Origin of the sequence: Pontixanthobacter aestiaquae, assembly GCF_009827455.1 — a bacterium.
Lineage (GTDB): Bacteria > Pseudomonadota > Alphaproteobacteria > Sphingomonadales > Sphingomonadaceae > Pontixanthobacter > Pontixanthobacter aestiaquae.
This window is the reverse complement of sequence record NZ_WTYZ01000001.1, coordinates 1,639,194-2,096,864: the sequence shown is the minus strand read 5'-3', so window position 1 is coordinate 2,096,864 and position 457,671 is coordinate 1,639,194. Positions and strand designations below refer to the sequence as shown.

General features: G+C 56.7%; 437 protein-coding genes, 11 tRNA genes and 2 pseudogenes (1 of these 450 cut by a window edge). 219 read left to right on the top strand and 231 right to left on the bottom strand.

All coding sequences use genetic code 11. The features are described from left to right. Positions 1-1,798, bottom strand: the 5' portion of a protein-coding gene (locus tag GRI35_RS10035) for an Rne/Rng family ribonuclease (protein ID WP_160614037.1). It extends 938 nt beyond the left edge of the window; only the first 1,798 of its 2,736 coding nucleotides appear in the window; its start codon is at positions 1,796-1,798; its stop codon lies beyond the left edge, outside the window. 441 nt (positions 1,799-2,239) lie between these two features. Here GRI35_RS10035 and GRI35_RS10030 point away from each other — a divergent pair, with 441 nt between their 5' ends. The 7 genes from GRI35_RS10030 to GRI35_RS10000 all read left to right on the top strand — a co-directional run bounded on the left by GRI35_RS10030 (position 2,240) and on the right by GRI35_RS10000 (position 10,417). Further along, a complete protein-coding gene (locus GRI35_RS10030; protein ID WP_160614036.1) occupies positions 2,240-3,109 on the top strand; it encodes an N-acetylmuramoyl-L-alanine amidase family protein in 870 nt (289 codons plus the stop codon). Between the two features lie 97 nt (positions 3,110-3,206). Further along, complete coding sequence (locus GRI35_RS10025) at positions 3,207-5,723, top strand: penicillin-binding protein 1A (RefSeq protein WP_160614035.1); 2,517 nt, start codon at positions 3,207-3,209, stop codon at positions 5,721-5,723. 113 nt (positions 5,724-5,836) lie between these two features. After that, positions 5,837-6,964: a peptide chain release factor 2 gene (prfB, locus tag GRI35_RS10020; RefSeq protein ID WP_160614034.1), complete on the top strand. Its 1,128-nt coding sequence runs from the start codon at positions 5,837-5,839 to the stop codon at positions 6,962-6,964. Continuing rightward, positions 6,964-7,716 carry a class I SAM-dependent methyltransferase gene (locus tag GRI35_RS10015; protein WP_160614033.1) on the top strand — a complete coding sequence of 251 codons (753 nt, stop codon included), beginning with the start codon at positions 6,964-6,966 and terminating at the stop codon, positions 7,714-7,716. The genes prfB and GRI35_RS10015 overlap by 1 nt, the downstream gene beginning before the upstream one ends. A 110-nt stretch (positions 7,717-7,826) precedes the next feature. Further along, complete coding sequence (gene fabA, locus GRI35_RS10010; protein ID WP_160614032.1) at positions 7,827-8,336, top strand: bifunctional 3-hydroxydecanoyl-ACP dehydratase/trans-2-decenoyl-ACP isomerase; 510 nt, start codon at positions 7,827-7,829, stop codon at positions 8,334-8,336. A gap of 24 nt (positions 8,337-8,360) precedes the next feature. Next, entirely contained in the window at positions 8,361-9,590 is a 1,230-nt protein-coding gene (fabB, locus tag GRI35_RS10005) for a beta-ketoacyl-ACP synthase I (protein WP_160614031.1), read from the top strand. Between the two features lie 38 nt (positions 9,591-9,628). Beyond that, positions 9,629-10,417, top strand: coding sequence for an enoyl-ACP reductase FabI (locus tag GRI35_RS10000; RefSeq protein ID WP_160614030.1), 789 nt, complete (start codon positions 9,629-9,631; stop codon positions 10,415-10,417). Between the two features lie 90 nt (positions 10,418-10,507). Here the strand turns inward: GRI35_RS10000 and GRI35_RS09995 are convergent, their stop codons facing one another. Then, positions 10,508-11,527, bottom strand: coding sequence for a 2-hydroxyacid dehydrogenase (locus GRI35_RS09995; RefSeq protein ID WP_160614029.1), 1,020 nt, complete (start codon positions 11,525-11,527; stop codon positions 10,508-10,510). A 146-nt stretch (positions 11,528-11,673) separates the two neighbouring features. Between GRI35_RS09995 and GRI35_RS09990 the strand changes: the two genes are divergently transcribed. After that, positions 11,674-12,099 carry an SH3 domain-containing protein gene (locus GRI35_RS09990; RefSeq protein WP_235900182.1) on the top strand — a complete coding sequence of 142 codons (426 nt, stop codon included), beginning with the start codon at positions 11,674-11,676 and terminating at the stop codon, positions 12,097-12,099. 74 nt (positions 12,100-12,173) lie between these two features. Here GRI35_RS09990 and GRI35_RS09985 read toward each other — a convergent pair whose 3' ends face one another. Beyond that, positions 12,174-12,575, bottom strand: a complete 402-nt coding sequence (locus tag GRI35_RS09985; protein ID WP_160614027.1) for a hypothetical protein — start codon at positions 12,573-12,575, stop codon at positions 12,174-12,176. 81 nt (positions 12,576-12,656) lie between these two features. Continuing rightward, complete coding sequence (locus GRI35_RS09980; protein ID WP_160614026.1) at positions 12,657-13,853, bottom strand: thiolase family protein; 1,197 nt, start codon at positions 13,851-13,853, stop codon at positions 12,657-12,659. Positions 13,854-14,060: 207 nt separating this feature from the next. Between GRI35_RS09980 and GRI35_RS09975 the strand changes: the two genes are divergently transcribed. The 26 genes from GRI35_RS09975 (at position 14,061) to GRI35_RS09855 (ending at position 36,871) form a co-directional block, all read left to right on the top strand. Then, positions 14,061-15,491 carry a coniferyl aldehyde dehydrogenase gene (locus tag GRI35_RS09975; RefSeq protein ID WP_160614025.1) on the top strand — a complete coding sequence of 477 codons (1,431 nt, stop codon included), beginning with the start codon at positions 14,061-14,063 and terminating at the stop codon, positions 15,489-15,491. Beyond that, positions 15,488-16,762 carry an SMP-30/gluconolactonase/LRE family protein gene (locus GRI35_RS09970; protein WP_160614024.1) on the top strand — a complete coding sequence of 425 codons (1,275 nt, stop codon included), beginning with the start codon at positions 15,488-15,490 and terminating at the stop codon, positions 16,760-16,762. The genes GRI35_RS09975 and GRI35_RS09970 overlap by 4 nt, the downstream gene beginning before the upstream one ends. A gap of 116 nt (positions 16,763-16,878) precedes the next feature. Next, positions 16,879-17,253 carry an NADH-quinone oxidoreductase subunit A gene (gene ndhC, locus GRI35_RS09965; protein ID WP_160614847.1) on the top strand — a complete coding sequence of 125 codons (375 nt, stop codon included), beginning with the start codon at positions 16,879-16,881 and terminating at the stop codon, positions 17,251-17,253. Further along, positions 17,250-17,822: a NuoB/complex I 20 kDa subunit family protein gene (locus tag GRI35_RS09960; protein WP_235900181.1), complete on the top strand. Its 573-nt coding sequence runs from the start codon at positions 17,250-17,252 to the stop codon at positions 17,820-17,822. The genes ndhC and GRI35_RS09960 overlap by 4 nt, the downstream gene beginning before the upstream one ends. A gap of 15 nt (positions 17,823-17,837) precedes the next feature. After that, positions 17,838-18,674, top strand: coding sequence for an NADH-quinone oxidoreductase subunit C (locus GRI35_RS09955; RefSeq protein WP_160614023.1), 837 nt, complete (start codon positions 17,838-17,840; stop codon positions 18,672-18,674). After that, positions 18,671-19,882 carry an NADH-quinone oxidoreductase subunit D gene (locus tag GRI35_RS09950; protein ID WP_160614022.1) on the top strand — a complete coding sequence of 404 codons (1,212 nt, stop codon included), beginning with the start codon at positions 18,671-18,673 and terminating at the stop codon, positions 19,880-19,882. The genes GRI35_RS09955 and GRI35_RS09950 overlap by 4 nt, the downstream gene beginning before the upstream one ends. After that, a complete protein-coding gene (locus GRI35_RS09945) occupies positions 19,879-20,187 on the top strand; it encodes a hypothetical protein (RefSeq protein WP_160614021.1) in 309 nt (102 codons plus the stop codon). Before GRI35_RS09950 ends, GRI35_RS09945 begins: the two co-directional genes overlap by 4 nt. Beyond that, the gene (gene nuoE, locus GRI35_RS09940) at positions 20,180-20,848 is read left to right on the top strand and encodes an NADH-quinone oxidoreductase subunit NuoE (protein ID WP_160614020.1); all 669 of its coding nucleotides are present in this window, start codon (positions 20,180-20,182) and stop codon (positions 20,846-20,848) included. The genes GRI35_RS09945 and nuoE overlap by 8 nt, the downstream gene beginning before the upstream one ends. Further along, positions 20,848-21,033: a hypothetical protein gene (locus GRI35_RS09935; RefSeq protein WP_160614019.1), complete on the top strand. Its 186-nt coding sequence runs from the start codon at positions 20,848-20,850 to the stop codon at positions 21,031-21,033. The genes nuoE and GRI35_RS09935 overlap by 1 nt, the downstream gene beginning before the upstream one ends. After that, complete coding sequence (locus tag GRI35_RS13730) at positions 21,033-21,176, top strand: hypothetical protein (protein WP_202390541.1); 144 nt, start codon at positions 21,033-21,035, stop codon at positions 21,174-21,176. The genes GRI35_RS09935 and GRI35_RS13730 overlap by 1 nt, the downstream gene beginning before the upstream one ends. After that, entirely contained in the window at positions 21,173-22,468 is a 1,296-nt protein-coding gene (nuoF, locus tag GRI35_RS09930; RefSeq protein WP_160614018.1) for an NADH-quinone oxidoreductase subunit NuoF, read from the top strand. The genes GRI35_RS13730 and nuoF overlap by 4 nt, the downstream gene beginning before the upstream one ends. After that, positions 22,465-23,250 (top strand): hypothetical protein, encoded by a 786-nt coding sequence (locus GRI35_RS09925; RefSeq protein ID WP_160614017.1) that lies wholly within the window; start codon positions 22,465-22,467, stop codon positions 23,248-23,250. The genes nuoF and GRI35_RS09925 overlap by 4 nt, the downstream gene beginning before the upstream one ends. After that, positions 23,250-25,259: an NADH-quinone oxidoreductase subunit NuoG gene (gene nuoG / locus GRI35_RS09920; RefSeq protein WP_160614016.1), complete on the top strand. Its 2,010-nt coding sequence runs from the start codon at positions 23,250-23,252 to the stop codon at positions 25,257-25,259. Before GRI35_RS09925 ends, nuoG begins: the two co-directional genes overlap by 1 nt. Further along, on the top strand, positions 25,256-25,525 hold the full coding sequence (locus GRI35_RS09915; protein ID WP_160614015.1) for a hypothetical protein: 270 nt from the start codon (positions 25,256-25,258) through the stop codon (positions 25,523-25,525). Before nuoG ends, GRI35_RS09915 begins: the two co-directional genes overlap by 4 nt. Further along, positions 25,522-26,571: an NADH-quinone oxidoreductase subunit NuoH gene (nuoH, locus tag GRI35_RS09910; protein ID WP_160614014.1), complete on the top strand. Its 1,050-nt coding sequence runs from the start codon at positions 25,522-25,524 to the stop codon at positions 26,569-26,571. The genes GRI35_RS09915 and nuoH overlap by 4 nt, the downstream gene beginning before the upstream one ends. Then, positions 26,568-26,960 (top strand): hypothetical protein, encoded by a 393-nt coding sequence (locus GRI35_RS09905; protein WP_160614013.1) that lies wholly within the window; start codon positions 26,568-26,570, stop codon positions 26,958-26,960. Before nuoH ends, GRI35_RS09905 begins: the two co-directional genes overlap by 4 nt. Next, the gene (nuoI, locus tag GRI35_RS09900; protein ID WP_160614012.1) at positions 26,957-27,445 is read left to right on the top strand and encodes an NADH-quinone oxidoreductase subunit NuoI; all 489 of its coding nucleotides are present in this window, start codon (positions 26,957-26,959) and stop codon (positions 27,443-27,445) included. Before GRI35_RS09905 ends, nuoI begins: the two co-directional genes overlap by 4 nt. Before the next feature lie 15 nt (positions 27,446-27,460). After that, complete coding sequence (locus tag GRI35_RS09895; protein ID WP_160614011.1) at positions 27,461-28,084, top strand: NADH-quinone oxidoreductase subunit J; 624 nt, start codon at positions 27,461-27,463, stop codon at positions 28,082-28,084. Beyond that, a complete protein-coding gene (gene nuoK / locus GRI35_RS09890) occupies positions 28,081-28,401 on the top strand; it encodes an NADH-quinone oxidoreductase subunit NuoK (protein ID WP_160614010.1) in 321 nt (106 codons plus the stop codon). The genes GRI35_RS09895 and nuoK overlap by 4 nt, the downstream gene beginning before the upstream one ends. Positions 28,402-28,407: 6 nt before the next feature. Next, the gene (nuoL, locus tag GRI35_RS09885) at positions 28,408-30,405 is read left to right on the top strand and encodes an NADH-quinone oxidoreductase subunit L (RefSeq protein ID WP_160614009.1); all 1,998 of its coding nucleotides are present in this window, start codon (positions 28,408-28,410) and stop codon (positions 30,403-30,405) included. After that, the gene (locus GRI35_RS09880; RefSeq protein ID WP_160614845.1) at positions 30,405-31,955 is read left to right on the top strand and encodes an NADH-quinone oxidoreductase subunit M; all 1,551 of its coding nucleotides are present in this window, start codon (positions 30,405-30,407) and stop codon (positions 31,953-31,955) included. The genes nuoL and GRI35_RS09880 overlap by 1 nt, the downstream gene beginning before the upstream one ends. Beyond that, a complete protein-coding gene (nuoN, locus tag GRI35_RS09875; RefSeq protein ID WP_160614008.1) occupies positions 31,955-33,418 on the top strand; it encodes an NADH-quinone oxidoreductase subunit NuoN in 1,464 nt (487 codons plus the stop codon). Before GRI35_RS09880 ends, nuoN begins: the two co-directional genes overlap by 1 nt. After that, complete coding sequence (locus GRI35_RS09870) at positions 33,415-34,125, top strand: biotin--[acetyl-CoA-carboxylase] ligase (protein ID WP_160614007.1); 711 nt, start codon at positions 33,415-33,417, stop codon at positions 34,123-34,125. The genes nuoN and GRI35_RS09870 overlap by 4 nt, the downstream gene beginning before the upstream one ends. 39 nt (positions 34,126-34,164) lie before the next feature. Then, positions 34,165-34,941 carry a type III pantothenate kinase gene (locus GRI35_RS09865; protein ID WP_160614006.1) on the top strand — a complete coding sequence of 259 codons (777 nt, stop codon included), beginning with the start codon at positions 34,165-34,167 and terminating at the stop codon, positions 34,939-34,941. Next, positions 34,938-36,584 carry a ribonuclease J gene (locus GRI35_RS09860; RefSeq protein WP_290258466.1) on the top strand — a complete coding sequence of 549 codons (1,647 nt, stop codon included), beginning with the start codon at positions 34,938-34,940 and terminating at the stop codon, positions 36,582-36,584. Before GRI35_RS09865 ends, GRI35_RS09860 begins: the two co-directional genes overlap by 4 nt. Positions 36,585-36,589: 5 nt before the next feature. Continuing rightward, a complete protein-coding gene (locus GRI35_RS09855; RefSeq protein WP_160614005.1) occupies positions 36,590-36,871 on the top strand; it encodes a DUF1467 family protein in 282 nt (93 codons plus the stop codon). A gap of 2 nt (positions 36,872-36,873) precedes the next feature. Here the strand turns inward: GRI35_RS09855 and GRI35_RS09850 are convergent, their stop codons facing one another. Then, on the bottom strand, positions 36,874-39,492 hold the full coding sequence (locus GRI35_RS09850; protein WP_160614004.1) for a coiled-coil domain-containing protein: 2,619 nt from the start codon (positions 39,490-39,492) through the stop codon (positions 36,874-36,876). A gap of 71 nt (positions 39,493-39,563) precedes the next feature. Here GRI35_RS09850 and GRI35_RS09845 point away from each other — a divergent pair, with 71 nt between their 5' ends. Further along, positions 39,564-39,863: an Hpt domain-containing protein gene (locus GRI35_RS09845; protein WP_160614843.1), complete on the top strand. Its 300-nt coding sequence runs from the start codon at positions 39,564-39,566 to the stop codon at positions 39,861-39,863. A gap of 114 nt (positions 39,864-39,977) precedes the next feature. On the opposite strand, the gene GRI35_RS09840 is transcribed toward GRI35_RS09845, so the two are convergent. Then, positions 39,978-40,118: a hypothetical protein gene (locus tag GRI35_RS09840; RefSeq protein ID WP_235900180.1), complete on the bottom strand. Its 141-nt coding sequence runs from the start codon at positions 40,116-40,118 to the stop codon at positions 39,978-39,980. 87 nt (positions 40,119-40,205) lie between these two features. Between GRI35_RS09840 and GRI35_RS09835 the strand changes: the two genes are divergently transcribed. The 3 genes from GRI35_RS09835 to GRI35_RS09825 are packed head-to-tail and all read left to right on the top strand — an operon-like array spanning position 40,206 to position 43,541. After that, on the top strand, positions 40,206-41,168 hold the full coding sequence (locus GRI35_RS09835) for a hypothetical protein (protein ID WP_160614002.1): 963 nt from the start codon (positions 40,206-40,208) through the stop codon (positions 41,166-41,168). A gap of 38 nt (positions 41,169-41,206) precedes the next feature. Continuing rightward, entirely contained in the window at positions 41,207-42,154 is a 948-nt protein-coding gene (locus GRI35_RS09830) for a hypothetical protein (RefSeq protein ID WP_160614001.1), read from the top strand. 28 nt (positions 42,155-42,182) lie between these two features. After that, a complete protein-coding gene (locus tag GRI35_RS09825) occupies positions 42,183-43,541 on the top strand; it encodes a sensor histidine kinase (protein ID WP_328598433.1) in 1,359 nt (452 codons plus the stop codon). Positions 43,542-43,544: 3 nt separating this feature from the next. On the opposite strand, the gene GRI35_RS09820 is transcribed toward GRI35_RS09825, so the two are convergent. Both GRI35_RS09820 and gltX read right to left on the bottom strand, forming a co-directional pair. Continuing rightward, positions 43,545-44,837 (bottom strand): citrate synthase, encoded by a 1,293-nt coding sequence (locus GRI35_RS09820; protein WP_160613999.1) that lies wholly within the window; start codon positions 44,835-44,837, stop codon positions 43,545-43,547. A gap of 30 nt (positions 44,838-44,867) precedes the next feature. Continuing rightward, positions 44,868-46,307, bottom strand: coding sequence for a glutamate--tRNA ligase (gene gltX / locus GRI35_RS09815; RefSeq protein ID WP_160613998.1), 1,440 nt, complete (start codon positions 46,305-46,307; stop codon positions 44,868-44,870). A 29-nt stretch (positions 46,308-46,336) separates the two neighbouring features. On the opposite strand from gltX, the gene GRI35_RS09810 reads away from it, so the two are divergent. After that, a complete protein-coding gene (locus tag GRI35_RS09810) occupies positions 46,337-48,538 on the top strand; it encodes a ComEC/Rec2 family competence protein (protein WP_160613997.1) in 2,202 nt (733 codons plus the stop codon). A gap of 19 nt (positions 48,539-48,557) precedes the next feature. On the opposite strand, the gene lexA is transcribed toward GRI35_RS09810, so the two are convergent. From lexA to GRI35_RS09755, 11 genes are all read right to left on the bottom strand, one after another. Next, positions 48,558-49,244, bottom strand: coding sequence for a transcriptional repressor LexA (gene lexA / locus GRI35_RS09805; protein ID WP_160613996.1), 687 nt, complete (start codon positions 49,242-49,244; stop codon positions 48,558-48,560). A gap of 86 nt (positions 49,245-49,330) precedes the next feature. Beyond that, complete coding sequence (locus tag GRI35_RS09800) at positions 49,331-50,521, bottom strand: molybdopterin molybdotransferase MoeA (RefSeq protein ID WP_160613995.1); 1,191 nt, start codon at positions 50,519-50,521, stop codon at positions 49,331-49,333. Continuing rightward, a complete protein-coding gene (moaC, locus tag GRI35_RS09795; RefSeq protein WP_160613994.1) occupies positions 50,518-50,991 on the bottom strand; it encodes a cyclic pyranopterin monophosphate synthase MoaC in 474 nt (157 codons plus the stop codon). Before moaC ends, GRI35_RS09800 begins: the two co-directional genes overlap by 4 nt. Beyond that, positions 50,988-51,776, bottom strand: a complete 789-nt coding sequence (trpC, locus tag GRI35_RS09790) for an indole-3-glycerol phosphate synthase TrpC (RefSeq protein ID WP_160613993.1) — start codon at positions 51,774-51,776, stop codon at positions 50,988-50,990. Before trpC ends, moaC begins: the two co-directional genes overlap by 4 nt. Positions 51,777-51,906: 130 nt before the next feature. Beyond that, entirely contained in the window at positions 51,907-52,899 is a 993-nt protein-coding gene (trpD, locus tag GRI35_RS09785) for an anthranilate phosphoribosyltransferase (protein ID WP_160613992.1), read from the bottom strand. After that, positions 52,896-53,495 (bottom strand): anthranilate synthase component II, encoded by a 600-nt coding sequence (locus GRI35_RS09780; protein ID WP_160613991.1) that lies wholly within the window; start codon positions 53,493-53,495, stop codon positions 52,896-52,898. Before GRI35_RS09780 ends, trpD begins: the two co-directional genes overlap by 4 nt. Next, positions 53,492-54,685 (bottom strand): hypothetical protein, encoded by a 1,194-nt coding sequence (locus GRI35_RS09775; protein WP_160613990.1) that lies wholly within the window; start codon positions 54,683-54,685, stop codon positions 53,492-53,494. The genes GRI35_RS09780 and GRI35_RS09775 overlap by 4 nt, the downstream gene beginning before the upstream one ends. Positions 54,686-54,739: 54 nt before the next feature. Continuing rightward, a complete protein-coding gene (gene pip / locus GRI35_RS09770; protein WP_160613989.1) occupies positions 54,740-55,702 on the bottom strand; it encodes a prolyl aminopeptidase in 963 nt (320 codons plus the stop codon). A gap of 1 nt (position 55,703) precedes the next feature. Next, a complete protein-coding gene (locus tag GRI35_RS09765; RefSeq protein ID WP_160613988.1) occupies positions 55,704-56,516 on the bottom strand; it encodes a phosphodiester glycosidase family protein in 813 nt (270 codons plus the stop codon). Beyond that, positions 56,513-58,036: an anthranilate synthase component I gene (gene trpE / locus GRI35_RS09760; RefSeq protein ID WP_160613987.1), complete on the bottom strand. Its 1,524-nt coding sequence runs from the start codon at positions 58,034-58,036 to the stop codon at positions 56,513-56,515. Before trpE ends, GRI35_RS09765 begins: the two co-directional genes overlap by 4 nt. 34 nt (positions 58,037-58,070) lie before the next feature. Further along, the gene (locus tag GRI35_RS09755) at positions 58,071-60,005 is read right to left on the bottom strand and encodes a peptidylprolyl isomerase (RefSeq protein ID WP_160613986.1); all 1,935 of its coding nucleotides are present in this window, start codon (positions 60,003-60,005) and stop codon (positions 58,071-58,073) included. 209 nt (positions 60,006-60,214) lie between these two features. Between GRI35_RS09755 and tpiA the strand changes: the two genes are divergently transcribed. From tpiA to GRI35_RS09740, 3 genes are all read left to right on the top strand, one after another. Next, positions 60,215-60,979 (top strand): triose-phosphate isomerase, encoded by a 765-nt coding sequence (gene tpiA / locus GRI35_RS09750; RefSeq protein ID WP_160613985.1) that lies wholly within the window; start codon positions 60,215-60,217, stop codon positions 60,977-60,979. Between the two features lie 71 nt (positions 60,980-61,050). After that, positions 61,051-61,428 (top strand): preprotein translocase subunit SecG, encoded by a 378-nt coding sequence (gene secG, locus GRI35_RS09745; RefSeq protein ID WP_160613984.1) that lies wholly within the window; start codon positions 61,051-61,053, stop codon positions 61,426-61,428. Between the two features lie 106 nt (positions 61,429-61,534). Next, positions 61,535-63,169 carry a CTP synthase gene (locus GRI35_RS09740; RefSeq protein ID WP_160613983.1) on the top strand — a complete coding sequence of 545 codons (1,635 nt, stop codon included), beginning with the start codon at positions 61,535-61,537 and terminating at the stop codon, positions 63,167-63,169. A gap of 427 nt (positions 63,170-63,596) precedes the next feature. Here the strand turns inward: GRI35_RS09740 and GRI35_RS09735 are convergent, their stop codons facing one another. Then, on the bottom strand, positions 63,597-64,067 hold the full coding sequence (locus GRI35_RS09735) for an Hsp20 family protein (protein WP_160613982.1): 471 nt from the start codon (positions 64,065-64,067) through the stop codon (positions 63,597-63,599). A 171-nt stretch (positions 64,068-64,238) separates the two neighbouring features. Between GRI35_RS09735 and grxC the strand changes: the two genes are divergently transcribed. The 4 genes from grxC to GRI35_RS09715 all read left to right on the top strand — a co-directional run bounded on the left by grxC (position 64,239) and on the right by GRI35_RS09715 (position 65,935). Then, positions 64,239-64,502, top strand: a complete 264-nt coding sequence (grxC, locus tag GRI35_RS09730) for a glutaredoxin 3 (RefSeq protein WP_160613981.1) — start codon at positions 64,239-64,241, stop codon at positions 64,500-64,502. Between the two features lie 9 nt (positions 64,503-64,511). Then, positions 64,512-65,336 carry a carbon-nitrogen hydrolase family protein gene (locus GRI35_RS09725; protein ID WP_160613980.1) on the top strand — a complete coding sequence of 275 codons (825 nt, stop codon included), beginning with the start codon at positions 64,512-64,514 and terminating at the stop codon, positions 65,334-65,336. Then, positions 65,333-65,818, top strand: a complete 486-nt coding sequence (locus GRI35_RS09720) for a DUF1178 family protein (protein WP_160613979.1) — start codon at positions 65,333-65,335, stop codon at positions 65,816-65,818. Before GRI35_RS09725 ends, GRI35_RS09720 begins: the two co-directional genes overlap by 4 nt. A 40-nt stretch (positions 65,819-65,858) precedes the next feature. Then, a tRNA-Arg gene (locus GRI35_RS09715) sits at positions 65,859-65,935 on the top strand. Positions 65,936-66,069: 134 nt separating this feature from the next. Here GRI35_RS09715 and GRI35_RS09710 read toward each other — a convergent pair. The 4 genes from GRI35_RS09710 to hppD all read right to left on the bottom strand — a co-directional run bounded on the left by GRI35_RS09710 (position 66,070) and on the right by hppD (position 70,041). Then, positions 66,070-67,269 carry an MFS transporter gene (locus tag GRI35_RS09710; protein ID WP_160613978.1) on the bottom strand — a complete coding sequence of 400 codons (1,200 nt, stop codon included), beginning with the start codon at positions 67,267-67,269 and terminating at the stop codon, positions 66,070-66,072. 49 nt (positions 67,270-67,318) lie between these two features. Next, a complete protein-coding gene (locus GRI35_RS09705; RefSeq protein WP_160613977.1) occupies positions 67,319-68,230 on the bottom strand; it encodes a mechanosensitive ion channel family protein in 912 nt (303 codons plus the stop codon). Between the two features lie 108 nt (positions 68,231-68,338). Further along, the gene (locus GRI35_RS09700; protein ID WP_160613976.1) at positions 68,339-68,902 is read right to left on the bottom strand and encodes a VOC family protein; all 564 of its coding nucleotides are present in this window, start codon (positions 68,900-68,902) and stop codon (positions 68,339-68,341) included. A gap of 2 nt (positions 68,903-68,904) precedes the next feature. Continuing rightward, entirely contained in the window at positions 68,905-70,041 is a 1,137-nt protein-coding gene (gene hppD, locus GRI35_RS09695; protein WP_160613975.1) for a 4-hydroxyphenylpyruvate dioxygenase, read from the bottom strand. Positions 70,042-70,213: 172 nt separating this feature from the next. On the opposite strand from hppD, the gene GRI35_RS09690 reads away from it, so the two are divergent. The 3 genes from GRI35_RS09690 (at position 70,214) to GRI35_RS09680 (ending at position 73,201) form a co-directional block, all read left to right on the top strand. Further along, positions 70,214-70,537, top strand: coding sequence for an FtsB family cell division protein (locus GRI35_RS09690; protein ID WP_160613974.1), 324 nt, complete (start codon positions 70,214-70,216; stop codon positions 70,535-70,537). A gap of 150 nt (positions 70,538-70,687) precedes the next feature. After that, on the top strand, positions 70,688-71,812 hold the full coding sequence (pdhA, locus tag GRI35_RS09685) for a pyruvate dehydrogenase (acetyl-transferring) E1 component subunit alpha (protein ID WP_160613973.1): 1,125 nt from the start codon (positions 70,688-70,690) through the stop codon (positions 71,810-71,812). Between the two features lie 3 nt (positions 71,813-71,815). Next, the gene (locus tag GRI35_RS09680; RefSeq protein ID WP_160613972.1) at positions 71,816-73,201 is read left to right on the top strand and encodes a pyruvate dehydrogenase complex E1 component subunit beta; all 1,386 of its coding nucleotides are present in this window, start codon (positions 71,816-71,818) and stop codon (positions 73,199-73,201) included. 12 nt (positions 73,202-73,213) lie between these two features. Here the strand turns inward: GRI35_RS09680 and GRI35_RS09675 are convergent, their stop codons facing one another. The 3 genes from GRI35_RS09675 to GRI35_RS09665 all read right to left on the bottom strand — a co-directional run bounded on the left by GRI35_RS09675 (position 73,214) and on the right by GRI35_RS09665 (position 76,712). Further along, complete coding sequence (locus GRI35_RS09675; protein ID WP_160613971.1) at positions 73,214-74,062, bottom strand: hypothetical protein; 849 nt, start codon at positions 74,060-74,062, stop codon at positions 73,214-73,216. 158 nt (positions 74,063-74,220) lie between these two features. Beyond that, positions 74,221-74,808 carry a TadE/TadG family type IV pilus assembly protein gene (locus GRI35_RS09670; protein ID WP_160613970.1) on the bottom strand — a complete coding sequence of 196 codons (588 nt, stop codon included), beginning with the start codon at positions 74,806-74,808 and terminating at the stop codon, positions 74,221-74,223. After that, a complete protein-coding gene (locus GRI35_RS09665; protein ID WP_160613969.1) occupies positions 74,805-76,712 on the bottom strand; it encodes a TadE/TadG family type IV pilus assembly protein in 1,908 nt (635 codons plus the stop codon). The genes GRI35_RS09670 and GRI35_RS09665 overlap by 4 nt, the downstream gene beginning before the upstream one ends. A 195-nt stretch (positions 76,713-76,907) precedes the next feature. Here GRI35_RS09665 and GRI35_RS09660 point away from each other — a divergent pair, with 195 nt between their 5' ends. From GRI35_RS09660 to GRI35_RS09640, 5 genes are read left to right on the top strand one after another with little or no spacing between them, the layout of a single operon-like run. Then, positions 76,908-78,839 carry a pilus assembly protein gene (locus GRI35_RS09660; RefSeq protein ID WP_235900179.1) on the top strand — a complete coding sequence of 644 codons (1,932 nt, stop codon included), beginning with the start codon at positions 76,908-76,910 and terminating at the stop codon, positions 78,837-78,839. Between the two features lie 32 nt (positions 78,840-78,871). Next, entirely contained in the window at positions 78,872-79,459 is a 588-nt protein-coding gene (locus GRI35_RS09655; protein WP_235900178.1) for a TadE/TadG family type IV pilus assembly protein, read from the top strand. A gap of 8 nt (positions 79,460-79,467) precedes the next feature. Then, entirely contained in the window at positions 79,468-80,136 is a 669-nt protein-coding gene (locus GRI35_RS09650; RefSeq protein WP_160613967.1) for a TadE/TadG family type IV pilus assembly protein, read from the top strand. Between the two features lie 39 nt (positions 80,137-80,175). Beyond that, positions 80,176-80,829, top strand: a complete 654-nt coding sequence (locus GRI35_RS09645) for a hypothetical protein (RefSeq protein ID WP_160613966.1) — start codon at positions 80,176-80,178, stop codon at positions 80,827-80,829. 29 nt (positions 80,830-80,858) lie between these two features. Then, positions 80,859-81,323, top strand: coding sequence for an EF-hand domain-containing protein (locus GRI35_RS09640; protein ID WP_160613965.1), 465 nt, complete (start codon positions 80,859-80,861; stop codon positions 81,321-81,323). 1 nt (position 81,324) lies between these two features. Here the strand turns inward: GRI35_RS09640 and trmFO are convergent, their stop codons facing one another. Further along, entirely contained in the window at positions 81,325-82,692 is a 1,368-nt protein-coding gene (trmFO, locus tag GRI35_RS09635) for a methylenetetrahydrofolate--tRNA-(uracil(54)-C(5))-methyltransferase (FADH(2)-oxidizing) TrmFO (RefSeq protein WP_160613964.1), read from the bottom strand. A gap of 188 nt (positions 82,693-82,880) precedes the next feature. Here trmFO and GRI35_RS09630 point away from each other — a divergent pair, with 188 nt between their 5' ends. Next, positions 82,881-83,456 carry a lysoplasmalogenase family protein gene (locus GRI35_RS09630; protein ID WP_235900301.1) on the top strand — a complete coding sequence of 192 codons (576 nt, stop codon included), beginning with the start codon at positions 82,881-82,883 and terminating at the stop codon, positions 83,454-83,456. Here GRI35_RS09630 and GRI35_RS09625 read toward each other — a convergent pair. Together GRI35_RS09625 and gyrA are read right to left on the bottom strand one after the other, a co-directional pair. Continuing rightward, positions 83,453-84,286 carry a TauD/TfdA dioxygenase family protein gene (locus GRI35_RS09625; protein ID WP_290258508.1) on the bottom strand — a complete coding sequence of 278 codons (834 nt, stop codon included), beginning with the start codon at positions 84,284-84,286 and terminating at the stop codon, positions 83,453-83,455. The two genes, GRI35_RS09630 and GRI35_RS09625, sit on opposite strands and share 4 nt — an antisense overlap. Continuing rightward, on the bottom strand, positions 84,286-87,120 hold the full coding sequence (gyrA, locus tag GRI35_RS09620) for a DNA gyrase subunit A (protein WP_160613962.1): 2,835 nt from the start codon (positions 87,118-87,120) through the stop codon (positions 84,286-84,288). The genes GRI35_RS09625 and gyrA overlap by 1 nt, the downstream gene beginning before the upstream one ends. A gap of 301 nt (positions 87,121-87,421) precedes the next feature. Here gyrA and GRI35_RS09615 point away from each other — a divergent pair, with 301 nt between their 5' ends. Continuing rightward, the gene (locus tag GRI35_RS09615; RefSeq protein WP_160613961.1) at positions 87,422-88,729 is read left to right on the top strand and encodes a hypothetical protein; all 1,308 of its coding nucleotides are present in this window, start codon (positions 87,422-87,424) and stop codon (positions 88,727-88,729) included. A 66-nt stretch (positions 88,730-88,795) separates the two neighbouring features. Here the strand turns inward: GRI35_RS09615 and GRI35_RS09610 are convergent, their stop codons facing one another. Genes GRI35_RS09610 through GRI35_RS09595 form a run of 4 tightly spaced genes read right to left on the bottom strand, consistent with a single transcriptional unit; the run spans position 88,796 to position 91,499 of the window. Further along, the gene (locus GRI35_RS09610; RefSeq protein WP_160613960.1) at positions 88,796-89,524 is read right to left on the bottom strand and encodes an NYN domain-containing protein; all 729 of its coding nucleotides are present in this window, start codon (positions 89,522-89,524) and stop codon (positions 88,796-88,798) included. A 45-nt stretch (positions 89,525-89,569) separates the two neighbouring features. Next, positions 89,570-90,211 (bottom strand): carbonic anhydrase, encoded by a 642-nt coding sequence (locus GRI35_RS09605; RefSeq protein WP_160613959.1) that lies wholly within the window; start codon positions 90,209-90,211, stop codon positions 89,570-89,572. Continuing rightward, the gene (locus GRI35_RS09600; protein WP_160613958.1) at positions 90,211-90,519 is read right to left on the bottom strand and encodes a DUF190 domain-containing protein; all 309 of its coding nucleotides are present in this window, start codon (positions 90,517-90,519) and stop codon (positions 90,211-90,213) included. The genes GRI35_RS09605 and GRI35_RS09600 overlap by 1 nt, the downstream gene beginning before the upstream one ends. Beyond that, the gene (locus GRI35_RS09595; protein ID WP_160613957.1) at positions 90,516-91,499 is read right to left on the bottom strand and encodes a sodium-dependent bicarbonate transport family permease; all 984 of its coding nucleotides are present in this window, start codon (positions 91,497-91,499) and stop codon (positions 90,516-90,518) included. Before GRI35_RS09595 ends, GRI35_RS09600 begins: the two co-directional genes overlap by 4 nt. A gap of 142 nt (positions 91,500-91,641) precedes the next feature. On the opposite strand from GRI35_RS09595, the gene lipA reads away from it, so the two are divergent. Together lipA and GRI35_RS09585 are read left to right on the top strand one after the other, a co-directional pair. Then, entirely contained in the window at positions 91,642-92,595 is a 954-nt protein-coding gene (gene lipA, locus GRI35_RS09590; RefSeq protein WP_160613956.1) for a lipoyl synthase, read from the top strand. Beyond that, positions 92,595-93,056 carry a type II toxin-antitoxin system RatA family toxin gene (locus tag GRI35_RS09585; protein ID WP_160613955.1) on the top strand — a complete coding sequence of 154 codons (462 nt, stop codon included), beginning with the start codon at positions 92,595-92,597 and terminating at the stop codon, positions 93,054-93,056. Before lipA ends, GRI35_RS09585 begins: the two co-directional genes overlap by 1 nt. Here the strand turns inward: GRI35_RS09585 and GRI35_RS09580 are convergent. Then, positions 93,017-93,520, bottom strand: a complete 504-nt coding sequence (locus GRI35_RS09580) for a CinA family protein (RefSeq protein WP_160613954.1) — start codon at positions 93,518-93,520, stop codon at positions 93,017-93,019. The genes GRI35_RS09585 and GRI35_RS09580 overlap by 40 nt on opposite strands. Before the next feature lies 1 nt (position 93,521). Continuing rightward, on the bottom strand, positions 93,522-94,673 hold the full coding sequence (locus GRI35_RS09575; RefSeq protein WP_160613953.1) for a bifunctional 2-C-methyl-D-erythritol 4-phosphate cytidylyltransferase/2-C-methyl-D-erythritol 2,4-cyclodiphosphate synthase: 1,152 nt from the start codon (positions 94,671-94,673) through the stop codon (positions 93,522-93,524). A 75-nt stretch (positions 94,674-94,748) separates the two neighbouring features. Here GRI35_RS09575 and dusB point away from each other — a divergent pair, with 75 nt between their 5' ends. The 7 genes from dusB (at position 94,749) to hflX (ending at position 104,031) form a co-directional block, all read left to right on the top strand. Continuing rightward, positions 94,749-95,765, top strand: a complete 1,017-nt coding sequence (gene dusB / locus GRI35_RS09570) for a tRNA dihydrouridine synthase DusB (protein ID WP_160613952.1) — start codon at positions 94,749-94,751, stop codon at positions 95,763-95,765. A 2-nt stretch (positions 95,766-95,767) separates the two neighbouring features. Then, positions 95,768-96,859, top strand: a complete 1,092-nt coding sequence (locus tag GRI35_RS09565) for a two-component system sensor histidine kinase NtrB (RefSeq protein WP_160613951.1) — start codon at positions 95,768-95,770, stop codon at positions 96,857-96,859. Beyond that, on the top strand, positions 96,856-98,262 hold the full coding sequence (locus GRI35_RS09560; RefSeq protein WP_160613950.1) for a sigma-54-dependent transcriptional regulator: 1,407 nt from the start codon (positions 96,856-96,858) through the stop codon (positions 98,260-98,262). Before GRI35_RS09565 ends, GRI35_RS09560 begins: the two co-directional genes overlap by 4 nt. Before the next feature lie 92 nt (positions 98,263-98,354). Beyond that, complete coding sequence (locus GRI35_RS09555) at positions 98,355-100,583, top strand: sensor histidine kinase (protein ID WP_160613949.1); 2,229 nt, start codon at positions 98,355-98,357, stop codon at positions 100,581-100,583. Between the two features lie 40 nt (positions 100,584-100,623). Next, positions 100,624-102,006: a nitrogen assimilation response regulator NtrX gene (ntrX, locus tag GRI35_RS09550; RefSeq protein ID WP_160613948.1), complete on the top strand. Its 1,383-nt coding sequence runs from the start codon at positions 100,624-100,626 to the stop codon at positions 102,004-102,006. 151 nt (positions 102,007-102,157) lie between these two features. Further along, positions 102,158-102,712: an RNA chaperone Hfq gene (hfq, locus tag GRI35_RS09545; RefSeq protein ID WP_160613947.1), complete on the top strand. Its 555-nt coding sequence runs from the start codon at positions 102,158-102,160 to the stop codon at positions 102,710-102,712. Between the two features lie 17 nt (positions 102,713-102,729). Beyond that, positions 102,730-104,031, top strand: a complete 1,302-nt coding sequence (gene hflX, locus GRI35_RS09540) for a GTPase HflX (protein WP_160613946.1) — start codon at positions 102,730-102,732, stop codon at positions 104,029-104,031. Between the two features lie 10 nt (positions 104,032-104,041). Here hflX and mazG read toward each other — a convergent pair whose 3' ends face one another. The 10 genes from mazG to GRI35_RS09495 all read right to left on the bottom strand — a co-directional run bounded on the left by mazG (position 104,042) and on the right by GRI35_RS09495 (position 113,101). Next, on the bottom strand, positions 104,042-104,791 hold the full coding sequence (gene mazG, locus GRI35_RS09535) for a nucleoside triphosphate pyrophosphohydrolase (RefSeq protein WP_160613945.1): 750 nt from the start codon (positions 104,789-104,791) through the stop codon (positions 104,042-104,044). Positions 104,792-104,867: 76 nt separating this feature from the next. After that, positions 104,868-105,038, bottom strand: coding sequence for a hypothetical protein (locus tag GRI35_RS13725; protein ID WP_202390539.1), 171 nt, complete (start codon positions 105,036-105,038; stop codon positions 104,868-104,870). Then, the gene (locus GRI35_RS09530; protein ID WP_160613944.1) at positions 105,035-105,802 is read right to left on the bottom strand and encodes an MBL fold metallo-hydrolase; all 768 of its coding nucleotides are present in this window, start codon (positions 105,800-105,802) and stop codon (positions 105,035-105,037) included. Before GRI35_RS09530 ends, GRI35_RS13725 begins: the two co-directional genes overlap by 4 nt. Further along, complete coding sequence (locus GRI35_RS09525; RefSeq protein ID WP_160613943.1) at positions 105,799-106,575, bottom strand: TatD family hydrolase; 777 nt, start codon at positions 106,573-106,575, stop codon at positions 105,799-105,801. Before GRI35_RS09525 ends, GRI35_RS09530 begins: the two co-directional genes overlap by 4 nt. Next, positions 106,569-108,137 carry a methionine--tRNA ligase gene (gene metG, locus GRI35_RS09520; protein WP_160613942.1) on the bottom strand — a complete coding sequence of 523 codons (1,569 nt, stop codon included), beginning with the start codon at positions 108,135-108,137 and terminating at the stop codon, positions 106,569-106,571. The genes GRI35_RS09525 and metG overlap by 7 nt, the downstream gene beginning before the upstream one ends. Beyond that, entirely contained in the window at positions 108,130-109,092 is a 963-nt protein-coding gene (locus GRI35_RS09515; RefSeq protein ID WP_160613941.1) for a DNA polymerase III subunit delta', read from the bottom strand. The genes metG and GRI35_RS09515 overlap by 8 nt, the downstream gene beginning before the upstream one ends. Continuing rightward, the gene (gene tmk, locus GRI35_RS09510; RefSeq protein WP_160614840.1) at positions 109,089-109,727 is read right to left on the bottom strand and encodes a dTMP kinase; all 639 of its coding nucleotides are present in this window, start codon (positions 109,725-109,727) and stop codon (positions 109,089-109,091) included. Before tmk ends, GRI35_RS09515 begins: the two co-directional genes overlap by 4 nt. Then, positions 109,724-110,875 (bottom strand): D-alanyl-D-alanine carboxypeptidase family protein, encoded by a 1,152-nt coding sequence (locus GRI35_RS09505; protein ID WP_290258527.1) that lies wholly within the window; start codon positions 110,873-110,875, stop codon positions 109,724-109,726. Before GRI35_RS09505 ends, tmk begins: the two co-directional genes overlap by 4 nt. 32 nt (positions 110,876-110,907) lie before the next feature. Beyond that, the gene (locus tag GRI35_RS09500) at positions 110,908-112,098 is read right to left on the bottom strand and encodes an SPOR domain-containing protein (protein ID WP_160613940.1); all 1,191 of its coding nucleotides are present in this window, start codon (positions 112,096-112,098) and stop codon (positions 110,908-110,910) included. Next, positions 112,082-113,101, bottom strand: coding sequence for a lytic murein transglycosylase (locus tag GRI35_RS09495; RefSeq protein ID WP_160613939.1), 1,020 nt, complete (start codon positions 113,099-113,101; stop codon positions 112,082-112,084). The genes GRI35_RS09500 and GRI35_RS09495 overlap by 17 nt, the downstream gene beginning before the upstream one ends. 151 nt (positions 113,102-113,252) lie before the next feature. Between GRI35_RS09495 and GRI35_RS09490 the strand changes: the two genes are divergently transcribed. Further along, positions 113,253-113,342, top strand: a tRNA-Ser gene (locus GRI35_RS09490). Between the two features lie 5 nt (positions 113,343-113,347). Here the strand turns inward: GRI35_RS09490 and GRI35_RS09485 are convergent. From GRI35_RS09485 to GRI35_RS09460, 6 genes are read right to left on the bottom strand one after another with little or no spacing between them, the layout of a single operon-like run. Next, positions 113,348-114,091, bottom strand: a complete 744-nt coding sequence (locus tag GRI35_RS09485) for a sulfotransferase-like domain-containing protein (RefSeq protein WP_160613938.1) — start codon at positions 114,089-114,091, stop codon at positions 113,348-113,350. Further along, entirely contained in the window at positions 114,088-115,005 is a 918-nt protein-coding gene (locus GRI35_RS09480) for an aminotransferase class IV (RefSeq protein WP_160613937.1), read from the bottom strand. Before GRI35_RS09480 ends, GRI35_RS09485 begins: the two co-directional genes overlap by 4 nt. A 1-nt stretch (position 115,006) precedes the next feature. Then, positions 115,007-116,863 carry a cation:proton antiporter domain-containing protein gene (locus GRI35_RS09475; protein WP_160613936.1) on the bottom strand — a complete coding sequence of 619 codons (1,857 nt, stop codon included), beginning with the start codon at positions 116,861-116,863 and terminating at the stop codon, positions 115,007-115,009. A gap of 23 nt (positions 116,864-116,886) precedes the next feature. Further along, positions 116,887-118,296, bottom strand: a complete 1,410-nt coding sequence (lpdA, locus tag GRI35_RS09470; RefSeq protein WP_160613935.1) for a dihydrolipoyl dehydrogenase — start codon at positions 118,294-118,296, stop codon at positions 116,887-116,889. Between the two features lie 35 nt (positions 118,297-118,331). Continuing rightward, a complete protein-coding gene (locus tag GRI35_RS09465) occupies positions 118,332-118,742 on the bottom strand; it encodes a hypothetical protein (RefSeq protein WP_160613934.1) in 411 nt (136 codons plus the stop codon). Positions 118,743-118,746: 4 nt separating this feature from the next. Next, entirely contained in the window at positions 118,747-120,039 is a 1,293-nt protein-coding gene (locus GRI35_RS09460; RefSeq protein WP_160613933.1) for a pyruvate dehydrogenase complex dihydrolipoamide acetyltransferase, read from the bottom strand. Positions 120,040-120,185: 146 nt separating this feature from the next. Between GRI35_RS09460 and GRI35_RS09455 the strand changes: the two genes are divergently transcribed. Beyond that, on the top strand, positions 120,186-120,641 hold the full coding sequence (locus tag GRI35_RS09455; protein WP_290259003.1) for a universal stress protein: 456 nt from the start codon (positions 120,186-120,188) through the stop codon (positions 120,639-120,641). Here GRI35_RS09455 and rnr read toward each other — a convergent pair. The 9 genes from rnr to radA form a co-directional block, all read right to left on the bottom strand. Then, positions 120,638-122,944, bottom strand: a complete 2,307-nt coding sequence (rnr, locus tag GRI35_RS09450; protein WP_160613931.1) for a ribonuclease R — start codon at positions 122,942-122,944, stop codon at positions 120,638-120,640. The two genes, GRI35_RS09455 and rnr, sit on opposite strands and share 4 nt — an antisense overlap. Positions 122,945-123,008: 64 nt before the next feature. Next, positions 123,009-123,599, bottom strand: a complete 591-nt coding sequence (locus tag GRI35_RS09445; RefSeq protein ID WP_160613930.1) for a DUF805 domain-containing protein — start codon at positions 123,597-123,599, stop codon at positions 123,009-123,011. 18 nt (positions 123,600-123,617) lie between these two features. Then, positions 123,618-125,165, bottom strand: coding sequence for a proline--tRNA ligase (gene proS, locus GRI35_RS09440; RefSeq protein ID WP_160613929.1), 1,548 nt, complete (start codon positions 125,163-125,165; stop codon positions 123,618-123,620). 45 nt (positions 125,166-125,210) lie between these two features. Next, positions 125,211-125,765, bottom strand: coding sequence for a polyhydroxyalkanoate synthesis repressor PhaR (phaR, locus tag GRI35_RS09435; RefSeq protein WP_160613928.1), 555 nt, complete (start codon positions 125,763-125,765; stop codon positions 125,211-125,213). A gap of 98 nt (positions 125,766-125,863) precedes the next feature. After that, entirely contained in the window at positions 125,864-126,901 is a 1,038-nt protein-coding gene (gene alr / locus GRI35_RS09430; RefSeq protein ID WP_160613927.1) for an alanine racemase, read from the bottom strand. Next, a complete protein-coding gene (locus tag GRI35_RS09425) occupies positions 126,894-128,528 on the bottom strand; it encodes an MFS transporter (RefSeq protein ID WP_160613926.1) in 1,635 nt (544 codons plus the stop codon). Before GRI35_RS09425 ends, alr begins: the two co-directional genes overlap by 8 nt. Before the next feature lie 39 nt (positions 128,529-128,567). Next, on the bottom strand, positions 128,568-129,023 hold the full coding sequence (locus GRI35_RS09420; RefSeq protein WP_160613925.1) for an iron-sulfur cluster assembly scaffold protein: 456 nt from the start codon (positions 129,021-129,023) through the stop codon (positions 128,568-128,570). Further along, a complete protein-coding gene (locus GRI35_RS09415; RefSeq protein WP_160613924.1) occupies positions 129,020-129,544 on the bottom strand; it encodes a CvpA family protein in 525 nt (174 codons plus the stop codon). The genes GRI35_RS09420 and GRI35_RS09415 overlap by 4 nt, the downstream gene beginning before the upstream one ends. A gap of 14 nt (positions 129,545-129,558) precedes the next feature. Continuing rightward, positions 129,559-130,923: a DNA repair protein RadA gene (gene radA / locus GRI35_RS09410; RefSeq protein ID WP_160613923.1), complete on the bottom strand. Its 1,365-nt coding sequence runs from the start codon at positions 130,921-130,923 to the stop codon at positions 129,559-129,561. A gap of 179 nt (positions 130,924-131,102) precedes the next feature. Here radA and GRI35_RS09405 point away from each other — a divergent pair, with 179 nt between their 5' ends. The 3 genes from GRI35_RS09405 to GRI35_RS09395 all read left to right on the top strand — a co-directional run bounded on the left by GRI35_RS09405 (position 131,103) and on the right by GRI35_RS09395 (position 135,429). Further along, the gene (locus GRI35_RS09405) at positions 131,103-131,645 is read left to right on the top strand and encodes a DUF1287 domain-containing protein (RefSeq protein WP_202390537.1); all 543 of its coding nucleotides are present in this window, start codon (positions 131,103-131,105) and stop codon (positions 131,643-131,645) included. A gap of 63 nt (positions 131,646-131,708) precedes the next feature. Beyond that, positions 131,709-134,027 (top strand): patatin-like protein, encoded by a 2,319-nt coding sequence (locus tag GRI35_RS09400; RefSeq protein ID WP_160613921.1) that lies wholly within the window; start codon positions 131,709-131,711, stop codon positions 134,025-134,027. A 91-nt stretch (positions 134,028-134,118) separates the two neighbouring features. Further along, positions 134,119-135,429, top strand: coding sequence for a tetratricopeptide repeat protein (locus tag GRI35_RS09395; protein ID WP_160613920.1), 1,311 nt, complete (start codon positions 134,119-134,121; stop codon positions 135,427-135,429). 17 nt (positions 135,430-135,446) lie between these two features. Here the strand turns inward: GRI35_RS09395 and dnaJ are convergent, their stop codons facing one another. Further along, the gene (dnaJ, locus tag GRI35_RS09390) at positions 135,447-136,583 is read right to left on the bottom strand and encodes a molecular chaperone DnaJ (RefSeq protein WP_160613919.1); all 1,137 of its coding nucleotides are present in this window, start codon (positions 136,581-136,583) and stop codon (positions 135,447-135,449) included. Positions 136,584-136,707: 124 nt separating this feature from the next. Then, positions 136,708-138,648: a molecular chaperone DnaK gene (gene dnaK, locus GRI35_RS09385; RefSeq protein ID WP_160613918.1), complete on the bottom strand. Its 1,941-nt coding sequence runs from the start codon at positions 138,646-138,648 to the stop codon at positions 136,708-136,710. Between the two features lie 178 nt (positions 138,649-138,826). Here dnaK and GRI35_RS09380 point away from each other — a divergent pair, with 178 nt between their 5' ends. Both GRI35_RS09380 and GRI35_RS09375 read left to right on the top strand, forming a co-directional pair. Then, the gene (locus GRI35_RS09380; RefSeq protein ID WP_160613917.1) at positions 138,827-139,309 is read left to right on the top strand and encodes a copper chaperone PCu(A)C; all 483 of its coding nucleotides are present in this window, start codon (positions 138,827-138,829) and stop codon (positions 139,307-139,309) included. A gap of 101 nt (positions 139,310-139,410) precedes the next feature. After that, entirely contained in the window at positions 139,411-139,830 is a 420-nt protein-coding gene (locus tag GRI35_RS09375; RefSeq protein WP_290258542.1) for a vgr related protein, read from the top strand. Here the strand turns inward: GRI35_RS09375 and GRI35_RS09370 are convergent. Genes GRI35_RS09370 through GRI35_RS09360 form a run of 3 tightly spaced genes read right to left on the bottom strand, consistent with a single transcriptional unit; the run spans position 139,827 to position 142,039 of the window. Further along, complete coding sequence (locus GRI35_RS09370) at positions 139,827-140,432, bottom strand: nucleotide exchange factor GrpE (protein ID WP_160613915.1); 606 nt, start codon at positions 140,430-140,432, stop codon at positions 139,827-139,829. The two genes, GRI35_RS09375 and GRI35_RS09370, sit on opposite strands and share 4 nt — an antisense overlap. A 9-nt stretch (positions 140,433-140,441) precedes the next feature. After that, the gene (gene hrcA, locus GRI35_RS09365) at positions 140,442-141,482 is read right to left on the bottom strand and encodes a heat-inducible transcriptional repressor HrcA (protein ID WP_160613914.1); all 1,041 of its coding nucleotides are present in this window, start codon (positions 141,480-141,482) and stop codon (positions 140,442-140,444) included. After that, positions 141,479-142,039: a DUF6882 domain-containing protein gene (locus GRI35_RS09360; protein ID WP_202390536.1), complete on the bottom strand. Its 561-nt coding sequence runs from the start codon at positions 142,037-142,039 to the stop codon at positions 141,479-141,481. Before GRI35_RS09360 ends, hrcA begins: the two co-directional genes overlap by 4 nt. A gap of 70 nt (positions 142,040-142,109) precedes the next feature. On the opposite strand from GRI35_RS09360, the gene rph reads away from it, so the two are divergent. From rph to GRI35_RS09340, 4 genes are read left to right on the top strand one after another with little or no spacing between them, the layout of a single operon-like run. After that, positions 142,110-142,823, top strand: coding sequence for a ribonuclease PH (rph, locus tag GRI35_RS09355; RefSeq protein ID WP_160613913.1), 714 nt, complete (start codon positions 142,110-142,112; stop codon positions 142,821-142,823). A gap of 10 nt (positions 142,824-142,833) precedes the next feature. Continuing rightward, positions 142,834-143,460, top strand: coding sequence for an RdgB/HAM1 family non-canonical purine NTP pyrophosphatase (gene rdgB / locus GRI35_RS09350; protein WP_160613912.1), 627 nt, complete (start codon positions 142,834-142,836; stop codon positions 143,458-143,460). A gap of 28 nt (positions 143,461-143,488) precedes the next feature. After that, positions 143,489-144,640, top strand: a complete 1,152-nt coding sequence (hemW, locus tag GRI35_RS09345; RefSeq protein WP_160613911.1) for a radical SAM family heme chaperone HemW — start codon at positions 143,489-143,491, stop codon at positions 144,638-144,640. Then, a complete protein-coding gene (locus GRI35_RS09340; RefSeq protein ID WP_160613910.1) occupies positions 144,637-145,545 on the top strand; it encodes a tyrosine recombinase XerC in 909 nt (302 codons plus the stop codon). Before hemW ends, GRI35_RS09340 begins: the two co-directional genes overlap by 4 nt. Here the strand turns inward: GRI35_RS09340 and gshB are convergent. Genes gshB through rsmI form a run of 3 tightly spaced genes read right to left on the bottom strand, consistent with a single transcriptional unit; the run spans position 145,542 to position 147,791 of the window. Further along, the gene (gene gshB, locus GRI35_RS09335; protein ID WP_160614837.1) at positions 145,542-146,498 is read right to left on the bottom strand and encodes a glutathione synthase; all 957 of its coding nucleotides are present in this window, start codon (positions 146,496-146,498) and stop codon (positions 145,542-145,544) included. The two genes, GRI35_RS09340 and gshB, sit on opposite strands and share 4 nt — an antisense overlap. Positions 146,499-146,523: 25 nt before the next feature. After that, positions 146,524-146,874, bottom strand: a complete 351-nt coding sequence (locus tag GRI35_RS09330; protein ID WP_160613909.1) for a YraN family protein — start codon at positions 146,872-146,874, stop codon at positions 146,524-146,526. Next, positions 146,871-147,791, bottom strand: a complete 921-nt coding sequence (gene rsmI / locus GRI35_RS09325) for a 16S rRNA (cytidine(1402)-2'-O)-methyltransferase (RefSeq protein ID WP_160613908.1) — start codon at positions 147,789-147,791, stop codon at positions 146,871-146,873. The genes GRI35_RS09330 and rsmI overlap by 4 nt, the downstream gene beginning before the upstream one ends. Between rsmI and GRI35_RS09320 the strand changes: the two genes are divergently transcribed. The 3 genes from GRI35_RS09320 (at position 147,781) to GRI35_RS09310 (ending at position 151,389) form a co-directional block, all read left to right on the top strand. Next, entirely contained in the window at positions 147,781-148,959 is a 1,179-nt protein-coding gene (locus GRI35_RS09320) for a penicillin-binding protein activator (protein WP_160613907.1), read from the top strand. The two genes, rsmI and GRI35_RS09320, sit on opposite strands and share 11 nt — an antisense overlap. Before the next feature lie 74 nt (positions 148,960-149,033). Continuing rightward, positions 149,034-151,025, top strand: coding sequence for a DNA topoisomerase IV subunit B (parE, locus tag GRI35_RS09315; RefSeq protein ID WP_160613906.1), 1,992 nt, complete (start codon positions 149,034-149,036; stop codon positions 151,023-151,025). Beyond that, positions 151,018-151,389, top strand: coding sequence for a hypothetical protein (locus GRI35_RS09310; protein WP_160613905.1), 372 nt, complete (start codon positions 151,018-151,020; stop codon positions 151,387-151,389). Before parE ends, GRI35_RS09310 begins: the two co-directional genes overlap by 8 nt. On the opposite strand, the gene GRI35_RS09305 is transcribed toward GRI35_RS09310, so the two are convergent. Continuing rightward, positions 151,386-152,600 (bottom strand): bifunctional alpha/beta hydrolase/OsmC family protein, encoded by a 1,215-nt coding sequence (locus GRI35_RS09305; RefSeq protein ID WP_160613904.1) that lies wholly within the window; start codon positions 152,598-152,600, stop codon positions 151,386-151,388. The genes GRI35_RS09310 and GRI35_RS09305 overlap by 4 nt on opposite strands. 102 nt (positions 152,601-152,702) lie before the next feature. On the opposite strand from GRI35_RS09305, the gene GRI35_RS09300 reads away from it, so the two are divergent. The 5 genes from GRI35_RS09300 to GRI35_RS09280 all read left to right on the top strand — a co-directional run bounded on the left by GRI35_RS09300 (position 152,703) and on the right by GRI35_RS09280 (position 156,488). After that, positions 152,703-153,230, top strand: coding sequence for an RNA polymerase sigma factor (locus GRI35_RS09300; RefSeq protein WP_160613903.1), 528 nt, complete (start codon positions 152,703-152,705; stop codon positions 153,228-153,230). Continuing rightward, the gene (locus GRI35_RS09295) at positions 153,223-153,804 is read left to right on the top strand and encodes a hypothetical protein (protein WP_160613902.1); all 582 of its coding nucleotides are present in this window, start codon (positions 153,223-153,225) and stop codon (positions 153,802-153,804) included. Before GRI35_RS09300 ends, GRI35_RS09295 begins: the two co-directional genes overlap by 8 nt. 46 nt (positions 153,805-153,850) lie before the next feature. Then, complete coding sequence (locus tag GRI35_RS09290) at positions 153,851-155,152, top strand: serine hydrolase (protein ID WP_160613901.1); 1,302 nt, start codon at positions 153,851-153,853, stop codon at positions 155,150-155,152. An 88-nt stretch (positions 155,153-155,240) separates the two neighbouring features. After that, complete coding sequence (locus GRI35_RS09285; protein WP_160613900.1) at positions 155,241-156,113, top strand: AAA family ATPase; 873 nt, start codon at positions 155,241-155,243, stop codon at positions 156,111-156,113. A 6-nt stretch (positions 156,114-156,119) separates the two neighbouring features. Next, the gene (locus tag GRI35_RS09280) at positions 156,120-156,488 is read left to right on the top strand and encodes a hypothetical protein (RefSeq protein WP_160613899.1); all 369 of its coding nucleotides are present in this window, start codon (positions 156,120-156,122) and stop codon (positions 156,486-156,488) included. Here GRI35_RS09280 and GRI35_RS09275 read toward each other — a convergent pair. Beyond that, complete coding sequence (locus GRI35_RS09275; RefSeq protein ID WP_160613898.1) at positions 156,485-157,891, bottom strand: methyl-accepting chemotaxis protein; 1,407 nt, start codon at positions 157,889-157,891, stop codon at positions 156,485-156,487. The two genes, GRI35_RS09280 and GRI35_RS09275, sit on opposite strands and share 4 nt — an antisense overlap. 137 nt (positions 157,892-158,028) lie before the next feature. Between GRI35_RS09275 and GRI35_RS09270 the strand changes: the two genes are divergently transcribed. Then, the gene (locus GRI35_RS09270) at positions 158,029-159,213 is read left to right on the top strand and encodes a vWA domain-containing protein (protein ID WP_160613897.1); all 1,185 of its coding nucleotides are present in this window, start codon (positions 158,029-158,031) and stop codon (positions 159,211-159,213) included. Positions 159,214-159,249: 36 nt separating this feature from the next. Here GRI35_RS09270 and GRI35_RS09265 read toward each other — a convergent pair whose 3' ends face one another. Further along, positions 159,250-160,089 carry a LytTR family DNA-binding domain-containing protein gene (locus GRI35_RS09265; RefSeq protein ID WP_160613896.1) on the bottom strand — a complete coding sequence of 280 codons (840 nt, stop codon included), beginning with the start codon at positions 160,087-160,089 and terminating at the stop codon, positions 159,250-159,252. Positions 160,090-160,318: 229 nt separating this feature from the next. Here GRI35_RS09265 and GRI35_RS09260 point away from each other — a divergent pair, with 229 nt between their 5' ends. After that, on the top strand, positions 160,319-161,695 hold the full coding sequence (locus GRI35_RS09260) for an acyl-CoA thioesterase/BAAT N-terminal domain-containing protein (RefSeq protein ID WP_160613895.1): 1,377 nt from the start codon (positions 160,319-160,321) through the stop codon (positions 161,693-161,695). 249 nt (positions 161,696-161,944) lie between these two features. On the opposite strand, the gene GRI35_RS09255 is transcribed toward GRI35_RS09260, so the two are convergent. Continuing rightward, a complete protein-coding gene (locus GRI35_RS09255) occupies positions 161,945-163,147 on the bottom strand; it encodes an exo-beta-N-acetylmuramidase NamZ family protein (protein ID WP_160613894.1) in 1,203 nt (400 codons plus the stop codon). Positions 163,148-163,242: 95 nt separating this feature from the next. On the opposite strand from GRI35_RS09255, the gene GRI35_RS09250 reads away from it, so the two are divergent. Continuing rightward, positions 163,243-163,725 carry a TspO/MBR family protein gene (locus GRI35_RS09250; protein ID WP_160613893.1) on the top strand — a complete coding sequence of 161 codons (483 nt, stop codon included), beginning with the start codon at positions 163,243-163,245 and terminating at the stop codon, positions 163,723-163,725. Here the strand turns inward: GRI35_RS09250 and GRI35_RS09245 are convergent. After that, positions 163,722-164,234, bottom strand: coding sequence for a DOMON domain-containing protein (locus GRI35_RS09245; RefSeq protein ID WP_160613892.1), 513 nt, complete (start codon positions 164,232-164,234; stop codon positions 163,722-163,724). The two genes, GRI35_RS09250 and GRI35_RS09245, sit on opposite strands and share 4 nt — an antisense overlap. A gap of 94 nt (positions 164,235-164,328) precedes the next feature. On the opposite strand from GRI35_RS09245, the gene tyrS reads away from it, so the two are divergent. The 6 genes from tyrS to GRI35_RS09215 all read left to right on the top strand — a co-directional run bounded on the left by tyrS (position 164,329) and on the right by GRI35_RS09215 (position 169,620). Further along, positions 164,329-165,558, top strand: coding sequence for a tyrosine--tRNA ligase (tyrS, locus tag GRI35_RS09240; protein ID WP_160613891.1), 1,230 nt, complete (start codon positions 164,329-164,331; stop codon positions 165,556-165,558). A 112-nt stretch (positions 165,559-165,670) separates the two neighbouring features. Then, positions 165,671-166,009, top strand: a complete 339-nt coding sequence (locus GRI35_RS09235; protein ID WP_160613890.1) for a PilZ domain-containing protein — start codon at positions 165,671-165,673, stop codon at positions 166,007-166,009. 80 nt (positions 166,010-166,089) lie between these two features. Continuing rightward, positions 166,090-167,397, top strand: a complete 1,308-nt coding sequence (locus GRI35_RS09230) for an MFS transporter (protein WP_160613889.1) — start codon at positions 166,090-166,092, stop codon at positions 167,395-167,397. After that, the gene (cysK, locus tag GRI35_RS09225) at positions 167,394-168,314 is read left to right on the top strand and encodes a cysteine synthase A (protein ID WP_160613888.1); all 921 of its coding nucleotides are present in this window, start codon (positions 167,394-167,396) and stop codon (positions 168,312-168,314) included. Before GRI35_RS09230 ends, cysK begins: the two co-directional genes overlap by 4 nt. A 69-nt stretch (positions 168,315-168,383) precedes the next feature. Beyond that, a complete protein-coding gene (locus GRI35_RS09220; protein ID WP_160613887.1) occupies positions 168,384-169,067 on the top strand; it encodes a hypothetical protein in 684 nt (227 codons plus the stop codon). 139 nt (positions 169,068-169,206) lie between these two features. Next, entirely contained in the window at positions 169,207-169,620 is a 414-nt protein-coding gene (locus tag GRI35_RS09215; protein WP_160613886.1) for a hypothetical protein, read from the top strand. Between the two features lie 327 nt (positions 169,621-169,947). Here GRI35_RS09215 and GRI35_RS09210 read toward each other — a convergent pair whose 3' ends face one another. From GRI35_RS09210 to GRI35_RS09195, 4 genes are all read right to left on the bottom strand, one after another. Beyond that, positions 169,948-171,753 (bottom strand): acyl-CoA dehydrogenase C-terminal domain-containing protein, encoded by a 1,806-nt coding sequence (locus tag GRI35_RS09210; RefSeq protein ID WP_160613885.1) that lies wholly within the window; start codon positions 171,751-171,753, stop codon positions 169,948-169,950. Positions 171,754-171,773: 20 nt separating this feature from the next. Next, positions 171,774-172,241 carry a MerR family transcriptional regulator gene (locus GRI35_RS09205; protein ID WP_160613884.1) on the bottom strand — a complete coding sequence of 156 codons (468 nt, stop codon included), beginning with the start codon at positions 172,239-172,241 and terminating at the stop codon, positions 171,774-171,776. A gap of 31 nt (positions 172,242-172,272) precedes the next feature. Continuing rightward, positions 172,273-172,656 carry a phosphoribosyl-AMP cyclohydrolase gene (gene hisI, locus GRI35_RS09200; RefSeq protein ID WP_160613883.1) on the bottom strand — a complete coding sequence of 128 codons (384 nt, stop codon included), beginning with the start codon at positions 172,654-172,656 and terminating at the stop codon, positions 172,273-172,275. A gap of 308 nt (positions 172,657-172,964) precedes the next feature. Then, positions 172,965-173,777: a ComF family protein gene (locus GRI35_RS09195; protein WP_160613882.1), complete on the bottom strand. Its 813-nt coding sequence runs from the start codon at positions 173,775-173,777 to the stop codon at positions 172,965-172,967. A gap of 53 nt (positions 173,778-173,830) precedes the next feature. On the opposite strand from GRI35_RS09195, the gene GRI35_RS09190 reads away from it, so the two are divergent. Then, on the top strand, positions 173,831-174,583 hold the full coding sequence (locus GRI35_RS09190) for a class I SAM-dependent methyltransferase (protein ID WP_160613881.1): 753 nt from the start codon (positions 173,831-173,833) through the stop codon (positions 174,581-174,583). Between the two features lies 1 nt (position 174,584). On the opposite strand, the gene ppdK is transcribed toward GRI35_RS09190, so the two are convergent. The 3 genes from ppdK to GRI35_RS09175 all read right to left on the bottom strand — a co-directional run bounded on the left by ppdK (position 174,585) and on the right by GRI35_RS09175 (position 180,566). Then, positions 174,585-177,248 (bottom strand): pyruvate, phosphate dikinase, encoded by a 2,664-nt coding sequence (gene ppdK, locus GRI35_RS09185; protein ID WP_160613880.1) that lies wholly within the window; start codon positions 177,246-177,248, stop codon positions 174,585-174,587. Positions 177,249-177,363: 115 nt separating this feature from the next. After that, positions 177,364-179,634 carry a glycine--tRNA ligase subunit beta gene (glyS, locus tag GRI35_RS09180; RefSeq protein WP_160613879.1) on the bottom strand — a complete coding sequence of 757 codons (2,271 nt, stop codon included), beginning with the start codon at positions 179,632-179,634 and terminating at the stop codon, positions 177,364-177,366. Next, positions 179,631-180,566 carry a glycine--tRNA ligase subunit alpha gene (locus GRI35_RS09175; protein ID WP_160614836.1) on the bottom strand — a complete coding sequence of 312 codons (936 nt, stop codon included), beginning with the start codon at positions 180,564-180,566 and terminating at the stop codon, positions 179,631-179,633. The genes glyS and GRI35_RS09175 overlap by 4 nt, the downstream gene beginning before the upstream one ends. Before the next feature lie 63 nt (positions 180,567-180,629). On the opposite strand from GRI35_RS09175, the gene GRI35_RS09170 reads away from it, so the two are divergent. The 13 genes from GRI35_RS09170 to GRI35_RS09115 all read left to right on the top strand — a co-directional run bounded on the left by GRI35_RS09170 (position 180,630) and on the right by GRI35_RS09115 (position 190,863). Beyond that, positions 180,630-181,826 carry a TraB/GumN family protein gene (locus GRI35_RS09170; protein WP_160613878.1) on the top strand — a complete coding sequence of 399 codons (1,197 nt, stop codon included), beginning with the start codon at positions 180,630-180,632 and terminating at the stop codon, positions 181,824-181,826. Positions 181,827-181,992: 166 nt separating this feature from the next. Beyond that, on the top strand, positions 181,993-182,115 hold the full coding sequence (locus tag GRI35_RS13945) for a hypothetical protein (protein ID WP_268894024.1): 123 nt from the start codon (positions 181,993-181,995) through the stop codon (positions 182,113-182,115). Positions 182,116-182,155: 40 nt separating this feature from the next. Further along, positions 182,156-182,350 carry a helix-turn-helix transcriptional regulator gene (locus tag GRI35_RS09165; protein ID WP_160613877.1) on the top strand — a complete coding sequence of 65 codons (195 nt, stop codon included), beginning with the start codon at positions 182,156-182,158 and terminating at the stop codon, positions 182,348-182,350. Beyond that, positions 182,337-182,975 (top strand): hypothetical protein, encoded by a 639-nt coding sequence (locus GRI35_RS09160; protein ID WP_160613876.1) that lies wholly within the window; start codon positions 182,337-182,339, stop codon positions 182,973-182,975. The genes GRI35_RS09165 and GRI35_RS09160 overlap by 14 nt, the downstream gene beginning before the upstream one ends. 165 nt (positions 182,976-183,140) lie before the next feature. Further along, the gene (locus GRI35_RS09155; RefSeq protein ID WP_290258569.1) at positions 183,141-183,977 is read left to right on the top strand and encodes a TraB/GumN family protein; all 837 of its coding nucleotides are present in this window, start codon (positions 183,141-183,143) and stop codon (positions 183,975-183,977) included. After that, positions 183,974-184,873 carry a TraB/GumN family protein gene (locus tag GRI35_RS09150; protein ID WP_160613874.1) on the top strand — a complete coding sequence of 300 codons (900 nt, stop codon included), beginning with the start codon at positions 183,974-183,976 and terminating at the stop codon, positions 184,871-184,873. The genes GRI35_RS09155 and GRI35_RS09150 overlap by 4 nt, the downstream gene beginning before the upstream one ends. 120 nt (positions 184,874-184,993) lie before the next feature. Beyond that, positions 184,994-185,668 carry a 50S ribosomal protein L25/general stress protein Ctc gene (locus GRI35_RS09145; RefSeq protein ID WP_160613873.1) on the top strand — a complete coding sequence of 225 codons (675 nt, stop codon included), beginning with the start codon at positions 184,994-184,996 and terminating at the stop codon, positions 185,666-185,668. Between the two features lie 339 nt (positions 185,669-186,007). Next, entirely contained in the window at positions 186,008-186,577 is a 570-nt protein-coding gene (pth, locus tag GRI35_RS09140) for an aminoacyl-tRNA hydrolase (RefSeq protein WP_160613872.1), read from the top strand. Between the two features lie 34 nt (positions 186,578-186,611). After that, on the top strand, positions 186,612-187,607 hold the full coding sequence (locus GRI35_RS09135) for an SDR family oxidoreductase (protein ID WP_160613871.1): 996 nt from the start codon (positions 186,612-186,614) through the stop codon (positions 187,605-187,607). A gap of 60 nt (positions 187,608-187,667) precedes the next feature. Then, the gene (gene ychF, locus GRI35_RS09130) at positions 187,668-188,768 is read left to right on the top strand and encodes a redox-regulated ATPase YchF (RefSeq protein ID WP_160613870.1); all 1,101 of its coding nucleotides are present in this window, start codon (positions 187,668-187,670) and stop codon (positions 188,766-188,768) included. Positions 188,769-188,840: 72 nt separating this feature from the next. Next, positions 188,841-189,638, top strand: a complete 798-nt coding sequence (locus GRI35_RS09125) for a DUF1206 domain-containing protein (protein WP_160613869.1) — start codon at positions 188,841-188,843, stop codon at positions 189,636-189,638. After that, complete coding sequence (locus GRI35_RS09120; protein WP_160613868.1) at positions 189,635-190,384, top strand: MauE/DoxX family redox-associated membrane protein; 750 nt, start codon at positions 189,635-189,637, stop codon at positions 190,382-190,384. Before GRI35_RS09125 ends, GRI35_RS09120 begins: the two co-directional genes overlap by 4 nt. A gap of 17 nt (positions 190,385-190,401) precedes the next feature. Further along, positions 190,402-190,863: a MaoC family dehydratase gene (locus GRI35_RS09115; protein WP_160613867.1), complete on the top strand. Its 462-nt coding sequence runs from the start codon at positions 190,402-190,404 to the stop codon at positions 190,861-190,863. A gap of 33 nt (positions 190,864-190,896) precedes the next feature. On the opposite strand, the gene GRI35_RS09110 is transcribed toward GRI35_RS09115, so the two are convergent. Both GRI35_RS09110 and mutL read right to left on the bottom strand, forming a co-directional pair. Beyond that, a complete protein-coding gene (locus GRI35_RS09110; protein WP_160613866.1) occupies positions 190,897-191,814 on the bottom strand; it encodes an MBL fold metallo-hydrolase in 918 nt (305 codons plus the stop codon). Positions 191,815-191,830: 16 nt separating this feature from the next. Beyond that, the gene (gene mutL / locus GRI35_RS09105) at positions 191,831-193,645 is read right to left on the bottom strand and encodes a DNA mismatch repair endonuclease MutL (protein WP_160613865.1); all 1,815 of its coding nucleotides are present in this window, start codon (positions 193,643-193,645) and stop codon (positions 191,831-191,833) included. A gap of 189 nt (positions 193,646-193,834) precedes the next feature. Here mutL and GRI35_RS09100 point away from each other — a divergent pair, with 189 nt between their 5' ends. The 8 genes from GRI35_RS09100 (at position 193,835) to GRI35_RS09065 (ending at position 201,690) form a co-directional block, all read left to right on the top strand. Next, a complete protein-coding gene (locus GRI35_RS09100) occupies positions 193,835-194,878 on the top strand; it encodes a rod shape-determining protein (RefSeq protein ID WP_160613864.1) in 1,044 nt (347 codons plus the stop codon). 20 nt (positions 194,879-194,898) lie between these two features. Next, entirely contained in the window at positions 194,899-195,798 is a 900-nt protein-coding gene (gene mreC, locus GRI35_RS09095) for a rod shape-determining protein MreC (RefSeq protein WP_160613863.1), read from the top strand. Continuing rightward, the gene (gene mreD, locus GRI35_RS09090; protein ID WP_160614835.1) at positions 195,798-196,352 is read left to right on the top strand and encodes a rod shape-determining protein MreD; all 555 of its coding nucleotides are present in this window, start codon (positions 195,798-195,800) and stop codon (positions 196,350-196,352) included. Before mreC ends, mreD begins: the two co-directional genes overlap by 1 nt. Beyond that, complete coding sequence (gene mrdA, locus GRI35_RS09085; protein ID WP_160613862.1) at positions 196,352-198,430, top strand: penicillin-binding protein 2; 2,079 nt, start codon at positions 196,352-196,354, stop codon at positions 198,428-198,430. Before mreD ends, mrdA begins: the two co-directional genes overlap by 1 nt. A gap of 41 nt (positions 198,431-198,471) precedes the next feature. Continuing rightward, positions 198,472-199,542, top strand: coding sequence for a rod shape-determining protein RodA (rodA, locus tag GRI35_RS09080; protein ID WP_160614834.1), 1,071 nt, complete (start codon positions 198,472-198,474; stop codon positions 199,540-199,542). Positions 199,543-199,713: 171 nt separating this feature from the next. Continuing rightward, positions 199,714-199,789 (top strand) — tRNA-Lys (locus tag GRI35_RS09075). A gap of 66 nt (positions 199,790-199,855) precedes the next feature. Continuing rightward, a complete protein-coding gene (ribH, locus tag GRI35_RS09070; protein WP_160613861.1) occupies positions 199,856-200,275 on the top strand; it encodes a 6,7-dimethyl-8-ribityllumazine synthase in 420 nt (139 codons plus the stop codon). Between the two features lie 137 nt (positions 200,276-200,412). Further along, a complete protein-coding gene (locus GRI35_RS09065) occupies positions 200,413-201,690 on the top strand; it encodes a Y-family DNA polymerase (RefSeq protein ID WP_160613860.1) in 1,278 nt (425 codons plus the stop codon). Between the two features lie 13 nt (positions 201,691-201,703). On the opposite strand, the gene eno is transcribed toward GRI35_RS09065, so the two are convergent. After that, positions 201,704-202,978, bottom strand: coding sequence for a phosphopyruvate hydratase (eno, locus tag GRI35_RS09060; protein WP_160613859.1), 1,275 nt, complete (start codon positions 202,976-202,978; stop codon positions 201,704-201,706). A 187-nt stretch (positions 202,979-203,165) separates the two neighbouring features. Between eno and GRI35_RS09055 the strand changes: the two genes are divergently transcribed. The 6 genes from GRI35_RS09055 (at position 203,166) to GRI35_RS09030 (ending at position 205,829) form a co-directional block, all read left to right on the top strand. Next, positions 203,166-203,708, top strand: a complete 543-nt coding sequence (locus GRI35_RS09055) for a hypothetical protein (protein WP_202390535.1) — start codon at positions 203,166-203,168, stop codon at positions 203,706-203,708. Positions 203,709-203,735: 27 nt separating this feature from the next. After that, complete coding sequence (locus GRI35_RS09050; protein ID WP_160613858.1) at positions 203,736-204,152, top strand: phage holin family protein; 417 nt, start codon at positions 203,736-203,738, stop codon at positions 204,150-204,152. After that, on the top strand, positions 204,149-204,481 hold the full coding sequence (locus GRI35_RS09045) for a hypothetical protein (protein ID WP_160613857.1): 333 nt from the start codon (positions 204,149-204,151) through the stop codon (positions 204,479-204,481). The genes GRI35_RS09050 and GRI35_RS09045 overlap by 4 nt, the downstream gene beginning before the upstream one ends. A gap of 12 nt (positions 204,482-204,493) precedes the next feature. After that, positions 204,494-204,997 (top strand): hypothetical protein, encoded by a 504-nt coding sequence (locus GRI35_RS09040; RefSeq protein WP_160613856.1) that lies wholly within the window; start codon positions 204,494-204,496, stop codon positions 204,995-204,997. Positions 204,998-205,099: 102 nt separating this feature from the next. Further along, positions 205,100-205,333: a DUF4170 domain-containing protein gene (locus GRI35_RS09035; protein ID WP_160613855.1), complete on the top strand. Its 234-nt coding sequence runs from the start codon at positions 205,100-205,102 to the stop codon at positions 205,331-205,333. Between the two features lie 7 nt (positions 205,334-205,340). Next, a complete protein-coding gene (locus GRI35_RS09030; protein ID WP_160613854.1) occupies positions 205,341-205,829 on the top strand; it encodes a GNAT family N-acetyltransferase in 489 nt (162 codons plus the stop codon). A gap of 86 nt (positions 205,830-205,915) precedes the next feature. Here the strand turns inward: GRI35_RS09030 and greA are convergent, their stop codons facing one another. Both greA and carB read right to left on the bottom strand, forming a co-directional pair. Further along, a complete protein-coding gene (gene greA, locus GRI35_RS09025) occupies positions 205,916-206,383 on the bottom strand; it encodes a transcription elongation factor GreA (protein ID WP_160613853.1) in 468 nt (155 codons plus the stop codon). A 111-nt stretch (positions 206,384-206,494) separates the two neighbouring features. Continuing rightward, positions 206,495-209,818 carry a carbamoyl-phosphate synthase large subunit gene (gene carB, locus GRI35_RS09020; protein WP_160613852.1) on the bottom strand — a complete coding sequence of 1,108 codons (3,324 nt, stop codon included), beginning with the start codon at positions 209,816-209,818 and terminating at the stop codon, positions 206,495-206,497. Between the two features lie 66 nt (positions 209,819-209,884). Here carB and GRI35_RS09015 point away from each other — a divergent pair, with 66 nt between their 5' ends. After that, a complete protein-coding gene (locus GRI35_RS09015; protein ID WP_160613851.1) occupies positions 209,885-210,238 on the top strand; it encodes an endonuclease domain-containing protein in 354 nt (117 codons plus the stop codon). A gap of 151 nt (positions 210,239-210,389) precedes the next feature. Here GRI35_RS09015 and GRI35_RS09010 read toward each other — a convergent pair whose 3' ends face one another. Continuing rightward, on the bottom strand, positions 210,390-210,986 hold the full coding sequence (locus GRI35_RS09010) for a hypothetical protein (protein ID WP_160613850.1): 597 nt from the start codon (positions 210,984-210,986) through the stop codon (positions 210,390-210,392). After that, complete coding sequence (carA, locus tag GRI35_RS09005; RefSeq protein WP_160613849.1) at positions 210,983-212,164, bottom strand: glutamine-hydrolyzing carbamoyl-phosphate synthase small subunit; 1,182 nt, start codon at positions 212,162-212,164, stop codon at positions 210,983-210,985. Before carA ends, GRI35_RS09010 begins: the two co-directional genes overlap by 4 nt. Before the next feature lie 165 nt (positions 212,165-212,329). Between carA and GRI35_RS09000 the strand changes: the two genes are divergently transcribed. From GRI35_RS09000 to GRI35_RS14000, 5 genes are read left to right on the top strand one after another with little or no spacing between them, the layout of a single operon-like run. Beyond that, positions 212,330-212,782, top strand: coding sequence for a GatB/YqeY domain-containing protein (locus tag GRI35_RS09000; RefSeq protein WP_160614833.1), 453 nt, complete (start codon positions 212,330-212,332; stop codon positions 212,780-212,782). Further along, on the top strand, positions 212,779-213,528 hold the full coding sequence (locus GRI35_RS08995) for a hypothetical protein (RefSeq protein WP_160613848.1): 750 nt from the start codon (positions 212,779-212,781) through the stop codon (positions 213,526-213,528). Before GRI35_RS09000 ends, GRI35_RS08995 begins: the two co-directional genes overlap by 4 nt. Before the next feature lie 52 nt (positions 213,529-213,580). After that, positions 213,581-215,476 carry a DNA primase gene (dnaG, locus tag GRI35_RS08990; RefSeq protein WP_160613847.1) on the top strand — a complete coding sequence of 632 codons (1,896 nt, stop codon included), beginning with the start codon at positions 213,581-213,583 and terminating at the stop codon, positions 215,474-215,476. Between the two features lie 9 nt (positions 215,477-215,485). Further along, the gene (gene rpoD / locus GRI35_RS08985; RefSeq protein WP_160613846.1) at positions 215,486-217,492 is read left to right on the top strand and encodes an RNA polymerase sigma factor RpoD; all 2,007 of its coding nucleotides are present in this window, start codon (positions 215,486-215,488) and stop codon (positions 217,490-217,492) included. Then, positions 217,489-218,100, top strand: a complete 612-nt coding sequence (locus GRI35_RS14000) for a DUF2059 domain-containing protein (RefSeq protein ID WP_160613845.1) — start codon at positions 217,489-217,491, stop codon at positions 218,098-218,100. The genes rpoD and GRI35_RS14000 overlap by 4 nt, the downstream gene beginning before the upstream one ends. 12 nt (positions 218,101-218,112) lie before the next feature. Here GRI35_RS14000 and GRI35_RS08975 read toward each other — a convergent pair whose 3' ends face one another. Next, positions 218,113-219,789, bottom strand: a complete 1,677-nt coding sequence (locus GRI35_RS08975) for a M28 family peptidase (RefSeq protein WP_160613844.1) — start codon at positions 219,787-219,789, stop codon at positions 218,113-218,115. Between the two features lie 168 nt (positions 219,790-219,957). On the opposite strand from GRI35_RS08975, the gene rpiB reads away from it, so the two are divergent. From rpiB to GRI35_RS08940, 7 genes are all read left to right on the top strand, one after another. Further along, positions 219,958-220,392 carry a ribose 5-phosphate isomerase B gene (gene rpiB, locus GRI35_RS08970; RefSeq protein WP_160613843.1) on the top strand — a complete coding sequence of 145 codons (435 nt, stop codon included), beginning with the start codon at positions 219,958-219,960 and terminating at the stop codon, positions 220,390-220,392. 25 nt (positions 220,393-220,417) lie between these two features. Continuing rightward, positions 220,418-221,731, top strand: coding sequence for a serine hydroxymethyltransferase (gene glyA, locus GRI35_RS08965; protein ID WP_160613842.1), 1,314 nt, complete (start codon positions 220,418-220,420; stop codon positions 221,729-221,731). Positions 221,732-221,743: 12 nt separating this feature from the next. Next, the gene (locus tag GRI35_RS08960; protein WP_160613841.1) at positions 221,744-221,953 is read left to right on the top strand and encodes a hypothetical protein; all 210 of its coding nucleotides are present in this window, start codon (positions 221,744-221,746) and stop codon (positions 221,951-221,953) included. Continuing rightward, the gene (nrdR, locus tag GRI35_RS08955) at positions 221,954-222,445 is read left to right on the top strand and encodes a transcriptional regulator NrdR (RefSeq protein WP_160613840.1); all 492 of its coding nucleotides are present in this window, start codon (positions 221,954-221,956) and stop codon (positions 222,443-222,445) included. Continuing rightward, the gene (locus GRI35_RS08950) at positions 222,438-223,154 is read left to right on the top strand and encodes an RNA methyltransferase (protein ID WP_160613839.1); all 717 of its coding nucleotides are present in this window, start codon (positions 222,438-222,440) and stop codon (positions 223,152-223,154) included. Before nrdR ends, GRI35_RS08950 begins: the two co-directional genes overlap by 8 nt. A gap of 132 nt (positions 223,155-223,286) precedes the next feature. Then, positions 223,287-223,628 carry a hypothetical protein gene (locus GRI35_RS08945; protein ID WP_160613838.1) on the top strand — a complete coding sequence of 114 codons (342 nt, stop codon included), beginning with the start codon at positions 223,287-223,289 and terminating at the stop codon, positions 223,626-223,628. A 337-nt stretch (positions 223,629-223,965) separates the two neighbouring features. Continuing rightward, positions 223,966-224,166: a hypothetical protein gene (locus GRI35_RS08940; protein WP_160613837.1), complete on the top strand. Its 201-nt coding sequence runs from the start codon at positions 223,966-223,968 to the stop codon at positions 224,164-224,166. A 26-nt stretch (positions 224,167-224,192) separates the two neighbouring features. Here GRI35_RS08940 and GRI35_RS08935 read toward each other — a convergent pair whose 3' ends face one another. After that, positions 224,193-224,504: a chorismate mutase gene (locus GRI35_RS08935; protein WP_160613836.1), complete on the bottom strand. Its 312-nt coding sequence runs from the start codon at positions 224,502-224,504 to the stop codon at positions 224,193-224,195. A gap of 248 nt (positions 224,505-224,752) precedes the next feature. On the opposite strand from GRI35_RS08935, the gene rpsD reads away from it, so the two are divergent. The 3 genes and pseudogenes from rpsD to GRI35_RS13835 form a co-directional block, all read left to right on the top strand. Beyond that, positions 224,753-225,367 (top strand): 30S ribosomal protein S4, encoded by a 615-nt coding sequence (gene rpsD / locus GRI35_RS08930; protein ID WP_160613835.1) that lies wholly within the window; start codon positions 224,753-224,755, stop codon positions 225,365-225,367. A gap of 93 nt (positions 225,368-225,460) precedes the next feature. Beyond that, entirely contained in the window at positions 225,461-226,093 is a 633-nt protein-coding gene (locus GRI35_RS08925; RefSeq protein WP_160613834.1) for an NAD(P)H-dependent oxidoreductase, read from the top strand. 111 nt (positions 226,094-226,204) lie between these two features. After that, a pseudogene (locus tag GRI35_RS13835) lies at positions 226,205-226,377 on the top strand (30S ribosomal protein S4); the annotation flags it as partial. Positions 226,378-226,438: 61 nt separating this feature from the next. Here GRI35_RS13835 and GRI35_RS08920 read toward each other — a convergent pair. From GRI35_RS08920 to GRI35_RS08880, 9 genes are all read right to left on the bottom strand, one after another. Then, on the bottom strand, positions 226,439-228,460 hold the full coding sequence (locus GRI35_RS08920; protein ID WP_235900174.1) for a S9 family peptidase: 2,022 nt from the start codon (positions 228,458-228,460) through the stop codon (positions 226,439-226,441). 41 nt (positions 228,461-228,501) lie between these two features. After that, positions 228,502-229,641, bottom strand: a complete 1,140-nt coding sequence (gene tgt, locus GRI35_RS08915; RefSeq protein ID WP_160613833.1) for a tRNA guanosine(34) transglycosylase Tgt — start codon at positions 229,639-229,641, stop codon at positions 228,502-228,504. Positions 229,642-229,659: 18 nt separating this feature from the next. Beyond that, on the bottom strand, positions 229,660-230,430 hold the full coding sequence (locus GRI35_RS08910) for an ABC transporter permease (RefSeq protein ID WP_160613832.1): 771 nt from the start codon (positions 230,428-230,430) through the stop codon (positions 229,660-229,662). Next, a complete protein-coding gene (locus tag GRI35_RS08905; protein ID WP_160613831.1) occupies positions 230,427-231,371 on the bottom strand; it encodes an ABC transporter ATP-binding protein in 945 nt (314 codons plus the stop codon). Before GRI35_RS08905 ends, GRI35_RS08910 begins: the two co-directional genes overlap by 4 nt. A 69-nt stretch (positions 231,372-231,440) precedes the next feature. Then, a complete protein-coding gene (gene queA / locus GRI35_RS08900; RefSeq protein WP_160613830.1) occupies positions 231,441-232,475 on the bottom strand; it encodes a tRNA preQ1(34) S-adenosylmethionine ribosyltransferase-isomerase QueA in 1,035 nt (344 codons plus the stop codon). A gap of 54 nt (positions 232,476-232,529) precedes the next feature. Further along, positions 232,530-233,267, bottom strand: coding sequence for a peptidylprolyl isomerase (locus GRI35_RS08895; RefSeq protein ID WP_160613829.1), 738 nt, complete (start codon positions 233,265-233,267; stop codon positions 232,530-232,532). Between the two features lie 93 nt (positions 233,268-233,360). Then, the gene (gene coaD, locus GRI35_RS08890) at positions 233,361-233,873 is read right to left on the bottom strand and encodes a pantetheine-phosphate adenylyltransferase (RefSeq protein ID WP_160613828.1); all 513 of its coding nucleotides are present in this window, start codon (positions 233,871-233,873) and stop codon (positions 233,361-233,363) included. Further along, positions 233,870-234,778: a polyprenyl synthetase family protein gene (locus GRI35_RS08885; protein WP_160613827.1), complete on the bottom strand. Its 909-nt coding sequence runs from the start codon at positions 234,776-234,778 to the stop codon at positions 233,870-233,872. The genes coaD and GRI35_RS08885 overlap by 4 nt, the downstream gene beginning before the upstream one ends. Before the next feature lies 1 nt (position 234,779). Next, positions 234,780-235,031 carry an exodeoxyribonuclease VII small subunit gene (locus GRI35_RS08880; protein ID WP_160613826.1) on the bottom strand — a complete coding sequence of 84 codons (252 nt, stop codon included), beginning with the start codon at positions 235,029-235,031 and terminating at the stop codon, positions 234,780-234,782. Between the two features lie 62 nt (positions 235,032-235,093). Between GRI35_RS08880 and GRI35_RS08875 the strand changes: the two genes are divergently transcribed. From GRI35_RS08875 to GRI35_RS08855, 5 genes are all read left to right on the top strand, one after another. After that, positions 235,094-235,495, top strand: coding sequence for a DUF2177 family protein (locus GRI35_RS08875; protein ID WP_160613825.1), 402 nt, complete (start codon positions 235,094-235,096; stop codon positions 235,493-235,495). Between the two features lie 29 nt (positions 235,496-235,524). Beyond that, positions 235,525-236,205 carry a hypothetical protein gene (locus tag GRI35_RS08870; protein WP_160613824.1) on the top strand — a complete coding sequence of 227 codons (681 nt, stop codon included), beginning with the start codon at positions 235,525-235,527 and terminating at the stop codon, positions 236,203-236,205. Positions 236,206-236,215: 10 nt separating this feature from the next. Beyond that, positions 236,216-238,546, top strand: a complete 2,331-nt coding sequence (gene purL / locus GRI35_RS08865) for a phosphoribosylformylglycinamidine synthase subunit PurL (RefSeq protein WP_160613823.1) — start codon at positions 236,216-236,218, stop codon at positions 238,544-238,546. A gap of 19 nt (positions 238,547-238,565) precedes the next feature. After that, on the top strand, positions 238,566-238,892 hold the full coding sequence (locus tag GRI35_RS08860; protein ID WP_160613822.1) for a DUF6122 family protein: 327 nt from the start codon (positions 238,566-238,568) through the stop codon (positions 238,890-238,892). 163 nt (positions 238,893-239,055) lie between these two features. Then, a complete protein-coding gene (locus GRI35_RS08855) occupies positions 239,056-239,589 on the top strand; it encodes a hypothetical protein (RefSeq protein ID WP_160613821.1) in 534 nt (177 codons plus the stop codon). On the opposite strand, the gene GRI35_RS08850 is transcribed toward GRI35_RS08855, so the two are convergent. Beyond that, positions 239,586-240,392 (bottom strand): Coq4 family protein, encoded by an 807-nt coding sequence (locus tag GRI35_RS08850; protein ID WP_160613820.1) that lies wholly within the window; start codon positions 240,390-240,392, stop codon positions 239,586-239,588. The genes GRI35_RS08855 and GRI35_RS08850 overlap by 4 nt on opposite strands. Before the next feature lie 115 nt (positions 240,393-240,507). Between GRI35_RS08850 and GRI35_RS08845 the strand changes: the two genes are divergently transcribed. Beyond that, entirely contained in the window at positions 240,508-241,194 is a 687-nt protein-coding gene (locus GRI35_RS08845) for a nitroreductase family protein (protein ID WP_160613819.1), read from the top strand. Here GRI35_RS08845 and serB read toward each other — a convergent pair whose 3' ends face one another. After that, complete coding sequence (serB, locus tag GRI35_RS08840) at positions 241,195-242,082, bottom strand: phosphoserine phosphatase SerB (protein WP_160613818.1); 888 nt, start codon at positions 242,080-242,082, stop codon at positions 241,195-241,197. Here serB and miaA point away from each other — a divergent pair. From miaA to leuA, 6 genes are all read left to right on the top strand, one after another. Then, positions 242,075-243,034 (top strand): tRNA (adenosine(37)-N6)-dimethylallyltransferase MiaA, encoded by a 960-nt coding sequence (gene miaA, locus GRI35_RS08835; protein ID WP_160613817.1) that lies wholly within the window; start codon positions 242,075-242,077, stop codon positions 243,032-243,034. The genes serB and miaA overlap by 8 nt on opposite strands. Positions 243,035-243,141: 107 nt before the next feature. Then, positions 243,142-244,905: a biosynthetic-type acetolactate synthase large subunit gene (gene ilvB / locus GRI35_RS08830; RefSeq protein WP_160613816.1), complete on the top strand. Its 1,764-nt coding sequence runs from the start codon at positions 243,142-243,144 to the stop codon at positions 244,903-244,905. Positions 244,906-244,916: 11 nt separating this feature from the next. Next, positions 244,917-245,432, top strand: a complete 516-nt coding sequence (ilvN, locus tag GRI35_RS08825) for an acetolactate synthase small subunit (RefSeq protein ID WP_160613815.1) — start codon at positions 244,917-244,919, stop codon at positions 245,430-245,432. 143 nt (positions 245,433-245,575) lie between these two features. After that, positions 245,576-246,610: a ketol-acid reductoisomerase gene (gene ilvC, locus GRI35_RS08820; protein ID WP_160613814.1), complete on the top strand. Its 1,035-nt coding sequence runs from the start codon at positions 245,576-245,578 to the stop codon at positions 246,608-246,610. 48 nt (positions 246,611-246,658) lie between these two features. Next, positions 246,659-247,228 (top strand): DUF4329 domain-containing protein, encoded by a 570-nt coding sequence (locus GRI35_RS08815; protein WP_160613813.1) that lies wholly within the window; start codon positions 246,659-246,661, stop codon positions 247,226-247,228. Between the two features lie 248 nt (positions 247,229-247,476). Next, a complete protein-coding gene (gene leuA / locus GRI35_RS08810) occupies positions 247,477-249,147 on the top strand; it encodes a 2-isopropylmalate synthase (protein WP_160613812.1) in 1,671 nt (556 codons plus the stop codon). Positions 249,148-249,155: 8 nt separating this feature from the next. On the opposite strand, the gene GRI35_RS08805 is transcribed toward leuA, so the two are convergent. After that, positions 249,156-249,818 carry a potassium channel family protein gene (locus GRI35_RS08805; protein ID WP_160613811.1) on the bottom strand — a complete coding sequence of 221 codons (663 nt, stop codon included), beginning with the start codon at positions 249,816-249,818 and terminating at the stop codon, positions 249,156-249,158. Further along, complete coding sequence (locus GRI35_RS08800) at positions 249,808-251,196, bottom strand: TrkH family potassium uptake protein (protein ID WP_290258596.1); 1,389 nt, start codon at positions 251,194-251,196, stop codon at positions 249,808-249,810. Before GRI35_RS08800 ends, GRI35_RS08805 begins: the two co-directional genes overlap by 11 nt. Before the next feature lie 171 nt (positions 251,197-251,367). On the opposite strand from GRI35_RS08800, the gene GRI35_RS08795 reads away from it, so the two are divergent. Both GRI35_RS08795 and GRI35_RS08790 read left to right on the top strand, forming a co-directional pair. Continuing rightward, complete coding sequence (locus tag GRI35_RS08795) at positions 251,368-252,432, top strand: amidohydrolase family protein (RefSeq protein WP_160613810.1); 1,065 nt, start codon at positions 251,368-251,370, stop codon at positions 252,430-252,432. Between the two features lie 148 nt (positions 252,433-252,580). Continuing rightward, positions 252,581-253,549 (top strand): NAD(P)H-dependent flavin oxidoreductase, encoded by a 969-nt coding sequence (locus tag GRI35_RS08790; protein ID WP_160613809.1) that lies wholly within the window; start codon positions 252,581-252,583, stop codon positions 253,547-253,549. 6 nt (positions 253,550-253,555) lie between these two features. On the opposite strand, the gene GRI35_RS08785 is transcribed toward GRI35_RS08790, so the two are convergent. Further along, a complete protein-coding gene (locus tag GRI35_RS08785; protein WP_160613808.1) occupies positions 253,556-254,242 on the bottom strand; it encodes a hypothetical protein in 687 nt (228 codons plus the stop codon). A 148-nt stretch (positions 254,243-254,390) separates the two neighbouring features. Beyond that, positions 254,391-254,882, bottom strand: a complete 492-nt coding sequence (locus GRI35_RS08780; RefSeq protein ID WP_235900173.1) for a flavodoxin family protein — start codon at positions 254,880-254,882, stop codon at positions 254,391-254,393. 77 nt (positions 254,883-254,959) lie between these two features. Here GRI35_RS08780 and recJ point away from each other — a divergent pair, with 77 nt between their 5' ends. The 9 genes from recJ to phoB all read left to right on the top strand — a co-directional run bounded on the left by recJ (position 254,960) and on the right by phoB (position 263,356). Continuing rightward, positions 254,960-256,747, top strand: a complete 1,788-nt coding sequence (gene recJ, locus GRI35_RS08775) for a single-stranded-DNA-specific exonuclease RecJ (RefSeq protein ID WP_160613807.1) — start codon at positions 254,960-254,962, stop codon at positions 256,745-256,747. 104 nt (positions 256,748-256,851) lie between these two features. Beyond that, positions 256,852-256,926, top strand: a tRNA-Glu gene (locus tag GRI35_RS08770). 54 nt (positions 256,927-256,980) lie between these two features. Then, positions 256,981-257,055 (top strand) — tRNA-Glu (locus tag GRI35_RS08765). A gap of 73 nt (positions 257,056-257,128) precedes the next feature. Then, a complete protein-coding gene (locus tag GRI35_RS08760) occupies positions 257,129-258,307 on the top strand; it encodes an ATP-binding protein (RefSeq protein ID WP_160613806.1) in 1,179 nt (392 codons plus the stop codon). Between the two features lie 157 nt (positions 258,308-258,464). Beyond that, on the top strand, positions 258,465-259,850 hold the full coding sequence (gene pstC, locus GRI35_RS08755) for a phosphate ABC transporter permease subunit PstC (protein WP_160613805.1): 1,386 nt from the start codon (positions 258,465-258,467) through the stop codon (positions 259,848-259,850). After that, on the top strand, positions 259,843-261,114 hold the full coding sequence (gene pstA, locus GRI35_RS08750) for a phosphate ABC transporter permease PstA (RefSeq protein WP_160613804.1): 1,272 nt from the start codon (positions 259,843-259,845) through the stop codon (positions 261,112-261,114). Before pstC ends, pstA begins: the two co-directional genes overlap by 8 nt. After that, complete coding sequence (pstB, locus tag GRI35_RS08745) at positions 261,108-261,899, top strand: phosphate ABC transporter ATP-binding protein PstB (RefSeq protein ID WP_160613803.1); 792 nt, start codon at positions 261,108-261,110, stop codon at positions 261,897-261,899. Before pstA ends, pstB begins: the two co-directional genes overlap by 7 nt. Then, complete coding sequence (phoU, locus tag GRI35_RS08740; protein WP_160613802.1) at positions 261,899-262,567, top strand: phosphate signaling complex protein PhoU; 669 nt, start codon at positions 261,899-261,901, stop codon at positions 262,565-262,567. Before pstB ends, phoU begins: the two co-directional genes overlap by 1 nt. Before the next feature lie 102 nt (positions 262,568-262,669). Beyond that, positions 262,670-263,356 (top strand): phosphate regulon transcriptional regulator PhoB, encoded by a 687-nt coding sequence (phoB, locus tag GRI35_RS08735; protein WP_160613801.1) that lies wholly within the window; start codon positions 262,670-262,672, stop codon positions 263,354-263,356. A gap of 3 nt (positions 263,357-263,359) precedes the next feature. On the opposite strand, the gene GRI35_RS08730 is transcribed toward phoB, so the two are convergent. Further along, on the bottom strand, positions 263,360-264,094 hold the full coding sequence (locus GRI35_RS08730) for an extensin-like domain-containing protein (RefSeq protein ID WP_160613800.1): 735 nt from the start codon (positions 264,092-264,094) through the stop codon (positions 263,360-263,362). 127 nt (positions 264,095-264,221) lie between these two features. On the opposite strand from GRI35_RS08730, the gene GRI35_RS08725 reads away from it, so the two are divergent. Next, complete coding sequence (locus tag GRI35_RS08725) at positions 264,222-264,704, top strand: pyridoxamine 5'-phosphate oxidase family protein (protein WP_160613799.1); 483 nt, start codon at positions 264,222-264,224, stop codon at positions 264,702-264,704. A gap of 75 nt (positions 264,705-264,779) precedes the next feature. Here GRI35_RS08725 and GRI35_RS08720 read toward each other — a convergent pair whose 3' ends face one another. Continuing rightward, entirely contained in the window at positions 264,780-266,198 is a 1,419-nt protein-coding gene (locus GRI35_RS08720; protein WP_160613798.1) for a sodium-dependent transporter, read from the bottom strand. A 119-nt stretch (positions 266,199-266,317) separates the two neighbouring features. On the opposite strand from GRI35_RS08720, the gene panB reads away from it, so the two are divergent. Both panB and GRI35_RS08710 read left to right on the top strand, forming a co-directional pair. Next, on the top strand, positions 266,318-267,190 hold the full coding sequence (gene panB, locus GRI35_RS08715; RefSeq protein ID WP_160613797.1) for a 3-methyl-2-oxobutanoate hydroxymethyltransferase: 873 nt from the start codon (positions 266,318-266,320) through the stop codon (positions 267,188-267,190). A 64-nt stretch (positions 267,191-267,254) separates the two neighbouring features. After that, positions 267,255-268,328 carry a DUF475 domain-containing protein gene (locus GRI35_RS08710; protein ID WP_202390534.1) on the top strand — a complete coding sequence of 358 codons (1,074 nt, stop codon included), beginning with the start codon at positions 267,255-267,257 and terminating at the stop codon, positions 268,326-268,328. On the opposite strand, the gene GRI35_RS08705 is transcribed toward GRI35_RS08710, so the two are convergent. From GRI35_RS08705 to GRI35_RS08675, 7 genes are all read right to left on the bottom strand, one after another. After that, on the bottom strand, positions 268,300-269,262 hold the full coding sequence (locus tag GRI35_RS08705) for a bile acid:sodium symporter family protein (protein WP_160613796.1): 963 nt from the start codon (positions 269,260-269,262) through the stop codon (positions 268,300-268,302). The two genes, GRI35_RS08710 and GRI35_RS08705, sit on opposite strands and share 29 nt — an antisense overlap. 49 nt (positions 269,263-269,311) lie before the next feature. Beyond that, the gene (locus GRI35_RS08700) at positions 269,312-271,090 is read right to left on the bottom strand and encodes a tetratricopeptide repeat protein (RefSeq protein ID WP_160613795.1); all 1,779 of its coding nucleotides are present in this window, start codon (positions 271,088-271,090) and stop codon (positions 269,312-269,314) included. After that, positions 271,074-272,444, bottom strand: a complete 1,371-nt coding sequence (gene prsR / locus GRI35_RS08695; protein WP_160613794.1) for a PEP-CTERM-box response regulator transcription factor — start codon at positions 272,442-272,444, stop codon at positions 271,074-271,076. Before prsR ends, GRI35_RS08700 begins: the two co-directional genes overlap by 17 nt. Then, positions 272,444-274,564 carry an XrtA/PEP-CTERM system histidine kinase PrsK gene (gene prsK, locus GRI35_RS08690; RefSeq protein WP_160613793.1) on the bottom strand — a complete coding sequence of 707 codons (2,121 nt, stop codon included), beginning with the start codon at positions 274,562-274,564 and terminating at the stop codon, positions 272,444-272,446. Before prsK ends, prsR begins: the two co-directional genes overlap by 1 nt. Next, positions 274,564-275,949 (bottom strand): TIGR03013 family XrtA/PEP-CTERM system glycosyltransferase, encoded by a 1,386-nt coding sequence (locus GRI35_RS08685; protein ID WP_160613792.1) that lies wholly within the window; start codon positions 275,947-275,949, stop codon positions 274,564-274,566. The genes prsK and GRI35_RS08685 overlap by 1 nt, the downstream gene beginning before the upstream one ends. A 121-nt stretch (positions 275,950-276,070) precedes the next feature. Continuing rightward, the gene (locus tag GRI35_RS08680) at positions 276,071-276,355 is read right to left on the bottom strand and encodes a hypothetical protein (RefSeq protein WP_160613791.1); all 285 of its coding nucleotides are present in this window, start codon (positions 276,353-276,355) and stop codon (positions 276,071-276,073) included. Positions 276,356-276,421: 66 nt separating this feature from the next. Further along, positions 276,422-277,804, bottom strand: coding sequence for a helix-turn-helix domain-containing protein (locus GRI35_RS08675; protein WP_160613790.1), 1,383 nt, complete (start codon positions 277,802-277,804; stop codon positions 276,422-276,424). A gap of 146 nt (positions 277,805-277,950) precedes the next feature. Here GRI35_RS08675 and GRI35_RS08670 point away from each other — a divergent pair, with 146 nt between their 5' ends. The 3 genes from GRI35_RS08670 (at position 277,951) to GRI35_RS08665 (ending at position 280,425) form a co-directional block, all read left to right on the top strand. Then, the gene (locus GRI35_RS08670) at positions 277,951-279,549 is read left to right on the top strand and encodes an isocitrate lyase (RefSeq protein WP_160613789.1); all 1,599 of its coding nucleotides are present in this window, start codon (positions 277,951-277,953) and stop codon (positions 279,547-279,549) included. Positions 279,550-279,579: 30 nt separating this feature from the next. After that, complete coding sequence (locus tag GRI35_RS13720; RefSeq protein WP_202390533.1) at positions 279,580-279,753, top strand: hypothetical protein; 174 nt, start codon at positions 279,580-279,582, stop codon at positions 279,751-279,753. Positions 279,754-279,903: 150 nt separating this feature from the next. Continuing rightward, on the top strand, positions 279,904-280,425 hold the full coding sequence (locus GRI35_RS08665) for a hypothetical protein (protein WP_160613788.1): 522 nt from the start codon (positions 279,904-279,906) through the stop codon (positions 280,423-280,425). A gap of 6 nt (positions 280,426-280,431) precedes the next feature. On the opposite strand, the gene GRI35_RS08660 is transcribed toward GRI35_RS08665, so the two are convergent. The 6 genes from GRI35_RS08660 to efp form a co-directional block, all read right to left on the bottom strand. Beyond that, positions 280,432-281,760 (bottom strand): amidohydrolase, encoded by a 1,329-nt coding sequence (locus tag GRI35_RS08660; protein ID WP_160613787.1) that lies wholly within the window; start codon positions 281,758-281,760, stop codon positions 280,432-280,434. A gap of 41 nt (positions 281,761-281,801) precedes the next feature. Further along, positions 281,802-283,601: an SLC13 family permease gene (locus GRI35_RS08655; RefSeq protein WP_328598432.1), complete on the bottom strand. Its 1,800-nt coding sequence runs from the start codon at positions 283,599-283,601 to the stop codon at positions 281,802-281,804. A gap of 132 nt (positions 283,602-283,733) precedes the next feature. Next, a tRNA-Leu gene (locus tag GRI35_RS08650) sits at positions 283,734-283,818 on the bottom strand. An 89-nt stretch (positions 283,819-283,907) separates the two neighbouring features. Continuing rightward, positions 283,908-284,729, bottom strand: coding sequence for an inositol monophosphatase family protein (locus GRI35_RS08645; RefSeq protein ID WP_160613785.1), 822 nt, complete (start codon positions 284,727-284,729; stop codon positions 283,908-283,910). 24 nt (positions 284,730-284,753) lie between these two features. Beyond that, the gene (locus tag GRI35_RS08640; protein ID WP_160613784.1) at positions 284,754-285,104 is read right to left on the bottom strand and encodes a hypothetical protein; all 351 of its coding nucleotides are present in this window, start codon (positions 285,102-285,104) and stop codon (positions 284,754-284,756) included. 26 nt (positions 285,105-285,130) lie between these two features. After that, the gene (efp, locus tag GRI35_RS08635) at positions 285,131-285,694 is read right to left on the bottom strand and encodes an elongation factor P (protein WP_160613783.1); all 564 of its coding nucleotides are present in this window, start codon (positions 285,692-285,694) and stop codon (positions 285,131-285,133) included. A 130-nt stretch (positions 285,695-285,824) separates the two neighbouring features. Between efp and GRI35_RS08630 the strand changes: the two genes are divergently transcribed. Continuing rightward, positions 285,825-286,205: an elongation factor P gene (locus GRI35_RS08630; RefSeq protein WP_235900172.1), complete on the top strand. Its 381-nt coding sequence runs from the start codon at positions 285,825-285,827 to the stop codon at positions 286,203-286,205. Here the strand turns inward: GRI35_RS08630 and thiE are convergent, their stop codons facing one another. Continuing rightward, on the bottom strand, positions 286,206-286,838 hold the full coding sequence (gene thiE, locus GRI35_RS08625; RefSeq protein ID WP_160613782.1) for a thiamine phosphate synthase: 633 nt from the start codon (positions 286,836-286,838) through the stop codon (positions 286,206-286,208). A gap of 43 nt (positions 286,839-286,881) precedes the next feature. Beyond that, entirely contained in the window at positions 286,882-287,775 is an 894-nt protein-coding gene (locus GRI35_RS08620) for a fructose bisphosphate aldolase (protein ID WP_160613781.1), read from the bottom strand. Positions 287,776-287,918: 143 nt separating this feature from the next. Between GRI35_RS08620 and GRI35_RS08615 the strand changes: the two genes are divergently transcribed. Next, positions 287,919-288,674: a flavodoxin family protein gene (locus tag GRI35_RS08615; RefSeq protein ID WP_160613780.1), complete on the top strand. Its 756-nt coding sequence runs from the start codon at positions 287,919-287,921 to the stop codon at positions 288,672-288,674. Positions 288,675-288,676: 2 nt separating this feature from the next. On the opposite strand, the gene GRI35_RS08610 is transcribed toward GRI35_RS08615, so the two are convergent. From GRI35_RS08610 to tkt, 3 genes are read right to left on the bottom strand one after another with little or no spacing between them, the layout of a single operon-like run. Continuing rightward, positions 288,677-289,876 (bottom strand): phosphoglycerate kinase, encoded by a 1,200-nt coding sequence (locus GRI35_RS08610; protein ID WP_160613779.1) that lies wholly within the window; start codon positions 289,874-289,876, stop codon positions 288,677-288,679. A 10-nt stretch (positions 289,877-289,886) separates the two neighbouring features. Continuing rightward, the gene (gap, locus tag GRI35_RS08605; RefSeq protein WP_160613778.1) at positions 289,887-290,894 is read right to left on the bottom strand and encodes a type I glyceraldehyde-3-phosphate dehydrogenase; all 1,008 of its coding nucleotides are present in this window, start codon (positions 290,892-290,894) and stop codon (positions 289,887-289,889) included. Between the two features lie 15 nt (positions 290,895-290,909). Continuing rightward, entirely contained in the window at positions 290,910-292,907 is a 1,998-nt protein-coding gene (gene tkt / locus GRI35_RS08600; protein ID WP_160613777.1) for a transketolase, read from the bottom strand. Positions 292,908-293,176: 269 nt separating this feature from the next. Between tkt and GRI35_RS08595 the strand changes: the two genes are divergently transcribed. From GRI35_RS08595 to GRI35_RS08580, 4 genes are all read left to right on the top strand, one after another. After that, positions 293,177-293,371 (top strand): hypothetical protein, encoded by a 195-nt coding sequence (locus GRI35_RS08595; RefSeq protein ID WP_160613776.1) that lies wholly within the window; start codon positions 293,177-293,179, stop codon positions 293,369-293,371. After that, positions 293,368-293,958 carry a cell division protein ZapA gene (locus GRI35_RS08590; RefSeq protein ID WP_160613775.1) on the top strand — a complete coding sequence of 197 codons (591 nt, stop codon included), beginning with the start codon at positions 293,368-293,370 and terminating at the stop codon, positions 293,956-293,958. The genes GRI35_RS08595 and GRI35_RS08590 overlap by 4 nt, the downstream gene beginning before the upstream one ends. A gap of 209 nt (positions 293,959-294,167) precedes the next feature. Beyond that, on the top strand, positions 294,168-294,752 hold the full coding sequence (locus tag GRI35_RS08585; RefSeq protein ID WP_160613774.1) for a 5-formyltetrahydrofolate cyclo-ligase: 585 nt from the start codon (positions 294,168-294,170) through the stop codon (positions 294,750-294,752). Beyond that, the gene (locus GRI35_RS08580; RefSeq protein WP_160613773.1) at positions 294,752-294,979 is read left to right on the top strand and encodes a DUF2842 domain-containing protein; all 228 of its coding nucleotides are present in this window, start codon (positions 294,752-294,754) and stop codon (positions 294,977-294,979) included. The genes GRI35_RS08585 and GRI35_RS08580 overlap by 1 nt, the downstream gene beginning before the upstream one ends. A gap of 75 nt (positions 294,980-295,054) precedes the next feature. On the opposite strand, the gene GRI35_RS08575 is transcribed toward GRI35_RS08580, so the two are convergent. Next, positions 295,055-295,131 (bottom strand) — tRNA-Asp (locus GRI35_RS08575). Between the two features lie 207 nt (positions 295,132-295,338). On the opposite strand from GRI35_RS08575, the gene GRI35_RS08570 reads away from it, so the two are divergent. Beyond that, on the top strand, positions 295,339-295,797 hold the full coding sequence (locus GRI35_RS08570) for a hypothetical protein (protein ID WP_160613772.1): 459 nt from the start codon (positions 295,339-295,341) through the stop codon (positions 295,795-295,797). A gap of 2 nt (positions 295,798-295,799) precedes the next feature. Here GRI35_RS08570 and GRI35_RS08565 read toward each other — a convergent pair whose 3' ends face one another. From GRI35_RS08565 to thyA, 4 genes are all read right to left on the bottom strand, one after another. Beyond that, on the bottom strand, positions 295,800-297,074 hold the full coding sequence (locus tag GRI35_RS08565) for a dihydrolipoamide acetyltransferase family protein (RefSeq protein ID WP_160613771.1): 1,275 nt from the start codon (positions 297,072-297,074) through the stop codon (positions 295,800-295,802). 4 nt (positions 297,075-297,078) lie between these two features. Then, positions 297,079-298,077 carry an alpha-ketoacid dehydrogenase subunit beta gene (locus GRI35_RS08560; RefSeq protein ID WP_160614827.1) on the bottom strand — a complete coding sequence of 333 codons (999 nt, stop codon included), beginning with the start codon at positions 298,075-298,077 and terminating at the stop codon, positions 297,079-297,081. 59 nt (positions 298,078-298,136) lie between these two features. Further along, positions 298,137-299,441, bottom strand: a complete 1,305-nt coding sequence (locus GRI35_RS08555; RefSeq protein ID WP_160613770.1) for a 3-methyl-2-oxobutanoate dehydrogenase (2-methylpropanoyl-transferring) subunit alpha — start codon at positions 299,439-299,441, stop codon at positions 298,137-298,139. A gap of 105 nt (positions 299,442-299,546) precedes the next feature. After that, a complete protein-coding gene (gene thyA, locus GRI35_RS08550; RefSeq protein ID WP_160613769.1) occupies positions 299,547-300,500 on the bottom strand; it encodes a thymidylate synthase in 954 nt (317 codons plus the stop codon). 113 nt (positions 300,501-300,613) lie between these two features. Here thyA and GRI35_RS08545 point away from each other — a divergent pair, with 113 nt between their 5' ends. Further along, a complete protein-coding gene (locus GRI35_RS08545; protein ID WP_160613768.1) occupies positions 300,614-301,561 on the top strand; it encodes an alpha/beta hydrolase in 948 nt (315 codons plus the stop codon). Between the two features lie 39 nt (positions 301,562-301,600). Here GRI35_RS08545 and GRI35_RS08540 read toward each other — a convergent pair whose 3' ends face one another. After that, positions 301,601-302,050 (bottom strand): DUF3429 family protein, encoded by a 450-nt coding sequence (locus GRI35_RS08540; protein ID WP_160613767.1) that lies wholly within the window; start codon positions 302,048-302,050, stop codon positions 301,601-301,603. A 50-nt stretch (positions 302,051-302,100) separates the two neighbouring features. Between GRI35_RS08540 and GRI35_RS08535 the strand changes: the two genes are divergently transcribed. The 3 genes from GRI35_RS08535 to GRI35_RS08525 all read left to right on the top strand — a co-directional run bounded on the left by GRI35_RS08535 (position 302,101) and on the right by GRI35_RS08525 (position 305,559). Continuing rightward, a complete protein-coding gene (locus tag GRI35_RS08535) occupies positions 302,101-303,447 on the top strand; it encodes an ABC1 kinase family protein (RefSeq protein ID WP_160613766.1) in 1,347 nt (448 codons plus the stop codon). A 9-nt stretch (positions 303,448-303,456) separates the two neighbouring features. Then, positions 303,457-303,927, top strand: a complete 471-nt coding sequence (locus GRI35_RS08530; protein WP_160613765.1) for a low molecular weight protein-tyrosine-phosphatase — start codon at positions 303,457-303,459, stop codon at positions 303,925-303,927. A 78-nt stretch (positions 303,928-304,005) separates the two neighbouring features. Next, the gene (locus GRI35_RS08525) at positions 304,006-305,559 is read left to right on the top strand and encodes a carbohydrate porin (protein WP_160613764.1); all 1,554 of its coding nucleotides are present in this window, start codon (positions 304,006-304,008) and stop codon (positions 305,557-305,559) included. Between the two features lie 5 nt (positions 305,560-305,564). On the opposite strand, the gene recG is transcribed toward GRI35_RS08525, so the two are convergent. Beyond that, the gene (gene recG, locus GRI35_RS08520; RefSeq protein ID WP_160613763.1) at positions 305,565-307,622 is read right to left on the bottom strand and encodes an ATP-dependent DNA helicase RecG; all 2,058 of its coding nucleotides are present in this window, start codon (positions 307,620-307,622) and stop codon (positions 305,565-305,567) included. 54 nt (positions 307,623-307,676) lie between these two features. Between recG and GRI35_RS08515 the strand changes: the two genes are divergently transcribed. Together GRI35_RS08515 and mfd are read left to right on the top strand one after the other, a co-directional pair. Further along, the gene (locus tag GRI35_RS08515) at positions 307,677-307,955 is read left to right on the top strand and encodes an FAD assembly factor SdhE (RefSeq protein WP_160613762.1); all 279 of its coding nucleotides are present in this window, start codon (positions 307,677-307,679) and stop codon (positions 307,953-307,955) included. A gap of 21 nt (positions 307,956-307,976) precedes the next feature. Then, complete coding sequence (gene mfd / locus GRI35_RS08510; RefSeq protein ID WP_160613761.1) at positions 307,977-311,459, top strand: transcription-repair coupling factor; 3,483 nt, start codon at positions 307,977-307,979, stop codon at positions 311,457-311,459. Here the strand turns inward: mfd and GRI35_RS08505 are convergent. Then, positions 311,456-312,775 carry a putative bifunctional diguanylate cyclase/phosphodiesterase gene (locus tag GRI35_RS08505; protein WP_160613760.1) on the bottom strand — a complete coding sequence of 440 codons (1,320 nt, stop codon included), beginning with the start codon at positions 312,773-312,775 and terminating at the stop codon, positions 311,456-311,458. The genes mfd and GRI35_RS08505 overlap by 4 nt on opposite strands. 116 nt (positions 312,776-312,891) lie before the next feature. On the opposite strand from GRI35_RS08505, the gene GRI35_RS08500 reads away from it, so the two are divergent. Together GRI35_RS08500 and GRI35_RS08495 are read left to right on the top strand one after the other, a co-directional pair. After that, complete coding sequence (locus GRI35_RS08500) at positions 312,892-313,680, top strand: NAD kinase (RefSeq protein WP_160613759.1); 789 nt, start codon at positions 312,892-312,894, stop codon at positions 313,678-313,680. 91 nt (positions 313,681-313,771) lie between these two features. Next, positions 313,772-313,846: transfer RNA gene (locus GRI35_RS08495), tRNA-Asn, on the top strand. 25 nt (positions 313,847-313,871) lie between these two features. Here the strand turns inward: GRI35_RS08495 and GRI35_RS08490 are convergent. The 4 genes from GRI35_RS08490 to GRI35_RS08475 form a co-directional block, all read right to left on the bottom strand. Continuing rightward, the gene (locus GRI35_RS08490) at positions 313,872-314,198 is read right to left on the bottom strand and encodes a PilZ domain-containing protein (protein ID WP_160613758.1); all 327 of its coding nucleotides are present in this window, start codon (positions 314,196-314,198) and stop codon (positions 313,872-313,874) included. Positions 314,199-314,258: 60 nt separating this feature from the next. After that, positions 314,259-317,006, bottom strand: a complete 2,748-nt coding sequence (gene secA, locus GRI35_RS08485; protein WP_160613757.1) for a preprotein translocase subunit SecA — start codon at positions 317,004-317,006, stop codon at positions 314,259-314,261. A 103-nt stretch (positions 317,007-317,109) separates the two neighbouring features. After that, entirely contained in the window at positions 317,110-317,376 is a 267-nt protein-coding gene (locus tag GRI35_RS08480; RefSeq protein WP_160613756.1) for a hypothetical protein, read from the bottom strand. 63 nt (positions 317,377-317,439) lie between these two features. Further along, a complete protein-coding gene (locus tag GRI35_RS08475; protein ID WP_235900171.1) occupies positions 317,440-318,612 on the bottom strand; it encodes a TonB family protein in 1,173 nt (390 codons plus the stop codon). A 90-nt stretch (positions 318,613-318,702) separates the two neighbouring features. Here GRI35_RS08475 and argJ point away from each other — a divergent pair, with 90 nt between their 5' ends. Both argJ and GRI35_RS08465 read left to right on the top strand, forming a co-directional pair. Beyond that, positions 318,703-319,929 (top strand): bifunctional glutamate N-acetyltransferase/amino-acid acetyltransferase ArgJ, encoded by a 1,227-nt coding sequence (argJ, locus tag GRI35_RS08470; RefSeq protein WP_160613754.1) that lies wholly within the window; start codon positions 318,703-318,705, stop codon positions 319,927-319,929. Then, entirely contained in the window at positions 319,926-320,726 is an 801-nt protein-coding gene (locus GRI35_RS08465; protein WP_160613753.1) for an inositol monophosphatase family protein, read from the top strand. Before argJ ends, GRI35_RS08465 begins: the two co-directional genes overlap by 4 nt. A 9-nt stretch (positions 320,727-320,735) precedes the next feature. On the opposite strand, the gene trxA is transcribed toward GRI35_RS08465, so the two are convergent. The 8 genes from trxA to ahcY form a co-directional block, all read right to left on the bottom strand. Beyond that, positions 320,736-321,056, bottom strand: a complete 321-nt coding sequence (gene trxA, locus GRI35_RS08460; protein ID WP_160613752.1) for a thioredoxin — start codon at positions 321,054-321,056, stop codon at positions 320,736-320,738. 56 nt (positions 321,057-321,112) lie between these two features. After that, positions 321,113-324,601 (bottom strand): double-strand break repair helicase AddA, encoded by a 3,489-nt coding sequence (addA, locus tag GRI35_RS08455; protein WP_160613751.1) that lies wholly within the window; start codon positions 324,599-324,601, stop codon positions 321,113-321,115. Beyond that, positions 324,598-327,558, bottom strand: coding sequence for a PD-(D/E)XK nuclease family protein (locus GRI35_RS08450; protein ID WP_160613750.1), 2,961 nt, complete (start codon positions 327,556-327,558; stop codon positions 324,598-324,600). Before GRI35_RS08450 ends, addA begins: the two co-directional genes overlap by 4 nt. Then, positions 327,551-328,282: a nucleotidyltransferase family protein gene (locus GRI35_RS08445; RefSeq protein WP_160613749.1), complete on the bottom strand. Its 732-nt coding sequence runs from the start codon at positions 328,280-328,282 to the stop codon at positions 327,551-327,553. The genes GRI35_RS08450 and GRI35_RS08445 overlap by 8 nt, the downstream gene beginning before the upstream one ends. Next, positions 328,282-329,280, bottom strand: coding sequence for an aminoglycoside phosphotransferase family protein (locus tag GRI35_RS08440; RefSeq protein ID WP_160613748.1), 999 nt, complete (start codon positions 329,278-329,280; stop codon positions 328,282-328,284). Before GRI35_RS08440 ends, GRI35_RS08445 begins: the two co-directional genes overlap by 1 nt. Next, positions 329,277-329,720 (bottom strand): tRNA (adenosine(37)-N6)-threonylcarbamoyltransferase complex ATPase subunit type 1 TsaE, encoded by a 444-nt coding sequence (gene tsaE / locus GRI35_RS08435; protein WP_160613747.1) that lies wholly within the window; start codon positions 329,718-329,720, stop codon positions 329,277-329,279. The genes GRI35_RS08440 and tsaE overlap by 4 nt, the downstream gene beginning before the upstream one ends. Next, the gene (locus GRI35_RS08430) at positions 329,717-332,053 is read right to left on the bottom strand and encodes a sensor histidine kinase (protein ID WP_160613746.1); all 2,337 of its coding nucleotides are present in this window, start codon (positions 332,051-332,053) and stop codon (positions 329,717-329,719) included. Before GRI35_RS08430 ends, tsaE begins: the two co-directional genes overlap by 4 nt. A gap of 149 nt (positions 332,054-332,202) precedes the next feature. Further along, positions 332,203-333,615, bottom strand: a complete 1,413-nt coding sequence (ahcY, locus tag GRI35_RS08425) for an adenosylhomocysteinase (RefSeq protein ID WP_407985045.1) — start codon at positions 333,613-333,615, stop codon at positions 332,203-332,205. Positions 333,616-333,801: 186 nt separating this feature from the next. Between ahcY and GRI35_RS08420 the strand changes: the two genes are divergently transcribed. Next, positions 333,802-334,281: a peroxiredoxin gene (locus tag GRI35_RS08420; protein WP_160613745.1), complete on the top strand. Its 480-nt coding sequence runs from the start codon at positions 333,802-333,804 to the stop codon at positions 334,279-334,281. 141 nt (positions 334,282-334,422) lie between these two features. After that, on the top strand, positions 334,423-335,385 hold the full coding sequence (locus GRI35_RS08415; protein ID WP_160613744.1) for a phosphatase PAP2 family protein: 963 nt from the start codon (positions 334,423-334,425) through the stop codon (positions 335,383-335,385). A 4-nt stretch (positions 335,386-335,389) separates the two neighbouring features. Here the strand turns inward: GRI35_RS08415 and folE are convergent, their stop codons facing one another. From folE to GRI35_RS08395, 4 genes are all read right to left on the bottom strand, one after another. Next, positions 335,390-335,998: a GTP cyclohydrolase I FolE gene (gene folE / locus GRI35_RS08410; RefSeq protein WP_160613743.1), complete on the bottom strand. Its 609-nt coding sequence runs from the start codon at positions 335,996-335,998 to the stop codon at positions 335,390-335,392. 112 nt (positions 335,999-336,110) lie between these two features. Further along, positions 336,111-336,602 (bottom strand): hemerythrin domain-containing protein, encoded by a 492-nt coding sequence (locus GRI35_RS08405; RefSeq protein ID WP_160613742.1) that lies wholly within the window; start codon positions 336,600-336,602, stop codon positions 336,111-336,113. A gap of 274 nt (positions 336,603-336,876) precedes the next feature. After that, positions 336,877-336,953: transfer RNA gene (locus GRI35_RS08400), tRNA-Arg, on the bottom strand. A gap of 46 nt (positions 336,954-336,999) precedes the next feature. Continuing rightward, positions 337,000-337,434: a (deoxy)nucleoside triphosphate pyrophosphohydrolase gene (locus tag GRI35_RS08395; protein ID WP_290258637.1), complete on the bottom strand. Its 435-nt coding sequence runs from the start codon at positions 337,432-337,434 to the stop codon at positions 337,000-337,002. Between the two features lie 64 nt (positions 337,435-337,498). Between GRI35_RS08395 and GRI35_RS13940 the strand changes: the two genes are divergently transcribed. Both GRI35_RS13940 and GRI35_RS08385 read left to right on the top strand, forming a co-directional pair. Then, positions 337,499-337,699, top strand: coding sequence for a Flp family type IVb pilin (locus GRI35_RS13940; RefSeq protein WP_328598431.1), 201 nt, complete (start codon positions 337,499-337,501; stop codon positions 337,697-337,699). A gap of 113 nt (positions 337,700-337,812) precedes the next feature. Beyond that, positions 337,813-337,977, top strand: a complete 165-nt coding sequence (locus tag GRI35_RS08385; RefSeq protein ID WP_160613741.1) for a Flp family type IVb pilin — start codon at positions 337,813-337,815, stop codon at positions 337,975-337,977. Positions 337,978-338,125: 148 nt separating this feature from the next. Here GRI35_RS08385 and GRI35_RS08380 read toward each other — a convergent pair whose 3' ends face one another. The 4 genes from GRI35_RS08380 to GRI35_RS08365 all read right to left on the bottom strand — a co-directional run bounded on the left by GRI35_RS08380 (position 338,126) and on the right by GRI35_RS08365 (position 343,485). Beyond that, complete coding sequence (locus GRI35_RS08380) at positions 338,126-339,595, bottom strand: M48 family metalloprotease (protein ID WP_160613740.1); 1,470 nt, start codon at positions 339,593-339,595, stop codon at positions 338,126-338,128. Positions 339,596-339,697: 102 nt separating this feature from the next. Next, a complete protein-coding gene (locus tag GRI35_RS08375) occupies positions 339,698-340,645 on the bottom strand; it encodes an acetyl-CoA carboxylase carboxyltransferase subunit alpha (protein ID WP_160613739.1) in 948 nt (315 codons plus the stop codon). A gap of 62 nt (positions 340,646-340,707) precedes the next feature. Then, a complete protein-coding gene (locus GRI35_RS08370) occupies positions 340,708-341,580 on the bottom strand; it encodes a tyrosine recombinase (RefSeq protein WP_160613738.1) in 873 nt (290 codons plus the stop codon). A 30-nt stretch (positions 341,581-341,610) separates the two neighbouring features. Continuing rightward, positions 341,611-343,485 carry a hypothetical protein gene (locus tag GRI35_RS08365; RefSeq protein ID WP_202390530.1) on the bottom strand — a complete coding sequence of 625 codons (1,875 nt, stop codon included), beginning with the start codon at positions 343,483-343,485 and terminating at the stop codon, positions 341,611-341,613. A 231-nt stretch (positions 343,486-343,716) separates the two neighbouring features. Here GRI35_RS08365 and GRI35_RS08360 point away from each other — a divergent pair, with 231 nt between their 5' ends. From GRI35_RS08360 to GRI35_RS08350, 3 genes are read left to right on the top strand one after another with little or no spacing between them, the layout of a single operon-like run. Continuing rightward, positions 343,717-344,301 (top strand): shikimate kinase, encoded by a 585-nt coding sequence (locus GRI35_RS08360; RefSeq protein WP_160613737.1) that lies wholly within the window; start codon positions 343,717-343,719, stop codon positions 344,299-344,301. Next, the gene (aroB, locus tag GRI35_RS08355; RefSeq protein WP_160613736.1) at positions 344,292-345,401 is read left to right on the top strand and encodes a 3-dehydroquinate synthase; all 1,110 of its coding nucleotides are present in this window, start codon (positions 344,292-344,294) and stop codon (positions 345,399-345,401) included. The genes GRI35_RS08360 and aroB overlap by 10 nt, the downstream gene beginning before the upstream one ends. A 32-nt stretch (positions 345,402-345,433) precedes the next feature. Beyond that, the gene (locus GRI35_RS08350) at positions 345,434-346,204 is read left to right on the top strand and encodes a cyclase family protein (protein WP_160613735.1); all 771 of its coding nucleotides are present in this window, start codon (positions 345,434-345,436) and stop codon (positions 346,202-346,204) included. Here GRI35_RS08350 and GRI35_RS08345 read toward each other — a convergent pair. The 16 genes from GRI35_RS08345 to pgi form a co-directional block, all read right to left on the bottom strand. Continuing rightward, entirely contained in the window at positions 346,201-346,572 is a 372-nt protein-coding gene (locus GRI35_RS08345) for a tRNA-binding protein (RefSeq protein WP_160613734.1), read from the bottom strand. The genes GRI35_RS08350 and GRI35_RS08345 overlap by 4 nt on opposite strands. Then, positions 346,573-346,938 carry a hypothetical protein gene (locus tag GRI35_RS08340; protein ID WP_235900170.1) on the bottom strand — a complete coding sequence of 122 codons (366 nt, stop codon included), beginning with the start codon at positions 346,936-346,938 and terminating at the stop codon, positions 346,573-346,575. A gap of 75 nt (positions 346,939-347,013) precedes the next feature. Then, the gene (locus GRI35_RS08335) at positions 347,014-349,035 is read right to left on the bottom strand and encodes an acetyl-CoA carboxylase biotin carboxylase subunit (protein ID WP_160613733.1); all 2,022 of its coding nucleotides are present in this window, start codon (positions 349,033-349,035) and stop codon (positions 347,014-347,016) included. 8 nt (positions 349,036-349,043) lie between these two features. Then, entirely contained in the window at positions 349,044-349,451 is a 408-nt protein-coding gene (locus GRI35_RS08330; protein WP_160613732.1) for a lysozyme inhibitor LprI family protein, read from the bottom strand. A 2-nt stretch (positions 349,452-349,453) separates the two neighbouring features. Continuing rightward, the gene (locus tag GRI35_RS08325; protein WP_160613731.1) at positions 349,454-350,185 is read right to left on the bottom strand and encodes a heme-dependent oxidative N-demethylase family protein; all 732 of its coding nucleotides are present in this window, start codon (positions 350,183-350,185) and stop codon (positions 349,454-349,456) included. A 66-nt stretch (positions 350,186-350,251) separates the two neighbouring features. Beyond that, a complete protein-coding gene (locus tag GRI35_RS08320) occupies positions 350,252-351,529 on the bottom strand; it encodes an O-acetylhomoserine aminocarboxypropyltransferase (RefSeq protein ID WP_160613730.1) in 1,278 nt (425 codons plus the stop codon). Between the two features lie 136 nt (positions 351,530-351,665). Then, on the bottom strand, positions 351,666-352,709 hold the full coding sequence (gene bioB, locus GRI35_RS08315) for a biotin synthase BioB (RefSeq protein WP_160613729.1): 1,044 nt from the start codon (positions 352,707-352,709) through the stop codon (positions 351,666-351,668). A 283-nt stretch (positions 352,710-352,992) separates the two neighbouring features. Continuing rightward, the gene (scpA, locus tag GRI35_RS08310) at positions 352,993-355,140 is read right to left on the bottom strand and encodes a methylmalonyl-CoA mutase (protein ID WP_160613728.1); all 2,148 of its coding nucleotides are present in this window, start codon (positions 355,138-355,140) and stop codon (positions 352,993-352,995) included. Positions 355,141-355,261: 121 nt separating this feature from the next. Further along, positions 355,262-356,047, bottom strand: coding sequence for an enoyl-CoA hydratase-related protein (locus GRI35_RS08305; RefSeq protein WP_290258677.1), 786 nt, complete (start codon positions 356,045-356,047; stop codon positions 355,262-355,264). Positions 356,048-356,148: 101 nt separating this feature from the next. Further along, positions 356,149-356,598: a methylmalonyl-CoA epimerase gene (mce, locus tag GRI35_RS08300; protein WP_160613727.1), complete on the bottom strand. Its 450-nt coding sequence runs from the start codon at positions 356,596-356,598 to the stop codon at positions 356,149-356,151. Next, positions 356,599-357,234, bottom strand: coding sequence for a hypothetical protein (locus GRI35_RS08295; protein WP_160613726.1), 636 nt, complete (start codon positions 357,232-357,234; stop codon positions 356,599-356,601). Positions 357,235-357,243: 9 nt separating this feature from the next. After that, complete coding sequence (locus GRI35_RS08290; protein ID WP_160613725.1) at positions 357,244-358,776, bottom strand: acyl-CoA carboxylase subunit beta; 1,533 nt, start codon at positions 358,774-358,776, stop codon at positions 357,244-357,246. Positions 358,777-358,855: 79 nt separating this feature from the next. Next, a complete protein-coding gene (locus GRI35_RS08285; RefSeq protein WP_160613724.1) occupies positions 358,856-359,578 on the bottom strand; it encodes an SDR family oxidoreductase in 723 nt (240 codons plus the stop codon). Between the two features lie 11 nt (positions 359,579-359,589). Further along, complete coding sequence (gorA, locus tag GRI35_RS08280; RefSeq protein WP_160613723.1) at positions 359,590-360,936, bottom strand: glutathione-disulfide reductase; 1,347 nt, start codon at positions 360,934-360,936, stop codon at positions 359,590-359,592. 131 nt (positions 360,937-361,067) lie between these two features. Next, entirely contained in the window at positions 361,068-361,799 is a 732-nt protein-coding gene (locus tag GRI35_RS08275) for a CDP-alcohol phosphatidyltransferase family protein (RefSeq protein ID WP_235900169.1), read from the bottom strand. A gap of 290 nt (positions 361,800-362,089) precedes the next feature. Then, the gene (gene pgi, locus GRI35_RS08270; RefSeq protein WP_160613722.1) at positions 362,090-363,640 is read right to left on the bottom strand and encodes a glucose-6-phosphate isomerase; all 1,551 of its coding nucleotides are present in this window, start codon (positions 363,638-363,640) and stop codon (positions 362,090-362,092) included. Between the two features lie 124 nt (positions 363,641-363,764). Here pgi and lepB point away from each other — a divergent pair, with 124 nt between their 5' ends. From lepB to era, 3 genes are read left to right on the top strand one after another with little or no spacing between them, the layout of a single operon-like run. Beyond that, complete coding sequence (gene lepB / locus GRI35_RS08265; protein ID WP_160613721.1) at positions 363,765-364,640, top strand: signal peptidase I; 876 nt, start codon at positions 363,765-363,767, stop codon at positions 364,638-364,640. Continuing rightward, the gene (gene rnc, locus GRI35_RS08260) at positions 364,637-365,323 is read left to right on the top strand and encodes a ribonuclease III (protein WP_290258682.1); all 687 of its coding nucleotides are present in this window, start codon (positions 364,637-364,639) and stop codon (positions 365,321-365,323) included. Before lepB ends, rnc begins: the two co-directional genes overlap by 4 nt. Continuing rightward, positions 365,320-366,231, top strand: a complete 912-nt coding sequence (gene era / locus GRI35_RS08255) for a GTPase Era (protein WP_160613720.1) — start codon at positions 365,320-365,322, stop codon at positions 366,229-366,231. Before rnc ends, era begins: the two co-directional genes overlap by 4 nt. Positions 366,232-366,243: 12 nt before the next feature. On the opposite strand, the gene GRI35_RS08250 is transcribed toward era, so the two are convergent. The 6 genes from GRI35_RS08250 to plsY form a co-directional block, all read right to left on the bottom strand. Beyond that, a complete protein-coding gene (locus GRI35_RS08250) occupies positions 366,244-367,164 on the bottom strand; it encodes an HNH endonuclease (protein ID WP_160613719.1) in 921 nt (306 codons plus the stop codon). 1 nt (position 367,165) lies between these two features. After that, on the bottom strand, positions 367,166-367,348 hold the full coding sequence (locus tag GRI35_RS08245) for a hypothetical protein (RefSeq protein WP_160614818.1): 183 nt from the start codon (positions 367,346-367,348) through the stop codon (positions 367,166-367,168). Between the two features lie 104 nt (positions 367,349-367,452). Continuing rightward, positions 367,453-370,044, bottom strand: a complete 2,592-nt coding sequence (topA, locus tag GRI35_RS08240) for a type I DNA topoisomerase (protein ID WP_160613718.1) — start codon at positions 370,042-370,044, stop codon at positions 367,453-367,455. A gap of 85 nt (positions 370,045-370,129) precedes the next feature. Continuing rightward, positions 370,130-370,792, bottom strand: a complete 663-nt coding sequence (locus GRI35_RS08235; RefSeq protein ID WP_160613717.1) for a hypothetical protein — start codon at positions 370,790-370,792, stop codon at positions 370,130-370,132. Further along, positions 370,789-371,901 (bottom strand): DNA-processing protein DprA, encoded by a 1,113-nt coding sequence (gene dprA / locus GRI35_RS08230; RefSeq protein ID WP_160613716.1) that lies wholly within the window; start codon positions 371,899-371,901, stop codon positions 370,789-370,791. The genes GRI35_RS08235 and dprA overlap by 4 nt, the downstream gene beginning before the upstream one ends. A 10-nt stretch (positions 371,902-371,911) precedes the next feature. Then, positions 371,912-372,493, bottom strand: coding sequence for a glycerol-3-phosphate 1-O-acyltransferase PlsY (plsY, locus tag GRI35_RS08225; protein WP_160613715.1), 582 nt, complete (start codon positions 372,491-372,493; stop codon positions 371,912-371,914). A gap of 138 nt (positions 372,494-372,631) precedes the next feature. Between plsY and murI the strand changes: the two genes are divergently transcribed. The 5 genes from murI to GRI35_RS08200 all read left to right on the top strand — a co-directional run bounded on the left by murI (position 372,632) and on the right by GRI35_RS08200 (position 380,074). Continuing rightward, positions 372,632-373,426, top strand: a complete 795-nt coding sequence (gene murI, locus GRI35_RS08220; RefSeq protein ID WP_160613714.1) for a glutamate racemase — start codon at positions 372,632-372,634, stop codon at positions 373,424-373,426. A gap of 103 nt (positions 373,427-373,529) precedes the next feature. Next, positions 373,530-374,750 (top strand): 5-aminolevulinate synthase, encoded by a 1,221-nt coding sequence (gene hemA / locus GRI35_RS08215; protein ID WP_160614817.1) that lies wholly within the window; start codon positions 373,530-373,532, stop codon positions 374,748-374,750. A 107-nt stretch (positions 374,751-374,857) separates the two neighbouring features. Then, on the top strand, positions 374,858-377,038 hold the full coding sequence (locus GRI35_RS08210; RefSeq protein WP_235900167.1) for an EAL domain-containing protein: 2,181 nt from the start codon (positions 374,858-374,860) through the stop codon (positions 377,036-377,038). A gap of 126 nt (positions 377,039-377,164) precedes the next feature. Further along, positions 377,165-377,842: a nitroreductase gene (locus GRI35_RS08205; RefSeq protein WP_160613712.1), complete on the top strand. Its 678-nt coding sequence runs from the start codon at positions 377,165-377,167 to the stop codon at positions 377,840-377,842. Positions 377,843-377,845: 3 nt separating this feature from the next. After that, the gene (locus GRI35_RS08200) at positions 377,846-380,074 is read left to right on the top strand and encodes an outer membrane protein assembly factor BamB family protein (RefSeq protein ID WP_160613711.1); all 2,229 of its coding nucleotides are present in this window, start codon (positions 377,846-377,848) and stop codon (positions 380,072-380,074) included. Positions 380,075-380,229: 155 nt separating this feature from the next. Here GRI35_RS08200 and GRI35_RS08195 read toward each other — a convergent pair whose 3' ends face one another. Continuing rightward, positions 380,230-381,330: a helix-turn-helix domain-containing protein gene (locus GRI35_RS08195; RefSeq protein WP_160613710.1), complete on the bottom strand. Its 1,101-nt coding sequence runs from the start codon at positions 381,328-381,330 to the stop codon at positions 380,230-380,232. Between the two features lie 103 nt (positions 381,331-381,433). On the opposite strand from GRI35_RS08195, the pseudogene GRI35_RS08190 reads away from it, so the two are divergent. Next, a pseudogene (locus tag GRI35_RS08190) lies at positions 381,434-381,637 on the top strand (TauD/TfdA dioxygenase family protein); the annotation flags it as partial. Between the two features lie 34 nt (positions 381,638-381,671). On the opposite strand, the gene GRI35_RS08185 reads toward GRI35_RS08190, so the two are convergent. The 3 genes from GRI35_RS08185 to GRI35_RS08175 form a co-directional block, all read right to left on the bottom strand. Continuing rightward, positions 381,672-382,973: a hypothetical protein gene (locus GRI35_RS08185; protein WP_160613709.1), complete on the bottom strand. Its 1,302-nt coding sequence runs from the start codon at positions 382,971-382,973 to the stop codon at positions 381,672-381,674. A gap of 85 nt (positions 382,974-383,058) precedes the next feature. After that, positions 383,059-384,264 carry a type III PLP-dependent enzyme gene (locus GRI35_RS08180; protein WP_160613708.1) on the bottom strand — a complete coding sequence of 402 codons (1,206 nt, stop codon included), beginning with the start codon at positions 384,262-384,264 and terminating at the stop codon, positions 383,059-383,061. Positions 384,265-384,388: 124 nt separating this feature from the next. Next, positions 384,389-384,943: a LemA family protein gene (locus tag GRI35_RS08175; RefSeq protein WP_160613707.1), complete on the bottom strand. Its 555-nt coding sequence runs from the start codon at positions 384,941-384,943 to the stop codon at positions 384,389-384,391. 67 nt (positions 384,944-385,010) lie between these two features. Between GRI35_RS08175 and GRI35_RS08170 the strand changes: the two genes are divergently transcribed. After that, entirely contained in the window at positions 385,011-385,952 is a 942-nt protein-coding gene (locus GRI35_RS08170) for a DUF3137 domain-containing protein (RefSeq protein WP_160613706.1), read from the top strand. An 18-nt stretch (positions 385,953-385,970) separates the two neighbouring features. Here GRI35_RS08170 and GRI35_RS08165 read toward each other — a convergent pair whose 3' ends face one another. The 5 genes from GRI35_RS08165 to GRI35_RS08145 form a co-directional block, all read right to left on the bottom strand. Beyond that, complete coding sequence (locus GRI35_RS08165) at positions 385,971-387,149, bottom strand: carboxynorspermidine decarboxylase (RefSeq protein WP_160613705.1); 1,179 nt, start codon at positions 387,147-387,149, stop codon at positions 385,971-385,973. A 63-nt stretch (positions 387,150-387,212) separates the two neighbouring features. Next, positions 387,213-388,148, bottom strand: a complete 936-nt coding sequence (locus GRI35_RS08160) for a cupin domain-containing protein (protein ID WP_160613704.1) — start codon at positions 388,146-388,148, stop codon at positions 387,213-387,215. Between the two features lie 77 nt (positions 388,149-388,225). Next, positions 388,226-388,846 carry a TetR/AcrR family transcriptional regulator gene (locus GRI35_RS08155; RefSeq protein ID WP_160613703.1) on the bottom strand — a complete coding sequence of 207 codons (621 nt, stop codon included), beginning with the start codon at positions 388,844-388,846 and terminating at the stop codon, positions 388,226-388,228. A 31-nt stretch (positions 388,847-388,877) separates the two neighbouring features. Further along, a complete protein-coding gene (locus GRI35_RS08150; RefSeq protein WP_160613702.1) occupies positions 388,878-390,104 on the bottom strand; it encodes a saccharopine dehydrogenase family protein in 1,227 nt (408 codons plus the stop codon). Positions 390,105-390,138: 34 nt separating this feature from the next. Next, positions 390,139-390,297: a hypothetical protein gene (locus GRI35_RS08145; protein ID WP_160613701.1), complete on the bottom strand. Its 159-nt coding sequence runs from the start codon at positions 390,295-390,297 to the stop codon at positions 390,139-390,141. Positions 390,298-390,323: 26 nt separating this feature from the next. On the opposite strand from GRI35_RS08145, the gene GRI35_RS08140 reads away from it, so the two are divergent. The 3 genes from GRI35_RS08140 (at position 390,324) to GRI35_RS08130 (ending at position 392,252) form a co-directional block, all read left to right on the top strand. Continuing rightward, complete coding sequence (locus tag GRI35_RS08140) at positions 390,324-391,295, top strand: threonine ammonia-lyase (RefSeq protein WP_160613700.1); 972 nt, start codon at positions 390,324-390,326, stop codon at positions 391,293-391,295. Between the two features lie 64 nt (positions 391,296-391,359). Next, the gene (locus GRI35_RS08135; RefSeq protein ID WP_160613699.1) at positions 391,360-391,806 is read left to right on the top strand and encodes an MAPEG family protein; all 447 of its coding nucleotides are present in this window, start codon (positions 391,360-391,362) and stop codon (positions 391,804-391,806) included. Between the two features lie 2 nt (positions 391,807-391,808). After that, positions 391,809-392,252, top strand: coding sequence for an MAPEG family protein (locus GRI35_RS08130; protein WP_160613698.1), 444 nt, complete (start codon positions 391,809-391,811; stop codon positions 392,250-392,252). Between the two features lie 78 nt (positions 392,253-392,330). Here the strand turns inward: GRI35_RS08130 and trxB are convergent, their stop codons facing one another. Both trxB and GRI35_RS08120 read right to left on the bottom strand, forming a co-directional pair. After that, on the bottom strand, positions 392,331-393,296 hold the full coding sequence (gene trxB / locus GRI35_RS08125; protein ID WP_160613697.1) for a thioredoxin-disulfide reductase: 966 nt from the start codon (positions 393,294-393,296) through the stop codon (positions 392,331-392,333). A gap of 109 nt (positions 393,297-393,405) precedes the next feature. After that, a complete protein-coding gene (locus tag GRI35_RS08120) occupies positions 393,406-394,182 on the bottom strand; it encodes a tyrosine-protein phosphatase (RefSeq protein WP_160613696.1) in 777 nt (258 codons plus the stop codon). A 40-nt stretch (positions 394,183-394,222) separates the two neighbouring features. On the opposite strand from GRI35_RS08120, the gene GRI35_RS08115 reads away from it, so the two are divergent. Beyond that, positions 394,223-394,789: a response regulator gene (locus GRI35_RS08115; protein ID WP_290258697.1), complete on the top strand. Its 567-nt coding sequence runs from the start codon at positions 394,223-394,225 to the stop codon at positions 394,787-394,789. Position 394,790: 1 nt separating this feature from the next. Here the strand turns inward: GRI35_RS08115 and GRI35_RS08110 are convergent, their stop codons facing one another. The 13 genes from GRI35_RS08110 to GRI35_RS08050 form a co-directional block, all read right to left on the bottom strand. Next, the gene (locus GRI35_RS08110) at positions 394,791-396,179 is read right to left on the bottom strand and encodes an alpha,alpha-trehalose-phosphate synthase (UDP-forming) (protein ID WP_160613695.1); all 1,389 of its coding nucleotides are present in this window, start codon (positions 396,177-396,179) and stop codon (positions 394,791-394,793) included. Then, complete coding sequence (locus GRI35_RS08105) at positions 396,176-397,984, bottom strand: glycoside hydrolase family 15 protein (protein WP_160613694.1); 1,809 nt, start codon at positions 397,982-397,984, stop codon at positions 396,176-396,178. Before GRI35_RS08105 ends, GRI35_RS08110 begins: the two co-directional genes overlap by 4 nt. Next, a complete protein-coding gene (gene otsB, locus GRI35_RS08100) occupies positions 397,969-398,676 on the bottom strand; it encodes a trehalose-phosphatase (RefSeq protein WP_160613693.1) in 708 nt (235 codons plus the stop codon). Before otsB ends, GRI35_RS08105 begins: the two co-directional genes overlap by 16 nt. A gap of 115 nt (positions 398,677-398,791) precedes the next feature. Beyond that, on the bottom strand, positions 398,792-400,744 hold the full coding sequence (locus tag GRI35_RS08095; RefSeq protein WP_235900166.1) for a proprotein convertase P-domain-containing protein: 1,953 nt from the start codon (positions 400,742-400,744) through the stop codon (positions 398,792-398,794). Between the two features lie 77 nt (positions 400,745-400,821). Next, complete coding sequence (locus GRI35_RS08090; protein WP_290258700.1) at positions 400,822-405,924, bottom strand: hypothetical protein; 5,103 nt, start codon at positions 405,922-405,924, stop codon at positions 400,822-400,824. 63 nt (positions 405,925-405,987) lie between these two features. Then, a complete protein-coding gene (locus GRI35_RS08085) occupies positions 405,988-407,082 on the bottom strand; it encodes a hypothetical protein (RefSeq protein WP_160613692.1) in 1,095 nt (364 codons plus the stop codon). Positions 407,083-407,153: 71 nt separating this feature from the next. Next, positions 407,154-407,633 carry a hypothetical protein gene (locus GRI35_RS08080; RefSeq protein ID WP_160613691.1) on the bottom strand — a complete coding sequence of 160 codons (480 nt, stop codon included), beginning with the start codon at positions 407,631-407,633 and terminating at the stop codon, positions 407,154-407,156. An 11-nt stretch (positions 407,634-407,644) separates the two neighbouring features. Next, positions 407,645-408,625, bottom strand: coding sequence for a DUF11 domain-containing protein (locus tag GRI35_RS08075; protein WP_160613690.1), 981 nt, complete (start codon positions 408,623-408,625; stop codon positions 407,645-407,647). Positions 408,626-408,874: 249 nt separating this feature from the next. Further along, positions 408,875-408,951, bottom strand: a tRNA-Met gene (locus GRI35_RS08070). A gap of 127 nt (positions 408,952-409,078) precedes the next feature. Beyond that, positions 409,079-409,546: a 2'-5' RNA ligase family protein gene (locus GRI35_RS08065; RefSeq protein ID WP_328598452.1), complete on the bottom strand. Its 468-nt coding sequence runs from the start codon at positions 409,544-409,546 to the stop codon at positions 409,079-409,081. Between the two features lie 51 nt (positions 409,547-409,597). Then, positions 409,598-410,569: an endolytic transglycosylase MltG gene (gene mltG / locus GRI35_RS08060; RefSeq protein ID WP_160613689.1), complete on the bottom strand. Its 972-nt coding sequence runs from the start codon at positions 410,567-410,569 to the stop codon at positions 409,598-409,600. Positions 410,570-410,571: 2 nt separating this feature from the next. After that, complete coding sequence (gene fabF, locus GRI35_RS08055; RefSeq protein WP_160613688.1) at positions 410,572-411,831, bottom strand: beta-ketoacyl-ACP synthase II; 1,260 nt, start codon at positions 411,829-411,831, stop codon at positions 410,572-410,574. A gap of 145 nt (positions 411,832-411,976) precedes the next feature. Beyond that, entirely contained in the window at positions 411,977-412,213 is a 237-nt protein-coding gene (locus GRI35_RS08050) for an acyl carrier protein (protein WP_160613687.1), read from the bottom strand. Positions 412,214-412,621: 408 nt separating this feature from the next. Between GRI35_RS08050 and GRI35_RS08045 the strand changes: the two genes are divergently transcribed. Continuing rightward, positions 412,622-413,056, top strand: coding sequence for a ferritin-like domain-containing protein (locus tag GRI35_RS08045; RefSeq protein WP_160613686.1), 435 nt, complete (start codon positions 412,622-412,624; stop codon positions 413,054-413,056). A gap of 62 nt (positions 413,057-413,118) precedes the next feature. Here the strand turns inward: GRI35_RS08045 and aspS are convergent, their stop codons facing one another. Beyond that, a complete protein-coding gene (aspS, locus tag GRI35_RS08040; RefSeq protein ID WP_160613685.1) occupies positions 413,119-414,906 on the bottom strand; it encodes an aspartate--tRNA ligase in 1,788 nt (595 codons plus the stop codon). A gap of 178 nt (positions 414,907-415,084) precedes the next feature. On the opposite strand from aspS, the gene rnd reads away from it, so the two are divergent. The 3 genes from rnd (at position 415,085) to GRI35_RS08025 (ending at position 417,671) form a co-directional block, all read left to right on the top strand. Next, positions 415,085-416,317, top strand: coding sequence for a ribonuclease D (rnd, locus tag GRI35_RS08035; protein ID WP_160613684.1), 1,233 nt, complete (start codon positions 415,085-415,087; stop codon positions 416,315-416,317). Continuing rightward, positions 416,317-417,213, top strand: a complete 897-nt coding sequence (locus tag GRI35_RS08030) for a hydrogen peroxide-inducible genes activator (RefSeq protein ID WP_160613683.1) — start codon at positions 416,317-416,319, stop codon at positions 417,211-417,213. Before rnd ends, GRI35_RS08030 begins: the two co-directional genes overlap by 1 nt. Before the next feature lie 95 nt (positions 417,214-417,308). Then, on the top strand, positions 417,309-417,671 hold the full coding sequence (locus GRI35_RS08025; RefSeq protein WP_160613682.1) for a PilZ domain-containing protein: 363 nt from the start codon (positions 417,309-417,311) through the stop codon (positions 417,669-417,671). 25 nt (positions 417,672-417,696) lie between these two features. Here the strand turns inward: GRI35_RS08025 and pgsA are convergent, their stop codons facing one another. Beyond that, a complete protein-coding gene (pgsA, locus tag GRI35_RS08020) occupies positions 417,697-418,305 on the bottom strand; it encodes a CDP-diacylglycerol--glycerol-3-phosphate 3-phosphatidyltransferase (RefSeq protein ID WP_160613681.1) in 609 nt (202 codons plus the stop codon). 142 nt (positions 418,306-418,447) lie between these two features. Between pgsA and GRI35_RS08015 the strand changes: the two genes are divergently transcribed. Further along, a complete protein-coding gene (locus GRI35_RS08015; RefSeq protein ID WP_160613680.1) occupies positions 418,448-419,779 on the top strand; it encodes an MFS transporter in 1,332 nt (443 codons plus the stop codon). On the opposite strand, the gene GRI35_RS08010 is transcribed toward GRI35_RS08015, so the two are convergent. From GRI35_RS08010 to GRI35_RS13935, 3 genes are all read right to left on the bottom strand, one after another. Continuing rightward, complete coding sequence (locus tag GRI35_RS08010; protein WP_160613679.1) at positions 419,772-419,963, bottom strand: hypothetical protein; 192 nt, start codon at positions 419,961-419,963, stop codon at positions 419,772-419,774. The genes GRI35_RS08015 and GRI35_RS08010 overlap by 8 nt on opposite strands. Before the next feature lie 133 nt (positions 419,964-420,096). After that, positions 420,097-420,507, bottom strand: coding sequence for an EVE domain-containing protein (locus tag GRI35_RS08005; RefSeq protein WP_160613678.1), 411 nt, complete (start codon positions 420,505-420,507; stop codon positions 420,097-420,099). Then, positions 420,489-420,617 (bottom strand): hypothetical protein, encoded by a 129-nt coding sequence (locus GRI35_RS13935; RefSeq protein WP_268894023.1) that lies wholly within the window; start codon positions 420,615-420,617, stop codon positions 420,489-420,491. The genes GRI35_RS08005 and GRI35_RS13935 overlap by 19 nt, the downstream gene beginning before the upstream one ends. Positions 420,618-420,675: 58 nt before the next feature. Here GRI35_RS13935 and GRI35_RS08000 point away from each other — a divergent pair, with 58 nt between their 5' ends. The 5 genes from GRI35_RS08000 to GRI35_RS07980 all read left to right on the top strand — a co-directional run bounded on the left by GRI35_RS08000 (position 420,676) and on the right by GRI35_RS07980 (position 426,136). Next, positions 420,676-422,346: a putative bifunctional diguanylate cyclase/phosphodiesterase gene (locus GRI35_RS08000; protein ID WP_160613677.1), complete on the top strand. Its 1,671-nt coding sequence runs from the start codon at positions 420,676-420,678 to the stop codon at positions 422,344-422,346. A gap of 67 nt (positions 422,347-422,413) precedes the next feature. Continuing rightward, on the top strand, positions 422,414-423,220 hold the full coding sequence (gene dapF, locus GRI35_RS07995; RefSeq protein WP_160613676.1) for a diaminopimelate epimerase: 807 nt from the start codon (positions 422,414-422,416) through the stop codon (positions 423,218-423,220). Further along, positions 423,202-424,419 (top strand): MiaB/RimO family radical SAM methylthiotransferase, encoded by a 1,218-nt coding sequence (locus GRI35_RS07990; protein ID WP_235900165.1) that lies wholly within the window; start codon positions 423,202-423,204, stop codon positions 424,417-424,419. Before dapF ends, GRI35_RS07990 begins: the two co-directional genes overlap by 19 nt. Beyond that, positions 424,416-425,339: a signal recognition particle-docking protein FtsY gene (ftsY, locus tag GRI35_RS07985; RefSeq protein ID WP_160613674.1), complete on the top strand. Its 924-nt coding sequence runs from the start codon at positions 424,416-424,418 to the stop codon at positions 425,337-425,339. Before GRI35_RS07990 ends, ftsY begins: the two co-directional genes overlap by 4 nt. Before the next feature lie 125 nt (positions 425,340-425,464). Continuing rightward, a complete protein-coding gene (locus tag GRI35_RS07980; RefSeq protein ID WP_160613673.1) occupies positions 425,465-426,136 on the top strand; it encodes an inner membrane-spanning protein YciB in 672 nt (223 codons plus the stop codon). Between the two features lie 92 nt (positions 426,137-426,228). On the opposite strand, the gene GRI35_RS07975 is transcribed toward GRI35_RS07980, so the two are convergent. From GRI35_RS07975 to GRI35_RS07935, 10 genes are all read right to left on the bottom strand, one after another. Further along, the gene (locus GRI35_RS07975; protein ID WP_160613672.1) at positions 426,229-428,154 is read right to left on the bottom strand and encodes a potassium transporter Kup; all 1,926 of its coding nucleotides are present in this window, start codon (positions 428,152-428,154) and stop codon (positions 426,229-426,231) included. A gap of 102 nt (positions 428,155-428,256) precedes the next feature. Continuing rightward, positions 428,257-428,910 (bottom strand): tetratricopeptide repeat protein, encoded by a 654-nt coding sequence (locus GRI35_RS07970; RefSeq protein ID WP_160613671.1) that lies wholly within the window; start codon positions 428,908-428,910, stop codon positions 428,257-428,259. Then, entirely contained in the window at positions 428,907-429,320 is a 414-nt protein-coding gene (locus GRI35_RS07965) for a cytochrome c-type biogenesis protein (RefSeq protein ID WP_160613670.1), read from the bottom strand. The genes GRI35_RS07970 and GRI35_RS07965 overlap by 4 nt, the downstream gene beginning before the upstream one ends. Next, complete coding sequence (locus tag GRI35_RS07960; RefSeq protein ID WP_160613669.1) at positions 429,317-429,847, bottom strand: DsbE family thiol:disulfide interchange protein; 531 nt, start codon at positions 429,845-429,847, stop codon at positions 429,317-429,319. Before GRI35_RS07960 ends, GRI35_RS07965 begins: the two co-directional genes overlap by 4 nt. Further along, entirely contained in the window at positions 429,844-431,793 is a 1,950-nt protein-coding gene (locus GRI35_RS07955) for a heme lyase CcmF/NrfE family subunit (protein WP_160613668.1), read from the bottom strand. Before GRI35_RS07955 ends, GRI35_RS07960 begins: the two co-directional genes overlap by 4 nt. Next, the gene (gene ccmE, locus GRI35_RS07950) at positions 431,790-432,260 is read right to left on the bottom strand and encodes a cytochrome c maturation protein CcmE (protein WP_290258712.1); all 471 of its coding nucleotides are present in this window, start codon (positions 432,258-432,260) and stop codon (positions 431,790-431,792) included. Before ccmE ends, GRI35_RS07955 begins: the two co-directional genes overlap by 4 nt. Then, positions 432,257-432,397, bottom strand: a complete 141-nt coding sequence (locus GRI35_RS13830) for a hypothetical protein (protein WP_235900164.1) — start codon at positions 432,395-432,397, stop codon at positions 432,257-432,259. The genes ccmE and GRI35_RS13830 overlap by 4 nt, the downstream gene beginning before the upstream one ends. Further along, positions 432,397-433,119, bottom strand: a complete 723-nt coding sequence (ccmC, locus tag GRI35_RS07945; protein ID WP_160614811.1) for a heme ABC transporter permease CcmC — start codon at positions 433,117-433,119, stop codon at positions 432,397-432,399. Before ccmC ends, GRI35_RS13830 begins: the two co-directional genes overlap by 1 nt. A gap of 83 nt (positions 433,120-433,202) precedes the next feature. Next, a complete protein-coding gene (locus GRI35_RS07940; RefSeq protein ID WP_160613666.1) occupies positions 433,203-434,270 on the bottom strand; it encodes a Leu/Phe/Val dehydrogenase in 1,068 nt (355 codons plus the stop codon). A gap of 67 nt (positions 434,271-434,337) precedes the next feature. After that, a tRNA-His gene (locus tag GRI35_RS07935) sits at positions 434,338-434,414 on the bottom strand. A gap of 205 nt (positions 434,415-434,619) precedes the next feature. Here GRI35_RS07935 and GRI35_RS07930 point away from each other — a divergent pair. Both GRI35_RS07930 and GRI35_RS07925 read left to right on the top strand, forming a co-directional pair. Continuing rightward, positions 434,620-435,252 carry a prolyl hydroxylase family protein gene (locus GRI35_RS07930; RefSeq protein WP_160613665.1) on the top strand — a complete coding sequence of 211 codons (633 nt, stop codon included), beginning with the start codon at positions 434,620-434,622 and terminating at the stop codon, positions 435,250-435,252. Between the two features lie 52 nt (positions 435,253-435,304). Continuing rightward, positions 435,305-435,739, top strand: a complete 435-nt coding sequence (locus tag GRI35_RS07925) for a hypothetical protein (protein WP_160613664.1) — start codon at positions 435,305-435,307, stop codon at positions 435,737-435,739. Positions 435,740-435,903: 164 nt separating this feature from the next. Here GRI35_RS07925 and rpmE read toward each other — a convergent pair whose 3' ends face one another. The 10 genes from rpmE to pyrH form a co-directional block, all read right to left on the bottom strand. After that, positions 435,904-436,131, bottom strand: a complete 228-nt coding sequence (gene rpmE, locus GRI35_RS07920) for a 50S ribosomal protein L31 (RefSeq protein ID WP_160613663.1) — start codon at positions 436,129-436,131, stop codon at positions 435,904-435,906. 460 nt (positions 436,132-436,591) lie between these two features. Beyond that, positions 436,592-437,074: a 3-hydroxyacyl-ACP dehydratase FabZ gene (gene fabZ / locus GRI35_RS07915; protein ID WP_160613662.1), complete on the bottom strand. Its 483-nt coding sequence runs from the start codon at positions 437,072-437,074 to the stop codon at positions 436,592-436,594. A 30-nt stretch (positions 437,075-437,104) separates the two neighbouring features. Then, complete coding sequence (locus GRI35_RS07910) at positions 437,105-437,800, bottom strand: OmpH family outer membrane protein (RefSeq protein ID WP_160613661.1); 696 nt, start codon at positions 437,798-437,800, stop codon at positions 437,105-437,107. Continuing rightward, positions 437,800-440,445, bottom strand: a complete 2,646-nt coding sequence (bamA, locus tag GRI35_RS07905) for an outer membrane protein assembly factor BamA (protein ID WP_235900163.1) — start codon at positions 440,443-440,445, stop codon at positions 437,800-437,802. Before bamA ends, GRI35_RS07910 begins: the two co-directional genes overlap by 1 nt. 188 nt (positions 440,446-440,633) lie before the next feature. Next, positions 440,634-441,764 carry an RIP metalloprotease RseP gene (gene rseP, locus GRI35_RS07900; protein ID WP_328598430.1) on the bottom strand — a complete coding sequence of 377 codons (1,131 nt, stop codon included), beginning with the start codon at positions 441,762-441,764 and terminating at the stop codon, positions 440,634-440,636. Position 441,765: 1 nt separating this feature from the next. After that, positions 441,766-442,932 (bottom strand): 1-deoxy-D-xylulose-5-phosphate reductoisomerase, encoded by a 1,167-nt coding sequence (gene dxr, locus GRI35_RS07895; protein ID WP_160613659.1) that lies wholly within the window; start codon positions 442,930-442,932, stop codon positions 441,766-441,768. Then, positions 442,929-443,600, bottom strand: a complete 672-nt coding sequence (locus tag GRI35_RS07890; protein ID WP_160613658.1) for a phosphatidate cytidylyltransferase — start codon at positions 443,598-443,600, stop codon at positions 442,929-442,931. The genes dxr and GRI35_RS07890 overlap by 4 nt, the downstream gene beginning before the upstream one ends. Before the next feature lie 144 nt (positions 443,601-443,744). Next, the gene (gene uppS, locus GRI35_RS07885; protein ID WP_160613657.1) at positions 443,745-444,428 is read right to left on the bottom strand and encodes a polyprenyl diphosphate synthase; all 684 of its coding nucleotides are present in this window, start codon (positions 444,426-444,428) and stop codon (positions 443,745-443,747) included. Between the two features lie 149 nt (positions 444,429-444,577). Continuing rightward, positions 444,578-445,135 carry a ribosome recycling factor gene (gene frr, locus GRI35_RS07880; RefSeq protein ID WP_160613656.1) on the bottom strand — a complete coding sequence of 186 codons (558 nt, stop codon included), beginning with the start codon at positions 445,133-445,135 and terminating at the stop codon, positions 444,578-444,580. A 1-nt stretch (position 445,136) separates the two neighbouring features. Then, positions 445,137-445,871 carry a UMP kinase gene (gene pyrH / locus GRI35_RS07875; RefSeq protein WP_160613655.1) on the bottom strand — a complete coding sequence of 245 codons (735 nt, stop codon included), beginning with the start codon at positions 445,869-445,871 and terminating at the stop codon, positions 445,137-445,139. A 92-nt stretch (positions 445,872-445,963) separates the two neighbouring features. Here pyrH and GRI35_RS07870 point away from each other — a divergent pair, with 92 nt between their 5' ends. Continuing rightward, positions 445,964-446,818: a metallophosphoesterase gene (locus tag GRI35_RS07870; RefSeq protein WP_328598429.1), complete on the top strand. Its 855-nt coding sequence runs from the start codon at positions 445,964-445,966 to the stop codon at positions 446,816-446,818. A gap of 159 nt (positions 446,819-446,977) precedes the next feature. On the opposite strand, the gene GRI35_RS07865 is transcribed toward GRI35_RS07870, so the two are convergent. Beyond that, the gene (locus GRI35_RS07865) at positions 446,978-447,505 is read right to left on the bottom strand and encodes a MarR family winged helix-turn-helix transcriptional regulator (RefSeq protein ID WP_160613653.1); all 528 of its coding nucleotides are present in this window, start codon (positions 447,503-447,505) and stop codon (positions 446,978-446,980) included. Between the two features lie 227 nt (positions 447,506-447,732). Here GRI35_RS07865 and GRI35_RS07860 point away from each other — a divergent pair, with 227 nt between their 5' ends. Further along, positions 447,733-449,043 carry a serine hydrolase domain-containing protein gene (locus GRI35_RS07860; protein WP_160613652.1) on the top strand — a complete coding sequence of 437 codons (1,311 nt, stop codon included), beginning with the start codon at positions 447,733-447,735 and terminating at the stop codon, positions 449,041-449,043. Positions 449,044-449,563: 520 nt separating this feature from the next. On the opposite strand, the gene tsf is transcribed toward GRI35_RS07860, so the two are convergent. Together tsf and rpsB are read right to left on the bottom strand one after the other, a co-directional pair. Then, positions 449,564-450,502 carry a translation elongation factor Ts gene (gene tsf / locus GRI35_RS07855; protein ID WP_160613651.1) on the bottom strand — a complete coding sequence of 313 codons (939 nt, stop codon included), beginning with the start codon at positions 450,500-450,502 and terminating at the stop codon, positions 449,564-449,566. A gap of 125 nt (positions 450,503-450,627) precedes the next feature. Then, a complete protein-coding gene (gene rpsB / locus GRI35_RS07850; protein ID WP_160613650.1) occupies positions 450,628-451,371 on the bottom strand; it encodes a 30S ribosomal protein S2 in 744 nt (247 codons plus the stop codon). A 231-nt stretch (positions 451,372-451,602) separates the two neighbouring features. Here rpsB and GRI35_RS07845 point away from each other — a divergent pair, with 231 nt between their 5' ends. Next, entirely contained in the window at positions 451,603-451,965 is a 363-nt protein-coding gene (locus GRI35_RS07845; RefSeq protein ID WP_160613649.1) for a hypothetical protein, read from the top strand. Here GRI35_RS07845 and pssA read toward each other — a convergent pair. The 4 genes from pssA to GRI35_RS07825 form a co-directional block, all read right to left on the bottom strand. Then, positions 451,931-452,746, bottom strand: a complete 816-nt coding sequence (gene pssA / locus GRI35_RS07840) for a CDP-diacylglycerol--serine O-phosphatidyltransferase (protein WP_160613648.1) — start codon at positions 452,744-452,746, stop codon at positions 451,931-451,933. The genes GRI35_RS07845 and pssA overlap by 35 nt on opposite strands. Beyond that, entirely contained in the window at positions 452,743-453,495 is a 753-nt protein-coding gene (locus tag GRI35_RS07835) for a phosphatidylserine decarboxylase (RefSeq protein ID WP_160613647.1), read from the bottom strand. Before GRI35_RS07835 ends, pssA begins: the two co-directional genes overlap by 4 nt. 51 nt (positions 453,496-453,546) lie before the next feature. After that, a complete protein-coding gene (locus GRI35_RS07830; protein ID WP_160613646.1) occupies positions 453,547-454,677 on the bottom strand; it encodes a beta-ketoacyl-ACP synthase III in 1,131 nt (376 codons plus the stop codon). 119 nt (positions 454,678-454,796) lie between these two features. Further along, complete coding sequence (locus GRI35_RS07825) at positions 454,797-457,433, bottom strand: TonB-dependent receptor (RefSeq protein ID WP_235900162.1); 2,637 nt, start codon at positions 457,431-457,433, stop codon at positions 454,797-454,799. Positions 457,434-457,671 lie beyond the last annotated feature (238 nt).

Here is a 457,671-nt window from a genome sequence, read left to right as displayed (position 1 = left end):
GCTTGGTGTTGAGCAAATAGACTGCCGCTTCGGTGCTCGCACCAAGCTGGATGGTCGTGCCTTTGCCTTTGGCTGCCTCATCTTCGATCAGACGCAATGCCGATAAGCCAGCGGATGACGCCGTGCGGACGAGGCCCGTACCATCGCAATGCGGACATTCGCGGGTGGATGCTTCGAGCACGCCTGTGCGCAAACGCTGGCGGCTCATTTCCATCAGTCCGAAGCCGGAAATCCGACCGACCTGAATGCGCGCGCGGTCGTTCTTGAGCGAATCCTTCATCGCGCGTTCGACTTTGCGGACGTTGGAATTGTATTCCATGTCGATGAAGTCGATCACGACCAGACCGGCCATATCGCGCAAGCGCAGCTGACGGGCGATTTCGCGCGCAGCCTCTACGTTGGTCGCAGTGGCGGTCTGCTCGATGCCGTGCTCCTTGGTGGAACGGCCCGAGTTGATGTCGATCGACACCAGAGCTTCGGTCGGGTTGATGACCAGATAGCCGCCCGATTTGAGCTGCACGACGGGGTCGTACATCGCGCGCAGCTGATCCTCGGCACCGTAGCGCTGGAACAGCGGAACCGGATCGGAATATGCCTTCACCCGCCGCGCATGGCTGGGCATCAGCATTTTCATAAAGGCTTTGGCGGATTTATATCCGTCCTCACCCTCGACGATCACTTCCTCGATCTCACGATTATAGATGTCTCGGATAGCGCGTTTTATCAGATCGCTATCCGAATGGATCAGGGCAGGGGCGCTCGACCCCAATGTGTTGTTGCGGATCTCATCCCACAGGCGGGCGAGATAATCGAAATCGCGTTTGATCTCGGTTTTGGTGCGGCTGAGACCAGCAGTACGGACGATCAGACCCATGGTCTTGGGCAGTTGAAGGTCGCCGACAATTTGCTTCAGACGTTTGCGGTCCTGCGCGCTCGAAATCTTACGGCTGATGCCGCCGCCGTGGCTGCTGTTCGGCATAAGCACGGTGTAGCGACCAGCAAGGCTGAGATAGGTGGTGAGGGCAGCGCCCTTATTGCCGCGCTCTTCTTTGACGACCTGAACGAGCAGAACCTGACGGCGCTGGATAACGTCCTGGATTTTGTAGCGGCGGCGCAATGCCATCCGCTTGGCGCGGACTTCGTCGACTTCTTTCGCGCGGCTGCGGCCTTTGCCGCCACCTTGACGGCGGCCACCCTTTTTACCGGTGCGGCCGCGGCGTCCGCGACCACGGCGACCTTTCGGCTTATTGCCGTCATCATCGTCATCATCGGAAGAATCTTCGTCTTCCTCCGAATCGTCATCGTCGCTGTCGTCATCGTCGTCGCCATCTACATGACCTTCTTCGATGGTAGCGACTTTGTCTTTTTCGGACGTGTCGATTTCCTCCATGCCGTCTTCGGCAAGGTCTTCGGCTAGCGCTTCAGAGGATTCGTCGTCGGCGTCATATTCCTCACCGGGAACGTTGCCATCTTCTTCCTCTTCATTGCGTAGGCGCGCTTCTTCTTCAGCGGCCTCAGCCTCTTCAGCGAGCAGCGCCTCGCGATCCTCTTTCGGGATCTGGTAATAGTCCGGGTGGATTTCGTTGAAAGCAAGGAAGCCGTGGCGGTTGCCGCCAAAGTCGACAAATGCCGCCTGCAACGAGGGTTCTACCCGCGTAACTTTTGCTAGATAGATATTGCCTTTGATCTGCTTGTGTTCGGCAGATTCAAAGTCGAATTCCTCAATCCGGTTGCCTTTTAGTACCGCCACCCGGGTTTCTTCCGAGTGGCGCGCATCGATTAGCATGCGCGTTGCCATTGAATTGTCTCCATGCGCCACCGGGCGGGCTCAGGCCCACCAATGAGTGACGCAAATATGTGTGGAAACCGCCGACCTTTCTGGTCGCAGCGGTGTGATAAAACCGGCGGACGCGTTTCTGCGCGTCATGCCGGGGTGATGTGTCTGCCGAGAAGAGAGTGCGCATCGTGTGCGCTGCCCGGTCCGCCCACAGGCCGCCGCAGCGCTGTGGCTGCTGCGAGTGGGTCGGGGAGAGGCTTCTCATGTCTGCATCAACCTGTGAATGACTTGGGCAGGTGCCCGAGTGCGTATTGGCGAGTTTCTTACTACTAAGCCACTGGATTAGCATCCGGCGGGCTGAATAAGGCGAACCCGTTCCAACGTGTCGATTGCTAGCACCGTGGGTTTCTTACCGCAACCATATTGCGCAATGTATGCGCAAGACAGTAACACAGGCGCGCAATGTCGCTGCGTATGCAACTTTGGCTGATTTTTCTGGCACCGGTCCTGCTTGTTGGCGGGCTCTATGCGCTCGGGCTGTCTATCCCGGTGCCGCATCTGGGGCGCGATTACGTGATACGGCTTGCCTTGCCAGAAGCGGGGCAGCCGGTTGATTTGCCCGAAATTCTAGGGCCGGAAGACAGGTCGCGCCCGCTTGTCGTGATTGATGCCGGTCATGGCGGCCACGATCCGGGCGCAAGCGGGGGCGGATTTCGTGAAAAAGATTTGGTGCTCGGGCTTGCGAAAGCATTGCGGGACCAGCTGGTTGAAGAGGGCGGCATTCGCGTGGCGCTAACGCGGGACGACGATACGTTTCTGGTGTTGGAAGAGCGTCCGGAAATTGCGCGCAGGCTTGATGCCGATCTGTTCATTTCCATTCACGCCGATTCGTCCGGAGAGATCAGCACCGTCAGCGGCGCGAGCATATATACGCTGTCGAACGAGGCATCGAGCGAGGCAGCTGCCCGTTTTGCCGAGCGTGAAAACGAAGCGAGTGCGTTGAACGGTGCGGTCATTGCCGGGCAAAGCGAGGATGTAAGCAATATCTTGGTCGAATTGTCCCAGCGGCGAGTGCAGCAACACTCTGCAGAGTTCGCCAGCCTTATAACACGCGAAGGGAACGGTGTTTTGAAGTTTCATCCGCAGCGCCGTCGCTCGGCAGCGCTGGGCGTCTTGCGCGCACCGGATGTCCCTGCCGTTCTTTATGAATCCGGTTTTATAACCAATCCAAGCGATGCAGCGCGTCTTGCGTCCGAGGAAGGACGCCAGCAATTCGCTGAAGTTATGGCCCGAGCAATTCGCATCTATTTCGCGCGGCAAAGCGGTGAATGAACCGGTGACGAAGTGGCCGATGTATCACCATCACCAGCATGCGGACAAAACGCTCTGGCGCAATTCAGAATCGCCATGCTAGAGGTCCACTCGAATTATGGCTGAGACATCAACATTCGAGAATTTGAGCTATCGCATTCGCCGCGACGCCAGCGGCGTATGGGCATGGTGCAAGAATAGCTGGCGTGAAAAGCGCTGGTTCCGCTGGGGCGCAATCGCGCTGGGAATATTCCTCGCCTTGTGGTTGGTCCTATGGATTATTCTGGCGCGCAATTTGCCCGACGCGGAAACGCTGCTGGATTACGAGCCCCCATTGCCGACAGTCGTGCGCGGTATTGAAGGCGATATCGTCCATTCCTACGCCCGTGAGCGACGCGTGCAGCTGCAATACGCCGATTTCCCGCAAACGCTGATCGAGGCGTATCTTGCCGCGGAAGACAAAACCTTCTTTAGCCATGGCGGTATCGATGCCGGCGGTTTGGCTGGCGCGGTAATCGATTATGTCAGCAAGCTCGGATCGGACGAGCGTGCAGTCGGCGGTTCGACCATCACGCAGCAGGTGGCAAAGAACATCCTTTTGACAAACGAATATTCGGTCACGCGTAAGCTGAAGGAAATGATGCTGGCGCGTCGGATTGAAGGCGTTCTCACCAAGCAGCAAATTCTTGAGCTCTATCTCAACGAGATTCCGCTGGGCCGCCGGAGCTTTGGTGTACAGGCGGCATCGCGCGCCTATTTCGACAAGGATGTCGGTGATCTGGAATTGCATGAAATGGCGTTCCTTGCCATTCTTCCGAAAGCGCCGGAAGTATACGGCCGCGCGAAGAATGCTGACAGCGCGCTGGCACGTCGCAACTTTGTGCTCGGGCAAATGGCAGAGAACGAATTTATCACCGCTGCGCAGGCTGATGCAGCCAAAGCGATGCCACTCGGTCTCGTTACGGAGCGTTCGCGCACTCGCTCGGTCGATGCGGGCTACTTCCTTGAGGAAGTTCGCCGCGAGCTGATCGGCCAGTTCTGTGAAGCGGCTGAGGATTGCAAGAACAGCGTCTATGGTGGCGGATTGTGGGTGCGCACTTCGCTTGATCCGGAAATGCAGGACGCTGCACGTAACGCTTTGCGCCGCGGGATGGTCCGCTATCATGGCAATCGCGGTTGGGGCGGTCCGATTGCGACAATCGATATGGGTGCAGGCAATTGGAGCGGGCAACTCGCCAGCTCTTTCCTTGGGATCAATTACGAAGGCTGGCGGATCGGTGTTGTAACCGAGCGCGAGGGAAGCTCCGCGAAGATAGGCTTCTCCGATGGTGAAGAAGCGCCGCTCACAAACTTGCCGAATGCGTTGAAAGCTGGCGATGTCATTGCGGTAGAGAAGTCGGGCAATGGTTTCCGTGTTCGTACGCTTCCCGGCGTGTCTGGCGGCTTTGTGGCGCAGGACCCGCAGACGGGCCGTGTTCTCGCGATGCAGGGCGGATTCGATAGCAGGCTTGGGTCCTTCAATCGCGCCACGCAGGCCAATCGCCAGCCGGGCTCCACCATCAAGCCATTTGTTTATGCAACGGGCCTGGACAACGGGATGACACCGGCCAGCGAGATCCCGGACCAGACCTACTGCTATTATCAGGGCTCTCAGTTGGGCGAGAAGTGTTTCCGCAATTCTGGCGGCGGCGGTGGCGGTATGCACACCATGCGCTGGGGACTCGAACAATCGCGCAACCTGATGACCGTCCATATCGCGATGGAATCGGGAATGCCCAAAGTCGTTGATATGATCGAGAATGTCGGCATCGGCAGCTATGACCCCTATCCGGCATTCGCGCTCGGTGCTGGCGAAACCACGGTCATGAAAATGGTCAATGCTTATTCGGCCCTGGCGAACCATGGTCGCCTTAACAAGCCAACGGTCATTGACTATGTGCAGGATCGCCGCGGCAAGGTGATTTACCGCGCGGATAAGCGCGCCTGTAATGGCTGCAATATGCCAGAGTGGGATGGCAAACCCATGCCGCGTATTGCGCCGAGCGGAGAGCAGGCACTCGATGCACGAACCGCTTTTCAGACGGTTCATATGCTCGAGGGTGTGGTAAAGCGCGGGACCGGCACAGTACTCCGCAATCTCGATATTCCAATGTTCGGAAAGACCGGCACGACGACCGGGCCTAAGGATGTATGGTTTGTTGGCGGTACGCCTGATGTGATCGCTGGGGCTTACATCGGCTATGACACGCCTCGCAATTTGGGTGGTTATGCCCAGGGCGGAACGGTGGCCGCGCCGATTATACGCCAGTTCTTTAGCGAAACCAAAGAACGCATGAGCGGTGATCCGTTTGTTGCTCCGGCAGGTGTTCGCATGGTGCGTGTGGATCGAATTTCCGGCAAGCGCGTTTTCGATGCCTGGCCAGGCAGCGATCCAAAGGCGAGCGTGATTTGGGAGGCTTTCAAGCCCGATACCGAGCCGCCACGGATAACGCGCCGTGACGAGATCGAAAGCAAGCGCAAAGAGATCATCGCGCTCATCAAGCAAGGCTCTGCGGCGCAAGGTGAACAGGCGGCGGCTGCTCCTCGCGAAGACGCACCCGAAGACTTTGTCGAGGATCAAGGCGGTATATATTAGCGGGCCCGGTCCGCTAGATGTGTCACCGAATACTGCGTCGCCGAACTTTACAAACCGCATCTGTCCGCTAAGCGGGCCGCGAATGCTGGCCTTACCCTAGGGAGAACAATGCCATGCGTGCCGAAGGGCAGGCCAATATCGAACGGATCGAAGCCGCGCTGCAACTGGTGCGGATGTCGCTGGACTGGGAGCGCGCATTGCGCCGTCTGGACGAGCTGAATGCGCGTGTGGAAGATCCGACTCTTTGGGATAATCCGAAAGAGGCCGAGAAGATCATGCGCGAGCGGCGTGTGCTTGAAAGCGGTGTCGGTACGGTGCGCGAAATTTCCTCCGAAATGGCCGACGCGATCGAATTCATTGAGATGGGCGAGGCCGAAGGCGATGACGACATCGTCGAGGATGGCCACGCCAGCCTGCAAAAACTCGCCGACCGCGCCGACGCTGACAAGGTTCAGGCACTGCTCGCTGGTGAAGCTGACGGCTACGACACTTATATTGAAATCCACGCAGGTGCTGGCGGAACGGAGAGCCAGGACTGGGCAGAAATGCTCCAGCGGATGTATTCCCGTTGGGCCGAGAAGCGCGGCTACAAGGTCGAGATGGTCGATTATCACGCAGGCGATCAAGCAGGTATCAAGTCCGCGACGATGCTGGTCAAAGGCGAGAATGCTTACGGTTATGCCAAGACCGAGAGCGGTGTGCATCGCCTCGTCCGGATCAGTCCGTATGATAGCGCTGCCAAGCGCCATACCAGCTTTAGTTCGGTCTGGGTCTACCCCGTGATCGACGATGATTTTGAAGTCGATATCAATGAAGGCGATCTGAAAATCGACACCTACCGCGCATCGGGTGCAGGCGGCCAGCACGTCAACACAACCGATTCTGCGGTGCGGATTACCCACCAGCCCACCGGCATTGTTGTTGCCAGCCAAAATGATCGCAGCCAGCACAAAAACCGCGCTACGGCGATGAACATGCTCAAGGCGCGGCTCTATGAAAAAGAGATGGCGGAACGCGAGGCAGCAGCCGGTTCGGAATATGAGTCGAAGACCGAAATCGGGTGGGGTCACCAGATCCGGTCTTACGTTCTGCAGCCTTACCAGATGGTCAAAGATTTGCGGACGGGCACAACATCAAGCTCGCCGGGCAACGTTCTCGACGGAGATATTGACGAATTTATTTCGGCAGCGCTGGCGCAACGTGTTACCGGTGAAAAGGTAGACGTGGAGGATGTGGAATAATGCGCAGTGCGGTTTTGGCATTGTCGATTGTCATAGCTGCGGCCGGCTGCAAGCCGGTTGCGGACCAGACGGATCGCCCCGAAACTGCGCTTGAATTCCCGCTGCCCGACCGCCCGGTATCCGATTTGGGTTCTAACGAGTTTTCGACAGAGACCGCGCGTGATGCTGCGGGCGAAGCGGAAACAGTCATGGACCTTGCCGAGATAGAGCTTGGCACAACCGTTGCCGATATTGGTGCGGGTGAGGGATATTATACCGTTCGCTTGGCCAAGCGTGTCGGCGCAGAAGGTCGCGTCCTTGCTCAGGATATTGACGAGGATGCACTTGAGCGCCTCGGCAACCGGGTCGAGAAAGAACGTCTCGACAATGTCTCCATCAAACTTGGTGCACCAGACGATCCGCGGCTTCCCGAGCGGAGCTTTGACCGGATTTTCCTCGTTCACATGTATCATGAGGTGCAGGAGCCCTATGCATTTCTGTATCGGTTATGGCCTGCACTGAAAGAAGGCGGTCAGGTGATCGTCGTCGATGTCGACAGGCCCACCGATCAGCACGGGATCGACCCGTTGCTGCTATCATGCGAGTTCGAGCGTGTCGGGTTCGAACTGGTCACGTTTAAAGACCGTCCGGAACTGGCGGGGTACTATGCACAGTTCAAGGCAGCAGCTACGAGGCCTGAGCCGCAAGACATCAAACCGTGCCGCGGACCAGAGCTTGGCGCTGCGGGCGGGACAGGCAAAGCGGCGAACTAGGCTGCAAGAACGAAATCAACCCAAAACGGCCGTGCGTTCTTTCCCTCCCCAATGCACGGTGCTAATCGCGATCATGCGTAATGCGACACAATGAAGGAGTAATGCCGGGAATGACCGATTTTCCAACCAGCTTTGACCGCGAAGACCTGTTAAAATGCGCGCGCGGCGAGTTGTTCGGCCCCGGCAATGCGCAATTGCCCGAACCGCCGATGCTCATGATGGACCGGATCACGGATATTTCGGGCGATGGCGGCGAACATGGCAAAGGCCATGTCGTGGCCGAATTTGATATCAATCCCGACCTCTGGTTCTTCGACTGCCATTTTCCCGGTAACCCCATCATGCCTGGCTGTCTCGGATTGGACGGTCTGTGGCAACTCACTGGCTTCAATCTCGGTTGGCGCGGATGGCAAGGGCGGGGCTACGCGCTGGGGGTTGGCGAGGTCAAGCTGACCGGAATGGTACGGCCAGAGCGCAAGATGCTGAAATATTTCGTGGACTTTACCAAAGCAGTTCAAACACGGCGTTTGACCATGGGCGTGGCTGATGGCCGGGTCGAGGCGGACGGCGAAGTTATTTATCAAGTCAAAGATATGAAAGTCGCCCTGTCCGATGCTTGATCGGTCGGAAGCGTGAGGGAAATTATGCGTCGCGTTGTCATTACTGGACTGGGGATCGTATCCTCGATTGGAAATAACCAAGCGGAGGTGCTTGCTTCGCTTAAAGCGGGCAAGTCGGGCATTACCTTTAACGAGGATATGGCCGAACACGGGTTCCGTTCGCAGATCGCGGGCGCAATCGACCTCGACGTTAAGGAACACGTCGATAAACGGACATTGCGATTTATGGGCCCCGGGGCGGCCTATGCGCATATCGCAATGGGTCAGGCGATTGTCGATGCCGGGCTGGAAGAAAAGGACGTTGTCAATCCGATGACCGGAGTGATTGCAGGGTCCGGCGGCCCTTCAACCTCGGCGATGCTGGCGGCGCATCAGACTGTATTGAAGTCGGGCGCTACCAAACGCATCGGCCCGTTCGCTGTACCCAAGACCATGTCCTCTACCGTGAGCGCCAACCTTGCCACGGCCTATCAGATCAAGGGCATGAACTTTTCGATTACGTCGGCGTGTTCGACTTCGCTTCATTGCATCGGGATGGCCGCACAGCAGATCGCGCTGGGCAATCAGGATGTGATGTTCGGCGGTGGCGGCGAAGAACTGGACTGGACACTGTCTTGCCTGTTCGACGCTATGGGCGCGATGTCGAGCAAATATAACGATACGCCCGAACGCGCCTCGCGCGCTTTCGATGCCGACCGCGACGGTTTTGTCATCGGCGGCGGCGGAGCCATTCTGGTGCTTGAAAGCCTTGAACACGCGCAGGCCCGCGGTGCCAAGATATACGCCGAAGTCACTGGGTTTTGCGCAACATCAGATGGTGCTGACATGGTGGCTCCATCCGGCGAAGGCGGTGAGCGGTCAATGCGCGGAGCGCTGCGGACACTCGGTGACGACCGCAAAATTAGTTATATCAACGCGCATGGCACTTCGACGCCGGTCGGTGATGTCGGAGAGATCGAGGCCGTGCGCCGCGTCTTTGGCGACGGCACCACACCGCCGGTTAGCTCGACCAAGTCCATGACCGGGCACAGCCAAGGCGCCACCGGTGCGCAGGAAGCGGTCTATTGTTTGCTGGCGCTGGAGAACGACTTCATCATTCCATCTATCAATGTCGAAACGCTTGATCCGGCGCTGAAGCCGGCAGAAATCGCCACTGAATTGGTTGAGAATGCAGGGCTCGATACAGTGATGACCAACAGTTTCGGTTTTGGTGGTACCAACGGAACTATCCTGCTGTCTAAATTTCACGGATAGATCATGGCGTGAGCGCCACTAAGCAGAGGTGAACCACAATGGGTGTGCTTTCGGGAAAAAATGGCCTGATCATGGGCGTTGCCAATGACCGATCAATTGCCTGGGGAATTGCCAAGGCTTGTGCCGAGGCCGGCGCAGAACTTGCGTTCACATATCAGGGGGATGCCTTTGGCAAACGCCTTGAGCCGCTGGCCCAAAGCGTCGGCTCGGATTTTATGGTCGACGTGGACGTCACAGACGATGCCTCGCTAGACGCTGCGTTCAGCGCTGTCCAAGACCGCTGGGGCCGGTTGGATTTTCTGGTCCACGCCATCGCCTTTTCGGACAAGTCCGAACTGACAGGGCGCATCCTCGATACATCACGCGCGAATTTCAAAAACTCGATGGATATCTCTGCCTACAGCTTCATCGAAGTCGCGCGCCGCGCGCATCCGATGATGGTGGAGCACGGCGGCACGCTGCTGACGCTGAGCTATATGGGCTCGAACCGGGTGACGCCGAATTACAATGTTATGGGCGTCGCAAAGGCGGCGTTGGAAGCGGCCGTGCGCTACTTGGCGAACGATCTCGGCCCGGAGGGTATTCGCGTCAACGCGGTCAGCCCCGGCCCGATGAAAACTCTCGCCGGCTCGGCGATTGGTGGTGCGCGCAGGACTTGGAAGCATACCGAGACCAACGCCCCGCTCCGCGCCAATGCGACGCTTGAGGCTGTGGGCGGCACAGCAGTCTATCTCTGCAGCGACGCCGGAGCATGCACTACAGGTGAAATTATTCGTGTCGATGGCGGTTTTCATGTCTTAGGTATGCCGCAGCAAGAAAACCTCTAATCGTCCCTGTATGGATGCTTGAGCGGAAACGAGCGAACAAGCGCCTGCCAAAACTCTTGCCGAACGATCCGAGAGCAGATTCAGCCTTGGCTAACTCACCAACGCATCCAGCACTTGATCCGGCGGTCTGTGTCCGTCCGCCCACATGCGGATGTTTGCGATAACTTTCAAACCTGATGCCTCGCGTCCCTCGGCGGTGGCGCTGCCGATATGGGGTAAGGTCATAACATTGGGATGCGCTAGCAGCCGTTTATCGACTTTTGGCTCTTCTGGGTAAACGTCCAGCCCGGCACCTGCCAGTTTACCGCTTTCGAGCGCGGAAATCAGCGCTTCCTGATCGACCAGATCGCCGCGTGCGGTGTTGATGAGGCAGGAGCCCTCTTTCATCAGATCGAAGCGGCCGGAATCGTAGAAGCCGATGGTCCGTTCTGTCGCGGGGCAGTGGAGTGTTACGATATCCGACGCAGCAATCAGCTCGTCTTCATGCTCGAAGAATTCGGCGCCGAGCATTGTCTCGACCGCAAGCGGGAGCCTATGCCGATTATGATAAGCAATCTTGAGGCCGAATGCGCGGGCGCGGTGGGCAACTGCCTGACCAATCCGGCCCATACCAATGATACCCAGCGTTTTTCCGCCGAGCTGACGCCCTAGCATTCCCGATGGGGCCCAGCCGGTCCATTTGCCTCTGCGCACCAGTGCAACCCCCTCACGCACCCGGCGCGGCACGCCGATAATCAGCGCCATGGTCAGATCAGCAGTATCGTCGGTGAATACGCTTGGGGTGTTGGTCACGATAATGCCGCGATCGCGCGCGGCTTTCAGGTCGATATGGTCTGTTCCTGCACCGAAACTGGCTATCAATCCCAGACGGTCGCCAGCCTTGGCAATCAAATCTGCGTCGATCCGGTCCGTCACCGTCGGCACAATAACGTCGGTATCGTGCATAGCCTCAACAAGCTGATCGCGGGAGAAGGGTGCATCGCCGGAATTCAGCGACGTATCGTATAGCTCCACCATCCGCGCTTCGACCGATGGCATCAATTGGCGCGTGACGATCACTTTAGGAGTGCCGTCGACCCGCCGCGTCGCTGTGTCATTACTATTGGGCATGCCGATCTCGCTAGGACGGGGCAGGGCAGAGCGTCAAGCGGGAAGCAGCACGAGTTCAAGATGATCGCTTGAAGCGGAGCGCCGGAACGCGTTAAGGTGCCTGCATGAAGTTTCGAATTCTCCCCGCGATTATTTTGGCTGCTTTAATGTCTGTTCCTGCGCAGGCTCAGAAGCGCGAGGCGCCGTATTGGGCGACAATCAAAACATCGGAATTGAACATGCGAGTCGGGCCAAGCCGCGAGTTCAAGATTGCATGGGTTTATAAGCGCGAGGGTTTGCCGATAAAGGTCATTCGCGTGGCCGAAGGATGGCGTTTGGTTCGGGACTCCGAGGGGACCGAGGGTTGGGTGAGCGGAAACCTGCTCAGCGCCAATCGCGGTGCTGTGGTGATCGGAGACGGCGTAGCAGCGATGCGCGATGCACCTGCCGAGACCGGAAAGCTGAAATGGAACGCGGCCGTTGGTGTTGTCGGCTCTCTGGGCGATTGTTCGGCGGGCTGGTGTGAATTCAATGTCGCCGGCCGTGAAGGGTGGATCAAGCAAAGCCGGATATGGGGCGCGGGCGAACCCTAAAGTCTTCCCCTAATGTCTCAGACAAAAAAGGGCGGCCAAAAGCCGCCCTTTTCCTAGACAATCGGAGCGCCGGCTTATTCGGCAGCAGCGTCCGCTTCCATTTTGCGAACTGTGACTGATACGCCATCGTCATTGGTGGCGACCCAGCTGCCGTCTTCGGCGGGTTCACCATCGGTCCAGCACTCAGGTGCGGAGCCTTCTTCCGAGGAGTTGAAGCAGGTTTGGCCATTGGCCGCCTGAGACACTTCACCGGTGGTTACCGTGCCGTCCGCGGCAGTATTGGTGTATTTGCCATCCTCGGTAATGACGGTGGTCGCTTTGCTACCGTCAGCCATGGTTGATTCGTATGTTCCGGCCATGCTGTCTTCAGCAGTCGGTGCTTCTGCGGTAACCTCGGCATCGGGCTCGGCAGGCGCTTCGCCTTTTGAGCAAGCGGCCAAGGCGACACAGCTAGCGAGTACGATCAGTTTCTTCATTATATTCCCTCCATGAAACGAAGCGTGCGAAATACCACCAAACAGTCGGGTATTCGAATCAAATCCGTAAGTGACTGGTTCCTAGACCATTTCGACAGCGATCGCTGTTGCCTCGCCGCCGCCGATGCACAGGCTGGCCACGCCACGCTTCTTGCCATGCTGTTTCAGCGCATTCAGCAGTGTTACGATGATCCGCGTGCCGCTGGCGCCGATAGGGTGACCAAGAGCAGTTCCACCGCCATTGATGTTGATCTTCTCATGCGGAATGCCGATGTCGCGCATCGCGAACATCGCAACGCAGGCGAAGGCTTCATTGACTTCCCAGATATCAACGTCATCGGTCGACCAACCGGCTTTTTCGAGGACCGAGTTGATCGCGCCGATCGGGGCGATAGTGAACTCGGAAGGTTCCTGGGCATGAGCAGCGGTGGCAATAATGGTCGCAATGGCTTTCTGGCCTTGTTCTTCAGCAAGGCTTTTGCGGGTCAGGACCACAGCGGCAGCACCGTCAGAGATCGAGCTGGAGGTTGCCGCCGTAATGGTGCCATCTTTGGCGAAAGCAGGGCGTAGCGTCGGGATTTTGTCTGGACGACCGCGACCGGGCGCTTCGTCTGTATCGACAACAATATCGCCGCGGCGCGTGCTGATCGTAACCGGAACAACTTCGTCGGCAAATGCACCGCTTTCAATCGCAGCATTCGCGCGGCGGAGGGATTCGATTGAGTATTCGTCCATTTCCTCACGGGTCAGCTGGTATTCGTTCGCGGTGTCCTGCGCGAAGGTGCCCATTGCGCGGCCTTCCTCGTATGCGTCTTCGAGCCCGTCGAGGAACATGTGATCATAAGCTGTGTCATGCCCGATCCGCGCGCCCGAGCGGTGCTTTTTCAGCAAATACGGGGCATTGGTCATGCTTTCCATGCCGCCCGCGATCGCGGTGTCGATAGAGCCGGCGGCCAGTGCTTCGGCACCCATAATTACTGTTTGCATGCCCGATCCACAGACCTTGTTGACCGTCGTGGCTTGAACCGACTTCGGCAAGCCAGCTTTCAGAGCAGCCTGGCGGGCAGGAGCCTGGCCCAAGCCGGCGGGCAGGACGCAGCCCATATAGATGCGGTCAATCGCATCGCCGGATACCCCGGAACGCTCAACCGCAGCTTTAACAGCGGTCGCGCCCAATTCTGTTGCCGATGCATCGGATAATGCGCCCTGCATGCTGCCCATTGGTGTGCGGGCATAGGACAGGATGACAATCGGATCGGAGGCAGAGAACTGGGTCATGGGATGCTTTCTATTTAGAGGTGTCGTTGTGGTGTGACCTAATGTTGCAGCGCATCAAAATCAATCGACATAGCTGTGGGCCAAAAACATGCGCCTATTCCGGGCCAGTCATTCGGGCCAGTCATTCGGGCCAGTCATTCGGGCTTGTCATTCGGGCTGCACTCGTCAACAGTCAGTGGCAAATAGATACCAATGGAGAGAGACATAATGGCCGCCGACAAAAAAGCTGAAATGGAAGCAATCCTGAAACTGCAGCGCGATGCGTTCACCGCCGCGCGTCCTGAAGATATCAGCGTGCGCAAGGACCGCATCAAGCGCGCAATGTCTTTGGTAAAAGATCACGGCGAAGAGCTGTGCAAAGCGATGAGCGCCGATTTCGGCAATCGCAGCGTCGACATGGGGATGATGACGGATATCGTCAGCTCGATAAATTTCGGAAAATATTGCCTCAAGCATATCGATAGCTGGGCTAAGCCAGACAAGCGCAAAGTGACATTCCCGCTCGGCCTGCTGGGTGCGAAAGCAGAGGTTCGTTATGAACCGAAGGGCGTTGTCGGTATTCTCAGCCCATGGAATTTCCCGGTCCAGCTGACCTTCAATCCGCTGATGCAAATTCTGGCGGCGGGCAATCGCGCGATGATCAAGCCATCGGAGTTTACCGAAGCGACATCAGCACTGATGGAAAAGTTGGTTGGCGAGTATTTCGCGGAAGACGAAGTTGCCGTTGTCACAGGCAGCCCCGAAGTGGCGCAAGCCTTCTCTTCGCTACAGTTCGACCACCTGCTCTTTACCGGATCCACCGCGACAGGTCGCCGCGTGATGGAAGCCGCAGGCAAAAACCTGGTGCCGGTGACGCTCGAGTTGGGCGGAAAATCGCCGGTCATCATGGGCCGGAGCGCTGATCTAGAGAAAGCCGGTGCGCGCGTGGCTATGGGCAAAATGATGAATGCAGGGCAAATCTGCCTTGCGCCGGACTACATGATTGTTCCTGAAGACAAGGAAGAGGCTGCCATCGCTGGCGTGCAGCTTGGTGTCCACGAGCAATATCCGACACTGCTCGACAATGAGGATTACGCATCTATTGTCACTGACCGTCATTTTGATCGCCTTCAGGGCATGGTGGTCGATGCGAAGGCGAAGGGCGCAGAGGTGATCGAAGTCAATCCAGCGGAGGAAGACTTCTCGAACTCGAACGGCCGTAAGATGCCGTTGACGATCCTGCGCAACGTGACCGACGATATGGAAGCGATGCAGGAAGAGATTTTCGGTCCTGTGCTCCCAGTCAAAACCTACAAGCATGTGAGCGAGGCGATCGACTATGTGAACCGGAATGATCGTCCGCTTGGACTGTACTATTTTGGTGAAGACAGTGGGGAGCGCGAGCAGGTCCTCAAGCAAACAGTTTCTGGTGGCGTTACCGTCAATGACGTGATCTTTCACATCTCTATGGACGATTTGCCATTCGGCGGCGTCGGGCCATCGGGGATCGGTTCGTATCACGGGCCCGAAGGCTTCAAAGAATTCAGCCATGCGCGGTCGGTGTATCAGCAACCCAAGATTGATGTGGCTAAACTCGCTGGCTTCAAGCCGCCCTATGGCAAAGCGACCAAGAAGGCCATTGCGACGCAGCTAAAGTGATCCGCGCACTCGCCGCACTGGTGGGTGTATCGGCGTTGGCGGCGTGTACCTACATTCCGCCAACACAGCCGATAACGCTTGCGGATTTCCAAGCTTCGGCACCGCAGCCGTGGCGGGCGGTCAATGCCGAGACGGGCAAAATCAATGACATTGCCGGACTTCAGGAATTGGCGAAGGCTTTTCCCGACAGCTCGTCAGTTCATTTGCGCCTTCTCCAAGCGCATTTCGCTTCGGAGAATGTGCCCGCGATTATCCGTGAAGCCGTGTGGCTCGCGGATCGCGGCTATCTGTTCAGGCCAGGTGCCCAAGACGAATTGTTGAAGGTTGCGGGCGATACGGCGGTCGCTGCGAAGCTGAAGGATTTGTTTGACCGCAACGGTTCTGCAATCGAGCGTAGCACTATCGCGGCGGTGGTTTCCGAGGATGCCAGGCTCGTGGAAAGCGTCGCTTATGATCCGGTCGGCAAGGCATTCTACGCGAGCAGCATTGTATCGCGCGATGTGTTTCGCGGTGAGGGTGCGAATTGGTCTCCGCTCCGTATTGTGAAGGGCGGTAGCTTTGCAGGCCTCGCCATCGACTTAGACCGGCGAATCCTCTGGGCAGCATCCGGTTCCTACGACCCGACACCGCAGCCGAGCGCAGCATTTCCCGGCATTATCGGTTTCGATCTGGACAAGAGCGAGGTTGTGCAGCGTTTGCCGGGCGCTGGCGGCATCACACCTTCCGATCTGCATCTATCTGCATCGGGCAGCCTGTTTGCGAGCGATCCGATTTCAGGAGCAATCTATACTGTAGCCACGCCGCCAAGTGATCTGGCGGTTTTGATCCCGCCTGGTACAATCCGCTCACCGCAAGGCCTCGCGACCAGTGAAGATGGCAGCAAGCTTTATGTCAGCGACTATCGCTACGGCATTGCCATCATCGATCTCACGTCGAAGAGTGTGAAACGATTGCGCGCAAGCAACCCGATGATCTTAGACGGCATCGACGGTCTTTGGCGTCATGGCAATCGCTTGATAGGTATTCAAAATGGCATGAGCCCGATGCGGATCGTTGCCATAGACCTTTCTGCTGACGGGCTGTCGGCGACAAATCTGACAGTTCTCGAACAGGCCCATCCGACATGGACCGAGCCGCTGGGTGGGAGTATTCAGGGCGATGCGCTCTACTATGTCGCGAACGGTCAATGGGACCGTTTTGGCAAAGGCGGGACGCTCAATCCGGACAAACCGCCAATCCCCACACTTGTGCGCCGCCTGCCGCTCAATTGACACATTGTGTAAAACGCACGGGTTTTCGCCAATTTTGCACCTTCTGCCCCCTTGCGAAGCGCGGGGCAGGGGACTAGGGCGCGGACTATCTTTTGAAGCTGATTGAGTGTGGCGCTTTGTTCGACCCCTTGGAATATCTACCGATCCTGATTTTCCTGTTCATCGCATTGGGAATCTCGGTACTTTTCGTGTTCTTGCCGATGGGCGTGTCGCGCCTTACCGGCGTGCACCAACCGAATACCGAGAAGAACAGCGAGTATGAGTGCGGCTTCCCCGCATTCGAAGATCCGCGCAGCCCGTTCGATGTGCGGTTCTATCTCGTCGCGATTTCGTTCATCTTGTTCGATCTGGAAGCAGCGTTCCTGTTTCCCTGGGCGGTTAGCCTGGAATATACAGGCTGGGCCGGCTGGACGGCGATGATGGTATTTCTCGGTATTCTGGCGATCGGATTGGCCTATGAATGGAAGATGGGGGCTCTGAACTGGGAATGAGCAATCAGCAGATACCTTTAGCCGAGCAAAGCTCGTTGCTTCCAACCGCACAGGGTGGCGACGTGCGCCAGCCCGACGCGGATTATTTCAACGCTCTACAAACAGAAGTGAACGACAAGGGTTTCCTCGTCACCAGCACCGAAGACCTGTTTGAATGGGCGCGCACCGGCTCGCTGTGGTGGATGACTTTCGGCCTGGCTTGCTGTGCGGTCGAAATGATCCACGTGAATATGCCGCGCTACGATATGGAGCGGTTTGGCGTGACCCCGCGCGCCTCCCCGCGCCAGTCGGATGTGATGATCGTTGCCGGAACGTTGTGCAACAAAATGGCACCGGCGCTGCGTAAAGTTTACGACCAAATGTCGAACCCGAAATATGTGATTTCGATGGGCAGCTGCGCCAATGGCGGCGGCTACTATCACTACAGCTACAGCGTAGTGCGCGGATGCGACCGGATTGTGCCGGTTGATATTTACATTCCAGGCTGCCCTCCGACTGCCGAAGCTCTGCTGTATGGTGTGATGCAGCTCCAGCGTAAAATCCGCCGCAGCGGCACGATCGAACGATGATGGGCTCGCGCTAAGATGGCTGTTCTGCACTCCGCTCCGAAATATGCCAGCAATGATGGCATCCTCGACACGCTTTCCAAGGCGATGGGCGCACATTTGATCGATGCGGCTGAGGCGCATGGCGAATTGCTGTTCACAATCAAGCGTGACAGCATTGAGGATGTCCTGCGCCTGCTGCGTGACGAGCATCAGTATCAGCAATTGATGGAAATCGCCGGTGTTGACTTTCCTGACCGCGCGGAGCGTTTCGAAGTCGTCTATATGCTGCTGTCGGTGACCAAGAACCACCGCGTGATGGTCAAACTATCGACTGACGAGAACACTGCTGTGCCTACTGTCACGACGCTGTGGCCCAATGCCGGTTGGCTCGAGCGTGAAGTGTTCGACATGTACGGCGTACTATTTGATGGCAACACCGACCTACGCCGCATTCTCACTGATTACGGTTTTGAAGGGCATCCCTTCCGCAAAGACTTCCCGCTCACCGGCTATACCGAACTGCGCTATTCTGAAGAGGAAAAGCGGGTGGTGTACGAGCCGGTAAAGCTTGCACAGGATTTGCGGCAGTTCGACTTTATGAGCCCTTGGGAAGGCGCAGAATATGTGCTGCCTGGTGACGAAAAAGCGGAAGAACCGCCGGTAGATAAGCCGAAAGTGACGGAAGGCCCGAAAGACACCGGCGCGGGTAAGAAGGCTGAAAAGAAAGCTGCCAAGAAATCCCCTGCCAAGCCATCCAAAGCAAAGGCTGCAAAGCCTCCGAAACCGACAGAGGATCGTCCGGCGAAGAAACCGCGTAAAGGCAAAACGACCGATACCAAGGCAGCGACAAAGCCTAAAGGAGATGCGAAATGAGCATGCAGCTCGAAGAATCGCTGACCACTGACGGCGAAGTCATTTCCAACTACACAATCAACTTCGGTCCGCAGCACCCTGCGGCGCACGGCGTTTTGCGGATGGTGATGGAGCTTGATGGCGAGATCATCGAGCGCGTCGATCCGCATGTGGGCTTGCTTCACCGCGGCACCGAAAAGCTGATCGAGCATAAGACTTATTTGCAGGCGCTGCCGTATTTTGACCGGCTCGATTACTGTTCGCCTCTCGCGCAGGAGCACAGCTATGTGCTTGCGATCGAGAAGCTGCTCAATATCGAAGTGCCCGAGCGTGCGCAGTATCTGCGCGTGCTGTTTGCCGAGCTAACCCGCATTTGCAACCACATGCTCAATATCGGTGCGCATGTGATGGATGTCGGCGCGATGACGCCCAACCTGTGGGTGTTCGAACTGCGCGAAGACTGCCTCAACTTCTTCGAACGGGCGTCGGGTGCGCGGATGCACAGCGCCTATTTCCGTCCCGGCGGTGTCCATCAGGATGTGCCGCTCAAGCTGCTGACCGATATCGGTGACTGGGTCGATGGCCGCCTGCCCGAATTGTTCGGCGATGCGATGAGCCTCGTGATCGACAACCGCATCTTCAAACAGCGCAATGTCGATATCGCGCTGGTGAGCAAGGAAGATGCGCTGGCCTGGGGCTTCTCCGGCCCATTGATCCGTGCGGCAGGCATCCCGTGGGATCTGCGCAAATCGCAGCCTTACGAAGTGTATGACCGGATGGACTTTGACATTCCTGTGGGTACCAATTCGGATTGCTATGACCGCTTTATGGTCCGTGTGAAGGAAGTGTACGAGAGCGCAAAGATCATCAAGCAATGCCTCGCAGAAATGCCCGAAGGCGCGATTGCCAGCGATGACCGTAAAGTTTCCCCGCCAAAACGCGGCGAGATGAAGCAGAGCATGGAAGCGCTGATCCACCACTTCAAACTTTACACAGAAGGCTTCCATGTCCCGGCAGGCGAAGTCTATGTCGCGACCGAAAGCCCCAAGGGCGAATTCGGGGTCTATCTGGTAAGCGACGGCAGCAACAAACCCTACCGCTGCAAAATCCGCCCGACGGCTTTCAGTCACCTGCAAGCGATGGAATTTATGTCCAAGGGCCACATGTTGCCCGACGCAACTGCGATCCTTGGTGCAATCGATGTCGTATTCGGGGAGTGTGACCGGTGAGTTTGCTGGCCAGATACCGCGCAGAGCTTACCGAAGAACGCGCAGGGAGGAGTGCTGCCTTTGCTCGTGCACTACGATTTGGCGACAAGGTCTTTTATGTCTTCTGTGGCTTGGCAATCGGCGCAATCTTTCTTGGCTTTTGGGAAGCGGAGAGGATACCGGCCTCTTCGATTGATGGCAGCGGCCTTAAGGCATGGGCCATCTTCTTTGGTTTTCTCGGCGCTGGCGCTTTGGTTTTCTGTGGCGCCTTCATCAAGGTATTCGTGAACATGATATTTAGTGATCGGGGGAGTAAACATGGCTGATCGTCACATCGCACCCGATACGCCGGAACTCCGCGAGCGCTGGGGCTCTTTTGCTTGGACGAAAGAGAACAAGGCGAAGGCCGATTGGCATATTGCCAAATACCCCGAAGGCCGCGACAAATCGGCGGTAATGCCGCTTCTCGATCTGGCGCAGCGGCAGGTGGGCGCAGAAACCGATACGCAGGGCTGGTTGCCCCTGCCGGTGATTGAATATGTCGCCGCCTATATCGATGTGCCGGTGATCCGCGTGCTCGAAGTCGCGACCTTCTACATGATGTATAACCTTGTTCCGGTGGGTAAATTCCACGTGCAAGTTTGCGGTACAACGCCGTGTATGTTGCGCGGTAGCGATGACATTATCGCCGCCTGCAAGAAGCGCGGGATGGAGAAGGGCAAAGTCTCCGAAGACGGGCTTTGGACGCTGACCGAAGTCGAATGTATGGGCAATTGCGCGACCGCGCCGATGGTTCAGATCAACGATGGCAATTACGAAGATTTGACTGTCGACCGCCTTGATGCGGTGCTGGATGCGCTAGCTGCTGGCGAGCAGCCGAAAGAAGGCACGCAGGAGCCGGGTCGTCATACGTCAGAGCCATCTGGCGGACCGACTACACTCAAAGAAATGGTCGACGCCAATCATGATTACCGGAAAGATTGGTGATGGGCGTCCGCACTATTCTTTACGCCATTTGCGGCCTCGCGAGCTTCCTGATCGGCGCGTATAATGCGTCGGCCGGAGAGCGGACGCTGGGCATTGCGCTGATGGGTATTGGCTTGTTGTTCCAGGTGCTTGCGCTGCGCGGTATCAGGGCCGCCCGTCACCACAACGCACCGGGAGAAATGTGATGGAAATCGGCACGATTATCGTCGCCCTGATCCTGATCGCGATTGCGTGGAAGGTTTTGATGGGCCTCATTAAATTCGGCGTCATCGCACTGATCGTGGTGGGTGCCATTTACTTCGTTTCGCAGGGAGGGCTACCAGTATGAGCCTCCAAGACAAAGACCGCATCTTTACCAATCTCTACGGTTTTCAGGATTGGGGCTTAAAAGCTGCGCAAAAGCGTGGCGATTGGGACAATACGAAAGCGCTGATCGCGCGCGGAAATGACGCAATCATCGACGAGATGAAAGCATCGGGCCTGCGCGGGCGGGGCGGGGCTGGTTTCCCGACCGGTCTGAAATGGTCGTTCATGCCCAAGGAAAGCAAGGATGGTCGTCCGAGCTTTCTTGTTATCAATGCCGACGAGTCCGAGCCGGGTTCGTGCAAAGACCGCGAGATTATCCGCCACGATCCGCACAAGCTGATCGAAGGCGCGCTGATCGCCGGTTTCGCAATGCGCGCGCGGGCAGCTTATATCTACATCCGCGGCGAATATATCCGCGAAGCCGAAGTGCTGCAGAAAGCCATTGACGAAGCAAATGCGGCAGGTCTGATCGGCAAGAACGCCAGCGGTTCGGGCTATGATTTTGACGTGTTCATGCACCGCGGTGCAGGCGCGTATATTTGCGGCGAAGAAACCGCGATGATTGAGAGCCTTGAAGGAAAAAAGGGTCAGCCGCGCCTCAAGCCGCCATTCCCGGCGGGGGCAGGCCTGTATGGTTGCCCGACAACGGTCAACAATGTCGAAAGCATCGCGGTTGTTCCGACGATCTTGCGCCGCGGCGCGAGCTGGTTTGCTGGCTTCGGCAATGAAGGCAATCACGGCACCAAGCTGTTCCAGATCAGCGGCCATGTCGAAAAGCCATGCGTCGTCGAAGAGGAAATGAGCATTCCTTTCCGCGAGCTGATCGAAAAGCATTGCGGCGGTATCACGGGCGGGTGGGACAATCTGCTTGCGGTAATTCCGGGCGGTTCCTCGGTTCCTTTGGTACCCGCAAAGGATATTATCGATGCGCCGATGGATTTTGATGGGTTGAAAGCTGTCGGATCGGGTCTTGGTACGGCGGCGGTAATCGTGATGGACAAGTCTACCGATATCGTCCGCGCGATCAGCCGGATCAGCTATTTCTACAAGCATGAAAGCTGCGGCCAATGTACGCCATGCCGCGAAGGCACAGGCTGGATGTGGCGCATGATGGAGCGCCTGCGCACCGGCGATGCGGCAATCGAAGAGATCGATATGCTGCACCAAGTTACCAAACAGGTTGAAGGCCACACAATCTGCGCGCTCGGCGATGCAGCGGCTTGGCCGATCCAAGGTCTTATCCGCCATTTCCGGCCGGAACTCGAGCGCCGTATCGAAGAACACAATGCGCAATTCGCGGAGGCGGCGGAGTGAAGTCAGCGTCGACCTTGATTGCGGGAGTAGCTGTGGTGCTGGCAGCCCCATTGGCTGCGCAGAGCGCCCCACCGTCTGTTCCAAAGCGCTTCGAGATTGTTCAGCTGCCAAAGGTGCAAGAACGCGAAAATCCTCGCGCCATCCCGAGCGATACAATGCGGATCATGCAGAAAAAATTCGCGCGCTGCGTCTATCGGCGTCATCGTGAAGAGGCTGACAGTTTTCTTCAAAATAGCGATTATGTGCAGGCTGATCTGCTAGCATTGGGGCTGACGAAAGGCGAGCTATATCGCTCATTCTCAGCCCAGCATTGTATGCGGCTAGCCAGAACTAGAGGGCTAAGAAGCTTCTCTGTGGATATGCCGGTAAAGGTTATGCGCCGAATTCTTGTGGAGGAAGCTTATTTGGCAAACGCCAAAAAGCCATTGCAACTGGACCAAAGTGGCCCGGAATTTCTCGACCGTGACTTCGTGGGGGGACAGCCAACTACTCAAGCGAAGGCTATGACTATGTTTGGCGACTGCATTGTTTTTGCAGATATTTCAAAATCAGATGCGCTGTTGCGGACATCTCCAGAATCAACCGAGGAGTCGGTCGCGATACAAAACCTGCTTCCAGCAATGTCGGCTTGCATAGCCGAAGGCGCAGATGTTGAATTGACTGCTGAGCGGATACGAGCGGTTGTTGCGGAGGGACTGTACGCGAGACAGGCCTATCACGTGCAGTACTTAAGCCAGCAAGACGCTTCGCAAGACGGAAACCTAGAAGTGGATACGGAATAATGCCTAAGGTAACCGTAGACGGACAGGAACTCGAAGTCCCGGCAGGCGCGACTGTCCTTCAGGCGTGTGAGCTTGCTGGTAAAGAAATCCCGCGTTTCTGCTATCATGAACGGCTGAGCATTGCGGGCAATTGCCGCATGTGTCTGGTCGAAGTGAAGCCTGGGCCGCCTAAGCCCCAGGCCAGCTGCGCGCTACCTGCCGCAGACGGTCAGGAAATTCGAACCGACAGCGAGATGGTCAAAACCGCGCGCGAAGGTGTGATGGAGTTTTTGCTCATCAATCACCCGCTCGATTGCCCGATTTGCGATCAGGGTGGCGAGTGCGATCTGCAAGACCAGTCGATGGCCTATGGCCGCGGCGCGACGCGTTATGACGCAAACAAGCGCGCGGTGACCGAGAAATATATGGGTCCGCTGATCAAGACGGTAATGACGCGCTGCATTCACTGTACCCGCTGTGTGCGTTTCTCGGAAGAGATCGCGGGTGTAGACGAGATCGGCGCGCTGTATCGCGGCGAAGATATGCAGATCACAACCTATCTTGAGCAGGCTGCTGCGCACGAGCTCAGCGCCAATGTGATTGATCTTTGTCCGGTTGGCGCCTTGACGTCACGCCCCTACGCCTTTGAGGCGCGTCCGTGGGAGCTCAAGAAAACACTCAGCATCGACGTGTCGGACGCGGTTGGTGCGAATATTCGGCTCGACAGCCGTGGCCGCGAAGTTATGCGCGCGTTGCCGCGCATCAATGATGACGTGAACGAGGAATGGCTGAGCGACAAAGGCCGCTATCAGGTCGATGGCCTGACCAAGCGCCGTCTCGACAAAGTGTTCATGCGCAAGCGAGGCAAGTTGACCGAGTCGAGTTGGGATGAGGCCTTCAAAGCTATCGCCAAAGCCAAACCAGGAAAGAATATCGCCGCTATTGCCGGAGATATGGTCGATTGCGAAACGATGTTCGCGGCCAAGGCGCTCCTGGGCGCGATGGGCAGTACACTGCTTGAAGGCCGCCAGACTGGTGTGGATTATGATGTGTCGAACTTGGCTGCGGTCAATTTCAACACGACTTTCGCTGGTATCGAAACAGCCGATGCGATCCTGATTGTGGGCAGCCACGTTCGCTGGGAAGCGGCGCTGGTCAACGTCCGCATTCGAAAGGCTGTGAAGAACGGCGCGCAAGTGTTTGTGGTCGGCCCTGAATGGGAAACCACCTATCCAGCAACCTTCCTTGGTGAAGATCTCTCGGTTCTGAACCGTATTCCGAAAGCGCTTGGCGATGCGATGAAGAAGGCCGAACGGCCTGCGGTCATCATGGGCGGCGCGGCGTTGGCACAAGGTGCGCTGGGTGCTGGCCTCAAACTCATCGACAAGTTCAAGCTGGTTAAAGATGGCTGGAACGGTTTCAACGTGATGCACTTCTCTGCTGCGCGGATGGGCGGGTTAATGCTCGGCTATGCGCAGAAAAACGGCATGGCGGATATTGTCAAAGCGAAGCCAAGGGTTGTGTTCTCGCTGGGCGCCGACGAGATGGATTTCGAACCATTCGCCGATGCGCTGAAAGTCTATATCGGCCACCACGGTGACAAAGGCGCGCATGCGGCGGAGATCATCCTGCCGGCTGCGTCTTATGCCGAGAAAGACGGCACTTACGTCAACACCGAAGGCCGCGTACAATTCGCCGAGAAGGCAGTGTTTGCCCCGGGCGATGCACGTGAGGATTGGACCATCCTGCGCGCGCTTGCGGATGCTTTGGGTGTCAGTGTTGGTTTTGACAGCTTTGCCGAATTGCAAGTCGCGATGATCAAGGCTGTTCCGGCGTTGGGAGAAGAGGGTCTGGCCGATTTCGGCGATCTTCCGAAAGCTGACAGCAAAGCCAAGGCAGAAGGCACCATTTCCGCCTATCCGATCAAGGATTTCTACCTGACCAACCCCATCGCTCGTGCCAGCGCGACGATGCAACAATGCTCGGCAGAACTGCTTCAGGGTGAAGAACTGGCGGAGGCGGCGGAATGATCCAGCTTCCCGCCTTGCTACGACGGTTGCCGTACATTTTTTATGGGATCGCAGTGCTTCTGTTCATTTGGAATGTTGCCAATCAATGGATGAATATCACGTCGATGATGGGTTACAGCGATCCTACCTTGGGGAACGTCGTTGCGTATCAAAAGTCAATTGCGCTCTACAGTGCCTTCTCTGATGCGGCATATATGGTGTCAAACGGAGCGATCATCCAAGTTTTGATCGCGATATTCGACAAGCTGCAAGGAGCGGCGGAATGACCGAATATTTCCAATCCCTCGGCATGAGCTACGAATTTGCGTGGTTCGCTGCGACCATCGCAGGCATTCTGTTGATTGCCCTGCCGCTGATGTTGGCGGTGGCGATGATTATTTATGTCGACCGCAAGGTCCTCGGCGCGATTATGATGCGGCGCGGGCCCAACGTGGTCGGTCCATTTGGTTTGCTGCAAAGCTTCGCTGATGGTCTGAAGGTATTCCTACAGGAAACGATCATTCCTTCGGCAGCGAATAAGGTCTTGTTCCTGCTCGCACCGATTATCACCTTTACCGTGGCGCTCGCCGCATGGGCGGTGATTCCGTTCAATTCGGGCGCGGTGCTCGCGGATATCAATGTCGGCCTGCTCTATGTTCTCGCAGTGAGCTCGCTTGGCGTTTATGGCGTGGTGATTTCGGGCTGGGCGTCGAACTCCAAATATCCGTTTTTCTCCGCAATGCGGGCAGCGGCGCAGATGATCTCTTATGAGGTCTCGATCGGGTTCATTCTGGTGTGTGTTGTTCTGTGGGCAAACTCCTTCAATCTGAACGATATTATCATTGCGCAGAAGGGGCACGGCTTGGGCTTTGTTAATGCCTTCGCGTTTAACCCGCTGCTGTTCCCGCTGTTCGTGATGTTCCTGATTTCCGCGATGGCAGAGACAGCACGCGCGCCATTCGATTTGACCGAGGCTGAATCTGAACTCGTCGCCGGTTATCAAACCGAATATAGCTCAATGTCCTTCGCGCTGTTTTGGCTCGGTGAATATGCCAACATCCTGCTGATGTGCGCACTCTGCGCGATCCTGTTCTTCGGCGGATGGTTGCCTCCGGTCGAGTGGGAGCCGCTATACGCCGTACCGGGTTGGATCTGGCTGTTCGGGAAGATGTTCGTGTTCTTCTTCATCTTTAGCTGGACCTGGGGAACCGTGCCCCGGTACCGCTATGACCAATTGATGCGCCTTGGCTGGAAAGTGTTTCTGCCGCTGAGCCTGCTGTTCGTGGTTTTGATCTCAGGCTATCTCATGCTGACGAGGTACGCGCCGCTATGAGCATCTTTCTAGCTACAGCCGCAACCGCTGCAATGGCCGGCACGACATTCGATTGTCGTGCTGATACAGCCTATCTGACCATATTCGCACCTTCGGAGGAAGTTACTGCGGCGCATCGCGGCAACGTACTGACGCTCTACAAAGTTACCGGTGATGGCGAAGTGCTGGCAGCGGATCGCAAGATCGCTCAGGTCTTCGATGGGCTTCCGACGAGTCTGTACATCAAACTGACTGCAACCGATTTCGATGTCGAGCTCGACATCAGTGATGTCGATCTGGAGGCAGGCACCAGCGCCATCGCGATAAAGGGCACCATGCCCGACGGCGAAACAATGGAAGTCAAGGGCACATGCACCGTGGCCACAGCCAGCGAGAGCGAGGCATCATGAGCACTCTCACACACCTCATCAAATCGTTTACCCTGTGGGAAATCGTCAAGGCGCATATGCTGACCTTGAAGTACTTTTTCAAACCCAAGGTGACGATCAATTATCCGTTCGAAAAGAACCCGCTTAGCCCGCGTTTCCGCGGCGAGCATGCGCTGCGCCGCTATCCCAATGGGGAAGAGCGCTGCATCGCCTGTAAACTGTGCGAAGCGGTATGTCCGGCGCAAGCGATTACCATCGAGTCAGAACCGCGCGAGGACGGCAGCCGCCGCACCACGCGTTACGACATCGATATGACGAAATGCATCTATTGCGGTTTCTGTCAGGAAGCCTGCCCGGTTGATGCTATCGTCGAGGGACCGAACTTCGAATACGCAACCGAAACACGCGAAGAATTGCTGTACGACAAAGCAAAATTGTTGGCTAACGGGGACAAGTGGGAGCGGGCACTGGCCGCTAACCTTGAAGCCGATGCGCCGTACAGATAGGGGGCGCGCGCAACAATGATCCAGACACTCGCCTTTTACCTGTTCGCGCTTCTTGTGATCGCCAGTGGTGTGTTCACCATTACTTCGCGTAACCCGGTGCATTCCGTGCTGTGGCTCATCGTGGCATTCTTCAATGCGGCGGGCCTTATGGTCCTGGTCGGGGCGGAGTTTATCGCGATGCTGCTGGTCATCGTTTATGTCGGGGCGGTCGCGGTGTTATTCCTGTTTGTGGTGATGATGTTGAACATCGATTTCGCCGAAATGCGGGCCGGTTTCATCAAGAATTTCCCGCTGGGGATCGCGATTGCCCTGGTGCTGCTTGCCGAGCTGGTCTTGGGGATTGGTGCCTATCAGGCCGGCGCACTCGAACTCGGCGTCGCGGATGGTTCTGCCGCGCCGATGGTGGATGAAAGCAATATCACCTCGCTCGGTACGTTGCTCTACAGCAAATATATCTTCCTTTTCGAAGCAGCCGGTATCATCCTGCTGGTGGCGATGATTGGCGCGATTGTCCTCACGCTTGAAAAAAGCGCGGCAGATGTGCGTGGTCAGCAGGATATCGGCAAACAGAACCGCCGCCGGCCGGAAGACGCAACCGAAATGATGAACCCCGAAGTGGGCAAGGGGGTCGAGCTATGACCGATCTAGGCGGTATCGCTATCGAACACTTTATCGTCGTCAGCGCGATCCTGTTCGTGCTCGGCGTGCTCGGTATCTTCCTCAACCGGAAGAATGTGATTATCATTTTGATGGCTATCGAGCTGATCCTGCTCGCGGTGAACATTCAATTGGTGGCGTTCAGCGCCTTCCTGAATGATCTGACCGGGCAAGTGTTCGCTATGTTCGTGCTGACCGTTGCGGCGGCAGAGGCGGCTATCGGGCTTGCCATTCTCGTCATCTACTTCCGCGGCCGCGGCACTATCGCGGTCGACGATGTCAACCGGATGAAGGGATAAGCACCGGTGCTCCACACTTCGATCCTGCTTATCGTATTCCTGCCTTTGCTCGCAGCCATTGTTGGCGGGCTGGGTAACCGTGCGCTTGGCAACACTGTCGTCAAAGCGATAACGACCGGCTCGCTGTTCGTGTCGTGCGTGCTTAGCTGGCCGATCTTTCTCGGCTTCATTAGCGGAACCACCACGGCTGAAGTTGTTCCGGTTCTGCAATGGGTCCAATCAGGTAATCTGAGCTTTGATTGGGCGCTGCGGGTCGATACGCTCACAGCGGTCATGCTGGTGGTCATCACCACCGTGTCCGCGCTCGTGCACCTGTATAGCTGGGGCTATATGGACGAGGATCCGGATCAACCGCGCTTCTTCGCTTATCTCAGCCTGTTCACCTTCGCTATGTTGATGCTGGTGACCGCCGACAACCTCGTCCAGATGTTCTTTGGTTGGGAAGGGGTGGGCCTGGCGTCTTATCTGCTAATCGGATTCTGGTTCAAGAAGCCGACCGCCAACGCGGCGGCAATCAAAGCCTTCGTGGTCAACCGCGTGGGTGACCTTGGCTTTATGCTGGGTATCTTCGGCACATTCATTGTTTTTGGTACGACCAGCATTCCGGAAATTCTCGAAGCTGCACCTTCGATGAGCGGCGCGACTATCGGTTTCATGGGCTACCGCATGCACACGATGGATATTCTGTGCATCCTGCTGTTCATCGGTGCGATGGGTAAGTCGGCGCAGCTTGGTCTGCACACTTGGCTTCCAGACGCGATGGAAGGGCCGACACCCGTCTCTGCCCTGATCCACGCCGCTACGATGGTCACAGCGGGCGTATTCATGGTCTGCCGCCTCTCGCCAATGTTTGAAGCTGCTCCGATCGCTCTCGCGATGGTGACATTCGTCGGGGCCGCGACGTGTATTTTCGCGGCGACAATCGGAACGACGCAGTGGGACATCAAGCGGGTCATTGCGTACTCAACCTGCTCGCAGCTGGGATACATGTTCTTCGCTGCTGGCGTTGGAGCATACGGCGTCGCGATGTTCCACCTGTTCACGCACGCATTCTTCAAAGCGCTGTTGTTCCTAGGCGCCGGTTCAGTGATCCATGCGATGCATCACGAGCAAGACATGCGCTACTATGGCGGTCTGCGTAAAAAGATCCCGCTCACCTTCTGGGCGATGATGTTCGGAACATTGGCGATCACCGGTGTTGGCGTTTACCACCTTGGGGCTGGCTTTGCTGGATTCTGGTCGAAAGATGCCATTCTCGAGGTCGCCTTTGCGCGCGGCACTGGCCTTGGCACATTTGCCTTCTGGATGGGTGTGTTCGCGGCGCTTCTGACCAGCTTTTATAGCTGGCGTCTGATGTTCCTGACCTTCTGGGGCAAACCGCGCTGGATCGAGAGCGAGCATATCCAGCACAGCGTCCACAAGACACCTGAAGAAGCTGGCGAGGACACAACCGGCGGCTATCAACCGCATGAGAGCCCTGTGTCGATGCTGGTTCCGCTAGGCGTACTCTCGCTCGGCGCAATCTTCGCCGGACAAGTATTTGCGCCAAGCTTCCTCGATGATGCTGCGTTCTGGGGAAGCTCGATCTTCTACAACGCGAATTTGATCGATGCGATGCATGCTGTTCCGTACTGGGTGAAATATTCGGCCTTCGTGGTCATGCTGCTCGGCCTGTTCGGCGCCTGGCTGGCCTATATCAAGGACACCTCGATCCCAGGCAAGTTCGTGGACCAGTTCCGCTACGTGCACCGCTTCGTGTTCAACAAATGGTATTTCGACGAGCTCTATAACTTCCTGTTCGTCCGTCCCGCATTCTGGCTGGGCCGGAAATTCTGGATCATTGGTGATCAGGGTATCATCGACCGCTTTGGTCCGAATGGCGCGGCGTGGATCGTCCAAAAGGGCACCGTCGCGGCCAAGAAGATCCAGTCGGGCTATCTTAATTCTTATGCGCTGGTGATGATCCTCGGGGTTGTTGCTGCGATCACATGGGTGCTGATGTAATGGGCGGTTTCCCCATCCTTTCCGTGATGCTGGCCGTTCTGGCCGTGGCTGCGGTCGCGTGTCTGTTCGTTAAAGCGGAAACAGCGCGCGTCATCGCGCTGGCCGCGACGCTGATCGATTTGGCACTCGGCATTATGCTGTGGGTCAATTACGACATCGGCGGCGCGCAATGGCAGTTTACCGAGCGGGCAGAGCTGTTTGCCGGCTTTAGCTATGCGTTGGGTATCGACGGTATCGCGCTAATGCTGATCGTTCTGTCGGTATTCCTGATGCCGATCTGCATCCTCGCAAGTTGGGAATCGATCCAGAAGCGTGTGGGCGAATATATGGCCGCGTTCCTGTTTATGGAATTGCTGATGATCGGCGTGTTCGCCGCGCAGGATATGTTCCTGTTCTACATCTTCTTTGAGGCCGGACTGATCCCGATGTATCTGATCATCGGCATCTGGGGCGGCGATAACCGGATTTACGCCAGCTATAAATTCTTCCTCTACACGCTGCTCGGCTCGGTTCTGATGCTGGTCGCGATGCTGTGGATGGTGAATGAAGCGGGCACGACATACATCCCGACGCTGATGAATTACGACTTCGCGCCAGAGGCGCAGACGTGGCTATGGCTCGCATTTTTCGCCAGCTTCGCCGTGAAAATGCCCATGTGGCCGGTCCACACTTGGCTTCCCGATGCACACGTTCAGGCACCAACGGCCGGCTCGGTCATTCTGGCGGGCGTCCTGCTGAAGATGGGGGGCTATGGCTTCATCCGCTTCAGCCTTCCAATGTTCCCCGAGGCGTCCGCGCAATTTGTGTGGTTGATCTTCGGTCTGTCGATGGTGGCTGTGATTGTCACCAGCCTGATCGCGCTGGTCCAGCACGATATGAAGAAGCTGATCGCCTATAGCTCGGTCGCGCACATGGCCATCGTGACGGCTGGCCTGTTTGCGTTCAATGTGCAGGGTCTGGAAGGCGCAATGGTGATGATGCTGAGTCACGGCCTGGTATCGGGCGCATTGTTCCTGTGCGTGGGGATTATCTACGACCAGCTGCATACGCGCGAGATCGACCGGTATGGCGGCCTTGCGATCAACATGCCGAAATATGCGTTGTTCTTCTTGCTGTTCACGATGGCCAGTATCGGTCTGCCCGGCACCAGCGGCTTCGTTGCCGAGTTCCTCAGTCTCGCCGGTGTTTACAAAGTTTCGAGTCTGACGACCTTCGTGCTCACAACCGGCATTATCCTCGGCGCAGGTTACATGCTGTATCTCTATCGCCGTGTTGCTTTCGGTGAGCAGAAAAACGCTGACGCCGCTGCAATGAAAGACTTGTCTCTGCGTGAATGGATTATGCTGGGCCCGATTGCTGCGGCGGTGCTGTGGATGGGCGTCTATCCCGAAAGCTTCCTCGCGCCAATGCGTGCAGACATTGCTGCGCTTGATGCGCGCCTCGCTCGCGCCGCTCCTGAAGGGGATGCGAAATTGGTGATCGGTGAACCCAAAGAAGAGGCTGCCAACGCAATGCCTGAAATCGACAAGAAAGCAGAGGGAGCACACTGATGGACTTCCTGCTTTCATTCCAGTTGTCTGCGCCGGAAATCATTCTTTCGGTCGCGGGTTTAGCTCTGCTGATGGTGGCGGCCTTTGCCGGCAACAAATCAGCCAAAACGGTCACTTATCTCGCAATTGCTGCGCTCGTCGCGGCAAGCGCGGTCGTGATCGAGCTATTCACCAATGAAGCCCTGTCGCTAGGCGCCGATGCGTGGAGCGGTCTTTACCGGATGGACGCGTTCAGCAACTTCACCAAGCTGCTGATTTATCTCGCGACAATCGGCTGCTTGATCGTAACGCCCAAATTCTTCGATGCTAAGGGTGAATACCGCCCGGAATATCCGGTGCTGATGATCTTTGGCGCGGTGGGCATGGGGATCATGGTTTCCGCCGTCGATCTGATGACACTTTATATTGGCCTCGAAATGAGCAGCCTCTCATCTTACGTGTTGGCCAGTTATAGCCGTAGCGATGAACGCTCTGCGGAAGCAGGCCTGAAATATTTCGTCCTCGGCGCATTGGCGAGCGGTATTCTGCTTTATGGCATGAGTCTGGTGTATGGCTTCACCGGTTCCACAAGCTATCTCGGCATTCGCGCTGCTTTGGCGGACGGGATGGGAACGGGAGCGCTGTTTGGCGTGGTATTTGTCTTGGCTGGTCTGGCGTTCAAGATTGCCGCAGTACCTTTCCATATGTGGACGCCCGACGTTTACGAAGGCGCGCCGACTCCGGTTACCGCATTTTTCGCAACCGCACCCAAGGTAGCAGCTGTCGCCATCTTAATGCGAATCGCTCTCGATCCGTTCGGCGCGCAGTCTACTGCATGGCAGCAGATCATTATTTTCGCTGCCTTGGCCTCCATAGTCGTGGGTGCACTGGGCGCGATCGGACAAGAGAATATCAAACGCTTGCTGGCCTACAGCTCGATCAACAATGTTGGGTTTATTCTTATTGGTTTGGCAGTCGCAACTGAGGCCGGGGCAAGCGCGATGCTGGTCTACCTTGCTATCTACGTCTTTATGGCCCTGGGCAGCTTTGTCGCGCTGCTGATGCTACGCGACCGCGATGGCAACCAGCTTGAGACTTTTGCCGATATCTCTGGACTGTCGAGCACGCGGCCAATGCTGGCATTGTGCATCCTGCTGTTGATGTTCAGTTTGGCAGGCATACCGCCGCTGCTTGGTTTCTGGGGCAAGTTTGTGATTTTCCAGGCAGCGGTTGAAGCTGATTTGATCCTGCTCGCAACACTCGGGATCGCGGCCAGCGTTATTGGTGCGTTTTACTACATCAAGTTCATCAAAGTGATGTATTTCGATGAACCTGCTGATGTCGTTGTTGAGAGCAACAGCCCTGCGCGTTGGGCCGTGTTAAGCCTCGCTACTCTGGTGATTTCGCCGCTTGGTTATTTGCTGACAATATGGCTTGGCCAGCTTGCGGATCGCGCTGCGTCGGCGATGTTCTTCGTCATTTGATCGAGTACATCCTAGAAACCGGATCGACCAACGATGATCTCGCTGCCCGTTTGAGCAGCGGCGAGCGCGTTTCCGAGGGAGACTGGCTGGTTGCCGACCGCCAGACGTCCGGTAGAGGCAGACAAGGGCGTGAGTGGTTTGATGGCTCTGGCAACTTTATGGGCTCGACCGTCGTCAATGTCTCTCAGTCCGATCCGCCTGCTTCGACTCTGGCATTGCTGACGGGGCTGGCTACTTATGAGGCGTGTTTGGCGCTGGTTCCTGATCCCCAAGCACTTTCCCTCAAATGGCCAAACGACTTGCTGATAGGCCGCGCAAAACTGGCAGGCATACTACTCGAAGGGCAAGGGTCGGCGGTAATCGCCGGTATCGGCGTAAATCTCGCCGCCGCACCCGATTTGCCAGATCGAGAGACAGTATCTTTAACTAAGTTTGGTCCTGCACCCGCCCGCGACAGCTTTACGGAAAAACTCGCCGCCCAGTTTGATACCGAGCTTGAGCGTTGGCGGACCTATGGCTTGGAGCCGCTGCTACGGCGTTGGATCAATGCGGCACATCCGCTTGGCACACCTCTGACTTTCCACGAAACCGGCGCAACGATCCAATCAGGTAAATTTGCCGGTCTTGCTGATGACGGTTCTCTGCTACTGCGCTTGGCGGATGGTTCGACCCGTGCCATCCACGCTGGCGACGTGATGCTGGCCTAGAAATATTGGCCTAAAGATATTGGCCTGAAGGAACGAATTATGCTGCTCGCAGCCGATGTCGGAAATACTAATGTTGTCTTCGCTCTGTTTGATCGAGACGAAATCAAGGCGCGCTGGCGGATCGCCACCGACCCGCGGCGTACGGGCGACGAATATGCGGTTTGGCTTATCCAATTGATGAAGATTGAGGGTTTCAAGAAGGAAGATGTCACACAGATCATCTTCGCTTCGGTTGTACCGCGTGCTGACCACAATCTGACTGTACTTTCAAAGAAGTATTTCGGTTTGACACCGTTGATTGCAGGCAAGGGCAATGCAGCATGGGGCTTTGAAATTGATGTCGACCACCCGGAATCACTCGGAGCCGACCGCGCGCTGAACTGCGTTGCGGCGCATGAAAAGTATGAGGGGGACCTGATCGTCGTGGATTTCGGTACTGCGACCAAATTTGAAGCGCTTGATTTCAATGGCACGTACAAAGGCGGAATCATCGCTCCGGGTATCAACCTGTCGCTTGACGCGCTGGTGGGCAAAACTGCCAAACTACCGCGAATCGCGATCAAGGCACCCGATACCAAGAGCGTGATTGGTCGGAACACAGAGGATCAAATGCTAATTGGCGTGTTCTGGGGCTATGTTGCGATGATGGAAGGCTTGATCCAGAAGATGCGCGATGAAATCGGACGGCCTGCCAAAGTCGTGGCCACAGGCGGCCTTGCGATCCTGTTCGATGACAACACGGAGATTTTCGATGTGGTTGATGCCGACCTGACTATTCAAGGGCTGGCAATTCTCGCCAATCGGGCAGTTTCGTGAAGAAAGATTACACCCCTGAAAGCGAGCTGCTTTTTCTTGCGCTCGGCGGCTCCGGCGAGATCGGAATGAACGTCAACCTTTATGGCTGCGATGGCCAGTGGTTGATGGTCGACTTGGGCATGACATTTTCCGGCAATGAATATCCTGGGGTCGATCTGGTTTTTGCCGATCTGGAATTTATCGAAGACCGGCTTGATGATCTGGCAGGCATTGTCCTGACACATGCACATGAGGATCATATCGGCGCTATCCCCTATTTCGCCGCCGATTTGGGCGTACCCTTATATGCCACACCGTTCACTGCCGAACTGATACGCCGTAAGCTACAAGAGGCGGGCATTTCCAATCAAGTCGAGCTTAACGTCGTTGAGGGTACTGATAGCTTCACTGTAGGCCCATTTGATATTGGCTATGTTCCGCTCGCGCATTCGATCGCCGAGGGCAACGCACTTGTGATCGATACGCCCTATGGCCGGATATTCCATACCGGTGATTGGAAGCTCGACGAAGATCCCATCATCGGTGAGCCCACAACAGTCGAGGAACTGACCCAGATTGGTGACGAGGGTGTCCTCGCGATGGTCTGCGATTCCACCAATGTGTTCAATCCAAAGCCCAGCGGGTCCGAAGGTGCAGTTTACCAAGGCCTTATGGAAGAAGTCGGCAAGCATGCGGGCAAACGTGTCCTGGTCACCACGTTTGCCTCCAATGTCGCGCGTCTGCAAACGTTGGGCGAAGTCGCGAAAGCGCATGGACGACAAATATGTGTTGCTGGCCGGTCACTGGACCGCATCCTCGAAGTCTCGCAATCGCATGGCTATTTGCTTGATTTCCCAGATCCGGTGGATTTCGACACCGCGATGAGCCTCCCACGTGGCGATGTGATGATTGTCGCGACCGGAGGGCAGGGCGAACCGCGCGCTGCGCTTTCCCGCATTGCCGAATCCAACCACCGACTTGAGCTAGTCAGCGGCGATGTTGTGCTGTTTTCCAGTCGCCAGATCCCCGGCAACGAGATTTCGATTGGAAAAATCCAGAACAAGCTTGCGGATCGCGGGATAGTAATGGTCACTGACCGGCAGAGCGAGATTCACGTATCGGGCCACCCTGGGCGGCCCGAGCTAGAGGAAATGTACTCTTGGTTGAGGCCAGACGTGCTCATTCCTGTGCACGGCGAAATCCGGCACATGCAGGAGCAAGTAAGAGTTGGAAAAGCTGCGGGAATACCGGAGAATATTTTCCAGAAGAATGGCGACATCGTACGCCTTGCTCCGGGCAAGCCAAGCCGGGTAGCGCAAGTGCATACAGGTAGGCTCGTGCTCGATGGTGATATCATCGTTCCCGCTGATGGCGAGTCCATCACGATGCGGAGGCGGATCGCCTTTAATGGCGCGATTGTTGTTGCGCTGGATACGAAAGGCAGGGCGAGCATCGAATGCTTTGGATTGCCTCTCGATGAAGATTATGACGACTTTGTGAGTGAGACGAGAGCCGATATAGAGAAAGCGCTCAAGCGCCTCAAAGGCAGTGATCGCAAGGATGGCAATATCATTGCGGAGGCTACCCGCTTGGCGACGCGCCGCGCAGCGCAGCGCTGGAGCGGTAAAAAGCCGCAGGTCAGAGTTATTCTGGTGGCAGAGTAAGAAAAATGAAGATCACATCAATCGTCGCAATCTATGCGCTGGTATGGGTTATGACCGCCTTCGTCATGCTGCCTTTCGGCGTCAAAACACATGACGAAGCTGGTATCCCCAAAGTGCCAGGTCAGGCGGATAGTGCGCCAGCAAATTTCCAACCAGGGCGCCATGCACTGCGCGCGACAATCATCGCCGCTTTTCTGACGGCGCTCTATATCGCGAATTATACCTACGGGTGGGTTGGGGCCGACACGATCAACATGTTCGAAGACTTGCTGGCTGAGCCTTCATAAATTTACTCGCGCAAGCGTTCGATCGCCTGCGCCAATGCGACATAGAGTTTACCCATATCCGAACTGAGCAGCGTCACGCTCAACGCATTGCCGTCTCGTGTAGAAAGCATGCTGCGCAGCATGCTCTCGAAATCATGGATATAACGGCTGACATTCTCGCGGAATTCCGGATCGTCGTCGTATACTTCGGCGATATCGCGCGCCTCTCTGTTATCGAGCAGACTTACCGCGCGGCGAGTGAAGATACCGCGATCTCCGCGCAGATATGATGCCCAAGCCGTGTCAGTGACATCGCTCGACATCGCTTTGGAAATGTCGATTGCGTTCGAGTTCAGGCTCTCGGTGATGAGTGCCATACGCCGTGCGAAATCATTACCCACTTGTTCCTCCGCCTGTTCACGCGCTCTTGAAACGCGCGTTTCGAGATTGGAGGCAAGTTCGTTGACCTTGGATAGCTGATCGCGCAGCTGGATCGCGGCATCACGGCTGACACCGCTCGCTCTGGCCGCGGACTCCTCGAGCCTGCTGATCGACTCTTGCGAAGCGCTATGCAGTGTCCTGTCGAGTATTTCGCCCGCATCCTTGGCAAGCTTGCTAGCAACAAACTCCACGCTTTCTTTCAGACCTGCCTCAATAGTCGATGGTGCGTTTCGAGCGGCTTCCTCAAGCGCCGAGATCGCCTCGCGCAATTGATCCTGTGCTTTGGACGACAGCAATTCGCTTTCGCCGTTCAATTTGGACAGGTCATTGGTCAATAAAGTGATCGCTTCATGCGTTGCAGCGTTCGAGCCTGCAATCCGGTCGCGCAACGCGTCAACCTGTTCAATCGACGCATGACTGGTTGATTGCGCGGACAGGACATATTCAGAGAGTTCCTGGCTCTTATCACCTGCTTGGCCGATAATGCCTTTCAGTCCCTCGGCCTGATCGCGAATCTCGCTAAGACGGTTCTCGGCTGTTGTCAGCGCTTCGGGCAGTTCGACGCCGCTATGCTGCGCACTTGCCTGGATAAGCTCCAGCAGGCGGACGCTTGCTTCGGTTAGGTCCTTCACTGCAGCGTCAGTGGCGTCAATGGCTTCCCGGCTATTGTCGAATGTCGAGACTAACTGCTCCGTACTACGCACAATACTTTCTTCTGTACGCTCGCCAAGGTCAGAGATCGCAACCAGTGACTTACGCAACGTGTCGATCCGAGCAGCAATTGCTTCGCTGCGTCCCGCCAGCAATTCGGATTGGCTTTCCTGTGCCTCACGGCGCGCCGCAATTTCACTGTCGAGCGTTTCCAAGCGCGCGGTCAAAGACTGGATTGCAGCTTCTTCATTTTCGCCAAGCGTCGCCAGTCGCGCTTCGACTTGCTCGACCAGCTTGCCATCGCGCTGCATGATATGGGCGTCGACGGCTTCGGCTTCGACTCGCAGTGCCTCAAGTTTGGCATTTGCAGAGGCAAGGGCTGCCTCATCAATATTCTGGATTTCAACGATAGCTTCGTTGAGTTGCTGTTTCAGTGTGACAATCCGACCCTGCCAACTTTCAAGGGCATTGGTTTCGCTCTCCTGCACCGAATTGCTGACAGTATTTGCCTCTTCGCGCATCGCGGTTAGGCGCGCGCGGAGAGAGCGGAGAGCCTCCTCTTCCTCAAGGTCCAAACCTTCGCGTGATTTGGCGAACTCGTCGGCCAAGGCTTGTGCGCGGCGACGCATCGCTGCCAAGGCTTCTACTTCTCGTCCGTCTAGTTCGGTGCGGAATTCGTCGCTTTTCTCGCGCAGGGCGGCGAAGCGGGTTTCTGCGAGATCTTCCATCTCCTCCGTCTGATTTTCGAATGTGGTAAGAGCGGCCTCGATTTTGGTCTGGATGGAGTCGACTTGGGTTTCGCTCGCCTTGCCGAAGTCATTCAGCCGCTGGAACCCGGCGACGAGTTCAGCAATTTGATCATTGGCAGTGCGACCAGCCGTACCGATCTGATTGGATACGTCTTTGGCGGAATTGGCGACAACCGGCAGATCGTCCCGCAGTTTGCTCATATTATCCAGTGCAGTGGCGCTTACACTTGCGATGGCGTCCACTTGGTGGCCATTGTCTACAATAAGAGTTTGCAAGTGGCCGGCATGTTCCGACAAGCGCTCGCTTGCGACGCGCCCCAGCGACTCGAGTTCGAGTGATTGAGAACCGAGAAACTCTCTCGCCAAACTCAATTCGCGGTTTACCGTTGTCAGCCGCTGTTCGAGCAGCGCCGATTCTTCGGACAGCATATGTGCCGTGGCACCAAACTTGGACGCTTCACGAGTGCTGTTCCGCATAGCCAGCAGCCAAAGTGAAACAATCAACAGGGTAGGGATAGCCCAGCTGGTGATCCACCCCGTCCATTGTTGCGGCGTACCGCCGGCGAGTATCTCTGCCTGATGGGCCCAACCAAAGAACCCCGTCCAACCTGCGAGGGTCAGCACTGCAAGTGTTGGCGCAATCCACTGGAAACTCAGTTGCTTAGGTCCCTCATCATCCCAATCGTCGTCATATTCGTCGGTCAGGGAAAGTGTGTCGTCGGCACCCTCGGATGCGGTTTCAATCTGCGCTTCTTGCGCGTCTTCTGGGCCTATCGCCCGGATGTTTGGTCCCCCGGTCATGAGAGGAATCTACCATGTTTTCGACCGGGCGAAACCACATTTTAACTTTCAACAACCTATTTGATGAGGTGATGTTGTATGAAAACGGCACTCTTGATGCGACTTTCGCTGCGGCGGCAGGCGAAGATCCTGCGCTAATGGCGGAACTACGTCATGCATTTGCAGAGAGTGTAGAGCGTCAAATTGACCTGCTGAAGCGCGCACGGTGCGACGGAAATTGGGAAATGGCAGCGCTCCGTTTGAAAGGCTTAGCCGCCAGCTTTCATGCTGATGAACTTATCAAACTATCCGTGGCTGCTTTGGAATCTGCTCCCGGTGAACCAACCGTCGTTCGTAAGATCGAGGCATTTTATCAGGACTTTGTTGCGTAGCATTATACATCGCCGGGTGAAGGGCCTGATATCGGCGCTTGGCACCTCTCCAGTCACGGCTTAGACAGTTGCTCCGTTTGAAGGAGCATGCTGGTGCGGGTCGCACTCTTATCATCAGTCGAAAGTTTGTCCGGATCGGAGGGAAAGCTGCGCGCTTTTGCCCGTATCGGTGGGCAACCCGCTTTGCGGCGGCAAGTCGATTTCGCGATTGCGGTCGGTTGCGAGCAAATTGCGTGTCTGTCCGACGGTCTTCATCGAGAACTTGTCGAGCTGCAACAGGCGGTTGAAAAATCCGGAGCTCAGTTCCAAGTCATTCGCGACGCGCGGCCACTGTCCGGCTTAGTGAAGGCTGCCGACGAGTTGCTCGTCATTGCCGACGGGCTCGCATTTGATGAGGATTTAGCTGCCGAACATCTGGATGGTGGGAAAACCGTTCTCACCTTAACTGCTGAGAAAGCCATACCTGAGGGTTTCGAACGAATTGATCGTGAATTTGCGTGGGCTGGCATCATGCTGGCAAATGGCTCGCTTGTCGAAAGGTTGGCGGAAATGCCTTCCGATGTCGATCCGCAATCCAGTTTACTTCGTCTCGCGCTCCAGTCAGGCACCAAAACTGGTGCCGTTCCGGATAGCGCCGTGTCCGATCATCGCTGGACTGTCTTACGAAATCGCAATGTATTACAAGCGTTTGAAGTCAACTGGCTGAACGGCGCTTTCAGTCCTGCAAGACCGATAGCACCTGTTAGCGCTCTTGCGGATTATGCAGGTTTGGCAGTGCTGAAAAGGCACTCCCATCCTATCAAAGCTGCCCGGGCGGCAGGCGGTTTAGGATATGCGTTGGCCGCAATTGCGCTTCTGTCTGGCTATTTCGGTTATGCTGCAGTCGGCTTTGTGCTTGCAGCCATTGCGGCGTTTGCGTTTCGCTTTGGTAGCGCGATTTTCAGCATTTTGAATGGGCGTGTCGCCCGGACAGGTGCTCGTCGGGTGTTGAAGGTGTTGCCTGGGCTGTTGCTTGAAGCCGCACTCATTGCGTTGGCCTGGTATTCAGTCGAGGCCAGTGAGCGGGTGCCAGCCCTGTTTGCAATCGTGATTCTTCTGGCGTTGCTGCGACTTGCGGCGGAATGGCAGCGCACACATGGCTTTCCAGAAATGCGCGATATGTTTGAAGATCGCGGCGTTATTGGCATAATATTGGCCATTGGTGTGCTGGTGGGGCAGTTAGTGCCTGTTATTCAGGTGTTTGCCGCACTTGTGATGTTGGTGCTCTTGTTTCAAACTTACTCGTCGAGGATAACGCGGGCTTAACCATGCTGCGGTAAAGGCGGGGGATGGACGAGACGGCGATGAACCAGACAGCTCAAATACCGGTGGAGACGATCCTGCGTGAAGAGCTCGCGCATGGCGATACTGCGCTTGGTACTGTTGCGCCGATCTTGGGTCATTTGGTCGTTAGTCCAGACAACACTTTGTTCAGTGACGAGATTGTAGCGCAGGTGCGGGGAATGGCCTCCAGCGTGGCCGGTCAGATGCTCAGCGCACAGGGTCGCGAAGCCGGTGTCAATGATTTGCCTGCGTTTGTTGAAGAGCATTGCGAAGAGCTAATCGGTCATCTGCTTACCAATGCCGGCTTCCTGTCCCATTGCCATGCTCTGTCGATTGAGCGTCAGCTGGCACAGCGTCTCCATGATCGCAGTGCAATTGACGTGGTTCTCTCGCCATTACTGCAGGCACTGATCGCGTCCGATGATCCGGATGTATCTAGCAACGCGATGGCCGTGCTGACAGCGCAGGCGCGGTTTATCCAGCAGCAAGGTCGGATGGAGTTGCCACTTAAGGAATTGCCCGGCGATCTTTTCCACGCTGCAGTTCTGACATGGCGCACTCATGCGGGTGAGGGCCTTGATGAGATTACTGCCGCTGCCGAGATGCGTCTGCGCGCCGAATACGATGAGGGGGCTGGGCGACTTGGTTTGATGTCACGCTTGGTTGCCGGTTTGGGCAACGGTGTGTTGGCCGCATTGTCGATCTCGCATGCTGGCGTTGCCATCTTCCTAACCGCTTTGGGAGCCTGTTCGCAGCAGGAGCGTGACCTTGTTGTGCAGTCGACCAATGACCGGCAGCTTGGGCGGCTCGCATTGGGATTACGCGCTGGCGGGCTAAAGCCGAAAGAGATTGAAGAGCAGTTTGTGGTCATTCATCCGAATGTCGCGTTGCCGGAAGGCTTCGACTTACTCCGCCGTGATCGTGCAGCAGAGATATTGGCCACCTCTAGCGGTTTGGCGGCGAGTTGATACGATGGCATCCCTTTCTGGATCTTTTTTGGCACGCGCACGCACTGACGCAGCAAACGTACTTGTCGAGTCACAAGAGCCATTGGCGACGCTACAGCAGCGTTGCGGTGGGGTCATTCCCGGGGAAATTGCCATTCCGGAACTACGCGACCTGATCCTAAAGGTTCAGGAATCAGGATTGCGACTGGCGCGGACAATAAGCGCTTTTGACGGTGAGGAAATGATTACCGCATGGGTCGAAGCAACGCCGACTGGCCGCGAGGAAGGCGGCTGCTTTATAGGTGTGGCAAGCTGGCAGACAGCACCAATACCTGACTCTTCCGAAGCGGCAGAGATCGCACGCAAGCGTGATGTTGATCAATCGGTCGCTGAATTGACTGCGCGGCTAGACGCCAAGCAAGGCGTATTGACAGTTGAGAGCGAGGCGCGCGATCTTGCCGATTTGACGGCGCGGATGCGACAGGCACGCGGCCATCCGTGGACCGAATTTGTCACCTTTCCGGGGAATAGCCACGAACAACCGCTGCACTGGCGTCTGCTTGATGGTGCGGAGTGTCATGTCGAAGGGTCCGAACGTGTTTGGACTGCAAGCCTGATCCCGTTAGGCCAGCCGGAACCGGGTAGTAGTGGGTTCGATCTCTATCTTGTGCCGAACCGCCCCTTGGTTGATCGGCGCAAAGCAAGTACGGCACCGAAGCCGGAGACGATGCACTCCATCGGGCGAGATCTGTCGCCTGTGCTGCGCCAGCCAATTGCGCGGATTATCGCCAACGCAGAAACGATCCGTTCTAAGATGGCCGGTCCGCTTGCCGAGGCATATAGTAACTACGCTTCCGATATTGCCGATGCAGGGCAGCATTTGATGGCTCTCATCGAAGATCTCTCCGATCTGGAAGTTGTCGAGGCCGCGAGTTTTACAACAGCGCCCGATCAGATCGACGCTGCGGATGTCGCGCGGCGTGCCGTAGGGATATTGAACGTCCGTGCTCAAGAAAATCAGATCGAGTTGATTGCGCCTAGTGTGGATGAAACAGTGCCTGCGACTGCCGAATTCCGCCGCGTGCTACAAATCCTGCTCAACTTGTTGACCAATGCAATCCGTTACTCGCCCAACGGTTCTAGCGTCGAGATTGCCGTAAACCAGTCAGCCGCAGGAGCGCGAATAACGGTTACCGACCAGGGCAACGGTCTTACTGAGGACCAGCAAGAAGTGGTGTTCGAGAAATTCGAACGGCTTGGCCGTACCGGTGACGGCGGGTCCGGGCTTGGCCTCTATATTTCGCGCCGGATTGCCCGTGCAATGGGGGGGGACCTAACAGTAAAAAGCGCGCCCGATCAGGGAGCGCGCTTTATACTCGATCTACCACCTGCCGAAGCAAGCGAATAGATATTATCGTTTGTCGACAGGCACGTAATCGCGCTGCGTCGGGCCAGTGTAGAGCTGACGCGGACGCCCGATAACCTGACCAGGATCGGAAATCATTTCATTCCACTGCGCGACCCAGCCAACCGTGCGGGCGAGGGCGAAAAGTGCGGTGAACATCGTAGTTGGGAAGCCGATAGATGACAGGATGATGCCGGAATAGAAGTCCACATTCGGGAACAGCTTCTTCTCTTTGAAGTAGTCATCGTTCAGCGCCAGCTCTTCCAAGCGCAACGCCGTCTCGAAAACCGGATCATTCACGTTCAGCGCATCGAACACTTCGCGCAAGGTCTTCTGCATCACGGTCGCGCGCGGATCGTAGTTTTTGTACACGCGGTGACCGAAGCCCATCAGACGGAACGGATCGTTTTTGTCCTTGGCGCGCTCGATATAGTGCGGAATGCGGTCCGGAGAGCCGATTTCCTGCAACATGTTGAGAGCCGCTTCATTGGCGCCGCCATGCGCTGGTCCCCAAAGGCAAGCGATGCCGGCAGCGGTACAGGCAAACGGGTTCGCGCCCGAAGAGCCCGCAAGACGTACGGTTGATGTCGAGGCATTTTGCTCGTGATCGGCATGGAGGATGAAAATCCGGTCCATCGCCTTCTCGATCGCAGGGTGCACTTCGTAAGGCTCAGCCGGCACGCCAAAGGTCATGCGCAGGAAATTACCGGTGTAGCTCAGCGAGTTGTCTGGCTGCATCATAGGCTGGCCGATAGAGTACTTGTACGCCATTGCCGCAATTGTGGGCATCTTGGCAATCAAGCGATGACTGGATATAGTCCGGTGCTCTGGGTCCGAAATATCGGTGCTGTCGTGGTAAAACGCAGATAGGGCGCCTACGACACCGCACATAATCGCCATCGGATGGGCGTCACGGCGGAAGCCCTGATAGAATTGGCGCAGCTGGTCATGCAGCATCGTGTGGCGGGTGATTGTGTTGTCAAAATCGGCGAGTTCATCGCCGCTAGGCAGTTCGCCATTCAGCAGCAGATAGGCGACTTCCATAAAGCTGGAATGCTCGGCCAATTGCCCGATAGGATAGCCGCGGTGCAGCAGCACGCCCTCATTGCCATCGATATAGGTTAGAGCGCTTTCGCAGCTCGCTGTCGATTTATAGCCAGGGTCGAATGTGAAAGCGCCCGTTTGACCATATAGCTTACGGATATCAATTACATCGGGGCCAACGCTACCTTGCAGTACGGGATAATCGTGATCGTTTCCGTTCAGCGTCAGCTTTGCCTGTTCATCCGCCAAGTTCATTCTCCTTTGCCAGGTTTAATCGTGCGCCCGTCAGTCCTGACTTGGCGAAACTGCCTGCGCGTCAATTCGCGCAAGAGCCTCGTCTCGTCCCAAAAGGACCAGCACATCGAAAATCCCGGGTGACGTTGTCGTTCCGGTTAGCGCGGCTCGCATTGGCTGCGCCAGTTTGCCGAAGCCCAGTTCGAGCTCCTCTGCAAGTGCCTTCGTAGTGGCTTCGAGAGCCTCAATTGTCCAGCTATTTTCTGCCTTCAATCGGTTGGAGATTGCCGAAAGTAGCGCTTTCCCGTCATCAGTCAGTAATTTTGCTGCTTTGTCAGTCATTGTGAGTGGTATTTTCGCAAATAGGAAGCCTGCGCCATCAACCAGTTCATCAATGTTCTTAGCACGTGTTTTCATGACCGGCATAGCCTGCTCGAGCAATGCAATGTCAGCGTCGTCGCCCAACTTGCCTGCCACCATCTTGGCCAAGCGGGCATCATCAGCTTCGCGAATATAGTGACCGTTCAGGTTCTCGAGTTTCTTAATGTCGAAGCGGGAAGGGCTTTTCCCGACGCCATCAAGACTGAACAGCTCAATGGCTTCATCCCGCGTGATTTCCTCTCTATCGCCGTGACCCCAGCCGAGCCGAAGCAAATAATTGAACAACGCTTCGGGCAATATGCCCATGTCATCGCGATAGGCTTCGACCCCCAACGCGCCGTGCCGTTTGGACAACTTCGTGCCGTCGCTACCATGGATTAGCGGGATGTGCGCGTAAGTCGGGTCGCTCCAGCCGCCTTCAATCGCATCCATTGCTCGGTAAATCGGCAGTTGGCGAAAGGCGTTGTTTAGATGGTCATCGCCGCGAATGATGTGTGTGCAACCCATATCATGATCGTCGACTACAGCAGCTAGCATGTAAGTCGGCGTGCCATCGGCGCGAAGGATGATGTAGTCGTCAATTTCCTCGTTGCGGACGGTCACGGGGCCTTGGACAAGGTCCTCAATCGCAGTTTCGCCATCGGTTGGTGTCTTTAGCCGGACTGCGAAAGATGCGCCCTCGGATGCCTCTGATGGGTCCCGGTCACGCCACCGCCCATCATAACGCATGGGTTGTTTGTTCGCGCGTTGCTCCGCGCGCATTGCTTCTAGTTCCTCCGGTGTAGCATAGCAGCGATAGGCGTGCCCATTATCGAGCAGGATTTGGGCTACCTCGGCATGGCGGTTGGCTTGTCGTGATTGGAACGTGGGATCCTCGTCATAGTCCAAACCAAGCCAGTCCAAACCGTCAAGAATTGCATCAATCGCTTCTTGGGTTGAACGCTTTCGATCTGTATCTTCAATACGCAACAACGCCTTTCCGCCATGATGGCGAGAGAAAAGCCAATTAAAAAGTGCCGTCCGTGCGCCGCCAATATGGAGAAACCCGGTCGGCGACGGGGCAAAGCGTGTGACAACTTTTTGATCGGTTGCGGCTCTATTGCTTGCCATAAGTATTCGTTTCCTATCCAATAGTCCTCATGGCCAATAGTGACGCAATTGTGCCCCTTTCTGATGGGCAGGATAATACGTCAAATAGCGCCTCGGACGAGGATTATGCTGCGGTGCAGCGCACTTGGCGTGTCACACCGCAATTGTCCAGTATTGCCGACGGAATCAATCGCTTCCTAGGCGCATCTGGTTTCGACAAAGGGCCGTGGCTTGCTGTGTCATTTGCAGGAGGCATTACGGCTTGGTTTGCGCTGGATAGTCCTTGGCAATGGGCCGCTATGATCGGCGCATGCTCGCTGGCGGTGTTGGCGAGCTTTGCGATGTTTGGGCGCAATGGTGGACGGATCGAGTTTGGCAGGGCCATCATTGCGGTGAGCGTTATGGTCGCAATGGGGGTAACAGTTATCTGGACCCGGTCGGAAATTGTTGGCGCAGAGGCGATTGAACATCCTCAGGTAAGAGTTCTGCAAGCACGTATCTTGGCGCGGGAAGAACAGCCAGCCAGAGACCGAATCCGGCTGATCCTTGCTTATCGCGATGCGGAGGTTGGTGTCGCTCGAAAGGTTCGCGTTAATGTACCCGACGATAAGGACGTAACTGGATTGTCCGAGGGCGCGATTGTCCGCTTGCGTGCACGCCTGATGCCGCCAGCGTCACCGATGTTGCCGGGAGCATACAATTTTGCGCGCTCCGCCTGGTTTCAAGGATTTGCGGCCACTGGATCGGTTTTGGGCGAGGTTGAGATCGTCGAGCCCGCGGTAACGGAAGAGGCGCTGGCGTCGACGCAGCGCGCGTTAGCGGGTCACGTTCGCAGTCAGCTTGGCGGGTCAGCGGGTTCCATTGCTGCCGCATTGGCCAGTGGTGATCGCGGCGGCATCAGCGACGCCGATGAAGAAGCAATGCGGGATGCTGGTCTGACACATTTGCTATCCATCAGCGGTTTGCACGTCAGTGCGGTGATCGCGGCGGCTTATCTGCTCGCGATAAAGCTACTCGCATTGTGGCAATGGCTGGCACTGAGAGTTCGACTACCCTTGGTTGCTGCTGGCGTCGCGGCACTGGCAGGCGTCGGATATACTCTTCTAACTGGCGCAGAAGTGCCGACGGTTCGCAGCTGCGTCGGAGCGATATTGGTTCTGATAGCTTTGGCTTTGGGCCGTGAGGCGTTATCGCTGCGAATGGTGGCCGTGGCGGCGATGTTCGTATTGTTCCTGTGGCCAGAGTCGCTTGTAGGGCCAAGTTTTCAAATGAGCTTCGCTGCCGTGCTCGCAATCGTAGCTCTCCACAATGCGGAGCCAGTGCGGCGATTCTTGGCGCCTCGAGAGGAAAGCTGGGCGTCGCGGCTAGGACGGCGGACATTGATGTTGCTCATCACTGGTTTTGTTATCGAAATCGCCTTGATGCCGATTGTGCTGTTCCATTTTCATAGGGCAGGCGTTTACGGTGCTTTCGCGAATGTGATTGGTATTCCGCTCACCACCTTTGCTTCGATGCCGCTTATCGCTCTGTCGCTGCTTGCCGACCTTGTCGGGCTTGGCGCGCCGCTTTGGTGGCTGACAGGAAAGTCTCTCGATCTGTTGATTGGCATCGCGCATTTCACCGCTGATCAGCCCGGGGCCGTGAAGTTAATGCCCGAAATGGGCGGAGCGATCTTTGCGTTGTTTGTGGTGGGCGGACTGTGGATCGGATTATGGCGCGGACGGATCCGACTGCTCGGTTTTGTTCCGGCAGCAGTCGCAACAATATTGTTTCTCATTAAACCAGCACCCGATATCTTGATTTCGGGTGACGGGCGGCATGTTGGTATTGCGGTCGAGAGCAAGGAACTTCTTGTTCTTCGGGAAAGCCGGAGCGACTACGCGCGCGACAATCTACTGGAACTAGCCGGAATGGACGGCACGCCTATTCCGTTGGAGCAATGGCCTGATGCGTCATGTAGTGCGGATTTTTGCACCATTCCGCTCCGGCGCGATGGTCGGGATTGGCAGGTACTGATGGCACGAAGTAGCAACCGCGTAGAAATGCGTGCCTTGGCCGCAGCGTGTGACCGTGCGGATATCGTAGTTGCCGACCGCTATTTACCGCGGTCCTGCCAACCGAGATGGCTCAAAGCCGATCGCAACTTGCTGGACAAAACCGGGGGTCTAACAATCAATCTATCCGATGAAAGCTTTAACGCCGTTGCTGACTCTCAAGGAGAGCATGGATGGTGGCGCGCGGAGCATCGCTAAACGCCCCGCGCATCGAAATTTAGTTGTATCGCCGCAGAAGACCAGCAAGTTTACCCTGAACTTCCACCTGATCAGGCTGATAGACCTGTGCAGAATAACTCGCATTTGCAGGATCGAGGCGAACCATCGAACCATCGCGGTGCAGATATTTTAGCGTGGCTTCTTCATTGTCGACCAGCGCAACAACAATCTCGCCATCGCGGGCAGTCGTCGTTCGCTTGATCAACGCAAAGTCGCCATCGAAGATTCCGGCTTCGATCATCGAATCGCCTGATACTTCTAGCGCATAGTGATCGCCGGGGCCGAGAAGGGCAGCCGGAACGGGCAGACTGCTTTGCCCTTCAAGCGCTTCAATAGGTGCACCTGCAGCGATGCGACCGTGCAAAGGAAGCTCAATCACATCGTTTGCCGGCTCGAGCTGAGCCACCGGTGGTGTCGTTGTCCGAGCTACCACATCATTGGCTGGCTTCGCAGTCGTGCCTGGTAGCACATCCTCTGGATTTTTGAGAACTTCCAGCGCACGCGCGCGGTTGGGCAAGCGGCGGATAAAACCACGCTCTTCCAGCGCAGAAATCAGGCGGTGTACACCTGACTTACTTTTTAAATCGAGTGCGGCTTTCATTTCCTCGAACGACGGGGAAATGCCGGTCTCTTCCAGACGCTGCTGGATGAAGCGGATAAGTTCGTGCTGCTTTGCCGTCAGCATTGCAAAATGCTCCTTAGATCGCATCAGTCGCATCGCTACCGAATGGTGAACGAATGAGGAACAAGTAGGCAACTTATGTCAAAAGGTCAAGCCACGCCGCTCGTCGGTAGAATATAGACTGGTACATGCGCTCCGGATTTGGTCACACCGCAGTGCTCAGGGCGTTCGATCAGGACATCTGCCTGTGCCAAAGCACCGAGTGCACCGCTACCCTGCTGGGCTATAGGCGTTACTTGCCCTTCGCCAAACGTAGCGCGCATAAAGGTTCGGCGAGGGCCGCCGGCGGGTAAATCCTCATAGCAGGGCAAGCTTATCGGGTTTGGAATGCACTCCTTGGCGCCCAGTAACCTGCGAAGCGCCGGGAGCATAAACAGGAACCCGGTCACGTAGCTCGAAACGGGATTACCTGGCAGTCCAAGAATTATCTGCTTCCCGCGTGTCGCCACCATCAGAGGTTTTCCAGGCTTCATTGCGACTCGCCAGAAGTCTATTTTTGCGCCCAGTCTGTGCAATGCCGGGCGAACCAGGTCATGATCACCGACAGAAGCACCACCGCTGATGATTAACAAATTAGTTCCGGAATAAGTTTCTATAGTGGCAGCCAATGCATCCAGATTATCGGGAATTGGCGGCGAAGTCTGCACTACCACTTTTTCGGTTAAAGTCATTGCACTTAACATTGCACCGTTGGTGGCGGGAATTTGATCAATGTTGCACATATGGGGCATGGTTGAAAGTTCATCGCCGCATTCGAGTATCGCCACCTCGGGTGCGGTGTGAACGGTGAGCGAGCTATGCCCCGCCATCCGCGTCAGGGCCAGCCGCGCGGCGGTGATCCGGGTGCCGGTTTCAAGCAAATGCGCACCCGTTTCGAAGTCAGATCCTGCGCGTCTGATATGACGGCCGGATATTGGCTCTTCGGTCGCGGTCAATTGGTTGCCTGAGGCCAGTTTCGCGTCTTCAACCAGCACAATCGCCTCGGCACCCTTTGGCACATGCGCACCGGTCGATATGCGCGTTGCCTCTCCTGCGGAAACTGAGCCGCCGAACGGCACACCGCAGCGGCTTTCGCCGATCACGCGCCAAGAACCTTCGCCAGAGACAGCAAACCCGTCCATCGCTGAGAGATCAGCTGCGGGCTGTGTGCGTTTGGCGATCAGCGGCGCGGCCAGATACCGGCCAAGAGCATCTTCGCAGCTAACGGTTTCGGTCGCAGTTGGTTGAACCAGATCCAGCAGCCGCGCCTGCGCTTCGTGCAAGGGAATGGGCGGCTTCATGCCGCTGCGTGCCAATCGCCGGATTTGCCTCCGGTTTTGGTGAGCAATCTCACGCCTTCAATCACCATGCCTTTGTCGAGCGCTTTGGCCATGTCATAGATTGTCAGGAGCGCGACGGAAGTGGCCGTAAGCGCTTCCATTTCTATGCCGGTTTTGCCGACCAAAGAGGCGGTGGCAGTCGCGCGAACTGCCCCGTCCTCTATCGCAAAATCAACCGTCACCGAGTCCAGCCCAAGCGGGTGGCACAGCGGGATCAGTTCGGCGGTCTTTTTGGCCGCCATGATCCCGGCGATCCGCGCGGCGGCGAGCACATCGCCTTTGGGCACATTTCCGTCACGAATAGCGGCCAGCGCATTATCGTTCATAGTGATCCGTCCGGTCGCCGTAGCCGTGCGGGCGGTTCCCGCTTTAGCCCCCACATCGACCATGCGCGCATTACCATCGCTATCAAGGTGAGTGAGTTTGCTCATCCCTGCAGCAACTTTCGCGTTGCTGCCGCAACATCCGCTTGCCGCATCAGGCTCTCACCGACAAGAAATGCGCGGACACCCGACTTTTCGAGCCGCTCGCAGTCTTCGTGCGTGCTGATGCCGCTTTCGCCCACCAGCAGAGTCCCCTCTGGAGCCAGCTTAGACAGCCGTTCGGTCACACCCAGATCGGTCACAAACCGCTTCAGATCGCGATTGTTTACCCCGATTAGGCGCGACTTTAATTTGGCTGCGCGCTCCATCTCTGCCTCATTGTGGACTTCGACCAGCACATCCATACCGTAATGGATGGAGGCGGCTTCGATCTCTTCCATCGCGCTGTCTTCCAGCGCGGCGACGATAATCAGGATCGCATCGGCACCGATTGCACGCGCCTCGGCAACTTGCCATGGGTCGACCATAAAATCCTTGCGCAACGCGGGCAGATCACACGCTGCACGGGCTTCAACCAGATAGTCCTCATGCCCTTGGAAGTATGGTGCATCGGTCAGCACCGAAAGGCATGCTGCGCCGCCTTCTTCGTAGGCTTTCGCATGGTCAGCGGGGCGAAAGTCCTCGCGGATTAGACCTTTGGACGGGGAAGCCTTTTTGATTTCAGCGATGAGGCCGTAGCCTAAAGTTGTTTTAGCTTCCAAAGCCGCACGAAAGCCGCGTGGTGTGCTTTGTTTGCGAGCTCTGGACTCTAGCTCAGCGACTGTTGTCGCAGCTTTGCGCACGGCGACTTCCGTACGCTTGGTTGCGCAGATTTCGTCCAATTTGTTCATCAACGATCCCCGTATTGTCCTTTGGACAGCTGCGCTTCCCCGCGAAAGCGAGAATCCAGAATCGCAAAGGACAACCCGAGCAGCCCTGGGTCCCCGCTTTCGCGGGGATGACAATCGGAAGGTGATGCGTTTCTCATTTCGTCATCGCAATCCACCGCTTTAGCAGATCACGCGCTCCACCCGAATCGAGCGCCTCGCGTGCTTGGTCCGCTCCGTCGTTCCAGTCCTTCGCTGTACCTGCAACGAGTAGCGACGCTGCAGAATTGAAGATCACCGCGTCGCGATAGGGTCCGGGATTACCGTCCAGCAGAGCTTTGAGCGCCGCCGCGTTATGTTTTGCGTCATCGCCGCGAATGGCTTCCACCGGCGCATTGGGAACGCCAATCATCGACGCCTCGACGCGCTTCATCTCAAACGCATTGCCGCGCACATCGGCGACCTCGTTACCGCCGGCCAGGCTCAATTCGTCCAAGCCTTCATCGCCGGAAACAATCATCGTCCGTTCGGTACCCAGAGCAGCCTTGGCCGCAGCATAGATCGGCACATAGGCAGGGCGCGCGATACCAATGAGTTGGCTCTTAACGCCAGCCGGATTGGATAGCGGGCCCATCAGATTGAAAATCGTTCGCCGGCCAAGTTTCAACCGGATCGGTTGAATGCGGCCCATCGCGGGGTGATGGTTCTTCGCGAACAGGAAGCAAATGCCAAGTTCGGCCAGAGTCTTCTCGGCAGTTTCACCCGCGACATCCATATCCAACCCAAGCGCTTCGAGCGTATCGGCTGCACCGGACTTGGAGGAGGCGGCACGATTACCATGCTTGGCCACCGGAACGCCGGTTGCGGCAACAACCAGCGAAACGGCGGTCGACACGTTCAATGTGTGATGACCGTCGCCGCCGGTTCCGCATACATCGATGGCATTTTCGGGGGCTTTGATCGGAATGAGCCGTGCCCGCAAAGCGCGCGCTGCACCAGCGATTTCGTCCGCGGTCTCGCTGCGTTCGGTCATTGCGAGCAGGAAGCGCGCGATTTCCTCTTCGCTTGCTTCCCCATCGAGTATCCAGCCGAAGACCTCCTCGGCCTCCTGCGCATTCATATGCGGGACTTCGAGCGGGAGCGTCTTCATGAAATATCTTTCGGTTCGATCCCGCAAATGCGCAGGAAATTCGCAAGCAACGCGTGGCCATGCTCGGTCGCGATGCTTTCCGGATGAAATTGTACGCCGTGAATTGGCAGCGTCTGATGACGGAAGCCCATCACGCAATCGCCTTCAATGCCCGGCGTATCGCTGCTCGCATTTACCGCCAGAGCGTTAGGAATATTCTCGACAATCAGCGAGTGATAGCGGGTTGCGGTGTAAGGCGAGGGCAGGCCGGCAAACACACCCGTTCCGTCATGCGTAACCGGCGACGTTTTACCATGCATCAACCCGCCACGAACGACCGTGCCGCCAAAATGCTGTCCAATCGACTGATGCCCCAAACATACGCCGAGCAACGGCTTTTCGGCATCCGCACAGGCGGCAACCAGATCCAGACTAACGCCCGCTTCATTGGGTGTGCACGGTCCAGGAGAGATCAGAAAACCCTCTGCACCGGTCGCAATCGCACCGGCAGCAGAGATAGCATCGTTGCGCTCGACCTGCACCTCGGCGCCCAGTTCCATCAGATAATGGACCAGGTTGAAAGTGAAACTGTCGTAATTGTCGATGACGAGGATCATGGGAATGGCACTCGAAATTCCGACAGATCAAACCTCTCTCCGGTCTTGGAAGCAAATAATTCCAATCTGTCGTCGGCTGTGGTCAATTTGATATGCCAATACGCAGTGCCGTCGGCTCTTTCAGTCTGGTTGAGGCTGGGAAGGAACTTCTGCATCTGCTCAACGGGCACAGCGTAAGCTTCATCCCGGTCGACGCACGCAAAAACCATCAAGCCAGCAGTAGCGCTCGTCAAAAATTCGTTCCATCTCGGATGATAAGCATACCAATAAGGTTGTAGGTTATCGTCGTATCGCTTTGAGATTGAAATGCAGGCGTTCGTGTCCGAGATGGGATCACGGAACAGTGCCTGCCGTTTTTTTACAAGGTTTAAACCGCTTTTGTCATTCAATGCACCTATTGCAGTTTGCCTGATTGCATCGAGTTTTTCTCGCGGTGTCCGTTCGTGTGATGCCTTTTCTGAACTTGTTCCCGAATCCGTTTCAATTGCCTCCGCGCTGTCGGAATCAATTGCATCAGTGGCTGCGCTAAAGACAACCTCGAGAATGCGATCTACCCGCGTGTATTCAAACGGTTGCAAGAGATCTCGAATCTGCGCGACCGTTTGGTCTTCGCTTGATTTCTCTTTCACCTTCATCAGTTTTAGAAGGCTCTCAACACCCACGACGCGCATTTCCCATGCATAGCGAGAGCCGCGTATTTGCGCTTCGAGTGCGCCGGTATCTTTTCGACCAACGACGAACAAAATGGACGAGTTGCGTGGAATAATTCCCGCTTCAATTGCTTTCTGTTTGTAGGCCGCGATCGTGTCGAGTGTCACGTTATAGGTATCGGTGGTTTTTACCTCCACCAAGATCGAGGGATTGCCGGGAACGTGCCAGAGTCCGTCGTATCCAATTTGATTTTGAGTTCCTCGATATCGACCGTCATCGACCTCAAACTCTAACCGCCGCCCAATTTCGTTTACGACGTCTTGGAGAACGAGCCCGCTATCCTCAAAGGACTTTTCTAAGCACTCGGCAGCATATGCGGATAATTGCTCCGATGTAACGGTTGTAAGAAATGCCCGCAATTGGGATGAGCAATCCGAATTATCACGGAGCTTGCCGTCGCCAGCAAATGCTACAATTTGCCGTGCGCGATAGCCATTGAAACTATCTGGGTTAGCTTTTGACAATTCTATCAGGGACATTCTGTTTTGTTACTCGGTTTAGTTCATCACAAGCAAGGAAAGCTCGCGTGTGTGTCAGGCCTTCTTGCCAGCGAATTCGTCGGTCGCGCGGACCAAGCCGTCAATAATGCCGGGTTCGCCCGCACTGTGGCCGGCGTCGTGCACGATCCGCAGATCGACTTCGGGCCATGACTTCTTAAGCTCCCATGCAGAAGTTGGCGGGGTGCAGATGTCATGCCGGCCTTGGACGATAATGCCAGGAATATCTTTGATTTTGTGCAGATCGCGTACCAACTGCGCCTCTTCCAGATAGAAGTCCTCGAGGAAGTAGCGGGCGCAAATCCTTGCGAATGGCAGAGCCTTTGAAGGATCGGCGAACTCTTCCAGCAGGCCTTCGTTGGGCAGCAAGGTTGCGACCGTTCCTTCCCATAGCGACCATTCGCGTGCTGCGGCGAGGCGCGTTGCCTCATCATCGCTGGTCAGGCGGTCGTGATAGGCTTTTACCAGATCGCCGCGCTCATCCTCGGGAATGAGACCGGTGAATTGATCCCATTGCTCGGCCATGATCTGGCTTGCGCCGAAGCGGTACAGCCAGCCCTTTTCCTGTTGGCGAGCAAGAAACACACCGCGCAGGATGATCTCGGTGGTGCGCTCGGGGTGCTTTTGCGAGTAGGCGAGTGCGAGAGTAGACCCCCAACTGCCGCCGAATACTTGCCATGCATCGTGTCCGCACATTTCGCGCAGGCGCTCGATATCGGCGACGATGCGCCATGTGTCGTTATTCTCGATCTCGGCAAAAGGTGTCGATTGCCCGCAGCCGCGCTGGTCGAACAGCAGCACGTCATACAGCTTAGGGTCCCATTGCTGGCGATGGGGAGGGGCCATGCCGCCGCCTGGTCCGCCATGCAGGAACACTGCCGGTTTCGCTCCTTGTGTTCCGACGCGCTCATAATAGATCGAGTGGCCTTCGCCCACATCGAGCATACCCGTTTCATAGGGTTCGATGGGCGGATAGAGCGTGCGTTCGTAACTAATCATATCATTCCTTTGCCTCGACGACGATCAGCGGACCAAGTGCCGCGCCCAGATCCAGCCGGTCATTTGCGGGGTCCCAAAGCGCCGAGACATTGCCGTCCAGAAACAGCGCATTTGGCGTTTTGAGCTCGTCGCGGAAAAAGCGCGCCAGCACGCCGAATGAGAGCGGCTTGTCCGAAATGACAAAATGCGCGAGACCTTCGTTATCGACACCGACACCATTGCGGATTGCCTTGGAAGGACCGTCCTCAGCGATTTCCGGATGCAGCTTTCCGCCGATCACCAACATCGGGCCTGACTGGGTTCCGAACTCCGGGCGGTCGCCAACGTTGGAATAGAAATCATCGGTTGCGCGGACACTCCATGCGCTGCCGGTGCCGTAAAAAACGCCGTTGGGCTTAAGGTGGAAATTGCCAATACCGTCAGCGCGGTTCAGTTCTTTCTGCCGATCTTTCCCCTCGACGTAATAACCGATGGGCTTGCCTTCCTCGCCGAACATTCCGCCATTCACCGCAAACGCGACCAGCGGCGCATCGGGCGCACGCCCAGCGGCCAGATTGGCGAGGCTGCGATAGGGCGCGTCGCCATCCGGCCCGAGCGCTGTGGTGATCCGGTGTTTTGCCGGATCGGCAATACAATGGGTCAGCGGAATGGTCTCGAACGTGATCGAGCGACAGGCAGAAGCGCGTTTTGGAGCCTTGGAGGTATCCTGCGCCACGCCGCTGCCGATTTCGGTCCGCAAAACGGGCTCGCCTTCGGGTTCGGGATTGCAGGCTGAAAGCGCCAGAATAATCACTGACGAAGCGAGAATTCTCATTGTCCAAATCCCGGTTCGCTCGCGACGCGCGCTGCTTCGTTGGCGGCGGCGATCAGGGCGCTGGCTTTGGCTTCGCATTCGCGCTGTTCGTAAGCGGCATCGCTATCGGCGACGATGCCCGCGCCAGCTTGGACGTGCAGCGTTCCGTCTTTCACAACGCCGGTGCGCAAAACGATGCAGCTATCGACAGAGCCATCGGGCGCGAAATAGCCGACGCCGCCAGCATAGGCACCGCGCGTTTCCGGTTCCAGTTCGGCAATGATTTCGCAGGCGCGAATCTTTGGTGCGCCGCTGACCGTACCGGCGGGAAAACCGGCGAACATGGCATCGAGCGCGTCATGTTCCGGAGCGAGTTGGCCGACAACATTGCTGACGATATGCATCACATGGCTGTAGCGCTCGACCGAGAAGCTGTCGGTCACTTCCACCGTGCCTTTTGAGGCGACGCGGCCGACATCATTGCGGCCAAGATCAAGCAACATCAAATGCTCCGCGCGTTCCTTGGCATCGGCGAGCAGGCTGGCCTCCGCCTCGCGGTCTGCGGCGGGCGTTTCGCCGCGTGGCCGCGTTCCTGCAATCGGGCGGATCGTCACTTCACCATTGCGCACGCGAACGAGGATCTCGGGGCTGGAGCCGACCACAGCAAAGCCGGGCAGGTCGAGAAAATACAGAAATGGTGAGGGGTTTACGCGGCGCAGAGCCCGATACAGAGCGAGTGGCGGCAGCGGGAAGGGACACGTAAAGCGCTGCGCCAGCACGACTTGGAAGATGTCGCCAGCCTCGATGTAAGACTTCGCCTTTCCGACCATCGCAGCGTAGTCTTCGCCGGCCATCGTCGGGTTGAGCGCCATCTCTGGCAGAGCAGTTGCGCGTGCAGAACCCGGACTGGGCTGGGCCAGCCTGCGCAGGACATCATCGATGCGCTCACCGGCTTGTTCTATCTCGCGGTCCGTATCGCCCTGACCCGCCCATAGCGGGGCGATGGCGAACAGCTCTTCGGTCAGTCCGTCGAACACCAGAATGAGTGTCGGACGAACAAACAACATGTCAGGCAGTTCGAGCGGGTTCGCTGGCGCGCGTGGCAGCTTTTCCACCAATCCGATGGTCTCATAGCCGAAATAGCCGACCAGACATGCGAGTGCAGGCGGAAGCTCTTCGGGTACGTCGATCCGGCAATCCTGTACCAAGCGGCGCAGCGCTGGCAGGCTTTCCTCGGTGCAATCTTCGAATGCCTCGCGGTCATGTTTCCAGGTTGAGTTGATTGCAGCGCTAGTGGCAGAGGCACGAAATACCAGATCGGGATCAAGACCAAGTAAGCTGAAGCGGCCCCGAACTTCGCCGCCTTCGACGGATTCCAGCAGGAAATCCCCGCGTCCCGGTTCGATCAGCTTGGTCGCCGCGCCAACCGGCGTTTCGGTGTCGGCAATACTCTTCCGCCAGACAAGCGCAGGGTCCCCCGCGTTTAACTGTTTCCGCGCGGCCTCTGCATTGGAAAGAATTGTGCCAGAACTTTGGGTCATCCGCTATGGAACACAGGAGCGATCGGATCGCCCCTTATCTTTCGCCGGTTAGTTGCTTGCGCACAGCTTCAACAGCCGTTTCGTTGGTCTCGGAACCAATTTCAGCTTTGATCGCCGTCCGCAACTGCTCGCCATACTCTTGTTCAAGCGCGCTGGAGATTTGTTGTTTGGTCTGCGCGAAGATCGGATCGTCTTCAGCCACGGTTCCCTCTTCAATATTGTCCAATCGCACTACAAACCAACCGGCATTGCTAGGCGCTTCGAGTTTCTTCGTAGTGCCCTCAGCCATGCTGAACAGCAAAGCGAGCGGGGCGGGAACCTGTTGGCCAGTCTGAGCCAACTGTTCGCGGTTCATGTTGATCGTATCGAAAGACGGCAAGGTCACTTCTTCGGCAGCCATTGCGGCGCTAATCGTAGCACCACCTTCAATCCGCTCCATGATCCTGTCCGCGGCGACTCGCGCTCGAGCTAACCCTTCTGACAGTTTCCAGCTGGCTATAACGCGTTCACGAATATCGGCCAAAGGCGCCGCTGCCGAGCGTGTGATCTCGCTCACCTCGAACACCAGGAAAAGCTGTCCCGGAACAATTGCCGCCAGCTGCGGCTTGCTCTCTTCCATCTGGAAAGCGGTTTGCAGAGCGGGGCCGAGAATTTGCGGGACTCTCTTACCCGAACTTCCATAAATTGCACCATCGCCGGTTACGGGCCGGGTGGTCGATACTTCGACGCCGAGCTCTTGTGCGATGTCGGATAGCGCAATCCCGTTGTCGACTTTCTCTTCGATATCCGCCGACAGGTCCGCAATGGCGGCCTGCCGCTTTTCTTCCGTTAGCGCGGTTCTGATTTCGGCACGGGCCTGCTCAAGCGTTTTTCCGGCGGTCCGCGTGATATCGTTGACCAGCACGACGTGAAAGCCAAGTCCGCTACGCGCGGGCTGGGCCACCTTGCCCTCGGCCGCGGCGAAAACGGCATCTGCAACTGCAGAGGAAGTCTGCGCTGCGTAATCATCTTTGGAAATCGGCCCGAGCTGAGCGGTCTGCAAACCTGCCTCGCGAGCCGCCACAGCCAGTGAACCGCCGGAATTCACGCGATCACGGATGGCGTTGGCGGCTGCCTGCGTGGCGACAATCATCTGGGTAATGGTGCGTTGTTCGCTGGCGGCAAAGGCTTCTTTATTCTCTTCATAACGCGCCGCGACTTCCGCTGCTGTTGGCGTGGCAAGATCGCCAACGGCACTGTCATCGAAGCTTAGATACCGGATGATCCGGCGCTCGGGTCGAATAAAATCGGCCTGGTTTTCCTCGTAATATCCCTGAAGCTGGGGCGCGGTGGGATCGTTGTCCGGGGCAAATGCGGTCGATGGAAGCACAGCAATCGCGCCTTTGCGAGTTTCGCGCAGCAGCGATGCATATTGAACCGCGAGTTTGTCCGGCGCTGTGGCCCCGAAGGATGCGGGCAGCAAGATTTGCTTGGCGAGCAGACCGTTGCGCAATTCATCGCGAACCGACGCGTCGGTTAATCCGCGCTGCGCGAGTGCCTGCCGATACGCATCCTCGTCGAAATTGCCGTCTGCGCCGCGGAATACGGGAATCGACATAATCTCGCTATTCACCAGATTTGTACCGGCACGCAGGCCGTATGTTTCAGCAAATTCGCTAATGGCGGTCTGTTCAAGCACTTGATCGAGTACCCGCTGCAAGCCGCCCTGACCGATGAACTCTTCCATCGAAATGGTCGGGTTCTGTTGACGCATACTGTCCACAGCGTTGCTGGCTGCTCGGCTCAGATCGGATGTGCTGATTTTCTCGTCACCAACAACCGCGACCCGGTCACCGCCGGATACGCCGCCGAAGGTGCCCGTACTGGAAACATCCGCGCTTGCGAAAGCGAAAGCAATCAGGCCCAGAAAGGCCAGAGTGACGGCGATACCGATCTTCGATTGGAAGAACCTGCGGAAAAACGTGATCATGGTGTGCTGTGCATCCGAGAATTGGCCGGAATTGGATTCCCGACGAAGTAATATCTGATTGAACCCCTTATCGGGCCTGCGACCTCCCCGCAACAGGTTGGAAAGTCTTTTGACCTTATCCCAAACTGCGTCTAGCGGACCGGACTCTTCGCCCCCATAATGGGTAACAGATTCACGAACATCCTATTTTTATTTTCAGGAACAATGACATGGCCGAACGGCCCTATATTGTAGGCAATTGGAAAATGAACGGCACTCGCGCGATGCTCTCCGAAGCGCGTGCGATTGATCGTTCGTCCCAGCGATTGATGAAAGTGGAAGTTGCGCTTGCACCGCCATTCACATTGATTCACGCAGTTCACCGCGAAGTCGAGCAGATCGGCGTCGGCGCGCAGGATTGCCATGCAGGCACCGAAGGCGCCAACACTGGTGATATCTCGGCGGCGATGGTGGCTGATGCAGGCGCGAAATTTGTGATTCTCGGTCACAGCGAGCGGCGTCAGGATCATGGCGAAACGAATGCGCTGATTCGCTCGAAGGTCGAATCGGCTTTGGAAGCGGGCATCCGGGTCATTCTGTGCTGCGGGGAAAGCGAAGAAACACGGGACGAGGGCAAGGCCGAGAGCTTTGTATCGCGTCAGCTGAAGGGCTCGCTGCCCGAATCGCTGGATAATGCCGACGAAGTTCTGACCATTGCCTATGAACCGATCTGGGCAATTGGCACTGGCCGTACACCTACCGTCGATGACATCGGCGCGATGCACCGCTCGATCCGGGCGCTGCTGGTAGAGCTCTATGGTGAGGAAATGGCGGCGCAGGTCCGCATTCTTTACGGAGGTTCGGTCAATCCGGACAATGCCAAGGAATTGCTCGCAGCTGACGAAGTTGGTGGAGCGCTTGTTGGTGGAGCCAGTCTTACCGCGGAAAGCTTCCTCGGCATCGTTCTCGCTGCTGCCGAGGTTCAAGAACAATAAGCCGCGGCGCCAAACCTTGCCCTGAGGCGAGGGCGCGCCTACATGCGCCGGACACAATTTAGAGAATTTATATGTTTCTGTTTTTCACCATCGTCCAATTGCTGGTTGCAGCCGCTATGATTGTAACCATTCTGATGCAGCGTTCCGAAGGCGGTGGCCTTGGCATCGGCGGCAGCCCCAATGGCATGATGAGCGCGCGCGGTGCGGCAGATTTCCTGTCGCGTTCCACCAAATGGCTGGCAGTTGCGTTCGTCGTCCTGTCGATCACATTAGCGGCATTGGCGGTGCAGGAAACCGGTTCAAACGCGATCACCTCGACAGTGGACCGTGACGTCACGACAGAACCTGCGGCACCCGCAGCACCTGCCGGTGATGAGGCGGCTCCTGCCACAGATGGTGCGCCTGCTGAAACACCGGCCGATGATCCGCTTGCCGATCTGATCGGCTAAGTAAGCCAGCTTTACGCACCAAAATCGGCAGAGTTGTGGATTGCGGCCAATCGCCGCACCATTCTGCTTGCCCCGACTCCGGTTTCAGCCTTAAGGCCCAACTCCCATGGCGCGGTACATATTTATCACCGGCGGCGTGGTCTCCTCGCTCGGCAAAGGTCTCATGGCAGCTAGCCTTGCAGCATTGCTGCAGGCGCGCGGCTACAAGGTCCGGATTCGCAAATTCGATCCCTATCTGAATGTCGATCCGGGGACGATGAGCCCCTATCAGCATGGTGAAGTCTATGTGACCGATGACGGGGCCGAGACCGATCTCGACCTTGGGCATTACGAGCGATTTACCGGCGTATCGGCGCGGCAAAGCGACAACGTCACCAGTGGCCGGGTCTATCAGGATATCATCACGCGCGAGCGGCGAGGGGACTATCTTGGCGCGACGGTGCAGGTGATCCCGCATGTGACAGATGAGATCAAAGCTTTTGCGCTGGCTGATACTGACGACCTCGACTTCGTGCTCTGCGAAATTGGCGGGACCGTGGGTGATATCGAATCGCTGCCCTTTATGGAGGCTATCCGCCAGCTTCGGAACGAGCTGGAGCCGTTCCAGACGCTCAGCGTTCATGTGACATTGGTGCCCTATATCGCTGCGGCAGGTGAGCTAAAGACCAAACCAACGCAGCATTCGGTGCGCGAATTGGCGTCTCTCGGGATCAAACCCGATGTCCTGTTGTGTCGCAGCGAGCATGAAATCCCCTTAGGTGAGCGAAGGAAAATCGCCAATTTCTGCAACGTGCGGATAGAATCGGTCATTCCCGCGCTTGATGCGCCTTCGATTTACTCGGTGCCGCTGCAATACCATCAGGAGGGCCTTGATAGCGAAGTCCTGAGAGGTTTCGGCATAACCGACGCGCCCGAGCCCGATCTTTCCCGCTGGGACGATGTGACCGATCGCTATTTCAATCCAGAAGGCGAAGTCACGATTGGCGTGGTCGGCAAATATGTCGGCCTGCAGGATGCCTATAAGTCACTCAATGAAGCGCTCGTACATGGCGGCCTCGCGAACCGGGTGAAGGTCAACATCCAGTGGATTGATGCCGAGGTGTTCGAGCAGGAAGATGCCGACATTACCGCGCAGCTGGAACCGCTGCACGGCATCTTGGTGCCCGGCGGATTTGGCGAGCGCGGCTCTGAAGGCAAAATCGCCAGCGTCCGCTTTGCGCGCGAACGCGGCGTACCCTTCTTCGGCATCTGTCTCGGCATGCAAATGGCCTGCGTCGAAAGCGCGCGCCTTGCTGGCCACACTTCCGCCTCTTCAACGGAGTTTGGCGAAACCGACGAGCCGGTCGTTGGCATCATTACAGAATGGATGACTGAAGAAGGTCTACAAGAGCGCGAGGCAGGCGGTGATCTGGGCGGGACAATGCGTCTCGGCGCTTATGATGCGAAGCTCTCGGCCAATAGCCATGTCAGCACGATATATGGCGGCGCAACGGAGATTTCCGAGCGTCACCGGCACCGCTACGAGGTGAACGGAGCGTACAAAGATGCGCTGGAGGAGACGGGTTTGATATTCTCCGGGATGTCACCCGATGGCTTGTTGCCGGAAATCGTCGAGCGCCCGGATCATCCGTGGTTTGTTGGTGTCCAGTTCCATCCCGAACTGAAATCGCGCCCATTCGAGCCGCACCCGCTGTTTGACGGATTTATTTCTGCCGCGTTGACCCAGTCGCGACTGGTCTAAGGTTAGCCGCGTAATCCCAAGAAAACAGAGGCTTGGAGTTCAAATTTTTCGCAATCGCATAAGTTTGCGCAACTTTTGCCAAGCTGCATCAGTCTTTTTTTGAAACACATAGGGGTGCTGCCCTTTATTTTTTTAATGTTTTCAAGCAAAGAGGTCGGGCTTGGCGACGAATGGTGGGTCGTGGCGCCTTGCGATGAGGATTATAAAAGTTTGTGGGCCATGCTTTTACGAGCTTGTCCCGGATTTGATCGTCTTCTGCGACCCGGATGTTCAAATCCGGATAAGGCGGCGCCTCGCGCCGCGGGGGTAGATCTTCGGGTCTGCCCCCTTTTTTCTGAGCCTTGCAATCTTGTGCAGATGCAAACCGGCCCGAACTGCCTGAGCAATCCGGGCCGGATTTTCATGCTGCCGCCGCAGCTACGGGTATTTAGGCGGCGTTTGCGTCATCATCGTCATTCTTGACGACTTCCAACGTGGTTTGGCCGTTTACGGCGATCTTCTTCGGCTTCATTGCATCCGGCACTTCGCGCACCAGATCGACAACCAGCAGACCATCTTCCAGATCGGCTTTCTCGACCCGCACATAATCGGCGAGCTCGAAGCGGCGTTCAAATCCGCGATTGGCAATGCCGATATGCAGCATATCACCGTCGCCGGAATCTTCGCGCTTCTTGCCCTGAACTGTCAGCAGGTTTTGCTGCGCAGTGATATCGAGATCGGCAGGTTTGAAACCGGCCACAGCCAGCGTGATGCGGTAACTATCCTCACCACGGCGCTCGATATTGAAGGGAGGATAATTTTCGCTCCCGCTATTGCGCGCCTGATTTTCGAGCAGGTCGAAAAGGTGGTCGAAACCGACAGTGCTACGGCGATACGGGGTAAAATCTAAACGTGACATAGTACAAATCCTCTTTGAGCAATTTGAAATGGCGAAACCTGCATTCGCAGCGTCTCACCGGTTGAAATCCCGGCCCATTGTGGCGCTCGGGACAATATCTATCTAGTATGCAGATGAATGCTTTCAAGGGTTCGCAAAACGCGGATCGGCACACCAGTTTGAGGAACACCAATGTCAAAGCCAGCCGTTGATATCTATACCAAATTCACCTGCGGATATTGCCACCGTGCAAAGCAGCTTTTGTCGAGCAAAGGTGTGGAGTTCAACGAATTCGATATTTCGATGGGCGGGGCCGACAAGGCCAAGATGCTCGAACGCGCTCCCAATGCACGTACCGTGCCGCAAATCTTCATTGGCGATATCCACGTCGGAGGATCTGACGATCTGGCTGCGCTCGAGCGCGATGGAAAGCTCGACGCGATGCTTGCAGGATAAGAGCGGCTTTTGACCCGTATAGCTGTCTTGCAAATGACTTCGGGTATAGATCCGGAGGCGAATTGTGCGGCAATTACGGACGCATTAAGTAAGGCTGCGCAGGGTAGGGCGGCGATGCTGTTTACCCCTGAAATGTGCAGCTTGCTGGATCGTGACCGGGCCAGGGCGGCACCGCACATTGTTGATGAGGTTGAGAATGAGACCCTAAGCGCGATCCAGATGGCATGTCAGCAAAACGATATATGGGCAGTGCTTGGATCGATTCCTGTTAGCCGAGATTCCGGAAAATCAGCGAACCGCTCGATTGTGATCGACAATGAGGGGGTAATCCGCGCTCGTTACGACAAGATGCACATGTTCGATGTGGATCTGGATACTGGCGAAAGCTGGCGCGAATCGAACGCCTATCAGGCAGGCGATGCAGTCGTCGCAGTGGAAACACCGATCGGCAGGCTTGGCCTGACCATCTGCTATGACATCCGCTTTCCGGCATTGTATCAGGAGCTTGGTAAACAATATTGCGATGCGATTGCGATCCCGGCAGCGTTCACCGTTCCAACAGGCAAAGATCATTGGCGCGTATTACAGCGAGCGCGGGCGATCGAAGCGAGCGCCTATGTCGTTGCGGCTGCGCAGGTTGGCGAGCATGAGGATGGGCGTACAACCTACGGCCACAGCCTGGTTGTTGATCCGTGGGGCAAAGTGATTCTGGATATGGGCGATGACACCGGGCTTGGTTTTGCCGATATCGATCCTGCACGCATCGCCGAGGTGCGGGCGCAACTGCCCAGCCTTGCCAATCGGCGCGATATCCCTAAATCACCGCAATCATGATTGTTTTCGATCTCTCGTGCCATAACGCCCACCGGTTCGAGGGCTGGTTCGGTTCTTCTGATGATTTCAACTCGCAACAGGAGCGCGGCCTGGTTTCCTGCCCGCATTGCGGATCGGGAGAGATTATCAAGGCTCCGATGGCTCCTGCTGTATCGGCCAAGGCGAACAGACAAGCGCCCGAGTTTGTCCAACCGGAACTGGACAAGCCCGTTCCCAAAGCACCTATCACCAACGGCCCGCTTCCGCCCGAAATATCCAAGGCGATGAAGAAGCTGGCTGAAGTGCAAGCCAAAGCGCTCAAAGACAGCAAATGGGTCGGGAAAGACTTCGCCGAGAAATCCCGCGCAATCCATTACGGCGAAGATGACAAAGAGACGATCCATGGCGAGACGACGCTGGAAGAAGCCAAGGATCTGCTCGATGAAGGGATTGCAGTCTCTCCGCTGCCATTTCCCGTAAGCCCTCCAGAAGATCTGAACTGATTGCATCGTGCGCCGCCGCCGATTAGAGGCAATGCCGGTCGCGCCCGTAGCTCAGTCGGATAGAGCATCAGATTCCTAATCTGGGGGCCACAGGTTCGAATCCTGTCGGGCGCACCATAAAAAGAGCCGCTCTACAGAGTGGCTCTTTTTGCGCTGGGTCCAGACAAGATTAGAATTTCGGAGCCGAAGCGCAGCGAAGTCGGGTGAACGATCTTCGCAAGAAGCACATTTGCCCAATCCTGCGGGCCAATTCAGCCCCTAGCTTTCTTCATTTGCGTATAGCTCAACCCGACAATCGCCACTGACATCGCCAAAGCAAGCCCGGCATTTCCGGTCCAACCGGCGATATCAAAAGATGCAGTTCCAACCCAGCTTGCAAGGCCAGCGCCCAGGAACATCAGCATAATGTACCCTGTCATCAACCGGGTCCGAATATCAGGCGCAAGCGAAAGTGAAGTCATCCTGCCGGCGATGTCGATGCCGGGGCCGACCGTGTTCATAATGACAATCGGAATGATCAGCAGCCAAAGATCATGACCAAACGGAAGAAGTAGCGCGACCCCGACCATCTGGACGAGCGAGAGGCGAAACCGCGCTTTTTCGGGCCCGATCCGGTCCGCCAATGCGCCGAGTTTCGGCGTTACCACTATTGCGACTACTGCAAACGCGGACAGATAGCCGACGACGTCGACACCATATCCCATTGCAGGGCTGGTCAGATGCAATGCGAGGCCAAGCCAGACCGACAAGAAGATGCCGAAATTCAGCGCCTGAATCACGCCCGAGACGATGACTTGCGGATGCGCGCGCATGAGTGGGAAAAGAGAGATAACCAGAGCGCCATAACTCTGTCTCACCTCGGTAGCGCTTGTTTGCCGCCGGCCTTCCATCACCAATGGTAGCGCGAGAGTGGTCAGCACCATCAGTGCGGCAGCAATCGCATAGACCAAGTGCCAGTCGTAATATTGCGTGATCAGACCAGCGCCGACGCGGGCAATCAATATCCCTACTATCGTGCCGATGGTGAGGGTGGCTGTTACCGATCCCAAACGCTGTGGCCGGACGCGCTTGGATGCATAGGCGGGGAGCAAATATGGCGCGATTGTGAAAAAGCCAAGGATGGTCGAGCCGATCAGAAAACCGGCGAACGACGGCGAGAACACCATCAGCGCCAGTGACACGGTTTGGCCGCACGCGAAAATGATCGAAAGCTGACGATTACTGAACCGGTCGCCGAGCGGGAGCAGCAGGAATATTCCAAGCGCCAATGCAATCTGGTTCAGTGCGGGGACCAATCCAATGGTCGCGGCGCTCACTCCGAAATCGCCAGCAACTTCAGCGATAATCGGGTGGATGTAATAGGCGTTCGCAACCATTACGCCGCCGGCTGCTGCCAGCGCAAATTCCTTGGCCCGCGTTAAATAGGGGCCTTTGTCGTTAGCGTCTGGCATTGGCGTATGGCTTTGCAGCCTTTCGGGCGCGGTGTTGGTGCGGGGCAGATCAGCTGTCGCTATTGCTGCCCAGCGGGACCGCTTCCTTAAAGGTGTGCGTGACATAGGGGAATGGAATTTCGATTCCCGCATCATCAAGTGCGCGTTTGATTGCACGGATAATTTTGTCACGGCTTTCATGCGCGTCCCGCGGTTTTGAACCCGCCCACCAGCGGACTCTGAAATCGACCGAGCTCGAGTTGAACTCGCAAGCGAACACGTCGATGCCCTTATCGGTCAGGACGTCCTCGACGCTCTCGACCGCTTTCCGGATAACGTCAGCGGCATGGTCAAGGTCTGTGTCATACGAGACCCCGGCCAATACTTCATGACGGCGCTCCACTTCGTCGGTCAGAATCTCGACCGGATTTTTGAAAAGCATTGAGTTGGGAACAAGCGTGACTTCGCCCGACAATTTGCGGACATAGGTCTCACGCAAGGTAATATGCTCTACCTTACCGGTGATACCGTCGCATTCGATCACATCACCGATGCGCATTTTCTCGCGTAGCATGATCAGCACACCTGCAAGGAAGTTCTCGAAAATATCTTGAAACGCGAAGCCGATGGCGACCGCACCGATGCCCAGACCAGCGATGAGGCTGGCGGGTGTCAATCCCGGCATGACCACCGTAAGCGCAATCATCAAGCCGAGGATCCAGATCGCGAGCTTAACGATCGTATCAATGAGATTTTTAAGGCTCGGCCGCATCTCGGTCTTACCGATCAGCCGATCCGCAATCTTGACCGCGAATTTCGCAATTATCCATGTAATGAACAGAATGAACAGGGCAATCGCCACATTGGGCAGCGCGCGGATCAGTCCTTCGCCCATATTGACGAGCTGGTCTTGCAATGTGGCGAACGTATTTACGGTCTTGTCAAAGCTCTCTGTCGCGGGAGCGGTCTGTTCGGCTTGCATGGTATCCCCTGTTTAGCCTTCCCAACGAGCGAATTGCAGCATCGTTCCGAAGGCATGAACCTCAGCGGATTATCAGGTGATTGCCGGCCGACATCGCGGCAATTTTGTTTAGCTGTTACCGTGCTCGGCCCGTGCAATTTCGTGCAGCCAATCGGCGTGGCGCGGGGCTTTCTTGGTCTCGGTCCACTCATTCAGCATCGGCATCGCGACTTTCTTGAGCTCGGCATATTGCTCATCAGTCCCGATATCGGCGGCCAGCTCAACGCGGTGGCCGTTCGGATCGAAGAAGTAGATCGATTTAAAGATACCGTGATGGGTCGGCCCGAGCACATCGATGCCGAGGCTTTCGACATGCGCTTTTGCCGCGAGCAATTCCTCTTCCGAGCCGACGCGGAAGGCGAGATGCTGCACCCATGCAGGCGTGTTTTCATCGCGGCCCATTTCGGGCTGGTTGGGCAGCTCGAAAAAAGCGAGGATATTGTTGTTACCTGCGTCAAGGAACACATGCATGTAGGGATCGTAAGCGCCGGTCGAAGGCACATGATCTTCCGAGAACGCGGATGTATATTCCATCCCCATTACTCGCTCGTACCATTCGACCGTTTCTTTCGCGTCTTTACAGCGGTACGCGGCGTGATGGACACCGCCCAGTTTGATAGGGTGCTTGCTCATGATTAGTCTACCGGTACCGGCGCGACTTCGGCCACTTCTTCGACTTTCTCATCGACTTTTAGCGCGCCGCGATTGATCTGGTCGCGTTCCATGCTTTCGAACAGCGCTTTGAAGTTGCCTTCGCCGAAGCCATCATCGCCTTTGCGCTGGATGAATTCGAAGAACACGGGGCCAACTTGCGCTTCTGCGAAGATTTGCAGCAGCAGGCGAGGCTCACCGCCTTCGGTCGTGCCATCCATCAGAATGCCGCGCATTTGCAGGGCATTCACATCTTCGCCGTGGCCGGGAAGGCGCTCGTCGAGCATTTCGTAATAGGTCGCGGGCGGGGCAGTCATAAATGGTACGCCAAACTCTTTGAGACGGTCCCAACATGCTACCAGATCGTCACAGATCAATGCTATGTGCTGAATTCCTTCGCCGTTAAACTCGCGCAGGAATTCTTCGATCTGGCCTTTGCCGCCTTCGCCCTCTTCATTGAGAGGGATTTTGATCTTCCCGTCAGGCGCGGTGAGCGCCTTGGACGTCAGGCCGGTATATTCGCCTTTGATGTCGAAGAAGCGGATTTCGCGGAAATTGAACAGGCTTTCGTAATAGTCCGCCCAATAGGCCATCCGGCCGTTGTACACATTGTGCGTCAGGTGATCGATGATGTTGAAACCCGCGCCGACAGGGTGCGTTTCAACGCCGGGTAGATATTCGAAATCGATGTCGTAGATCGATAGATCGTTGTCGCCGGTTTTGCCTTCATAGCGGTCTACCAAATAAAGGATTGCGCCGCCGATACCGCGGATTGCGGGGATGCGCAGTTCCATTGGGCCGGGTTCGTTCGCAACGGGTTCTGCGCCTTGGCTAATCAGATGGTCATACGCCTTGACAGCATCCTTGACACGGAATGCCATGCCGCATGCGCTGGGGCCGTGCTCTCGCGCGAAGAACCAAGCGGCTGAGCGGGGCTCGTAATTCGCAATCAGATTGATGCCGCCCTGGCGCCACAGATCAACGTCCTTGCTGCGGTGTTTGGCAACACGGGTGAAGCCCATAGTGGTGAACACAGGTTCTAGCTGACCGCGCTCTGGTGCACAGAATTCAACAAATTCAAAGCCGTCTAGGCCGGCGGGATTTTCGAACAGGTCTGTCATATGTCGCTCCATCTGATATAGTTTCATATGTAACCACTTTTGCCGGGCCGGTCAAGATGAGATGGTTTGGCTATTTCGGGCAAGCGCACTCGACCCCGCGCAAAGCACGGCCTACGCAAATAAATGAAGATAAAGCTTGAATCGCTGAATCAACTATGATTCTAAGGGAATTATGACGGTTGAGGGACATAAGATTGCACTGCCGAAAGAGCAGGTGACGCAGGGGCTGGCGCTTGCCTTGCTGTTGCTGCTTATGGGCCTCGCGATCGCTGGTCCGAGCGGACTTCTGGCATGGGGTGAAAATTCGCAACTGCTCGAACAACGCCACGCGCAAATCGCGGCTCTCTCCGAACAGCGTGACGCACTGAAGAACCGTGTTGACCTGCTACACCCGGACCATGCTGATCCCGATCTGGTCGGCGAAGAACTGCGCCGCAATCTGAACGTGGTGCATCCGGATGAAGTCGTCATGACTTTGCCAAAGTCTGACGACTAAGCCGGCAAAGCCCGCAATACCGTAAAGGATTTCGTATGCAGGTGCGCAGCAGGCGTTGCACGCGATGGGCAGTTGCGCCTATAGGGATGGCCAACGCGCACTTCGCGCAGCCTGCCCTTTAGGTTACAAAACAATCGAGGATTATCCGCTTTGGCAAAACCCGCCCGGACCCGCAAAACGCCTGCAAAAAAAGCTCCTGCAAAGACAGCTGCAAACAAGAAGGCTTCGGCAAGCAAGCCTGCGGCTACGGATGAGGATTTCGTTCTGCATAGTTTGCAGGATGCGCATGAGAAATCCCCGCGCTATGATGCAAGCGACGAAGAGCTGCTGAAGTTTTACGAACAGATGCTGCTGATCCGGCGGTTTGAGGAGAAGGCCGGCCAGCTTTATGGGCTTGGTTTGATTGGCGGTTTCTGCCACCTGTATATCGGTCAGGAAGCGGTCGCGATTGGTCTGCAAAGCGCGCTCGACAACGACATAGACAGCGTCATTACCGGCTACCGCGATCACGGCCATATGCTGGCTTACGGTATCGATCCCAATGTTATCATGGCCGAGCTGACCGGGCGGCAAGCCGGTATTTCGAAAGGCAAAGGCGGGTCGATGCATATGTTTTCGACCGAGCATAAGTTTTATGGCGGACACGGTATTGTCGGGGCGCAGGTTGCGCTTGGTGGCGGACTCGCGCTCGCACACCAATATAATGATGATGGCGGCATCTGCCTCGCTTATTTTGGCGACGGCGCGGCCAACCAAGGACAGGTCTATGAAACCTTCAACATGGCCGCTTTGTGGAAGCTGCCGATTGTGTTTGTGATCGAGAATAACGGTTACGCAATGGGCACTGCGGTCAAGCGCAGCTCGGCAGAGACCGAGTTCTATCGCCGCGGTACAGCTTTTCGCATTCCGGGCATGGATGTGAACGGCATGGATGTTCTGGAAGTTCGCAACGCCGCTGAACTGGCGTTCGAGCATGTTCGCGGCGGCAACGGTCCAGTCCTGATGGAGCTCAACACCTATCGCTATCGCGGGCATTCCATGTCCGATCCGGCGAAATACCGGACCCGCGAAGAAGTTCAGGAAAAGCGCGATCACCATGATCCGATCGAAGGTATCAAAAAGATATTGCTCGAACGCGGCAAAACCGAGGAAGACTTGAAAGCAATCGACAAGGCGATCCGCGCACGGGTTGCGGAATCGGCTGACTTTGCCGAAAATTCACCCGAGCCGGAACCGTCCGAACTCTACACCGATGTCTTGGTGGAGGAGTATTGAGCGATGGCAATTGAACTCAAAATGCCCGCGCTTTCGCCCACAATGGAAGAAGGCACGCTTGCCAAATGGCTCGTCAAAGAGGGGGACGAAGTTTCCTCAGGCGACATTCTCGCCGAGATCGAGACCGACAAGGCAACGATGGAATTTGAATCCATCGACGAAGGTACTATCGGGAAAATTCTCGTGGCTGAAGGCACCGAAAATGTCGCAGTTGGCACTGTGATTGCGATGCTCGATGGCGAAGGTGACGACGAGAGCCCTGCGCCAGCGCAAGCACCTGAAACGGGTGAGGACGGTGAGGACGGTGAGGGTAAGGATGTCGGTCAGGAGCCAAGCAAAGCCGAAATCACCAAGCCGGTGAAAGCGGAACCAAAGCAGGATCCTGAAATTCCACATGGGACCAATATGGCGACTGTGACTGTCCGCGAGGCGTTGCGTGATGGCATGGCGGAAGAAATGCGCCGCGACGAACGCGTATTCGTGATGGGCGAGGAAGTCGCCGAATATCAAGGCGCCTACAAAGTCACACAGGGTCTGCTCGACGAGTTCGGTCCGAAGCGTGTCATCGACACGCCGATCACCGAATATGGTTTTGCCGGTATCGGGGCAGGGGCGGCGATGGGCGGTTTGCGTCCGGTGGTTGAATTTATGACTTTCAACTTTGCGATGCAGGCGATTGACCACATTATCAATTCCGCCGCGAAGACCAACTACATGTCGGGCGGGCAGATGCGTTGTCCGGTGGTGTTCCGCGGTCCCAACGGTGCCGCAAGCCGCGTTGGTGCACAGCACAGCCAGAATTTTGGCCCGTGGTACGCAAGCGTTCCCGGCCTTGTGGTTATCGCTCCCTATGACTCATCAGATGCCAAGGGGCTGATGAAAGCTGCGATCCGCTGCGAAGACCCGGTCGTGTTCCTTGAAAACGAGCTGGTGTACGGACGCAGTTTTGAGCTGCCCGAGCTTGACGATCACGTTCTGCCGATCGGCAAGGCGCGGATCATGCGTGAAGGTTCTGACGTGACCATCGTTAGCTACTCGATCGGTGTCGGTCTGGCGCTGGAGGCTGCTGAAGAACTGGCGGGCGAAGGCATCGACGCTGAAGTCATCGATCTGCGGACATTGCGTCCGCTGGATAAGCATGCCGTTCTCGACAGCTTGGCTAAGACCAATCGCCTGGTCATCGCGGAAGAGGGCTGGCCGGTGTGCTCTATCGCATCCGAGATCACCACGATCTGCATGGAAGAAGGGTTCGATCATCTCGACGCCCCGGTCACGCGGGTGTGTAACGAGGATGTGCCTCTCCCCTATGCCGCAAACCTGGAGAAGCTCGCGCTGATCGATACGCCGCGAATAATCGCAGCGGTGAAGAAGGTCTGTTACGTGGACTAGTGCGAAAGGTTACTAGTGGCAGTGATAGCCGTCCTTGGCGGTTGTGTGGCATATGCCTGGTTCGCCGTTGTCATTGAAGCCGCCGCTCGAACCGTTGCCGTTGTTTCCGCTGGAACCGTTGGTTCCGCTGGAACCGTTGCTTCCGCCGCTTGAGTTGTTATTGCTGCCGCACAACCTAGGGAACGTCCGGCAGAACCAGCTGTTACTTTCGGCAATTTCGCCCTCTTCTCCGCCGCCACCGGTGCCGCCCGAGCTTGATGAGCTTCCACTACCCACGTTCGGGCTGTCGCTGAAGGCCCAATCCCACCCGCCGGTATCCGGTCTCGGCGGAGGCGCCGTTTCCTTGTAGGAATCATAGATGTCGCAGCGCGCGATTTCATCAGGGTCGGCGGGATCGCGTTGATAGATTTCGGACAGGTCACGGCTACCGCGCACCTGGAAAGAGGCGCGGCTCCTAATCGTACGTTGGGCAAGAAAAGCGTCGGTTACGATAGGTCCATAATCGTACTGGATTTCGATGAACATGACAGAGTCACCTGCTTGCGCCGCCACTTCTTCACCCGTCGGCCCCATCCCGACGAAGGTTGGGTCACTTGTTCCCGTACCTTGATCGCCGTAGCTCGAAATCGTGTCTTTCTTCCCCTTGCATCTTTGCCAAGCGATATATTGCTGGTCATCGGCGCTGCCGGGAACAACTTGCAGGCTGCTGATGAAAACCCGGCCATATTCGTACAGATCGATTGCCTCGCCTGCTTGAATATCCGCGCCCCGCAGCAGGTCGTTGATGTCGTTTTCATAGATCTTCTGGTTAGACAGGGTTGATGTGTCGCCAATGCGCGAGGCGTTATCCGCGATCTGCATCGCGACCTGATTGACGCGCATATTCATCAGCGCAAAATTTGCTGTTTCAAGACCCCATAAACCCACGGTGAGGACAAGGGGCGTCGCCAATGCGAACTCTGTCATAGCAACTGCGTTTTCATTGCGACGCAGCCTCGATATGAATGTGCGTAGCAGTCTCATACGCAATTTCCTGTGGTGGTTCGGTCTATCGCGCCGTCAAACGGCTGGTTGCGCAGCACGGTCGTAGCGGTGGTCTCGTGAAAGGGAGAAATGCCGATGAAGGGAGCGATAGGAAATGCGCGGGCATATCTGATGCTCACTTCGTAAAGTATCGCGTCGCGTGCGCCGCCATTCCCGGCTTCTCCCTGATCGGAATCCCAGATGCCATTTCGGTTGGCGTCTTCAAACGGTTCACCATCATTGCATGTACCGTCATTGTTGATGTCGGTGTAATCTTCTTCCTGCGCGACTGCGGAGAAGCTGGCATAGGCTTTGCGGTTGAACGTCATCGTTGCCCCACCGACAACATCATTCACAGCGTTCGTCACAGAAGCATCTAGACTCGCCTCGGTTGCGCCCTCCAATGTGGAATCGCGGGCGGCCTCTTGCACAGCCCCGTGCAACATCTGGTTGGCGTACATGTTATACGCCATGTCGAACATACCGAGCATCATCATGCACAAGACGGGTGCGATCATCGCAAACTCGACAACCGAAACGCCCTCTTGATTGCGGCGCAATTTATCGACGACCATGGTGATCATTCGGAGATCCTCAGATCACCAATAGATTTGGCAATCGCAGAGAACGCAGCATTGAGGTCTTCGGCGTTGCCGGCCTCGAAATATTGGCCGTTGCCTGCGCAATCTAACATCGCCTGGTTCAGATTTGTGCCGAATGCGATCACCCAAACCGTGACGTTGCGTTTTTTGACTTCGGAGCAGGCCACACCGAAACGTGCTTCGACCGTCTCGGCCAGTGAAATCGGTGAAGAAGGACTCCAGCGCCTCCGGTCCAATCCTTCGACGCCATAGGCTCCGTATGCCATGTCATATGGCTCCGTCTGGCCGTCTGTCAGAAAGATCAGGTGCCGCCCGCGTTCAGCACCATTCGTATCCGCATTTTCTGCTGCGAAAAGCCCTGTTGGGGAAATCAGCCGCGCGCCCCAAATCATCCCGATATCATGGTAGGTTGCGCCGTAGGGGGCGAGTGTCGCAAGATATGTGTTTAGTTCGTCCTCATCCATCACGGAAAGTTTTTGCGCTTTCGCCGGGCAATCGGAAAACCACCACGTGCCAGTGTTCGCAAAATTCTGCGAAGACCTGACCGTCTCTGGCGTGAACGAGCCTGCTCCACCCGAGTTGAATGACCGGGCATAAATGACGCCAGGATTGGACGGCCGCCACTGCGTAGAAGGGTCGCCGCGGGTTGGGACCGTATCGATGTCCAAGTCCAAATTCTGAGCGAGATCGACATTGTTATAGTCGGCGATTTCGGTTGTTGCGCGTTCCTCGATGCAGCCATCGAGCTTGGAGCGCCATGCGGCGACTTTAAGATCGACAGGGCGATACTCATACACTGATCGTTGCTGTTCCGCTTGCCGCGTCACGCGGTCATAGGTGCGCACGTAATTCGTGTACTCTTGAGATCTGACAACGCATTCTTGTCCTTCGAGCGACTGCCAATATGTTTTGCCGTTCTGGGTTAATCGGCGATTTTCAGTAACAACTTCGTTGCCGTTGGAATCGGTCGTCGTTTCCGTTGAAATGATTTCCGTGTAGGAGCTGTATGTGCTTGCAGGAGTGCTTTGCGGACAACTCCAAGTACCGGAATTGTCAACGCTCGCTGTGTATGTCGCCGCATACCGTGATTCTTCCTGAGCAGCCGAAACGTCACCGCTCACATCTCGCCAGTTCTCGTTGGTTGTCTTCGGGCCCCAATAGTTTTCGCTACCGTCGACAACACGCGACTGGTATGTCCAGTCGCTGGTCACCCAGCCATTTTCGAGCAGATGGCCCACATTGACGTTGGTGGCGTAAGGCACAAACCCGTAGCGGATATCGCTATCGGGCGCTTTGGCGTTCTCCAGCTGCGCATGGAAGCTGCGAATGACCGATTTCAAACTCTCCATTCGCGACATGGAGTCACCGGAATTTGTGTGTCTCATGGAGCCAGTAACATCAAGCACCATCATCACATCCAGATTGCGAACGCTCAGAAGCGCCTCACAATCGACCTTGATTGGTATTTCGGTGAATCCGAAAATCGTCATCACGCTGGTAGGGACGCTGACTCCGGCGTCGCCACTTATGGCGTAGTCATTTTCCAGCGTCATTACGAACTGCCGGTTTTCCGACCCGTACGCCCCTGAGCTGAAATTGAGGTTAAAGAATCTCTGGCCGACCTCTGCAACCTCTGGCGAAATTGCGCCGGTTACTGGAGCTTCGGTTCCGAGCTTTTTCCGCGCAGCTAAAACTCCAGCGTCACACGCAGCCTGTAACCGGCTGGATGCCAAATAGGCGCGGCCCATATCGACCCCGCTACCAACCATGCCGAGCAGCGGCACAATGGCCGCTGCTATCAAGGCGAGCGTGTTGCCTGACCGGTCTTTGGCGAGACGGCGTAGCAATCCTACTGCTCTGTCAGTGTTGGCATCTGCTTCGAACATCGAACAGCGCATAGCGTCCAGGCGTAGCGTTGCGGTAAACGCCGATGGTTAATGCTGGATCAACAATTTCGCATGATGTGAACGCGGTCGCCATTTTAGAATTTGTTAATTCCTCGGCTCTAATCCGCTTTGTCTATGCAATGGGGCCAAATCTCTATGTCGAAAATGAAATCAGCGAATTCATTGCGCGGCGTGATGCGTTTCCTTCATGACATCCGTGGCAACATCATGCCAATGGCAGCGATCGGAATGGTCGCTATGGCCGGCATGGTCGGTGGCGGCGTTGATGTCTCGCGCGCATATATGGTTCAAAACCGGCTCCAGAACGCTTGCGATGCGGGTGTGCTTGCGGGCCGCCGTGCGGTAACTGAAAGCGGCTATACCACAGCAGCGAAAGCCCAAGCAGATAATTTCTTCGATACCAATTTTGACGAGGCCGGCGAAGGCACCACACAGACATCTTTTAGCACAACCACTCAAGATGACGGCAGTACAATCGATGGCGTTGCGTCAACCCGGCTGAATACGGTTGTGATGCGCCTTTTCGGTTTCGAACGCTTCAACCTGTCCGTGGATTGCTCGGCATCGATGTCGCTGGGAAACAGCGATGTTGTAATGGTGCTCGACACGACCGGATCGATGGGCTGGGATCTGGATGGCACTCAAACACGCATCCAGGCTCTGCGCGTCGCGATGAAGGACTTTTACGACACGGTATCGACCGCACAGTCGGGCGGCAATTCTCGTGTCCGCTACGGTTTCGTTCCTTACAGCTCGTCGGTGAATGTAGGCCGTTTACTGTACGATCTAGACCCCAATTATCTAGTCGATCAGTGGACTTATCAATCGCGTGAGGCGGTTTACGAAGTTGAAGAGAATCCAACAGGCAATCAGACCGGTTGGGAAGATCCTGTCTACACCTCTGACAACAGCGTTTCCGATGTCACTTCGGGTCCGTGGTACTATCACAATGGTGTGAGGTACAGAAAGAAGAGGGATTGCAATAACGCGCGTCCATCGGACACGTCATGGAGCAACTACGGTGGTACAACGACGAATACCACGCAGGAAATCAATAGTCAGGGCCAGCGGGTGACTACCACCACGACGTCGCAATTGCAGCGGCGCCGTGACTATGATTGTTACAAATACGCCAACAGGCAGTTCTACATCATTGTTCGCACACAAGAGCGTTCGCAGGACAGTGTGCAGATCGCTACCGAAGATCCCACATACGAAACTGTCACCACCACGGTGTTTGACAAATGGGAATATAAAGCCGTCGACTACGATACTTCCGTGTTTAAGACGTTTTCGGCCGTCAATACGCCTACAGGCACTGATGGTGCGAACCAGTCTTCAACCTGGGCGGGCTGCATTCAGGAGCGCGACACGGTAGCGGAGGACACCTTCAGCTATTCGTCGACCGACGGCATTAGCCCTGCGAATGCTCGTGACCTTGATATCGACACCGCTCCGGTCGGCACTAACCAATCCAAATGGCGACCCATGTGGCCGGAAATTTCTTATTACAGGACCACGGACTCAACGAACAGATATTACTCGAGTGCGTCGACCAGCGATTATGGCAGAGCGACTGGCGGTTCTTGCCCGATAGCGAGCCAGCTGTTGACCACAATGACTGAAGACGAGTTCGATGCATATGCCGACTCGCTAAGGACCCAAGGATCGACATATCACGACATCGGTATGATATGGGGAGCGCGCCTGTCATCGCCATCTGGGATATTTCAAGCGAACGTGAATACGTCGCCCTCGAACGGCGGTGCAGTTGCGCGGCACATCATTTTCATGACCGATGGCCAGATGTCACCAACCACCGGCGGCCAGACTGCCTATGGTGTTGAATGGCACGATCGTCGGGTTACCGATAATGGCTATTCCAATCAAAGAGATCGTCATAGCGCACGGTTCTTGGCTGTGTGTCAGGCAGCGAAAGCAAAGGGTATTCGCGTTTGGGTTATTGCTTTCGCATCCGCCCTTACCGACAATCTGGAGAGCTGTGCCTCGACTGACAGCGCGTTCCCGGCAGCCAATGCGGCTCAGTTGAACACGGCATTCCAAGAAATCGCTAAAGACGTGGGTGAATTGCGGGTTACGCAATGATGATTGCCAATTTACGCACTCCGCGAAGTCCAATGATCAGCTTTCTGCGCATGATATTGCGCGATGAGCGCGGGACTACAGTGATGGAATTCGGTCTTATGGTGACCGTGTTCATGACGTTGCTGCTTGGCCTCTTCGATTTGGGACAATTGGCCTACACCAATGCAATCCTTCGCGGGGCGGCGCAGGATGCCGCTCGTTCCGCATCATTGGAAACCGCAGACACTGCTGCTGCGGACGCCGCCGTGACCGACATCGTGCGCACGGTTGCACCGGATGCAACAGTAACATCCAGCCGCGTGAGCTATTTCGATTTTGAAGATATCGAGCGACCTGAAGCATGGGACGATGCCGACAATAGCGGCTTGTGCGATGACGGCGAAGCCTATTCTGACGAAAATGCCAACGGCAGGTGGGATCAGGATATCGGTGTGTCGGGCAATGGAGGGGCAGGTGATGTTGTCATCTACACGGTGACGGTCACTTACTCACCCTTGTTCCCCAATCCGTTTATGCCGGGTGGGACAACGGCGCGCCAAGTGTCTGCATCGGCAGTAAAAAAGAACCAGCCGTTTGCCGATCAGGCAAATTATGGTTCGGAAGCTGGGACTTGCGACTGATGCAGGTCATGGAACGCCTCTGTCAGCTGCCTAGGTTGTGGCAGTCGCTGCGTACAAATCGGTCGGGTATTTCTATCGTTGAGTTTGCGCTTGTGCTGCCGGTGCTGCTTACGCTTGGCCTTTACGGGACAGAAATCGCGCGGATGGCTACGATCAACATGACGGTCAGCCAAATCGCATTATCAGTGGCCGATAATGCATCTCGTCTTGGCCAAACCGATAATGCAGCCGTGGCGCCAACAATCACCGAAGGCAATGTGGACGCTGTGTTGGCGGGGGCGTTGCGCGACGGGCAGAGTATAGGCCTTGAGGCAAATGGCCGCATCATTTTAAGCAGTCTGGAATATGACGATTTCACCGATAGTCAATTTATTGCGTGGCAGCGATGCCGTGGTAATCGGGAGTTTGACTCGGCATATGGAAATGACACTACGGACAATGGCCTGAATGGCTCGCCGATTGCCGGTATGGGCGCTGGCACGACACAAATCACAGCGCAGACCGGCCAAGCGGTGATGTTCGTCGAGATCGAATATGCATACCAAGCTCTGTTCGAAAATCCATTCGGTTCGGGCGACAAGATCCTTAGAAAAGAAGCTGCGTTTCTCATCCGCGACGACCGCAATCTCGAACCGGGCCTTACCGGCGGCAGTAGCGGCTCTAGCTGTTCCAGTTAAGGGCTTGTGAAAGGCTGAAAGTTCGGTCACTCGTCGGCGGTGACCGACATCAATTATCCGATTGAACAACGCCTGGCACTTGCGCATGCAGGAACTGCTGTGCGCCCTCTGCTGAGAACGTTTATAGCGCTGGATCAACGTCTCGCGCAGTTCGTTAGCCAGACTAAAGAATCGATGCTCACCCAGATGCGCATTGCGTGGTGGCGCGATCAATTCGGCAAGGCAGCTGCTGACCGCCCGACAGGCGATCCCGTTCTCGATAGTTTGACCCAGTATTGGCTTGGGGAGGAGGCTTCTCTCACCGCATTGGTCGATGGTTGGGAAGGGCTACTCGCTGAACCGCCATTACCCGAAAGTGCTGCTATGGAGTTTGCCGAGGGGCGCGGACAGTGTTTTGCCGCTATCGCACGTCTGAGCGGCCATAGCGCTGCTGGCGACGCGGCGCAGTCTGCGGGAGAAACATGGGCTCTCGCCGACCTTGCTGCCCGAATGAGTTCTGCGGAAGAACGGGAGTTTGTGGTTGAAGCGGCTCACAAACGAATATCCAATCTCGTGTCTTTGCCGCGCCAACTCCGCGCACTGACTATTCTCGGTAAATTAGGTCGTAGGGCGCTCGATGACGGCGGAAGACCGCTGATTACCGGTCGCACAGACCTCCTATTGATCAGCCGGGTTGGCTTATTTGGCTGGTGATATAGTATGCGGCTTGAAAGAGGCGCGAAATGAACCGGATATTACTTGGCGGGTTGTTATCCTTACTTATGGCCGGACTGGGATTGTTCTGGTGGCAGGGCAGGGCGCAAGTCGAAGAGGCCGCACCTCCGCCTGAACCCGCGCCATTGCCTGCGGATTTGACTGAACCCGAGATTCCAGTGTCCGATGCTGGTGATATGCAGGGGCCAACGCCTCCAGAAGCAACCGAACTTACACGCGAGCAGCGGCGCTTTTATCGATACGACCGCAACCGCGATCAATCGATAACGCGCAACGAAATGCTGTCCACGCGAACCGACGCATTCCGCAAGCTCGACAAGGACGGCAACAATCTGCTGACGTTTGAAGAGTGGGCTGTTGCGACATCAGACCGCTTTGAGAAGGCCGATAGCAATCGCGATGAAGAGCTTAGCCCCGAAGAATTCGCCACGACCCGGCCTAAGCGCCGGAATAAGCCTGCGTGCAGGTGCTAGCTCAGGCGGGAATGCCTTCCATATTCATTAGCCACTCACCGAACTGGGTTTTGCCGCGGGACGTATAGGCTTCCTTCCGCGCTTTCTTTTTGACAGTGTGAAGTGGCGGAAACAGTCCGAAATTGACGTTCATCGGCTGATAGGTGTCAGCCTCTGCACCCTCAGTAATATGTGCGAGTAGCGCGCCCATAGCGGTGGTTGGCGGCGGTGATGTCCAATCCTGACCGCCCAGTTCGGCAGCAGCCATCATGCCAGTCATCAGGCCAATGGCAGAACTCTCAACATATCCTTCGCAGCCGGTAATCTGGCCGGCGAAGCGAATGTGACCTGCTTCCTTTAAGCGCAATTGCCGGTCAAGAACGAGCGGCGAATTGATAAAGGTGTTGCGATGCAGCCCGCCAAGCCGCGCGAATTCTGCATTCTCCAGGCCCGGGATCGTGCGGAATAATTCGGTCTGAGCGCCGTATTTCATCTTGGTCTGGAAGCCGACCATATTCCACAGCGTGCCGAGCTTGTTATCCTGCCGCAATTGAACAACCGCATAGGGCCAGCGGCCCTGCGGAAATTCGGGCGTTGTGTCGCGCGGGTTATCGAGGCCAACCGGCTTCATTGGGCCATAGCGCAGCGTATCGATGCCGCGCGATGCCATCACCTCGATCGGCATACACCCGTCGAAATAAGGAGTGTCTTTCTCCCAATCCTTGAATTCCGTTTTTTCACTGTCGAGCAGACCTTGGTGAAAGGCGAGATACTGTTCTTTTGTCATTGGGCAATTTATGTAATCGCCATCTGCGTTCGAGGCCTCGGTCTTCTTGTCCCAGCGCGACTGGATCCAGCAAATGTCCATATCGATGCTGTCTCGGTGAACAATCGGCGCAATCGCATCGAAGAACGCAAGTCTGTCCTGACCGGTCGCGCTCACGATACTTTCAGCGAGATTAGCGGCGGTGAGCGGACCCGTTGCGACGATGGTCAGCCCGGTTTCCGGAAGCGCATCAACCCGTTCGCGCACAATGGTTACATTGGGATGGTCTTGGAGCGCTTTCTCCACTTCGGCAGAGAACAGATCGCGGTCGACCGCCATCGCTGATCCTGCTGGTACGCGGGCGACTTCGCCGGCCCGCATGATAATAGAATCGAGGCGGCGCATTTCGTGGTGGAGCAAGCCAACCGCATTACGCTCATCATCGTCAGAGCGAAAACTGTTCGAGCAAACCAGCTCTGCCAATCCGTCGGTCTGGTGCGCCGCGGTCATCTCGCCGCTCCCGCGCATTTCGGAAAGGCGGACTTTGAAACCGCGCTGCGCCAATTGCCAAGCTGCTTCGCTGCCCGCCAATCCGCCACCAATAATCTGCACATCATGAGTCATGCGGCGCAGGTAGTGCCTAACGCAGGCGGTCGCAAACTCTATCCATCACGACAGTTGGAAGATCGGGCGAAATTGGCCATAGAGAGCCCATCAATTCAGGGGACACCGCTTTGCCGCACCGCGCACTGACAGAACGACGACCATGGCTACTCGCAAGCTTTGCCGCGGCGATTGCGTATTTCTTTGTGATGGACAGCCCATATGGAGAGATATGGCTGATCCTGCTAAAGGGCGCGGGCGTTGCATTTCTGGCGGTATATGCGCTGTTACGGCATCCTAGCTCGACTGCAAAACTGTTGGCACTGGTTCTGGCACTTTCAGCAATGGGTGACATGCTGATCGAGCTGAGCCTGCAATGGGGCGGGGCGGCTTTCTTCTTTTCACATGTTGCCGCAATCTCTCTTTACCTCGCCAATCCGCGCGCCAGTTCGACACCGAGCCAGAAAGGCCTAGCGGTCGCGCTTTTGTTCCTGACGCCGCTCATCTGCTGGTTGCTGACCAGGGATATCAGCATTGCCTCCTATGGATTGGCGCTTGGGGGAATGGCTGCCACCGCATGGATGAGCCGGTTTACCCGTTACCGTGTAGGACTTGGTGCGGTCCTGTTCGTGATATCCGACTGGTTGATCTTCTACGGCATTGGCGAGAGGCCCTATGCCGAGACTGCATCGATGCTGGTCTGGCCGATCTATTATGCGGCGCAGTTCCTGATCGCGACCGGCGTTATCCAGACGCTGCGGCACGAGTTGCGGGATGTAGCCTAAGCGGCAGCGATAGTAGTCCGATGTAGTTCGCGGCGGTATCCGTCATAGCCGCCCGTAGCCCTGTGCAGTATGCTGCGATTATCCCACATAACCAGCATGTTGGGCTCCCATTTATGCCTGTAAATAAACTCGTCTCGCGTTTGCCATTCGAGCAATTCCGACAGCATGGCGAGTGCTTCCGTCTCTTCCATGCCTTCGATTCCGACGACATAGCTAAGGCTGGAAAAAATGACTTCCTCTCCGGTTTCGGGATGAGGTTTGATCAGCGGATGTCTCTGTGTTGCGAGCGCATCTTTTCCGGGACGAATGGCCATGGACCGGTCTTTATCGCTGTCACCGTATAATCCATCGGGCGCGTAACCTCGCTGCGCAGAGTGGATCGCGGTTAAGCTGCGCAGATGGTCTTTGCGATCATCGGACAAGGCGGCAAAGGCGGCGGCTTGGTCGGCGAATAGCGTGTCGCCACCGACTGGCGGGATTTCTATGGCTAGCAGGCAAGTGCCCGCAGGTGGTTTTGCCAAGAAGCTCCAATCGCTGTGCCAGCTTTCGGCAAATAGCGGCGATTTCTCATCAGCCTCGCGCAAGATCGCAGCGATGTGACGGCGCCCCTCGATAGGGTCGAAGAACGGGTCATCGCCAAATCCGCCCATGGCCAGCGTAAAGCGCTCGAGCGCATCATCATCCATCCGCTGGTCGGCGAAAGCGAGCACACGATGTTCAAGCCACGCATCCCTGATATCGGCGATCGTGGACTTGTCGAGTTCATCGGTCAGATCAATACCTGTGACGCGTGCACCGCATGTCCGACCAAGACGCTTGATATTTATCACTATTCTTTAGTGCCTTCGCTAGCATCACCGCTAGCCGCAAAAGGCGCGTCGCCGCCCCCTTCAGCGGATTTACTTTCGGCGATCTCTTCCGCTACCGCTTCTTCGGCTTCGTTCTCAGGCGTTTCATCCTCATCAATCAGCGCTACGCCGACAACTTGCTCTTTGTCGGCAACGCTGAACAAACGCACGCCAGAAGAACTGCGTCCGATAATCGGCAGGCCAAGATTATCCTCGTAGCCGTTCTCGAGCAGGTGTCGGAATTCAATCGAAAGGCGGATGAGTTTGGCCTGATCGGTGACCAGCATGATCTGGTCACCATGCGTGACCGGGAAGCTGGCGACGACTGGGCCATTACGGTCCGGGTCGCTTTCTGGCGAACCGATATTGACCACCCCCTTACCGCCGCGACCGATGGTGCGGTATTCGTAGGCTGACGAGATTTTGCCGTAACCATTGGCGCAGATTGTAAGGACGAACTCTTCGCGCTCGGCCATTTCGGCCATGCGTTCTTCGGAAAGTTCGGCTGTGTTGTCGCTGGTTTTCCATGGCGCGGCGCGGAGGTATGCTTCACGCTCTTCCGCAGTTGTGCCGGTGGTATTGAGCACGGCAAGCGAGACGACTTTGATGTCCCCCTTTGGTCCCATTCCTTGCACGCCGATTCCCGTTCGGCTCTTGGTTTCGCGGGCATCGGTGGCGGCAAAACGGATTGCTTTGGCCGTATCACTCGCGAGGAATACCTCCTGATCTTCGGTCAGTAGATGCACACCGATCAAGCGGTCATTTGATCTCTCAACGAAGCCCATCGCATATTTGCCGTTCGACGGTACATTGGTGAAGGCGTCCATTGAGTTTCGGCGCACCATACCGCGTTCGGTCGCGAAGATGATGTTGAGCGCATCCCACTCGCTCTCATCCTCTGGCAGCGGCAGCACATTGGTGACCAGTTCGTCTTCACCCAAAGGCAGCAGATTGACCATCGGGCGGCCCTTGGTCTGTGGGCCGCCTTCGGGCAGTTTCCAGACTTTCAGACGATAGACACGGCCAGTGTTAGTGAAGAACAGCACTGGCGTATGCGTGCTGGTGACGAACAGTTCGACAATCGCGTCTTCGTCCTTCGTTGCCATGCCGGCACGGCCCTTACCGCCCCGGTTCTGCGCGCGGAAAGTCGCAAGCGGGGTCCGCTTGATATAACCGCCATGCGTAACCGTAACGACCATTTCTTCGCGTTCGATCAGGTCTTCGTCGTCCAGACCATCCCAAGCAGGCGCGATCTCCGAAACACGCGGCGTGGCGTAATTTTCACGGATTTCGGTCAACTCGTCGCGCATAATGTCGTAAAGTTTCACGCGATCAGAGAGGATTGAGAGATATTCTTCGATCGCGATCGACAGCTCTTTCAGCTCATCGCCGATCTCGTCGCGGCCCAATGCAGTCAGACGGTGCAGACGCAGCTCGAGAATGGCTTTAACCTGACGTTCCGAAAGGCGGTATGTGCCGCCTTCTTGACCAGCGTCAGGTTCGATAGCCTCAACCAGCTTGATATACTGCGCGATGTCGCCAATTGGCCATTCCTTGGCGAGCAACTTAGCCCGCGCTTCCGCAGGATTGGGCGCGCTGCGGATCATTGCAACGACTTCATCCAGATTGGACACCGCCACGACGAGGCCGAGCAAGATGTGTGCGCGATCGCGGGCCTTGTTCAGCTCAAACTTTGTCCGCCGCGTGATCACTTCTTCGCGGAACTGGATGAACGCCTGAATGAACTCGCGCAGCATCAGCACTTCTGGACGGCCACCACGAATAGCGAGCATGTTCGCCGGGAATCCCGATTGCGCCGGTGTGTGACGCCAAATCTGATTGAGAACGACTTCTGCCGTAGCGTCGCGCTTAAGATCGATCACGACGCGAACGCCCATCCGGCTCGATTCGTCGCGGATGTCCGAAATGCCTTCGATCCGTTTCTCTTTCGCCGCCTCGGCCAGTTTCTCGACCAGGCCGCTTTTGCCGACCTGATACGGGATTGAGGTCAGAACAATAGATTCGCGATCGCCGCGCCTGGTTTCAATCTCATGGCGACAACGCTGAAGGATTGATCCGCGTCCAGTGGTGTAGGCTGACCGCGCGCCAGATTGGCCTAAAATAAGCGGTGCAGTCGGGAAATCCGGCCCAGGGATAATCTCGACCAGTTCTTCCGATGAGATCCCGGGATTATCGATAAATGCCAGGCAACCGTCGATCACTTCGCCCAGATTGTGCGGCGGTATATTGGTAGCCATACCAACCGCGATGCCCCCGGCACCATTGACCAGCAGGTTCGGAAAACGAGCTGGGAGTACTTTCGGTTCCTGACGGGAGCCGTCGTAGTTTTCTGTGAAATCAACAGTATCCTTGTCGAGGTCATCCAGCAAGGCATTGGCGACCTTGGCCAAGCGCGCTTCGGTATAACGCATCGACGCTGGCGGATCGGGGTCCATCGAACCGAAGTTACCCTGACCATCAATCAGCGGAACGCGTAGCGACCAGTCCTGCGTCATCCGGGCGAGGGCATCGTAAATCGCACTATCGCCGTGCGGGTGATAGTTACCCATCACGTCACCGACGATTTTCGCGGATTTGCGATAGGGGCGGCCCGCGACAAAGCCGCCTTCCTGACTGGCGAAGAGGATCCTGCGGTGGACCGGTTTCAACCCGTCACGTACGTCGGGAAGCGCGCGGCTCACGATCACGCTCATCGCGTAATCGAGGTAACTCGTCTTCATTTCATCAACAATGTCGATGCGCCCGAAATTCTCTGACGGAGTAGACGGTTCTGGAGTTTCGTTATCGTCGCTCAAGAGGGCTCTTTTCTATTACTTTCGACGCAGGGTCGGTTGATTTTAAGACCTACGCTATTGCCCTGATTTCCGCCACTCTAAGGGGGTACGGATGCGCCCAAATGGCGGGGTTTTCCACACCTTGCTCGGCTCGGGCAGCAATCGCGGCGAAAACCGCAGAATTACGGGCGTTCAATGCCTGTTCAGGGCGTTTTGACTAAGACTAATTGCAATACGGGACACATAACGGCACTAGCGCGTTGGTGAGACGTAGTTTCAGCCAAACAGGCTCGTTTTAATTTACCTATGGGAGAGACCCAGAATGTTTACTTGCAACCGCACCAAGGCAGACAAGCGCATTGGTTCGAATATCGCTTTCGCCGTCGCTCTGATGTGCGGAACCGCGCTAACCGCTGGGGTTCTCGAAACACCAGCGTATGCGCAAAAGGAGCAGAAGCCGGACTATTCCAAAGCTTTTGTTGAAGCGTATTCCGCAGTTGAAGCTCATACCAAGGGCTTGGTGGTCGATACCGATTCCGCCAAGGCAGCTTTCCCTGCAATGATCGCTGCTATTTCAACTGCCGATGATAAAATGGCTGCGGGCCAGATGATGGTGACCATTGCCATATCGGCAAAAGATGTTGCACTGCAGCGCCGCGGCTATGAGATGATGTTGGAAAGCGGGCGGGCTTCGCCTGAAGACAATGCTCGCTTGCTGTTTAATTCAGGGCAATTAGCATATACCGAAGGCGAATATGAGCTGGCGCGCACGCGTATCATGGCTGCCAGTGAAGTCGGCTATCCTGTACCGGATCTTGAAAATACAATCTCCGGAATCTATTTTCTCGAGGGTCGCCATGCTGAAGGCTTGTCCTATTTAAAAGCGGTGGCAGAAGCTGCGATTGCACGTGGCGAAACGCCGTCTGAAGCGTTAATCAAGCGCGCATTTTCGGCGGCCTACAATGAAGGCTTGCAAGATCAGGCGCTCGCATGGACTGCGATGCAAGTGCAATTTTATCCAACTGATGCAAATTGGACCAACGTCATCGCGTTACGCCGCGAGTATTTTGATGAAGACAATGGGATCGTTTTGGATCTCTTGAGATTGCTGGACCGTACTGCCGGATTGGCACGCGATAATGATTATATCAGCTATATCCGAGTGACAAACGTGCGCTATCCAGCCGAAACCCAGCGCATTGTCGCCCAAGGACTGGCTGCCGGAGTGCTGACGAATGATCGAATTATTGTGCAAGAAGCGCAGAACGGAATTGTGGCGCGCGTTGCAGGCCTTCGTCAGGACATGCCTGATCTGGAAGCTGATGCGCGCGCACCGGGTGCCGATGGCGTCGATGCCAAGGCTGCCGGCGATATTTATCTGACGCTGCAGCAGCCGGCAAAGGCAGAAGAAATGTACGCTATCGCCGCTGGCAAGCCAGAAGTTGACCAGAACGTAACAAATATGCGGATGGGTATTGCACAGCTTGATCTGGGCAAGGCAGAAGCGGCTAAAGCCAGCTTCGCCAAGGTCACTGGCGATTATAAGCATGTGGCGGATCTGTGGTCGGTTTACGCTGACACGATGGCAGATGCTCCGGCAGCAATCGCGGTCACTGAAGCTGCAATGTAGCGTCTAATCGATAACCACTTAGGAAGGCGCGGGCTACGGCTCGCGCCTTTTTTATTTGTGTATCTTCTAGCGCAGCCGCTTCACATAAACTTGCCCATCATCGCGCCGGTCGATCTGAAAATTCGGCAGTGAGTCGAACAAGTCTGACAGACTTTTGAAGCCGTAATTGCGGACATCGAAGCTGGAACGGTTCCCGGCGATCTGGCCAACTTGCTGCAGCTTGGCATAGCCTTGCTGATCGCGTTTGGCCTCATTGTAGGCGGCAATAATGAGCTCTTCCAACTGCTCATCTATTGCTGGCGCATCGGCTTGTTTGCTATTGGTAGTGTTGGTTTGGTTTTGCTGCTTATTGGCCGCGATCAGCTTTTCGATGTCGATGAAACGCGTACAAACTGATCGAAAGGATTCGGGGGTCTTCGAGCTCCCGAATCCGTAAACGACGATACCATCCTGCCGTAGTCGCGTGACGAGCGGCGTGAAATCGCTGTCGGACGTCATAAGTCCGAACCCGTCGACCTTGCCCTGATTAAGCAGATCAATCGCATCAATAGTCATGGCCATGTCGGTGGCGTTTTTGCCTTTGGACACATCGAATTGCTGCTGCGGCCTGATACCGAAACGATTGGTGATTTTATCCCACTTTGCCAGATTGCCTTTGGCAAAATTGCCGTAGGCGCGGCGGATATTCACTTGGCCTAATTCTGCCATGACCGTGAGAACCGGATCAATGCCCTGCGGAGTAGTGTTGTCTGCATCAATTAACAGAGCGATATTTCTGAGTGTTTCTTGAGACATAGCCTTATTGATAGGACTCCTTGCAACCCGCGCAACCTCAGGCACTTAATCTTCCGGTATGAACTCACCGCTGTCACGATCAAGTACGTGTAATACGCCATCGAATATCGCGAAGAATGTGCCGCGTAACACGAGATCTCCCGACGCTTCACGCTCTTGAACGCAAGGGAATGAGTGTAGGTTCTCCAAGCTTACGCGGACGGCAGCCAGTTCCATGGCTCGTTCTGCTTCGCGTCCCTGCGTACCATGCTCTTCCACAACAGGTTCGCGGACTTCATCGAGCTGACTGATCCAATCGGCAACAAAACCGCCGCGCCCCATCGGAGCGCCGTGCAGTTCGCGCGTTAGTGCTGCTTTGCAACCGCCGCATTTTCCGTGTCCCATAACCACGATCTGCCGGACCTTCAGAACGTTGACGGCGTATTCCAGAGCTGCCGAAACTCCATGAAGTCCAGGCGTAGTTTCGAAAGGGGGAACCAGTGCAGCAACATTGCGAACTACGAATATCTCGCCCGGATCGACATCGAAGATCTGCGCGGGGTCAACGCGGCTATCAGAGCAGGCAATGACCATCAGCTTGGGCGATTGGCCATGCTCTGCAAGACGCTCGAACCGGTCGCGCTGCGTCGCGTAACCATTTTGGCGGAAGCGACGATAGCCCTCGAGAAGCTGGGCAAACTCGGGCATTAAAATCGCTCTCCGCGGATCACCTCGACATCCCACATCGTCAGCAGCAGTCCATGCGTTGTGAGAATCGGCACCAGGGCTTCAGACAATTTCTCCGCCCGTTCCTGAGACGCGACCGTAAGCACGAGCGATTTGTCTGAGCCCGTCACACGCTCTTCACGCCATGCTCCATCGCGCCCGCTGCCTGATTGTACCGGCAATACTGTCCAACCCGTAATGCCAGCCTGGTCGATTGCTTTGGTGACGACCCTGACCAGAGGCGTATCAGCCAATATTTCAATCCGTTTGCGGATGACTGTTTCGATCATGGTAATGCTCCAACAGGACCACCGATCGCCTGCGCAAAGGCTGTCAGCAACCCGATATTGATCAAGATATTGAACGGGAAGGTGATACTGAGAGACATCGTCAGATACACGCCCGGGTCCGCTTCAGGCAGGGCAAGACGCATTGCCGCCGGGACCGCAATATAGCTGGCACTCGCACAAAGGACGCCGAATGCTGCAGCGGACCCCACATCGAGCCCGATGCCAGTGCCGACCAGCACGCCCAGTGAACCATTAAAGATCGGAAGCACAACGGCGATCACAGTCAGGCGCCACGTGATCGAACGCGAGGCCATAATCCGGCGAGCTGCGATCAATCCCATGTCGAGGAGGAACAGACAGAGCACGCCTTTGAACCCTGCTTGGAAGAAAGGCGATACTTCAACAAAACCGCTTGGCCCAGCAATCATTCCAATCGCAAATGAGCCGAGCAACAGCACGACCGATGCGTTCAGGAACACTTCGCGCAGCATTTCGCCGCGATTGCCTTTCTCACCATCACTCCCACTCTTGGCTAGCATCAATCCGCTCAAAATAGCCGGCGTTTCCATGGCGGCGAGGACGGCTACCATAAAACCCGCAGCCGGTAGTGCGGACAGCTCAAGTATCTCTACGGCGGTTACATAGGTAACCACGCTGACAGAACCATAATGCGCGGCCACGGCAGCGGCGTTTAGTTTATCCAGCTTCCCAAAGCCTTTGAGTACCACGTAAGCGATTAGCGGCAGGAAGAAACTGGCGGCAATACCGGCAAGCAATGCAACTGCAACAAGCGGGCTTAATCCAGATTCTGCAACGGCAACGCCGCCTTTCAGGCCAATTGCCGCCATCAGATACAGAGACATACCCTTGGCGATGGCTTCGGGGATGGCGAGATCGGATCGAACAAAGGCCGCCAACAGGCCGAGGATAAAGAACAGCACCACCGGCGAGGTGAAGGTCTGTAATGCAGAAACATCCATGATGATTTTCTAGTCTGTCTCTACCGCAGGGGCAATGCGTGCCGCAATTCATCCACGGCCATGCCTCATCTTGCGACACAAATAGGTTCTCATAAATGAAGCTGGCATTGCGGACAGTGCGCAACGGCCCTAAATGACCGTCATGAACGATCTTTCGTCGACACCATCGCCTGGAGGCGAACGCCCCGCACGCCAGCGCAAGCCTGACTGGATTCGCGTCAAAGCACCTGTCAGCAAAGGATATCACGAGACGCGCAAATTGATGCGTGAGCTTAATCTCAACACCGTATGCGAGGAAGCAGCGTGCCCGAATATCGGCGAATGCTGGACGAAGAAACATGCGACCGTGATGATCCTTGGAGATGTCTGCACCCGCGCTTGTGCATTTTGTAATGTCAAAACCGGCATGCCGCGCATCGTCGATCCGATGGAGCCGGAGAACACGGCTGTCGCAGCAGCTAAAATGGGGCTCGAGCACATCGTGATTACTTCGGTTGATCGCGATGATCTTCCGGATGGCGGTGCGGGTCAATTCGTCAAAGTGATCAAGGCACTTCGCCGCGAGACACCAAATACGACGATCGAAATCTTGACGCCTGATTTCCGGGGCAAAATGCGTCCTGCGGTGGAGGCGATCTGTGAAGCAGGGCCGGACGTTTATAACCACAATCTGGAAACGGTGCCGCGGCTTTATCCGACCATTCGCCCGGGTGCGCGCTATTACGCGTCGCTGCGTTTGCTTGAAGAAGTGAAGGCCCACGATCCAATGATCTTCACCAAGTCGGGCATTATGCTCGGGCTGGGTGAGCAGCGCTTGGAAGTACATCAGGTGATGGACGATATGCGCACGGCCGATATCGATTTCATGACCATGGGCCAATATCTCCAGCCAACGCCAAAGCACGCTAAGGTCGAAGACTTCGTAACACCGAAGGCATTCGATGCGTTTGGTGCGATTGCGCGGGCAAAGGGCTTCCTGCAAGTGGCCTCAACTCCGCTGACACGCTCCAGCTATCACGCCGGCGATGACTTTGCGGAAATGCGCGCTGCGCGCGAGGCTAAGCTGGCTAAGCAAGCGGCCCGGCAAGGCGTCTAGTGCCGGGCATCCGCGAGCAACGGGTGCTTCCCTATAGTTGCGAGCAGATGTTCGATCTGGTCGCCGATGTCGGTCGCTACAAAGAGTTTCTGCCATGGGTGGTCGCAACGCGCGTTAGATCAAACAGCAACACGGAAATGGTCGCCGACATGGTGGTCGGGTTTAAATCGCTACGGGAGAAGTTCACTTCCCGTGTGTTGAAGGAGCGCGCCCAGTCAATCCAGGTCCACTATGTCGACGGCCCGCTGCGCGATCTCGACAATCGCTGGGGTTTTACGCCGTTGCCCGACGGCGGATGCGAGGTCGATTTCTGCGTAGATTTTACATTCAAGAACCGCGTGTTCGAAGCGCTTGCCGGCCAATATTTCGACCGTGCTTTCCGCAAGATGGTGTCGGCTTTCGAGGCGCGCGCTGACGAGCTTTACGGAAGCAGTAACTCCAGTGCGCACAGCGTAGCCTGACGCCGAACTTCCGCGCGCCCTATATCGCCAAAGCTTTTCAATTCTCCTTCCGGTTCCCCGTCTGCACCGCGAATTGCTCGTGCAAATACGACGGTACCGACCGGCTTGAGATCGGTCCCGCCGCCGGGGCCCGCGACGCCGCTAATCGCCACGGCCACATCTGCCTTGCTGTTCTTCAATGCTCCATCTGCCATTGCCCACACGCAGGCGATCGACACCGCGCCGAAGGTCTCGATAATATCGCTGGCGACGTCGAGATCCTCCATCTTCGCTTCATTCGAATAGGTCACAAAGCCGCGCTCAAGCACGGCGGAAGACCCGGGAATTTCGGTCAAAGCCGCCGCTACCAGACCACCGGTGCAGCTTTCAGCCACGACAATTTTGCGGCCAGCCTTAGCGTTCTCATCGACAACGCGCTTTGCCAGCGCATCAATGTCTTCAGGAAGGAGAGAATCAGCGGTCATATCACGCGTCCTTCAAAACTGTGGCGATTGCCTGCGCGGCGATGCCTTCACCGCGGCCGGTGAAACCCAAGCGCTCTGTGGTGGTTGCTTTGACGCTGACTTGCCATGTGTCAACGCCAAGGAGGGTGGCGATCATCTGTCGCATAGTGTTGCGGTGCGGCCCAATTTTTGGAGCTTCGCAAATAATTGTGAGATCGACATTGCCAACGCGGTATCCGGCGTCGGTGACCAGATTTGCCGCATGTTCGACGAATTTGCCGGATGAAACGCCCTTCCACTGTGCATCGCTTGGTGGGAAATGATCGCCAATATCGCCCGCTCCAACCGCGCCTAGGAGAGCATCCACCAGCGCGTGCAGTGCTACGTCAGCGTCGCTGTGACCGGAGAGACCTTTGTCATGCTCGATCTTGAGACCGGCGAGCCATAGCTCTTCGCCAGCGACGAGACGGTGCACATCGTATCCCATACCGGTTCGGACGGGCGGAATATCAGTCATAAAGTCCTCTGCGAAAGTGAGTTTTTTGAGCGCTTCGTCACCATGGACATGGGCAACTTTGCCACCCGCTGCGAGTAATATCTGAGCATCATCACCGGCATTGGCTTCGCTATGCCACTCGTTGTGCGCACCAATGATCGCCTCGTAATGAAACGCTTGCGGCGTCTGGACGCGGCGAAGCGTTTCCCGATCGGCGGAACCTGCCATTATGCCAGCAGCATCTACCGCAAGGCTATCGACCACAGGGAGAACGGGAACGGCACCTTGATGCGACCCAAGAGCCGCCAATAACCGCGCAATTACTGGATCGCTCAGAGCTGGTCGAGCGGCGTCATGGATCAGAACCTGTTTGGTATTGACCGCGTCCAGTGCCTCAAGCGCGAGACGCACTGATTTCTGGCGGGTCGCACCGCCGGTTACGAGCTGGATATTCTTAAGTCCGACCAGAGCGTCGTTTGCAATCTCATCAGCGCCTTCGGGGATGGCAACAATGATCGGCTCCGCTCCGGCGGCGGCAAATGCCTCCGCAGAGTGCCGAACAACAGGTTTCCCGCGCCAATTGGCGAACTGTTTAGGCAGAGGTTGTCCGGCGCGAACGCCTTTGCCTGCAGCGACGATAATCGCTGCGAAAGCGGGAAGGGAAGGAGTATCCGCCATAGGCCCTCGCGCTAGCTGCTTGCGCCCGATGCTGCAATGCACTATGCGCTGCCTAAATTTTAGGCATGTGAGTAAATGAGCGCGCTTCCAACTGCACCGACGTTGAAACCGATCAAGATCGGACCCGTCCGTATCGACTGTCCGGTCGTGCTCGCGCCCATGACTGGCGTGACCGATCTGCCGTTCCGCACGCTCGTGCGTCGTTATGGTTCTGGCCTCAACGTCACCGAGATGATCGCTAGCCAAGCTGCCATTCGTGAAACACGTCAATCAGTGCAAAAAGCTGCCTGGGACCAGATTGAAGAGCCGGTTTCGATGCAGCTTGTCGGCTGTGATCCGGTGTCGATGGGGGAGGCGGCGCGTCTCAACGAGGATCGCGGCGCGGCGATTATCGATATTAATTTCGGTTGCCCGGTTCGCAAAGTGACCAACGGTATGGCGGGTTCAGCTCTGATGCGTGAAATCCCGCTTGCGACCAAGCTGATGGAAGAAACAGTCAAGGCGGTCTCTGTTCCGGTGACGGTGAAGATGCGGATGGGGTGGGACCACGCCAGCCTCAACGCTCCAGAGCTCGCGCATATTGCCGAGGATCTTGGCGTTAAGATGATCACCGTTCACGGGCGGACCCGAAACCAAATGTATAAAGGCTCAGCCGATTGGAGCTTTATCAGCAAGGTGAAGGCCGCGGTTAACATCCCGGTGATCGTCAATGGCGACATTTGCGGGATTGAGGACACGGCCGAGGCGCTGGAGCAATCCGGTGCCGATGGTGTGATGATCGGGCGGGGGGCTTACGGAAAGCCATGGCTGCTTGGTCAGGTAATGCACTGGCTGCAGACCGGCGAGCGTCTGGATAGTCCGAGCTTCGACGAGCAGTATGAAGTGCTGGTCGAGCATTATAGAGGTATGCTGGCGCATTATGGTCGCGAGGTCGGCTCCAAAGTCGCTCGAAAGCATTTGGGCTGGTACACCAAGGGTATGCACGGCTCTGCCGAGTTTCGTAACCACGTCAATTTTATCGATGATCCGGAACAAGTGCTGGGCGAGTTGGAGCGGTTTTATACGCCCTTTATGAACCGCCGCGCAGCCTGATCATGGCAGACGAGCGGTCCGATACGCGACCCAACGCGCGGGCGCAGATATCTGGTTTCATCTTTGCGATGCTGTTGCTCGACGATGATCTGGTTGTTGCCGAAGCCAACCACGCCGCTGAAGATATACTCGGGCGAAGCGCCAAACGCTTGGTTGGCTCGAAACTGGCCGATCTTATCGACCTGTCTGAGAGCGGTGTTGCAGGCAGGCTCGACGATCAGGACGCGCAACTGGTTGCGCGCGGCGTGCCCGCATTGATTGGCGAACAATCGCGCGTCCTCAACATCACTATCTCGCCTCTGCCAAGCCATCCAGGCTGGCGTGTACTGACGCTGTCCGATGCCGGGCAAGACGACATGAAATCGTCCGATGAACCCGATGCTTCCCTGAAAGCACCCGCCATATTGGCGCATGAAATCAAGAACCCGCTCGCAGCAATTCGTGGTGCCAGCCAGCTTGTCGCGCGCAAGCTGGACGAGAAGGACCGCGGGCTCACTACGATTATCTCGGATGAAGTCGACCGGATTGCAGGCCTCATTGACCGGATGCAGGAGCTGGGCAGCAAGAGCTCTGAACCCGTGGAAGCGATCAATCTGCACCATTCGGTCCGTAATGCTATGGCCAGTGTACGGGCGGCGGCGAAGGATAGGGCGGAGTTGATTGAAGAGTTCGACCCGTCACTGCCCGAAGTTTCGGCAAGCGGAGCATCGCTTGAACAAGTTCTGATCAATCTGTTGAGCAATGCGGTCGATGCCTGTGCTGGTCAGGAAGCGCCGAGAGTTACGGTCCGCACACGGTTTGTCAGCGGACTTGCATCCAATGTTTTTCGTCTCAGCCGGTCGGTGCGATTGCCGATTGAAGTGTCGGTTGTCGACAACGGCTCCGGCTTGGACGAGAGCTTAGGCGATCATATTTTCGAACCTTTCGTCACGTCCAAGCCTAACGGGCAGGGACTTGGTCTTGCTTTGGTCAAGAAGCTGGTCACGGATATGGGCGGCCGTGTGAGCTGCAAGCGAGACGATGCCGCCGGCGAAACCATCTTTCGCCTGCATCTGGCCGTGGCCGAAAGAGCGCAGAATAGGAATATGTCATGAGCCAAATTTTGTTGGTCGAAGATGACAGCGCAATTGCGACCGTTGTCAGGGCTGCTCTTGAAGAAGAGGGCTTTGAAATCACACATTGCACCAGTATCGCCGAACGCGATGCCGCGCTGACGGCGCAAACATACGCTGCAATGCTGACGGATATCATGCTAACCGATGGCGACGGTATCGAAAGCCTGCCTTCCGTCCAGCAGGCACATGGCGATATGCCGATCATTATCCTGTCAGCACAAAACACGCTGGATACCGCCGTCAGAGCAACCGAGACAGGGGCTTTCGAGTATTTTCCCAAGCCTTTCGACCTGGAAGAACTGGTTCGTGCGGTCATTCAGGCGGTTGCGTCTGATTCAGATGGTTCGGTCGATCTGGGTGAGACTGGCGATGGTCTTCCACTGGTTGGCCGCAGTCAGGCGATGCAGGGCGTGTACCGGATGATTACCCGTGTTCTGCGGAACGATCTAACCGTCCTGATCCTTGGTGAATCCGGAACCGGCAAAGAGCTGGTTGCTGAAGCTATCCATGAACTCGGCCATCGTAAGACAGGTCCATTCGTGGCGGTTAACGCGGCAGCGATCCCGGCTGATCTTATCGAAAGCGAACTGTTCGGCCACGAGAAAGGCGCTTTCACCGGAGCAGTGGCGCAGGCGATAGGTAAGTTTGAGCAAGCCAATGGCGGCACGCTGTTTCTCGACGAGATTGGCGATATGCCATTGGATGCGCAAACCCGGCTTTTGCGGGCGCTGCAATCAGGGCGCATCCGCAGGGTGGGCGGGCGTCAGGAAATCGCCATTGATGTGCGGATCGTTGCAGCTACCAACCGTGACCTTAAACCTATGATTGCTGCCGGTTCATTCCGAGAGGATTTGTTCTATCGGCTGAATGTGGTTCCAATTGAATTGCCGCCATTGCGTGAGCGGCGCGACGATATCGAGGCATTGGCAAACCACTTCCTAAAACTGGCCACTACCGAAGGGCTGCCAGCCCGCCAGATTGATGCAGGCGCGCTAAAATTGCTCACCCGGCACGATTGGCCGGGGAATGTGCGCGAACTGCGCAATATGATGTACCGGCTCATCGTTTTGGCGCGAGACGAGACGATTGACCGGGCCAGCGTGGCCGAAATTCTAGACCAAGCGATTGCACCACTAGTTGACCGCGAACGTGGCGGTTTCGCTACGGTCCTGCGTGGATGGCTTGAGATTGCCAATCCAGCTGAAGGAACCGTCTTTCATGCTGCACAGGCGGCGTTTGAAAGGCCGCTGTTTGAATGGGCTTTGCAAAAGACCGACGGTAATCAGCTAAAGGCGTCAAAGCTGCTCGGTATAAACCGAAACACTTTGCGCAAACGGATCGTCGATCTGGAGATAGATCCTACTGTTTACGCTCGCAACTAGTGTGATCTCGCCATTGCAACGGCGCACCGGCGCCTCGCTTCGTCGATTTAGTTCTTGCATTTTTGCAACAGTACCGTTGTAACAATACAACGATGGACGGATCGGCCCTGACCATACCTCGAAAGAGTCCAAGATTGTGGCGGCGCTTCGTCGTTGCATCGCGGCGGGCAAATTTCTTCCTCGTCTTGGAAATCGCTGCCGTACTTGCCTTCGTCACAATGGCGATCGCGACCTATTTTGCGTTTAGCAACGCCCCACCGGATGGTCGGTTGCTTCCATCAGGGCAAGTTGCGACTTTGCTGATCGGCACACTTTTGCCAGCGATGGGGTTACTGGTGCTGTTTGGCAGACGAATGGCGATACGGCGTGCAGAGGGCAGCACCGCACGGCTCCATACCCGTCTAGTTTTCTTCTTCTCCATGGTGGCCGCGGTTCCAACACTCCTGGTTGCTGCATTCGCTGCAGTATTGTTCCAGTCAGGCGTCGACTTCTGGTTCTCGGACAATTCGCGCGGGCTGATGCAAAACGCGAACGAGCTCGCGCAGGGGTATTATGAGCAGAACCAGGTTCAGGTGCGTGACCATACCGTGACGATGGCCGACGACCTTCGCGCCTATCTCAGTGCATCCAACATTTCTGATGACGATTTTGTCGATTGGTACAATTTCCAGATGCAGGGCCGCGAGTTGAATGAAACCGCTATCTTGCAACGGGTCCCCGACGGCACATTTCGTACCGCAATCGTAATCAATCTGGATGAGGACAATCTACCCGCTGATTATGCAGGGTCAGTTTCCAGCCGTCTTGATCAAGGCGAGGCGGTTGTTGTTTCGGCCGACGCAGAGCGGATTGAAGCACTGACGGCCATCGACGAAGACAGCGGGATATATCTCTACAACGCGCGCAATTCCGAAGACAGCCGTTTTCAGCAGTGGGAACGCGCGAAATCCATCTCAACAGCTTATGACACACTGACTTCGCGCGCGCGGGCATTGCAGCTGCGGTTTAATCTTGCTTTGTTCTTCGTGTCTCTTGCTCTCGTTGGTTTGGCTGTTTGGTTTGCGCTGCGTTTCGCCGATCGACAGGTCGAACCACTGACTGATTTGGTCGCGGCGGCCCGAAAAGTTGGCGCGGGTAACTTCGCTTTGCGTGTTGAAGGGCGGACAGGTGCTGATGAGATCGGAATGCTCAACCGGGCGTTCAACAGAATGACTTCCCAGATCGAGAAACAGACGGCAGATTTGGTTGGCGCAAATGAACAGCTGGATCAGCGCCGCGGATTCATGGAGACGCTGCTTGAGTCGACCTCCGCCGGAATTATCTCGACCGACAAAGACGGTCGGATATTACTGATGAACAGCACCGCGCAGGATGTGTTGTTGACCGATGGACACAGCGATCGCTCCGGATCGCAATTGCGCGATATGGCGCCGGAAATATCCGACTTGGTCGAGGCTAAGCTTTCGAGCGGGATTATCAGCTACAATCGTGATGGAGAGCTGCTAACTCTGGCGGTGAAATTGACTGAAACCGCTGGCGCGATGGTGATCACTTTTGAAGACATCACGCGGCAATTGCTCGATCAACGGCGTGCAGCATGGTCGGACGTCGCGCGCCGTATCGCGCATGAAATCAAGAACCCGTTGACGCCGATTCAGCTTGCAACCGAAAGATTGAAGCGCCGCTACCGGCGCCAGATCGAAAGCGACGGGGAATTGTTCGATGATTTGACCAACACCATCGTTCGGCAGGTGGCACAGCTTCGCACGATGGTGGATGAGTTTTCATCCTTCGCGCGCTTGCCGAAACCGGTGTTCCGGGTAGAAGATGCGCTAGACCTCGTGAGGCAGTCTCTGTTCCTGCAAGAAGTCGCCCATCCGGGTGTCGATTTCAACATCACAAGTACTGCTCAATCTCCGGTGTCGATGGCCTGCGACCGGCACCAGATCGGCCAGGCGATGACCAACATTCTGAAGAACGCGGTCGAAGCGGTGGAGGCGAAGGCGGCAGCTTCGGAACCGGATTTCCGGGGCAAGATCACTGTCGAGCTGGCGGCTGACGAAGACAACGTCACGGTCGAAGTGCAGGACAACGGTGTGGGTCTTCCGAAAGACCGCGACCGTATCGTCGAACCCTATATGACCACCCGCGATAAAGGCACGGGATTAGGCCTCGCGATCGTCAACAAGATCATCGAGGAACATGGCGGCGAGATAAACTTCGCTTCGACAGAAAGTGGAGGGACCAAAGTCACAGTTCGGTTCGCACGCGACCCCCTGGTTGACGATGGGCAGGACGATCTGTCGGGGGATTCCGAATGACTCACACCAAACAGCATTTAGCGGGAAAGGAAGCAGCGCAATGGCGCTAGATATCCTCGTAGTCGATGATGAACGCGATATTCGCGACCTCGTATCGGGAGTTCTCAGTGATGAGGGCTATGACTGCCGAACCGCGGGCGATAGCACATCGGCCTTGGCCGCCATCGACGAGCGCCGGCCAAGCCTAGTGCTGCTCGATGTCTGGTTGCACGGCAGCCAGATGGATGGCTTGGAAGTGCTTGATGCAATCAAGCAACGCGAGCCTGAACTGCCAGTCATCATATTCTCGGGCCATGGCAACATCGACACGGCAGTGTCTGCAGTCAGTCGGGGCGCGATGGACTTTATCGAAAAACCGTTCGAGGCCGAGCGACTGCTGCTTCTGGTTGGTCGTGCGACCGAGACCGAGCGCTTGCGGCGGGAGAATGACCGCCTGCGTAAAGGTTTTGCTCGCGGCGAGGAATTTACCGGCAACTCGACCGCGATCAATCAGGTGCGCGCTACTTTGAAGCGCGTTGCCAGCACTGGTAGCCGGGTGCTGATCACGGGCCCTGCTGGTGCAGGTAAAGAGGTCGCGGCACGACTGCTGCATAGCTGGAGCGCACGCGCCGAGAACGCGTTTGTAATAGTCAACTCCGCGCGAATTACGCCTGAGCGGTTCGAGCAGGAGCTGTTTGGTGAAGAATCCAACGGTAAAATGATCCGCCCGGGGCTGCTGGAGTTGGCTGACGGCGGGACACTGTATCTCGATGAAGTGGCAGATATGCCGCTCTCGACGCAGGCTCGCATTCTGCGCGTGCTGACCGAACAGAGCTTTGTCAGGGTAGGGGGCTCGCGGCAAGTTGGCGTGGATGTTCGTGTGGTGTCTTCCACCGCGAAGGATCTCGAACTTGAGATGGAGGAGAAGCGTTTTCGCGAAGACCTTTTTTACCGCCTGAACGTGGTTCCCGTAACTATTCCATCTCTCTCGGAACGCCGTGATGATATTCCGGCCTTGGCGGAACATTTCTTCACTCGCCATGCCGCTGAACAGGGCATACCCGCTCCGAATATCTCAGAAGAAGCACTTGCGGCGCTGCAATCGTATGATTGGCCCGGTAATGTGCGCCAGCTGCGCAATGTAGTCGAGCGGACGATCATCCTGACGCCGCGCGAGGAATTGCAAACGGTCGAACCCTCTATGCTTCCTAGTGAAGTGACTGGTGGTAAGCTTGGTGGTGGTGGCGGTATTGCGGCGCTTATGGGCGTACCGCTGCGTGAGGCACGTGAGACATTTGAACGCGAATATCTGAGTATCCAGATCCGCCGTTTCTCCGGCAATATCTCCAAAACTGCGAGCTTTATCGGGATGGAGCGATCAGCGCTGCACCGTAAGCTTAAACTGCTCGGGATGGGTGATCGCAAGAATAATGACGCAAGCTGAAATCTTTTGTCATTTAGCGGTCGTGTTTTTCCAATTGTAAATCAGCTAGTGAGACCATAGCTTGTAATTGAAGGTCGGCGCGTGTGGCCCCCAATTTTCCATGCGCGATATTGCTCATGGAATAATCCATGCGCCAATAATGGAGAAAATAATGTCCGAAGGACGCACCCTTTCCGCGCGTGTGACAGCGAAGAAGGCGGAACCGGAATCTGCGAAGTCATCGAAGGCTGCAAATCAGGCGAATTTGCAGGATGCCTTTCTGAATCTGCTGCGGAAGAACAAGATTCCCGTCACGATGTTTCTCGTAAAAGGTGTTAAACTTCAAGGCATTGTCACTTGGTTCGATAATTTCTCGATCCTGCTACGCCGTGATGGACAGACGCAGCTTGTATATAAGCATGCGATTTCTACTATCATGCCCGGGCAGCCGATGGATGCGAGTCAGTTTTCGAGCACTGAAAGCAACCGTAAACAGCGCCTACTTCAGGATGTGTTCTTGAGTAGCGTTCGCGACGAAGATGCACAGGTGACCATGTTCTTGGTCAATGGTGTCATGTTGCAGGGATCGATCGCTGCATATGATCTTTTCTGTATGCTGCTGGAGCGCGATGGTTTTGTTCAGCTCGCTTACAAGCACGCCGTGTCGACAATCCAGCCCGACAAACCAGTCGACCTTTCGGGTGACTGGGAAGGTGAAGACGACTGAGTTTCGACGATGATCTGATGGGCGAAGTCTCGCGCGGGGCGCGGGCTGTCGTCGTGTGTCCGGATATCCGGTCGCAACGCTACGATCTCGATGCCGAGGCGCGGCTTGAGGAAGCGTGCGGCCTGGCGCTAGCCATCGGTATTGAAGTCGTGACGTCACAAATCCTTCCAGTTCGCGACGTTAAACCGAACACTTTGTTTGGATCGGGGCAAGTCGACAACATTCAGGCAGCTTGCGAACTGGAAGAAGCGGAACTGGTGGTTGTCGATGGCGCATTGTCGCCGATACAGCAGCGCAATCTGGAAGATCGACTGAAGCGAAAAGTCATCGACCGGACGGGGCTCATTCTCGAAATTTTTGGAGAGCGTGCGGCTACGGCTGAGGGGCGGCTTCAGGTTGAGCTTGCCCATCTGGACTACCAGCAAAGCCGCCTTGTCCGCAGTTGGACCCACCTTGAGCGGCAACGCGGCGGTTTCGGCTTTCTTGGCGGCCCGGGCGAGACACAGATCGAGGCCGATCGGCGGATGATCCGGCAACGGATGGGCCGCCTGCGCAAAGAACTTGAGCAAGTTCGCAAGACCCGCGCACTCCATCGTGAACGGCGGGGAAGGGCGCCTTGGCCAATAATTGCTCTCGTCGGCTACACGAATGCGGGTAAGTCGACGCTGTTTAACACGCTAACCGGCGCAGAAGTGATGGCGGAGGATTTGCTGTTCGCCACGCTGGACCCAACGATGCGGGCTGTGCGGTTACCAGGCGTCGAAAAGGCTATTCTGTCGGATACCGTCGGCTTCATTTCCGATTTGCCTACACAGCTGGTTGCCGCGTTTCGCGCTACATTGGAAGAGGTTACCGCCGCAGATGTTATCGTGCATGTGCGTGATATGTCCAACCCGTCTGCTGCAGCCCAGAAGAGCCAGGTGCTCGGCGTGCTGACTGATTTGGGCGTCATTGATGGGGAGGACGGCGTATCACACATTCCGATTGTCGAAGCCTGGAACAAGTGGGATTTGCTCGACACCGACAAACGCGCGGAACTTGCCGAACTCGCCGCGAATGATGAACTGGTGATCCCTATCTCTGCAATCTCGGGTGAGGGCCTCGATGAGTTCGTGACCGAGATTGATGATCTGCTGACTGCCGGTGCGCGCGAATACCATTTGGTGCTATCAGCGGCAGAGGGGCAGAAAATCGCTTGGCTTCATGCGCATGGCAATGTGCTCAACGAGCAAGATGCGGGTGAGGGTGAGGACGGCCCACTTCGTGCAATCGACGTGAAGTTAACTGCGAAAGAATTCGGCCGGTTCGACAGTCTTTGAGAATAGGGCCTTATTCGGTCTTTTTGACGTCCTGCCAAAGTTGCTCTTGCTCGTCCAAAGACAAGTCGTTGAACGTTCCGGCTGCGCGATCCTCCATTGCTCGGAAGCGCCGCTCGAACTTTAAATTCGCCTCTCGCAAGGCATCTTCCGGCGCAATTCCATACGCGCGTACCAGATTGACCGCAGCGAAAAGTAGATCGCCGGCTTCCTCCAATTTTTTATCGTCAGCTGCCTCGGCAAGCTCTTTTGCTTCTTCGGCGACTTTGGCGGCCGGTCCGTCAGTATCCGGCCAATCAAATCCGGTCCTCGCGGCGCGTTTTTGAAGTTTTTCGGCGCGGAGCAGGGCAGGGAGAGCCTTCGCAACGCCGTCCATCGCGCTGGTGGCGCCCTTCTCTGTGCGCTCAGCCTCCTTTAGCGTTTCCCAGCGGAGTTCGCCCATCTGGCCACCTTCATTGCCAAATATATGCGGGTGCCGCGCCTCCATTTTGTCCGAGATTGACCGCGCGACATCGTCAAAGCCGAACAAATCGAGTTCCTCGGCCATACGCGCATGGAACACGACTTGCAGCAGCAGATCGCCGAGCTCGTCGCGCAGGTCGTCCATCGCATTACGCTCAATCGCGTCCGCGACTTCGTACGCTTCTTCAATGGTGTAGGGCACAATGCTGGCGAAGTTTTGTGCGAGATCCCACTCGCAGCCCGCATCGGGGTCGCGCAAGGTCGCCATAATATGGAGGAGGCGGGAGAGTTGCTCTGTCATCTTCTGGTATCAGATGGAATGATAATATATATTATGTTAAATAATGAACCCGACTGTGTGAGGTGCGTTTGGGCCCTCACGTCCCGAACAAACTGAATAACAGTGCCCCCGCGGTGAAAATCGAAGCCCAGATCAGCGCGTAGAGCAAACTCGTTTTCCAACTGAGCCGGTACGCCGCAAGCGCGCTGACCAATAGCAACAGCGCACCGAACGCCCAGATGATGTGGATCCACTGAAACTGGCTCATGCTACGATCTCCAATCCGTCATAACCTACAATGACGTTCTCCGGCACTTCATTGACCAAAGTGGCATAATCCATGGATTTGTCGAGATGGCTCAGCACGGTTGTGCCTGCATTGGTGCGTTCTCCAAGCTCAATCGCCATCGCCAAATGTGCATGGGTTGGATGCGGATCGCGCCTCAGACAATCCGTAACAAGAATATCTGTGCCGTCGAGCAGATCGATCATTTCATCCGTAATCGCACTAAAGTCAGTCGCATAGGAGATGGATTTACCATCAGCGTCGAACCGGAATGCGGTGGATTGCGTCGGACCATGCGGCATCTGACACCATTCAACGCCAAATCCGGCGCACATTCGCATGTGGTCGAGCGTATCGAGCTTCACGATGGTCGGATAGCCATGTTGGCCAGCAAAGACATAATCGAAACGCTGGCGAAGTCGCCTGACTGTTTCAGCCGATCCGTAGCCTGGTAACGCATCTTTTCGGCCGTATCTGAGTACCCGCAGATCATCGATGCCGTGGCAGTGATCTGCATGGTCATGCGTCCAGAAGACGCCATCGATGCGGTCGATATTATTGGCTAGAAACTGCTGCCGCATATCGGTGGAAGTATCTATAACTAAACGATTTCCATCATTGCTTTCGACAAGAATGGACACGCGTGTGCGCCGATTTTTGGGTTCTTTGGGGTCGCATTCACCCCAGTCATCGCCGATCCTCGGAACACCGGTTGATGTTCCGGAGCCGAGCATGATGACTTTCACGCCGCAGCTTTCGAAAACAGCTTAAAGAAGTTTGACGTCGTGGTTGCCGCCAGTTCTTCAACCGTGACGCCGCGAAGTTCGGACACGAATTCAGCCGTATTCCGCACGAATGCAGGCTCGCAGGTTTTGCCGCGATGCGGAACCGGCGCAAGAAACGGACTGTCAGTCTCCACCAATATCCGATCTTCAGGCAATTCTGCCGCAATTTCCTGAAGCTCCTTGGCGTTCTTAAACGTAACAATGCCGGAAAGCGAGATTGTCAGGCCCAGATCAAGCACCTTGCGGCCAAACTCGGATGACGCCGTGAAGCAGTGGATCAGGGCGGGGAAGGCCCCCTTCCCCAGCTCATCCTCCAAGATTGCTGCGGTATCATCTTCTGCATCGCGCGTGTGAATAATTACTGGCAGCCCGGTCTCGCGGGCCACAGTGATGTGCAGGCGGAAAAGATCCTGCTGCACCTGCCGGTCAGATTTGTCGTAGTAATAGTCGAGCCCAGTCTCGCCGATGGCAATGACGCGGGGATGCTTCACCGCCTCCCGCAAGGCATCGATACCCAGATCGGCGTGATCATCGGCATGATGCGGGTGAATTCCCACGCTGGCCCACACGTCCTTTTCACGAGCTGCAGTGCCCATGACCTGACCCCACTCGCTTTGCTTGGTCGAGATGTTAAGAAACCCTTGGACACCAGCACTGCGAGCCCGGTCGAGCACCGCATCTTGCTCCTCGATCAAGCCGTCATATTCCAAGTGACAATGACTATCGATCAGCATTGCGCGGCCTCCTCTGCCGGCATGTCGAGCCGGGGGAAAACGCCCTCAGGCTTTTCTAGTGGTGCGGCAGTCGCCACACGACGGTCGAACCAGTCGGAATCAGTCAGATTGCCATAGTCTCGTTCATCAGCCGGGATGCCCAATTGATCGAGCAATGTGTTGCTAGCTGCGGGCACAACCGGTCTCACGGTAATGGCCAGGACACGCACTTGCTTGAACAGGGTGAGCAATACTGCTTTCATCCGCTCGGGATCGGTTTTTCTCAATGTCCATGGCGCTTGATCGTCGACATATTGGTTGCAGGCGAACACGCCTTTCATCCATGCATCGAGGCCATCGCTGAACGCGAGGTCAGCAAACTTGCTCTGCAAATCCGCGCACGCACCATGCACGAGCTTTTCCAGCTCGATATCGCCATCGGACGGGGTGAAGTCCGCTGTAAGAACCCCATCCATATTCTTGAAAATCATCGACAAAGTGCGCTGCGCAAGGTTGCCAAAGCTGTTTGCTAGCTCTGCATTGCAGCGGGTCACAATCGCTTCAGGCGAATAGCTTCCATCTTGCCCGAATGCGACTTCGCGCATCAGAAAATAGCGCAGATTGTCGACACCGAACTGTTCCGCAAGAGCAATAGGATCGGTCACATTGCCGAGCGTCTTGGACTCTTTCACGCCGCGGTTGAGCAGGAAACCGTGCCCGAATACCTGCTTGGGCAATGGCAAATCGGCACTCATCAAGAACGCCGGCCAATAGATCGTGTGAAACCGAACGATATCTTTGCCGATCAAGTGCAGATTGGCGGGCCAAAATTTGGCCATGTCGCCATTCATATTGGGATAACCGAGGCCAGTGAGATAGTTGGTCAACGCGTCGACCCAGACATACATCACATGCCCGTCCGAACCGGGCACTTTCACGCCCCAATCGAAGCTGGTGCGCGAGATTGAGAGGTCGCGCAAACCGCCTTCGACGAAGGCAATCATCTCATTGCGGCGACTGTCAGGCTGGAGAAACTCAGGTGTCTCCTTAAATAGCTTCAGCAACGCGTCCTGATATTTGGACAGGCGGAAGAACCAGCTTTCCTCGACTGTCCACTCGACAGGGGTGCCCTGCGGCGAAAGTTTCTCACCACTCTCGCCCCCGATCAGCTCTTTTTCGTCATAATAGGCTTCATCGCGGACTGAATACCAGCCCTCATAGCGATCCAGATACAGATCGCCTTTGGCCTCCATCGCCTTCCAGATTGCTTGGCTGGCCGTGTGGTGATCATCCTCTACCGTACGAATGAAACGGTCATGGCTGACATTCAAAGTCGCGCACATCTCTTGGAAATAGCCGGACATTTCGTCAGCTAGCTCGCGCGCGGTCTTACCCTGCTCCTCCGCTTTGCGTGCCATTTTCAGACCATGCTCGTCGGTTCCGGTTTGGAATCGGACATTGCGGCCTTGCGCGCGCTGGAACCTCGCGATGACATCAGCGGCAATCGCCTCATAGGCGTGACCGATATGCGGGCGTCCATTGGGATAGGAAATCGCGGTGGTGATATAGTAGGGTTCAGACATTGGCCCGCTCCCTATTCGGCGCGGCGGAGGCAAGCAAGGTACCAATTTCTGCCACCAGTAATCCTGCATCGAAATTGAAGGTCGGTGCTTGGCCGGTCAGCTTGACCAATTCGGCATGTGCATCGACAATTGCGGGATAGTTCGCGCGTGAAGCCTGATCGACAGCCCCCGAAACAACCGAGCGTGCGAGATCCAGTGTCGCCTGAATCCGCTCTCTATTGGGCCTCGCTCCGATAGCGTCGGCAAGTCTGCCGCGAAGCATGAAATCGGGGTCACCCTGCGCGATGATATCTTGCATGAGCTTGAACAAAGGGCCGAGATCGCGCTCGACAAAATCGAGTGCGGCACCAGGGGAGCCATTGGCCGCAACAATCGCAGCGTGTTGAGTAGCTGGCTCCGTGTCCGGCGCCTGAGCGGATAACAGCCTCGCCATGTCGTCGTCATTAATCGTCGGAAAACGCACAATCCGGCATCGCGAACGGATGGTGGGCAGTAAACGCGCCGGTCGATGCGTGACGAGCAGAAAATAGGTGCCGATTGGCGGTTCTTCGAGGCTTTTGAGCAGAGCGTTGGATGCACCTTTCTCCAGATCATCTGATGGATCGATAATGATTGCCCGGCGCGATCCCAACGTTGGTCTGGTGTTCAGACGCTGCTGCATTGCGCGAATCTGGCTTACCGCAATATTGCGTTTGGTTTCGTAGGGCTTGCCGTCGGCGCGCTTTTTGTCTTCCTTATCGTCCTTGGGAAGACGATTCAAAACGATGATGTCGGGATGATGGCTGTCCGGCTGCGGCAGGCCATCCTCCGCCACAAGCTCACGTGCCGCTGCCATCGCAAAGCGCATCTTCCCTAGTCCACGTTTTCCAGCGAGCATCCATGCGTGATGCATACGCTCACCCGCAAGCGCCTCGCGCCATTGCTGCCAAGGCGTTTCGTGGCCGAGCATTGTCATGTTTGTGCACCCAACAGAGGTTCCAGAACGGCCAGTACGCGCTGATGCACATCCTTAGCCGTTCCATCGCCATCTATTTCGAAGAACCGGTCAGGCTCGCTTTTCGCTAGGTTGAGGAATGTTGATGCGACTTCGGCATGGTATTCCGCACTTCGCCCGCCAATAGCGTCGGAAGTATCACCGTCACGCTCAGCAAGACGCGCAGCGATAGTTGCGGGCGGGACACTGATCAATATCGTCAGATCGGGGCGTAATCCGTCGCTGCCTACTTCATGCAAGGATAGGACTGCATTGTCGCCGACACCCCCTGCCCCTCCCTGGTACGCGCGACTGGAGTCGAGGAAGCGGTCACAAATTACCCATTTATCGGCCGCGATGCCGGGTCTAATCAGCTTCTCGACATGGTCTGATCGTGCAGCCGCAAACAGCAACGCCTCGGCGCGTGCGCCCCAGCCTTCCCCCGGCGGATCGAGCAACAGGCTGCGAATGGCTTCGGCGCCTGCAGTACCGCCTGGCTCGCGCGTCAGAACAGTGCTGATACCTTTGCTTTGCAAATATTCGGTGAGCAGACGGGCCTGAGTGGATTTGCCGGTCCCCTCCCCTCCCTCAAACGCGATGAATTTGCCTGCCATTATCCGAACCAATTCTCAAACGCATTGGCGATCCGCCTAAATGGACCGGCCTCAGCCACATCTTCGGATGCAACCAATGGAACGCGCGCGCTCGGTGATCCGGCAACATCGATCTGCAAATGCGCCACAACTTCTCCTACCGCAATCGGTGCCTGAAGCGGCCCTTCGTAATGAATGGCGATCGAAGCTAGCTCATTCGAGCCCTTGGGTATCGCCAGATTAATCCGGCTTGCCGCTTCTACATTGACGTTGCCCTGCGCACCATTCTGTACGCGTATCGACCCGATTTGGGCACCGTTATCGAATAGCAGCCGGCGGTCAAAACTATCGAACCCCCAATTCATAAGATCGCGCGCCATTTTTGCGCGCTGTTCCTCGGTTTCGACAGCGCCCAATACCATAATCAGCCGCGTCCCGTCGCGTTCTGCGCTTCCAAGAAAACCATGACCTGCCTGCCCGGTATAACCGGTCTTGATCCCGTCTGCCCCGGGTAAAACGCCGGAAATAGGATCATGATTGGCTTGTGCGAAGCCATTGTGACGCAAACCCTCTTTACCGAAATATTGGGCGTACAGCTCGGGATGACGGGTGACGAGGGCGCTAGCGAGCTTCGCCAAATCATTGGCCGTGGTGAACGTCTTGCCCTCGTCCGGCCAGCCATTGGGCGTGGCGAAATGGCTTTGTGTCATGCCAAGATCACGCGCGGCTGCATTCATCCGTGCGACCCAATCGTCGATTGAGCCAGCAGCACCTTCAGCCAAAACTGTGCTTGCATCATTTGCTGATACCGATGCCATTCCGCGCAGGAGCAGATCAACGCTCACTTCCTCGCCCGGTTCAAGGAACATGGTAGAACCCGTACGGTACCAATCGTCAGCAACGCCCTCACTCATGGTGAAGGTCTGATCGCTGCGAATTTCTCCCGCTTTCAGCATCTCGAACGCGACGAAAATGCTCATCACTTTGGTGATGGATGCAGGAATAAAGCGCCGATCAGCGCTGTCGGCGTGTAAGGTTTGTCCAGATTGCAGGTCAACCAGCAACGATACCGGTGCGCCATCTGTAATGATTTCAGCTTCGGTTACGCATGCGCTCGATGCCGTCGAAACAAGCACCACACAGGCTGCAACATTGGCTAGAAACCGTTTCACGTAAGCTCCCGCGCCGGGCGGGAGCCGGCAGTTTATCCCGCAGTGAATACTCGTGCATCGCTATAGCCCGCTGCGCGGACCTTTGCGAGCGCTGCCTCTGCCTGTCCACGGTTGGTGAACGGTCCGGTGCGGACGCGATAAAAGCGGCCTGACTTCTGGATAAAGCCATTGAGCGAGTTTGCCGCGCGTTTTGCGTTGGCTTCGCTCGAGAATGCGGCGGCTTGTACTACGAAAGCACCTTCGGCTGCCGGTGCAGGTTTAGGCGCTGGTCGAGCAGCAACACCCAGCACGGGACGCCTTGGTGCAACGCGTGTTTCTAACGGAGCAACGACCGGACGTTGCTGCGGCGCAACCTGTGCCACGGTTCGCGGGGTTGCAGACGGTCTTGGTGCAGTTACAACAGCACGTGGCGCGCGGGATAGCGGCGCCAGCGGATATGCTGTCACGGCCCTCCGCTCCTCGGTGAAGGCTTGGGCAAAAGATGCAGCTGTCGCTTTTGGAACTGTGGTCGATGCGGCTCGCGCAACAGGCGTTGTCCGCGCAGGCGCGCTAGCAACCGCCGGAAGCTCCCTCGAAGGAGTTGTCACTTGCGACGGAACAGCATTCGGCTGCGCCACTGCCAGATTGACCGAGCCCGTCTCAGGCAATTTGCGTTTAAGGACCGTCAGCAGCGATTTGGGTGTATCCATCCGCGCATTGGCGGTCTGCTCCATGCGCAATTTTGCACGCTCTGATTCGGGCGGGTTGGTTCGGCGAACGCGGATTGGCGCTCCGCTTTGGACGCCGAGTTGCGTCAACGCGCGGGGCGATAACGCGGCAACATGATTATTACTCATCGGTCCGCGCCGTTCGGCTCTTGCGAGAATGGTCTTGCCGGTTTCCAGCGATGTCAGCTCGACATAACTCGGCAGTGGCAGCGTTTTATGTGCGATGGAAACCGAATTGCCGCCATCGCGATCAAGCACTGCATAGCCGACTTCATCGAAATTCATCGTGTCGAGAGGGGTGTAAAGCTGCCCGTCCACTTCGTATGGCTCACCCACAACCAGCGGATAGTCATCTTGCGGACCGGTTTCCGCTGCAACCGCCGGCCGGTCGGCAGCCGTCGCCAGCGGAGGCAAATCGCCTCCACCAAAACGGCCACAAGCCGCCAGCAATACAGAAAGGCCCAAGACGCAAAAGCGCTTTAGGAAACGGGTCTGGATGTCAGTTGGCAATCTCATCTGCAAGCAATCCCACACTCATTGCGTAGTAATTCGAGCAGTTATATTCGAGGATAACCCTATAATTTGCGGTTAAGAGCCATGCAGGTTTTCCCGGTCCATCGGGCTGGAAGAAGGACGCCATGACGTCATCGGCCAGATATTTTTGCGGTTGAACTCCCAATTGCCGCCATTCTCCAACGGTTTTCCACTGGCTATGACGCTCATGAACGCGCGAGCAAACGGGCGAAATTATCTTGTTTTCAATTGCCGCACGATCAAGATTTGCCGGTACAGACGCACGAACGCCCCATGGCTGGCCCGTCCTCCAACCCGAATCATTGAAATAGCGCGCGATCGAGGCAAGCGTGTCAGCGCGGTTATTGAATATATCCGCGCGGCCATCGCCGTCACCATCGGTCGCGAGGCGCAGGTAGACGCTGGGAAGAAATTGCGGATTGCCAAAGGCCCCCGCCCAACTGCCGACCAATTGCGACCGCGAATAGCCTTTATCTGCAACCTTCAGCAGCGCAATCCATTCGCTCTCGAACAGATCACGGCGGCGCCCCTCCCAAGCAAGCGTTGCGAGCGACCGCGAAAGGTCGAAATTGCCCTTAAAGCTGCCGTAATTCGTTTCATGGCCCCATATCGCCATCAATATCTCTGATGGTACGCCAAACTGCTGTTCTATTTCCGCGTGCAAGCCGCGCGTTGCCTTATGCATCTCGCGCCCACGGCGGATACGTGTCGGGTTGACGTGCGTGTCGATATACGGGGCAAGCGCCGGATAGCCAGTGCGGGTCGGAGTGCCGGGTTGACCGCGATCAAGACTGATGACTCGTTGGTTTGGTGTCAGCCCCGCCGTCATCCGATTAATCGTGGACTCGCTCACACCCTCTGCACGGGCCTTTGCCATGATGAGTTGCAGATAGGCATCGAACGATAGGTCTTGCGATACCGCCGGAGTGGTCGGCGACATCGTCGCAAGTGCAGCGGCGGCAAACAGTGTAGCACGAATTTTCATAGTTCATCCGTGTCACATTCAACCTTAATCGCAAGTGCATATCGATAAGCAGATGCGAAAAACTCGCGAGAGCGGGCTTTTTGTGACCTGATCCTACGGCAGACCAAATTTGCCCCTTTACCTGCGAAAAAACCGCACCTAATGCGCCTTTGGGCAGTTGGCAGAGTGGTCGAATGCACTAGTCTTGAAAACTAGCGAGGGTGCAAGCCCTCCAAGGGTTCGAATCCCTTACTGCCCGCCACTGGCTCAACTTTTTTCTTCGCGAGGCTTCAGCGCACATTTGCGCATCGCTTCGTAATACGGCCGACATTGTTCGGCGAGCTTTGCCGCGGCTCCATCCAGCTTAGGCGGAGGACCGGGGGCTGGACCAAACCCAGTCGATGCCGCGACTTTGTCATACCAGTGGCTCGCCCAGATTCCGTCATCCGGTTTGATGCCCGGCGTCCAGCTCAGCATGCCTTCATCCCAAGGGATGTTTAGGCGAGTACAAAGAGCCCGTAAGTGCCCCTCCGGGTCGGACAGGAATGCAGTGGACTCGATCACCGGAGGTACTGCGCCAGATTGCTCTCTGGCGCTTTCGAAATATTCCAGTTGTCGGTCGTATCGCAAATCATCGAACTTTACCTGCACACGCTTCATCGAATAACTTGCGATAACCCGCTGCGGGTCTCGGATAAGGAATGCATGTTTATGATCGGGAAAGTCGTTGATGCCGATCTCGCCAATCATATGGTGCGGCATATGCTTTTGGTACCATAGCTGCGCATTGTTTGGGGCTGAACCACGCATTGCGTCGGCTATGTTACCCCAGTTGCAATCCATATCCGCGATGATTTCGTCCGCCATGGGTTGCGGTTCGCCCGAGTCTTTCAGATAGGCGCCATAGAATGGCTCGTCGCTGACGGCGCAATCCGCTCGTGAGCCGAAGCTGCGCATCATCGCGGTGGAGATATTGCGCGGTCCGGACCACATCGCGATCCGGATTGTCATGCGCCACTCACATCGGAATGTAGGCGTTCAAGATAGAGTTTCTGCAAGCGCTCCACCATCGGGCCGCGCTCGGTGCCGATCTCTCGTCCGTCAACAGCGCCAACCGGAGCAAGCCCGGCAAACGTCCCTGTCGTGAAAGCTTCATTCGCACCGTAAACATCTATCAGCGAAAAGTTACGCTCGAACACGGGAATGCCTGCGTCCCGCGCGATTTCGATCACCATGCCTCGTGTAATTCCATCGAGACAATAGTCGCCGCTGGAGGTCCAGACTTCGCCGTTCTTCACAATAAAGAAATGCGTTGAATTGCAGGTTGCTACAAAGCCATGCGGATCGAGCATCAATGCTTCGTCTGCGCCTGCTTGCGTGGCTTGAATACAAGCCGTGATGCAGTTGAGTTTACTATGGCTGTTGAGCTTCGGGTCCTGCACGTCAGGATAGCCGCGCCGGACGTGAACCGTAAATAAGTTCAGCATGTTAGTCGCGGTTTCTGGTACCGGGTCTTTCCACTCCGGAATGATCACAATCGTTGCAGTAGAGATCACAACGCGTGGATCTTGGTACGGCGTTGAGCGAATGCCGCGCGTCACCATCAGACGGATATGGACACCGTCCCCATCCATCCCATTTGCCCCAAGTACCGCATAGAGCCGGTCGATCATTTGCTCTTGCGAGATACCGATATCCATCGCGATGGCCTTTGCTCCGCGATAGAGCCGCTCCAGATGCCTGCTAAGAAACGCAATTCGTCCTTCGTGAACGCGCAGCCCCTCCCATACGCCGTCGCCCAGCATAAACCCGCTGTCGAAAACGGAGACTTTCGCATCTGGCCGCGCGAAATGCTCTCCGTTCACATCGATAATCACGCTGTCATTGCGTGCATCGGCAGCATAGCTGTGTGTGCCCTTGCCCATTTTATTGCCCTCTGTTCAGGATTTCATCCATCTGTTCGCGCATGATCGGATCCCATTCAGCACGAAGCTCCTTGACCTTGGCGATCAAGGCTTCGTTCTCGTCGAAAGGTATATCCATGTCGTATAGATCGGCGACTTCGCGCATGGCCCTGCGGTCCATTTCCTCGAACGCGTCTTTGGCGGCGACGGCTTGCTGACGGTCCATACCCAGCGCTTCATAGGCAGAGCGACCCATGCGCAAGGTGCTATCATAGGTTTCTCGGATGATGTCACGGCACCCATAAGCCCACAGTTCGTAGACATGACTGCGGTCGACCGCACGGGCTGTCACATGAAGGTCAGGGAAATGTTTGACCGCATATTTGACCAGCTTGTCGATCTGCTCGCGTTCGTCGAGAGCGACCACCAGCAGCTTTGCTTTGTCGATACCGGCCGCATGGAGAAGATCAGGCCTGGTTGCATCACCAAAATAGGTGCGAAACCCGAACTTCCGGCTGATCTCAAGCTGGCGCGAGCTATAGTCGATCACAGTGGTGTTGAACCCGGCTGCCTGCAGCATGCGGTTGACTATCCCGCCAACACGGCCGCTTCCCGCGATAATGACGGGGTTTTCCTCGTCGATATGATCGGCTTCCCGCTCGCTCTTTCCTATGTAGTGCGGCGCGATCACCTTCTCATACAGAATGAAAAGCAGCGGCGTGACCAGCATGGTAAGCGCAACGATGAGCAAAAGCAGGTCAGCGAGCGCATTGTCAAACACTGCATTGGCGACTGCGAAAGCAATCAAGACAAAAGCGAATTCGCCAGCTTGCGGGAGGCTGAGGCAGAACAGCCACAGGGCCTGCTTCCTTAATCCGTAGAACCAGCCGACGCCGAGCAGGATGATGAACTTTGAGACTATGACAACCGCCGCCCAGAACACGACTTCGCGCCATATTTCTGACGCGAGGACGAAGTCGATCCCGGCGCCGACGGTGATAAAGAATAGACCCAGCAAAAGCCCTTTGAACGGGTTGATATCGCTCTCGAGCTCGTGGCGATACTCGCTGGTAGCCAGAACAACGCCCGCCACAAATGCTCCGAGCGCTGGCGACAATCCAACAAGCGACATCAGTACTGCGATACCGATCACTACTGCCAGCGCGGCCGCAGTGAATAACTCGCGCAAGTTCGCGGCGGCGATGTACCGGAACAATGGTCTGATCGCATAGATACCTATTCCAACGACTGCTGCGACAGCACCAATCCGTACCAATGCGGCGAGCCAAATCGGGAGACCTGCGGTGAGATCGAGTCCGCCATGACCGCCCTCACCACTCTGACCTCCTCCGGCACCATAAAGCTCGGGCATGGCCAGCAGGGGGAGCAGCGCAAGCATCGGGATGACCGCGACATCTTGTACCAACAAGACTGAGAAACTTGCTTCGCCGCCTTCTGACTTCAGCAGCTTCTTTTCGGTAAGCGTCTGGATGATAATAGCCGTCGACGACAGCGCCAGGACCATCCCGATAGCTAGCGCCGTCTGCCAGGGATTGGAGTTGAGAAGCCCGATTCCGGTGATTGCTAGAGTAGTTAGAACAACCTGCCCGCCGCCCAGACCGAAGAGCTTACCGCGCATGTCCCACAGGCGCTTTGGTTCAAGTTCAAGCCCGACGATGAACAGCATCATCACCACGCCGAATTCGGCGAAGACCTGCATCGCTTCGACATCGACGCCGAGCAGCGCAAGCAGCGGGCTGATGGCCATGCCCGCCAGCAGATATCCGAGAACCGAACCGAGCCCGAAGCGACTAGCGAGAGGCACAGCTACAATCCCCGCAACGAGGATCAGGAGGGCCAAAATCAGGAATGACGTCATGCCATCATTCCTGCCTTATCTGGTCAGATATGCAAAGCCTTGCCGTAGGCGCCAAGCACGCTTTCGTGCATCATCTCGCTCAATGTGGGGTGTGGGAACACTGTCTGCATAAGCTCTGCCTCGGTGGTTTCGAGTTGTTTGCCTACCGTATAGCCTTGAATCAGCTCGGTCACTTCCGCGCCGATCATATGCGCGCCGAGAAGTTCGCCGGTTTTGGCGTCGAATACGGTCTTGATGAATCCTTCCGCCTCTCCCAGCGCAATCGCCTTGCCGTTGCCGATGAAAGGGAAATTGCCGACTTTCACCTCGTAGCCGGCCTCTTTCGCTTTCGCTTCAGTCATGCCGACACTGGCGATTTGCGGGTGGCAATAGGTGCAGCCGGGGATGTTATTGCGGTCGAGCGCGTGCGGATGTGCGTCCTTATTACCCATTTCCTGCGCGATAGCTTCAGCAGCAGTCACGCCCTCATGGCTGGCCTTGTGCGCAAGCCACGGTCCGGGAGTGCAATCACCAATGGCCCACAGCCCTTTCGTTTTGGTTCGGCCGTATGGATCGATCTGGATAAATCCGCGATCCATATCGGTCAGTTTATCCAGACCGATATTCTCCGTGTTGGGCTGGATGCCGATAGCGACGATCGCATGAGTGAACTCGTCGGTGATGACCTTACCGTCTTTCCCTTTGATCTTGGCTGTGACACCTTTTGACGTCACTTTCAGATCCTCGAGACCAGTACCCGTCAGGATATTCATGCCCTGCTTCTTGAGCGACTTCTCAAGGAAAGTAGATACCTCCGCATCCTCGACTGGAACCAGGCGGTCGAGCATCTCAACTACGGTAACATCCGCGCCCATATCATTGTAAAAGCTGGCAAACTCAATGCCGATCGCGCCGGAACCGATGACCAGCAGTTTCTTCGGCATTTCGGGCGGTGTCATAGCGGTCCTGTATGTCCACACACGCTTTCCATCTGCCGGTGCAAAGGGCAGATCACGAGCACGAGCGCCAGTTGCGACGATCACGTGCTTGGCGGTGAGTTTCTCTTCGCCCTTATCGCCTTTTACTGTCAGAGATGTCGGGCCAGTCAGCGTCCCCTCGCCCATGTGAACGGTGATTTTGTTCTTCTTCATCAAATGCGCGATACCGCTGCTCAATTGCTTTGCGACGCCGCGGCTGCGTTTCACGACGGCCTCGAGATCGGCCTCGATCCCCTGTGCCTTCAGGCCATAATCGCCGGCATTCTGCATATAGTGGAATATCTCCGCAGATCGCAGCAGCGCTTTGGTCGGTATGCAGCCCCAATTAAGGCAGATGCCGCCGAGGTTTTCACGCTCCACAATCGCGGTCTTGAGACCTAACTGAGCGCAGCGGATCGCCGCAACATAGCCACCGGGGCCGGAACCAAGAACGATAACGTCGTAAGAGGAAGCCATAATTATTCCACCAAATGTGTTGTGAGCTGTGGGGCTTAACCCGCTATCAACTCTATATATTTTGCTTCGACCCAGCCATATTGGCACGGGCCGCTATAGGGTTCGGGTTTGGCGACAGAACTACTGACGCGGCAGTCGCCCAATTCTTGTTTATCGCCGGATGGATAGACAACACCCTGCCAACCCTCATCAGCCTCGCATAGCCAGACCAGCGATCCGAGCGGCAGTTCGTATTTATGCTTCCCGCCCTCATGCGCATCCAAATAGACACGCATGAAATCGCCCTTCTTCGGGGCAAAGCGCGCAATCCGGCCGATACCGGGGCAAGCGTCTGCCTCGGGGCCTTCCATTCCAACGTAAGGCACCCGGCCATTGTCTTCGATGCCGTCACTCGTTGTCGAGACGGCAATCAGCGCGGTTGAAAGGATGAACGCCAGCGAATTCATGGTGTTAGGCCAGCAATCCTAGGGGGTTCTCGACAAGGGTTTGGAACGCCTGCATAAACTGTGCACCATCAGCGCCGTCAATGGCGCGGTGATCGAAGCTGCCTGTCGCGCTCATCACCGTTGCGACCGACAGCGCGCCATCGACAATATGCGGACGCTTCTCGCCGGCACCTACGGCAAGGATCATCGCTTGCGGGGGATTAATCACTGCATCGAACTGCTTGATCCCGAACATGCCGAGGTTGGAGAGGCTGGCAGTACCACCCTGATATTCATGCGGTTGCAGTTTACCGTCCCGCGCTTTGCCGGCGAGCTCTTTCATCTCGGTCGAGATGGCCGAGACCGTCTTGTTGCCAGCATCGACAATGATCGGCGTAATCAGACCGCTCGGTGCAGCAACCGCGACAGAGATATCGGCCCGCGAGAATGTGCGCAGTACATCACCGCCGAAGCTGACATTGCATTTCGGAACCTGGATCAACGCCTTGGCAAGCGCCTTTATTAGCAGATCGTTGACCGACAACTTGATGCCCTGCGGCTCCAGCGATGCGTTCAGTTCACCGCGCAGCTTCAAAAGCGCGTCTAGCTGCACATCAACGGTCAGATAGATATGCGGAATGGTTTGCTTCGCTTCGGTCAGGCGGCGTGCAATGACCTTGCGGACATTATTAAGCTTCTCGTCCTCATGCGGGATGCCGAAGTCGGGCAGATCGGATGGAGTAGCAGGTGCCGCAGGAGCGCTTGCTGGTGCAGACGATGCCGCTGGTGCCGCAGCGCCCGGCTTCGCATCTTCGACATCGGCTTTGACGATCCGGCCATTAGGGCCGCTGCCGTTGATTGAAGCCAAATCGATGCCCTTTTGCTCGGCAATCCTTTTCGCAAGCGGCGAGGCAATGATGCGGTCGCCGGGCGATGCGGTAGGCTTGGCAGGTGCCGGAGCGGGCGTCGGTGCCGGAGCGGGCGTGGCGGGCTCTTCTTTAGCCGGTTCGGTTTCAGCTTCTGGTTTAGACGCAGTTTCCTCAGATGCCGCCGCAGCAGCTTGATCCGGATCCTCGTCTTCGCCAGCCAGAATCGCGATCACGGTTCCGACCTGAACGCCCTCGGTGCCTTCTTCGACTTCAATAGCGATAATAACGCCTTCATCGACGGCTTCGAACTCCATCGTGGCCTTATCGGTCTCGATCTCGGCCATGATATCGCCGGAATTGACGGTGTCGCCCACTTTTACGAGCCACTTGGCGAGAGTGCCCTCTTCCATGGTGGGCGAGAGAGCGGGCATCTTGATCGGGGTTGGCATATCGGTCCGGAATATCCTGTTTTGGCCTACGCAGTCTCTCTGGCCAATTTGCGCGTTTCGGGCAAGGTTCTTGCGCCGAATACGTTTTCACTAGATACAGCAAAGCGCAAATGGCCGACCGTCTAGGTTGTCGTAAGGGAATTCGCGTGCGGACCTATCTGGTAATCATGGACGAGACCGACGAAGCGCGCAAAGCGCTGCGCTTTGCATCACGCCGTGCACTGACCACAGGCGGCAATGTGCATATTCTTGCGCTTGTCGCAAAGCAGAACTTTAGCGCATTTGGTGCGGTACAAGCGACTATCGAGGAAGAGGCGCGTGACCGGGCCGAAGTGCTGGCTAGCAGCGCGGCAGGCAATCTGTTTTCCGAAAGCGGGAAAATGCCCACGATTTCGGTCAAGACCGGCGAAGGTCAGGCCGTGATCAAGGACTATCTTGGCGAACATCCAGAGGTTGCAGCTTTGGTATTAGGCGCCGCAGCCGAGGGACAGCCCGGCCCGCTCATATCGCATTTTTCCGCGCATTCGGGATCGCTACCCTGCCCGCTCTATATCGTTCCCGGCAGTTTCTCTAACGAAGAGATCGACCGCCTCACGGCTTAGCGCTTTTTCTTGCCTTGATGGCGGATATTGCCTGGTCTGCCGCGCTTGCCCTTCATATATTTGCTTCCGCTATTGCCCTTGTTCTGAGGCCTGCCCTTGTGGCGAAATGCGGGGCGATTCCCGCGCGGCTCAATCGGATTGCCATCAGAATCGAGCGGTACGAATTTTAGCGCGCCAGTAAGCGCGTTTGCCTCGCCCAATTGCAGCTCCAAACGATCGCCGGATGAGTAGCTGACACCGCTGCGCTCACCGACAAGCGACTGTGCGGTTTCGTCGTAGCGGAAATAGTCCGAGCCGAGCGTCGAGACCGGTACAAGACCATCACCGCCCAGTCCCTCAATGGTCGCGAAGAAACCGAAGGATTGCACACCGGTTATGCGTGTTCTGAAAGTTTCGCCCACCCGGCCGGATAACCACGCCGCTACATAGCGGTCGATCGTGTCGCGTTCCGCTTCCATGGCGCGGCGTTCGGTTTTGCTTATCGCATCGGAAATCTGGCTAAGATCTTCGCGGTCCTTGTCCGAAAGACCGGAATGCGGCGGGAGGTCCGCTTTGGGCTTGGGTTGTTCCAGCTGATAGGCATCAACCAACGCGCGGTGCACCAGAAGATCGGCATAGCGGCGGATTGGCGACGTAAAGTGCGCATAAGACGCTAGCGACAGGCCGAAATGGCCCATATTGGCCGGACCGTAATAGGCTTGGGTTTGGGTGCGGAGGACTGCCTCCATCACCTGAGCCTTCTCAGACTCGTCGGTGACATCCTTCAGCATCCGGTTGAACAGGCTTGGCGTGATCACTTGGCCAAGCGCCAACTTTTTGCCGAAAGTTTCGAGATAGTCCTTTAGCGCGACCAGTTTCTCCCGCCCTGGAGTTTCGTGGACGCGATACACAACAGGCGCGGTCTTCTTCTCCAGCGCTTTGGCAGCAGCGACGTTGGCGGTGATCATAAATTCTTCGACAACGCGGTGCGCATCAAGCCGTTCGCGGACCGCGATCTCAGCAATTTTGCCTTGATCGTCGAGCATCACGCGGCGCTCGGGCAGATCAAGTTCCAGCGGATCACGGGCTTTGCGGGCTGTATCAAGAACCTTCCAGCATGCCCAAAGATTTTGCAGGTTTTCCGACGCGTCCTTCTCGTCGATCCGGCGCTGCGCTTCTTCATAAGCAATCACTTCGTCGATTTTGACAATTGCGCGGGTGAAACGGGTCGAAGTAATCTTGCCGGTTGATGAGATAGTGACGTGGCACGCCATTGCCGCACGGCCTTCACCTTGGCGCAACGAACAGACATCGGCGCTGAGAATCTCCGGCAGCATGGGCACGACACGATCTGGGAAGTACACCGAGTTTCCTCGTTTGCGCGCTTCGCGATCCAGTGCTCCACCGGGGCGGACGTAAAAGCTGACATCGGCAATCGCGATGACAGCTTTAAAACCGCCCTCGCCATCAGGCTCTGCCCAGATAGCATCATCATGGTCGCGCGCGTCGGAGGGGTCGATGGCAACAATCGGTAGATGCCGCAGATCTTCGCGCTTCTCTTCACCCAGTGGCAGCTTCGCGGCGATCTCAGCCTCGGCCAAAGTCGATTCCGGGAAGACATCTGGGATGCCGTGTTTAGAAATGGCGATAAGACTAAAGCTCTTTGGAGCAAGCGGGTCACCCAGCACTTCGACGACTTTGACCCCTGCGCGCGGACTACGACCGGCAGGTTCAGCCAGCACCAACTGCCCTTCTTCGGCATCCCCAAGATCAGCAATCGGCGACGAATCACGCACCCGTTTGTCGACCGGCGCGAGCCAGCCTTTGCCAGAGCCATCCAGCTCGACAACACCCATCAGACCCTCGGTCCGCGCGGGCAGCTTCTTCATGATGTGTGCCTGCCAACCGCCGCCAACTTCTTCGTTGCGGGCAAGGATGCGATCGCCGATTTTCAGCGCAGCATGACGGACTTTGCCGCCTTTCTTCTCGATAATGCGGATACGCGGCGGAGGTGCGCCATTATCCGGCTCCCATGCATCGGGAATAGCGAAAGCTTCCCCATCCTCGATATCCATGACTTTGAGAACGGTGACTTTCGGAACCCCACCCATCCGGTGATAGGCTGTGCGTTTGCCGTCGATCAGGCCTTCTTCGGCCATATCTCTCAGCAGCTTCTTGAGCGCGATCTTTTCCTGACCTTTGAGACCGAAGGCTTTCCCGATTTCACGTTTGCCCACAATCTGGTCCGAGGTCTGGATAAATTCGAGAACCTGCTCGCGCGTTGGCAAGCCTGGAGGCGGCTGTTTTATGGGACGTTTAGACATAGGCGGCCTATGGACGGGGTATCGGCCGGTGTCACTCTAATAGGCGCGTTACCTGATGTTGTCGCTAAACCTTGGTCGGTCCATCGGCATATTGGTTCGGCGTTTGCTGCGATTTGATCATCCCGATAGCCACAATGATCAGCACGACCATCCAGCCGATAAGGTCTTGGGCAATCATTCCCGCTTGCACTTCCGGGTTACCGCCAGCCTGAGTCGTTGCGACGGCATCGCGAAACGTTTCGCTGAGGCCATCCAATTGTCGGTATGAGAAGTACATCCACACCAATTGCAGTCCAAGCGGAATGGCCAAAACCAAGCCCGGGAGCCCGCTATCATGCGCGCGCCGAACCAAGGCAGCAGCCATCAGTGCAATGTTCAAAAGACCGAGCCAAAGGCCCGTGCGAACGAGTGTTGCCGGCAATCCCTGCTCCATCATCGCGTCAAGCGCGGCGGCTTCTACTGCCGCGGTGTCGTTGGGATTGGCGACTGCGCTGGCTTCAGTGAAGACCCCGACCAGTCCGGGGATCGTGGCCGCAAGCATGATGACTATGTTCAACAGTACCACAAACAAAAAATACCGCCAGAATACCCCTCGACCATCGCGGCCCTTGAAATCAAACAGGCGTTTCAAATTGTATCCGATGGCAGCAATCATGACAGGTTCTCCAGATACTTAGTATGCGCGCGCGACGTAGATCCGCTCAACCGCGGTGTCGCCAGTGAAAATACATGGCTGGTCGATTGGTGCAGCGTCCATCGGTACATTGCGGATGGTCAATTTGAGTCCCTTGAGCTGTTCAACCACCTGCTCCAGCGCTGCACCGGTTGGTTTGGACCATTGCACCTCTACCCAGCCCGGATATTGCGTATTGTCATTATAGAAGTCCGCAAGCTGATCCATTGTCGTGATATCGCGCGTGATATTTGCATCGCGACGCTCTTGAGCTTCTGCAAACAGATTGGTCTGAATTTCTTCCAGCATGGCCGGAATTTGCTCGGCGGCATCATGTTTCGAAGGCGCGTGGAAATCGGGCTTGCCGCTTTCGGCCCACAAAGCATCGCGGCGTAGCAAGCTGACCACGCCATTATCCATATCGCGGCTGCCAACTTCGACAACAACCGGCGCGCCTTTGCGGACCCAATCCCAACGCTTGGCAGCTGCTTTGCCGTGGCTTTTATCGACCATCACGCGAACTTTCTCACCACACGCGACCGTGCCTTTGAGCGAGTCTTTCAAGCTGTCGCAATAATCTACAATGGCAGCATCCGCCGCTTCGTCCTTGCCGCGCAGCATGGGCAGGATAACAACCTGCCATGGGGCAATGGTGGGTGGAACGCGCAAACCATCATCATCGCCATGCGTCATAATCACGCCGCCGATCATGCGGGTGGAAACCCCCCAACTTGTCGTGTGGCACAATTCCTGATCGCCATCCTGGTTCTGGAACTTGATGCCAGCCGCTTCGGAGAAGTTGGTGCCGAGATAGTGCGACGTGCCAGCCTGCAGTGCTTTGCCATCCTGCATCATGGCCTCGATCGACCAGGTCTCAACTGCACCCGGGAAACGCTCATTTTCGGGTTTTTCACCGGCAATCACCGGCATCGCCAAATCCTCCTCTGCGCAGGCACGATACACTTCAAGCATCCGCAGCGTATGCTCTTTGGCTTCCAATTCGCCATCATGTGCCGTGTGTCCTTCTTGCCAAAGGAATTCACTGGTCCGCAGGAACATGCGGGTGCGCATTTCCCAACGCACGACATTGGCCCATTGGTTTAGCTTCAAAGGCAAATCCCGCCAGCTTTGAACCCAGCGCGCCATCGCGTCGCCGATGATGGTTTCCGATGTCGGACGGACCACCAGAGGCTCTTCCAACTTTGCCTCGGGATCGGGCACCAATCTGCCTTTGCCATTGGTGATGAGGCGGTGATGCGTGACGACCGCCATCTCCTTGGCAAAACCGTCGACATGCTCCGCTTCGCGTTCAAAATTCGAAAGCGGGATGAAAATCGGGAAATAACAATTATCGTGGCCAGTATCCTTGATCCGCTGATCGAGCAGGTACTGCACACGCTCCCAAATACCGTAGCCCCATGGCTTGATCACCATACAGCCGCGAACGCCCGATTCCTCGGCCATATCAGCGGCGGAGATGACTTCTTGATACCACGCTGCAAAATCGTCAGCGCGTTTCACCGTTAAGGCGTGGCGGATGTTAGACACAATAATTCCTGTTTTGTCTGATGTGACGCTGGCGAAGTAGCAGCGCTACTTATCGATCTCGTCGAGCTTCTTTTGCATCTCTGCCATTTGTTTGCGCAGAGCTTCGATCTCGTCATTCTGGCTTGGCGCTGCAGATTGTTCGCTGTCTTTGGCGCCTGGCAAAATCGCTTCACCAACGGCGCGCATCATGGCCATGTTGGTCTCGTGTATCTTGGCGAGCGGGTTATTGCCGAGGCCCTGCTTGAAAGCCTCTTGAATCTTCGCCTGATTGGCACGGAAGTTCGCCATGGATGCTTCCAGATATTGCGGCATCATCGACTGCATTGAATTGCCATACATGGAGATCAGATCGCGCAGGAAACCAACCGGCAGCATCTGTTTACCATTGGCCTCTTCATCCATGATAATCTGGGTCAGAATAGAATGCGTTATGTCGTCTCCCGACTTGGCGTCGACCACCTCGAACTCGGTCCCTTCGCGAGTCATGGCGGCGAGATCATCAAGCGTGATGTAGCTTGATGAGGAGGTATTGTAGAGCCGCCGATTGGCGTATTTCTTGATAGTGACCTTATCGCCGGTCTGCGCATTGCGCTTGGCCATGGAAGAGCCCTTTATGTTGCAGTTGATGTTGCGTTAGCACTCGCAACATGTGCAGCGCAACATATGCGGTGCACTTACCCCTCATTGTGACACTTTTATTAGTGAAAGCGCGGCCCCAAAATTGTCAGCAGCTCATATTGCGACAGACCGCTAGATTGGGATGCCTCGGGCAGACTATAAGGCACTTCTAGCCAATCGCCTTCGAGCAGCTCAGGCGCATTGGTGAGGTCGATGACAATCATGTCCATGGAGACTTTGCCGAGAAGCGGGAGCAAGCGGCCGGCGTGAGTAAGGAACCCGTTGCCTGCCCAGCTCCGCAGATAGCCATCGGCGTATCCAAGTGAGACCACCCCCACGCGCATATCGCAGTCGGCTGTGAAAGTTGCGTTATAGCCCACGCAATCGCCAGCGACGAGATTGCGGACCTGCATGATTGCGGTTTCCGGATAGGCAACTTGCTGGATCAATTCGGCCAGCTCGGCACGTGGTATCCCGCCGTAAAGCGATAGGCCTGGTCTGGAGACATCGAAATGATAGTCGGATCCAAGAGCCACACCAGCGCTGTTGGCAAGGCTAAGCTGCGAATGCTTGATCGCCGAATGGCAAGAGGTGAATGCGGCCCTCTGCTTCTCGTTCATAGGGCTGGCTTCATCGGCGCAAGCAAGATGCGACATCAGTATTTGAACGTCCAATACCTGAACCGCTTCTTCCGCCAGATCATGTGGATTTATGCCCAACCGGTTAATGCCGGTATCAATCATCAGATGGCAGGGGCCGCCTCCAGTGTCGCTCCAAATGCGCGCCTGCATTACCGAATTGATAACCGGCAGAACGCCTACCGATCGCGCATATGCCGCATGGTCGCCCGTGATCGGACCATGCAAAACTGCAATCTGTTCTGGCGGAACATGCCGGGCAACAGCGGCAACCTCGCTCCAGTGGGCGACAAAAAATAGCTCAGCACCCGCATCACGCAAAGCGGGAACGCATGCTTCAACGCCAAGCCCGTAACAATTCGCTTTTACTGCCGCTCCGGCCTTCGCGGTTCCGCTCATGCCATCCAGCGTCCGCCAGTTGCTGGCGAGTGCACTGGTATCAATGCGGAGCCGCAGCGTTGGCGGTGGCGCGTCAGGCATTCTCTTCAAAATCGCGCGGCGGTCCGTCTGGCAGGCCCCACCATGCGACTGCGACGCCAATTGCCACCACGACCCAAGTGTACCACAAACCAGCATAGACATCACCGCTACGCGCTACGATGAAGCCTGCGATCAGTGGCAAGAAGCCTCCGAGATATCCTGCGCCGATATGATACGGGATCGACATCGAACTGTAGCGGATTTTTGGCGGGAACATTTCCGACAGCAAGGCTGCCACGGAGCCATATGTGAGAGCAGATAGCGCCCCGAGTATGAGCAGCAAACCGATGATGCCAAGCACACTGCCGATCGGCGGGGTCTGCTTCGAGAAATCGAAGCCTTGTTTGGTCAAAGCCGCCAGAATGCCATCGCGCCGTGCATCGCCGTCTTCGAGCCAGCTATCCTCGATCGCCACGGCTTGCCCGCCAACGGTCAAGCCCAATTCCTCGGCGTCATTCACCGAATAGGCCACGCCATTGGCGGTAAGCGTTTCAAGAACCGTGCCGCATGGTGTTTGCGTCCGGTCGAACAGTTCGGCGAACGGATCTGTAACACATTCTCTACCTGCGACGACGACCGGATTGTCCTTTGCCGCTTGCGCCAGACCCGGATTGGCAAGGCTGCCCATCGCCCAGAAGATCGGGAACAGTGCCGCCAGAGTGAGCAGCGCCCCGATGATTATTGGTTTTTTGCGCCCCACAGTATCGGACCATTTGCCGACAACGATATAGAACCCCATCGAGACGAGGCCTGCGATCAGCAAGATCATTTCGACTAGGCCGTCATCGACCCGCATCGGTCCGCGCAGAAACGATAGCCCCGAGAAAAACGCGGTGTACCAGATTGTTGTCAACACGCCGGTTACGCCGAATAAAACGATGAAAATTCTCTTCTTGTTCCCGGGATAAGTGAAGCTCTCGACAAACGGGTTGCCCGCCGTCTGGCCCGATTCCTTCATGGCTTTAAACACGGGGCTCTCATTAAGTTTCAGCCGCATCCACAGCGAGATACCCAATAGGATAATCGATAACAGGAACGGGACGCGCCAGCCCCATGCAATGAAGTCATCTTCGGGGATCAGAAGCCGGCATAGAATGACAACCGCTATGCTGAGTACGAACCCGCCGGCAACGCTGGCCTGAATGAAGCTGGTATAGAAACCGCGCTTGTCCGATTTGGCGTGCTCCGCGACATAGATTGCAGCGCCGCCATATTCTCCGCCGAGTGCAAGGCCTTGAAGAATACGCAGCAAAATCACGATGATCGGCGCGGCAACGCCAATGGTAGCGTAGCTCGGTATTAAGCCGACACCCGCGGTCGCGATTCCCATCAGGGTTACTGTGACGAGGAACGTGTATTTCCGCCCCAGCTTGTCACCAAGATATCCGAACAGGATCGCGCCTACTGGGCGAAAGCCGAAACCAATCGCAAAGGTCGCCCAAACAAGCAATATTTCGAGCGTTTCGTTCCCGCTGGGGAAAAACACGGGGCCAATAATGTAGAAGAGCGTCCCGTAGATAAAGAAATCATACCATTCAAAAATCGTCCCTGCGGACGAAGCGCCGATAACGAGTCTGATTTCTTTCTCACTCGGCTCATGAATAGTTGGTGCTGCGGCTTCGCTCATAGCGGTCGGACCCTCCCCAAGAATCTTTAAGAGCGGCTTCTAGCCATGTGTTTCCGCCTTGGAAAGCGCCGCTATTGCCGCTCTCCACGGCAGCAGGATCGCCTCGTGCCGGGCAGGATAGGCTTTGGCATCAACCAGCAGCACGAGTTTGGGCCAGTCGGGCACATCTGCATCATTCGCCAGCCAAGCCTCCAACGCATTCAGAGCCTGCATCAGATCAGCCTTCGTTTTGCCTTTCCCAGATTCGGCAAAGATCGCGGCTGATGCCTGACCAATAGCGCAAGCGGAGACCTGTAGTCCGATGGATCTGATCGACTTATTCTGACTTGCGTCGATAGAAATTGCCAAAGTGCTGCCGCATGATCTTGAACGGACTTCGGCGTGCAGCGTTTGGGCCTTGTTGATTGGGTAGTTGGCTAGCTCGACTGCCAGACCGAGAATTTCCGAGGTGTAGAGCCGCCCGACACTCTGGCCAGCACCTTGCCCCGCGCTCAATTGGGTTCTTCCGCTTCTTCAGCCCTCAAGGTGGACCGCCGCTCCTGAATCATTTGAACCAGCCCATCAGCGCCAGCATTGACCACCGGATAGGTCCGCGCAGTTGTTATCCATGCCGGTCTGCCTGCCACGCCCCACGCTGCGTCATATCCGAGGACCAGCACCGAAAACGCCACAACTACAATCAGCGCGCCCTTTATCGCTCCAAACCCAAAGCCAAGCACCCGATCAATCGGTCCAAGCAACGACGCGCGCGAAGCCTCACCTGCCCGGCCCGCAATCAGCTTCATGCCGGCATAAGGAATGAGCAGCAGCAATGCGAAGGCGAGAATAGCCACCGCGGTATTATATTCCAGATACTCGCCCAGTGCCTGATAGAGCGGCGTATGCAAATAATGGATGGCAAAAATCGCCAGCAACCACGCGGCGAGTGACAACATTTCCTGCACCAACCCGCGCAAAAAACCGCCAACTGCCGCCACACCGACGATAATCAGTACAATGAAGTCAAAACCGGTCATATCGGCCTGTAGGGTTATTCAGATGCGACCACTTGGTCAACGAGGTTGGCAAGCTGTTTGACTGGCCGATAGTTAAGACCAGATGAATTTTCCACATCTTGAGGGCCTGCGCCCGAGGTGAACCCCAATTTTGCGGCTTCGCGCAACCGCAATCCGGCATGAGCCACGGGACGAATCTCTCCCGCTAGTGAAACCTCGCCAAACCATACGCTTTGCGTAGGTAATGGCTTATCCGCCAATGCAGAAACTAGCGCCGCCGCAACGGCAAGGTCGGCCGCTGGGTCTGACAGCCGATAGCCGCCAGCTACATTGAGATAAACCTCGGCAGAACTGAAATTGAGCCCACAACGCGACTCGAGGACCGCGAGCAGCATCGCCAAACGGCCATTGTCCCAGCCGACCACTGCGCGGCGCGGTGTGGCGCCACTTTGTAAGCGCACAATCAAAGCCTGAACTTCTATCAATACTGGCCGTGTGCCCTCTAGGGCTGGAAATACCGCGCTTCCGGCCAGAGGCATATCACGGCCAGACAGGAACAGCATTGAAGGGTTGGAAACTTCTTCCAGCCCCTTTCCGGCCATCGCGAAAACGCCAATCTCGTCTACCGCGCCGAAACGGTTTTTGAGTGCGCGAAGGATACGGTATTGATGGCTGCGTTCGCCTTCAAAGCTCATCACCACATCGACCATATGCTCGAGCACACGCGGGCCAGCTATACTGCCATCTTTGGTCACGTGTCCCACCAGCACGAGCGATGTCCCGTTTTCCTTGGCATAGCGGATCAGTTCAAACGCACAGCCGCGAACCTGGCTCACCGTACCAGGCGCCCCTTCGATCGTGTCGGAGTGCATTGTCTGGATCGAATCGATGACCAACAGCTTGGGTGGTTCCATAGAGCCAAGCGTGGTGAGAATGTCCCGCACAGACGTAGCTGCTGCCAATTTTATCGGCGCATCCGCCAAACCAAGCCGGGAAGCACGCATCCGGACTTGCCCGGCCGCTTCCTCCCCGCTGACATAGACGGTCGAGCGGCCATCTTTTGCGATTTTGGCTGCGGCTTGCAAAAGCAATGTCGACTTTCCGATACCGGGATCACCGCCCATCAGGATCGCCGAGCCTGGTACCAAGCCGCCGCCTAAGGCACGGTCAAACTCGTCAAGGCCGGTAGGTTGGCGCACCAGCTCCTCGCCGGGCGCGTTAAGTTCGACAAACTCAACCGCCCTGCCCCCGCTCGACAGATCATGTTTTTGCGAAAACACTGTCGCAGGAACATCTTCACTAAGCGTGTTCCATTCCGCGCAATCGGGACATTGCCCCTGCCAGCGGTGCGAAACTGAGCCGCAAGCCGCACAGATATAACGTTTCTTTGGTTTGGCCATGCCATCCCATAAGTGGAACAAACAAGGAACTCAAGCGCGCAATTCACTATCGGTTCATTGCCGTCGGGGATATTTGCCCAATGATAGGAAGGCAAACCATTGGGCGGCGCGAATTTGTCACCGGGCTCGCACTGAGCACTTTGTTTTTGGCATCGTGCTCCAGAGCAAACCCAGCTGTCGTGCAAAACGGAGAAAAAGCTGCAACGGATCATGCCGCGAAATTGGTCGCCGCAGCGCGTGAGCAGATAGGCGTAACCACGGCCTATGATCCTTCCTACACCGGCTTAGCGTACCCGGGCGGTGATGTTCCCCGCTCGCGGGGTGTCTGCACGGACGTTGTCATTCGTGCCTATCGCGATGCGTTCGGTCTCGATCTTCAAAAGTTGGTTCACGAGGACATGATGGCAAATTTCTCGGCCTATCCAGACAATTGGGGACTGCGTTCGGCCGATCGCAATATCGATCACCGGCGCGTGCCCAATCTACAGGCATTCTTGAAACGGCAAGAGGCGGCCCTGCCCCTCAGTACTGGTCCGGGTGACTGGCAGGTCGGCGATCTCTTCACCAGCAAAGTCGGCGGACGCTTGCCGCATATCGGCATCGTATCAGCCCGACAGAGCGATGGCACATTGCTGGCAGTACACAATATCGGCCGCGGGGCCCGCGAAGAAGCCGTGGTCTTCGCGCATCCACTGGACGGCCATTTCCGCTGGCAAGTCTGAGATATCCCTCAAACAATCGCGTTTGCGCTTGCTGGTATCGGGCGCATTTGCCACGCTAATCTTATGAGGCAGAAGGAACTCCGGATTGCGCTGATCTGTTATGGCGGGGTAAGCCTCGCCGTCTACATGCATGGCGTCACGAAAGAGCTGTGGAAACTGGCCAAGGCCAGCCGGGCATTCCATTCGGGCGAAACGCGATCCGAAGGCGTACAAGGCGTCTATCGCGACCTGCTTCAGCATATTGAACAGGAAAAAGGCCTTCGGCTCCGTGTTCTACCGGATATCCTAACCGGCGCGAGTGCTGGCGGCATCAACGCGGTTTTCTTGGCTCAGGCAATCCATTCCGGTCAATCGCTGGAACCTCTGACCGATCTGTGGCTCGATATGGCGGATGTCGATCAATTGGTCGATCCGGATGCCCGGCCAATGTGGCGCTTTGCGAAGTTTTGGGCGCAGCCTATTGCTTCTTGGATATTGCGCCGCCCTGGCAATGTCGTGACAGAGAGCGTGGCGCCGGAAACGCGCGATGAAGTGCGCCGCAAAGTGTCTCATTTCGTGCGCGGACGCTGGTTCGAACCGCCCTTCTCCGGCTCGGGCTTCTCCAAGTTGCTGTATGATGCGCTCGCCGCAATGGAGAATGCGCCGCTTGAGCAGCCGCTTTTGCCGCCGGGCCACCCGGTCGATGTGTTTGTGACGGCGACAGATTTCCACGGACATTTGGAGCTCCTTCGCCTTAACAGCCCCAAGATTGTTGAGGAAAGCGAGCACCGGATGCCGATCAGCTTCTCTGCATCGACACCAGCGGAAGCAGGGGCAAGTCTGGCCAATCTGGCTGAGCTAACATTTGCAGCGCGCGCAACCGCGAGTTTTCCCGGAGCCTTCCCACCGCTGCAAATCGGTGAAGTGGACCGGTTATGCGAGCGGGCATCTATCGACTGGTCCAGTCGCGAACGCTTCGTTCAGCGCATTATGCCCGTTCACAGCCGCGAAGGTGATGTGGACAATGTTGCGCTCATTGACGGTTCGGTACTGGTCAATGCCCCGTTCGGCGGAGCGATGGATGCTTTGAAAGGTCGCCCTGCCCAACGCGAAGTCGATCGGCGCTTTGTCTATATCGATCCCCGCCCCGACAGGTTTGGCACCGAAACGGAGCAGGAGCAAAAGCCTGTCGGGTTCTTCGCCGCCATATTCGGCTCTCTGTCTACAATCCCACGCGAGCAGCCAATCCGGGACAATCTGGAGCAGCTGGATCAGCAATCCCGCGATGCAGAGGCGCTTCGGCGAATGGTCACAGGCCTTCGCCCGGAAGTTGAGCGCGCCGTCGAGAGATTGTTTGGCCGAACGCTATTCCTTAACAAACCAACGCCCAAGCGCCTCGTTGCATGGCGAAACAAGGCGCAGCAGGCTGCGGCAGAATATTCCGGATTTGCGTTCAGCTCTTACGCGCAGGCCAAATTCACCGGTATCGTCGACAAGCTCGCGCGGCTCACATTTGAAGCAGCACCCGCCTCTGGCCTTCCCGATGCGACACCAATTGCGGCCAGTTTCTTTGCTGAGCTTGAGAAGCGGGGCCTCAGTTCACTCTCCGATCCCGATGGCGGTGCAAGCCAGGAAGCTATCGCGTTTTTCAGGGCGCATGATCTCGGTTTCAGAATTCGCCGCTTGAGGTTGCTGGCCCGGCGGCTAGCGCGCGATTGGGAAGCCGATCCTGACATTCCCGACGATGCGCTGGAAGCGGCCCGCAAGTCGATCTACGAAATTCTTGCACTCTATTTCGATCAGGAAAAGCGCGGTCACGCAGATACTGAGTTCGCGGAATTGGCGGCCAATGTGTTGCAGCAGCCAGGCGCGGTTCTCGATTATCTGGCTGGCAAGCGTTTGCTTCCGGAAGTGGACGAGCAAGCCGAAATCATACTGTCAGCCGCGATGCAGAATATGCCAAAGGACCTGCGCCGAAGGATGTTGCTGACCTATCTCGGCTTCCCATTTTATGACGTCGCGACCTTGCCGCTGATGCGGACCGAGGGCCTGACCGAATTCGATCCAATCAAGGTTGATCGTATTTCACCGGATGACGCCAAATCGATCCGCGAGGGCGGCACAAAAGCGACTTTGCGGGGTACCGAGTTCTACAATTTCGGGGCATTCTTCAGCCGTACGTATCGTGAAAATGATTACCTCTGGGGGCGCTTGCATGGCGCTGAACGAATGATCGATCTGGTGTGTTCGACTTTGGAGAACCCACTGCCCGAAGCCGCTTGTGGCAGGTTCAAAAGACAGGCATTCCTAGCTATCTTGGATGAGGAAGAGGATCGCTTGACCGCTGATTCCAGCCTTCTCGTCACTATTCGAAGAGAGGTTTTGGAGAAGCTCGCACAATAAAGCTGAGTTTCTCAACCCGTGACGGATTTTTACAAAGCGACCGAGATACTGTGTGCCAGAGTTGGGTCATAGTTTGAACAAGGATTTGATTATGCGCGCGTCGAAAACGCTGACTTCAGCAGCACTCGTTGCTCTACTGATGCTATCTGCCGCACCGGTTTCCAGCCAGCAGCGATATGAAGCTAGCTATTCCGCGGAAGGCGACGCCAAACTTCTGGAGCAGTTCCGCAACGATCCCGAACATCAGACATATATGGCCAAGGCCAAAGCTGGTGACCCTTATGCGATGCTCAAGATGGAGCGCGCTGCAAAAGTGTATTTGAGCGGCAATCTCTTCGACCGGATGCCAGCAATAGAAATGCGGATGAAACTCCTCGCTGGAGCGATGGCGAAGAACTATCCGGAAGCCTTTAGCCGGATGGGCGATATGATCTTCCTCGATCGTGCGATACCCAATGCGACGGTCAGGGATGCGTTCGGATATTATGTCCAAGGCGTAGAGCGCGGGGACAAGGCTTCGATCGTGCAGGCAAACAAGATCGTTAAGGATCCTGTATTGTGCTCGATTTGCAGCAAGGGCTCTACCGGTGGTCTGAAATTGCCGGTACCTAAAGGGAAGTTACTGGACATTGACGAGATAAACAAAGCTGGTGGGTTATACCTTTCCGAGAAGGAAGAAATGGCGAAAAAACTCGTCGCTGCTTTGGAGGCAGCCTACACGCCCGAGAACAATCTGGTCTCGGCGACGCTGATTAACATCTACCTCTCGGGCGTCGTTATGCCGGCGTCCCACTATTACCCGCCACAAAATCGCTTTGTGCTTTTGGAAAACGGTGTCGAAGCTGAGACTAAGCTCAAACAGATTGTAGCTGCAACTCCCAAAGATAGCTGGGCTCCGAGTTTGCTGGGGTTTTATTACGCAAACCCCAAACGTTCAGGCATTGCCAAAAACCCTACCGAAGCTGTTCGGTATCTGGATATCGCCGCAAATGCTGGCGACAAGGGGTCTGCCAAGACAGCGCAGATCCTGGGCCATGAGATGGTAACGGGTAAACTGTTCCCGCAAGATGTGCCGCGGGCGATCAAGTATCTTGAGCTTAGCTCGGACGCTGGAAACGCGGACGCGTCGTATGATCTGGGCCTCCTCAACCTGCTCGGAAAAGGCATTCCAAAAAACTACGCCAAGGCAGAGTTCTATTTCCGAATGGCTATGGAACGGAAGCATGCAGATGGTGCGCGGGCACTGGCGCAGATGTTCCGCGAGGGGACTGCGAACAAACAAAGCAATTTGCTGGCGAATGAATATGAGCGCCGGGCGAGGACATTCACCAAACCGGAACTAAATTGCGATGACAACAATCTCATGACTGTCGATTGTCTGGTCAAATACGGTTCTAGCTGATGCGCTCAATGCGATAGCTAAGCCCCGAAAGCATCTTTCAACTTGTCAAAGAAGCCGCGGCTTTCAGGACATTCTTCGCCCGTTTCAGTCTCGCGGAATTGCTCGAGGATTTCTTTCTGATCCTTGGTGAGCTTGGTCGGTGTCTCTACCGCAATCTCGACCACCATATCGCCGCGCCCGCGCCCTTGGAGCACAGGCATACCGCCACCACGCACCCGTAATTGCTTACCTGACTGGATACCAGCAGGAATGTCGATATTGTTGGTCGAGCCATCGAGGTCAGGGATGTTTACACAGCCGCCCAACGCAGCGGTCGTAAAGCTGATAGGTACGCGGGTGAGCAGCGTTGTGCCCTCACGCTCGAACACCGAATGCTCTTTGATATGGATGAAAATATAGAGATCACCGGGAGGGGCGCCGCGTGGTCCTGCCTCGCCTTTTCCTGACAGGCGGATACGGGTTCCGGTATCGACGCCCGGGGGGATTTCGACATCAAGCGCCTGTGCTTTATCGACCCGCCCCTCTCCGCGGCATTCGCGGCAGGGGTCTTCGATAACTTCGCCGCGGCCGTGGCAGGTAGGGCATGGCCGTTCGACCACGAAGAAACCTTGCTTTGCCCGGACTTTGCCGTAGCCGTTGCAAAGGTTGCAACCGCGCGTACCTGTGCCCGGCTCTGCGCCGGAGCCATCACAGGTATCACAGCTTTGTGAGACTTCTATTTCGATCTGGGTCTCTTTGCCGCTAAAGGCGTCTTCCAGACCAATTTCCATATCGTAACGGAGATCGGCGCCACGACGCGCTTGCTGTCGCCCGCCGCCACCGCCGAAGCCGCCGCCGAAAATAGTTTCGAAAATGTCACCGATATCGCCGAAATCACCTTGCGGGCCGCGACCTCCAAAACCACTGGCACCGCCTCCGCCCATGCCTTGTTCGAAGGCTTCATGGCCGAACCGATCATAGGCTGCACGCTTTTGCGGGTCTTTCAGCGCTTCGTAAGCGCCGCCGACAGCTTTGAACTTGGCTTCGGCCTCCGCATCACCCGGATTGCGATCAGGGTGGTATTGCATCGCGAGTTTACGGTAAGCCGATTTGATCGCCTTTTCGTCCGCATCGCGGCTAACGCCTAGCAATTCATAAAAGTCGGTCGAAGACATTAAGAAATACTCTTCTTCTCGTCGTCATCCCCGCGAAAGCGGGGACCCAGAGTGGTTTGTGTTGCCGGTCATTCTGGGTTCCCGCTTTCGCGGGAATGACGGTAGAGATTCATCAAGCTGATAATCAGCTCTTCTTTTCGTCTTCGCCTTCGGCATCGTCGCCGACTTCGGAGAATTCCGCATCAACGACGTCTTCATCGTCTGAAGAAGCGGCATCGCCAGCATCACCCTCAGGAGCGGCATTTGCCTGTTCCTGCTGGTAGATTTCCTGACCCATCTTCATCGCGACTTCAGTCAGAGCCTGCGATTTCTCGTTGATGGCATCGAGATCATCGCCTTCGAGAGCAGTCTTGGTCTCAGCCAGAGCGGCTTCAACGTCCGATTTCAGATCGGCGCTGATCTTGTCACCATGCTCTTCAAGCTGCTTCTCGGTCGCGTGGACCAAGCTGTCGGCCTGGTTGCGCGACTCCGCTTGCTCGCGGCGTTTCTTGTCTTCGTCCGCAAATTTCTCCGCGTCTTGCACCATCTGCTCGATATCGTTGTCCGATAGACCACCAGATGCCTGAATGCGAATTTGCTGTTCTTTGCCGGTGCCTTTATCTTTCGCAGAGACGTTCACGATCCCGTTGGCGTCGATGTCGAAGGTAACTTCGATCTGCGGAACGCCGCGTGGGGCAGCCGGAATACCGACGAGGTCAAACTGACCGAGCAGTTTATTATCCGCCGCCATTTCACGCTCGCCCTGACCAACGCGGATTGTCACGGCCTGCTGATTGTCTTCAGCAGTCGAGTAAGTCTGCGATTTCTTGGTCGGGATCGTAGTATTGCGGTCGATCATGCGAGTGAACACGCCGCCGAGTGTTTCGATGCCGAGTGACAATGGTGTCACATCAAGCAGCAGAACGTCTTTAACATCGCCCTGCAGAACGCCCGCCTGAATGGCAGCGCCCATGGCAACCACTTCATCAGGGTTCACACCGGTGTGCGGTTTCTTGCCGAAGAATTCTTCCACGACTTCGCGCACCTTGGGCATACGGGTCATACCGCCGACGAGGATCACCTCGTCAATGCCGCCTTTGTCGACGCCAGCATCAGCAAGGGCTTTCTTGCAAGGCTCAAGCGTACGCTTGATCAGATCGCCAACCAGCTTCTCCAGATCGGAGCGGCTGATGGTTTCAACCAAGTGCAATGGCGTGGACGCGCCACCTTCCATGCGGGCGGTAATGAACGGCAGGTTGACCTCGGTGGTGGCCGAGCTTGACAGTTCAATCTTGGCTTTCTCAGCGGCTTCTTTCAGGCGCTGCAGAGCAAGCTTGTCTGTCTTGAGGTCCATGTTCTCCTTCTTCTTGAAGGATGCGGCGAGGTGCTCGACAATCGCATTGTCGAAATCTTCACCGCCGAGGAACGTGTCACCGTTGGTCGACTTAACTTCAAAAACGCCATCACCGATCTCGAGAACCGAAACGTCGAAGGTACCGCCGCCAAGGTCATAAACCGCGATGGTCTTACCATCGTCCTTGTCCATACCGTAAGCGAGCGCCGCTGCTGTTGGTTCGTTGATAATCCGCAGAACTTCGAGACCCGCAATCTGGCCGGCGTCTTTGGTCGCCTGACGCTGGGCATCGTTGAAGTAAGCTGGGACGGTAATAACCGCTTGGGTTACGGTTTCGCCAAGATAGCTCTCGGCGGTCTCTTTCATCTTTTGCAGAATGAAAGCGGAAACCTGCGACGGACTGTAATCCTCTTCGCCGGCCTTTACCCACGCATCGCCGTTCTTCCCTTTGACGATTTGGTATGGAACGAGATCCATATCTTTCTTCGTCATCGGATCGTCGAAGCGGCGGCCGATAAGGCGCTTGATCGCGAACAAGGTGTTGTCCGGATTGGTCACCGCCTGGCGCTTGGCCGGCTGACCAATGAGGCGTTCCTCATCCTTCGTGAATGCAACGATAGACGGCGTAGTGCGCGCGCCTTCGGAATTTTCGATAACTTTCGGTTTGCCGCCGTCCATTACAGCGACACACGAATTGGTGGTGCCGAGGTCGATACCGATTACTTTAGCCATGGTTTCCCCATTTACTCTTCATGTTGGACGCTGCTCTGTGTGTCCCCCGCTATTGGCGAAACAACTCGGCAGCTCGATTGTGAAGCGGATATAGGTGCGGTTTTAATTGGCACAAGGGATTGGGGGCGCTAGAATTATGCCATATCCCCTCCCCCACGCCCCCGATGGAGAAACACAAGTGAATTCAAGAATTTTGGCAAGTGCCGCATTGGTGCTCGGTGCATTTGGTCTGACTGCCTGCAACAATCAGAGCGCTGACGAAGTGGTCGAAGCACCCGAAGGCATTGCCGGAATTGCGGTGAGTAACCTGCGCTTGGTGTTGCCTGCGGTTCCGAGTAATCCAGCAGTCGTGTATTTTGACCTGACATATGATGGAGATGCACCGCAAACATTGGCAGCAGTGGCTGTTCAAGGGGCGCAAAACACCATGATGCACGATTATGCGCAGAATGGCGATGCAATGGAAATGGTTCCGCTCGATCCAATTGAATTGGCGCCGGGGGCGACCGTCGTGTTCGAACCGCGCGGCAAGCACATCATGGCGATGAATGTTTCACCCGAGCTGACAGCTGGCGGCAAGACCGAAGTTACACTGGTTTTTGCAAATGGTGATAAACAAACAGAAATGGCCGACATTCTCGCTCCCGGAGACGCGCGCTGAGCACAGCGTCTAAAACCGCCCCGGACACGGCGGCCACCCATTTCTGTCCGGTGGGCGGGGAACGACCGCTGACCCCGGGCGAGGTGGAGTTGGCGCGGTCGGTGTTCGGCACCGCAATCGACTATTCGACCGTTAAAATTCGTCGCAAGAAATGGGCATTTTTTCAACCGAGCAAAGTGGTGATGGCACCGCGCGGGCATATCCATTTTCATCCGTCAGGGGACGGTTATTGTGATGATTTTGCGACGGCCAGCCTAAGCCGCCAAGGTCTGTTCATCCACGAGATGGTCCACGTATGGCAGTCGCAGACCCAAGGCAGCTGGTGGCTGGTCTTCAACCGTATGCCATGGACGCCTTATCACTATAGCTTGAAGCCGGGCTGGCCGCTTGAACGCTACGGCATCGAACAGCAGGCGGAAATCGTCAAACACGCCTTCTGGCTGCGCAACGGGATGCGCGTGGCGGGTGTCGGCGACGCAGAGGCGTATCGCTTGCTGGTCAACTTCCCGGGAGCGGATTAATCCGGCTTCTTCGCTACACCCACCATTGCTGGGCGCAGCAGGCGGTCTTTGATCATAAAGCCAGACTGCATTTCCTGAACGATTGTTCCGGGCTCATCCTTGTCGCTCGGCACTTCCATCATTGCCTGATGCTGGTTCGGGTCGAGCGGTAGGCCCAAGGCGGGAATGCGGGTGATACCGTGCTGGCCAAACACTTTGTCGAGCTCGCGCTGGGTCGCTTCAATGCCCGCCACGAGTCCTTTGAACTTGTCATCATCGCGCAGTTCCTGCGGAACGGAGTCAATTGCTCGCGAGAGGTTGTCCGAAACTGACAGAATATCGCGCGCAAAGCCGGTTGCCGCATAAGCGCGCGCATCGGCTATGTCTTTTTCCATCCGGCGGCGAACGTTTTGCGTTTCGGCGCGTGCGTAGAGCACTTCCTGCTTCGCCGCATCCAGATCGCCGCGAAGTGCTTCGAGCGCTTCCTCTACGCCGCCCTCGTTTTCGGCCCCGTCCGCTTCACCGTCATCGAGAAACTCCTCGGGCACGCCCTTCAGTTCTTCTTCAACTGCTTTATTCTGGTCTTCGGAGCCCTTTGGATCCGGCTTCTTTTCATTCGTCATGTAGTTCACTTATCCGATCAATTTCCCGAGCGAGCGGGCTGTGAAATCAACCATGGGGACGACCCGCGCGTAATTCAACCGAGTGGGGCCAATCACCCCCAAAACTCCCACTACTTTTCCTTCGCGGTCACGATAGGGAGACGCAACGACAGATGAACCTGAAAGAGCAAACAGACGGTTCTCTGCGCCAATGAATATACGCGTTGAGTCCGCCGTCTTGGCGTCCTCCAGCAGGCTGGCAACCGATTGCTTGTTCTCAAGATCATCGAGCAGTGACCGCACCCGCTCCAAATCCTCCAACGCGCTGTCATCGAGCAAATTCGCCTGTCCGCGCACGATCAGCACGGGCCGTTGCGTCGTATCCTCGCTCCAAACGGCCAGGCCGCGCTGCACAAGGTCGCTGCTGGCCTTGTCCAATGCCGATTTGCCCGAGGCAATCTCTCTCGCGATTTCTGCAATGGCCTCGGGCAATGTTTTTCCAGTGATGCGCGCAGTCAGGTAATTAGATGCTTGCTCCAACGTCGAAGCATCAGCCGCGTTTGTGAGGTCAACGACGCGGTTCTCGACATGACCATCCTCACCGACCAGCACCGCCAGTGCACGATTGGGAGCGAGCGAAACAAGACTGATCTGCCGCAAACGTACTTCACGCTGCGGAACCATAACCATGCCCGCTGCACCCGTGATATCGGACAATAATGTGCTGGTGGCCTCCAACGCATGTTCAATGGGTCCCGGATCATTGAGCCGCTGCTTGATCGTTGCGCGCTCTTCTTTGGTGGGCTCTGCGACTTGCATCATTCCGTCTACGAATAATCGCAAACCCGTCTCGGTCGGCATTCGCCCGGCGCTTGTATGCGGTGCAGCCAGCAACCCCACCGATTCCAAATCTGCGAGCACTGACCGGATGGATGCTGGAGACAGGTTGACGCTGCCCTCGCCTGCCAATGCTTTCGATCCTACTGGTTGCCCATCTTGCAAATAGCCTTCGACGACGAGACGAAAAATCTCCCGCGCACGGTCGGTCAGATCGGAAATTGGTGGGTTCATTCTTTGACGATCTTTAGTTCACCGAAAGTCATATAGACCAAAGTTGTCCCGATGGGGCCGCGATACGCCCCTTGTGCTTCTGCAAGGTACGAGGCCAACGCCGTAAACTCCCACGCTTGATCTTCACTGATTTCAACTTTCCGCGTTGTTAGCAGATCGAGCGCATGTTTCTTGCCAAAACCGTTCACAAGCGTCGCATGCTGGGCAACGGGTTCTGACACTGATGGATGATCCCAACCCCACAACCACGTGCCGTCCAGCGTATTGTATGTACCAATCACTTGAACAGGCGCGGTGATCGTCCAGCCCTTATCATTTGTGAACTCAATGAAGCCTGTCTCAAGATCAACTGCCCAAGCCGCTTCGCCTAGACCCCATAATGCATCGTGAGCCTCGGTCTGAAGTTTGAGCGAGTTCATTGCCCGGACGAAGCTAAGTTCGGGGTCCTCCATCACTTCATCGTCAGAGGTACCTTCCTGGCCTGCAAAGGCAGTTGGGATATGCCCAAAGCAAAATGCCAGCGCGAAAGCACTTACAAGAGTGGAGAGACGTTTCATTTGTTGGCCTTGCAGCTTGTTTAGAACCACTACTTAGCTATGCACCGCCGCAACACCAAAGGAGAATTTCATGCGACCATCCGGCCGTGCGCCCGACGAAATGCGCCCCATCACTATTGAAACCGGCTTTACCAAGCATGCAGAGGGTTCTTGCCTGATCAGTTGCGGGGATACGCGGGTGCTGTGCACAGCCAGCGTCGAAGAACGGATTCCACCATGGCTGCGTGGCAAAGGCGAAGGTTGGGTCACCGGCGAATATTCGATGCTTCCCCGCGCAACCCACACCCGCGGTAGCCGTGAGGCAGCTCGCGGCAAGCAAAGCGGACGCACTCAGGAAATTCAGAGACTGATCGGGCGTAGCTTGCGCGCGGTTGTCGATATGAAGAAGCTCGGTGAGCGTCAGATCACACTCGATTGCGATGTTATCCAGGCAGATGGCGGTACTCGTACGGCGTCCATTTCGGGCGCGTGGGTTGCGCTGCGCCTGGCGGTCAACTCGCTGATGAAAGACGGTCTGATCACGCATGATCCCATCGAAAAGCAAGTCGCGGCGATCAGCTGCGGAATCTACAAGGGCACACCCGTCCTGGATCTGGATTATCCGGAAGACAGCGATGCCGATGCCGATGCCAATTTCGTTCTGATCGAAGGCGGTCAGATCGCCGAAGTGCAAGCGACTGCCGAGGGCGCGACATATGACGAGGAAGGCCTTCTCCGTCTCCTCCGCCTCGCAAAAATTGGCTGTGACGGTATTTTTGAAGCACAAATGAAGGCGACCCAGTGAGTATTGGCCAATGACACGCCGTCTCGGCTCCGGATCGCTGGTGATAGCGACGCATAATGCGGGTAAGTTGAAAGAGATTTCGGCTCTGCTGGAGCCGCATGGCTTGAAATGCTTGTCAGCGGGCTCGCTGGGTCTGCCCGAGCCGGAAGAGACCGGGACGACCTTCGCCCAGAACGCGCTGATCAAGGCGCGCTCTGCGGCGGAGGCGTCCGGCATCGTCTCGCTTGCCGATGACAGCGGCATGTCGGTTGCGGCGCTTGATGGCCGCCCCGGCGTGTACACAGCAGATTGGGCCGAGCGGCAGTGGTTCGAGGGCAAGCCGGGCCGCGACTGGTATATGGCTATGGGCAAGGTCGAAGGGATGCTTGCCGAAAAAGGCCCTGAGGCGCCGCGCGATGCGTGGTTCTCCTGCGTGCTGGCCATCGCATGGCCAGATGGTGACAGCGCGGTTTATGAAGGCAGGATTGATGGCGCACTGACCTGGCCGCCGCGCGGCACTCTCGGCTTTGGTTATGATCCCGTATTCGTGCCCTCAGGCCGCGATAAGACGTTTGCCGAAATCGACCCGGCGGAAAAGCACGCCATCAGCCACCGCGCCGACGCTTTCGCCAAGCTTGTCGCCGAACAGTTTGGCTAACGCACCCAATCGCGGGTAAGGTCACACCGTGGCACGCGCACTCTACATCCACTGGCCCTTCTGCCTGAAGAAATGCCCCTATTGCGACTTCAACAGTCATGTCCGCGACACGGTGGACCATACTGCTTGGGAAGCCCCGATGCTGCGCGATATGGAGCATGAGGCCAAATTTGCGGGCGGCGAAGCTCTGGAGTCGATCTTCTTTGGCGGCGGTACTCCTTCATTGATGCCGCCAGCTTTGGTCGGATCGCTGCTCGATCACGCAGAGAAATTATGGGGTTTTGCGCCCGGCATAGAGATCACGCTGGAAGCAAACCCGTCTTCGGTCGAGGCTGCCAATTTTGCCGATTTGACCAATGCGGGCGTCAATCGCGTGTCACTTGGTCTTCAGTCGTTGCATGATGACGCGCTGAAGTTCCTTGGCCGCTTGCACAGCGTGGAAGAGGGACTGGCCGCTCTGGACGTTGCGCAACGCCATTTCGGCCGCGTGAGCTTTGATTTGATCTATGCCCTTCCTGATCAAACCGAAAAAGCATGGGCCTATGATCTAGAGCGCGCGCTATCCTTTGGCACCGACCATCTGTCGCTTTACCAATTGACGATCGAGCCGAATACCCGGTTTGCGACGGACGTACGGCGCGGCGTATTCGATCCGCTGGACGATGATCCCGCGGCCGATCTTTTTGAAGTGACGCGGCAACTTACTGAAGATGCTGGAATGCCCGCATATGAGGTCAGCAACCACGCCAAGCCAGGTCAGGAAAGCCGCCACAATCTGACATACTGGCGCTACCAGGATTACTGCGGAATTGGCCCTGGCGCGCATGGGCGGCGAAACAATCAGGCGACGCTGCGCCATAAAAAGCCGGAAAATTGGCTGGTCAGTGTAAACGAGAGCGGTAGCGGCCTACGCGAAGAGCGGGCTTTAACCCGGTCTGAGCAAGCTTCCGAAGCCCTGCTAATGGGCTTGCGTTTAGCTGAAGGTATATCGCTTCCGGATATCTCCACGAGGTTTGATCTAGCATTTACAGATCTGGTCGATGAAGACCGATTGAGGATGCTGAATGACCTTGGTTTTGTCTGGCAATCTAACGAGCGCCTTGGCGTGACACCGCGCGGAATGCCGGTGCTCGACGCGCTGCTGGGCGAATTGGTCAATGCGGAATTGGTGATGGCATGAGCGGCCAAGAGTCTAGCGCTGATATGCTCGAGCAATGGAAAAACTATCTGGAACAGGATCGCCGCAGGTCTCCGCACACCGTTCTCGCCTATCTGGCCGCCGCCAATCTGTTGATCGAACGCAATGGTCTGGACAGCTGGGGTGGGCTGGCAAAGCTTGATGCAGCCTCGATCCGGCTGCACCTCGCCGACCGCCGCGCTGATGGATTAGGCAACAGCTCAACCGCGCGCGAATTGTCCGCGATCAAAGCTGTTATCAAATTCGCGCGCGCGCAGTTGGGCCTGAGCGATGCCAACGCGCCAAGGATACGCGGGCCGCGCATCAAGAAAGGCCTGCCCCGCCCCATCACGCCGGATGACGCCACCAATATCGCCGATCTGGTCGAGGCCACCGCAACCGACAATTGGATCGGCGCGCGGGACAGAGCTGTGTTGCTACTTCTCTACGGCGCGGGATTGCGGATTGCCGAGGCGCTGTCGTTGAAAGGCAGCGACATCCCGCTTGGCGACACACTCTCGGTCACCGGCAAAGGCAATAAGCAGCGGATTGTACCGATACTCCCAATTATCGGCGAAGCAGTCGGTGAATATGTTGCGGCAAGTCCATGGCCGGTAGTTTCGGAAGAAGCGCTTTTTCGCGGCGCAAAGGGCGGTCCACTTAGTCAAGGGATGGTGCAGAAGGCGATGGCCAAGGCCCGCATTGCACTCGGGCTGCCCGCTACGGCTACACCGCATGCGTTGCGGCACAGCTTCGCCACCCATTTGCTAGGAGCAGGCGCGGATTTACGCAGCCTTCAGGAATTGCTCGGCCATGCGAGTCTAGGCAGCACGCAGATTTATACAAAGGTCGATGCTGCAACTTTGCTGGACACCTACCGCCACGCGCATCCGCGCGAAAAGGACTAGCTCGCCAGCCTACGCTCGACAGCGTCCATAATCTTGCCAGCGGTGTCTGTGCCATTGAAAGCGTCGATAGCGACGATACCCGTGGGCGACGTCACATTGATCTCGGTCAGCCATTTGCCGCCGATTACGTCGATTCCAACAAATATCAGTCCACGTTTCTTGAGTTCTGGTCCCATCGCGGCGCAGATTTCCTCTTCGCGCTCCGTCAGACCAGCCGCCTCGGCATAACCGCCTTGTGCGAGGTTTGATCGGAATTCGCCCTCACCCGGTTTACGGTTGATGGCTCCGGCAAACTCGCCATCGATCAGCACGATCCGCTTGTCGCCTTCCGACACTTCGGGAAGGAAAGGTTGGATCATATGCGGTTCGGGCCAAGTCTGGTTGAACATTTCGAACAGCGCGGACAGATTCGTGCCGTCTGCATCGACCTTGAAGATTGCTTTGCCGCCATTGCCGTGGAGCGGTTTCACAACCACCGAACCATGCTCGGCTTGAAATGCCCGCACGTCGTCCAATTCGCGTGCGATCAACGTTGGCGGCATAAATTGCGCGTAATCCAGCACAAACATTTTCTCCGGCGCGTTGATGACTTCGCGCGGGTCATTGGTAACCAGCGTCGTGCCCTTCAGCCGGTCGAGCATCAGCGCGGCGCTGATATAGCCAAGATCAAACGGCGGATCCTGCCGCATGAAAATTACATCGATATCATCGGCCAGATTGATCCGGCGGCGATCCCCCATTGTGTAGTGATCACCCTCGACGCGCTGCACAGTAACAGGTGCAGCGTGAGCGGTCAGCGCATTCAAGCCGGTGTCATACGCCAGGGTTTGCACGTCATAGTGCCATAATTCTGCCCCACGCGCCTGCGCAGCCAGCATAATCGCAAAGCTGGAATCGCCTGCAATATTGATTGAATCCAACGGGTCCATCTGAACCGCAACGCGCAAAGCCATTGTCATTCACTCCAGTTCGGCAGGCCTAAGGCTGCCACGCATTGACGATGTGGCGAGGGAATGCTCCGGGTGCAAGGAGCATAACGTCAACGCGGATGTCTTCGCCGTCTTTCGCATAATCATGCGCCACGCATTCAACCGCCGCTGCGACGCGCTGCAAACGGTGCTCGTCAATAGCGTGATCCAAATCAGCCTTTTGTTTGCGCCACTTCACTTCGATGAACGCGACGATGCCGCCGCGTTTGGCGATAAGATCAATCTCGCCGAGCGGTGTTTTGACCCGTTGCCCGAGGATCAACCAGCCTTTGAGCTTTAGCCAGATTGCTGCGCGCCGCTCACCGTCGCGCCCGCTTTTCTCGGCAATCTGCCGCTTCATTCGCTGCGCAGTTCCATCGCGCGGGCATAGAGCGTCTTGCGGTCGAGACCCGTTGCCTTTGCGACCTTGCCGGCTGCTTGCGACGCTTTCTCGGTATTGAGCGCCTCGCGCAAAAGTTCATCGACTTCGCCTGCACTCGCTACGTAATCGGCAGGTGGACCAACCATCAGCACTATCTCTCCTTTCGGAGGGTTCTGCGTGTAATGTGCGATCAGAGCTTCTGGAGCATCGGTACGGCATTCTTCGAACATCTTGGTGAGTTCCCGCGCCACGGACACGGTTCGCCTCGGCAACATTGCCGCAATCGACTGGAGCGATTTCGTAAGACGCGGCCCGGTTTCATAGAATACAAGCGTAGCATCGATGGTTGCAACATTGTCCAATGCCCGGACCCGCGCTTGTTCTTTGCTCGGTAGAAAGCCTGCGAACAAGAACTTGTCATTTGGCAGTCCTGACAAGGTCAGGCCAACAACTGCGGCACAGGCTCCGGGCAGGCTCGTTATCGATACTCCGGCAGCGCGCGCATCCTGAACCAATCGATAGCCTGGATCTGAAATCAGCGGCGTGCCCGCATCGCTCACGAGCACCACGGCGCGGTCCTTCATCGACTGCACCAACCTTGCCCGATCACGTTCCTCGCTATGGTCGTTGTAACGCCATAGCGGCTTGCTGATTCCCAGATGTTTGAGCAATTTGCCGGTTACGCGCGTATCCTCGCAGGCCACGCCATCACAGCGGTGCAGCACATCAACCGACCGCATTGTTATATCGCCAAGATTGCCAATCGGCGTGGCCACGATATAGAGACCCGGAGAAAGGGGCTCTGCAGGGGGCTCTTCGGAAGAAGTCTGGGTGGTTGAATCGGGCACAGGCCCCTCATTGACCACGGGAATAGGGATCGCAAGGATGAACCGCATCAAATTGAACCGTTTTGCAATCGATCGGCGCAAACTGGTCGTTATCTTCGCGACCGCTGTGCTCGCGGGCTGCCAATTGGTACCCAAAGCGCCGTCCACCACCGCGCCGGCTCCTACAACCGGCCCGACACCTGCGCCAACGGTGACCGGGTTGCCGACCGACGATACGAGACACCGGATTGCATTGCTGGTACCGCTGTCAGGCGACAACGGCGCAGTTGGCAACTCGATTGCGAATGCGACAACCATGGCATTGCTGGACACCAATGCGAGCAATCTGCGGATCACGACTTACGACACCGCGAAAGGTGCCCGTGAAGCTGCCCGAAAGGCTGTCGCCGATGGTAACAAGCTGATCCTCGGTCCGTTGACCGCCAATAATGTGCCTCAGGTGCTGGCAGAGGCTCGTCCGGCAGATATTCCGCTGATTTCCTATTCCAACGACACGACTGTTGCCGGCCCCGATGTGTTTGTCATGGGGCATATCCCCAGTCAGTCGATCTCCCGCACTGTCGGCTATGCCAGGCAGAACGGCGCGCGCAACTTTGCCGCAATCATTCCGAACGGTGAATATGGGAAGCGGGCCGAGGAATCGTTGTCAGCTGCGATTAGGGCTGGTGGCGGATCATTGGTCGCGACCGAGAGCTTTGCGCGCGGTAACACATCGATTGTCAGCGCTGCACAGCGGCTGCGTCAACGTGGCGGCTTCGATACCGTGTTGATTGCCGACGGTGCGCGCCTGGTTGCTCTGGCTGCCGGTGAACTACGCCCGTCCGCCAACAGCGCAACGCGTATTCTTGGCACCGAATTGCTTAGCGGCGAGTCATCGATAACCCGCGCATCTGCGCTTCAGGGTACCTGGTTCTCTGCCGTGTCGGACTCCCGCTTCAAACGGTTTGCGGACAGTTACAAAGGCCGTTTTGGCGGGCAGCCATATCGCATATCGACGCTTGGCTATGACAGTGTATTGCTGACGTTGCGCGTGGCGCAGGATTGGCGCGTCGGGCGGACATTCCCGATCTCCCGCCTGCGTAACGAAGACGGCTTCCTTGGGCTCGACGGGGTATTCCGGTTCCAGCGTAGCGGGTTGATCGAACGCGCGATGGAAGTCCGCGAAGTGCGCGATGGCAAGGTGATTATCGTCTCCCCCGCTCCATCGAAGTTTTAAGCGCTTTTTTGGGCCTGATGATAAGATCATACAATTGCTTGTAAGCGCGTGAATCGCGGGCTTATAGCACATGCATGTCAGACGATCTTTTTGAAGGTACGCCAGCTTCCAGCGGCGATTACGATTCCTCCTCAATCGAGGTACTCGAAGGGCTTGAGCCCGTTCGCCGCCGGCCGGGCATGTATATCGGCGGCACCGATGACCGCGCGCTGCATCACCTTGCCGCTGAAGTTCTCGACAATGCCATGGACGAGGCGGTTGCGGGTCATGCTACGCGCATCGAGGTCTCGCTAGAAGAAGGCAACCGGCTCAGCATCGCCGACAACGGCCGAGGTATTCCGGTTGACGAGCATCCAAAGTTTCCCGGTAAATCAACGCTTGAGGTTATCCTTTCGACGCTGCATTCCGGCGGCAAGTTTTCCGGCAAGGCCTATGCCACCAGCGGCGGTCTTCACGGCGTTGGCGTCAGCGTAGTCAACGCGCTGAGCAGCGATACGCGAGTCGAGGTTGCACGTGATAAAACGCTTTATGCGCAGAGCTTTTCCAAGGGGGAGGCATTGGGTCCGATTGAAGAGCTCGGCCCCACCCCCAACCGCCGGGGTACGACCGTCAGTTTTACGCCCGACACCGAAATATTCGGCGACCGGCAGTTCAAGCCGCACCGACTGTTCAAACTAGCCCGTTCGAAAGCCTATCTGTTCGCTGGTGTGGAGATCCGCTGGAAATGTGTTGAGAGCCTGTCCTCCGAAGACGTTCCAACGGAAGCGACGTTCAAATTTCCAGGCGGTCTGGCCGACCACTTGGCAGAGCAGATCGGAACGCGCGAATGCGTCACGGCAGAACCTTTTGCCGGAACGCAGGAATTTCCCGAGGATGATAGCGGCACTTCGCAAGGCCGGGTCGAATGGGCCTGCGCCTGGCCGCTCTATTCGGATGGCTCGACCAGTTGGTATTGTAACACCGTGCCCACTCCCGATGGCGGTACGCACGAACAAGGCCTGCGCGCGGCGCTGACCAAGGGCCTGCGGGCATTTGGTGAGCTAACCGGCACCAAAAAGGCAAAAGATATATCCGCTGACGATGTGATGACCGGCGGAGAGGTTATGCTGTCCGTCTTTATCCGCGATCCGCAGTTCCAGTCGCAAACGAAAGACCGGCTGACCTCGCCCGAGGCCGCGCGCTTGGTCGAGAATGCGGTGCGCGATCACTTCGATCACTTCCTGACCGACAATATGGATCGCGGCAAAGCGCTGCTTGGCGAAGTGATGGAGCGGATGGATGAGCGCCTTCGCCGCAAGCAAGAACGCGAGGTCAAACGCAAAACGGCCACCAATGCCAAGAAACTCCGCCTGCCCGGCAAGCTGACTGATTGCTCGGGTGAAGGTGACGGCGAAACCGAACTGTTTATCGTCGAAGGCGATTCCGCGGGCGGCAGTGCCAAGCAGGCCCGCAACCGCAAGACTCAGGCGATCCTCCCGATCCGGGGGAAGATCCTGAATGTTGCCAGCGCCACGGTCGAAAAGATCAACGCCAATTCCGAAATCGCCGATTTGGCGCTCGCCATGGGCTGCGGTACGCGGAAGGATTGTGACGCGGAAAACCTGCGTTACGACCGGATTATCATCATGACCGATGCCGATGTCGATGGCGCCCACATCGCGACATTGCTGATGACATTCTTCTTTCAGGAAATGCCCGACGTTGTGCGCAAAGGGCATTTGTTCCTTGCGCAGCCCCCCCTCTACCGCCTGACCGCTGGCAAAGAGAGCCGCTACGCCCGCGACGATGCGCACCGCGCGGAGCTTGAAGAAACAGTGTTCAAAGGCAAAAAAGTAGAAGTCGGCCGGTTCAAAGGTCTCGGTGAGATGAACCCCGCCCAGCTTCGCGAAACCACGATGAGCCCTGAAACACGCGGCCTGATCCGCATCACATTGCCGCCCGAATTCGAAGACCGCGCAGCGGTGAAAGAACTGGTCGACCAACTGATGGGCCGCAACCCGGAGCACCGCTTCAACTTTATCCAGAACCGTGCGGGTGAAGTGGATCGGGATATGATTGATGCGTGACAAGGAAGATTATCCGGACCCTCGGACCGAAGATATTATGGCCGGAGATCGCCGGATTTCCCGGCCAGATTCATCGCTGCCCGATTGGTATATTTCCGACGCATCCTATCGTCCCATCCCGATAGCATGGTTCGCTGGTGCTCTGATCCTGCAGGTCATCGCAATGCCTGCTATCTATTTCATATTGCTCGGCTTCAACGGGTTGTTCACGATTGCAGTTGCAGGCCTGATTTCCGTCGTGATAGGATTTCTTACGTGGGAGCGAGGTATGTCGGAAGCCGGTCTGGGCTGGCGGATCGCGACAGTCACAATGCTGGTAACAGTTTTCGCGTTAGTGTTATTGGCGACATTGCCTAGGATCTAGCCAGTCTGCTCCGTATGAACATGCAAATGCCCTTCCAGCGTCTTATGCACCGGGCATTTGTCAGCGATAGCGATTAGCTTCGCTCGCTCTTCATCGTTCAAATCGCCATGGATTTCGATGGCCCGGTGTAGAGCTTGCACCTCCATCCCATCCTCTTCCATTTCGTGCCCAATATCCTCCTCGTGATTGCGTTCGTGCGTGACGTGGATGGTCGTGCCTTCAAAGGCCATGCCTTTTCGGTCGGCGTACATTTTCATGGTCATCGCGGTGCAGGTGCCGAGTGCGGCGAGTAGCAAGTCGTAAGGCGTTGGGCCTGTATTGTTGCCGCCATATGATGTGGGTTCATCGGCGACAAAACTATGGCCGGCGGTGTGCACCTCTGTCCCGAACTTACCGTGACCAGTCCGGACGATTACCCCGTCCTCCGGTGCAAGATTGTTCCCGCGTTTCGGCAGATAGCGATCCGCCCAACTTGCGATCATCGCGGCAGCAAACTGCGCATCCTCCTCCTTCAGTAACAGGTGATCCGCGCCGTCGAGGCTTACAAAGCTCTTCGGATGCTTGGCCGCCGCGAACAGCTTGCCGGCATGTTCGATCCCGACAATCGCATCGGTCGGCGAATGCATGATCAGGATCGGCGCGCGTAGACGTGCGACCTCGCCGAGTAGATTTGCCTCCTCGGTCCGCGCAATAAATGCATTGCTGAGCGAGAACGGGCGGCCGCCAATGGTGACTTCGCCGTGCCCTTGCGCCTTGATTGCTTCGATATCGCCGTCGATCCGTTCCAGCGCATGCGGCACATCGGACGGCGCGCCGATGGTCGCTATTCCGGCAACATGCTCAAAGCCTAGATCGTCCGCTGCCGCCAATACCGCTGCACCACCAAGGCTGTGGCCAACCAACAGTATTTTCGGTCCAAACCGATCGAGCAGTTTCTGCGCTGCCGCCACGAGATCGGACACATCGGTTGCGAAACCTGCCCGGCCAAACTCACCCTCGCTCCCACCCAATCCGGTGAAATCGAACCGCAGCGTTGCAATGCCGTGCGAGGCGAGCGCTCTCGCCGTCGTAATCGCCGCTTTGCTTTGCTTGGTGCAGGTGAAGCAATGCGCAAACAGCGCTGCACCACGTACCAACCCGGTTGGCAGTTCGAGTGAACCGGAAAGAGTATGTCCGGCAGCAGCGGTTATTGTGACGGTTTCGGTGGGCATATCCGCAGCTTTCTACAGAGTCTTTGATCGGTTTTCGCTTGGTGGGGCAAAAAAGTTTCGCACATGCTGTAAGAAATTCGCGGCCTCGTCCACTAAAGGGATATGAGCGGGGACCAGGACACACTCTACAAACAGGCAGAGGCGGAGTTTGCACCCGCCATTGCCCGGCTGGCCCGTGCGATGGAACGCGATAAAGAAAAGGCGCGTGAGCTGGAGCAGGATATTCACTGCGAGCTGTGGCGCAGCTTCGCCCGTTTCGACGGCAAATGCGCGCTGTCTACATGGGTGTACCGCGTCGCGCATAATGTCGCAGCGAGTCACATCGGCAGCGCCATACGCCGTCCCGATGCAGTCCCGCTGGAAGAAATTAGAGACTTACCAGTGGTTGGTGGCGCCGAAGAACAAGCCGCAGAAAACCACGCAATCGCCCGGGTACACACCTTGATCCGGCAGCTCCCCGCAGTTGATGCGCAAGTCATCTTGCTCTGGCTTGAGGGACAAAGCGGTAAGGCAATTGCCGAGATCACAGGGCTCAACCTGAGCGCAATCAACGTCCGGATCCACCGGATCAAGCATGTTCTTACCAAAGAGTTTCAAACATTCGAAGACGCAGGAGGCCCTCATGACTGATCTACCTCTCCCCGATTGGGCGGCCCTTGCACCCGAAGCCCGATTTTGCGCGCCCGACGAATTCAGGAGCAAACAGACTATGTTCGAGAAGAGGATACGCCGCCGTAATATGGTCGAATACGCTGCCGGTGCTTTGGTCATCGCGGTGTTCGGTTGGGTTGGATGGCTGACATTCAGCGTGGGAGAGTACTTTGTCAGCACATCGTGGTTTGCGATGATCGCGTGCACTGTCGTTGTCCTGCTGAATCTTCGGCGGGTGGGATCGCCGCTGCCGCACAATCCCGAGATCAGCTGTCAGGCCCATCTGCGCGCGCAAATGGTGCATCAACACAAGGCAATTTCATCTGTGGGCCGTTGGTATATCGGTCCGTTTATTCCAGGAATGTTCTTGGTTTTTGCAGCGATGGCAGAGCTTACTGCCCGCACGACTGGATGGGTAATCGCTCTGGGCGGAATATCTGGTCCGGCGGTGTTTAGCGGCGGCATCATGCTGTTTGTCGCGTGGCTCAACCGGCGGGCCGCGCGCGATTTGGCAATCAGGATTGCTGAGTTGGATAGGCTCGCAAGCGCTTGATTCCACTCACCCCGCCATGCATCATTTCCCGGATAAGGAACCCATCATGATCTCTCGCCTTGCCACTAGCTATGCCCCTATCTGTCTCGCGCTCTCCATTCCGGCGGTAGCCACCCCGGCCACAGCGTGGGCGCAAAAGGCCGAGCAATCGCCGCTGGAATTGCGGGCCGATGACACTGCCGCGCTCATTCAGGGGACCAAGGAGCCTGAAAACATCTTCGCGCCGATCATGCTGGCGGCAGTTCCTCCTGCACAATTCAAAGCAATATCGGAGCAGTTGATTGCGCAGCATGGTGCCCTGCAAGGCGTCGAGAGTGTCACACCGCTCGATGCAACCTCTGGTACCGCTGTGCTGCGCTTCGCGAAAGCGCTGGTTACAGTTACGCTCAGCCTAGAGCAGGCAGAACCTAATTTAATCAACGGCCTGCGCATTACCAATGTCGAAACGCTCAATGACTCGATGGAAAAGATCAAAGCCGATCTGGATGCGTTGCCCGGCGAGGTCGGCGTGCTCTTTTCCAAGTTGGACGAGTCCTCATTTCCGGCTCTGGCGCGCAACGCAGGCACGCAATATGCAATCGGATCGACTTTTAAGCTGTATATCTTGTCGGCGCTCGCGCGATCCATCGAGGCCGGAGAGCGCAAATGGAGCGATGTGGTTGAACTCGACCGCCAGTCGTTCCCCAGCGGCAGAATGCAAAATTGGCCCAAGGGTGCTCCGGTCACTCTGCAGACCCTCGCGACAATGATGATCACCATTAGCGACAATACCGCGACCGACATGCTGCTCTACGAAGTAGGCCGCGATGCTGTTGAAGCCGAACTGATCGCCAGCGGGCATTCCGATCCCGACCGCACACTACCATTTCTGAGTACTCTGCAAATGTTTGCTCTGAAAGGTAGCCCGGGCAATCTCGCCAAATATGTTGCAGCGGACGAAACTACCCAGCGCATGATTCTCGCCGATTTCGAGGATGATGTGGGCGGCGATCCAGACAAAGTAACCCCGCCTCGCTTTACCAGCCCCACGGCTATCGACACGGTTGAATGGTTTGCGAGCGGGCAGGATTTGCAAAAACTGTTGCGCCGGATTGTCGATCTCTCCGACCCAACCGCGCGCAACATTATGGGTATCAGTCCGGCTCTTCCTGGCCCGGTGACCGAAAAATGGGCCTATGTCGGCTATAAAGGCGGCTCGGAGCCCGGCGTGCTCAATCTAACTTGGCTGCTGCAAGACAAAGTTGGCGGATGGCATGTGCTGTCGCTCAGCTGGAATAACACCGAGGCCAATGTCGACAACGCTGCACTGGACGGGCTTGCCCAGCGCATACTTGCCTTCTCGGACTAAGATCGCACGCTCCGGCGCGCTGACCCCCTTGCCCTTTTCTTTTGCGCCGCTTAACGCGCACGTAAAGAACAGTTGCACAGGAAAACCCATGCCAAAATCCCAAGATACCCAGGCACCGAAGCGATTTGATGGCACTCAGGATTACATCGCAACCGACGACCTCAAGGTCGCGGTCGATGCCGCAGTAACACTACGCCGCCCGCTGCTTGTCAAAGGCGAGCCCGGTACCGGTAAAACCGTCCTTGCGCATGAGATCGCCAAAGCCGTTGGCGCGCCGCTGATCGAGTGGAATGTCAAATCCACCACCAAAGCGCAGCAGGGCCTGTATGAATATGATGCGGTTGCGCGTTTGCGCGACGGCCAGCTTGGCGAAGAGCGTGTTCATGACATTCGCAATTACATCAAAAAGGGTAAGCTGTGGGAGGCGTTCACCTCGAAAGAGCTGCCCGTTTTGCTGATTGACGAGATCGACAAGGCCGATATCGAATTCCCGAACGATCTGTTGCAGGAACTCGACCGGATGAGCTTCGATGTGTACGAAACGCAGGAGCGGATCGAGGCGAAGGACCGCCCGATTGTGGTTATCACCTCGAATAACGAGAAAGAGCTACCTGACGCATTCCTGCGCCGCTGCTTCTTCCACTATATCAAATTCCCTGATCGCGACACGATGCGCGCGATCATAGAAGTGCACCATCCGGGTATCCAGAAGATGCTGGTGACCAAAGCAATGGATGTGTTTTACGAAATTCGCGACGTACCGGGTCTCAAGAAGAAGCCAAGCACCTCTGAATTGCTCGATTGGCTCAAACTGCTTCTCAACGAAGATATGCCGCTCGAAGTGCTGCAGGACAAAGATCCGAGCAAAGCGATCCCGCCGCTTCACGGCGCCTTGCTTAAGAACGAGCAGGATGTGATGCTGTTCGAACGTCTTGCGTTTATGTCGCGCCGCCAGACTTAAACCAGCATGTTGCGCGCCTCGGCAATCTGGGCAGTAATTGGCGGTGTCTTGCTGGCGACGCTGGAAGTGCGCGCAAATTGGGGCGATTGGCAATGGTGGCCATGGTGGCTCGTCGATTTCGTGGCCGCCGGATTTTTGTTGATCGGCGGCATTCGCACATTGCGGGGCGATCTGGACGGCAGATTGTGGCTCGTTGCCGCATGGGCTTTTGCATTCGGCATGGGCTGGATGTCCCTCGCCGGTAATATCGAAATCGGGCCGGACCCTAATCGCGATGCCCGTTTGGGCGGCGGCTACATTGCGCTTGTCAGCTTCGGCGTGGTGTCCAGCCTGATTGCTTTGCTGCTTGCGCTTTTTGGCAGGCCAAAGACTTAGTCGTCAAATTTATAGGCGACTTCAAAGTCACCCCAGCGGCGGCCATTGATATAGAGCGGCACATAGACGTTGCGCACAACGTTGTAGCTCATGCCGTCACCTTCCTGGCGATAGACGGCCATCATATAGGGTGCGTTGCTACGCTTAGCTTTCTGGTCGAGTGTCTCGAATAGAATACGTCCGTTGCGGCAGTGTTTTGTATCATGCGCCAGATCACCAGTGGGTTGACGCGACGCATCAGTAACGTGCGTAGGAAGAAAGCCCTTCATATCGGCTTGCGAACACATGATCACTGGAGCCCCCTCACCCGCCACGCGGTCGAGTACAGGCCGCCAGTTCTCGTCGGCCCAGTCGGTCAGCTCCGTTCTGAAGCGCGGCGGGTTGCTGCCCGGGATTTCTTGATAGTTCTGATCGAACAACGCATCCATGCTCAACTCGCCGGCTGAGATTGCTTTCTCGGCACGCTCGGCGACTTCCTTGGCCAGAGACTGCGCGCGTTCCACAACCACGCTATCTTTGGGCGAGAGGCCCGCTTTTACGATCCCGTCGAACATTTCGCTCGCGGTCAGTTCCAACTCTTCCATCCGGTGATGGGCGTTCTCAAGCTTGCTTTCATTAGCCAAGGCAGCGCTGTCGAATGATGCGAGCACATCTTGCACGCGATGAACGTGATCGCTGATCGTGCCAGTGGCACGCGCGATCTGATCGTTCTGGCGATCGACTTCCTCGACCAGTTCAGCCACGCCGCCGATCGTGTCTTCGATCTGTGCTACAGAGGCTTTGGCATTTTTGCTTGCCTCTGCGCCGTTTTCGATTTGCGCGATGACGCTTTCGGCCTCTCCACCCAGAGTGTCGATAGTGCGGCTGATCTCTTCCGTCGCGCGGCGTGTGTCGCCGGCAAGGCTCTTCACTTCGTTTGCCACCACAGCAAAAGTCCGGCCGGCATCACCCGCCCGCATCGCTTCGATGGTGGCGTTGAGGGCAAGAATGTTGGTCGTCTCGGCAATCTGGTCGATGTCCTGCGAACACCGGCGGACCTGTTCCATGGCCGCTGCGAAGCCTGTGACATGCTGGGTAAGCGTTTCCACCAACTCGAGCAGGCCCGAGATTTGACCAAGTGAGGACTGGATCAGAGATGTGCCTTGCCCCAGTCGTTCGATTGCGCGCTCGGACAGCAAGCGGGCTTCGTCGCTGGCTTCGGACACTTTCTGCTGGTCCGCCTCAAGTTCGGACACAGTGCCCTGCAATGCGCCATGCTCTGCGCGCAGCCTCTCCGAACTTTCGATAACGGCCTTTACGATACCGGCAACGTCGGAGCACCCGACCGTAACCTCCCCACAGCTCCGTGGGATCAGATCGATGGATTGCTGCTGATCGGCATCATCAAATACGGCATTTTTCATTGGCTGCAGAGCCCCCTAAAAATCTGTTGACGCTGCCATAGGGGTGATATGGTTACTTTTGTTTTAATGATTGGCGCGGGATCACCGGAAGACGATCACATCTAGCGCTGCCTGCAATGGCGCGTTAGGGACGGACCATGTTTTTCGACTTTATAGACGAGCTCCGCGCGGCGGGTATCCAGGCCTCTTTCAAGGAGCATCTGACGCTGCTGGAGGCGCTGGACCGCGATGTCATCGAGCAAACGCCCGAGGCGTTCTATTATCTCAGCCGCGCGACTTTTGTGAAAGATGAAGGCCTGCTCGACCGTTTCGATCAGGTGTTCAACAAGGTCTTCAAAGGTATCCTCACCGATTACGGGCAGGATGCTGTCGATATTCCAGAAGATTGGCTCAAAGCCGTCGCCGAGAAATTTTTGACGCCTGAAGAAATGGCGGAGATCGAAAAACTCGGCGATTGGGACAAGATTATGGAGACGCTGAAAGAGCGTCTGGCCGAGCAGGAGAAGAAACACGAAGGCGGCAATAAGTGGATTGGCACCGGCGGGACCAGCCCGTTTGGCAATTCGGGCTTTAACCCCGAAGGCGTGCGCATCGGCGGCGAGAGCAAGCACAAGAAAGCGATCAAGGTGTGGGAGAAGCGTGAATTCGCCAATCTCGACAACACCAAGGAACTCGGCACCCGCAACATCAAGATGGCGCTGCGCCGCCTGCGCCGGTTCGCGCGTGAGGGGTCGGCCGATGAACTCGATCTGGATGCGACAATAGACGGCACCGCCAAGCAGGGCTGGCTCGACATCCATATGCGGCCCGAGCGGCATAATGCGGTCAAACTGCTGCTGTTCCTCGATGTCGGCGGGTCGATGGATCCCTTCATCAAGCTGTGCGAAGAATTGTTCAGCGCGGCGAATAGTGAATTCAAAAATCTGGAGTTTTTCTACTTCCATAACTGCCTGTATGAAGGCGTATGGAAAGACAACAAGCGGCGCTGGCAGGAGCGGACCAATACCTGGGATATCCTCCACAAATACGGGCATGATTACAAAGTGATCTTCGTCGGTGATGCGGCCATGAGCCCTTATGAGATCACCCATCAGGGCGGCAGCGTCGAACATATGAACGAGGAAGCCGGCGCAGTGTGGATGCAGCGCGTGGCGAATACCTATCCGGCAACCGTGTGGCTAAACCCCGTGCCCGAGAAGCAGTGGAACTATTCGCAAAGCACCAAGATGCTCAAGCAATTGGTCAATGACCGGATGTATCCGCTGACGCTGGATGGGCTCGATGACGCGATGCGGGAGTTGAGTAGGAAGGCGGGGGCTTGATTGCATAGTGCGCTATCAATCCAATTCAGGATAAATTCAGAGGACTCGGTTGCGCAATAGCTTGGCGCCCGCTCTGCTGGTTTTGATCGGAATGCCGCCCTCCATATGAAGGATCATCCGACCATCGCCGACAGACTCGGCCCGGTCGATCTTGTGGATGTTGACGATTCGCGAGCGGTGCACACGCAGAAATTGGTCGGGATCAAGCGAGGTCTCGAACTTGGCCAGAGTGTTGCGAACGAGATGGGAACCTTCGGTAGTGTTGACTTCGGCGTAATCGTCTGCGCCGATAATGCTAATGATGTCAGCAATATCAATCGGTTGGATGTCTTCGCCGCGCCGAATGAAATAGCGTTTGAGCGATGTTTCGGCATCGGTTGATACTTCTGGCCAAGGGGCACCGCCAGTGTTCAGAATTGCCTCCACGTCGGGCTGCGCACGCAGAAAGGTAAGCGACGCCACCAGCGCGTATATCGTTACCCCTTGCAGCAACTGCCAAGCGAGCGCCGGATTGGGGAAGAAGGCACTAACCGTGAATTCTGTTAACGATCCACCATCGCGCATACCGACCAAAACCAGCAGAATCCAGTGCCATAGAAAGCTGAAAAGCGCGGCCAAACCCACGTGCCTCACCACTTGTTGGACAATAGTCGCACCGATCAGCCAACGACGGATGATTGGCCGGACTACAGCGACCAGCATCGCCAGCGACAGAACATTGAGCATTGCGGAAAAGATCAGGTGGCCAAGGCTCACTTCGCGCCGCACAATCGCAAAGACGCACAGATACGCGACAAAAAAGAGTCCAAGCGCGGTCGCATCGAACATGCGTTCGCTGATCCGTTTGCTTGGTTTGAGGCCCGCGCCCATCTTCATGCGCTTACTTATGCGCACTGCCAGTCGAGTCGGCAATAAGTATCCAAATCGGGGTGCCTTGCTGAGTTATCAATCAGTAGTGTTCTCTGCTTCTTGGCGGTTAGGGGACGGTTGTTCACCGACCTTAGTGCTTACTCGCCGATTCTTGCACCGGTCTGCTGCCAGCGGCGCTAAACAGCCAGTCGCATACCTTGGCCAGTCAGACCCATAAAACAGGAGCAGTCACTTGATGAAAAGTCTCGTCTTCATCCCAATCCTAAGTGCTTTGACACTTATGGCAGACATTAGCCCCGCTGCTGCTCAGCGGATTGATCTAGCTTATGGATCGGTGGTCACTGCTGGCGATCCCATTTCGGTTGAAGTATTTGATCTGCCGCCAGACACCGAGGTTGAGCTGCGCGCTGAGCGTGTGCTTAAACACTATTACCAGCGCGGCTTGCCGGTGCGGCGCTATCAATCCTCCGCAGTTTTTCGCAGCAATCAAGAAGGCCGTATCGATATAGCGAAGAACGCTGCGCTGTCAGGTTCCTATGAAGGTGTAGATGCACTGGGCCTGTTCCGCTCTATGCAGCAAGTGGGCGACGAGACTGTCGAAGCCGATAACCGGGTCACAATCACCGCACTGATCGATGGGGAGGCAGTGACTTCAGCTTCGTTCGAGATGCGCTTCGCTGCGCCATCATTCCGCGTGGAAGAAATTCCGTCCTTGCCCGGTTCCTATTTCGCTGCGCCGGCAACTTCCGGCAAGCACCCAGTCATCATCGTTGTCGACGGTGTTGATGACAATCGCCAGAATCGCGAATTGCTGATGCCGCAACTGGTCGCCAAAGGCTATGCGGTGGTCCACTTCGCAACTTATGAAATCATCTATGGTCCGCGCGAGCCGACTGTTGCGGGCATGCCGACAAGCTACGTCAATATTCCGATTGATCGGCTTCAGGAGGTGCGCAATTGGCTGGTTCAGCGCGACGATGTCGATTCGGACCGGATGGGACTCTACGGCTATTCACGCAATGGCGCGTATGTGCTGCTCGCCGCAACAAAGTTTGACTGGGTCAAAGCGGTCGCCGGCATTTCGCCGTCCGATGTGGTCTGGGAAGGCTGGGGCGACGGCGTCGAGCTGGGCACAACCTCATCCTATTCATGGCAGGGCGAGGCGCTGCCTTACGTCCCTTACAGTAAGAATTGGTACCGTGAGGTAGCAAAATTTGGACGCGGCGGACGGGGCCGCTTGCGCGCGCCGATGGATGAAGGACGCTGGGCCAATCCTGACCGTGTGATTGCAGCGCGTATTCCGATCGAGAACTTCACTGGCGCGGTGTTGGTCGTAGGTGGCGAACAGGACGATTTGTGGTCCGCTGGCCATATGGTGCAGAATGTCTCGGAGCGCCGCGCTGAGGCGGGCCTGAAAACATCTTTGCTAGTGCTCCCCGAAGCCGCACACGGCATTAGCGGCACGGGCTATAATCCCACCCGCTTGTTCGATACGGGCGACAAGCGCCGTATTGAAGCGCAAGCCCAAGCGCGAACATGGGCCGCAACTCTGAGTTTCTTCGAGGAAGCGCTCAAGCCTGACCCGAGCTTGCGAGATGGAGAAAGCGAATAGACTACATCTGACTTCCGCTTCCACCCCAACAGCAGACATTTTTCTACACGCCTGCAATACGCTAACCACCACGCGTGCTCCTTGAGATTGTCGCGTCCAAGAAAAAGCGCGGGTTTCCTATCCATCCGCTGCCTGGAAAACTAAGTAAGTTTCTGAATTTAATATGCCTTTACCGCTCGCACGAAAGTGACACGGTGTCACCCTTGTCCGCCCTTTTGCGAGATTCTATGTAATTTTAGGATCAAATGATCAATAAAGGACGTGGTCGCGGGTTGCTTCTTGCCACAGAGATTCATCGACAACTGTGCCCATATCGAGTTCATCGGGCGTGTTATCGGGGGTATCCACCCATTCCCGCAATCCCGGCCCACCATTGATCACATCAATCGCCAGCACATCATTGGTGTATTCATATTTGAAGTCCTTACCGCGCCACAGATCGTAATCGGGATAGAGATTGCGGATGGCTTTAAACGCCAGCGCTTGCAGCCGCCACGGTTTGAACTTCGCGTGATCATAATGCGGACCCTCGGCGTGGATCATCAGCGCGCTGCACAGCTTGCCGGCATTTTTGTGGAATGTGGGTTCGAACCAGCATTCGCGTAGAATGCAGCCTTCCAGCCATTGCGGGGCGACGCGGCGCATTTCGGTGTGGACGGCGGCGGCATCAATATCGGGCGCGCCAAACAGCACTTCCAAGGGGCGGGTAGTCCCCCTGCCCTCGCTCAATGTCGCGCCTTCGATCATCACTGTTCCGGCATAGGCGCGCGCCATGTTTACGCTTGCGGCATTGGGGCTTGGATTGACCCATATCCGGTCGAGCGGCCAGCCATGGCCTGGACCATCAGGCTCCCACCCTTCCATCTCGACCACGCGATATTCCACATCGAGGTTGAAGTGTTCGATAAACCAATGGCCCATTTCGCCCATGGTCAGGCCATGCCGCATCGGCATGGGTGCTGCGCCAACAAAGCTCTCATTGCCGGGGATCAGCAAAGTGCCCTCAACCGGACGCCCGGCAGGATTTGGGCGATCCAATACCCAGACTTCCTTGCCGTGCTTCGCCGCCTCTTCCAGCAAATAGAGCAGCGTCGTCACAAAGGTATAAATCCGGCAACCAAGATCCTGCAGGTCGAACAGGAAAATATCGGCCGTGGACATCATCTGGCCGGTTGGACGGCGAACCTCACCATAGAGGCTGAACACCGGGATGTTGTGGACCGGGTCCATCTCGTCCTCGGTCTCGACCATATTGTCCTGCTTGTCGCCTTTTAGCCCGTGCTGCGGACCAAAAGCCGAGGTAATGTTTACCCCCGCCGCAATCAGCGCATCGAGCGAATGGGTCATATCCTCGGTCACACTGGCCGGATGCGCGACGAGCGACACACGCAGACCGTCTAATTGCTTCAGGAGTTGCGGGTCCGAGAGGAGTTTTTCGAGGCCAAATTTCATGCCAAATCGGTGCGGCAATGACGCGGCAATTGCAACGGGTTTTGTGGAACTACGATTGTGCTGGCCGAAGCGCGGCGCTGCTTTATAGTGTTCCTATGGAAACAACGCCGCTTCTCGTCGCAATCGCATGGGCCGTGATCCTGGGCGGTGCGGGCGGGCTGCTGACAGAGATCGGCGCATGGTATCGCGATCTGAATAAGCCGAGTTGGCAGCCGCCGGATTGGCTGTTTGGACCGGCTTGGACGATCATTCTCGGTCTGGCAGGCTGGGCTTTCTATCTGTCATGGACTGCAGCTGATACCCAGAGCGACCGACTGCTAATCGGCGCACTCTATGCGGTGAATTTCGTCTGCCATCTGTTATGGTCGCCGCTGTTTTTCAAATTCAAACGGCCCGATTGGGCTTTGTTTGAAGTTGTGTTCCTCTGGCTATCCGTATTGTCGCTCTGCGTTTTTCTGCGCCAATATTCGGTCGCGGCAAGCTGGATGATCGTGCCCTATCTGGTCTGGGTCAGTTTCGCGAGCATACTCAACTGGCAGATCGTAAAACTGAACGGCCCATTCAAACAAGAGGCCTAATCCAGCGTAATTGCGCGGCAGACGGTGCTGTGAAACTCGGGCTTGCCATCTTCGAATGCCAGCGCCCAAAACTGGATAGTGCCACCCTTATCTTCGACGATTGCGTTGAGAGCAATATCGGCCGGGACCGGCAGTTCCGAGGCGATGCTGGCCTCCAGCACCAACTCGCTATCATTGTGTGAGCTCGCAATCGAAATCGCATGCACCGGCGCATCGGTGCTGTTTTCTCGGAAGTCGTCAAAATCATAGCATGCCCACCTGCTCGACGGCGAAAGGTTGAACTCGCGATAGTAGTTCCCGCCATGCGGCTGCCAGAAAATCTCGAAGCAAGTTGTTTTCCAGAGATTGTCCATCCTCTCGCTTGGCGCATGAACCGGAACTTTAATCTTGGCCATATCGCCGCGGAAACGGAAGCGCGCGCGGCAACCGCTTTCGGTTGCTTCAATATCAGCGCTGACGGCTGTGATCGGCCCCTCTGCGCAATCGGGATGGAGAATGAGCGAATGCATGGCGTCCCTATTGCGCACGATAAAAGGTGCTGCAACCCACTTACCGCGCGCAATTATCATTGCTAGGGGGCCGACATAGACTGACAAGGGCACTATGAGCGAATTCCAATCCGACCTACTCCGCCTGCTCCAAGAGCGCGGCCATATGCACCAGATTACCGATGCCGGGGCGCTCGATGCGCTGGCAATGAAAGAGGTCGTGACGGGCTATGTTGGTTTCGATCCGACTGCGCCTTCACTGCATATCGGCAACCTTGCTTCGATCATGCTGCTCAAGCGGCTGCAACAGGCAGGCCATCGCCCGATCGTAATTATGGGCGGCGGTACGGCCAAGGTCGGTGATCCATCCGGCAAAGACGAAACCCGCCAGATGCTCACCGAGGAAAAGCTCGCCAGCAATATCGAAGGCATCAAGGGCAGTTTTGAGAAGATCCTGCGTTTCGATGATAGCGAAAACGGCGCGCTGTTGATCAACAACGATGATTGGCTAAGCAAGCTGGGTTATGTCGAGCTGCTGCGCGATGTCGGGCCGCACTTCACCATCAACCGGATGCTGACTTTCGATTCGGTGAAAACACGGCTCGACCGCGAACAGCCGCTGACCTTTATCGAATTCAACTATATGATCATGCAAGCCTATGATTATCTGGTGCTGAACCGCGAATATGGCTGCCGCTTGCAATTGGGCGGAAGCGATCAGTGGGGCAATATCGTCAACGGGATCGAGCTGTGCCGCCGGATCGACGGCAAGGAAGTGTATGGCTACACCGCGCCTTTGATTACACGCGCGGATGGTGCGAAGATGGGCAAGTCGGTCGATGGCGCGATATGGCTCAATGAAGATCAACTGCCCGCTTACGACTTCTGGCAATATTGGCGGAACACCGATGACCGCGATGTTGGCAAATTCCTGCGTATCTTTACCGATGTCCCGCTTGTTGAAATTGCGCGGCTGGAGGCGCTTGAGGGCAGCGAGATCAATGACGCAAAGGTCGTCCTCGCAAATGAAGTGACCAAAATGGTTCGCGGCGGAGATGCAGCGGTCTCTGCCGCTGCTACCGCACAGGAGACCTTCGCTGGCGGTGGCGCTGGCAATGATCTTCCGACGCTTTCAGTGGGTGCGGCAGGAATGCGCATCGGTGCCGTCCTGACCGAACTCGGCTTCACAGCGTCGAATGGTGAGGCAAAACGTAAAATTGCTGAGGGCGCCGTTAAGTTAGACGATCAACCAATCACCGAGCCTGGTTTTCTGGTGGAAGCCCCTGAAGGCAAAGACTTAAAACTGAGTCTAGGCAAAAAGAAGCACGCAATTGTAACGCGCTAAACCTCAATAAAAACAACATTTTGTCCCGTATTGGGACAAAAATTTTTACAAAATATCAGGCTTTCCGCTCCATTAGGGTTTTTCGTACTCGAACTTTGGAGGTCGCACTATCATGGGTGTCGGAGCACAATTATCAGTAACCGATTTACGCCGCGCCACGCGCCATCCGGTGGACCATCCAGTCATTGCCGAGCACCATGATCGCGGGGATCTCAAACTCCATATCTGCAATCTTTCTGCTCATGGTTTTATGACCGATGATGGGTGTGATCTGAACCGTGGTGATCGGGTTATTATCCGCCTTCCAGTTGTCGGCCGGATTGAGGCCTATGTAATCTGGACCAAGGACGAGCGTTCCGGCTTTCAGTTCGAGCGGATCATTCGCGTCGATGACTTTGTCGAAATGATCGATGCATTGCAGCCGAACCCGCGCCTTCGCCGCGACCGGTAATACCGGCTTCCAAACTTTAGTTGCTGGCCACAAAGGCCAGCTGACTTCACATTGAACGCCAGCGGTGCCAATGCACCGTCGTGGCCGAGCAAACGTCTCCTTTCAGAATAGCCAATTTCCGCGCCTATTGGGTATCACGTCTATCGATGACGCTTGCGCAATATGCGATGTTGCTGATCATTGGCTGGCAAACCTATAACATTGCCCGCGATGACGGGATGGCGGTTCCCGAAGCCGCTGGGCAATTGGCCCTTATCGGGCTACTCCAATTCATTCCGCTGTTCCTGCTGACGCCCTTTGTGGGACTGGCAGCGGACCGGCTGAACCGGCGCAACGTTGCCCGCGTAATGGTGTTGCTGCAGCTCGCTTGTGCTGGCACACTCGCTTACCTCACCTGGTACGACCAGATCAGCATTTTCAGCCTGTTCTGCGTCGCTGTTGTGCTTGGGATCGCGAGAGCCTTTGCAGGGCCGGCGCTATCCGCCCTCGCCCCGAATCTTGTGCCCAAGGCAATCCTGCCCAACGCCATCGCTCTGTCGTCTATCGCGTGGCAAGTCGGTATGATCGTGGGACCAGCCATCGGCGGGTACTTCTATGCCGTTCTCCCCGCCTTGCCTTACATTGTGGCGAGCGGACTGTTCGGCGTTTCTATCATAGCTCTGAGCTTTATCGGCGATGTCCCGCGTACGCCGATCGCAGGCGCGCAAAGGCCGATAGGCCAGATTGTCGATGGCCTGCGCTATGTCGTCCGCAACAAGATGGTTCTTGGCGCGATCACTCTCGATCTGTTTGCTGTGTTCCTGGCCGGCGCAACCGCTTTGTTCCCCGTCTATGCGCGCGACATTCTGATGGTCGGAGAAGAGGGCCTCGCGCAGCTCGCCATGGCACCAGCAGTTGGCGCAGCGATCACTGCCGCATTCTTCTCCTTCCGGCCGCTCAAAACCAATGTCGGGCCCAAGATGCTGATCGCGGTCGCGGTATTCGGATTCGCCACGATTGCGTTCGGTTTCTCGACTTGGATGCCGCTCTCTCTGGCGATGCTGTTCATCGTCGGAGCGGCCGACATGTTTTCCGTCTATATCCGGCAGTCGCTGATCCAGTTGCATACGCCTGACGACAAGCGCGGGCGGGTGTCCTCGGTGTCGCTGCTGACCATTTCCGCATCGAACGAGTTTGGCGATTTCTTCTCGGGCACCCTGGCCTATCTGATCGGTCCGGTACTTGCTGTGGTATCGGGCGGCGCTGGCGCGATCATCACAGTAGCCATCTGGAGCCGCCTGTTTCCCGTTCTTCGCACTACGCGGACCTTTGATCCGCCTGAAGAGTTACTAGATACAGAGACAGAAACAAAAACACCCTCATCGAAACCATCGGGAGACACCACATGAAAGCCGATTCCGTCCTCGCCACCATTGGCAACACGCCGCATATCCGCCTATCGCGCCTGTTCCCCGATCACGATGTGTGGATCAAATCGGAGCGCTCTAACCCGGGTGGGTCGATCAAGGACCGGATCGCGCTGGCCATGGTCGAAGCGGCTGAAGAAGCCGGTGACTTGAAAGCAGGCGGAACCATTATCGAACCGACCAGCGGCAACACCGGCATCGGTCTTGCGATGGTGGCCGCGGTCAAAGGTTACAAGCTGGTTCTGGTAATGCCGGAGTCGATGTCGCTCGAGCGTCGCCGCTTGATGTTGGCCTACGGCGCGACTTTCGATCTGACCGACAAAGCGAAAGGCATGAAAGGCGCAATCGAACGCGCGACCGAGTTGGTCGATCAAACCGAAGGCGCATGGATGCCCGCTCAGTTCGACAATCCGGCAAACGTCGCGGTGCATGTGCGGACGACCTCTCAGGAAATTCTCAAAGATTTCGCCGACAAACCAGTCGATGTGATGATTACCGGCGTCGGAACCGGCGGCCACCTGACCGGCTGTGCGGAGGAATTGAAGCGCCATTGGTCTGGTATGAAGGCCTATGCGGTCGAGCCAGCACTGTCTCCCGTCATTAGCGGCGGTCAGCCCGGCCCTCACCCGATCCAAGGCATTGGTGCAGGCTTCATTCCTGGCAATTTGCACACGCAGGCCATTGACGGCGCTATTCCGGTTGATGCGGAGCAAGCCAAAGAAATGGCGCGCAAATGCGCGGTAACCGAAGGTTTGCTCGTTGGTATTTCGAGCGGCGCGACCTTGGCCGCAATCGCCAACAAACTGCCCGATCTTGATGCTGGTACCACTGTGCTCGGCTTCAATTATGACACCGGTGAGCGCTATCTCTCGGTGCCGGAGTTCCTGCCCGAAGCCTGAGCGCCGATTTGTCCAATTCAGTCTCCCGCATTCTTGGCAAACGATGTTTGACCAAGAGGGAGATTGAACATGAAGCTATCGAGAATTCTGGCGAGACCATTGGCTGCCGCTCTGGCGATAAGCCTTTGCACGCCTGTAAGTGCACAGTCAGCGAGCGCGGCTGAGCCGACCAAAGAGGAAAAGCTCGCCAAGGAGCGTCACGACGAATGGATCGCCGCGCAAAAGGCGCGATGCGGCGCTGAATCGCTAGATTCTGTTCCCGGGAAAGAATGGATGGACTCCTATGGTTGGCGCTATGCGACAACTGCCGAGGCGCGCGCGGCCTATGTCGATCTGGTTAAAAACACCCCGCCGTGGCCAACATATATGCTGCCCAGCGTGGCGCGGCTCGAACCGGGCAGACGCTTCCAGATGGCGTTCTCAAAAGGCCAAACGAACCAGCAGCCCGGCGGGTTCGGCACGTTCGACAAGATCGATAGTGTTGAAGAGGTTCGCCAAGATCTGGCAGTGCTGTTCACGTGGAAAGAAGATGTCGACCGCGTTGTCACATTCGAGATAACCAAGCCGACATTGGTTCTGGTCGGCCCTATCGGACCACAAGTCGATCCGGTGAAATGCAAGCTGCTCCACGGACGTTTTTCGCAATTCCAGCTTCTGATGCCGCCGGCCCAGCGCAAGGACTATATGAAAGTTATATCAGAGGTGAAGTTGGCGCAGCCACTCACCGGCCCAAATGGTCAGCCTACGTCTTAGCGCTAAAGGAAGGTTTGGCGCGCCTAGTAATCGGCGCTTGGTGGGGCTTCGCGGTGCCGCCGCGCAAGCGCGCTTGACTACGGGCTAGGCCCGCTCTTGCTCGTGCTTCAGCAGAAATCGAACTTTCCTACACACCTGAATGTCTGGTCTATCCTCGGGGATGGATCATCATCAGCCCTCCCCCGATTCGTCCAAAACGCGCCGTTCGAATGCCGATTATCGCTGGACAGTGCCCAAGGTCAGGGCGTTTCTGGGGGCGCTGGCGAAATATGGGCGCGTTTCCGAAGCGGCGCGTGCGGTCGGGATGAGTCGGCAGTCCGCCTACAAATTGCGCGCGCGGCTGAACGGACAGGAATTTCGCGCCGTCTTCGAAGAGGCACGCGCTCAAGGGCTCAATGCGCGAGCCGTGGCGAAACTCGAACAGACAGGATCGCGTTGGGACGGACCGGGCCTTGCCGCGCTGGACCATCTGCGCGCGGATCACGGGCTCAACGACAAATCCGAAATCACTACAGCGCAAGGCGACACTATTCCCGCACAAGGTGACACATGAGGTCACAAGGCGACGGAAAATGCGGTGGACAGTGTCAGATGTGTCAACACCCTGCCAAATGCGAGGAGAGCGCGAATACAGTTGTTTGGAAGAGTCATGGCAGCCGGTACCGCCAGTGAATTGGCGGGGCGCAACCTGACCTCTCCCCCTAGAGGGGGAGGTCGGGTGGGTGTGTGCGGCGGTAACAGCAGGCACCGTACACCCACCCCTGACCCCTCCCTCAAGGGAGGGAGATTTGGCTTATCGAGGGCGGATAATCGCTTACAATCCGATGAGACCCCAGCGTTGGCTCCGCCGCCCTATCGGGTCGCTGGAGATCACCTATAATCAAGCAGCCGTCTGGAAAGCATCTGCGTCCAGCGCCATCATGCTGTCTGCACCGGCTTCCAGCTTGCGGCGAAGTGCGCCAGCGTCAGGCAGGAAGCGATCGCCGTAATAGGCTGCTGTTGCCATTTTCGCTTCGTAGAACGCCTTGTCTTCGGAACCCTCAGCCAGTTTAGCGTGGGCGACAGTCGCCATACGCAGCCACATCAGGCCGAGCGATACGATACCCATGATGTGCATGTAATGGTGCGCGCCAGCGCCGAGGTGATTGGGATTGGCCATCGCGTTCTGCATAAACCACATGGTGGCGGCTTTCTGTTCGCCGAGCGCTTTTTCGAGCTTTCCGGCAAATGGCGCGAGCGCTTCGTTGTTTTTCGCTTCGGCGATTTCCTCATCAACGACCGCGAAGAACGCCTGGATGGCAGCTCCACCATTTTGCGCGAGCTTGCGTCCGCACAGGTCCATCGCTTGTACACCATTGGTGCCTTCGTAGATCATCGCAATGCGGCTATCGCGGACATACTGGCTCATGCCCCATTCTTCGATGTAGCCGTGGCCGCCAAAGACTTGCTGCATGTTGATAGCGACGTCGAAGCCTTTGTCCGTGCCGTAGCCCTTAATGACAGGGGTCAGCAGGCTGATAATCTGGTCGGCTTTGGCCTTGTCTTCATCACTCGCGCCCTTGTGCGTCAGATCGACTTGCAAAGCCCCCCACAGCGCCAGCGCACGCATGCCTTCGGTATAGGCTTTTGCGTCCATCAGCATCCGGCGCACATCGGCGTGGACGAAGATCGGATCGGCTTGCGCTTCGGGCTCGGCAGGACCGGTCAGCGCGCGGCCCTGACGGCGGTCGAGAGCGTAAGCGACGGCATTTTGATAGGCCACTTCTGCTTGGGCATAGCCTTGGATACCAACGCCAAGACGGGCAGCGTTCATCATGATAAACATGGCGGCGAGGCCCTTGTTCTCTTCGCCGACCATCCAGCCTTTCGCTCCGTCGTAATTCATGACGCAGGTCGAGTTGCCGTGGATGCCCATTTTCTCTTCAATGGAGCCGCATTGGAGTGTGTTGCGCTCACCCAGCGAACCATCCTCATTCACAAGGAATTTAGGCACTACAAACAGCGAGATACCTTTAGAACTGTCCGGCGCGCCGGGTGTTTTCGCCAGCACGAGGTGAATAATGTTTTCAGCAAGGTCATGCTCGCCGGCGGAAATGAAGATTTTGGTTCCGGTGATCGCATAGGACGCATCCGCTTGTGGCTCTGCTTTGGTGCGGATCATGCCCAGATCGGTGCCGCAATGCGGCTCGGTCAGGTTCATGGTTCCGGTCCACTCATTGGCGATCATCTTGTGGACGTATTTCTCTTTCAGCTCGTCCGAGCCTTTCGCCAGAAGCGCTGCAATTGCGCCTCCGGTGAGGCCAGGATACATCGCAAAAGCCTGATTAGCGGTGCCGACGAATTCCTCGATCAGCATACCCAGGACGTGCGGCATGCCCTGCCCGCCGAATTCCTCCGGTTGCGAGATCGTACCCCAACCGGATTCGCGATATTGCTGGAACGCTTCTTTGAAGCCGGTCGGTGTTGTCACCGAGCCGTCATCATGCCGGGTGCAGCCTTCTTCATCGCCGATCCGGTTAAGCGGAGCGAGAACTTCGGAACAAAACTTGCCGGCCTCGTTGATGACCGTGTCGATCATGTCAGGTGTTGCACTCTCGAAACCCGGCAGGTTGTTGTAGCTGGCCAGATCAAGAACTTCGTTGACGAGAAAGCGCGCATCGCGCGTCGGAGCGGTGTAAGTTGGCATGGGGTTTCCTTCTCAGGGTATCAGGAGGTTGAACCGGGTAGGTCCATATCTTCAATTTGTTCGATAAAAGCGGTTAGTTCCTTGATCGATGAGTCAATATCGGCGCGCTGCCGCTTTAGCTTTGCAACGTGCGTCCGGCATTTTTCAACCGTGACACGCCGCTGTTCAACGCGGCCATCGTCGAGATCATACAGATCGATCATCTCGCGGATTTCTGTCAGGCTGAAGCCGACGTTCTTCGCACGCATGATCCAGGCAAGCCGCGCACGGTCACGCTTGGAGTAAACACGTGTCAGACCGATCCGACGCGGAGCCACAAGGCCCTCGTCCTCGTAAAAGCGAAGTGCCCTGGCCGTGCAGTCGAACTCCGTGGTGAGATCGGAAATGCTGAATTGCTCGCGTTCGAGTTTGTCAGGACGATCGAGATGAGCACCAGCATGCGCTTCGCGGCTGGCAGACTTATCGGTAGCTTTAGCTGCGGTTGACATGCAAGGTGTATAACTGCCCTTTACGTAAACGTCAACCAGGCAAACGCCCGAGCTCCTCGCCTTCCAAAATCCGATAAAAGCAGCTTGTAGCGCCTGTATGGCAGGTCGGTCCTTCGGGCTTGCACCGCAAAACCATTGCGTCCTGATCGCAATCCACCAGCATCGCCTGCACGCGCAAAACGTTCCCGGATGTCTCGCCTTTTTTCCATAGCTTTCCGCGTGATCTCGAGTGGAAATGTGCCAAGCCTGTTTCACGTGTTGCAGCCAGGGCTTCGGCATCCATAAACGCGACCATAAGCACGTCGGATGTGTCGTGATCGACCACAACGGCGCTTATCAAGCCTTTATCGTCAAACTTAGGCATAAACTTACTGCCTGTTTCACGCAGTTGAGATTCGGATGCAGAGGATGTCATGGCGTCAGTAAGGCCTTCTTGGATTCGGGGCCGTGAAGCCACGTTTTGTTTGTTGCACGATAACCACAGATTGTGCTCAAAATCTATCAGATATGGAGTTCGCGCTTTCCTGAAGACCGCATGAATGGAATGAGGCAATAGTGGTTCGAAAGAGCCTCTCGCCGGAACATCGGTACCGTAAGAGTGCCAGGTTCAGGGGGTAAGGACGCTGCCAGCATTTTTGCAAGGCGCTCCTAATGAACGATGAGGGATCGGATCCCGGCAACCATCAAGGGGGAGGTTGTCTACGCCGCAAGGTGGATCCAAATTTATTCGTCACGTGGCGCCCGAGGTTTTCGAACCTCGGGCGTTTCACTTTCTGGAGTGATTCTATGCTCCAGCGCCTCGTCCAAAACGCGGGCAAAGCATGCAATAACCACCCTATCTGCCTTGGCCCGCCTCAATGTCTTTACGCACATGTCGCTCGTTGCTCCGCTGGTCAGCACATCATCGACCAAGAGGATTTGCGCCCCTGCGAACTGCTCTTGGCGTACCGGATTGATTATTATCGAACCAGCCAGCGCCTTCTCGCGTGCCTTTCTTCCCAGCCCGCCGAGCGATTCCGTGCGCTTTGATCGTTTTAGCCCATCGACCACCAGTTGGTGTCCAGTCGCTTTTGCCAAATTCTGCGCGAGCAACCCGGCTTGATTGAAGCCGCGGGCCCACAGACGGGTCCGATGTAGTGGCACGGGTATGATCAACCAGTCACCCTCAAGCTTGGGCAGTCGGGCCTCGATCAGTTTCGCGAGCATATCGGCAAGTGCAATCCGCCGACCGTGTTTGAACGCCAATATCAGCTTGCGCGAGGCATCATTATATAGTGTGCCCGCCGCAATGCCGTCATGTCTGGGTGGGTTGGCTAAGCATGGCGCGCACATGGCATTGCTGCTCGCCGCACTATCTCGGAACGGTCTTTGGCACGAGGCACAGCTTGGTTCGCTCGGAATGACCAATTTTGACCAGCACGGTGCGCACAGTCCCTTCTGTTCAGCAATCGCATCCCCGCAAAGCGGGCAGCGGGGCGGATAAACCAAATCAACCGCTGGTCGGACGATCTCGGCAAGGCGCTGCTTTGCGGACATGATTACAGTGTGCGCGGCTTGCGATTGTTGCGCAAGCGCGGCACGGAGCGCGCATGGATAAAACGCCCCCAATTATCTTTTCGCGCCGGCATTGTGCAGCCAAATGGCGACGGGCGTATGGGCGCAGCAAGTCGAGCGATGCGGCATCCTTTCTTATCGACGAACTGGCCGACGATGTGATCGAGCGGATCGGCTTTATGCAGCTTCAGCCGAAAACGGCACTCGTCGTCGGTGATTGGTCTGATGCAGTCACGAATTTCCTAAATGGTTTAGGCGCTCAGATCGCTGTAGGACAGCTTGGCGATTTCAATGAGGAACTGCCTGCTCCCTCATCCGACTATGATGTGATCGTGCATCTTATGGGCCTCGGCATGGTCAATGATCTGCCTGGGGCCTTGATCCACGCCCGCAATGCTTTGGCAAAGAACGGCGTATTCATTGCGGCATTTCCGGGAGCAGGCAGCCTGTCAGCGCTTCGCAATATTGCCTTAACGGCTGATGGAGACCGCCCTTCCCCGCGTATTCATCCGATGATTGATAGTCCGGCGGCATCCGCATTGCTCCAACGCGCGGGGTTTGGGCGGCAGGTCGTGGACAGTCATTCACTATCGGTCCGCTATCGCTCGCTGGAGCAGCTGGTCAGCGATTTGCGTGACCACGGTCTGACTGCGTCGCTGGAACGCGGTTCACCACCTTTCACAAAGGCTGGCCTCAAGCGCGCCCAAGGGGCCTTCGACACACTCCGCGATGATGATGGCAAAGTCACCGAAACTTTCGAGATGCTGACCCTAACCGCCTGGAAATAGGTTACTTCAGCGAAGACTGCGCCGCCGCCAGTCTCGCAATCGGCACGCGGTATGGTGACGCGCTGACATAGTCCAAGCCGACCTTGTCGCAGAACTCGATACTTGCCGGATCTCCGCCATGTTCGCCGCAAATGCCCAGCTTGATATCGGGGCGCGTTGCCCGGCCGCGTTCCGCCGCCAGTTCAACCAATTGTCCGACACCTTCAATATCAAGGCTCACGAACGGATCCCGCTCGAAAATTCCCTGGTCGGTATAAGGCGCGAGGAAGCGGGCGGAATCATCGCGCGAAACACCCAGCGTCGTCTGCGTCAGATCGTTGGTGCCGAACGAGAAGAAGCGCGCTTCTTCTGCAATCTTGTCTGCCATCAATGCGGCGCGCGGCAATTCAATCATGGTGCCCACAAGATAATCGATCTCGGTGCCTTGTTCGGCAAAGACTTCTTTTGCGGTGCGGTCGATAAGTGCCCGTAAAATCTCGAGTTCCCGCTTGGTCGCGACCAATGGAACCATCACTTCCGGCACCGGAGCCTCACCCGATGCCTTCGCGACGTCACACGCCGCTTCGAAGATCGCCCGCGCCTGCATTTCATAGATTTCGGGGTAGGTAATGCCAAGACGGCACCCGCGGTGACCCAGCATCGGGTTAAATTCGTGTAGCTCGCCCGCACGGCGTTTCAGATGGTCAACATCATGTCCGGTTACCTTGGCCAATTCGGCAAACTCGGCGTCGCCATGCGGCAGGAATTCATGGAGAGGGGGATCGAGCAGGCGAATAGTACAAGGCAGCCCGACCATAACTTCGAAAATCTCGCGAAAATCGCTGCGTTGCTCGGGCAGCAGCTTGGCCAGCGCATCGCGGCGTCCTTGCTCGCTTTCGGCAAGGATCATCTCGCGCACTGCGCTAATCCGGCCAGCATCGAAGAACATATGCTCCGTACGGCAGAGACCGATACCCTCCGCACCAAACTGGCGCGCCATCCGGCAATCGTTGGGTGTTTCGGCATTGGTGCGGACCCGCATCCGGCGATATTTGTCGGCCCACTCCATCAAAGTACCAAAATCACCCGCCATCTCGGGCTCGATTGTGGCGACTGTACCGGCCATGACCTGACCGGTTGCACCATCAAGCGTGAGCGTATCCCCTTCTTTTAATTCACGATTTCCGATACGGAGACGTCTTGACGTCATATCGATAGAGACCGCCGAGGCACCCGAAACACAGGGCCGCCCCATCCCCCGCGCGACCACGGCCGCGTGTGACGTCATGCCGCCGCGCGCCGTCAGAATGCCCTGCGCGGCATGCATTCCGTGAATGTCTTCGGGGCTGGTTTCAACGCGGCACAGAATGACCTTCTCGCCTGCGTTGGACATCTGCTCTGCCTTGTCGGCATCAAGCACTATCGTACCCGAAGCTGCACCAGGCGATGCAGGGAGGCCCGTCGTCAAAATATCGCGATGTGCCTTGGGATCGAGCGTGGGATGCAGCAGCTGATCTAACGCCATCGGATCGACGCGCAGAATTGCTTCTTTCTCGTCGATCAAACCCTCACCCGCCATGTCGACGGCCATCTTGAGCGCAGCCTTGGCCGTGCGCTTGCCCGAGCGGGTTTGCAGCATCCACAATTTGCCGTCCTGCACGGTAAATTCGATATCCTGCATGTCGCGGTAATGTTTCTCGAGAAGCTCGAAGACTTCGGCCAGCTCGGCGTAAGCTGCAGGCATCGCCTCTTCCATGCTGAGCGGCTTCGCGCCCGCTTTCTCGCGCGCAGCTTTGGTCAGATATTGCGGGGTGCGGATGCCGGCGACGACATCCTCGCCCTGCGCATTGACCAGCCACTCGCCATAATAGGCTTTCTCGCCCGTCGCAGGGTCACGAGTGAAAGCCACGCCGGTCGCGCTGGTGTCGCCCATATTGCCGAACACCATCGCCTGTACGTTGACGGCAGTGCCCCAACCCGCCGGAATGTCATTCAGGCGGCGATATACTTTCGCGCGGTCGCTGTCCCAGCTGTCGAACACGGCTGCGATCGCACCCCAAAGTTGATGAGATACGTCCTGCGGAAACGGCTTGCCCAATTCCTGCTCGACGATGGCTTTATATTCCGAAACCAGCGCCTGCCAGTCTTCAGCTTCCATCTCTGTATCGTTGTAGAAGCCCTTGTCTTCCTTGGCGATTTCGAGCGCCTCCTCGAACAGACCGTGATCGACTTCGAGGACGACGTCGGAATACATCTGGATGAACCGCCGGTAGCTGTCCCATGCGAAACGCTCGTCGCCGGACACTTTGGCGAGGCCCTGCACCGTGGCGTCATTGAGTCCCAGATTGAGGACGGTATCCATCATTCCGGGCATCGACACTCTGGCGCCAGAACGCACCGAGACCAACAGCGGATCATCATTATCGCCCAAGGACTTACCGACCGCAGTTTCGATATGCTGGAGCGCCGCTGCAACGTCACTACGCAGTGCTTCACTGAAATCCGAGCCGCCTGCGAGGTATTTTACACATTCTTCGGTGGTGATGGTGAAGCCTGGAGGGACCGGCAGACCAATCTCGGCCATTTCGGTCAGGTTTGATCCCTTCCCGCCGGTTATGGTCTTGTCCTTTGCGCGCGGATCATCGTTCACTGCCCCGCCGCCGAAATTATAGACCGTTGTGTTCATCTAAGCTCTCATATTTCTGTCAGGTGTTGACACATGTGACACAGCCCCGGCCAATTTCCTTACAAAAGCGTCACCTTGCGGCCAAAAGCGTAAACTTGATGCGCAAAGTGTCACTTTAGCCCTCGATCCGGCTGAAATCAGCGACTTGATGGACAGCGTTGCGGAACCGCAACAGCAGGTCGAGCCGCGCGGCGCGTTTGTCTTGATCGTCATCATTCACCGTCACCTCGTCAAAGAATGCGTCGATGGGCGCGCGGAGACTTGCGAGCGCCGCCATTGCTGCGCCGAAATCTTCTGCCTCGATTGCGGCGGTTGCTTTGGGCTCGGCAGCATCAAGCGCATCGATTAACGCCTTCTCGGCATTTTCGGGTGAGTAGGAAAGCCCCCCAGCACCACCGTCATTCCCGCGCAGGCGGGGAACGCCAGTGGCCGAAGGCCTATCTAGGGTTGTTTGGTTGTCCGCCCCACTCTGGGCCCCCGCTTTCGCGGGGATGACGAGATGATTTTCCTTCTTGAGAATGTTGGATGCACGTTTGTACCCAGCGAGAAGATTGGTGCCATCTTCGGTTTCCATGAACGCCTGGAGAGCGTGAACGCGGGCGAGAAGGCGAACGAGATCATCTTCGCCGCCGAGGGAGAATACGGCGTCGATTAGGTCATGGCGGACGCCAGCTTCGCGCTGTTGTACCTTGAGGCGGTCGACCGCAAAGATTGGGATAACAGACAACATTTGGTTCACCGCGTTGGCGCGTGACACTTCCCAGTTCTGAGCTGGCTCGGAAACTTGCTCAAGTAACTCGGCAAAAGAAACTCTGACTTGATTTGCTTGCATCAGTCTCAAGACACCTAGCATCGCACGCCTGACGGCGAATGGGTCCTTCGACCCGGTGGGTGTTTCAAAAGTATAAAGTAGTAGAAGCGTATCCAGCTTATCCGCCAAACTCACCGCTACTGTGACCGGCGCAGTCGGCACATCATCGCCCTGCCCGACCGGCTTGTAGTGATCGCGGATTGCGTCGGCGACGGCGTCATCGAGACCCTCAGCGCGGGCGTAATAGCCACCCATCAGGCCTTGCAGTTCGGGGAATTCACCAACCATTTCGGTGACGAGATCGGCTTTGCATAGTCGGGCGGCCTGTTCGGCGAGGTCGGCCAGAGAAGCCCCTTCCCTTGAGGGAAGGGGTTGGGGATGGGTGCTCAACGCCTGCGGGGTGGCACCCCCCACCCTCGGCCCCTCCCCCGTGGGGAGGGGGGTGTCGACGACGATACCTTCCTCAACCAGCCACCGCGCCAGCTTGGCGACGCGCTCTACCTTGTCGGCAACCGTCCCAAGTTTCTCATGGAAGGTAATCCGCTCAAGACCCTTGGCGTGTTCCTCCAACGTCTTCTTCCGGTCCACATCCCAGAAAAACTTAGCATCGGACAGCCGCGCGGCGAGGACTTTGCGATTGCCTTCCACCACCACAGCCGGATCATCGGCTTCGATATTGGCGGTGCAGATAAAGGCATTGGCAAGCTTGCCATCCTTTTCGCACACGAAATATTTCTGGTTCACCCGCGCGGTGAGCTGGATTGTCTCCGGCGGCACTTCGAGGAAATCATCCTCGAACCGGCCGAGCAGCGGCACAGGCCATTCGGTCAGGCCCGCATTCTCGACCACAAGCCCTTCATCCTCGACCAAATCAAGACCGCCATCAGCGGCAGCTTTTTTCGCGCCATCACGGATGATATTCTGGCGTTCCTCATGGTCGACAATCACATGCGCCGCGCGCAGCTTGTCAACATAGTCTGCCGCGCTGCCAATGGTGATGTCGCCATCATGATGGAAGCGGTGCCCGCGTGTTAGTGCGCCAGCTGTAATGCCATGCACTTCGCACTCAACACCGTCAGTGCCGAGCAAAGCCACAATGCCAGACAGCGGGCGCACCCAGCGCAGGCTCTCGGTGCTGATCGATGCCGCGCCCCAACGCTGGGACTTGGGCCAAGAAAAATCACGAATGATCGCGGGGATTGCAGTCGCCAAAACATCGGCTACCGCCCTGCCCGGCGTATTGATCACGGCAAAGTAAGTCGGACGACCTTTGACATCGCGAACCTCAAGCTGGTCGCGCGTCACGCCGTTTTTGCGGCAAAACCCATCGACCGCCTGATCGGGAGCACCCTCTGGCGGTCCCTTGGCTTCTTCGCTCACAGCCTCCGTTTCGGTCGGCAGATCGCGCGCAATTAACGCAAGACGGCGCGGGGTCGACCAGACGGTCAGCTCGCCCAGCGCAACACCGGCGGCGTCCATCTCGCGCCGGAACAGCTTTTCCAGTTCAGCGCGCGCACCCTTTTGCATCCGTGCAGGGATTTCTTCGCTGCGGAGTTCTAGGAGAAAATCGCTCATGCCGACCACTCCGGATATTTCTCCGCCCAGCCGGCTTTTTCCTTCTCCATATGCGCTTCGCATGATCCGCGCGCGAGGTCGCGGACGCGGGCCATGTAGCTCGCGCGTTCCTGCACGCTGATCACGCCGCGCGCCTGGAGGAGGTTGAAGATGTGGCTTGCCTCCACCGCTTGCTCATACGCAGCGATTGGCACTTGGTTGGCGAGCGCATTCTGGCACTCGGCCTCGGCCTTGCCAAACAGGTCGAACAGCGCATCGGTGTCAGCGACTTCGAAGTTCCACTTCGACATCTGCTTTTCGTTCTCGAGGAATACCTCGCCATACGAAACGCCTTGGCCATTGAAGTCGAGGTCGTAGACGTTGTCGACGCCCTGGATATACATGGCGAGGCGTTCGAGCCCGTATGTCAGCTCGCCCGCGACGGGTTTGCAGTCGAACCCGCCCATTTGCTGGAAATAGGTGAACTGGGTGACTTCCATCCCGTCGCACCAGACTTCCCAGCCCAGTCCCCATGCGCCGAGCGTCGGGCTTTCCCAATCGTCTTCGACAAAGCGGATATCGTGCTTGAGCGGGTCGATACCGATCACGCCGAGGCTCTTCAGATACAGTTCCTGAATGTCCGAGGGGCTCGGTTTCAGGATCACCTGATATTGATAATAATGCTGCAACCGGTTGGGGTTTTCGCCATAACGGCCATCGGTCGGGCGGCGGCAGGGCTGCACAAAGGCGGCATTCCATGGCTCCGGCCCCAATGCGCGCAGTGTGGTAGCCGTATGGAAGGTCCCCGCGCCCATCCGCATATCGTAAGGCTGCAGTATCAGGCAGCCATTAGCGCTCCAGAAATCATGCAGCGCAAGGATCATATCCTGGAAGGATTTCGCCGGATTGCGGGCCGGAACAGAGACCGGTATTGTCGGTGCAGTAGTCGCCATGCGCGCGGCTTTGGCGGATGCCCCCAAACGCGTCAATGCCGCACTGCACAATTCGGGCAGCATATGCGCAAAATATGGGCAGTATTTGGTCAGATTGTATCGACTGCCGGACGCGCGGCGGTTGACAAAACCGCGAAAAAGCTTCGCTATGACGTCCCCGACACGCAACCGGACGGCTCCATGAAACTCTTCGCTTCCTGCATCACTCTCGGCGCGCTGCTCTTTGCACCGCAAGCCATTGCGCAAGAATGTGACGATCAAACCTGTAAGCAAGAGTGGGCTGCTCTGAAGAAAGAGCAAAAGAAGAAGAGGGCCGCCGAGGCTCAAGCCCAGCGCTCTTTGGTCACTGTCTGGCCCGCTCCGATCAAAGTCGTTCAAGATTACCAACCCAACCCCGCGATCTGGCGATTGGCTGATCTTGATACCACGATCTACATGTTCGGCACGTTCCACGTACTACCCAAAGACTTCAAATGGCGCAGCGCCGCGCTCAACAGCATTGTTGAGGAAGTTGATGAACTGGTTGTCGAAACCAGCGATGAGGATGGCGACGAAGTGATTGGAAAGTTCATTTCCGATTTGCTCGTCACCACGATGAGCGATGATCGCGTTACGATTTCAGAGCGGTTATCAGAGGCTAATCGCGCAAAATGGTTCGCTATTGGTGACGGGGTCGATATGCCGCGGGACTTTTTCGACCGAATGCCGCTCATGCTCTCCTTACTTGGCGCTGGGCTCAACTTCGGTGAAACGCAGGGTTCGGTAGCCGATTATGGCGTTGAAACGGTGCTTGAGGCCGAATTCAAAGCGGCCGACAAACCGATCGGATCGATTGAAGACAGCAGCGCAGTGATGGCAGCCTTGCTGGGTATCGACGAGAATGGTTTGATCAAAGAACTCGATGATGAATTGAGCAAGTGGGATGGCAAAGACCTTGCGGACTTCTTCGGTGATTTGAATGGCGCCGAGGATAACGGCACCGGGTCTAGCGAGGCCGATCCATTCTCTTCCGAACACAGCTGGGCGCAGGGGATTCTTGAAGATCTTGGTATGGAAGAGATGAAGGAAACCGAATTCGGACGGCAAATCTATCAAGTGCTGCTGACCGACAGAAACCGTAATTGGGCGGAATGGTTGGAAAACCGTTTGGACACGCCCGGCACGATTCTGTTGGCGGTTGGCGCTGGCCATTTCGAAGGTAATGATTCGGTCCAGAACATGCTCACAGAACGCGGACTATACGCCGAACGCCTCCACTAATTTGGCAGTTTTCAAGAAATGTAATCGCCTGAATTGAAAGGTTTAGGCTTTGGATAGTCGCGTTATGCCGACATAATGTAAGGTTGTATTGACATTGGAAACAAGTCACGACATAAAGTAAGGGTAACCTGACATAAAGTCATGAACCAATGACAAGGATGCCTACATGTTAATTCGCAACCAACTTCGCCAACGCGCTCCGCACATTCTCGCTAACGCCACTTTCCTGCTCGCCGGCTATGCCATTGGTGACATCGCTGCGACGCTTGCCAAGCTGATGGTTGCTTAAGCGATGCTGTGGCCACTTACTGCTGCGGATACATCCAGCCATGAATAACCGTCTCAAAGTTCTGCGTGCAGAGCGCGACTGGAGCCAGGCCGAATTGGCGGTGCGGCTCGACGTCTCGCGCCAAGCGGTCAACGCAATCGAGACTGGCAAGCATGATCCCTCACTTCCCCTCGCCTTCCGGCTGGCGCGCCTCTTCAACCTTTCTATCGAGGAAATTTTCGATGACGGACAATGACACTCAGGACCTTGATCAAGCGTCTCTGTTCAATGATCGCCTGCTCGCCATATTGGCCGGAATTGCGGCTCTCTTCCTGTTCGGTGCATTGACAGGGTATATAGCAAAAATCGCCGAAAACGGCAGCCTCTCGGCTATCGATGGTATTTTGATTCTTGGCCTCATCGCCGCGACAGTATTGGCGGGCAGCTTCGCTTGGTCAAAATGGCGGAAGGCCGCCGCAGAACCTGAGGCGAAAAGCGCCCGTAAATCGCGCAATATCTATATTGCGGCGACGTTATTGGGCGGCGTTCTAGGCGCTTTCATAATGATTGCCGGAGGGCCCGAACTCGACACCATGTTCTCGAACAATCCAATTTCAGCGTCCGTAGCCGTGATATCGATTGCAGGTTGGGCTATCGGCACGCCGCTTATCACACTGATCTGGTGGCAGGTTACGGATGAGCATGAAATCGCGGCTTACTCAAATGGTGCACTGCTCGCCTTCCATCTTTACGTGTTTCTCGTGCCCAGCTGGTGGATGGCTGCTCGTGCCGGATGGGTTCCCCAACAAGACCCGATGATCATCTGGGCAATTACTATGGTCGTATGGTCCATTGCCTGGCTCTACAAAAAATACGCTTGAACCAAATCCAGTCACTCCATCAAATTCGTTCACAGGCTGCTCAGGCCGTTGATAAAAAGAACTTCCCCCATGCAACATACTCTCAAAAACCTCGCACTAGCGGCGTCTACCCTCGCCCTCGGCTTTTTATCGACGGGATGCGCCCAGCAGCAAAAACCGACCCCGGTGGCGCCCACACAAGTTGCTGCCGAAGAAGTCGAACTCGGCGGCCCCGCGCTTTGGAAAGTCGCCGACGAGGATACGACAATTTATCTGTTCGGGACCGTCCACGCGCTCCCTAAAGAGATCGAATGGTACAAAGGCAGCATTGATGATGCGCTGAGCTCGTCCGATAAGCTCGTGACCGAAATCTTTATGAAGCCCGGTACGGAAGCGCAGGCCCAATCGGCATTTATGTCGCAAGGCATGTTGCCGGAGGGACAAAGCCTTCGCGACCTTCTAACCGAAGAGCAGAAAACGAGCTACGAAGCGGCGATGGTGAAGCTGGGACTGCCGGTTGCTTCGTTTGACAGGTTTGAGCCGTGGCTCGCGGCTATCAATCTCTCAATGCTGCCGCTTCTTCAAGCGGGCTACAGTCCCGACGCCGGTGTCGAGAAAGTGCTGGAAATGAAGGCTGGCGAAATTCCGCGTTCGGCGCTGGAAACTGTCGAATTTCAGGTTAGCGTATTCGATGGTCTGCCCATGGATTCGCAGATAGAGTTTATGATGGCTGCCGCTGATGGAATTGATGAGATCGTGCCCATGCTCGACTCCATGGTGGATGAGTGGGTCGAGGGGGACGCTGCCGGACTTGCTGGTTTGATGAACCAGGGGCTGACTGATCCCGCCCTTGCCGAGGCGCTACTCTACGCGCGCAACCGCACCTGGGCCGAATGGATCGATGCGCGTTTGGACACGCCTGGTACCGTATTTGTCGCGGTCGGCGCAGGTCACCTTGCAGGCGAGCGAAGCGTACAGGATGCATTGGCAACCCGCGGGATTGCTTCTACTCGGGTGCAATGATCCCCAAGCTGATCCCTGCCTTTCAAATCAAACGGAAAATCATGGGGCTGGTGGCGCTTGCGCTGCTGGCCTCATGCTCGTCACCAGCAGAGCAGTTTCCGCCACCTTCGCCTGCTTTGTGGGAAGTGACATCCACCGACGGGACGCGGGAAGGGTGGCTCTTTGGCACTATTCACGAACTGCCCGACGGTGTGAATTGGCGGACCGACGCGCTTAACAAAGCACTGGGTCAGTCCGAGTGGCTGATGGTTGAAGTCGGCGATCTGGATGACAGTGGTAAGGTGTCACAGATATTTGCCGAACTTGCGCTGTCCGCGCAGCAGCCTCCCTTGATTGAACGTGTCGATCAAGAACATCGCGAACAACTGGTGGCGCTGATGACAGCCGGTGACTTCAAAAATGGAGACTTTGCGCAGGTTGAGACATGGGCAGCGGCTCTCACTCTCGCGCGGATATTCAGTGCAGGCAAACCTGAAAACGGGGTTGATCGGATCCTGATCGGGGAGTTCGCTGCAAAGATCGAGCTGGAAGGCGCGCGCAAACAACTCTCTATTTTCGACAGTCTGGCAGAAGAGGATCAACGGGATTTGCTGGAAGGTATTATTCGCGAAAGCTCTGCGGCCGAGAGCGGTCCGCGCCACCGACTTGCCAAGAGCTGGCTTCAAGGTGATCTTGATGCTTTGCTGGACCCGTCCAGCGACACAATCCTGTCCGATCCGGAACTGCGCGCCGCGCTGCTAACCAACCGCAATACCGCCTGGGTTGAAACGATCACGGAAGAATTGCCCCAGAAAGGGCCGATGATGATTGCGGTGGGCGCCGCTCACATGCTGGGGGAGGACGGGCTCCCCGCCCTACTCCGGAAGTCAGGCTATACTGTCGAACGGATCCAATAGGCGGTTTCACTTGCCAATCTGCCCATTACGCCTTAGAGGCGCGCGCTTCCGCACCCTATGGTCACCCTGGAGGCGTAGGGCGGATGTTATCTTTTTAATGCATTTCGAAAGGCACATACCATGAGCGAAGCTCTTACACTGCCGGCTGAGACGCGCGAACGGGCTGGCAAGGGAGCCTCCCGTGCACTGCGTCGCGACAACCGGATTCCTGCTGTTATTTATGGCGGCAAGGAAGAACCCGCACTGATCCACGTCGAGCAAAAGGAACTGGTTCGTCAGTTGATGACCGGCCACTTCATGAACTCGATCGTTATGATCGAAGTAGACGGAAAGAGCGTTCGCGTCCTGCCAAAGGATGTGTCCTTCCACCCCGTAACCGACGTGCCAACACACGCCGACTTCCTGCGCCTGTCGAAAGACGCGAAGATCGAAGTCCAGATTCCGGTTGTATTCGTCAATCAGGAAGAAAGCCCCGGCCTCAAAAAAGGCGGCGTTCTCAACGTGGTCCGTCACGAGCTGGAGCTCGTCTGTGTTTCGGACAAAATCCCGGATCAAATCGAAATCGACGTTACCGGCAAGGAAGTTGGCGACTCGATCCACATCAGCAGCATCGAGCTGCCTGAAGGTTCGGAAAGCGCGATTACCGATCGCGATTACACCATCGCAACGCTCGTTGCTCCATCAGCTCTGAAATCTCAGGATGACGAGACTGAGGGCAGCGAAGACAGTGCAGAAGGTGAAGAAGCTGAAGGCACCGACGGCGAAGGTGAAGGCGAAGAGAACAGCGAAGGCTGATCTTGGCGTCACAGCCAAACAAAACGCGCCGGCCCACGAAAGTGTGGCCGGCGTTTTTTTGTTGTTTGCTTAGGCCTCAAGCGCCGGGCGCCGACATTCGTCGGCTAGGCTACGCCTAACGGCGGCGCGCGGTCGCGCTTTGGCTGCCGCGACCAAGAACAGGTTTTGGTTCAATGGCTTGGAATGGTTCGGTCAGCGACCAGCGGACCGCAAGGCCGACCGGCCGCCCGAGCTTATGCGAGGAAGCAAGCGAGGCGGATGCCTCGCGCCCGCAGAGTCCAAAACAAAAGACTCCCCTCCCCGCTTGAGGCCCAAACCAAACCGCTCTACCGCGCACCCATGCAAATTTGGGCAGGCCTTGGAAATCCCGGACCGCAGCATGCGATGCAGCGGCACAATATCGGTTTTATGGCGATGGACGTCATTGCCGAGATGCACAGCTTCGCACCTATCCAGAAGAAATTCCAGGGCTGGACCCAGGAAGGCCGGATCGGCGGTGAGAAAGTCCTGCTGCTGAAGCCTGCGACCTATATGAATGAAAGTGGCCGCTCGGTCGGGGAAGCGATGCGCTTCTACAAGCTCGATCTGGATGCCCTTACCGTGTTTCACGACGAACTCGATCTTGATCCGTTCAAGATCAAAGTGAAGCATGGCGGCGGCCATGCGGGACATAATGGCCTGCGCAGTATCGATAAGCATCTAGGCTCCGATTACCGCCGTGTGCGCATAGGTATTGGGCACCCGGGGCATAAGGACCGCGTCCATGGCTATGTTCTCGGCAATTATGCGAAGGCAGAACAGCCGATGCTCATCGATATGTTGGGCGCGATTGGATCGGAGGCCGATTGGCTCGCCAAAGGTGACGGCCCGCGTTTCATGAACGATATTGCGCTTCGCTTGCAGGGATAAGCTGCTACTATCGCGAAAACCTAGGAGATAATTCATGCCGAACATCAATCGCCGCGCCTTATTGGGCGGAGCAGCCGCCACGACTGTTCTAGCCGCTGCGGCCGCACATGCCCAAAGCGATGTGATGAAGGCTGGGCCAAACCTTCAGGGCAAGTCTATCCTGATCACTGGCACATCATCCGGTTTCGGCAGGTTGGCTGCAGAAGACTATGCCCGCAAAGGAGCGAAGGTCTTCGCCACCATGCGCAATCTTCCGCGCACTGAAGCGACCGAGCTTGACGCTCTTGCCAAAGCCGAAGATCTCGATCTGCATGTGATCGAGATCGACGTATTGGACGACGCGCAGGTTGCTGCCGGCGTTGCCGATGCGGAGAAAATTGCAGGCGGTGCGATCGATGTTCTCATCAACAATGCGGGTATTTCGACCGCGGGCCCGGTCGAAATTCAGGACATGGAAGCCACCAAACTGCTGTTCGATACCAATGTGTACGGACCGCAGCGCCTGATGCGGGCCGTTCTGCCTGGAATGCGCGCCGCCAAATCCGGCCAGATATTCAACGTCACTTCGCAACTTGGCCGCGTGGTTATCCCCGCCTTCGGGCAATATTCGCCGACCAAGTTCGCACTGGAAGCCATGAGCGAGCAGTTGGCGTATGAACTTGTTCCGCACGGTATCGATGTCACCATCATTCAGCCAGGCGGCTATCCAACTGAAATTTGGGCGAATGCCAATGCGTTGACGCAGAAACTGCTCGATCGCGCGGCTGAGAAGCACCTGAACGGCTATTCAGCATTGGTTGAACAATTGCGCATGCGTACCAACAATGGCGGCTCGACCGACCCCATGGATGTGCCAAACGCCATGGCGGACATCATCGCGATGCCTGCCGGAACCCGTCCGCTGCGTAAAGAAGTGCACCCGGGGGCCAAACCGCAGATTGCGATCAACGAAGTGTCTGCAAAGACGCAAGTCGGATGGCTTGGGGATACGCCCTATGGTCCGTGGATCAAAGCGGTCCACAACGTATAGCTAGTCAAGCAAGGGGCGCGTCGCTAAAGGGCGCCCCTTAGTTATTTACCGGAGTTTTCGATGGGTTTCCGTTGCGGGATCGTCGGGCTGCCCAATGTCGGCAAGTCCACCTTGTTCAATGCACTGACAGAGACGCAGGCCGCGCAGGCTGCGAACTATCCGTTCTGTACCATTGAACCAAACGTCGGGCAGGTTTCTGTCCTGGACGAGCGTTTGGACAAGATTGCCGCGATTGCGAGCAGCGCGAAGATCATCCCTACCCAATTGGCATTTGTCGACATCGCAGGGCTCGTCAAAGGCGCAAGTCAAGGCGAAGGTCTGGGCAACCAGTTCCTCGGCAATATCCGCGAAGTCGATGCGATTGTGCACGTCCTTCGCTGCTTCGAGGATGACGACATCCAGCACGTCGCCAACAAGGTCGATCCGATTGCGGATGCCGAAGTGGTCGAAACCGAGCTGATGCTGTCAGATCTGGAAAGCCTGGAAAAGCGCGTGCCGGCGGCCGAGAAGAAGGCCACTGGTGGAGACAAGGAGGCGAAGATCCTCGCGAGCGTTCTGGGACAGACTCTGGAGCTCCTGCGCGATGGCAAGCCCGCTCGCTTAACGGAGCCGAAAGACGACGAAGAACAGCGCCTGTTCAATCAGGCCCAGTTGCTGACTGCGAAACCCGTGCTCTATGTTTGCAACGTCGCCGAAGACGAAGCGGCTACCGGCAATGCACTGTCGGAGCGTGTCGCCGCCAAAGCTGCTGCCGAGGGCGCACAATCGGTCGTCGTATCAGCGGCTATCGAGTCCGAATTGGTTGGTATGGAAGAAGAAGATCGCGGCGAATATCTTGCCGAACTCGGCCTTGAGGAAAGCGGCCTCGCGCGTGTTGTCCGTGCCGGTTACGAGCTGCTTCAGCTGCAGACCTACTTCACTGCTGGTCCGAAAGAGGCGCGCGCTTGGACCTTCCCTAAAGGCGCGAAAGCACCGCAAGCTGCCGGTGAAATTCACACCGATTTCGAGCGTGGCTTCATCAAGGCCGAAACTATCGCCTATGAGGATTACATTGCCTCGAATGGCGAAGCGGGTGCGCGCGAGGCTGGTAAGCTTCGGCAAGAAGGCAAAGACTACCTCGTACAAGATGGGGATATTCTGAACTTCAAATTCAACGTTTGATATTTATCCAAGCCACTTTCGGCACCTTTCTCCCGTTGCCGCGTTACGGCAATCACAACAGGGGAATATTCTATGGTCGATAAGTCCGAAAAATTTGGCTGGTTGGTTCGGCTTGGCTATTTCAGCCGCGCGATCTTGTATGTGGTCCTCGGACTGATTGCGCTCACAAGTGCGGGAAGGATCAGTCAAGGAACCAATGGAATTTTTCAGGCAGTGGAAGATATTCCTGCTGCGACTGCAATTCTATGGCTGATGACGCTCGGGCTTTTCGGTTACGCGCTGTTTCGCTTCGCCTCCACTTTCTTCGATATCGAAAATAACGGTTCGGACAAGAAAGGTTGGGCCAAACGGATTGGTCATGCCGGTAGCGGAATTGGCCACCTGGCACTGGCGTACACTGCGTATCAGTTCGCCAATAGCGGAAGCGCCTCTGGCGGCGGTGCGCAGGCTGCGGCAGCGGGTGTTCTCTCCGTCGAATTTGGCGGCGTGGTACTGGGCTTGCTCGGCATTGCCTTTTTCGCGACTGCATTCTTTCAGGCCAAAAAGGGTTTCGTTGGCGAATTCATGCACCGGATCAGCAGCGATGCGCCACAAGCGACACGCTGGCTTGGCGGGTTCGGTTATTCTGCACGGGCCGTTGTCTATGCGGTCATTGGCTGGTCGTTGTTCAAGGCCGGCTTCATGTCGAGCGGCGCTGAACAGGTCAAAACTCTGGGCGATGCCCTTGCCTCACTTGCCGGCGAAGGCATGATCTTCTCGGTCACTGCCATAGGCTTGCTCGTCTTCGGTTTGTTTAGTCTGGTTCTTGCCCGTTATCGCGTCATACCTGATCTTGATAGCGATGAAGGAATCCCCAGCTTCAGAGCATGAGCAAGAATAACAATACCGCCAAATTATACAGAATGGTGATGGACGAGCACGTCTGTCCATACGGTATCAAATCCAAATTTCTTCTGGAACGCCGCGGCTTTACGGTTGAGGATCATCACCTTACATCGCGAGAAGAGGTCGATGCGATCAAGGCTGCGCATGGGGTGGAAACAACACCGCAGACATTTATCGATGGCCAGCGGATCGGGGGATATACAGATTTGCGGGAGAAGTTCGGCAAGCCTGTGAAGGACCCGAATGCGACAAGCTACCGTCCTGTACTGGTCCTTTTTGCTGTGGGATTGGCGCTAGCCGCATCTCTCAGCATGTTCAGCTATGGCACCGCGTTAACGGTGCGCACTGCAGAATGGTTCGTTGCGTTTTCGATGGCCATGCTGGCCATGCTCAAACTGCAGGATGTCGAAAAATTCTCCAGCATGTTTCTCGGCTATGATCTGCTCGCGAAACGATATGTGCCGTACAGCTATGCGTATCCCTATCTCGAAGCGCTCGCCGCCATTCTTATGGCCGGGCATTTGTTGCCATGGCTGTCGATTCCGATAGCCTTCACTATCGGCATGATCGGAGCGATATCGGTGATCTACGCGGTCTATATCCAGAAACGCGATATCAAATGCGCCTGTGTTGGCGGCAGCGCGAACGTGCCGCTCGGTTTCATATCGCTCAGCGAGAATATAGCGATGGTTGCCATGGCGGTCTGGATGCTGTTTCGTTATGTCCTCTAGAGCGCTAGAGCCGACCCATGCTCTATTTTGAAGATATTGAAGTCGGCTCGATCCACGCTTTCGGGCATTATGAAGTGACACGAGAAGAGGTGTTGCAGTTCGCGGAAAGCTTTGACCCGCAGCCGTTCCATCTCGACGATGAAGCCGCTGCTAAGACGCATTTCGGCCGCGTGTCGGCCAGTGGTTGGCATACATGCTCAATGAGCATGCGGATGATGGTCGAGAATATGAAAGATCGCGAACAAGCGGGCCTTGGTTCTCCGGGCGTCGATCAATTGCGCTGGAAGAAGCCCGTTTACCCTGGCGACACACTCCGCATGGAGTCCGAAATCCTCGAGAAGCGCCGCAGCAAATCGCGTCCGGAAATGGGCATCTTCAAGTCGCAACTGAAGACGTTCAACCAGAATGGCGAGGTGGTACTGGAAATGATTTCCAACGGTCTGATCAGGGTTCGCGACCAGGAAGCCCCGCTCGACTAAAGGGGTGTCCTTACCCGTGCAGCGTGAGGGTTTTTACTGTTGGGCTGACCGCTGCCATTGCTCCAGCCCGCTGTCAGCCAGTGCTTTTCCGTCATGCGAAACGAGTGCTGTAATCATGGGATCATTGTTCAGGTCTATCAACCAGGGCCTGAGCATTGCCAAGCGATCAACATTTTCCGGCACCATTAAATAACTGTAGATGAAGCCCTTGCCGCGATCATTGAGTAGATCGCTTTGCACGTTCGAAATGTCTCCGGTCAGGAGCCACAGCTTTCCATCGACAGGAATGGCGAACATCGTGCTGCCCGGCGTATGGCCGCCGAGCGGATAGATACCGATTCCCGGGAATTGATCCGTTGTCCGGCTGCCATCTGCCAGCTCGATCTGGGTCACACACGCGCTACCGGCGAGCATGTCCGCCTGCTCCTGTGTATGCAGATTATGCGTTGATTTCTGTTCCGGCGTTTGGAGAACAGACACAGCACCCGATCGTGCCGCGCAGATGGGCTCGATACCCTGGACATGATCGAGATGAAGGTGGGTGAAGCCCACGCCTTGGACTCGGTCCAGATCATCGCCCATGATTTCAGGAACCGTTCCAAGAGGAACCGCCGGGTCGGCACCAGCAATCGTTTCGAACAACGCGCCGAATTCGACTGCGACGGCTGCATCCATGCCGAGGTCAATCAGGAGAATTTTGCCGTCTTCCCATTCGACTACGAAAGTCGAATGGGTCAGCGACCGATCAGCAGAATTCTGGGTCGAAGTTCGAAAATAACTGATCTTTGTCGGCCCATCCGGACTGTCGGCGAGCGCGAGTAGCTCTGCTTTGGTGGGTAGTTCCGGCTCGACATCGCGGATTTGCAAATGCGCAGGCACCAGAACAAATGCGAGCACGATCGCACCAATCGCAAGCAATGCTCCGATCACTATCAATATCTTTTTCAGCATTGCAGATCCTTAACGGTTAGTGTCGCCCAAATAGCTTTTCGACATCGTCCATCGACAGCTTCACCCATGTTGGCCGACCATGATTGCATTGCCCCGAACGCGGGGTGCGTTCCATTTCGCGCAGGAGTGCATTCATTTCGGCGACGGTGAGGGTGCGCCCTGCCCTCACCGATCCGTGACAGGCCATTGTCGCGAGGACGAGGTCTAGCTTCTCGCCTAGCAGGATCGCATCACCATGTTTGGCTATATCGTCGGCGATGTCCTGAAGCAGCTTGTGAGGATTAGCTTTACCCAGCGCGTGCGGCACCGCGCGAACAAGCATTGCGTTCGGGCCAAAGCGTTCGATCACCAGACCAAGTTCGGCCACTTTGTCGATAGCGTCTTCAAGGCGGTCGCAATCGACTTCTTCGAGTTCGACGACTTCAGGCATCAGCAGCGCCTGGCTGCGCTTGATCGCATCTTCCGCGCCAGCGGCACGCAGGCGTTCGAGCACCAGACGTTCATGCGCGGCATGCTGGTCGACGATTACCAGACCGTCGGCCGCCTCTGCGACGACATAGGTATTAGCCACTTGCCCGCGCGCGATGCCGAGTGGGTATTGTTCAGCACCTTCAGGCAGTGCTTCTGCGATTTCGGCCCGACCCTGCGGCGCGGCCAAGGCTTGGTCATCGCCGCGATAGGCTTGCGCTGTTTCAGCAAGATACGAAGGCTTGCTCTGCGCCCAATCGCGGCCTTCGAATATGGATCGCAGCGCAGGTGACGGCTCTTCGCGCGCAGGTTCGCTTTGCCAACGGCCCATGGCCCCGGCGTCTGGTGATTGCGCGCTGCGGCGATCACCAGTTGCGAGAGCCTGGCGCAAACCCGAGACGATGAAGCCGCGCACGGCTTGGCTATCGCGGAAGCGCACTTCGGTCTTTGCCGGATGGACGTTCACATCGACGTCTTCGGCAGGGATATCGAGGAATAGCGCCAATACCGCATGGCGATCCCGCGCCAACATGTCCGCATAAGCTCCGCGCACGGCCCCGGTAAGCAGACGATCCTTGACGGGGCGACCATTGACGAAAAGGTACTGATGGTCCGCGACGCCGCGATTGTAGGTCGGTAAGCCAGCAACACCGGTCAAGCGCATCGCTCCGCTGGCCGTAGGACGTTCCAGATCAATCAAGACCGCATTATCGGCAAGTTCGCGCGCGATAATCTCGGCCACTCGCGTTTGGACTGTTTCATTGGCCTGCAACGATAATACCTTGCGGTCACCATGCGCGAACGAAATCGCAATGTCGGGCCGCGCCATTGCGAGGCGCCGAACGACATCAAGGCAAGCACCATACTCGCTGCGAGGCGTCCTCAGAAACTTGCGCCGCGCGGGCACCTTGCCAAAGAGGTTCTCCACCTGAACGCGTGTTCCCGGAGGCAGAGCAGCCGGGCTGTCTTCGACCAAATCACCATGATCGACCACTTTGCGCCAGCCTTGTTCCGCATCGCGCGGCCTGCTTTCGAGCGAGAAACGCGCGACACTCGCAATCGAGGGCAAAGCCTCTCCGCGAAAGCCCAGCGTAGTAACCTGCTCAATCTCTTCATCGGGCAGCTTCGAGGTCGCATGTCGTTCCAGCGCCAGATCCATTTGATCCGGAGACATGCCGCAGCCATCATCCGTCACTTCGATCCGCGAGAGCCCGCCATCAATGATTGTAATCGCGATTCGTGACGACCCCGCATCAATCGCATTCTCGACCAATTCCTTCAGCGCGGCAGCCGGTCGCTCTACCACTTCACCGGCGGCAATACGGTTAACTAACGCTTCAGGAAGGCGGCGAATTTCGGGCATTCCCGAGCCCTAGCGATGAAGTGGCCTGAATTCGAGTTTGACGGTGAAAAAACTGGTGCAAGAAGTGCATAAATTTTTGGCCTTTTCTGCCGCCATTCGTTAAGGGGACCGCATCCCTGTCATAAATGGGTCGCAACTGCCGCAGCTTCGTGCGGTGAAGGCCCCAAAACTATACGGAATTGACCCCCAATGAGCTTCTTCTCGAACCTCTTCAAATTTCGCGCGCAAAACATGGCCATCGATCTCGGCACTGCGAACACGCTGGTCTACGTTCAGGATCAGGGCATTGTCCTGAATGAGCCATCGGTTGTGGCCATGGAAACCATCGGCGGTTTCAAGAAGGTCAAGGCCGTTGGTGACGAAGCGAAGATGATGATGGGCAAGACGCCCGACAGTATCGAAGCAATCCGCCCGCTGCGCGACGGCGTTATCGCGGACATTGAAATCGCCGAGGAAATGATCAAGCATTTCATCAAGAAGGTTCACGGCCGGAACACAATGTTTCGCTATCCCGAGATTACGATTTGTGTGCCCTCGGGATCGACATCGGTAGAAAAACGCGCGATCCGCGATGCGGCCAGTAACGCTGGTGCTTCAGAAGTGTTCCTTATCCTGGAGCCCATGGCTGCAGCGATTGGTGCGGATATGCCGGTGACCGAGCCGGTCGGTTCCATGGTTGTCGATATTGGCGGCGGAACGACCGAGGTTGCTGTCCTGTCACTGCGCGGTCTTGCTTACACCACGTCCGTCCGCACTGGCGGAGATAAGATGGACGAAGCCATCGTCTCCTATGTACGCCGGCATCACAATCTGTTGATCGGTGAGTCCACTGCCGAGCGGATCAAGAAAGATTACGGCGTCGCTATTGTGCCCGAAGACGGGATTGGTGAAACGATCACGCTGAAAGGCCGCGACCTGGTCAACGGCGTGCCGAAAGAGATTACAATCAATCAGGCGCATCTTGCAGAAGCCTTGGCCGAACCGATTGGCGCGATTGTCGAAGGTGTGCGTATCGCACTCGAGAACACCGCCCCAGAGCTTGCCGCCGATATTGTCGATCAGGGTATCGTGCTAACCGGCGGCGGCGCATTGATACGCGGCCTTGACGAGCATCTTCGCGAAGAGACCGGCCTGCCTGTGAGCATAGCTGAAGATCCGCTGTCCTGCGTTGCAATCGGCACGGGCCGGGCAATGGAAGATCCGATCTATCGCGGCGTCTTGATGACGGCATAAGCACCTAGGGGAGAACCGCCATGGCGTCTTCCAACCGGCGCTCCAGCAATTCGCGTCGGGCACAATACGGGGTTTTCACAGGCTATGTGCTCGCCGGGATAGGCGCGCTGATCGGTGCTGTGCTTCTCGGATTGTCTCTGTGGCGGCCAGCGAGTTTCGATGGACCGCGCGGCGTGGCCCAAGACGTGGTTGAACCCGTTGGCACGGCGTCGGCAGAAGTGCGCACTGGCGGTCAGGGATTAATCGCCTCGATTTCAGGTTATCTCCAAGCAGGAAGCCAGAATGCCGAGCTAAAGCGCGAAGTGGAAATCGCGCGCATCCGTCTGAAAGAAGCCAAAGCGGTTGAACAGGAAAATGCTCGCCTGAAGGCACTGCTTGGTCTGGCACAGCAGGATATCGAGCCGCTTGCGGTTACTAAGTTCATCGGCTCAACTGCTGCCAGTACGCGCCGCTTTGGCTATATCGGTGCGGGCGCTAGCGACGGTATCGAGGTGGGTATGCCGGTGCGCAGCGAGCGCGGCGTTGTTGGCCGTATTCTTGAAGTCGCATCAAGCACGTCGCGGGTGCTGCTCCTCACAGACAGCCAGAGTGTTTTGCCCGTTCGCCTGGCTCGTGAAGACGTCGTCGCTTTTGCTGAAGGGCGCGGCGATGGATTGCTGCAAATCCGGCTTATCAATCTTGGTATCAATCCCTTGGAAGTGGGTGATGTCATGGTGACCAGTGGAACCGGTGGGTATTACCGCCCGGGCATTGCGGTCGCCATTATTTCGGAAATCGTGGATGATGGAGCCATCGCGCGCATCATCAGCGATCCGGCGGCGACCGATTTCGTCTCTGTCGAACCGATTTGGCAGCCCGAGGCATTGATCGCCTCAAAAACGCCGGATAGCACCCCGCTTACCGAAACCGGCTCACAGTGATGGATCGGCTCAATCCCCATGCTCGGCGTGACGAATATGGGAGCCGGATCAACCGCGCGCATTCTCCGGTACTAGCCTACACTGTACCGACGTTCACCATCTTGTTGGGATCGATCATCGCCAATATTCCGATTGCGACGGCGCTGCCATTGATGCCGCCGCTCGGATTTCTGATGCTGATCGGTTGGCGCGTGGTGCGTCCGGGACTGTTTCCGGTCTGGATCGGCTTTCCTCTTGGCCTGTGTGACGATCTGTTCAGCGGTCAGCCATTCGGATCGGCTATTCTTCTATGGTCGATGGCAATGTTGGTGATCGAAGCGGTGGATGTGCGGTTTCCCTGGCGCAGTTTTATCCAGGATTGGATGGCAGTTGCCGTCGCAAGTTCAAGCTATGTTGTTGCTGCTGCGGTGCTGTCCGGCGCTGATCTTGGCTGGGCGGGCGCATTCGCTTTATTACCGCAAATTTTGCTGTCGGTGCTGATCTATCCGATGATCGCACGGATGGTGGCACGTTTGGACAGGTTACGATTGATGCGCGTCAGGACCATCCGCTAATGGCTCGTATTAAGCGCAACCGGATGCCGATCAACTCCACCACTCTCAAGAACCGATATGACCGGCGTAGCTTCGTCGTCGGTGCTGTCGGCGGCGGAGTCGGCCTGCTGCTTGCTGCGCGCATGGGCTACATCGCGATCGCCGAGAATGAGAAATACAAGGTCGAATCCGAAAGCAACCGCGTCAATCTGACGTTGATCCCGCCGCGTCGTGGCTGGATTTTGGATCGCAATGGCGCACCGCTGGCATCAAACCGCGCGGACTTCCGCGTCGACATTATTCCCGAGCGGATGCCCGATCCCGATAAGACCATCGACAGGCTCGGCGACCTGTTAGGCCTGAATGCCGGGCGCGTGCTGGATCTGAAAGCGACTGTGCAAGATGTGCGCGGGTTTCAGCCTGTAGAGGTCGATACCGGCCTGACCTTCGATCAGTTCGCGGCAATCAGTGTGCGGCTGCCTGATCTACCCGGAGTAGTGCCTCAACGCGGTTTCTCACGTTACTATCCTACAGGTGCTTCAGTCGGGCATCTGATCGGATATGTCGGCCCTGCGTCTGCGGAAGAGTATGAGATCGACCGCAATCCCCTGCTCGTCACACCCGGATATAAAATCGGGAAAGACGGTTTGGAGAAGCAGTTTGAACAGGAATTGCGCGGGGTTCCCGGTGCGCGGCGCGTCGAAGTCACCGCTTCGGGCCGGATCATTCGTGACCTCGACACAAGGCAAGATATTCAGGGTAATCCGGTCAAACTGACTATTGATGGCCCGCTGCAAGATTATGCAGCGCGGCGCATTGGTCTGGAATCCGGATCGGTCGTGGTCATGGATTGCGAGACCGGCGATCTTCTGTGCATGGCCTCAATGCCGAGCTTTGATCCCAATTCTTTCTCCGACGGAATTGGAAGTATCGAATATGCGATGCTGCGAGAGGATGACCGTGTTCCGCTGCGCAACAAGGTTCTGAAAGGTCTCTACCCGCCCGGATCGACCGTTAAGCCGATGCACTGCATGTCGTTCCTGAAGGAAGGCATAGACCCGAACGAAACAATTGTCTGCGGCGGCGGGCGGAGGATCGGAAACCGTTTCTTCAATTGCTGGAGCAATCACGGCACGGTCGATATGGCCAAGGCGATCTATCAAAGCTGCGACAGCTATTTCTATCACTTTGCCCAGCAAGTGGGCTTCGATACGGTTGCCAACATGGCCCGCGAACTAGGCCTCGGTAAACAGTACCCGCTACCTGTCACAAGCCAATTCTTCGGCACAGTGCCCGACCCGGCTTGGAAGCTGGAAAAATATGGGCGCGAGTGGGCTTCATTTGATACTGTAAACGCGTCGATCGGACAGGGATATTACCTCTCAAGCCCGCTGCAGCTGGCGGTCATGAGTGCACGTCTGGCAACAGGCAAAATACTCAATCCACGGTTGATACTCGATGGCCAAACCCCGAAACCGGCTAGCTACAACTTCAACGATGAGGAAATTGCGTATATCCGCCAAGCGATGAGCGATGTCGTGAACGGCCCCGGCACCGCAGGTCGAGGCAAGCTCCCCTTCCCTGACATTCAAATGGCTGGCAAAACAGGAACCGCGCAAGTTGTATCCCTGAGCGTATCGGATGGTCGCACAGGCCCTTGGAAATATCGTGACCACGGACTGTTTGTATTCTTCGCGCCCGTCGAAAAACCGCGCTATGCCGGTGCCGTCGTGATCGAGCACGGTGGCGGCTCGGCCGCAGCTTATCCAATCGCGCGGGACGTAATGACCTTCCTGTTTGATCCTGCGAAAGGCATGGACGCCCTTCGTGCGATGGAGCAGCAATGGGGCGGCACCGCGCAAGAGCGTCTCGACGCGAAATACGCCGCTTATGCCTCCAGCAGAGGCGAGCAGGTCGTCGCTCGTCCCAAGCGCGACGAAGACATCTTTGAACAGGTTGAGGCCGAAGCGCGTATAGCAGCCGCCCAATCCGAAGCTATCGCCAGCGATGCGATCGCACCTCGTCCCAACCCCGTCCAGTCCGGCGGGCCTCCGCCTGATGCTGAGTTACCTGATGGTGCTCCGGAGGCGACGCCGTGAACTCGATCATTCCAGCCCCCATCGCCCGCCAACCTTGGGCAATGCTGATTCCGCTGTTTCTGTTGGTCGCATTCGGCGCTGCTGTCCTGTTCTCTGCCGGTGGAGGCAGCTTTCAGCCGTTTGCATCCTCTCATTTGATCCGCTTTGGCGCTTGCCTGGTCATCGCTTCAGTGCTGACCCTGTTTACCCGGGATATAGCGCGGTTCCTCGCCTATCCTATCTATGGCCTGATACTTGTGATGCTGGTCGGGGTCGAAGCAGTCGGTGCAATGGGCGGCGGAAGCCAACGCTGGCTCGATCTGGGCTTCATGCGCCTCCAACCATCGGAGTTGATGAAGCCTGCAATCGTGCTCGTCCTTGCAAAGTTTTACGGCACTTTACCGGACGGTATGATTGAAAGCTGGCGAGCGGTTATTCCTGCCGGGGTGCTTATTGGCATGCCTGTCGCACTCGTGCTTCTCCAACCTGATTTGGGAACATCGCTGGCGATTGCCTTTTGCGGCGTCGTGGTGATGTTCCTTGCGGGCCTGCCAATGCGCTGGTTTGTTGGGGCGGGTGTCGCCGGAGCAGCGGCAGTCCCACTGCTCTACTTCTTCGGCCTTAAAGAATATCAACAACGCCGCGTGACCACTTTTCTGGATCCGGAGAGCGATCCACTTGGTTCGGGCTATCACATCACCCAATCTAAAATTGCCATTGGATCCGGCGGTTTCTCAGGCAAAGGCTTCAATGAAGGATCGCAAAGCCACCTTAACTATCTGCCAGAGCCGCACACAGACTTTGTCTTCGCGACCATGGCTGAAGAATGGGGTTTTCTTGGCGGGATATTCGTACTGATTGCATTCGGACTCATTCTGAGCTGGGGCCTTCGGGTAGCAAAAAGAGCCGAGGATCGCTTCTCAAAACTCCTTGCCGCAGGAATGGTTGCGACGATGTTCTTCTACATTGCCATCAATCTGCTGATGGTCATGGGCTTTGCCCCCGTCGTCGGCATTCCCTTGCCCTTCATGAGTCATGGCGGATCATCGATGCTGACCAATATGCTCTGCATTGGCGCGTTGATGATGGTCAATCGCTGGAACCGTGAGCGGACTCGCGTCGGTATCGGTTGATCATGATCCATACTGGCCACCTTGCGCGATCATATCGCCGTCAAAGCGCAGCATTTTGACGAGGCAGCCTGAAGCAATAACCCTGCTAGCCCTTCCCAAGCGGAGAACAGCGACTATATGCAGCGCTCCGTATCACGGTAGCGATTCGGAATTGCCTCGCAAAAGGCGAATGGACCCTTAGCTCAGTTGGTAGAGCGTCTGACTCTTAATCAGAATGTCGTTGGTTCGATCCCAACAGGGTCCACCATTCCCTTCCCTTGACCGGCAACCGCGTCTAACGCGCTCCGCAACATCATTTGCGGAGTGTTATTCAATGGCGCGGTTCCTGATTGTCGAAGCCCGGTTTTACGATCATCTCAACGAAATGCTGATTGCCGGAGCGCGTGCGGCTCTGGAGGATGCAGGGCATGAGGTTGATGTCCTGACCGTACCAGGCGCGCTGGAAATCCCCGGCGCCATTTCTCTCGCGATCGAGAGCCAGCAATATGCCGGCTATGTCGCCATCGGCGTGGTCATTCGCGGCGAGACTTACCACTTTGAAATCGTCGCGGGTGAAAGCGCTCGCGGCATCATGGCATTGACCATGGACGGCATGGCTATCGGCAATGGTATCCTGACCACCGAGAACGAACAGCAAGCCATCGTCCGTGCAGACCCGTCGCAACTCGACAAAGGCGGCGAGGCAGCAAAGGCCGCACTTGCGCTGCTGAATCTGCAAGCAAAGTTTGCCTAACACTTTTCTGAGTATAAACGGCTTCCCAAAACTTCATTTGTTCTTATTATGTTCCGATGTATGAGGACACCAAATCACATAAAGCGCATAAGCAAGAGGCGTTCAAACTTCCGCCTTCACCCAAGCTTGTGCGGTACATGTTTATCGACTTCAACGCCTATTTTGCTAGCGTGGAGCAGTACGATGACCCTTCACTGGTCGGGCATCCCGTTATTGTAACACCACTGGCTTCGGAGCATAGCGGCGCGATCGCTGCGAGTTATGAAGCGAAGAAACTGGGTATTTCCCGCGGAACATCGGTTATCGATGCGCGTAAACTTTGCCCCAATATCGCCATTCGGCCAGCGCGCCATGACCGTTATGTCGAATTACACATTCAGTTGATGAAAGAAATCTGCCAGCACCTTCCGATCACACGCGTCCATTCAATAGATGAATGTCTGTGCCGCCTGAGCCGTGAAGAGTGGCCAATAGCGCAGGCAAAAGCCAAAGCACGCGAAATCAAACACGGCATTTTCCGCCGCTTTGGCCCCGCAATCCGGTGTTCTATCGGTTTGGCACCCAGCCCTGCCTTGGCCAAGCTGGCCAGCGACCTTGAAAAGCCCAACGGCTTGATTGCTCTGCCTTTGACATCTTTGCCGAGTGCACTGCGCGATCTGCCGCTGCGCGCCATTCCTGGTATTGGTGCCGGGATTGAGCGCCGCCTCATGCAAGCAGGAATTGCCGATTTTTATTCCTTGTGGAACATCGAACCTCGCCATGCACGGCGCATATGGGGATCGGTAGCTGGCGAACGTTTTCTATACGGATTGCACGGATATGACTTGCCCATTATCCCGGAACCGGGAGACAAGCGGATGATCGGCCACAGCAGGGTTCTTGGCGGGAAAGACCGAAACCCGGATAATGCGCGGATTGTGGCCCGCGCACTTTTACTAAAAGCGGCGAGCCGACTGCGGCATTATAATCTACATGCCACGGGACTACATATCGGGATACGGCTGTATCCGGAGGGAGCCATTAGCCAAGACATCCCTGTTCGTGCAACGCAAAACAGCTGGCGGTTGTTGAACGCATTAAATCAAAGCTGGGAACCAATTATTGCCGGTTTACGCCTGAATGCTACCAAAAAGGCACTCAAACTGGTATCGGTTTACCTTTTCGGTCTGAAAGCGTCCCCTCCTGAGCCCGACCTTTTCATTCCTGAGGAACAGGATAGCCGTGATGCCTGCGAAGCAGAGATGTGGCAGCGGATCGACAGACTGAACCAGCGTTACGGCATGGCCAAGGTGATCCTTGCTTCGCAAAGCACGATCGACCTGAATTATCTAGGCGTAAAAATTGCGTTCAGCCGAATACCCGAAATGGCAGAGTTTGCCGATATTGGCGGGCTAAAGTCGATCAACAGCACATAGTGCAACCAGCCTTTCAACCGAAACAGGCCGCTCCGGCGTATTTCGCGCTGGCGCCCAGATCTTCCTCGATCCGGATAAGCTGGTTATATTTCGCCAACCGATCCGAGCGCGCAAGCGAGCCGGTTTTGATCTGGCCGCAATTGGTTGCGACTGCGAGATCGGCGATTGTTGCGTCTTCAGTTTCACCCGAGCGGTGTGACATGACCGAGGTGTAACCGGCGCGGTGCGCGATTTCGACGGCTTCGAGTGTCTCCGTGAGCGTGCCGATCTGGTTGACTTTGACCAGCAGCGAATTGGCCAGGCCTTTTTCGATGCCCATGCTGAGGCGTGCCGGGTTGGTCACGAACAGGTCGTCGCCGACCAGTTGTACTTTATCGCCGATGGAATCGGTCAGAGCTTTCCAGCCTTCGAAATCATCCTCATCCATCCCGTCCTCGATGGAACGGATAGGATAATCATTGCACAGTTCAGCGAGATAATCGGCCATCTGCGCCGGTGAGAGGGACTTGCCCTCGCCGGATATCTCGTACTTCCCATCCTTGAAGAACTCGCTCGATGCACAATCAAGTGCGAGCGCAACGTCGACACCCGGTTTGAAGCCGGCTTTCTCAATTGACGCCATGATAAAGTCGAGAGCATCGCGGGTGCTGGCAAGATCGGGCGCGAAGCCGCCCTCGTCTCCAACAGCAGTCGCTAGGCCCTTATCCGACAGACCTTTCTTCAGCGTATGGAAAATCTCGGAGCCCCAACGGACGGCTTCGGCCAAGCTATCGGCGCCTACCGGCATCACCATAAATTCCTGAATATCGATCGGGTTGTCAGCGTGTTCACCGCCATTGATGATATTCATCATCGGTACTGGCAGAACATGCGCCGAAACGCCGCCGATATAGGCCCACAGCGGCATACCGCGCGCCGCCGCAGCGGCTTTTGCCACCGCCATACTCACTCCAAGGATCGAATTTGCGCCAAGGCGGCTTTTGTTGTCGGTGCCGTCCAGATCGATCATAGCCATATCGAGATCGCGCTGATCCTCTGCATCGAGGCCGAGCAACGTATCGGAAATCTCACCATTTACCGCCTCGACTGCTTTGGTCACGCCTTTCCCGAGATAGCGCCCCTTATCACCGTCGCGCAGCTCGACTGCCTCGTACTTGCCTGTTGACGCGCCGGACGGGACCATTGCCCGTCCGAAACTCCCGTCTTCCAGCAGGATATCGACTTCAACCGTAGGATTGCCCCGGCTGTCGAGAACTTCGCGGCCATGAATGTCGAGAATTGCGGTCATTTTTACAGGCTCCGTGGCGAGTGGTGTTGTAATTCGCTAACACACCACCATATCGATCATGAGTAATGTGATTGCGCGGGCTTTATGCGCCGGAACAAAACCGCGCAAGTTGCGTTGCAACATAGAAGGGTTAGAAACCGTATGCGCGGCTGCTAACCAGCAAATGACTAAGCTGAGGAAACACATAATGGCTACCACCAAAACCGGAACCACCACGAAAAAGAAAGCGGCGACTAAGACACCTGCCGCAAAAACAAAAGCTGCACCAAAGGCTGACGCGACTGTAGAAGCAAAAACACGCTTCAACGCTGCGCTTGAAGAAGCAAAAGCGGGCGCTGCTGCGCTCAAAGACGAAGCATCTTCGCGTGCTGTTGCCTATCGCGATCAGGCCAAGAACAAATCTGAAAACTGGACTGGCGAAGCGAAAGAGCGCGCTGGCGAACTGGCTGTCGAAGCCAAAGCGAAAACCAGCGACGGTATCGCGTCGCTCGGCAAGATCATCTCTGACAGCGCCGAAGTCGTCGACGAGAAACTTGGCGAAAAATATGGTGATTACGCGCGCAAAACGTCGCGCAGCCTGCAGGAAACAGCAGCCAAGCTCGATAACAAAAGCGTCGAAGAACTGGGCGAAGATGCGCGCGAAGCAGTGCGTAAGAGTCCGGGCACCGCTATTGGCATCGCCGCCGTTGTCGGCTTTCTGGTCGCTCGCCTTTTTGGCGGTCGCCGCTAAACGCGCCTCGCGGGGGGACTGGTATTGATGCTGAATGATGACCTGCCCGGTGATGATGATCGCCGGCAGGACCCCTCTATCGAAGAGATCGAACAACTCGATCCTCCACCTGAGCGGTCTTTGGCTGACGACGTCAATGCGCTGATCGACGACGGCAAGACCTATGTCGAAGCAGAGTTGGCGTATCAAAAAACGCGGTTCTCGTTCGCGGTCGGCAATGGTAAATCGGGGATCGGCTTTGTTTTCGCCGCGCTCGCATTTCTCCATCTTGCCCTGATCGGCTTGGTAGTTGGCGGTATAATTGTTCTGGCACCGGTGATCGGACCGCTTTGGGCAATGTTGGCGGTCGTTGGGGCGTTGCTACTTGGAACTGCGGTCTTCGGCCTTATGGCCAAGAAGCGATTTTCCAAAGCAGCGCGGGCCTTTAAGGACGATGACGCATGAGCCGGCGCTTGGAACGACAATTGCGCGAAGATCGCAATTTGCGCGACGCGGCGCTGGCATTGGTCAAAGCTGATCTCAGCCATCTGAAGACCGACATAGGCATGAAGGGCGTTGGTGCACGGCTTGCGACCCGAATGTCCGAAGGAGCAACGGATGTCTTTGAGGAAGCCGTTGAGGTGGCGGACAGCAATAAGGGTGCCCTTCTCGCGCTTGTAGCCGCAGTGTTCCTTTGGTTTGCTCGCAATCCGATCATGGAATTATTCAGCGACGAAGAGGCAAACGGCGAAGATACGTTACCCCAAGCAGTAGAACCCACAGACGAAATCTAGCAGGAGACCCCCATGTCCAGCACCACAAACACAGACACCAAACGAGCCGAATTGAAAGCCAAGATCGAAGCGGCAGAGCAGCGCAATGAAGAGCGCACACTTGGTCAAATGGCGCGCGAGGCGTCGGAAACCGCAACAGATTTCGTGAAGCTGCACCCATTGGCGACAATAGCGGGCGTTGCTGTGCTTGGCCTCGCAATCGGTGCGATGACCAAGCCTGGTCGCCGCGCAGGCCGAGCCGCTGGCTCCAAGGTTAATGAGTTTGCGAGCTATGCGGCCGAGCTCGGTGCCGCATATGCCACTGGCCTGTTCGATGCCGCGACCGAAGCAGCACAAACAGGTAAGGACACTATCAAAGACATCGGCGATGCCATCAATGACAATGCCGGTGCCGCAAAGCGGAAAGCGTCTTTCATTAGCGGCAACACTGCAGCAGCGGCGAAATCAATGACTCGTAACGCAGGGAAGAAAGCCGGTCGCTCGATCCGCGATCTGCGCTCTCGCGCCCGCACATAACACCGGTCCAATCGATCAAAGGAATGGCGTAGCGGGCTTGCCTGCCGCGCCATTTTCTTTATTGCGCGCGGCATAGCTCCCCAGTTGATAAAGGTTCCGATCATGGAAGAGACCGAATTCAAACAGAAACTGCACCTCGTAATGGGCGGCAAAGTGTCCGATCCGCGCAGCGTGGAATTCCAAGACCCGGAAAGCGTGCATGTTGTTGGTGTATTCAGCGACTATGACAATGCAGTCGAAGCATGGCGCGGCAACGCCCAGCGCACAGTCGACGATGCCGAAATGAAATATGTCATTGTCCCGCTGCATAAGCTGTTAACGCCCGACGCACTCTAAACCTCCGATGAAGTATCGGATTCGCGCCTATGCCGATAGCGATGTAGAGACGCTCCACGAGCTGACGCTGGCCGCGATCACAACAATTGGTCTTGCAGGATACTCACGAGCGCAAGTTAACGCGTGGGCCGGCCGTCATGATTCGGCGGAGCGGCTGCGCGAACGCGTGCGGTCGGGGCATATGGTTTTCGTAGCGGTCGATACGGACGACAAGGCCGCCGCCTATGCGCTGCTCGAACCCGACGGGCATTTGGATATGCTCTACTGCCATCCGGATCACACGCGTCAGGGATTGGCCGACGGGTTGCTGCGGGCAGCTGAAGACCAAGCGCTGATTTGCGGTTTAGCCAAGCTGTACACCGAGGCCAGCGCACTCGCCCGCCCCTCTTTTGAACGCGCCGGATATGTCGTGACAAAACGGCGCGACTTCACAATCGACCATGACGGCCAATCGGTGCCGATCCATAATTACGCGATGGAGAAGAGCTTGCCGTGATCCCCAACGAAGATTGGGGTCTCACGTCGCTAGCGACACGCCCATCTGGCTGAAGCTCTCGCCTTCGCAGGAGCTCCCACCGCAATTCAAATATACTGGATTTTCTCGATCAGGTAGAATTTGTCGCCTGACGGGACCGTCACTTCAACTTCATCACCCAGATCTTTGCCGATCAGGGCTCGGCCAAGCGGTGAGCTGTAAGAAATACGGCCCTTAGCTGCTTCAGCCTCGGTTTCACCAACGATCTGGTATTTGACCGGTTTATCATGTTCATCGAGCAGCGTAACGGTCGCGCCAAACACAACCCGGTCACCTGACAGGGTCTTTGGATCGATAATCTGAGCGCGGGTTACCTTGCTCTCGATATCGCCGATCATAGCCTCTACCTGGCCCTGACGTTCCTTCGCCGCGTGATACTCGGCGTTCTCCGAAAGGTCGCCATGCGCGCGCGCTTCTTCGATCGCATCGACAATTTTCGGGCGCTCATCGCGCAAAGCCTTGAGTTCCGTAGTGAGCTTTTCATAGCCCTCGGCAAGCATTGGAACCTTATCCATCGTAACTCTCAATCTTATCTAAAGACCTGAACCGAAAGACAATTCAGCGCCGAGCCGCCCCATCAGGAGCGGCTGATACCGGATTGAATGTCGGGAAAAGTCGTCTGTTTCTCAGCTATAATAGTCCTGAAGCGAGCGTACTTCAAGCGTAGCGGGCTTCACCAGACGAATTGCCTCTGCCGTGGCCAACGATGCGGCGGCGGTGGTGTAGTAAGGAATCTTCATTTCCAGCGCCGTTGCGCGGATCGATTTGCTGTCGATCATACTCTGCCAACCCTCGGTCGTGTTGATCACCAGAGCGACCTCGCCATCGATCATTCTATCGACGATATGCGGCTGACCCTCGGCGACTTTATTGACGCGTTCCACTGGCAGACCTTGCTCGCTCAAATAGCGCTGCGTGCCGCCCGTTGCGATAATCGTGAAGCCGCAATCGACCAGCGTTTTGACCGCCGGGACGATGATAGGCTTGTCGCCTTCTTTGACGGACACAAACACAACGCCGCTTTCGGGCAAAGTGACCCCTGCCCCAAGCTGCGATTTCAGAAATGCTGTCGGGAAATCTCGGTCGATGCCCATGACTTCGCCGGTTGATTTCATCTCCGGTGTCAAAACAGGATCAGACCCCGGGAATCGCCCGAACGGGAACACGGCCTCTTTCACGGCCATATAATCCAGATCGCGTTTGAATGCAGGGAATGTATCGAGCTTTTCGCCCGCCATCACGCGCGACGCAACTTTCGCGACAGGCTGGCCGATTGCCTTTGCAACAAAGGGCACCGTCCGGCTTGCGCGGGGATTGACTTCGATCAGATAGACCTCGCCATCTTTCACCGCGAATTGGACATTCATCAGGCCGAGAACGCCAAGGCTTTTTGCAAGTGCCTCAGCCTGAACTTCCATTTCGGTGACGATGTCTGCGGGCAACGAATAGGGCGGGATAGTGCAGGCACTATCGCCCGAGTGGACACCGGCTTCCTCGATATGCTGCATTACACCCGCGACAACCACTTGCTCGCCATCGCAAATCACATCGACATCGCATTCAATCGCATCGCGCAGATACTGGTCAACCAGCACAGGACTGTCGCCCGAAACGTTCACTGCGGTTTTGATGTAGTCGTCGAGCTGCGCTTCGCTGTCGACGATTTCCATCGCGCGCCCGCCAAGAACGTAGGATGGGCGCAGCAGCACCGGATAGCCGATGGAGGATGCCACCGCGGCTGCCTCGTCGCGGCTATAGGCGATGCCGTTTTCGGGCTGCTTGAGTTTCAACGTATTGACCAGTTTTGCAAACCGCTCACGATCTTCGGCGAGGTCGATTGCATCCGGGCTGGTGCCGAGGATTGGAATACCTTCATCTTCCAGCGCCTGCGCCAGTTTCAGCGGGGTCATGCCGCCGAACTGGACAATAACACCGACCAACTCGCCCGATTGCTGTTCAACGCGGAGGATTTCGAGAACATCCTCAACTGTTAACGGCTCGAAATAGAGGCGGTCGGAAGTGTCATAATCGGTCGAGACTGTCTCGGGATTGCAGTTGACCATGATTGTTTCGAAACCAGCCTCGGCCAGAGCGAAACAGGCGTGGACGCAGCAATAATCGAACTCGATGCCCTGCCCGATCCGGTTCGGACCGCCGCCGAGGATCACGATTTTACGCCGGTCGCTCGGCATGGCCTCACATTCGGGCTCGCCAAAGGTCGGGGCCTCATAGGTCGAATACATATAAGGCGTGATCGCTTCGAACTCGGCGGCGCAGCTATCGATGCGTTTGAACACCGGCAAAACGCCGAGTTTACGGCGCAGCGCGCGTACTTCCTCTTCCGACGTCGCCCCCGCCATCGCTTGCAATGCGTCGTGGAGCAGGCCCGAACGGCGCGCTTGGGTTTCGCCCATGCCGCCTGCCACGCCGACCGAACGCACGGCCAATGTGGCGAGGCGTTTGTCGGAGAAGCCCATCGACTTCAGTTTGCGCAGTCCCGCTGCGTCGCCTGGCAGGCCGTTCTCCGAAATATCCTTCTCCGCCGCGATGATCGCTTCGATCTGGCGGAGGAACCATGTGTCATAGCCAGTGATCTGGTTGACATCCTCTACACTCATCCCTTCGCGGAAGGCCTGAGCGACTTTCAGAATGCGGTCGGGGGAGCGTTTGGACAGCGATCCGGTGATAACGTCGCGGTGGACGCCTTCAAGCTCGGTCACGCGGTTGAAGCCGTCCAGATCGGTTTCCAGCCCCCGCAACGCCTTTTGCATACTCTCCTGAAAGTTGCGGCCGATCGCCATCACTTCGCCGACCGATTTCATCGCCGTGGCCAGTTCATCCTTGGCACCTTTGAACTTCTCGAACGCGAAACGCGGGATCTTGGTAACCACGTAATCGATGGTAGGCTCGAAGCTAGCCGGTGTAGCGCCGGTGATTTCGTTGGTAATTTCATCGAGCGTATAGCCCACCGCGAGCTTGGCCGCGACGCGCGCAATCGGGAAACCGGTGGCTTTGGATGCCAAAGCCGAGCTCCGCGAAACGCGCGGGTTCATCTCGATCACGATCAAGCGGCCATCCGCCGGATTGACCGCAAACTGCACATTCGATCCGCCGGTTTCGACGCCGATCTCGCGCAGCACAGCAATGCTGGCATTGCGCATGATCTGGTATTCTTTGTCGGTCAGCGTCAGCGCGGGGGCAACGGTGATGCTGTCGCCCGTATGCACGCCCATCGGATCGACATTTTCAATCGAGCAAATGATGATGCAATTGTCCGCCTTGTCGCGGACGACTTCCATCTCGTACTCTTTCCAACCGAGCAACGATTCCTCGATCAGAACTTCGGTGGTCGGGCTGGCTTCCAGACCTTCGCGGACGATCCGCTCAAACTCGGCCTTGTTGTAAGCGATCCCGCCGCCGGTTCCGCCCAGAGTGAAGCTGGGGCGGATGATGCTGGGCAGGCCGGTGCGTTTGACGATTTCCTGCGCTTCCTCGACCGAATGCGCGACACCGCTGCGCGCGCTTTCAAGGCCGATTTTGTCCATCGCATCGCGGAATTTCTGGCGGTCTTCGGCCTTGTCGATGGCTTCGGCATCGGCGCCGATCATCTGGACGCCGAATTTCTCCAGCACACCCATGGATTCGAGCGACAATGCGCAGTTCAGCGCCGTTTGCCCGCCCATTGTCGGCAGCACCGCATCGGGGCGCTCTTTCTCGATAATTTTGGCGACGATTTCGGGCGTGATCGGCTCGATATAGGTCGCATCGGCAAATTCCGGATCGGTCATAATCGTGGCCGGATTGGAATTGACGAGGATGACACGGTAGCCCTCCTCCTTCAGAGCCTTGATCGCCTGCGTGCCGGAATAATCAAACTCGCACGCCTGCCCGATAATAATCGGGCCAGCGCCAATGACGAGGATGGAGGAAATGTCGGTTCTTTTGGGCATTTAGGCTGACTTCGCTACTAAAGCCCTCTCCCTTGAGGGAGAGGGTTGGGTGTGGGTGTACGGCGTATGACGAAAAAGCGATTGACCGGCATATCGCGAAAGCTGCGAAACAACGCGACCGATGCAGAACGCTTGCTGTGGTCGCATTTGCGGGCCAGCCAGCTTGGATACGCGAAGTTCACCCGGCAATTTCGGATTGGTGATTATGTTGTCGACTTTGCCTGTCGGAGACTGAAGTTGGTGATTGAGCTGGATGGCGGGCAGCATTCCGAAAGCATCACCGACGCTGCGCGAACCGAAGTGATCGAAGTGTATGGCTACCGCGTCATTCGTTTCTGGAACAACGACGTCCTCGAAAACACCGAAGGCGTCCTCGAACGCATCATCGAAGAAATCACCCTCGCCCGAAACGAACGCTAACAAGCCCCTTCCCTTGAGGGAAGGGGTTGGGGATGGGTGTACCCCACCCTCAGCGCAGCGCCCAGCCATCACCGCCGAACCCCCATCCCCAACCCTTCCCCAAGGGGAAGGGAGCTGACGAGGATCGAGGAGATTTCAGTACGTTTGGGCATTAAATTTTTCCGCCAATCCAAAGTGCAACTAGAATCGAGACGGCACCTACAATCAACGCAACAACTATGCTGAGCCAAGCAGTCACATTCGAGGGAGCTTTCCCTTCGGAGCCGACTTCAACGGTATTATTCGGGCTGAACGTGTTTGAGATGTTTATCGGCTGCGCTGGACTAACGTTCATGTCCCTTCCAACTTGATCGCTGCTCTGTTTAGGTTTGGGTCTCTCGGTATGAAAGAGTTTCCAGCCTTCTCGGCATGGGATCTCAATTGACTGATCCGCATCAGTTATGACCTCTTCCTTTTTCCAATCGACTCTAAAAAAGGTGGCGTCCAGAAAGTCCAAAACATCAGAAAGAGCATCAGAAAATTTCGCTGGTTTTATCGATGCTATGACCGATCCATCCATCATTTGCTGGCTAATGAGGTAACCTCGATCCAACCAAGGTGTTACCGCAGATTTCAAAATGTTATCCTCATACTTCAAATGATAGTCTCTGCCGATATCGAGAACATCAGGAACCGATGAGCTGCCCTTTTCAGCTTCTATGACTAGAGCAATCAAAATGTCTCTGCGGGCCTTTTGGACTGTGTTCACCCCAAGCCTCCAACAAACTTCTCGAACAGGTAGAAGCTGTCCTGCGGGCCGGGGCTGGCCTCAGGGTGATATTGAACACCGAATGCCTTTTTGCCCTTCACCGCGATGCCGCAGTTTGAGCCGTCGAACAGGCTGACATGCGTTTCCTCGACGCCGTCAGGCAGAGTGTCGCCATCGACGGCGAAGCCGTGGTTCATGCTGGTGATTTCGACCAGACCGGTGGTTTCGCCCCACCCTTCCCCGACCCGCTGAACGGGATGGTTCGCGCCGCGGTGGCCCTGGTGCATTTTTGTGGTCTTTGCGCCCGCCGCCAGTGCGAGCATCTGGTGGCCGAGGCAAATGCCAAATAGCGGCACATCCTTGTCGAGCAACGCCTTGATCACTGGCACCGCATAGGCCCCCGTCGCCGCCGGATCGCCCGGTCCGTTGGACAGGAACACAGCGTCAGGCTTCAGCGCCATTATATCGTCGAATGACGTTTTCGCCGGAACCACGGTCACTTTCGCGCCAGCCTTCACCAGATTGCGGAAGATATTGTCCTTCGCGCCGTAATCTATCGCGACGACGTGGGGTGTTGCATCGCGGGCGGCGCGACCATAGCCAGCTTCAAGCGTCCAATAACCGCCTTCCCAATTCTCTTGGTTCCCCCGCGTCACGCGCTGGGCGAGGTCCATACCCTCGAGACCCGCCCATTCCTGCGCGCGTTTCAGCAAAGCGGGAATGTCGAATTGACCTTCAGCCGAGTGGGCGATCACTGCGTTAGGCGCGCCCGATTGGCGAATGCGGCGCGTCAATGCGCGGGTATCGATTCCCGAAATGCCGATCTTATTGTTGGCTGCCATCCAATCGGTGAAGGTCTGCTCCGAACGGAAATTCGCCGCCATCGTCACATCTTCGCGAACAACGCAGCCAACTGCGCTTTCGACTTTGCCTTCGATATCTTCGCCGTTGGCGCCGACATTGCCGATATGCGGGAAGGTAAAGGTGACAATCTGCGCGGCGTATGACGGGTCGGTCATCACTTCCTGATAGCCGGTCATGCTGGTGTTGAAGCACACTTCGCCCACCGCATCACCATTGGCACCGAAGCCCCTGCCCCACATTACGGTTCCGTCCGCCAATACCAAAACGCCCGTTGCGTCTTTGGGTTGCGCAGGCGTTGAGGCGGCGTCGGCCATTGTGAGGCGCTCCGAGATCAGTTTTACGGCGATGTTGCTAAGGGATGGTGGCTAGTGGCGGGCCGGGTTCCCGTCAACCTGTCCAGTGCCGGAAAATTGCGTTATTACGAATGCATCACCAGTTTACCCACGATTTTGAAAAATTACCGACAGGAACACATGATTATGCTGCGCGAGACCATCAAAGCCGAAACTATCGCTTCCATGAAAGCAGGCGATAAAGAGCGGACTGCCACGCTCCGCCTGATCGGCGCCAAGATCAAAGATCGCGATATCGAGTTGCGGACATCCAGCAAGGAAGTGGATGACGAGGCGATGGTGACCGATGTGTTGCTGAAAATGGCCAAGCAACGAAAAGAATCGATAACCATGTATGTTGACGGTGGCCGCGATGAACTGGCGGCGAAGGAGCAATCCGAACTGACTGTTATCGAGGAATTTCTCCCCAACCAGATGAGCGAAGACGAAATGCGCGCCGCGATCGAGGCAATCAAAGCCGAGCAAGGCGCTGAATCCATTAAGGATATGGGTAAAGTTATGGGGGAACTAAAGGCGCGCCACGGCGCTGAGCTGGATATGAGCAAAGCCAGTTCACTAGTGAAAGAGAGCCTGACATGACTTTTTATCCCAATTTGCTTCGGCCACTGTTGGCAACCGCCGCCGTCATTTCTCTTGGTGCCTGTTCGGCCGAGCCCGATATGGACAAGGCCGATATGGAGCCCGTGGCACAAACCGACGGCGAAGCGGCTGCAATCGCAGCGGCACTTGACGCAGGTGACTTCATGGATTTGACGCTCGGCGCAAAGATTGTCGGTCCGCAGGGGCCGGAAGTCACCGGCACGCTTGATACGGCCGAGGGTAGCTTCGCCGATATCCGGTCTTACGTTGCTTGCCCGGACGGTATGGATCCATGTGACCCGAAAACCGCGCCCGAAGGAACGATTTTCACATATGTACATGTGGTATATCCCGGCGAGGACAATGATCCAGACTCCGGAAGCGGGGACGGCAATGATTCGTCGGATATCGAACGCGCTTCCGCATTCAAGATGCTACGTCCCGCACATGGCTTTACCGGCGTTGTCGGCTACTCAAAAGGGGAGGCATTGGCAGCAGTAGGCGCGAAAGCCGACGTCGTTGTGACCTGTAAAGACGGAGCGCTGATCTGGTCGGTCGAAGCTGGCGGCGGCGGTGACCAGTGGGAGCAGGCTGAGCCGCTGACATTCTATTGGCAATCCACTCTGCCGCCTGCCGGGCCAGCACCGGCTTACGCGATCGACGCGAATTACACCGAGGCAAAGGGTTCCGGCCCGTATCCTGCGGCCAAAGAGGGCGTGCCCAACGCCTGTATCAAAAGCGGATAAATATAGAGGCGCGAGGCTTGTCTTCGCGCCCTCTCCGTCCCAATGATGGGGCATGGCGCTTTCCCCGCAATGGTTGGATGAACTCCGTTCGCGTGTGACGCTTTCGAGCGTTATTATGCGCACGGTCAAGTTGCAGAAGGCGGGCCATGAATGGAAGGCATGTTGCCCGTTCCACGACGAGAAATCGCCCAGCTTTACGGTCAATGACCAGAAGTCATTCTACCATTGCTTCGGCTGTCAGGCGCATGGCGATGTTATCAGCTGGATGACCGATCAGCGCGGCATGTCGTTTATGGATGCGGTGAAGGAATTAGCGGCAGAGGCCGGGATGGAAGTCCCCGCTGCCGATCCGCAATCGGCCGCTCGCGCCGAGCAGAGGGCGGGACTGCATGACGTCATGCAGTCGGCGCAGGATTATTTCGTGCGGAACCTGCAGGGTAATGATGGCGCTGGTGCGCGCGACTATCTAAAGGGGCGCGGATTCGATCAGCATACAATCGAGCGGTTTGGCTTCGGCTATGCCCCGCCTGATAGGCAGGCGATGAAATCCGCGCTGTCCGAATATGAAGAGCCGATGCTGATCGAAGGCGGGTTGCGGATCGCGGTCGATGATAAAGACCCTTATGACAGGTTTCGATCCCGTCTCATGCTGCCCATTCAGGACGCCCGCGGAAGGGTGATCGCCTTTGGTGGCCGTATTTTGGAGACGAACACCAAAGCACCCAAATATCTGAACTCGCCCGATACGCCGCTATTCGATAAGGGGCGCAATCTCTACAATCTGCACCGCGCAGGTCCGGCATCGCGCAAGACCAATCGTGTGGTTGTGGTCGAGGGCTATATGGATGTGATCGCCCTCGCCGCAGCCGGCATCGAAGATGCCGTTGCCCCGATGGGAACCGCACTGACCGAGACACAGATTGAGATGCTGTGGCGGATGGTCGAAACACCGGTGCTCTGTTTCGATGGTGATGCTGCCGGTCAACGGGCCGCTATGCGGGCGGTCGAGCGCGCACTGCCGATGCTGCGCCCTGCCCATTCGCTGCGTATCGTTCGCTTGCCAAGCGGTCTCGATCCCGACGATCTGCTCCGGCAGAAGGGCCGCAAGGCCATGGATGATGTGCTGGAGGGCGCCGCAACCTTGCTTGATACACTATGGACATTCGAGCGTGATGCGCATCCGCTCACCACGCCGGAAGACAAGGCCGGCCTCAAAGCACGGTTGCTCGGTCATACGGATGCGATCCAGGATTCGGACATCCGCTCGCTATACCGGCGCGAGCTGCTTGAGCGCTTTTCGGCATTTGCCTATCCGCCGCGCGAGCAAAAGCCCTGGGTTAAACGCGAATGGAAGCCCGGCGGTTTCAAGCAGGCCAACCCGACCCTTTCACCCGATGCCGCAGCACGCCTGAAGCGCAGTTCCAGCGGGGGCAGCCGAGACATTCTCGCCAATGCTGTGGTCGCCGGTCTGGCGCGCCATCCAGACCAGATTTTGCGTCACGCGGACCAGCTGGAACGTTTCGCCGCGAGCGACAACCGCGTCGGTCCCACAATTGATTCGTTGATAGAAGCTGCCGAGGTGCTTGAACCCGGCGATACATCTCCCATATTGATTCCAGACGGCATAAGTCAGGCGCCGGATGAAACCCGTTTCTCCTTCCTTCGTGAAGGAACCGATCCGAAAGCTGCCTGCGACGATCTTGCCGAAGCCGTGTCACTGCTGGTCGAAAGGCCCGCTTTGGAAGCTGCGTTGGCAGCTGCCACAGCGCGTTTTGAAACCGATCCGGAAGGTGCTTTCACAGAGCAGCAACGCTTGCTCAAACGAAAGCTGGAATTTGAGCAGCGACTCGGGCAAATGGTAAGCGAAAGGGCTGCGAAAGCGGCCCAAAGTGATTCAGATCGTCAAACTGCTCAAACCGACAGCCAAGACGACATAGAAACGGACTGATAAAGTTTTATGGCCTCCAAAGCTAAAGCTGACAAAGAAGACGCACCGCTGATCGACCTCAAAGAGTCGTCAGTGAAGAAGCTGATCACCAAGGCGAAAAAGAAGGGCTATGTCACGTATGACGAGATGAATGCCGCCCTGCCCGGTGACATGACGTCGGACCAGATCGAAGACGTGCAAACCGCTCTGTCGGAAATGGGCGTGAATATCGTCGAGAATGACGAAGAAGCCGAAGCCGAAAAGGCCGAGGCAGCCGAAGTCGAAGAAATGAGCGTTGGCAAGGACGGCAAAGAACCGAAGAAGCCTGCTGCGCCGGTCAAGAAAGTCGCCACCGGTGATCGCACCGATGATCCGGTGCGGATGTATCTGCGCGAAATGGGTGCGGTTGAACTCCTCAGCCGCGAAGGCGAAATCGCGATTGCCAAACGGATCGAAGCTGGCCGCGACACGATGATTATCGGTCTGTGCGAAAGCCCCATTACATTCCACGCGATTATTCACTGGTCCGAAGCGCTCAACAATGAAGAGATGCAGCTTCGCGAAATCCTCGACCTTGACGCGATGCTGTCAAAGGAACCTCCCGTCGACAAGATGGAAGAGGAGAACGAGGACGATGACGGCGAGATATCGGAAGAAACGGCCGGTGTAGATATTCGCGACGATGATGACGATTCCGACGATGATTCGGATGAGGATGAAGACAGCGAAGAAGGTTCATCCAAGAAGGACGACGAAGAGGAAGAGGACAACACCCTCTCCCTCGCCCAGATGGAAGCCACTCTTAAGCCCGAAGCTCTCGAGACTTTTGCGCGCATCACCAGCATGTTCAAAAAGTTCGAGAAGATGCAGGCGGATCGTGTGGCGACCCTCGGTTCGGGGCAGGATTTCCCCGCTGCGAAAGAGAAGAAGTACGAGAAAATGCGCGAAGACCTCACTGCGCAGGTCGAAAGCGTGCAGTTCCACGCGACCAAAATCGAATTTCTGGTCGACAATCTCTACGCCTTCAACCGCCGCCTGACCGCACTTGGCGGCCAGATGCTGCGCCTTGCCGAGCGTCATAAGGTCAAACGGATCGACTTCCTCGAAGCCTATATCGGCAAAGAGCTGGACGACAACTGGATGGCCGACCGGGTCAAGAAGGACAAGAAATGGGCTGCCTTCGCCGAGAAGGAAGAGGATGCGATTGACCGCATCCGTGCCGAGATCGCCGATATCGCCAGCCAAACCGGTATGTCACTGCCCGAGTTCCGCCGCATCGTAAACATGGTGCAGAAAGGCGAGCGCGAGGCACGCATCGCGAAGAAAGAAATGGTCGAAGCGAACCTTCGACTCGTGATCTCTATCGCCAAGAAATATACCAACCGCGGCCTACAATTCCTTGATCTTATTCAAGAAGGTAACATCGGCCTGATGAAGGCGGTGGACAAATTCGAATATCGCCGCGGTTATAAATTCAGCACCTATGCGACGTGGTGGATCCGTCAGGCGATCACGCGCTCGATCGCCGACCAGGCGCGGACCATCCGCATCCCGGTCCATATGATCGAGACGATTAACAAGCTGGTCCGCACAAGCCGCCAGTTCCTGCATGAGCAAGGCCGCGAGCCCACGCCTGAGGAAATGGCAGAGCGTCTGTCGATGCCGCTTGAGAAGGTCCGCAAGGTGATGAAAATCGCCAAAGAACCGATCAGCCTCGAAACACCAATCGGTGACGAGGAAGATTCGCACCTTGGCGACTTCATCGAAGACAAGAACGCGATCATCCCTGTGGACGCGGCCATTCAGGCCAACCTGAAAGAAACCGTGACCCGCGTTCTCGCCAGCCTCACCCCGCGTGAAGAGCGCGTTCTACGCATGCGCTTCGGTATCGGTATGAACACCGATCACACGCTGGAAGAGGTCGGCCAACAGTTCTCTGTGACCCGCGAACGTATCCGTCAGATCGAGGCAAAGGCCCTCCGCAAGCTGAAGCATCCAAGCCGGTCGCGGAAGATGCGGAGTTTCCTGGATCAGTGATCGGTAAATATCTTTTTGCGGGGCTTGTGGCGGTCGCAGCCGTCTCGTCGCCAGCTTCCGCACAAACACTTTCTCTGCCACCTGCTCCGCTCGAAGCGCCGGAAATCCCGTTCAATGGAGAGCCTGAGAGAGTAGCCATTGCCCGGCAGATCATTGATCTTGGAATGCCGAAAGACGTTCGTGAGGCCACTTTCTTTGCCGTCGTGGACCAGATGATTGCGCAAATGCGCATTGCCCAAGGAAGACGTGTTGATGACCCCGGTGCGGAGGCAATTATTGAGCGTCATGTAGACCTAATGATCACCGATCTAAAGGGCACGATTTCGACGCATATTCCTGATTTGATGGAAGCTTGGGCACATTCATATGCCAATATTTTTTCGACTGCAGAATTAGAAGAAATCCTTGCATTTGTATCGACGCCGACAGGAGCCAAATTTTTCCAGCTTAGCCCGGCCGTCATCGCTGAGCAGAACTTCGCAACAGCCAATCAGATATATATGAACGAAGTTGCCGCAAAGATTCCGACATATCAGGAAGCTCTGATGGACGACTTGTTCACCTATTTGGAAGAACAAGAAGCCGCGAGCGACTCTACAGAAAGCTAACCGGTCAGCACATTATTGCGCGTAGAGCGCTACCGTATCGGCAATCGGGTCCAGCCTGACCCATAGCGCGATTACTGTCGCCAATATCAGCAGCACCGCAGCCACCGGAAATACAACTCTCCGCTCAGCTGACGGAACAAGCAACCCGAGCGCGGGCAGCATCAAAGCCGCCAGAAACGCCACGATATAGGGCGCATCGGGTCCAACGCCTTGCATCAGTTGATGTCCGTATTGCAGCAGGAACCCCAGCACGATTGCACCTGGAACCACTTTGGCTGCCGATGACCAGATGCCGGATAGTCGGTGCGCCAAAACACCGGCCACGCCGCTGAGCAACAATGGCCAGACAACCAGGAAACTTGTCACCGGCGCGTACAATTGCAACCCAATCGCTGCCAACAGGCCGACGAGGCTACCTGTTCTGCCAGCCCATAAGGGCGCAGACGCGGCCAACACTGCAATGCAGGTCAGCAGCGCCTGGATTTCGAGCATCGGGATGGCGGCGAGCCGATCATAATAGACCAGTTCTCCCGGACCCGCGCCGGACAGCTCATTCAATCCGAACAGCAGTGCTCCACCACCTAAAATAACCACTGCCGAAGCGCCGAGGTTTCGGAGCCACCCCTTCTCGACCGGGTTGTATTGCAAGCAGAATATCTGGAGGATCGCAGCAATCGCCAGCAGTGCCCACCCGATTGCAGTTCCGTAGGACATCACAAACAGACCGAAGACGTCGAAGAAGGTCCGGTTTTCCGACTTCTCCGGCAACGCATCCGCATTTGCCAAAGCGCTCGTCAGGTCAAGCGTTTGCGCGCCCATATCTTGCACCGAACCCTGGTCGAGCCGCTCGGGGGTCGCGTCGGGAGAATGGTACAGGCCGGGCCTGCCAATAAATCCGAAATTATAAGCGATGTAATCGCGCTCCAACGCTGGGGTCAGATCGGTATCATTTGGCAAGGCTTCATAGACAAAAGTCGCCAGCGAAGACCCCGCAGGCCTCGCCACGGAGTCGGCGTAAAACTGCGCGGCGCCACCATTCTGTGAAGAGGTTTGGAACAAAGTGGTTCGTCCGCCGCCGCCACGCGCTTCCAAATTGATCACCGCGCCGACGCTATCTGCCAATGGATTGAAGGCAAAGAATTGCCGCGCGCCAACCAAGCCGATCTCCTCGGCATCGGTGAAAAATAGCACGATATCGCGGTTTGTCTGCCCCCGTGATTGGATCGCACGCACGGTTTCGAGAATTGAGCCGACGCCTGACGCGTCATCGGACGCACCTGCCGAACCGCCCACACTATCGTAATGCGCCATCAGCAGCACCGATTCTGCATCGCGATCCGTTCCCGGCAAAACGCCGATTACATTGGTAAATTGAACATTGGCGGTATCGCCTTGGAGCCAACTGGATAGCCGGTTCGCCGCGCGCTCGCTGATCGGGCCGGTGGTGGTTGTGATTTCCAATCCCATCGCCTCAAGCCGCGCAATCAAATACTCACGCACTTTGGCATTGGCTTCGCTGCCCGTCGGGTGAGGCTCCGCCGCGATGACACGGATATCCTCCATCGCGCGCGCTGCAGAAAACTCTTGCGGTGGTGCATCGGCACCAACCGGCTCAGGCGGTGTGGTTGCAAAGATCGCGAGCGCTATCGCGATCAGCAAAGCAAAGATCAGATTTGAATATTTCGTCACGCAGTTGCCCTCTTCCCGACTTTCTCAGAATGGTGACGCTGCGCAATATGGCGGTCAAGTTTATCGCGGTTAGCATCGTGGACAGTGGCCGGTTTGTGGTGGTCAGCCGAAGGGGAATTGCATATATGACGGCCTCCTTACCGATTCCTCGACGCCGAAGGATATCCCATGCGCCTAGCCATCGCTTCTGACCATGCAGCAACCGACCTTAAAGCCGAGCTGCGCGACTGGCTGATAGAGCAAGGGCATGAAGTCGCCGATCTTGGCCCCGACGCAGGCGAAAGCGTCGATTATCCCGACTATGGGTACAAATTGGCCGCGGTCGTGGCCGATGGAACGGCTGAGCGCGGCATCGCATTGTGCGGATCGGGCATTGGTATTTCAATGGCGGTCAATCGCAACAAAGACGTCCGCTGCGCCCTGGTGTCCGAGCCGCTGTCAGCCGCCCTCTCCCGCGAACATAATGATGCCAACTGCATCGCAATGGGCGCGCGGCTCACAGGCGTTGAAATGGCCAAAGCCTGCGTCACCGCATTTCTGAACACCGAATTTGGCGGTGACCGTCACGCCCGCCGCGTCGATAAACTCTCCACTCCCCAATAATCCATCAAGCTGCCGAGACTTATCCATGAGCACCGCACCCGCAAACGATACCGACATTATGAACCGCTTCTGGCAGGACGATCTGGCCGCGGCCGATCCCGATATTGCTGCAGCGATCGACAATGAGCTGGGCCGCCAGCGCAACAAGATCGAGCTGATCGCCAGCGAAAACATCGCCAGCAGAGCAGTCCTCGAGGCTGCCGGTTCGGTCTTTACCAACAAATATGCCGAGGGTTATCCGGGCAAACGTTACTATGGCGGCTGCGAATATGCCGATGTCGTTGAAACGTTGGCGATCGATCGGGCGAAAGAATTGTTCGGCTGCGAATTTGCCAATGTTCAGCCGAATTCGGGCTCGCAAATGAACCAGGCGGTGTTCCTTGCGTTGCTGGAGCCGGGCGACACCTTCATGGGTCTCGACCTGAACTCGGGCGGGCACCTGACGCATGGTTCACCGGTCAATATGTCGGGCAAATGGTTCAATCCGGTCGCTTATTGTGTGCGCAAAGAAGACGAGCTCATTGATATGGATGAGGTGATGGCGACCGCGAAAGAGCATAAGCCAAAGCTGATTATTGCGGGCGGAACCGCCTATTCCCGCGTTTGGGACTGGGCGGCGTTCCGCAAGGTTGCGGATGAAGTCGGCGCGTATTTGATGGTCGATATGAGCCACATTTCGGGTCTTGTTGCTGGCGGTGCGCACCCTTCCCCGTTCCCGCATGCCGATGTCGTTACCACGACTACGCATAAGAGCCTGCGCGGCCCTCGCTCGGGCGTCATCCTTTGGAATAACGAACAATACACCAAGCCGTTCAACATGGCGGTTTTCCCGGGCCTACAGGGCGGCCCGTTGATGCATATCGTGGCGGCCAAAGCGGTCGCTTTCCGCGAGGCGCTGCGTCCCGATTTCAAAGCCTATGCTGCTAGCGTTGTCGAAAACGCTCGCGCGCTTGCGGCCAGTCTGGAAGAAAACGGTCTGCGCATCGTTTCCGGCGGCACCGACAACCACTCGATGCTGGTCGATCTGACGGCCAAGGACGTGACCGGCAAATCGGCCGAAAAGGGCCTCGACCGCGCGTGGCTTACCTGCAACAAAAACGGAATCCCGTTCGACACGCGCAGTCCGTTTGTGACAAGCGGCGTTCGTCTCGGTACGCCGGCAGGCACCACGCGCGGCTTCGGGCCCGCCGAATTCCGCACCGTTGGCAAGCTTATAGCGGAAGTGGTCGACGGTTTGTCGAAAAACGGTCCCGAGGGCGATGCCCAAGTGGAAGAGTCTGTTCGCGGCCGCGTGGAACAGCTATGCGCGGATTTTCCCGTTTACCCCGGCCGAAGCTAACTGGTATTTACAATGACCGAAAAGAACAACGACCTGATCGACGACGCCAAAGAAGAATTCGCGGGCATGGCCAAGGAAGGCATGCAGCATCCATCCACAAAACCTGTTCTGACGGGCGCAGCGGTTGGCGCAGCAGCGGGTTTCGTCCTGCCCGGTCTCAGCATTGCTATCGGCGCCATCGCCGGTGCGGGTGTGATGTTTTACAACCGGATCCGCAAGTAAATGCGATGCCCGTTCTGCGCGCATGAAGACAGTCAGGTAAAAGATAGCAGGCCGACGGAGGACAACACCTCAATCCGTCGCCGTCGGCAATGCTCCAGCTGCGGCGCGCGTTTTACGACATTCGAACGCGTGCAACTGCGCGAGGTCACGATTGTGAAGTCGGGCGATCGACGCGAAGCATTTGACCGCTCGAAACTGGAGCAATCCGTTTCCCTTGCCTGCCGCAAACGTGATGTGTCGCAGGAACAGATCGATCAGCTTGTCTCCGGTATACAGCGCCAAGTCGAAACGGCAGGCGAAAGCGAAGTGGCCTCGTCACGCATAGGTGAAATGGTGATGGACGGCCTGCGCCAGCTCGACAGCGTCGCCTATATCCGCTTCGCCAGCGTCTATCGCGACTTCAGCGAGGCGCGCGACTTCCAAGAATTCGCCAGCTCGGTTCAGGAAGTTGCCGAGGGTGACAGCGATAGCGGCGGCATGGGAAATGGCTGATCAGCCGATCATTGTCTTGGTCCGGCCGCAGCTGGGCGAGAATATTGGCAAAGCAGCCCGCGCAATGCTCAATTTCGGGCTGACCGAAATGCGCATCGTGGCACCGCGCGATGGTTGGCCCAATCCAAGCGCAGGCCCATCGGCTGCAGGCGCTGATATTGTGCTGGACCAAGCCAAGATATTCGGCACAACCGCAGAAGCAGTGGCAGATTGCTCTCATATTTACGCGACCACGGTCCGTAAGCGAGAAGATGCAAAGCCTGTGGTCACTCCCGAAGCAGCTGCCATCGAAATGCACACCCGCCCCGGTCGCAGCGCCATCCTGTTCGGGCGTGAAGCCTCGGGGCTCGACACGCAAGATGTGGCAATGGCCAGCGCGATCCTGACCGTTCCGATCAATCCGGAGTTCGGCTCGCTCAATCTCGCACAGGCGGTGATCTTGTGCGCCTATGAATGGTCAAAATCGCAGGCGCTGGTGCAGCCGACTCTGGACAAGGAGCTCCCGCCTGCGCCTCAACAGGACCTCGACGGTCTTATTACACATTTCGAAGAACTGCTTGAGCCAAAAGGGTATTTTCTGCCTGAAACCCGCGCTGAGGCGACAAAACGCACTCTGCGCAACGTGTTGACCCGCCCGCGGTGGAATCACCTTGAGGTTCGGACTCTGCGCGGTGTGTTGTCGTCTCTCGCGCGATCAAACCGAAGCTAGAGTCGGAACATGTCCCTCTGCGGTTGACCGAGCTATATCGACAAGTGCGAAGAACAAATCCGGAAGCAGTTTGCACTAAGCCAGAGTGAGCGTTATAATTTGAGATTATTCCATGACCTAGGAGGTTATATCATGGCGTTTCAATTTATGGCTACACTCGCTCTTGCGCTGAGCTTGCAACAAGCTGGCGGGGCCGATGTAGATACTGCGACGACCACAGGACAGCCGGACACAAGCGCCGAAGTCACAGAGACCACAGAAGTGAAAAGCGAAGTGGAAACTGAGGATATGAATAAGGTTAAATGCCGGTACATCTATCAGCTCAACTCTCGTGTTCCCGATCGTATTTGCCGTACAAAAGCACGTTGGGCTGAGATTGAGAAGGAGCAGCAGGAAGCTATCGAAAACGGACGCAGGAACGGTGGCAATGCCTCTGAAACTGGTACAATTTATGGTGCAGATCCAAACGGCTAGCATTCTTTATGTGGCCCCGACGGCTATCAAACTTGGATATCGGATAAGTATGTGTTTTTCGCGGACTTGGTGTCGCAAACAACCAAATTCCAATTTGGCCATCTCGCTTTCTACGCGTTGGGATAAAGTAGTATCGAACAGCCAAGGTCAATTAGAACAGTGCAAGAAATGACTGTTGGCCATTAATCTCATATCTTTGTCCGCGGCTTTGTAACCAGCAGGCTTTGCATTCATACCAAGTGACCAAAGCACATGTGAGTCGACATTGTTGCAACTGTTTGTTATTCGCTAGCAATACAAGAAAGATCCCCCGATTTCTATATTTTACGAGGTTCCCATGCGCATTGCCGCTAACGCTTTGATTATTTTTGCCGCCTTCGCGTCCGGTGCTGCCATCGCAGGCGATCCAGAATCTTCTGCGGAGTATGTCGAGCAGAAGGAAGAAAAGAAAGAAGACAAGAAAGAAGCGAAAAAGATCTGCAAGCGTATTTCGGATATAGGTAGCCGCCGAACAACTCGGAAATGCCTCACGCGCTAACAGTGGCTTGAATTCAATCGCGGCAATTAATCTCGCAGGCGGTCCCACTCGACCAGTTCATATGCAATCGATGTTTCGACAAGATCGTTCCAGATCTTACCGATTGCATTCGCTGGAAGTCCAGCCTTTACAGCGGCTTGCTCGACAGCATCGATAACCGATGCCTTGCGTTCTTCGTCGCGCACCGCGCCGCGTTCCGGTTTGATACGCGCTGCGGCGCGCATATAGCCGAAGCGGGTTTCGAGTAGTTTCATCAACTGCCGGTCAGTCTCGTCTACACCGGCGCGAACGTCCAACATCGTGGTGCAATCTTCGGGAGTTTTTACAGGCTCGCTCATGCCACGGCCCACTGCCCTGACTTTGCAGATTTGTCGAGTGCGGAAAGAGGTGACGCTGAACATAGTCGACGCCCAATACCGCTTGACGAGGGGCACAATTCTGCTAATCGCGCGCCTTCGCAATTTGGTTCCGCATCCCGGTGAAGCGGCAACCGCACTGAACAAGTCGGTTCAGTGGAGCGATACCGGGTTAAAGCGCCAGCGCTCCAATGGTTGGAGAGGCGGTGATTGTAAATTGGAGAAGCCTCATGTCGAAGCGTAAAGCCTCGAAGCATAAACTTGACCGCCGGATGGGCGAAAACATCTGGGGTCGTCCCAACAGCCCCGTAAACAAGCGTTCCTATGGCCCCGGCCAGCACGGTCAGCGCCGCAAGAGCAAAGTCAGCGACTTTGGTCTGCAACTGCGCGCCAAGCAGAAGCTCAAAGGCTATTACGGCGATGTGACCGAGAAGCAGTTCCGCCGCACGTATAAAGAAGCGGCTGCGATGAAGGGCGATACCGGCCAGAACCTGATCGGCCTGCTCGAGCGCCGTCTGGACATGATCGTATACCGCGCGAAATTCGCGCCAACGATCTTCGCAGCGCGCCAAATCGTTTCGCACGGTCACATCCGCGTCAATGGCGTAAAGTGCAACGTTGCAAGCCGTCGCTGCGACGTCGGCGATGTCATCAGCCTCGGTGACAAGGCCAAGGAAATGGCACTGGTCATCGAAGCGCAAAGTCTGCCAGAGCGTGACATTCCTGACTATGTTGCGCCGGACGGCAACGACAAAGTGACTTACAACCGCGTACCGAGCCTCGACGAAGTTCCTTACCCGGTAACGATGGAACCGAACCTGGTTGTCGAATTCTATTCGCGCTAAGTTTTCGAAACTCCGAAATTCGAAGGGCGGTCCTGCGGGGCCGCCCTTTTCTTTTGTGGCGCATACGTTAGGTGGGTTGCAAAGGAGAACTTAATGGACGTCCTTCTGCTCGATGGTCACCCTGATAATGGTCGCCTCGGCACTCATTTGCTCGACACTTATGAACGGGCGTTGCCGAGCGATGCAGAGGTCACACGCATTGCGGTGCGCGATCTCGCCTTCGAGCCAATCTTGAGGCACGGCTATGCCAAGCGCACCGAATGGGAGCCGGATATAATGCAGGTTGCCGAGGCGCTCGATAACTGCGACCACCTCGTCGTCGCCTTTCCGATGTGGTGGGGAAGCGAGCCGGCAGAGCTGAAGGGATTGCTCGACCGCGTTCTCCTGCCGGGCTTTGCTTTTGCCTATCACGATGACGATCCGTGGTGGGACAAGCTCATGGAAGGCCGATCAGCCGATGTGATTGCCACAATGGACACGCCGCCAATCTTCCTTCGGCTGATTTACGGCAATCCGCTGGTCAAGCGTTGGAAGAAACAGGTACTTGGTTTTTGCGGTTTCAAACCCGTCAGATTTCTCGCATGCGGACCGACCAACAAAGGGGGTGCGGAGAAGAACCTACCGAAGTGGGAATTGGACATTCGACGCATGGCGGGGTCTATCAAGCGAATGAACACTGCGAAAAAACGTTTTCAGATCAAAGCGTTTCTCAAACCGGCGAGTTAGCCTGTGCTCGATCAGGCGCGATAGTCCCGCCGGAAATCGGCTGCGAAGGCCGCAAAGCGTCCCTCGCTGATCGCATCGCGCATTGCTTGCATCAACGTAATCGACGAGACCAAGGAAATAGCATTGGTCATCGAAGCGCGGGGCCGCAAGAGCGCAATATTCCAGACTATGCCGTCCCGGGCGGTAACGAAAAAGTCACTTACAACCGCGTACCGACTTTGAACCAAGTTCTTTACCCGGTAACGATGGAATCGAACATGCTTGTCGAATTCTATTCGCGCTAGTTTCGCAACACTGAAGCTGAAAGGGCGGCTCCGCGTGGCCGCCCTTTCTCGTATATACGTGCTAATCTTCGCCGAGATGTTCGGTGAGAAATGTTGTCGTTGTCTTCAACATAGAGCGACGCGTTTCACTATCATCCAAATAATGGTCCAAACCCTTATATTCTACATAGTTCGCAGACTTGCCCACGTCTTTCAAAGCGTCAACCATCAATCGACTGTGATTGACCGAGACATTCTCGTCATATTCGCCGTGAAAAAGCAGTACGGGTGACACAATGGAGTCCGCATTCCTCGCAGGGGAGCCGGCCGAGACATGAGGACCAGAACCTACAAATTTTTCGACAAGACGAAAATTAGTAAAGCCCTCAGCCTCCGATTTCAACATTCCGAGATCAGTCACAGGGGCAATCGCCACAACGGCTTTGAACAAGCCGGGCGCAACCACATCAGACTGTAAAGCGGCATATCCGCCATACGACCAGCCAACTATTGCAAGCTTGTCAGCATCTGCGATATTCTGATTTACAAGCCAGCGCCCGGCGTCCGCAACATCTCCGACAGCTATCCGCCAAGACTGGAAACCGTTTCTCATATACCAATCGCTGCCATATCCCGCCGACCCGCGATAATTCGGTTGTAGTACCGCGTATCCTTGACGGGCAAAGTACTGCGCGAGCCAATCGAAGCCCCATTCATCTCTCGCAGATGGGCCTCCATGTGGCATCACCAAAGCGGGAAGATCGCGGCCGTCCGAGCGCGGCGGCAATGTCAAATAGGCAGGAATTTCCGTGCCATCGGCAGCGGGGTATGACACGGTCCGCATCGTACCCATTTCTATATCCGCCATACCATTACGCAGCGGCAAGAGCTCTTCCAGACGTTTCGTGTTCTTGTCGAATAGATACACCATGCCCGGATCAACATCGCGCGAAGCGATAATGAGCAGCTTGGACTCATCTTCGCTGGAATCGACGAACTCAATCAAAGGGTTTCCTGGCAAGGCTTTTTGTAAAGAAGCAGCCAAACCCTTCAATTCTTCATCGAAGAAAGCGATCTGCCTTCGATCAGTCGCATAGCTTGCCCCAACAACCCGGTTTTTCCGCCCGATACGCAGCAGGCTGTCCACATCGGCATTATCGCGATGAACCAGTAGATCGATTGTCTCGTTGCCATCTAGCGAGATGGAATAGAGTGATGCGAAACCATCTTTGGTGCCGAACGCAAAGGCCCTATTGGTTCTGCTATCGACCGCCACAGGGACCATATCCTCGGCGATTTCAAACGGGTTCCAATCGTCTTTGCCTGCGTCTCGATAAAGATACGTTGTGTCGCCCCTGAGATAACCGTCTTTGAACGTTCTCACAGCCATCAGTCTAACACGCCCACTGTCATCAGCTATGTACCGTGCTGCGACATTGCGCGGTTTTTCCGCGCGTCTGCGTTTCAGGGTTTTGACATTGACAGCATCGACACCCAGTCCTTCCTGGTTCGAATAAATCTGCGTGCCATTCGAGCTCTCAGGAACAAACTCGCGTGTCATTAGGATGGTGTCATCTTCGCCATCAACATCCCATGAAATGACAGAGCCACCATCTTGAATGATGCTCAGTGCGTTCGCGCCCTTCGGTTGGGTCAACATTCCCGCGTTTGCACCATCATCATCCACTACTATGAGACGGGAAAAACTCAACAACCGACCTTGGTCCCTTTCGACCGTGCGCAGTTGACAAATGACACGATCATTCGTCGCCCAATTACACCATATGAGCTCTCCCAACGGGTCATTGTTACGCAGAACTGCTTTGGGCTGGCCTGCTGTCTCAATATTGATAACGTAGACGATCTCTTCTGACTTCCCGCCCGGAGCAATTATCGCCAGCTTGCTGCCATCGGGCGAGATACTAACGTCAAGCACTGACAATCTGGCACCGAAAAGCTCATCATCATTCATCGATTCCTGAGAAAATGCCGGAGTGCACCAGGCGGTAAACATAAGAATTGCAGAAAAATACTTTAGCAACTTAATCAGCCTCCAGAAAATCGTCGCAAGGCAGATAGATATCAGACCGGTCGCAAAAGCCAAACACAGGTTTGGTCGAAAAGGCACAATCAAACGCGTGTTTATCAACTATTCCTATAGTTGCGCCGGAAATCGGCTGCGAAGGCGGCAAAGCGTCCCTCGCTGATCGCATCGCGCATTGCTTGCATCAGCTGCTGGTAGAACGCGATGTTATGTTCGGTCAGCAGCATCGCGCCCAATATCTCTTTCGATTTGACCAGATGGTGCAGATAGGCGCGGCTATAAGTTTGGCTCACCGTATTGTTGCAGCGTCCATCGATGGGATTTGCGTCCTCGGCGAAGCGCGCATTGCGCAGGTTGATCGGGCCATTCCAGGTAAATGCCTGCCCGTTGCGGCCGGAGCGGCTCGGCAGCACGCAGTCAAACATATCGACGCCGCGCTCGACCGCACCGACCAGATCATCGGGTTTTCCGACACCCATCAGATAGCGCGGCCGGTCTTCAGGTAGCTGCTGAGGTGCAAACTCAAGCGTTGCGAACATCGCCTCTTGCCCCTCGCCTACAGCGAGGCCGCCAATCGCGTATCCGTCGAAGCCGATGTCAGTCAGCGCATCTGCGCTGCGTTTGCGGAGTTCTTCATCCAACGCGCCTTGCTGGATACCAAACAGCGCTGACCGCGCCGCGTGTTCTTCTCCGCTATCGAAACCATCGCGGCTCCGCTTGGCCCAGCGCATCGACATTTCCATCGATTTGGCAATCTCGTCGCGCGGTTGATCGGCGCGCGGGCACTCGTCGAACGCCATCACGATATCGGAGCCAAGCAGCCGCTGGATTTCCATCGAGCGTTCGGGCGTCAGCATATGTTTCGAGCCGTCGAGATGGCTGCGGAACTCGACCCCCTCTTCGGTCAGCTTGCGCAGATCGGACAGGCTCATCACCTGATAACCGCCACTATCGGTCAGGATCGGGCGCTCCCAGTTCATGAAGCGATGCAATCCGCCAAGCTTCGCGACCCGCTCCGCCCCGGGCCGCAGCATCAAATGATAGGTATTGCCGAGGATGATATCCGCGCCCGTCTGACGGACAGTCTCAGGCTTCATCGCCTTAACAGTTGCGGCGGTTCCCACCGGCATGAAGGCCGGGGTGCGGATCTCGCCGCGCTGCATCTGGATGGCACCAGTGCGCGCTTTCCCGTCGGTTGCGGAAATGCTGAAGGAGAATCTCGGTCGTGCAGGCTCGGTCATAGCCACGCGCCTTTAGCACTACTCGCGCAGTCGCCAACCCGTCTTGAAAATGTAAGCAATCGTGGCAACGCAGATCGCCAGAAAACCGAGCGTCAGTCCGAGCGACACCCAGATATTGATGTCGGAGGAGCCATAGAAGGTCCAGCGCAGGCCATTCACCAGATACACTACCGGATTAAACAGCGCGATTGTCCGCCACGGATCGGGCAACATATCGATCGAATAAAAGGTTCCGCCCAGGAAAGTCAGCGGGATCAGGAACAGCGCGGGGATTATGCCAAGCTTTTCAAAACTGTCCGCCCAGATGCCGAGAATAAAGCCGAATAACGAGAAACTCGCCGCAACCAGCATGATGTAGCCGATGGCAAGGACCGGATGCGCTATCGAATAATCGACGAACAGAGTTGCTGTGGCGAGGATAATCGCGGCGAGGATCAGCGACTTTGTCGCCGCTGCACCAACGAATCCGACCAGCGTTTCGGCCACCCCGACCGGCGCGGACAGCAGTTCGTAAATCGTGCCAGTGAAACGCGGCATATAAATGCCGAAACTGGCATTGGATGTGCTTTCGCTGAGCAGAGTCAGAAGCAGCAAGCCGGGGATGATGAAGGCGCCATAATCGACGCCGCCTAAATCGGGCATCCGGCTGCCAATGGCCGCGCCAAACACGATGAAATAGAGCGAAGTGGTCAGAACCGGCGCAAGGATCGATTGGAAGGCCGTGCGCAGCGCCCGCATCAGTTCGCGGTTGTAGATGGCCCAAGTGCTGCGGAAATTGAAGCCGATCATTCGATCTCTCCCGCGCGCTCTTCCACCAGATCGACGAAGATATCTTCCAGCGAGGATTCGTGAATGTCGATGCCGTTATAATCGATCCCGGCCTTGGTTAGCGCTTTGGTGATGTCCGCAACCTCTTCCTTGCCCTTCCCGCTGCCATCGCCGCCGCGATAGCACAGCTCTTTGCCATCCTCCGACAGCGTGACCGGATAAGCAGCAATATCGGCAGGTAAGTCGCTAATGGCCTCAGACAATGTGATAATCGCTTCCGTCCGGCCAAGGCGGCTCATCATCGCCGCTTTATCATCCACCATCAGGATCTGACCTTTGCGGATGATCCCGACGCGGTCGGCCATCTCTTCGGCTTCTTCGATATAATGGGTGGTGAGAATGATCGTAACGCCGCGTTCGCGCATTGCACCGATCAGCTTCCACATATCGCGGCGCAATTCGACATCCACGCCCGCTGTCGGCTCGTCGAGGAACAGGAGGTCTGGATCATGCGCCAGCGCCTTGGCAATCAGCACCCGCCGTTTCATTCCGCCCGACAGAGCGCGGATTTGCTCGTCACGCTTGTCCCATAGGCTTAGCGATTTCAGGATTTCTTCAATCCGCGCGGCATCGGGAGCCAGCCCGAACAATCCGCGTGAGTAGGAAACCGCGTACTGGACCTTCTCGAACATATCGGTAGCCAGTTCCTGCGGCACCAAACCGATCCGCGACCGCGCAGATCGCCAGTTCTTTGACAGGTCCTCTCCGAATGCACTGATCGTTCCGCTAGTCGGCCGAACGAGCCCGCAGATTGCGGCAATCAGCGTCGTTTTACCGGCACCATTCGGCCCCAGCAGCGCGAAAATCTCGCCCGGTTTGATGGCCAGATCGACAGAATCGAGCGCCTTCAGGCCGCCCTGATAGACCTTGGTCAGGTCACGGATTTCTAGGATTGGTTGCATAGAACGACCGATATTGCCGAGCCGTGCGAGATTGCCAAGCCTTACTTATGCACCGGCCGGAGTACAGGCCTATGCATCGGGCAACAGCAGCGAAGAATCGCCGTAGCTGTAGAAGCGGTACCCTGCCGCAATTGCGTGGTCATAAGCGGCCATCATCCGCTCTTGCCCCATCAGCGCGCTGACCAGCATCATCAGCGTCGATTTGGGCAAGTGGAAATTGGTCATCAACCCGTCAATCGCGTGAAACCTGTAGCCGGGTGTGATGAAGATCGACGTATCACCATCGAATGGCTCAATAATATTGTCTTCTGTCGCAGCGCTTTCGAGCAACCTTAAACTGGTGGTTCCCACTGCAATCACGCGGTTGCCATTCGCACGGGCGGTATTCAGCCGGTCCGCGGTTGCTGCGTCGATCCGGCCCCATTCGGCATGCATCTGGTGATCGTCGGTATCCTCGGCTTTAACCGGCAGGAACGTTCCCGCCCCGACATGGAGTGTCAGAGTCTCGCGAACGATCCCGCGCGCATCCAAAGCGTCGAGCAGCTGAGGCGTGAAGTGCAGCGCAGCAGTCGGCGCGGCGACCGCCCCGTCTTCTTTTGCAAAAATCGTCTGATAGTCGGATTTGTCGCGCTCATCAGTCGGACGCTTTCCCGCAATATAAGGCGGCAATGGCATCCGCCCCGCCCGCTCCAACAGCACTTCGACCGGGTCATCGCCCTGAAAGTTCAAAGTGAAACTGCCGTCACTGTGCCGCTGTTCGGCAATCGCGCTGACATTCGCCGGGAATTCAACCCTGTCGCCTTCTTTCAGGCGTTTGGCATTGCGGATGAACGCACGCCAGCGGCGCAGATCGACCCGCTTGTGCAGAGTTGCGCCGATCTTGGCCTCTCCGCGCCTGCCTTCCAATTGCGCCGAAATAACCCGCGTGTCGTTGAACACCAGCACATCGCCCGGCCGCAATATATCGGGCAATTCGATAACGGTTCGATCCGCAAAAGGCTTGTCGCCATCAACCAATAGCATCCGCGCGGAATGGCGCGGAGACACAGGTCGCAGCGCGATCAGTTCCGGCGGTAGCTCAAAATCGAATAGGTCAACACGCATTGTGCGCAGCTACTGGCCGAAAGCAGCAATGTGAAGGCCAAACGGCTCTGCTTACTATTCAATCGGTGCGCTCAACATATCGGCAGTGATATCTTCAATAGCCGTGACAGCAGGCTCCTGTGCGGGTGCCGGAACAGGCTTATTGTCCGCCGCAAGAGATGCCTGCAAGATACGCGTCGGATTCGCAGGCGGTTCGCCGCGCTCGATCGCATCGACACCGTCCATGCCCGAAATTACCCGGCCGATATTGGTGTAGCGCTTATCGAGCGAGAAACGCGGATAGAATACTATGAAGAACTGGCTGTTCGCGCTGTCTTCGGCCTGTGCGCGGGCCATCGCCAAGGTCCCGCGAATATGCGGCATCGGGTTGAACTCAGCCTTTAAGTCAGGAAAAGTCGATCCGCCTTGACCGGTCCCGGTCGGATCGCCGGACTGCGCCATGAAACCGTCGATAACGCGGTGAAAAATAATCCCGTCATAAAAACCTTGCCGGGTCAGCGTTTTAATCCGCTCCACGTGATTGGGAGCCCATTGCTCCATCAATCGCAGGTAAACACGTTTGCCATTGGACAGATCGAGCACGAGGATGTTCTCGCGATCTTCGTCCATATTGTAATTGATCGGGTCGTAGCGCTTCGGCGGAGCAAGCGGCTCGTCCTCAGCCTCCATCACATCTTCTACGCCTTCGGTCGCATCCTGTGCGAGCGCTGCCGCCGGAGCAATCGCCAACGTGGCGAATGCACCGAGAGTTACCGCAGCGGCCGTCCGGGCAGCCTTGAAAGTCTTGATCATATGTTTCCCAATATAGGTAATTCGTGTTGCGATCCGTCTAGACGCGTGCGGCTGTCACTTCAATGAATGATCAGTGCAGGCTTTTATCATCGATCAATAATCGCCCAGGCGGCCGATCTTCTCGACCCTCTTCACGACATCGTCGCGAACGGACTTGCTGACAAACGGAGTAATATCGCCGCCGAACAGTGCAATTTCCTTGACCAGTTTCGATGCAATGGGTTGCAGCGAGACGTCGGCCATCAGGAACACCGTCTCGACATCATCGTCAAGTTGCTGGTTCATGCCCGCCATCTGATACTCATATTCAAAATCGGCGACAGCGCGCAGTCCGCGAACAATCACTTTCGCGCCTGTCTTTTCGGCGAACTTTACGAGCAGCGCGTTGAAACCGACGACTTCGACATTGTCGATTTTCATATCGGCCACTTCGCGCTCGACCATGGCCAAGCGTTCTTCGGTCGAGAACATCGGGTTCTTGGATGGATTGGTGGTGACACCGATGACCAACCGGTCAACCAGCTTCGCCCCGCGCCGGATAATGTCGGCGTGACCGAGCGTAATCGGATCGAATGTTCCCGGGTAAATTCCAATGCGTTCGCTCACCGGTCTCTCTCCACAATATAGCGCGCCAATGCTTTGAGCAGTGCTGCGTCATCGCCATAATTCGCAAGATGACCGACAGCCTGATCCACCAGCGCCCTAGCCTGATCTTTTGCTCCATCTACGCCCATCAAAGTCACAAATGTCTGCTTGCCCTGCTCATCATCCTTGCGGAGCGCTTTGCCAGCTTTCTCCTGGTCGCCCGTTACGTCGAGCAGATCATCCGCGATTTGAAAGGCCAAACCTATGTCGCGGGCATAGGCGCGCAGCGGTGCCCTGCCATCGGGTGCTACCTTGCCAAGGATAGCGCCCATTTCCACTGACGCCGCCAGCAAAGCACCTGTCTTCAGCTGTTGAAGCCGCGTGATAGCCTGCAAATCATAGTCCGCGCCCTCGGCGGCCATGTCCATCATCTGGCCGCCCGCCATCCCGTTCATGCCACTTGCGCGGGCCAGAGTGGTGATTAGCTCAGCGCGGGTGAATGGATCGCCGCTGGTTCCGGTATCGGACAGAATTTCAAACGCCAGATCATGGAGTGAATCGCCTGCCAGAACCGCTGTCGCCTCATCGAATTGCTTGTGCAGAGTGGCTTTACCATGGCGCAAATCATCATCATCCATGCACGGCAAATCGTCATGGATCAGCGAATAGACATGAATTGCCTCGACCGCGCACCCAGCCCGGACTGCTGCATCGCGGTCGACCCCGAACATCGCCGCGGTCGCGGTGAGCAAGAGCGGACGTACGCGCTTCCCGCCACCGATTGCGGCGTAACGCATCGCTTCAACCAACCGCGCCCGGGTATCACCGGGCACCGGCAGCAGCAGATCGAACGCCGTATCGACGTCCTGCTGGATGTCTTTCAGCCCGTCAGCCAGCAGATTGTTGGAGACGATGCTCAGCGCCATATCAATTGTCCGAATCGAAAGGAGCGGTTCCGGTCACTTTGCCATCGGGACCAGCGACGATTTTCTCAATCCGCGCCTGCGCCGAATCAAGCCGCGCCTGACAATGCTGGCGCAGCTTCTCGCCCTGCTCGTACAGGCTGATCGATTCGTCGAGCGGAACTTCACCGCTTTCGAGCCGTTTCACTATTTCTTCGAGCGCGGCCAGTGCCTGCTCGAAAGTCATTTGCGCTAAATCAGGTGTGCCCTCGGTCATAGGACAAGCAATGACCATGCGGCCCTTCCCGGTCAAGTTGGCATGTAACAGGAGAAACGAAAATGCAGTGGATCATAGCCTTCGTGGCCGCCGGTATCGCCTTTGGCGTGCTTGATTTCTTTTGGCTTCGTTGGGCGGAACCCAATTTGTATCGGCCGGTCATCGGCGAGATAATGGCCGACAATGTACGTCTGGGCGCCGCTGGCGTTTTCTACGTTCTCTATCTTTTCGGGATGCTGTGGTTTGCCATCAAACCCGGCTTGGAAGCAGGCAGCGTGGCGACCGCAATTTTGAACGGCGCATTGCTTGGCGGCCTGTGCTACGCGACATATGATTTGACGAGCCAGGCAGTGATGAAAGTATGGGCGACACACATCTCCATCGCCGACATTCTTTGGGGAGCGTTCGCAACAGCTGTTGCAAGCGGTGTCGCAACGTGGGTATCACTCCGTCTCACGAGTTAGACTAAGACGTTTTGGGGGCATTCGCTTAGATGTTTATCGGACACTGGGCTCCGGCCTTTGCTGCTGCCGCGGTCAGCAAGAACGCGCCCAAGCTGGGAACGCTGTTTATCGCCGCGCAGCTGGTCGATTGGGGATTCTTCCTGTTCGCCATCATCGGCGTCGAGAAAATGCGGATCGAGCCGGGTATCACGGCTATGAACCCGCTCGACCTCTATCATATGCCCTTTACCCACAGCCTTGTCGGGACGCTGGCATGGGCATTTGCGTTTCTGGTGCTGCTGCTTCTGTTGAAGCGGCAATTCGTGACCGCCGGAATAGCGGCGCTCGTCGTGGCATCGCATTGGCTGATCGATCTGCTCGTGCATCGCCCTGATCTGACCATTGCTGGCGGAGAAGCGCGCTACGGGTTTGGGCTGTGGAATTACCCTGCGGCTGCAATCGCGCTGGAGCTGGGTATTACTCTGGCCGCATTCCTTTGGTACGTTGCAAAGACCAAAGGGCCGGTCATGCCGCCATGGATATTGCTTGCCTTCCTGCTGATGATCCAATCGATCAACTGGTTCGGCCCGCAGCCGATCGAGGCGAGCTTCATGCTCTACGCAATGGCGCTGATCAGCTTCGGTTTGGCCGCGTGGATTGCATCTTGGGTGGGGACAACTCGCCGTCATGTGGATGATCGGGGGCTAGCGGGCGGCGGTCCTCGGCGCTAAACGCGCGAGCATGGCTAATCCATCCGATGTGATCACTCCCGAAGTCGTCGACCAGCACGGTTTCTCCCCGGAAGAATATGAGCAAGTGCTCAAGAGCTTGGGCCGCGAGCCCAACATGGTCGAGCTCGGCATATTTTCGGTCATGTGGTCGGAGCATTGTTCCTACAAATCATCGCGCTTTCATCTGAAGAAGCTGCCTACCGAAGCGCCGTGGGTAATCTGCGGCCCGGGCGAGAATGCTGGTGTGATCGGTATTGGTGACGGTCAGGCTGCTATCTTCAAAATGGAGAGCCACAATCACCCGTCATACATCGAGCCATACCAAGGTGCGGCAACCGGTGTTGGCGGGATCCTGCGTGACGTATTCACCATGGGCGCACGGCCAGTCGCCAATATGAATGCGCTGCGGTTCGGTTCGCCCGATCACCCGAAAATGAAGCATCTCGTCAAAGGCGTGGTTGCGGGTATCGGCGGATACGGAAACTGCGTGGGCGTGCCGACCGTGGGCGGAGAGACCAATTTCCATCCGGCCTATGATGGAAACATCCTCGTCAATGCGATGACCGTAGGTGTCGCCGATACGGACAAGATTTTCTACAGCGCCGCGACCGGCGTGGGGAACCCGATTGTGTATGTCGGCTCCAAAACCGGCCGCGACGGTATCCACGGCGCGACCATGGCCAGCGCCGATTTCGGTGACGATATCGAAGAGAAACGCCCGACCGTTCAGGTCGGCGATCCCTTCGTTGAAAAGTTGCTGATCGAAGCCTGCCTTGAACTGATGGCTACAGATGCGATTGTCGCGATCCAGGATATGGGCGCGGCCGGCCTGACATCCTCCAGCGTTGAAATGGCGACCAACGGCAAGACCGGCATTCGCCTCGACATGAACAAGGTCCCGTGCCGCGAAGAGGGTATGACACCATACGAGATGATGCTGAGCGAGAGCCAGGAGCGGATGCTTATGGTGCTGAAGCCTGGCAAGGAAGAGATGGCAGCGGCGATCTTCAAGAAGTGGGAGCTGGACTTCGCAGTGATCGGCGAAGTAACCGACACCCGTCATATGGTTCTCGATTTCGATGGCGAGACTGTGTGCGATATTCCGCTGGGTCCGCTTGCTTCAGATGCACCTGAGTATGAGCGCCCCTACATCTCGCGCGACGAATACAAAGCATGGGCCGGTATTGCGCCGCTCGACAAGGTCGAAGCGAGCGAAGACCATGGCGCGGAACTGCTCTATCTGCTCGGCACACCCGCCCTCGCCTCGCGCCGGTGGATTTGGGAGCAATATGATAGCCAAGTTGGCGCGGACACTCTGCAAAAATCAGGCGGCGACGCGTCGGTTGTGCGTGTGCATGGAACAAACAAGGCGCTGGCGATCAGCACCGATTGCAACCCACGCTATTGTTATGCCGATCCTTTCGAGGGTGGGAAGCACGCGGTCGCAGAATCCTATCGCAACCTCTGCGCAGTTGGCGCAACACCGCTATCGGTCACCAATTGCCTCAATTTCGGCAACCCGCAGCGCCCCGAGATTATGGCCCAATTTGTCGGCTGCGTCGAAGGCATGGGCGAAGCCTGCCGCCAGCTCGATTTCCCGATCGTAAGCGGCAATGTCTCGCTCTACAATGAAAGCAAAGCGACCGGCGGCGGTAGCGCCATCTTGCCAACGCCCGCGATTGGCGGCGTCGGCCTGATGGACGATCACGATGTCATGGCAACCATCGCTTTCAAGGATGAAGGCCAAGCGATCATCGTGCTCGGCGGCTTTACCGACAATGGCGATGTCCTGTGGAACGCGAAAGCGGGCGAGCCCGACCTTGCGTCAATGCGCGCAGAAGGCACTATCGGCAGCATCGGGTCGCGTCTCGGCCAATCGACATGGCTGCGCGAAGTTCGCGGCAAAGAGGACGGCGCACCGCCGCCTGTCGATCTGGAAATGGAACGCCGCGTGGGCGAGTTTGTCCGCGACCTCGTCACATCCTATCGTTGCAATACTGTCCACGATATCTCCGACGGCGGTGCAGCGATTGCGCTCGCGGAGATGGCAATGGCCAGCGGTATCGGTGCCAACGTCCATACGCTGGGCGACAGTCTGCTCGATATGTTCGGCGAAGATCAAAGCCGCTACATCGTCTGCTTGCCGATCACCGAACGCGAGGAATGGGAGACCTTCCAAGAAGAATGCGAAGCCGCGGGCGTCAGCGCCGACTGGATCGGCTTCACCGGTGGAAACCGCTTCCAATGGAAGGATGATGAAGACGCGATCCTGTTCGACATTGCCGTCGAAGATCTGCGCGAGGCCAATGAAAGTTTCTTCAAAAACTGGATGGAAGACTAGCAGTCAGGCGGCCCTTTGAATGGCCGTTCTTCAGTTAATCTCGCACTATGCAGGGCATTTTCTGGTGCCATTCCTGTTGGGGCGGTTGTTCTGGCGAGAACACTGGCTCAAGGCAGGATTGCTGATCTGCGCCACCATAGTGATCGATGTTGATCATGTGCTGGCCGATCCGATCTTTGATCCGAACCGCTGCAGCATTGGCTTCCACCCGCTTCACACTTGGCCCGCCGCACTGGTTTATGGCGCGCTATTATTGGTCCCGCGCTGGTGGGCGCGAGCGATTGGCCTTGGTTGCCTTTTGCATCTCGCTGTAGATGCGGTGGACTGCGTTTTCATCGCTACATGATCTGCGAGGCGATTTGCTCACTCTGTTTCGTGATCCGCACGGAGCTGCGCTAATTCTTCTAACGACTGTCGCACGTTGCATGTCGCATGTTGCATGTCGCGGACATACAATCTTTCGCGCACATCTTCGGGCACCTCCTAAGACCTAAACGCAGGGGGTGAACATGAATTTTGGTCAACCAACGCTTATGTGCGCTGTCCTTCTGGGCGGATGTGCGACGATGGCGGATGAGCCTGTGCCGGTCATGACAAGTGTTAGTGACGAACAGATCATTTCGACCACCTCATCGGTCGCCAATACGCTGGTACTCGATAAGAACACCCGTTTTGTTACCTGCACTGCGCCCGCCCCTGACGCGTCATTCAATCAAGGGTCGCAAGCGTCGATCTCCGGTCTCGTCGCAATCGGAGGAGCAAATGATTCGGGCAGTATCGGCGAAGGCGAGGAAAGCCGGGAAACCGGCCTCGGCGGGCGATCACCGGCCGTGTTGTTCTCGCGCGATATATTCTTTCGGGCGTGCGAGTTCAGCCGCAATTACGAGCTTGAGAAGAATGAAGCTATCGATCTGTACAAGACCACATTGGAAGCTGCTTCCACCGCGTTCCAGAACGAAGCGTCGGCTACTAACGAGGTCATGACCAAAGCGGCGGACGATACTGCAGAGTTGGAAGAGCCCAACCCGCCCTCCGGCAATTAGGCGGCGCAGCACCCGTCTTCGTGCGCTGGCAAATTCCCGGGATCCTGGATCGACAAGCCTTCCGCCTCGAATATCTTCAGACATTCGCGGTATATTTCCGGTTTGCCAATTCCGAGACGCTCGCGAGCAGCCTCCAGCGGCTCGTGCATCAACTTCTCGACATCCTGATGCGCCAGTTTTGCAGCCGCCCGGCCAAGTCTCTGGCCTTCGCGTACCGCAGCAAAGATCGGGGCAGAACTGCCCGAAACTTTTTTCATCTGCCGCGCGCCGGCATAGGCGATGAACAGCACACCAGTATTATGGTTTTGCGCGTAACTGAAGCCAAGCAGGCTCAACTCACCCAACGCGTCACGGCCATAGCCGGTCAGCACGTGAAACAGATCATGCGTGTCGCGCAGGCGGTCATAATACCATTCGTAGAGGTCTTCGGGTCGCTGATCCTTGGGTAACCATCCGTGCGATTCAGCCACCAGGCCTGCAGCAGTCAGCCCTTCCCGCTTCATAAAGCGGATATAGTTCTTCGCGACGCTATCGTCGGCGCATTCCGCCCAGTTCGAATGCTGGTCAAGCATCGCCGCCAACTCACGGTCATCGCGCAACAGCGCCTGACCTTCCTGAGATTGAACGAATTTTGCTGCCTGTTTGGCGGTCTTCCTGCCTTTCAAAGCTTCGATAATGTGGAAGACTTGCTCCGTGTCTTCCTTATCCGCGATAAGCTTGCGAAAATGGCGCATGGCTTTGAGCGGTTGAAAACCGGCATGCTTGCGGTCGGGATGCTGCAAAGGACGTTCGATCGGGGCCATCAGCCTGCCTTTCTGATCAAGTTCAGTTCCGATATGCAACTTACTTACATCGATGTCAATAAAGCGGATATCTCGGGCCTTTCCAAGCGCGCAAAACTGGCCAATATAGTCTCTTATGAAACCACATGATTCCGTTCCGTATTCGCTTCCAGACATCTCCGACGCCGAGAGCATAGAGCGCGCAACCGCGTTCAGGGATCGGATCACGCAGCGCCGGACATGCCGGTACTTCACCGACGAACCGGTCCCCCGCGAAGTGATCGAAGCCGCCATTACTGCGGCCGGTAGCGCGCCAAACGGAGCGAACCATCAGCCATGGCATTTCGCAGTCGTCGCATCGCCTGACAAAAAGAAGGCGATCCGCGAGGCTGCCGAGCAGGAAGAGCGGGAGTTCTATGGTGCCGAGGATGGACAGGCCAAAGCGAGCGACCAGTGGCTCGATGCGCTTTCACCGCTCGGAACGGATCAGGATAAGCCATTCCTGGAAACCGCGCCTTGGCTGATCGTTGTATTTGCCCAGCGTAAAGGCGGCATAGAGGAAGACGGCAAGACGCAAAATTACTACGTTAATGAAAGCGTGGGCATCGCCTGCGGAATGCTGATTGCGACACTGCACGAGGCGGGCTGTGCTACTCTCACCCACACGCCCTCACCCATGGGATTTCTGCGCGATATTTGCGGGCGCCCGCCGGAGGAAAAGCCGCTCATGATCGTCGTGGTCGGCAAGCCGGCCAAGGACGCTACTGTGCCAACCCACGCCTTGCAGAAAAAGCCGCTTGGCCAGATTTCCAGCTGGCTTTGATTATTCGGCCCATTTTTCCAACGGTACATCCAGCATCGTAAGAACAGCAGTCAGATCGCCTTCATCGATCCAGCCTGACGCAGCCTCGCGGGCCTTCGGTTTCGCTTTATAGGCGATGCCGTAATCTGCGGCTTGCAGCATCGGTATATCATTAGCGCCGTCGCCGGTCGCAATACTTTTCGATGACGGCAATTTTGCGCGCTCTTCCTGCAACACGGATAGCTTTGTCCCGCTATCGACGACCGGCCCGTCCAGTTCACCGGTCAGCTTGCCATTCGCTACTGCCAGACGGTTGCCGATCACATGATCGAAGCCAAGCTGTTCAGCGATGGGGTCGGCAAAATGGTGGAAGCCGCCGGTAACAAGCACCGTCCGGCATCCCATCGCTTTCAGCGTTCCGACCAAACTGCGTGCGCCGGGCACCAGCGTAATACGCTTTTCCAGGCATTCGGCAATTTTGCTTTCCGGCATCCCGGCGAGCAACCCAACGCGCTCGCGCAGCGCCGTTTCAAAATCGAGTTCGCCCTGCATTGCGCGCTCGGTGATGGCCGATACTTTGTCCTTCAGCCCGGCAAAGTCCGCCAGTTCGTCGATACATTCCTGTTCGATCATGGTTGAGTCCATGTCCGATACAAGAAGCCTGACCGGTTCGAAACTGGCCGAAGCGAGCAACGCTGCATCAGGCGCGAAATGCTCTTCAACAATTGTCCGAAGGTCCGCCATATCGCCTTTCGGCACCCGGATCTGCATCACGCTCTTGCTACCATTCACCGGGCGAGAGCCCGCTTGCGTCCCCTCGCTCATCCCCGCAGATGCCAGCGCAAGGCCAGCCTGTTTAAGACGTGTTTCAAGTTTGTCCGTGTCTGCTATCAGCCGGGCAATGAGCACGAATTCTTCTCCTAATTCCGGGGCCAAACGGCCACCGCTGGCGCTCATTGCAGGGCCGACCGCCAGCGGCAAGAGCGATTTGGCGGTCAAGCTGGCATTGGCGCTGAAAGCTCGTGGAAAAGAAGCTGCGGTCATTAATGCCGACAGCGCGCAGGTCTATTGCGATCTGAAAGTCCTCAGTGCACGGCCTGACGAGGATGAGATGCAGGGTGTACCGCATCATTTGTTCGGCGATTGGGACGGCGCGACAGCCTGCTCCACAGCCGATTGGGCCGCTGCGGCCAAGCGAGTCATCGCAGAACTGCATGCCGAGGGTGCGGTGCCGATCTTGGTCGGCGGCACCGGGCTCTATATGCGCACGTTACTCGACGGCATTTCCCCCATCCCGCCAATCGATCCCGATATTCGCGCAGAAATCAGGGCGATGGATCACGTGGATGCGCGCGCTGCGCTGGAGATCGAGGATCCGGAAGCGGCAGCGCGACTAGCCCCTGCAGATACCACCAGAACTGCGCGCGCACTCGAAGTTGTCCGCTCCACCGGAAAACCCATGACCCACTGGCACGGCAATCCTGTGGGCGGCATCGGCGACGAAGTTGATTTGCATCCGCTGATCCTCGTGCCGGACCGGGCAAAGCTTTATGCACGCTGCGATATACGCTTTGAATGGATGCTGGACCAAGGCGCGGTGGCCGAGGTCGAAGCACTTATGGCGCGCGCTCTCAGCGCTGAACTGCCCGTTATGCGCGCTATCGGCGTGCGCGAGATCGCAGCATGGCTAGAAGGCAGAGTTTCGCGCGATGAAATGATTCAATCTGGACAGATGTCCACCAGGCAATATGCCAAGCGGCAATTCACATGGTTCCGCAACCAGCCACCCGATTGGTGGACACGAGCAGAGCCTGAAAATACCAATACCGAAACGATATTTGAACGATTATTACGTAGATAGCGATTGACGGAACATTTTAGTGCGTTATGAAGCCTTCATTGGCTCGGTGTGCACCCTCGCACCGGGCCATATATTTTGATCGTAATGGGTGAAAGGCGGATAAAACAGTGTCTCAGCAGGAGCGCAGCGGCGCATCCATCTTGGTTCAGGGCTTGATCGATCAGGGAGTCGAGTTCATTTTCGGCTATCCCGGCGGCGCAGTGCTGCCCATTTATGACGAACTGTTCGGCGACCAACGCATTCGCCACATTCTGGTGCGGCACGAAGCCGGCGCAGCCCATGCGGCCGAAGGCTATGCCCGCTCTACAGGCAAGCCCGGCGTTGTTCTCGTTACATCCGGCCCCGGTGCCACCAACGCGGTTACCGGGATCGCCGATGCTTATCTGGACTCGATTCCGCTGGTGGTCATAACCGGACAGGTTCCAACGGCTCTGATCGGTACAGACGCGTTTCAGGAGGCCGACACAATCGGCATCACCCGCCACTGCACGAAGCACAATTACCTCGTCAAAGACCCGAGCGAGTTGAAGGCGACCATCGAGGAAGCGTTCCGGATTGCGACAACCGGTCGCCCCGGCCCCGTGGTCGTCGATATTCCGAAAGATGTGCAGATCGCGCTGTCCAACGGCGAGGCGGACTCGGGCAGCTTTGTCGCTTCGGAGCGCTACCAGCCACGCACCAAAGGCAAGGCAGACAAAATTGCGCAGGCCGTCGCAATGATGTCAGAAGCCGAATCGCCGGTCCTTTATACCGGCGGGGGTGTCATCAATTCCGGACCGGAAGCGAGCGCCCTGCTCCGCCAGTTACAAGACCTGACCGGCGCTCCTGTCACCTCGACGCTGATGGGCCTCGGTGCATTTCCTGCCGATCATCCGGACTGGCTCGGCATGCTGGGTATGCACGGCACATACGAAGCCAATATGGCGATGAACAAATGCGACCTGATGATCTGCGTAGGCGCGCGGTTCGATGACCGCGTAACGGGCCGGCTTGATGCGTTTTCACCTGGTTCCAAGAAGATACACATCGATATTGATCGCGCGTCGATCAACAAAACCGTTCCGGTTGACCTTGGCATTGTCGGCGATTGCGCAACCGTTTTACAACAGCTGATCGATGCCTGGGCCAACGACAAGAACGGCCGCAAAGCCAAAGACCTCGGTGAATGGAAAGCACGCATCACCGGCTGGCGCGCGCGCGAAAGCCTCGCTTATCCGCCAAGCAAAGACACGATCATGCCGCAACTGGCAATCGAACGGCTCTTTGCGCTGACCAAGCACCGCAACCCGATCATCACGACCGAGGTTGGCCAGCACCAGATGTGGGCGGCGCAATATTTCCATTTCTTCGATCCGAACAAATGGCTGACCAGTGGCGGTCTTGGAACAATGGGTTACGGGATGCCGGCCGCGATTGGTGCCCAACTCGGCAATCCAAATGATCTGGTAATCGACATTGCCGGTGAAGCCTCGATCCAGATGAACATTCAGGAACTTGGCACCGCGAGCCAATACCGCCTTCCGATCAAGATCTTCATTCTCAACAATGAATATATGGGTATGGTCCGCCAGTGGCAGGAGCTGACCTATGAAAGCCGCTATTCCAACTCCTATTCGGATAGCCTGCCCGACTTTGTTGCGCTTGCCGACGCCTATGGCTGGAAAGGCATCCGCATCGAAAGCGAAGCGGGCCTCGATGCTGGCATCGAAGCGATGATGGCGCATGACGGCCCTGTAATCGTCGATTGTCAGGTTTCCAAAGACGCGAACTGCTATCCGATGATCCCCAGCGGCGCGGCGCATACCGACATGCTGATGTATGGCGATCAGGTCGAGGGTACGATGGACGACGAAGCGAAGGCTTTGGTGTAGGGGCAACCGTGATGCATATCAAAGAAGCACAATCCGAACGCCACGTCCTCGCGATAACGGTCGACAATGAGGCCGGTATTCTCGCCAAGATTGCGGGCCTGTTTACCGCGCGCGGTTACAATATCGACAGCCTGACTGTGGCCGATATCGCAGAGGACCACGCGACAAGCCGGATTACCATCGTGACCAACGGCCCGCCTGCGGTGATCGATCAAATTCAGGCACAACTGGAGCGGCTTGTTCCGGTCCACAAAGTGATCGACTTGACCGAGGAAGGCCCACATGTCGAACGCGAACTGGCGCTGATCAAAGTCAAAGGCACCGGCGATAATCGCATCGAGGCTTTGCGCCTTGCAGAAATATTCCGCGCGCAGGTAGTCGATGTGACCACATCCAGCTTCATTTTCGAGCTGACGGGCGCGCCGGACAAGATTGATAATTTCATCGCCCTTATGCGCGAGCTTGGCTTGGTCGAAGTCGGCCGGACCGGGGTCGCAGGCATGATGCGCGGGGCTGAGGGGGCATGAACATTCCACCCAATTTTTCTGTCGTCAGTCCCGCGAAAGCGGGAACCCAGTGTGGAGAAGCTGTACTCTGAGACTCTGGGTCCCCGCTTTCGCGGGGATGACGTATCGTTATAACAATTTCACTTTGAATTCAGGGATATCCAATGAAAGTCTATTACGATTCAGACGCCGATCTTGATCTGATCCAAAACAAGAAAGTCGCGATCCTTGGCTATGGCAGCCAGGGTCATGCCCACGCACAGAATCTGCGCGATAGCGGCGTGAAAGAAGTTGCGGTTGCACTGCGCGAAGGCTCCGCCACACGCAAGAAGGCCGAGGCTGCTGGCTTCAAAGTCATGACCAACACAGAGGCGGCTGAGTGGGCTGACCTTGTGATGGTTCTTGCACCTGACGAGCATCAGGCCGCGATCTGGGCGGACGACATGGCCGGTCATATGAAACCGGGCAGCGCCCTCGCCTTTGCCCACGGCCTCAACATCCATTTCGGCCTGATCGAACCGCCTGCCGATATCGACGTCATCATGATCGCACCCAAGGGCCCCGGCCATACTGTCCGCAGCGAATATCAGCGCGGCGGCGGTGTTCCCTGCCTGATCGCAGTGCATCAGGAAGGGAGTGAAAGCGGCGGCAATGGCTATGCCAAATCGCTCGCGCTATCCTATGCCAGCGCAATGGGCGGCGGCCGTTCGGGCGTCATCGAGACCAATTTCAAAGAAGAATGCGAAACCGATCTGTTCGGTGAACAAGCCGTCCTGTGCGGCGGTATCACTCATCTGATCCAAGCCGGTTTCGAGACCTTGGTCGAAGCGGGTTACGCGCCGGAAATGGCCTATTTCGAGTGTCTCCACGAGACCAAGCTAATCGTCGATCTGCTCTATGAAGGCGGCATCGCCAATATGCGCTATTCGATCAGCAACACCGCTGAATATGGCGATATCAAAACCGGCCCGCGGATTATCACTGCCGAAACCAAGGCCGAAATGAAGCGCGTGCTGGAAGATATCCAAGCCGGCCGTTTCGTGAAGGACTTTGTTCTCGACAACCGCGCCGGTCAGCCGGAACTGAAAGCCTCTCGCAAAGCCGCCGAAGCGCATCCTATCGAACAGGTCGGCGCAAAGCTGCGCGGTATGATGCCGTGGATTTCGGCCAATCAACTGGTGGACAAAGAGAAGAACTAGGCGCGATAAAACGGGCCTATGCCCGACATCCGTTCTTCCAAACTTATCATGGCAATCCTCTTTGCCCTTTGGCTGGTCATCGTGCTGCGCGCGGCGATGAACACCAAAGGGCCGGAGGCATTTGTCACGACCGTGCCGCAAAGTCAGGTCGAGGACTTTGCGCGCGAGCAGTTGGCGTCGCTCCAACGGCGCTCGTTTTCAGACGATCAGGAACTCTGCGCGGTTATCTTCGAAGACAGCGACGGCAAGCTCGGCACGACCCGGCTGGTGGCCGGAGAACAGGCCAGCTGCGACATCGCCTATTTCGACGAACCCGGCATGGCACCGGTCGCAAGCTTCCACACGCACGGCGCGTTCAGCCGCGAATATGACAGCGAAGTTCCATCGCTGCTCGATATGCGCAGCGACATTGCAGCGCGGATGGATGGCTATGTCTCGACACCCGGCGGGCGGTTCTGGCGGATTGATGCACAAGCGGGAATGGCCAAGCTGGTGTGCGGCGAAGGATGCCTGCCGCAGGACCCGTCTTACGTGCCGTGCAAAGCCGATGTGATTGCAAGCAGTTACTCGATAGAGCAATTGGCCAACCGCGAACAAGAAGGCTCCGCCTTTTGCTAGACGAGCAATTGCCCGGATCGATCGAGAAAAGCTTCCTCACATGCGAATTATTTCACAAACCCGGTGGACATGTGCGCGATCCTTTCGCATACCACCCGTCATGACACAGCGTCTCGACATTCTACTACGACTTACGCGCCCTTGGGCGTGACACTCGGCGTGGCCTGAACCGGCGCGCCGCAGCGCCCAAGGGATCAGAGCCAGCACCTTCCCAAGAATCTCGAGACCGCAATTCCATGCCAAAAAACATGCTTTCGCAACCGTCAAACAAGTACCAAGCGTTCCCACAGATCAATCTGCCCGACCGCCAATGGCCGAGCCGCACCATTACTGCCCCGCCGCGCTGGCTCTCCACCGATCTGCGCGACGGCAACCAGTCGATTATCGATCCGATGGATGCGGTAAAGAAGAACCGCTTCTTCGATCTGCTGATCGAGATCGGCGTGAAGGAAATCGAAGTCGGCTTCCCCAGCGCGGGCGCGACGGAATTCGACTTTATCCAGGGCCTGGTTCGCTCGGGCAAAGTACCGCTGGATGTGAAGCTGCAAGTCCTCACCCAGTCACGCGAAGACCTGATCCGCACCAGTTTCGAAAGCGTGGAAGGCGCGCATTCGGCGATCGTCCACCTGTACAATGCCGTCAGCCCGGCATGGCGCAATATCGTGTTCCGGATGAGCAAAGACGAGGTGCGCAACATCGCCAAGACCGGCGCGCAGATTATGCGCGATGAAGCGGCGAAGCGCCCCGACACAGACTGGCATTTCCAATATTCGCCGGAGACCTTCTCGACCGCAGAACTCGATTTCAGCATTGCGGTCTGCGAGGAAGTTATGGGCGTGTTGCAGCCTACACCTGAAAAACCGATCATCCTCAATCTGCCCGCGACGGTGGAAGCGGCAACACCCAATATCTATGCAGACCAGATCGAATATTTCTGCCGCAACCTGCCGAACCGCGAAAGCGCGGTCATCAGTCTGCACACACACAATGATCGCGGCACCGGTGTCGCGGCGGCCGAGCTCGGCATTATGGCAGGCGCCGACCGCGTCGAGGGGTGTCTGTTCGGCAATGGCGAGCGGACCGGTAATTGCTGCCTCGTCACCGTCGCGCTCAACATGTACACGCAGGGCATCGATCCGGGCCTCGATTTCTCCGACATCGACCGCGTGATCGAGACCGTGGAATATTGCAACGACATTCCCGTCCACCAACGCCACCCCTATGGCGGCGAGCTGGTCTTCACCGCATTTTCGGGCAGTCACCAGGACGCGATCAAGAAAGGCTTTGCCGCCAGCGAAACGCAAAATGACGCGCTGTGGCGCGTGCCCTATTTGCCCATCGATCCCGCCGATCTGGGCCGCGATTATGAAGCGGTCATCCGCGTCAATTCACAAAGCGGCAAAGGCGGCTTTGCGTGGGTTCTGGAACAGGACCAGGGCCTCAAACTCCCCAAGAAAATGCAGGCGGACTTCTCGCGGCACGTCCAGCATCTCGCCGACGATTTGGGCCGCGAATTGGACGCGCATGATATCTGGGGCGCGTTCCAAAATGCTTACCACGTGCAAACCGAGAACAAGCATTTCCAGCTGGTCGATTACGAGGAAAGCCGCGCAAGCGACGGCACCCGCATCTTCGCTGGCACTATAGCCGTCAAAGGTGAGGAACAGCGCGTCAGCGGCCGCGGCAACGGGCTGATCTCAAGCGTGCTGAGCACCATCGAGGAAAGTTTCGGATTGGACCTGCAAATCCGTGACTATACCGAACACGCGCTAGGCTCAGGCCGCGATGCGCGCGCCGCTGCCTATCTCGAATGCGAGGGCGCAGACGGCGCAACGATCTGGGGCGTCGGTATCGATGAGGACGTCGCAACGGCGAGTGTCAGAGCGGTGCTGAGTGCGGCGAATTCGGCGGTGCGTTGACCCGCGCGCTATTGCAGCGCAGCGAACTTTTCGATCTGCTCGATCAATCCGGAAACGACCAACTCGTCTTCGGGCATGATCAACGTGTCGGGAACGGCATGGATGAAATCCTCCCCGTCGCGTTTGACCCCTACTACCGTGATGCCGTGTTTCTTGCGGCATTCGCTGCTAATGAGTGGCAAGCCTATAATAGGCTCTGGCGCTTTCAGTCGTGCGATCGCAAACTCATCCCCAAATGAGATAAAATCGAGCAAGCGCTCGTTGAGCAAACGCGCGACGCGTTCACCCATTCGCTGTTCGGGGAAAACGACATGCGTCGCCCCGACCCGCTCAAGAATACGCGCATGATTATCATTCGTCGCTTTCGCCCAGATATTGGTCACGCCCAGATCGCATAGCGCAAGCACCGCGAGCACACTGGCTTCAATGTCTCCGCCGATGGCAACCACCGCCGCTTCAAACTCGGCAATTCCGAGATGCTGTAAGCAGGCCAAATCGGTACAATCCGCTTCGACGACCTTCGTGAGGTCGCCCGCGAAATCCTGAACCAGTCGGGAATCGAGATCCGCCCCCAAAACTTCGTGGCCCATTCGCTCAAGCGTACGCGCAGTGGCACCACCGAAACGGCCTAGACCGATAACGAGTACGGGTTTTCTGACTTCAGCCGACAATCGGATTCTCCTCTGGATAACGATAGGGGCGATCGCGGCCGCCCAAAGCCAGCGCTGTGGCGACGGTAATGGTTCCCACCCGCCCGATAAACATTAGCGCGATGATCATTAATTGGCCCGTTGGTGGCAGTTCGGCAGTGATTCCGGTGGACAGCCCCACCGTGGAAAAGGCGCTGATTGCTTCGAACAAGATGTCACCAAAAGCCAGCGGTGTGATGGCCGCGATATAGGTGGTTGCAGCGAATATCATTGTCGCAGCAAGCACCGTCACTGTTAGCGCCTGCCGCTCGATCCCCGGCGAAAACCGTCGCTGGAACAAGCCGGCATCTTTGCGCCCGGCGACTTCCGACGCCACGATTGCAAACAGCACGAAAAAGGTCGTGATTTTAATCCCGCCCGCGGTACCTGCGCTGCCTCCGCCTATGAACATCAGAAAGTAATTGACCATCAGTGTCTCATCGCGAAATGCGCCGACATCCAGACTGTTGAAGCCTGCCGTGCGCGGCATAACCGAGTGGAAGGCCGCATTCAGCAGCTTTGTCCCGACACCCATCGGTCCGAGCGTTTCAGGGTTGTTCCACTCCATCGCCAGAACCGCGACGAATCCGAACAGCAGAAGCACAACCGTACCCGCGACTGTCACTTTGGTATGGAGCGACCATTTCTTCCATTGCAGACGGTTGGCGCGAATATCCTGCATCACCGGAAAGCCCAGTGCTGTAAGGATCACGGCCAGCATGATCGGGCCGAGGATTACGGCGTCATGCTGATAGCCCATCACACTGTCGGAATGGGTCGAAAACCCAGCATTGTTAAAGGCACTGATCGCATGGAAAACGCCGTGCCATAGCGCGTCTCCCCACGACGCATCATAGAAGAGGCGCATGCGCGTGGTCAGGATCAAGGCTACGATTGTCTCAACCACGAGAGTAATTACGAAAACAAGTTTCAGGACCGAAACGGCATCGCCCGTATCGAGACGGCTGCGCTCGACTTGGGTCGCCATGCGGTCTCGTAAAGTAAAACCACGCCCTGCCATCAATCCGAACAGGGTTGCGGCGGTCATGATGCCAAACCCCCCGATTTGGAACAGAATCAAGATCGTCAGTTGGCCGAATGCCGACCAGTGGGTCGCAGTATCCACAACGATAAGGCCCGTCACCGCCACCGCCGATGTCGAGGTAAACAAAGCCGTCATCAAGGAAGGCGACGTGCCATCGAGCGTGGCGAACGGCATCGATAGAGCCAACGTTCCCGCTGCGATGGCACCAAGGAACAGCAGCGGGATGAAACGGATCGGATTGCGCAATGCGTTCACACCGCCTGCATTGCTACGCTCTCGCTCATTTTGCAAACAGATTTCGAAGCTAAATCCCACGCTCTTTCCTACACTTAAGACAGCTACTACCGCTGGTAAATGACTTTACCTCCAGCCTATCGTGGTAACTTCGCCCGAATTTCCCGTTATCCCCGCAATGAGGACTTTCCTTTCTCAAGACCGTGTTCCATGTGTTCCATCCTGTAGGACTTACCGAGGAGAAAGCCGCCCATGATCGAGACAATCCTCGAACCCGACTTGCCGATCATCGATCCGCATCATCATTTGTGGGACCTCAGGCCGTTACTGCCGATGTTCCCGCCGCCGCGGCATCCGTTTCTGGAAACGATTGCGGGGGCACCATATTACACGTTCGACGAACTGCTCGCCGATACGCGCGGAGGGTCTGCGGGCAGCCATAATGTCGTCGGCACAGTGTTTATGGAGTGCGGTGCGTTCTACGATGCGGCGCGCTCCGAGGCGATGAAGCCGGTGGGCGAGGTCGAATATGTCAACGGCGTCGCGGCGCAGGGCGCGAGCGGGTTGTATGGCGACTACCGCCCCTGTGCGGGAATTGTTGGCCATGCCGATATGACGCTCGGCGATGGCGCACGTGAAGTGCTGGAGGCGCTGGTTGCTGCGGGAAATACCCGGTTCAAAGGCATACGGCATCAAGGCGCTTGGGATGCCGATCCAGACGTTCTCGGCCCTCCCTTCCATGCGCCCGAGGGTCTCTATCGAAGCGATACATTCCGGATGGGTTTCGTCAACTTACGCGAAATGCAGCTCAGCTTTGATGCCTGGGTTCTGGAACCGCAAATCGGCGATGTGATTGATCTCGCCAAAGCATTTCCCGATATTCCGATCTGCCTCGACCATTGCGGTACGCCGCTGAATATTGCTTCCTATGCCGGCAAACTGGAAGAGAATTTCGACCGTTGGGCGGGCTTGATCCGGACGCTCGCCGAGTGTGAAAATGTTTCGGTCAAGCTGGGCGGTTTGGCGATGGTCAATTGCATGATGCCTGACGAAGGGCCGGCCAAAGGCTATGGCTCGGAAGAACTCGCCGCGATGTGGACACCATATATCGAGACGTGCATCGAAGCCTTTGGGACAGATCGCGCAATGTTCGAAAGCAATTATCCGGTCGACCGCTGGGGCGCGACATATCCGGTGCTGTGGAATGCCTTCAAGCGGATCACGGCAGACTATTCGGTGGATGAAAAGGCCGCGCTTTACGCAGGGAATGCTGCGCGCTTCTACCGGATCGGGCATCTGCTTGATGCCGGAAAATAATCACAGCGCAGGAGTGTGTCACATGTGTCAACACCCCGCCTCAAAACCGCATGGTGCGGGATGCGGAGTAGTTTCCGTAACGGCAATCTCGACATAGAGTTCTGCGTCCCATAAGCCCCTTTCAATTTTCAGCAGCAACGGAATTATAATGGCCCTTCCCGCACCTTTCGATCGCTTACGCTTGCCGGTAATCGGTTCACCGCTGTTTATCGTTTCGGGACCCGAATTGGTGATCGCGCAGTGCAAGGCGGGTATCATCGGTTCGTTCCCGGCGCTCAATGCGCGGCCTTCCGGCGTGCTGGACGAGTGGCTCCACCGGATCACCGAAGAGCTGGCGCAGCATAATCGCGACAATCCGGACCATCCGGCAGCGCCCTATGCGGTCAACCAAATCGTCCACCGCAGCAATGACCGGCTGGAAGAAGACATGGAGGTATGCGCCAAATGGCAGGTGCCGATGGTTATCACCTCGCTGGGCGCGCGTGAGGATATCTTTGCAGCGGTGAAAGGATGGGGCGGCATCACGCTGCACGATGTGATCAATGACCGCTTCGCGCGCAAGGCTATCGAGAAAGGCGCGACCGGCCTGATCCCGGTTGCTGCCGGTGCTGGCGGCCATGCCGGTACGCAATCACCCTTTGCGCTGATGCAGGAAATCCGCAGCTGGTTTGATGGATTGGTCGCATTGTCAGGATCGATTGCGCATGGACGCTCAGTGCTTGCCGCGCAGGCCATGGGCGCGGATTTCGGCTATATAGGCTCCGCGTGGATTGCGACCGAAGAAGCCAATGCGGATGCGGCGTACAAGCAGGAAATCGTCGACAGCAAGGCCGGCGATATCGTCTACACGAACCTGTTCACCGGCGTACATGGCAACTATCTGCGCGGCTCGATCGAGAAAGCTGGCCTCGATCCGGACAACCTCCCCCAAAGCGATCCGAGCAAGATGAATTTTGGTTCGGGCGGCAATAGCAAGGCCAAGGCTTGGAAAGACATCTGGGGCTCAGGCCAGGGCGTTGGCACGATTGATAAGGTCGGCACGGTGGCTGATCTGGTCGACAAGATCGAGGCAGAATACAATGCTGCGAAGGACGACCTGGCGGCCAAGCTGGGCTGAGCGCAGTTAGCGACGCGTGACGGTGACGATATTGCCATCACCTGACGGGGCCAACCTCAACACGCCTCCATCCGGACTGGTGACGTCTTCCGTGGAGTCGATGCGGCCAGTCAAAACCAACTGATTGGCAAGCCGCCAGCCAAGGCGCGTTGTCATATCGGTGCTGTCCGCAATATCGGACGCGAGGCGCAATTCCTGGCCGGTGAATACCGACAGGCCTTGGCTTAAGAATGCACCTCCTGATGACTCGTTAAAACGTATGAGAAACTCGCTCGGAAACGCCCCGCCACCATTCCAATCGTCCGCAACTTTTAACAATTGCAATGCGGGGATGGAGTTCGATGATGGAGGCCAATAGACAGCCAGCGTATCAGACATTTGGCATCCCAGCTTTGCCCCCAGAGTCAGCAAACCGCGCAGTACCGGGAGGATATAGGTGCCGCCCGAAAGATGCGGCCCAGGTGCTATTGCAAGTGTCTCTGCCCCTCTAACTGAAGCGCCGTCAGCAATACCACAGTCGAAACCCGTGATATCGAAAGTTAGACCATCGATGACAAGCTCCAACCAGTCAGCACCGCTGAGGTGCCCCGTCGACACTGCTGCGGGATCGTGGCTGATCGTGACACCATCGATTGCCGACACGGCTTGCCGCACCAAGCCGCCGCCCGGAACTTTGCCCGCCGGAAACAACAAATGTAGTCCTGATTGCTCCAAAGCCGATGCTTCAGCCGAATGTCGCGAAATGACCCGGTGCTCCCCTTAATTATGTGGACAGCTTGCCTAGTATTAGTGCCGCCGTCGAGTCTCAGATCGGGGATAGCTCCAAAACCGACGCAGTTGTTTAGAACACTCCAAGCGCCAAGCCTTCACTTATAGCCGCGCCAAGCTCCCGGCATTGATCCAGCGTGTGCTCTGGAACAGCCTTGGGAGCCAGAATCGTGCGGGGCGTTTGTGCATCGAAATTGACGATTATGGGTTCCGCGACACGCCGCAATCGCCATCCTTTTGCGATGCGGTCGATTTGGCGCTGCGCGCCCGCACCATCAGATCCCGCAGCGATGATTGTCGCAAAACCGCGGCCTTCGATTCTCCCGAGAACCGGGTAGTATGTCCGATCGAACATCTCCTTCATCATACCGCTCATCGTCGCGAGATTTTCCGGACAAACGAATAAATAGGCATCCGCTTCCAGCAGATCCTCCGACGTCACATCAGCCGCCGGAAGAAGCACCGCGCGGTCCTCCGCGCCCTCATAAGCCGCTTGCGCCATGGCTTCGCTAGCGCCCGTACGGCTGTGCCAAATTACCAGCAGGGTCTTGTCGGGTTGAGCCATACCGCGACCATCGCGGATAGCTGTCGATTGTCAATCACGCGCCTTTGCTGCACGCCACCGATGCGGTAAGCGGGCGTATGGCTTCCCGCACACTCTCCCCCGTTTTTGGCGTAACGCAGTCACTCTCGGGCAAAGCGTGGTATTGGCGCGGCGGGAATATGGATATTGGCGGATCGGGCGACGGGTTGGAGAACGACATCGTCACCCAGTTGCTGCTCTCTCGCGGGGTCGCTCCGGATGATATCGAGAGACATAAGGCACCGACATTGCGCGGGTTTCTGCCCGACCCATCGCTGTTCCAGGACATGGAAAACGCTTCTGAGCGGATCGTTCAGGCAATTCTCGGCAAAGAAAGGATCACCATTTACGGCGATTATGATGTCGATGGTGCCACTAGCTCGGCTTTGATGATAAGATTGCTGCGTATGCTTGGCTGCGAAGCGGGTTATTACATCCCTGACCGCTTGCTGGAAGGGTACGGCCCTAGCGGATCGGCTCTGGTCAAATTGGCCGAACAAGGCTCCAGCCTGATTGTTACGGTCGATTGCGGCGCGATGGCATTCGAAGCGCTGGAAATGGCGCGGGATGCAGGCGTGGATGTGATTGTGGTTGACCATCACAAATGCTCGCATGAGCTTCCCAAAGCCGCAGCTTTGGTAAACCCGAACCGATTGGATGAGAATGATCAAGCCGCCTCCCACGGGCATCTTGCCGCAGTAGGTGTCGCATTCTTGCTTGCGATCGCAGTGGTCCGAACATTGCGAACGCAGGGCTATTTTGCAAACCGGGCCGAGCCGGATTTGTTTTCACTGCTCGATCTGGTCGCTCTGGGCACGGTCGCCGACGTGGCTGCGCTGCACGGATTGAACCGCGCATTTGTCGCACAGGGCCTCAAAGTCATGGCGAAGCGTGAGAATATCGGCATGTCAGCGCTGATCGATGCTAGCAGGCTAAAGCGGGCACCCGTTTGCAGCGACCTCGGTTTTGCGCTGGGCCCGCGTATCAATGCGGGTGGCCGTGTTGGCGAATCCACACTTGGTGTGCGGCTACTCACCACCGAAGACCCTGAAGAGGCTCGGGAGATTTCGGCGCAATTGTCGTCTCTCAACGAAGATCGGCGTGCTATCGAGGCCGCAGTGCAAGAGGCCGCCGAAGCACAGATTGCAGCGCAGCATAATCGCTCTGTTGTCGTGCTCTCGGGCAAAGGTTGGCACCCTGGTGTGATCGGCATTGTTGCCGGGCGGGTAAAGGAGAAAACCGGCAAGCCTTCCATCGTCATCGCCGTTGATGAGGAGAGCGGAGAAGGCAAAGGGTCCGGGCGCTCAATATCCGGTGTGGATCTGGGTGCCGCGATCATTGCGGCGCGTGAAGCAGGCCTGCTTGTTGCGGGCGGCGGACATGCGATGGCGGCAGGCCTTACAATCAAAGCCGACAATCTGGATAAGTTTGCCGACTGGTTGGATGATCGTCTTGGCACTGCAGTGTCCAACGCCCAAGCATCGCAGGAACTGAAGCTCGATCTGGCCGTAACGCCTAGGGGTCTCGCGCCGTCACTCGTCGAACGTCTCGACGAAGCCGGACCATATGGAGTCGGCTGGCCCGGGCCGAAAATTGCGGTTGGGCCGGTGCATTTAATCAAAGCAGATGTCGTTGGCACCGATCATCTTCGTCTCATCGTTGGCGGCGAAGACGGCGGTTCGCTCAAGGCCATCGCATTTCGCGCAGCCGAAACCGAGATGGGCCAGGCCATCCTGCACGGCGCAAAGGGCCGGAAGATGTGGCTCGCAGGTCGTGCAAAAATTGACGATTGGGGAAGCCGACCTGCTGCCGAACTGCACCTTGAAGACGCCGCTTGGGCAGATTGACGCCAAAAATTACGCTGTGCCACCGATAAAGCGGCTTCAAAACTGCGCGCTAGGCTTGACGCAGAACATTCTCGCCCCTAATTGCGCCGCCACGCCATCACTATGGCCCCTTCGTCTAGCGGTTAGGACGCGGCCCTTTCACGGCTGAAACACGGGTTCGATTCCCGTAGGGGTCACCAGTGATGGCGATTTTGTTTCAGGCGCGAGTCTATCACGACACGCCTGACCAGAATGGCCCCTTCGTCTAGCGGTTAGGACGCGGCCCTTTCACGGCTGAAACACGGGTTCGATTCCCGTAGGGGTCACCATTCCAGTTACAAATATGACAAGCCAGCATATTGTGTAGCGCAGGCCACGCTGCCCCGCTAAGGCGCTTGGAATATGAACCGTAACGGCTCTCTCCTTTGGCCCGGACTGGCTCTGGCTGTTGTCACTTCCCTTATCCTTGTCGCCTATGGCGTGAACCTGTGGCTTACACTCGCCGTCGCGCTGGTGTGGTCGGGGTCACTCTTCTTAATTGCAATCACGCCGCCACCAGACGAAATCGTCAAAGTCGACGACCCGTTCAGCAGCGACAATATGGCCAAGCTGGTCGAATATTCGGGCACGCCAATCCTGGTCATGGAGGACACCCGTGTCACGGTTGCCAACCGCGCAGCCCGAAAGCTTCTGGGTAAACACATCGTAGGGCAGGATATGCGCGTAGCGATGCGCCACCCCAAAGCGATCAAGCTCCTCGAATCGAAGAAGAACGGAGCAGCAAAGATACAAGGACTTGTGCGCCGCAAAGACGTGTGGCGTATCAACCGCCAGACGCTGGGAAAAAACGTTTCGGTGGTGGAGTTGCTTAACCAGACCGCAGAGACCGATGTCGCACGGTCCCACACTGACTTTGTCGCGAATGCCAGCCACGAGCTTCGGACGCCGCTCGCGTCCATCCTTGGATATGTCGAAACCATTAAAGACAGTGACGGTTCGCTTCCACCAGAGAAGACAGAAAAGTTCCTGAATGTCATTCTGGGTGAAGGCCGACGCCTGCAAAGTCTGGTCAGCGACCTCATGTCCCTCTCACGGATTGAGGCAGAAAAACACGATAAACCGCGTGAGAACTTGCAATTGGCAAAGCTCATCGAACGGGCATCGAAAGACGCCGCCGGTTTGGAAAGAGCAGACAGGCTCGAATTTGATATCGAGAAAGACATGTCAGTGCTGGGCGATGCGCGCCAGCTGGAGCAACTTGTCCGGAACCTTGTCGATAACGCCCTGAAATATGGCGATGCCGACGGCAAAGTTACCATATCCCTGTCAGAGACGGATCGCGCCGAGGCCAAGATATCGGTTAGCGATACAGGGGCGGGCATCGATCCGGAGCACATCCCTTATCTCACAAAACGTTTTTACCGGACCGATCCCGGGCGCAGCCGCGCTGCTGGCGGCACCGGACTGGGCCTGGCAATCGTGAAACACATTGTGGAGCGTCATCTGGGGCGTCTCGACATTGTTAGCGAGCTTGGCCAAGGGACAACAATCAGCGCACGGATTCCCGCGCAAAACACTTAGGCGGACTTATTGTCATGTTCCTGTCACACTCTTCCAACAACGGTGCAGAAAAGCAGGGCATGATTCTTTCGGCATATTTCGGTTTCGGATGGATCATGGCCGCTTGCAAAACCCAAACGCCGCTATCAGGCTCAACTATCTAGGATCTGCTTGAGCGATGTCGCCAGCCATTCTCCTATTACTTGCTGTTGGCCTCGGGCTCGCCGGGTGGATATCCGCCCGTTCGCGCGCTTGGGCATTCCGCCGCGATGAGAATGTCGGGCGGCTTGCTGCCCTGCCGGTCTATCACGCTTGGTATGTCGCTCTATGGGTCATTGTGCCACTTGTGGCATTTATCTCTCTGTGGCTCATCGCTTCGCCATATCTGGTCGAACAATCGGTGCTTATGTCGCCGGCGGCATCAGATCTTCCCGCCGCTGGCTTTCAGCGCGACACGCTGCTTCGCGAGGCGATGGCCGTGGCGAACGGTACTTCGCCCGGTGTATTCAACGAAGCTGCAAAGCCGCTCATCGAACCATTTCGTGAAGCACTCTCGCGATACAATCTCATCGGCATTCTCAGCACGCTGATAATTGGGTTCCTTTGCGGCACCTGGGCGTTCCTGCGATTGAAACCGGACTTCACCGCACGGACACGCGTTGAGAAGACCGTGATGGCGGTGCTACTACTCGCGTCGCTTGTCGCCATTCTCACGACGCTCGGGATTGTTGCCAGTCTGGTGTTTGAAACGTTCCGCTTCTTCGGAATGGTTAGCCCGATCGATTTCCTCTTCGGAACCGAATGGGGCCCGGACCCGATGAGCAATCCGCAGAATCCGGACCCGACAAGGTTTGGCGCTGTTCCGCTTTTCTGGGGCACTATCTTTATCGGTGCGATTATCGCGATGATTGTCGCTATCCCGCTCGGCTTAATGAGCGCAATCTATCTGACGCAATATGCCGCGCCTCGCGTGCGCAGCTGGCTGAAGCCTGCGCTGGAGATCCTCGCCGGCGTTCCGACTGTCGTGTACGGCTACTTTGCGGCGCTTACAGTTGCGCCTTTCATTCGCGATCTGGCCGCTATGATCGGGATCAGCGGCGCGTCCAGCGAAAGCGCTTTGGCAGCCGGTCTCGTAATGGGTGTGATGATTATCCCGTTTGTATCATCGATGGCGGACGATTCCATCGCGGCGGTTCCACAGGCCATGCGTGATGGTAGTTTGGCAATGGGTGCAACCACGTCGGAAACAATCAAGCGTGTGCTGGTACCCGCCGCCCTGCCCGGCATCGTTGCCGGCATTATGCTCGCAATCAGCCGCGCTATCGGTGAGACAATGATTGTGGTTATGGCTGCATCGACGGCCGCCAATCTTAGCGCAAACCCGCTCGACAGGATGACCACTGTCACGGTGCAGATCGTGAAGATGCTGACTGGCGAAGGTAGTTTCGATCACCCTGCGACACTGAGTGCTTTCGCACTGGGCTTTGTTCTGTTTCTGGTTACGCTTGGTCTGAACTTTGTGGCTCTGCGTGTCGTGAAAAGGTTCCGTGAAGCGTATGACTGACGCAGCAGCCTCCGAAATCACCAACGAATTGGCCACCCGCAGCGCGGCTTTCAAGGCACGCCTGCAAAAACGCTACGCGGCTGAGAGACGTTTCAAGTTTCTTGGCCTTTTTGCGGTGTCTTTCTCTGTCGCGGTGCTCGCTATGTTACTGGTCAACATGGCGATAAACGGAATTGGCGGGTTTCAGCGCGCCGAGCTGGCTGTCCCGGTTGATTTTGCCGAAGGTGGAATTGCCGCCGATCCTGCCGCCTTGGCACGGCCCGATGCGTTGCAGACGCTGGAAGCACAGGGCCTGCCCGAGATCATAGAATTTTACGCTCAGGAATCGCTGGGTGAAGAAGCCGCGGCGGAATTGAGCGGTAATGCGTGGCGGGAAGTCGCCCAGTATATCATCGCCAGCCCCGCACTGCTCAGAGAAAAAACGACCTTATGGCTGCCAGCGTCAGCCAACCTCGCGGGCGGATATGACGGTGAAGGCTCGCTGGAAATGCGCGCTCTGGCCGAAAGGCTGGAAGCCGAAGGCAAGATTGACAAGCGCTTTGACGGAGGATTCCTGGCAAGGTCCGACGCGACCGATCCGCAAGCAGCCGGTATTTGGGGCGCTCTCAAAGGCTCGATGCTCACTATGATCGTGACGCTACTTCTGGCGTTCCCGATTGGCGTGATGGCCGCACTGTATCTTGAGGAATATGCTCCGAAGAACCGCTGGACAGACTTTATCGAATTATCGATCAACAACCTTGCGGCGGTCCCGTCGATCATATTCGGTCTATTAGGGCTTGCAGTGTTTCTCACGCTCTTCCCCGGAATCCGTTCAACGCCGATTATCGGTGGTATGACACTCGCGCTGATGACGCTTCCAGTGATTGTGATTTCGGGCAGAAACGCGATTAAAGCCGTTCCGCCTTCGATACGCGACGGTGCGCTCGCTGTCGGCGCTTCACCAGTCCAAGTCGTCTTCCATCACGTTCTCCCGCTCGCTCTGCCCGGCATTCTAACTGGCACAATCATCGGTATGGCGCGCGCGCTTGGCGAAACTGCTCCGCTGCTAATGGTGGGTATGCGTTTGTTCGTTTCCACACCACCAGACGGGTTCACATCACCAGCAACCGTATTGCCGATGCAAATCTTCCTCTGGTCCGATGAAGTGGACCGCGGTTTTGTGGAACGCACGTCGGCTGCTATCATCATCCTATTGCTGTTCCTCCTCGTGATGAACGGACTAGCCATCTACCTGCGCAACAAATTCGAGAAAAAATGGTGACAAAGATCCATCCCAATCTTGAGGCGACTACCGCCAAAATGAACGCGCAGGGCGTGTCCGTTTACTATGGAGACAAGAAAGCTATCGATAATGTCTCGATAGAAGTTCCGTCGAAATATGTGACATCGTTCATTGGCCCTTCGGGCTGCGGTAAATCGACTTTCCTTCGCGTTCTCAACCGTATGAACGACACGATCCCAACCGCCCGTGTTGAAGGCGACATTACGCTGGACGGCGAGGATATTTACGGAAGCAGTATGGATGTCGTACAATTGCGCGCCCGCGTCGGCATGGTCTTCCAGAAACCCAACCCGTTCCCAAAATCGATCTATGACAACATCGCCTACGGGCCGAAGATCCACGGCTTTGCAGAGGGCAAAGAAGAGCTGGACGAAGTTGTCGAACGCTCGCTTGTGCGGGCCGGTCTGTGGAACGAGGTCAAGGATAGACTGACAGACAGCGGTACCGCCCTGTCGGGTGGTCAGCAGCAACGCCTGTGTATTGCGCGCGCTATCGCGGTCGATCCCGAAGTGATCCTGATGGACGAGCCTTGCTCTGCACTGGATCCGATTGCGACTGCGAAGATCGAGGAGCTGATCGCTGACCTCAACGAAAATTACGCGATTGTTATCGTAACGCACTCGATGCAGCAGGCTGCGCGCGTCTCCCAACGGACCGCATTCTTCCATTTGGGCCACATTGTTGAATATGGCCGGACTTCCGACATCTTCACCAATCCGTTAGAACAGCAGACCCAGGATTACATCACAGGGCGGTACGGCTAATGAACGAGCATACAGTCAAGGCGTTTGACGAGGACATTACCCGTCTACGTGGGTTGATCGCCGAAATGGGCGGGCTCGCGGAATTATCGATCCAGGAATCGCTCGAGGCGATGATCAAGGGAGATGCCGCACTCGCAAAGGGTGTAGTCAAACGCGACAAGAAAATCGACGCACTCGAATCCGAAGTCGATAAGCTGGCGGTCCGCATTATCGCCTTGCGCGCGCCAATGGCCGATGATCTGCGCGAAGTTATCGCTGCCTTGAAGATCGCTGGCGTGGTGGAGCGGATTGGTGATTACTCCAAAAATATCGCCAAGCGCGTGAAGGAAGTTGAGGAGCGCAAGCATTTTGAACCGCTCACTTTACTGCCCGCTATGGGCGAAATTGCCGCCGAGATGGTCCACGATGTGCTTACCGCATATGCATCACGCGATCCTATTTTGGCCCGCGAAGTGATCGCCACTGACGAAAAAGTGGATGCGTTCTATAACAGCATCTTCCGCAATGTTGTCAGTTATATGGTCGAGAATCCTGCGACAATTTCCAGCGCTGCGCAATTGCTGTTTGTCGCGCGCAATATCGAACGGATTGGCGATCATGCGACCAATGTTGCCGAGATGGTGCACTTTGCGGCGACCGGTAATTACCCACCCGATGAAGACGGATAAAACGGTGATTGTCTCCAAGCTGTAACAATTTCGGCGCGGTGTAAGGTGTAACACTCGTCTCGCAAGAATCGCCTCTGGTTAGGCTCGTTGGGGTAATATGACATGTCCGCTGCCAAGCTACTGCTCGTTGAAGACGATCCGGCCCTGTCGGAGCTGTTGGAATTCCGTTTCGAGAATGAAGGTTATTCGGTCCGCTGCACCAAGGATGGCGACGACGCGTTGGTCTTGGCTGCCGAAGACACACCCGACCTGATTATCCTCGACTGGATGATCGAAGGTACCAGCGGTATCGAAGTCTGCCGCCAGCTAAGACGATCCAAAGAAACCGCCCATGTCCCGATCATCATGCTCACTGCGCGGGAGGATGAGGATGACCGTATCCGCGGTCTAGACACCGGCGCTGATGATTACGTCACCAAACCCTTTTCTCCCCGCGAACTTCTGGCACGTGTTGCGGCTGTGATGCGCCGTATCCGCCCTGTCCTCGCGGGTGAAACAATTGAAGTCGGCGATATCCGGCTCGATCCTGTGGCACATAAGGTCGAACGCGCAGGAACACCGATCAAGCTGGGCCCCACAGAATATCGCCTGCTCCAGTTCTTTATGGAAAGCCCTGGTCGAGTATTCTCGCGTAACCAGCTGCTGGATGGCGTGTGGGGAACCGAGAGCGATATCGAGTTACGGACTGTTGACGTCCACATTCGCAGATTGCGCAAAGCGATCGAGATGGACGGCAAGAAGGATCTGATCCGCACTGTCCGCTCTGCCGGATATGCCATGGAGGGCTGACGCTTAGCGGCACACGCCCCAATTGCGATCCGCCTGATCGAAGTGAAAATGATCGCGGTGTGCCGCATTATAGTCTGGCGACAGGACGGTCCCGAAAATCCCGCAACCGCCATCGCGGACGCGCCTTAAGAACGCGGATTTTTGGCTGTCTCCGTTCCAATCGTCGAGCAGACTAATCTGTATTCCATTGGCCAGCTCAAAACCGGCCACATCTATGGCATTGCCCGTTGCATGTTCGCTCCAAGCGCCGGTTTTGCTGTTATACATCCGGCGGCAACTGAATGCGCCCAAATGGCTGATCTGCGTTACCGCAGACCCGAAAATCTCCAAAGCCGCAGGCTGTACAGTCTGATCAAGCCACAACTGCATGCCGGCAGCAACCGGACAGGTGGTCGCGGGCGTACGGCCGGAATACGGGAAACGGCTCAATACAGTTCTGTCAGGACGGGCACATGCGCCCTCGCCTTCGGCTGCGAGCGCAACGAAGTCGATTTCGCTGCGCGAAAGAACATCGCGGCACAGTGCCTTATCTCTGCGAAGCTCACTTAGTTTGGTGTGGGTGGCCCAGCCCGGCGGGTTGCGCAGATCAAGCGGTGCCCACGGGTTGTGCTGTGGATTGCTTGACAGCCATTGCTGTGCAGCGACCAGAATAGCAACCAGGCAGACAGCTGCGAGGACTAGTCGGTCGGTTCGAAACCGTCCGATCTGCGTCGATATTCTCGCAATCTTATCAGCCAATTTCCTGCCCCCGACACCAAGCGGCTATGTAACTGCCGGTCGCAGCAGCACAAACCTGCTTTCCAAATTTGTCGGAACGGATTGCACATTCATCCATTGTTTTATCATACATTTAACGAGGAGTACCATGAAGTACACTGAAGGAAACACCGCAGAGCTTAAGAGCAAATTTTGGGAATCACTGGCAGACTCGCCGTTTGTGTTCCTGCAGCTGGACAACGACCCGGATACAGCCGTGCCTATGACAGCGCAGCTGGATAAAGATGCGGACAGCTCAATTTGGTTTTTCACCACCAAAGATTCCGATCTAGCAAAGAAGGGCCCAACTACGGCAACCTTTGCCAGCAAGGATCACGATATCTTTGCGCGCTTCGAAGGCGTGTTAACAGAAGAGACAAGCCGCGAACGGTTGAATAAACACTGGAGCAATTTTGTCGAAGCATGGTTCCCGGGCGGCAAAGACGATCCGAATATGGTGATGCTACGCATGGACTTGGGTTTGGCTGACATCTGGAGCGGCGACCAGTCAATGCTCACGACAGCGAAGATGGCGCTGGGCATGGATGTTCGCGACGATATGAAAGACAAAAAGGTCGAGACGGCGCTCTAAAGCAGCCCATTACCTTACCAAAAAGGGCCGCACCAAATGGCGCGGCCCTTTTTGTGTGTCCGGCGAAATCTTGCTCTAGCTGCCCAGGATCGATGGGAAGATCCCAACGACCAGAATGATAATTAGCGCGAACGGACAAAGCCAGCGAACGAGGAAAAGCCAGAATTTCTCGAGACCACCGGTCAAACCGTTCTCGCTATCAATCAGGCGGCGTTCCGCCACCCAACCAACAAATAAAGCGGTCATAATCGCCCCGACCGGCATCAGAACTTTGCTGGTAACAGTATCCAGCACGTCAAACATCCCCTGGCCTTCAAATAGCGGGATAAATCCAAGTGGTTGAAAGTCCGCCATACTGTTGAATGACAGCGCCGCGAGAATACCAAGCAGAAGAGCCCCGATCGTCACGACGAGCGTCGCCAGTGGCCGACCGATATTGGCTTTCTCCTTCAGCCAAGCTGTTGGCGCCTCCATCAATGAAACCGAGCTGGTCAATGCAGCAAAAAACACCATGATGAAGAACAGCAGACCGACTAGCGACCCAACCGGCATGCTCTGAAAGCCGATTGGCAATGTCTGGAACATCAAGCCCGGGCCGCCATTCGGTTCGAGACCCGCAGCGAATACGATTGGGAAAATACACAGCCCAGCGAGCAGAGCGACCGCCGTATCGGCGCCTGCAATGATGCCAGAAGTACCTGCTAGATTTACCTCGCGCCCCACATAAGCACCATAGGTCATCATCCCTGCAACACCGAGCGACAGCGAGAAGAAGGCTTGGCCGACAGCGGCGAGCATCACTTCCCCCGTCAGTTTTGACGCATCAAAAGTGAAAAGATAGGTCAGCGCCTCGCTGAACGCGCCGGTGAACGCGCCATAAACGGTGATCGCGAGGAACAACACGAAGAAGGCTGGCATGAGCCAAGTGGCAACCCATTCGATCCCGCTCGAAACGCCTCGTGATACGAAATAGAATGTGATCGTGATGAATACCGCATGCAGCCCGACCATCAACATACCGTCACTGAATAACCCGGGAAGCAGAGATTCGATGTCTTCCGGCGGTCTGCCCTCGAACGCTCCACCAGCAATACCCGTCGCAAAAACGTCCTGCACAAATACACCGATATAATACAACACCCAGCCGCCAACGACGCAGTAGAAGCTGAGTACGAGAAACGCGCCTAATACGCCGAAGGATGCCAACGTATCCCAATGCGAAGATCTGCCGGACTCGGCGGCGATCTTGCGTACACTTTCAGGTGCAGATGCCTGACCGTGCCGACCGATAAGGGTTTCGGACAATAGCACCGGCAAACCGATCAACACTACGCAGAAGATGTAGAATAGCACAAATGCCCCGCCGCCATTGGCTCCGGCTTCTGCCGGGAAGCGCCACATATTGCCGAGGCCAACTGCTGAACCGACGGCGGCAAGAATAAATGCGGAACGCGACGACCAACCGTCACGCGATGAACCGGTAGCTGCTACCATCTGTAAAAATCCTCCCAGAGCGCATTGTTTGCGCTTGTCATGGCGGACTTGTGCAATGAATCTACGCCTTAGTCGAGACAGGATTTGCGCAAATCCCCCACTCGGCTAGAAGCGCCTTTATGTCTACGACCTTCCAACTTGATACATCGACCAGTCGCGCAAACCCCACGCCAGCGCCAATGAAGCGCTTAACGGTGCCGAAAATTAAGCGGCGCAAATTCGAAGGCAAGACCGAAGAACCGCTCGTCATGCTGACGGCGTACACCGCCCGGCAAGCGCAATTGCTCGATCCGCATTGCGATATGCTGCTGGTCGGAGATTCGCTAGGGCAAGTGATTTACGGCCTTCCCTCCACCCTACCGGTTACGCTGGACATGATGTGTGCACACGGTGCCGCTGTCGTTCGGGGCAGCTATCACTCAGTCGTAATCGTGGATATGCCATTTGGCGCTTATGAAGCTTCACCGCAGATTGCGTTCGAGGCCGCCAGCCGGATTATGGCCGAAACCGGCGCCGCTGCGGTCAAGCTTGAGGGCGGCGAGGCGATGGCGGAAACCATTGCCTTTCTGACGGCCCGCGGAATTCCGGTCATGGCCCATGTGGGTCTGACCCCCCAGGCAGTTAACGTGCTCGGTGGATATGCTGCACGAGGGCGAAGTCAGCAGGAACATGAGAAAATCATTCGCGATGGACAAGCAGTCTCCGACGCGGGTGCCTTTGCGGTGGTTGTTGAGGGGGTGATCGAACCGATCGCAATTGCCCTTACTCAATCCGTCGAAATTCCAGTGATAGGCATTGGCGCGTCCGCGCAATGCGACGGACAAGTCCTCGTCACAGAAGATATGCTCGGTATGTTCGAACGCGTCCCGCGCTTCGTAAAGAAATATGATGATATTGCCGGTATGATCGAGAAAACGGTTGAGACGTATGCCAGAGAAGTCCGCGACCGCAGCTTCCCCGGGCCCGAGCAGACATACCAACCGAAAAAGTGACGCCTTGATTGCGCGTCAAAGCGTCGCCCGCTAGCAGCGCGCGCAAACACTGACAGGGTATCCCATGGCAACGCTGCTGCGTTATTACACATTCTCGCTGGTATTCACCGCGATCTGCCTTGCGCTCGCAATCTGGTACGGTTGGGCGAGTACTGGCACAATTGCCGGTACACTATCGCTGCTGTGGATCGTAATTGTCCTTTCGATCCTCGAAGTCTCGCTTAGTTTCGACAACGCCGTGGTCAACGCCACCGTTCTGCGCGAAATGGATGAGGTCTGGCAGCGCCGCTTTCTGACCTGGGGTATCCTGATCGCGGTGTTCGGAATGCGGATTATCTTCCCGATTGCTATCGTCTCCATCGCCGCCAATATCGGACCTTTAGATGCAGTCACTCTGTCGCTCAATCAGCCAGAAGAGTACGAGCGCATCGTGTCCGACGCGCATCTTGGCATCGCCGGGTTTGGCGGCGCGTTTCTCGCAATGGTCGGCCTGACATTCTTCTTCGATTCCGACAAGGACGTGCACTGGATCGCCAGTATCGAGCGCGCAATTAATCGGTTTTCCAGCGTTCCCGCGGTAGAGATCGGCCTCGTATTACTCCTCGTTTATGGCATATCGACCACACTCACCGGCGATGAGGCAATCACCTTCCTGACCGCCGGTATTCTCGGTCTCGTTACATTCATTGGCGTCCACGCTTTGGGCGCGATCATTGAACAGCGCGAAGCACGCAAACGCGCTACTGGTGAGATTGTGCGCTCCGGCCTTGGCGGTTTCCTTTACCTCGAAGTGCTCGATAGCTCATTCAGCTTTGATGGTGTTATTGGCGCTTTTGCGCTGTCCAACAACATGATCGTGATTGCGCTCGGCCTGTCGGTCGGCGCGATGTTTGTCCGCTCGATGACCATCCACTTGGTTCGTCAGGGCACTCTCGCCCAATATCGCTATCTTGAACATGGTGCGTTTTGGGCGATTATCATCCTTGGCGTGATTATGCTGCTTTCAGCGAAGGTCCATATTCCCGAGACGATCACCGGGTTGATCGGTGCCGTGCTGATCGGTCTCTCTTTGTGGTGGTCAATCCGCAGCAATCGGCGCGAGGTGACTGCTAATTCTGACGAGTTGCCCAATAGTTAGCGAGCGGTGCGGACACGACTAACTGCAGCAGATGATAGATCAGCAGTGGCACAAGTATCAGTCCCGCGTCATCCGCTGAGAACATCACCAAGGCCAACGGTGCCCCCATTGCGATGCTCTTGTGCGCTCCGGCGAAGGTGAAGGATATGCTGTCGCCCTTGGAAAGTCTTATCGCCCGTGACAGCATCCATGCGCCGACAAACGCAAACAATAGCGTGAATGCGATTAGTATGATCAGCCAGCTCCACGCCTCCATATTCAACCTTCTCCACAAATCCTGCTCGACCGCGCCAGAGAACGCGACATAGACCGCAATCGCGATGGCGATCCTGTCCATCCAGCCAATCAGTTGCGGGTGAGATGCGAGCAAGCCTTTCAAACGCGACTGAAGGATCTGCCCCAAAGCAAAAGGCAAAAGCAGTATCGTGAAAATCTTGATCAGTCCTTCGGGACCGAGATGAACCGTCGTACCGCCGCTAAACCATGCGAAAACTGCCGCACTCACAAACACACCCAAGATATTGAGTAGAGCTGCGGAAACGACCGAGCTTGCAACATTTCCTCCTGCTAGCGAAGTGTAAGCAGTCGCGGATTGCACTGTTGACGGTAGCACCCCCAAATAGAGGAACCCCAAAGCCACCAGCGACGGCAGGACTGCGGCGCTCAACCCCCATAGGCACCAACCAGCGAGTGCCATTGCGCCGAAACACCAAAGGACAAGCGGCACAAGCAAGCGCCAATTGCCGATCCCGTTAGCGACATCACCACGCGATAAGCGCACACCATTCAGGAAAAACAGGACGAAGATACCGATATTGGATACAAACTGGGCAGCCTCTCGCGCAGAGCCGGTTGCAGGCAAAACAGTCGCCAGAATGATAGCAAGGATCAACATCCGGACCATTAAATCGACGCGGGTGAGCAGCTTCAGCATCGCACCGCCCTTGCCCGCCTGCGTACCGAGAGTCGAGACTGGCCGGAGGCTAGTCAGGCATTTGCCGCAGTTTAGTTTCCAGAACTGCGGCCAGAGGCTCACCGTCGTCAAGCTGGCGGTAGGCAATGGCCAGCGCTCGCGTAGCGTCTTCGCTCATTGGCTGAATTGTGTAGGCCCGCTCTGCCATTTCCACACCCAGATCGACCTCACCCAACCGTAGTGCAATCTCGGAGCGTAGCGACAGCATCAGCGGATCGCGGACGCGCCCGTTCGCGAGCGCATGATCGGTAAAGATCGCCGCATTCGGCCAATCGCCGCGTGATGCGGCGGCCACCGCTAACAACCCTGCTGCCTCCGCATTGCCAGGGTCACCGACCAGATGACCGGCCAATACCGCCAGAGCATCATTGTCTCTACCGAGGGCCTGCAGCGTCTTTACCCGTTTTCTCGTCAACACCCACGGCCCGCGAATCGCAGCAGCCTTGCCGTAGTGATCCAGCGCTTCGTCAAATTGCCGCGCGGCCAAACTTGCATCACCGGCCAGTGACAAAGCATCGGAAGAGCCCGGGAAACGCTTCAGGAAACCTGCAGCGGCCCCGCGTGCGGCGTCAGGATTGCCATTGAAAATTCTCGCCCGAACCAGCGCAAGTGCGTCAAAGCCTGTCGTCGGCCCCCTCGCCTCGGCAACATCCAAAGTGGTTCCGCTTTGAACCGCAACAAGATTTCCAGAGCGCCGTTTCGCGGCAGCATCGAGATATGGGGCGGCTTGGTCACGCTGGTCCAGAGCTTCGTGTGCACGGCCAACCAATGTCCGCAGATACGGTGAAGCGCTGGGTCGTGAAGCGATTTCACCGTAACGGTAGACAAGCTCGCGATCATTGCCGCCAAGCGACAGCGCCCTTGCAAGCAATTGGCGCACGCTGCGATTATCCGGCTGAGCAGTTGCAAGTCGCTCAAGCACCTGTGCCGCGCTGGCATAATTACCATTCTCAATGTCGATGATGCCCGCAAGCAACATTGCCGCCGGCATATCGCGGTCAGCCTTGCTGCTGCGCGCGAGCAGACTTTGTGCGAGTTTGAACTTGCCCGCCCGCGCCGCCAGAACGGCCTGTAGGTAGAATATCCGGCGGTTCGCGGGATCGATACGGGCGATCTTGCGGACCGTCACCAGCATATCACGAGCCCGTCCAAGCTCTCCCAGCGTTGCCGCATAGTCGGCCAGCAACCCAATGTCTTCGGGGCTGCGCTCCAGCGCCCTTTCAAACCAGGGAATCGCCGCAGCCATCCCTTCGGAATCGCGCAGCAATTGTGCTCTAAACTGCAATGCCGCGCCGTTCTGCGGATCAAGCTCGACCGCATACATGCTTGCTTCAACTGCTTGGGTTTGTTCGCCTCCGCGATAGCGCAACCGGCCGATATCGACCCACAATTCGGCATTCTCGCGGTCTACAGCGAGTGATTTGTCGAAGGCTGTTCCGGCGGCGGGTAAATTTCCTTCGCGCATCTCCAGACGGGCCAACATATGGAAGCCATGACCGCGCGTATCGTCAGAGAACTTGCCACTTTCCAGCCATTGCCGCGCCTCGACCAGCTCGCCTTGGAGCAATTCTGCTTCGCCAAGATAAGCAGCGACATCGGACCGCGGCACCCCGCCCGCGATCATGTCCCGCAGCGCCACCTCCGCAGCCAAACCATCACCCGCTTCAAGGGAGGATTTCGCACTCTCGATCGGCATCAGATCAGGTGCAATGTCAGCGCAAGCCGCGAGCAGCAGCAAAACAGCGGCGGCGAGTGGCCTCAATTGTGTAAGATCACGCCTGAAGGTCATATTGCTTGAGCAGATCATACAGAGTCGGTCGGCTGATCCCCAGCAATTTGGCAGTATTCGAAATATTGCCCTCACTGCGCGCCAGAGCGTGTCGGATTACTTTGCGATCGGACTGCTCGCGCGCACTCTTCAGATTGAGGAGCTGCGAATCTTGATCGCTATCCAAATCCAGATCTTCTGCGCGGACCAGCTTACCATCGGCCATAATAACCGCCCGCTTCACCCGGTTCTCGAGTTCACGAACGTTACCTGGCCAGCCCCATCCATCGATAACCGCCAAAGCATCGGCTGCGAACCCTTTCACCAGAGGGTTCATTTCGGTCGCGAACCGGTTGAGGAACGCCTTCGCCAACAGTGTCGCATCGCCCGGGCGTTCGGCCAAAGTCGGGATGTTGATAACTATCTCGGCCAGACGATAAAACAGGTCTTCACGGAAATTGCCGGCAGCGATCATGGCTTCCAGGTTCTGGTGCGTGGCGCAAACGATCCGTGTGTCGACAGCGATTTGCTTGCGGCCACCAATCCGTTCGATAGTGCGTTCCTGAAGAAAACGGAGCAATTTGACTTGCAGCGGCAGCGGAATATCGCCGACCTCATCCAGGAACAGCGTACCGCCATGGGCCTGTTCGATCTTACCTTCCGTGGTCTTCACGGCACCGGTAAATGCGCCCTTCTCGTGACCGAATAATTCGCTTTCAAGCAGGTTCTCCGGAATGGCTGCACAATTGATCGCGACAAAGGCTCCTTCGCGGCGATCGCTGGCATCGTGTAAGCCCTTCGCCAGCAATTCTTTGCCGGTGCCACTGGCACCGAGCAGCATCACCGAAACGCTATTCTTCGCAACGCGCTCGATTGTGCGGGCGACTTTTACCATTTCCGGCGCTGCAGTTATAAGCGTACCCAAAACAGTTTTGTCCTCGCCAACCTGCTTGGAAAGCCTGCGGTTTTCATCCTCAATCTGCGTCAGATTCAGCGCGCGGCGAACGATTAGACCAAGCGCTTCGATATCAACCGGCTTCTGGTAGAAATCGTAAGCGCCTTGCTCGATTGCTCGCAAAGCGCTCTCGCGGGCACCATGCCCCGAAGCGACGATAACTTTCGTCTCCGGCCTGAGCGCCATGATCGCATCAAGGACGGCGAAGCCTTCTGTTGTGCCATCCGGATCGGGCGGAAGGCCCAAGTCCAAGGTAACGACCGCAGGCTCTTCCGCGCGCAAGGCAGTCAGCGCGCTTTCGCGATCACCCACAATTGTAACGTCGAAGTCTTCGTATGCCCATTTTAGCTGCGCCTGTAGCCCCGGATCATCTTCAATGATCAGCAACTTGGGCAGTGGAGCGGGTTTTTCTTGGGCCATTATGCAACCTCGGCAGTTTTATGAGGGCTTGAAGAATTCAAAAATCCAGCAACGGCAGCAAGCGGGAAGCTAACGATAAAACGCGTGCCCAACCCTTCGCGAGAATCGACTTGTAGTCGTCCACCCATCGCGCGGACGATCTCGCGGGCTTCAAATGCGCCAATCCCAAAGCCGCCATTTTTGGATGAAACGAATGGCTTAAACAGGCTTGTGCGAATGAATTCGGGGCTCATACCCACACCGGAATCGACAACTTCGATACGCGCGCGGACACCGTCTGCGCTAACATCGAGATAGACGGGCGAACCCGGATCGCTGGCATCAATCGCGTTCTGCACCAGATGGACCAGCGCCTGCTCCAACCCTTCCAGATCAGCGCGGACCTTGGCTGGTTCGCTACGAACCAACGAAACCGCGTGAACGCCTTCATATTGGCTGACCACACGCCGCGCGACGGTGCACAGATCAATGTCTTCGCAATTTTCAGAATTGGTCGCGCCATATCGGCCTAGCCGCGCCAGCAACGCATTCAACTTGTCTGCGCTATTGCGGAGCGTCACCAGCATATCCGCACGAAAATCGGGATTTTCTGCGTGGCGCTCTGCATTGCGCGCCAATAACGAAAGTTGGCTGGCAAGGTTCTTGATATCGTGCATCACGAACGCGATGCGGCGGTTAAACTCGTCAAACCGCGCCGATTCCATCAGCGCTTCCTGGCCCGATTGCTCTGCGAGATAGCTTGCCAGCTGTTGACCTACGACTTTCAGTAGATCGAAGTCCTCCCAATCCAAGCGCCGCGGATCGGCTGGTCGAGTCAGCACAACTACCCCGGTAATCCGGTCAAAGTGACGTAGCGGAACAACAGCCCACGCGTTGATTTCGTCCCTTATCCAATCAGGCAGGAGTCCGGCCTCACCGTGCTGGTCGATCCCCTTTCGCACATCATCGACATCGAGAATGAAGTTCTTTTCCTCGAACAGTTTGATCAGCTCGGCAGGTAGCGGATCAGATGGCACTTCGACGGTTTTCCATGCCCACTGTGCGGCCAGCTCAAACCCTTCATTTTCTCCTGGTAGAAGCAGTAGCCCAGACGGACTGTCGGTAATATCCGCAAGGGCTTTTACAATCCGCTCTTCCAACGGTTCTCTGGTGCGATCACCGTGCCCGATAGTTTGCGTAAATCGCAGCCACTCAGCCCGGTAATCATAGCGATGTTGGAACAGGTGCTTGATAGCCGTGACGCGAATCCACCCGCGCAAGCGCTGCGATGGTAACCAAAGTAGCGACCAGACGACTGCGATGAATATAAAGCCAACCTGCGCCAAACGCCCAAGATCACCGCCCAATGCGGAAAGCGACTGCGCAATGCCGGCCATCAACAGCAGATATGCTCCAATCGCCAGCAACGAGAGCGACTGAAATGTTACGCTACGCGACGGTTTGAGCCGCATGAGCGCATATGAACGCTTTGAACCTACCGCCAATGGCACTGCGATCAAGCCAACGACCAGCCCCCTGATGATGACCAACTCTTGCGGGATAGTCCCGCCAATATAGGCTGCCGTGAAGAAGTGCAGATCGAACGCCCACAATGCAGCTAAGCCGCCCGCGCTCCACCGCAGCATAGGACGAGCCGTCGATGTTGCGCCCACGTAAAGGTTATGCAGCAGTACTAAGGCACCAACGGCAACCATAATATGGAACATCGCCGAAACTTGGAAAACCAGCTCGTTTAGCTCCAGGGTAATCGCCCATCTCTGTGCCACGAACAGCAGGCCAAATTGCAACAATTCCACGAATGTCAAAACGATGATCACGGCGCGCATCGGCTTCAGCGTTTGATGCCGGCCATCAAGAGCGAACAAGCGGAAAAGTACGAAAATCCATGCAAGGTTGCGGCCGATCTCGACGCACAGCGCCGGTAGCGACAGGGGGCCTAACGCGGCGACAACAAGGCACCACAATGCAGTCAACCCAAGCGCACCGATCAACCCCCGATGATCCGGGCGATCTGTATCGCCCCGCGCAGCGATCCAGACAGCCGAAATCGCGCAGAGCGCACCGCCGATCAAATAGAGCGCGAAGCCCAAGAGGTTTCCAAAGTCTGCTACGCTCGGCATCAACGAGCACCCTCTGGCCACAGGACCACGCGTAACGTTTGTAGCAAAATCAGCAGATCAAGAAATGGAGTGTAGTTCTTCGCGTAATAGAGGTCGTATTCAAGCTTGTGCCGCGAATCTTCAATCGACGCCCCATAGGGGTAGTTGATTTGGGCCCACCCGGTGATGCCCGGCTTCACCATGTGACGCTCGGCGTAATAGGGCAGCTTCTCTTCCAGATCGCCAACAAATTTGGGCACTTCGGGACGCGGCCCGACGAAGCTCATTTCGCCTTTGAGCACGCTCCAAGTCTGCGGCAACTCGTCGATCCGGACTTTGCGGATGAACTTGCCAAGACGTGTTACGCGCGGATCGTTTTTCTCTGCCCATTTTGCACCGTCTTTTTCAGCATCGGTGCGCATTGAACGGAGTTTGACCAGGTTAAAGCTCTGACCGTAGAGACCAACACGTTCCTGACGGAAGAATGCGGGGCCCTTGCTATCTAGCTTCACGAGCAGCGCAAACAGAGCGATGACCGGAAAAGTAATCGCAAGCAGCAGGCAGCTGGCGAGAATGTCGAATACACGCTTGGCAGCGCTCGATAACATCCGGCCCGATGAGAACCCGTCGGAGAAGATCAGCCAGCTCGGATTGACCGAGTCCAGATCGACCCGCCCCGTTTCCCGTTCGACAAAGCTGCTGAAATCATTGATGTGGACGCCCATTGTTTTCATGCGCAGCAGGTCTTTGAGCGGCAGCGAATTGCGGCGTTCTTCGAGAGCGAGGACAACTTCGCTAGCGTCCAGATTTTCGACGAACTGGCCAAGGTCGCGCACCGCAGCGCGCGGGATCGCATCTTCGACGACTTGCGCGCCTTCGTTCATGCCAATGAAGGAAACGATTGAGAAGCCTGCACCTGGCTCTTCGCCCAATCGTTTTAACCGCATAGCACGATCGCCAGCCCCGAGAACCATAACCCGGCGGCGGAATGCGGCGCGGCCAAGAAAGGCACCGAGAAGCAAGCGGTTCAGCAGAAGAAGAACCACCGATATTCCCATCGCATACAGCAATGTCGAGCGCCAGAATGTCGATCCTGGCAGCAAGAAATCGACAAAAGATAAGGCGATAATGCCGAGACTGATGGCGACTAGGAGGCGCGCGGCAGCAAAACGCATAGACCGCAACGCATCGCTACCATAGACCCCGACCGAGACCATCGCGAGCCATACGACAATCACGAAGCCGGCCAGAGCAATAGGCCGTTCGCTCATTCCGCCCGCGTCCATACCTATTTGCGATGCACGCAGCAGCCATGCCGTCTCTGCCCCTAGCAACAGCAAGGCAAGATCAAACAGCGCCAGCAGCATAACTGCATTGGGTATGTAATGTTTAAATAATCGGATCATCTATCCCGGTCCGGCAATCCTTCGATGGATCATCCGATTACGGGAAAGATATGAAATGTCGGTAAACTTTACAGTCGTCCGAAAACCCGGCTTGTCTTCATTGATAGCGGTGTAAAGCGGCCTACTCGTTGTTGGTCACTGTGTCGGCAACTTCCTCAACCGCATCGCCAGCCTGCTCCGCAGCATTACCGACTTGTTCTGCAGCATCGGCAATTGCACCATCTTTGGCCATTTCAGCGCCACCCATTTGGCTCAAAAAATATATTCCGGCGATTACGGCAATCAGCAATACAACCAAAAACACCCAGCCCTTGGACCCACTGCCGGATTCGTCAGTTCGGATCACAGTTTCGGTATGCGTGTTCCCATCAGGTGTTTTAGTCGTGGTCGTGCGTTCTTCGGTCATAAATGCCTCCTATGCCGCGAAAACGATACTATGCGGCGCTAGTTCCAAAAAAACTATCGCGAATCTCTAATCCCGACCGAATTGAAACGGCGTAACACCGCGCACAATATTATCAAAACTGAGCTGTGCACCCCGGGGCGGTAAGGAACGCTGCGTACAGCCCGGCCTATGGCACCGCGCGCAGCCCAGCCCTATCGGATCAGCATCTTCAACGGCCAAATTCACCCCTCTCGCCTGCGCCAGATCTGCCGCAAGTTTCGCTTCCAAACCCAACACGAGTACGAACCGTGCTTCCCCGCTAGCTCCGCTGCCTTCGACGGTTCTGGAAATCGTAAACCAATGGTCCGGCCCGGCGTCGACACCCTGCGCAACGACGGCCTGTACACAAAGATGGCCAGGACGCTCGAAAGCATGGTTTGCGACCCATAACGGGCAACTCATTTCGCTTTCGAGTAAAGTCGCCGCGCTGGCTCCGGCAAACCTCTTTGAGAATTGTCCTGCCCGATCGAGGCGCGCCATGAAAAATGGCAGGCCGCGTTGGCCCACTCGCTGAAGCGTGGTGAGCCGATGGCCCAATTGCTCAAAACTGACGCCAAACCGCCTGCGCAGGATCGGTAGATCATAGTTTGTCGCCTCGCATGCCCGCAAAAAACGGGAATAGGGCATGAGCAAGGCTGCTGCGAAATAGCCTACCAAATGCCGCTCGAACAGCTTGCGTGCCGCTTCGTCGGAGAACTGTGCGCCGGCGGCGACACTGCTGATCTCTTTCTGATACTCCAGCTGGCCAATCTGACTGGCAATCTGGAAGTTGCGCGATGCGGGCGTGAGCATTTCCGACAATTGGAGTTGGCGCGCGTGCAGATCGAGCCGGCGGATTGCATCGGGCATGATTTCCCGCGGCAGGATACGAATGGCGAGTTGATGTTTTTCTCTCAATCGCTCTGCAAGACCGACACCGGGATCGCTATGCGACAACCGGACTTCATCGGCGAGCTTTTCCGCCAGCATATCCAGATCGGCATAGTGATTGCGCCAGCGTTCAATTTCGAAACGGGCCTGAGCAATCGGGTCCTCACCTACCGCGGCGCCCGCCCCCGCACTATCATAGAGCCGCGCAAAGGCGGCGGCGGCTTGCGGGGCAGCGGCAAGGAACTCGGCAATTTCATCACGATCAATTTCAAAATCTGAAAATCGCTCATCGGCAAAACGCCGGGCCAGACCATCTACTCCGCCAATGGACTCGTGCTCGCGCAGACGGCGCGGATCGAAATCGAACTGGTCAACGACTTGAAAGACCACCCGCGCCGATAAGGGCCGCTGGTTTCGCTCGATGAGATTGAGGTAGCTCGCGGATATAGACAAACGCGTGGCCATGGCGGCTTGGGTAAGCCCTTCCTTCTTTCGAAGCCGCCGTATTGCCGGCCCGGCGAATAGCGCACCATCGGTCATTTTGTAACTTTCTTTACAACATTACAGATTCACATGCCATTACTCGTTCGGTCAGACAAGATCTTTTGTAAGTTTCTCTGTGAAATTGCACACTATGCTTCCAAAAGCGTGGTCAAGGCCTTCTGCCTCCCCATTGGAGAATCACTATGACTTACCAAGCCAAAATTGGCGCATTGAACGAAACCATCAACGGCGCAGGCTCGCCGTGGAACGCTATCGATGCTGAAACTGCGGCACGCATGCAGCTGCAAAACCGCTTCAATACCGGCATCGATATCGCGAAGTACACCGCGAAAATTATGCGCGACGACATGGACGCTTATGATGCCGATCCAGCGAACTACACCCAGTCGCTGGGTTGCTGGCATGGCTTTATCGCCCAGCAGAAGATGATTTCAATCAAGAAACACTTCGGCAGCACGAAACAGCGTTACCTCTATCTTTCTGGCTGGATGGTCGCCGCGCTTCGCAGCGAGTTTGGCCCCCTGCCCGACCAGTCGATGCATGAAAAGACCAGCGTTCCGGCGCTGATCGAGGAACTTTATACCTTCCTTAAGCAGGCTGATGCGCGGGAGCTGGGCGGAATGTTCAAGGAATTGGACGCCGCCCGCGACGCTGGTGATGAAGTCGAAGCAAAGCGTATCGAGCACGCAATTGACAATTACGAGACTCATGTGGTTCCCATCATCGCCGATATCGATGCTGGTTTCGGCAATGCCGAGGCGACATACCTGCTCGCCAAGAAAATGATCGAAGCGGGTGCCTGCGCGCTACAAATCGAAAATCAGGTTTCGGACGAGAAGCAATGCGGCCACCAGGACGGCAAGGTTACCGTTCCGCACGAGGACTTCCTCCAGAAGATCCGTGCAATCCGTTACGCGTTTCTTGAACTTGGCGTGGAAGACGGCATCATCGTTGCCCGAACAGACTCGCTCGGCGCTGGTCTTACCAAACAAATCGCAGTTACCAAGGAAGAGGGCGACCTAGGCGACCAATATAACAGCTTCCTCGATTGCGAAGAGATCGATCCGTCGGACATTCAGAACGGCGATGTGTTCCTGAGCCGCGAGGGCAAGCTGCTTCGTCCGAAGAGGCTGCCATCGAACCTGTTCCAGTTCCGCGCGGGAACCGGCGAAGATCGTTGTGTACTCGACAGCATCACCTCGCTCCAGAACGGTGCAGACCTGCTATGGATCGAAACCGAGAAGCCGCATATCGGCCAGATCGGCGGTATGGTTGACCGCATCCGTGAAGTGATCCCCAATGCGAAATTGGTGTATAACAACTCGCCAAGCTTCAACTGGACACTCAACTTCCGCCAGCAAGTCTATGATACATGGGCTGAAGCCGGCAAGGATGTGTCGGGTTACGACCGCGATGGTCTGATGAGTGTCGATTATGACGACACCGATCTGGCCATTGAAGCTGATGAGAAAATCCGCACCTTCCAGCGCGATGCCGCTGCTCAGGCCGGTATTTTCCACCACCTGATTACTCTGCCGACTTATCACACGGCGGCGCTCAGCACTGACAATCTCGCCAAAGAATATTTTGGCGACGAAGGTATGCTCGGCTACGTCAAAGGCGTCCAACGCAAGGAAATCCGCGAGGGTATAGCCTGCGTGAAGCACCAGAATATGTCAGGCAGCGATATTGGTGACGATCACAAAGAAGCCTTTGCCGGTGAAGCAGCCCTCAAAGCTGGCGGTGCCAATAACACAATGAACCAGTTCGCGGCTGCATAATCGCCGCTCGGAATTTCAAGGAGAGAATCCATGACCGATACAGAAACTAAGCCGACTGAACCGGGTCGCGCCCGTGCATTGCTTTCGACAGCAGATTTCCGTCTGCTCCGGACCGCATTGGCCAGCCATGCCAAGACCACTGATGACCGCGAAGAGCTCGCGAAAATCAACGCTCTGCACCACCGGCTCGGTACGTACAGCTAAACCGATATAAAGGTCTCCTGGGGAGGAGAATACGGCCGTCGGGGTTCCCTGCCCCGGCGGCCGTAAATGCATCTGCAGCACAGTCGCGGCAACGGTTTGCTAACCACGTCGTATGGCACGTGGTTAACGTCTCTTAGCTAAGGCGTGAGAATGGCACGTTCCCAATCCATGATAGTGTTCGATGCAAAAATGTATCGCCACTTCGCAATTGTCACAGTCGCGTTGACCGCGGCAATCGCGCTGTTTGCCGACGGCGAAAAACGCGCCATAGTTACTGAAACAGCGGTCGCTGCTCAGGAATATGTGGAGGAGGTCGATCTTGGCACCCCAAAGCTTGTGATCCGCAACGCCAATGCGGGCGGACCCTCACCCGGACTGGCCGGGTTCTACAGCGATGTCGGACAGAATATCTATGGAACAGGCTTTGCGACAGGCAGTAGCCACGAAACGCAGCGTTATGCCAAACTGGTCAAATCCATAACTGACGAACAACTCGCACAATTAGGGTTGACCAAAGAACAGTTCCTAGCCCTTTCCGACAATGAAAAAACGGAAATTCTCGCCAAGTTAAACAATGGCGTAAGTCCAATCGTCAGCGAAAGCGTTGTCAAAAACTCCAGCGCAGAATCGCTTCGCCGCTCAGGTCGAAGCGGCCAGAGCGCCGACTACTGACGCTCACTACCCGCCCATCTTTGGTGCCAGAATATCCAGCGTAGCCGCCGTCATTGCTTCGGTCGCAGTAGAGACGATCTTCTCAGCATCGGGCGCCCAGAACGGACTGTGCAGTGACGGTAAATCCACCTCGCCAGCTTGAGCCTTGGCGAAATCCTCGGCCGGAACTCCGCCAACCCAGAAAATCAGCGATTTGATATTGTCAGGATCGGCGCGCAGATACTGACCGAAATCCTCGCCGCCCATAACCGAAGGAACTTTCCTCACACGCTCTTCACCAAAACGCTCTCGAAATCCAGCCATGACCTCTTCGGTGAACTCAGGCGAGTTGTAAGTCGCCGGGGTATAAGGATCCTGCACAGTCACGGTCGGCATCTTGTCCTCGGGCATGCCCGCCGCAATCGCCTCGCCTTTTGCGATCCGGGCAATGCCGTCGAGCAGCAGCTTGCGCGATTCGTCCGTGTAGGAACGCACCGTGATTTGCAGCTTGGCCTCATCTGAAATGATGTTGTGCTTGGCACCTGCCCGAAAACTGCCAACCGTGACTACTGCCGGATCCAGCGGGCTGCTCTCCCGGCTTACAAGCGTCTGCAGCTTCATTACGATCGCGCTACCGAGCACTACCGGGTCTTTTGTCGTATGCGGATATGCGCCGTGACCGCCGATGCCGGGAATAGTGATGTCGACGCTATCGACATTCGCCAGTGCGAAACCTGGTGAATAGCCGATCATCCCTGCCGGAAATTGTGCAGCGTCGTGAAAGCCAAGGACGTAGTCAGGTTTGGGAAAGCGTTCGAACAGGCCATCTTCCAGCATTGCCAAAGCTCCTTCACCAAGCTCTTCCGCGGGCTGAAGAATCATCACCAATGTACCGGACCATTCATCCTTGCGTTCGCTCAACAGCTGCGCAGCGCCGATCCATGCGGTCATATGGGTGTCGTGACCGCAGGCGTGCATTACGCCCGTTTCAACGCCTGATGCAGGAATAGCAGTCCGTTTGGATGCGAAGGGAAGCCCGGTTTGCTCGACGACTGGCAGACCATCCATATCTGCGCGCAGCATAACTATTGGGCCCTCGCCATTGCGCATAACGGCAACCACGCCTGTTTGGCCGACCTGCTCGGTGACCTCAAAGCCCATTGCGCGGACCCGCTTGGCCAGTTTTGCTGCGGTTTCCACCTCTTGGAAACTCAGTTCGGGATTCGCGTGAAGGTCGCGATAAAGCTCCATCAAATCTGGCATATCGCCGGTAACAGCTTCGCGTAGTTCGTTGGCCTGCACCGAAGAAGAGAGTGCCACCAGCGCGGCACCGGTTGCCAGAATTTTTTTGAACATGATTCTCTCTCTCCCGGCGGCCAACTACCGCCCAAATCGAATTACATACCGTATGACATCACCAGCAAGATCGACAATGTCGTCACCATCAAAATCACCAATGGAACACCCGTTCGAATGTAATCCTTAAACTCATAGCTACCCTCTGCCATAATTAGCATATTGGTCTGATAAGCAATCGGTGTAGCGTAGCAGAGATTGCAGCCGAACAGGACGGCCAAAATAAGGGGCTCAGGTGGCAGGCCAAGCTGCGCGGCAATGCTAAACGCGATTGGGGTACCCACCGTTGCGGCAGTCGCGTTTGACGCAAAGTTGGTCAGCAAAGTCACGAACAGCATGATTGCGGCCAAGACGGCGGCCGCTGGCAAATGCTGGAGTCCCATCGACATCAGCTGCCCGAGCCACTCTGCCGCACCGCTTTCCAGAATGATCCGCCCGATAGCGATGCTTGCTGCCACCAGTACAATGACCTTGGCCGATAACGCGCGACCAACCCGGTCAAACTTCACACAACCGGTCAAGAACATCAGGATCGCGCCGGCAAGCGCCGAAATCGCGATTGGCATCTTGAGCAGGTAAAACCCCTCAGAACCATAGAACGGAATACCTACAGAAGCGGTTGCAATCGCACCGAACATAATCCCGCCAGCGAGCACGGCCTTTGACCGGCGCGGCAATTCGCGCGCTCCGTCGAGCACCAGAAGGCTGTCGCTACGCGCAAACTCGCGCAGATCTTCAGGAAGGCCCATAACAAGAAGAACATCGCCCTCTATGATGCGCAAGTCGCCGCCGCCGCTATATTGCCGCTTCTCGCCAAGCAGACGCTCGGGCCGGTGAATACCGAGCACGGCAACCCCGTACAGGTCCGCAATGCCCGATGTTGGCAAACTGCGGCCGATCAAGCGCGAGTCTGCCGTAACCGTCATCTCGACAACATTGATGTCCTGGCGAGTTTCGACCGAGCGCCGATGGATGCGGTCTGTTACCCATGTCGGCGCCATTTCGCCTTGGAGCACGCGCATCACATCTTCCAAATCCTGATGTGTCCCGGATAAACTCAGTTGCTGCTCTTGCTGAATCACTCCTTCGGGCGCGTTTTCGAAACGGATGCCTTTGGGCAGTTTGGGCAAGATTGCAGCAATGTCTTTCCCGACCAGATCGCTGTCGGATCCAATCCGCAAGCGGCTGTAGAAACGCCGCACGGTGTCCTCTGATTCAACGCGATTGTCACCGAGCAGCCGCGGCATAACCAGCCACAGATACGGCAACGCTACAAGCGCCGCGATCAAAACTATGGGAGTGTAGTGGAAGACACCCATCGGCGGCATGCCCAGATCGACCGCAATCGACACAACCAAGATATTGGTCGACGTGCCGATCGTAGTAGCCATTCCGCCAATCAGAACCGCAGCGTTCAGCGGGATCAGCGTTTTCGAGGCTGGCATCGCGCCCTTATTGGCCAAGGCAACGAATATCGGCAGCAACAGCACCAGCACTGGCGTATCATTCACCGCCATGGACAGAAAGAAGGCAATCAGCAGCGAGACCAGAAGACCAAGCTGAAGATTGATCTTGAACACGCCTTCAAGGAAACGCGCAGCCGGCTCGAGCGCGCCGGTCACTACCAACCCGCGGCCCATAATCATCAGCGCACAAATCGTAATGAGCGCATAATGGCCGAAGCCCGAGAATGCGAGCGTCAGTCCGTCGGTGGGCTTAGTCCCCTCTAGCGGGAAGAAATACAGCCCAACCGCAATCACCGCGATGGTCAGAAGCGAGACAATTTCGGTCGACAAGCGACCGCGCGCGAAGGCGATAAACATCGCGATCGTGACTGCCATCGCTGCTATTGCGTGAAATGATGGAAGGGCCGTCATCGTTGCGATGCTGAATCTCAAAGGATGGGCAGAAACACAAGCGATTTTCGCTCAATAACGAATACAGACCGCATTTATTTCAGATGAAGGTAAATATGGTGCCCCTGGTCCGACTCGAACGGACACTCCGTTAGGAACTCGATTTTGAGTCGAGCGCGTCTACCAATTCCACCACAGGGGCATCCCGTGCTGTATTCGCTTTTGCAAGCTGGCGCGGCTTAGCGGCGCTTTGCTCTGGCTTCAAGCACGCATTTTCTTACTTTGGCCACGCTATTTTTTCAGAGCGCCTGCCAGCAATTTATGCATCTTAGAATGCAGTGCATCATTGGCGGCGAGAACCTGCTTGGAATGGATCGGTTCAGAGCGGCCGCGATAGTCGCTGATGAAACCGCCGGCTTCACGAACCAGCAGGCAGCCTGCTGCGGTATCCCAATCATTCAAACCGCTTTCCCAGAACCCATCATAGCGACCGGCCGCAAGCCAGGCCAGATCGAGTGAAGCAGCACCATTACGGCGGATACCCGCGACCTGCGGACCAATCGCATTGAAAACTTTGCTCCACTCCGCGAAATCACCATGTCCCTGAAAGGGGATGCCAGTCGAGATCAAGGCATCACTAAGGCTGCGGCGAGCGGAAACCCGCAGACGCGCATCTTGCAGCCACGCCCCGCGGTTTTTCTCTGCCCAGAACGTCTCGTCGGTCACGGGGTTATAGACCACCGCCCCGATGACATCTCCCCAGCCTTGGCCACCGGGCTTAGGCTCCTGGGCGGCAATCGAAATCGCGAAATGCGGGATGCCATGCAAAAAATTACTGGTGCCGTCGAGTGGGTCGATTATCCAGCGCGGCATATCAGGCGCACCTTCGATCACTCCGGCTTCTTCCAGTACAAAGCCCCAATCAGGGCGTACTTCCAGCAACTCGTCATACAGCGTGCGTTCGGACCGCATGTCCGCCTTGGACACGAAGTCTGCTGGGCCCTTTCGACTCACTTGAAGATGTTCGACTTCGCCGAAATCGCGGCGGAGACGGTGACCGGCTTTGCGCGCGGCGCGTTCCATCACGCGGATCAGGCCCGATAATGCTGCCATGTCTAATTCCTAAGTTGCCGCGCGTCAGTCCAGAGCGATCTGGATAGATTTCGCGGTCAATTCAATTTCGCCCCAACCGCTTGAAAGAAAGGCGTATTCACCTTCAAACTGGGCTGAGTATATATCACTAAGATCGACGTCACCCCCTTCGGCGGGCTTTGCCTTCTTTAGGCGGAGATCGTCCATATCGGCAAAGCGGATGAAGCCTTGTTTGTAACACCCCTCATCGGTTTCCGACTGCTCATAAGCGGGATGATCCTCCAGCAAATGGAAATCCATTTCCAGCGTCAATGACTCATCGTCATAGATTACGCCAAGAATATAGCTGGTCTCCATCTCGATCCCGGCCAGTTTTGGATGTTTGCCATCTGCCATTGCAAATTCCCCTAAAGGATGTGGGTTTAGCTTACCTTACCAACGTAAGTCCGCTCATACACATCGACAATCACACGCGTACCCGCTTCGATATGTGGCGGAACCATTACCCGTACACCATTGTCAAGAACAGCAGGTTTGTAGCTGGATGAGGCAGTTTGTCCCTTCACCACCGCGTCCGCTTCTACGATTTCGGCTTCAATTTGGTCTGGTAGGGCTACGCTAATCGGCTTCTCTTCCCACAGCTCAAGCGTTACTTGCATACCGTCCTGCAAGAACTCCTTGGCATCGCCAAGTAGATCGGATTCGAGATTGATCTGCTCGTAGGTATCTCCGTCCATGAAAACCAACAGCTCGCCGTCTTCGTAGAGATATTGAAATTCTTTCGTATCCAGACGGACTTTCTCAACGGTATCCGCACTACGAAAACGGACATTGGTTTTGCGGCCGTCCTGAAGGTTCTTCATTTCAACCTGCATATACGCGCCGCCTTTACCGGGCTGGGTGTGCTGGATCTTGGCGACCTTCCAGATACCGCCTTCATATTCAATGATGTTGCCGGGACGAATGTCCACGCCGCTGATTTTCATGGTTCAAAGAGCCTTGTAATGGGAACACGTATCGTCAAGCGATGCGCCGAACTGCGCCCTTAGCCGAGCAGTCAGCAACGGGCAAGGTGGCTGGCGCTATCGCTATAATTTCCCTATCGGAATAGCCGACATGACTATCAAGCCAATTCTGCCGTCCGCAATTTTATTAATCGCCTGCTCATTCACGGCAATGCCTGCCAGTTCTCAAGACCGGATGGGGCGATTAGGCACGCTCCCGCACGGGTTCTACGTCTGCTCGCTACCGGGCGACGCCGGAGGCGCGGCATGGATCGATCTGCCAGATAAGAACTTCACGATCAGCAACGCCTCGACCTATCGCAATGCTGAGGGCGCAGGCACTTATTTGCTGACAGGCAAACGCGTGACATTCACTGGGGGCCCGCTCAAAGGCATGCGGTTTGACCGCACCGGCAAATCCAAGCTGCAATGGATAGCGAATGACGGCAAGCCGGGCCGCATTCGCTGCGTCAGACGCGGAGGATCGGGTTAGTTACCCGGTCAGCTTATCAGCGAAAGCCTTGATCCCAGCGACCTCGTCACCGTTCCAAACAGAACCGGATACGGCGATAAAGTCGGCACCCGCTTCGACAATCGGGCCGCAATTATCAGGTGTGATCCCGCCGATCGCCACGCTGGGTATCTCGAACAATCCGCTCCAGAATTCGAGCAGTTCGATCTCGGCGGTATGCTCAATCTCTTTGGTCGTGCTAGGGTAAAAGGCTCCGAATGCCACATAATCCGCGCCTTGCTCGCCAGCTTCCATCGCTAGATGACGGCTGCCGTGACACGTCACACCAATCTGCGCTTCATGGCCCAACTCTTCGCGTGCATCTTTCACAGACCCGTCCGATTGGCCAAGATGCACACCATCAGCACCCAAACGCTTTGCAAGCGCCACACTGTCATTGACGATGAATGCTACTTCATGCGCCGCGCAAATGTCTTGCAGCGGTGCGGCAAGCTCGGCCGCCTCGTGCTGACCTAGCCCCTTCACTCGGAACTGAAAAGCCGTGACCGGCCCGCCTACAGCCAATGCTCGCTCCAAACGCGCGGGAAAATCTCCGCTGACATCAAGCGGCGAAATCAGGTAAATCTGGGTCGGCACGCGGCTGTTATCGGACATGACAGCGGCTTAGAGCTTTGCACCAACGCCGCCAAGCACAAGATTAGCCAGCGATTGATGCAGCGTGAATTTCATCGATTGCGCTCGACAGAGCAGCATCAAATTCCTGATCGTCCATTTGCGCACGCAGCTCTTCTAGCAAAGCGCGGCTGAAACTAGCGATCATGCCGGTGTTCTTGGCAAGTTCACGCACCGCCTCCTCCCGAGAATAACCGCCCGACAGCGCCACAACGCGCAGCACTTTGGGGTGATCAACAAGCGGTTGGTACAGGTTCGGCTTGGCCGGAATGGTCAGCTTCAGCATTACCTGCTGATCGTCACCAAGCCGGTCCAATTGCTCCTGCATGCTTGTAAGAAGCATTTCCTCTGCTTCCGCCCGGCTCTCGCTGGAGAGCGAAGCTTCCGGCTCCAGGATCGGCATCAAGCCATTATCCAGAATGCGCAGACCAAAATCCATCTGCTGGCGGACATTGGCCGCGACCCCGTCTGCATTAGCTTCGTGAATGACCGAGCGCATCTTGGTGCCGTAGACGCCAAGCTCTTTGCCGCGAGCGCACAGCTCGTCGAGGCGCGGCATGTCTTTCATCAATTGAACACCGTTTTCCGCTTCATGCATGCCCGCATCGACTTTTAGGAAGGGCACGATCCCTCGATTTGAAAGCTGTGTCGGGACTGGCGTACCATCGTCGGTGCAGCCATTCATGGTTTTCTCGAACAGGATCGCCCCAACCACTTTGTTGCCATTGAAACTGGGCGAAGTTACAATCCGGCAGCGCATTTGGTGGATTTTGGCAAACATCTCTTCGTCGCCCGAATACTCGCTCTCTTCGACGCCGTAGCCTTTCAACGCCTTGGGCGTTGACCCACCAGACTGATCAAGTGCGGCAATAAATCCTTGGCCAGCAGCCATCTTGGCGGTCATTTCAGCGGTATTCATGCGTGCTATCCTGCTTTAGTGCATACGAATGCGTATCAAGTCTGTGCGGCGCTTTACCGAGCGAAATTGGCCTTCGCAACCGCCTCTCGGCCCTATTGCACGATTGCTGTGCGGCAAAAGCAAATCAACAAGGAGACCGCCCAATGTTAGATGCCGTCCAAGAAAAACTCTGCGATGAAAATAAAACCGATTTCAGCGATATAAATGCACTGTTGTTAAACTGCACGCTGAAACCATCCCCCGGCGGGTCGCACACCGACAAGCTGCTTGGCATTGTCGAGACAATCATGGTTCGCAATCAAGTACAGGTAGAACGTGTACGCCCTGTAGATTTTACAATTGCCCCAGGTGTCTATCCCGATATGACCCAGCACGGTGCAGACAGGGACGATTGGCCGGAAATCTGGGAGAAGGTCGAAGCGGCTGACATTCTCATCCTCGGATCGCCAATTTGGCTCGGCGAAAAATCATCAGTCTGTCAACGTGTGATTGAGAGGCTCTACGCGCACTCTGGCAAAACCAATGATAGGGGCCAATACGCATTTTACGGGAAAGTCGGCGGCTGCATGGTCACCGGGAATGAAGACGGCATCAAGCATGTCGCCATGGGTGTGCTGTACTCGCTGCAGCACGTTGGCTACACTATTCCGCCACAAGCGGATGCGGGTTGGATCGGCGAAGCCGGACCGGGGCCGTCCTATGGCGATCAGCTAGACGATGGCAGCTATGCCGGCTTTGATAACGACTTCACCCGCCGCAACACAACCTTTGCAACTTGGAATATGATGCATCTCGCACGAATGCTAAAAGACGCCGGCGGCATTCCCGCGCACGGTAACTCAACCGACCTATGGAAAGAAGGCCGCCGTTTCGACGCGCCGAACCCTGACTATCGGTGAACTCAGCCCCTAAGCGCCGCCACACCCGGTAGTACCTTGCCCTCCATCCATTCAAGGAAAGCGCCGCCAGCGGTTGAAATATAAGAGAAATCATCAGCAGCACCGGCATGATTGAGCGCAGCGACAGTATCTCCGCCGCCCGCAACCGAAACCAGCGATCCTTCGGCGCTCAGTGCAGCGGCGGTTTTCGCCAGAGCCACTGTCGCTGCATCGAATGGCTCGGTCTCGAAAGCACCCATCGGGCCATTCCAAACCAGCGTATGACAGGTTTTCAAGACGTCAGCTAACGCCTCAACAGCTTGTGGTCCTACATCCAGAATCATTTCATTTTCAGCGACTTCATGGACGTTGCAAATACGAAGACTAGGCGGGTTGGCGGTGAACTCTTGCGACACGACGACGTCATAAGGCAGATGCACCGTGCAGCCGCTAGAGTCAGCTGCTTCCATAATCGCATTCGCAGTATCGGTCAGATTATGCTCGCACAGCGATTTGCCAACATCGATCCCGCGTCCGGCGAGAAACGTATTGGCCATTCCGCCGCCGATAATCAGATGCTGGACCTTGCCGACCAGGTGCTCGAGCACAGCCAGTTTAGAGGACACTTTCGCACCGCCCACCACCGCCGCGACGGGCTGTTCGGGCATCTCGAGTGCGGACGCAAGCGCCTTGAGCTCTTTCTCCATCGCCCTGCCGGCGTAAGAAGGCAGGATCTTTGCCACGCCGACTGTACTAGCATGCGCGCGGTGTGCTGCTGAGAAGGCGTCGTTGACGAAGAAATCGCCATTGGCAGCAATACCTGCAGCAAAATCAGCATCATTCGCCTCTTCGCCAGCCCAGAAGCGGCTGTTCTCTAGCAAGCCAATGTCACCATTGCGCAGGATACCGATTGATTGTTCGACCACAGGTCCTTGGATCTCCGGGATAAACATCACTTCGCGGCCCAGCACCTCCTCGACTGCATCAAGCGTCATGCTGACTGACATGGTCGAGTTACGTTGCCCTTTCGGACGACCAAAGTGAGCCAGCAGCAATACTTTCGCGCCCGCCTCCGCGAGTTCGAGGATTGTCGGTGCCGAAGCCTCGACGCGGGTCGTGTCGGTAACCGAACCGCCGTTCATCGGAAGATTCAGATCAACGCGGACGAGCGCAACTTTGCCAGTTACATCTCCAAGATCATCCAGAGTACGAAAGCTGCTCATCTACCGCTCCTTAGAGCATTCCTGCCATCACACCGGCGGTGTCGATCATACGATTGGAGAAGCCCCATTCATTGTCATACCAACTGACAACGCGGCAAAGTTTGCCTTCCATGACCGAGGTTTCAAGGCTGTCGATAGTCGAGCTGGCCGGATAGTGGTTGAAATCGCTGCTCACGAGCGGCTGATCGGTGTAATCGAGAACACCTTTCATCGGACCATCCGCAGCCGCCTTCAAAGCAGCATTCAACTCCTCTGCCGTCGTATCGCGGCCTGGCGTGAACACCAGATCGACCAGTGAGACGTTCGGTGTCGGTACACGGACAGAGCTGCCGTCCAACTTGCCTGCGAGTTCTGGAAGAACCAGACCAACCGCGCGTGCAGCACCGGTCGTCGTCGGGATCATATTCTGCGCACCACCGCGAGCGCGGCGCATGTCACCATGCATCTGATCGAGCATACGTTGATCATTGGTGTAGCTGTGGATCGTGGTCATGAAACCGCGCTCGATACCGACAAGATCATTCAAGACCTTTGCGACTGGCGAAAGGCAATTTGTGGTACAAGATGCATTAGAAACAATGACATCGCTTGACGTCAGGACGTCATGGTTGACTCCATACACGATTGTCGCACTAACATTTTTTGCCGGAGCGGAGATCAAAACGCGCTTTGCGCCCGCCGCTAGGTGAGGCTCGGCGGCCTCGTGCGACTGGAAGAAACCGGTGCATTCCAGAACAATATCCACACCCATCGCGGCGTGTGGGAGATTGCCGGGGTCACGCTCTGACGTCACAGCGATTTTCTTGCCGTTGACTGTAATGCTGTCATCGCTTGCGCTGACTTCGCCGGGAAAGCGGCCATGTGTAGAGTCATATTGGAACAAGAGCGCGTTCGCTTTGGCATCTGCCAGATCGTTGATTGCGACCAGTTCCAAGTCATGATCGCTGCGTTCTAGAATCGCACGCGCTACAAGACGCCCGATGCGTCCAAAACCGTTGATGGCTACCTTCGTCGTCATGGGAATTACTCCAACTTAACCGTTCAATTTATTGATAATTTGCGGTACAATCGCATCCGCAGTGAAACCGAATTTCTTGAATAGATCGCTCGCCGGTGCGGAGGCACCGAAGCGATCAATACCAATATTGATCCCGTCCGTGCCCGTGTAACGTTCCCAACCAAAGCTTGTACCAGCTTCTATCGAAACTTTCAGTACATCGGCAGGGAGTAGGTCTGTACGGTAAGCATCGTCCTGCGCATCGAACAGTTCGGTACACGGCATCGAGACGACATCTGCCCCGATACCTTGAGCTTCGAGTTCACCAGCAATTTCCGCAGCAAGGTGCACCTCGGAACCCGTTGCCACCAGTACAACTTTGCGATCAGAACCGGCGGCCTTTAGGCGATACGCACCCTTCGCCGAGCGGTTGCTCGCCGATGTCCAGTTTTCATCGCCCTCGCCGCGCATCTGCGGAAGACCTTGGCGTGAGAGCGCAAGAATAGACGGCGTTTCAGGCGTTTGCAGTGCTAGCGTCCAACATTCTGCAGTCTCAATCGTATCGCATGGGCGATACACATTGAGGTTAGGGACCAGGCGCAGGCTCATCACTTGCTCGACAGGCTGGTGCGTTGGACCGTCTTCCCCGAGACCAATCGAGTCATGTGTCATCACATAGATGGTGCCAATCTCTTGCAAAGCCGATAGTCGGATCGCGTTGCGGCAATAATCGCTGAAGATCAGGAAGGTGCCGCCATAGGGCACCACGCCTCCGTGTAGCGCCATGCCATTCATCGCCGCGGCCATGCCGAATTCGCGGATGCCGTAATACAAATAACGACCCAAATAATCATCTGCACTAAATGGCAGGGTGCTGGGCGTTTTGGTGTTGTTCGAGCCGGTAAGGTCAGCTGAGCCGCCGATCATCTGCGGCAGGGCTTCTGTGAGCGGGCCAAGCGCCATTTCCGATGCTTTACGGGTCGCGACTTTCTGCGGTTCTGCCGCTAAGCCGCGAATATGATCCTCGATCACTCGTCCAGCGCGGTCCGCAGGGTTTGCCATGCGCGCGTCGAACTCTTCCCTTTTGGCTGAATTTTCGTAGCGCGATTGCCACGCGCTATGTGCTTCCACACCGCGATGAGCTGTAGCGTGCCAGTCTGCGACAATATCGTCAGGAACGACAAAGGGCTCGTGATTCCAGCCAAGCGTTTCGCGCGCAGCTGCAATCTCCTCTGCGCCAAGCGGTGCCCCGTGCGTTGCCGAGGTGCCCTGCTTATTCGGTGCGCCTTTACCGATCACCGTCTTACAGGCGACCAGAGACGGGCGATGATCCGCCATCGCTTCTTCGATTGCACGGCTTATGTCTGCGACATCGTGCCCGTCGCAGCTCACAACGTGCCAACCCGCCGAGGTGTGGCGCGCCTTCACGTCTTCGCTGGTGGAAAGATCGGCAGAACCGTCAATCGTGATATTGTTATCGTCCCACAGGACAATTAACCGGCCGAGTTTCAGGTGACCAGCGAGGCCAATCGCCTCATGATTAATGCCTTCCATCAGGCACCCGTCACCAGCGATGGCCCAAGTCCGGTGGTCAACCAGATCATCGCCGAAATGCGCGTTCAGTTGGCGTTCGGCGATCGCCATGCCTACCGCCATAGCCACGCCCTGCCCCAGCGGTCCGGTTGTGCACTCAACGCCGTCGAGCAGAAAGTTTTCCGGATGTCCGGCGCAGGGATAGCCAAGCTGGCGAAAATTGCGGATATCATCCATTGTCGGCTGCGCGTAGCCCGAAAGGTGCAGCAGCGAGTAGATGAGCATTGAGCCATGACCTGCCGAAAGAACGAACCGATCGCGGTCGGCCCAGTCGGGTGCGGAGGGATCGAATTTTAGGTATTTTGCCCATAGAACCGTTGCAACATCGGCCATGCCCATCGGCATGCCGGGGTGCCCCGAGTTGGCTGCCTGGACAGCGTCCATCGAAAGCGCGCGGATCGCGTTAGCCATGGGTGCCATGCGGGACGGATCGAGGCTCATTCAGGAAGCTCCAGCAGCAAGTGTTTTTACGGGCGCGTGTCTCAAACGATTCGACGCGGGCGAAGCCTTCGCCGACCCGCCAAGCAAGGTCAAGGACAGTGCTTCCATGATCCCCGCCCGTAATCGGAAGCGTGATCGAAACCGTACTCAAAAATGCCCGGTTTCGAGGTCCCTGCTGACGCCAAGTCACATCGAATTATCAACAGGCGGTATCAAGTTGATCGCCCAAACCTTTGCCTAGGCACAGCATTTGCGGTATTTTGCGTTGCATGAGCCAGGAACGCATCGAGTCCGCTGTCCAGCGCATTGAAACGGCATTGGCCCGCATCGCCAAAGCTGCGGACGACTTACCGAATACTCCCCCGTCCGTCTCCGCGCTCGTCGTCAAGCACGAAAGCTTACGCGACACGGTCTCTAACACTATGAATGATCTCGATAAATTGATCGAGGAGCTCGGCCAGTGAGCGAGGTCAAACTGTCTATTGGCGACCGCGAATATGCGGTGGCATGCGGCGCAGGCGAAGAAGATCACGTCAGTTCGCTGGGTGCTGTAATCAACGAGAAAATCGCGCAGCTCGGCGATAGCCAGAATATTGCCGAGACACAGAAGCTGTTGTTCAGCGCCCTGTTTTTGGCGGACGAATTGCACGAGACCAAAAAATCGGCGGAGGCTGGCGAAGCTGCACTCGCCTCTCAGGATGAGCTAAAACAACAGATCTCATCCCTGCAATCCCAACTCGACGGGATGAAACTCGCGCAAGAAAACCATGCAAGCGAGGTTGAAGAGGTTCGAACCGAACTAACCCAGCGGCGCGAAGAATCGGAAGAATGCCGGTCGGAGCTGGAGAAAGCGACAGCGCATGTTGCTGGCCTGGAGCAAGAGAAAGCAGCCCTTTCTGCGGAATTAGACGAAGCGCGTAACGCATCTGCGGCATCAGGCTTCAGCGCGACCCTAATGGACGATCCCGATCTAGCCCCCGCGCTCGAACGTTTTGCCGATTTACTCGAAACTTGTGCGGATAAGCTTGAGGCCGGGGCCGCGAGTTCCTAAGTTACATCTGACGGGACTGCTCGACACGCGCTGCAGAACATCCCTGAGGCGATAAGCAATCCAAGGGAACTGTCCCTGCCCAAGGTAACGATTCGTTCGGGGCCTTGACGCATACGGTGCCCACCTGACCCTTTTGGCGTCGGCGGATTTCCCAGAGAACGATCCATAGTGGTCCCGTCACCCTCAAAACTGAATGAGCAACAGCACCGATGACTGACCCGACCGTAGCCAAGGCCAGCCTGAGAAAGCAACTGAGAGCCGCGCGCCGCGCCCATGCGGCCAGCATCTCGGAAAACATTCGTGCTTTGCTATTCAAGCGCCCTCCTGCGCCTTTGATGGAATTAATACCGGCGGATGCAGTCGTTGGCCTGTATCATGCGGGACCCGACGAGGCACCCGCGAGCGGTTACGCGAAGTTCTTTTCAGAGGCAGGACATAAACTGGCCCTCCCGACCTTTGCGTCGCCCGATGACCCGATGCAGTTCGCGGAGCATACCGATCCGTTTGGAGAAACTGACCTGGTGGAGGGCGCATTTGGCCTAAAGCGACCGTCTGATGAAGCTGAGAAACTCACGCCGGATGTGATCTTTGCTCCTTTACTTGGATTCACCGATACAGGCGACCGTCTGGGCCAAGGCGGCGGCCATTATGATCGTTGGCTGGCACAGAACACCGAAACACTAACAATCGGGATGGCGTGGGATGAACAATTGGTCGATAATATCCCGACCGAACCACACGATATTGCATTGAGCGCCATCGTCACCCCTACCAGGCTTTACGGACCATTCTAATGCGCGAAGAACCCACCGGACGAATTCCTCTCGGCATTCTCGGCCTATTCATCGGACTGATGATCTACGGGATCGTGCTGGCGCGATATCTACCGGATCTGATCGGTGATTGGCCGACTTGGGGGCAAACAATTGTCTATATCTTCTTCGGCCTGGTCTGGCTGTTGCCGCTCGGACGGTTTCTGGTCTGGATGGAAACAGGCAAATGGGGCAAAAAGAAGGATTGAGCCCCAGCAAAAGAAAAACCCCCGACATCCGAAGACATCGAGGGACTTTCAAACCACATAAGTGGTGCCAAAAAATGGCGAGAGTGACGAGACTTGAACTCGCGACCTTCGGCGTGACAGGCCGACGCTCTAACCAACTGAGCTACACCCCCACATGCAAGCATGCGCTTGGGAGAGGCGCAGTTAGGGCAGGTTCCAAAATCTGTCAACGCACAAAACGAGCAAAATCGGGCTAAAAATGCGATGAAGTTTGGTCTCGCTAAAACCAGCGAGTTCTTACGCCGCGTTAACCATATTTTTCACTCTCGCTGTCACAGCATATTCGGGCGTTCATATCGCGCTCGTTTGGAACCGGCACTATGCGATTTGGACCTCTGGCACTCTCCTTCGGCGCGATTTCGCTGGCTTTTAGCGCATCGGCACAGGCGCAAAACGCCCCGCGCCTCACTCAAGCAATGTTTGTCGAGCGCACCTCTGAAAGCGGTACCCAGCGCTCGATTGAGCCTGCTGAAACACTCAAAAAGGGCGACCGTGTGATTCTGCTGGTCAAGTGGAAGTCGAATAGCCCCCATACCAGCTTCACCGTCGCCAGCGCCGTTCCTGCGGAATTGGCTTTCGAACGCAGCAGCCTGCGCTCGCAGGATATCTCGGTCGATGGAGGCCGCAACTGGGGCCGGATCGGTCAACTCACCATCGAAGACTATAGCGGACCACGCCTTGCATCGGTCGAAGATGTGACTCACCTACGCTGGACGATAACGCCCGACATGGCCGTTCGCGGCAAAGGCACGATCACGTACAGCGCGATCGTCCGCTGAAATCAGTCGGTCAACAACAGCACCGGGGTTTCGACCAGCTTCTTGAACTCTTGGATAAAGCTCGCTGCGTCATAGCCATCGACGACACGGTGATCACAGCTGATCGAAATATTCATCAGCTTGCGCTTCTCGATCCGCTCCCCGCCATTGCCATCGCTCACATACATCGGGCGCTCGATAATCCGGTTCGGACCGATAATCGCGACTTCCGGACGATTGATAACTGGCGTTGTCGCAACACCGCCCAACGGGCCGAGCGAAGTCAAAGTCAGTGTTGAGCCGGACAGCTCTTCCGATTTCGCCGAGCCATCGCGTGCAGCACCAGCCAAGCGGCCAATTTCGCGCGCCAGCTGCCAAAGGTTTTTCGACTGGGCATCGCGAATGACCGGGACCATCAATCCCCCATCGGTCTGCGTCGCCATGCCCAGATGCACTGCTCCATGGCGGGTGACGATATTCTCTTCGTCATCATAGCGCGCATTAATCATCGGAAATTGCGGAATCAGCTTGCAAATTGCGGTTATCACCAGAGGCATCATCGTCAATTTGGGTTTATCGCCGCGATTGGCGTTGAGATCGGCGCGCATTTCCTCAAGGTCGGTAACATCGACCTCTTCAACGTAAGAGAAGTGCGGAATGTTGCGCTTTGACGCCGCCATATTCTGGGCAATACGTTTGCGCAAACCGATAACTTTAATCGGCTCGTCATCGCGCTTGCCGCCTGCGGGGGAAAAGCCGCTTCCAGCGTTGTAAGACAGGAATGCATCAAGGTCAGCGTGACGGACACGGCCATCTTCCGCCGGTTTCACTTCAGCGAGATCGATGCCCATTTCTTTCGCGCGCTTGCGAACAGCCGGGCTTGCCAGAACTTTCGCCGCCGGCTTGGCATTTACTGGAGCGGGTGCAGGAGCTGGTGGTGGTGGTGGTGCTGGAGCCGGTTCGGGCTCAGGCGCCTTTTCCTCGCGCTCGTCCGCGAGTTCTGGCGCCATTTCCGCAGCAGCCTCGTTTTCCTCGATCACATCGTCAGGAATATCGCCTTCGACCTCGACGACGACCAACATCGCGCCAATCGAAACCATATCGCCTTCTGCGCCAGCGACCTCGACAATTTTGCCGTTGACCGGGCTTTCCATCGGCACGGTGGCCTTGTCGGTCATCATGTCGACGATTTCCTGGTCTTCCTCGACCGTGTCGCCAACTTTGACGTGCCACGCCACTATTTCGGCTTCGGCGATACCCTCGCCAATGTCGGGCATATTGAATGTGAAACGGCTCATAGCGTTACTCGCTCATCAACTTGTCGAGGGCCTCGCCAATACGGACAGGACCGGGGAAATACGCCCATTCAAGGCTGTGCGGATAGGGTGTGTCGAAGCCGGTTACGCGCTCGACCGGCGCTTCGAGGTGATAGAAGCAGCGTTCGGTCACCAGCGCCGATAGTTCCGCGCCAAAGCCTGCGGTTCGCGTTGCTTCATGGACGATCAGGCATTTTCCGGTTTTCTCGACAGAGGCTTCAATCGCTTCGATATCAAGCGGAACGATGGTGCGCAGATCGATGATCTCCGCATCAATGCCCTTCTCGAGGCACACCGCCTCGGTGACATGAACCATGGTGCCATAGGCAAGCACAGTCAGCGCATCGCCCTCCATAGCGATCCGCGCCTTGCCGAGAGGAATCGAATATTTGCCTTCGGGAACGACGCTGTCGCGGTGCTTCTTCCATGGCTCGACCGGCTTGTCGTAATAGCCTGTGAACGGAGCATTGTAGATCCGCTTGGGCTCGAAGAAGATCACCGGATCATTGTCTTCGATTGCCGCAATTAGCAGCCCTTTGGCATCATAGGGGGTGGCCGGAATAACCGTTTTGAGGCCGGCAACATGCGCGAACAGCGCTTCCGGGCTCTGGCTATGTGTTTGCCCGCCGAAAATTCCGCCACCAAAGGGTGAACGGACGGTCATCGGCGCGATATAGTCATTGGCGGACCGATAGCGCAGCCGGGCGGCCTCTGAAATCAGTTGGTCCAAACCGGGATAAATATAATCGGCAAACTGGATTTCGGGCACCGGACGCAGGCCGTATGCCCCCATCCCCACCGCAGCACCGATGATCCCGCATTCGGAAATGGGCGTATCGAACACGCGATTTTTGCCGTGCTTTTCCTGCAGGCCAGCCGTCGCGCGGAATACGCCGCCGAAATAGCCGACATCTTCGCCCATGACGATAATATCGGGATCTTCAGCCATCTTCAGATCGAGCGCTTCGTTGATCGCTTCGATCATGTTGAGACGCCGTTCGCCGGTTCCCGCCTCTGTCTCGGCCGGATTTTGTGTTTCGGTGCTCACGAGCCGGGCCTCCCTTCCGGAAACTTGGTCTCTCGTTCGCGGATCGCCTGCTCGCTTTGTTCTTTGAGATGCCACGGCAGATCTTCGTACACGTCCTCGAACATTGTCGCGAAAGGATGGTGCAGGCCGTGCCCGAGGATGCCGTTTTTCTCGGCTTCTTTGGTCGCCGCCTTCACTTCTTCTGCGCATTTCAGGTCCATCGCAGCCTGACGGTCTTCGTCCCACTCGCCGAGTTCGATCAGGTGGTTCTTCAAGCGTGTGACCGGATCGCCCAGCGGCCATTCCTCGCGCTCCTGCGCCGAACGGTACCCGCTTGGATCGTCCGACGTGGAGTGTCCCTCTGCGCGATATGTGAAATGCTCGATCAAAGTCGGACCGGCATTTGCACGTGCACGGTCCGCGGCCCATTTCTCGGCCGCGTACACGGCAAGCGGATCGTTGCCATCAATGCGCAGTCCGGCGAGACCATAACCCAACGCGCGGGCGGCGAAAGTCGTTCTTTCGGCACCGGCAAAACCAGAAAAGCTGCTGATCGCCCACTGGTTGTTGATAACATTGAGGATAACCGGTGCATTATAGACGGTGGCGAAGGTGCAGGCTGCGTGGAAGTCTCCTTCCGCGGTCGAGCCCTCGCCCACCCACGTCGCGGCGATCCGGCTGTCGCCTTTGATCGCGCTGGCCATCGCCCAGCCCACAGCTTGCGGTGTCTGCGTCGCGAGGTTCCCCGAGATCGAGAAGAACGAGTGCTCTCGGCTCGAATACATGATCGGCAGTTGGCGGCCTTTCAGCTTGTCACCCCTGTTCGAGTAGATTTGGTTGATCATCTCGATCAACGGATAGCCGCGCGCAATCAGGATACCCTGCTGGCGATAGGACGGGAAAACCATATCGTCGCTGGCAAGTGCCATAGCGGCCGAGATGGAGGTCGCCTCCTCACCGGTGCACTTCATATAAAAGCTGGTCTTGCCTTGGCGCTGACCGCGGAACATCCGTTCATCGAAAGCCCGGACCATCGCGAAATGGCCGAGCATCGTGCGCAGCGTATCGGGATCAAGCTTTGGATCCCACGGACCATGCGCTTTGTTGTCATTGCCCAGCACGCGCACCAGATCGTAGCACAGATCGGATGTCTCGATCGCATCGCAGGTTTCATCGGGCCGCGCCTGCTTCCCGGCATCGGGCACAGTGATATGCGCAAAATCGACCGGATCACCGGGGCGATAGGTGGGTTCGGGAACGTGCAGCGACAGAGCGGGCTTGTTCGCCCCCTGCTCCGCTGATCCCTTGGGCCGCTCGGCCATAAACTGCTCTCCCAATGTGCCTCGGCAATGCAAGACGCAATCTTACGTAACTGCGTTATTTTATTTCACAGAGCAATCGCGGTCAAGCGTAGCGAGCCGCGCATGCTATACCGCAATAGGTGCCTTGAGAGCGCCCTGTGGTTCGTAATTTTCAACCACGAAATCATCAATTGCATAGTCGAATATTGTGTCGGGCTCACGCGCAATTGTCAGTGTCGGCTTACCAACGGGCTCGCGCGCCAACTGTTGCTCCACCAGATCGGTGTGGTTGAGGTAGAGATGCGTATCCCCGCCCATCCACACAAACTCGCCCGGCTCCAAATCGGTCTGCTGGGCGATCATCCGCTGCAAAAGCGCCGCCGACCAAAGGTTGAACGGCAATCCCAGCGCCACGTCGCAACTACGCTGGTAGAGCGCACAATTCAGGCGCCCATCGGCAACATGGAACTGATAGGTCTTGTGGCACGGCGGCAGAGCCATCCCGTCAAGCTGAGCAACATTCCACCCCTCGATAATATGCCGCCGGCTGCCCGGGTTGTTGCGGAGCGAGTCGACAACCTCCGCGACCTGATTGATCCCAGGGCCCCTTCGGTATGAGCCGTCCGGCTGATACTGATAGGTCGGCCAATCGACCCACTGCTTGCCGTAAACGGGCCCTAACTCACCCCAACGCGCTGCAAACGGTTCTTCTTCGACAATGCGCTTGGAAAAATCATCGCGCGAAATCTCTTCGCCAGTCTCGCGGCGATATTTATCGAGCGGCCAGTCGGTCCAAATCTGTACGTTCTGTTTGCACAATTCGCGGATATTGGTGTCGCCGGTGAGGAACCACAGCATCTCGCGCGTAGCAGTTTTCCAGTAAACGCGCTTTGTCGTCAGCAGCGGCATCCGTCCATTGACCAGATCAAAGCGCAGCATTGTCCCGAAAACTGAACGGGTCCCTACCCCTGTACGATCGCGCCGCTCGCTGCCGTTCTCCCAAATTTCCCGCATCAAATCGAGATATTGCCATTCGGGGTGGCGGGCGGAAGAATCGGTCGTGGACGCTGCGGTGGCCATGCGGCTCTCCTAGCCTCATGGTTCGCCGCTTGTCACCCCGCCAACGACGCGCACTCCAGAGTGTCGCTAGCAGAATATAAGAAGCATGTGGTAACTCACACGCAGGAGAAAATATGTTGGCACGTTTGCACCACAGATTAGCAACCATAGCATTGCTGCTATCCGCAGCAGTGCTGGCTGGCGTTTGGCCGGCTCCCGCAAGCGCTCAGGAATCTGCCAGCGTCAAAAGCGCGCCGGATATGCGCGTCTGGTCTTCGAAAATACTGGCTGAGGGGAGAAGCCGTTTTCTATTCGACGCGTGGGATGGCCCTGACCTTCCGATATGGGCGTATATTCCAAAGGGTGCCGACCGAAAGACAGCGCCAATCATGTTCGTGCTACACGGCGCAAAGCGCGATCCGCGCCGCTATCTGGAAGAATGGGTTCAGTTCGCGGATGAAGACGGCTTCATCATCATCGCCCCGGAATTCGCCAAAGGCAATTTTCCCGGCTCGCGTTCCTATAATCTGGGCAATATCTGGACCAAAGGCGGCAAGAAAGTGAACCCGGAGGACATCTGGTCCTTTTCAGCAATTGAACCGATTTTCGACCGCGTTGTGGCTAGCATGGGCGGTTCACAGACTAACTATACGCTATACGGCCATTCCGCCGGGTCACAGTTCGTGCATCGTTTTCTATTCGCCAAGCCGGATGCCCGGGTGAGCCGCTATCTTGTAGCGAATGCGGGTTGGTACACTGTGCCCGACCGGGAGATCGCGTTTCCCTACGGACTAGGCGGGCTTGGTGTGACCGATGACGAAATCAAAGTGTTGCTGGCCAAGGATGTCGTCGTGCTGCTGGGGGATCAGGATACCGATACAAAGCATGACAGCCTTCGCCGCACCAAGGACGCAATGGCGCAGGGGCCGCACAGGTTCGCGCGCGGGCTAAGCTACTTTAGTTCCGCCAAAGCGCTAGCCGAAGAAATGGATGCCGAGTTTAACTGGACTTACCGTGTCATTCCCGGCGTTGCGCATTCCAACGGCGGCATAGCGAAAGGCGCGCACGATCTGGTCAAGTAACGATCAGAGCCTACGGTTCTCGGTCAATTGTCCTACAATTTACGCCCAAAACGCCAAAGCCAGAGTCAGTACGCCGAGACCAAGCGACAAGTGCCAGCGCAAGCGCATCCATTGCGCGCCGCCTTTACCAATCGCGCGATCGACCAAGGGCGAACCAGCGATTAACGCCCCCAAAGCAACAAACGCGCTATGACTCGGAAAAGCCTCCGATAGCGCAAGCAAGCTAAGCGCCAGAGCCAGAAGGCTTGGCAATACCGCTGCCGCATATATCCAACGTGGCGCTTTGCCATTGCTGAGTGCTTGGCCCCACCAAACTCCGCCAAGAAAACTGAAAATCAATGCGGCATAAAAATACCCGCCGCTCAGAGCGATTTCACGCCAGGTGCCGCCTTGGACGGCAAGCAGCAATGCTGCGGCTTGCGGCAGCAATCCGGCATACCCCAACGCCAATGCGGTGCGGAACGATTGGGGAGATCGGTCATTATCCATAACAAGTGGCGCTCTCTTGCCCGCGCAATTCCAGGGCCCATATAATTTCAATGTCAGACTCCAACAAACCCGGACGCCACCGCGCGGTTCCCAGTTCGCGCTTTGGCCGCTTATCCGGATTTGGCCGCCTGGCTGGAGGGATTGCTGGTGGAATGTTGGCAGAAGGTGCTCGGCGGTTAGCGACGGGCGAATTGCCAAAATTACAGGACATGATGCTTACCCCCGGCAATGCGATGCGGTTGGCCGACCGGCTGTCACATTTGCGCGGTGCTGCGATGAAGCTTGGCCAGATGATCTCCATGGATGCGGGTGATCTGCTGCCACCTGAACTTTCCGGCATTCTCTCCACTTTGCGCGACAATGCCAACTTCATGCCACCACGTCAGTTGCAGCAAGTCCTTAAAGCCGAATGGGGCGAAAATTGGCGTTCGAAATTCGCGGAATTTCAGGTTCGACCGATTGCTGCCGCCTCGATCGGGCAAGTTCATAAAGCTGTGACGCATGATGGCCGCACTCTTGCAATTAAAGTCCAATACCCCGGCGTCCGTGAAAGCATCGATTCCGATGTCGACAATGTTGCAACGCTGCTGCGAATATCCAACATGGTTCCCGATCATCTCGATCTCAATCCCATGCTGGTAGCTGCCAAAGCGCAGTTGCACGAGGAAGCAGATTACGTGCGCGAGGGTGCGCAAATGCAGCGTTACGCACAGCTGCTAGCGGATGATGACAGGTTCATCGTGCCGGAGCTTGACGAGGAGCTGACCAGAGACCGCATTATCGCGATGACTTATGTTCCGGGCGTTCCGATTGAGAGCGTTGAGACTGAAAGCCAAGAATTGCGAAACGAGGTGGCCGAACGGGTCGTTACGTTGGTCGCGCGCGAATTGTTCGAATTCGGCGTGATGCAGACTGACCCGAACTTTGCCAACTTCCTCTATCAACCGGAGAGCGGCAAAATCGTGCTACTCGATTTCGGTGCGACGCGGGAGATCGATGCTGATGTGCAAAGCTCCTATCGCAATTTGCTCAGGGCCGGATTGGCGGATGATATGGACGGCGTGATTGCGGCATCAATATCAGCTGGCTTCATCAAGCCATTGGCGGTGGAACGATACGAGGACAGCGTCCGATTCATGACGCAGATTATTCTCGACAAATTCGGTGCAGACGGACCCTTCGACTTCGGTGACCGGGCATTCGTGAAAGTGCTAACTGACAAAGGTATGCAAATTGCTGCAGACCGCGATGCTTGGCATATGCCCCCTGTTGAAACGCTGTTTGTGCAGCGTAAAATCAGCGGCACAGCAATGCTCGGCGCGCGATTGAAAGCAGTTGTACCCGTGCGCGATATCGTGGCCAGTGCTTTGGATGCGAATCGCGAGACACAAGGCTAGCACGCGGCCATGGCAACCAAACCAGCCATTCTGTTCGTATGCCTTGGTAATATTTGCCGTTCTCCCTTGGCAGAAGCGGCCTTTCGCAAAGCAGCAGAAGAGGCGGGGCTGGATTTCGCGGCGGACTCCGCCGGCACCGCTGCCTATCATATAGGGTCCCCGCCCGATCCGCGCAGTATCGCCACGGCGGCACAACACGGGATCGATATCTCCCATTATCAGGGACGTCAGCTCGATCAGGATGATTTCGCGCGGTTCAGCCATATTTACGCAATGGATCACTCTAATCTGCGGAATATTCGCGCAGTGGCGCCTTCCGGCTCAGCAGCAGAAATAGCGCTACTGATGGATACGGTTCCTGGCCGCGAGGGAGAAGAGATTGCCGATCCCTATTATGGCGGTGAAGAGAATTTCACCTACACTTGGGAAGATGTCTGGATGGCGGTACAGGCCGTGGTCGCAAGGTTGACAAATCGATAATTCGGGGCGTTTCGTTAACGGCTTTTGAAAACATCGTAGTTAATGCGTGCTCTGAACCTATTTTTGGAGCATTCCCCGATGAAGTTTGTCCTTTCAACAGTTGCAGCTGCAGCGCTTCTAATCGGCGGCGGAGACCCCGCTTTCGCCGGAGATGAGAAAGTCGAGCAAGCATTGGCCGCGCTTGAAGCGCGACTGAACGCGGTGGAAGCGGAGAATCGCGCTTTGCGAGCGCAGATGACGACGCGCGATACTGTTCCCGTCGCCGTTCCAGCTACTCCCGTTGTTCCTATCGTGCCCATCGCGGCACATGCTGCACAACCGCCATTACCACCGGTCCCGCCAGCACGATCGCAAGACAGCGAAGAGCGAACCTCCCGAAATACGGTCGGTGTATCGTCGGATTATGCGTATCGGATGCTGGATCATGCGGAAAACACCAACACCAAAGCGGTTGTCCAGCTTGAGGCAATTACCGAAGGGCTGCTCGACGACCGTGTAGTGCTGTCGGGCAGTGCGACAGCCATCGCGACCTATCAACGCAGCAACACTCCTGATAAATTCGGCTATCTGATGCGCAACCCCACCAGCGCAAACCAGATCGGCAAGAGTGTAACCGAGGCGGTGCTTCACTCCGCGCAGCTCGCCGTCACGGCCCGCATCACCGACGATGTCACTGCCTATGCAGAGCTGCTCTATGACCCGCAGCAAAGCTTTGGCCCCGGCACGATAACGGCCCTAACCCGAAACCAGATCCAGCTGCGCCGCGGGTGGGTAATGCTGGGCAATCTCGAAAAGTCGCCTGTCTATGCCCTGATCGGCAAGATGGACACGCCGTTCGGCCTGCAAGATACCGTGAGCCCCTTTACCAATTCGACCAATTGGCACGCCTTTGCCGGCCTCGCCTATGGTGCGCAAGTCGGCCTGAAGAAAGACGGTCTGTTACTCCGCGCGATGGCCATCCAGGGCGGAGCACAGTTCCGTTCGGCCAACACGTCCGTGAACGGCACCAATGTGCCTTCCAAGCTCAACAATTTCGCAGTTGATGGACGCTACACACTGGCGTTGCCGGGTAATGGTAACTCGGTAATGGCTGGTGGCAGCTACCAACATGGTAGCCCGTATTGCCAGCAATATCCGATCTTCCACTTCAATCCGTGCGACGACAATGTTCCGGCTTGGGCCGCATATGGCAAAGTCAATTTCGGCGATCTTTCTGTTATCGGCGAATTTGCCCGGACGACCAAAGTCTGGCCCGGTTCCCAAGTGCCCGACCCGACAAACCCACTGAGCCAGTTTGAAGCGCAAAAAACCGAAGCATTCACAGTCGGATCGCGTTTCGCCTTCGGTCAGCCGAACCAAACTACGCAGCGCCGTAATTTTGCTCTCTCGGCTGAGTTCTCGAAATTTACCGCCGGAGCAGAAGGCGCTCCATGGGAAAGGCAGAACCAAGCCGTGCTTGGTCTGTCGTGGTTCCCGATTGATAATCTCAACGTGTTTGGCGAGGTGGTTCATGTGGACGGATTTGCGCCGCTTAACTTCCTGTCAGGCGGAAATCTGCCCGGCGGTGCAACGTGGTCGGATCGCGATGCGGCAACCGACGTGGCGCTGATTGGCGCGCAGGTGGCCTTCTAAGGACATCACCCCCCGCGCAGCATCTGCACGCCCCAATCGCGTTCGAATAGATAGAGCAGCATCCGTGCAGCCTCGCCGCGTGACCCGGTCAAGCCGCCATCGCGCTCCATCAGGACTCGGGCATCGGCGTGAGCCTTCGGTAGAAGACGCGTGATTTGCTCCAGCGATGCCACTTTGAAAGGTGTGTCACCTGATTGGCGTGTGCCGAGCAATTCGCCGCCTCCACGCAAGCGCAGATCTTCCTCGGCCAGCCGGAACCCGTCTTGCGTCTCGCGCATCAGGGCGAGTCTTTCACGGCCGGTTTCGGAAAGCGCATTGCCGCGCAGCAGCAGGCATACCGACTTTTCAGAGCCCCGCCCTACCCGTCCGCGAAGCTGGTGCAATTGCGCGAGACCAAAGCGTTCGGCCTGCTCGATCACCATAAGGGTGGCTGCGGGCACATCGACACCGACTTCAATTACTGTCGTAGCAATGAGCAACTTCGCGTGTCCACTGGCAAAGCGCTCCATCGCGGCGTCTTTGAGCTCAGGCTTCAACTGGCCGTGTACCAGCACGACATCATCGCCGAACCGTTCCTTCAGGCTGGCATAACGCGCTTCGGCGGCGGCGATGTCTTCCGTCTCGTTCTCGCGGACCATGGGGCATACCCAATAGGCTTGCTGCCCGCCCGCAATATGCCGTGCGACACCATCGGCCACGTCTGCAAGCCGTTCCTGGGCGACGACGCGCGTGTCGATCGGCTGCCGACCGGGCGGCATTTCATCGAGACGCGAGACATCCATCTCGCCATACTGCGCGAGCGTGAGTGTGCGCGGGATAGGGGTCGCAGTCATCGCCAGCGTGTGCGGTGTGCTCTTGCCTTTATTGGCAAGCATCAGTCGCTGCGCGACACCGAAACGGTGCTGCTCATCGATCACAACCAGCGCAAGTTCTTTGTAGGACACACTGTCCTGAAAGATCGCATGCGTCCCGACGACGATATCGATGCTGCCATCGAGTAATCCCATAAGGATGGACTCGCGCGCCTTACCTTTGTCGCGCCCGGTCAGCAGCGCGACTTGAGCACCTGTTGGCCCCGCCATCGTGCGCAGTGTTTCGTAATGCTGGCGTGCGAGTATTTCAGTCGGGGCGAGCAGAGCCGCTTGTGCTCGCGCTTCCACCGCTATCAGCATTGCTTTGAGCGCCACCACCGTCTTACCCGCACCGACATCACCTTGCAGCAAGCGCAGCATCGGTGTTTCTTGCGCCAGATCGCCTTCTATCTCCGACACGGACCGCGCCTGCGCACCGGTAAGTGAGTACGGCAATTGCAGCTTGTCCCGCAGCGATCCGTCGCCTCGCAAAGGCTTACCCTTACGCTTGCGATTGTCTGCACGGACCAGCATTAAGGCGAGCGAATTGGCCAGCAACTCATCATAGGCCAGACGCTCTCGCGCCGCCTCATGCTCGCTCTTATGTACGAGCCTCAGCGCATCGCGCCAAGCAGGCCACTTTTGCGCTTCAAACTGTGCTGGTTCGATCCACTCAGGAAGCTCCGGCAATCGTTCCAATGCTTGTTCGACCAGGGCCGTGATACGAGGCTGAGTCAGCCCTTCGGACAACGCGTAAACGGGCTCATACAAGCGGGTCAGAGTATCATCGCTCGCTTCGACAACGTGATCGGGATGTACGATCTGGAGCATCTGGTCGTATTGATCGATCTTACCCGCCACCCAGCGCTTTTCGCCAACGGGCAGCAATTTCTTCGCAGTGTAAGACGCGCGGCCGAAATAGGTCAGCGTACAAATGTTGCCGATACTGTCCTGCGCGAACACGCGGTACGGGCCGCGCCCGTACGGGCTTTTGTGCTCGGTCGGCGTGAGAGCGACGACAACATGCTCGCCGACATCGGCTTCATCCAGATTCTCGACCGCGCGGCGAGTCACGAACCGTTCGGGTAAATGATACACAACGTCGCGAACCCGCTTCAAACCCAGCTTATCGAGCGGCCTCTTCACTTTCGGGCCGACGCCATCCAGCGCATCGACTTCGACAAACAAGGGATTGAGCACTTCGGGACGCATGCACACGTCTATAGCTTCTTGCGCGCAATTGGCGAGTGCCCTACCCGCGCTTTCATGCCAGACGCCAGTGACCTTACCGCCCGATTTGCCCGCGCAAAATTCCGCTCATGGCATCGCGGTACGCGCGAGGCGGATTACATGATCGGCGGGTTCTATGACCGCTATCATGGGGATTGGTCGGAAGCCGATCTGGCGTGGTTCGAATCGCTGCTAGACGAGGACGACGTAGATATCATGGCTTGGGCATTAAAAACGCAACCGGCCCCCGAGAGCTTCCTAGGCACCCATATGGATTTGATGCAGAAGCTCGACTACGTCGACATCCCTCGCTGATACGGAATACGACAAGCGACTATGCCTGATCTCACCCGCATACTCTCGGCCACCGCGCCACTCACGCTCTCGTCTGTCGCGCGCGGCGCATTGCCGCTTGTGCTCGCCGATCTGGCGCGCGCCTCGAGTGGCCGTGCCGTTTACGTTGCCGCCGATGACAATGCGATGCGTTCGGTCACTGACGCAGCCCGGTTCTTCGCGCCCGAACTGGAAGTGGTCGAATTCCCCGCCTGGGATTGCCTGCCTTACGACCGTGCCAGCCCTGCACTCTCGGTCAGCGCCAAACGGCTTGCCGCTCTGCACCGGTTGCAAGCGGGCAAAAGCGGATCGCAATTGCTCGTCACAACGGTCAACGCGGTTCTCCAGCGCGTGCTTTCGCCTTTCCGCATTCGCGAAGGCGTTCGCGAGTTCAAACCTGGCACGGAAATCGGGCGTGAGAGTCTGGCGGCTTTGCTCCAACGCCAGGGGTACTCGCGCGCAGACACGGTGGTTGATGCTGGCGAATATGCTGTGCGCGGTTCTATCGTCGACATCTTCCCGTCCGGCCTGGATCAGGGCCTCCGCCTTGATTTCTTTGGTGACGAATTGGAAAGCCTGAGGCTGTTTGATCCTTCGACGCAAACCAGCACCGGCATTCTTCAGTCGCATCTTCTGCTGCCTGCAAGCGAAGCGTTGCTAGACGAGGACAGTATCAAGCGCTTCCGCGGGCGCTACCGCGAGATGTTTGGCGCGGCAGCAACGGGCGATCCGCTTTATCAGGCAGTCAGTGACGGCCGCAGGCTGGCAGGGATGGAACACTGGCTTCCTCTGTTTGAAGATAAACTCTCCACGCTTTTCGATCATCTGACCGATCAAGACCAGATCATTATCGATATCGGGGCAATTCAGGCCGGGGACGAGCGGGCGAAAGACATCGCCGACTATCATCAGGCGCGCGAAAAAGCTGCCGGACAGGCTGCTGGTAGCTATCGCCCGCTGGCAGAAGATGCGCTTTACGTCAGTCGCGATGAGTTCGAAACGAAGCTCAGCGATTGGCCAATCCATCGCGCGGTGATCTTCGCGGAACCTGACAACAGTAAATCTGTCGATTTCGGCTTTAGCTCCGCGCGTGACTTCTCACCTGAGAGGGCGCGCGGCGACAATATCTATGACGCCGCCGCCGATCATTTGAAAGCGATCGGTAAGTCCGGCAAGAAACCGCTGCTCGCGACCTATTCCGAGGGAAGCCGCGCTCGCATCGCATCGATCCTGAGCGAAGCCGGCACTGACACCCAGCTTGCAGATACGTGGCAAGAAGCACTCGGTCTCGCTGCAAAGGGCCAGCCCGTCGCGATGGTTCTCCCGCTCGATAGCGGATTCGCCAATGACGAGCTGGAGCTGATTACCGAGCAGGACGTGCTTGGTGACCGGCTTGTGCGCCGCAAGAAGCGCAAGAAGAATGCCGATGCGTTTCTGGCCGAGTTGTCCGCTCTCGCGCGCGGCGATCTGGTGGTTCATACCGAGCACGGGATCGGCAAATATCTCGGGCTGGAACCTGTCAGCGTAGGCAAGAGCAAGCACGACTGTGTGATGCTGGAATATAGAGGCGGCGATAAGCTGTTCATTCCCGTCGAAAATATCGACGTGCTGTCGCGTTACGGATCGTCCGAAGAAGCGGTTATGCTTGACCGTCTTGGTGGTGAAGCATGGCAGAAACGTCGCTCTCGCCTCAAAGACCGGATCCGCGAGATCGCCGGCGAGTTGATGAAAGTCGCTGCCGAGCGCGCGCTGAAGAAAGCACCCGTGCTGGATGTCGACGATGCGACATTCAACCAGTTCGTCGATAAGTTCCCTTGGGAGGAAACCGACGATCAGGAACGCGCGATCGCCGATGTGTTGCGCGATCTGGAAAGCGGCCGTCCGATGGACCGCCTCGTTTGCGGCGATGTCGGTTTCGGCAAAACCGAGGTCGCTCTGCGCGCGGCATTTGTCGCGGCCATGAACGGGCAGCAAGTCGCTGTCGTTGCGCCCACCACTCTGCTCGCCAGACAGCACTTTACCAACTTCACCGAACGCTTTGCCGGCTTCCCGCTGAAAGTCGGACGTTTATCCCGTCTCGTGCCGCCCAAAGAAATGGCCGAGACCCGCGAGGCATTGGAAGCGGGAACGATGGACATCGTGATCGGTACTCACGCGATTCTGTCCAAATCAACGCAGTTCAATGACCTTGGGCTTGTGATCGTCGATGAGGAACAGCGCTTCGGTGTGACGCATAAGGAAAAGCTCAAACAGCTGCGCGCCAACGTGCATATGCTCACGCTTACCGCGACACCGATCCCGCGTACCTTGCAAATGGCCATGACCGGATTACGCGAGCTTTCAACAATTCAGACGCCGCCCGTCGACCGCCTTGCCGTTCGCACCTATGTGATGGAATGGGACGAGATGGTCATGCGTGAAGCTCTGCTGCGCGAACATCATCGCGGCGGGCAAAGCTTTATCGTCGTTCCGCGCATTTCCGATATGGCGGATGTCGAGGAATGGCTGAAAGAACATGTGCCTGAGATTAAATCCATCTCCGCCCACGGCCAGATGTCACCGACCGAAGTCGAACAACGGATGAGCGCGTTTTATGAAGGCAAATATGAAGTCCTGCTCTCGACCACCATCGTCGAAAGCGGCCTCGATATCCCGAGCGCCAACACGATCATCATCCACCGCGCGGACCGGTTTGGACTTGCCCAGCTCTATCAATTGCGCGGCCGTGTTGGTCGGTCAAAACTACGGGCCTACGCCTATCTGACCTATCCCAAGGATCAGCAGCTGTCAGAAGTTGCGGAGAAGCGTCTCAAGGTACTCGGCGATCTCGACAGTCTGGGCGCAGGCTTCCAGCTGGCCAGTCACGATCTGGATATTCGCGGCGCAGGTAATCTGCTCGGTGACGAGCAATCGGGCCATATCCGGGAAGTCGGCTTCGAACTCTATCAATCGATGCTGGAGGATGCAATCTTGGCGGCAAAGGCGGGGGCGGCCGGTCTGGAAGCCAAGCCGGAAAGTATCAGCCCGCAAATCACCGTCGACGCGCCTATCATGATCCCCGAGGACTACGTCCCCGACCTCGCTGTTCGCATGGCGCTTTATCGCCGATTGAACGATGCAAAAGACAAAGCCGAAATCGAGGCCATGGCAGCCGAAATGATCGACCGCTTCGGTCCGCTACCAGATGCAACCTCGAACCTTGTCCGCCTAATCGAGATCAAACATCAGGCCATCGCCGCCAACATTGCCAAAATTGATGTCGGTGCACGTGGATCATTGGTAACATTCCACAATGACGACTTTCCCGATGGCCCCGGCTTGATCGCCTATGTCGACCGGTTAAAAGACACTGCCAAACTGCGCCCCGATATGAAGCTGGTCATCAATCGCGCATGGGGCGATCCGCAGTCACGCCTCAACGGATTGTTCCAGCTGACCAAAGGCCTTAGCCGTATTGCAGAGAAGGCGCGTAAGGCGGCTGCCTAGTCAGCGGCCAGTGTCAGGAACTCATCATTGCTCACCGGCGTCGCACGCAGGAATCCCTGATAAAAATCGCAGCCCTCACGCTCAATAATCGCGCGCTGGTCCTCGGTTTCCACACCCTCCGCAATTACACCCAGTTTCAGTGCTTTGGCCATTGCAATGATGCCGCGCAGCACCGCCAGATCACGCTCGTCGCTGGCGATACCATCAATCATTGCGCGATCGAGTTTGATCGCATCAAGCGGGAGAATTTTGAGATAGCGGAAGTTGCAAAACCCCGCGCCGAAATCATCAATTGCTATCCGCACTCCGTGCGCCTTTAATGCCAGAAGCGTCTTAGCCGTCTGCTCCAGATTATTGAGCAGCACATGCTCGGTGATTTCGAGGGTCAATCGCTCTGGATCGCAGCCACACTCCTCAACTAGAGAGGTGAGGTCATCTGCAAAGCTGGTAGAAGCCAAATCTGCTGGCGTGACATTAATCGATAGCCGCAAGGTAGCAGGCCAACTCGCCGCTGCGGTCAGCGCCTGCTTCGCAATATTCCGCGAAAGCTGTGCTACATGGTCGGTCCGCTCGGCAATCGCGAACAATTGGCCAGCACCGATGCGCCCCAACTCAGGATGCTGCCAGCGGGCCAGAGCCTCGGCGCCGATAATCGAATCATCGGCGAGCGAAACTTGCGGCTGGTAAAGCACTTCGATCTCGTCGCGATCCAGCGCAGCGAGCAAATCCGCATCGACAATAGCGCTCCGGCGGCCGGGAACGGTTAGCCCGCCATCCGCCCAAAGCACACGGCTACCCTGCTTGCTGCGGGCTTCTTCGATGGTTTCGGCCAACCGATCAAAGATCATCGCCGGCCCTTCACCTGGCGCTGGCCGCATAAGTGCGACGCGCGGCCACAGCCGTAGCGTACCGGTACTGCTCAGGCCGGAAATCGGGTGTGCCACAGCGTCCGCCAGCGCTTCGGCCAACCATTGCCAGCGTTCGCGGCTGCACGCCTCATGCGCGGCGAGCAGGAACTTCCCGCCGCCAAGCCGCGCAACCAACCACTCGCCTTCTTCAAACTCATCTTCGGCGAAGTGCAGAATCCGTTGCGCTACGGTAACGAGCGCGCTGTCGCCGACTGTCTCACCATAGGCCAGATTGACCGCATCGAAGCGTCCCAGGCTCAACAACATCGCGTGCACGGGCGCAGTTTCCCCGCGCCCCGCCGCGTCGTGCTGCCAGGTCGCCAACGTCTCGCGCGCGGCGGCCATGCCAGCGAGACCAGTCAGATCGTCTTGCATATCGGTTTCGAGATTACGTGCAGCACTGCCCATGCCTCCCCTTAACCACCGACTATGCGCGGCTCGCCCCTGCATTTCAATGCGTTGCCAAATGGCACAGCTCTACATAGGGTCTTATCGGGTCACTATTATGCGGCCGGGAGGACAGATTGAGCAGCAATCACGGTTTCAAAAGACTGGCTCTGGCAATTTCGGATACGTCAAAGGCAGCCGAAACGGCCAAAGAGCTTGAGAGCATGCATGATTGGGTTCCGGTCGAGGAAGCCGATGCGTTGGTCGTGCTCGGTGGTGACGGTTTTATGCTGCACACGCTGCACGCGATGCTCGATAGCGGGCGGTTGATCCCTACTTATGGTATCAATCGCGGCACAGTCGGGTTTTTGATGAACAAATATCGTGCAGGGGTGAAACTGCTCGATAAGATCAATCGCTCGCGCTCGATTGGTATTTCCCCGCTGCGGATGGAAGCAACCACGCAGACCGGCGAGATTGTTGTCGAGAACGCGATTAATGAAGTCTCTTTGCTTCGTGAAACACGTCAAACGGCTAAGCTGGAAGTCTCGGTCGATGAACGGGTCCGGATCAAGGAACTGGTGGGGGACGGGGTTTTGGTAGCGACGCCTGCCGGATCAACAGCCTACAACCTCTCGGCGAATGGACCAATCCTCCCGCTCGACTCGCAATTGCTTGCTCTGACCCCGATCAGCGCCTTCCGCCCTCGCCGTTGGCGCGGTGCCATTCTGCCAGATCGCTCGACCATTCGTTTCAAAGTCAACGAACCGTCGAAGCGCCCGGTTGCAGCGGTGGCGGACCAAAAAGAGATTCGCGACATTGCCGAGGTCAGCATCGAAATCGCGGTCGAGAAAGAGCTCACGCTGCTATTCGATCCGGGCCATTCGCTCGATGAACGGATCGTCGCCGAACAATTTGTCGTTTGATGGTAAGATTGACCAAGATTGACTTGCCAAACCACAAGGGGGTGCATATAGGCGCACCCCTGCCCGACGCAGTTCGCGGCATATAGGCTGTTCCCCGATAGCTCAGCGGTAGAGTAGGTGACTGTTAATCACTTGGTCGTTGGTTCGAATCCAACTCGGGGAGCCAGCCTTTTTTCTGAAAAGCCGATAGCTCAGAGTGGCCGATAGCTCTCGCGTTCAGCCGGGTCCTGATCGACCTGACTGCGGATATGCTCGAACACTGGGCCGTATAACGGATTTTCGAACTCTACACCGACAATGGAATCCCGGCACCACCGTACGGTTGCGACGACCGGACCGATGGGGCCAATTCTGAGCGTTAACTCTGTGCCTGCAGCCAACCGGCCGAACCGGTCATAAAACCGGCAGCCCGTTTCGGACATCTCAAGGATGGGAACGTCGCGCGCGATGCCAGAGCCGGTTCGATACCGTCCCTCGACATGCAGTTCATAACGCGGGTTTTTGCGACCTTCCGCCATAGGCGGGAGTAGTACACAAATTTTACATATTTTCAAGCACTTGCAAAATATCCAATAGAATCAAGCCGCGGCGCCGTGACAGTGCTTGTATTTATTACCGGAGCCGCACGGGCATGGTGCATTCCGGCTAACATCTTGACTGGCATAGGGGTTTTCTTTGTTAGCGCCGCCCGGGCCGGACGCTGCACGCGGGCTGCCGGCAAGCGAACCGAACATCGCTGGGCGCTCTGCTGATCCGTCACCGTCATTGGAATTGTCCAAACCGGTGAGCGGATCAATATGGCCAGTCAGGAAGTCCGGCAGATCCGGCAATTCCTCTTGGACCGGCGGCGTCATACGCAGTTCGCTCTTGAGCAAGATGCCAGTAATGTCCTCGCGCAGCGTATTGAGCATTTGCTCGAACAGGCCGAACGCCTCCTGCTTGTACTCATTGATGGGTTGCTTCTGCGCGTGAGCACGCAGGAAAACGACCTGACGCAGCGCATCCAGAGTCGCCAAGTGTTCTTTCCAGTGGTGATCAAGGCGCTCGAGCAGAATGCTCTTCTCGACGCGGGTCCAGATTGCCGGGTCAGCATTGGCGACCTTCTGCGCCATAATCTCATCGACTTGCGTACGAATACGCTCTTCGATGATTTCCGGTTCAACCGTGTCCTCTTCCAACCACTCGTCAATTGGCGGCTGTAGACCAAGAACGTCTTCCAGCTTCTCTTTCAGACCATCAATATCCCATTGCTCCGGATATGATCCCGGAGGGCACGCATCGGTCACAATCGAATTGACGGTATCGTACCGCATGTCGAGCACAACATCGCCGACCTCGGCAGTGTCCATGATCTCCGCACGCTGTTCGTAAATGACCTTACGCTGGTCATTCATAACATCGTCATATTCAACGACTTGCTTACGCACGTCGTAGTTGCGTGCTTCGACTTTCTTCTGCGCGGTCTCGATAGCTTTCGAAAGCCATTTGGAGCCGATAGCCTCACCATCTTCGAGGTTCGAATTCATCATCCGGCTGAACAGTGTATCGGGGCCAAAGATACGCAGCAGATCGTCTTCTAGACACAAATAGAACCGGCTAAGGCCGGGATCACCCTGACGACCGGAGCGGCCACGCAGCTGATTATCGATCCGGCGACTTTCGTGGCGTTCGGTTGCAAGAACGAACAGGCCACCCGCTTCGATCACCTTCTGACGCTCGGCAGCGACTTCGGCTTCAATCCGCCCAATAGCCGCGTCGCGCTTGGCCCCTTCTTCCATATCGGCAAGTTCATCTCCGATCCGGAATTCGACATTACCGCCAAGCTGGATATCGGTACCGCGGCCGGCCATATTGGTAGCGATGGTCACCGCGCCCAAACGGCCCGCTTGCGCCACGATATGCGCCTCACGCTCGTGCTGGCGAGCGTTCAGGACCTCATGCTTTACGCCTTCCTTCTCGAGAAAATCGGCCAGCAATTCCGACTTCTCGATCGAAACAGTGCCGACGAGGACCGGCTGACCAATCGCGTTTTTCTCTGCAATAGCCTTTGCAATCGCTTGGAACTTGTCTTGCGTGTTCTTGTAGAACTCGTCGTCTTCGTCGATCCGCTGGACCGGCTTATTGGTCGGGATCTCGACCACATTCATCTTGTAAATATCCCAGAATTCAGCCGCTTCGGTCGCGGCGGTGCCGGTCATGCCGGACAGCTTGGGATACATGCGGAAATAGTTCTGGAACGTGATCGAGGCCATCGTCTGGTTCTCGGGCTCGATCTTCACGCCCTCTTTTGCTTCAACGGCCTGGTGTAGACCGTTAGACCAACGGCGCCCTTCCATCATCCGGCCGGTAAATTCATCGATGATAACGACTTTCTCGTCCTTAACGATGTAGTCGGTATCGCGCTTGAACATCTTGTTCGCTTTGAGCGCCTGATCGAGATGATGTACCACCTGCGTATTCTCGACATCGTAGAGATTGTCAGTCTGGAGCAGCTCCGCCTCTATCAGCAGCTTCTCGACTTCCTCGGTCCCGTCTTCGGTCCAGGAGATGTTCTTGGTCTTCTCGTCTGCGTCGTACCAGTCCTCCGGAATTTCCTTCACGATCGCATCGATCGACACATAGAGGTCGGTCTTGTCTTCAGTCGGGCCAGAGATAATCAGCGGCGTCCGCGCCTCGTCGATCAGGATCGAGTCGACTTCATCGACAATTGCGTAATTGAATGGCCTCTGGACCATCTGGTCTTTGCTGTGCTTCATATTATCGCGCAGATAATCGAAGCCGAATTCATTGTTGGTACCGTAAGTAATGTCGGCAGCGTAAGCATCGCGGCGTTCGAATTCGCCAAGGTTCGGCACAATCACACCAACCGTCAGGCCAAGCCATGTATAGAGCTGCCCCATCCATTCAGCATCACGACTGGCGAGGTAATCATTGACCGTCACAACATGGACGCCTTTGCCCGCGATCGCGTTGAGATAAGTGGCCAGCGTCGCCACCAGTGTCTTACCCTCACCTGTGCGCATTTCCGCAATTTCACCGCGATGGAGTACGATACCGCCGATCAGCTGGACATCGAAGTGGCGCATGCCGAGTACGCGGATTGACGCCTCACGCACAGTCGCAAACGCTTCCGGCAGTATGTCATCCAGAGTCTTGCCGCCTTCAAGCTGTTCACGGAATTTCGCGGTCTGTGCTTGCAGCTCTTCGTCGTTCAGAGCCTGAATCTGCGGCTCAAGCGCATTGATCTGATTGACGATTTTGCCAAGGGATTTGACATACCGGTCATTGGACGAACCAAAAACGGATTTCATAAGTGCGTTGATCATGTGAGGTCTTTCGAAAGACAGTATCGGGAAGTTACCAGCGCCTGCCCTGCTATGAGCAGTGGGAAGCATATGCGGTTAAAAACTGGAAGTGTGCAAGAGCGCGCTACTCGTAAGCGCGGTCGGCTCCAAACTGGATAGTCGGGATAAAGATAACAACCGGCTTGCACGATTTGCGGCCCTTGGTCGTATCGGCTTTTCCAGAGGAGTTACGGCGGGATTCACGGCATTTGCATGCCTGAACCTTACCCGCTTCCGCACTCTCTGAACTTGTGATCCGGTCACAAACGTCACTGACCTGTGCCGCAGTCACAGGCGCACCGGCGGCAGCAAGGCCGGAAAGAAGCGCAAGCAGGGCAATTAAGCGACGCATGTGGCTTCTATAAGAAGCCGATCCGCATTCGTCCAGCATAGCGCTTCACATTACTATCGCGGCCTATTCCTTGATTGGCTTATCGGCATTGTCCACCCGCGTGCCTTGCATACGCACTTCGACACGGACTTTCGCCCCAAGTGGATCAATTTCTGCAGACCTTACTGGAAAGCCACTAACAAAATACATTCCGCGTTGGCGGAGTTCGTCACACATTTTCTCGGCTTCCTTGAACTCCTCTGGCAGTTCTCCTTCTCTCAAGAGTTCGCACGAAATAACTGTGCCGTCTGCCTTCGCCTCAATCGCAGCGCCAATCATCGCATTCTCGATAAAAGGGAATTTCTCGGGACCTCGGCGATATGAGCGCTGCGAATAGACAACGGTTTCTTGAGCGGGGAGTTGCCACGATATTGTTCGAACAACTCTTCCCTCTGTAGGGTTGCCATAGACATCCAATGCCGGAGAATTTACATCAATCTCCTGTGAGCCCGCACAGCTAGCTGCGTTGAGATCGCTATCTTCCGTTGGCCGCAGAACGGAGCATTTCGTTACATTACCTTCGGAGTCTACCGAAAGAGCAACGGTAACCCGCCCCTCGGCTCTGCGTACGAGTGCTGCTTGAGGATAGTCATTTAGCCCGCGACGTTCGAAACCTCGAACTCGCGTGGTTAGTTGAGGTGCCCTAGGAAGGCTTACTAGTCGATTGGGTGAGGCTCTTTCCGCTGTCTGTTTGTCGACCCATTCAGCAGCAGCTTCAGCGTCTTCCATTGCTGCTTGCGCTATTGATGGTTCTGGCTCGCCTCGTATCTTCCAAATTACCGTATGATCGTAGGTTGATGCGATCGGGTCGGCATTGGCGTCCGTCGCAGGGATAAACCGAGCTCTGTTTTGCGCTCCCCGACACGCTGCTTCATCAAGATCGGGATGACCACTGCTCTCGGCTATCATGCAGCTATCGACACGACCTGACGTAGCAACAGCCAAGCGTATCTTGGTTTGCCCACTGCGTTTTTCGGTTCTCGCTTTTTGCGGATAGTCACCAGATCTCACCCACATCCCGTAGGCATCAATCGGCGCGACCTTCTGGTCAGGCTTTCGTGGCTCGCCCATCGAATCGTACCGATCAATAGCTCTCGCTGGCTCAGTCCGAGTACGCAGTTCGGCAGCTTGCGGCACGGGCTGTGCCGACGCTGCTTGGAACAGTGCCAAAGCCACTGATTCAAAAACAAAAACCATCGAAAATCTCCCTATGCAGAGTGTAGAACGACCCACGGCAAAATGGCAAGCGCTTGCAGCGAAGTGGATTGAACCATAAGGGCGGTCACTATGGATATCGAACGCTCTCCGCTTGCTACACCCTTCCCGGAAATGCCCGCTATCGAGGGCGTGGTGCTCCGTGTGGCGCGTGCGCAGTATAAGGAGTGGGATCGCTGTGATCTGACTTTTATTGAGCTGTGCGACGGTACTGCCGTGGCGGGTGTGTTCACCCAAAGCGCGTGCTCCTCAACCGAAGTCGAAATGGGCCGCGAGCAAGTGAAAGCGGGTTCGGCACGCGCGCTCATCGTCAATGCAGGAAACTCCAATGCTTTCACCGGCTATCGCGGACGCGAGGCTGTCGAGCAGATTATGGCGCAGGTGAGCGATGGCTTGCAATGCGAGCCTCGCGAAGTCTTCGTCTCGTCGACGGGGGTCATCGGTGTACCTTTACCCAAAGACAAAGCGCGTGAAGGCGTTGCGAGCGCTTTAACTGCACCCGAATGTAGCTGGGAAGATGTCGCAAACACAATTGCGACCACCGATACGTTCGCCAAAGGCGCGACCGCCTCAGCGATGATCGGCGAAACGCGTGTCGAAATCAGCGCCGTAATAAAGGGTAGCGGCATGATTGCGCCGGATATGGCTACCATGCTCGGATATATATTTACCGACGCCTCAGTGACGCCCGGATTTTTGCAAGAAGTCCTTCAAGCGGCAAACGGCAAGACATTTTCCTGCATCACCGTCGATAGCGACACGTCAACCAGCGATACCGTGCTGGCGTTTGCGACCGGTAAAGCGGGTAATACGCTGCTGACCTCATTCGATGACACAGGCGCAGATGCCTTTGCTGCCGCAATCGCTGATGTGTGCCGGCAATTGGCGCAGCTCGTGGTTCGCGATGGCGAAGGGGCACAGAAATTTATCGAGATTGCAGTGACCGGAGCCGACAGCGATGCCAGCGCTCATAAAGTTGGTCTCGCGATTGCGAACTCACCGCTGGTTAAGACGGCAATTGCTGGTGAGGATGCCAATTGGGGCCGCATTGTGATGGCCGTCGGCAAAGCCGGTGAGCCTGCAGATCGCGACACGCTATCGATTGGCTTCGGCGGGCATTGGGCTGCACGCGACGGACAGCCGGTGGCCGGTTATGACGAAGCGCCCGTTACCGAGCATTTGAAAGGTCAGAACATTACCGTAGAAGTCGATCTCGGCATCGGGTCGGGCCGTTCAACGGTCTGGACCTGCGATCTGACGCACGGGTATATTTCCATCAACGCGGATTATCGCTCATGACATCGCTCAATGATGCAATGCTCTCTCTTCTCGAGCATGTGAGCGAGACAGCCATTCTCCCCCGCTTCCGCAACTTGGAATCGAGCGAGATTGCCGACAAAGGGAAGAACGAACTGGTCACCGTTGCGGACAAAGAATCCGAAGTCATGCTGGCTGAAGGCTTGGAAAAGCTGATCCCCGGCCTCGCCATCGTCGGTGAAGAGGCCAGCGAGGCCGATCCATCGGTTCTGGCGGGCCTGTCGCAGCAGTGCTGGATCATCGACCCCATCGACGGCACCGGTAACTTCGCCAGCGGCAGCGCGCCGTTTGGTATCCTAATTGCCTTGGCTGGAGGCGGGATCACTCAAGCCGGATGGATTTACGACCCGCTCACAAAACGCTACTGCACGGCACGTCGCGGCGAAGGCGCATTTGTGAATGGAGAGAAAGTCACCGCCAAGACCACGGGACAAGATCCGCCAATTGCAGGTATCTCGACACTCTTTATGCAAGACGGCCTGCGCGAGCAGATGCAGGAACACATCGCACCGCATTATACGCTAGTCGACATTCCGCGCTGCGCCGCCGAACAATATCCGCGTCTGGCGCTAGGCACCAATGATGTAACGATTTTCCAGCGAACCCTGCCTTGGGATCATGCGGCGGGCGCGTTATGGCTCAACGAAACCGGCGGCAAAGTCGCGCGCAATGACGGGTCGGACTACCGCGTCGATGAATGGGACCGCCCCGGCCTAATAGGAGCGGCCAGCCCCTCCCTGTGGAAGGAACTGGCCGCACGCGTTACTAAACTGGATTAGTGAAGCTGTTTACAGCTCGCTTTCGATCCAACCTTTAAGCTGGTTCTTCGGAGCTGCGCCCAATTTCTGTGATACTGGCTTACCGTTCTTGAACAGCACCATCAGCGGAATGGACTGAACGCCCATTTCTGTTGGAATGCCGGTATTCTCGACGATGTCCATCTTTGCGATAGTGATTTGGTCACTCAGTTCATCGCTGATTTCTTCGAGCGAGGGCCCAATCATCTTACACGGACCGCACCAGTCCGCCCAGAAATCTACCAGCACTGGCTTGTCGGAATCGAGCACGTCGGCTTTGAAACTGTCGTCTGTGACGTTGATGGTAGCCATGAATTATCTCCTGTTGTTGCGCTCTATTTAGGGGCAATATCCGGTCACTCAACGCCTCAGGCGGGAAAGCTTTCCTGCTTTGTGGACAAAGTGGATTTGTTGGCCGCAAGGACCTCCGAAGGGATTTCAATCAATTGCGGCGATTGTGTGTATAGCAAAGCCGCTTTGATCGCGCGCTCAGGATAAATTTCTGCAAGCGCCGCCGCATAGGCCGCCATTTGCCGGATCGACGCTGCGGGCACGGCATCAAGCGAAGCAGGTGGCCGCCGCGCGGTTTTGAAATCCACCACCGTCACACTTTCTGGAGTGACCAACAGGCGGTCGGCGATGCCGGCAATGACTTGCCCATCGACAGTTGCAGCGAGCGGCACTTCTGCCAGAGCTTCGGGCCCGAATATCGTTTCGAAGCCGGGCTCCCGAAGCACTTTCATTGCGGCGGCCAAAACCTCCTCGCGCGTACTTGTATCCAGATCGCCAGCATGTTTGCTGAGCCAAGCCTTAGCGCGCGAGTGCCTGTCTGATTGAGCCACATCGGGCAGACGTTCCAGCAGACTGTGAATCAGCACACCGCGTCGCGCGGCAATTTTCAGACTATCGCCGGATAGAGGCGGATCGGCCGCTTGGTCCTCACCAGCGGAGGACGGAGCCAGCGGACGCGGCGGACGCGGTTCCGGCCCTATCGGAGTGGCGGCCCAATCGGGTATATCGGGCAACGCAGCCAAAGGCTTGTCAGCAGTAATAAGCGGTGCCGCCGGTGGACGCTGCCCAACAGCGCGACGCGCGCCAAAATTGGGATCGTCCTGAATTTCCTCAGGAAACAGAGGCGCAAGCCGTGCATACCAGCTATCATCTGCAGGAACGTCCTCGCGCTGGCCGAGCGCACCGCCTATGAAAAGCGCCTCCTCAGCGCGAGTCATCGCGACATAGAGCAAGCGCCAATGCTCCTGCCGCTCTTCCCTCGCAATTGCGTCCTCGGCGGCCAGAACCGGCCCGACTTTCTCGTCCTTGCGCAGTGACGGAATCGGAACCGAACGCTTGGTATCTTCATTCGAAACTTCCTCAGACAACGAAACGCTACGCACGGGTGAGCTATCGGGATTACCCGTAGCATCTGCCAAGATCACGATGGGTGCTTGCAACCCTTTCGACCCGTGCACTGTCATTACGCGGACAAGGCCTTCACTCGCTCCCGCTTCGCGTTTCAGCTCGCTTTCGCCCGCATCGAACCATTGGATGAAACCTTGAAGGCTTGCGGTGTGGGCCGACGAAAACGCCAAGGCCGCATTAAGCAGTTCATCAATCGGATCATTCGCCTCACGCCCCAAGCGCGAAACGAGCTTCGTCCGCCCCTTCCACGGACCGATCAGCAACCAATGGAGCAGCGCCTGCGGCGGTTCATAATCCGTCAGTCGCAACAAATCGCGCAATCTGTCGGCAGTAGCCGCTGCCAGCGGCGCATCTGATTTTCGGAGATGATCCCAAAGGTGAATGCCCTTGACGCGATATCCGTGTTGGAGCAGATCCTCCTGTGACCATCCGATCAGCGGGGAAACGAGCAGGTTCGCCAAACTCAAATCATCCAGCGGCTGAGCAGCAAAACGCAGCGCCGCCATTAAATCCTTCACCGCCAGAGGTGCCCCCAAGCGTAACCGGTCAACGCCCGCAACCGGAACTCCCGCCGCGTGGAGCCTTGCAACAATCAGACCAGCAAGTTCCTTCCGCTTGCGCACCAGAATCATGATGTCACCCGGCCCGGCATTGCGCGGGGTATCGCCCTTCACCAACGGATAGCCATCGCGCAGCCACGCAGTGACTTGGCCAGCGATCTTGTCTGCCATCCGCCGCTCCGGCTCCGACAGCCACGTATCGCTGCCCTCGGCTTCATCCTCATCGTCCGCCTGAGCGCTCACGGGGCTCCACAGCACAACTTCGCCGCTGCGTGCCTGACCAATATGTTTGCCGGGATGCTCGGCGAGACCAAATTGCTCAAAGCCGATCCGATCAATCGCATGATCGACAAAATCGAGCACCGGCTGCGCCGTCCGGTACGACCGCCCCAGATCGAGACTCTTCAGTGGACGTGCATCGATGCGGTCGCGCAAGGTATCTGCATTGTCCGCAGCATCGGCCATGACCTTGGCAAAGTGCTTGCGCGATATTTCGAAGTTCTCGGGGCTGGTTCCTTGAAACCGAAAAATCGCTTGTTTGTAATCACCGACGACAAAGATCGTGCGCAGCTTGCCGTCACGCTGCCCTTCACCGACAAAATAATCCTCGGTCAGCGCGCGGATGATAGACCACTGCGCTTCATTGGTATCCTGTGCCTCATCGATCAGAATATGATCAAATTGGCGATCGAGCTTATAGCGAATCCAATCAGCAATATCGGATCGGGAAAGCAGCGCCGCGGCACGGCGGATCTGGTCGTCAAAATCGATCAATCCTTCGCGCTTCTTCGCCTCATCCCAGCGCAGTGCGAAGCGCCGCCCGATGCGCAATGCAGGTGTGAGCCACTCTGACAATGCCAGACGCATTTGCAGTTCGCGAACAGCAGATAGCGATTGCATCACTTCCGCAGCCGCATCCGCATAGCCGGGATCAATCTTCTCGAGCGATTTGAGCGAGCGCGGATCACCTTTCTGCGTGAACAATGCTGCCGCCATGTCGCTCGCAAGATCGACCCGCTGCGCCGGGGTAGCCGCCAACCATAAGGCAATCGCGTCTGCTGATTTCAGCCCGGTCTTGGTGCCCCATTCGGCATTGACGGCAGCGCATCGCTGCAAGGCGGAGATTGCAAATTCGCTGTCTGCACACAAAGCTGCGACATCATCCGGTCCTGCGCCCTCAGCCAGCCCGAGCAACCGCCGAACACGGCCGCCCAGATCATCCTGCCAACCGGTTTTGCCGAACCACACTTCGCGCGCTTTGGCGCAGCGCATCAGCCAGCCACGCGCCCCATCCGCGCCCATTCGGATGCTTAGCATTGACAACGCATCAAGCAGTCCTGTTTCGCCGGAGTCCTGCCAATCAACCACCATATCGGCGAGCACTTTGTGCGCCAGCACATCACGGTCGCGGTCTTCCATCGCCCGCGACCCGGGAGACAGGCCAGCCTCTTCAGGAAATGCTGCGAGCAGCCATTGCGCGAAGGCATGGATCGTATCGATCCGCAATCCACCGCCAGGACAATCGAGTACGCTGGCAAACAAGCTCCGTGCGCGGCTTTGTGTTTCGCTATCGACGGACGCACCTATCGCTTGCAGATCTGCTGCAAGCACTTCAGGCTTCATCCGCACCCAATTGGCGAGCACTTCATTAACCCGCGTCGCCATTTCCGCTGCGCCAGCCTTAGTAAACGTCAGACACAATATTTGTGAAGGATCGACATCGCGGCGCAGCAACAGACGCAACACGCGGGCTGACAGCACTTGTGTCTTGCCCGTGCCCGCAGACGCGGAGAGCCAGACGCTTTCTTCGGGATCAACCGCCAGCGCTTGATTATCCTTGAGCTGAAATACCCGACCTTGGTTTTTGGAGGCGCTCATGCCTCGCGCCCCATCCACTCATCGAGCCGCATCAGCTGATCGAAGGTCGAATAGACATTGGCATCCGGATTCAGCCGCGCCGTGAATGGCTCATCGCCGAGAATCCAGCGATTCAAAGCATCATCGAGATATTCCTTGGCCTTAGGCAGGAAATCTTCAGGCGGAATACCGCTTCGCTTGCTGCCTTCGAGAACCGGAGTCGCAACGAAACCAAAGCCGGTATCGCTTTTGTCGCTTCTTGCGAGCGACCAATATTCGAATTTGGTGGCGTTTCCGGCCAGCTTCTTGAAGGCACCCGCTTCCGCCATCAGGCCGATTGTGCCGAGTTGAAGAGCAAAGCCTTTTTCGACTTGCTTCCCGGTGGGCGGTCCGCCGGTCTTGTAATCGACAATGGCCAATTCCCCGCCATCCAGTATATCGATCCTGTCTGCCTTACCGAAGATGGTAACGCCGCGAACATCCATATCGCCCCATTCTTCGAACAGCGCAGGCTTGCGGCCATCCATCGCGGCGATCGATTCCTCAACCCATTCGAGCGCCTTCATCAAACGCGGCTGCCACAATGCGCGCATAAGCGGATGCGCGTTCATTTGCTGAAGCACTTCGCCCGCAACTTCGCTCATCGGGCGCTGCGACTTGTGCCACTCTTCGAGAATTTCATGCGCCGCAATCCCGCGCCAAGCCGCTGACGGTTCGGCATCCAATCCGTCAAGCTCACTCAGCCGCAAGATCGCGCTCGCATAAAACTGGTACGGATCAGATCTCAGCCTATCCAGCGCCGTAACGCTGATCCGCTGCTTTCTCTGCTCTACCGATGGCATCGGTTCCGGCTTTGGGTAAAGCGGCGCAGGTTCCGCATGATCGAGCGCTTGTGCGAACCGGACAGCTTCCTTTTCACTATGCTTGTCAATCAGATCCGCACCGAGCAGTGCCTGCACCCGCAATAGGAATCGCGAGGGGATGGCCGGACCGGAAATATCGCGCTGCGCGCGGCTCAGCACCACTTCGGGAGCGCCGAGCGCTCCGGCAAGATCGTGCGCAGCCAGACCAATGCGGAAGTCTGCGCCCGGTACTCCCAGCGCGCGCAGCACCGCCGGCGCGAGCAGCGGATCGGTGGATGGAGAAGCAGGCCAACTGCCTTCATTCAGACCCGCGCAGATCACTAAGTTAGCGCGGCTCATCCGGGATTCGAGCAGACCATAGATAGCAACACGCGGGTGCCCGCCATAGGAAGGCCGCACCGCTACCGCCTCCATCGCGTCGCGCAGAACCGTATGCAGATCGGCGCTATCTATCTGTGTCGGAACATCAGTCGCGTGCCGCCGCAACTCCTCGACGAAGCTCGCCAGAGCGCGACCATCTTCGCGCGACCACAAAGCATCGCCGCAGAGTGTTTCGCCTGCCTTGGCAAGCGCGCTCAGAGCAGCTGCCATATCCAGATCATCGCTGCTTTCCAAAAGCGGCGCGAGAATCGCCTCGACCTCGCTCCACCAATCGGTCACCTGCGCTTTTTCAGCTTTTGCCGCCAGCTCGGCCAAGCCGGCAGCCGGGCGCGGGCCTCTCAATTCCAGCTCAAAAGCACGGGCCTGCGCGAGCCATGTCCCACGATCCTGATCGAAGCGCACCAGTGGATGTTCGAGCAAAGCCATAAGCGGCACTGGCGCAGCGCGTTCGGCAATCACCTCGGCGAGCAACAGGAACAAACGACCAGCGGGTGTCTGCGACAGGGGGCGACCAGCGGAATCGTCAGCCTCGATATTCCAGCGGCGCAGATGCTGGACCACACGGCGCGCCAATCCGCGATCGGGCGTGACCACTGCGACGCGTTTCTCCGGCTCTTCGATTGCTTCCCGAACCAGCAGCGCAATCGCCTGCGCTTCCTCTTCCGGATTGGCGGTTTCCATAATCCGCACGCCCGACAGACGGCGCTTGTCGGCGGGCAGATCGACCCAACTCTTGCTTGCCTCGGGCGGCAGGAACAGGCTGGAGATTGCATGCGTTCGATCGGGCGATGCCGCCATCATCCCCTTGCGGTGCCAAGACTGAACCTCGCCGCGTGCGATGCCCATCCGATTCAGTAGCAGCTTTAAATGATATTGCGGATGCGTAACGGCGTCGCCGCGCTGGAAGGGTGTGGCGTCGGCGGTTTCAATATCGCCTGCCGTACCCAGCTCTTCCCACACTTGCTCATCCATCGACAGGTCGAAGTCAGGCAGGATCACGGCGCCTTGCGGAAGCTCTGAAACAGTTTTGAGCAACCGAGCCAATGCAGGCGACGCACTGGTTACGCCAACGGCCACAATGGGTGTTTCTGGCGGTGTCTCGCGCCAACTCTTTGACGCATAATCAAACAGTCGATTGCGCCGGGAAGCAGCATCCAGCGCGCCCATCTCCGCAAGCTCGACCAACCACCGCGCTTGCACTCTGGCAAACAGCCGCAGACTATCCTGCCAATGCTTCGACAAATCCTCATCAAGATTGACGATCTTTTCGGTCAGAAGCTTTTCCGGTCCGATATCCTCGACCAGCAACCGGTCCATCGTCAACGCAATGTCTTTGGCAAGCCTGAGCTTGGTTGCTGAACCGGGAGCATCATCGCCCATTTCCTCGGTCAGCAAGTGCCCCAGTCTGAACCACCGATGGGTCGGGTCGACAGCGACCGGAACGTCGTTCGCTCCAAGTGGCTCAAGCAGCGCTCCGAGCGCTTCATCAAGATCAAGATCGCCGACCACCGTCATGCGCGGCATCAGCATTCCCTGATTTCCCTCCGCGCCATAATACCGGATGAAAGCCTCTGTCACTGTGCGTACTGCACGCGTGCTCGGAAGAAGCAATGTCAGTTTTGCAAGGCCCAGATCGCCATGGGAGTAGCGCGGCACCAACCCCGCTACCAGCGCATCGGCAAAGCCGCGATGAGCGGCGATTGAATATATCTTAGGCCCTACCCTTTCACCCACGCCGGAGCGCTTCTTCGGTAGGTTTTATCGCCTCTGGAGTCCCGACTTCAAACCAGTGTCCGGTGAAGCTGGATCCGAATAACCTGCCCTCCTCGATCGCACGGTTCCACAGGATGTTGGTCGAGAATTTACCCTCGGGGACCTCGCGCAGCAGCCGGTGTGAAACCAGTTGGATGCCGGTATAGATAAAGGGTGCAATCCGCCCCGACCGCCTACGCGATACGCGTCCCGTAGCGTCCATATGGAAATCACCTTTGCCGCGGAAGTTTGCAGCGCGCGCGTGGGGTACCAGCAGGAGAAGTGCATCCATCTCATCGGGATTCCAGCGCTTTGATAAATCGTGAAACGCGTCACGTGGACCGTCGAGCCAGATATTGTCGGCATTGAGACAGAAAAACGGATCGGGAAGCTGGCTTTGCGCTTTCACCATCCCGCCACCAGTTTCGAGCAGCGTATCGCGTTCGTCAGAAATTACGACTTTGGGACTTGCCCGCTCCGCGACATGTGCTTCGAGCGCATCAGCCAGATAATGCACATTGACGACTGCGCGCGTGACGCCGCCGGCTTCCAAACGATCAAGCGCGTGATCTATCAACGGCTTTCCGGCGACGCGAACCAATGGCTTCGGCTGTGACGCGGTAAGCGGACGCATCCGCTTTCCCATACCTGCGGCCATAATCATCGCAGTATCTGACGCGAGCTTTGTCTGGGCGGTTTTACTCATTAGGGCAGCCCTCCCTTTGCATCGCGCAATTCATTCGGAATATTTGCATCGAACCAAGCAGCCACAGGAGCCAGCGCCGGATGCGCCAGATCGCGCTCCATCGCTTCCCACACGCGGGGGATTAGATCGAGATAATGCGGCTTTCCATCGCGCTTGTTCAGCCGTGTAAAGATGCCAACGATCTTGGCATTTCGCTGTGCACCTAGCCGCGCATAATCAGCCTCAAACTCGGCATCCGGCCGCATGTTCGCGAGATAATGATCGAGCATGGTCCGTTCCAACTCTGGCGAGACATCTCTGCGGGCGTCCTGCAACAGTGAAACCAGATCATATGCCGGATGCCCAACCAGCGCGTCCTGAAAATCGATCAGGCCCTGCGCGCCCGAGCCATCCTTAGAAGGTCCAAGCAGCATGATATTCTCTGCATGATAATCCCGCAGAACGGTTACGCCAGGCTTCTGCCGGTCCAACATCGGCGCGAGCGCTTCGTTCCATGCGGTAGTATAACCAGCTTCGTCGACGTCCAAACCCATCGCAGGACAATACCATTCGGTCAGCAGCGCAGTCTCGCGTTGATAGGCTGCCATATCATACGGACCGAACGGACCAGCGGGCTGCTGATGCAGTTCGACCAGCGCATCTATCGCCGCCTCATAGGCCTTCGTTTCGCCTGATGGATTGGCATCGAGCCAATCGCGCATCCGGTCATTGCCGAAATCCTCAATGAGAACCCAGCCCTGCGCCGCATCCTCAGCATAAATCTCAGGAGCGCGCTGCTCGTTGTCCGAAAGCCAGCGCGCAACGTGCAGGAAAGGTTTTGGATCTTCCTCGGGCGGCGGCGCAAACATCAGCATGGCTTTGCGCGCCCGGTCGCCGGAAACGTCTTTAATTCGAAAGTAGCGGCGAAAAGATGCATCGCCCTGAATTGGATCAATGTCCGCCGCGCCCCAACCAGCGGATCTTAGGAAAGAATCGATACCAGGGGGAAGCTCACTCATGACCAGCGATCTACCCAATCGGTACCCGCTTCGACAATTGCAATCCGGCCTTCATCCGCAGTTTCCAGCGTTATCGACAAACAGCCTGCCTCATGCGCAAAACCGCCCGCATGATCGGGCCATTCCGCCAGCAATGCTGCGCCTTCCCGATAATCGTCGAGACCGATCTCTTCGACCTCGGATGGATCATCCAAACGGTAGAAGTCTGCATGCACAAGCGGTAGCGAAACTGCGGGCGAGTCGTATGTTTCGATTATCGTGAATGTCGGCGAAGGAACCTCGCCTTCATGACCGAGTGCACCAATGATTGCGCGAGCTAGCGTTGTCTTCCCAGTCCCGAGCGAGCCGGTCAGGGCAACGACATCACCGGCCCTCAGCAATCCGGCAATCTTGCCGCCAAATGCGTCCATCGCCGCTAAATCAGGCAGTGCGATCATCACGGTAATTGGATGACCGCAGCCGTGCCCTCGCCCTGCCGCGAATGGATTTCCAGAGTGCCGCCATGCGATTCAACCAGCTGGCGCGCCAGCGGGATGCCGAGCCCTTGCTTCTTCGTATCGTTCTGCCCGGCCATTGCACGCTTGAGCTCGTCTTTGCTCATACCCGTGCCATTGTCGGAGATAACTATCTGCGCGACGCCCTTTTGCTTGGACAAATCGACAAGGATTTTACCGCCGCTTGGCGTCGCAGCGATAGCGTTGTCGAGTAACTGACCAATGGCCCGACCCAATTGCCGCTTATCTGCTTCGATTTTACCGCTCGCCTTACTCCCCCGCAGATCGAGTGTGATCCCGCCGTCGCTAATCACCTGCTCGCGACTGCGCACGACGTCTGTGACGAACGGCATCAAGTCGAGGCGCTTCTTGTTGAGCGGCAGCAGACCCGCTTCGCTTTGCGAGAGGTCGAGGACATTCTCGACCTGGTCAGTCAGGCGCCCGACAGACTCGATAATTGCCTCGACATATTCCTTGCCCTGATCGGAAAGGTCGCCCGCCACGCCCGCCTGAAGCAGCTCGGCAAAGCCACCAATCGATGTCAGCGGCGTGCGGAATTCATAGGACATGTTAGAGAGGAATTGAGTTTTCACCTCGTCCGCAGCTTCCAAAGCCTTATTACGCTCGCGCAGCGCGGCTTCAGCCTGCTCGTTCGCTGTTACATCAAGCACGGTCAGTAGGCCGTTCCCATCGGGTAGCGGAATGCCCGCGAATTCCAGGGTGCGCCCATCGGCCAGAGCGATACGTCCGCCCTGTTCTTTCCGATCAAGCGTTGCTGCACGGATAACCTCGCCGATGCCCTTGGCTTGCTTCGACCTGGCGAGATTGGGTGCAATAGCTTCCAAAAGCTCTTCCGCGGATGGGTGCGCATCAAGAAGCTCGGGTTCGAGGCCCCATGTGCCAGCAAAGCTGCGGTTCCACAGTTGCAAATGTCCATCAGGGGCGAACACCGCCAACGCTTCAAACAAACTGTCGAATGTCGCCGTCCGCGTCCGCAGCAGCGTATCGCGCGTGGCCGACAGCGCCAATTGCTCGGTCCGATCCTCGGCTACAATCACCAGTCCGCCGTCGGGCATGGGCTGCGCGACGATCCGTAAATGGGTGCCATCAGACAGCGGCCACGCCTCTTCCTGTGTCTCGCCTGCGTTGAACCACTCGGTATGCTCGGTGCGCCATTCGGGGAAATCGCGGACCTCCGGCGTGCGTCCATTCTCGCGTGCATTCTGTAGCAGCCGCTCAAAATCAATCCCTTGCGATACCACACCCGAATTCAGCGCAAATACGCGGCGGAACGGTTGGTTTGCGAATGTTAGCTTACGATCCGCGTCGAACTGACCGACACCGATCGACAATTGATCAAGCATTGATCGCTGAGCGTCACGGAATGCGCGGAACTGACGGCCCTGCTCTTCCATTTCCTCGATATCCACAGCGTATCCGGCTACGCCCTCTTTCCCCAGCGGCAAATCACTAACGCGCAGGGCCCGGCGCTGTCCGTTGATGGTAGCGGTAACAATCCGCTCAATCGGCATCTTCTTCTCAAAAGCCTGACCTGCCACCTGCGCAGCGGTAAGACCATCGATTGATTCAATCAGCTCTTGCTGCTTGATCACAGCGCTATCAGCATCGACCGCACCAATGGCATCGACATAGGCCTTGTTGACCAATTGCAGCTTCGCGTCAGGCCCGCGGAACCACATCGGCATCGGCGCAGCCTCGATTATGCCGACGAGCGCTCCGAAGTCGCCCTTCGCGCGTGCAGCTTCCTCCCGAAGTCGCGAAAGTTCGCTTTCGCTCTCGCTAAAATCGAATATCCAAACCAGCGCAGCGCCGCCAGGTGACACTTGTGGGTCAGCAAGCACCCCGCGAACCGCCAGACTGCGCTGCGACCCCGGCGGCGTTAGCGCCATTCGGAACGGAGCCGCAGTTTTCTGTGACCGCCGAACATTCTCGGTCAGTTCTTTCAACTGGTCTGCCGACAGTCCTTTGCCATGATCGCCGGTTTGCCCGCCATCCAACTCACTAAGATATTCGGGAAGCGTATCCAGACCGAGCCAACCGGCAAGCCGGTCCGATCCTTCGATCCTACCATCGGTGCGCACGACCAACGGAATCGCAGGTGCTTCATCAATCATCCGCGCCATCCGGCGGGCGGCTTTCCTGCTTCCCTCGGCTCCACGCGCCTTCCCGCCAGCAGCAATCATCATCCACGCAGCCGCGACCATCCACGCCGCGAGCAGCAGTCCGATAATGATCAAGGCAGTGGGCGAAATTTGCATTGCATTTCAGCTATGCGCCGCGCGGGCATGTTGCAATGTGCTTTCGCGCTAAATCGCCAGAAGTTTTACGCAAAAACGACAAACGCCACCCTCGCAATGCGAGAATGGCGTTTGTTTCGAATTTTGGCCGCTGCAACGCGACGCAAATATTAGTAGCGGTAATGCTCAGGCTTGTACGGACCTTCAACCGGAACACCGATGTAATCGGCTTGCTCCTGGCTCATCTTGGTCAGCTGAACGCCCAGCTTGTCGAGGTGAAGCGCAGCAACCTTCTCGTCCAAGTGTTTGGGCAGCACGTAAACTTCGTTGTTGTACTCTTCGCCCTTCGTATAAAGTTCGATCTGAGCCAGCACCTGGTTGGTGAAGGAACAGCTCATCACGAAGCTCGGATGGCCGGTTGCACAGCCGAGGTTCACCAGACGGCCCTTGGCCAAAATCATGATCTGCTTGCCATCCGGGAATGTTACGAGGTCAGTGCCCGGTTTCACTTCTGCCCAGTCATAATTGTCGAGCGCACCGATCTGGATTTCACTGTCGAAGTGACCGATGTTGCAGACGATGCTCATCGGCTTCATTGCTTTCATGTGCTCGGCAGTGATGACGTCTTCATTCCCGGTCGTAGTGACGAAGATGTCGCAGCGCTTAACCGCTTCTTCCATCGTTACAACTTCATAGCCTTCCATTGCGGCTTGAAGCGCACAGATCGGATCGATTTCGGTGACCATTACGCGCGCACCGCCGTTGCGGAGGCTGTCTGCCGAACCTTTGCCGACATCACCGAAACCCGCGACACAAGCAACTTTACCAGCGAGCATAACGTCGGTCGCGCGGCGGATCGCATCAACCAGCGATTCCTTACATCCATACAGGTTGTCGAATTTCGACTTTGTGACAGAATCGTTCACGTTGATCGCCGGGAAAGGCAGCTTGCCGTTCTTCGCGAGGTGATAGAGGCGGTGAACACCGGTGGTAGTTTCCTCAGAAACGCCCTTCAGGTTCTTGACGGTTTTGGTCAGGTAGCCAGGGTTTGCTTTCACAAACGCTTTTACCGAACGCTGCATTTCGATTTCTTCCGGGTTCGTCGGAGCAGGCATTTCTTCGCCGGCTTCGATCCGTGCACCCCACAGAGCGAACGCTGTCGCATCGCCGCCATCGTCGAGAATAATGTTCGCAGTCTGGTCAGGGTCAGCATCAGTGCCCCATGAGAAGATTTTTCCGACATAGTCCCAATAATCCGCAAGGCTCTCACCCTTGATCGCGTAGATTGGAATGCCCGCTTCCGCCATCGCAGCCGCAGCATGATCCTGCGTCGAATAAATGTTACAAGTTGCCCAGCGGATTTCGGCGCCCAGCGCGGTCAGCGTTTCCATCAGCACAGCAGTCTGAATAGTCATGTGGAGCGAGCCGGTAATACGCGCGCCTTTCAGCGGCTTGCTGTCGCCGAATTCTTCGCGCAGCGCCATCAGGCCGGGCATCTCGGTTTCGGCAATGTTGATTTCCGCGCGGCCATATTCGGCGAGGGAAATATCCTGAATGATGTAGTCTTGTGCTTCGACAGCCACGCAAATTCTCCTGAATTCAAACAAATTGCGCCCCGATCAGGAGCGCTTCAATTCTGCCACGTATGTAGCGATGACAGCCCGGTGATGCAAATATAAAGATATCTTTATATGATCTAATCATTGCCGCGCAGCACAAGCTTCCTATATCCAATGCCAAGAGACATTTTCACGAAAGGAAATTACCCCATGACAATATCCGTAGGCGATAAACTCCCTGACGTTAAACTGGCTAAAGCGACCGCTGAAGGCCCCGAAGCGGTTCAGTCGGGCGACTATTTTGCAGGGAAGAAAGTGGCGCTGTTTGCCGTGCCCGGCGCGTTCACCCCGACCTGCTCCGCCAAGCATCTCCCGGGATATGTCGAAAAGATGGATGAGCTGAAAGCTCAGGGCTTCGATGAAGTCGCCTGCACATCGGTCAATGATGCGTTCGTACTGGGTGCTTGGAACAAGGATGGCGGATCTGACCAGATCACTATGCTTGCAGACGGCAATGGCGATTTCGCCAAAGCTGTCGGCCTTGATGCAGACTTTCAGGGGTTCGGCATGGGCCAGCGAAGCCAGCGTTACTCGATGGTCGTGAATGACGGTGTGGTCGAGCAACTCAACGTTGAAGCGCCAGGTGATTTCTCCGTCAGCTCTGCAGAGCATATGCTCGATCAGCTGTAAATTTATAAAGGGGCGACCGGGTTTAATTCCCGGTCGCTTTCCTTTTTCGGCTTGATAGTTGACCATGCAAATATCTTAGCCCGCATCGTTCTAAGCCTCCGCGTTTAGGCGTTGGTAACCATCTTGCGATAGCCGCTTTGCATGAGCACGCGCGCAGTCCCTTCCGCTTCTGGCAATCTGTTCGGCACGGCTGACGTCGTTCGCTTCGTCTTTACTCGCAAAGTGCTTGTTCTGACCGTACTGTTCGGGCTGTCGATCAGCGTCCTTGTCGCAATACTCTTGCAAACAGGCTTGGTCCTCAAGACCTTCGATTTTGGTCGCTTTGTTTTCTTAGCCGCTGCGATGTTTGCTCTTTCCGGCTGGTGCTATGTGCGCAAAATCGACGCTCGGTTTTCCGACTCGGCCAATATAATTGGTGTAGCAACGATCGCGCTGATGCTGTGCGGACTGATTGCCAACACAGGTATCCGCGTCAATATGCCGATAGCGGATAGTACTTTGGCGGCAGCAGACGCTGCGATCGGTCTGGACATGGCCGAGGTTGTACGGCTTAGCGCCGAAACGCCCTGGTTATCGTCCATACTGCACTTTGCCTACAATTGGTCGGCCTTGGCAGTCGTCGTTGCTGTCATAGGCATGCTGGCTTTCAAGCAAAGCACACGCGCGTGGGAGCTGGTCCTAACCGCAGTCATCTCCATGCAGATAGTTGCAGTTATTTCGATGTTCTTCCCTGCCAAAGGCACGGCATTTTTCTACGATCTGATCCATCTGCAGGGCAACGGAATTCCTGCCGGGGCCGCTGTCTATGCCGGTGAAACATTTGACTGGTTCTATCATGGATCCGAAACTGTTGTCGGTCTGGCCGATCTCAACGGCGTCGTCGTCTTTCCGTCGTTCCATACGGTTTTAGGGCTGCTGGCAACGCAAGCGCTGTGGAACACCAAAGCACGATGGCCTGCGATCATATGGTCCGCAGCCGTTATCGTGTCGACCGTGCCCATGGGCGGTCATTATGCTGTGGATCTAGCCGCAGGAATTTCCGTATGGATCGTGTCCTGCAAAATTGCGCTGTGGACGCTAGATCAACACAGCCCCACAATATGATGGGTTAGTAACCCATCAGGCTTAGCACTTCCTTACGACTGCGCTGATCCTCGAGAAACGTACCCATCATCCGGCTGGTGACCATGCCGACCCCCGGAGTACGCACACCGCGCGCCGTCATGCAGGAATGCTGCGCCTCGATAACAACCGCGACACCGCGCGGTTCGAGGTTCTCCCAAATGCAGTCCGCAACTTCAGCCGTTAGCCTCTCTTGCACTTGCAATCGCCGCGAGTACCCATGAAGAACGCGGGCAAGCTTTGAAATTCCGACTACCCTGTTGGTAGGCAAATAGGCAATTGCGGCTTTACCAATGATTGGAGCCATATGATGCTCGCAATGTGAATGGAACGGGATGTCCTTCAACAGCACCAGTTCCTCATATCCGCCGACTTCTTCGAAAACCCGGCTGAGATGTACTGCGGGGTCTTCAGCATAACCTTCACAATATTCTTTCCATGCGCGGGCGACGCGCTTGGGCGTATCGAGTAATCCTTCACGCTCCGGATCATCGCCTGACCATGCAAGCAGAGTACGGATTGCATCCTGCACATGGTCGGGCACAGGAAGTTTGCCCCGTGCTTCTTCCTCTTCGGGAGTAATCTGGCTGCTCATCGGCTATCCGCTTTCAACATCGTACGCGCAAAAGAAAACGCGCCCCACCCTTTCGGAGAAGCGCGTCTTCAATGCAAATGCGTTTATTGCCGGTTGGTTCCGGACATCGGCCTCATTCTTTCGCTTCGGACATTTTCTTCGGCGTGATCTCGGCATCGGCTTTCTCTGCCGATTTACGGCGGTCGAAAACTTCGCCCATCTGCCGCTCGTCGTCTGCGGTCAGGTGTTCTTTGAATTCGGGGAAGTGGTCATCTTCCTCTTCCTCGATATGATGCAGATAATCGTGCTTTAATTGTTTGAACTTTTGCAGCCATGCACTGGATGACATGTCTGTTGCAGCAAGATCATCAAGCGTCTTATCAAGCTCATGATGTTCAGCAACCGAGTGCCGCGTCTCATCGGTCGTTTCCGGTTTGCGTAGCATAGTGGCGTAGACGGCCTGTTCTTCGGCCGCCGCGTGGCTTTTGACGTCCTTGGTAAACATTTCGAACAGCTTCCGGCGCTCGTCGCTGTCGCCGCTGGTTTCTTCAATGCGGTCCAATAGGTCACGATGCGTATCGTGGTCTTCTTTGAGTTTCGTAAAAATTGCCTCGGCCTTTGCCATTGTAGCGTCTCCTTTCGAATTAACGTTTGGTTTGGCAACGACTTACCCGTTAACCCGTTCCGAGATAATGCTCGCAATCGACAAGATACGCTGTGGTGTGGCGTACGCGGAACGTGTTCTAGGCAAATGGTCCACAAGGGTTGAACCAAGGCTAAAGCGCTATATCGCCAACGCAGTGACGCGCCTCGACTATAAAACTTCAAATCTGCTTAGCCCGAAAAACCTATTGGACCCGAAAACACAAAAGCCACCCCGGATGGGATGGCTTTTGTATTGGCGCGCCCGGAAGGATTCGAACCTCCGGCCCCCTGATTCGTAGTCAGGTACTCTATCCAGCTGAGCTACGGGCGCGCTTGGAGGGCGGCACATAAGGGGGCTGCGCTAGCTTGGCAATCCCCTATCGCCCAGTTTCTGAAGCAGATTTGGCAAACAGTTGCTTTGCCAACGCGATATCAAGCGGCGGCTTGTCCAGTTTTGCGATCTCTTCGGGTGCAAACCAGGCAATCTCTCCGCCTTCCAGCGCTTGCGGCACCCCTTCCCATTGATCTGTTTTGTAAAGAAGGATGACAATCTGCTTTTGTCCATTGTCACGATCCGCCTGCGCAAATCCAGCTGGCGTCAAAGCAACAGCCTCCAAACGAAGATTGAGCTCTTCCTTGATCTCACGAATCACAGCAATTTCAGGGGCTTCGTCGGATTCAACTTTGCCACCAGGGAACTCCCACAGTCCTCCATGCTGCTTTTCCACAGGCCGTCTATGCATCAGCCAGCGCCCATTTTTGGGGCCGATTGCAGCTGCCACAACGGGCATCCATGTCGGATTATTTTCCACTTGGGTGCCTTGTCTCAATCAATTGTTAAACTTTCAAACCGAAAAGCTACTTATCGGACTAGCAATGATGGAAGCCAAGATGACACTTATGCCAATCCTAAAACGGATCGCAAAAGACGAATCTGGTGCGACCGCCGTTGAATACGGTCTGATTGTATCCTTGATTGTAATTGCCTCGATCGGAGCATTCGATTCCGTTGCCAACGAGAATAACGGGCTTTGGGGCAGAGTTACAAGCAAGGTTGGGGCCGTGTTGGGGAACTAAATGGCAAAGCTGCAAGGCTTAGTAATTTATCAACTTGTCACGACTAACACATGAGACGCCTAATCTGAAAGGATTGGGTTTTGGGTACCGAAGACTGAACCAGGAGACTACAAATGAAATTTTTCAAAAATCTGCTCGCTGACGAACAAGGCGCGACTGCAATTGAGTATGGCCTTATCGCCGCTCTGATCGCTGTTGCTGCTATCTCTGCAATGCAGGGCCTCGGCACACAGCTGAGCAACACATTCACCGAAGTTTCGACCAAAATGGCGAACTAAGGTCAAAGAATTTCTCTTTGAAAAGAAAGGCGGCAAGGTCACCCTTGCCGCCTTTTTTGTATCTGCTGGTTGTCTGTGCAGCGCTGCGTTACCGGAAATGCCAGCGTACGTCTGAGCGCCTGCGACTTGGGGAAGGAAAGCCTATCCCTTATCTCGCTTTGACCACGATCTTAACCTTGTCGCCAGCGCGCAAAGTGTCATTTGCCCCAAGCGCATTGAGGACCCGGAACCGCTCGACCTTGCCATTGTCATATGCCATCCGGTTCGATAGCGACTGGATCGTATCGCCCCTTCTTACGGTCACCACATCAATCCGTCTTGGGACGATTGCGTTTGCTTCGCTCTGGGTGATGCGGCGCATTGAATTGAACATCGGCGTGAAAGTAGCCGACCGCCCTGCCTGGCTTATTGTAACAAAGTGAAACGCACGATTGTTTGAAAACTCGTAAGCATAAACCACGACATCGACCTCGCCATTACCGCTATTTACGCGCGCCGAGCCGGTCGCAGCTTGCAGTCCATTAATCCGGGTCCGCTGTACGCTGGCCGGGGCCAATTTTTGCTGCTCGCCGCCCAATGCCGTGAACACATTTCGTACATACATATCGAGATTGCCATTATACGGCCCAGTACTCATCTGCGCTTTGCCGCTTTGACCATTGATCGACACGGCGCGGGTTCCGTTCACCATGTAGAAACCACGCGGCGCAGTGAACGCCAACCGGAATTCCGGATGAATGAACTGGCTGCCTTCGATCACACCCTGTTTCGGATCATCACCATACAGCATCCCGTCGATACGGGTTAGGAACGTATCGCGATTGGTTGTACCTGTGACTTGGCCTGCTTTGGCCGCCGCTGTTCGAACACGGCTTGCCGGATCCGGGTGAGTCGATGCCCATTCCGGGACCGTAGCGTTGTTTCTGCCAGCCAAACGTGCATCCAGAGAGTTCTGTGCCGCCAGGCTCGCCAGCACCGTACTCATCGCGCGCGGATCGTAACCAGCCTTGGTCAGATACTCGATCCCGAGGTCATCAGCCTGCAATTCTTGCTTTCGCGAGAAACGCAGGGTCAATAATTGGGAGCCCTGCAAAAAGCCGCGTGAGAGCGTGTTGCCGACTTGGCTATCCCCCAGCACAGCACCGCTAAGCACCGCCCCGAGCACACCGATAATCTGGTTTTGCTGCGCCGCGGATTGGCGGCGTTGTGAATGACGTGCGGCGACGTGGCCCACTTCGTGGCCCAACACGCCCGCCAGCTCCGCCTCATTGTTCATCAGCGCAACCAGCTGCCGCGTCGAATATATATAGCCGCCAGGTACTGCGAATGCGTTGTTGACCGGGCTGTTGAGTAGCGAAACGGTAAAGGAACTGCGCGCATTGCCGAGGCCCGATTGCACAGCGATGTTCTTCCCGATCGATTCGATATATGCGGCCTGAGGGCCCTGATAGGTGCCGCCAAATTCCTCCAACAATTGCGGGTGGAACTTGGCGCCTTGCGATGCCTCTTGCTGGGTGATGGGCGCCGATGAATCGGGGATGGAACCGCCCATACAGCCAGTGAGCCCAAGGCTCAGAGTTGCGGTTGATGCTAGAGCGAGCTTCTTCAAGCGGGGCATACAGGTTTCCTCCATAAATCCTACGCACACTTCACGGTTGTCAGTGAGCACATTTAGCAAACCGTTGATGCTGAAGGAAGTTCCCTAGCTTACAGCCTGCTTTTAGTGCACGCCGAGTTGGAGAAAGCGTTCTTCCCGCATTCTTCGGATATCTTCCGAAGACATTTTTGCTAACGTGTCCAACTCCTGCCCGATCGCTTTACCGAGCGTCTTGGAAGCGCTCTCAGGATCGCGATGTGCACCGCCGACCGGCTCTTTCACGATACGGTCGATCACACCAAGCTTCTTGAGATGCTGCGCGGTGATTTTCATCGCTTCGGCGGCATCGGGCGCTTTTTCGGCGGTGCGCCACAGGATCGAAGCGCATCCCTCGGGCGAGATCACCGAGTACACCGCATGTTCAAACATCAAAACCCGCTCGGCACTCGCCAACGCAACTGCTCCGCCAGAGCCGCCCTCGCCAACGATCGTTGCAACCATCGGTGTTGGCAGCGCGAGACAGGCTTCTGTGGAGCGCGCAATAGCTTCGGCTTGCCCGCGTTCTTCGGCTTCAATTCCCGGGAAAGCGCCTGAAGTATCAACCAGCGTGACAACGGGCAGACCGAAGCGCCCGGCGAGTTCCATCAGACGGATTGCCTTGCGATAGCCTTCAGGCTTGCCCATGCCAAAATTGTGAAGAATCCGGCTTTCGGTATCGTGGCCCTTCTCATGGCCGATCAGAACGACCCGCCGGCCATCAAGCCGCGCAAAGCCTCCTAAGATGGCTTCGTCATCGCCATAGGTGCGATCCCCGCCGAGCGGCATAAAATCATCGAAAATATGCTCCACGAAATCGCGGAAATGCGGGCGCGAAGGATGACGGGCGACCTGCGCTTTCTGCCAAGGCGTCAGCGAGGAGTAGGTACTGGCCAGCAGATCAGCGCTTTTGACCTCAAGCCGCTCCAGTTCTTTGGTGATATCGACATCGTCACCCTCTGCCGCGCTGCGCAATTCCGCAATACGGGCTTCGAGTTGGGCGACCGGTTTCTCGAATTCGAGGTAGGAAATCATTGCGCTGCGCTAGTCCTATGTTGCGTTTGGGGCAAGGGCCTGTGTACCCAATTACCAACCGGTTACCGATGTGCTTTGGCCAAAGGATGGCGCTCGTTGACCAGCGCCACTAGCCGCGCGCTATCGACGTGGGTATAGATTTGCGTGGTTGCAATGTCAGCATGGCCCAGCAGTGTCTGCAAAACACGCAGATCCGCCCCGCCCTCCAAAAGATGTGTCGCAAACGCATGGCGCAGAACGTGCGGGCTGACTTTCTCCGCAGGGATATCGGCACGAACCGCTATCTCTTTGAGCAATTGATACAATCTTATCCGGGTCAAATGCTTCCCGCGAGAGGGAAACAGAAACTTCGGTGCATCCGGGCGCACCGCCAGCCATCGCAACATCGCTTCCTTCGCCCGCCTGCTGACCGGGACCATACGTGCCACACCGCCTTTACCTGTAACGGTAAGGAACGGCGCATCACGCGGCACTGCCGATAGCGGGAGTGACACCAGCTCTGTCGCGCGTAGGCCTGAACCGTAGAGCAATTCCAATAGGGTGAGCATGCGTACCGCAGCAGGCTTCCCCGATTGCGCCTCCAATTCCGCGCGATCAAACAGAGCAGCTACCTGTTCATGCGTGAGGATTTTTGGCAGTGGCCTGCGCGTTGCCGGGCGCGGAAGTGCAGAGCTGGGATCGTCCACCCGCACACCCTCATCGATCAAAAATCCGTAAAACTGGCGGAGAGTCGAGGATTTACGTGCGAGAGAAGATGGCGCGAGATCACACCAAGCAGCGCCTAGCTTGCTCAGTTGGACTGTCGTCGCTTCGGTCAAATCTCCGATAATATCGGACGCGCCTTCCAAATCCCGGCGATAGGCAGAGATTGTATTCGCCGCAGCGCCACGCTCGGCCGCGAGCATCGCCAAGAAATCGTCAATTGCGCCGGGCATAGCGCAGTTCGTAAATTGCCGGGCCAGCGGTCACCCTCGTGCGACTGCCTCGACGGCAATCATCCGTGCTTCGGCTGACAGGCCAACGCGGTTTAGTGCGGACACGATATGATACAGATGATTGGGCGTCATCTGATCCCAACTGACACCTTGCATCCCGACACCAGCAAGATAAGCGACCAACGCAGGATTCCTTACCGAAGCCGCTTTCGAAATAAGCTGAGACCACTTTGATCCGGTCCCCAAGCGAACGCCGAGTCCACTCTCATATTCCTCGGTCGTAGCGCCATCGATTCGTGACAAACCGGCCAAACCGGCCACCAAGAATTGCGATTTGCGCCGATCCGCGCTCTCGTCCGAATCTACGAAAATATCCAACGGCCCGGATGTCACGGGATTTTGCCGCGTTGGTTGTGCCAGCGCGAGCAATGCCCACGCTTCACTGCCCTGCGGCGCGAATGGCGCCCAGGTGAGTGCATCGGCATCTAGGCCAGCGGTCAGCATCGATGCGATCAGATCTGCCGCATCATCTGCCAGTTCTTCGCTCGGTGTCATCCGCGCCGCGGCGTAGGCGGTTAGAACCATGCGCCCATAGTCGCGATCTTCGCCGCCCCATACATCGCGGATTGCCGCCATGCGCGCAACCGGATCGCTCGCAACATAGGCCTCTCGCAGACGCGCTGCCGTCAGCGAGGGTTCGCCAAGATCGCCGGATTGCGCGAATGCTTGGCTGTACAAATCGACCACAGCGCCCGACGACAATATGCCTTGCCGCGCGGCATCGACTGCACCGGTCATGCGTTGTGATAGCGGCAGCATCGGTGCGGTGGCGGCAATCTTACGATAATAAGGGCCAGCATCGCTCAATAGATTATCGGGAATCTCGGCGCCGACAGCTGTTGCCAGGGAATAGCGCCACGGTGTCAGTTGATCGACACCCTCCCACTCTAGGCTGATCGCACGCCGGCCACGGCCGGCAGCACCTGCATATCGCTGTGCCAACAGCACATCAATCTCCGGCGCGATCTTGTCGCGAAACGCGCGGTTGAGATTGGATTGTGATCGCGCGCCCTGCCCTGCGAAGGCATAGCAAATCGACCGGAGCATTTCCCACTGCGGATCCTCACGCCCGCCGCCTTTGAGCTGGACCGCAGGACAAGCGCCGACAATATCCGCCGTGCCGATATAGGCTTCCACAGCGCCATCGACCAATCCGTCGGTCCAATTGCCTGTGTCAACATCTTGCGCCAATGCGCGCGCAGTTTTGAACTCACCCAATTGATTAAGCGCCTGCACACGAAGCGCCGCGAACTCGGTCGGATTCATTCCAACAGGTGCAGTCAACCGGCTCGCCAAGGCACGGCGCAACATAATGTGGCCCCAGCGCGAAACCATTGGCCCGCGAATACCGCCAAGCGAAGCACGAACAAGTGAAGCAGGTTGTTTCGCCAAGGATGCGATCGGCAGGCCGCCTTCGTCCGGTGATAGAAGCCCGACCTGCGACATTGCGCGGCGAGCAGCAGCGGGAATATCGAATTTCGGCTTCAGGCCGAGCAATTCATCCAGCTCATCGGGATCAAGATTTTCCAGTTCTTCGATAGAAGGTAAACCGCCCGGCAAGGACGCTGGAGCGCCTGGTACAGCACCTATATTTGGCAGCGGTTGAATGACCGGCGTACTGCCACTGCCCGGCGCAGGCTGCGGTGTGTCGGCGGGCGCTGCTGTTGGCCGTGATGCAGGCCGCGTCGTCGCCTGCGGCGCAGGTGTTGGCGCAGGCGCAGGCGCAGGATCATCAAAACCCGGCGGTAGCAAAGACTCCGGAGCGTCTTGAGCCGTCACCAATGTCGAGCACAATGCCAAAGCAGCACCGCCCATCAGCAGGTAAGTCTTCACCCGGCCCGTCATTGCGCACTCTCCGGCATTTCAATCGGCTGTACGATAGGACGCAGCGGCTCCTCACCGCCGTGGAACCACGCAATACCCAACACCGCAATCACACCCGCAATAACCATCAAGCCTATTCGCTTCCCAAGCCGTTTTCTATCAATTGGCCGCTTTTCGGACATAAGCAAACTTTACGCGCCTCTAAAGAACCCATGTTGCGCCTCGCCTAGCCCATCTATAGGCGATGCGGCAATGCGCGATGACACCCCTGCCCCCAAAGATATCGGCCTTGATAGCGCCGCGCTGCAGGCGATTGCGCGCAGGATCGAGCAGCCGATCGTTTTGATTGGGCTAATGGGAACGGGTAAATCGACAGTCGGACGCAAGCTGGCATCCATGCTGGGCAAGGACTTCGTCGACGCAGATCATGCGATCGAAGACGCGGCGCAGCTGACCATCGCAGAGATTTTCGAACAATATGGTGAGGACTATTTCCGCGATGGCGAACGGCGAGTCATCGCGCGGCTTATGGATGAGCATGACGGCGTGATCGCCACCGGCGGCGGCGCTTTCGTCAATGACGAGACCCGCGCTCTAATCCTCGACAGAGCCATCTCGGTCTGGATTGATTGTGATATCGATGTCCTGGTCGAGCGGACAAGTCGCAAGGATACCCGCCCGCTGCTGCGCAATGGTAATCCGCATGAAATCCTGACGCGGCTTCATAAAGAGCGAGAACCGTTTTATTCGCAAGCGCCAATCCGCGTGGGCAGCGAAAATGGTCCGCATCACGAAACCGCAATAGCAATTATCGAGGCGATAGACCGATGGCTGTAATTCCCGTCCACTTGGCCGGTCGGTCTTATGACGTGCACGTTGGCGCGGCACTGCTCGATCAGGCGGCCACCCTGGCAAAAGGCTTGATGCGCAAGGTAGTGGTACCCGTCGTTGCAGACCGGAATGCTCACCAGCATCATGGCGCGCGACTGGAGGCATCGCTTAACGCAGCGGGGCATCAGGCTGCATGGTACTTTGTCGAATCCGGTGAAGGATCGAAGAGTTGGGACGAGCTTCAAAAACTGACAGGCTGGCTGCTCGCACAAGGCGTAGAACGCGGCGATCATGTGTTTGCGCTGGGCGGCGGTGTTGTCGGGGACCTTACAGGTTTTGCCTGCGCGATCCTGAAGCGCGGGTGCGGTTTTGTACAACTGCCAACGACGTTACTGGCGCAAGTAGATTCATCGGTCGGCGGGAAAACCGCAATCAATACCGATGCGGGAAAGAATCTGATTGGTGCATTCCATCAGCCTTCACTGGTGCTGGCGGACACCGATACACTGAAAACCTTGCCCGCTCGCGAGATGCGCGCAGGTTACGCCGAGGTTATCAAATACGGCATACTTGGCGACTTTGATTTCTTCGAATGGTGCGAAGCCAACGGCGGCAATGTCGTGTCGCATGATGCTGACAAAGTTGAGGAAGCTGTTGCCCGAAGCGTCGCAGCCAAAGCGCGGATCGTGGCGGAGGACGAGCGCGAAACAACAGGCGTTCGCGCCCTGCTCAATCTGGGCCACACATTCGGTCACGCGCTGGAAGCCGAGACCGGTTATTCCAATGCCTTACTGCATGGCGAAGGCGTTGCCCTTGGGATGGTTTTGGCGGCGCGTTACTCCGCGCGGCGCGGTTTGCTTTCCGGCCAGGATGCAGAGCGAGCTTGCAACGCAATAGCGGCATCAGGTTTACCGAGTGAAATCGCAAGCCTCAAACTCACTTGTGATGGCGCAAAACTGGTCGACCATATGCGGCACGACAAGAAGATGGATGCAGGCACTTTGCCGTTCATTTTGCTGCGCAGCATTGGCGCAGCATTTTTGGATCACGAAGTGTCACTGGATGATGTCGCGGCCTTTATGGACGAACAGCTTAAAGCCAATTGACGCGGACGCTGGCGCAGTGAATGCTACGCCGCATGACACGCTATATCGACCTCTCGATCCCGATCACCAATAATGTGATCTCCGACCCGCCGGTCATGCGTCCGCAAATCGAATATGTGACGCATGAAACCAGCTGGGAACAGATCGCTATGTTTTTCCCGGGCCTGACGAAAGAGGACCTGCCCGATGGCGAAGGCTGGGCGGTCGAGATGCTGCAGTTGTCCACGCATAACGGCACGCATATGGATGCGCCGTGGCATTACCATTCGACCACTGACAGCGGCGCACGCAAAGCACCGAGCATCGACGAGGCACCCTTGGACCGGTTCCTGCGGCCTGGAGTGCGCCTCAACTTTTCACACATGGAGCACGGTCATGTAGTGGGTGCGGCAGAAGTTGAAGCGGAACTCGCGCGGATCGGTTACGCGCTACAACCGCTAGACATCGTATTGGTCCAATCGGGCGCGATATACGGCACCGAAAACTTCACCGACCAAGGTGTCGGACTGGGCCGAGAGGCTACACTCTATCTTACCCAACGCGGTATCGAAGTTGTCGGGACCGATGCATGGAGCTGGGATGCACCGTTCAGTCACACCGCGCGGCGATGGGCCGAAACCGGCGATCCGAAGATCATCTGGGAGGGCCACAAAGCAGGCCGGATCAATCCCTATTACCAGATCGAAAAACTGACAAACTTGGACGCCCTGCCCGATCACGGATTTACCGTCAGCTGTTTCCCGGTAAAAATCGAAAACGCCAGTGCAGGCTGGATCAGAGCGGTCGCGATGGTGGAGGATTAGAACAAGCGCGAGCCGTTGGGCACGTTCACGTCAGGCGCAAACATAACGACTTCGCCCGCGCTATCAGCGAAACCGAGCGTCAATACTTCTGACATAGCCGGGCCGATCTGGCGGGCAGGAAAGTTGACCACAGCCGCGACTTGGCGGCCGGGCAATTCATCAATCGGATAATTTGTGACGATCTGCGCGCAACTCTTCTTCACGCCAATGGCCTCGCCAAAGTCGATCTGCAGTTTGTACGCCGGATTGCGTGCTTCGGGAAATTCCTCGGCCGCGACGATGGTGCCAATACGGATGTCGACTTTCAGAAAATCGTCGAAAGTGATCTCGTCCGACGCTGGCGCATCCTCGCTATGCGTAATATGCATTTAGACAGCCTTGTCGATGTCCGGACTTTTGCGGTCAGCTAGAACGGCGACATTCGCATGATCCACCAGCGTCGCAATTTTCGCCTCCGGCATGTCCGCTGTCATCAAATCATGTTCGGCGAAAATCGCCTCGACCTCTGCGCGCTTTTCCAAAAGCATATGTGCGATACCGGGCGCTAGACTGTCACCCTCTCCGATTTGCCCAAGCATTGCGGCCAGATCGCTGATCGTCGCTTCTGCAGGATTTTTGAAGAAATGCCCCTTCTTATCGAAATAGCCAACGCCCTTTTGTGCCATCGTCGCCTCCTGTGACCGCATGGGTCGATCGAGTAGCGACAGAGTGCCATCGCAGGCCGGAAACGCCATGTCCGCCCTAGCGCAAATCGGTGGAAAAGGCTGAAACTTGAAACTAAGTTTCGCAGCAGTGCAATTTTTGCGCAGTTACTCTAGCTCAAGTATAATGGCGTCCACTGCTAAACTTTCACCCTGCTCAGCATTGATCTTGGCAATTGTGCCTGCTTTTTCAGCCCGAAGGATGTTCTCCATCTTCATCGCCTCTACCGTCGCAAGCGGTTGACCGGGCTGGACTTCCTCGCCCTCATCCACATGCAATTTCACCAGCAGACCCGGCATCGGGCAGATCAGGAATTTGCTGAGATCGGGCGGGATCTTCTCAATCATATGGTCCGCCAGCGGGGCGACATGCGCGGGCAAAATCCGTAACGAATGCTTTGCACCACGCGCAGTAATGTCATAGCCCGTGCGCGTCTTGGCGAGCTGTACGGTCAGATCATCGCCGGCTAATTCGAGATGGATCATCCTGTCGCCCGGAGTGTATTCCATATCAATCGCGATTGCTTCGCCATCGACAGTGATGTCCTCCTCACCAAGCGAGACATCGTAGTCACTGTCACCGATCCGAACCGACCAATCGCCGGTCGGATAAGTCGGCCCATCAAGCTGCTGATTGATCCGGCGGGCACGGTCCGCATCAATCGTCGCGAGAACGCCGCCGATTGCAGCGAGCCCGCGCTTTAATTCGTCAAACGTCGCCGCACCCTCAAAGCCATCGGGATATTCCTCTGCGATAAAGCCGGTCGTCAACTCGCCCGAGCGGAAACGGTCATGCTGCATGATCGCGCTGAGGAAATCGACATTGTGCCCAAGCCCTTCGATCCGGAAGGCATCCAGCGCCTGAATTTGCAAATCCGCCGCCTCATCGCGCGTTTCACCCCAAGTGATAAGCTTAGCGATCATCGGATCGTAGAACATCGACACTTCGCCGCCTTCATAGACGCCGTCATCCACGCGCACACCGTCCACCCCGCGCCGCCCGTTTTCTGCGCCATCATCAGCCCATGGCTCAGCCGGTGGTTGATAGTGCACCAGACGCCCGGTTGATGGCAGGAAGCCGCGATACGGGTCTTCCGCATAGACGCGGTTTTCAATCGCCCAGCCATCGATTTTCACATCGTCCTGAGTCATTTCCAGCTTCTCGCCCGCGGCAACGCGGATCATCTGCTCAACCAAATCGACGCCAGTGATCGCTTCAGTGACAGGATGCTCGACCTGCAAACGCGTATTCATTTCGAGGAAGTAGAAACTCTCGCCGCTTGGATCAGCACCGCTGACGATCAGTTCCACTGTGCCTGCACTATGGTAGTTCACCGCTTGAGATAGCGCGACACATTGCTCGCCCATCGCTTTACGCATTTTGGGTGTCACGAAAGGCGAAGGAGCTTCCTCCACCACTTTCTGGTGACGGCGTTGAATGCTGCATTCGCGCTCGTTCAGATAGATAATGTTGCCGTGCTTATCGCCGAGTATCTGAATCTCGATATGGCGTGGATTCTCGATGAACTTCTCGATGAACACACGATCATCGCCAAAGCTGTTTAGTCCCTCACGCTTGGTCGCTTCGAAGCCCTCACGAACATCCTTTTCGCTATAAGCAAGCCGCATCCCTTTACCGCCGCCGCCAGCGCTGGCTTTCATCATCACGGGATAGCCGATTTCCTCGGAAATCTTCACCGCATGGTCGGTATCGTCAATCTCGCCAACGAAACCCGGAACGACGTTCACACCCGCTTCCAGTGCCAGCTTCTTGGACTCGATTTTATCGCCCATCGCCGCAATCGCATTCACCGGTGGGCCAATAAACTCGATGCCCTCTTTGGCCAGTGCTTCGGCAAAGCTGGTCCGCTCTGACAGGAAGCCATAACCGGGATGTACAGCCTCGGCGCCGGTCTGCTTGCATGCCGCGATAATCTTGTCGGCAATCAAATAGCTTTCGGCTGCCGGTGGCGGCCCGATATGGACCGCCTCATCCGCCATTTTTACAAATGGGGCGCGCGCATCGGCATCCGAATACACCGCAACGGTCGCAATCCCCATTCGGCGTGCGGTCTTCATAACACGGCAAGCGATTTCACCGCGGTTCGCAATCAGGATTTTCTTGAACATTAAAGTCCCTATTGTTCGATCAGGAATTGAAGCTGTTGTGTCCGGTCTTTGGTCAATTTCGTCTTGCATGTCGAGACCAGCAACGGCTCTAGCGAACCGCCACGGGCATAATATCCCTCGCTGCGGCAATGCGCATCGCGGAAAGCGATCCATGCCCGCTGCGCATCGAGTGCGGCCCGGAAGAAACCAGGCTTGCCATCCTCACCATTTCCGTGGCCGTCCATCCATTGCATATCGCGCTCTTTCAAGATGGCAGAGGTTTTGGCCCATTGTGCATTGAGTTCAGCATCAGCCGCCAAGTAATCCTGATGCGCGCACCAGTTTATTTCCTGCTGCGCCATCGGATCATCACAGTTCCAATCAGGATTTGGCGGAGCAGCGCCAGCGAGAATGGCCAGCAGGGCAGATATCATCATCGTCAGTTCCTCGATTGCTTCGCAGCATAGCCGATTAAATACGAAGCGTAATGGGGAGCTCCGCGGCGGTCTCCTTCACCTTGCAACAGATCCTGCATCGCGTGGGAAAGCAACGCCACATTTTCACGCGAAAGATCGCTCAGCGGAGCGACGTAAACACCAATCGTGAACAGGATGGTTCCGGTCTCGGGCAAGCGCCGCAGCGTTTGCCTTTCGCTGCGGACGAAGAGAGTTTCACCCGCATTCCCAGCGGTCACGTGGCGATACGCGACTGCAGCCGGCTCGTCGGCGATCCACCTTAATTCGGGAATTGGTGCGATAAACCAATTGCAGCGGCCAAAAATCTTGCCAGGCTTCAGCTTCGTCATGAAGTGATCAACGCCGCTCGCGAGCTGCTCGGCATAGCCTTGGATCGGTTCATGCATCGCAGTGAGCGGCAGGCCCATCTTTTCCTTGGGGTGCCAGTCGGTTGGATAGGCAACAGCAGTACCGATCAAACGATAGAAATCCTCATCGGCGAATTTTTTGAGCAAGCACATATCTTCGTGATGCGCCTTGGCTGCATCCAACAGGCCGCCTTCGACGCCGAGCATCGCGGCCAGCTCTCTTCCGGGCTCGTCCGTGTATCGAGTGTGCTGAACGCCATAAGGATCCGCAGCGAAGGCAGCCGCGCGCGCCGCCAAGTCGGGATCCGGCTGCAGCCATTCTTCCTCCGACAAGGAGCAAAGCCCCATGCGAAGCTGCCCGCCTCCCCGCGCCTTGGGGAGGAGTTCATCAACAGAGAAGCCTAAACTAACCAATCAGATTTTCGTCAAGGCCTGTTCCAGATCAGCGATGATGTCGTCAACATGCTCGATCCCCACAGATAAGCGGACAACATCCGGGCCGGCGCCCGCACTCACCAGCTCCGCTTCACTCAACTGACTGTGCGTTGTCGAAGCCGGATGGATGATGAGCGAACGTGTGTCACCGATATTCGCCAAGTGGCTGAACAGATCGACACTGGAAACCAGCTTCACACCTGCATCATATCCGCCTTTCAATCCGAAAGTGAACACTGCGCCTGCTCGGCCACCGAGATATTTGTTCGCGAGTGCATTATAAGGACTATCGGGCAATCCCGCGTAACCGACCCATGCAACCTTCTCATGCTCCTGCAACCATGTGGCAACCGCCAGCGCATTGCTGCAATGCCGTTCCATCCGCAGAGCCAATGTCTCCATGCCGGTCAGCGTCAGAAACGCATTCATCGGTGCCATAGCCGGGCCGAGGTCCCTTAAGGCCAGAACGCGGCAAGCGATGATGAACGCCATCTCACCCACAGCATCGCTGAGAACCGCGCCGTGATAGGATGCGTTGGGTTGGCTCATTTCGGGGAACTTGTCGCTGGCGGTCCAATCGAATTTGCCGGAATCAATTATCACTCCGCCAACCGAGTTTCCGTGACCATTCAGGAATTTGGTGGTCGATTCCACCACGATATCCGCGCCATATTCAATCGGACGACATAAGATCGGGCTGGCCATAGTGTTGTCCACTACCAGCGGAACGCCTGCATTATGGGCCACTTTCGCAAGGGCCTCGATATCCTGCACAACGCCTCCCGGATTCGCGAGGCTTTCGATAAATACCGCGCGTGTCTTGTCGGTAATCGCTGCGGCTACATTGGCAGGATCGTCAGCGTCCACAAAGTTCGTATGCCAACCCATTTTCTTGAAACTGTGCGCCAGCTGGTTGAGCGAGCCGCCATAAAGCTTCTTCGCCGCAACAATCTCGCAGCCCGGCTCCATAAGTGTGTGGAACACAATTAACTGCGCGGCATGGCCCGATGCAACTGCCAGCGCGCCTATTCCGCCTTCCATGGCCGCGATCTTGCCTTCGAGCGCCGCATTGGTCGGGTTCATGATGCGGGTGTAGATGTTCCCGAACTCTTCAAGATTGAACAGCCGCGATGCATGGTCAACATCGTCAAACACATAGGATGATGTCTGATAGATCGGCGTAACCCGCGCGTTGGTTGTGGGGTCGGGCTCACAACCGGCATGGATGGCTAGCGTTTCAATCTTTTGGTCGGTCATGGTTCGGAGGCTCCCGCGATTTTGATTTGACCGGAAGCTACAGCGCTGCCCGCATTTGCGCCACGCCTATCGTCGCACCAGCTTGGTAGAATTTCCATAACTGACCCAAGTCACTTTGGCGCAGTTGCAAAACGCGTTACTTCGCGGGCTCGGCCAGCCGCATACTCGCCGCCTGACCGCCGCAAGCCCGCACCTCTTTTCTCAGAGGCTCCTCACCCTGAAGCGCAGTCATCCCGAGCCGTTCGAACAGAGCCGCATCGGTATCATCGCCCGCATTGGGAGCAGTCAACAATTTGTCGCCTGTGAAGATCGAGTTCGCACCTGCCAGAAAGCACAAGGCCTGCGTTGCATCGCTCATGCTTTCACGGCCCGCCGAAAGGCGTACCATGCTCATTGGCATGGTGATCCGGGCGACCGCAACGGTGCGAACAAATTCGATATCGTCAATTTTCGCCAGCGGCGTGTCATGCAGCATATCGCCGAGCACTGTGCCCTTGACCGGCACCAGCGCATTCACGGGAACGCTCTCCGGATGCGCCTCAAGAGTAGCCAGAGTATGGACAAAGCCAACGCGATCCTCGCGCGTTTCACCCATGCCTACGATCCCGCCGCTGCAAACATTGATGCCCGACTTGCGCACGTGATCGAGCGTTTCGATCCGCTCTTCAAATTTGCGCGTGCTGATCACACGCTCGTAATATTCAGGGCTGCTGTCGATATTATGGTTGTAATAATCGAGCCCCGCTTCGGCGAGCATACTCGCCTGTTTTGGCGAGAGCATACCCAACGTCATGCAGGTTTCGAGGCCCATCTCGCGCACGCCTTTCACGATCTCGACAATCGCGGGCATGTCGCGATCTTTGGGGTTACGCCACGCCGCGCCCATGCAGAAGCGCTGGCTGCCATGATCCTTTGCCTGCGCCGCCGATTGCAGCACCGCCTGCACATCCATCAGCTTGGTCGCCTCGACGCCGCTATCCGCCTTCACCGACTGCGAGCAATAGCCGCAATCCTCAGGACAACCGCCGGTCTTGATCGAGAGGAGCGTGCAAAGCTGCACCTGATCCGGCGGGTGGTTCTCGCGGTGGACCGAAGCCCCTTGGAAAAGCAGTTCGGTGAAGGGAAGGTTGAAGAGGGTCGCGATTTCGTCGCGGGTCCAGTCAGTGCGGATTTGGGTCATTCGTATTAACGCTCCGTAGCTTCACAGATATTCAGGCCGCTCCTTGCGGGCCTGCAATTCAAACCACACTCATAGTCACCCGCTACTGGCTTACCATCTACTACGATTCTGGAAATCTCAAGTTGAGCCAAAGCTGCGTCTCTGCATTGCTCAAGAGTGTCAAATTCTCCAATGGGAATATCAACGAGCAGATTCGAGCCACTCGGGTATACCCAACCTTCCCAAACATCGGGCTCGGAGCATCCGAATAGCGAAAGCGCCAATGCCAAACTGGCAAGCCGCTTCACTCCGCCGCCTCGTCCAACTCCTCACCCGCAGGCGGCATATTGTGGCCCAGCAGGCGCAGCATGTCGGCACCACATTCGACCACGTTGCTGCCGGGACCGTAGATGCCCTGCACCCCTGCCTCGCGAAGAAAGTCATAGTCTTGCGGCGGGATCACCCCGCCCGCGACGACTTTGATATCGCCGCGGCCTGCGCCTTTGAGCAAGTCGATCAGTTCGGGGATCAGCGTCTTGTGCCCCGCCGCGAGCGAGCTTGCGCCGATCGCGTCGACTTCATTCTCGATAGCCATTTTCATTGTCTCATCGGGGGTCTGGAACAGCGGTCCGGAGACAACTTCAAACCCCATATCGGTGAAAGCGCTCGCGATCACATTCGCGCCGCGATCGTGGCCATCCTGCCCCATTTTCGCCACCATGATCTTTGGTTTGCGGCCAAGGCGTTTCTCGACCGATTGCACGCCTTCCAGAACCTGCGCCCAGCGTTTGTCGAATTCATAGGCTGTTTTGTAGACGCCCTTCACCGGCTTCGGCGTGGTGTCGTATCGGCCGAACACGTCCTCCATTGCCTTCGATATCTCGCCGAGGGAAGCGCGTTGCCGCGCGGCCTCCACCGCTAACGCCAACAGATTGCCATCACCCTTTGCACCTTCGGTGAGCGCCGCGAGCGCCGCCTGACACGCTGCCTCGTCACGGCCCTCACGGTTCTTCTTCAGCCGCGTGATCTGACCTTCGCGAACCTTGTGATTATCGACTTCGAGCGTTTCAAGATGGTCTTCTGTTTCACGGCGGTATTTGTTGACGCCGATGATGACGTCCTCGCCTTTATCGACGCGCGTTTGCTTGGCGGCGGCCGCTTGTTCGATCCGCTGTTTGGGCATTCCGCTATCGACCGCTTTGGTCATTCCGCCAAGGCTATCGACTTCGGCCATCAGCACTTCGGCTTCCTCGACCAGTTTCGCAGTCAGCGCCTCAATATAATAGCTGCCGCCGAGCGGATCGACGACATTGGTGATGCCGGTTTCTTCCTGCAGAACCAATTGCGTGTTACGCGCGATACGGGCGCTGAAATCGGTCGGCAGCGCAATGGCTTCATCGAGCGCGTTGGTGTGGAGCGACTGTGTACCGCCAAGCGTTGCCGCCATTGCCTCTACCGTGGTCCGGATGACGTTGTTGTACGGGTCTTGCTCCTGAAGGCTCACACCTGACGTCTGGCAGTGCGTCCGCAGCATCTTGGAGCGCTCGGATTGCGCGCCCAGATCGTCCATAACTTTGTACCACAGGGTCCGCGCAGCGCGCAGTTTGGCGATCTCCATGAAGAAGTTCATGCCGATTCCGAAAAAGAAGCTCAGGCGCCCCGCAAAGGCATCGATATCGAGCCCGGTCGCCATCGCGCTTTTCACATATTCCTTGCCGTCGGCGATGGTGAAAGCGAGCTCTTGCACCGCCGTCGCGCCGGCCTCATGCATGTGATAGCCGCTGATCGAAATACTATTAAATCTCGGCATATTGGCCGAGGTATATCCGATAATGTCCGACACGATCCGCATGCTCGGCGCAGGTGGATAGATATAGGTATTACGGACCATAAATTCTTTGAGAATGTCGTTCTGGATCGTGCCGCTGAGTTGCTCGGTCGAAACGCCCTGCTCCTCGCCCGCTACGATATAGAACGCCAGCACCGGAATGACCGCGCCGTTCATGGTCATGCTGACCGACATCGTGTCGAGCGGGATCTGGTCGAACAGGATCTGCATATCCTCGACCGTATCAATCGCGACGCCCGCCATGCCGACATCGCCGACCACCCGCGGGTGATCGGAATCGTAACCGCGATGGGTGGCGAGGTCGAAAGCGACCGACAGGCCCTTCTGACCAGCCGCCAGATTGCGACGGTAGAATGCGTTCGATTCTTCTGCGGTTGAAAATCCCGCATACTGCCGGATCGTCCACGGACGGCCCGCATACATCGTCGCTTTCACCCCGCGCGTGAATGGAGCGAAACCTGGCAAGCCGGGATCGGCCGAATCGGCTTCGGTGTAGAGCGGCTTTACAGCGAATCCCTCGGGCATCTCGGTCGAGAGATCGCGGCCCTTGGACTCCTTGTCCGCGAGGTCATTCCAGTCGGAAACGGTCGGTTTGTCAGTCATAGGCTCCCAATACCCATTCGCCCTGAGCTTGTCGAAGGGTTGCACTTCACTTTCTGCGTATCGCTAGAAGAAAATGCAGCGCTTCGACAAGCTCAGCACAAACGGATTTTGAGGTGGTGGCTTACTTACCCTTAAATTCAGCCTTGCGTTTTTGCAGGAAGGCCATGCCGCCCTCCATCGCATCTGCACTCGCACCAGCAAGACGTTGTCCTTCGGCCTCATTCACGAACACTTCCGGCAATGTCCCGTCGAGTGCAATGTTGATGTTCTCTTTCATCGTACGGAGCGCAAGTGTCGGCCCGTTCGCAAGCTTTTCAGCCAAAGCGCGCGCTTCATCCATTAGCGCGTCCGGTTCAACAGCTTTATAAATCAAGCCCCATTCCTCGGCCTGCTCACTGCCGATTTTCTCGCCCAGCATCATCATCCGCGTTGCCCGAGCGCGGCCAATTGCGCGGACCAGCAGCCAAGTCGAGCCGCCATCGGGCACAAGCCCGATATTGACGAAGGCCTGCAGGAAATAAGCCGACTTGCTAGCGATGGTGAAGTCCGCTGCCAGTGCCAACGAGCAACCGACGCCCGCTGCAGGGCCATTGACCGCGCAGATCACCGGAACCGGTGCGCGCAGCACTTGGTTGATCGCCGGGTTATAGTGGTTTTGCAGCGCCTGATGGCTGCCACCTTTGGAATCACTGGAGCGTGCCGACAAATCCGCGCCCGAGCAAAAGCCCTTGCCCTCGCCGGTGATCAGCACCGCGCGCGCCCCATTCTCACCGGCATCCAGATCGTAGAAAGCGTTGCCAATCTCGTCCGCCATCGCCGGTGCCATCGCGTTGAGCCGCTCGGGACGGTTTAGCGTGATAATCATCAGCGGGCCTTCCCGCTCAACCTTGATATGCTCGTAACTCACGCGGCTCTCTCCCTGCGTAGGAATGGGGTTCGATTTGCGACGGACCTAGCGGCCAGCGGGGCGGATTAGCAAGTCCGCTACGGCGCGCTGCGTCCGCTTGATTAGTTCGACCAATGGGTGCCCTCTTCGGGCGTCTCCATGATCTCGGTCAGCTGGCCCATCATGTCCTTGGGATGCAGGAAGAAGATCGGCGTGCCATGCGCCCCGATCCGCGTTGGGCCAAGGATACGTTTACACTGCCCTTCAAACCATGTCCGCGCCTCCGCAATATCCTCAACCTCGAAGCACACGTGATGCTGACCGCCCAGCGGGTTATTGGCGAGGAATTTGGCGATCGGGCTGTCCGGGCCGAGCGGCTCGATCAGCTCGATCTGTGTGCCGTGCGTACCATTCTCGCCCGGTGTGTCGACAAAGCAGACCTTCACACCCTGCGCCTCAAGATCGAAGGGCGTGTGGAACGAAGTTGCGCCCATGACATCGCGGTAATAGCGGATCGATTCGTCGATGGACGGCGTTGCAACGCCGATATGATTGAGGCGACCTAGTTTCATCTACTCATTCCCATCGCCATCATCGCAGTAAAAATCTAAGCGCCGTTCCATGTAACCTGACTTTCCTGTTTCAGTCGAATCGGTTGTAGATCCGAGTAACTGTGCATCCCAATCAGTCGAATATTTGAATTCTGACAACCGTCCCTCATCAAGTGCTTTTGCTGCTTCCGGCCCATCGCACTCCAGAAAGGTCGAAAATACTGAATAATATTCATCGGCCCTGACGATATAGAGCGCGTCTCTGGTTTGCGTCCACATATCGATTGAAGGAAATGCCTTCAAAAATTTGCTCAAGCCCTCCGCTTGAAGGTGGTCATCGAAGCAATAAGCCAGCCAAAAATTCTGTTCTGGCAAATCTAGTTTTGAGAACGCCCCGCCGTGCGTTTGGAGCTTGACCGCGATATCTTCGCGATATTTGTGGGATGGATGCGGTCGGTTGACCGAGATACGCTCAGTAGGCAACTTCTTCGAAATTCGCCCTGAGCCATCACGTGGTCGAAAATCAGGCATCGTTATATCGGACTCGACTTTAGACGATCCTTCGCGCGAAATCTGCGCAAAAACTGGACGAAGCACAGCGAACACTACTGCGCATAACAGGACAATGAGACCACCGTATAAGAGTGTTTCTGCCATCACGTTAGCTCACAACGGTATATTATCATGCTTCTTCCACGGGTTCTCAAGCTGCTTGTTCCGCAGCTTGCGTAACCCCAACGCAATCCGCCTCCGCGTCGAGTGCGGGTAGATCACATTGTCGATATAGCCGCGCTGTGCCGCTACGAAGGGGTTGGCGAAGCGGTCTTCGTATTCCTTGGTCTTCTCGGCGATTTTGTCCGGGTCGTTGCGGTCCTGGCGGAAGATAATCTCCACTGCACCTTTCGCGCCCATCACCGCGATTTCGGCGGTTGGCCAGGCGTAGTTGAGGTCGCCGCGCAGATGCTTGGACGCCATCACATCATACGCGCCGCCGTAGGCTTTGCGGGTGATTACGGTGATCTTGGGCACGGTGGCCTCGGCATAGGCGAAAAGCAATTTCGCGCCGTGTTTGATGATGCCGTTATGCTCCTGCGCTGTGCCGGGCAGGAAGCCGGGGACATCGACGAAGGTCAGGATCGGAATTTCGAACGCATCGCAGAAGCGCACGAAGCGTGCGGCTTTCTTCGAGGCGTTGATATCAAGCACACCCGCAAGTACCATCGGCTGGTTCGCGACCACGCCCACAGTGCGGCCTTCGATCCGGCCAAAGCCGCACAATATGTTGCCCGCATGGGCTGGCTGGATTTCGAAGAAATCGCCCTCGTCCAGCGTTTTACGGATGACTTCGTGCATATCGTAAGGCTGGTTGGCATTGTCGGGGATCAGCGTGTCTAGGCTCGCTTCCTCACGGTCGAACGGATCGGCGGTGGGGCGCTCGGGCACTTCCTCCCGGTTCGACAGGGGCAGGTAGTCGAAGAAATCGCGCGTCGCGAGCAGCGTCTCGATGTCATTCTCGAACGCCAAATCGGCCACGCTAGTCTTGGTGGTGTGCGTTACCGCGCCGCCCAGTTCTTCCTGTGTCACGACTTCATTGGTCACGGTCTTAACCACGTCCGGTCCGGTGACGAACATGTAAGAACTGTCCTTCACCATAAAGATGAAGTCGGTCATCGCGGGCGAGTACACCGCACCGCCCGCGCACGGCCCCATGATCAGGCTGATTTGCGGGACAACCCCGCTGGCGAGCACATTGCGCTGGAACACATCGGCATAGCCGCCGAGGCTGGCCACGCCCTCCTGGATCCGCGCGCCGCCGCTGTCGTTGAGGCCGATGACAGGCGCGCCATTCTTCATGGCGGTTTCCATCACCTTGCAGATTTTCTCCGCATGGCGTTTGGACAGCGAGCCGCCGAACACGGTGAAGTCCTGGCTGTACACATAGACCAGCCGCCCGTTGATCGTGCCGCTGCCGGTGACCACGCCGTCGCCGGGTATCTTCTGCTCGGCCATGCCGAAATCGACGCAGTCATGTTCGACAAACATGTCGAGTTCTTCGAAGCTGCCTTCGTCGAGCAACACATCGAGCCTTTCGCGCGCGGTCAGCTTGCCCTTGCTATGCTGCGCATCGATCCGCTTCTGGCCGCCGCCCATCCGGGCGGCCTCACGGCGGCGTTCTAATTCGGCGATATTGGCTGACAAATGAAGTCCCCTGAAAACTAGAACAAATTGCCTAGCGAGTGCGCATGGCGAGCGTCAACAGACAGAGGCAAAGGGCGCGCTAAAATCGCAGCATAAATTTCCGCGCCGCGGCCGGTGATACAGAATGTATCCGCTTCAGAACCTTCACCATGCCGACATTGGCTTCGGGTTTGTCATTCTCTAGCGCGGACAAAATCTGCCGCGCGCACTCGTCGGCGGGCATCTTCTTGTTCTTGCGTCCAGCAGTCATCTGTGTGTCCACGACCGGCGGAAGCGCCTCGATGATATTGAAGTTCACGCCGCCCACCTGCGCGCGCAGCGCCTGCGTGTAACTGCGCAGAGCTGCCTTGGTCGCGCAATAGACGGGACTGCCCGCATTCGGCGCAATCGCCAGTCCGCTGGTGACATTGATGATCGCCGCCTCGGGCCGCTTGTGCAGACGCGGAAGCAGAGCCGTAATCAAACGGATCGGCGCATTGAGATTGGCGTAAATGCAATCATCCGCAGCATCCGGATCCGGCGTATGCTCGCGAAAATCATGATCGACGCCCTGCCCCGCATTGTTGATCAGAATATCGAGCTCGCGATCCCCCCAAACATCGAGCAGTGCATCGACACCGGCTGCGTGCGATAGGTCCGCCGCAACCGCAACGAAGCCGTCCTTGCGCATCGCCGCCAGACGCTGCTCATTGCGGCCAGTGACCACAACTACGGCACCTTTGGCTTTGAGTTGCCATGCCATTTCGCGGCCAATTCCGGCGCTTCCTCCGGTTAGGAGGACGATCTTCTCAGCAAGCTCCATCAGTTCGTTCCTTACTTCAGCAGCACCAGTTCTTCTGCCATCGACGGGTGGATCGCGACTGTAGCATCGAAGTCTGCTTTCGTAAGACCCGCTTTCACGGCCACGGCAAACCCTTGCATAATTTCGGCAGATTCTGGGCCGATCATATGGATACCAACCACTTTGTCCGTCGCCGCATCGACAATCATCTTGTAGAGCCCGCGCTCGTTTCGGCCGGCGACAACATTCTTCATCGGGCGGAAGTCTGACTGGAACACTTTAATATTGCCCAGACTGTTGCGCGCTTCGCCTTCGGTCATACCAACCGCGGCGATTGGCGGGTGGCTGAACACTGCGCTGGGGATGTAGTCGTAGCTGACCGTTTTCGGATCGTCGTTGAACACAGTGTCGGCAAAGGCCTGCCCTTCGCGAATGGCCACGGGAGTTAGCTGAACGCGGTTGGTCACATCGCCCACGGCATAGATGTGATCGACATTGGTTTTCGAATATTCATCGACCAGGATTTCGCCGATCTTGCCTTGCTCCACGCCTACAGCTTCCAGGCCAAGCCCTTTCACATTAGGGTTCCGGCCAGTCGCGAACATCACAACATCGACATCCATATCATCGGAACCATTCAGCTCGACATGCAGCGAGCCATCATCGTTCTTCGTGATGCTTTTGAACGTCGTGTTGAAGTGAAAATTAATCCCCTTCATCATACTGATTTTCAGCAGGCGGTCACTCAGCCCGTCATCGTAACTGCGCAGCAAAACATCGCCGCGATTGACGAGGCAAACCTTGCTGCCGAATTCGTTGAAAATACCCGCAAACTCGTTGGCAATGTAACCGCCGCCAGCAATCATGACGCGCTTTGGCATTTCGTCCAAATGGAATGCTTCGTTCGATGTAATTGCCAGATCGCTGCCCGGGAAATCGAGTACCGCGGGCTCTGCGCCGGTTGCAATCAAAATGTATTTCGCCGTTACGACCTTACCGCTGGCGAGCGTCAGTTCGTGCGGACCAGTGATCTCTGCGCGTTCGTGGAAGATTGTGACATTGTGGTTTTCGAGCGTCTCGGTGTAGAGACCGTTCAGCCGGTCCACATCGCCGAGCACTGTATCGCGCAGGCGGATCCAGTCAAAGGTCGGCTCTTCCAAATCCCATCCGAACTGCTTGGCGTCTTCCAAATCTTCCGCAAAATGCGCGCCGTAAACGAGCATTTTCTTGGGCACACAGCCGCGAATGACGCAGGTGCCGCCGACGCGATGCTCCTCAGCAACGGCAACCTTAGCGCCATGTGCAGAGGCCACGCGGGAGGCGCGCACGCCGCCCGAACCGGCACCGATAGTGAAGAGATCGAAATCATAGTCGGACATTGGAATTCCCCATAATGCGGCGGCGCGCCAGGCCTATCGGTCAAAGCGCCCTGCTCATTCTTTTGTTGCGATATGGCGTGATCTGCAGCGAATGCAAACACCCCTCTGGCAGGTGGTTCGCTGAGCGCGCGTTATTGGTTACGGGAGCGCCACTTATCGTTGCGCGCTGGCTCCTGCTTGCCCAGCCGGCGCACGGTGCTCAGCGTTTGGATAACAAACAGCAGCAGCAATATCGCGCCGATCACACCCGTGAAGATATCGAAGCCGGAAATCCCGCCGAACCAGCCCGGTCCGGCGCCGAAGCCGAGCATCGCCAAGGTCAGCGCGATCAGCATAAAGCGCAGTTCGGTCGGTCCGGCATTGAGGTAAGACAGCTTCATTTCGCCCAGCACCCGTACCGCCAAGAAAGCATGTACCGACAGCAGCAAATATCCGACCAGCGCGAACAGCGCCAGATCAAGGCTAACATACGGCGTCAGGCCGATCCCGCCGACGATCATCGTGGTGCCCAGCGCATCGCAGCTATGGTCGAGGAAATAGCCGTAACGCGGCCGTTCGATCTTGCGGAACCGCGCCAGACTGCCATCGGTGGAATCGCCAATCCAATGCAGCACATAACCCGCGATACACAGCCATAACCAAGCCGGATTTTGGTTGCTGCCAATATAGCCCAGCAGGATGATCAGCGCCCCGAACATGCCCAGCGCAGTCATCATATCGGGCGTGACCCAAGCGGGCATTCGGGCGCAAATAATATCGAGCAAACGCCGCTCGTTCTTGGCGAGAAAATTCTGCTGGATCCGGTCAACCGGGTCCATCACGGGCTGCCCGGCGGCTTCAGTGGAATCGAGAGGATTTTGCATAACGAACTCCGGTGTTGCCGGATTTCGCATAAAAGCGGCAAGTGAGTGCTTTAGCTTGCTTTCACAGCTTTCCGAAGCCGTATTTTCGATAGCTGGTACCTCAATGGCCTAATCAGAGATTCGAAAATGTTTTCAAAATATCCGGACGTGTATTGGGCGTTTATCTCAAAAAAACAGGTCACTGCACCGCTTGGATTAGATGCCGCTTTGTAATTCTTTAGCGCCGACTTCTCTCTTTCAAAGAGATCATTGAGCATTAGTTAGTCCAAATCGACTTTGTTCATCTTCTTTCAACCCAACCCCGCCTGCTCCAACAACGCCTCGGTACTTGCATCAAAGCTCTGCCCTCCGCCTTCGATCGCGTTCGCCATTTGCTTGCCGAGTTCGACGCCGAACTGGTCGAACGGATTGATGCCCATCAACATCGCGCTGGCAAAGGTGCGGTGCTCATGGAACGCGATCAGCGCGCCTAGGGTTGCTGCGTCCAGATCGTCGCACAGCATCGTGGCGCTGGGGCGATTGCCTTCGAATTTTCGCGCTCCGTCGTCACTCTCTTTGCCCGCCATCAAAGCGGCACCTTGAGCAAAGCAATTGGTCAGCAGGATGCGGTGATGCGCTGGGTTAAGATCATCACCCGGCGCGATGCTGGCGATAAAGTCCACCGGGATCAGATGTGTGCCCTGATGCAGCAATTGGAACACCGCATGCTGCGCATCGGTCCCCACCCCGCCCCAAGTGACGGGCGCGGTCGGGCCATCGACCGGATCGCCGCCAGCGGTCACGCTCTTGCCGTTGCTCTCCATTTCCAATTGCTGGAGGTAATCAGGCAGCAGATCCAGCCGCTCGTCATAGGCGAACACCGCGCGCGTCTGGCATCCGCGAACTCGCGCATAATACAGATCAGCGAACGCCGCGCGCAGCGGAAGATTGGCGCGGCCATCGGCATTCTGAAAATGCAAATCGACCGCCTGAGCGCCTGCCAGAAATTCCCCAAACTCATCCCAGCCAATCGCCAGCGCGACCGGAAAACCGATGGTGGACCACAGCGAATAGCGCCCGCCGACCGTCTCCTTGAACGGCAGAATGCGCGTTTCATCGACGCCCCACTCCACCGCCTTTTCGGGGCTAGCGGTAAGCGCGACGACGCGGCCGGAGGGATCATCGACGCCATTGTCTTCCAGCCATTTGAGCGCGCTGGCGGCGTTGGTCATAGTCTCGATTGTAGTGAAGGTCTTGGAAGCCACCGCGATCATCGTGGTCTTCGGATCACACGCAGCAAATGCTTGCTCCAACGCTGTACCATCGATGTTCGACACAACATGGACATCGACCTTGGCGAAATCGCGGGTCAGCGCATCAATCGCCAGCGCGGGACCAAGCGCAGAGCCACCAATGCCGACATGGATCAGATGCTTGATATCGCCAAGCGCACCATCGTGAATTGCTTCGACCAGCATCTTCATCCGCGCGTGAAGCGCCATCGCCTCTTCAACCGCCGCATCTGTGCCAACGCCGCGCTGCGCCGTATGCGTGGCCGCGCGGCCTTCGGTGTTGTTGATTTTCTCACCGCCGAACATCGCCGCGCGTTTGCCGCTGAAATCCATCGCCTCGGACAGCTTTTCAAATTGCGTGAGCAGCGCATCATCGAGATGCGTTTTCGACCAATCGAACTGGATACCGGAGTTCCATTTGGCGCCCTCTTCTCCAAGAACATCCTCCCCGCTCCATTCGATCCGGTCGGACAGCTTGCTGACCCGCTCACCATCGTCAAACAGTTCCAGCAGAGTGCGCTGCGGCATTGCTTTCAATTCGGTCCAGATCGCGGCTGCGGCGTCGCTCATGCAAAATTCCTTCCTATGCGGCGCTCCACCGAGTAGGGGCTACGGCAATGATTTGGAACCCATGGAAAGCCGCGGATACGTATTTCTGCGCGCGGGAAATAAAGCTGGAAAGCACGCCTACTGTATGACTGAACCGACCACCTCTGCGGATACAGCTTCGCCGGAAACACCGGGTACCACCGAAGACACCGCTATCACTTCCGATACAGCCAACGCCAAGCCCGAGAAAAAGGAGGACAATTTCTTTGTTTTCCTGATCAAACTGGTCGTAATCGTGCTGGTATTCCGCAGTTTCATCTTCTCGCCGTTCAACATCCCGAGCGAGAGCATGCTGCCTACTCTGCAGAACGGCGATTATCTGCTCGCGGCGAAATGGCCCTATGGTTATTCGAAATATTCGCTGCCGGGCGAAGTCCCGCTGATTTCCGGCAGGATTTTCGCTGGCGAGCCCGAGCGCGGCGATATCGTGATCTTCAAACATCCGGTCGATGGCACCGACTACATCAAGCGCGCAATTGCTCTACCGGGCGATACGGTCGCGATGGTCAATGGTCAGCTGATCCTGAACGGCACGCCGATCCCCAAAGAGCGGATCGAGAATTTCGAGATTAAGATCTCACCAAACACCGAATGTCACCGTCAGGCCGAGCAAATGACCAAGCCGGACGGGACCATCGTGTGCAGCTATGCGCAGTTCCGCGAGACGCTGCCCTCGGGCGAGAGCTACAATGTCCTCGACTTCGGTCCGATGCCGATGGATGATTACCCCGCATTCATCGTGCCTGAAGGCAACTTGTTCGTGATGGGCGACAATCGTGACAACTCGCAGGACAGCCGTTTCCCCGCGCTACCCGGCGGCGGTGTCGGCATTGTCCCGCAGGACCTGTTGGTGGCGCGCGCAAGTGTGATCATGTGGTCGACCGATGGCTCCTCCGAATGGCTCCTGCCGTGGACATGGTTCAGCGCAGCGCGGGGCAGCCGTATCGGAACGGGCCTGTGAGCAGCAAACCTCTCGGTAAGCTGGAAAGAGGTGCGAATTCCTGGCTCCAGAAGCATGGCTTCGCCGTGAAGGACGAAACCCTTTGGGCCGAAGCCCTGACCCACGGCAGCACTGGCGAGGATCGCGACTACCAGCGGCTCGAGTTTCTCGGCGACCGGGTCCTCGGCCTCACCATCGCACACTGGCTGTTCGAGCAAAATCGCGGTCAGGAAGGCGCATTGGCGCAGCGGCTGAACGCTCTGGTCAGCAAAACCGCCTGTGCCACCGCCGCGCGCGAAATTAGCGCGTCAAAGCATATTCGCCTCGGCAAACAGGCGCGCGATGACGGCGCAGCGGAAAGTGAAAATGTCCTGGGTGACATTATGGAATCGCTACTCGGTGCATCCTTCATCGAAAGCGGGTTCGATGCTACCGAGGCGCTCATCCGCAATCTATGGGCGCCGCAGGTCGATGGCACCGCAGGCAAGAACAAGCACCCCAAGAGCGCATTGCAGGAATGGGCCGCTGGCAACCAGCGCCGCCCTCCCCGCTATAGCTTGATCGATCGCTCCGGGCCGGATCACAAAGCCAGCTTCACCGTGCGCGTCGAAGTCCACAATGTGGGCGAGGCTGAGGCTACCGCATCAAGTAAACAAGACGCGGAAACAAACGCCGCCAAAAATTTTATGGAGCGCTTCGGATGAGCGACGAAAAGAACCCCAAATCAGACCCGAAATGCGGCGTCGTTGCCGTGATCGGCGCCCCGAATGCGGGCAAGTCAACGCTGGTCAACCAGCTCGTCGGCCAGAAAGTCGCGATTACCAGCGCCAAGGCACAGACAACCCGCGCCCGCCTGATGGGCATTGCGCTGCACGGTGAAACGCAAATCATTCTGGTCGATACACCGGGCATTTTCGCGCCGCGCCGCAAGCTGGACCGTGCAATGGTCACCTCGGCTTGGGAAGGCGCAGAGGACGCCGATGCGATTGTCCTGCTGGTCGATCCGATCAAGCAGCGCCGCCATGAAATGATCCCGCTGGTCGAGGCCCTTATGAAGCGGCCCGAGCGCAAGATCCTGGTGCTCAACAAGGTCGATAAGGCGGTGAAAGAACCACTGCTCGCGCTGGCGCAGGAGCTGACCGATATGCTTGCCTTCGAGGAAGTGTATTTCGTGTCCGCCCTAACCGGAGACGGCGTGGACGAACTCAAAGACCACCTCGTCAGCCTAATGCCCAAAGGCGTGTGGCACTATCCCGAGGATCAGGTCAGCGACGCCAGCGAACGCCTGCTCGCGACCGAAATCACGCGCGAACAGCTTTACAAACAGCTCCACGAAGAACTGCCCTATGACAGCGCGGTCCGCCCTGAAAGCTACACGCAAAAGAAAGACGGCAGCGTCGAGGTTCGCCAGCAAATCGTGGTCGGCCGCGAGAGCCAGAAACCAATTGTGCTCGGCAAAGGCGGCTCGATGATCAAGTCGATCGGCGAAGCAGCCCGCAAGGAATTGTCCGAGGTTCTAGGCCAGAAAGTGCACCTGTTCCTTCACGTGAAAGTCGATGAAAACTGGGCCGAGGATAAAGAGATTTTCGAAGAGATGGGGTTGGATTTTTGAGGCCATTAAGGTTCACTTTTTCGATATTAAAACGTTTGGAACAGGAGTTGGCCCACTTGTTGCATTGGCAGTAGTCGACTTGGAAAAATCAGCTCTTACCATACCTTGGCGATACTCAGGGGCCAATATAATGTCTTCACATTCGATGTCAGGCTCGAAATCGAAGCTCCCTTCTTCATCACCCACAACGATCTCGTAGGTCGGTGCTCCCAAATTTGAGAACAACGTTAATCTGCATCCAAGTAACTTGTAATCTCCGATCGCCATGCGGCAAAACTGGATCGTGTGTTTAGTTGCCGGATTGATGGAGGTTAGCGCCTCGTTGTCCTTTGACCTTATGTATTTTCGAAAATTGAACTGTTCGTCGCACCTGATCATACGTGGAAGATATGGCGTGAAATTTAAGCCGTATGCTTCGACCGCCAAGCAATGAGCAATCTTTGCTAACATCCTAGAAAAGCTTATTATATCAAGCGACATTGAGCCGAATGATTGAATTGCATAACTATCGAAAATTGCGTTGATCTGTCCTTGATCCACAGCAACCCATGGAGCGATGAACGCTGCGTCAACGTTACCATTGTCGAGGATCGCGGCATCCCTGAACCTCGGCAACGGTAACATGGTCGGATATGCGTCGTAAGGTATTTCCAGTCGATTGCCTTCATCCCCGTCGATTCCGAAAATTGGGAGTGTTTTTGGTGGGGTTTTCGACCTGCTCTGCAGTCCGGATTTGAATCGGAAGGCATGAAATGCGCCGCGCAAAACCTTCGTTTCGAAGCGACTTGTTTCTTCTCGACAAACCTCACAAGTTGCCCGCGGTAAGACGGATTTACCACCCAACGCGAAAGGAATTGAATGTTCGTCGGTCAGCTCATCCGCCGCAAAAAACCGAAGGCAAAATATACATCTCTTTCCGACATGAGGCATCACATCATCGCTTCTTGGCAATCGCAATCTTTTGTTGCTTAGCGAATTTCTTGGTTGATTCCTCGCTGCGGTTTAGCGCTTTGGCGATTTGTTTGAGGCCCTGCCCTTTGCCCGCCAGCAGGCGCAGCTTGCCTGCTTCCTCGGCGTTCCAAGGTTGTTTATGGCGGGTGAAGACTTCTTTGGGCATTGGGTTCTTCCAACCTCTCCAACTCGTCATTGCGAGCGTAGCGCGGCAATCCATGATGCGGCGCCTTGGATTGCCGCGTCGCCTCCGGCTCCTCGCAATGACGGTTATTTCTTCGCAGCTGCCTTCTTGGCCGGAGCTTTCTTCTTCGCGGGCGCTTTCTTCTTCGCCGCTGTCTTCTTCGCGGGTGCCTTCTTCTTAGGCGCAGCCTTCTTCTTGCGCTTCTTCGGCGGCCCCTTCGCAATCCGCTCGTCGAGCAGTTGGATCGCTTGTTCCTCGGTCACATCCTCGGGCTTGATATCCTTGGGGATGGTCGCGTTGTTGGTGCCGTCGGTGACGTAGGGCCCATAGCGGCCGGGCAGGACTTTCATCTCGCCGCCGCTGGTCGGGTGTTCTTTGAAGGTATGGATCGGCTCGGCCTTGGTCCGCCCGCCGCCTTTGCGGGTCGCCGCCTCGGCGATCAGAGCGACCGCGCGGTTCATGCCGATTTCGAATATCTCAGCAGTGTTCTGCAGCTTCCCGTATTTGCCATCCGACCGCACCGCAGGCCCGTAGCGCCACAGACCTGCCTCGATTTCCTTACCCGTATCGGGATGCTCGCCGACTATACGCGGCAAATCGAGCAGCTTCACCGCCCATTCGAGATCGAAATCGTCGAGGTCTTTGGGGATGCTGGCGCGCTTGGTTTCCTTGCCCTCGCCCATTTGGACGTAGGGGCCAAAGCGGCCTGATTTGCGCTCGATTGGTAGGCCCGTTTCCGGATGGTTGCCCATCACCTGATCCTGTGTGCCTTCATCGCCATCCGCACCCGGTTGGGCAAAGCGGCGGGTGAATTTGCATTCGGGATAGTTTGCGCAGGCGACAAATGCGCCGAATTTACCGCCACGCAATGCCAAGCGTCCGCCTTCGCGGCCTTCTTTGTCGCAGAGCGGGCAGAAGCGTGGCTCTTTGCCGTCTTCACGCTCGGGGAACAGAAAGTCGGACAGATATTCGTCGAGCACTTCGGTCACTTCCGAAGGCTGCTTCTCCATCACTTCGTCGGTCTTGGCTTTGAAGTCCTTCCAGAACTCGGCGAGGAGTGCCTTATATTCGGCCTTGCCGTCGGACACGACATCGAGCTCGTCCTCGAGCCCGGCGGTGTAATCATAGGCCACATATTGCGCGAAGAACCGTTCGAGGAACGATGTCAGGAGCCTGCCCGATTCCTCTGCGAAGAAACGGTTTTTCTCCATCCGCACATAGTCACGGTCACGCAGCACCTGAATGGTCGAGGCGTAAGTCGAAGGGCGGCCAATGCCGAGCTCTTCGAGCCTTTTAACGAGGCTGGCCTCTGAATAGCGCGGCGGCGGCTGGGTGAAATGCTGGTTCGCCTCAACTGCTTTCTTAGCAGGCGCATCCCCCTTGTTCATCACAGGCAGCAAACCGGATTCATCATCCGATTTATCGTCGAAACTTTCTTCATACACAGCGAGAAAGCCCGGGAATTTCACAACTTGTCCAGTTGCGCGCAGCTCGTGCAATCCAGCCGGATCGCGCATCGTCACCGTGGTCCGCTCAAGGCTGGCAGACTGCATCTGGCTCGCCATAGCGCGCTTGAAGATCAAATCGTAGAGCTTAGCCTCGTCACCCATGCTGGCCTTGGCTTTGAGGAAACTGGTCGGGCGGATTGCCTCGTGTGCTTCCTGTGCGTTCTTGGCTTTGCTAGAGTAATGGCGCGGCTTCTCGGGAAGATAATGGCCGTCAAACCGGTCCGAAATGGCCTTGCGGCAAGACGAAATCGCGCTGCCATCCATCTGCACGCCGTCGGTCCGCATATAAGTAATCAGGCCTGCTTCGTAGAGCTTCTGCGCACAGCGCATCGTGTGGCTGGCATTGTAGCCCAGCTTGCGCGATGCCTCCTGCTGCAAAGTCGAAGTTGTGAATGGCGGAGATGGATGCCGTTTCTGCGGCTTGGTCTCGACATCTTCGACTTTGAACGGGGCGTTTTCGATCTTGCCTTTGGCTTCGAGAGCAGCACCTTCATGGCCAATACTCAGCTTCTCGAGCTTCTTGCCGTCATATTTGACCAGACGCGCATCGAAGGCAGTGCCGTCATGCTCCATCTTGGCAAGGATCGACCAATATTCGTCGGCCTTGAACGCTTCGATCTCGCGCTCGCGATCAACGATGATCCGCAGCGCGACCGATTGCACGCGGCCTGCACTTTTCGCACCGGGCAGCTTGCGCCACAGAACCGGGCTGAGCGTAAAGCCGAACAGCCGGTCGAGCGCGCGGCGGCCGAGATAGGCATCGACCAGGTCCATGTCGATCCCGCGCGGCTTGGCCATCGCTTCGGTAACGGCTGCCTTGGTAATCGCGTTAAACGTCACGCGATCAACATCGTCGGGCAGAGCTTTGCGTTTCTTCAGCAGCTCCAGCACATGCCATGAAATCGCCTCACCTTCGCGGTCAGGGTCGGTCGCGAGCACAAGGCGGGTGGATTTCTTGGAAGCGTCGACAATCGCTTTCACCTGATCCTTGTTGCGTTTGTCCTGATAGACTTCCCATTTCATGGCGAAGTCCTCATCCGGCTTCACCGCATCATCCTTCTTCGGAAAATCGCGGACATGGCCGTATGATGCGAGAACTTTGAAGTCCTTGCCCAGATAGTTTTCGATAGTCTTCGCCTTCGCGGGCGATTCAACAATGACAAGTTGCATGGAAGTGTGTGCAGTCCTTACGTGTGTACGGGTACGCGCGAGGGTGGGGCCGTAGTTCGTGGTTCGTCAAGCGGTCAATCGAAAGTCACTCGAAAACGTCCGAAACCTCGCGATCCGGGTACGCTAAGAGTGAATATACAGCTAGCCCGACTGCCGTAGAAAGCGCCGCGGAGAGATAGGTCAGAACATTGATGCCCACCATAACCGGAACCGAGAACGTCTCATAATCCGCAAATGCAAATGCCGCTACCGCGACTGGACTAAGTGCAATGGTCACCAAAGCACCAGCAATAATGGCAATTGGCCAAAAGTGATCCCCGGTTACGTCCCAGCTTTTACCTAACGCGTCAGACACCGACTCTCCATCAGCCAGAACATAGCCATAGGCTGGCATCCAACGCACAATTAGTAGCAGCCCTGGAATGATCAATAGGAGCAATCCTATCGTCGTCCCTATGCCGACCACTATCCCCACGCCGAAATATGCCCCAAAACTTCCGCGCATTCCGTCTGTGACCAAGCCCGATTTGATCAGCATATTCGTCATCAAGTAATAGCCCGCCACAAGACCAATTACGCCAACCAATAATTCACCGCCATAGTCCCACAGCTGGAGGTCAACCCAAGTCGCTACGCCGGCGAGCAGCGCAATATAGCCTAAAACCTCAGCAGGCGCGGATGCTACCAATCGCTTGCTTTCGTCGATGAAGGCTTCGAGCCGGTTTGAAACTGAGTCTTCCGGGTTCATAGTTGATCTCCCCTAGCCAAGCTGACACGCCCCGCCGCATGTCGTTGTAACTGCCCTGTAACCTCAAGCTCCATCAATGCAAGCTGGACCGCGGCTGCGCTGGTGCCGGACTGGCGGATCAGTTCGTCTACAGCGACCGGCGCGGTTGTGAGCAGGCTTGCGATATCAGCAGGCTCGGTATCCGCCAGTTCCTCGCCATATTCGAATTTCTGCGCAGCGGTTTCGCGGAAGGTGGAACGAGGTTTTCCATCGAAACCGGTCAGCAATTCCACGACATCTTCGACTGATTGGACCAACACGGCGCCTTCGCGGATCAGATGGTTGCAGCCCTGCGACCGCGCATCGAGCGGGCTTCCGGGGATGGCCATCACCTCGCGGCCCGCCTCTCCGGCTAAACGCGCCGTAATCAGCGAGCCAGACTTTTGCGCCGCTTCCACCACCAACGTACCAGCAGCCAGCCCCGCAATAATCCGGTTGCGGCTAGGGAAATGGCTGCCGCGCGGTTCGGTGCCTGGGGGTTGCTCAGCCAGCAGCAGACCCTCGCTGGCTATCTGTTCCTGCAGTTCGGCATGCTGCGGCGGGTAAGCAATCTCGATGCCGCTGGCGATTACGCCGATTGTTCTGGGCCCAGAACTTAGGGCACCTTGGTGCGCTGCCCCGTCGATACCGCGAGCAAGCCCCGAAACCACCATGTACCCCGCATCCGCCAGCCCCATGGCAAAATCGCGCGACAGCTTTACCGCAGCAGCGGACGCATTGCGCGCGCCAACCATCGCGACGCATGGCTTGGCCGCCAAAGACAAGTCTCCGCGCCATGTCAGGATCGGCGGAGCGCTTTCCAACTCACGCAGAAGCGTCGGATAGTCGGGTGAGTCGTGAAACAGATATTTCGCGCCAGCTTGTTTGGTCGCGGCTACTTCGCGCTCGATTAGCTCGCGTTTCGCAGGGTGATAGCTGCGTCCGCCTCGCTTGCCGAGATCGGGTAGCGCCTCCAGCGCCGCAACCGCGTTACCAAACCGTCCCAATAGCTGCGCGTAAGTGACCGGCCCGATATTCGGCGACCGCAACAAGCGGATGCGCGCAAAAGCCTCTGCCTGGTCGAGGCTCACGCGTTTGCCATCAAGACTTGCTGCCGACCTTGGGTTCTTCGCCGCGCATCAGGCGACCGATATTGGCACGGTGCTGGATCAGCACGATAATGGCGACTGCGATCAACGGGACGATCACTTCAGGATAGCCCATCGCCCATGCCGCAATTGGCGCAGCAACAACCGTCGTCATCGACGAAACCGAGGAAATTCGGCTGACCGCGAGCGTCGCCGCCCAAATCGCTGCACACACCAGCATAACCGGCCATGCCATCGCGAGCAAAACACCTGCGGCGGTTGCAAATCCCTTGCCGCCTTTGAATTTCAGCCATGGCGTGAAGCAGTGCCCTGCAACGGCTGCTACGGCGGCTATTCCGCCTGTTCCGGAAAGAAAATGCTCAGCGATCAAAACCGGCACCGCACCCTTGGCGGCATCCAAAAGCACAGTCGCTGCTGCCAACCCCTTATTGCCGGTGCGCAGGACATTCGTGGCACCGATGCTGCCCGATCCAATCTCGCGGACGTCGCCCAATCCGGCCATTTTCGTCAGGATCAAACCGAAGGGGATCGAGCCAAGGGCAAAGCCCAGTAGAGCGGCGCATAATTCGTTCATAGCTACCCCCTATCCCGTAAGGCCGAGCTTGTCGAAGGGTTGGTTTTTCGCCATGAGCCATGGGTATAGGCAAGGCAGTCCGGCCACAAGCTCAGGAAAAGCAGTTTTGCGCGAATTCGAACGGTTTTGGAGTAAGTTGTGAGAGCCGAGGCACCTATCCTGATCTTCGATTCCGGGGTCGGCGGGCTTACAGTGCTCGCTGAGTTGCGCAAAATCTTGCCAACGGCTCCGGTGGTATTTGCCGCCGATCAGGCTGGCTTTCCCTACGGCGCAAAATCCGAGGCTGAGATTGCGGCGCGTGTCGCCGGATTGCTCGGCCGGATGAGCGAGCGGTATCGCCCTCGCCTTGCCTGCATTGCCTGCAATACCGCCTCGACCATTGCGCTGGAAATGGTGCGCGAAGTGCTGGAAATCCCGATTGTCGGGACCGTGCCTGCGATCAAGCCTGCGGCTGCAATAACCAAGACGGGCACCATCGGTCTGCTCGGCACCGAAGCCACAATCCGCCAAGGCTACGTCGACAGGCTGGAAACGAGATTTGCAAACGGCAAAACACTGCTTCGTTTTGGCGCGCCCGGATTGGTGCGTGCTGCCGAGGCCAAATTGCGCGGCCAAGCGCTTGATACCGATGCCATCGCTAATGCTGTCAGCGGACTGCGCGATCAACCGGGCGGAGATCAAATCGACACGGTCGTTCTGGCCTGCACGCACTTTCCTCTTTTGGTGGACGAACTGGGCGCTGCCTTCGGTTCGAACGTTACCTTCGTCGACGGCGCAGCGGGCATTGCGCGCCGCATCGTCTCGCTGTGCGAGGGACAGAGCTTCGCCTCGGACATTCCGAGCCTGGCGATCACAACCGGATCGTTCGATCAGTTTACCCCCCTCGCTCGGCTATTTGCGGATCATGGAATCGATCAGCTTGATAGGTTTTAATCGCGAACGATTCGCAAAGATCAGGCTGGAAATTGTGGAAACCTCGGACTAAATCGCCCAGCGATGGATGCCGGATTCGACTGGCGATGACCGCAGGTTTGCGATGAATTACGACCAGATTTTCGATTCCGCGATTGACCGCCTGCACTCCGAAGGGCGTTACCGCGTGTTCATCGATATCCTTCGCAACAAAGGCGCATACCCCAATGCGCGCTGTTTCCACGGTCATAACGGCCCCAAGCCGATCACCGTCTGGTGCTCCAACGATTACCTCGCCATGGGCCAGCATCCCAAAGTTATCGAAGCGATGGAGGGAGCGCTGCATGATGTCGGCGCAGGCTCTGGCGGAACGCGCAATATTGGCGGCAACACGCATTACCACGTCGAGCTGGAGCATGAGCTGGCCGAACTGCACGGCAAGGAAGCCGCATTGCTCTTCACCAGCGGTTATGTGTCCAACGATGCAACGCTCTCGACCATGGCGAAACTGCTGCCCGGCTGCGTGATTTTCTCCGACGCGCTGAACCACGCCAGTATGATCGCAGGTATCCGCAACTCGGGCTGTCCGAAGCGTGTCTTCCGGCACAATGATCTGGTACATCTGGAAGAATTGCTCGCGGCAGAAGACCCTGACACGCCCAAGCTGATCGCTTTTGAAAGCGTCTATTCGATGGACGGCGATGTCGCGCCGATCCATGCGATTTGCGATCTGGCCGAGAAATACAACGCTCTCACTTACATCGACGAAGTGCATGCAGTGGGCATGTATGGAGAGACCGGTGGCGGTATCTCGCAGCGCGATGAAGCCGCTGACCGGATCGACATTATCGAAGGCACACTCGGCAAGGCCTTCGGCGTGATGGGCGGCTATATCGCTGCGGACAAGAAGATCGTCGATTGCATACGGTCTTACGCGCCCGGTTTCATCTTCACGACGTCGCTCAGCCCGGCATTGGTTGCAGGTGTGCTCGCGGCTGTGAAGCACCTCAAATCGTCGAGCGAAGAACGCGATGCGCAGCAGCATAACGCCGCCATGCTGAAGACCAAATTCGCCGCCGCCGGCCTTCCGGTGACGATCAGCGAAACGCATATCGTTCCACTGATGGTCGGCGATCCGGTTCGCGCCAAGAAGATCAGCGATATCTTGCTGGCCGAATACGGCGCCTATGTGCAGCCGATCAATTACCCGACAGTTCCGCGCGGCACCGAGCGTCTGCGTTTCACCCCCGGCCCCGCCCATACCGAAGCGATGATGGACGAGTTGACCGAAGCTCTGGTCGAGATATGGGATCGGCTGGATCTGGAATTGCAGAAGGCCGCCTGAATTCCACCGATCAACAGCACCGGTTCTTAAAACGATATTAACCATCACAGGCTAGCCACAACGCATGTGTTTTGCGCAAACTTTGGTGAGCTAGGCCGTTTATGGCGATGAAGGGTTTTCTTCAGGGGCTGACCAGCAAGCCCGAAAAAGCCATTCCCGTTGCTAGCGGCGATGCATTGCGCCTGCGCATTCTCGATGAATTCGACAAGGCCGGGGTCGGCTGGATTTGGGCAACAGATGCTGCCGGAAAACTGATTTACCTCGCCGATCAGGCGACCGAAAAACTCGGCCGGACCACGGGTGATCTGATGGATCGCCCGTTCGATGAAATTTTCGAGCTGGATGAGATCAATGAAAGCGACAACAACGGTCGCTCGCTCAAATTTCAACTGAAAGCCCGCAACAAAATCCGCGATCAGATCGTTCGCTTTGCGCTCGACAATCCGAGAGAAAATATACGCCAGACATGGTGGTCGCTCTCCGGTCATCCGGTGCGTGATGACGAGGGGGAGTTCATTGGCTATCGGGGAGCGGCGCATGATGTGACCCGCGAATATGAGCGCAAGCTGATCGATTCCAAACTGGCCGATTATGACTCGCTGACCAGCCTTGCTAACCGGCATCATATGGAGCGCCAGATAGACGCGCGAATTGCAGCGCTCAAGACATCCAACCGTTCCTTTGCGCTGATGATGATGGACCTGGACAAGTTCAAACGCGTCAATGACACGCTCGGCCATCAAGCCGGCGATGCATTGCTGATCGAAGTCGCCGAACGCCTTCGCTCGATCGTCGGTGATCGCGGCCACATTGCGCGTCTGGGCGGCGACGAATTCCAGGTCCTGATTCCCGACGAAGATGATCGCGGCAAGCTGGGTGAACTGGCCGACAAAATCATCCAGATCCTGTCGCAGCCCTACCCGCTCGAAGACAGCAAACGCGCCATTATCGGTGCGTCTGTCGGCATCGCGGTTGCGCCCTTCGACGGCGAAGAGCGCGAAAATATCATCCGTAGCGCCGACCTTGCACTCTACGCCGCCAAGAACGGTGGTCGCGGTCAGTTCCGCTTCTATGCGGCCGACCTCAAAAACGAGGAGCAGGAGCGCGAAAACCTGCTTGATGATCTGCGGATCGCGCTGGAGGCCGATCAGCTGCGGCTGGAATATCAGCCTGTCGTATCGATCAAAAGCGGCGCTGTAGTCTGCCTTGAAGCGCTGATGCGGTGGGAACACCCTGAGCGCGGCGAAGTTAGCCCAAGCTCGTTTATTCCGGTCGCCGAAGAAAGCGATCTGATCAACAATCTCGGCGAATGGGCGCTGCGCACCGCGTGTGAAACGGCAGCCGAATGGCCCAATAGCGTCCGGATCGCGGTCAATGTGTCGGCAGTGCAATTCGCCAATCCCGGATTGCCTGCGGTGGTTGCGAACGCCCTCGCGCATTCGGGTCTCGCACCCGATCGTCTGGAGCTTGAGCTGACCGAGAGTATCTTCGTCGGCGACAGCATCGAAACCGAGCAGATGTTCGCCAATCTCAAAAAGCTTGGCGTGCGGCTCGCGCTGGACGATTTCGGTACCGGCTACTCCTCGCTCAGCTATCTGCGTTCCGCCCCGTTCGACAAGATCAAGGTCGATAAGAGCTTCGTTGAAAGCTGTACCCAGAAGGACAAGAACAGCGCCAAGATCATCGCCGCTATCGTCGGTCTGTCGAGCGCGCTGAATATGGAAACGACCGTCGAGGGCGTCGAAGCATTTGACCAGCTCGAAGTGGTCAAATCCAAAGGCGCGAAACTGGTTCAAGGCTTCATCTATTCCCGGCCATTGCTGCGCGAGGAAGTGCTCGAACGGATCAAGCAGGGCGACTTTGTGATCGAGCCGGACGGCCCGGATAAGTATCGCCCCGACCGCCGCACCGTTTTCCGCCGCATCGGCGTGATCCATGAAGACTATTATTACAACGCCGTGATGCGCAATCTCTCGCGCAATGGCGCGGGTATTGAGGGTATTGTCGGCGTTGATATCGGTACCGAAGTGGTGCTCGATCTCGGCGAGGGGCAGCTTGCTGTGAGCAAGGTCATCCACACCCAGGAAACCGGCTTTGGCGTGGAGTTCGAAACGCAGCTCACCAGTGATGGATCGGGCGGTTTGTGTACGCGCCACCGCGTGCCGCCCTACACCATAGCCGCCGCAGGCTTGCCCCAGAAACCGGGAACCGCCGGCCCAACCGATGGCAAGCGCAATGAATCCAAGCCCAAATTCCTCGAGATCGCGCCCAGTAGTATTACTGCGTAGCGAGGCAATTGAGCCTCGCCTCCTGAGAATAATCCCGCGCTCACACATCCGGCCTTTCGCGAAGGCGCGAAGCGTGTAACTGTCCGCGCAAATGCATTCTTTCGTATTCCAAAGGCATCTCCATCCATGAACTATGACGACGTCGTCCTCGGCCGCCGCAGCATTCGCGGCTATCTCGACAAGCCGGTACCGCGCGAATTGATCGAGGAAATTCTGGCGCTGGCAATGCGCTCGCCCTCCTCGATGAACACCCAGCCCTATCATTTTCATATCATCGCAGGCGAGCCGCTCGACCGCATTCGCAAGGGCAATACCGAACGCATTCTTGCGGGCGAACCCGACAGCCGCGAATTTCGCCGCGGCCATCCTTTTCAAGGCGTCCACCGCGACCGGCAGGTCGGCTGCGCGATCCAGCTGTTCGAAGCGATGGGCATCGAGCGGGACGATAAGGAAAAACGGCAGGACTGGGTTCTGCGCGGTTTCCGCCAGTTCGATGCTCCGGTCTGCGTGATTATCTCCTATGACAAAGAGCTATCCGATAGCGACGACACCGCCTTCGATTGCGGCGCCGTCACAACCGCCCTGGTCAATGCTGCATGGTCACGCGGCCTCGGCTGCGTCATCAATTCGCAAGGGATCATGCAAAGCCCGGTGGTGCGCGAACATGCCGGTATTCCCGACGATCAAGTGATCATGAAAGCCGTCGCCATGGGCTGGCCCGATGAGGACTTCCCCGCCAATCCGGTGAAGATCACCCGCCGGAAAGTGGACGAAGCCGCGCGGTTTGTAGGGTTCGGAGATTGACTTATGGCTAGCGCGATCCGTCGCCTGTTCCAGTGGAAGACGCTAGCATTCGCGTTGGGTATTGGCTCGCTGCTTGCTGCAATAGTTTACGCCACGCTCGCGGTATTCTTTCCGGACATTTTTGATGGGGTAAACCGCATTGCACATCGGCAAATCGTCGCAGTACAGGACTATTATTACGACCGCAGAACATCCGAGTCCGAGTTTGCATTGGAAGACCCGGTCGAACGTGCGTCACTGCCATTGTACAGAACTATTCCTGCCTTGGCTGCAGAGAAGCGAACCCCTCATATCGCTCAACCTGAGGCCAACTATCAGACATGGCACCGTAGTACGGGGGGGGCAGCAGCACTCCGATATTCGTCGCTTGATGAGGTGTCGCCAGAAAATGTGGCGCAACTTGACGTAGCCTGGACCTATGAAGATCAGGAGAACGGCAATGTTCAAGCAACACCAATCTTTGCTGCTGACCGACTAATTTTCCCGACTGCACGAAACTCAATTATCGCGATTGATCCGGGCACCGGCGAACCGCAATGGGAGGCCAAAGCGTACGGACCAGAGCCAGCAAAGCGTGGTCTGATATTTTCTGAATCCCACAATGCCGTCTTTTTTGCATCCGGCGCTAACCTGCACGCCATCGCGGTCGATACGGGCGAGCCAACGAGTATTTTGGACGGCGGTAAAGTCCGCCTTTCAGGCGTCGCGAAAGTAGCGCCAGCCATTTGCGGTGATACTGTGGTTAGCGCCAACACCGGCGAAAACCCCGCACTGCAAGCTTTTGACATCGATACAGGTGATCTACTTTGGTCAACGGAGCTCATTCCGGACGATCTACCAACCGGCACAGGCGGCCGACCGTCGAAACAGGCCGGCGCAAATCCATGGGGCGGTTTCTCGGTTGACCAGGCGCGATGCATAGCCTTCGTCAGCACCGGAAACCCCGGCCCGGTACTTGTGGGTGTCGAGCGCCCCGGCCCAAACCCCGGTTCAAGCAGCGTGATTGCGATAGATATCGCGACCGGAGAGACGTTGTGGCGCTTCCAAGAGATTGCACACGACCTTTGGGATCTCGACATTCCAGCAGCCTCGGTACTAACCTCAATCACGCTTGACGGGCAGAAAATTGATGTGGTTGCCACACCTACCAAGCAAGGCAACATGCTGTTGCTTGACCGGCTAAGCGGTCAGCCAATTTTCGACTGGCGGTTGCGGCGGGCACCCACATCAACCGTCCCCGGCGAGCGGACAGCAACATATCAGCCCGATCCGATTTTGCCTGTGCCCTTCGCTCGTCAAGTATTCTCGCAAGACGAAGTGACCGATATTGGGGAAGAAAACCGCGCTTCCGTATTGGCACAATTGAGCAACTCCTTATTTGGATTCTTTACGCCGCCCAGCCCCAACCAAGATTTGGTGTTCTATGGCCTTCATGGCGGCGCAGAATGGCCTGGGGCGGCAGCCGACCCAAGCGATGGTTCGGTTTTCATCGCCGCCAACAACGTGCCCTCCATTCTCGGCTTGGTTCCGGAACAGAAGGTCATGCTCGACAGCACGCATCTTGGTCGGACGGTTTATGAGCAGAACTGTGCATCATGCCATGGTAGCGAGTTGGGTGGCGGCGTGGGTCCGAACATTCAGGACGCCGGTTATCGGATGAGTGACGAGGCCCTCACATCGATTATTCTCAAAGGTCAACAGGCTATGCCAGCGGTCCATCTTGATGATCAGCAATTGCAGCAAGTGCTTGGTTATCTGTCGTCAGGCACCGCAACCGGTAGTAAATTTCCGCGATACCGCCGCGCTGAATACCGACGGCTTTACGATGTAGAAGGCTTTCCGGGTTCGAAACCGCCTTGGGGGACGCTGAGCCGGATCAATCTGGCGACAGGTAAGATCGACTGGCAAATTCCATTTGGCCGGCACTTGGCATTGGAACAGCGAGGCATTGACGGAACGGGCACTGAGAATTTTGGCGGTCTCCTAACAACGGCTTCCGGATTGTTGTTTGCATCGGGCACAAAGGACAAACGGATTTACGCCTTCGATAGCGCCAACGGCACAGAATTGTGGTCGCACCAGCTTCCATATATCGGCTCAGCTCCGCCGATGACCTACTCCTACAATGGTGAGCAATATGTTGTCATACCCGCAACAGGTGGCGGGACGTTGGCGATTTACGATGACAGAGTCGAAACGGGTAATGCGTTCATCGCCTTCAAACTGCCGTGAATGGTTCTGGGTTGCCCCAAACCGGCACCTCGCTTGGCGCACGACCGTTCTTCCTTCATACTCCGAAACACATGGGAGAAATGAATGGCTACCGATAATGCGGCGATCGCCAATACAGCAAAACTGGCTGTTGCGCGGTTTGTGGGTTTCGGGGGCTAATCCGGCACCTCACCAACCATATCCGGAGGCGCGGTGTTGACACATGTGACACTCCCCTCGCGTTCTATTTTCCTGGTCGCTTCAACTGCCGCCTCTTCCGCGAGCACCCGGTCGAGCAAGTCCGCGCCGGCTGCATCCCATGCATCCCAATCCTGACCCGCGGCCTGCGCACTACGGTGCATTGCGTCCGCTTCGGCCTGGTCCCGGTCGGCCTGCTCGGCTGGATCGCTCTCGGACAGATCGCTGTGGCCCGGATCGCTTTGGGCAGACTGATCGGCAAGCGCCTCGCTCCTTGCATAGCTGACATATTCGTCGCGCGTCGGCGGAATGTTTGGGGCCGATCCGGAGCGATCCTTGCGAAGCGTGTCCGCGACCGCATCAAAATCCTCCAGCGGTTCATGACCCGCCATGGCCGCCAGCAAGCGGTCGAACTGTCCGGCATCTCTTGCCATATCCGGATCTTCGGCAATCCGCCGGTCAAGCCGCGCAAGATGCGCCAGCAGATAGCGCGCATCATGCCTGCGATATGTGGCGACATGCTCGCCCCGGACGAACACCGGAACGCGCACCCCGTCCACAGCGCGAGCGGCCAGTTCTGCCTCGTACCGTGCGCGCGCATGAACCAGCGCCATGTCCCAGCATCGCGCGAAATCGGCATAGCGTCGGCGCGCGCGATAGACCGTCTCGCGGCTCACCCCGACCTGCGCAGCCGCCGAACGGACATTACCGTGCCCCGCCAGCGCATCGAGGAAGCGAACCCGCGCCCCGGTGTCGAACACGGCCGCAGGATGGAGCGGCTCATATAGCCCCCTCTCTTGAGGGAGGGGGTTGGGGGTGGGTGTATCCGGTTCGCCTTGGTGTTCTACGTAACCATCAGTGCACCCCCCACCCTCGATCCCTCCCCCGCGGGGAGGTAAGCTATCCGCGTCCAAATCGATCTCAACCGGGTCATCGCCCGGCAACCAGCCCGCAGGCCAGCGCCCGGCTTCACCCGCAGACGGCCGCAACGCAACCCCGTGCTGCGCGAGCCGCTTGTTCAGCTCGGCGTCCGATATGGGGTGGTCGGTATCGGCGGGAAGATTACTGTGGCCGGTCATGATCCGTCTCCTGAAGAGTGAACGAATCGAACCATGTATGTCAGGCGGATGGCTGTAGGACAGCGAAACTTGACCGGCTGAATGGACGTCGAGCTATGTTGTAAGGGTAAGCGCGGGCGAAAGCCGTTGGCTGCTCGACCATCTCTACGCCACCGCCGCGAACCCAGAAATTCAATGCCGCTTCCGCTGGGAGAAAGGCTCCATCGCCTTCCGGGACAACCGCGTGTGCCAGCACTTGGCGGTGAGCGACTATTTCCCCGCGCGGCGGGTTATGGAGCGGGTCACCATTGCTGGAGACAGGCCGTAATTTGGATAGGTCGGCCGCATAATGAAGATCGGCCTTACATCCATCGAATTTCGTTCGCTGACATTTCCTCGATTTGCTCTTTGATAGTCGAGATAGCGCTCTCTGATGGCAATTGTTCATCAAAGAAGTTTTGCGAGCGCGGTTCTCCAGATATAAATGTCAACGGTCCAAGTTCGCCGTCAACAAACACGTCGCGAAACGCCAAATCTTGAACATCCTCATTTCCGTTCATTGTTAATGAAGTGACTGACCGCGTTCTTTCGACAATCGCAATTTTGAAGCACATCTCACCCCGATCCCATAAAACACTTTCTATCCGCTGGAAGAGGTGAGAAATTGCCGACTCCTCACGGGTGTACCCCAAATTGGGAATTTTGCGTGAGGACGGTGGTATCTCAATTTGATCAATGCCATTCCAATCACGATGTTCGAATTGATCGGCAAGCGAGTGGAGGTACTCGCCATCAAAACCAAACGACTCTGCAGAGTGATAGCGCACAACAAGTGTCCGCTCGAATTTGAGAGGGTCGAGCGAGAACAAATCAAGCGCGATGCCAATCTGGAAGTTCCCAGAATCCTGGTAGTCGGGCTGATCTAGTTCGGAGCTACTGGCCTTTGGATCTTTCGCCGAAAACCTGGAGATTAGGCGTGGAACAAAATTGAGCTTTCTATGCGCAGAAGACGATCGAACTATCGATCCAATATGAGGCCGGAGTGCCCACCGGGCATCATCGCTGAACCAACAAAAATCGTAGTCACGCCATTGAAAATCTCGTTTCAGATCGCCCAATTCATGGACGTCAACTTGACTGTTATGGGGGTCGAATACCGCGACGACCCTAGAACCAACACAGACAATCTTGCCATCATCTCTGGACAGGAGAGTATGGAAACCAGCACCTCTCGCAATTGGGAAACTTCGACTGATAGAACCGTCTGTGGAAAGCTGCCGGACAAAGCTCATCGGCCTCGGCAACGTGAAATCGTTCAACTGCTTATCGGAAACGGGTTCGGGATCGAGTACAAAAACTGAGCGGGACGTCGGCGCGAAGCACCATGATCGTCTACCATGCATCCCCCTAATCGACACATAGTGACGACAGTCGGCACCATTCGTTCTTTTGCGCTCCTCTAGATCAAAGATCGCGACACTTTTGTTAGACCCAACTGCGAACAGATAGCGATCGTCAAGTGCCTCAATATCCGCTTTTTGATCTTCAAAAGGTAGGAAAGACCAGGCCCGATCAGTCCCGGAATCTATCTCAGCGACTGTCAACGTGTGGACGAAATCGTCCCCTTTAAGGCGGTAATCGATCGGACAGGTACGAATATCCATCGTTCAATCCCTCAGAACCAAGCGAATTGCTAAGTTTCAGAGACTTAGGAGGTATCGGCAAACACTACAATCGAAGCCGATATTTCTACCGCAAACTCACCACATTATCGCTCGCTCTGGGATCGGCGCGGTCGCCTCGGAACAGGCTCGCCATCGGTTCATCGGCCACATCGACTTGCTCGGCATCGCCGAAGCCGTTGAAGCCGGTTTTCATTGCTGCGCCATAGGCACCCAGCATACCGATCTCGATATAGTCATCGGCTTTAATATCGCCGGGGAGCAAGAACGGGCCTTTCATATAGTCGGCATCGTCGCAGGTCGGGCCGAAGAACGCGAATTCTTCCAGCGGATCGCGCAAATCGTCCGCCAGCGCGTTTACGGGGAAACGCCAATCGACATGCGCGGCGTCGTAGAGCGCGCCATAGGCGCCGTCATTGATAAATAGCTCGTCTCCGCGGCGTCTCTCTACGCGGACGATCAGCGATGAATATTCCGCACACAGTGCCCTGCCCGGTTCGCACCACAGCTCTGCATTGTACGCGATCGGCAGCTCGTAGAAATGGCGGTGGATGACGCTGAAATAATCTTCCAGCGGTGGCGGTTCCATATCGGGGTAAATGCTGGGGAAGCCTCCGCCGATATCGACCATATCGATCACCACGCTGGCATCGGCGATGGCGGCGCGCACGCGCTCGAGCCCCTGCACATAGGCATGCGGGCTCATCGCCTGACTGCCGACATGGAAGCAAATACCCAGCCAGTCGCAATGCTGGCGGGTGACTTGCAGCAGCTCGCCCGCATCGGCCAGATCGACGCCGAATTTGGAAGCGAGCGACAATTCTGCATATTCGCTCGACACGCGCAGGCGTACCAGCAGGCGTAGATCGGTAGCCGGATTGCCTTGCTCGTCGCTGCATGCGGCAACGATCTTCTCCAGCTCTTCGATCGTGTCGAGGCTGAAGGTCTTTACGCCGTGCTGGCGATACGCCTCGCGAATTGCGCGCGATGTTTTGACCGGGTGCATAAAGCACAATGTCGCATCCGGCACTGCTTCGCGCGCCAATCGCACCTCTGCAATCGATGCGACATCGAAATGGGTGATGCCGTTATCGAAGAGGATTTTGAGCAGCGCGGGTGACGGATTGGCCTTCACCGCATAGAGCGATTTGCCCGGAAACTTCTCGACAAAGAAGCGGGCAGCGCGCGCGGCGGCTTGCGGGCGATTGAGGATGACCGGTTCATCCGGCGACAGGTCGCGGACTACAGCAGTGGCGTCTGGATAGATGTGCAACTCAAGGGACCCCCTGAAGGTAGTGAATGTTCAAGGCTGCCTTGCGGTTGATCCCTTGGGGCAGTGAGGCGCGCAAATAGTGACGCGAAGAGGTTTTCGCAAGGAAATTCCGTATCGCAGCGCGTCAAAATGCCACGTCGGGCACCTGATCGACCACGCCCTTCTCGCTGTCGTCGAGGCGGTGGAAATCGGCTTCCTGAAAACCGAGCATACCTGCGAATAGAATAGCCGGGAAACTCTCCCGCGCAGTGTTGAAGCGCGATACCGCAGCGTTCAGAGCGCGGCGCGCTGCCGCCAGCTTGTCTTCAACATTCGACAATTCGCGCTGCAATTCCTGGAAGTTCGCGCTCGCTTTGAGGTCGGGATAGGCCTCACCCAGAGCAAGCAGCTTGTCCAGAGCCACGCGCAATTGCGCCTCGTCGTTCGAAGAAACGGGACCGCTGGCCGCCTGATTGCGCGCAGCAATCACCGAATCCAGCGTTTCTTTCTCGTGCCCGGCATAGCCTTTCACGGTGTTCACAAGGTTCGGGATCAGATCGTGCCGCTGGCGCAATTGCGCATCGATATCGGCCACACCTTGATTCACATTCTGCCGCAGGCCAACCAGGCGGTTATAAATACCAACCACGAAAATCGCCAGAACGACCAGAACGACTGCCAGAATGATGAGTGATGTCACGGTTTAATCCCTTGATTGCGTCAGCCCTCTATACATACAGTGGGGTAGTTAATTAAGGTCCAATCGTATGATTGAAGCGCCCAACGTAGATCGCTTGCTTGCCGGACCCTTGGGTGACTGGCTTTCCCAGCATGAAGTGGTGCGCGAAGAAGCCAAGGAAAAGACCAAAGGCCGCTATTTCAAAGTGGCCATCGCGGCTGTCATTATTCTGCCCTTCCTGTTCCTGCTGGTGCCGATTTCAACCCAGCTGAAACTGTTTCTGGCTTTCGGAGCCGCGATGGGCGGTGCGGTCTGGGGCTATCTGCCCACAGCCGAGGCTAAGAAACAGGCCAAGATCGGGATCAACGATGCGATCGCAGAGTCGCTCGGGCTGACATACGAACATGATTTCGAGCCCGGCCAGGAATTCGGCCACTGCAAGCAATACGGATTGGTCCCGCATTACGGCCGGGCAGGGTTCGAGGACCGTTGGAGCGGATCGGTTGCGGGCCGCGATTTCAGCCTGTTCGAAGCGCATCTCGAAGTTAAACGCGGCTCGGGCAAGAATAGTCGTTGGGTCACCGTATTTCGCGGCGCGATCATCACCATGGGTTATGGCAAACCGTTCTACGGAACCACACTGCTCCAGCGCGCGGGCAAGCATAAGAAGTTCTTCGGCGGGCGCCAGGATAACGTCTCATTCAAAGGCCATGAGCTCGGCTTAGTCGATATGGTCCATCCAGGGTTCGAGGACCGTTTTGTGGTCTATTCCGACGACCAAACCGAAGCGCGCTATCTGATCGATCCGACCTATGTCGAGCGGCTGATCGCCATCGAAGACGCCTTCCACGGCGATGACATCCGCAGCCTGTTCATCGCGGGCCAAGTGGTGATCGCGGTGGAAAGCGGCAATCTGTTTGAAAGCGGCTCGATCAACGCGGCCGATGACCGCGCGAAGATCGAAGAAACCGTCAGCCAGTTCACCAAACTCGCCGATCTGGCCATCAGCTTCAACGAAGAAAAGCGCTAACTCAGGCCTAACTCAGGCCTAGCTCAGACGGCCCCGAAAATCCTGATAGCCGAAGCTCTTGACCTGTTCGAGCTGATCCGCCTCGCTATCCCACAGCCAAATCGACGGCAGTTGGACCCCGTTGAACGTGTTGGTTTTGACCATCGAATAATGCGCCTGATCGAGAAACGCGATCCGCTGTCCTGGCTCGCACGGCACGGGCAGTTGGTAGTCGCCGATGACATCACCTGCGAGGCATGATGGCCCGCCCAGCCTGACCGGATCCCCCGCCCCGTCCTCTTCCTCGCCCAGCATCGCGGGGCGATACGGCGCTTCGATCACATCGGGCATGTGGCAGGTGGCAGAGATATCGCTGATCGCAAGCGGCATCCCGTTCCAGTGATGGTCAAGGATGGTGCCGGTCAGTATCCCCGCATCCAGCGCAATCGCCTCACCTGGTTCCAGATAGATTTCCGCGCCGGTTTCTTCCTTCACCTCGATCAGAAACTCGACCAAAGCCTCGCGGTCATAATCGGCGCGGGTAATGTGATGCCCGCCGCCCAGATTGATCCATTTGAAATGCCCGAAATAGGGTTCGATATGCTCTTTGAGCGCGTCCCACGTATTGCGCAGCGGCTCGAAACCCTGCTCGCACAGATTGTGGAAATGTAGCCCGTCGAGCGGCTCGACATGCTCGTCCTCCAGCTGGTCAACCGGAAAACCGAGGCGCGAGAACGGCGCGCTGGGATCATATTTGGGCACTTCGCCCTCCGGATGCATCGGATTGACGCGCAGGCCGACCTCCACGCCCCCGCCCATCGCTTTGGCCTGCTCGAGAATTAGCGCCGCCCGCTCCATCTGCATCGGCGTGTTGAAAATCACATGGTCGGACAGGCGGCACACCTCTTCCAATTCATCGGGCTTGAACGCCGCGGAGTAAGTCGAGATTTCGCCATCATAAAACTCGCTCGCCAGCCGCGCTTCCCACAGGCCGGACGTGCACACGCCGTCGAGATAATCGCCCATAATCGGCGCGACTGACCACATCGAAAACGCCTTTAGTGCGCCCAGCATCTTGATATCGGCAGCATCACGGATGTCCGCGAGCACTTGCAGATTGGCGCGCAGCTTCGCGGTATCGACAACAAATGCGGGGCTATCGACGCGGTTCAAATCGAATTGTGCGAAGGCGCCCGGATCGCCTGCTTTGGTTTCCATAACCAGCGCTGTAGCGTCTTCGTCTAGCCGCGCAAAGTGGCGGCGAACTCTGTCCCTGTCTGCTTATTGCTTCTTGAACTCATATTGTCGGTGCCATTCATTGATATCCTCCAGATATGCCGGATATGATGTTCCAAAAGCGAAGTCCGAATTGTCGCCGTAGAGAACAAGGATACCTTCGAGTGGTTCTTCTCCATCGTTTACAATATGGTGCTTGACGAATTGCTGGACGAACACGCTCATTCCTGCGCCCACCTTAATCGGACCACCATCAGTGTGTAATGTTCCCGTACCACTGGTAAATACGAAAAGGTTCGGCATCTGTCCGAACTCAAGTTGCGCATCAGCGTTGGCCTCTTGCTGCGGCCCAAGGCTTATGTGCAGCACGCGAACGCCTTTCATCATGTGCAGGGCAGTCGCCTGAGCACCGTGGGTCTCGAGCGATGTATCACGGCCGAACCGGATCACTTCCGGCTTACCCTTGGTGAAGAAATGCGACAGTGCGAGATAAAGCTCGGCCTGATCACCCGAGGTTGATGAAAAACCCTCCATATCTCTGGTATCGACGCCAACACGATCGCTGCTGAAGCTCTTCATTGCGGCTGTGCCGGCATTGACTTCCCCACTCGCGATCTTCTCGAGCACGTCGATGCTTGCAATATCAAAATACCACGTCGGTTCGGATGGCTCACCGCGAGTCAGCGAGACTGCGTGCGGACCAAAAGAATGATCCGTCAGACGCCCACGACGCGAAGCGATTTCGATGCGATTGACGCTCACGGTCCACCACTGGTCGACCAGTTTGATACCGAATACCGAATCTATCGCTATCGGATCGTTAATATAATCGCCCGCCAGCTCCCGGAGAATCGCATCGGCTCGCATCACCTCGCCTTCACTCAGTACCAATTGCGGTTCGACCTGATTGTTTTGCGCCATGGCGACTCCCGGATTCATCAACGTGGCCAGACCTGCCAACATCGTAAACTTCTTTCGCATAGTTCGTTACTCCCTTGCAGTGTAGTAGGGAGGTAATACACATGGCGATTAAATTAAACAAGTGCTTAATTTATCGCTCAGCTCTGCAGAGCGCGCGAGAGCATGGCCGATTGTACCTCCACGAATTCTTCGAGCGTCGGCAAAGTGATGGGACGCTTCAACTTCGGAGCTATCTCTTCTCGCATACGGGTTGCGATGGAATAGTGGATCAGCGGCCCTACGACACACAGATGCACAATCTGCGGGTCCCAGCGACGTGCTTCGGCATCGAGGGGCAATGCATCCAGCACCGCTTCTGTCAGCGCCATAAAGCTGCGCAGCGTGTTGGCCGTTTCGGTATTCAGCAGTCGATCAGGATCAAGCATCTCACGCACCAGCATCGGCGCAAGGTGATGTTGTGAGCCGATCGCTTTCGCGAGAATGTGCACCAGTTCGCGCTCAGGACGAGATGCATGGACGATGTCACTTTCGCCCGCCAGCTTTTGCGCGATAGTTACGGCATCTGCGAGTATTTCGTCATAGAGGCCGCCCTTGCTGCCGAAATGATAAGAAACCAATGCCTGATTGCATCCGGCCATCTCGGCAATCTCGCGCACGCCGGTGACTGCATAACCCCGAGTCGCGAATAGCTCAGCGCCCGCTGTCTTGATCGCAGCGCGAGTATCGAGCGTCCTCTGCTGGGTTTTTCGATTGGCCATTGGCGCAAACTAAGCGAGCGCTTAATTCAGGTCAAAACCCAACCGGCCCGTCCAGCTCTTTCACCTGCCACGGCAAGCCGTGCTCGTTCAGCATGTCCATAAATGGATCGGGGTCGAATTGCTCCATATTGAACACGCCGTCGCCTGACCATTTCCCGCCCAGCATCATTGCGCTGCCGATCATTGCGGGGACGCCGGTGGTGTAGCTGACGCCCTGGTTGCCGGTTTCCTCGAACGCGGCTTCGTGGCTGCAAATATTGTTGATGTAGAAGGTTTTTTCGCCTGAACCGTCGAGCGCTTCACCGGTGGCGATGACGCCGATATTGGTGTTGCCTGTGGTCGTCTCGCCCAGCGTTTCCGGCTTCGGCAGTACGGCGGCGAGGAATTGCAACGGGATGATATCCTTGCCCTGATATTTGATCGGTTCGATGCCGGTCATGCCGACATTCTGCAGCACGGTCAGGTGCTTGATGTATTCGTCGCCGAAGGTCATCCAGAAGCGCGCGCGTTCCAGCTCCGGAATGAATTTGGAGAGGCTTTCGAGCTCCTCGTGATACATCATATACATGTTCTTCGGGCCGACCGCTTCAAAGTCGAACTCGACGCTGGTGCTGAGCGCGGGCGTTTCGACGAATTCCCCATTCTCCCAGTGACGCGCATTGGCGGTGATCTCGCGAATGTTGATCTCGGGGTTGAAGTTGGTCGCGAACGCCTGCCCGTGATCGCCGCCATTGCAGTCGAGAATATCGAGCTGGCGGATGGTCTTCAGCTTGTGCTTCTTCAGCCACATGGTGAAGACGCTGGTCACGCCCGGATCGAAGCCTGACCCGAGCAGCGCCATGATGCCCGCTTCCTTAAAGCGGTCGTGATATGCCCACTGCCAGTGATATTCGAACTTGGCCTCGTCTTTGGGCTCGTAATTGGCGGTATCGAGATAATGCACGCCCGCTTCCAGACACGCATCCATGATCGGCAAGTCTTGGTAAGGCAGAGCCAGATTGACAACCAGCGATGGTTGGACCTTGCGGATCAGATTGACCATCGCGGGGACTTCCTCCGCGTCGATTTCGTATGTCGCAACGTCTTGGCCTGTGCGTTCCTTCACCGAAGCAGCAATCGCATCGCATTTGCTTTTGGTCCGGCTGGCGAGGTGGATGTCTGTGAAGATACCTCCATTCCCATCCCTTTTTATTTGGGCCATCTTGTGGACGCAGACCGAGCTGACCCCACCGGCACCGATAACGAGGACTGTCGACATAGTAGTTTCTCCAAGTTCGAATCTTGCGCGCTTTTTAGGGGAATGCGCCGCAGCCGCAAGTGATCCAGACTTTCCTACCAATGGTGTCGCGCGGTAAAGTGACCGGATGATGCTGTCCGATTTCCTTCAAGTTTTTTGCTATCCGCCACTCTTGCGGCATCCCCAGATTTTCCATCACAGGACCGTGTTCCATGTGTTCCATCGTGTAGGAATTGCGACATGAATACGCACACCAGAACGCCGACTCGCGATGGCGTGATCGAGGCGGCTCGCAAAGCCGCTGAAATACTGCCGCCCACCCCGCTTTTGCCGGTCGAGATTGGCGACGTTCGGTGCTGGGTGAAAGCAGAGAGCCTGCAGCCCATCGGAGCCTTCAAGATACGCGGCGGGTGGCACCGTTTGAGCGATCTAACCGGCGCCGAAAAAGCGCGCGGCGTGGTCGCGGTATCGAGCGGCAACCATGCGCAGGGCGTTGCCTGGGCAGCGCGGCGATTGGGCATCAAAGCGACCATCGTAATGCCGCGCGACGCGCCGCAGGTGAAGCTGGATGCCACGCGGGCGCTGGGCGCCGAAATCGTCCTTTACAACCGCCCGGGCGAAGATCGCGATGAAGTCGCTGCCGGGATCATTGCAGAGACGGGCGCAGTGCTGGTCCATGCTTTCGCTGATCCGTGGGTGATTGAGGGGCAAGGCAGCGCGGGTATCGAGATCGTGCAGCAATTGGCGCAAGAGCCTTCGCGCATCGTCGCCTGTTGCGGCGGCGGCGGACTGGCGGCGGGTCTCTCGCTAGCCTGCCCGGATGCTGAGATTGTGCCGGTCGAGCCGGTTGGGTGGGATATGGTTGGGCAGGCTTTGCGGGCTGGCGCAATAGTCCGCGCCCCGCAGGATGCGCCCAAGACCATTTGCGATGCGCTGCAGCCACCAGCGACTGCCGAGATCAATCTGTCTGTCCTGAAAGGCCGCTCAGAGCCAAGCGTAACGGTAACAGACGACGAGGTTCGCGCGGCGCAGCGCTTTGCTTTTTCGAAACTGCAATTGGTGGTCGAACCGGGAGGCGCCGCCGCGCTCGCCGCGGCGCTGACCGGCAAAGTCGCTGTGGATGAGCACACTGTCATCATGCTCACCGGCGGCAACACCGATGCGGAGAGTTTTGCCCGGACAATCGCGCCTTCGGCCAATCATCCGGATTAGTGGCAATTGACAATCTATCACCCTGACAGCAGGGTCCGCGCTCAATTCAGGGAGAGATAATTCAATGCAAGCCCAGATACTCGCCCCGGCCGCTGTGTTGGTGCTGTGGTCACTGATCGTGATGCTGTGGATCATCCCGCGCCGCTTCGGTGCCATCGGCAAAACGGACAAGTCGGCATTTCCCAAGAAAGATGGCCTTCGCGGTCAGGATCTGGAGACGATTTTACCCGACCGCGCCAATTGGCCGGCACATAATCACACTCATCTGATGGAGCAGCCGACGATATTCTACTTCACCGTCGTAGCTTTGGCGCTGATGGGTGCGGGCGCAGTGGATGTCGCTCTGGCGTGGGCGTATGTAGCCCTGCGGATCGGGCATTCGCTCTGGCAAATTCTGGTCAACAAAGTGAATGTGCGGTTCGTGCTCTTCCTGCTGAGTTCGATAGCGCTGATAATTCTTGCGGTGCGTGCACTTATCGCCACCTTGTTCGCTGACCCCGGAGTACTCTAGAAATGGAAGCTGAAATTCTCAAACCGGTCGTCATCTTGATGGCGTGGACCATGGTGATGTGGGTGTGGATGTATGCAACGCGCATACCGGCGATGAACAAAGCGCCGGGCATCGACGACCCGGCCAAATTGGTCGGCACGACGGGTGCGAGCCTGCGCGCGGAATTGCCCGACACTGTCAATTGGAAGGCCGACAATTACAACCATTTGCACGAGCAACCGACTGTTTTTTATGCGGTCGCAATTGTGCTCGCGATTGTCGGCCAAGGCGAAGGTATGAATGCGCTGCTGGCATGGATGTATGTCGGCTTGCGGGTCATGCACTCATTGGTGCAGGTCACCGCCAACAGGGTGCTCGTACGCTTTGTGCTGTTCGCTTTGTCGAGCCTGGTGCTGATCGCGCTGATCTTTCACGCAGCGATCAAGGTGTTCGACATTCACATGTGATCCCCGACGCAGGCCGGGGTCTCAATCAGGTGAAGAGCAATTGTCCAGAGGCCCAGCCTTCGCCGGGGTATCGTGTGATTACTCGGCCGCCTCTTGGGCCGCGAACTCCAGAGTGGCTAAAAACTTCTCCGCATCAAGCGCCGCCATGCAGCCGGTGCCTGCCGCAGTCACTGCCTGACGGTAGGTGTGATCCATCACATCGCCGCAAGCGAACACGCCCGGAATTTCGGTCTTCGGTGTGCCCGCTGCAACTTCCAGATAGCCGCCATCATCCATCGGCAACTTGCCTTTGAACAGCTCGGTCGCAGGCGCGTGACCGATGGCGACAAACGCGCCGTCGGCTTCGATGGTAGACTTCTCTCCGGTCACGGTATCAACCAGATCGAGATGATGCAGAGCGCCATTCTCACCTGCGACAAAGGCGGATACGGTCTTGTTCCACAGCGGGGTAATCTTGTCGCTCGCGAACAGGCGTTCCTGCAGGATTTTCTCGGACCGCAGTTCATCGCGGCGGTGGATCAGCGTTACATCATCGGAATGATTGGTCAGATACAGCGCTTCCTCGACCGCAGTGTTGCCGCCGCCAATCACCACAACCTTCTTGCCGCGATAGAAGAATCCGTCGCAGGTCGCACAGGCTGAAACGCCCTTCCCACCAAGCTCCTGCTCGCCGGGCACGCCCAGCCATTTGGCTTGTGCACCCGTGGCAATCACCAGCGTCTCGCCGATATACTCGTCGCCGCTGTCGCCAACCGCACGGAACGGCGAGCCGTTTGTCATGTCAACTTCGACAATCGTATCCCACATCATCCGCGTGCCGACATGCTCGGCCTGCGCCTGCATCTGCTCCATCAGCCATGGGCCCTGGACCACATCCTTGAAGCCGGGATAATTCTCCACATCGGTCGTGATCGTCAGCTGACCACCGGGCTGGAGGCCCTGCACCACAATCGGCTCCAACATCGCACGCGCGCCATAAATCGCGGCAGAATAGCCTGCCGGGCCCGAGCCGATGATGAGCATTTTCGTGTGATGCGTTGCCATGTCTTCTTCCGTGTTGAGATCGTCGAAACCAATATGGCCCCGCTCTTAGCCATGACAAGGCTGCGGTCCAACCACCCGCCACGCTTCGCCGTGGATAGCGTGGATATCCCTATTCGATCAGATGCGCGCGCAAGGCATCGCGGCGTGCTGCATCGACATCGAGCACTTGCTCCAGAAACGCGTCGACAGTGCCGAAGTGATCGACAACCGCGTTTCGCGAAGCGACCAGATAACGGGCGTCGACCCCCATCAAAACCTTGATCGTCGCATCGTCGATATTGCCATACTTCGCGCGCACCGCTTTCGCGCCAGCGGCCACGCGGGCGTCCAAGTCTCCAGCGGTATTGGTAAGCAGGTAGTCTTCCATAGCGTCGTCGGGATGCACGCCCAGAATGTGATGCAGCAGGTCGACCGCCATTCCCGTCCGGTCCTTGCCCGCAAGGCAGTGAACCACACTTGCCCCCTCTCCGCTGGCGAGCGCTTCGAAGTAGCGCTTCAAAATCCAGTTGAGCTTGTCGCGCGTTGGAAGCTGCGAATAAAGCCTTTCCATCGCCATGTGCGCTGTATTCGTATCGATGGCCTCCTTGGCGGCTTCCACATGCGGGGCCAAGCCCGCTGTTTCGCCATCGAAGAACAGCACTTCGGCATCGAATTGTTCGCTCCGGCGGCACGGATTGGCGCGCCGCTCGCTATTGCCGCGCAGGTCGATCACATGGCGCAATTCGAGCGCGTCGATCGCCGCCAAGTCGTCGTCCGTCGCCTTGCCATGCTCGCCCGAACGGAACAGCACTCCGCGCTTAACCGTGCCTCCGTCAGCAACCGAATAACCGCCATAATCGCGAAAATTGTGAACGCCGCTAAGCGGCAATACTCTGTCAGAACTCATAGGCTCCGCCTGCCATTCCCCTGCGATAATCACAAGCGCGGTGAGCATTCGCCTAGGTATTCTTCCGGGGCCTCCGTTTCACCAGGCCTTGGTCACTGCAGCGCTAACCAAGCATTCCGACTATGAACCGTTTGGAGCAGCAGCGATGGCACATATCCTGATAGCCGATGATGACGAGATGATCGCCGAAATGGCATCGGAAATACTGATCAATGCCGGCCATGCGTGCGGATGGGTCACGGACGGCAAAAAAGCGCTGGAATTGCTGCGCTGGCGGCGGCCGGATCTGCTGCTGCTCGATCAGGACATGCCGCAACTTTCAGGCGCCAGCGTGCTACGGGCGATGCGCACATCGCCCAAACTATACGATCTGCCGGTCATTATGTTTACCGCGACAACCGGCGCAAAGGATGAAGAGCAGGCGCGCTATCAAGGCGCGCAAGATTATATCCGCAAACCATTCGACGAGAAGTTTCTGGTGTGGCGCGTCAATCAGGTGCTGAAAGCGCGCGCCGAACGCCCGAAGCATATGGAATTGCACGAACTGATGGAGCGCAATGCCGGGCGGTTCGATGAAACGATCCGCGAAGACAATCGCGCTGTTTAAGTCAGTTTTTCCCGAGCATCGCCAGATCGTCTGCGAAATTCTTGGTCCAATCCTGCACATTGTCATCGCGCACGGTTTTTATCAGCGCATCATAGCGACGCTTGCGCTCTTTCAGCGGCATATCGAGCGCGGTTTTGATCGCATGGCTGAGATCATCGGGGCTATGCGGATTGACCAGCACAGCCTCCTGCATCTGCTGCGCCGCACCGGCGAAGCGCGATAGCACCAGCACGCCCGGATCGTCCGGGTCTTGCGCCGCGATATATTCCTTGGCGACCAAATTCATTCCGTCGCGCAGCGGTGTCACCAGGCAAATCTTTGCCGTCCGGTAGAAACCGCATAATTCAGCGAGCGAATGACCGCGGTTCACATAGCGGATCGGGACAATGTCGACTTCCGACCGCGCGCCGTTGATCTGGCCGGTCTTCTGCTCAAGCTCGTTGCGGATTTTCTGATAGGATTCAACATCCTCACGGCTTGGCGGCGCTATCTGGATATAGACGAGATCACGCACACGGTCGGGATTCTGGTCAAAAAAGCGCGCTAGCCCGTCGATCCGTTCGGGCAAACCTTTCGAGTAATCGAGCCGGTCAACACCGATTGCCGCTATCCGGTCACGCGTACTGGACAGCAGCTTCTCACCGGCAATCTTGGCTTCCTCGGTTTTGCCTTGCGCGGTCAGGTGGTCGAAATCGATGCCGATCGGATAGGCTTTGGCGTATGTAACGCGGCCCTGATATTCGACACGGCCGGTTGCTTCATCGACTGTCGCGCCAAGTTCCTTGCGGCAATAATGCAGGAAACTTTCCAGCCATTCACCGGTCTGGAACCCGAGCACATCATAATGGAGCATCGTTTCAACCAGCCGCTCATGAAATGGCAGCGAGACGAACAACCGTGTCGGCGGCCACGGGATATGCAGGAAGAAACCGATGCGGTTGTCGAGACCGCGCGCGCGCAATCGTTCGCCGAGTGGAAGAAGGTGGTAGTCATGCACCCACACCATATCATCGGGCTCGATCAGCGGCGCAGCGCTTTCTGCAAAGCGCTCGTTAACCCGTTCATATCCCTTACCAAATTCGCGCTCATATTCGGTCAGATCGATGCGGTAATGGAATAGCGGCCACAGCGTCGAATTGGCGTAGCCATTGTAATATTCGTCAACGTCCTGCTTGGGCAAATCCATCGTCGCGGTTGTCACGCCATCGTTGCGCTGGATATTGATGCTGCCGGTATATTCGTCGCATTCCTCGCCCGACCAGCCGAACCAAATGCCGCGATGCTCCTTGAGCGCAGAGTTCAGCGCCCCAGCCAATCCACCCTGTGCTCCCGCTACGCCGCGCGCTTTGGGGACCGCCACGCGGTTGGATATGACTACCAGCTTGCTCATCGCATTTCGCTCCACGGCCGGGACAGCAGCCCGGCACAATTTATCACTCCTACCAGCGAGTATGTCTGCGGGAAGTTCCCCCACAGCTCTCCGGTCTCGAAGTCGAGGTCTTCAGAAAGCAGACCGGATTCGGTGGTATGGCTGAGCATGGCAGTGAACAATGTCCGCGCTTCTTCATCGCGCCCCGCAAGATGCAGCGCCTCGATCAACCAGAATGTGCAGACGTTGAAGGCTGTCTCCGGCAGACCGAAATCATCCTCTGACGCATAGCGAAGCATATGCTCGCCGCGCCGCAGAGTTTTCTCGATCGCGGTGAATGTCGATTGGAACCGCGGATTGTCCGGTTGGAGGAAGCGCAGCTCGACCATCTGTAACAGGCTCGCATCGAGATAGTCGCTTTCGAAGGATGCGCCGTAATGGCCGCCCTCTTGGCCATTTTCGACCCAGGCCTTGTCTTCGATTTTGGCGCGAATGGCATCGGCGCGTTCTTGCCAGACTTGTTGGCGGTCAGCTTTGTCGATGTTTGCTGCCACCTTTGCCAAGCGATCACACGCTGCCCAGCTCATCACGGCAGAGTATGTGTGGACTTCCTGACGTGTGCGAAATTCCCACAGGCCCGCATCGGGCTGGTCGTGCATCTTCCACGCCATCTCGCCGACTTCTTCGAGGCTTTCGAAATCATTATCGTCGGCCATGCGGAGCAAGCGGCGATCGAAGAACGCCTGCGCGGTGGGCAAGACGATCTGGCCATAGCAATCATGCTGGATTTGCTTGTAGGCGGCGTTGCCTTTGCGGACCGGCCCCATGCCGCGATAGCCGGCCAGATGGGCTGCGGTTGTTTCGTCGAGCTCGCCCTCGCCCATGACCGAATAGAGCGGCTGGATCTGCCCGCCGCGCGCAGAGTCGACGATATTGCGCAGATATCCCAGATATTTCTCCAGCACGTCCAATGCGCCGAGCCGGTTGAGAGCTTGGACGGTGTAGTAAGAATCGCGGATCCAACAGAAGCGGTAATCCCAGTTGCGCTCGCTATGCGCGGCTTCGGGAATGGAAGTGGTGAGCGCGGCAACAATCGCGCCGGTTTCTTCATGCTGGCACAATTTCAGCGTAATCGCGCAGCGGATGACCTCGTCCTGCCATTCAAGAGGAATATGCAGCCCCCGCACCCACAGCTTCCAATAGCGTGCGGTCGATTGTTCCATCCGGCGCAGTTCCGAGCGGACATTGCCAACGAATGGCTCATCAGGACCGAGGAAGAAATGCTGATCTGCTTCCACCCGGTAGTAACGCGATTCCAGCACATACCCGACGGGCGCATCGGTACTCAGCCGCATCGCCTGCGGGCCGACAAGATAGCGGATATGATTGGTGCCGTTGGTTTTCTCGGCAATCGTCGCGCCGTAATCGCGCATCGGATTGAGCGTGACTTTCAGCCGCGGAACCCCGGAAACCGGGCGAACAATGCGCGCAAACGCCACCGGCCGGTACATCCTGCCGGACCGCTCGTATCGCGGACAGAAATCGCGGATTTCAACCGCGCTGCCATCTTCAGACTCTAGCCGCGTCACAAGAATGGCGGTGTTACGTTCGTAGTGCTGAGTGACCGAAGTTTGGTTTTCTAACTCAAACCGCCAGACGCCGGAATCCCGCTTCTCGCCATTGAGCAGCGCGCAGAAGACCGGATCACCATCGACACGCGGGACGCAGCCCCACACCAGCGAAGCCGACTGATCGATCAGCCCGCTCACCTGACAATTTCCAATTGGCCAGAGTTCCAGATTGGGGTCGGTCACAGCTTCAGCCATGCATGCACATCCTTCACAGAATTGAGTTTATATTGCGCGTTTCGATAGGGGCGATCGCCTACCGCGATGCCGAAGCCGCCAATTTCGTTTGCGGCGGCGAAACCGTCTTCATCGGTCACATCATCGCCGATAAAGATCGGCGTTGCTCCGGCGAAATCATGTTCTGCCATGAAGGCTCTTACTGCCGAAGCCTTGTCAGCGCCGTTCCCGACTATTTCAACCACGCATTTGCCGGCCTTTACCGCTAGATCGTGCTCGGTGGCGAGCGCGCTGGCAAATTCTACCGCCGCGCCCTCAAGCTCGGGCTTGGCACGGAAATGCAGCGCACCGCCGTGGCTTTTTGCCTCGTAGGAGACGCCATTGCCCTCCGCAAATTCGCTCAGTGCCGAAACAACCGCATCGGGCAGCGCGTCCGCCGCTTTTCCCATAGCCGAACCATCCGCGCGAAAACGCGACGCGCCATGCGATCCGGCGACCGCAAATGGCAGGCTACCAAGGTGCCGCTCCAGATCGGCAGGCGCGCGCCCGCTTACCAGAGCCAGTCGCCCGTCATACCGGCTTGAAAGGGCCTCAAGGCGCTCCGTCAGATCATCTGGAACGTGAATCGAATCCGGTGTTGGCGCGATTTCCACCAGCGTGCCGTCAAAATCGAGGAAAAGCGCAACCGGTCCCTGCTCCGAAAGATCGGCCAAGCTTGGCGGTGGTTCCGGAAGGGTGTGCGAGGTCTCCATCCAAAGGCGACCTTAGACATGCAGGCATAGCCGTCAAACGGCTTTTGTGCAGCGCAGCGCAGAATTCGAATTCAGCTTAGTTGATCGTGGCCTCGAATGTGATCGCCATATTGTCCGACGGACCCAGCGTTGCGGCGGTCATGGTCAGCGTCGAACCCGATATCGACGCTCCGAATGGATCGTCCTCATCCCCGGCATTGTCGACGTTGTTGTCGTCTTCGACTGTAGTCGCGGTGCCGCAACTCGTTCCGCTTCTGATAGTGCCCGGGCTGTATGTCAGATCGGACGGAATATTGTCGGTTGCGACAACGGAGGTCGCTGTGGCTGACCCTGCATTGCTGATCAGTATACAATAGCGAACCGTCGCATTCTGCAGTGCTTTCGGATTTACGCCAAGGTTGACTGGATCAGAAACGATCGAGCTAACTTTTGTTACGCTGAGATTTGTCTCGGGTCCGCAGTGGTTGATATCATGGATGGTCATGAACTGGTTTTCCGGATTCACCGGCGCTGTCGTGTGATTGCCGTAGGAAATCGTGACCGTATCCACGGGGGCCAGAAAAGTGACAACAACATTGCCGTCGGCGCTGTCGCTGCTTGATCCGGCATCACCGATCGCAACGTTTCCGGTTACGTAATTGGCAATTCCGTTGGTAAGCGTCGGCATTACCGGCGTGCCGTCAAAGGACCCGACAACTGTCAGCTTGTCCGCGAAACTGTTGTTACCAAAATCAATGTCGAATACCGTGAATTGCATGCCCGGCACTGCCGTAGGGAGCGTCATCACGATGGTCGCTTCATCGGACTGCGTTTCGTTATTGAGGTTGATGAACAGACCTTCCTCGCCTGCCGCTAAACCGCCCGTGTTGGTTGAATTGATTGCAGGTGAGCCAGCGACAAACGCCACATCTGTGGTCAAATCGTAATTGATCGAGCCGATACCGATCTGGGTGAAATCATTATTCGTCGCATTGGTCCAAGGCCGTCCTTGCCAATCGAACAATATCTGATTGGTCGCAGCACAGAATGCATCCAAATTCGGCGGTGTCCCCGCAACACGCGTTCCGGCGACTGTAAAGCTGCTGGTCGCATAATCGTCTTCGGTTGCGACCCCGTTATCTACGGTTGAGTCTATATCCGCTTGCGCACTCGCAATGATTTCTGCGGTGTTGGTAACCGTCGCGCCAGACGTCGCGTTTACCGTGCCGTTGATGGTGATCGAAGTGCTGGTCCCTGCAGGGACGCTGCCCACGGTCCAAATGCCGGTTCCGCTATCATAGGCTGCTGGCGCACTGACAAAAATAAAGCCATCGGGCAGAATGTCGCGGACTTGAACACCAGTTGCATTTTGCGATGGCGCACCCGCATTGCTTACCGTCAATGTGTAGCTGATTGCAGTGCCGTTTGCCGGTGTAGCATTGCTGACGGTTTTCGTCAGAGACAAGTCAGCAAAAGGGGGTGCTGATGTCAGATACAATTCGGCATAGCGAAATACGCCGTCATCAGAACCAGTAAAGATATCGCAGATTTCCAGACGCCAGGTGCCTGCACTTGCCACTCCGTTAAATGCGGACAAAGCAGCATTAGGGCTGAAATTATTGGCAAATGGCGGCGGTGCAGTGGTCGAATGTGGCTCGGTAGGAGCGTCCGTATTCACCACCGTCCCATGCGCATCGTCGAGCAGAACGTTGAGATTGTCACCGCTGGTATTGGTCGCGTCGCCATCGACCAATTGCACGCGCGTCCCATCGGGTGATTCTAGCGTCAACTGGATATCACCGCGCCATGTATGCGTAGCGAAAAAGCCGAGATCGACATCTGCGACTGTAAAGCTCGAACCGCCCACGACAAATGTGCGGACCAGCGGCGCCGCGCAGGTCGTCGAGCCGTCGATCGTTCCATCGACGCCGTTGACATAGGTCGTCGTTGTCTGGGCCTGAGCGACTTGCGCGAAGCCCAATACGAACACAGCAGCGATCAGTCGCCACATCGCTGAGAACACTGTTAGAATCTGATCTTTAGACGGCATCCAACGCATAAGGTTGGCATAGCTCAGCATGGTTAACGGAGCGCTAACACTTCGCTCCGGGATATCGGGTCTTCCGGTCATCGGCCGAGACCCAGAAAGCCGAAAGTATCTGCATCGAATTTGACCCGAACGCTGGCATAAATGCCTTTGTCGGTGTTGCGCGCAGCAGAGAAATCTTCGTCGCGGAAACCTTCGATGTTGTAACCCACGGTCAGCAGCATTCCGTCTGCCGGTACGAAGCCGATATTCGGACCGAATGCGAAACTGGTAGTATTATCGCTGAGATTCGCACGGACTGTCGCGGTCGCACCCACTTCGAACTGTTCGCCGATACCGATCCGGGCATCAACCCCGCCCAGCGCTGTAAATCCGGCAAGATCAAAGCCTTCGAAGCTATCGAAATTGTAACGCGCACCAATGAACAGGCCGAACTCATCGCGGCGGTTCAGATACTCGATGCCCTCGATTCCGTCGAGCTCTTCATATCCGCGCGGCGACCAATTGGTGGACAGGCTGCCGATAACGCGGCGCGATTGCGCGTCGCCGGTGACGGTCAGTGCAGTGCGGCCCGCCGGACCGGTCTCCCCTGCAACTGCGTTCGTGACAGAGTCGCTGCGGAATTCGAGTTTACCCAGCATTGCAACTTCGGACGCGTCAGGACGATGAGCGAACGCGATCGCACCGTCGAAGATTTCGGTTGTCGCGCCGTTCTGGCCGGTTGCTTCGGTCCAGGTGAAGCCCGAACCGACGATGCTGCCCTCGCCCAATTGACGGACTGCACCGAAAGTAAGGCCCTTGCGGTCAGCAAATTCGCCATCGCGATATTCGCCGCGCACGGTCGCGCTCCAGCGATCCTTGCGATAGGCAGCGCCCAACGTGAAAGCGGTGAAGTCTTCAAACAGGCTGCCATCCTGACCAAGCTGTCCACCAGCGGCGACAGGCTGCGCAGGATTGATGATGTCCGATACTGGATCGGTTCCGCCCAATGTGCGGCTGCCGTCCACCGTTGCGTCGAGCGACAGCGTCGGTGAGACCTGCAGGGTTTGCGCTAGGCCAAACGCTGCGAAGCTGCGATTGCCATTTTCGTTAATCCGCTGCTGGCCGAGCGTGCTGGTGAAGCGGCCCCCCTGCCATGGCGAAACTTCGATACCGCCACGAACAGTGCGCGCATCGATATTCTCGCCATTGGCGATTTCGTACAGACCGACCAGCTTGATACCCGGCGTGATCGCATAGCGCGCGGCGAAGCGGTGCTGCGCGGGCAGATCGACCGATTCAGCCTGGTCCAGAGCAATCGCGCTCGTCGCGCTCAGCTCGAGCTTGTTATCAAACAGACGCTGGGTGACGCCGCCTTCAAGAACAGTCGATGTGTTAGTCGTGCCGTCATCCAGGCGATCATTGAGATGCGAAATACCAATCTGCAGATCGGTGTTGTTGGTCCGGTAGTTGGCATGAAGCTGCGCTGCATTGCGGCGATTGCCATCGGTCAGGCTGTCATCACGCCAGAAGCTGGTGACGACCGAGAGTTTTTCATCGAATGCATAGCGCGCATCGACACCGATCTTGCGGCGACCGCGCTCCGCACCGCTCTGCTGTCCGACACCGTAATCGGCGTCGAGCGAGCGGATATAGGCGAGCAGATCAACCGGGCCGGCACGGTGCTCGACTTCCACGATGTATCCGCCTGCATTGTTGCCCTCGCTGCGGCTCATCGCGACTTCAGCGCGAACTTCCGTGCTCTCGCCAAGGCGGGCGCGCAGATCGAGTGCCCCGATATTGGTGCGGGCTTCTTCGCCCTTGTCAGTGATTGCGGTCGCGCCGATGCGGATATTGCCCGATTTGTCGGTCCAGGTCGCGCGGACACCGGCATTCAGTTCACCGCCGCTTAGCGCGTCGACTTCATACTCAATCACGATGAATTGCGGGTTGAGGTCGAAATCACGGCTCAGGATCGGCTCGCTGAAAGTGACCGTGCCGGACAACAGATCGATGTCATAATCGATGAAGCGAACCAGCTCACGGCTGTTCACGATCACTTCGGACCGCAGACGGTCGCGTGTTTCAATTGTGATACGCTCGCTATTGGCGATGATGGCGCGGCTGCCCAGGCGGTATGGGCCAGAGATGCCCTGCCCCTGAATTTCATCGCGGCGGAAACGTGTTTCGATTTCGGCAGCGAATGCCTGTGCCTGGATCGCGCCGATGCGTGCTTCGGCTTTTACGCCGGTCGCGGTGCGGTTATAGCGTGCCAGCTGCGTCTGGTCGAAACCGGTCTGGAAATCGCCATACAGCGCATAGAATGTCGCGGTTTCGATCCGGACATAAAGCTTCTCACGCGATGCAGCGTCGAACCGGCGGCTCGAACCGTCAGCAAACACGGTGTAATATGCGTTTGGATCCAGCGTGCCGAGGACGCGTTGATCGTCGCGCTGTTTGGCGCTGTCATAGGCCAGCGTGAGCAGATATTTACCGAGCACGCGGCCTTTGGCGTAGAGAGCGACGCGGGCGTTGTCCCCCAGATCGCTGTCGAAGCGGCCAGCGCGCTCCATATTGTCTGCAACGGTGCGCGCGCCGATTGACCCTTCTGCCAAGCCGACGACAGTCCACTCGACATCGCCAGGCTCCAGCCATGTTTCCAGCTCTTGCTCGCGGCTGATTTCGCCATCGGTGAACCTGAAGTCCAGACGGACAGAGCCGCTGATCAACGTCGGCGCAAGTTCGATCAGCGCAATGCCGTCCGCCCCCTCGACCGTCCAACGAACGCTGCTGCTGGCGCCGCTACCGGTCAGCTGAAGCAATTGCTGCTGTTCGATCTGCGTGGCGCTCTGATACGGCGCATTGATCGAGAAATTACCCGAGATCCCGCCACGAACCGGACGGCCATTGCGGTCGGTTACGCGCACCGCGATGACCGGACGTGTTCTGCCGTCAGCAACCAGTTTCGATTGCTCTGGAACGAATTCGACGCGGTCCGCTTGCGAAACGAAATACACTTCGCGCTCAAGTTCTTTCGACACACCGCCCAACGAGTTGAGGATGTTTGCGGTAAGGACAGTCTTCTCGTTCTTCAGCGGAACGCCGCGCCATACGCTGACAGCATAGTGGCCCTTCGAAGCGGTTTTGATGCCTTCAAACGCAAGACTGCTGGCGGGCTCGCCATCGACGAACAATTCTGCCTTCTGACCCTTGCGGTGACGGATAGCTACGCGGATCGATGGTGCACGCGGGTTATGCTCCGCCGTGGGGAACAACCAGCCGTCTTCGCCGTCTCCTAAAGCGAGCCAGTCGACGTCGCCGATAGCCTCTTTGTCAGCCTGTGATGTTGCGGTTTCTGCCGGCTTGGCGGCATCTTCACCGTCAGCAGCTTCGCCGCGCTCGCGAGATACAATGCCCGCCTCGGGCGTGCCTGCAGTGGCATCCTTCACGATGGGCTCAAGAATGCCCTCCGGCACGACCGCATGGAAGTCCGCCACGAGCAGCGAACCGCCTTGGCCAATCACGAAGCGTGAGGTTGTGGTGCCGGCGCTGCGGGTAGAGCGGTAGCAATCAATAAACTCGCTGCCTTCCGGCAGGGTTTGCTCGGCGGCTTGCACCACGTGCGTGCCCGGAACGACGCCCTCGAAGTGATAGCGGCCATCAGCATCGGTAATTGCGAAGCTGCCATCTTCCATCATCACCCGCACACCGGGAATGCCGATGCGCGGATAGCGAATATCGCAGGTTCCGGCGGTAATCCGCCCGATAATTGTCATCCGGCCCGCGATGGTGTCGCGTTCGATGTCCACCACGGCGCTAGCGGTCGCGCTGTTCCCTCTGGAATCGGTCGCAGTCGCGCGGTTTTCTGCCTGTCCGGGAGGCGCATCGGCGCGCACAACCATCGCGTATGTCACGCGTGCCTGCGCTCCGCCAGGGAGGTCACCCAATCGGATCGTCAGCTGCCGCCCATCGGCAGTAACATCAACCGCATCCGGCGCGGCCTGACCATTGAGACGGATGGAATCCTGCCTCAGGCGCAGCCAAGAAGACGGTGTATCGACCAGAGTAACATTGCGTTTGACGCGGGTCTGGTCCTGATTTCGTGCGGTGATAGTGTAGAACACTGCATCACCCGGCTGCGCGCTGTTGCGCGATGCGGTTTTCTTCAGGCTGACGGCCACGCTGGGCCGATCGAGCGGAATATCAATCCGCACGGGCGTTGGATCGACCAGGGCGAAGTCTCCGCCAAAGGATCCATCGACAATGATGAAATTGCCGCCATCCGGGCGCACAAGCTGCGCGAGTTCTGCTGCGGTTGCGGTGGACGGCGCTGTATATGGCGATGGCGGCTCGATCACGAGGCGATATTGCCCCAGCGGCGCCAACGGGAACCAGTATTCGCCCGGTTCCATAATATAGACATTGCCTGCCGCATCAGTGATCGGCTGACCGGAAATTACCGAATTTGGCCAAGGTGTTACACCGTCTTCGGCGAACACATTCGCGGGCTGGCCGGTGACAGCATCGACCATCGAAACACGCGCGCCAGTGACCGGTTCACCGGTTTCGCTATCGAATACAAGGCCGAAAGGATCTGCCAGCACGTTTACAGAGGTAGAGATGAAAATATCGGTTTGTCCGACGCGCGTAACCCCGATCTGGATAGTCGCACCTTCGGTCAGGCTGAGGCGGCAATCGCCCTGCTCTACCGACGGCGGAATGCCGATTGTCGGGATTCGACCCACGAAAATACCGGTATTTACCCCGGTTTCGAAGATCTCGATTTCTTCGCGATCACCAGTGCTGGTTTGAATGATAGCATTAAGGCTGTCGACCGCAGCGGGATCGATATTCGCGGCCGGTACGCCCACCCGGAACAAGAGGTCCTGACCCACGCGGATTTCAGACGTCGGCGTTACACCGGCGCTGATTGTCGACGTCCCACCACCACCGGGCTGAATAGACCGCAAGGATTGCGATCCGCACAGGGATGGTTGGAATTTCAGCACCGAGTCCGATCCCGGCGACGGCGCAAAAGTGACGATAGTCGTGGGTGTCTGGACTATATCGAAATCGATCTGGTTGGAGAGCGTCAGCTTGGCTCCCGTCGGATCGGTCCAGTCGGCCCGGGCAACGTTGGTAATGGTCTGCGCGTGCGCCACTCCTCCAAGCACGACGAAGTGCAGCAGTGCTACCAAGAGCACTGCTGCACACTCGCGCAGAGAGGAAGTGAAACGCACTAGCGTAGAACTCAACTAATTAGATGATCAGTTGATTGTCGCGCGGAAATACAACGTACTCACAGTGTTCGCTGCAAGATCGTTGAGCGTTGCCGAAACTTCATCCGGCGTGCCCGACACATTGTCGACGAAGTTGCTATTCGCATCGTCAACACCATCAGCGTTACAATCGCCGGTACCGTCAACGGTACCGTTGATGAACACGCCGAATGTTTCGTCGAATTCCAGATCAACCGGCAAAGTGTCTGCTACGTTGACGCCAGTTGCCGTTGCAGCGCCGGGTCCATTGGACACGACAATACAATACTCGACCAAAGCACCTGGAATAGCCTTCGGATTACTGGTTCCGTTGATCGGATCGCTGACGATTGTGCTGGCTTTCGTGACCGTCACATCCGCTGCAGCGACGACGTAGCCGTCAGTATCAGTGAATGCGCCGTCCTCGATAGCATCAGTATCGCCTGCACCGTCAGCCAGAACAGTATCGATGTTGGCCGCATTCACGGTACCATCTTCGGTGTTCGCTTCGGTATCATCCGCAGTGTTGGTCGCATCATAGATATCACCCTGAGCACCGAGCGTACCGCCTTCGGCAGCTTGCGCGGTCAGTACGATATCAGCGGTTTGCCCGGCCGTAACTCCGACAGGAATATCCGCGGCGACCAGAACTTGCTGGACACCATCTGCCGCGAGTTCGTCCAGATACGTGACTTCTTCACCAACATCATATTCACCATCGGCGTCGGCATCGACGAAAATGATGATATTGGTCAGTGTAAAGTCGTTACCAGCGGCCGGCGTTGCCGTCAGCACGAAGTCAGCCACGTCGTTCGACAGGTTGGTAACCTCGAACTCGATAACCGCTTGCGTCTGGTTCGGCGCCACTTGGGTGCGCCCGATAAAGCCAGTTTCCGCCACTGTCAGGTCGATTTTGCGATCGACGGTGAACGTGTCAGAGCCGCTGGCCTGCGTTTGATCGAATCCACCGACTTGATAATCAACGAAAACTTCGTTGGTAATCGGCTGACCCGCCTGCGTACCAGCTGCAAGAGCCGGCGCCGAGGTAAATGCAATGAGAGCTATACTGCTCACTGCCCCCAGCAATTGCTTAGTGCGTTTCATGTTTTAGGTCCTTCTACTATGCCTCGTGCTTCCCCGACTGCCCACGAGACCAGACAGTTACCATTCGCTTCTCAGCGAACGATGGCGTAAAAAGTGATCTGGCCGCTCTCGCCCGGCTCGAGGCTGGCGAGCGTCCACCGAAGATGTGTGACATCCGATGCCAAGGCGGCACGAACAGCGCCGCCCTCCTCAGTCACGGTGAGTGTACTCAGAGCGCCGAATGTTTTTCCGCCGTCCACAGACGCGACTTGGTCAGCCGGTGTATCTGACGCCAGTTGAACGGCAGAGCTAAGAGGATTGGTGACGACGAAGTTTTCGACCAGCTCGGCGCTGGTATTTTCGTAATTGGTGCGGAATAACAGGCGATCCCCGGGCACGACCAGATTTGGCTCCACCAGTTCTGTCCGCGGTTCTGCGCCGTCCTCGCTAATGGTTTTGACAACCATAACGTCGCCGTTCAGTGCGACGGACTGCCCGTCTTGTGCCATGACAGGTGCGGAAACGAGCGCTGCGAGCGCCGCAAAAATTCCAAAAATTCGGCCGATTTTCATTGTTTTAGCCCTTATTGATCGACTTGAACGTCGAAGGTGATGGAATGGGATGTGCCGCCATTGACGGTGCCCAGATCGACTGTGATTCCGGCACCGTCGGATGCTTCGCCAGCATCGCCATCAGCACCATCGGTCAGCGCCCCGCCGTCGAGCGTAAGGCTGGTCACCACGTAAGTGGTGTTTGTTGGAATAGGGTCAGTGATCAGCAGATCATCGACCGAGCCGGAGCCGGTCACGTCGGCGCGGATTGTATATTGGATGATCGAGCCGGGAACGACGCTGGTCCCGCCAAACGGGTCGCGCACGATCGCCGATTTGACCAGATCGACGGTCGTAATGCCGACAATAATTGTACCCAGCGCGTTATCGTCAGCTCCGGTCGGTCCGACGACCGCGTCACCTCCGCCCTCGCCTACGCCGGCAAAGGTGGTGCCAGGCGTACCGGTGCCAGTAACAGCTTCGGCAAGCAGATCGACCTGCGCTTCGTCTTCGTCGGCGGCTGTAGGCGGAACGCTCAGCAAGACAAACACTGTCAGCGCTTCATCGGGATCGAGAATTTCGGTCGTTTCCGGCGATGTCAGAATGTCATCGACGCCCGGGTCGTAAACGCCATTGCCGTTCGTATCGACGGCAATGCCATCGACTGTGGGGTCAAAGTCATTTCCGCCGACTGCGGGGTTCACGGTGAGCGTGAACGCTTCGGGACCGTTGCCGGTGTTGGTCACGGAATATGTCAGCACCGCGCCACCTGACGACGTAGCGACCGGCCCCGCGTTCAGCGACGCCACGGTTACGTCGAGCAATTCGTCAACGCGCAGCACGACGGTATTCGAGTCAATCGTTTCCGGTCCGTCGCCAGCATCATAGGTTGCTACCGCAGTGTTCTCGATCAGCGTGCCGGCCGGCACACCTTCAGCGAGAGCGGGCGTCGCGAAAAACGGGACAGCGAGCGCAGCTGTCAGGACGAAATATGGTCTGCGTACATGAGTCATGCAGCGCTTTATGGAGAAAAAAGGTTATCAACCCGTTAGGACATACGTGGAAACCCTATACGGAACCGCGGACTTGGAAGGTTAATTTGCCATTCACACGCGTATAGGATTGTAACAACCAAGCGCGACGTAGCGGAAATTGCGTAAACGGTTGTAAGGTTGCTGCAATCACCGCCACGATAACGTTCTCAAAAAAGTATTCGATAAAGTTCCGGATTGTCCGGTGAAAATGGCAATTTTCGCAATATTTGGTAGCGGAGGAGGGACTCGAACCCCCGACACGCGGATTATGATTCCGCTGCTCTAACCAGCTGAGCTACTCCGCCCCTTTCAGGGCCCCGATTACGGGCCAGCGCCGCCTAGGTAAGGACCCATGTTGCTGCGCAGGCGGCGCATTTAGGGCCGGGATGCCCCTCGGTCAACTGCAAAGGCAGCATCGGGCTGGAAAAGCCGTCAGCGCCCGCGAAACGGATAGGTTCGCACATGCTCCCACGGCCCGCCGCGATAGATGTGGAGCGAGAGTCCGGCGAAACGAAACGGGTGCGGATCGATGGTGGGGCCAAGTTCAGCCTGCAGCGCTTTGGCGTCCCTGGGGCTGACTTTGTTCTGAATGGTGACGTGGAGCCGGGGCTTGTGCTCGTCTTGCGGAGTGAGGAGCCCATGGAACCGGTCAGCGAGATTACGCCAGATGTCGATCATCGCCGGGCTGGAAAGCTTTAAGGCTGTTCCCTTGCCCAAGGGCATGATCCCTTCGATCTGACCGGCAACAGGTGCGCTCTCGGCCGCTTCGGTCGCGAGCGCGGTCTTGATCTCGCTTTCGCACGATGGCGGCAAAGCGTGGAACAGCGTGACATGGGCCGATAGATAATTGCGCTCCGGCGGGAAATGCTCGGTCCTGAGCGCGGTCGCCCATTTAGCCAGATCGGGCGGCAGCTCGGCAGTGATGATGAATGGTGCGCCAGCGATGGCTGATCACATCTCGCCGCGCTCACGCCGCAGCGCGAACCAGCGATCCACATTGGCGTTATGTTCTTCCAGACTATCTGCAAAAACATGCCCGCCCTTGCCATCCGCGACCATGTAGAGCGAGCTGGTCTTGGCCGGATTGAGCACCGCTTCGATCGAAGCGCGCCCGGGGTTCGTGATCGGGCCTTTCGGTAGACCCGTCATTGTGTAGGTATTATAATCATTTACAGCGGCTATTTCAGACTGTCTGATACGTCTTCCTAGAGGTTTTCCTTTTGTTATCGGATAGATAATCGTGGGATCTGCCTGAAGCAGCATATTCTTCTTTACCCTGTTTGAATAAAGGCCCGCAACCCGTTGTCTTTCCGACGAAATACCTGTTTCTTTTTCGACAATAGCAGCCAGTATGACGGCTTCCTCCGGAGAACTCACGGCAATATCCTGCTGGCGCTTCGGCCATGCTTCGGCGAGGAAATTGCGCATCGCAACCTGCATCCGCGCGAGCACTTTTGTGCGCTCCTCACCACGCTCGAAATCATATGTATCGGGCAGGACGGAGCCTTCTTCGGGAACCGGAATTTCGCCTGTAAGCAGCGGCTCTGCCATCAGCCTTTCATGGACGAGAATTGACGGCATCCCTTCCGGAATAGTCACGAAGCGGCGGATCACATCGCCCTTCTGGAAAGTCTCAAGAATGCGCGCCGGACTGACGCCGGCGGGCAGCATAAATTCGCCCGCCTGGACTGGATCACCGCCGCCCAATATTTTCGCCCTCAGAAGGAAAGCATCGGCTGACGCAATATGCCCTTCGGCCTCCAATGCCCTTGCAACGGATGTCAGGCTGGACCCGGAAGATACAACAAACTGAGTATCTTCGCTAACCTGCGACGAACCATACCAGCCGGCAGCAAACCAGCCGCCCCCAGCAAGACCCAGCAGCGCCACAATCGCGATTACAGCGCAACCCAGCTTACGCATGGTCAATCAGCCTTCTTCATTACCAGGCTGGCGTTGGTTCCACCGAAGCCAAAGCTATTGTTCAGTACTGCCTTTACCTCGCGCTTCTTTGCGGTGAGAGGCACCAGATCGACACCATCGGTGCCGTCATCAGGATTGTGCAGATTAAGCGTGGGAGGGACAATCTGGTCGCGCAGCGCCAGAATACAGAAAATCGCCTCTACCGCGCCTGCACCGCCCAACAGATGGCCAATCGCCGATTTGGTCGAGCTCATCGACACATTGCCGATTGCGTCGCCAAACAGGTTCTTGACCGACCCCAGTTCGATCGTGTCCGCCATGGTCGATGTGCCGTGTGCGTTGATGTAGTCGATGTCGGCAGGCGTCATACCCGCCTTCTTGAGCGCCATTTCCATCGAACGATACGCGCCCGAACCCTCCGGATGCGGCGCGGTCACGTGATGCGCATCCCCCGAGAGGCCGTATCCGACCACTTCAGCGTAAATTGTCGCTCCGCGCGCCTTTGCGTGCTCATATTCCTCCAGAACGACCACACCGGCCCCCTCGCCCATGACAAAGCCGTCGCGGTCCTTGTCATAAGGACGGCTCGCTTCTTCAGGGCGGTCATTCATACTCATATTGAGCGCGCGCGCCTGTGCGAAACCGGCAATGCCAATCGGGCAGATTGTCGCCTCTGCCCCGCCTGCAAGCATAATATCTGCATCATCATCGCGGATCATCCGCGCGGCATCACCAATCGAGTGCGCCCCCGTCGAACACGCCGTCACAACCGCATGGTTCGGGCCCATCAGGCCGTATTTGATCGAAACTTGACCGGAAATCAGGTTAATCAGCCGTCCGTGAACGAAGTGCGGGCTCACACGGCCCGGTCCGCGATCGCGCAGAACATGCGATTCACTCTCGATGCCGGGCAGCCCGCCAATGCCCGAACCAATCGAGCAGCCTGCGCGCAATTTCATCGCGTCCGACATGTCTTCGAGGCCAGCATCTTCCAGTGCTTGTCCGGCGGCATCGATACCGAATACGATAAACGGATCAACCTGACGCTGGACCTTGTGGTCGACACGCTTGTCCGGATCGAACCCGTATTCGTGGTCTTTGGGCTTCACTTCGCAAGCAATGGTGCATTTGTGCCCTTCAGTGTCGAAATGCGTGATCTGCCCCGCTCCGCTTTTGCCAGCGAGGATATTCGCCCATGATGTTTCGACATCACTACCCAGAGGCGTGACAAGGCCAAGTCCGGTTACGACAACACGACGCATTGTATTCTCCAACAGAGCGCCGCCTAACGAAGCGGTTAGCTCCCAAAAAACAACAGGCCCGACCCGGTTAAGGGGCGAGCCTGTCAATTTCCCGCTGGCCGCCGCTTTCGGTCAGGCCATCAAGCGAGCACAGCGGGATAGGCGTTTAGCCCTTGTGCTCATCAATATACTTGGTGGCATCGCCGACAGTAGCGATCTTTTCAGCCGCATCGTCAGGAATTTCCACACCGAATTCTTCTTCAAACGCCATAACCAGCTCGACAATGTCGAGGCTGTCTGCGCCCAGATCGTCGATGAAGCTGGCTTCCTGAGTTACCTTGTCGGCCTCAACACCAAGATGCTCAACAACAATCTTCTGTACGCGGTCAGCACTATCGCTCATAATTTCCCTCTCATTTTGGGGGTTAAACTTTCACCTGTCGCCCTAATGAACGGCAGCCTTGCTGGCAAGGGGCTTTGGCGGGCTTGGACGAGATGTGGGTATGATCGCGCACATACTCAAGGGTTTCGCACTCGCCCCCCTAGCCAACCCTCAATGCTCCCGGCAATTCGTTGCTGGTGCCATCGCCTGCCTCGTCGCCAACCTTGAGCTACAATTCACCGAATACAGCCCTTCCCGACTGCGCGTCAGTGTGATCTTTGAGAGTGATCGCGAGAGGCCCCTTACTGGTCGACTGGCCAGGAACCGCGAAGCCCGCGCACCTGTTCTCTTGTCGGTAGTTATGTCGGGAACGATTCTGGTAACCGTGCATTTTTCTTTCACAACCTACTTATATTAAAGGACAAAATCATGGACGCCCAAAAAGTCGCTCTTAAATCACTCGCGGATACAACGTATGATTCAGTGAATGGATATCGTCAGGCTGCCGAGAACGCGAACACCCCTCGATTGAAACAAACCCTGGCGCAATGCGCGGAGAAGCGCTCACAAACATTGTCGTCGCTCAATGCCGAGCTGGCGCGCCATGGCTGCGATCAGGCCGACGGAACGGTCGCCGGTTCCGCGCACCAGATTTGGGCCGATATCACCGGTCTGTTTGAGAATGGCGACGAAAACGCTGTCGAACGGGTCGAAGAAGGCGAAGATTATATCGCCAAAAAGTTTGAGGAAGTGCTTGAGCAGTGCGATTTCGATGCTCAAACACAGCAAGTCGTGCAAGCCGCTTATCAGGAGATTCAGGCTGGTGAACGGTTCACCGACCAGCTCGAAGCCTACGTCGACTGATCCGCAAACACGATTTTAAATTAAAAAGGGCGCGAGGTTCACTTCGCGCCCTTTTCTATGAGTTACTCACCCGCCGGCTTCGGCGGCTCGACCACGCGGATATGCACATCGCGCAGTTGAGCGTTCGAAACGCTGCTTGGCGCGCCCATCATCAAATCTTGCGCTTTCTGGTTGAGCGGGAATGCAATGACTTCGCGAATGTTCGGTTCATCAGCGAGCAGCATTACTATGCGGTCGATGCCCGGTGCGGAGCCACCATGCGGCGGTGCGCCCAGTTTGAACGCCTCGATCATGCCACCAAATTCCTTGTCGACAGTCGCATTGTCGTAACCCGCGACCTCAAATGCCTTGTACATGATCTCCGGCTTGTGGTTCCGGATCGCTCCGCTGGACAGCTCATAGCCGTTGCAGACGATGTCATACTGCCAAGCGAGGATATCGAGCGGGTCCTGCGTTTCCAGCGCTTCCATCTCGCCTTGCGGCATCGAAAACGGGTTGTGGCTGAAATCGACCTTCTTCTGCTCTTCGTCATATTCGAACATCGGGAAGTCGACGATCCAGCAGAATTTGAAGCAGCCTTCTTCGATCAGCTCGAGCTCTTCAGCGACGCGGGTACGCGCAGCACCGGCGAGCTTGGCCGCTTCCTTCTCTTTACCAGCAGCAAAGAACAGACCGTCATCATCGCCGAGGCCGAGCTCGTCATAAAGCTTCGCCATCAGATCAGGACCGTGGTTTTTGGCGATCGGACCGCCGAACTCGCCGCCCTTGCGGGTGACATAGCCCAGACCGGCAAAACCTTCGCCGCGCGCCCAATTGTTCATATCGTCGAAGAACTTGCGGCTCTTCTCGTTGGTCTTGGGTGCAGGAACCACGCGAACCACACCGCCCCCGCCAACGATCTTCTCGAACAGGCCAAAGCCCGACGTCGTAAAGTGGCTGGTGACATCGCTGATCAAGAGCGGGTTGCGCAAATCAGGCTTGTCGCTGCCATATTTGAGCATCGCTTCTTTGTAAGGGATGCGCGGGAATTCACCGGATGGCGTGACACTCTTACCTTCTGCAAATTCTTCGAACACGCCTGCGAGTACAGGCTCAAGCGCCTGAAACACGTCTTCCTGCGTTACGAAGCTCATCTCGAGGTCGAGCTGGTAGAATTCCGGGCTACGGTCGGCGCGCAGATCTTCGTCGCGGAAGCACGGTGCGATCTGGAAATAGCGGTCGAAACCGGCAACCATCAGCAGCTGCTTGAACATCTGTGGCGCTTGCGGAAGCGCATAGAAGCTGCCGGGATGCAGGCGGCTGGGCACCAGATAGTCACGCGCGCCTTCGGGGCTGGATGCTGCCAGAATAGGTGTCTGGATTTCGTTGAAGCCTTGATCGGTCATGCGGCGGCGGATCGAGGCGATCACCTGACTGCGCAGCATGATGTTGTTATGCATCGTCTCACGGCGCAGATCGATGAAGCGGTATTTCAGGCGGATATCTTCAGGATAATCCTGCTCACCCGCCACTGGCAGCGGCAATTCGTTGGCTTTCGACTGCACTGTGACCGAGCGTGCGAACACTTCGATATCGCCTGTTGGCAGATTGTTGTTGGTTGTACCTTCTGCGCGCGCTTTCACTTCGCCATCAATGGTGACAACGCTTTCCAGCTTCAAACCATCGAGAATCGGCAATGCTGGCGAATCTTCATCGGCAACAATCTGAGTCAGCCCGAAATGATCGCGCAAATCGACGAACAACACGCCGCCATGGTCGCGTTTGCGGTGAATCCAGCCCGACAAACGGACGGTTTCGCCGACATTTGCCTTGGTCAAGGCTGCGCAGTTGTGGGTACGATAGGCGTGCATCTAATATCTTTCCAATTTGCAGGCTATGACGCTATGGGCACGGCGTTTGCGCCCGTGCTTAATCAAGCGCTCTAATCTATGGGCGCGCTAACAGGGGAACCGCGGGGTTTTGTCAAGGTGACAGAACGCCGATGCGGGTCCCGAGTGGCGGTACTCCGCCCGCATAGTAAAGAATGACATGAAAATACATGATTTGATTACCACGACCGAAGTTCTCGATGATTTGGTCGCCCGCCTCGCACAATCTGAATTTGTCACCGTCGATACGGAATTCATGCGCGAGAACACCTATTACCCGGAACTCTGCCTGGTGCAGATCGCCAATGATGAAGAAGCCGCCGCGATTGATCCGCTGGCCGACGGGATCGATCTGACCAGCCTGCTCGATCTGATGTGCGACAATGAGGACGTCCTCAAAATCTTCCACGCGGGCGGTCAGGATGTGGAGATTATCTATAACCTTACCGGAAAAACCCCGCATCCGATCTTCGACACACAGATCGCGATGATGGCGATCAGCCAGAGCGAGCAGATCGGTTATGCCAATCTGGTTGAAAGCTGGCTCGGCACGACTGTCGATAAAGGCGCGCGCTTTACCGATTGGAGCCGCCGCCCGCTGACCGACCGCCAGATCGAATATGCGATTGGCGACGTGACGCACCTGTCCGAAATCTTCCCGCTGATGCTGAAGAAGCTGATCAAAACGGGTCGCGGCGGATGGCTCAATGCCGAGATGGAAAAGCTCGCCGATCCGGAAAACTACCGCAATGATCCGGACAATGCATGGCGGCGGATCCGTTCGCAGGGCCGCAATCCGCAGGTGCTTGGCCGGTTGAAAGGTCTAGCCGCTTGGCGCGAAGGCGAAGCGCAGCACAAGGACATACCGCGCGGCCGGATCATGCGCGATGAGACTTTGGCAGACATCGCATCGCATCCTCCGAAGAAACAGGCTGATCTTGCGAAAGTCCGCGGTCTCTCGAATGCGTGGCGCGAAAACGACATCGGCAAGCGATTGATGAAAGTGTTGGCCGACGCAGAACCGCTTCCGAAAGAGGAAATGCCGGTCAAAAACAAGCGCGGCGCGCCGCTGGGCAAAGAAGGCGCCTTGGTCGCCGATCTGCTCAAACTGCTCCTCAAAATCCGCGCACGCGAAATCGACGTGGCCAGCCGCCTCTTGACCAAATCGGACGAAATGGAAGCCCTTGCCGCAGGTATTCGCGATTTGCCGATTCTGAAAGGCTGGCGCTACGAAGTGTTCGGCAAGGACGCGCTCGCTCTGGTCGAAGGCAAAACCGGCTTCGCCGTGGTCGACGGAAAACTGGTGATGAGCAGCGTCGATGATATGCGCGCGGATATGCTCGATGCGGCCGACGACAGTACCGGAGATGAAGCCGGGGTCGCCGCCGAGTAGTGAGCACTTACCTCCCCACCATCAAGCAGCTGCAATATCTGGTTGCGCTGCATGAGCACGGCCATTTCGGGCGCGCTGCGGAGGCGAGCTTTGTTTCGCAATCGACGCTGTCAGCCGGCATCCGCGAGTTGGAAACACTGCTGGGCGTAACGCTGGTCGAGCGTAGCCGGCGCGTCGTACGGTTCACGCCGCTCGGCAATTCTGTGGTCGAAAAGGCACACCGGCTGCTACGCGAGGCTGAAGAGCTCAGCGAACTTGTTCAGGCCTCCGGCAAACCATTGTCGGGCGAATTGCGGATGAGCGTTATCCCGACGATCGCGCCGTTCATGCTGCCGCGTATCTTGCCCCGTCTCCGTAAAGAACGCCCTGCCCTCAAACTATTCCTGCGCGAAGAAACCAGCGCGGATGCAATCGAGTCGCTCCACCATGGGCGCGCGGATTGTGTGCTGCTGGCGCTCCCCTTTCCTTGCGGTGAGATCGAGTCCGAACATATTGCGAATGACCAGCTCTTCGTTGCGCTGCCCAAGGACGATCCGCGCGATCCGCCCAAGGAGATCACCGCGTCAATGATCGACGGTGGGCAGTTGTTACTGCTTGAAGATGGCCACTGCCTGAAAGAGCATGCGCTTGCGGCGTGCAATCGTCCCGAATTGGGCACAAGTGCGACTATGATCGGCACCAGCCTGCACACGCTGGTGCAAATGGTCGACAATCACCTGGGAATGACCATGCTGCCCGAAATGGCGATCGATTCCGGCATTCTTATCGGCACGGATGTCGTCGTCCGCCCGCTGAAAGCCGCAAATCCAACCCGCGAAATTGCGTTGGTGTGGCGCAAAAACTCGCCCCGGGCAGATGAGTTCAAGCTGTTAGCGCAGGAACTTAAAGCGGGATGAAGGGTTGAACCCGGTCCCGAACCGCCAGATTTACTCTTTATTGGTGAATTCTAAGCTACGCATAACCGGCTAGGAAAATGAAACAGGATCGGGACATGCGTTCATATAATCGCTTCAGAGTTGATCAGGAAATTGACTGCCGCATTGATGGCAAAGGCGTTGTCGCCTCGCTATACAACCTCTCAAGCGGCGGTTGCATGATCGAAACCGATGAAAAGCTTGCTCAGGAAGGCTCTGAGGTCGAGATTAATCTCACAAACAAGATTGCAATGCCCGGACGCATCGTGTGGCGCGTTAGCAAGAATGCCGGAATCAAGTTTGATCTGCCGCTGCACCAGAAAGTGGTCGAGCATTTTGGCTATTCCGAAGACGAAGAGTTCGACCGCAACGACCCGCGCGACCGTTTCGGAATCCCGCTGGTTGAAATTCGCGCGCAAGCAGCCGGAATGATCGAGTAAGCTCGACCGCCCCATTGCGCCTGCCTCAATCCATATGTTTGAGGCCGACCCGCAAATAATCCCAGCCGGTAATAACCGTCAGGATCGCGGCACCCCACAGGCTGCCCAACCCCACCAGATGTATCCATTGCTCTGACAAAGGCCGTGCCGCATTTTCGAGCAATACCGGTGGCGGTCCGTGAACGGCGCCACCAAAGATCAGTGCACCCAGCGCAATCAGTTGCAATGTGGTTTTCCATTTTGCCAGCTTGGTGACTGGAACCGATACCTGGAGGCCCGCCAGAAATTCGCGCAGGCCGGAAACCGCGATTTCCCGCATCAAGATGATCAATCCTGCGATGACATGCAAATCACCCACATAAGGTCCGCGAAGATACCCCTGTGCAGTAAGCACCAGAATGACTGCAGCGACCATGATCTTGTCCGCAATCGGATCGAGAAAGATCCCCAATTTTGACACCGCACCACTCGACCGCGCCAGATAGCCGTCGAAATAGTCCGTAATCGCCATCAGCGCGTAGAGCACGGTGGCCAGCGCATATCCAAGCCGCCAATCAGGCCACCAAAGCAAGCCCGCAAGCAGCGGGACCGCAACAATACGCGACAGGGTCAGAATGTTTGGCAAGGTCAACATCACGCCGCCCTTACCGCAGTATGGCACAGTGCAAAAGCACCAGTTTCCGCTTGTTCACGCTCTTAGCTCTTGTTCAGGCGCTGCAAACCTTTAGACCGGCCGAATTACTGGTTTCGGACCAGAAGCTTTGGCGCGGGGATTCATGACCACAACAACGCATCTGCTGCGTAAACGGCGCTTTCTGCCGCTCTTTGTGACTCAGCTTTTCAACGCCTTCAACGACAATCTCTATAAGAACGCGATGGTCCTGTTTGTGGTCTATCAGGTGTATAATTCGCCCAGTTCGGAAGGGACCTTCAGCGCGGTCGCATCGGGTCTGTTCATTCTGCCGTTCTTTCTCCTGTCGGCACTTGCCGGACAATTGGCCGATATGCGCGACAAGGCGAAGATAATACGTACGGTCAAAGCGTGCGAGATAGTGCTGATGCTGATTGGCGCGACCGGCCTGTATCTTGCGTGGAAGGGTATTGCAGTCGAGGCAATCGCGATACCACTGCTATTGCTTGCCTTGTTTCTGACCGGCGTTCAATCGACGTTTTTGGGGCCAATCAAATACGCTATTCTACCTCAGCACCTTAAGAAGAACGAAGTGCTCGCCGGCACAGGGCTCGTCGAAGCTGGAACCTACATCGCCATTCTCGCCGGTACTATTCTCGCCGGGTGGATCGCTGTCGAATATGCGGCCATCGGAATTATCGTCACCGCGATCATCGGCTATTTTGTCAGTCGCCAAGTGCCAGACGCACCTCCGCAAGAAGGACACCCGGAAAAGCTCGATTGGAACATTTTCCGCGCCTCGGTCCATCTGGTCCGCGAAACGATGCATAATCGCGAGGTGTACTACGCAATTCTCGCAATCAGCTTCTTCTGGACCATTGGTGCGGTGTTGTTCATCCAGTTCGTCCCGCTCGCCAAGAATGTCATCATGGCAGAGCCTGCTGTGGCAAGCCTGTTTCTGGTCGTATTCTCGGTTGGCGTTGCCATTGGATCAGTGGCGATCAATGCCTTGCTGAAAGGCAAAGTGTCGGCCCGCTACTCACCCATCTCGGTCATCTTTATGGGCGTGTTTGTCGTCGCATTCTATTTTGTATCGGTGCTGTGGGGCGCGGATAAACCCACCGAGATGCTCGGCGTCACCGAATTTCTCGCTTGGCCAATGGCAAGTTTCTTGTTGCTGAGCTTGCTCGGAATAGCAGTGTCCGGCGGAATGTTTGTGGTGCCGCTCTACGCATTCCTCACGACCCGCGCAGCGCCAGAACACGCCGCACGTACGATCGCGGCAAACAACATTGTCAATTCGGGCGCGATGGTGGTTGGTTCGCTCGCCGCGATGGGCCTCAACATGGCGGGCATTTCGATCACTGAGCAGCTGCTGATGAGCGCCTTTATGTGCCTGTTCTCGGCATGGCTGGGGCGGCGCCTTTACAAAGCCGAGCTTGACGCGGCAGCCGCGGCGGAAGCCGAAGCTAACTGATAAAGATCGATACCGCGACGAAGCATCCGAGATAAGCTGCCACGAACCCGCGAATGTCGTCTCGGGTCAGCCGCAAACCTGTGCGCGCTTTTACAGGCGGCACTTGCGCACGAATATGCGGAGGCAGCGAGGCGAGAAACGGATGGCCCGCAGTTTCGTCGGTAAGAACTAGTGATCTTCTCATGCGATAGGCGTTAACGCATCGCTAACCATCGTGCTGTGCCGGAATTATGACCGTCGCATGATGGGACATTAAGCATCCCGGTTATGCAAAACCGGGCGCACGCCGTGCTGGATTCCGGCGTTAGATTCCGGCGTTAGATTCCGGCGAGTTTGAGAATATGCTTCCATTCCGCCGGGCGGACTTCGCTCACCGATAGGCGCATCAATTTGACCAATTCCATCTCGGCGAGTTCCGGATCGGCTTTCGCTTGTTTCAATGTCACGGTGCTCGGTAATTTCTGCTTGGGGACGATCTTGACGGCGGCCCATTTGCCGGTTGGATCGGTCGGATCAGTAATTCCTGCCACGCTCACTTCGGCGATGCCCACGATTTCAAGGCCGACATTGGAGTGATAGAAGAACACCTGATCGCCGACCTCCATCGCCGCCAGATTATTCTTGGCCTGGTGGTTACGGACCCCGTCCCATGTACCTTCCCCCTCTTCTACTAAATCGTCCCAGCTATAGGCGTCGGGTTCGGATTTCATCAGCCAGTATCGCGGCATTGCGAGGCTCCTATCGGTGTTCGGTTGGCGGACGACAGCGTTTCCGTCAGTACGTCGCCTGATAACGCTTCATCGGCGATATTAACCACTTCTTCAATGCCCTGCGGCATAAGGTGCCGAAAGTTGTACCGTAAGGGGGAATTCCGGACAATATTGGCCGGATGAGATATGTCGGAAAAGAACACTAACCTCAGCAAGGCGAAGCGCCGTATAGAGCGCGATATCGTCGCGCTCGGCATAGCCGTAGCCGCGATCCTGATGTTTGTGGGAACCGGCAGCGCAGTGCTTCCGCAAATCCTGAGAAGCTGGATGTCGGGCACAGAAGGTCCGGACAATTTCATTGTCAATGCGTTGCTGCTCAATATCGCGCTGATCATCTTCGGCATGCGCCGTTATCGCGAACTTGTGGTCGAAATCGAACATCGCCGTGAAGCTGAGGAAACCGCCAAAACGCTGGCAGAAACCGACCCGCTTACAGGCTGCCTCAACCGCCGCAGCATCATGCCCGCGACCGACGCGTTAATCGCCGATTGTGCAGACGGTCACGAAGCGACCGCTTTCTTGATGGTCGATCTCGACAATTTCAAACAGATCAATGACCTGAACGGGCATAAGGTCGGTGACGAAGTATTGGAAAACACCGCCAACCGGATGCGGCGGGTCTTACCGCCGACAGCGCTGCTCGCTCGGCTCGGCGGAGACGAATTTGCTTGCGTGCTGAAATTTGACAGTCGTTCACCCGATACCATCGACCAGATCGCGACACAGCTAATAGCAGGGGTCGCAAAGCCACAGGTGATCGACGGTATGTCAATCGAAATCACCATTTCGGTTGGTATCGCAACCAGCGTCGCTATCGATGTGCGCGACAAGGAAAAACCCGAAGCCCAGCTACTGATGCATCGGAGCGATATCGCGATGTACCATGCCAAGGGACAAGGCAAAAACCGCTACTTCTGGTTTGAATCTTCGATGGAAAACGAGCTTCGCTTCCGCAATGAGATCGAAACAGGCATCCGGCGCGGAATCTCGGCTGGCGAGTTCGTACCATATTACGAGCAACAGATCGATCTTGAAACTGGCAAGCTCGTTGGCTTTGAAATGCTTGCGCGATGGAAATCACCGGAGTTGGGCATTGTTAACCCGACCATCTTTATCCCTGTGGCCGAGGAAATCGGGGTCATAGCCCAGCTCTCGGAACAGCTTATCGAACAAGCTCTTACCGACGCCAAGGAGTGGGATCCCAACCTGACATTGTCGGTCAACATCTCGCCCGTGCAGCTGCGCGACCCGTGGTTCTCGCAAAAGCTGCTAAAGATTCTGGTCAAGCACAATTTCCCGCCAAGCCGGCTGGAGATCGAAATTACCGAAAGCTGCATTCACGAAAATATTGGCGTGGTCCGCTCGATGATCACCAGCCTGAAAAATCAGGGCGTGAAAATCAGCCTTGATGATTTCGGCACCGGCTATGCCAGCCTGTCGCAATTGCGATCGCTGCCATTTGATCGGTTAAAGATTGATCGCAGCTTTGTCGGCGAGTTAACCGATGAAGATTCTTGTGAGAAAATCGTGAGCGCAATCATTTCGATGGGTGATGGTCTTAAGATGCCGATCACTGCCGAAGGGGTCGAAGACGAGCGTATTCTGGAAGCCTTGCAGGGCAAGGGGCCAATGAAAGCGCAAGGCTACCACTATGGCCGCCCGGAAAGCGCGGCAGATGTCCGCAAGCGCCTCGAACCCAAGGGTCTGCTCTCGCGCGCCGGGGAACCGCCCAAACGCGCCGAAGAACCGACTGAAAGCGCCTTCCCGCGCACACCGCAGCAGCGCAATCAAGCCTAAACCGTTTGGGTAGCAAACGCTCCCGCCTCTAGACGCCGGACGCGCCGATGCATAAATGCGCTGTGTAATGCGCGTCCCCTTCATCAAGATGCACGGCCTCGGCAATGATTTCATCATGCTCGATGCGCGCGAGGCTGAACTGCCCGCCGTGACAGAGCGCAGCGCGGCGGCGCTGGCCAATAGGCGGACCGGGATTGGCTGTGATCAGCTGATTCTTCTTGAGCGCTCAGCCAACGCCGACTTCCGGATGCGGATATTCAACTCCGATGGCGGCGAAGTCGAAGCTTGCGGCAATGCCGCGCGTGCGGCGGCCCTGCTTCATGGTGAACCGGCGAAGGTCGAAACCGATGGCGGCATTATCGAACTGTCGCCGACGCAAAGCGGCGCGCGGGTTGATATGGGCGTGCCCAGTTTCGAATGGGACAGTATCCCCCTCGATTATGCGATGGACACCGCCGCGATGCCCGTATCGTGGGAAATGCTCGGCAATCCGTCGGCTGTAAATGTTGGCAACCCGCATGTGATCTTCTTCGTACGCGATTGCGAGGACGTGCCGCTCGACCGGCTCGGCCCGCTGATCGAGAATGATCCGCTTTTTCCCACACGCATCAATGTGAATATCGCTGACATCCGCAATGGCGCTGTAAACCTGCGGGTGTGGGAGCGCGGTGCTGGTTTGACACGGGCTTGTGGTACCGGAGCCTGCGCAACCGCTGTGGCGGCCATCAGGCGCGGACTGGTAGCGTCTCCAGTGACCGTGAACCTTCCCGGCGGCCCGCTGCAGATCGAATGGAACGAGGGCGGATCAATCATCATGGAAGGCCCGGCGACCGAAGCCTATCGCGGAACGTTCGAATGGGCGGATTACGCGTGACCAAGAGCTCTGCTGCAGAAGTGATATCGCTGGGATGCCGCCTCAATATTTCTGAGAGCGAGCAGATCAAGGCAATGCTCGCTGAAGACAACAATGTCGTCGTCATCAATAGCTGCGCGGTGACGATGGAGGCCGTGCGGCAAACCCGCCAGACGATCCGCAAAGCGCGCAAGGCCCGGCCCGATGCGCGGCTGCTCGTCACCGGCTGCGCCGCCGACATCGAGCGCGAGCAAATCGGCAATATGCCCGAAGTCGATGGCTTGATCGCCAATACGGCCAAGCTTGATCCACGCGCGTGGAATGCACCGGTTGAAGTTGCGCCAACAGTGACCAGCCGCACGCGCGCATTCGTGACGGTACAGAACGGCTGCGATCATGCCTGCACCTTTTGCGTCATACCCCAAGGACGCGGCAAAAGCCGGTCGATGACTATCGCGCAAGTGCTGGCGCAGGTCGAAACCCATTTGGCGCAAGGCGCACCCGAAGTGGTGCTGACCGGGGTCGATGTGACATCGTGGGGGCATGACCTGCCCGATGCGCCCGAACTCGGCACGATGGTCGAGGCGGTGCTGAACGCATTCCCCGAGCTTGGGCGCCTGCGGATGTCCTCACTCGACGGGATTGAGATCGATCCGCTGCTGGAAGAGCTCTTCGCGCAAGAACAGCGCCTGATGCCGCATCTGCATCTCTCGCTCCAGCACGGTCACGATATGATGCTCAAACGGATGAAGCGGCGGCATTTACGCGACGATGCGGTGGCACTGGTGGAACGTATCAAAGCGCGCCGCCCCGATATTGCCATCGGTGCCGATTTGATCGCCGGATTCCCCACCGAGGATGTGGCCATGCATGGCGATAACCGTTCGATCATCGAAGAGCTTGATATCGTGCACGGACATATCTTCCCCTACTCGCCCCGGCCCAACACACCCGCCGCGCGGATGCCGCAACTGGATCGCGCGATCATCAAACAGCGCGCAGCCGAGTTACGCGGCGATGTGGCGCAGCGGAGGGATACGTGGCTCACAAAGCAAATCGGCAAGCCATTATCAGTCCTCGCCGAACGCGACGGGACCGGCTATGCGCCCAATTTCGCGAGAGTGGCGGTTCCCCAAGGCACTGCGCCGGGCACCATTCTCACCATTACACCTACCGCCTTGGACGCTGGTTTGTTAAGAGATGAGGGCTTGCCACAATGAGCGAAACGAGCTGGAAAGATCGCCTGTTTGGCGGTTTCCGCAAGACGTCGGAACGCCTCTCGACCAATCTGACCGAGGTTGTCGGTACTGCGAAGCTCGACGATTCGACGCTGGATAACGTCGAAGACGCGCTGATTATGTCGGACCTCGGGCCTTCGGCTGCCGCGCGGATACGGGCCAAACTGTCCGAGAAAAAATTCGGTCTCAACATCACCGAGATCGAGCTAAAGGAAGCCGTCGCGGACGAGATTGCCGAAATTTTGCGACCCGTCGCTGTTCCCATTGAGATCACTGCGTTCCCACGCCCGCAAGTGTTGCTGGTGATTGGCGTCAACGGCAGCGGTAAGACAACGACAATCGCCAAAATGGCGCACCTGTTTCAGGAAGACGATTATGGCGTCATGCTGGCGGCAGGCGATACATTCCGTGCCGCTGCTATCGGCCAACTTGCGACATGGGCTGAGCGTATTGGTGTACCGGTCATTCGCGGCCCGGAAGGCGGTGATCCCGCGAGCATAGTGTTCGATGGTGTGAAAGCCGCAACCGATCAGGGTATTGATGCGCTGATCGTCGACACGGCCGGACGGCTGCAGAACAAGCGCGAACTGATGGATGAACTTGCCAAGATCCGTAAAGTTCTTGGCAGACTGAACCCCGAGGCACCGCATGATGTGGTTCTCGTGCTAGATGCTACCAACGGTCAAAACGCCCTCGCCCAGATTGAAGTATTCAAGGAGATCGCCGGCGTTACCGGTCTGATTATGACCAAGTTGGACGGAACCGCACGCGGCGGCGTTCTGGTTGCAGCAGCAGAGCAATATGGCCTGCCGATCCACGCGATTGGGGTGGGCGAGAAAATTGATGATTTGCGGCCCTTCGATCCAGATCTGGTCGCCAGAGTAATTGCGGGGGTGGCTTAACCCCTGCACCTCGTCATTGCGAGGAGCCATTGGCGACGAAGCAATCCATGGTGCTTCGCTTCCGCCACCTTATAGGCCATGGATTGCCGTGCCGCTTTGCGGTTCGCAATGACGGTTGGAAAAGAATGAGCGATACCCAGCAAACTGCCAAGAAACCCTCCGGCTGGCTCAACGTCGCGGTCGACTACGGGCCGCTGCTCGTATTCCTCGGCGTGTACAAATATTTTGCGCCCGAAGAGAGCGAAGCGATTGCCGAAATCGCGGCAGTCATCAAAGGCACCCTCGCCTTTATGGTCGCGGCAGTGATTGCCCTAGTGTTCTCCAAACTCAAACTAGGGAAAGTGTCTCCGATGCTGTGGTTCTCGACCGCCCTCATCGTTGGCTTCGGCGGTCTGACAATCTTTTTCGGCGACCCGACATTCGTGCAGCTCAAGCCGACCATCATCTATTCGCTATTCGGTGCCGCATTGGTCATTGGCTGGGCATGGAAGGGGAAAGCGCTGCTCAAGGTTCTGCTGGAGGCGGCATTCGAGGGCCTCAGCGATGAAGGCTGGCTCAAACTCTCGCGCAATTGGGGCTTTTTCTTCTTCGCCCTCGCCGGACTGAACGAAGTCCTGCGCTATCTCTACAATGTCGAGAACGGCACATTCGAGACATGGCTGTGGGCCAAATTCTGGGTCTTTATGCCGCTGACGTTCATCTTCACTTTCACGCAAATCCCGATGCTGATGAAGCATGGGCTCGACGTTGGTGCTGAGGATGATGTGATCAAGAATGAGCCACCGACTGGGTCATGATTGGTCACTGATCCCCGGCAAAAGCTGGGGTCTCGCTGAAGCTCGCACGAAGCCGACAGAGGTCCCAACCTCCGCTGTGTCTCACACCGAGGCTAAATCCGCACCTGACTGCCCAGTTCCACAACCCTATTCGTAGGCAGCCTGAAGAACTCCATCGCAGTCGCTGAATTGCGCAGCATCCATGCGAAGATCTTTTCGCGCCAGATCGGCATACCCGGCTTGTCGGACGGCAGCAGTGTTTGGCGCGACAGGAAGAAGCTGGTCTGCATCATGTCAAATTCGCCGCCGCAGCGGTCCATCTTCTTCAGACCCTCGGGAACATCGGTCCCTTCCATAAAGCCGTAATGCAATACGGCGCGGAAGAACCCATCGCCGAGATCATGATATTCGCAGCGCGCCTCCGGATCGACATAAGGGATTTCGGCTATCTCCACGGTCAGGATCACCACCCGCTCGTGCAGAACTTTGTTGTGCTTGATATTGTGGAGCAGCGCCGAAGGCACCCCGCCCTTGGCCGATGCCATAAAGATCGCGGTTCCGGGAACGCGGGTTGCGCTGTTCTTGGCCGACTTGGCAAATATCTCCATCGGCAGCGCAACTTCGCTCATCCGCTCGCGCATCAGCTTGCGGCCGCGCGCCCATGTGGTGAGCAAGGTAAAGGCGACCGCACCGACAAGCAGCGGGAACCAGCCGCCATCGGGCACTTTGGCAAGGTTCGCCGCGAAGTACGCACCGTCCACGATCAGGAACAGCAGCACGACCGGCGCGGCATACCACCACTTCCACTTCCACACGCCGACCAGCAGCACCGCCATAAGCAGCGTATCAATGGTCACCGCACCCGTAACCGCGATGCCGTAGGCAGAAGCAAGGTTGGAACTGTTCTGGAAAGTCAGCACCAGCACGATGACGGCAATCATCAGCGCCCAGTTGACGATCGGAATGTAAATCTGGCCGCCCTCGGTCTCGCTGGTGTGGCGGATCGACAGCCGGGGAATATAGCCCATTTGCATCGCCTGATGTGTGATCGAGAACGCGCCCGAGATAACCGCTTGGCTGGCGATAAAGGTCGCAAAGGTGGCGAGGAATACCAGCGGCAAGCGCCATTCCTCGCTCGCCAGGAAGAAGAACGGGCTCTGGATCGCTTCGACGGCCAGCTCGTTTGGCAGGCCGATAATCATCGCGCCTTGACCGAAATAGTTAAGCAGCAGGCACGGCATGACAAAGCCAAACCACGACAGACGCATCGGTCCGCGCCCGAAATGCCCCATGTCGGAGTAAAGTGCCTCCGAACCCGTAACCGCCAGAACGACCGAACCAAGCGCCAGAAACGCTGTGAAACCGTCCAGAATGAAGAAATTGACCGCGTAATAGGGGTTGAGCGCCCACAGGATGTCGGGCGTCTGGAATATCTGCCATGCGCCCATGCTGGCGATCACGGTGAAATAGACGATCATCACTGGCGCAAACAAAGCGCCGACTTTCGCTGTGCCGCGTTTTTGCAGCACGAACAGGAAGATCAGCAGGACCAGTGCAATCGGGATCACGTAATCGGACAGGCCCTCATCGACCACTGTCAGGCCCTCAACCGCCGACAGGACCGAAATCGCCGGCGTAATCATGCTGTCGCCGTAGAAAAGCGATGTGGCGAACACGCCGAGCAGCACGGCGACCCAGCCATATTTCTTACCGCTAATGTGGCTCGAAATCAGTGCGACTAGAGCGAGGCTGCCGCCCTGCCCCTTATTGTCCGCGCGCATCAGGATCGTGACATATTGGATCGCCACAACCAGCGTCATTGACCAGAAAATCAGGCTGATGACGCCAAGCACGTGTGCGGTATCCAGCGCCAGCGGATGCGGGCCGACGAAAGTCTCACGGAAGGCGTAAAGCGGGCTGGTGCCGATATCGCCGAACACAATACCGATCGCGCCCACGGCGAGCGCCGCTTTCGAGGCGCTATGCCCCGTTTGCGAGCCCGGCGGCGGTTGAACGCTATGTGTCGAGGCCTCAGCCATAAATCAGGTATCCCGACCGCGTCAGTAAGGCGCGCGATCAATCACCAGTCGAAAGGCGGCGGCCACTAGCAGCTACGCATGTGCACCGCAACAATGCAGAACCTATTGCCCCGAAGCTGCCGGTTGCTGACCGCCCATTTGCGTGAGCATTGCATCGAGGCGTTCCAGACGTAATGTCATTGGCTCGACCCATTCTGCGTCCGTGGGAGCGTTTTCGATCAGCTGAGCCCATATCCGGCGGGCTTCTTCCGGGCGGCCAGACCGCAACAAGCCTATTCCGAGGAAATATGCAGAAGCGGGGCTTTGCGGCGCAAGCTGCTCCGCCTGCGAGTAGGCATAAAGAGCTGCAGGTGTCAGCGAACCATCGGCATGTTCAACCAGCGCATTGCCCAAACCAACCCATGCTTCCACATCGCTCGGATCCTGACTGATGGCGTTGAGCAGCATATTGGCCGAGTCTTCGAACTGGCCATTGCGCGCAAACCCGTCTGCAATCGTGACGTAGCGGCTTGGTAGGCTATCCGCACCAAAGAATTCACGCCGCGCATCTACCATGGCTGCGTTGTTGGGATTAGCTTCCGGGACGTTCTCGGTCGGTGATCCGGCATATCCCGGGGAACCGTGCATCGCGTAACCCGCAAGGCCGAACAGCAAGGCAGCGCCAAACAACGCCCAGCCGCTTTTCGGCAGTCTGAGAGCGAAAGCCGCGACTACAAATGCTGCCATCGCGAGTGCAATTACTGGGAGCCAGCTCATGATGCTTTCCTCAAACGCCGCCACAGGATCAGGCCGGCAACCAGCAGCAACAAGACGGGTATGGCAAAAAGCGGCCAAGTCGTCTCACTGATCGTCGGGGCATAGCTCACATAATCGCCATAGCGATCAACCAACCACGCACGGATTGCCTCAGGCTCTTCGCCGGCCTGAATGCGGCTGCGCACTTGATGCCGCATATCGCCCGCCATTGGGGCGTCGCTGTCGGCAATCGACTGGCTTTGACATTTGAGACAGCGCAGCGTTTCCATCAGCGCCTGCGCGGCTTCCTCCTGTGCGGGATCTTCTAGCTGTTCATACGCGAGCGGTGCTGGTGGGAGCGATTGCTGCGCGGCCAGCGGAAGCGCGAAAAAGGACAGCACAACCGCAATACAAGCAGTTATACGGCTCATGACCCCGCCTCCGCCAATTTCTGTAGCAGCATCGGAACATGCTCTGCCCGGACATCGCCTAAATGCTGGTGCCTGATAATACCGTTGCCATCGACCACGAAAGTCTCCGGTACGCCGGACGAACCAATGCTCAGCTGGATTTCTGACAGATCATCGGCGCCAATCTTGGTATAGGGATTGCCGTATTGGCCAAGGAAGCGCGCAACATCCTGCGGACGGTCGCGGATTGCAACACCGACAATTTCAACGCCCTGCCGCTTAAGCGTTTCCAGATGCGGCGCTTCGGCAATGCATGGCACGCACCAACTCGCCCAGATGTTGAGCAGCTTGGGCTTGCCGTCTTTCAGATCGGCGATCGATAGCCCGGGTAGCTCGGCTGTCGCGGGTCGTAATTCGAACTCGGGCACTGGCTTGCCAACCATCGTGCTTTCGACAAATTCGTCTTTGGGCTGGGTCAGTTGATAGGCTGCGACACCGCAAAACATCAGGAAAATCGCCAGCGGTATCCAGACTTTCAGGTTGTTCATAGAGCAGCAGCCTCTTTGGCGCGGTCAGCTTGGCGCGACTTGACATAGCGCCGCTTCAGATCGGTGCGCAGCCTTCCGATCAAGGCCAGCAATCCGCCCAGTGCGATCAGAATGCCGCCATACCAGATGAACGTCACAAACGGCTTCCACCACAGACGCAATTGCCATCGGCCATCTGCCGCCTGATTGCCAATCACCGCGTAGAGCTGTCCGTTCCAGCGTGTCGCGAGAGTGCTCTCCGTCGTTTCCTGCGTGGGGGCCCAGAAATTGCGCGACTCCGGCGTGAGAAGCACCGGATCGCCGCCATCATAGCTTGCCGCCAATCGTCCCTGGATTGCGGTCCAGTTTGGCCCGGCCACCGGAGCGACTTGCTCCAAGGTTATGTCCCAAGGGCCAACCTCGGCGCTTTCACCCACAGGGACGGCGGCAAGCTTTTCTTCGGAGAACGCGGTTTCACTCGCCATGCCGAACAAAGCCACGGCGATACCGAAATGCGCGATGACCATGCCCCATAGCGACAATGGCGCGCGCAGCAGATTGCGACCTCTCAAAGGAAGGAAGCTGCCAACGGCCAGACCCGCCGCGACCGCCAGACCAAGCACTGGAAGCAATCCATATGACCCGAGGATCAGCACCAATGCCAGAACCGCGAGCATTATTGCAGCAACAATAGCCACGGAGTTTTTGATGCGGGCAAAGCTGTCACCGCGCCAGCGCAGCAACGGGCCGACTGCCATAATCAGCAGCATCGGGATCGTGAAAATCGCACCGACTGGATTGAAATATGGAGGCCCTACCGAAACGCGGACATCGAATGCCTCGGTCAGCAGCGGGTAAAGCGTACCGAGCAGGACAATACCCAGCAGCGCGCTCAGCATCACATTATTGAACACCAGCGCGCCCTCACGGCTGGTTACGGAGAACCGTTCGCCTTCGGACACTGTGCCAGCGCGCAGTGCGAACAGCAGCAGCGAACCACCAATATACAGCAGCAGCAGCACCAGAATGAATGACCCCCGCTCCGGGTCCACCGCAAACGCATGAACAGATGTCAGAATGCCCGAACGCACCAGGAACGTCCCGAGCATCGACATCGAGAACGCAATCACGCCGAGCATAATCGTCCACGTCCTCAGCGCATCGCGCGCCGCCAACACGCCGACCGAGTGCAGCAAAGCCGTCGCGGCGAGCCATGGCATGAGCGAGGCATTCTCGACCGGATCCCAGAACCACCAGCCGCCCCAGCCGAGCTCATAATAAGCCCAATAGCTGCCTGCAGTGATACCGAGCGTCAGGAATATCCATGCCCCCAAAACCCATGGCCGCATGGCTCTCGCGAAGTTAGGATTAACCTGCCGCGTCAGCAACGCACCGACGGCAAAGCTAAATGCAACCGACAGACCGACATAGCCGAAATACAACGTCGGCGGATGGAATGCGAGGCCGATATCCTGCAGCAGCGGGTTCAGACCGATGCCCTCCAACGCAGGCTGCGGCAAGCGTTCAAAGGGATTGGAACTGAGCAACAGAAACGCATAAAAGCCAAGCCCGACAAAGGCTTGCGCCGACAATGTCGCCAGCATGGTTTTCTCGGGCAGACGCCGTTCGACCAGTGCAATCAGACCGCCGGCGAGCGCCATCACCGTGATCCACAGCAGCATCGAGCCTTCGTGATTGCCCCATGCCCCTGCCAGTTTGAACACGAGCGGCTTTGCAGAATGCGAGTTGGTTGCGACCAGTTTGACCGAGAGATCGGTCACATAAAAAAGCCACAACAGCATCAGGAATGCAAAGCCCGCTAGCAGGCCTTGTATGATTGCGGCGGGACGAACCAGCCGCGCTAAATCGCTGTTTTCATCGCGCTGCGCCAAGGCGCCGCCGAGCAATTGCAGCGCGCAAAGCGCCGCCGCCAGCCATAAAGCAGCAAGGCCCAGCTCAGCGATCAAGTCACGGACTCCAGCGTCTCAAGCGTCTTATCGGGCGAATGTTGGTCCATATCCTGCAATTCGCGTGGGACATAGTTTTCATCATGCTTGGCGAGCAATTCGTCGGCTATGAAAGTGCCATTGGCATCCAGCCTGCCGTCCGCAACCACTCCCGAGCCCTCAACGAACAGATCGGGCAGAATACCGGTATAGCGCACCGTCACAGTCGAGCTTTCTTTATCAGTCACAATAAACGCCACCGTGATTCCGTCTTCCATGGTCGAGAGCGACCCCTCCTGCACCATGCCGCCCAAGCGAATGGCTTGCCCTGCTGCCGGGGGATCGGCGGCGATTTGATCCGGTGTGTAGAACAGGCTCGCCTCGTTACGCAGCGCATAGGATGCGAGCAACCCTGCCCCAATAATGGCAATCAGGGCGATGATAATCAGCACCAGTCGCTGATGCTTGGCTTTCAGGACAGCACTCACTTGCGTTTCACCTTGTCTCGGCGTTTTTCTGCCTTGCGCATCGACGCCCAGCTCCAAGCAACCAGAGCCAGCACCGCGACGATGCCAACAGAATATGACGCGATTACGAAATCCCATTGCGGCAAATTCTCGCGCATTATTCGCTCCCTGTTGCTTTGCGGCGCAAACGCGCTTCAGTCTGGATTTCGGCGAGCAGAGCGCGCATCCGCGCCAGCACTACACCGCCAAACAACAGCGAAAATCCGAGCACAGCGATACCGAGCGGCACCAGAAACACCGGATCGATCGCACTCTTGCCAACGGTTATGCTCGGCGGCTGATGGATCGAATTCCACCATACGACCGAGCGATTGATGATCGGAATATTGATCGCGCCAACCAGCCCGAAGATCGCCGGAATGCGGCTCGAACCGCCTTCGCGGCTGACCGCCTGTGCAAGCGCGATGTAACCGAAATAGAGGAACAGCAGGACGAGCATCGACGTCAGCCGTCCATCCCATTCCCACCATGTACCCCAGGTGGGGCGTCCCCAGATCGAACCGGTGATCAGGCACACGGCGGTGAACACGGCACCGGGTACCGCAGCAGCGCGCGCGGCGAGGCTTGCCAGCGGATGCTTCCAGACGAGGAATACAAGACTGGAAATCGCAATCGCGGTCCACCCCCCCATACCCAGCCAGGCGGCGGGGACATGGATAAATAGAATCCGCACGGTTTCGCCCATCAAACGGTCGGGCGGCACAAAGAACAGACCCCACACCAAAGCGATGGCCGCCAGCACAAATCCGCTGATCAGCAGAAGCGGCGTGAGCCACTTTGCCAGAGTCAAAAAACGTTTGGGATTCGCAAAGCCGTGCATGATGTCAGGCATTAGCTTTTACAGGTGATGCGAGGGGGAGCAAGCAATGATCGACCAGTGTGCGCATCGACCTGAAAGTTCCGTCAGCCGCGCCCGATCAGCTTTTGTGCCATGCGGTCTGCAACCGCGTCCGATGAGACGCCGGTGCTGGCGCTTTCTTGCCAGATTTCCTCGAGCCGCCCGGGGATCTGCGCGATCCGCTTGCGCACCTCGTTAATATCGCAGGGCTCGCCATGCTGCTTGCACAGATATTCCATCGCGACGCTGATAATGCCGCCAGCATTGATGACGTAATCCGGTGCATAGAGAATGCCGCGATCCGCCAGTTTCTGGCCGTGCCCCTGGCGGGCGAGCTGGTTATTCGCACCGCCCGCAACAATCGGCGCATCGAGCCGCGCAATGCCTTCATCGTCGAGAATGGCGCCCAGTGCATTGGGGCTGAATACCTCGCAGGAGACACTCATCACTGCCTCAGGAGCAGCATATTCGCCGCCCAGTTCGCGCGCGAACGCCTTGGCGCGGTCTTCGTTGATATCCGATAGTGTCAGCTTCGCACCATCACGCGCGAGCAAGCGCGCGACACCGCCGCCCACACTACCGATCCCCTGGATCGCGACATGGACGCCTTCAACCGAAGTCTTGCCCAGCTTGTGCTGCACTGCCGCTTTGATACCGTGATAAATGCCCATTGCAGTGAACGGACCAGGATCACCGCCTGCGGCGTCATCGCCCGTTACCGGCAGACCGGAAACATAGTCGGTACGCTTTGAGACAGCGACCATATCGGCTTCGCTAATACCGACATCTTCTGCCGTGACATAGCGCCCGCCAAGCGCGTTCACCACGTCACCAAAGGCCGCCAACATTTCCGGTGTCTTGGTACGGTTCTTGTCCGCAAGAATTACCGCTTTTCCGCCGCCCATGGGCAGACCCGCCATCGCGTTTTTGTAACTCATGCCGCGGCTCAGGCGCAGCGCATCGCGGATTGCATCTTTGGGCTCAGCGTAATGCCAGAAACGCGTGCCGCCTGCACCGGGCCCAAGATGGGTCGAATGCAGCGCAATGATCGCAGTCAGGCCCGATTTACGATCGCGCACGAGCTGAACATGCTCGTGATCATCAAAATCTGCTTCGGTCCAGAACGCCGTCATTTACATTGCCCCCATTGCGCAGCCGATTGTGCATGCGCTGGTTTTTGACGGCTGAAAGGGGAGAGAATGGGGCGACCGAGGGAGCTCGAATCCCCGACCTCCGGTACCACAAACCGGCGCTCTAACCAACTGAGCTACGGTCGCCACAATTCTGTCCGCATCGTCTTTTGAAGCCGTGCTGAGGGGCCTGTTAGCCCTGCACGCCGCGCGGTCAAGCCGCTTCCGATGCGGGCGCGAGCCAATTGCATAGGTTTTGGATTTTGGGAAGCGAAAACTGCAATCAGTAGTCCTGCACGCAAGATTATTACGCGGCTTGCGAAGTCGCTCCGGCTGGTGTTCACTGCATCGCATGGATTCGGGGAACGATTCTTCGGCAGAGAAGCTGCTTCTGCGCAGCGGCATCCAGCGTGTTCCCTCGCCCAAGGTGGAGATATTCCAGCTTCGCAATTTCGTATCGCCCGAACTGCGCGAGCGTCTGATTGGACGGATCGAAACCGAGCGGCGCCCTTCGACAATCGCAGATGACAATGGCGACCGGTATTTCCGGACCAGCGAAACCTGCGACCTTGATCCGGCTGTGCCCGCGGTGATCGAAATGGAAGCACTTCTCACCGAGCTATCAGGCATCGCCCCCAAATATGGCGAACCGCTGCAGGGCCAGCGCTATGACGTCGGGCAGGAGTTCAAACCACACACCGACTATTTCGCGCCCGATGGCCAGGATTTCCAGAAATACTGCTCGATCGCCGGCCAGCGCACATGGACCTTTATGATCTATCTAAACGCAGTCGATGCCGGCGGCGGCACCCGCTTCAAAGCGATTAACAAGATTTTTAAGCCCGAGGCCGGGAAGCTACTGTGCTGGAACAACCGCCGTCCCGATGGCCGGGTCAATCCCAATACGCTGCATCATGGGATGAAAGTGCGTAAGGGGCTGAAATATGTGCTGACGAAGTGGTATCGTGAGAAGGAGTGGGGGTGATGGCTTCCAAAGTCGCAATTGCGGAAGTTCGCTCCACCGCTGTTTTCTTTGTATGATGCGCCTTGGTTCATCGCTCGTCTTAGTCCTTGGTACCGTATCTTTGAATGCATGTACGCTTGAGAGTTTTGAGATCGAACCATGCGAACAAAATGGCACGGTCGGTTTCCGCATTGCACCAATTGACGGCTGGTTTAGCGGCTATCTGCCGCGCCCAAATGATATCTTCGTTCGGACTTCTGATGGCCGCAGCTACGAGGAGGCTCGAGTTTGGGCAACGCGCTTGAATTATAATGGTCCCGACGACAAAGACTTCGAATCTCGGCCAGCTCAAACTATGGTTCTCTATGGTCAGAAGTTTCACGGCTGGGAGCTGGAACAACCGCCTAAGCCCATGTCGCATGGGCTCAATTATTCGGTTCATATTTCTGACGGCGGTCACAATGGACATGCCAAGTTCAGATTTGGAGAGCCGTTACCGGATTGCTGACTTGGATATCCGCTTTACCGTCCACTAAGAGTATTCCCGCTTTAACAAACAATCTAACGAAAAAAGGCGGCCCCGCAGGACCGCCCTTCTCTATCTTAACGAGATCCCAGCCTATGCTGGGATGACGCTGCGGCTATGTTATGCTGAGCACACCGAGCCTAACGTCACTTCTTTTTGAGCGACAGACCGCCGAAGCGCTGGTTGAACTTGGCAACGCGGCCGCCTTCTTGCAGCTGCTGCTTGCCGCCAGTCCATGCCGGGTGGCTCGTCGGATCGATTTCGAGCGACAGAGTGTCACCCTCGCTGCCCCAGGTGGAGCGCGTTTGAAACTCGGTACCATCGGTCATTTTGACCGTGATCATGTGGTAATCGGGATGTCCTTCGGCCTTCATGGCATATGTCCTTTATGCATTCGCCCCGGTTCCGACCGGAGCTGCAATTGAAATAGAAGCGGCGCGTTTAGTTTGGGTCGGTCTGTTTGGCAAGGATAGAGTTTTTCGTTTAGCCCCTTAGACGCCGGGCGCGAGCTTCTTGTTTGTTTAACCTCAAACGCCGGCGTGGACATCCGTCCACTTGGCTATCCTCGCTTTCGTTCCCTAACGGTTACTTCGCTGCGGGCGGGCCGCTTGGCCCTTTGACTGCCGTGTTGACTGCCGTGACCAAGATCAGGTCTGACACCGATGGCTTGGAATGCTCGGTTCACGACCAGTGAACCGCAAGGCCGGAGTCGGAGCCGAAGGCGCAGACGGCCAAAGGCCACCTGCACGGCCGCCCGAGCTTATGCGAGGCAGCCAAGGAATGCGGGTGCATTCCGACCGGCGACTGAGGGATTAAACCAAACGATTCCGAAAGCTACGCTTTCGGCGGATCGGCAATCATCGCGGTAAACTCGACCTGGCAGGTCACTTTGCCTTCGACACTCGCCACACCTTTGAACTTATAGACACGACTGCGTTTCTGGACGAATTCCACATGCATATCGAGCAGGCAGCCCGGTGTTACCGGCGAGCGGAACTTGGCGTTCTCGATCCCCATGAAAAACACCAGCTTGCCGGTGCCGGCCAATTCGAGCGTTTCGATCCCCAGAATCGCCGCCGCTTGCGCCATTGCCTCAATCTGGAGCACGCCCGGCATGATCGGCGCGCCGGGGAAATGGCCTTGGAAAAACTCCTCGTTGAAGGACACAGCCTTCACCGCATGGATTTTCTCGCCCAATTCCAGTGACTTGACGCGGTCCACCAAAAGCAGCGGATAGCGGTGCGGCAGGGCCTTGAGTATCTTGTGAATGTCATAATCAGCCCCAGCGTCTTCGCTGGCACCATTTTCAGTACTCATAGCCCTGCCCCCAAGGATCTATTGTATGTCTTAGCGACCGCTCGGCGCTGGCTGCGCTGGTGCGGCTTGCTGTTGTTGCTGGGCCTGCTGGATTGCCTGACGCTGAGCAGCTGCAAGAATAATCTGCTGCACCGCCTGATGCGTTTCAACAGTGTTTTGGCGCGGACGATATCCCTGCGGCGGCGTAGTCGCAACTTGCGGCAGGCGCTGATCAACCACAGCCAGAATATCATCGGTTACGTCAACACCATCAGCGGCATATTGAAACGCCTCAGGCGTCAGCATGATTTGAATGTTTTTGGACTGGATGACTTGTGTTCGGGCGTTACCGTAATCGTTGATCAGTTGCTCGATCACGTAATATTGTGCGAGAGCGATTGGCGCACTCAACGTGTCCACTGTTGTTTGGTTAGCTTGAATCTGATCGCGTACCGTCGGATTTGCATCCACTTCTGCTTGCGTCAATTGACCATCGCTGTTCGTATCAAGACTTTGCGTCGCCGTCGCGATTTGCTGGCGTAACGTACTGATTTGCTGAATCTGCGTCGCATAGGTCGTGTTAATCGCAGCATAGCCTGCAATGCGCGCAGCCGCGCGAACCATCACGATTTCAGGCGTACTGGTTGCGATCCCAGCGACTTGCGCATGAGCGGCCGGCGCCGCCAAAGGAGCCGTAACGGCCAAAGCGAGGCCAGCAGCGAGTACTGGTTTAAAAAAAGTTTTCATTAGAATTGAGTTCCTACGTTAAACGTGAATTTCTTTGTATCATCACCCGGCTGCTTGCGCAGCGCATGAGCGAAATCGATCCGGAATGGTCCAAATGGAGAGTTCCAGTTGACCCCGATGCCGATTGTAACACGGGGTGATGCGGAATCGCCCAAGAACACTTCTTGGAAGGGCGCGAAAGTCTGGTTGAGCGGTGACAACGGATTGCCCATGTCATCAACCGAATCTGTCGTCGCAACTCCTGCGGCTGTCACGAAAAGCGGATTGCCAGCCGTATCACGCCGTTGGAATGCCAATCCGCCAGGGAACGGGCTCTGCTGCAATTGGGGAGTGGCAACATTGAACAATGCGCCCACATCCATAAAAATTGATGGTCGCAGCCCCAATTCACGTGCACCTGTGCCCAGCGGAATTTCCAGTTCGGCGCGGCCCAGATAATAAGAATTACCACCAATAGCATCATCGGATATCCGATTGGGGTCAGTAACCACCAACGGATTGCCATTGCCATCATCGACAATCGGCTGTCGCAAAACACGCGGTCCTACTCCGCGAATGTCGAACCCGCGAATTTGCGGCTCACCAAGGAAGAAGCGATCAGTCAGAAGGACTTCGCTGCCGCCCCACGCATTGATTGCACCGCCTTCGGCAGAGAGAGAGAAGATAAAGCCATTGAGCACGTTCCAATAGCGCTTCGCGTTGGCCCGGTTGCGAATATATTTTACTGACCCGCCCAAACCAGCAACTTCGGTCGTCAACGATACGCTGGAACCACGTGTCGGGCGGAAGCGACTATCAAGATTTTCGTAAGCGACAGTGACGCCCAGAATTGAGCTGACGCGTTGACCAATGGCTTCGCACAAGAAACGGCCAGCAATCAGAGGTTCGCAGGTCCGCACACCGTCACCGTCCAAATCGGCGAAGAACTGATTCTCGTCCAAGGTAACATCGTCATAGTTGATCGTGTAGCTTCCGACGAGCGACATATATTCCGAAAGCGGAACACCTATACGGAGCGACGCACCAGTCGTCGCTTGGCTAAAGGTGGTATTCCGGTCACTGCCCGTGAAGTTGAAGCTGTTAAAATCGCGGCGATATAAATCGATACCGGCCGAGATATTGCGGTCGAACACATAGGGCTCTGTGAAGCTCAGATTGAACGAGCGCGAGAAACGCGAATAATTAACCCCTGCGCCGATCGTCTGGCCACGTCCGCGGAAGTTCCGCTGCCGGATCGATGCTGAAAGGATAAAGCTTTCAATTGACGAGAAACCGGCCGAGAGTTGTAATTCGCCGGTTGGATTTTCTTCGACATTTGCCTCGAGAACAATCCGGTCAGGCGCGCTGCCGTCCTTTTGCTCGATCTCGAAGTTTTCCTGGAAGAAGCCGAGCGACTTGATCCGGTTGGTCGACCGTTTCACGCCGATTGAGTTAAACGCATCACCTTCGGAAAGGCGGAACTCACGACGCAGGACCTTATCTTGTGTGAGCGTGTTGCCGTTTACGTCAATCCGCTCGACATAAACGCGCGGCGCTTCGTTCAGAACGAAAGTAATCCCCATAGTGAGGTCATCTTTGTTCCGCTGGAATTGCGGGCGCACGTCGGCAAATGCGTAGCCAAACGTCCCGGCAAGCTCACTGAGTTGTTCGACAGTGTCTTCAACCAATTTGGCGTCGTAAAAGTCGCCGCTCTGCATCGGCAATTGGCCGCTCATCAAATCGCTGTCGAAATCGCGAATCTGGCTATCTACGGCGACTTCGCCAAATTTATAGCGTTCGCCTTCTTCAACCACATAGGTGATGATGAAGTCTTTCTTGTCCGGCGTAAGTTCTGCCACCGCAGAAACGACGCGGAAATCGGCATAGCCTTCGGTCAGGTAAAACTGACGCAGCTTTTGTTGGTCAAACGCCAGACGATCAGGATCGTAGCTGGTGTTGGAACTGAAAAAGCTGGTGAAGCGCGATTGCTTGGTGACCATCTCGCCGCGCAGCGCTCCGTCGGAAAACACTTCATTGCCAATGATGTTGATCTGGCGGACTTTGGATTTTGGCCCTTCGCTGATCTCATACACCACATCGACGCGGTTCTGGCTCAGTTCGACAATCTTTGGCTCAACCGTTGCAGCAAAGCGGCCCTGACGCTTGTAAAGTTCCACAATCCGCGCAGTATCTGCGCGAACTTTGGAGCGCGTGAAAATCTGGCGCGGTGCCAGTTTGATCTCGGGAATAATTTTGTCATTCTTGAGGCGCTTGTTGCCCTCCAGAATGATCCGGTTGATGACCGGGTTTTCGACAACCTCGATAACAACATCGCCGCCATCATTGCGAACGCTGGCGTTGGAGAATAGCTCGGTCGCGTAGAGTTCTTTCAGGGCCTGATCGGCTGCGGCCTGCGAATAGGGCTGGCCTGGACGCAGCGTGATGTAGCTGAGGATCGTCTGTGGCTCGAGCCGCTCCGAACCGGTGATAGCAATCGACCGGATAGTGTCCGGACTCGGCGCCACCACGGGCGCCGGGGCCGGTTGTTCGCCGGTCGCTTCTTCAGCCGGTTGCGCCCCGGCTGTTTGCGCCAGAGCAATAGTCGGCATTCCCCCCAGCATCGTTCCGCCAAGCAGAGCCAGTGCCAGCCGGCGACCGTTCGTCATTGCTGTATCGCCGCGCATGTTACGTCCATTCATAGACACGGATATCCCGTCCAATAAAAATTTCGTTCTAAAACCACTCGACCAGTCGGCCAAGATGCGTGTTGCCGCCCTTGCCCGATGCCGTGCCCCCAATCAAGCGGTGTAAGAACCCACTCCCCTGCGTATCGTCCCCGATTAAGCCTCGCACTCTAAATGAACAGCGAGACCACATCGTTGGCCGTCACAAATATCATCAGCATCAATACCAATGCGACACCCGTGCGATAGGCCCATTCGGTGCCAACGGGACCAACCGGTTTACGGCGAACTGCCTCAACCGCATAAAAAGCCAGATGCCCTCCGTCGAGCGCGGGGATTGGCAGCAGGTTAATGAATGCCAAGTTAATTGAGATCAGTGCGACGAAGAACACGAACGCATCGGGGCCAAGGCTCAGCTGCTCGCCAGAATATTTCGCGATCTTGATTGGGCCGCCAAGCTCCCTCACCGACCTGTCACCTAAGAGGATTTGCTTGATACCGGTGACCATCATGTCAACGATCTGGAGGCTCTGCGTCACCGCAAGCGAAGTCGCCTCGATTGGCCCGACGGGCTCAAAAACACGCTCGAATGGCTCGGGCGCAATGCCGATCCGTCCGACCGTAGATTCGTTGCCGAACCGGTCTTTTTCCTGGAAGCTACCGATCGTGACCGGAACCGTGCTTGTTTCACCATCGCGCACATAAGAGATATCGACCGTTTCGCCCGGATATAGTGCGATACTGCGCTGCAAATGGCGGAAATCGGTCAGCGTCTCGTCGTTGACCGCAACGATCTTGTCGCCGACCTCCAGCCCTGCCTCACGCGCGGCGGAGACCTCGGCAAAGCTGGCGACAATATTTTGCTGTGCCGGATCGGCAGGCAAGGCTTTCCCGTAAATCATCAGGAATGCGGCGAAAATGCCAAGCGCGACCAGTATATTGGTCACGGGGCCTGCCAGCACAATGAGCACCCGCTTCCACAACGCTGCATGGTGGAAATTGCCATCGCGTTCGTCTGCAGGCAAATCTCTCAAAGCATCCGCATCGGGAATGCTGGCCGGATTCATATCGCCTTTGAACTGGACATAGCCGCCAATCGGCAGCGCGGAGATTTTCCAGCGCGTGCCGTGCTTGTCATTGCGCCCGATCAGCTCCTTGCCAAAGCCGACCGAGAACGCTTCCGCCTTCACGCCGAACCAGCGGCCCACTAGATAGTGGCCCAGCTCATGCACGGTAACCAGCGGCCCTAGCACGAGCAGGAAGCCCAGGATCATCATCCAGATCGGTACAGATTCGAACAAGTCAGTCTCTCTCCAGAATTTCGGCCAGAACTTCGCCAGCACGCGCCCGTGCGTCGCTATCGACCGCCAGCACCTCATCCAAAGTGCCCGGCGCGGCCTGTATATCGTTATTGAGGGTTTCCGCCACCATTGCGGCGATCTGTGTGAACCCGATCTGACCGGCAAGGAACGCGGCAACCGCCACTTCATTCGCTGCATTGAGCGTTGCCGGTGCTGCTCCGCCCGCATGGACCGCCTCGCGCGCCAGCTTGGTCGCGGGGAAACGCTCCTCATCAGCGGCGAAGAAGCTCAGCTCACCAATTGCAGGTAAATCAAGCGGTTCGCAGCCGGTTTCCATCCGCTTTGGCCATGCGAGACAGGATGCAATCGGTACTTTCATATCCGACGGGCCAAGCTGTGCGAGCGTCGATCCGTCGCGATACTCGACCATCGAATGGATCACACTTTGCGGGTGTACCACGATGCGCAGCCGGTCCAGACCGACCGGAAACAGATGATGCGCCTCGATAAATTCGAGGCCTTTATTCATCATCGTCGCCGAATCGACGCTGATCTTTGCGCCCATATCCCAATTGGGATGCGCAACCGCTTGCTTGGGCGTTGCGGCCTCTAGCTGCGCCTGCGTCCATTCGCGGAACGGTCCGCCGCTGGCAGTCAGCGTGATCCAGCGGACTTCCTCGATGTCGTTGCCCTGAAGGCACTGGAAAATCGCATTATGCTCGGAATCGACCGGCAGCAGCGTCGCGCCATGCTTGGCAACCGCCGCAGTCATCACATCACCGGCCGAGACCAGCGCTTCCTTATTGGCGAGCGCGATGGTCCCGCCCTGCTCTATCGCCGCCATCACCGGCGCAAGACCCGCGCAGCCGACAATCGCCGCGACCGTGATATCGACCGGCCGCGCAGCCGCATCACACAAAGCCTGAGCGCCGCCAGCCGCTTCGATAGACGTCCCGGCTAGAGCCTCGCGCAAATCGCCGAGGCAGGCATCATCGCCCACCACTGCAATTTTCGCTTCAAACTCGATAGCCAATTTCGCCAGCTCCACTGCACTGCAATTCGCCGTGAGCGCGACCACCCGCCATGTCTCACACTCCCGCCGGATCAGATCGAGGGTTGATGCGCCGACAGAGCCGGTTGCACCGAGGATAGAGATGGTGCGGGTCATGGATGCATCGCCCAAAGCGGCAATGCTGCGATAGCGACGGGCAACAGCCCATCGACACGATCAAAAACTCCGCCATGGCCGGGGATAAGATTAGAACTGTCCTTCATTCCCGCTTTCCGTTTGAGCCAGCTCTCGAGAAAGTCCCCACATTGTGCGACCACAGCCAGCACAGCACCGATCGTAGCAGCTATACCCACCATCGCCGAAAACCGGATTTCTCCGACGTTATAAAGAAAGAACGAGGCAGAAACGATACCTGCCAGGATCATACCTCCAATCAAACCGGCCCATGTTTTGGACGGGCTGATCTTCGGCGCGATTTTCGGACCGCCGATTGCACGTCCGCTGAAATACGCCCCGACGTCGGTGGCGATGACCACAGCGATAACGCCCAGCAAAACAGCAGGCGGCAAATTCGCGAGGGAAAAACCGGCCAAACCGATATAGGCGGCCCCCGCCAAAACCATCAAAGTCGGCTTGGTACCCGTCCCGAACGCCGCGCGGACCAGCCGTCCAAGTTCGAACAGACACCCCCCCGCAACGAGCGCAACAAAGCCATACCAAAACCAACCGCCGAGCCACAGCGCCGTCCCAGCAATCGCAACCATGACAATCGCGGAGGCCAGCCTAACTGGGAGATCGGATTTCTTTTGCGGCGCTTCTGTCATAGCCCTCTACCTTCTCCGTCACCCTGAACTTGTTTGTGCAAGCACAGCTTCGCTTCCAGGGTCCATTTCCCCAATCGCTCAGTTCGTTCTGGAAGGCACAATGAATGCTGAAATGAATTCAGCATGACGGCGTTGGCTATGTGTTCACCGTCCGCCAAAGCGTCGCTCCCGGTCGGCGAAATCGTCGAGCGCTTGTTGCAAATGCTCGGGCGTGAAGTCCGGCCACAGCACATCGACAAACGCCATTTCGGCATAGGCGCATTGCCATAGCAGGAAATTCGACAGACGAACCTCTCCGCTGGTGCGGATCAGCAGGTCGAGCGGCGGCAGATCGGCGGTGTAGAGGTTTGCGGCAATGCTTTCCTCCGTCACTGCGCCCTGCTCTGCAGCCTTGGCCGCTGCTTGGACAATTTCCTGCTGCGATCCGTAATTGAGCGCGACCGCCAGAATGCGTGAGCCTTTGGAAGTCTGCTCCAAAGCATCCTCAAGCTGCGCGACAATATCAGGCTCCAGCGCCGTGTAATCACCAATGATTTTCAGCCGCACGTCATTGGCAATAAACTCGGGCAGATCGGATTTGATGAACTTGCGCAGCAGATTCATCAGATCGCCAACTTCGTCCTCGGGCCGCTTCCAGTTCTCCGAAGAAAACGCATAAAGCGTCAGGCAATCGATCCCCATCGGCTCGACATTGCGGACCAGCTTGCGCACCGCCTCGACACCTTGCCGGTGCCCCATCGCGCGCGGCAACATCCTGCGCTTCGCCCAGCGGCCATTGCCATCCATAATAATGGCGACGTGTTTGGCGGTGTTTTCAAACTGCGGCATGACTTATGAAAACCGTTCGCCGTGAGCTTGTCGAAGGGCTGCCCTTCCCTTGAATCCTATCTCCAGAAGAAAGTGCAATCCTTCAGAGTCGAAGACGGCGCGCAGCGCCACCGGCTCAGGATGACCGGATTGGGGAGCTTGCACCAGGATCACTGGGTCATGATTTCTTTTTCTTTGGCCTCGGCCGCAATGTCGCATTCGGCAACATATTTGTCGGTCAGTTTCTGGACCTCATCCTCGGACCGCTTGCGGTCGTCTTCGGAGATTTCCTTCTTCTTCTCGTCTTCCTTGAGCGCTTCCATACCGTCACGGCGCACATTACGGATCGCGATTTTCGCGTTCTCGGCATATTTGCCCGCGAGCTTGGCCAGATCCTTGCGGCGCTCCTCGGTCAGATCGGGCATCGGCAGGCGCAAAGTCTGCCCGTCGATCATCGGGTTGAGGCCCAGATTTGCGTGCGCAATGCCCTTCTCGACCGCTGCCATATTCGACTTGTCCCACACTTGCACCGTCAGCAGGCGCGGCTCCGGCGCAGAAACAGTCGCAACCTGGTTAAGCGGCATCATCGCGCCATAGACTTCGCACACCACAGGATCGAGCAATGTCGTATTCGCCCGGCCCGTACGCAAACCGCCCAGATCACTTTTCAGCGATTCTACCGCGCCATTCATGCGCCGCTCGATGTCGGCCTTGTCGTATTTTGCCATTTTAGGCTTCCTCTCTCACAACTGTCTGGACGGCGTTGCCATCGATCACTTTTGCTACATTGCCTTTCTCTCTAATCGAGAAGACGACAATGGGAATGCTGTTTTCGCGGCATAGCGCGACGGCGGTGGCATCCATCACTTTCAAATTGTCATTCAGCACGCGGCTATAGGTAATTTCGTCAAAGCGCTTGGCATCGGCGTTTTTCTTGGGATCGCTGTCATAGACACCATCAACGCTGGTCCCTTTGAGAAGCGCATCGCAGTTCATTTCTGCCGCGCGGAGTGCCGCGCCCGTATCGGTGGTGAAGAACGGGTTGCCCGTGCCCGCCGCGAAGATCACGATGCGACCCTTTTCAAGGTGACGCTCTGCCCGGCGGCGAATGTACGGCTCGCACACGGATGACATCGGAATAGCCGATTGGACCCGCGTAGGTACGCCCGCCTGCTCCAGAGCATTCTGCATCGCCAGCGCATTCATCACCGTTGCCAGCATCCCCATATAATCGCCCGTAGTCCGGTCGAGCCCGCGCGCAGCCCCCGCAACACCGCGGAAGATATTGCCCCCGCCAATGACCAGGCAGATTTCGAGGCCCGTATCCTTGGCCGCTTTCACTTCCTCGGCGAGCCGCGCGACATAGGCGGGATCGATCCCGTACTCCTGATCCCCCATCAACACCTCGCCCGAGAGTTTCAGCAGGACACGGTTGTATTTCGGCGTGGACGCAGGATCGGGCATAGGTCAGAAGAATCCGGATGATGTAAGGTCGCCGCTGTCCTTATACGCAGGCGCCGATGGGCGCAAAGGGCCAATGCAAAAAAGGAAGCTCTGTGGAGATCAGTACATTGCGACTAAGGAAGCGATTCTGGATCGGTATAATATTGCTGGCACTGATCATCGCTATTGGCGTCAAAGCCCACAGCGACACTATGGCAACGCCGGTGGTGCAACGGACCAGCGTTTCTTTGGCCAGCTATCCTGCAGATGCGGAGCCTGTAACCATCGCTCTGATTTCGGATGTCCACGTGGCCGGGCCAGACATGCCGCCAAGCAGGTTTGCGGAGATTGTCGAGCAGATCAACGCTCTGTCACCAGACTATGTCATGATCGCGGGCGATCTGGTGAGTGAAAAACGCAGCGCCACGCATATTTATACGGCAGAGGAAGTGACTGCTCCGCTCGAAGGCCTAAGTGGTGATGTTTTCAAAATTGCAGTTCCAGGCAATCACGATCATTGGTTCGGTGTAGATGGTATCAGAGCTGGGCTCGTCAAAGCGGGCTTCACGGTTCTGGAAAATGAGGCAGCACAATTCGGCCCGCTGGCTGTGGGCGGGATCGACGACGACTATACCAATCGCGCGGATTTGCCGAACACTTTGGCTGCGATGGGACCACTGTCCGGTGGCGGGATTATCCTTAGCCATAGCCCTGATCCTTTCCCCACCTTGCCGGAGAATTTCGGCCTGATGCTCGCCGGGCACACCCATTGCGGTCAAATACGCTATCCGTGGGGCGGCGCACCTGCGACCATGTCCGATTATGGCGAGCGCTACGCCTGCGGGCGCGTCGACGAGAATGGCAATAGTGTGATCGTCGGAGCGGGATTGGGGACGAGCTTGCTGCCCGTCAGGCTGTTTTCCAAGCCGGAGATTTGGCTCATAACAATTCGGTCACCAGACCCGTGAAGGTCCGCTTTCGACGTTGGTAAACTCTGGATTGTTGATCGATCATTGGGGTGGAAAGCGGAACGGCTGCTTTCGGTTTCTATGCGATAAGGTGAGGGCCTCTAACGAACAGCTCGACAGCGATTGGGCGAATCAATTGAATTCGAAATAGGGCCCTTTTTATAGTTCTTTTCCTTTTTTCAAAAATTGATCCGCACGCTCCGACAGAGACTTGGTGGCCAAGGCCTTTTCAAGCCGTTCTATCGCAGTGATCGCGTTTCCTGCGTCTGCATTCAAATCTGCAGCCGCTAAGTCTAACGCAGTAAATAACGGCCCAAGCTCGACGGCAAGAGTCCTCCCCTTGCTGGTCAAAGCCAAGACGGATCGTCTGCCGTCACTCTTGTCCGGAGTTGATGTCACGAGCCCAGCCGCTTCGAGCGACTTGCGCGTTACGCTCACGCTTACGTGTGAGATGCCGAGACGATCAGATATCTCGGTAACGCCCGGTGCTTCTCCGCTACGCAGGCAGTTAAATACGGGAAACCAGCGTTGTTCGAATTCCACGCCCATCTTCTGGTAGATCGATTTCGCATCACGATCGATCCGGTCGCTTAGGCGCCTGAGCCGTCCGCCCAGCGCGAAAGCGCCATAAATCGCGAGAGGATCTTGTGGAGTTTCATCCGCCCTCGCGGTGATTCTATTTGACATATCCGTAACCACCTACCTAATAATGCGTAACCAGTTACACAATGGCAGCGTGTCAGAGATTTGCAAGAGCGAGACTAAGGATGGATTTTTCGAAAACATCACGGCGCGATGCGCTTTCCTTGGCCGGCGGGCTGGCTTCAGCGCTAACAGTTGCAAGCTGCGCAGGCCATGGGAGCCAACGCAAGGGGCTAGTTCGTCACTCACAAGCGCTCGCTCGAACAAATGACTTGAGCGGAACTGTATTGCTTGCGCGCGGTGGGCATATCGAATTTGCTGAGAGCTATGGTTTGGCGAACAGGGAAAGCGGCGAGCGCAACACCATCGACACGAAATTCAATCTCGCATCGATACCAAAGATGTTTACAGCCACGTGTATCCTGCAACTGGTCGAGGCTGGCGCAATCTCGCTTGATGACACCTTGGGCATGCATCTGCCGGGTTATCCCAACCGGGACGCGGCTGAACGTGTGACGATTGCTCATATGCTGTTGCATAGGTCCGGCATCGGCAATTACTGGCAGGGTCTGGCAGAACTGGACGGCCCGCATCCTGAAAGCCACCGTGACTATTTGCCACTGTTCGCAAACATTCCACTCGAGCACGAACCAGGTAGTGCATTTTCCTACTCGAATGGCGGCTATGTCGTTCTTGGGCTGATCATCGAAGCAGTCACGGGAAAGAGCTATTTCGAGCATGTTCAGCAAGCGGTTTTCGACAGGGCAGGAATGGCGAACACCGGCAACTGGCGACAGGATGCCGACGTCTCCAACCGTGCAATCCCTTATATGCGATCTGAGGAGATACCGGGTGAATGGATTGATTGCAGTAGCCGATTGGAGCCACGAGGAAGCGCAGGCGGCGGTGCTTACTCAACCGCCGGCGATCTGCACCGTTATGCCACGGCGCTCATGCGCAATCGCTTGCTCGGCCCCAAGATGACGAGGGCGTTCCTGCAAGGTCGCTCGGAAACGCCGGTCGGACGCTATGGCTATGGGATCATCGAGCAGGGCCTTAACGGAACATGCCTACTTGGCCATTCGGGTGGCCACTATGGTGTTGCATGTGAGTTGATGATGTTTCCCGAGCTCGACACGACATTTGTCGTGCTCACGAACGGTGACGTGGATGCATATTGGGATACCGAAGCCTTCATGCATGAAATGATCGCCGGTCCCACGGATAAGACACGCAATTACCGTTTCACCCAGGACCTGGTTGACCTGACTGTCCGGAAAGGCCTCGAAGCTGGTGTCACAATGTGCCACGCAAACAATGACGGCCGGAAAGCGCGCGAAGGTGTGGTCGATCTTGCCGCATTCAAACATATTCATCGCGGCCAGAATGCTATCGGCATCAACCTGTTACAGCTCAATCGCGCGATTCATCCAAACTCAGACTATGCGATCTACCGGCTCGCTGATGGCTTGCGGGTAACGGGCCGAACCGCACCAGCCATTGACATGTATCGGACCTACCTCGAACGAGTGCCCGGCGATGCAGATGCCGAAGCCCGCATTGATGAACTAACAAAGAGCTGACCGAAATCTTTCCTTGGCGACGGCACAAGAGCCTCTAACAAGATAACACAGTTGCCTTTGTCCACCTGCGGGCAAAAGACCCCTCAGCGTAAATGTACGCAAAGAGGAAGTCTCGCATTGGTAGTGAAAGTCCGCAATTGGGTCGATGGCGGACATTCAGCTATTGAATCATTCGGCTCTACGCCAATTGTGACGGACCGCAGAAATGGGCCTATTTTCCTACATCACAATCACCTGCTAGCTTCGGATCCGGCTCTTTGAAAATTGAATTCAGCACCAACCGACCGGAAAATTGTGCTTTGATGTCTCACTCGGGCAAGTTTCGCTAATTTCGACGGGTCGACTCGGGCAGCAAATACAATTCGGCCGCCGAACCTAGAAGGTCCGACGGCCGTAATTATCCTGTCGTCATCCCCGCGAAAGCGGGGATCCAGGGCCTAACGCTCAGCACTCGCCATTCTGGATTGTCCTATGGACAGCTCCGCTTCCCCGCCTGCGCGGGAATGACGAGTTCAGCTTGTTACCCGCCAACAGCAGCAGCAACCTCTGCAGCGAAATCGCTTTCTTCTTTCTCGATGCCTTCGCCGAGTTGGAAGCGGACATAGTCCTTGAGAACGATTTCCTTGCCCGCGTCTTTGCCAGCTTTGGCAACAACGTCTGCAATCGAGGTTTTGTTGTCCATCACGAACAGCTGGCTGAGCAGCGCGTTTTCCTTGGCGAATTTCTTCACCGCGCCTTCGACCATCTTTTCTTGGACATTCTCAGGCTTTCCGCTTTCGGCAGCTTTCTCAGCCGCGATTGCACGCTCACGGTCGAGCATTTCTGCGTCGAGACCGTCGGCGTTCAGCGCTTGCGGGAATGCCGCTGCGATATGCATGGCGAGTTGCTTGCCCAGCGGAGCAAGAACATCTTCACCAGCTTCGCTTTCGAGAGCAACCAGAACGCCGATTTTGCCGAGGCCGTCAGCCGCGGCATTGTGAACGTAAGGAACGACAACGCCGTTTTCGACCGAAACGGTCTTCATGCGGCGAACTTGCTGGTTCTCACCGATAGTCGCGATGTTGTCGGTCAGTTTGTCGCCGACGGTGCCGCCACCGGGATAGGCCGCTGCTTTGAGAGCTTCGACATCATCACCATCCACGCCGAGCGCAGCAGTGGTGGTGTTGCGCACGAAGTCCTGAAACTGTTCGTTCTTCGCAACGAAGTCTGTTTCCGAGTTCACTTCAACGGCAACGCCTTTGGTTGCCCCAGAGTCATTGGCGACAGCAACGCCGACGAGGCCCTCTGCAGCCGTACGGCTCGACTTCTTCTGTGCGGTAGCGAGGCCTTTGGCGCGCAACGCGTCAACCGCGGCTTCGATATCGCCGCCAGCTTCGGTCAGCGCTTTCTTGGCGTCCATCATGCCCGCGCCGGTTTTCTCGCGCAGTGTTTTAACGTCAGCGACTGAAATTCCAGCCATTGCTTTGTCCTTTCAAAAATATGCGCCGCCGGAAACCACTCATCGAGTGGCCCAATCGGTGGGAGTTCCGGCGCGCTAGTTCGCGTCCATTACGTGAATGTGACGCTGATATTGTGGCTTAAGAGTTAGGCTTCAACCGGAGGCTCGGCCATTGCGCCAACATCGACACCCGAGTCAGCAACTTTGCCGCCCTTGCCCGATACGGCTGCTTCAGCAATCGCGTCGCAATACATGCGCACTGCGCGGCTTGCGTCGTCATTGGCCGGAACCGGGAATGCGATGCCCGACGGATCGACATTGGTGTCGAGCACGGCAACAACCGGAATACCCAGAACGTTGGCTTCTTTAATCGCCAGCTCTTCCTTGTTGGCGTCGATCACGAACATGACATCAGGGATGCCGTTCATGTCGCGAATACCGCCAAGCGAGAGTTCCAATTTGTCACGCTCACGCGTCAGCTGCAGAACTTCTTTCTTGGTCAGACCCGAAGTCTCGCCCGAAAGCTGCTCTTCGAGGTTCTTGAGGCGCTTGATCGACTGGCTGATAGTCTTCCAGTTGGTCAGCATTCCGCCGAGCCAACGGTGGTTGACGAAGTGCTGACCCGAAGCCCTGGCAGCTTCTGCGATCGGCTCTTGCGCCTGACGCTTGGTACCAACGAACAGAACCTTACCGCCCGAACGGACAGTCGATTCAACAAAGTCGAGCGCACGTGCGAACAAAGGCACAGTCTGCGACAAGTCAATAATGTGAACACCGTTACGCGCGCCGAAAATATACGGCTTCATGCGCGGGTTCCAGCGGTGGGTCTGGTGGCCGAAATGTGCGCCGGCCTCGATCAATTGCTGCATTGAGACGGTAGGTGCCGCCATAAGTAATTCCTTCCGGTTGTTCCTCTGGGAAGCTGGAACCGAGCGGAGATCCCGCAATGGCACCGGTATGTGTACTTCCCATGTGAATTTCCGCCTTTCCGAACGGCCGATGATTCGACCGTCGTCTATGCGGATGCGGCCCCCTAGCGGGGCGAAATCAGAAAATCCAGCCAGAAATCACAATTCGCCCCCTGCCGAGGTAAATTAGTGCTTGACCGATTGGAACATATAGTGAACATTCGGATTCAACGGACTAAATGTGAAACCAAATCCGTTGTCGAAGCGTACTCGGTTTATCCACAGCATGCCAACAGGCAGCTGTGCAAAAGATTAGGACACACAAGAATGCTCGCTTTTGCTTTGATTTCTCTATTTTCCATCACGGCGGCTGTCGTCGTTATATCTCTCAGTGACAGCTTCATTCGCGGCGTGCGCGCTTTCAAACAGTTGCGCCGCGCCGTGAAGCTGGAGAAACTGGAAGATGCCGGAATGGTGCAAGCTTCATCCGTGCGCCCAAACATGGTGATTACACGCCAGCGTGTTGAGCATTGCGGCTACCCTAGGTTTGTGCGTCCGCTGCGCGCTGCCGCCTGATCCTGCTGTAACGGACCAGTCCCCACGGCATGAGTGCCAGATAGCCGATCGATATGGTTGCAATTGTCCACCATGGCTCCAGCAACATCGCGGCAAAAAGTAGTCCGACAAAGGCAATCACTTCCAGACGAAACTGGCGTCGCGGCCTGAGCGAGGTCCAGCTAAGCGTTGCGATATTGGAAATCATCAAAAATGCGATCACGACCATCCATATGGCATTGACCCATGGCAGACGGAATTCTTCCAGTCCTGTCGCCATCCAAAGATAGAACGGCAGGAACGCCAGCCCGGCCCCCACTGGCGCGGGAATGCCCGTTAAAAAGCCTGCCGATTTATGCGGCTGCTCGTCGGTGTCGATCTGCGCATTGAACCGCGCGAGGCGCAATGCGCAGCAGATCGCGAATGCGAGCGAAGCGAACCAGCCCAATCGCGGGAGATCCTGCAGCGTCCACAGATAGAAAATGATCGCTGGTGCCATTCCGAAGGATAGCGAATCCGCAAGGCTGTCTAGTTCGGCCCCAAACCGCGACTGACCTTTGAGAAGCCGTGCAATCCGGCCGTCGATGCCATCGAGAACACCAGCGAGAATGATAGCAAACACGGCCAGAGACCAATTCCCTGAAATCGCAAATTTGATGCCGGTCAGTCCGGAGCATAGTGCGGCAGCTGTTATCGCGTTGGGGACAACGGTGCGCAGTGCAAGCCCCTTGTTAGACCGGCCGGTCTCAATGGGTTCATCCTCTGCCGATTTCGGGCCGATACGCGGGCGATCATCACTCATTGTGCAACACCTTCAATAAGGGTCTGTTGTCCTAATTCCGCCAGTACAGTTTCGCCTGCAATGGCCTTTTGCCCAAGCAGCACTTTGGAAGCAGTACCGGCAGGTAAATAGACGTCGACCCGGCTTCCGAAGCGGATCAGCCCGACACGCTGCCCGGTCGCGACAATATCGCCCGGTTTCACAAACGGAATAATCCGCCGCGCGACCAAACCCGCAATCTGGGTAAAGCCGATCAGCATCCCGTCTGTGCGCTCAATCAGAATATGCTGCCGCTCATTCTCTTCGCTCGCCTTGTCTAGGTCTGCGCTCATAAACTTGCCGGGCATATAAACGAGCCGCTTTACCAGGCCGCCAATCGGAGTCCGGTTAATGTGAACGTCGAACACGCTCATAAATATCGAGATGCGCGTTACAGATCCTGCGGGTAGGCCAACCTGCCCCGTCCCGTCATCGCCCACTAGCTCAGCCGGTGGCTCCACTGTGGCAATTTGAGTGACCAAGCCATCAGCGGGAGCGACAATAGCATTGTCATCTTGCGGCACGACCCTCTCCGGATCGCGAAAGAACGCGAAAATACCGCCCGCCAGAGCCAATAATGGCCAACCGATCAGTTCAAGATCGAAAAGGAATATTGTAACGAGTGCGATACCCGCTGCGGCGACGCCAAATTTGCGTCCCTCGGGATGAATCGATGGCCATTGCCAGCTCGCTTCACCGCGTCCCTGATTGTCGAGAATTTCACCTGCCATAGCGTTCATCTAGGCGGTTGCATCGCTGCGAACAAGCCGCCTTGCGAATGCTCAATTCACCTTACGCACAAACACTGTTCCGGCGGAGTACCCCGCACCGAAGCTGCAAATCAGGCCAGTATCGTTCGCTTTCAAATCCTTACTGTGCAGGTGAAATGCGATGATCGAACCGGCGCTAGAGGTATTGCCATACGTATCGAGCACGGTCGGGCTCTCATCGTCATTCGCTTCATGGCCCAGCACACGCTGCGCAATAAGCCGATTCATTCCGGTATTGGCCTGGTGCAGCCATAGACGCCGGATAGACTCGCGATCGACACCCAACCGGTCGGCCTCCTCGATGATCATGCTCGCGACCATCGGCACGACCTCTTTAAAGACCTTACGCCCTTCCTGTACGAACAGCTTGTCAGCCTTGCCCTCGCCTTCCGGGCTCGCACGATTGAGGAAGCCGAAATTGTTGCGGATATTGTTGGAGAATACAGTTTTGAGCTTGGTGCCCAGAATATCCCAATGCGCCGCCGGGGCAATCGCTGCATCTTCAACCAAAACAGCCGTCGCGACATCACCGAAAATGAAGTGACTGTCACGGTCCCGCCAGTTCAGATGCCCGCTGGTAATTTCGGGGCTGACCACCAACACCGATTTGGCATTGCCCGCGCGGATATAATCAGCAGCCGTTTGAATACCGAAAGTCGCCGAAGAACACGCGACATTCATGTCTAAACCGAAACCATCGATGCCCAGCGCCTGCTGGATTTCGATAGCCATCGCCGGATAACCGCGCTCCATATTCGATGCTGCGCACAGGACTGCGTCCACATCTTCGACATCGCGGCCAGCCGTCTCAAGCGCTTGCCTGGCTGCTTTCACGCCGATCTCCGCCATCATCGACAATTCGTCATTGCTGCGTTCAGGCCAGCGCGGTGCCATCGTGTCAATGTCGAGCACCGGCTCTTTCGCCATCACATGGCGGGCTTTGATACCACTGGCTTTTTCGATAAACTCGACCGAACTTGGTGCAAGCGCCTCCGCTTCGCCCGCCGCGATCGCATCGGCGTTGTCGGCGTTAAACTTGGCGACGTAAGCGTTGAAGCTATCGACCAGCTCTGCGTTGGAAATGCTCTGTACCGGTGTGAACAGGCCGGTGGAGGAAATGACGGGTTTATGCGTTGCTTTCATGCAGCCTAGCTAATGCCAGCCACCGCGCGGGGCAAGACTCTCGCCAATCACAACCGCGCAAAAAGAAAGGGCCGCCTGCACGAAGCAAGCGGCCCTTCCCGTATTTGTTAGCGGGAAGCTTAGAACTGCGAACGCAAGGTAATGCCGTAGCTACGCGGTTCCTGTGGGAACGCCGACCGCGAACCGGAGCGCAGCACAGTGTTGAACGTAACCCCGCGCGTGACTTGGTTCGTCAGGTTGGTTGCGAACGCTTCGATCGCCCAGCTATCATCCTGGGCACCGATGCCGGCGCGCAGGTTGATCTTGGTGTTGCTGTCCTGGACATCGAACGGAACAAGTACAGGGTTGGCAAGATCGGCCGGGTCAAACGCCTGGGTCGAGGTCCGGCGATCGTCTTCGAAACGAATTTGGCCCGTCAAGAAGAAGTCGAGATAACTACCCAGATCGCGCTCATAGGTTGCCCCCATGATGGCCACGATTTCCGGCGCATTGGTCAGCGAGTTACCGCATAGTGCAACAACATTGTTTGCCGTCTGTGTGCCAGCACAATCCTGCGGATAGCGAGCGCGCGTGTACGTCACACCGCTGTTGATCGTCAGATTGTCGCTAGGGCGGATAACAGTCTCTACCTCAAGACCAGTCGAGTTAGCCTTAGGAACGTTGAAGGTCTGGAACTGCGCCCCGGTGAATTCGAGAACCTGGAAGTTCTGGAATTCTTCACGGAAGGCCGCGATGTTCAGCGTAACAGCGCGATCAAGCAAGCGTGCTTTCAGACCGACCTCATATGCATCGACCGTTTCAGACAAGAATCTTGGATCCGCACCACCCGACGCAGCCGTCGAGTCGAGGTTGAAACCGCCCGATTTATAGCCGTGAGTAAAGCTGGCATATACATTCACCGGGGCGTCGAACGAATAGCTAAGCTTACCGGTATAGATAAGCTCGGAATCGTTGAAGTCGCCGCTGAATGGACGTGGGAGCGGGAACGGATTGGCGTCGGACCCGATTGCTGGTGCGGTAAACGCAAAGCAGCTCAAACCGAATGCCGTGGGAGCAAGCGCACCGACGGTCGCCGGAATACTTGCCGGAGCACCAGGAACTGCAGGGTTAGCTGTACCGACAGCTTGGCCGAGCCGATCAAGGCCATCCGGAGTCATGTTATTATTTGCATCCGCAAAGAAGCCCAAACATGTCGGATTATTCACTGCAGATTGCTGGTAACCGCCTGTCTTGCTCTCGTCGGAGTAACGCAATCCAACCGTAAGCGAGAGATGGTCGGTAATATCCAGTGTGTTATGAGTGAAGATCGACCAGCTTTCGCTATTCTGAGCGTAATTATTTGTTGCAGTCGTGCCTGCAGGATCCGCCCCTGTCAAAAACGTGAGGGGATTCGTTGGATCAGGGACCAGCGGAGAATTGAAAAATACGCCGAACGGAGGAGACAGCCCGGCCGTACCGCCAACGAACAATGCCCCCACGAGCTCACCGTAATCCTCTCCTAGAGAGAATGAAGTGGAAGCCGCAATATCTTCCTTCGAGTAATATCCGCCCACGAGCCAACTAAGCCTACCACCAAAAGCATCACCCTGAACGCGCAGCTCGTGCGTCATTGTGTCGATCTCTGTTATGCCGGCATCGACATTGAAAACGTCAAGGCCGGAAAAATCAGAATCATAGGCTTCGAATGAAGAGTACTCACGATAAGACCCGATATAAATCAGGTCCGCGCTGTCCCCGAGCGGCACTTCGATCTCACCTGTGACGCCCCAGTTGTCGGATCGTGTTGTCGGTTCGAAGTTGGCGGTTGCAATCCGGTTATTGATTGCCGCTTCCGCAGTCGGTTGGTCAAACGGATTTGTTGCGACCGTTGGTCCAGCCATACCCCCGCGTGCGCCCAAGCCAACTAGTCCAAACAACCCAGATGTTTCCAGACCGGACTTCAATACCTCAATTGCTGCACCAAATGGCGCCTTGCTTTCCGCATAATCGGCGATAATTCGGCCGCGGATGCCGCTATCAGTTTCCCAACCAATTTGCCCGCGAACAAGGAACTGATCGGAGCCATTGGATTCGCCGATTTCATTCCCTGCACCATCGACAATGGTGACATAACCGTCTCTCTGACGGTAAGCGCCAGTAACGCGCAGCGCCACTGTGTCCTGCACGATTGGCACGTTGACCGCACCTTGGACGCTAACCAAATCGCGGTTTCCATAAGTGCCATTTGCAAAGCCACCGAATTCTGACAAATCGGGGCGAACATTCGTGATGTTCAGCGCACCGGCAGATGTGTTGCGGCCAAACAAAGTACCTTGTGGTCCGCGGAGAACTTCGACGCGCTCCACGTCGACAAATTCTGAAAGCGCGATACCGGGACGTGATTGATACGCGCCGTCAATGAAAATACCCACGGCGCTTTCAAAACCGATATTATTCGATGTAGTACCAACACCGCGAATACGCAGGACAACCGAACCAGATGACGTCTGCGCGTTCGAAGTCGAGAAACTGGGCGAAACGCTGGTGATTTCCTGAACGTTGACAACGCCCTGGCGCTCAAGTTGGACCGGGCTGACCGCTGTGACAGCGATTGGAATGTCTTGGACGTCCTCTGCGCGGCGCGTTGCGGTGACAAGGATCACGTCCTCATCAACTGCACCGTCTTCCGCGCCATCGGTATTGTCCTGCGCTTGGGCAGTTCCTGCCATGCCAAAAGCGAGCGCAAATGCCGTCGAACTCAGTAGAGCTTTTTTCATCCTCTTCCCTTTTTATCGTGCGCCCTATTTTGAGCGCTTTCTCCAGCAGGGGTAGCACGTGTGCGTGTCTTACCCATGTAATAAAGCTGTAAAGCACATCGCCCCCGCGACACACAACGTTATAAGATCACTTTTTTGCGCAACTTTGCAATTGAGTGGCCAAAATGCACCAGTTTGCGTGTCCCTATGCGCGTATTATCGGCCATTGTCGCTCAACGCGAGCCAAATCCGTAAGGAG

Excerpts from the sequence above, each read along its gene's own strand:
- GRI35_RS10030 (WP_160614036.1), top strand. The coding sequence starts at position 2,240 with ATGTCGCTGCGTATGCAACTTTGGCTGATTTTTCTGGCACCGGTCCTG.
- GRI35_RS10025 (WP_160614035.1), top strand. The coding sequence starts at position 3,207 with ATGGCTGAGACATCAACATTCGAGAATTTGAGCTATCGCATTCGCCGC.
- prfB (WP_160614034.1), top strand. The coding sequence starts at position 5,837 with ATGCGTGCCGAAGGGCAGGCCAATATCGAACGGATCGAAGCCGCGCTG.
- GRI35_RS10015 (WP_160614033.1), top strand. The coding sequence starts at position 6,964 with ATGCGCAGTGCGGTTTTGGCATTGTCGATTGTCATAGCTGCGGCCGGC.
- fabA (WP_160614032.1), top strand. The coding sequence starts at position 7,827 with ATGACCGATTTTCCAACCAGCTTTGACCGCGAAGACCTGTTAAAATGC.
- fabB (WP_160614031.1), top strand. The coding sequence starts at position 8,361 with ATGCGTCGCGTTGTCATTACTGGACTGGGGATCGTATCCTCGATTGGA.
- GRI35_RS10000 (WP_160614030.1), top strand. The coding sequence starts at position 9,629 with ATGGGTGTGCTTTCGGGAAAAAATGGCCTGATCATGGGCGTTGCCAAT.
- GRI35_RS09995 (WP_160614029.1), bottom strand. The coding sequence starts at position 11,527 with ATGCCCAATAGTAATGACACAGCGACGCGGCGGGTCGACGGCACTCCT.
- GRI35_RS09990 (WP_235900182.1), top strand. The coding sequence starts at position 11,674 with ATGTCTGTTCCTGCGCAGGCTCAGAAGCGCGAGGCGCCGTATTGGGCG.
- GRI35_RS09985 (WP_160614027.1), bottom strand. The coding sequence starts at position 12,575 with ATGAAGAAACTGATCGTACTCGCTAGCTGTGTCGCCTTGGCCGCTTGC.
- GRI35_RS09980 (WP_160614026.1), bottom strand. The coding sequence starts at position 13,853 with ATGACCCAGTTCTCTGCCTCCGATCCGATTGTCATCCTGTCCTATGCC.
- GRI35_RS09975 (WP_160614025.1), top strand. The coding sequence starts at position 14,061 with ATGGCCGCCGACAAAAAAGCTGAAATGGAAGCAATCCTGAAACTGCAG.
- GRI35_RS09960 (WP_235900181.1), top strand. The coding sequence starts at position 17,250 with ATGAGCAATCAGCAGATACCTTTAGCCGAGCAAAGCTCGTTGCTTCCA.
- GRI35_RS09955 (WP_160614023.1), top strand. The coding sequence starts at position 17,838 with ATGGCTGTTCTGCACTCCGCTCCGAAATATGCCAGCAATGATGGCATC.
- GRI35_RS09950 (WP_160614022.1), top strand. The coding sequence starts at position 18,671 with ATGAGCATGCAGCTCGAAGAATCGCTGACCACTGACGGCGAAGTCATT.
- nuoE (WP_160614020.1), top strand. The coding sequence starts at position 20,180 with ATGGCTGATCGTCACATCGCACCCGATACGCCGGAACTCCGCGAGCGC.
- GRI35_RS09935 (WP_160614019.1), top strand. The coding sequence starts at position 20,848 with ATGGGCGTCCGCACTATTCTTTACGCCATTTGCGGCCTCGCGAGCTTC.
- GRI35_RS13730 (WP_202390541.1), top strand. The coding sequence starts at position 21,033 with ATGGAAATCGGCACGATTATCGTCGCCCTGATCCTGATCGCGATTGCG.
- nuoF (WP_160614018.1), top strand. The coding sequence starts at position 21,173 with ATGAGCCTCCAAGACAAAGACCGCATCTTTACCAATCTCTACGGTTTT.
- nuoG (WP_160614016.1), top strand. The coding sequence starts at position 23,250 with ATGCCTAAGGTAACCGTAGACGGACAGGAACTCGAAGTCCCGGCAGGC.
- GRI35_RS09915 (WP_160614015.1), top strand. The coding sequence starts at position 25,256 with ATGATCCAGCTTCCCGCCTTGCTACGACGGTTGCCGTACATTTTTTAT.
- nuoH (WP_160614014.1), top strand. The coding sequence starts at position 25,522 with ATGACCGAATATTTCCAATCCCTCGGCATGAGCTACGAATTTGCGTGG.
- GRI35_RS09905 (WP_160614013.1), top strand. The coding sequence starts at position 26,568 with ATGAGCATCTTTCTAGCTACAGCCGCAACCGCTGCAATGGCCGGCACG.
- nuoI (WP_160614012.1), top strand. The coding sequence starts at position 26,957 with ATGAGCACTCTCACACACCTCATCAAATCGTTTACCCTGTGGGAAATC.
- GRI35_RS09895 (WP_160614011.1), top strand. The coding sequence starts at position 27,461 with ATGATCCAGACACTCGCCTTTTACCTGTTCGCGCTTCTTGTGATCGCC.
- nuoK (WP_160614010.1), top strand. The coding sequence starts at position 28,081 with ATGACCGATCTAGGCGGTATCGCTATCGAACACTTTATCGTCGTCAGC.
- GRI35_RS09880 (WP_160614845.1), top strand. The coding sequence starts at position 30,405 with ATGGGCGGTTTCCCCATCCTTTCCGTGATGCTGGCCGTTCTGGCCGTG.
- nuoN (WP_160614008.1), top strand. The coding sequence starts at position 31,955 with ATGGACTTCCTGCTTTCATTCCAGTTGTCTGCGCCGGAAATCATTCTT.
- GRI35_RS09865 (WP_160614006.1), top strand. The coding sequence starts at position 34,165 with ATGCTGCTCGCAGCCGATGTCGGAAATACTAATGTTGTCTTCGCTCTG.
- GRI35_RS09855 (WP_160614005.1), top strand. The coding sequence starts at position 36,590 with ATGAAGATCACATCAATCGTCGCAATCTATGCGCTGGTATGGGTTATG.
- GRI35_RS09850 (WP_160614004.1), bottom strand. The coding sequence starts at position 39,492 with ATGACCGGGGGACCAAACATCCGGGCGATAGGCCCAGAAGACGCGCAA.
- GRI35_RS09845 (WP_160614843.1), top strand. The coding sequence starts at position 39,564 with ATGTTGTATGAAAACGGCACTCTTGATGCGACTTTCGCTGCGGCGGCA.
- GRI35_RS09840 (WP_235900180.1), bottom strand. The coding sequence starts at position 40,118 with ATGAAGACCGTCGGACAGACACGCAATTTGCTCGCAACCGACCGCAAT.
- GRI35_RS09830 (WP_160614001.1), top strand. The coding sequence starts at position 41,207 with ATGAACCAGACAGCTCAAATACCGGTGGAGACGATCCTGCGTGAAGAG.
- GRI35_RS09820 (WP_160613999.1), bottom strand. The coding sequence starts at position 44,837 with ATGAACTTGGCGGATGAACAGGCAAAGCTGACGCTGAACGGAAACGAT.
- gltX (WP_160613998.1), bottom strand. The coding sequence starts at position 46,307 with ATGGCAAGCAATAGAGCCGCAACCGATCAAAAAGTTGTCACACGCTTT.
- GRI35_RS09810 (WP_160613997.1), top strand. The coding sequence starts at position 46,337 with ATGGCCAATAGTGACGCAATTGTGCCCCTTTCTGATGGGCAGGATAAT.
- lexA (WP_160613996.1), bottom strand. The coding sequence starts at position 49,244 with ATGCTGACGGCAAAGCAGCACGAACTTATCCGCTTCATCCAGCAGCGT.
- GRI35_RS09800 (WP_160613995.1), bottom strand. The coding sequence starts at position 50,521 with ATGAAGCCGCCCATTCCCTTGCACGAAGCGCAGGCGCGGCTGCTGGAT.
- moaC (WP_160613994.1), bottom strand. The coding sequence starts at position 50,991 with ATGAGCAAACTCACTCACCTTGATAGCGATGGTAATGCGCGCATGGTC.
- trpD (WP_160613992.1), bottom strand. The coding sequence starts at position 52,899 with ATGAAGACGCTCCCGCTCGAAGTCCCGCATATGAATGCGCAGGAGGCC.
- GRI35_RS09780 (WP_160613991.1), bottom strand. The coding sequence starts at position 53,495 with ATGATCCTCGTCATCGACAATTACGACAGTTTCACTTTCAACCTGGTC.
- GRI35_RS09775 (WP_160613990.1), bottom strand. The coding sequence starts at position 54,685 with ATGTCCCTGATAGAATTGTCAAAAGCTAACCCAGATAGTTTCAATGGC.
- pip (WP_160613989.1), bottom strand. The coding sequence starts at position 55,702 with ATGATTAGTTACGAACGCACGCTCTATCCGCCCATCGAACCCTATGAA.
- GRI35_RS09765 (WP_160613988.1), bottom strand. The coding sequence starts at position 56,516 with ATGAGAATTCTCGCTTCGTCAGTGATTATTCTGGCGCTTTCAGCCTGC.
- trpE (WP_160613987.1), bottom strand. The coding sequence starts at position 58,036 with ATGACCCAAAGTTCTGGCACAATTCTTTCCAATGCAGAGGCCGCGCGG.
- GRI35_RS09755 (WP_160613986.1), bottom strand. The coding sequence starts at position 60,005 with ATGATCACGTTTTTCCGCAGGTTCTTCCAATCGAAGATCGGTATCGCC.
- tpiA (WP_160613985.1), top strand. The coding sequence starts at position 60,215 with ATGGCCGAACGGCCCTATATTGTAGGCAATTGGAAAATGAACGGCACT.
- secG (WP_160613984.1), top strand. The coding sequence starts at position 61,051 with ATGTTTCTGTTTTTCACCATCGTCCAATTGCTGGTTGCAGCCGCTATG.
- GRI35_RS09740 (WP_160613983.1), top strand. The coding sequence starts at position 61,535 with ATGGCGCGGTACATATTTATCACCGGCGGCGTGGTCTCCTCGCTCGGC.
- GRI35_RS09735 (WP_160613982.1), bottom strand. The coding sequence starts at position 64,067 with ATGTCACGTTTAGATTTTACCCCGTATCGCCGTAGCACTGTCGGTTTC.
- grxC (WP_160613981.1), top strand. The coding sequence starts at position 64,239 with ATGTCAAAGCCAGCCGTTGATATCTATACCAAATTCACCTGCGGATAT.
- GRI35_RS09720 (WP_160613979.1), top strand. The coding sequence starts at position 65,333 with ATGATTGTTTTCGATCTCTCGTGCCATAACGCCCACCGGTTCGAGGGC.
- GRI35_RS09710 (WP_160613978.1), bottom strand. The coding sequence starts at position 67,269 with ATGCCAGACGCTAACGACAAAGGCCCCTATTTAACGCGGGCCAAGGAA.
- GRI35_RS09705 (WP_160613977.1), bottom strand. The coding sequence starts at position 68,230 with ATGCAAGCCGAACAGACCGCTCCCGCGACAGAGAGCTTTGACAAGACC.
- GRI35_RS09700 (WP_160613976.1), bottom strand. The coding sequence starts at position 68,902 with ATGAGCAAGCACCCTATCAAACTGGGCGGTGTCCATCACGCCGCGTAC.
- hppD (WP_160613975.1), bottom strand. The coding sequence starts at position 70,041 with ATGACAGACCTGTTCGAAAATCCCGCCGGCCTAGACGGCTTTGAATTT.
- GRI35_RS09690 (WP_160613974.1), top strand. The coding sequence starts at position 70,214 with ATGACGGTTGAGGGACATAAGATTGCACTGCCGAAAGAGCAGGTGACG.
- GRI35_RS09680 (WP_160613972.1), top strand. The coding sequence starts at position 71,816 with ATGGCAATTGAACTCAAAATGCCCGCGCTTTCGCCCACAATGGAAGAA.
- GRI35_RS09675 (WP_160613971.1), bottom strand. The coding sequence starts at position 74,062 with ATGCAGATCGCGGATAACGCCTCGCGCATTGGCGACACATCAACCCTG.
- GRI35_RS09670 (WP_160613970.1), bottom strand. The coding sequence starts at position 74,808 with ATGATCACCATGGTCGTCGATAAATTGCGCCGCAATCAAGAGGGCGTT.
- GRI35_RS09665 (WP_160613969.1), bottom strand. The coding sequence starts at position 76,712 with ATGTTCGAAGCAGATGCCAACACTGACAGAGCAGTAGGATTGCTACGC.
- GRI35_RS09660 (WP_235900179.1), top strand. The coding sequence starts at position 76,908 with ATGCGTTTCCTTCATGACATCCGTGGCAACATCATGCCAATGGCAGCG.
- GRI35_RS09655 (WP_235900178.1), top strand. The coding sequence starts at position 78,872 with ATGATCAGCTTTCTGCGCATGATATTGCGCGATGAGCGCGGGACTACA.
- GRI35_RS09650 (WP_160613967.1), top strand. The coding sequence starts at position 79,468 with ATGGAACGCCTCTGTCAGCTGCCTAGGTTGTGGCAGTCGCTGCGTACA.
- GRI35_RS09640 (WP_160613965.1), top strand. The coding sequence starts at position 80,859 with ATGAACCGGATATTACTTGGCGGGTTGTTATCCTTACTTATGGCCGGA.
- trmFO (WP_160613964.1), bottom strand. The coding sequence starts at position 82,692 with ATGACTCATGATGTGCAGATTATTGGTGGCGGATTGGCGGGCAGCGAA.
- GRI35_RS09630 (WP_235900301.1), top strand. The coding sequence starts at position 82,881 with ATGGACAGCCCATATGGAGAGATATGGCTGATCCTGCTAAAGGGCGCG.
- GRI35_RS09615 (WP_160613961.1), top strand. The coding sequence starts at position 87,422 with ATGTTTACTTGCAACCGCACCAAGGCAGACAAGCGCATTGGTTCGAAT.
- GRI35_RS09610 (WP_160613960.1), bottom strand. The coding sequence starts at position 89,524 with ATGTCTCAAGAAACACTCAGAAATATCGCTCTGTTAATTGATGCAGAC.
- GRI35_RS09605 (WP_160613959.1), bottom strand. The coding sequence starts at position 90,211 with ATGCCCGAGTTTGCCCAGCTTCTCGAGGGCTATCGTCGCTTCCGCCAA.
- GRI35_RS09600 (WP_160613958.1), bottom strand. The coding sequence starts at position 90,519 with ATGATCGAAACAGTCATCCGCAAACGGATTGAAATATTGGCTGATACG.
- GRI35_RS09595 (WP_160613957.1), bottom strand. The coding sequence starts at position 91,499 with ATGGATGTTTCTGCATTACAGACCTTCACCTCGCCGGTGGTGCTGTTC.
- lipA (WP_160613956.1), top strand. The coding sequence starts at position 91,642 with ATGAACGATCTTTCGTCGACACCATCGCCTGGAGGCGAACGCCCCGCA.
- GRI35_RS09580 (WP_160613954.1), bottom strand. The coding sequence starts at position 93,520 with ATGACCGCTGATTCTCTCCTTCCTGAAGACATTGATGCGCTGGCAAAG.
- GRI35_RS09575 (WP_160613953.1), bottom strand. The coding sequence starts at position 94,673 with ATGGCGGATACTCCTTCCCTTCCCGCTTTCGCAGCGATTATCGTCGCT.
- dusB (WP_160613952.1), top strand. The coding sequence starts at position 94,749 with ATGAGCGCGCTTCCAACTGCACCGACGTTGAAACCGATCAAGATCGGA.
- GRI35_RS09565 (WP_160613951.1), top strand. The coding sequence starts at position 95,768 with ATGGCAGACGAGCGGTCCGATACGCGACCCAACGCGCGGGCGCAGATA.
- GRI35_RS09560 (WP_160613950.1), top strand. The coding sequence starts at position 96,856 with ATGAGCCAAATTTTGTTGGTCGAAGATGACAGCGCAATTGCGACCGTT.
- GRI35_RS09555 (WP_160613949.1), top strand. The coding sequence starts at position 98,355 with ATGGACGGATCGGCCCTGACCATACCTCGAAAGAGTCCAAGATTGTGG.
- ntrX (WP_160613948.1), top strand. The coding sequence starts at position 100,624 with ATGGCGCTAGATATCCTCGTAGTCGATGATGAACGCGATATTCGCGAC.
- hfq (WP_160613947.1), top strand. The coding sequence starts at position 102,158 with ATGTCCGAAGGACGCACCCTTTCCGCGCGTGTGACAGCGAAGAAGGCG.
- hflX (WP_160613946.1), top strand. The coding sequence starts at position 102,730 with ATGGGCGAAGTCTCGCGCGGGGCGCGGGCTGTCGTCGTGTGTCCGGAT.
- mazG (WP_160613945.1), bottom strand. The coding sequence starts at position 104,791 with ATGACAGAGCAACTCTCCCGCCTCCTCCATATTATGGCGACCTTGCGC.
- GRI35_RS13725 (WP_202390539.1), bottom strand. The coding sequence starts at position 105,038 with ATGAGCCAGTTTCAGTGGATCCACATCATCTGGGCGTTCGGTGCGCTG.
- GRI35_RS09525 (WP_160613943.1), bottom strand. The coding sequence starts at position 106,575 with ATGCTGATCGATAGTCATTGTCACTTGGAATATGACGGCTTGATCGAG.
- metG (WP_160613942.1), bottom strand. The coding sequence starts at position 108,137 with ATGTCTGAACCCTACTATATCACCACCGCGATTTCCTATCCCAATGGA.
- GRI35_RS09515 (WP_160613941.1), bottom strand. The coding sequence starts at position 109,092 with ATGACAATGCTCGGCCACGAAACGCCTTGGCAGCAATGGCGCGAGGCG.
- GRI35_RS09500 (WP_160613940.1), bottom strand. The coding sequence starts at position 112,098 with ATGAGATTGCCAACTGACATCCAGACCCGTTTCCTAAAGCGCTTTTGC.
- GRI35_RS09495 (WP_160613939.1), bottom strand. The coding sequence starts at position 113,101 with ATGAAAATTCGTGCTACACTGTTTGCCGCCGCTGCACTTGCGACGATG.
- GRI35_RS09485 (WP_160613938.1), bottom strand. The coding sequence starts at position 114,091 with ATGACAATCCGGATCGCGATGTGGTCCGGACCGCGCAATATCTCCACC.
- GRI35_RS09480 (WP_160613937.1), bottom strand. The coding sequence starts at position 115,005 with ATGGGCAAGGGCACACACAGCTATGCTGCCGATGCACGCAATGACAGC.
- GRI35_RS09475 (WP_160613936.1), bottom strand. The coding sequence starts at position 116,863 with ATGACGTCATTCCTGATTTTGGCCCTCCTGATCCTCGTTGCGGGGATT.
- lpdA (WP_160613935.1), bottom strand. The coding sequence starts at position 118,296 with ATGGCTTCCTCTTACGACGTTATCGTTCTTGGTTCCGGCCCCGGTGGC.
- GRI35_RS09465 (WP_160613934.1), bottom strand. The coding sequence starts at position 118,742 with ATGAATTCGCTGGCGTTCATCCTTTCAACCGCGCTGATTGCCGTCTCG.
- GRI35_RS09460 (WP_160613933.1), bottom strand. The coding sequence starts at position 120,039 with ATGCCAACCCCGATCAAGATGCCCGCTCTCTCGCCCACCATGGAAGAG.
- rnr (WP_160613931.1), bottom strand. The coding sequence starts at position 122,944 with ATGTCTAAACGTCCCATAAAACAGCCGCCTCCAGGCTTGCCAACGCGC.
- GRI35_RS09445 (WP_160613930.1), bottom strand. The coding sequence starts at position 123,599 with ATGATTGCTGCCATCGGATACAATTTGAAACGCCTGTTTGATTTCAAG.
- phaR (WP_160613928.1), bottom strand. The coding sequence starts at position 125,765 with ATGGCCAAGCGCAATGCGCAGACCGGCGATAAGGTCACTATCAAGAAA.
- alr (WP_160613927.1), bottom strand. The coding sequence starts at position 126,901 with ATGCCTGACGCGCCACCGCCAACGCTGCGGCTCCGCATTGATACCAGT.
- GRI35_RS09425 (WP_160613926.1), bottom strand. The coding sequence starts at position 128,528 with ATGAGCGAAGCCGCAGCACCAACTATTCATGAGCCGAGTGAGAAAGAA.
- GRI35_RS09415 (WP_160613924.1), bottom strand. The coding sequence starts at position 129,544 with ATGACCGGTTTTGACTTCATTGTACTGATTATCGTCGGTGTGGCGGCA.
- radA (WP_160613923.1), bottom strand. The coding sequence starts at position 130,923 with ATGGCCAAACCAAAGAAACGTTATATCTGTGCGGCTTGCGGCTCAGTT.
- GRI35_RS09400 (WP_160613921.1), top strand. The coding sequence starts at position 131,709 with ATGAGGCAGAAGGAACTCCGGATTGCGCTGATCTGTTATGGCGGGGTA.
- GRI35_RS09395 (WP_160613920.1), top strand. The coding sequence starts at position 134,119 with ATGCGCGCGTCGAAAACGCTGACTTCAGCAGCACTCGTTGCTCTACTG.
- dnaJ (WP_160613919.1), bottom strand. The coding sequence starts at position 136,583 with ATGTCTTCGACCGACTTTTATGAATTGCTAGGCGTTAGCCGCGATGCG.
- dnaK (WP_160613918.1), bottom strand. The coding sequence starts at position 138,648 with ATGGCTAAAGTAATCGGTATCGACCTCGGCACCACCAATTCGTGTGTC.
- GRI35_RS09370 (WP_160613915.1), bottom strand. The coding sequence starts at position 140,432 with ATGACGAATGAAAAGAAGCCGGATCCAAAGGGCTCCGAAGACCAGAAT.
- hrcA (WP_160613914.1), bottom strand. The coding sequence starts at position 141,482 with ATGAACCCACCAATTTCCGATCTGACCGACCGTGCGCGGGAGATTTTT.
- GRI35_RS09360 (WP_202390536.1), bottom strand. The coding sequence starts at position 142,039 with ATGAAACGTCTCTCCACTCTTGTAAGTGCTTTCGCGCTGGCATTTTGC.
- rph (WP_160613913.1), top strand. The coding sequence starts at position 142,110 with ATGCGACCATCCGGCCGTGCGCCCGACGAAATGCGCCCCATCACTATT.
- rdgB (WP_160613912.1), top strand. The coding sequence starts at position 142,834 with ATGACACGCCGTCTCGGCTCCGGATCGCTGGTGATAGCGACGCATAAT.
- GRI35_RS09340 (WP_160613910.1), top strand. The coding sequence starts at position 144,637 with ATGAGCGGCCAAGAGTCTAGCGCTGATATGCTCGAGCAATGGAAAAAC.
- gshB (WP_160614837.1), bottom strand. The coding sequence starts at position 146,498 with ATGGCTTTGCGCGTTGCGGTTCAGATGGACCCGTTGGATTCAATCAAT.
- GRI35_RS09330 (WP_160613909.1), bottom strand. The coding sequence starts at position 146,874 with ATGAAGCGGCAGATTGCCGAGAAAAGCGGGCGCGACGGTGAGCGGCGC.
- GRI35_RS09320 (WP_160613907.1), top strand. The coding sequence starts at position 147,781 with ATGAACCGCATCAAATTGAACCGTTTTGCAATCGATCGGCGCAAACTG.
- rsmI (WP_160613908.1), bottom strand. The coding sequence starts at position 147,791 with ATGCGGTTCATCCTTGCGATCCCTATTCCCGTGGTCAATGAGGGGCCT.
- parE (WP_160613906.1), top strand. The coding sequence starts at position 149,034 with ATGTCAGACGATCTTTTTGAAGGTACGCCAGCTTCCAGCGGCGATTAC.
- GRI35_RS09310 (WP_160613905.1), top strand. The coding sequence starts at position 151,018 with ATGCGTGACAAGGAAGATTATCCGGACCCTCGGACCGAAGATATTATG.
- GRI35_RS09305 (WP_160613904.1), bottom strand. The coding sequence starts at position 152,600 with ATGCCCACCGAAACCGTCACAATAACCGCTGCTGCCGGACATACTCTT.
- GRI35_RS09300 (WP_160613903.1), top strand. The coding sequence starts at position 152,703 with ATGAGCGGGGACCAGGACACACTCTACAAACAGGCAGAGGCGGAGTTT.
- GRI35_RS09295 (WP_160613902.1), top strand. The coding sequence starts at position 153,223 with ATGACTGATCTACCTCTCCCCGATTGGGCGGCCCTTGCACCCGAAGCC.
- GRI35_RS09290 (WP_160613901.1), top strand. The coding sequence starts at position 153,851 with ATGATCTCTCGCCTTGCCACTAGCTATGCCCCTATCTGTCTCGCGCTC.
- GRI35_RS09285 (WP_160613900.1), top strand. The coding sequence starts at position 155,241 with ATGCCAAAATCCCAAGATACCCAGGCACCGAAGCGATTTGATGGCACT.
- GRI35_RS09280 (WP_160613899.1), top strand. The coding sequence starts at position 156,120 with ATGTTGCGCGCCTCGGCAATCTGGGCAGTAATTGGCGGTGTCTTGCTG.
- GRI35_RS09275 (WP_160613898.1), bottom strand. The coding sequence starts at position 157,891 with ATGAAAAATGCCGTATTTGATGATGCCGATCAGCAGCAATCCATCGAT.
- GRI35_RS09270 (WP_160613897.1), top strand. The coding sequence starts at position 158,029 with ATGTTTTTCGACTTTATAGACGAGCTCCGCGCGGCGGGTATCCAGGCC.
- GRI35_RS09265 (WP_160613896.1), bottom strand. The coding sequence starts at position 160,089 with ATGAAGATGGGCGCGGGCCTCAAACCAAGCAAACGGATCAGCGAACGC.
- GRI35_RS09260 (WP_160613895.1), top strand. The coding sequence starts at position 160,319 with ATGAAAAGTCTCGTCTTCATCCCAATCCTAAGTGCTTTGACACTTATG.
- GRI35_RS09255 (WP_160613894.1), bottom strand. The coding sequence starts at position 163,147 with ATGAAATTTGGCCTCGAAAAACTCCTCTCGGACCCGCAACTCCTGAAG.
- GRI35_RS09250 (WP_160613893.1), top strand. The coding sequence starts at position 163,243 with ATGGAAACAACGCCGCTTCTCGTCGCAATCGCATGGGCCGTGATCCTG.
- GRI35_RS09245 (WP_160613892.1), bottom strand. The coding sequence starts at position 164,234 with ATGCATTCGCTCATTCTCCATCCCGATTGCGCAGAGGGGCCGATCACA.
- tyrS (WP_160613891.1), top strand. The coding sequence starts at position 164,329 with ATGAGCGAATTCCAATCCGACCTACTCCGCCTGCTCCAAGAGCGCGGC.
- GRI35_RS09235 (WP_160613890.1), top strand. The coding sequence starts at position 165,671 with ATGGGTGTCGGAGCACAATTATCAGTAACCGATTTACGCCGCGCCACG.
- cysK (WP_160613888.1), top strand. The coding sequence starts at position 167,394 with ATGAAAGCCGATTCCGTCCTCGCCACCATTGGCAACACGCCGCATATC.
- GRI35_RS09220 (WP_160613887.1), top strand. The coding sequence starts at position 168,384 with ATGAAGCTATCGAGAATTCTGGCGAGACCATTGGCTGCCGCTCTGGCG.
- GRI35_RS09215 (WP_160613886.1), top strand. The coding sequence starts at position 169,207 with ATGTCTGGTCTATCCTCGGGGATGGATCATCATCAGCCCTCCCCCGAT.
- GRI35_RS09210 (WP_160613885.1), bottom strand. The coding sequence starts at position 171,753 with ATGCCAACTTACACCGCTCCGACGCGCGATGCGCGCTTTCTCGTCAAC.
- GRI35_RS09205 (WP_160613884.1), bottom strand. The coding sequence starts at position 172,241 with ATGTCAACCGCAGCTAAAGCTACCGATAAGTCTGCCAGCCGCGAAGCG.
- hisI (WP_160613883.1), bottom strand. The coding sequence starts at position 172,656 with ATGACATCCTCTGCATCCGAATCTCAACTGCGTGAAACAGGCAGTAAG.
- GRI35_RS09195 (WP_160613882.1), bottom strand. The coding sequence starts at position 173,777 with ATGTCCGCAAAGCAGCGCCTTGCCGAGATCGTCCGACCAGCGGTTGAT.
- GRI35_RS09190 (WP_160613881.1), top strand. The coding sequence starts at position 173,831 with ATGGATAAAACGCCCCCAATTATCTTTTCGCGCCGGCATTGTGCAGCC.
- ppdK (WP_160613880.1), bottom strand. The coding sequence starts at position 177,248 with ATGAACACAACGGTCTATAATTTCGGCGGCGGGGCAGTGAACGATGAT.
- glyS (WP_160613879.1), bottom strand. The coding sequence starts at position 179,634 with ATGAGCGATTTTCTCCTAGAACTCCGCAGCGAAGAAATCCCTGCACGG.
- GRI35_RS09175 (WP_160614836.1), bottom strand. The coding sequence starts at position 180,566 with ATGGCGACTACTGCACCGACAATACCGGTCTCTGTTCCGGCCCGCAAT.
- GRI35_RS09170 (WP_160613878.1), top strand. The coding sequence starts at position 180,630 with ATGCGCAAAATATGGGCAGTATTTGGTCAGATTGTATCGACTGCCGGA.
- GRI35_RS13945 (WP_268894024.1), top strand. The coding sequence starts at position 181,993 with ATGTTAATTCGCAACCAACTTCGCCAACGCGCTCCGCACATTCTCGCT.
- GRI35_RS09165 (WP_160613877.1), top strand. The coding sequence starts at position 182,156 with ATGAATAACCGTCTCAAAGTTCTGCGTGCAGAGCGCGACTGGAGCCAG.
- GRI35_RS09160 (WP_160613876.1), top strand. The coding sequence starts at position 182,337 with ATGACGGACAATGACACTCAGGACCTTGATCAAGCGTCTCTGTTCAAT.
- GRI35_RS09150 (WP_160613874.1), top strand. The coding sequence starts at position 183,974 with ATGATCCCCAAGCTGATCCCTGCCTTTCAAATCAAACGGAAAATCATG.
- GRI35_RS09145 (WP_160613873.1), top strand. The coding sequence starts at position 184,994 with ATGAGCGAAGCTCTTACACTGCCGGCTGAGACGCGCGAACGGGCTGGC.
- pth (WP_160613872.1), top strand. The coding sequence starts at position 186,008 with ATGCAAATTTGGGCAGGCCTTGGAAATCCCGGACCGCAGCATGCGATG.
- GRI35_RS09135 (WP_160613871.1), top strand. The coding sequence starts at position 186,612 with ATGCCGAACATCAATCGCCGCGCCTTATTGGGCGGAGCAGCCGCCACG.
- ychF (WP_160613870.1), top strand. The coding sequence starts at position 187,668 with ATGGGTTTCCGTTGCGGGATCGTCGGGCTGCCCAATGTCGGCAAGTCC.
- GRI35_RS09125 (WP_160613869.1), top strand. The coding sequence starts at position 188,841 with ATGGTCGATAAGTCCGAAAAATTTGGCTGGTTGGTTCGGCTTGGCTAT.
- GRI35_RS09120 (WP_160613868.1), top strand. The coding sequence starts at position 189,635 with ATGAGCAAGAATAACAATACCGCCAAATTATACAGAATGGTGATGGAC.
- GRI35_RS09115 (WP_160613867.1), top strand. The coding sequence starts at position 190,402 with ATGCTCTATTTTGAAGATATTGAAGTCGGCTCGATCCACGCTTTCGGG.
- GRI35_RS09110 (WP_160613866.1), bottom strand. The coding sequence starts at position 191,814 with ATGCTGAAAAAGATATTGATAGTGATCGGAGCATTGCTTGCGATTGGT.
- mutL (WP_160613865.1), bottom strand. The coding sequence starts at position 193,645 with ATGCCCGAAATTCGCCGCCTTCCTGAAGCGTTAGTTAACCGTATTGCC.
- GRI35_RS09100 (WP_160613864.1), top strand. The coding sequence starts at position 193,835 with ATGAGCTTCTTCTCGAACCTCTTCAAATTTCGCGCGCAAAACATGGCC.
- mreC (WP_160613863.1), top strand. The coding sequence starts at position 194,899 with ATGGCGTCTTCCAACCGGCGCTCCAGCAATTCGCGTCGGGCACAATAC.
- mreD (WP_160614835.1), top strand. The coding sequence starts at position 195,798 with ATGGATCGGCTCAATCCCCATGCTCGGCGTGACGAATATGGGAGCCGG.
- mrdA (WP_160613862.1), top strand. The coding sequence starts at position 196,352 with ATGGCTCGTATTAAGCGCAACCGGATGCCGATCAACTCCACCACTCTC.
- rodA (WP_160614834.1), top strand. The coding sequence starts at position 198,472 with ATGCTGATTCCGCTGTTTCTGTTGGTCGCATTCGGCGCTGCTGTCCTG.
- ribH (WP_160613861.1), top strand. The coding sequence starts at position 199,856 with ATGGCGCGGTTCCTGATTGTCGAAGCCCGGTTTTACGATCATCTCAAC.
- GRI35_RS09065 (WP_160613860.1), top strand. The coding sequence starts at position 200,413 with ATGTTTATCGACTTCAACGCCTATTTTGCTAGCGTGGAGCAGTACGAT.
- eno (WP_160613859.1), bottom strand. The coding sequence starts at position 202,978 with ATGACCGCAATTCTCGACATTCATGGCCGCGAAGTTCTCGACAGCCGG.
- GRI35_RS09055 (WP_202390535.1), top strand. The coding sequence starts at position 203,166 with ATGGCTACCACCAAAACCGGAACCACCACGAAAAAGAAAGCGGCGACT.
- GRI35_RS09050 (WP_160613858.1), top strand. The coding sequence starts at position 203,736 with ATGCTGAATGATGACCTGCCCGGTGATGATGATCGCCGGCAGGACCCC.
- GRI35_RS09045 (WP_160613857.1), top strand. The coding sequence starts at position 204,149 with ATGAGCCGGCGCTTGGAACGACAATTGCGCGAAGATCGCAATTTGCGC.
- GRI35_RS09040 (WP_160613856.1), top strand. The coding sequence starts at position 204,494 with ATGTCCAGCACCACAAACACAGACACCAAACGAGCCGAATTGAAAGCC.
- GRI35_RS09035 (WP_160613855.1), top strand. The coding sequence starts at position 205,100 with ATGGAAGAGACCGAATTCAAACAGAAACTGCACCTCGTAATGGGCGGC.
- GRI35_RS09030 (WP_160613854.1), top strand. The coding sequence starts at position 205,341 with ATGAAGTATCGGATTCGCGCCTATGCCGATAGCGATGTAGAGACGCTC.
- greA (WP_160613853.1), bottom strand. The coding sequence starts at position 206,383 with ATGGATAAGGTTCCAATGCTTGCCGAGGGCTATGAAAAGCTCACTACG.
- carB (WP_160613852.1), bottom strand. The coding sequence starts at position 209,818 with ATGCCCAAAAGAACCGACATTTCCTCCATCCTCGTCATTGGCGCTGGC.
- GRI35_RS09015 (WP_160613851.1), top strand. The coding sequence starts at position 209,885 with ATGACGAAAAAGCGATTGACCGGCATATCGCGAAAGCTGCGAAACAAC.
- carA (WP_160613849.1), bottom strand. The coding sequence starts at position 212,164 with ATGGCCGACGCCGCCTCAACGCCTGCGCAACCCAAAGACGCAACGGGC.
- GRI35_RS09000 (WP_160614833.1), top strand. The coding sequence starts at position 212,330 with ATGCTGCGCGAGACCATCAAAGCCGAAACTATCGCTTCCATGAAAGCA.
- GRI35_RS08995 (WP_160613848.1), top strand. The coding sequence starts at position 212,779 with ATGACTTTTTATCCCAATTTGCTTCGGCCACTGTTGGCAACCGCCGCC.
- dnaG (WP_160613847.1), top strand. The coding sequence starts at position 213,581 with ATGGCGCTTTCCCCGCAATGGTTGGATGAACTCCGTTCGCGTGTGACG.
- rpoD (WP_160613846.1), top strand. The coding sequence starts at position 215,486 with ATGGCCTCCAAAGCTAAAGCTGACAAAGAAGACGCACCGCTGATCGAC.
- rpiB (WP_160613843.1), top strand. The coding sequence starts at position 219,958 with ATGCGCCTAGCCATCGCTTCTGACCATGCAGCAACCGACCTTAAAGCC.
- glyA (WP_160613842.1), top strand. The coding sequence starts at position 220,418 with ATGAGCACCGCACCCGCAAACGATACCGACATTATGAACCGCTTCTGG.
- GRI35_RS08960 (WP_160613841.1), top strand. The coding sequence starts at position 221,744 with ATGACCGAAAAGAACAACGACCTGATCGACGACGCCAAAGAAGAATTC.
- nrdR (WP_160613840.1), top strand. The coding sequence starts at position 221,954 with ATGCGATGCCCGTTCTGCGCGCATGAAGACAGTCAGGTAAAAGATAGC.
- GRI35_RS08950 (WP_160613839.1), top strand. The coding sequence starts at position 222,438 with ATGGCTGATCAGCCGATCATTGTCTTGGTCCGGCCGCAGCTGGGCGAG.
- GRI35_RS08945 (WP_160613838.1), top strand. The coding sequence starts at position 223,287 with ATGGCGTTTCAATTTATGGCTACACTCGCTCTTGCGCTGAGCTTGCAA.
- GRI35_RS08940 (WP_160613837.1), top strand. The coding sequence starts at position 223,966 with ATGCGCATTGCCGCTAACGCTTTGATTATTTTTGCCGCCTTCGCGTCC.
- GRI35_RS08935 (WP_160613836.1), bottom strand. The coding sequence starts at position 224,504 with ATGAGCGAGCCTGTAAAAACTCCCGAAGATTGCACCACGATGTTGGAC.
- rpsD (WP_160613835.1), top strand. The coding sequence starts at position 224,753 with ATGTCGAAGCGTAAAGCCTCGAAGCATAAACTTGACCGCCGGATGGGC.
- GRI35_RS08925 (WP_160613834.1), top strand. The coding sequence starts at position 225,461 with ATGGACGTCCTTCTGCTCGATGGTCACCCTGATAATGGTCGCCTCGGC.
- tgt (WP_160613833.1), bottom strand. The coding sequence starts at position 229,641 with ATGACCGAGCCTGCACGACCGAGATTCTCCTTCAGCATTTCCGCAACC.
- GRI35_RS08910 (WP_160613832.1), bottom strand. The coding sequence starts at position 230,430 with ATGATCGGCTTCAATTTCCGCAGCACTTGGGCCATCTACAACCGCGAA.
- GRI35_RS08905 (WP_160613831.1), bottom strand. The coding sequence starts at position 231,371 with ATGCAACCAATCCTAGAAATCCGTGACCTGACCAAGGTCTATCAGGGC.
- queA (WP_160613830.1), bottom strand. The coding sequence starts at position 232,475 with ATGCGTGTTGACCTATTCGATTTTGAGCTACCGCCGGAACTGATCGCG.
- GRI35_RS08895 (WP_160613829.1), bottom strand. The coding sequence starts at position 233,267 with ATGATCAAGACTTTCAAGGCTGCCCGGACGGCCGCTGCGGTAACTCTC.
- GRI35_RS08885 (WP_160613827.1), bottom strand. The coding sequence starts at position 234,778 with ATGGCGCTGAGCATCGTCTCCAACAATCTGCTGGCTGACGGGCTGAAA.
- GRI35_RS08880 (WP_160613826.1), bottom strand. The coding sequence starts at position 235,031 with ATGACCGAGGGCACACCTGATTTAGCGCAAATGACTTTCGAGCAGGCA.
- GRI35_RS08875 (WP_160613825.1), top strand. The coding sequence starts at position 235,094 with ATGCAGTGGATCATAGCCTTCGTGGCCGCCGGTATCGCCTTTGGCGTG.
- GRI35_RS08870 (WP_160613824.1), top strand. The coding sequence starts at position 235,525 with ATGTTTATCGGACACTGGGCTCCGGCCTTTGCTGCTGCCGCGGTCAGC.
- purL (WP_160613823.1), top strand. The coding sequence starts at position 236,216 with ATGGCTAATCCATCCGATGTGATCACTCCCGAAGTCGTCGACCAGCAC.
- GRI35_RS08860 (WP_160613822.1), top strand. The coding sequence starts at position 238,566 with ATGGCCGTTCTTCAGTTAATCTCGCACTATGCAGGGCATTTTCTGGTG.
- GRI35_RS08855 (WP_160613821.1), top strand. The coding sequence starts at position 239,056 with ATGAATTTTGGTCAACCAACGCTTATGTGCGCTGTCCTTCTGGGCGGA.
- GRI35_RS08850 (WP_160613820.1), bottom strand. The coding sequence starts at position 240,392 with ATGGCCCCGATCGAACGTCCTTTGCAGCATCCCGACCGCAAGCATGCC.
- GRI35_RS08845 (WP_160613819.1), top strand. The coding sequence starts at position 240,508 with ATGAAACCACATGATTCCGTTCCGTATTCGCTTCCAGACATCTCCGAC.
- miaA (WP_160613817.1), top strand. The coding sequence starts at position 242,075 with ATGAGCACGAATTCTTCTCCTAATTCCGGGGCCAAACGGCCACCGCTG.
- ilvN (WP_160613815.1), top strand. The coding sequence starts at position 244,917 with ATGCATATCAAAGAAGCACAATCCGAACGCCACGTCCTCGCGATAACG.
- ilvC (WP_160613814.1), top strand. The coding sequence starts at position 245,576 with ATGAAAGTCTATTACGATTCAGACGCCGATCTTGATCTGATCCAAAAC.
- GRI35_RS08815 (WP_160613813.1), top strand. The coding sequence starts at position 246,659 with ATGGCAATCCTCTTTGCCCTTTGGCTGGTCATCGTGCTGCGCGCGGCG.
- leuA (WP_160613812.1), top strand. The coding sequence starts at position 247,477 with ATGCTTTCGCAACCGTCAAACAAGTACCAAGCGTTCCCACAGATCAAT.
- GRI35_RS08795 (WP_160613810.1), top strand. The coding sequence starts at position 251,368 with ATGATCGAGACAATCCTCGAACCCGACTTGCCGATCATCGATCCGCAT.
- GRI35_RS08790 (WP_160613809.1), top strand. The coding sequence starts at position 252,581 with ATGGCCCTTCCCGCACCTTTCGATCGCTTACGCTTGCCGGTAATCGGT.
- GRI35_RS08780 (WP_235900173.1), bottom strand. The coding sequence starts at position 254,882 with ATGGCTCAACCCGACAAGACCCTGCTGGTAATTTGGCACAGCCGTACG.
- recJ (WP_160613807.1), top strand. The coding sequence starts at position 254,960 with ATGGCTTCCCGCACACTCTCCCCCGTTTTTGGCGTAACGCAGTCACTC.
- GRI35_RS08760 (WP_160613806.1), top strand. The coding sequence starts at position 257,129 with ATGAACCGTAACGGCTCTCTCCTTTGGCCCGGACTGGCTCTGGCTGTT.
- pstC (WP_160613805.1), top strand. The coding sequence starts at position 258,465 with ATGTCGCCAGCCATTCTCCTATTACTTGCTGTTGGCCTCGGGCTCGCC.
- pstA (WP_160613804.1), top strand. The coding sequence starts at position 259,843 with ATGACTGACGCAGCAGCCTCCGAAATCACCAACGAATTGGCCACCCGC.
- pstB (WP_160613803.1), top strand. The coding sequence starts at position 261,108 with ATGGTGACAAAGATCCATCCCAATCTTGAGGCGACTACCGCCAAAATG.
- phoU (WP_160613802.1), top strand. The coding sequence starts at position 261,899 with ATGAACGAGCATACAGTCAAGGCGTTTGACGAGGACATTACCCGTCTA.
- phoB (WP_160613801.1), top strand. The coding sequence starts at position 262,670 with ATGTCCGCTGCCAAGCTACTGCTCGTTGAAGACGATCCGGCCCTGTCG.
- GRI35_RS08725 (WP_160613799.1), top strand. The coding sequence starts at position 264,222 with ATGAAGTACACTGAAGGAAACACCGCAGAGCTTAAGAGCAAATTTTGG.
- GRI35_RS08720 (WP_160613798.1), bottom strand. The coding sequence starts at position 266,198 with ATGGTAGCAGCTACCGGTTCATCGCGTGACGGTTGGTCGTCGCGTTCC.
- panB (WP_160613797.1), top strand. The coding sequence starts at position 266,318 with ATGTCTACGACCTTCCAACTTGATACATCGACCAGTCGCGCAAACCCC.
- GRI35_RS08710 (WP_202390534.1), top strand. The coding sequence starts at position 267,255 with ATGGCAACGCTGCTGCGTTATTACACATTCTCGCTGGTATTCACCGCG.
- GRI35_RS08705 (WP_160613796.1), bottom strand. The coding sequence starts at position 269,262 with ATGCTGAAGCTGCTCACCCGCGTCGATTTAATGGTCCGGATGTTGATC.
- GRI35_RS08700 (WP_160613795.1), bottom strand. The coding sequence starts at position 271,090 with ATGACCTTCAGGCGTGATCTTACACAATTGAGGCCACTCGCCGCCGCT.
- prsR (WP_160613794.1), bottom strand. The coding sequence starts at position 272,444 with ATGGCCCAAGAAAAACCCGCTCCACTGCCCAAGTTGCTGATCATTGAA.
- prsK (WP_160613793.1), bottom strand. The coding sequence starts at position 274,564 with ATGCCGAGCGTAGCAGACTTTGGAAACCTCTTGGGCTTCGCGCTCTAT.
- GRI35_RS08685 (WP_160613792.1), bottom strand. The coding sequence starts at position 275,949 with ATGATCCGATTATTTAAACATTACATACCCAATGCAGTTATGCTGCTG.
- GRI35_RS08680 (WP_160613791.1), bottom strand. The coding sequence starts at position 276,355 with ATGACCGAAGAACGCACGACCACGACTAAAACACCTGATGGGAACACG.
- GRI35_RS08675 (WP_160613790.1), bottom strand. The coding sequence starts at position 277,804 with ATGACCGATGGTGCGCTATTCGCCGGGCCGGCAATACGGCGGCTTCGA.
- GRI35_RS08670 (WP_160613789.1), top strand. The coding sequence starts at position 277,951 with ATGACTTACCAAGCCAAAATTGGCGCATTGAACGAAACCATCAACGGC.
- GRI35_RS13720 (WP_202390533.1), top strand. The coding sequence starts at position 279,580 with ATGACCGATACAGAAACTAAGCCGACTGAACCGGGTCGCGCCCGTGCA.
- GRI35_RS08665 (WP_160613788.1), top strand. The coding sequence starts at position 279,904 with ATGGCACGTTCCCAATCCATGATAGTGTTCGATGCAAAAATGTATCGC.
- GRI35_RS08660 (WP_160613787.1), bottom strand. The coding sequence starts at position 281,760 with ATGTTCAAAAAAATTCTGGCAACCGGTGCCGCGCTGGTGGCACTCTCT.
- GRI35_RS08655 (WP_328598432.1), bottom strand. The coding sequence starts at position 283,601 with ATGGCAGTCACGATCGCGATGTTTATCGCCTTCGCGCGCGGTCGCTTG.
- GRI35_RS08645 (WP_160613785.1), bottom strand. The coding sequence starts at position 284,729 with ATGGCAGCATTATCGGGCCTGATCCGCGTGATGGAACGCGCCGCGCGC.
- GRI35_RS08640 (WP_160613784.1), bottom strand. The coding sequence starts at position 285,104 with ATGGCAGATGGCAAACATCCAAAACTGGCCGGGATCGAGATGGAGACC.
- efp (WP_160613783.1), bottom strand. The coding sequence starts at position 285,694 with ATGAAAATCAGCGGCGTGGACATTCGTCCCGGCAACATCATTGAATAT.
- GRI35_RS08630 (WP_235900172.1), top strand. The coding sequence starts at position 285,825 with ATGACTATCAAGCCAATTCTGCCGTCCGCAATTTTATTAATCGCCTGC.
- thiE (WP_160613782.1), bottom strand. The coding sequence starts at position 286,838 with ATGTCCGATAACAGCCGCGTGCCGACCCAGATTTACCTGATTTCGCCG.
- GRI35_RS08620 (WP_160613781.1), bottom strand. The coding sequence starts at position 287,775 with ATGAATACCGCTGAAATGACCGCCAAGATGGCTGCTGGCCAAGGATTT.
- GRI35_RS08615 (WP_160613780.1), top strand. The coding sequence starts at position 287,919 with ATGTTAGATGCCGTCCAAGAAAAACTCTGCGATGAAAATAAAACCGAT.
- GRI35_RS08610 (WP_160613779.1), bottom strand. The coding sequence starts at position 289,876 with ATGAGCAGCTTTCGTACTCTGGATGATCTTGGAGATGTAACTGGCAAA.
- gap (WP_160613778.1), bottom strand. The coding sequence starts at position 290,894 with ATGACGACGAAGGTAGCCATCAACGGTTTTGGACGCATCGGGCGTCTT.
- tkt (WP_160613777.1), bottom strand. The coding sequence starts at position 292,907 with ATGAGCCTCGATCCGTCCCGCATGGCACCCATGGCTAACGCGATCCGC.
- GRI35_RS08595 (WP_160613776.1), top strand. The coding sequence starts at position 293,177 with ATGAGCCAGGAACGCATCGAGTCCGCTGTCCAGCGCATTGAAACGGCA.
- GRI35_RS08585 (WP_160613774.1), top strand. The coding sequence starts at position 294,168 with ATGACTGACCCGACCGTAGCCAAGGCCAGCCTGAGAAAGCAACTGAGA.
- GRI35_RS08580 (WP_160613773.1), top strand. The coding sequence starts at position 294,752 with ATGCGCGAAGAACCCACCGGACGAATTCCTCTCGGCATTCTCGGCCTA.
- GRI35_RS08570 (WP_160613772.1), top strand. The coding sequence starts at position 295,339 with ATGCGATTTGGACCTCTGGCACTCTCCTTCGGCGCGATTTCGCTGGCT.
- GRI35_RS08565 (WP_160613771.1), bottom strand. The coding sequence starts at position 297,074 with ATGAGCCGTTTCACATTCAATATGCCCGACATTGGCGAGGGTATCGCC.
- GRI35_RS08560 (WP_160614827.1), bottom strand. The coding sequence starts at position 298,077 with ATGATCGAAGCGATCAACGAAGCGCTCGATCTGAAGATGGCTGAAGAT.
- GRI35_RS08555 (WP_160613770.1), bottom strand. The coding sequence starts at position 299,441 with ATGGCCGAGCGGCCCAAGGGATCAGCGGAGCAGGGGGCGAACAAGCCC.
- thyA (WP_160613769.1), bottom strand. The coding sequence starts at position 300,500 with ATGGCCACCGCAGCGTCCACGACCGATTCTTCCGCCCGCCACCCCGAA.
- GRI35_RS08545 (WP_160613768.1), top strand. The coding sequence starts at position 300,614 with ATGTTGGCACGTTTGCACCACAGATTAGCAACCATAGCATTGCTGCTA.
- GRI35_RS08540 (WP_160613767.1), bottom strand. The coding sequence starts at position 302,050 with ATGGATAATGACCGATCTCCCCAATCGTTCCGCACCGCATTGGCGTTG.
- GRI35_RS08535 (WP_160613766.1), top strand. The coding sequence starts at position 302,101 with ATGTCAGACTCCAACAAACCCGGACGCCACCGCGCGGTTCCCAGTTCG.
- GRI35_RS08530 (WP_160613765.1), top strand. The coding sequence starts at position 303,457 with ATGGCAACCAAACCAGCCATTCTGTTCGTATGCCTTGGTAATATTTGC.
- GRI35_RS08525 (WP_160613764.1), top strand. The coding sequence starts at position 304,006 with ATGAAGTTTGTCCTTTCAACAGTTGCAGCTGCAGCGCTTCTAATCGGC.
- recG (WP_160613763.1), bottom strand. The coding sequence starts at position 307,622 with ATGCGTCCCGAAGTGCTCAATCCCTTGTTTGTCGAAGTCGATGCGCTG.
- GRI35_RS08515 (WP_160613762.1), top strand. The coding sequence starts at position 307,677 with ATGCCAGACGCCAGTGACCTTACCGCCCGATTTGCCCGCGCAAAATTC.
- mfd (WP_160613761.1), top strand. The coding sequence starts at position 307,977 with ATGCCTGATCTCACCCGCATACTCTCGGCCACCGCGCCACTCACGCTC.
- GRI35_RS08505 (WP_160613760.1), bottom strand. The coding sequence starts at position 312,775 with ATGGGCAGTGCTGCACGTAATCTCGAAACCGATATGCAAGACGATCTG.
- GRI35_RS08490 (WP_160613758.1), bottom strand. The coding sequence starts at position 314,198 with ATGGCGGAAGGTCGCAAAAACCCGCGTTATGAACTGCATGTCGAGGGA.
- secA (WP_160613757.1), bottom strand. The coding sequence starts at position 317,006 with ATGATCAACGCACTTATGAAATCCGTTTTTGGTTCGTCCAATGACCGG.
- GRI35_RS08480 (WP_160613756.1), bottom strand. The coding sequence starts at position 317,376 with ATGCGTCGCTTAATTGCCCTGCTTGCGCTTCTTTCCGGCCTTGCTGCC.
- GRI35_RS08475 (WP_235900171.1), bottom strand. The coding sequence starts at position 318,612 with ATGGTTTTTGTTTTTGAATCAGTGGCTTTGGCACTGTTCCAAGCAGCG.
- argJ (WP_160613754.1), top strand. The coding sequence starts at position 318,703 with ATGGATATCGAACGCTCTCCGCTTGCTACACCCTTCCCGGAAATGCCC.
- GRI35_RS08465 (WP_160613753.1), top strand. The coding sequence starts at position 319,926 with ATGACATCGCTCAATGATGCAATGCTCTCTCTTCTCGAGCATGTGAGC.
- trxA (WP_160613752.1), bottom strand. The coding sequence starts at position 321,056 with ATGGCTACCATCAACGTCACAGACGACAGTTTCAAAGCCGACGTGCTC.
- addA (WP_160613751.1), bottom strand. The coding sequence starts at position 324,601 with ATGAGCGCCTCCAAAAACCAAGGTCGGGTATTTCAGCTCAAGGATAAT.
- GRI35_RS08445 (WP_160613749.1), bottom strand. The coding sequence starts at position 328,282 with ATGAGTAAAACCGCCCAGACAAAGCTCGCGTCAGATACTGCGATGATT.
- GRI35_RS08440 (WP_160613748.1), bottom strand. The coding sequence starts at position 329,280 with ATGAGTGAGCTTCCCCCTGGTATCGATTCTTTCCTAAGATCCGCTGGT.
- GRI35_RS08430 (WP_160613746.1), bottom strand. The coding sequence starts at position 332,053 with ATGCAAATTTCGCCCACTGCCTTGATCATTATCGGACTGCTGCTCGCG.
- GRI35_RS08420 (WP_160613745.1), top strand. The coding sequence starts at position 333,802 with ATGACAATATCCGTAGGCGATAAACTCCCTGACGTTAAACTGGCTAAA.
- GRI35_RS08415 (WP_160613744.1), top strand. The coding sequence starts at position 334,423 with ATGAGCACGCGCGCAGTCCCTTCCGCTTCTGGCAATCTGTTCGGCACG.
- folE (WP_160613743.1), bottom strand. The coding sequence starts at position 335,998 with ATGAGCAGCCAGATTACTCCCGAAGAGGAAGAAGCACGGGGCAAACTT.
- GRI35_RS08405 (WP_160613742.1), bottom strand. The coding sequence starts at position 336,602 with ATGGCAAAGGCCGAGGCAATTTTTACGAAACTCAAAGAAGACCACGAT.
- GRI35_RS13940 (WP_328598431.1), top strand. The coding sequence starts at position 337,499 with ATGATGGAAGCCAAGATGACACTTATGCCAATCCTAAAACGGATCGCA.
- GRI35_RS08385 (WP_160613741.1), top strand. The coding sequence starts at position 337,813 with ATGAAATTTTTCAAAAATCTGCTCGCTGACGAACAAGGCGCGACTGCA.
- GRI35_RS08380 (WP_160613740.1), bottom strand. The coding sequence starts at position 339,595 with ATGCCCCGCTTGAAGAAGCTCGCTCTAGCATCAACCGCAACTCTGAGC.
- GRI35_RS08375 (WP_160613739.1), bottom strand. The coding sequence starts at position 340,645 with ATGATTTCCTACCTCGAATTCGAGAAACCGGTCGCCCAACTCGAAGCC.
- GRI35_RS08370 (WP_160613738.1), bottom strand. The coding sequence starts at position 341,580 with ATGCCCGGCGCAATTGACGATTTCTTGGCGATGCTCGCGGCCGAGCGT.
- GRI35_RS08365 (WP_202390530.1), bottom strand. The coding sequence starts at position 343,485 with ATGACGGGCCGGGTGAAGACTTACCTGCTGATGGGCGGTGCTGCTTTG.
- GRI35_RS08360 (WP_160613737.1), top strand. The coding sequence starts at position 343,717 with ATGCGCGATGACACCCCTGCCCCCAAAGATATCGGCCTTGATAGCGCC.
- aroB (WP_160613736.1), top strand. The coding sequence starts at position 344,292 with ATGGCTGTAATTCCCGTCCACTTGGCCGGTCGGTCTTATGACGTGCAC.
- GRI35_RS08350 (WP_160613735.1), top strand. The coding sequence starts at position 345,434 with ATGACACGCTATATCGACCTCTCGATCCCGATCACCAATAATGTGATC.
- GRI35_RS08345 (WP_160613734.1), bottom strand. The coding sequence starts at position 346,572 with ATGCATATTACGCATAGCGAGGATGCGCCAGCGTCGGACGAGATCACT.
- GRI35_RS08340 (WP_235900170.1), bottom strand. The coding sequence starts at position 346,938 with ATGGCGTTTCCGGCCTGCGATGGCACTCTGTCGCTACTCGATCGACCC.
- GRI35_RS08335 (WP_160613733.1), bottom strand. The coding sequence starts at position 349,035 with ATGTTCAAGAAAATCCTGATTGCGAACCGCGGTGAAATCGCTTGCCGT.
- GRI35_RS08330 (WP_160613732.1), bottom strand. The coding sequence starts at position 349,451 with ATGATGATATCTGCCCTGCTGGCCATTCTCGCTGGCGCTGCTCCGCCA.
- GRI35_RS08325 (WP_160613731.1), bottom strand. The coding sequence starts at position 350,185 with ATGGGGCTTTGCTCCTTGTCGGAGGAAGAATGGCTGCAGCCGGATCCC.
- GRI35_RS08320 (WP_160613730.1), bottom strand. The coding sequence starts at position 351,529 with ATGACCGACCAAAAGATTGAAACGCTAGCCATCCATGCCGGTTGTGAG.
- bioB (WP_160613729.1), bottom strand. The coding sequence starts at position 352,709 with ATGACCCAAATCCGCACTGACTGGACCCGCGACGAAATCGCGACCCTC.
- scpA (WP_160613728.1), bottom strand. The coding sequence starts at position 355,140 with ATGACTGACAAACCGACCGTTTCCGACTGGAATGACCTCGCGGACAAG.
- mce (WP_160613727.1), bottom strand. The coding sequence starts at position 356,598 with ATGAAACTAGGTCGCCTCAATCATATCGGCGTTGCAACGCCGTCCATC.
- GRI35_RS08295 (WP_160613726.1), bottom strand. The coding sequence starts at position 357,234 with ATGGCAGAAACACTCTTATACGGTGGTCTCATTGTCCTGTTATGCGCA.
- GRI35_RS08285 (WP_160613724.1), bottom strand. The coding sequence starts at position 359,578 with ATGGAGCTTGCTGAGAAGATCGTCCTCCTAACCGGAGGAAGCGCCGGA.
- gorA (WP_160613723.1), bottom strand. The coding sequence starts at position 360,936 with ATGTCCGACTATGATTTCGATCTCTTCACTATCGGTGCCGGTTCGGGC.
- GRI35_RS08275 (WP_235900169.1), bottom strand. The coding sequence starts at position 361,799 with ATGCAAAATCCTCTCGATTCCACTGAAGCCGCCGGGCAGCCCGTGATG.
- pgi (WP_160613722.1), bottom strand. The coding sequence starts at position 363,640 with ATGAGCGACGCCGCAGCCGCGATCTGGACCGAATTGAAAGCAATGCCG.
- lepB (WP_160613721.1), top strand. The coding sequence starts at position 363,765 with ATGACTGAACCGACCACCTCTGCGGATACAGCTTCGCCGGAAACACCG.
- era (WP_160613720.1), top strand. The coding sequence starts at position 365,320 with ATGAGCGACGAAAAGAACCCCAAATCAGACCCGAAATGCGGCGTCGTT.
- GRI35_RS08245 (WP_160614818.1), bottom strand. The coding sequence starts at position 367,348 with ATGCCCAAAGAAGTCTTCACCCGCCATAAACAACCTTGGAACGCCGAG.
- topA (WP_160613718.1), bottom strand. The coding sequence starts at position 370,044 with ATGCAACTTGTCATTGTTGAATCGCCCGCGAAGGCGAAGACTATCGAA.
- GRI35_RS08235 (WP_160613717.1), bottom strand. The coding sequence starts at position 370,792 with ATGAACCCGGAAGACTCAGTTTCAAACCGGCTCGAAGCCTTCATCGAC.
- plsY (WP_160613715.1), bottom strand. The coding sequence starts at position 372,493 with ATGAACGAATTATGCGCCGCTCTACTGGGCTTTGCCCTTGGCTCGATC.
- hemA (WP_160614817.1), top strand. The coding sequence starts at position 373,530 with ATGAATTACGACCAGATTTTCGATTCCGCGATTGACCGCCTGCACTCC.
- GRI35_RS08210 (WP_235900167.1), top strand. The coding sequence starts at position 374,858 with ATGAAGGGTTTTCTTCAGGGGCTGACCAGCAAGCCCGAAAAAGCCATT.
- GRI35_RS08205 (WP_160613712.1), top strand. The coding sequence starts at position 377,165 with ATGAACTATGACGACGTCGTCCTCGGCCGCCGCAGCATTCGCGGCTAT.
- GRI35_RS08200 (WP_160613711.1), top strand. The coding sequence starts at position 377,846 with ATGGCTAGCGCGATCCGTCGCCTGTTCCAGTGGAAGACGCTAGCATTC.
- GRI35_RS08195 (WP_160613710.1), bottom strand. The coding sequence starts at position 381,330 with ATGACCGGCCACAGTAATCTTCCCGCCGATACCGACCACCCCATATCG.
- GRI35_RS08185 (WP_160613709.1), bottom strand. The coding sequence starts at position 382,973 with ATGGATATTCGTACCTGTCCGATCGATTACCGCCTTAAAGGGGACGAT.
- GRI35_RS08170 (WP_160613706.1), top strand. The coding sequence starts at position 385,011 with ATGATTGAAGCGCCCAACGTAGATCGCTTGCTTGCCGGACCCTTGGGT.
- GRI35_RS08165 (WP_160613705.1), bottom strand. The coding sequence starts at position 387,149 with ATGGAAACCAAAGCAGGCGATCCGGGCGCCTTCGCACAATTCGATTTG.
- GRI35_RS08160 (WP_160613704.1), bottom strand. The coding sequence starts at position 388,148 with ATGCGAAAGAAGTTTACGATGTTGGCAGGTCTGGCCACGTTGATGAAT.
- GRI35_RS08155 (WP_160613703.1), bottom strand. The coding sequence starts at position 388,846 with ATGGCCAATCGAAAAACCCAGCAGAGGACGCTCGATACTCGCGCTGCG.
- GRI35_RS08150 (WP_160613702.1), bottom strand. The coding sequence starts at position 390,104 with ATGTCGACAGTCCTCGTTATCGGTGCCGGTGGGGTCAGCTCGGTCTGC.
- GRI35_RS08145 (WP_160613701.1), bottom strand. The coding sequence starts at position 390,297 with ATGGAACACGGTCCTGTGATGGAAAATCTGGGGATGCCGCAAGAGTGG.
- GRI35_RS08140 (WP_160613700.1), top strand. The coding sequence starts at position 390,324 with ATGAATACGCACACCAGAACGCCGACTCGCGATGGCGTGATCGAGGCG.
- GRI35_RS08135 (WP_160613699.1), top strand. The coding sequence starts at position 391,360 with ATGCAAGCCCAGATACTCGCCCCGGCCGCTGTGTTGGTGCTGTGGTCA.
- GRI35_RS08130 (WP_160613698.1), top strand. The coding sequence starts at position 391,809 with ATGGAAGCTGAAATTCTCAAACCGGTCGTCATCTTGATGGCGTGGACC.
- trxB (WP_160613697.1), bottom strand. The coding sequence starts at position 393,296 with ATGGCAACGCATCACACGAAAATGCTCATCATCGGCTCGGGCCCGGCA.
- GRI35_RS08120 (WP_160613696.1), bottom strand. The coding sequence starts at position 394,182 with ATGAGTTCTGACAGAGTATTGCCGCTTAGCGGCGTTCACAATTTTCGC.
- GRI35_RS08110 (WP_160613695.1), bottom strand. The coding sequence starts at position 396,179 with ATGAGCAAGCTGGTAGTCATATCCAACCGCGTGGCGGTCCCCAAAGCG.
- GRI35_RS08105 (WP_160613694.1), bottom strand. The coding sequence starts at position 397,984 with ATGGCTGAAGCTGTGACCGACCCCAATCTGGAACTCTGGCCAATTGGA.
- GRI35_RS08095 (WP_235900166.1), bottom strand. The coding sequence starts at position 400,744 with ATGCCGTCTAAAGATCAGATTCTAACAGTGTTCTCAGCGATGTGGCGA.
- GRI35_RS08085 (WP_160613692.1), bottom strand. The coding sequence starts at position 407,082 with ATGAAACGCACTAAGCAATTGCTGGGGGCAGTGAGCAGTATAGCTCTC.
- GRI35_RS08080 (WP_160613691.1), bottom strand. The coding sequence starts at position 407,633 with ATGAAAATCGGCCGAATTTTTGGAATTTTTGCGGCGCTCGCAGCGCTC.
- GRI35_RS08075 (WP_160613690.1), bottom strand. The coding sequence starts at position 408,625 with ATGACTCATGTACGCAGACCATATTTCGTCCTGACAGCTGCGCTCGCT.
- mltG (WP_160613689.1), bottom strand. The coding sequence starts at position 410,569 with ATGCGTAAGCTGGGTTGCGCTGTAATCGCGATTGTGGCGCTGCTGGGT.
- fabF (WP_160613688.1), bottom strand. The coding sequence starts at position 411,831 with ATGCGTCGTGTTGTCGTAACCGGACTTGGCCTTGTCACGCCTCTGGGT.
- GRI35_RS08050 (WP_160613687.1), bottom strand. The coding sequence starts at position 412,213 with ATGAGCGATAGTGCTGACCGCGTACAGAAGATTGTTGTTGAGCATCTT.
- GRI35_RS08045 (WP_160613686.1), top strand. The coding sequence starts at position 412,622 with ATGGACGCCCAAAAAGTCGCTCTTAAATCACTCGCGGATACAACGTAT.
- aspS (WP_160613685.1), bottom strand. The coding sequence starts at position 414,906 with ATGCACGCCTATCGTACCCACAACTGCGCAGCCTTGACCAAGGCAAAT.
- rnd (WP_160613684.1), top strand. The coding sequence starts at position 415,085 with ATGAAAATACATGATTTGATTACCACGACCGAAGTTCTCGATGATTTG.
- GRI35_RS08025 (WP_160613682.1), top strand. The coding sequence starts at position 417,309 with ATGCGTTCATATAATCGCTTCAGAGTTGATCAGGAAATTGACTGCCGC.
- pgsA (WP_160613681.1), bottom strand. The coding sequence starts at position 418,305 with ATGTTGACCTTGCCAAACATTCTGACCCTGTCGCGTATTGTTGCGGTC.
- GRI35_RS08015 (WP_160613680.1), top strand. The coding sequence starts at position 418,448 with ATGACCACAACAACGCATCTGCTGCGTAAACGGCGCTTTCTGCCGCTC.
- GRI35_RS08010 (WP_160613679.1), bottom strand. The coding sequence starts at position 419,963 with ATGAGAAGATCACTAGTTCTTACCGACGAAACTGCGGGCCATCCGTTT.
- GRI35_RS08005 (WP_160613678.1), bottom strand. The coding sequence starts at position 420,507 with ATGCCGCGATACTGGCTGATGAAATCCGAACCCGACGCCTATAGCTGG.
- GRI35_RS13935 (WP_268894023.1), bottom strand. The coding sequence starts at position 420,617 with ATGCCGCAGGGCATTGAAGAAGTGGTTAATATCGCCGATGAAGCGTTA.
- GRI35_RS08000 (WP_160613677.1), top strand. The coding sequence starts at position 420,676 with ATGTCGGAAAAGAACACTAACCTCAGCAAGGCGAAGCGCCGTATAGAG.
- dapF (WP_160613676.1), top strand. The coding sequence starts at position 422,414 with ATGCGCGTCCCCTTCATCAAGATGCACGGCCTCGGCAATGATTTCATC.
- GRI35_RS07990 (WP_235900165.1), top strand. The coding sequence starts at position 423,202 with ATGGGCGGATTACGCGTGACCAAGAGCTCTGCTGCAGAAGTGATATCG.
- ftsY (WP_160613674.1), top strand. The coding sequence starts at position 424,416 with ATGAGCGAAACGAGCTGGAAAGATCGCCTGTTTGGCGGTTTCCGCAAG.
- GRI35_RS07980 (WP_160613673.1), top strand. The coding sequence starts at position 425,465 with ATGAGCGATACCCAGCAAACTGCCAAGAAACCCTCCGGCTGGCTCAAC.
- GRI35_RS07975 (WP_160613672.1), bottom strand. The coding sequence starts at position 428,154 with ATGGCTGAGGCCTCGACACATAGCGTTCAACCGCCGCCGGGCTCGCAA.
- GRI35_RS07970 (WP_160613671.1), bottom strand. The coding sequence starts at position 428,910 with ATGAGCTGGCTCCCAGTAATTGCACTCGCGATGGCAGCATTTGTAGTC.
- GRI35_RS07965 (WP_160613670.1), bottom strand. The coding sequence starts at position 429,320 with ATGAGCCGTATAACTGCTTGTATTGCGGTTGTGCTGTCCTTTTTCGCG.
- GRI35_RS07960 (WP_160613669.1), bottom strand. The coding sequence starts at position 429,847 with ATGAACAACCTGAAAGTCTGGATACCGCTGGCGATTTTCCTGATGTTT.
- GRI35_RS13830 (WP_235900164.1), bottom strand. The coding sequence starts at position 432,397 with ATGCGCGAGAATTTGCCGCAATGGGATTTCGTAATCGCGTCATATTCT.
- ccmC (WP_160614811.1), bottom strand. The coding sequence starts at position 433,119 with ATGCACGGCTTTGCGAATCCCAAACGTTTTTTGACTCTGGCAAAGTGG.
- GRI35_RS07940 (WP_160613666.1), bottom strand. The coding sequence starts at position 434,270 with ATGACGGCGTTCTGGACCGAAGCAGATTTTGATGATCACGAGCATGTT.
- GRI35_RS07930 (WP_160613665.1), top strand. The coding sequence starts at position 434,620 with ATGGATTCGGGGAACGATTCTTCGGCAGAGAAGCTGCTTCTGCGCAGC.
- GRI35_RS07925 (WP_160613664.1), top strand. The coding sequence starts at position 435,305 with ATGATGCGCCTTGGTTCATCGCTCGTCTTAGTCCTTGGTACCGTATCT.
- rpmE (WP_160613663.1), bottom strand. The coding sequence starts at position 436,131 with ATGAAGGCCGAAGGACATCCCGATTACCACATGATCACGGTCAAAATG.
- fabZ (WP_160613662.1), bottom strand. The coding sequence starts at position 437,074 with ATGAGTACTGAAAATGGTGCCAGCGAAGACGCTGGGGCTGATTATGAC.
- GRI35_RS07910 (WP_160613661.1), bottom strand. The coding sequence starts at position 437,800 with ATGAAAACTTTTTTTAAACCAGTACTCGCTGCTGGCCTCGCTTTGGCC.
- bamA (WP_235900163.1), bottom strand. The coding sequence starts at position 440,445 with ATGACGAACGGTCGCCGGCTGGCACTGGCTCTGCTTGGCGGAACGATG.
- dxr (WP_160613659.1), bottom strand. The coding sequence starts at position 442,932 with ATGACCCGCACCATCTCTATCCTCGGTGCAACCGGCTCTGTCGGCGCA.
- GRI35_RS07890 (WP_160613658.1), bottom strand. The coding sequence starts at position 443,600 with ATGACAGAAGCGCCGCAAAAGAAATCCGATCTCCCAGTTAGGCTGGCC.
- uppS (WP_160613657.1), bottom strand. The coding sequence starts at position 444,428 with ATGCCGCAGTTTGAAAACACCGCCAAACACGTCGCCATTATTATGGAT.
- frr (WP_160613656.1), bottom strand. The coding sequence starts at position 445,135 with ATGGCAAAATACGACAAGGCCGACATCGAGCGGCGCATGAATGGCGCG.
- pyrH (WP_160613655.1), bottom strand. The coding sequence starts at position 445,871 with ATGCCCGATCCTGCGTCCACGCCGAAATACAACCGTGTCCTGCTGAAA.
- GRI35_RS07865 (WP_160613653.1), bottom strand. The coding sequence starts at position 447,505 with ATGTCAAATAGAATCACCGCGAGGGCGGATGAAACTCCACAAGATCCT.
- tsf (WP_160613651.1), bottom strand. The coding sequence starts at position 450,502 with ATGGCTGGAATTTCAGTCGCTGACGTTAAAACACTGCGCGAGAAAACC.
- rpsB (WP_160613650.1), bottom strand. The coding sequence starts at position 451,371 with ATGGCGGCACCTACCGTCTCAATGCAGCAATTGATCGAGGCCGGCGCA.
- pssA (WP_160613648.1), bottom strand. The coding sequence starts at position 452,746 with ATGAGTGATGATCGCCCGCGTATCGGCCCGAAATCGGCAGAGGATGAA.
- GRI35_RS07835 (WP_160613647.1), bottom strand. The coding sequence starts at position 453,495 with ATGGCAGGTGAAATTCTCGACAATCAGGGACGCGGTGAAGCGAGCTGG.
- GRI35_RS07830 (WP_160613646.1), bottom strand. The coding sequence starts at position 454,677 with ATGAAAGCAACGCATAAACCCGTCATTTCCTCCACCGGCCTGTTCACA.
- GRI35_RS07825 (WP_235900162.1), bottom strand. The coding sequence starts at position 457,433 with ATGAAAAAAGCTCTACTGAGTTCGACGGCATTTGCGCTCGCTTTTGGC.